We start from the raw sequence: 460,269 nt of genomic DNA on the forward strand, positions 1-460,269 counted from the left end.
TGGCGGAGATCACCGACGCGCAGGTGCGGCTGCTCGGCGTCGGCACCACGATCGGCATCGCCCTCCAGGCGCTCGCGCTGATCCCCTACGCGCGCGAGGCGGGGTTCCGCTTCCGGCCGCGCTTCGACTGGCGCGGCACCGGCCTGCGCAAGAGTGCCGACGCGGCGCGCTGGACGCTGCTGTTCGTGCTGGTCAACCTGGTGTCGATGACGGTCGTCACGCACTACGCGACGGCCGCCGATCAGGAACTGCCCAAGGCCGGCGTCGGCTTCTCCTCGTACACCTACGCCCAGAACATCTGGGGACTGCCGCAGTCCATCGTCACCGTCTCGCTGATCACCGCGCTGCTGCCCCGGATGACCCGCGCGGTCGCCGAACGGCGCCTGGACGACCTGCGGGAGGACCTCTCCCGCGCGCTGCGCGTCAGCGGCGCGGTCATCGTCCCGGCCGCCGTCTTCTTCGTGGCCTTCGGCCCGGAGATGGCGCAGCTGCTGTACGCGCACGGCGCCGCCAGCGCCGAGTCCGCCGTGCCGCTGGGGCAGATGCTCCAGGCCCTCGGGCTGGGCCTGATCCCGTTCTCGGCCCAGTCGCTGCTGCTGCGCGGCTTCTACGCCTTCGAGGACACCCGTACGCCGTTCCTGCTGGCCGTGTGCGTCTCCGGCGTCAACGTCGCGCTCGCCACCGCCTGCCACCTGCTGCTCCCGGCCCGGTGGGCGGTCGTCGGCATGGCCGCCGCGTACGCCGTGGCGTACGCCGTCGGGCTGCTGGCCAGTGCGTATGTGCTGCGCCGCCGGATGGAGGGGCGGCTCGACGGGCGTCGGCTGAGCCGTACGTACGGCAAGCTGACCGGTGCGGCGCTGGCCGCCGGGGCGGTGGGCTGGGCGGCGGCCCACGCCTGTGCCGGTGCCACCGGGGACGCCTTCTGGTCCACGGCGCTCGCCCTCGCCGCCGGTGCCGCGACCATGGCCCTGCTCTTCCTGATGCTGGCCCGCGTCCTGCGGATCACCGAGCTGCGGTCCCTGCCGGGTCTGCGCTGACCTCGGGGGCCGGGGCGTCGGCCGGGGCGAAAGCCGCGGCTCCGGACGCCGCCCCGGTCCCGGCCGCCGCCTGCGCCGCCGCCTCGGTCCGGACCATCTTCTCCATCCTGTCGATGCCGATCACCCCACTGGCCACGATGGCGAGGGCGATCGCCGCCATCAGCATCACCGTGCCCAGCCACACCATCGTGTCCACCGGCAGCGTGAACGCGCCGATCACCCGGGCCACGCACTCGCCCAGCAGGGCCGCGCCCCACACCGCCGAGTGCCGCCGCTGCACCCGCCGGAACCACGCCGACTCCGCCGTCAGCCGGTCCCACGCGGCGCTCCGGGCCGCGTCCCCCTTGGTGATCCACGGCTTGAGCACCGGCGCCATCAGCGGCCGCCCGATCAGCGCGGACACCAGCACCGCCAGGCCGAAGGTGCTGCTCACGGCGCTGTCCTTGGCCATCATCAGCCGCTCGTCACCGGCCAGCAGGCTGAGCAGCAGACCGATGACGTTCGTCGCCGTCATCAGCGTGGCCACCGCGTTGAAGCGGCGCTCCCTGGCCAGGCTCCACAGCGAGCGGGCGGCCGGCAGCGCGCTGCTCCAGGCCAGCGCGGCGAGGGTGCTGAGGCCGAAGACGCCGGTGAGGAGGTAGTACGACGCGATCGGGACGCCGGCGTCCAGCAGCAGCGCCCGCGGGCCCTCCAGCTTCGGGCCGGGGGCGGTGGCCGTACCGGTGCCGGTGGCCGCTTCCGTACCGTGCGGGGCCTGGCTGTTCATGGGTCCTCCGAGTCGCTGTCCACGCCGTCCGTCCTTGACGACGGACTCAGCTTCGCCCGGGCACCCCGCGCCGCGGCAGTACCGCCTGTACCGGCTTCGCCATGACATTTGTCAGCGCCCGGCCGACCGGCAAGGCGCTTGCCCTGGAGGGCACTCCAGCTCCTAGCGTCTGATCCACGACCCGAGTGATCCACGCCCCGAGCGAAAGGGAACCCTTCGTGCGTTACACACTGTTCGGCAGGACCGGTCTGCGGGTGAGCGAGCTGAGCCTCGGCGCCATGACCATCGGCTCCGACTGGGGCTGGGGGGCCTCGAAGGACACCAGCGCGCGGATCGTCGACGCCTACGAGGACGCGGGCGGCAACTTCCTCGACACCGCCAACAACTACACCGACGGCAGTGCGGAGACGATCCTCGGCGAGCTGCTCGAAGGCCGCCGGGACCGCTACGTACTGGCCAGCAAGTACACCTGCGCCACCCGCCAGGGCGATCCGAACGCGGCGGGCAACCACCGCAAGAACCTGGTGCAGTCGGTGGAGCAGAGCCTGGCCCGGCTGCGCACCGACCGCCTCGACGTCCTGTGGGTGCACGCGCGGGACAACTTCACCCCGGTCGAGGAGGTGATGCGCGCGCTGGACGACGTCGTACGGTCGGGCAAGGTGCTCTACGTCGGCGTGTCCGACTGGCCGGCCTGGGAGATCGCGCAGGCCAACACCCTCGCCGAGCTGCGCGGCTGGACCGCGTTCGCCGGCTCGCAGCTGCGCTACAACCTGCTGGAGCGCACGCCGGAGCGGGAGCTGCTCCCCCAGGCGCGCGCCTTCGACCTGGCCGTACTGGCCTGGGCCCCGCTGGCGGCCGGCAAGCTCACCGGCAAGTACCGGCGCGGCGAGCGGGGCCGGCTGGACGTGACCGGCGAGGACGGCCGCGCTTCGGAGCAGGAGGAGGCGACGATCACGGCGGTGCTGGAGGTCGCCGAGCAGGGCGGCTGGAGCCCGGCGCAGGTGGCGCTCGCCTGGCTGCGGCAGCGCCCCGGCAACATCGTCCCGATCATCGCCGCCACCAAGGAGAGCCAGCTCGCCGACAACCTCGCGAGCGTGGACGTGGAGCTGGACGCCGACGCGCTGCGGCGGCTCGACGAGGTGAGCGCCGTACCGCTGGGCTTCCCGCACGACTTCCTGGCGGAGCCCGCGATCACGCGGAACGTCTACGGCGACCGCTGGGAGGCCGTGCGGGACCGGCGGACGACCTACCGCCGGTCGGCGCACGGCGTGCTCTAGGGCGGGCCCTCAGCCCGTGCCGCGCCCGCCGGTCACGCCACCGCGCGGGCGCGGTCCGTCGTCGCGATCGTCGCCGAGCCCACCACCCGGGTGCCGTCGTACAGCACGATGGCCTGGCCGGGGGCGACGCCGCGGACCGGCTCGGCGAAGGTGACGCGCAGCTCGCCCTCGACGAGGTCGGCGGTGACCTCCGTCTCGCCGCCGTGGGCGCGCAGCTGGGCGGTGTAGGTGCCGGGGCCGGTGGGCGCGGCGCCGCACCAGCGCGGGCGTACGGCGGTCAGCGCGGTGACGTCCAGGGACTCGGCCGGGCCCACGGTGACGGTGTTGTCGACCGGGGAGATGTCCAGGACGTAGCGCGGCTTGCCGTCCGGGGCCGGGGTGCCGATGCGCAGGCCCTTGCGCTGGCCGATGGTGAAGCCGTAGGCGCCCTCGTGGGTGCCGACCTTGGTGCCGGACTCGTCGACGATGTCGCCCTCGGCGCGGCCGAGCCGCTTGGCGAGGAAGGCCTGGGTGTCACCGTCGGCGATGAAGCAGATGTCGTGGCTGTCCGGCTTCTTGGCGACGAACAGGCCGCGCCGGGCGGCCTCCTCGCGGATCTCCGCCTTGGTGGTGAGGGTGTCGCCGAGGGGGAACATGGCGTGCGCGAGCTGCTGGTCGTCCAGCACGCCGAGGACGTACGACTGGTCCTTGGCCATGTCGGAGGCGCGGTGCAGTTCACGGCCGCCGTCGGGGCGCTCCACGATCGTCGCGTAGTGGCCGGTGCAGACCGCGTCGAAGCCGAGGGCGAGCGCCTTGTCCAGCAGCGCGGCGAACTTGATCTTCTCGTTGCAGCGCAGGCAGGGGTTGGGCGTGCGGCCCGCCTCGTACTCCGCGAAGAAGTCCTCGACGACGTCCTCGCGGAAGCGCTCGGCGAGGTCCCAGACGTAGAACGGGATGCCGATCACGTCGGCGGCGCGGCGCGCGTCGTGCGAGTCCTCGATCGTGCAGCAGCCGCGGGCGCCGGTGCGGAAGGACTTCGGGTTCTCGGAGAGCGCGAGGTGCACACCGGTCACGTCGTGGCCCGCCTCGGCGGCGCGGGCGGCGGCGACGGCGGAGTCGACACCGCCGGACATGGCGGCGAGCACGCGGAGGCGGCGGGGAGCGTCAGTCGTCATAACCACTCCAGGGTAGACGGAACCAGTGACGGGCCCCCAAGCGTTGTGCAGCGCATGGGAGACGCGGGGGAGGCCGGCCGGACCGGCAGGGGTGACGGCCAGGGGTTCAGCAGACGCGCCCTGCTGCTCGGCGGCGCCGGTACGGCCCTGGCCGGCGGCGCCGTGTACGCGCTGCACGGCGAGGTGGCGCGCTGGTGGTGGCAGCTGCCGGGCCGCAAGAAGCCCCGGACGGACGGCGCGGTGGACCACACCTCCGCGCGCTGGGTCCCGGCCGCCCCGGCGAACTGGCGCCAGGCCGACCGTCCCGACGACTACGTGATCGACCGGGTCGTCGTGCACGTCGTCCAGGGCGGCTACACGGACGCCCTGCGCGTCTTCCAGAGCCCGACGCACGGCGCCGCCGCGCATTACGTGGTGCGCAAGGACGGCGCGGTGGCGCAGACGGTCCGGGAGCTGGACGTGGCGTACCACGCGGGCAACCGCGCGTACAACGAGCGCAGCGTCGGCATCGAGCACGAGGGCTTCGTGGACCGCCCGGCGTCCTTCACGCCTGCCATGTACGCATCATCGGCGCGGCTGACCGCCGGGATCTGCCGCCGCTACGGCTTCCCCGCCGACCGGCAGCACATCGTGGGCCATGTGGAGGTACCGGGCACCGATCACACCGATCCCGGGCCACACTGGAACTGGCGGCTGTACATGGACCTGGTGCGCGCCGAAATGCGCCGCCCGTCCCCGGCGCCGGGGACGTGACGGGAGCGCGCCCGGGCGCCGCCGCGCCCCACAGGGAACGGACCTCTCATGTGGAACGGACCTCTCATGGCGTACGGCAGGGCCCCGGCCGCCGGGCGCACGGGCGACGGCCCGGGACCCGGCCCCGGCCTCGCCGAGGACCGCGTCTTCGGCCGGGTCGCCCTGGACCTGGACGCGGCGGCGGGGCTGCTGACGGTGCACGGCGAGCGGGTGCCCACCGCCGTGCTGCGCCGGGCCCCGGACGCCGTCCCGGCCGGGTCCGTACCGATCGGCACCCGCGACGCCGCCGCTCTCCGGCTGACCGTCGACGGCCACCCCGGGCACATCACCCCCGGCAAAGGGCGGCCGGCCCGGCGCTCCCACCGGGTGGACGTGATCTACGGCGGCGTCCTCTACCGGCTGCTGCCGGACTCGCCGGGCGGCAGCCGCCTGGTCAAGGACGGCCGCCGGATCGCGGACTTCTCCTCGGACGGCGGCGGGCACGTATGGGCCGACTGGCACCCGGACGTGGCACCGCCGCTGCGCGAGGACGCCGCGGTCGGGTACGCCCTCGCCGCGGCCTTCGGCACCGGCGCCGAGCCGTCCTGGCGGCTGCTCGTCCGGGCCGTGGCCGGTCTGGTCCGGTGAGCGGGGACGCGCCTCAGCTCAGGCCCGCGCTCCGCGCCCGTTCCACCACCGGCCCGATCGCCTCCGCCACGGCCGCCACGTCCGCCTCCGTGGAGGTGTGGCCGAGCGAGAACCGCAGCGTGCCGCGGGCCAGGTCCGCGTCCATGCCCGCGGCGAGCAGGACGTGGCTGGGCTGGGCGACACCCGCCGTGCAGGCGGAGCCGGTGGAGCAGGCGATGCCCTGCGCGTCCAGGAGGAGCAGCAGGGAGTCGCCCTCGCAGCCGGGGAAGGAGAAGTGCGCGTTGGCGGGCAGCCGGCCCGCCGGGTCGGGGTCGCCGCCGAGGACGGCGTCCGGGGCGGCGGCCCGTACGGCCTTGACGAGGTCGTCGCGCAGCGCGCCGATGTCGCGGGCGAACTCCTCGCGGTGCGCGACGGCGTGCCGCGCGGCGGCGGCGAACGCGGCGATGCCGGGGGTGTCCAGCGTGCCGGAGCGCACCTGCCGCTCCTGACCGCCGCCGTGCAGGACGGGGACGGGCGCGTACTCCCGGCGCAGCAGCAGCGCGCCGACGCCGTACGGTCCGCCGATCTTGTGCGCGGAGACGGTCATCGCGGCCAGGCCGGAGGCCGCGAAGTCGACGTCCAGCTGTCCGAACGCCTGGACCGCGTCGGCGTGCAGCGGAATGCCGAACTCCGCCGCCACGTCGGCCAGTTCCCGGACCGGCATGATCGTGCCGATCTCGTTGTTGGCCCACATCACGGTGGCCAGGGCGACATCGCCGGGGTCGCGGGCGACGGCTTCGCGCAGCGCGTCGGCGTGCACCCGCCCGTACGCGTCGACGGGCAGCCATTCGACGCGCGCGCCCTCGTGCTCGGCGAGCCACTCCACCGCGTCCAGGACGGCGTGGTGTTCGACGGGGCTGGCGAGGACGCGGGTGCGGGCCGGGTCGGCGTCCCGGCGGGCCCAGTACAGGCCCTTGACCGCGAGGTTGTCGGCTTCGGTGCCGCCCGCGGTGAAGACCACCTCACTGGGGCGCGCGCCGAGCGCGGAGGCGAGGGATTCCCGCGCCTCCTCGACGGTGCGCCGGGCCCGCCGGCCCGCGGCGTGCAAGGAGGACGCGTTGCCGGTGACGGTCAGCTGGGCGGTCATCGCCTGCACCGCCTCCGGAAGCATCGGGGTGGTGGCGGCGTGGTCGAGGTAAACCATGGTGCGCACGATTCTACGAGCAGGCGCGGGGGCGCATGCCGAGCGCGTGGGGGCTCGGCCGCACGCCGGGGGCCGCGCCCGCGCGTCCGGGGCCATCGGGCGGACCGGCACGGTTCCGCGAAACCCCTCGACACCCCTGTAAGGAGTGTCTAGCCTTACGGTCATGACACAGCACTGGCGACTGGACCGTACGTACCGCAGCACCGCCGGCGCCGTGCGCTGGACCGCGTTCGGGGAGGACGGCGCGCCGCCCCTGGTCCTGCTGCACGGGACCCCGTTCTCCTCCTACGTCTGGCGGGATGTCGCGCGGGCGCTGGCCGGGAGGTTCCAGGTCTACGTCTGGGACATGCCGGGCTACGGCGACTCCGAGATGGCCACCGGGCAGGACGTCTCCCTCGCCCGGCAGGCCGAGGTCCTCACCGAACTGTTCGCGCACTGGGGCCTGGACACCCGCGAACCCGCCGTGGTCGCACACGACTTCGGCGGCTACGTGGCGCTGCGCGCCCACCTCGTCCACGGCGCGCGCTACCGGCGCCTGGCCCTGCTCGACGCGGTCGCCCTCACCGGCTGGGGCTCCCCCACGTACCGTCTGCTCGGCAGTCACCCGGACGTGTTCGGCCGGCTTCCGGCAGGGCTGCACCGGGCCCTGGTGACCGAGTACATCGGCTCCGGCAGCCACCGCGGACTGCACCCGGCCACCCTGGAACGGCTCGTCGCACCGTGGTGCACCGAGCAGGGGCAGGCCGCCTTCTACCGGCAGATCGAGCAGAACCCGCTCGACCTCACCGAGGACCTCGACGGACGGCTGGGCGAACTCGCCGTACCGACGCTGGTGTGCTGGGGAGCGGAGGACACCTGGCTGCCCGTCGCCTGGGCGCACAAGCTGGCGGCGGCCGTCCCGGGCGCCCGTCTGCGCCTGTTCGAGGGGGCCGGGCACCTCGTGCAGGAGGACGCGCCGGCCGAACTGGCGGGGGTGCTCGCCGCGTTCGCGGGGGCGGACGGGAGCGGACCGGCGTAACGCGCCTCGTAGGGGCCGCGCTACGCCCCCGCCGCGCCCGGTTCCAGCGGAGGGGTGCGCGGCCGGGCGCGCGGGACCGTCTCGTTCAGCGTCTCGTACAGTCCGGCCGCCCGTTCCCAGCACGCGTGCGCCTGCTCGGCGTCCCCGGAGGCGTCGTACGCGTGCCCCAGCAAAGTGAGTCCGTCGGCCCACCGCCGGTTGTCGCCCAGCTCCCCGAGGAGCCGCACCGCGGCCCCCGCCGCCTGGACCGCGTCCTTGGCCGGGCCGACGGCGAGCAGCGACTCGGCGGTCCTGAGCTGCGCCAGGCCCGCCCAGAGCCGCTGCCCGGCCGCCTCGAAGACGGGCAGCGCCTCTTCCAGGGCGTCCAGCGCCTTCTCGTGGCTGCCCGTGCTCGCCCGGGCGACGGCGAGGAAGTACAGGGCCGTGCCGAGGCCGTGGCCCTGCCCGGCCGACCTGAGGATCCGTACGGCCCGCTCGGCGAGTGCGACATCGTGCTCCGCCGCACGGCCGCCCCCGTACAGACGGGACCGCTCCACCAGCACCGCGGCCTCGCCGAGCCGGTCGCCCTGCACCTGACAGTGGCTCATGGCCAGGGTGAAGTGCTGCTCGGCATCGCTCCTGCCGAGCGCGAACGCCGCCGCGCCGCGCACCAGCGGGGCGCGGCCGCTGGTCACCGGGTCGCCCGCGTCGAGCCCGAGCCGGTACGCGCGGCGGGCCTCGTCGTCCGCCCGGTCGAACCGCTCGGCCGTCAGACAGGCGCGGGCGCACGCCAGCCGGGCGCGCCCTTCGGCGCGCCGGTCGTGGTCGGCGGCGGCCCGGTCGGCCACCGCGCGCGCCGCGGCCTCGTACGCCTCCGTGTGCCGCCCCGTGCCCAGCAGCGGCGCGAGCAGGAGCAGCGCATCGGCGCCGCGGGCGGCGTGCCCCTCGGACAGCAGCTCCGCGCTCTGCCGCACCACGGACAGCGCCCCGGTGCCCTCCGCCGCCCACCAGTCCGCCGCGGCCCGGCGGTCGGCGGGACGCGGGGAGGTGACGGGGGTGCCGACGGCGGCGACCTGGTGCAGCAGGGGCGCGTCGGGCGCGTCGAGGGCGTACGCCCACAGGGCCGTGACCAGGTACCAGTCCAGCAGCCGGGACAGCGCGGCGCGGCGCTCCGCCGGTGAGGTGTGGGCGGTCAGGTTCTCGTACGCGAAGGAGGCGAGCGCTTCGCGGTGCCGGTAGCGGCCCGGCGCCGGGACCTTGACCAGGCCGGTCCGCGCCAGGGTGGTCAGGTGGGCCTGGGCGTCGGCGGGGCCGGTGCCGGTCAGGGTGGCCACCGCGCTCGCGGACAGGTCGGGGCAGTCCGGCAGCGCCAGCAGCCGGAATGCGGCGAGCGCGGGCGGGGCGAGGTCGTGGGTCAGCCGCAGCGCGGTGGCGGTGATCAGGGCCTCGGCCGCGGTACGGTCCGTCCCGCCCTCCAGCATCAGTTCCGCCGCCACCGCGTCGACCGCGGCCTCCGAGCAGCCGCACGCTTCGAGCGCCGCGCGCGCCACCGCCCGGCGGGCGGCCACCCGCTCCTCCCCCACCCGCAGCGTGAGGAGTTCCAGCGCGTCGGCCGTGCTCATGGCCTCCAGATGCAGGGACAGCACCCCGGGCAGGCCGGACGGGGGCCGGTCGCGGCCGATGACCAGCGCGGCCCCCGGCGCCTCCGGGAGCAGCGGAAGCACCGGCTCCACGTCGCGCACCTCGTCCAGGACGACGATCAGGCGACGGCCACGGACCACCGTCCCGTAGAACGCGAGGCGTTCGGCGGGGTCCTCGGGGATCTCGGCGGCCCGCAGGCCCAGTTGCCGCAGCAGCGCGCCGGCCAGGTGGGCGACCGCCGCTTCCGGGTCGCCGGCCGCCGGCATGATCGCGTACAGCCGTCCGTCCGGGAAGCGTTCCTGCAACGCGTCGGTCACCTGGGCCGCCAGGCTCGTCTTCCCGACGCCCGCGCCACCGGAGACGACGCAGGCGGTCCGCGCCGTGTCGCCTTCCCGGGACAGGTGCTCCGTCAGCTGCCGCGCCTCGGCGCGTCGGCCGCCCGCCCGCTCCTGCCGGGGCCCGTACCGGCCGGCCCGCAGCATGCTGCGCAGGCCCGGGGAGACCGGCTCGTCGTGGGCCAGGGCGCGGGCGAGCAGTTCGCGGGTCCGCTTGCGGGCGGGGTCCAGATAGAGCAGCCAGGTCAGCGCCTCTTCGGCGGCGGCGTGGCGGCCGAGCCGGAGTTCCGCTTCCGTACGGTCCTCGATCAGCGTGCGCCGCCAGTCGGTCAGCCGCCGGGACTCGGCGGCCAGATACGGGCCGGACAGACCCGCCAGGGGCTCGCCGTCGCGCCACAGGGCGACGGCCGAGTCCAGCGCTTCCCAGGCGCGTTCCCAGTCGTGGGCGGCGCGCGCCGCGGCGGCCGTCGCGGCCAGTTCCTCGGCCTGACGCAGGTCCACGACTATGTCCGTACCGCCGTACGGCCGCAGTGCGTACCCCCCGCCCTCGCTCACCAGGACGCCCGAGTCCGGGCCGAGGGCCTTGCGCAGCCGGGACGCGTACGTGCGCAGGGCCGCGTGCGCCGCGCGCGGCGGCTCGTCGCCCCACACGGCCTCGGCCAGGTCGTCCACGGAGGCGGCGCGGCCACCGCGCAGCGCGAGCACGGCGAGCAGCGCCCGCTGCTGCGGGGAGCCGGTCGCCAGAGCCGTGTCCCCGCGGTGCATCCGCACCCGTCCGAGCACGGTGATGCGCAGCGGCTCGCGGTCCGGCCGGGCCGGTGCCCCGTCCCGGGCGGACGCGTCCGCCCGCTCCGTCCCGCCCCAGCCCCACGCGCGCGCCAGCAGGTCGGCCAGGCGGGCGCGGGACGGATACCGGGCGACCAGTTCGGCCAGCTCCGCCTGGGCGCGGGCGTAATGGCCCAGCCGCAGATCGGTCTCGATGCGGTCCTCGACCAGGGTGTGCCGCCACTCGGTCAGCCGGAGCCGTTCGGACTGCGCGTACGGGCCGGTGAGACCGCCCAGGGGCGTCCCCTGCCAGAGTCCGATGGCCGCGTCGAGCAGCGTACGGGCGCGGGCCCAGTCGCCCTCCTCGCCGGCGGCGCGGGCGGCGCGCTGGTACTCCTCGGCGCGCTCCAGGTCCACGTCGAGTTCGGTGCCGGCGTCGCCGCGCAGGGCGTAGCCGACGCGCTCACGGGTCAGCAGGTGTTCGTCCTCGCCGAGCGCCTTGCGCAGCCGGGCGACGCTGTGGTCCAGCATCGACCGGGCACCGCGCGGCGGGTCGCCGCCCCAGAGGGCGCCGAGCAGTTCGGCGTCGGAGGCCACGCCTTCGTGGTGCAGCAGGAGGGCGGCGAGCAGCGTGCGGTCCAGCCGGGCCGGCACCTCGATCCGCTGGTCCCCCCGCCACAGCGCCACCGGTCCCAGGAGGGTGGCGCGCAGCGGCTCGCGCGGTTCGTCGGCGGGCAGGACCGGTACGGGCGGGCGGGAGCGGGCGGCGGGCCCGGCGGCTGCTTCGCCCGGCGGCTCCGCGTCCGTGCCGGCCGGTTCCGAAGTGGCCGTGGCGTACGGCCCGGCCACCGCCACACCACCGCCCAGCCGCTCCAGCACCGGGCTGGCCAGCACCGCGAAGGCCTGTGCCGACTCCTGGAGCCGCAGCTCCCCGGTCTCGTCGGCGACCAGCGCGGGGAAGTCCGGCAGCCGGCCCATGTACGGCTCCAGGGCGCGGCCGACCGCCTCGACGACGGCCAGGGCCTGCCGGGTGCCCAGGCCGCTGAAGAGCAGTTCGCGCACGCCGGGCCGGAAGTCGTAGACCGGCTGCCCGGCACCGGTGCCCAGCGGTCCGCCGAGCGGGCCGAGGGAGGGTGCCCGGCGCGGGTCGGCGACCCGTTCCAGCAGTCCGCCGAGGAGGATCTCGGCGACCTGGGTGGGCCCGGCGTCGGTCATCGTGGCGGCCCGTACCAGCTGCATCAGGGGGACGGTGAGCGGGTTGATCGCGGAGAGGCGTACGGCCAGGCGGTAGGACTCGGGCGAGAACGCGCCGCGGAAGTGCGCGATCAGCTCCTCGGCCGACCCGGCGGGCCGCGGCGGGTCCTGCTCCGGGTCCTCGCCGAGCAGCACGGTGTCCACCAGGTGCGGGACGCCGGGGCGGGTGAGCAGCGCGGTCCACTGGCCGAGCCCGCCCGGCGTCAGCGGGACGACGGGCAGCGCCACCGTCCCCGGCTCCTCGGCCTCCGGGTCCGGCTCGCCGGTCAGCGGGTCGAGGACGGTGGTCCGGTCCGGCCCGCAGAACTCGGCGGGCGCGGTCAGCAGCCGGGGCTGGGCGTCCAGCGCGGTGCCGCGCCACAGGCGCCGCGGCAGCGGGTGGAGCACCGCCACCGGCCCGTACCGCCCCCAGCCGCGCACCGCGCGGGCCGCGTCGGGCGTCCGCCACCCCGGGCTCGTGCCGTCGGTGAGGACGAAGGTCAGGGTGGGGCCGGCGGCCCACGGCAGCCGCTCCAGGACGGCCATCTTCCGGGGATCGAGGGTGCGCACGCGCACGCTCCGGAAGATGCCGGAGCGGTCCAGCACCGCCCGCAGTTCGCCGGCCAGCTGGCTCCAGACCTGCATCGAGGGCGCGTCGTCCACCAGCAGGACGGCGGACCAGCGGTGTTCGAGGTCCGGCCGGGACACCACGTCGAACAGCGCGGTCTCCGCGGCGAGCCGTACGGTCGCCTCCACGTCGGTGACGCGCCGGTGCGGGTGCGGCCGGAACCGGCGCAGCGGGCGCAGCGCCCGGGACAGGTGCTGGGGCCGGGCGAGGGCGCGGCGGCCGGGGGCCCGGGCGGGGCGTGCGCGGCGGCTGCCCGCGCTGCCGCCCTCGCTGCCCATCGCGTACAGGGAGCGCTGCGCCGGGAGGGCGGTGGCGCGGTGGCCGCCGGGCGTCGCTTCGGCCCTTTCGGTCTCCCGCTCGTCCTGCGCCGTATCCGGGCCGTCCGTCCCCCCGGCCCGCGCGCCGGTGTCCGCCGCGTCCTCCGCCGTGGGCCCGGTGTCCCCGTCGTCGCCCCCGGACGGGCCGGCGTCCGCCCCGGGCTCCTCCTCGGCCGCGGCCTGCCGCCGCTCGCCCTCGCGCACCGCGCGGGCCAGCCACAGGACGTCCAGCAGCTCGTGCGCCTCCAGGTCGTAGCCCTGCCCGGCGAGGACCTGCCGCAGCCGGTCGATCATGGCGACATGGGTTCGTCCAGGCGGTGCATGACCGCGGAGAGCAGCTCGTCCTTGGTCAGGTCGGCACCGGTGATCCGCAGGTGGACGGCGGCCAGCAGCTGGTCGGTGGCCAGGGTCTCGGTCTTGGAGCGCTGGAGGAAGCCGTCGATCAGGTCCTCGGCCTCGGCGAGCGCGGCCGGTCCCAGGTTGTGGGCGACGATGTCGCGCAGCCGCTCGGGCGTGGGGTCGGGCAGGTCCAGGCGGACGCAGCGGCGCAGGAAGGCGGGCGGGAACTCCCGTTCACCGTTGCTGGTCATCACCACGACCGGGAAGTGCGCGCAGGAGACGACGCCGCGGTGCACCCGCACCCGCTCCCGGCTGCCGTCGGTCAGGACGTGCACGTCCTGGTGCTGCTCGGACAGCCGGGCCAGCTCCGGGATCTCGAACTCGCCCTCCTCCAGGACCACCAGCAGGTCGTTGGGCAGGTCGATGTCGGACTTGTCCAGCTCGTCGACGAGCAGCACCCGCGGCCGGTCGGTGGCGGCCAGCGCCGTGCCCAGCGGGCCCAGGCGCAGATAGTGGCCGATGTCGGTGGTGAAGGAGCCGCGGTGGTCCTTGAGGCGGCGCGGTGCCGTACGGGCGGCCTCGCGCTCGCGCCGCAGCGACGCCTCGCGCAGCCGGCCCACCGCGTCGTAGCGGTACAGCGCGTCGGCGAGAGTGGAGCGGCTGTTGACGGACCAGCGCAGTACGTCGCCGAGGCCCAGCTCGGACGCGATGGCGCGGGCCAGCGAGCTCTTGCCGGTGCCCGGGCGGCCGGTGACCAGCAGCGGGCGGTGCAGGTGCAGGGCCGCGTTGACGACGGACACCTCGTTGCGGTCCAGCAGGTACGGCGCGGGCGTCTCGGCCCTCCTGCGCGCGGCGGCGAAGTAGCGCCACGGGGGCGCCGCGGGCAGGGGTGCGGGGCCGCGGAACACCCACCAGCCCTCGGGCTCCGGCCCGGCTCCCGGGCCGTGGTCGGGTGTGCTCTGTGGGGCCACGGGTCGTTCTCCTTCGTCCTTGCTCGCTTGCTGCGTCACGGCTGGGTCAGGACCCAGGCGTCCGGGGCCAGTTGGGGTGGCCGGTGGTCGGGCGCGTCGTACATCAGGGACAGCTGGCGTCCCCGGTGGTGCGTCGAGGCGGCCTCGGCGACCGCCTTGGCCCGCTCCAGGCGTACGGTCTCGGGCAGCTGGGTGTGGTGCCCGCCCCTGACCAGTTCGAGCAGGCCGGCGGCGACCCCCTCGCCGTGCTCCTCGCGGTGCCACAGGACGGTGTGGACGCCCGCCTGGACGCACTGGCGCAGCAGCGTCCCGTGGTGGCGCGGTTCGCAGCACACGATGACCGTGCCCACCTCGGGCTGCATCTCCAGCCGGGCGCGGGCCACCTTGCGGTCGGTGCAGTCGTGGCCCAGCACCAGGCTGCGGGCGCCGTCCAGGGCGGCGGTGCGCCGCTTCCACCCGGCGTAGCTCGCGGGGGAGCGCCGGGCGGTGCGGATCACCACCCGGCGGGTGAAACCCAGTTCGAAGGGGCCGTCCTCGTCGCTGTCGAAGGACTCCCAGCGGTCCACCGGCAGGCCGAGCCAGGCGGCGGGCAGGAAGAACTCGACGAGGGCGGGCTCGGGGTCCTCGCGGATCTCGTTGACCAGGACGCGGTGGATGTCGTCCACGACCTGTTCGCTGGTCACCTCCGCGTCCTGGGCGAGGACGAGGACGTGCGGGGCGTCGCCGCCGCTCCAGGCCCAGACCTGGTACGTGTAGTGCTGTCCGTTGGCGGCGGGCAGCAGTTCGACCTGGACGCGGGGCACTTTCGACAGCCGGGTGCCGTTGTGGCGCGCGGCCGGGGCCGTGCGGTTCGGCCGGGGTGTCATGGTCACGGTGCCGTCGCCGATCCCCGCCCAGCCGCCCGGCCGCCGCTCGTGATGGCCGCAGACGGCGGCCCGGTGCTCCGCCGCGACGGCCCGCGCGCGCTCGGTGTGCTGGTCCCGCACATCGGCCGTGTACTGCCGTACGGCGGCCAGGTCCACCCCGAGCCGTGCGGCGGCGCGCTGCGCCCAGGCCGCCAGGTCCTCGGCCAGGTCCGGGCCCGTCTCGCTCTCCGCCACGCCGATGCGCACCACGCCCTGGAGCAGCGGCGGCATCAGCTGGTCGCCCGGGGCCTCGTACCCCTCCAGGACGTCGACGGCGTCGGCCAGGCCGGTCACCGCGGGCAGTTCGATGGCGTGCGGCAGGACGGTGTCCAGCAGCGCGCGGGGGTCCGTGCGGACGCACTGCGCCAGCAGGCCGGTCAGGCCGCGCCGCTGGCCGTGGGTCAGGCACTCGCCGGGGCTGACCGTGCGGGCCACCTTGCGCAGCCGCTCCCACTGCGGGCCGCTGCCGTCCGGCGCCACCTCCCGTACGGCCTGGAGCAGTTCGGGCACTCCGCGCCGGACGCCCACGGCCAGGCCGACCAGCCGGTCGAGGTCGGCGCCGAGGCCGCGGGACGGGCGCCCCAGCCGGGAGGCGAGCAGTTCCTCGCAGCGGCGGACCAGGTCCGGGGTGGTCAGGACGGTCTCCAGGACGGCCAGCAGCTGCTGGACGCCGCGCCGGGCGGTGGGCACCACGGGCGGCGGCAACTCGGTCAGTTCGGCCTCGACGGCGGGGACGCTGATCGCGTACAGCGTGGCCGCGGCCGGGGACCGGCCCGCCGGGCGCGCGCCGGACGCGGCCTGGAGGTCGGCGACGACGATGCCGACGACGGCCTGGCGTTCGCGGTCCCACAGCGGACCGCCGCTGAACCCCTCCTTGACCTCCGTGCCGCCGACCACGTCGAGCGTCACCCAGGGCGGCGCGGAGGCCCGGGGCACCGCGCGCACGGTGGGCAGCGGATGGCCGCTGGCCCACAGGGCGATGACCTCGTTGCCGTAGGCGTGCGGGAGGAAGGGGGCCGGTTCGGCGCCGGCGGGCGCGGGCCCCGGCAGCCGGAGCACGGCCAGGTCGCCGTGGTAGAGCAGTGCGCCGGGCGGCACGGGCCCGCTCCCGCCCGGCGCGCGCGGCGGGCTCCACAGGCCGGGCTCGACCTGGGCGGTCAGTTCACGGTCGGGCGCGACGTGCGGCAGCCGGACGCGGACGGTGCGGCCCGGCCCCGGCAGCGCCTGTTCGTAGCGGTCCCGGCCGAGCGCGCTGTTGACGACATGCGCGCAGGTCAGTACGAGGTCGTCGCTGACCAGCACGCCCGCGCCGACGGCCCGTCCGTCGTCGCGGACCGAGACGAAGGAGCGGTACAGCGGCTGATCCACGCCGGACACCACCACGCCGCCCTCAGGTCGTACTGCCGCTGCCGAGGTTCCAGGTGGCGGAGACCTTGAAGCTGGCCTCGCCGTTGCCGGAGAAGACCCCCAGGCTCAGGTCCGAGCCGAGGGTGACCCCGAACTCCACCGTGACCTCGTCCGGCCGGTGATCGCCGTCGGCGAGCGAGCGGTGGATGCTGCCCAGGACGGAGCCGAGCGGGCGCAGCGCGCCCTCCAGCGCCTCGCCGCCCCGGGTCAGCGCCCGGGCGACCCGGCCGTCCACGCTGACCGGCCGGGCGTGGCCGTAGCCGTCGGGCAGCTCCAGCTCCCCGTCGTCGTCCTTCCCGGCGGGCGCCCCGTCGGGCAGCACCGGGCCGCCCGCGCCGGTCGGTGTCAAGTGCAGCCAGATGACCGTGTCTTCGTCGATGCTCAGTGGCAGTGGCATGTCCCCCATGTGATCAGTCTGGCACGTCACCGGGGCCGACGCGCCCCCTTTGAAACAGGCGGTTCGCGCGGGCGCCACCGGCGCTCAGGCCGCCGCGGCGGGCCTCGGCGCGCGGGCGAGCTGGCGGGACTGGGCGACGAGGCGGTCCGCGCTGTCCCAGACCTCCGCGTCCTCCTCCAGGAAGCCGCCCGCCAGGTTGCGGGTGGTGATGGCGACGCGCAGCGGTCCCGGGGCCGGGCGGCAGCGGATGTGGGTGGTCAGCTCGACGGTGGGGACCCAGCCGGTCAGGCCGAGTTCGAAGGCGGTGGGCGGCAGCGCGTCGACCGTCAGCAGCAGCGAGAGCGGGTCGGGGTCGCGGCCGTCGGCGAGCCCGAACCAGCCGCGCATCTCGCCGTTCCCGGAGGGCGCGCCGACGGCCCAGCCGCAGGTCGCCGGGTCCAGCCGGATGGTGAGCCGGTCGGTGATGGCGGTGCTGCCGGGGATGGGCGACTGCCCCTCGGGGGCGCTGTCGGTGCCGAGGCAGTGCTCGTAGGGCGGGATGGCCGGCGGCTTGGCGGTGGTGCGTACGTCGTCGTCGAGCGCGTCGAGGTCGCCGTACGCGGCGAGCACCCGCAGCCGCTCCACCTCGGTGCCGTCCTCCTCGAACTGGACGAGGACGGCGGTGCCGGTGGACATGGTGCGGCCGGTGCGCACGGTCTCGGTGCGGATGACGGCCGGGCCGGGGACGGAGGCGGTCAGGTAGTGCGCGGTGACCGAGAAGGGGTGGGGGTGCGGCAGGGCGTCGCCCAGGGCCCGGCCCATGAGGGCGAGCAGGTAGCCGCCGTTGACCGCGTGGATGATCGTCCAGCCGGCCGAGAGCTGGGCCTCGTAGTGCCCGGGGGCCCGGCGGACGACCGCCGTGTCGCGGTCGAATTCGCTGTTACCTATGGTCACCTGTGCCATGCGCGGCACGCTACACGGATTTGTTACTGACCGGTAGACCCTTTTTCCTTCAACGTCCGGGCCCCGCGGGCGGCCCCGCCGGACCGGCCGGACCACCGCGGCCGCGCGGCCCGGCCCGACGGCCTGAGATCATGCCCCCATGCTTCACGTGCTCTACCTGGTCGGCATCGCGGCCTTCGCCGCGAGCGGGGTGCTGGCCGCGTACCGCGCCAACATGGACCCGTTCGGCGGTCTGGTGCTGGCGTTCGCCGCCGCCACCGCCGGCGGCACCCTGCGCAGCCTGATCCTCGACGACCACCCGCTCTACTGGACCCACGACTGGGTCCTGCTCACACTGATCATCTGCGTCAGCGTGGGCACCATCGTCTACCTGCGCTACTGGCAGCTCCCCCGCAAATCCCTGCTCGTCGTGGACGCGGTCGGGCTCTCCGTCGTCACCGTCATCGCCGCCCGCGCCGCCATCGCCGCGGGCGCGACCCCGCTGGCGGTGCTCATCCTCGCGGTGATGAGCGGCGTGGTCGGCGAGGTCATCCGCGACGTGCTGTGCGGGGAATTCCCGCCCCTCCTGCTGCGCGAGGACGTCTACGCCATCGCCGCCCTCGCGGGCGCCGCCTCCTACCTGGGCCTCCACCACCTCCACGTCCGCGCGGACGTGGCCGCCGTGGTCTCGGCCGGCCTGGTCTTCGCGCTGCGCATGGCGGCGGTCTACTTCGGCTTCCACCTGCCCCGGCCGCAACAGCTGAAGCCGCGGTAACCGTTCCGGCGCCTCGCTACGCCGACGGCCGCGGCGTCTCCAGCTCCTGGCTCAGCCACCCGAACGCCGCCGGGTACATCCGCGTCCACGTCCCGTAGTTGTGCCCCCCGGTCGGCAGCACCAGCGTCCTGACCCGGGTGGGGGTGCCCTCGGCGGCCTTCTTGAGGCGTTCGATGTTGGCGGGCGGGCTGATCGGGTCCTGGGCCGAGGTGGCCAGGAACAGACCGACGTCCGCCCTGGCGTGGCGGACCAGCCACTGCGGGCTGTTGCGCTGACGCAGCGCCGGGTCGGTGAGCACGTCCGGGTCGCCGGTCAGCGGGTCGGGGTCGAAGGCCACGCCCGCGCCGAACTTCTTCGGATACTGCAACGGCAGCTTGGCCGCGCAGAACCCGCCGGTCGAGAAGCCCAGCAGGCCCCAGTTCTTGGCTCCGGGCGCGGTGCGGAAGTGGTTGCTGATCAGGTCCGTGACGTCGTTCGCGAGCCAGGTGGCCGTCTTGTGGTTCGGGACGTCGGTGCAGTCCGTGTCCACGCTGCCCGGGTTGACGACGGGCATGGCGAGGATGAAGGGGTGCGCCGCGTTGCCCTCGACGAGCTGCTGGAGGTCGCCGGGCATGCCGCCCTGTTCGAGCCAGGACTGCGGGGAGCCCGGCACGCCGTGCAACAGCATCACGACCGGGAACCTGGTCTTCCGGTACGCCGGGTCGTCGTACTGCGGCGGCGTCCAGACCATCACCTGCCCGGACAGGTGGGACTTCGCGCCGCGGAAATAGGTGTCCTTGATGCCGTTCGGGCCCTCGTTGAACTTGGCGCGGGCGACCGGCGGTCCGGGCATCGCCACCGCGTCCTGCTCGGTGCCCAGCAGGTCGTCCCAGGAGGCGTACAGGCCGTAGCTGTTGTTGATGGCCACCGCGACGACGCAGATGGCGGTGAGCTGACACAGTCCGATCAACAGGACGCGGGCCAGCCAGCGCACCGGCTCCGGCCCGCGGACCCGGCCCCACAGCACCAGCGTGGCGAGGACCGCGAGGACGGTCACGATCAGCAGCACCACGAAGAACGGGGTTCCGGTCAGGCTCATTCGGCGTCCCCTTCCACCGCTCGTACCTGCATCAACGGTACGGGACAGGGCACGCCGTGGCCCGGGGGCGGGGCGGTGTGCCGCACCGTTCCCGCCCCGGGGCACCGGTGGGTCAGGGCAGGGCCGGCTTGCCGGTCGTGTCGAGCCAGGTGTGGAAGAGGCCGCCGAGCCGCTGTCCGGAGATCTTCTCCGCCAGCGCGACGAACTGCCGGGTGTCCGCGTTCCCGTAACGGTGCTGCTGCGTCCAGGCCGGCAGCAGCCGGAAGAACGCCCGGTCACCGATCCGCTCGCGGAGCACCTGGAGCGTCATCGCACCGCGCGTGTAGACCGCCTGCGCGAGCATGGTGTCCCGCTGCGGGTCGCCGATCCTGACCTTCCAGAAGTCGGACCCGGCGGGCCGGGCCGCATAGGCCGCGCGGAAGGCGTCGTGCGCGGTGCGGGTGCCCTTGTGCTCGTCCCACAGCCACTGCGCGTACGAGGCGAAGCCCTCGTTGAGCCAGATGTGCCGCCAGTCGCGCGGTGTCACCGAGTCGCCGAACCACTGGTGGGCGATCTCGTGCACGATGGTCGTCTCGTTGCGGACGGCCGAGTAGATCGGCTTGCTCTGGGTCTCCAGGGAGAAGCCCGCCCGCGGCATGTCGTCGACGATCGCGCCGGTCTCCTCGAAGGGGTACGGGCCGAAGACCTTCGACCAGTGGTCGGTCACCGCGGCGGTGATGCCGTAGACGTCGACGGTGCCGGTGGGCAGCGTGGGGTCGGTGGCGACGTAGATCGGGATGCCGCCGGGGGTGGTGCCGGTACGGACGTCGAACCTGCCGATCGTGGCGGTCGCCAGGTACGTGGCCATCGGCTTGCGCTCGCGCCAGTGGAAATACGAGCGCCCGTCCTCGTCCCACGCGTCCACCAGCCGCCCGTTGGAGACACCGGTCAGGCCCTCGGGCGCGTCGATGCGGATGTCGTACGTGGCCTTGTCGCCCGGGTGGTCGCTGGAGGGGAACCAGGTGGACGCGGCGTTGGGCTCGCAGGCGACGAAGACCCCGTCGTCGGTCTTCATCCAGCCGTAGTCGGAGCCGAAGACGATGGGGCCGCTGAGCGGCAGCGGCACGCCGCCGTAGACGACCTCGACGGTGAAGCGCTCGCCCTCTTCGAGAGGGTGCTCGGGCGTGATGACGATCTCATCGCCGGAGCGGGTGAACCGCGCGCGTCTGCCGTCCACCTCGATCGAGGTGACCTCCAGTTTCTGGAGGTCGAGGTCGAAGGAGGTGAGGTCCTGGGTGGCGCGGGCGGTCAGTTCGGTGCGGCCGTCGAGGCGGCCGGTGGCGGGCTCGTAGCTGACGCCGAGGTCGTAGTGCAGGGCGTCGAAGCCACCGTTGCCGAGGCTGGGGAAGTACGGGTCGCCGACGCCCGGGGCGCCGGGCGAGGCGGCGGGGGCGGCGGCCAGGGTGAAGGCCGCGGCCACCGCGGTGGCGAGGGGGAGCAGACGGGCGGAGCGACGTGCTGAACGGGAGAGTGCCATGAGCCGTCCCTTCGAACACACGGATGTCGTCCGATGCACAACCGCGCCGACTCTGCACTCTTCTGTCGCTTTTCACGCCGGACTTTGCCAACCCGTCATGCCCGGGTGAACAGTTGACGTTTCACTCGGACTGCTTTCCGGCCACGTAGAGGATCTTCCGGCAGGCGTCCTCGTCCGGTGCGTCGGTGAGCTTGCGGCCCTCCACACCGTGCGCCGCGACCATCCGCAGCCCGGCCGCGGCCAGCTGCCGGCGCACCGTGGCGTCGGAGTGGTGGTGGTAGCGGTGCCGGGAGGAGACCCGGCGCCAGGTGTCCTCGCCGGTGCGCGCGAAGTAGTCGTGGGTGACGTCCACGACGGTGTCCGGTTCGACCGGTACGGGCCCGCCGCGCCACACGTCGAACCGGCCGTCCCGGTCCACCACCTTCGTCACCGCGTAGTCGCGCCGGAAGCTGCCCAGCGTGGTCATGTCGAAGACGAGCACGCCGCCGTCCGCCAGCTGCCGGCCCAGCCCCGCGAAGGCGGTGGCCAGTTGCTCGCCGGCCAGGTAGGCCAGCGGCTCGCCCATGCACGTGACGACGTCGAAGGCGCCGAGGTCCGGCATGTCCCGCAGGTCGGCGACGTGGAACGGCACCCCGGCCGCCGCCGGCTTGGCGCGCGCCACCTCGATCATCTCGGGTGAGAGGTCGCAGCCGGTGACCGTGAATCCGAGGCGGTCGCGCAGGGCGAGGGTGCCGCGCCCGGTGCCGCACCCCGCGTCCAGCAGCCGGGGGCCGCCGGAACCGTACCGGTCGACGAGCTTGCCGTAGAAGGTGACCCAGCGCAGCAGGTACGGGTCCTCGACGATGGTGTCGTAGTCCGCCGCGACCGCCTCGTACGCGGTCAGCGCGGGGTCGGGGGCCGGGCCTTCGGGCTGCGCGGGCAAAGGATCCACCTCTCCTGGGGCGGCCGCAAGCGGCCGCGGGCGGCCGTGCGCCGCCGGGGCGCGCTCGAATCTATGGTCGGCAAACCCGCCGGTCAAGGCCGGTACGGGAACGCCGGAAGGCCGGCGCGGGGCGGCGGTTCCGTACCGCCCCGCACCGGCCTTCCGGCACCTGCCGCGCCGCCTCAGGCGGTCTTCGCGGGCTCGCCGTCCCGTACGCCGTCCGGCGCGTTCTCCGGGTGGTGGCAGGCCACCTCGTGGCCCGTGCGGAGCGCCACCAGCGGCGGCTCGGTGGTCGCGCACACCTCGGTCGCCTTCCAGCAGCGGGTACGGAACCGGCATCCGGAGGGCGGGTCGATCGGCGAGGGCACGTCGCCCTTGAGCAGGATGCGGTCGCGCTGGGTGCGCCGCTTGGGGTCGGGCACCGGCACGGCGGACAGCAGTGCCTTCGTGTACGGGTGCATCGGCGCCCGGTACAGCGACTTCCGGTCGGCCAGCTCCACGATCTTGCCGAGGTACATCACCGCGATCCGGTCCGAGACGTGCCGGATGACGGAAAGGTCGTGGGCGATGATGACGTAGGTCAGGCCCAGTTCGTCCTGGAGGTCGTCCATGAGGTTGACGACCTGCGCCTGGATGGAGACGTCCAGCGCGGAGACCGGCTCGTCGGCGACGACCAGCTTGGGCTTGAGGGCCAGCGCCCGCGCGATGCCGATGCGCTGCCGCTGGCCGCCGGAGAACTCGTGCGGGTAGCGGTTGTAGTGCTCCGGGCTCAGCCCCACCAGCTCCAGCAGCCGCTGCACCTCCTTCTTCACGCCGCCCTCGGGCTCGACGCCCTGGAGGCGGAAGGGGGTGCCGACGATGCCGCCGATGGTGTGCCGCGGGTTCAGCGATCCGTACGGGTCCTGGAAGATCATCTGTACGTCGCGGCGCATCGGGCGCAGCTTGCCCGGCGGCAGATGGGTGATGTCCTTCCCCTCGAACTCGATGGTGCCGCCGGTCGGCTCGTCCAGCCGGGTGATCAGCCGGCCCATCGTCGACTTGCCGCAGCCGGACTCGCCGACCACGCCCAGGGTCTCCCCCGGCCGTACGTCGAAGTCGATGCCGTCGACCGCCTGCACCGCGCCCACCTGCCGCTTGAGCAGGCCCTTGGTGATCGGGAAGTGCCGTACCAGGCCGCGCACCCGCAGCAGCGGCGCGGCGCTCTCGTCCGTCGTGCCGGCCGCGACGCCGGTCTCTTCAGTCTCGGTCACAGCTTCGGCGCAATCTCTTCGGTCCAGATCCGCGCCCGCTGTTCGGGCGCCATGTGGCACGCGGCGAAGTGGCCTCCCCCGCCGGCTTCGCCCTCATCGGCGGGGGTGCCCCCGTCGTCGACCTGGCGCAGTTCGGGGCGGACCGTGCGGGTCAGGTTGTCCTCGGGGACGTCCGCGTACGGGCAGCGGGGGTTGAAGGCGCAGCCGGACGGGACGTTGATCAGGCTGGGCGGCGATCCCTTGACCGGGATCAGGCGGTCGGTCTCCTCCCGGTCGATGCGCGGCATCGACCCCAGCAGGCCCCAGGTGTACGGGTGCTGCGGCTCGGAGAAGACCTTCTCGGCCGGACCGCGCTCGACGCACCGGCCGCCGTACATCACCAGCAGCTGGTCCGCCAGCTCGGCGACCACGCCCAGGTCGTGGGTGATGATGATCACCGCGGAGCCGAACTCCTTCTGGAGGTCGCGGATCAGGTCCAGGATCTGCGCCTGTACGGTCACGTCCAGGGCGGTGGTCGGCTCGTCCGCGATCAGCAGCTCGGGGTTGTTGACCAGCGCCATGGCGATCATCGCGCGCTGGCGCATGCCGCCGGAGAACTGGTGCGGGTGGTCGTCCACCCGCTTGTCGGGCTGCGGGATGCCGACCCGGTCCAGCATCTCGACCGCCCGCTTGCGCGCGGTCTTCTTGTCCACGTCGTGGTGGACCCGGTAGGCCTCCACGATCTGCCTGCCGACCGTGTAGTACGGGTGCAGCGCGGACAGCGGGTCCTGGAAGATCATCGCCATCTCGCGGCCGCGCAGCCGGCGCACCTCGTCCGGGTCGGCACCGACCAGTTCCTTGCCGTCCAGCCAGATCTCGCCGGACATGTCCACCTTGCTGCGCTGCTGCCGGGAGGCCCGGTGCAGGCCCATGATCGCGAGCGAGGTGACGGACTTGCCGGAACCGGACTCGCCGACGATGCCGAGGGTGCGGCCCTTCTCCAGGGTGAAGGACAGGCCGTCCACGGACTTCACGATGCCGTCGTCGGTGGGGAAGTGCACCTTCAGGTCGCGCACTTCGAGGAAGGCGGTGGGCGCCCGGGACCCCGCCGGGGCCGGTTCGCCGACCGCGGCACCGGTCCCGGTCAGGTCGGAGGGGGCGGCGGGCGGCGGCCCGTCGGCGCCGGTGTCCGGTGCGGAGGGTCCGGCGCGGTGGCCGGCGGTGGAATCCGGGAAGTCGGTCACGACAGCCTCACCCGCGGGTCGACGGCGGCGTACAGAACGTCCACCACCAGGTTGCAAATGACGATGAAGAACGCGGCGAGCAAGGTGACGCCGAGGATGTTCGGCAGGTCGTTGGCGTTGATCGCCTCGACGGCGAACGCGCCGACGCCCTTGAGGGAGAAGACCTGTTCGGTGATCAGCGCGCCGCCGAGCAGCAGGCCGACGTCCATGCCGAAGACCGTGACGATCGGGGTGAGGGCCGCGCGCAGACCGTGGCGCACCACGACCTTGCGCTCGCCCAGCCCCTTGGCGCGCGCGGTACGGATGTAGTCCTCGCTCAGCGTCTCCAGCATGCTCGCTCTCGTCAGGCGGGCATAGAGGGCGGAGTAGAGGAAGGCCAGCGTGACCCAGGGCAGCACCAGCGTCTGCGCCCACAGGAACGGGTCCTCGAAGAGCGGCACGTAGTCGCTGCGCTCGAAGATCGGCCACTGGTAGGTGAAGAGGGCCAGCGCCAGCGCGCCGGTGAAGAACATGGGCAGCGAGACGCCGGCCAGCGCGACGCCCATCGCCATCCGGTCGAAGACCGACCCGGGGCGCAGCGCGGAGAGCACGCCGGTGGCGACGCCGGAGACCAGCCACACCACGGCCGCGCCGGCGGCGAGCGAGACGGTCACCGGGAGCCGGGACTGGATCTCCGGCCAGACCTCCAGGTGGGTCTTGAAGGAGTAGCCGAAGCACGGCACGTTGCATGTGGCGGCGTCCGGACCGAACTTGTAGTCGATCCCGACGAAGATGCCCTTGAGGAAGTCCCAGTACTGTACGAAGACCGGCTTGTCCAAGCCGAGGTTCTTCTTCACCGCGGCGATGTCCGCGGCCGACGGGGCCTTTCCGATGTACTGCGCGGCCAACTGGTCGCCGGTCTGTCCGGCCAGCTTCGGCAGCACGAAGAAGATGCCGAAGGTGACCGCGCTGACGATCAGCAGCAGAATCACGGCGCTGATCAACCTGCGGATGATGTACGCGAACACGGGACTGCGGCGTCGGCACCGCGGGCCGGCCCGGCCGGCCCGCGGAAGCCCTTGCCTTCACCTGCCTTTCGGGCTTGCTACTTCTTGACGCCGATGTTGAGGTAGTCGTACTCACCGCTGTAGGCGGAGGTGGACACCAGGTTGGTGGCCTTCGGCGAGCGGTACAGCAGGATCTTGAAGTAGGTCAGCGGGACGATGACGGACTGCTCCATCGTCTTCTTGTCGACCTCCGCGTAGTCCTTCTCCCGCTGCGCCTTGTCGCTGGTGGCGATGGCATCGTCGAGCAGCTTGTTGATGGCCGGGTCGTCCAGTTCGGAGAGGTTGGAGTTGCCGGACTTCTGGATCGCCTTGCCGTTGACGATCTGGTTCAGGTAGCCGAAGCCGGTCGGGTAGTCCGAGCCCCACTGCATCATCATCAGGCCGATGTTGTTCTTCTTGGTGAACTCCGGCACGCCCGCGTAGTCCGAGAAGTACTTGCCGCTCGGGTAGGTCTGGATCTTGGCGTTGATGCCGATCTTCTTCAGCGAGTTGATGACCGCGGTGGCCGCGTCCACCTCGTCCTGACGGTCGCTGCGGGCGGTGATGGCGGTGCTCACATTGCCGGCGCCGCACGCCTGCCACTGCTTCTTGGCCTCGGTCAGGTCGAGGTTCTCACCGTTGTACTTCTGCGGGTACAGGTCGAACTTCTGGTACCCGGCGAGGTCGCTGGGCAGCACGGTGGAGGCGATCTCACCGCGGACCGGCCCGCCGAGCGCGGTCTGCACGGCCTTCTTGTCGATCGCGTACTGCACGGCCTTGCGGCACTCGATCTTGTCGAACGGCGCGACCTTGGGGTTGATCGCCACGTAGGACAGGCGCTGGCCGAGCGCGTTGTCGGTGTTGCCCTTCTCCTTCGGGTCGGTCAGGAGCTGGGCCTGAGTCTGCGCGTCCACACCGCGGCCGGCCATGTCGATGTGGGTGTTGCCCGCCTTCAGGTCCTTGTCGATCGTGGACTGGGCGACCTTCATCTTCAGCACGATCTTGTCCGGCAGCTGCTTGCGCAGCGGGTCGGTCGCCGCCGACCAGTGCGGGTTGCGGGAGAGGACGACCTGCTTGCCCTCCTCGTAGGTGTCGAACTTGTAACTGCCGGACGAGACGATGTTCTTGGTGTAGTCCGCGCCCTTGTCCTTCGCCCGCGGCACCGGAGCCGTCTGCGGCGCGCTGACCAGGTAGTCGAACTCGGCGAAGGCCTGTTTGAGGTGGAAGACGATGGTCTGGTCGTCCGGTGTCTCGATGGACTTCAGGCCCTCCTCGCTCTTGTCCTTGTACGGGCCCTTGTAGCCGCCCTCGTTGTCCTTGAGGTACGTCTGGAAGTAGTTCGGGCCGAGCGAGAGGATGTCGCGCGCGAAGTTGCTGCGTTCCACCGCGTACTTGACGTCCTTGGACGTGATCGGGGTGCCGTCGGAGTACTTGAGCCCCTTGCGGATCTTGTACGTCCAGGTCTTGTTGCCGTCGCTGGACTTGCCCAGCGACTCCGCCAGGTCGGCGGTCAGCGTGTTGCCCTTGGGGCCCGGGCCCGGCTTGAAGGTGGTGAGCGGGCGCGCGTACAGACGGCTGAAGTTCCAGACGTACGCGTAGTACGTGTTGCCCGGGTCGTAGGACTCCGGGGCGTCGCTCATCGCGTAGGTGAGCGTGCCGCCCTTCTCGTCCGAGGCGTTGACGATGCCCTTGGTGGCGGCGTTCGCCTCCGAGGAGCCGCCGCCCGAGCTCTTGCCGCTGCAGCCGGACAGCAGGAGGCCCGCGCTGGTGAGGGCCGCGATCGCCGCGACCGGGACTGACCTTCGCATAATGGTCGGTTTCCCCTTCGTTGGTCGGAAACTTGGGTGGGGCCTGCCGGGCGGACGCGCCCGGCCGGATCAGCGGCTGCGCGGGTCGAGCGCGTCCCTGAGGCCGTCACCGAGGAGGTTGAACGCCAGCACGGTGATGAAGATCGCGAGACCGGGGACGATCATGTACTGGGGGTCGACCTCGTAGTACTTGACCGCCTGGTTGAGCATGCCGCCCCAGGACGCCTGGGGCGGCTGGATGCCGACGCCCAGGAAGCTCAGCGCCGCCTCGAAGAGGATGTTGGAGGGGATCAGCAGCGTCGAGTAGACGATGATCGGGCCCACCAGGTTCGGCAGCAGCTCCCGGAAGAGGATGAACGGGCCGCGGGCGCCCATGCCGCGGGCCGCGTCCACGAACTCCCGCTCGCGCAGCGACAGCGTCTGGGCCCGCACGATCCGGCCCATGTACGGCCAGTTGAAGAAACCGATCACGAAGATCAGGACCGAGATGTGCAGCGGCAGCCCTTCGAGCCCGAAGGCGCCGCCCTGGAGCGAGGCGGAGATGGCGATGGCGAACAGCAGCAGCGGGAAGGCCAGGAAGACGTCCATCAGCCGGCTGATCAGCGCGTCCACCCGGCCCCGGTAGAAGCCGGCCACCACACCGAGCACGGTGCCGATGGCCACCGACAGCAGCGTCGCGCCGAACGCCACGATCAGCGAGACCCAGGAGCCCTCCAGCACCCGCGCGAACAGGTCGCGGCCGAACTTGGGGTCCACGCCGAACGGATGGTCCCAGCTCATGCCGCCGAAGTCGCCCTTGGGCAGGGTGGTGTTGGGGTCGATGAGGTCCCGGTTGGGGCTGTTGGGGTCCAGGCCCAGCCAGGACTGGATCGGCCGGGAGAGGGCGGCGACGAGGATCAGCAGGATGACAACGATGGCACCCGCTACCGCGACCTTGTCGCGCTTGAACCGCAGCCAGGCGATCTGCCCGAGCGAGCGGCCCTCGATCTTCTTGCTCTCGACGCCTTGCAGCACCGCTTCCGGCTGCGCCTCGGCAGCCGCCCCGGTGGTCTCGATCGGTGCGGTCACGGTGCCTTTGACCCCTCTCGGCCGGCGCCGCCGGCCCATGCGCGCCGCGGGTCCGCGGCCTGGTTCTCATCACTGGTGCAGATGGAGCATCTGGAGCAACTGGGAGAAATCTGGAACAGCTGGAGCAACTGGTGCAGGTAGTGCGGGCGTTGCAGGAACAGGTGTTGCAGGTGTTGCCGATGGTGCAGATGCCGCGGAATGTCACGCGACTGACGAGCGGATGGAACTCTCGTACGACTCGGGCCGAAGCCCTCTGCTGCGGGAGTCTTCATCCGACTCGCGATCACTCACCAGCCCTGGCCGGGAATGGATGCGCAACTGTGATGTGAACCACGGATTTCCGTTATACGGACATCCACCGCGACTGAGCGGGTCGCGCGGCCCGGTCCGGAGGTCAACTACCGGGCGCGGCAGGCCATTTCGGACCGGGAGGAACCGGCAGGAGCCGGACGGCACCGGCGGAAGACAGGGGAAACCGGCCGGACCGGGACGGGTGGGCCGGTGGGCAGCGGGGCGCACGGCGGGTGCGACGCGCCGGGGGCGGCGCTCCGGATCGGTACGGGCGCGGTACGTCCGGGGCGGTGCGGGATCAGTACGGGCGCGGGTAGCCGTATCCGTACGCCGGGGCCGGAGCCGGGGCGGGCACCGGGCCCGCCGCGTAGGCGTCCCGGTCGAAGAACGGCCGCGCGTTGGCCCGCATCCACATGCCGACCGGGTCGTACTCGTCGTTCATCGCGACCGTCGAGACGGGCAGCCCCTCCGGCACCGCGCCGATGGACTGCTGGATCATCAACCGCACCGCATCCACGGCCGGTTGGCCCGTGTCGTACAGATCGAGGCCGATGGCCAGGTACGGGGCGCCGAGGGCCGGCTGCACCCAGGCCCGGCGCAGCGAACGCACGGCGGGCGTGCGGTGCGCGTTCTGTCCCAGCAGGGCGTAGAACTGCGGGATCTCGATGGCCGGTTCGGTGATCCGCAGCGGTCCGGCAGGCAGCCGGTCCAGGCCGCCCGCGATGCGCCGCAGGTCCAGCCACGGGATGCCGACACCGCCGCCGGGGGCGTGCGGGTTCAGCCACAGGCCCCAGCGGTCCGGGAAGAGGGTGGCCGCGATGTCGCGGCCGTAGACGACCTCGTGGGCGCGGTTCCAGCCGCTGGCCGCGAGCTCGGGGGCGGAGGTCACGCACGGCGCGTAGCCGAGCCCGTCGACCTCCATGTTGCCGTACTGCGCATCGGGCGAACCCGGCTGGCCGTGCCAGAGCAGCATCCAGACCTGGCCGGCGGCGAGCGCCTGCAGCAACGCCTCGTAGGCGTCGTACCGGCCGGGCGAGACCTGCTGCAGCATCTGCTCGACCTGCCCGGCAGCCGCTCCCTGATGCGCACCCGCGCTCACGTGGTCCGTCCCTTCTGTCGGCAGGCACGTGGGGTACGCCTGCCGGTTGCACCAACAGCTTAGAGCCTGCGTCCGGACCCCGGTCGGATCAGCACACGCCGCTTGCGGCCACCGGACGCGGCCCGGCCGGACGGGCGGCGGACGGGTCCCCGCGGCACGGGCGCCGACCGCTACGCGTGCTCGCGCGAATAGAAGGGGCGGACCCGCTCCAGCATCCAGTCGGCGACCGGGTCGCCCTGCGCGAGGTCCAGCATGACCAGTTGGACGGGCCAGGTCAGCGGCGTCCCGCCGAGGGCCCGGCCGAGCGCACCGGTCACGGCGTCGCGTACGGCCGGATCGTGCGGCGCGACGGCCGCGGCGTCCACCTGGACGCCGACGAACAGCGCGGGCGCGTCCCCCTCGATGCTGGCCAGCGCGCGGCGCGCGGTGACGACGAAACCCGTCGCCGAGAACTCCAGCCCGGCCGCGGCCAGGAAGTCCACCGGCTCCTCCTGCCAGTCCGGCTCGAACAGCCGGACCCGGGCGCCGCTGGGCGCGCCGGGGTGTTCGAGGCGGTCGGTCCGGCACAGTTCGGCCACCGCATCCGGCGGCAGCGGCACGCCGACCGTACCCTCCGGGTTGACCGCTATACCCATCAGCGGAGGCAGCCCGCGCGCGAACTCGGCGGCCGGCGCGACGGTGTACGACATGTGCTGCCCGGCCACCCTCGTGAACTCCTGCTCGGAGCTGAAGACCGGTACATAGGCGGCCGAGTCGATCTCGACGGTGGGCAGGTCCAGGCCCGCCCGCCCCATCCCGGCGCTCTCCGGGCCGCCGCCCTTGGGCAGCGGCACCCATATGCGGCTGCGCCCCAGCACCTCGATGATGCGGGCGCCCGCGCCGGGCGTGCCCACCGAGGCGGCGAGCACCTCCTCCAGTTCGTTGGCGGGCCACCCCAGCTGCGGAATGCCCTGCTCCGGAAAGTCCATGTCCACCCACCCGCTTCGCCGCTCTTACTCGGTCGAAGACCCTAACGCCACCAGACGGGCGGCGGTCTGACGCGTCCGGATGACCACCGAACGCGCGCGAGCGGTTGCGGACCGTGCACACCGCTCCGAAGGTGGCTCCAGGGTGATCTTGCCCTGCCGTTCCTACAGAAAGGCATGTCTCCTGATGGCAACGCACCGGACCGTCCCCGCCCTCGTCAGCGCGGCCGCCGCCGGAGCCCTCGCGCTCGGCGCCACGGCCCCCGCGAGCGCTTCGGACGGCCCCAAGTCCCACGAGCGCAACCAGAGCATCATCGTCGACGACATCGGCCGGCTGGCGGACGCCTCGACCGAGCTGGCCGAGAAGTCCGCCGAGGCCCGCGGCCACTCCGTGCAGGTCAGGGCCGCGCGGACCCGGCTGGACTCGGTCCTGGCCGACGCCCAGCGGCTGGCGGAGATCCTGAACAAGGACTCCGACCGCGCGACGTCCGCCGACACCGTACGGCTCGGGCTGGTGTCGCAGGACCTGCGCGTGAAGATCGACGAGCTGACCGGCCGTCGGGCCCCGTCGCCGGAGGAGCCCACCGACCCCGCGACCAGGACCGGGCAGCTGACCGAGTCGGTCTCCCGGTCGGTGGTGGACATCTTCAAGATCCTGGGCGTGGACAAGCTGGTCGGCGACCTGCGGCAGCAGCCGGCCGACGGGCCCGCCGCGCAGCCCGCGAACCGGCCGATCCCCCAGCCGGCGGGCCAGGCGGCCGACGAGTACGAGACGGACGAGCAGCCCGCCGCCCAGCCGAAGGCGCCGACCAGCGACCCGCGGCCGCCCGCGGCCGAGGCACCGCGGCAGCAGCCCGCCGACGGGGAGCAGCGCCCCGGCGACGCACCGCAGCAGCCCGCAGCGGAAGCACCCCGGCAGCAGCCCGCCGCGGAAGCGCCCCAGCAGCAGCCCGCCGAGGCCCCGCAGCAGCAGGGCACCGGCTCGCTGCTCAACTCGGTGCTGTCACTGCCCACGGTGCTCATCAAGGCCCTGGGCCTCTGAATCGGCCCGGCACCTAGCATCCAGAGGAGGCGCGGATGCGGGAGATATGCCACGGTTAGGACGGGTCTGACGGGCCGTACGGAACATTCCGTACGGCCCGTCAGCCGTACGGCCCGTCAGCACTCCGGCGCAACCGAACAAAGCAGGCATACCGTCAGGAAACCGGCATGACCCTCACTCGAAGCCGATCCGGCGCAGGGCGCCCGCCGCCGGGCGGTCCAGCAGGACGGCCGAGGTGAAGCCCGCGGGGAGCCGGGCCGCGCGGGCGCGGGCGGTCAGGCGCCGCACCGCGCGCCGGTGCCGGGCGAAGGCGTAGCCGGAGACGCCGCGCCCGCGCGAGCGCTGGCCGGAGAGCGCGACCTCGGGCGGCACGTCCAGCAGCATCAGGTGCAGCCCGCGCCCGCCGCGCCGGGCCTCGCGCGCGAGCCAGCGGCGCACCCACGCGAGCGTGCCGCAGTCGTGCACCACCACGCTGCCGCCGGAACGCAGCGCCCGCCGCAGCCCGAGATAGTGGGAGGCGCGGACCAGCGGCCGGTAGAGCGCGTACGGCAGCCGGCGCAGCCTGCCGCGTTCCCAGCGCTCCCGCACGTCCTGGGAGTCGACGCGGTGCACGGCGGCGCCCTGCCCGTCGAGGGCGGGCACCACCCGGAGCATGAGCGTGCTCTTGCCGCTGCCCGGCAGGCCGGAGACCACCACGATGTCACCGGTCGCGAAGTGCAGCTCGGCCGTCCCGTACGGGTCGGGCCGGCCCCTGAGGTCGACGACGTCCGCCGCCGCGCCCCGCGTCCGGCCGGGACGCACCACCCCGAGCGGCAGCCGCCGGGGCTCCGGGACGGCTCCCGTCGGCTCCGGGACACGGCCCGGGGGCGCGCCTCCCGGACTTGTCGCGAGCGCCGCCTGCCTGTGCACCGTGATCCCCTCCCGGTCCGGTGTCGTCCCCGTACCCGCAGAGTGTCAAGAAAAGGTAATGCGCTTCAAGGGAATCCCCCGATCAGTACCGTCCCAGGACACTGTCGTGACACCCCCGCGAACACCGGTACGACCAGGGCTCCTGTATCCGGCGATCCCGTGCGATGATGTGCCCGCCGAGTGCGGGACCGCGCCTTCGCGCGCGCGTCGCCGTACGGGTGCCACGCTCAGCCAACTGCATACCGGCCGCTTGAATCCGCGCGGGAGAGTCCCCGGCCGCCACGGCGGGGCGCCGAAGGAGCAAGTCCTCCCTTGAATCTCTCAGGCCCCGATACCGCGCGGGCGAGGCAGATCTGAAAAGCGGGCCGCCGTGGTGTGGCTCCACCCAAGGTGCAAACCGGGGCCGGTGACGGCCTTCCGGTGAACCTCTCAGGTTCCGATGACAGATGGGGAGACCGTCCTGTCACCCATGCCCGGGAGCCACCACCATGACCCAAGCCCCCCGCCGGACCGCGCTGGACGCCACCCATCGTGCCCTCGGCGCGACCATGACCGACTTCGCCGGCTGGGACATGCCGCTGCGCTACGGCAGCGAGCGTGACGAGCACGTCGCCGTGCGGACCCGCGCCGGTCTCTTCGACCTCTCCCACATGGGCGAGATCACCGTCACCGGACCGCGCGCCGCCGATCTGCTGGACTTCGCGCTGGTCGGCAACATCGGCGGCGTGGCCGTCGGCCGCGCCCGCTACACGATGATCTGCGACGCCGAGGGCGGCATCCTGGACGACCTGATCGTCTACCGCCTCGCCGAGACCGCGTACATGGTCGTCGCCAACGCCGCCAACGCCCAGGTCGTGCTGGACGCCCTCACCGAGCGGGCGGACGGCTTCGACGCCGAGGTGCGCGACGACCGGGACGCGTACGCGCTGCTCGCCGTCCAGGGCCCGGAGTCCCCCGGCATCCTGAAATCGGTGACCGACGCCGACCTGGACAGCCTGAAGTACTACGCCGGGCTGCCCGGCACCGTCGCGGGCGTGGACGCACTGATCGCCCGTACGGGCTACACCGGCGAGGACGGCTTCGAGCTGTTCGTCCGCCCGGCCGACGCGCCCGCCCTCTGGGAGGCGCTCACCGCGGCGGGCAAGGACGCGGGCCTGGTGCCGTGCGGCCTGTCCTGCCGGGACACCCTGCGCCTGGAGGCGGGCATGCCGCTGTACGGGCACGAGCTGACCACGGACACCACCCCGTTCGACGCGGGCCTGGGCCGGGTCGTGAAGTTCGAGAAGACGACGAACGGCGGCGACTTCGTGGGCCGCGCCGCCCTGGAGGCGGCCCGGGACCGGGCCGCGGCCAACCCGCCGCGCAAGCTGGTCGGGCTGATCGCCGAGGGCCGCCGCATCCCGCGCGCCGGGTATCCGGTCGTGGGCCCGGACGGCGCCGTGATCGGCGAGGTCACCTCCGGTGCCCCCTCCCCCACCCTGGGCAAGCCCGTCGCGATGGCGTACGTGGACGCCGCGCACGCCGCGCCCGGCACCGCCGGTGTGGCGGTGGACATCCGTGGCACCCATGAGCCCTACGAGGTCGTGGCGCTGCCCTTCTACAAGCGCCAGAAGTGACGCGCGCGCCCCTGTCCCGGCCGCGCCTCCGTCTCATCTGTCAAGACCCTTGCACCGAGCACGCCACCGCATCCAGGAGAATCAAGACATGAACAACCCCCAGCAGCTGCGCTACAGCAAGGAGCACGAGTGGCTGTCGGCCGCCGAGGAGGGCGTCTCGACGATCGGCATCACCGAGCACGCCGCCAACGCGCTCGGCGACGTCGTCTTCGTGCAGCTCCCTGAGGTCGGTGCCACGGTCACGGCGGGCGAGACCTGCGGTGAGCTGGAGTCGACCAAGTCCGTCAGCGATCTCTACTCCCCCGTCGACGGCGAGGTCACGGAGATCAACGAGGACGTCGTCACCGACCCCTCGCTGGTGAACACCGCCCCCTTCGAGGGCGGCTGGCTGTTCAAGGTGAAGGTCAGCGGCGAGCCGGACGACCTGCTCTCGGCCGACGAGTACACCGCCTTCACCGGCTGACCCGCCCACCCGCCGCCTGGCGGGGCCGTGCGCCCCGCGAACCCCAGGAAGAGTCATGTCGCTTCTGAACAGCTCCCTCCACGAGCTCGACCCGGACGTCGCCGCCGCCGTCGACGCCGAGCTCCACCGTCAGCAGTCCACCCTCGAAATGATCGCGTCGGAGAACTTCGCCCCGGCCGCCGTCATGGAGGCCCAGGGCTCGGTCCTCACCAACAAGTACGCCGAGGGCTACCCCGGCCGCCGCTACTACGGCGGCTGCGAGCACGTCGACGTGGTCGAGCGGATCGCCATCGACCGCATCAAGGCGCTGTTCGGCGCCGAGGCCGCCAACGTGCAGCCGCACTCCGGCGCGCAGGCCAACGCCGCCGCGATGTTCGCGCTGCTCAAGCCGGGCGACACGATCATGGGTCTGAACCTCGCGCACGGCGGGCACCTGACCCACGGCATGAAGATCAACTTCTCCGGCAAGCTCTACAACGTGGTGCCCTACCACGTGGACGACGAGACCGGCCAGGTCGACATGGCCGAGGTCGAGCGGCTGGCCAAGGAGACCCGTCCGCAGCTGATCGTGGCCGGCTGGTCGGCGTACCCGCGCCGGCTGGACTTCGCGGCGTTCCGCCGGATCGCCGACGAGGTCGGCGCGTACCTGATGGTCGACATGGCGCACTTCGCGGGTCTGGTCGCGGCCGGGCTGCACCCGAACCCGGTGCCGCACGCCCACGTCGTGACCACCACCACGCACAAGACCCTCGGCGGTCCGCGCGGTGGTGTGATCCTGTCCACCCAGGAACTCGCCAAGAAGATCAACTCGGCGGTCTTCCCGGGTCAGCAGGGCGGTCCGCTGGAGCACGTGATCGCGGCGAAGGCGGTGTCCTTCAAGGTCGCGGCGAGCGAGGAGTTCAAGGAGCGCCAGCAGCGCACGCTGGAGGGCGCCCGCATCCTCGCCGAGCGCCTGACGCAGTCCGACGTGACCGAGGCGGGCGTCTCGGTGCTGTCCGGCGGCACCGACGTGCACCTGGTCCTGGTGGACCTGCGCAACAGCGAGCTGGACGGCCAGCAGGCCGAGGACCGCCTCCACGAGGTCGGCATCACGGTCAACCGCAACGCCGTCCCGAACGACCCGCGGCCCCCGATGGTCACCTCCGGCCTGCGGATCGGCACCCCGGCCCTGGCCACCCGCGGCTTCCGGGCCGAGGACTTCCGCGAGGTCGCCGACATCATCGCCGAGGCGCTGAAGCCGTCGTACGACGCCGAGGCGCTCAAGGCCCGGGTGACCACGCTGGCGGCGAAGCACCCGCTGTACCCGTCGCTGTGACGCATGTCACGCGGTCCGCGGCGGGGTGCCTCCATGGCACGTCCGCCGTGGCCGTGTGACGCGGCCGTGGTCCGTGCCTCCGTGGCACGTCCGCCGTGGCCGTGTGACGCGGCCGTGGCCCGTGGCTGCGTGACACGGCCGTGGTAGGTCGCTGCGTGACACGGCCGTGGTAGGTCGCTGCGCGATACGGCCGCGATACGCGGCGGTGTGACGCGTTTCATGAAGTGCGCCCCGTGGGGTGCCGCCGAGGCGGTGCCCGCGGGGTGAACACGCCGTGCGCCCGGGGGCGTTGACCCCGGGCGCACGGCTTTTCCGCCCGCCTTACGGTGATATCGCGCCACATAGGCTGAGACCGGCCCCTCAATGGCGCGGGGCCCTTCGCACGACAGCAGAGCCGGGCCCTTCGCACCACCGGGGCGGGCCCCTTGCACCGCAGCAGGACGGAACACGCACGGCAATGGACATGAGCGCGGGCAACCGCAAGGGGATCGGCCTCTTCGCCCTCATCATGATCGGCATCGGCTCGATCTTCGGCTCCGGGTGGCTCTTCGGGGCCGGCGCGGCCGCCCAGGTGGCCGGGCCCGCGGCGCTGGTGGCCTGGATCATCGGCGCGGTCTTCATCGGCATGATCGCGATGTGCTACGCGGAGGTCGGCTCCGCGTACCCGATCCCCGGCGGCATGGCCCGCTACGGCCACCTCTCGCACGGACCCGTGCTCGGCTTCCTCACCGGCTGGGCGGTGTGGATCGCGACCGCCTCGCTGATCCCGATCGAGTCCATCGCCGCCACCCAGTACATGTCGTCCTGGAGCTACGCGTGGGCCCGTGGCCTGGTCGACCCGGGCAGCGGCCACCTGACGGCCACGGGCATGGGCGTGGCCCTGCTGCTGACCTTCGCGCTGTGGCTGACCTGCTACTGGTCGGTCCAGCTGCTGGCCCGCGCGAACACCGTGCTGACCCTGGTGAAGTTCGCCATCCCGGTGCTCGCGGTGGCCGCGCTGATCGCCTCCGGCTTCCACACCTCGAACTTCACCGCGCACGGCGGCTTCACCCCGTACGGCTGGCCGGCCGTACTGACCGCCGTGACCACCTGCGGCGTGGTCTTCGCCTTCAACGGCTTCCAGGCCGTGATCAATCTCGGCGGGGCCGCGAAGAACCCCGGCCGGGCGATCCCCGTCGCGCTGGTCGGCGCGCTCTCGCTGGGCCTGGTGATCTACCTCGCCCTCCAGACCGCGTTCCTCGGGGCCGTACCGCCGGAGCAGCTCGCGCAGGGCGGCGGCTGGCACGGTGTGGACTTCAGCTCGCCCTTCGCCGACCTGGCCAAGGTGCTGATGCTGCACTGGGTCGTCACGCTGCTCCAGTTCGGCGCCTTCATCTCGCCGGCCGGCTCCAACATCGCGAACGTCGCGTCCGCCGCGTACATGGTCCAGAACCTCGCCGAGACCGGCTTCTTCCCCCGGAAGCTGGCCACCGTGCACCCCCGGTACGGGACGGCCCGCCCCGCGATGTGGCTCAACCTGGGCTTCTCGGTGCTGCTGCTGGTCACCGTCGGCCACAGCTGGCACGCGCTGGCCAGTGTGATCTCGGCCGCCATGGTCATCTCGTATCTGATCGGCCCGATCGCGGTGGGCGTCTTCCGCCGCACCCGGCCGGACCTGCCGCGCCCGTTCCGGCTGCCCGCCGCGGGCGTCCTCGCCCCGCTGACCTTCGCCTTCGCGGCCTGCGCCCTGTACTGGTCGAAGTGGCCGGACACCGGCAAGGTCGCGCTGCTGACCGTGGTGGCCGCGCCGGTGGCCGCGGTGGTCCTGCGGCGGCACGGCGTGACCGGGCTGCGCCGGCAGTTCGCGCCCGCGTGGTGGCTCGTCGGCTTCCTGGCCTGGATGTCCGTACTGTCCGCGCTGGGCAGCCCGGACTTCGGCGGCCACGGCGTCATCCCCGGCGGCCTGGACATCGCCCTCGTCGCGCTCTCCGCCGTCGCCTTCTACTTCTGGGCCGTACGGGCCGGGGTGCACGCCCACCGGGCGGGCCTGACCGCTTCCGGGCCGGCACTCGACGACCCGGCCGGTCCCGGGGCGGCACTCGACGGTCCGGCCGGTTCCGGACCGGTGCTCGACGGCCGGACCGCCTCCCCTGCGTCTTCCGTAGTTGCCCCGGAGGACAACCGTCCGACGGCCTCCGTCTGAGAGTCTGTGCGCCGTCCGGGTTAGGCTCGACAGTCGGCGCAGAAACGTACCTTCCGTTTCGTCCGCCCCTTTATCTCTATTTGCTCCACCGTCCACCACGAGCAGACAAGGGAGTCCGCCACCGTGGCCATCTCCGTCTTCGACCTCTTCTCCATCGGCATCGGCCCGTCCAGCTCCCACACGGTCGGTCCGATGCGCGCCGCCCGGATGTTCGTCGGGCGCCTCAAGAAGGACGGCCTGCTCGCGCAGACGACGGCGGTACGGGCCGAGCTCTTCGGCTCGCTCGGCGCCACCGGCCACGGCCACGGCACCCCCAAGGCCGTCCTGCTCGGCCTGGAGGGGCACTCCCCGCGCACCGTGGACGTGGAGACCGCCGACGACGAGGTCGAGCGGATCCGCAGGAGCGGCCGGCTGCGGCTGCTCGGCGCGGAGATAGGCAGCGACCACGAGATCGACTTCGACGAGTCGACCGAGCTGATCCTGCACCGCCGCCGCTCCCTGCCGTACCACGCCAACGGCATGACCCTCTTCGCGTACGACGCGGCCGGCGCGCCCCTGCTGGAGAAGACCTACTACTCCGTCGGCGGCGGCTTCGTGGTGGACGAGGACGCGGTCGGCGAGGACCGCATCAAGCTCGACGACACGGTCCTGAAGTACCCCTTCCGCACCGGCGACGAACTGCTGCGCCTCTCCCGCGAGACCGGCCTGTCCATCTCCGCCCTCATGCTGGAGAACGAGAAGGCCTGGCGCACGGAGGACGAGATCCGCGCCGGTCTCCTGGACATCTGGCGGGTCATGCAGTCGTGCGTGTCCCGCGGCATGTCGCGCGAGGGCATCCTGCCCGGCGGCCTGAAGGTCCGCCGCCGTGCCGCCAACGGCGCCCGCGCCCTGCGCGCCGAAGGCAGCCCCGAGGCCCACGCGATGGAGTGGACCACCCTCTACGCCATGGCCGTCAACGAGGAGAACGCGGCCGGCGGCCGGGTCGTCACCGCCCCCACCAACGGCGCCGCCGGCATCATCCCCGCCGTCCTGCACTACTACGTCAACTTCGTCCCCGGCGCCGACGAGGAAGGCGTCATCCGCTTCCTGCTGGCCGCCTCCGCCATCGGCATGCTCTTCAAGGAGAACGCCTCCATCTCCGGCGCCGAGGTCGGCTGCCAGGGCGAGGTCGGCTCGGCCTGCTCCATGGCCGCCGGCGGCCTCGCCGAGGTCCTCGGCGGCTCCCCCGAACAGGTCGAGAACGCCGCCGAGATCGGCATGGAACACAACCTCGGCCTGACCTGCGACCCGGTCGGCGGCCTCGTCCAGATCCCGTGCATCGAACGCAACGGCATGGCCGCGGTCAAGGCCGTCACCGCCGCCCGCATGGCCCTGCGCGGCGACGGCCGCCACCACGTCTCCCTCGACAAGGTCATCAAGACCATGAAGGACACGGGCGCCGACATGAGCGTGAAGTACAAGGAGACGGCCCGGGGCGGGCTGGCTGTGAACATCATCGAGTGCTGAGAGCGGTGGGCCCCGGCAGCGCCTTCGGCGCGGGCCGGGGCCGCCCCCGCTGACGCGAAGGGCGGACACCACCTCCCGCTCCATGACAAGAGTTTTGTCGCACTCGCCGTACGGCTGTCTCCCCCGCTCCCGGCGAGGGCTCCGTCCGCCCGGTCTCCGTCTCGCTCCACGAGGGCACCATCGCGGCCCTCAAGGCACGTACCGGCAAGCGCGGCATGTCCGCCTATGTCGAAGCCCTCATCCAACGCCAGCTCGAACGTGAGCGGCTCCGCGAACTCATCGACGACGCCGAGTCGGAACACGGCCCGGTGGACCAGGCAGCGGTCGAAGCCGAACGAGCCGTCCTGCGCGGCGAGCCGGCGGGTTCCGCGGACGCGGCGTGAGCGGCACTCTCGTCCTGGACTGCGCGGGCCTGTCCGCACTCGTACGGCGCACCCCCGAACTCACCGAGTGGCTGGCCGCCGCGGAGGCGGAGGACATCCGCGTCGTCAACAGTTCCGTCACCCTCGTCGAAGCCCGCGCCCCCAGGACGAGCCAGGCCCGCTTCGACTACGCCGTCTCCCGCGTGAACGTCCTTCCGCCCACAGAAGCCATCGCCCGCCACGCCGGCAGGCCCCTGGCCGCGGCCGGGTCTGCACGGCCACAAGTACGCCCTCGACGCCATCGCCGCCGCCACGGCCATGGCCTCTGCCGCCCCGGTGACCGTCCTGACCTCGGGCCCGAAGACCTCCACGTTCTGTGCGGCCCCGGCGTGCGCGTCATCAAGGTCTGCCCCCCCGAGCCGCCACGTCCGGGAACCGAAGCTTCGCCTGCCGGCCCAGGGTGCGTCCCGCCTCCTCGGCCCCGGTCGGCGCTTACGCGCAGGCCTTCTCCACCTCGTGCAGGAACGTGCGCCAGCCGGATATTCGCCGGCCGGGTATCGCGTTCCTCAGCGTGAGGCGCAGGGTTTTGTGGAGGGGTACCGGCGAGTGCATGATCGCCTCGTTGCGGCGGGCCAGGCGGGTCAGTTCGCCGGGGGTCGGCATGCGGTCGCTCTTCTCGCCGTTGCACGTCGGGTGGGCCACGGCGAGGTTCCACAGGCTGTCCAGGTCGGGACCGTGCCAGCCGTTGACACTGGCGTAGCGGCGCATCAGGGCGTGCGGGAAGACGTGGTCGACGGCGGGGCGTTCGCCGTCCAGCGACTCGTCGCAGATGTGGCAGCGCCCGTGCTGGAAGCCGGCCACGGCCTCGGCGACACCGGTGACCGGGCGGCGCCGGCGCAGGTCCGTGATGTGCAGGGTGCTCCGGTCGACGCGGACGCCCTCCTCGATCAGGCTGCGGCCGATGCCGGTCGCGAAGCTGCTCTCCACGATGCTCCAGCGGGCGTCCAGCTCCGCGCGGAGGCCTTCGAGCTCGTACGAACGGGCCACGTCGCCCAGGGCGGAGCTCAGCCGCACCGTGCGGCCGCGCCCCCGGCCGACGATGTCGTAGAAGCTGTGCGGCACCGGGCCGCCGCCGTGGTTGTGGAACTTCTCCATGACCATGCCCGGCATCGACCGCTCCGCGGCCTCCGTCAGCCGGTCGGTGGGGTGCCCGAGCCGGCGGGACTCCGCGCTCTCCTCCGCCGCCACGGTCAGGAAGTCCGTCGCGCCGAGTTCGGTCCCGCTCTGCGGTGCCTGAGGAGCCCGGCGTTCGAGTATGGCCATCGCGTACGGGGCGGCGAGGTCGCGCAGCGGGATTTCCGTGTGGCCCTGGGACGCGTGGTGGAGCAGGACGCTGCCGAGGGCGAACTTGTACGTACGCGCGTTGCGGCCCATCAGGATCGCCAGCCGCCAGGACGCGCGGGCCGACGGGGCGGCGGCGTAGAAGTCGTCGGTGGTCACGGGTGGTCCTTCTCGAAGGTGAGGGTGCTCCAGTGGACGTGGTCGCGGGCCAGGTGGTCGATGGCCTGCGCGTGCTGGAGGGGGCGGAGGCCGTGTCGGGTGGCGAGGGCGACCGTTTCGTGGGCGGGGATGTCGTACATCTGCCGGTCCTCGGGGGGCGGGCCGTGGCGCAGGGTGAGGAAGAGGCGGCCGCCGGGGGCCAGGAGGTCGTGCAGGCGGCGCATGGCCGGTGGGCGGGACGGTTCCGGCAGGTGCATCCAGACGGCCGAGAGGAGGATCGCGTCGAGGCGGCCCGTTTCGTCGCGCAGGCGGGGCAGGCCGGGGAGGGCGTCGGACAGCCAGTGGATCGAGGGGGACGGGTGCAGGCCGCGGGCCAGGGCGCGTAGTTCGGGGACGGGCTCGACGGCCAGGACGGTGTGGCCCCGGGCGGCCAGCGCGGCGGCGTCGCGGCCGGTGCCCGCGCCGATGTCGGCGATGCGGGCCGGGGGCGGGGGCAGCAGGGGGAGGAAGTCCCGGTGCACGGTTTCGAAGGCGAGGCTTTCGTACCGGTCTGCCAGGGCGGTCGCGTGCCGGGCGTAGTAGGGCTGAACGGCTGGTACGGGTGGGGCGGTCGCGGATTCCGGGCCCCCGGTCGGTGGGGTGGTCGCGGCTTCCCGTCTCCTGGCCGGTGAGGTGGTTGCGGCTCCCTCTCCCGGTCCGCTGGCCGGTGGGGTGGTTTCGGCTCCCGGTCCGCTGGCCGGTGGGCTGGTTCCGGCTTCCGGGCCCCCGTTCGGTGTGGTCATGGGCGTAGCCTACGGTCCACCACTGACAAGATCACTTACTTGCCTATCTCCCAGGCAAACGGCGGGAGTTCGCGGGCGCGCAGGTAGACGTCCATGGCGCTGACCGCCGGGGCGAACGGGTGGACCCGGGCGCCCTCCAGGCCGGCCAGCAGGCGGGCGCAGTGGTGGACGCAGCCCGCGACCTCGCGGCCGTGCCGGTAGACGATCGTCACCGCCTCGTGCGGCCCTTGGCACGGGGTCGGGTCGGCGGCCGGTGCGGCGGGGCAGCGTGACCGGGCGCGGCCGTGCTGGTCTTCCATGCTGGGTCTCCCTCCGGGGGGGGGCGGTGCACACGGCGGCAGCACCGAACACCGGTGTTCACGGGGGAGTTGCTCGTTCCCGGGCCGGTCCATGCCCGGCTTGGTGAAGACGTGGGGAGGCCGTGGGTCGTTCAGGAATCAATGGGTGGCTTGAGGGGCGCCCGAGGGCGGTGAGGCAGGCGGGAACGGCAGGGTGCCTCGCCTCACGAGGTGCAGGGCGCAGGAGAGCCAGGCGGTGGCCAGGAGCCAGCCGGCGAGGACGTCACCGGGCCAGTGCACGCCCAGGTAGACGCGCGTGGCGCCGACCGTGACAGCCCACACCGCGAGCAGCGCGCAGGCCAGGCGGCGGGCCACGGCGCCCTGGAGGCGGGTCAGTACGGCCCGGGCGAGGAGGCCGGCCACCAGAACGGACGTCGTGGAGTGGCCGGAGGGGAAGGAGTGGCCGGTGGCCCGGCTGATCCAGTCCGCCTCCGAGGGGCGCGGGCGGGCGATGAGTTCCATCAGGACGTAGCGGACCGCTTGTCCGAGGAGGAGCACGGAGAGTGCGATGAGGGCGGCGCGCAGCCGCTCGCGTGCGTTCCGGCCGGCCAGTGCGCCCGCGAGCAGGGCCAGTGCGTACAGGACAGGCCCGGAGCCGGCGGCCGTCACCACGACAGCGGCCGCGGCCACCGCGTCCGGGCGGTGGGCCACCGACCAGGCGTGGGCGGCCCGCTCCGGACCGAGCGGGACCCAGTCGTGTACGGCCAGGAGCGCGGCGGTGGCCGCCAGGAGCAGGAGACAGGCGGCGGAAAAGAGGAGCGGGCGGGAGACGCCGGGCCGTTCCGAGGCCGTCGGCAGGGGGCGCGGGCCGGTGGGGTCGTCCTCGGTGGGGCGTGCGGCGTGCTTCATCCGATGAGTCTGCCAAGGATCGGACAGGACGCGCTCTCGACCGCGGGGCACGGGCGGCCGAAACATGCCGGTGGCCGGTCTGGCCGAACCCGGGCGGTTCTCTGGCCGGTCCCTTTCCCCTGCGTGGCCGGACCGCGTAACCCCTCCCCCGTATTCGGCGTTCTTACACCTACGTATCGCTACCGTTATGACAGCCGGTCACCATTGATCGAAGTACGTCACGCCCGGCCGTAACCACACCAACAACGCGTTGATCAGCGGAAATTCGCTTCAGGCATCTGGCGCGGAATGCCGTGGACATGTTGAACTGCTGATAACACCAGGTGACGCATCGTAATCGATCGTTTTCGGTCGGGCAGGAGGCCGCTCATGCTGCACGGCGTCGACGTCAGCTCGCACAACCCCTCGTATTCGGCGACCGGTCTGGACTTCGTCATCGTCAAGGCGACGGAGGGCCGGTCGTACGTCAACCCGCATCAGAACGCGCAGGCGGACAAGGCCCGCAAGGCGGGCTGCGTGGTGGGCTTCTACCACTTCCTGTGGCCGGGCAACATCGCGGCGCAGGCCCAGTACTTCGTCGACAAGTGCGCGTCCGTGGAAGGGGACCTGCTGGCGGCGGACTGGGAGCGCACCGGCGGCGGCACATACGCGAGCAACGCGCAGAAGGACCAGTTCCTCAGGGAGGTGAAGCGGCTGCGGCCCACGCACCGGGTGATCCTCTACTGCAACCGCGACTTCTGGCTCAACCACGACTCGACGTCCTACGCCGGCGACGGCCTGTGGATCGCCGACTACGTATCGGCCGGGCGCCCGCGCATCAAGGCGGACTGGCTCTTCCACCAGTACACGAGCCGACCGCTGGACAAGGACGTCGCCGACTTCCCCGACCGGGCCGCCCTCAAGGCGTGGGCGGCTCCGTCATAGAGTCTTGGGTGTCCGCACCAGCACCGCGCGCACCGCGCCCCTCGCCCGAAGGAGCAGCCGTGACCGACCCGGCGTCCACGTCCCAGCAGCAGGAGATCGCCCGCGACCTCCAGGTGTCCGCGTCGTTCGACGTCCAGGCGGAGATCGAACGCCGGGTGGCGTTCCTCGCGGAGCGGCTGACGACCACGGGCCTGCGCGCGCTGGTGCTGGGCATCAGCGGCGGCGTGGACTCCACCACCGCCGGCCGGCTGTGCCAGCTGGCGGTCGAGCGGGCCCGTGCCGCCGGGCACGACGCGACGTTCTACGCGATGCGGCTGCCGTACGGCGTCCAGGCCGACGAGCACGACGCGCAGCTCGCGCTGGAGTTCATCAAGGCGGACCGGCTGCTGACCGTCGACATCCGCCCGGCCAGCGACGCCGCGCTGGAAGCGGCGCTGGCCGGCGGGGTCACCTTCCGCGACGAGCGTCACCAGGACTTCGTCCAGGGCAACATCAAGGCGCGGCAGCGGATGATCGCGCAGTACGCGGTCGCGGGCGCGCAGGACGGCCTGGTCGTCGGCACCGACCACGCCGCCGAGGCGGTCTCCGGCTTCTTCACCAAGTACGGCGACGGCGCGGCGGACGTGGTGCCGCTCACCGGCCTGACCAAGCGCCGGGTGCGGGCCGTGGCGGAGGCGCTGGGCGCCCCGGCCGAGCTGGTCTGGAAGGTGCCGACCGCCGACCTGGAGACGCTGGACCCGGGCAAGCCGGACGAGGACGCCCTCGGCGTCACGTACGACCAGATCGACGACTTCCTCGAAGGCAAGCCGGTCGGCGAGGAGGCGTACGAGGCGATCGTCCGCCGCTACCACGCCACGGCGCACAAGCGCGAGCTGCCGATCGCCCCCTGAGCGGCTCCGGCCGCCGGACCCCGGCCCCCGGCCGACACCTGAGACGGTGCGCGCCGCTCCTGCGAGCAGCGCGCACCGTCTTCGCGTCCGGGCCGGGCGTGATGTCCGGTTCAGACGCGACGCCCCAGTCCAGGCGTGATGTCCGGTCCGGATGTGACGTCCGGGCGCGATGTGATGTCTGTCATGCTCCGGCAAGGGGATGGTCACCAAAGGTGTGCGCAATCGTGGCCGACGGCGGGCATGGATGGGGCATGCGAAGCCGTGAAACGCGATCGGAAGATCGACTGTCAGTGGGTGCCCCTACGCTCCGGAGCATGGGTTACGCAGACCTGCGCGAACTCCAGACCGCGCTGACGACCGCATCCGACATCGCCTCCTCCCTCCAGGCGGCGCCCACCCGGCGGGACGCCGACCAGCTCGTCGACGTCCTGCGCCAGGCGCTGACCGCCGCCAGCTCGCTCAGCACGCTGACCGGCCCGACCGGCTGCGCCATACACCCGCACGGCGCCGTCGACCCGCTGTACGGCGACCCGGAGGACCCGCTGCCTCCGGGGTACGGCAAGTGCCTGCTGTGCAACGACCGCCGTCGCCGCGCGGACGCCAAGCCCCATCAGCCCTATCACTGGGACCGGCAGGAGCACGCCCTGCGGCGCAGCGCATAGCGGCCGGCGGGCAGGACTGGGGCACGCGGGGGGCGGTGCCCGGCGCCGCCCTCGTGTGCCCCGATCCTGCCCCGGTTCTGCCCCCGGCCCTGCTCCGGTCCCACCACGGCCCTGCTCCGGTCCCACCCCGGCCGTGCTCCGGTCCCACCCCGGCCCTGCTCCGGTCCCACGCCGGCCCCTCCGGCGCCGCCCTAGTCCAGGAAGCCGAGGTCGTAGAAGAACTCGTAACGGATCGGGTTGTCCGGCAGGAACCAGTGGAAGCCCTCTTCGAGGAAGACCGCGACGACGTTCACGGCGACGACCAGGGCGGCGAAGGCCAGGGCGATCCGGCCGACGGCCCGGTACGGCCCGGAGGCCGGCACGTGCCGGTCGGCCGCCGTGCTGTGCGCGAAGGCCATGACGATGCCGATGGCGACGATGGACGCCTGGAAGAGCACCCACGCCCAGACGTAGAGGTGCAGGCCGAGCAGCTCGCTGCCGTAGCCCTTGTCGCCGGGCAGGATGTGCAGCATGGTCTGCCGCCATGCCGCGAAGGACCCGGCGACGCAGCCGACCAGGGCCAGCCCCCAGCCCATGAGGCAGTCGCGGCGCGCGACCGTGCCGTTCAGGCCCTGCCGGACGATGTACGCGGGCCCCAGGAAGGCCAGCATCATGAACATCCGCTGGAGCACGCAGAGCGGGCAGGGGTATTCCCACCGTACGAACTGGTAGAAGAGGCCGCCGCAGACGACGCCGGTCCAGCCGACGACGAAAAGGCAGGCGAACCAGTACTGCCCGCGGGCCACGAAGGCGGGCGGCCCCGGATCCAGGTCGGCGTAGGTCGGTGCGTTCATGGAAACCGGCAACTCCGGGCGGTCGGGAGCGGCGAACAGCGGGAAAGGATTGAGGCCCCGGGGCAGTAGTGGAGGCCTGGGAAAGGATGGAAATCCTGGGAAGGGACCGCGGCCCCGGAATTCTCCGCGTCAGCAATCGCATCAGCAATCGCGTGAGTAATCACATCAGTGATCGCATCAGTAATCGCGTCAGTAATGCAGGGACAGCGCGAGGCTGCTCGTGATGTGGTGGGCCAGCAGGGCGAGGGTCGCGGCCAGTATCAGCCACCACCATCCGAGCACCACGGCCCGGCCCTTGTTGCCGACGACCGCCAGGAGCGCGACCAGCAGGCCGGCGAAGACGAGGGTGTCCATGGGCGGTGAAAATAGCGCCCGGAACGCGTTCGGGCGGTCCGACATCCCGTGCCGGACCGCCCGTGCGCCGGATGGCCCCGTACGCGCCGCCGGTCACCCGGCCGCGGCGGGGCCGTACGCCTCAGTCCTCCCGCTTCTTCTCCGGGCGCAGCGCGATACGGCCCAGCACCGCCGCGACGACGAGCGCGGCCAGGGCGACGAGGACGAAATCCGGTACGGAATTGCCGATCCGGGTGGCCCATTCCTCGACCCGGATCTCCGCGTCCGGGTCGAGGATTCCGGGCAGCGCGCTGGTTCCGTTGAAGGTGAGGAACAGGACGCCGATCCCGATGAAGAAGAGGCCGGACAGCAGCGACGTGGTGTGCAGCCGCAGTTTTCCGACGCTGAATTCGCGGCCGCGCAGCCAGCCCCGGCTGCCCAGCGAGAAACGGTCCCAGAGCAGCGCGAGGACGAACAGCGGAAGGGCCATGCCCAGGGCGTAAACGGCGAGCATGGAGGCGCCGTAGACCGGCGAGCCGCTGACCGCGGTGACCGTCAGCACCGCGCCCAGGATCGGCCCGGCGCAGAAGCCGGCGAGGCCGTAGACGCAGCCCAGCAGGAACGTGGACACGGCCGAGCGCGGGGTGATCCGGGCCGCCGCCTGCTGGGCGCCCTTGAAGGCGAAGCCGAGGCCGAGGATCTGGGCGACGCCCATCGCGATCACCACCCAGCCGCCGATGGCGACGAGCAGGTCCCGGTGGCCGTTGAACAGCCGGCTGGCGGCCGTGCTGGCCGCGCCGAGCGGGACCAGCGTGGTGGCCAGGCCCAGGTAGAAGATGCCGGTACGGGCCAGCAGCCGGCCGGGGCTGGTCAGGGAGTACGCGAAGAACGCGGGCAGCAGCAGGGCGCTGCACGGGCTGAGCAGGGCGAGGGCGCCGCCCAGGAAGGCGGCCAGGTAGCCGATGTCCATCACTTCGCCGGCTCCTCCGCCTTGCCGGAGTCCTGGCCCTTCCCGGAGTCCTGGTCCTTGTTGGACTCCTGATTCTTTCCGGACTTCTGGTCCTTCCCGGAGTCCTGGCCCTTGCCCGCGCCGGACTTTTTGACCTGCTCGGCCGCCTGCCTGATCGCCTGCTCGAACACGGCGGTGGGCTGGGCACCCGCGACGGGACGGCCGTTGACGAGGAAGGACGGCGTGGACTGCACACCGAGCTGGTAGCCCTCCTCCTGGTCCTTCTTCAGGGCGGCAGCGGCGGCCGGGCTGTTGAGGTCGGCGCGGAACTTGTCGAGGTCGGCCACCCCGCTCTTGCGGGCCATCTCGACGAGCTTGTCCTCGGCGAGCGCGCTGCCCTTGTTGGTCTTGGCGTACAGCTCGTCGTGCATCTGCCAGAACTTGCCCTGCCGGCCGGCCGCCCACGAGGCGCGGGCGGCCCGCTCCGAGTCGGCTCCGTAGATGGTGAAGTTGCGGAACTCGATGCGCAGGGTGCCGTCGTCCACGAACTTCTTGATCAGTTCGGGCTGGGTCTCGCGGGTGAAGCGCCCGCAGAACGAGCACTGGTAGTCGGCGTACTCGACCAGGACGACCGGGGCGTCCTTCTTGCCGACGGCGAGCGGGTCGCCGTCCGTGCGGCGGCTGGTCTGCCGCGCGAGCTGGTCGTACAGCTGCTGCTGGTCGTCGTCCTGCTGGGGGGAGACGGAGGCGGCGGCGCCGGGGGTGTCCGCGGCGCGGTCCGAGCCGCCTTCGACGGCCTTGCCGACGGCGATGCCGATGGCGACGAGCGCCACCACCAGGGCGACCACCGCGCCGATGGCGGCGATCTTGCGGGTGGGTGAGGCGGATGAGGCGGAAGTGGGCATGCGGATGCTCCAGACGTACTGGGGTGAGAAGGGAGGGTCGGGCCGGTGCGTGCGGGCAGCGGCCTACATCCGCAGTACGGGCAGGAGCGCGGTGTGATCAGTGGCGGACGCCGTTCCGGTGGGCGGGCGGGCGAGCGCGAAGCAGGCGGGGGCGTGGGCGGCGAGCGGCGCCGGGCCGGTGGCGGCGGGCGTCAGCGGCTCGCCCCGGTTGGGGACGGGCACCGGGGCCGACTCGCTCTGGCTGGGGGCGTGCTGCCCGGAGCACTTCTTGGGCGCCTGGGCCACGGCGTAGTGGGCCGCCGGCCCGGACACGGCCCGGTCGGCGGCCTGCGCCGTCCCGGCCTGAGGCACCACATCCTGCGCCGCACCGTCCTCAGGTACGACAGGCCGTGCCACACCGTCCTGTGCCGGCGCCGCTCGCAGTACCCCGCCGCCACCCTGCCCCATCGCAGCTTGCAGCACCCCGCCCTGCGCCACGGCGGCCCGCGCCGCCGGTACGGCCTGGACGCCGCCCACCCGGCACAGCAGCGGCGCGAAGGTGACGGCGAGCAGAAGGAGCAGGGTCGCGACGGCCGAGCGGCGTACGCGTTCCATGGCCCTGGTCTCCTTCCGCTTGCTCGTCCGGACGCCTTCGGCGGGCGCCCGTCCGGCGTCCCGGCGGCGTCCTCGGCGTGAGCCGCCCATCCTACGGATTCCAGGCCCGCCCGTCCGCGACCGACCGGCCGCCCCGTCCCGGAACTGGTTGCATCATCCACGATCTTGGCCGCATAACCATCGAGGGAATCGATTACCTAACCACTAAATGCAAGGCTGGTGTTGTAGCTCACCTTGGATCGCCCTGCGATTGATGTGCTTTCGATGCACTCTGCCCACAATTGCACCTTTGGCAAGGTCGCGACCGGCCTGCCATAGTCGGTGCAGCGACCCCCCATTGACCCGGGCCAAGGTCGTCCAGACCCCGCGGGTACACCCCTTTCGCCCGGCGGCGGTCGACACTGGGGCCTTCCCCGCGTACGCCGCGGGCGGGCCCCAGTCGCGTTTCGGCGCGCCGCACGCCCGCCGGAGCGGGCCGGCACGGCGGTTCAGCGGCCGGTACCGCGCGCCCCGAAGGCCAAGCGGCCGGTACCGCGCACCTCGAAGGCCAAGCGGTCGATATCACGCGCCTCGAAGGCCAAGCGGTCGATACCGCGCACCTCGACGACTCAGCGGTCGATGACGCGCATCTCGAACCAGGTCGTCTTGCCGCGCGGCAGCAGGTCCACGCCCCACCGGTCGGAGAGCTTGTCCACGAGGAAGAGGCCTCGGCCGCTGATGTCCATCTCATGGACGGGCATCAGGCAGGGCAGGCCGCGGGAGGGGTCGCGCACCTCTATACGGATCCAGCCACGGCGGCGCAGAATGCGCAGGCCGAAGGTGCGCGCGCCGGTGTGCCGCACCGCGTTGCCGACCAGTTCGGACACCAACAGGACGGCGTGCTCGGCCAGTTGGGGCGACAGGGACCACCGTCCGAGGAGCACGGACTGGGTCAGCCGGCGGGCGGTGAAGGCGGATTCGGGGCGGGAGGGCATCCGTACCTCGTCCAGTGTGGGGTCACCCACCAGTTCCAGTGCCTTGGCGGCGAAGTCGTCCTCGTCGGGCGGGCCGCCCTGCGCGCCCACACCCGGGAGACCTCCGGGAAGTCCCCAGCGTGCGGCGGCCGTGCCGCTCCGCGGCCGCGGCTGCTCCATTCCTTCGAGGCCCGCCATGCCCCCATCATGGCCGTTACCGCCGCGTCACGGAGGCGGAACCGGCGGAATGCCCTGCCCGAAATCACTGCATCCGGCACACCGATTCGGCATATGCCTACGGCAGTGGTGAGGCGGCCGAAACCCGGCTGACCTGCGGTGTTCTGATGTATCTACCCGATTGGAGGACCGGGGGACGGGGCCCCTCCCGGGGCGTGACGGCGCGGCCCGCGATTCGCCCGCACGAGGCATCGGCCGTCGGCCGAACCTCAGGGGCCCCGTCAACCACGGCGGCATCAGCGGAACTTGGCCTTGCCCGGCCCCTCCTCCACGAAGCTGCGCATGCCGGTCGCCCGGTCCTCGGTGGCGAAGAGCCCGGCGAACCAGGTGCGTTCGATCGTCAGGCCGGTGTCGATGTCGGTCTCCAGGCCCGCGTCCACGGCCTCCTTGGCGGCCCGCAGGGCGATGGCGGGACCCGCCGCGAGCCGGGCCGCCCAGGCGTGCGCCTGCTCGTAGACCTCGGCGGCCGGTACGACGCGGTCCACCAGGCCGATGGACAGCGCCTCGTCGGCACGGACCTGGCGGCCGGTGAAGATCAGGTCCTTGGCCTTGGACGGGCCGACGAGCCGGGCCAGCCGCTGGGTGCCGCCGGCGCCCGGGATCAGGCCGAGCAGGATCTCCGGCTGGCCGAGCTTGGCGTTGTCGGCGGCGATCCGGAAGTCGGCGCACAGCGCCAGCTCGCAGCCGCCGCCGAGCGCGTACCCGGTGACGGCGGCGACCACCGGCTTGGGGATGCGCGCGATGGCGGTGAAGGAGTCCTGAAGGGCCTTGGAACGCTCGACCATGGCCGTGTGGTCCATGTTCTGCATTTCCTTGATGTCCGCGCCGGCGGCGAAGACCTTCTCGCCGCCCCAGACGACGACGGCGCGCACGTCGTCGCGCCGGGTGGCCTCCTCGGCCAGCTCGCGCAGCCGGTCCTGGGTGGCGACGTCCAGTGCGTTCATCGGCGGGCGGTCCAGGCGGATGGTGCCGACGCCCTCGGCGACCTCGAAGTTCACAGTCATGGGGGCAGGTTAGCCCGCGTTAACGCGGGGCGGACCGGCGCCCTTCGGTCAAGGCCCCGGCCGCCCGCCGCGCATCCGGCCCTACCGGCCGGAGCGCCACTTCTCCCAGGACATGTTCCACACGTTCAGGCCGTTGTCCGGCGCGATGGTCTCGTCGTGGGAGTTCTTGACCGTGACCACGTCGCCGATGAGCGAGTTGGCGTAGAACCAGGCGGCCGGGGTCGAGCTGTCGCCGCCGCCGCGCTGGTCGTAGAGGCCGACACAGCCGTGGCTGGCGTTGCGGGAGCCGAACGTCGAGCGGCCGGACCAGTAGTTGCCGTGGATGAACGTGCCGGAGGTGGACAGCCGCATCGCGTGCGGCACGTCGGCGATGTCGTACTCGCCGCCGAAGCCGACGGTCTCCCCGTTCATGCGGGTGACCTCGTGCTTCTCGCTGATCACCATCTGGCCGTTGTAGGTCTCGGTGCCCGGCCCGCCCGCGGTGATCGGGATCGTCTTGATCTTCTTGCCGTCGCGGACGACGGTCATCTCCTTCGCCTTGACGTCGACCGTGCTGATCTGGCTGCGGCCGATCGTGAAGGATATGCGCTTGCTCTGCGTGCCGTAGACGCCGGGCCGGCCCTCGACGCCCTTGAGGTCCATGCTGACCGTGACCTTGGTGCCGGGCTTCCAGTACTTCTCCGGGCGGAAGTCGAGGCGGTCGTTGCCGAACCAGTGGCTCGCGATCGGCACCGCGGGCTGCGCCGTGACCTTGATCGCCTGCTCGATCCGCTTCGGGTCCGTTATGCCCCGGGTGAAGTTGACGGAGACCGGCATGCCGACGCCGACGGTCTGGCCGTCCTCGGGGGTGTACCGGCCGACGAAGGTGTTCTTGGGCACCAGGGTGGTGAACGTCGCGTGCCGGGCCGACTCGCGCAGCTGGTCGTCGACCGCGACGGCGTCGACCTTGTACGTGGTGGCGGCGCGCAGCTTGCCGGTGGGCCGCCAGACCGAGCCGCCGCTCAGCTTGCCCGCGACCGGGGCGCCCTTGTCGTCCACGACCTTGACCGAGGTCAGCCGGCCCCGTGCGGCGCTGACCTTCAGGGCGCCGTCGGTGGCCACCTCCTTGGCGCCGTCCTTGGGCGTGATCGTTACGCTGGCCCGGGAGGGCTGCTTCTCCGGATCGGTCCCGCCGCGCTTGTCCTCGTCACCGCCCCCGCAGGCGGTGACCAGTATCAGCAGCGCCGCCAGCAGCAGCGCGAGCATCCCGCCGCTCCTGCGCGGCCCTGCCCGCCGCGCCCCCGTCACCGGCCGACCCTGCTGCACGTTCACGACTGGCCCCTTTTTCCCTCGCACGGCCCGCAATCCCCCGTACGCGTCTGTCTACCCACGCACGCTCAGCCGATAGGTAACCACACCGCACCGACAGTGGCTTCACCCGGCGATGTCACCGTTCGGCCTCAAGTGGTAGGCGTGGGGCGGGATGGCACGAAAGGGAGTCCGGTTCGCCCCGAAGTCGGCCGGATCGCTCCCCGTTTTTCCGCGCCTTCACCGCAGCGCGGAGCCCGCGCGCCACATCTGCCACGGCATGTTCCAGCCACCGAGCCCGTTGTCCGGCGCCACCGTCCGGTCCCGGGAGTTCACGACCTCCACCACGTCCCCGACCAGCGAGCGTTCGTAGAACCAGCCGGCCGGGGTGTCGGGGCCGCCGCCCTGGGTGTCCCGGAGCCCGATGCAGCCGTGGCTGGTGTTGGTGCCGCCGAAGGTGCGCGGAGGCGCCCAGTAGTTGCCGTGCAGGAACGTTCCCGAGGTGGTCAGGCGCAGGGCGTGCGGCACGTCCGGGATGTCGTACTCGCCGCCGAACCCGACCGTGTCCCCGTCCATGCGGGTCACCGGGTGCCGTTCCAGGATCACCATCTTCCCGTTGTACGTGGGACTGCCGGGACCGCCGGCGGTCACCGGGAGCGTCGCCAGCCGACGGCGGCCGCGCCACACCGTCATCGTGTGCGCCGCCGCGTCAACCCGGCTGGTCTGATCCCGGCCGATCCTGAACCGGACCGTCTTGCGCTGGGTGCCGAGCACGCCGGGCGCCGCCCGTACGCCGCGCAGCCGCAGCTCCATCGTGACCTCCGTACCGGGCCGCCAGCGGGTGCGCGGCCGGAAGTCGAGGCGGCGGGCGCCGAACCAGTGCCCGGTGACCCTGGTGGCGGGCCGGGCGGTGACCGAGACGGCGCGCTCGACGGCCGCCCGGTCGGCGACCGGCCGGTTGAACTCCAGCGAGACGATCATGCCGGTGCCGACGGTGGCGCCGTGCTCGGGCGTGAAGAAGCCCACGAGGCGGTGCGGGGGCACGTACGTGGTGAAGGTGGTGTGCCGGGCGGAGCGGCGGCCGTGCCCGTCCAGCGCCACCGCGTCCACCGTGTACCGGGCGGCCGGGACCAGGCGGGCGTGCCCGGACGGGCGCCAGCTCAGGCCGTCCGGGGCGATCCGGCCCGGCACCGGCGTACTGCCGGCGTCCTCGACCCGGCTGACCGCGACCCGTTCCAGACGCCCGTCCGGCACCCGCACCACGACGCGGTCGCTGGGCCGTACGTCCTTCGCGCCGTCGTCCGGCGACACCCGGATCGCCTCCTCGGGGGAGCGCGGTTTGCCCCCGGTCACCGCGTCGGGAAGCCCGCAGCCGGCCAGCGCCGCCGCTGCCGTCAGGACGGCGAGGGCCAGGGCGGCGGCCGTCACCGGGGACGGCGCCCGGCCGCCGCGGGGCGGCCGGGTCCCTGCCGTACGCCGTACCGGAGTCGCCGGAACCGGGGCGGTCCGCCCGGAAGGCCGCCGTACGGGAATCCGCTGCCCCATGTCCCGATATGTCATGCCGCGATAGGTCACGGACAGATCAACGAGGCCCCCGGCGCGGAGGAAACGTGAGGCGGCGGCCCGTTGCGGGAAGAACCCATGGGAGGACGGGCCGGGTGCGCGGCCGGGACGCCGCGCGGGCCCGTCCGACCGAGCCCGAGCCGCGGGAGGCTGCCCTGTGTCGAGCGCACCCGAGCAGGAGTCGGTACCGGACGTACGGGGCGAGGACGGCGGGCGCGGCGGACAGCACGGCCGCGGCGGCCCCGGCAGTACGGCACGGCCCGCCGATACGAAGGGCCCGGACGCCGCCGGCGGCACGGAGCCGGGGAACGGCGCCGCGCCCGTCAACGGCCGCCGGGTCCGCGTGCCCCCCGCCCGGGAGGCCGGCCCGTCCGCCGCGCCGGACGCGGACATCCGCGCGGCGCCACCGCCCGTACCGGTCCGGCCCGGCAGCCCGCAGCCTCTCGGGGCCCGCTTCCGGACGGGCCCCGACGGCGTGGCGGGCACCAACTTCGCCCTGTGGGCGGGCGGCGCGGAGTCCGTCGAGGTGTGCCTCTTCGACGACGAGGACCGCGAGATCCGGCACACGCTCACCGAGCTGACGCACGAGATCTGGCACGGCTTCCTGCCCGGCGTCCGGCCGGGCACGCGCTACGGCTACCGGGTGCACGGCCGCTGGGACCCGTGGACCGGCGCCCGCTGGAATCCGGCCAAGCTGCTGCTCGACCCCTACGCGCGCGCGGTGGACGGCGAGTTCACGCTGCCCGCCCAGGTGTACGGGCACGTCCGCGACTGGCCGCAGCAGCACGTCGCCGACACCGTGCGCGACGACCGCGACTCGGCCCCGTACGTCCCCAAGGGCGTCGTGGTCGGCGACGAGGACCCGGAGGACGGCGGGGACGAGTGGATGGACGACCGCCGGCCCAAGACGCCGTGGTCCGACACGGTCCTGTACGAACTGCACGTGCGCGGGTTCACCCGGCGCCACCCGGACATCCCGGAGGAGCTGCGCGGCACGTACGCGGGCCTGGCGCACCCGGCCGCGATATCCCACCTCGTACGCCTCGGCGTGACCGCCGTCGAGCTGATGCCGGTGCACCAGTTCGCCCACGAGGACCACCTGCTGCGCCGCGGACTGCGCAACTACTGGGGTTACAACTCCATCGGCTATTTCGCCCCGCACGCCGCCTACGCCGCCACCGGCACCCGCGGACAGCAGGTCGGCGAGTTCAAGCGGATGGTACGGGCCCTGCACGACGCCGGTATCGAGGTCGTCCTCGACGTGGTCTACAACCACACCGCCGAGGCGAGCGAGCTGGGCCCCACGCTGTCCTTCCGGGGCATCGACAACCGGGGCTACTACCGTCTGGCGGACGGCGGGCGGCGCTACGCCGACTACTCGGGCTGCGGCAACACCCTGCACGTCGTCCAGCCCAACGTGCTGCGCCTGATCACCGATTCGCTGCGCTACTGGGTCACCGAGATGGGCGTGGACGGCTTCCGCTTCGACCTGGCGGCGGCCCTGGCCCGCTCCATGCACGACGTGGACATGCTCTCGCCGTTCCTCGCGGTGATCGCCCAGGACCCGGTGCTGCGGCGCGTCAAACTGATCGCCGAGCCCTGGGACGTCGGCTCCGGCGGCTACCAGGTCGGCGCGTTCCCGCCGCTGTGGACGGAGTGGAACGACCGCTACCGCGACACCGTGCGCGACTTCTGGCGCGGCGCGCTCCCGGACGTACGGGACCTCGGCTACCGGCTCTCCGGGTCCAGCGACCTGTACGCGTGGGGCGGCCGCCGCCCGTACGCCTCGGTCAACTTCATCACCTCGCACGACGGCTTCACCCTGCGCGACCTGGTCTCGTACGGGCACAAGCACAACGCGGCCAACGGCGAGGGCAACCGCGACGGCACGGACGGGAACCGCTCGTGGAACTGCGGCGCGGAGGGCGAGACCGACGACGCCGGGATCCGGGCGCTGCGCCGCCGCCAGCTGCGCAACATGATCACCACGCTGCTGCTGTCCACCGGCGTGCCGATGTTCGTCGCGGGCGACGAGATGGGCCGTACGCAAGGCGGCAACAACAACGCGTACTGCCAGGACAACGAGACCAGTTGGGTGGACTGGTCGCTGCCGGCGGACCCGGGCTGGCGGGCGCTGGCCACGCTCGCGTCCCGGCTGATCGCGCTGCGCCGCGACCATCCCGTACTGCGCCGCCGCGCGTTCTTCTCCGGCCGCCCGCAGCGCCCCGACGGCCTGCGCGACCTGGCCTGGTTCACCCCGCGCGGCACCGAGATGACCGAGGCGGACTGGTATGCGCCCACCCCGACGCTCGGCATGTACCTCTCCGGTACGGACATCCCGCAGCGCGGCCCCGACGGCCGCCCGGTCCTCGACGACAGCTTCCTCGCCGTGCTGCACGCCGGCCACCGCCCGGCCGGTTTCACGCTCCCCGGGCCGCCCTGGGCCGACGCGTACGAGCTGGTCGTCGACACCTCACGCGAGGACCAGGACGGGCCGCCCGGGACGACGACGCCCGCCGGCACCCGGCTCACCGTGCCCGAGCGGTCGGTGCTGCTGCTGCGCGTGGTGCCGGACTGACGTCCCGCCCGCCCCAACCGCCCCGCGCGGCGCGGCGAAAACCCGGTGAGTGATGTCAGTGGCGCGCCGTACTCTCGGTCCCGATGGCCGAGACAGCGAAGGTGACGAGCCCCCGGACCGACGACCCCGCCCGCGACCCCGCCACCGCGCGGCGTCCGGAGCCCCGGCGCTCCGCCGTGCGCTCCCTGCTGCGGCTGTGGCCGTTCGTCCGGCCGGTGCGGGCGCGGCTGTTCACGGCGGCGTTCGTGGCGATCCTCGCGTCCTGCATCGGGCTGGTCATCCCGCTCGTCCTCAAGTGGCTGGTGGACGGGCCGATCGCGGACCGGGACCCGGCCGGGGCGTGGCTGGGCGGCGGGTACCTGCTCCTGCTCGGCCTCGCGGAGGCGGGCCTGTTCGGGCTGCGGCGGTGGCTGGTGGCGCGCCCGCTGGCGGGCGTCGAGGCCGCGCTGCGCGACCGCCTGTACCGGCACGTGCAGCGTCTGCCGGTCGCCTTCCACGACCGCTGGTCCTCCGGCCAGCTGCTCTCCCGGGGCACCACTGACCTGCAACTGCTGCGCCTGTTCCTGGCCTTCCCGCTGACGTTCCTGCTCGTCAACGCCACCACGATCGTGGTGGGCTGCGTGATCCTGCTGGTCCAGCGCTGGTCGCTGGGGCTGGTGCTGCTGGCCCCGATCGTGCCGCTGATCGTGCTCTGCTCGGTCTTCGAGGCGCGGTACGCGATCGCCGCGCGCCGGGCCCAGGACCAGGTCGGCGACGTGACCACGGTCGTGGAGGAGTCGGTCCTCGGCATCCGGATCATCAAGGGCTTCGGCCGGCACCGCAGCCAGGCCCGGGCGTTCCGGGCGCTGACGGCCCGGCTGCGCACGACCGAGCTGCGCAAGGCCCGGCTGCTGGCCACCCTGTGGGCCTTCATCAACGCGCTGCCGGAGCTGGCCATCGGGGCGGCGCTGGTGCTCGGCACGGTCCAGGTGGCCGACGGCGACCTGTCGGCCGGCACCCTCGTCGCATTCCTGTCCACCGCGCTGGCCCTGATGTGGCCGGTGGAGTCGATCGGCTTCCTGCTGGCGATGAGCAACGACGCGGCGGCGGCCACCGACCGGTATTTCGAGGTGCTGGACACGCCGGTGGCGGACCGGGACGACGCACGCGCGGCGCCCCGCGGCAGACCCGCGGCCGGTGCCGCACCGGCCGCCCCCGCCCCGGAAGCGGCGGGCCTCGCCTTCCACGACGTCACCTTCCGCTACCCGGACGCGCCCGCGGGGTCCCCGCCCACCCTCCAGGGCATCGACCTGCGCATCCGCCCCGGCGAGACGCTGGCCCTGGTCGGCGCGACCGGCAGCGGCAAGACCACGCTCACCGCGCTCGTCCCCCGGCTCCACGACGTCACCGGCGGCCGTATCACCCTGGACGGCACGGACATCAGGACGCTGACCCGCGACGAGCTGCGGGCCCGGGTGGCGGTGGCCTTCGAGGAGCCGACGCTGTTCTCCGCGACCGTGGCGGAGAACGTGCTGATGGGCGGGGCCGACGCCGGTCCGGACGATCTCCTGCGGGCGCTGCGCGTCGCCCAGGCCGACGGATTCGTGGACGCGCTGCCCGACGGCCGTGACACCGAGGTCGGCGAGCAGGGGCTGAGCCTGTCCGGCGGGCAGCGGCAGCGGCTCGCGCTGGCCCGCGCGGTGGTCGGCAGACCGCGCTTCCTGGTCCTGGACGACCCGCTGTCGGCGCTGGACGTGCACACCGAAGCGCTGGTCGAGGCCGCGCTGCGGCAGGTGCTGGCGACCACCACCGCCCTGGTCGTGGCGCACCGCCCGTCCACGGTCCTGCTCGCCGACCGGGTGGCGCTGCTGTCCGGCGGACGCATCGCCGCCATCGGCACCCACCACCAACTGCTGCGGGAGAACGCCGAGTACGCGGCGCTGATGTCCGGCGCCGCGGACGACGGGAGCGCCGTCCGACGCCAAGGGGAGAGCGTGCGATGACCACGAGCACGGATGCCGGTACGGCCACGGGCGGCACGTCGGACGACGGCGGCCGTACGACCACGGGCGGCGCACCGAACAGCGACCGCCATACGACCACAGACGGCCCACCGAACAACGACCGCCATACGCCCCCAAGCAGCCCACCGAACAACGACCGCCATACGACCACGGGTGCGGCGGCGCCGGAGGACGACGCCGCACCCCCGCCGCCCACCCCTCCCCCGGCCGCCGCCGGTTCCGACCCCTTCGAGCGGGACATCCTGCCCACCGCCAAGGGCGCCTCCCGCTCCCTCCTGGGGTCGCTGCTGCGACCGCACACCGGCCGTGTCTGGGTGGCGAGCGTCCTCCTGCTGCTCCAGCAGGCCGCCGTGCAGGCCGGGCCGCTGCTGGTCGCCTTCGCCATCGACCACGCCGTACCCGCCCTGCGCGAGGACCGGCACGGCCCGCTCATCGCCGTGGCCGCGGCCTATCTGCTGTGTGCCACGGCCTCCGGCGGCCTCCAGTACGTCTTCATCCGGCTCGCCGCGCGGATCAGCCAGGACGTGCTGCTCGACCTGCGGGGCCGGATCTTCCGGCACGGCCAGGCGCTGAGCCTGGACTTCCACGAGCGCTACACCTCCGGCCGGCTGATCTCCCGCGCGACCACCGACGTGGAAGCGCTGCGCGAGCTGCTGAACGAAGGCCTCCAGGAGCTGGTCTCCATCGTCCTGGCCACGGTCTACATCACGGCGACGCTGCTCTACCTCGACTGGGGCCTGGGCGCCGCCGCGGTGGCCACCGCGGGTCCGCTCTACCTGCTCGTACGCTCCTTCCGGCGCCGGTCGAGCCGGGTCTACAGCGAGAAGTCCTCGGCGATGGCAGCCGTGATCGTGAAGTTCACCGAGACGGTCAACGGCATCCGGCCGGTGCAGGCGTTCCGGCGCGAGCGCCCCAACGACGCCGCGTTCGCCCGCCTGAACGGCCGCCACGGGCGTGTCAACGGCGACGCGATACTGGAAATGGCCCGGTATGTGGTCTCCTCGCGCCTGGTCGCCAACGTCGCGGTGGCCGCGCTCGTCCTGTGGGGCGCGTACCGCGTGGCCTCCGGCGGCCTGGCGCTGGGTGTCCTGGCGGCCGCGGCGCTGTATCTGCGCCGTCTGTACGACCCGATCGACCGGCTGGGCATGTTCCTCAACTCCTACCAGTCCGCCGCCGCTTCGCTGGAGAAGATCGCCGGGCTGCTCGCCCAGCGCCCGAGCGTCCCGGAGCCCGCCGAGCCGCAGCCGCTCCCGGAGCGGCCCGGCTCCCGGCCGGGCCGCGAGGTCGTCTTCGAGGGCGTCCGCTTCGCCTACCGCACCGGCGGCGAGGTGCTGCCGCGCTTCGACCTGACGCTCGCCGCGGGCCGGACCGTCGCCGTCGTCGGCTCCACCGGCGCCGGCAAGTCCACCCTGGCCAAACTGCTGGCCCGGTTCTACGACCCCACGGAGGGCCTCGTCCGCGTGGACGGCGTGGACCTGCGCGACCTGTCCACCGCCGACCTGCGGCGCGCGGTGGTGATGGTCACCCAGGAGGCGTTCCTCTTCTCCGGCACGGTCGCCGAGAACATCGCCATCGGCCGCCCCGACGCCACCCGCGAGGAGATCGAGCGGGCCGCGCGCGCCATCGGCGCCCATGACTTCATCGCGGCCCTGCCGGACGGCTACGACACCGACGTACGCAAGCGCGGCGGCCGAATATCCGCCGGCCAGCGCCAGCTCGTCGCCTTCGCCCGCGCCCTGCTCGCCGACCCGGCCGTACTGATCCTCGACGAGGCGACCAGCTCACTGGACATCCCCGGTGAGCGCGCGGTCCAGCGCGCCATGGACACGGTCCTGCGCGGCCGTACGGCAGTGGTCATCGCCCACCGCCTGTCCACGGTCGAGACGGCCGACCGGGTCCTGGTCATGTCCGAGGGCCGCATCGTCGAGGACGGCTCACCCTCCGAACTGATCGCCGGCCGGGGCCGGTTCGCGGAGCTGCACGAGGCGTGGCGGGAGAGCGTGGTGTGAGGGGAGGGCGTGCCGGGTGATCGGCCTCGCCGCACATGAGCGCTTCGGTTCCGTACCTAAGGAAGGCGACTGCGTCCCCGGCCTTGGTCGCTTCCGGTTCTGCGTTCGGCAAGGGCGGCAACATTGGCCCCGGCACCCGGACCGCCCGCAGGGGACGGCGAACGGGCATGGCGAACGGGCCGGGCCCAAGGCAATGGTCGGCGGTCGGCGGGAACGGAAGCGGTGAACAGTGCTTCCGTCCATGGCCGCCGACCGCCGGTGTGGGCCCCGGCTGAAGCCGGCAGATCAAACCTCACTCGTCACCGGCATTCCCGCCGTACGACGGAGGGCCTTGATCGCAACGCCCGGGACCGGTGCGGACGCGTCATGCAGAGGGGACCGGCCGCAAGCGCATCTGGTCGGGGCCGGCGCCCGGGCTGTTGACGCAGGAGCGGTTGCCCCGGCCCTGGTCGAGCTGGAGGCCCAGACAGGTGCCGAGGGCGAGCTGGCCGTAGTAGTTGGGATGCATGGACTCCTGGCGCTGTCCCTGACCGGCGCCGGTGGTCACGAAGCGGGCCCATTCGCTCGTTCGGCCCGACGGCCGTTGGCCGGGGCCGGCTTGGACGCTGCTCTTGGAGCAGACCTCCCGGCCTTCGAAGGCGCGGGACAGGTCGAGGAACTCCGCGCCTCCCGTGCGGGCGGCGGCAGCGAGGCTGGTGCTGATCTCCGGGACGAGTTCGTCATGGGCCCAGGTGAGGTCCTTGTCGAAGAAGGGGCAGCCACCCTGTGTCAGGCGGTCGTACTTCTCTCCCGGGTAGCGCACCCGCGCACCGTCGGGAAGGGGCGAGGGGTAGGACTGAAGGATCAGACGGTAGCTGCCCTTCGGGTGGCCTGCCCGGTCCATGGCGGTCGTGATGTCGGCCAGCGCCTTGACGGCCGCGGTGCGCATCGCGGGCAGCCGGTCCCTGACCTTCGGCGCCGTGGTCGGGGCGCAGGGGTCGGCTCCGATCGGCTTGACGAAGTTCTTGGCGCAGGAGGTGATGACGCCCTCGAAACCGAGGTCGTTGCCGCCGATGGAGACGACGACCGCGCGGACCGGGTGGCCGGTCACGGCGTTCTGGAGTTGCCGGGCCTGGGAGGGTTCGGTCTTGAAGGGGCTCCCGCCGTTCTCGGGCAGCAGGATCGCGGTGGACGTGGCGCCTGAGCAGGCCAGGTTGAGCCGATTGCCGTGCACGCTTGCGGAGTTGACCTCGGCGCTGTCCGAGCGGTTGCAGCCGTGGTCGTAGGACGTGCCGTACACCCGGTGCGGGTCGGTCGTGTTCGTGGCGGAGGTGAAGGCGCGATCGGTGCCCGCGTAACCGTCGGCGCTTTCGTTGCTATTGCCTGCCCAGCGACCCCCCTCTCCGGAGATGAAGCTGTCGCCCAGCGACACCACCCACGGCGTGTCCGCGGCCCTGCTGCGCGGGTGTGCGGCACTTGTCGGCGTACTGCCTGCCGTGCACAGGGCGGCTCCCGCCGCAACGGCCACGGCCACCAGGCCCCGTCGGCCCCAAGAAGGATTCATACTCTGTTGAATCCTCAGCAAAGAGAAGCAATACGCTTTCCCGACCCCAAAGCCCCTCCAACGAGCGGGCGCGGCTCAGTCGTTGACGGCAGCCACCGGGAAATCGCCGGCTGAGCGACGGCGGGCCATCCGACACGCAGCCCGCGGAAGAACGAAGAAAACCGGAGAGCAAGAGAGCCGGAGAGCCGGAGAGCCGGAGAGCAAGAAAAAAGGCAAGGAGAACGCCCTCTCCCTGCCACTCCTAACCTATAGCACACCGGGGGGCTTGCGGCAAGGCCCCGGTGGTGGCGCAGAATCGTCGGCCAAGGGCAGAACCTGCGAGAAATGCGGGTTCGCGAACTACGCACGCTTTTGTCGGCGTGTGCATGGGGGTTTCCGTGAGGGACGTGATCGTGGTCGGCGCCGGGCCGACCGGCCTGATGCTGGCCGCCGAACTGCGGCTGCAAGGTGTGGACGTACTCGTACTGGACAAGGAGCCGGCGCCGACCAAGGTGGTCCGCGCGCTCGGCCTGCACGTGCGCAGCATCGAGGTGATGGCACAGCGCGGTCTGCTGGACCGCTTCCTCGCGCTCGGCAAGCGGTACGAGGTCGGCGGCTTCTTCGCCGGCATCAGCAAGTCGTGGCCCGAGCGGATGGACACCGCGCACGGATACGTCCTCGGCATCGTGCAGACCGCCACCGAGCGCCTGCTGACCGAGCACGCGATCGAGCTGGGCGCCGAGATCCGGCGCGGCTGCGAGGTGACCGGGCTGCACCAGGACGCGGACGGGGTGACCGTCGAGACCGCCGGTGCGGGCGAGCTGCGCTCGCGCTACGTCGTCGGCTGTGACGGCGGGCGCAGTACGGTGCGCAAGCTGCTCGGCATCGGCTTCCCCGGCGAACCGAGCCGGCGCGACACGCTGTTGGGCGAGATGGCGCTGACCGCGTCGCAGGACGAGCTGACGGCCGTGATGACCGAAGTCCGCAAGACACAGCTGTGGTTCGGCGCCATGCCCCTCGAAGACGGGGTGTACCGCGTGATCGTGCCCGCCGACGGGGTGGCGGAGGACCGCTCGGTGCCGCCCACGTTCGAGGAGTTCAAGCGGCAGCTGCGGGTGACCGCCGGCACCGACTTCGGCGTGCACTCGCCGCGCTGGCTCTCCCGTTTCGGCGACGCCACCCGGCAGGCCGAGCGCTACCGGGACGGCCGGGTGCTGCTGGCCGGGGACGCGGCGCACATCCACCCGCCGACCGGCGGCCAGGGCCTGAACCTCGGCATCCAGGACGCGTTCAACCTCGGCTGGAAGCTGGCCGCCGAGATCGGCGGCTGGGCACCGGAGGGGCTGCTGGACAGCTACGAGACCGAGCGGTATCCGGTGGCCGCCGCCGTCCTGGACAACACCCGCGCGCAGGTGCTGCTGATGTCCACCGAGCCCGGCCCCCGGTCGGTGCGCCGGCTGCTGACGGAGCTGATGGAGTTCGAGGAGGTGAACCGGTACCTGATCGAGAAGATCACCGCGGTCTCGGTCCACTACGACTTCGGCGAGGGCCATGAACTCCTCGGCCGGCGGCTGCGGGACGTGGCCCTGAAGCGGGGGCGGCTCTACGAGCTGATGCACCGCGGCCGCGGGCTGCTGCTCGACCAGACCGGCCGTCTGTCGGTGGCGGGCTGGGCGGACCGGGTCGACCACGTCGTGGACGTCAGCGAGGAGCTGGACGTGCCCGCGGTGCTGCTGCGGCCGGACGGGCACGTGGCGTGGGCCGGTGAGGACCAGCGGGAGCTGGCCGCCGCGCTGCCGAAGTGGTTCGGCGCGGCCGCCGGCTGAGCGCGGGGCCGTGGTCGCGCGGGCGGTCCGCTCCGGACCGGCGTGCCCGCGCGGCCGCGGCCCGCTGCCCGTCCGCTTCCGCCCGGTTCAGGGTCCCGCGGCCGGGCCGGGTGTCAGGGCCGCAGGGCGATCGGGGAAAAGGTGTGGTCCTGCCAGATGAGGCGGGAGGTGCGCTCCGGGTCGGCGGTGACGGCCGGCCGGACGTCGAAGAGCTGGACGAGGCGCCGGCCGGTGTCGTACGCGGGCCAGCCGGGGTCGCCGTGGGTGGCGAACGCCGTCCACGCGGCGCGCATCCGGGCCGACAGCGCCGCCGCCTCCGGGGAGGGCTGGTCTCCGATCAGTACGGCGGGCTGTCCGCGGTCCAGATTGCCGAAGACGAGGGGGACGTCGAGGCCGTGGCAGGCGCCGAAGGCGCCGTCCAGGCCGGGGGCCCGCCAGGTCAGCTCGTAGACGTGGACCCGGCCGCCCGCCGCGGCGCGGGCCTCGGCGAGGTGGAGGCTCGGCATGCGGAACAGCCGGTCGGAGTGGACCCGTTCGTACAGCTCGTCCGGGCCGGCGGCCGGGCAGCCGGCCCGGTAGCGGCGTGGCCCGTCCGGGCCGGGGCCGAAGTCGCGCAGCGCGGTCGCGGCCTGCTCCGGCGTCACCTGGCCGAGCAGGCCGTCGATCACGGTGAACAGCCGCTGTTCGTCACGGGTGTGGCCGACGAGGAGCGGGATGCCGCGGGCGGCGCCGCCGGCCAGGGCCTGCCACGGCGTGGCCGGCAGCGTGTCGCCCTCGACGACCGGTGCGACCGGCAGGGACCGGTGGGCGGCGACGCCCCAGCGGCGCGCGTGCCGGTCCAGCGCGGCGCCGACCGTGTCACCGGCGGCGGACAGCCGGGCCGGGGCCACCGTGCGCAGGTCGCTCACCGTCGGCTTCAGTCCCAGTTCGGCGGCGCAGGCGGTGGCGACGTCGGCGGCCAGTTCCGGCGAGAGGAACGTACCCTGCACGCTCTGTGCGACGGCCCGGCCGAAGAGCCCGGCCGCACGCGGCATGGCCAGCAGCGCGGCGACCGACCCGCCGCCCGCCGACTGGCCGAAGACGGTGACCCGGTCCGGGGCGCCGCCGAAGGCCCGGATGTTCTCCCGGACCCATTCCAGGGCGGCGATCTGGTCGAGCAGGCCCCGGTTGGCGGGCGCCCCCGTGAACTGCCCGAAGCCCTCAAGTCCCACCCGGTAGTTGAACGTCACCACAACGACACCGGCCCGGGCCAGACGGCCTCCGTCGTACTCGGGCAGGGCCGACGTGCCGATCGTGTAGGCGCCGCCCTGGATCCACACCATCACCGGCAGCCCCGCGCCCGGGCCCGGCTCGGGCGTCCAGACGTTGAGCGTCAGCCAGTCGTCGGTGGCGCCCTGGCACAGCGCCTCCATACCGAAGTGGCCGCCCTGCGGCGGCGGTGGCCCGTACGACAGGGCCGGGCGCACTCCGTCCCACCCGGGTGCCGCCCGCGGCGCGGCGAACCGCAGCTCCCCGACCGGGGCCTCGGCGAACGGAATGCCGCGGAAGACGGCCACGCCCGCCTCCAGGCTGCCGCGCACCGCACCGGCCGCGGTGCGGACTTCGGGCGCGGCACCGACTTCGGGCGCCGTACGGGCTTCCGGCGCCGTACGGGCTTCCGGCGCGGGGCCGGACGGCTCGCGTGACTCGGACGGATCGGGCGGATCAGGCGGAACGGACACTGCACCGTTCATCAAGGCTCCCCCTCCGGGCGACGGCACACGGGCCCAGGTACGTACGGAGGCCCCGCTGTCCGGAATCGTCCCGCCGTGTACCGGGCCGGCGCCAGCCATTTACGGGTGGGGCGGTACGGCCGGGGCGGGTCGGCGGAGGTGGGGCGGTACGGCCCGGGCGGCGCGCGCCACCGCCGGGCGTTCCCCGTCCGCTCCTCAGGCCCCCACCACCCCGTCGATCCCCTCGCGCAGGAAGTCGGCGTGGCCGTTGTGACGGGCGTATTCGAGGGTGACGTGGAGCATCACGGTGCGCAGGGACACCTCGGCGTTCCAGCGGGGCTGGTGGCCGGTCACGTCCAGGGAGGGCGCGGCGCGTTCGATGCGGCGGGCGTGCCCGACCTCGGTGCGCCAGGCGTCGAACGCGTCGGCGCGGGTGGCCGTGCCGGGTTCGTACGCCGCCTGGTAGTCGCCGTCCGGCGACCATACGAGCGGGATGTCCTCCTTGTTGATCACCCGCCGGAACCAGGTGCGCTCCACCTCCGCCAGGTGCCGGACGAGGCCGAGCAGGGACAGCGTGGACGGCGGCATGGACCGGCTGCGCAGTTCCTCGTCGGAGAGGCCGTCGCACTTCATGGCGAGCGTGGCGCGGTGGAAGTCGAGGTAGCCGCGCAGGGTTTCGCGCTCGCCGGCGCGCATCGGCGGCCGGGGCCGTTCGGTGGTCATGGTGTTTCCTTTCGACCGCGCCGATCCTGCCCGCCGCGCCGTGCCGCCGCATCCGCTTTCCGTACGGGACGACCCACCCGCGTACGCGACGAACCCACCCGCTTCCCGTACGGGACGGGGCTCCGCGGGTGGCCGAAGTCGGCGCCTCGCGCCCGGGCGTGGGATCGGGCCGCGTGCGGAGCGTGTATAGGCCCCGGAACGGGGGAGCCGGACGGGTGCGCGGGGGCGGCGGCCACCTGCTGATCGGCCGGTTCCCGGGCGGGGCGGCAGCTTCCGGCGGGACCCTGGCAGTCGCCCGGGGCGGGTGGGGTTGGACGTACGGTCACGTCCTGTATACGGACCCGGCCCCCCGCTCTACGGACGGTTTCCGGCCAAAGTATTGACCGGCTCCTGACAATCAGGCCACCCGGGTGGCACTCTTCCCCGCATCCGTTGCACGGAGCCCCACAACGCACCACTCCGCGCCCACGGCCCGCTCGTCGCTCGAAGCGCCCGGCCCACCCGCACCTGGTGCCACCCCCCACACGTTCCACGTGTTCTGCCTCGCTCTGCCCGGACGGCCACCCGCCGCCCGGTCCCCCTCGGCCGCACCCCCTCCGGTCGCGGCCTCCGCAGAAGGAGTCAGTGTGAGACGCACCCCCCATCGGCGCGCCGTCGCGACCGGCGCCGTGGTCGCCATGGCCGCGATGCTGACCGTCAGCGTGCAAGCAGGCGCCGGCACGGCCGCCACACCCCGGCCCGGCCAGGTCCACGCGCAGCCCGACCCGGGCGCGCTGCCCGCGAAACTGACCCCGGCGCAGCGTGCGGAACTGCTGCGGAAGGCCACGGCCGGCGCCGCGGAGACGGCCCGGCAGCTCAAGCTCGGCCCGAAGGAGAAGCTGGTCGTCAGGGACGTCGTCAAGGACGCCGACGGCAGTCTGCACACCCGTTACGAGCGCACGTACGCGGGTCTGCCGGTGCTCGGCGGCGGCCTGGTCGTGCACCGGGCGGACGGAAAGGTGCGCGGCGTCACCAAGGCGGTGCGCTCGCAGCTCGACGTGCCGACCACCACCGCGAAGGTCGGGCCCGCCGCGGCGGAGCAGAAGGCGCTCAAGGCGTCGCAGGCGCAGGGCGCCAAGAAGTCCGACGCCCGGGAGCCCCGCAAGGTGATCTGGGTCGCCGACGGCAAGCCGTTCCTCGCGTACGAGACGGTCGTCGGCGGCGTCCAGGAGGACGGCACCACGCCCAACGAGCTGCACGTCGTCACCAACGCCACCACCGGCGAGAAGCTGGCCGAGTGGCAGGGCGTCCAGGAGGGCACCGGCAACAGCATGTACAGCGGCCAGGTCACCCTGGGCACCGCGCCCTCGTACACGCTGACCGACACCACCCGCGGCAACCACAAGACCTACAACCTCAACCGCGGCACCTCCGGCACCGGCACGCTGTTCACCGACCCGGACGACGTGTGGGGTGACGGCACCCCGCAGAACGCCCAGACGGCCGGTGTGGACGCCCACTACGGCGCGGCGCTGACCTGGGACTACTACAAGAACGTACACGGCCGCAGTGGCATCAGGGGCGACGGCGTCGGCGCGTACAGCCGGGTGCACTACGGCAACAACTACGTCAACGCGTTCTGGCAGGACAGCTGCTTCTGCATGACGTACGGCGACGGCAGCGGCAACGTCAAGCCGCTGACCTCCATCGACGTGGCGGCCCACGAGATGACCCACGGCGTCACCTCGGCCACCGCCAACCTCACCTACAGCGGCGAGCCGGGCGGCCTGAACGAGGGCACCTCGGACATCTTCGCCACCGCCGTCGAGTTCAACGCCAACAACCCCAACGACGTCGGTGACTACCTCATCGGCGAGGAAATCGACATCAACGGCAACGGCACGCCGCTGCGCTACATGGACAAGCCCAGCAAGGACGGCCGCTCCAAGGACTACTGGTACTCCGGCATCGGTGGCGTCGACGTCCACTACTCCTCCGGCGTCGCCAACCACTTCTTCTATCTGCTGTCCGAGGGCAGCGGGCCCAAGGACATCAACGGTGTCCACTACGACAGCCCGACCTACGACAACCTGCCGGTGCCCGGCATCGGCCGGGCCAACGCCGAGAAGATCTGGTTCTCGGCGCTGACCAAGTACATGAGCGCGAACACCAACTACGCCGCGGCCCGCACCGCGACACTGTCCGCCGCCGCCGAGCTGTTCGGCCAGGGCAGCGCCACGTACAACACGGTCGCCAACACCTGGGCGGCGGTCAACGTCGGCCAGCGCGTCCCGGACTCCGGGGTCAGCGTCACCAACCCGGGCAACCAGACCAGCACCGTCGGCCAGCCCGCCAGCCTCCAGATCAAGGCCACCAGCAGCAACGCGGGCGCGCTGAAGTACGCGGCCACCGGGCTGCCGGCCGGGCTGAGCATCAACCAGGACTCCGGGCTGATCTCGGGCACCCCGACCACCGCGGGCACCAGCAGCGTGACGGTCACCGTCACCGACTCCGCCAACAAGACCGGCACCACCAGCTTCACCTGGACCGTGAACCCGGCCGGCGGCGGTGACGTCTTCGAGAACACCGACGACGTGCAGATCCCGGACGCGGGCAGCGCGGTCAACTCGCCGGTCAAGGTCACCCGGGCCGGCAACGCGCCGAGCGCCCTGAAGGTGGACGTGGACATCGTGCACACCTACCGCGGCGACCTGGTGATCGACCTGGTGGCCCCGGACGGCACCGCCTACCGGCTGAAGAACTCCAACGCGGCCGACTCGGCGGAGAACGTGAAGGCCACGTACACCGTCAACGCCTCCTCCGAGAAGGCGGAGGGCACCTGGAACCTGCGGGTCCGGGACGTCTACCAGCAGGACAGCGGCTACATCAACAGCTGGAAGCTGACGTTCTGAGCCAACCGGGCGGCAGCCCGCCGACCTGAGGGCGGGCCGCTCACGGCCCAACCACCGCGCGGGATCGAGCAGTTCACCGGGCGTCGTCCCCTCCCAGGGGGCGGCGCCCGTTCCGTTGGGTACAACTCCGCTATACGAACAGTGATGTTCGCTCTACGGACGATTTCCAGCCAACTTGGCGACCACGTCCTGACATGCACGCGTTCGAATGGCAGTCTTCCCCCTCAAGTCACACCCGCATCGCTTTGCACCCCCACCCTTGGCAAAGTCGAAGGAGCACGCGTGTCCCCCCACATTTCCCGTAGAGCACGTATCACCGGCGTTTCCCTGGCGGCGGCCGGCGCCCTGATAGCCGCGGCCGTCACGGCCGGTACCGCGGGCGCCTCCCCCACGGCGCCCTCCGGAACCACCGGCACCGCCGCGGCGGCCTCGCCCGTCAAGATGACCGCCTCGCACCGCGCGGAACTGCTGCGCGACGCGAGCGCCACCAAGGCGCGGGCGGCGCAGGAACTGGGCCTGGGCGCCCAGGAGAAGCTCGTCGTCAAGGACGTCGTCAAGGACGCCGACGGCACCACCCACACCCGCTACGACCGCACCTTCGCCGGACTGCCGGTCCTCGGCGGCGACCTGATCGTGCACCGCGCCAAGGACGGTGCCGTCAAGAGCACCACCAAGGCCAGCAGCGCGAAGATCGCCGTCGCCTCCACCACCCCCAAGGTCGCCCCGAAGGCCGCCGCGCAGGCCGCGCAGGGCACCGCCAAGTCCTTCGGCGCCAAGCAGGCCGCCGCCGTGACGCCCAAGAAGGTCGTCTGGGCCGCCTCCGGCAAGCCGGTCCTCGCGTACGACACGGTGGTCGGCGGCTTCCAGAAGGACGGCACGCCCAACCAGCTGCACGTCATCACCGACGCCAACACCGGCAAGAAGATCTTCCAGTACCAGGGCATCGAGAACGGCGCGGGCACCAGCGCCTACAGCGGCTCGGTCGAGATCGGCACGAAGAAGGGCGGCGACGGCTACGAGCTGACCGACGACTCGCGCGGCGGCCACTCGACGTTCAACCTGAACGGCAGCCAGAGCGGCGAGGGCAAGCTGTTCACCAACAAGGACGACAAGTGGGGCAACGGCAAGGCCGACGACCCCGAGACCGCCGCCGTCGACGCCGCCTACGGTGCCCAGCTGACCTGGGACTACTACAAGACCGTGCACGGCCGCGCGGGCATCAAGGGCGACGGCAAGGGCGCCACCTCGCGCGTCCACTACGGCCAGAACTACTCCAACGCGTTCTGGGACGACAGCTGCTTCTGCATGACGTACGGCGACGGTGAGGGCAACAAGAAGCCGCTCACCTCGATCGACGTCGCGGCGCACGAGATGAGCCACGGTGTCACCTCGGCCACCGCCAACCTCACCTACAGCGGCGAGTCCGGCGGCCTGAACGAGGCCACCTCCGACATCTTCGGCACCTCCGTCGAGTTCTTCGCCAAGAACAAGGAGGACGCCGGCGACTACCTGATCGGCGAGAAGATCGACATCGCCGGTGACGGCAAGCCGCTGCGCTACATGGACAAGCCCTCCAAGGACGGCCAGTCCCTGGACAGCTGGACCCCGGACGCCGGCAACGTCGACGTGCACTACTCCTCCGGCATCGCCAACCACTTTTTCTACCTCCTGTCCGAGGGCAGCGGCGCCAAGGAGATCGGCGGCGTCAAGTACGACAGCCCGACCGCGGACGGCAAGAAGGTCGAGGGCATCGGCCGGGACAAGGCCGAGAAGATCTGGTTCAAGGCCCTGACCACGTACATGACCTCGAACACCGACTACAAGGGCGCCCGCGAGGCGACCGTCAAGGCGGCCACCGACCTGTTCGGCGCGGACAGCGCCGAGGTCAAGGGCGTCGAGGCGGCCTGGACGGGCGTCGCGGTGAAGTAGGGACGGCACCGGCCGTCCCCCCGACGGCCGTTCCTCCCGGGGCAGCGTGTCCCCACGACCGGGCGGTGTCCGGAGGCTCCCAACCTCCCTTCGGACACCGCCCTTCCATGTGCCCGGCGGCGGCCGGCGCCGAGCGGCTGGCTAGGGTGACCGTATGACCGATCTCGGGGGTGAACGGCCCGGCGGGCCCGTTCGGGTGCTGCTGGCGGACGACGAAGCCATGATCCGCGCCGGGGTGCGGGCCATCCTCGGGGCCGCGCCCGGCATCGAGGTGGTCGCGGAGGCGGCGGACGGGCGGGCGGCGGTGGAGCTGGCACTGCGGCACCGGCCCGACGTGTGTCTGCTGGACATCCGGATGCCGCGGCTGGACGGACTGGGTGCCGCGGCCGAGCTGCGCCAGGTGCTGCCGGAGACCGCCGTGGTGATGCTGACGACCTTCTCCGAGGACGAGTACGTGGCCGGTGCCCTCGGCACCGGCGCCAGCGGCTTCCTGCTGAAGACCGGCGACCCGCGCGAACTGATCACCGGGGTGCAGGCCGCCGCCGAGGGCGGCGCCTACCTCTCGCCGTCCGTGGCCCGGCGCGTCATCAGCCAGTTCGGCGGCGGCGCGGCGCTGGGGAAGGCGGCCGCGGCGCGGTCCCGTACCGAGCAGCTGACCGGACGGGAGCGGGAGGTGCTCGCCCTGGTCGGCGCCGGGCTGTCGAACGCGGAGATCGCCGCGCGGCTGTACCTCGTCGAGGGCACGGTCAAGGCGTACGTCAGCGCCATCCTGGCCCGGCTGGGCCTGAAGAACCGGGTGCAGGCGGCGATCCTCGCCTACGAGGCGGGGCTGGTCCAGGGCGCGTGAGCCGCGTCCGGCGGCGCTTTCCTTACTTTCGGCAGGGGCGCCGGACGGGCCCGGTCGGCGAGGCTGACGGCATGCTCACCCGACTCCGGCGCCCGGCGCCGCCCGCCGCCGATCGCCCCCGGTGGGCCGTCCTGCTGCTGGACGGCTGCCTCTGGGCGGCCCTGTCCGTACCGCTCACCGCGGCCTTCGACGGGGTGCCGAAGGACCGGATGTGGACCGCGGCGATCGGCATCCCGCTGCTGGCGGCGGCGGTGGCGGTACGCCGGAAGCGGCCGCTCGTGGCGCTGGGCGTCCCCGTCGCGCTGGCGCTCGCGACGAGCCGCAACCTGTTCACGTTCGAGTACGCCACCGCCCTCGCCGTCCTGGCGTACCTCGCCGGGGTACGGGTCGAACGGGCCCGCCCCTCCCTCTGGTTCTTCACCGGCATCGCCGCCGTCAGCCTGCCGCTGTGCGTGCTGCTCGTCCGCAACATGTGGCCGTGGTTCACCGCGGTGCTCACGCTGCTGTTCAACGTCGTCCTGCCGTGGCTGCTCGGCCGCTACCGCCGCCAGTACGCGGCCCTGGTCCGTACGGGCTGGCAGCTCGCCGAGCGGATGGAACACGAACAGCAGGCCGTCGCCGACCGCACCCGGCTGCGCGAACGGGCCCGGATCGCCGGGGACATGCACGACTCGCTCGGGCACGAGCTGGCCCTGCTCGCCCTGCGGGCCGGGGCCCTGGAGGTCGACCCGCGGCTGGCGCCGGACCAGCGGGCCGCGGTCGGTGAGCTGCGGGCGGCGGCCGGCGCGGCCACCGAACACCTGCGGGACATCATCGGCGTGCTGCGCACCGACGACCGGGCCGAGCCCTCCCGGCTGCCCGCCGACGACAGCGTCGAGGCCCTCGTCGAACGCGCCCGGGGCTCCGGCCTCGACGTCTCGCTGCGGCGCGCCGGGGAGCCGGAGACCGGCGGGACGGCCATGCCGGTGATGGGCGCGCGTGCCGTGTACCGCGTGGTCCAGGAGGGGCTGACCAACGCCGCGAAGCACGCGCCGGGCGCGCCGGTGGAGGTACGGCTGACCGGCGACGGGCGGCGGCTGGACGTGACGGTGACCAACGCCCCGCCCCCGCCCGGCACGGCGCCGTCCCTGGTCCCGGTCTCCGGCGGCAACGGGCTGGTGGGGCTGGACGAACGGGTCCGGCTCGCGGGCGGTGAACTGCGCGCCGGACCCACGCCCGAGGGCGGGTTCGAGGTCGCGGCGCGGCTGCCGACGACCGGCCGGGGGCCGGTGCGCGGCCCCGGCGACAGCTCCCGGTGGAGCGTGTCGCAGCGGGAACTGGCCTCCGCCCGGCAGCAGGTGCGGCGGCGGCTGGTGCAGACGGTGGCCGTGCCGGCCGCGCTGTTCACCGGACTGCTGCTGGTGATGGGCGTCTTCGCGCTGATCAGCCCGTCGTGGTCGGTACTGGACCGCGGGACGTACGAGCGGCTGCGCGTCGGCGACGACCGGACGGCGGTGGAGTCACGGCTGCCGTTCTTCTCCCTGGACGTACCGCCGGACGGCACGCCCGCCCCGCCGCCCGGCCACGTCTGCCGCTACTACGGCTACCGTGCCTACGTGGACGACACGGCCTACGCGCTGTGCTTCGCGGACGGGCGGCTGGTGTCGAAGGGGGTCGTCCACCGCCGGGACCGTCCGGCGTCCAAGTAGGCGGTCGGTGCCGTCAGTTCACCTCAAGGACGATCTTCCCCTGGGTACGGCCGGTCTCGCCCATCTCATGCGCCTTCGCGGCCTCCTCCAGGGGGAAGGTCGCGGCGATGTGCGCGCGCAGTGCGCCGGACTCGGCGAGGGCGGCGATCTCGCGCATGCCCGCGTGGTCGGCCTCGACGATCATCACCGCCAGGCGGATTCCGCGCTCCGCGGCCGCCGCGACGGTTGCCGGATCGACCGGGGGAAGGATCGAGACCACGGTGCCGCCCTCGCGCACCACGTCCAGGGAGCGGGTGAGGGTGTCACCGCCGATGCAGTCCAGGACGACGTCGACCGTACCGGCGGCCGCGACGAAGTCGGTCTCCCGGTAGTCGATCACCTCGTCGGCGCCGAGCGAGCGCAGGAAATCGTGCTTGGCGGCGCTCGCCGTGCCGATCACGTGGGCGCCCTTGGCCTTGGCGATCTGTACGGCGAGGTGGCCGACGCCACCCGCCGCCGCGTGGATCAGGACCCGCTGCCCGGGCCGGATGTCCGCGGTGTCCACCAGGGCCTGGTAGGCGGTGAGCGCGGCCAGCGGCAGGGCGCCCGCCTGGACGTGGTCGAGGGCGGCGGGCTTGTGCACGAAGGCGCGCGCGGGGCCGGTGACGTACTCGGCGTGGGTGCCCACTCCGTACGGGTACGGGACCATGCCGAAGACCTCGTCGCCCGGTGCGAACAGGGTGACGCCGATGCCGACCGCCGTCACGACGCCGGAGACGTCCCAGCCCAGGACGCGGGGCAGATCCTTGACGAATAGTCCGGCCGCGCGGTGCTTCCAGTCGGTGGGGTTGACCCCGGCGGCGCGGACCGCGATCTGGATCTGGCCGACGCCCGGCTCGGGGCGGGGCAGTTCGGTTTCCTTCAGGACCTCGGGTCCGCCGGTGACGTCCTGGCTGATGGCACGCATGGTGTGTTCGTTCATGCCGTCCAGCTTGATCGGCGGCGCGGACCGCGACAATGGCACGATGGCCATCTCCCGATAGGATCGTGCCATGCGTGCGCATCGTGTGGTGGTCCTGGCCCTGGAGGGCGTCTATCCGTTCGAGCTCGGCATACCGGGGCGGGTCTTCGGCGCCGCCGACGGCCGTTACGAGGTGCTGACCTGCTCGGCCGACGGGCGCCCGGTGCGCTGCGGAGCCGACTTCTCGATCACCGTCGAGCACGGGCCGGAGGCGCTGCGCACCGCCGACACCGTGGTGGTCCCGTCCATCGCCCCGGATCATGTGCACAGCGAGCTGCCCGAGGCGGTGGGCGCCGCGCTGGCGATGATCCGGCCCGGCACCCGCATCGTCTCCATCTGCACCGGCGCCTACGTACTGGCCGCCGCCGGGCTGCTGGACGGCCGCCCGGCCACCACCCACTGGCAGCTCACCGGGGACTTCCGCCGCCGCTTCCCTAAGGTCCGGCTCACCCCCGACGTGCTCTTCGTCGACGACGGCGACGTGCTGACCTCGTCCGGCGCCGCCTCCGGCATCGACGTGTGCCTGCACGTGGTGCGCGCGGACCACGGCGGGGCGCTCGCCAACCATGTGGCCCGCAAGTGCGTCGTACCGCCCTTCCGCGACGGCGGCCAGGCCCAGTACGTCGAGCAGCCGGTGCCCGCGCCGACCGCGACCGGCACCGCGGCCACCCAGCAGTGGGCCCTGGAGCACCTGGACGAGCCGCTGACCCTGACCCGGCTGGCCCGGCACGCCGGGATGAGCCTGCGCACCTTCAACCGCCGCTTCCGCGACGAGACCGGGCTCAGCCCCGGGCGGTGGCTCATCCAGCAGCGGCTGCTGCGCGCCCGCCAGCTGCTGGAGACCAGCGACCTGCCGGTGGACCTGATCGCCGGGCAGGTCGGCTTCGCGGGCGGCGCGTCGCTGCGGCAGCATCTGCACGCCGCGATCGGCGTCTCGCCGCAGGCGTACCGGCGGACGTTCCGGGCGCCTCGTCCGGCGGAGGACCAGTCGGCGGTCCGCGCGGGCTGAATCCGCCCGTCGCCCACCACGGCCCGCTGTACGGAGCCGTGCGGCCGGTCTAGCTTCGGCCCGTACGCAACCGTACGTCCGAGAGGGGACACCGCCATGGCATTCGGTTTCGTCGCCTTCCACTACCCGGCCCCCGAGCACGTCGAGGAGTTCGTCGGCCAGTGCCACCAGGTCGCCGAAGCGGCGCGGTCGCAGCCGGGCTTCCTGTCCGTCGGGGTCTGGGTCACCCCGAACGGCGAAGCCGTCGTCACCACCGGTGCCTTCGAGTCCGAGGAGACCTTCCGCGCCGCGGCCGAGGTCGCCCGCGAGATGGGCGCGACGCCGGAGGGCCTGAGCGACCTGGAGGTCAGGCCCCGCCAGGTGCACTTCCTGCTGTCCCGCTGAACGGCCCGGCCGGGGCGCCGCACGTCGTACGGCGTACGTGCGAAGCCCCGGCCGCGTACGGACGGCGGCCTACCGCATCAGCACCCCGGCCTCCTCCCCCGTCGCCTCCGACGGCACCGCCAGCAGCCCCATCTCGGCCGCCGACGCCAGCAGCCGGTGCGCGGGCAGTACGCGGACCGTGTAGCCGAAGGAGCCGGTGCGGTCCAGGGCGAGCGGGCCCTCGTAGAGCCAGCGGCCCTCCAGGTCCGGGCCGCCGGTGGGCTTGAGCGGCACGGTGGTGGCGTCGGTGATCCGGTCCGACTCGTCCACCCGGCCGGAGACGACCTGCACCTCCACGTCGTCCGGGGCCAGCTCGCCGAGCGTGACGCGGACCCGCAGCGCCAGGGTCGCGCCCAGTTCGGCGCTGCCGTTGGGCGGGCCGCCGGGCACGCCGGCCGGCTCCGCGCGGTCGACCACCAGGGCGCCGGTCTCCACGTGGTCCACCGCGACCTGCGGCCACGCGGCCCGCACCCGGGTCTTCCACGCGGCCAGCTCGGTCGCGGCCTGCGGGGTGAGCGCGCGCTGGGCGCGGGCGGCGGGGGCGTACAGCCGCTCCACGTACTCCCGCACCATCCGGCCCGCCAGCACCTTCGGTCCCAGATTGACCAGCGTCTGCCGGACCATCTCGACCCAGCGCTGCGGAATGCCGTCCGCATCGCGGTCGTAGAAGCGCGGCGCGACCCGCTGCTCCAGCAGCTCGTACAGCGCGTTGGCCTCCAGCTCGTCGCGCCGGTTCTCGTCGGTGGCGTGGCCGTCGGCGGTGGGGATGGACCAGCCGAAGTCCGGCTCGTACCACTCGTCCCACCAGCCGTCCAGCACGGACAGGTTCAGACAGCCGTTGAGCGCCGCCTTCATGCCGGAGGTGCCGCACGCCTCCAGCGGGCGCAGCGGGTTGTTGAGCCAGACGTCACAGCCCGGATAGAGCTTCTGCGCCATGGCCATGCCGTAGTCGGGGAGGAAGACCAGCCGCTGCCGTACCCGCGGGTCGTCGGCGAAGCGCACCAGCTCCTGCACGAGGCGCTTGCCGCCGTCGTCGGCCGGGTGGGCCTTGCCCGCCACGACGATCTGGATGGGCCGCTCGCGGTGCAGCAGCAGTTCCATCAAGCGGTCGCGGTCGCGCAGCATCAGGGTGAGGCGCTTGTAGGAGGGCACCCGGCGGGCGAAGCCGATGGTCAGCACCTCCGGGTCGAGCACGCCGTCGATCCAGCCCAGCTCGGCGGCGCCCGCGCCGCGCTGCCGCCACGAGACGTGCAGCCGGCGCCGCACCTCCTCCACGAGCTGTTCGCGCAGCACCCGCCGCAGGTCCCACACGTCCGCGTCCGGGATGTCGGCCACCGCCGACCAACGCCGCGAGTCGCCGACCGACAGCGCGTCCTCGGTGCGGCCGGGCCCGATCTGGCGCGCGCCCAGCCGGAAGACCTCGGGCGCCACCCAGGTCGGCGCGTGCACGCCGTTGGTCACCGAGACGATCGGCACGTCCTCCGGGTCGAAGCCCGGCCACAGCCCGGCGAACATCTCCCGGCTGACGCGGCCGTGCAGGGTGGAGACGCCGTTGGCGCGCTGGGCCAGCCGCAGGCCCATCACCGCCATGTTGAAGCAGTTCGGCTCGCCGCCGGGGTAGGTCTCCAGGCCGAGCGCGAGGATCCGTTCGACGTCGATGCCGGGCAGTTCGGCCGCCTCGCCGAAGTGGCGGGCGACCAGTTCGCGGTCGAAGCGGTCGATGCCGGCGGGGACGGGGGTGTGGGTGGTGAAGACCGTGCCGGCGCGTACGGTCTCCAGGGCGCCGTCGAAGTCCAGGCCGACCGGCCCGCCGGCCGTGCCGGGGCCGCCCTCCCGGCCGGCGTCCGCCAGCTCCCGGATGCGCTCCAGGCCCAGGAAGCCCGCGTGTCCCTCGTTCGTGTGGAACACCTCGGGCGCGGCGTGGCCGGTCAGCCGGCAGTACGTCCGTACGGCCCGCACCCCGCCGATCCCCAGCAGCATCTCCTGGAGCAGACGGTGCTCGCTGCCCCCGCCGTAGAGCCGGTCGGTCACGTCCCGCTCGCCCGGCGCGTTCTCCTCCACGTCGGAGTCCAGGAGCAGCAGCGGTACGCGCCCGACCCGGGCCACCCAGACCAGCGAGCGCAGCTGCCGCCCGCCGGGCAGCGCCAGGGCGACCTGCGCGGGCGTCCCGTCGGCCTCCCGCAGCAGGTCGAGGGGCAGCTCGTTGGGGTCCAGCACCGGGTAGTGCTCCTGCTGCCAGCCCTCGCGGGAGAGCGACTGGCGGAAGTAGCCGTGCCGGTAGAGCAGCCCGACGCCGATCAGGGGTACGCCGAGGTCGCTGGCCGCCTTGAGGTGGTCGCCGGCGAGGATGCCGAGGCCGCCGGAGTACTGGGGCAGGGCGGCGGTGATGCCGAATTCGGGCGAGAAGTAGGCGACGGCCTCGGGCAGCCGGCCGTCCCGGCCGCTCTCCTGGGCGCTCTGGTACCAGCGCTGCCCGGTCAGATAGTCCTGGAGGTCGTCGGCGGCGGCACCGAGCCGGCGCAGGAACCGGCGGTCCCCGGCCAGTTCCGCCAGCCGCTCGGCGGAGACGGTGCTCAGCAGCCGCACGGGGTCCAGCCCCGCGCGGCGCCGGCCGGCGGGGGCTATGGCGTGGAAGAGTTCGCGGGTCTCGGAGTGCCAGGACCAGCGCAGATTGCGCGCCAGGTCGCTGAGGGGTCGCAGGGGCTCCGGGAGGACGGGACGCACGGTGAACCGACGAATGGCCTTCACGCTACGACGGTAGCGGCGCGGGGCCGCCCGATTCGCCCGGTACCCCGTAATCCGCTCGGATCCGGCCGCCAACTGGCAGGAGCGGCAAGGCGCTTGGCCCGTCACCCGTTCGGCCGAGCGGGGTGCCCGGAGGGCGCTTCCCGGCCATCCGGGACCGGCCCCGTCCGGGAGAGGGCGCTTCCCTACCCCCGCCCCCACCTACCCCATGTGGCCGATATGGCCGGTTCCACACCCTCGTGCACTCTTGTTCGGGCTCGCGGCGGGCGGAAGGCTGCGGGGTGGCGCCGCCGGCACGGGTGCGACGGTACCCGACTCTCCGTACGCAACTCCGGCGGTGCCCGGCCGAGTTGAGGAGGGGAACCGGACGCATGACACCGATATGGACACGTCTGGCGGGACCGGCGGCCACCGTCGCCGCCGTGGCCGCGCTCACCGCCGCCGCCCTGCCCGCGCACGCCGCCCCGATCGGAACGAAGGCCCCGGCCGCCGCGGACGCGGCGCGCGGCGGCTATATCGTCACGCTGGCCTCCGGGCCCGGCGGGGTGCGGGCGGCGTCCGCGGCAGGCCGGGCGCTGGCGGCGCAGTACGGGGTGCGGATCAGCCACACGTACCGTACGGCGGTCAACGGTTTCGCCGTGCGCGCGACCGGGGACCAGGCGCGGCGGCTGGCCGCGGACCCGGCGGTGGCGTCCGTGACCCGCGACCGCGCGGTGCTGCCGGCCCGCACGCAGCGCAATCCGCCGTCCTGGGGCCTGGACCGGCTGGACCGCGCGGGCCTGCCGCTGGACCGGGCCTACGCGGCGCCGCCGTCGGCCGGCCGGGGCGTGACGGTGTACGTGATCGACACCGGCGTGCGCACCACGCACCGGGACTTCGGCGGCCGGGCCGGCAGCGGCTGGGACTTCGTGGACGGCGACGCCGACGCGGACGACGCCAACGGACACGGCACCCATGTCGCCGCCACGGCCGCCGGGACCCGGTACGGCGTCGCCAAGCAGGCCCGTGTGGTGGCCGTACGCGTGCTGGACCGCGCGGGACGGGGCACCACCGCGCGGGTCATCGCCGGTATCGACTGGGTGGCCCGGCACGCGCGGCGCCCGGCGGTGGCCAACCTCAGCCTGGGCAGCGCGCCCAGCCCGCAGCTCGACCAGGCGGTACGCAACGCCGTCGCGGCCGGTGTCACCTTCACCGTGGCGGCCGGGAACCACGGGCGGCGGGCCGGGGCGTTCTCGCCCGGGCGGGTGAGCGAGGCCATCACGGTGGGCGCGAGCGACGCCCGGGACCGGCGGGCCGCGTTCTCCAACTGGGGCGCGAAAGTCGACCTGTTCGCACCGGGTGTGGACATCACGTCCGCGTGGCACTCGGGAGACACTGCGAAGCGAACCCTCTCCGGCACGTCCATGGCCGCTCCGCACGCGGCGGGCGCGGCCGCGCTCTACCTGTCGTCCCACCGGCGGGCCGGACCGAAGGAGGTGCGGAACGCGCTGGCCGCCACCGCGGCCCAGCACCGGATCACCGCGGCGGGCCCCGGCTCGCCGACCGCGTTGTTGCAGGTCAGGCCCCACTAGCAAGATCCCGGGCGCGCCGGCCCCGCCCCGGCGCGCGTGGGGGCGGGGCCGGGCGTCCGCCGGCGCCGGCGCAGCCGTCGGGCGCGGGACGGGACGGGGTCATATTCCGTTCCGCGGTTACGTGCCGGTAGTGCGCGGACGGCCCGATTGCCCCACCACGCGCCACGGGAAGGCTTTGGCCGTACCGGTCTTGCGTACGCGCCCCATGGCTTCCCGCACCGCCCCATCCGCCAGCCGAGTGAAAGCGGACAGGAGAGCCCATGCCCGCAGCCCGTCCAACTGTCGCGAAAACGATAGAAAGGACAGAATCCGGTAGTACATCCCAACCGTCAGGTGTGCCCATGATCGGCCGCATTCCCGTGCTCGACCTCCACCCGCTGATCGACTGCGGCCGCCGCCCGGCGAAAGCGGTGGTCGGCGAGGCCTTCGAGATCTCGGCCACCGTCTTCCGCGAGGGCCACGACGCGGTCGCCGCCAACGTCGTGCTGCGCGATCCGCTGGGCCGGCCGGGGCCCTGGACCCCGATGCGCGAACTGGCCCCCGGCACCGACCGCTGGGGCGCCGAGGTCACCCCGGACGTGGAGGGCCGGTGGACGTACGGCGTCGAGGGCTGGTCGGACCCCATCGGCACCTGGCGCCACCACGCCGGCATCAAGGTCCCGGCCGGCATCGACACCGAACTGGTCCTCACCGAGGGCGCGATACTCCACGAGCGCGCCGCGGAGGGGGTGCCCAAAAGAGACGGCCGGGAAGCGGTGCTGGCCGCGGCGGACACGCTGCGCGACACCCACCTGCCGGCCGCCACCCGGCTCGCCGCCGCGCTCGCCCCCGAGGTCACCGACGCGCTCGACCGCCACCCGCTGCGCGAGCTGGTCACCGCCTCGCGCACCGCGCCGCTGCTGGTCGAGCGCCGGCGCGCGCTGTTCGGATCGTGGTACGAGCTGTTCCCGCGGTCGGAGGGCGCGGTGCTGCGCCCGGGCGCGCCGCCGGTCAGCGGTACGTTCCGGACCGCCGCCGAGCGGCTGCCGGCGGTCGCCGCCATGGGCTTCGACGTCGTGTACCTGCCGCCCGTGCACCCGATCGGCACCTCGTACCGCAAGGGGCCCAACAACGCGCTGTCCGCCGGGCCGCACGACGTCGGGTCGCCCTGGGCGATCGGCTCGGCCGAGGGCGGGCACGACGCGCTCCACCCGGACCTGGGCACCTTCGAGGACTTCGACCACTTCGTGCGCACCGCGCGCGACCTGCGCATGGAGGTGGCGCTGGACTTCGCCCTCCAGTGCTCGCCGGACCACCCCTGGGTCACCGAGCACCCCGAGTGGTTCCACCACCGGGCGGACGGCTCGATCGCGTACGCCGAGAACCCGCCGAAGAAGTACCAGGACATCTACCCGCTGGCGTTCGAGGCGGACCTGGGCGGGCTGGTGCGGGAGGCCGAGCGGCTGCTGCGCTTCTGGATGGAGCGCGGGGTGCGGATCTTCCGCGTGGACAACCCGCACACCAAGCCGGTGGTCTTCTGGGAGAAGGTGATCGCGGACGTCAACCGCACCGATCCGGACGTCATCTTCCTGGCCGAGGCGTTCACCCGGCCGGCCATGATGCGCACGCTGGCGCAGATCGGCTTCCAGCAGTCGTACACCTACTTCACCTGGCGCAACTCCAAGCACGAGCTCACCGAATACCTCACCGAGCTGTCGCGTGAGACGGCCTCGTACATGCGGCCCAATTTCTTCGTCAACACACCGGACATCCTGCACGCCTACCTCCAGCACGGCGGACGGCCCGCGTTCGAGGTACGTGCCGTGCTGGCCGCGACCCTCTCCCCGACGTGGGGGGTCTACGCCGGGTTCGAGCTGTGCGAGTCGACGCCGGTACGAAGTGGCAGCGAGGAGTACCTGGATTCGGAAAAGTACCAACTGAGGCCCCGGGATTGGGAGACAGCGGGACGCCAGGGCCGTACGATCGCTCCTCTCATCACCACGCTGAACCGCTTGCGACGCCGCCATCCGGCGCTCCAACAGCTGCGGAACCTCCATTTCCACACCGTCGACAACGACGCCGTTCTCGCCTATTCCAAGCGGGCCGGGAGCGGTGCCGGTGCCGACACGGTGCTCACGGTCGTCAACCTCGACCCGCACCACACCCACGAGGCGACGGTGTCGTTGGACATGCCGGAACTCGGCCTCGATTGGCACGATTCCGTCCCGGTGCGCGACGAGCTCACCGGCGAGACCTACCACTGGGGCAGGGACAACTATGTGCGCCTCGATCCGGGCCGTTCGCCGGCCCCGGCGCACCTGCTCTCCCTGCGACCGTCCTCACCGATCGGAGGGTCACCCAATTGATCGTCAACGAGCCCGTCCCGGACAAGTTCGAGGACACCCCGGCCAAGGACCGCGATCCCGACTGGTTCAAACGGGCCGTCTTCTACGAGGTCCTGGTGCGCTCCTTCCAGGACAGCAACGGTGACGGCATCGGCGACCTCAAGGGCATCACGGCCAAACTGGACTATCTCCAGTGGCTGGGCGTGGACTGCCTGTGGCTGCCGCCGTTCTTCAAGTCGCCGCTGCGCGACGGCGGTTACGACGTATCCGACTACACCGCCGTGCTGCCGGAATTCGGCGACCTGGCGGACTTCGTGGAGTTCGTGGACGCCGCGCACCAGCGCGGGATGCGGGTGATCATCGACTTCGTCATGAACCACACCAGCGACCAGCACCCGTGGTTCCAGGAGTCCCGCACCGACCCGGACGGGCCGTACGGCGATTACTACGTCTGGGCCGACGACGACAAGCAGTACCAGGACGCGCGGATCATCTTCGTCGACACCGAGGCGTCGAACTGGACCTTCGACCCGGTGCGCAAGCAGTACTTCTGGCACCGCTTCTTCTCCCACCAGCCGGACCTGAACTACGAGAACCCGGCCGTCCAGGAGGAGATGCTCTCCGCGCTGCGCTTCTGGCTGGACCTGGGGATCGACGGGTTCCGGCTGGACGCGGTCCCGTACCTGTACGCCGAGGAGGGCACCAACTGCGAGAACCTGCCCGCCTCGCACGCCTTCCTCAAGCACGTGCGCGCGGAGATCGACGCCCACTACCCGGACACGGTGCTGCTGGCCGAGGCCAACCAGTGGCCGGAGGACGTGGTCGACTATTTCGGCGACTACTCCAAGGGCGGGGACGAATGCCACATGGCGTTCCATTTCCCGGTCATGCCGCGCATCTTCATGGCGGTCCGGCGGGAATCGCGCTACCCGGTCTCGGAAATCCTGGCGAAGACCCCGGAGATTCCGGCCAACTGCCAGTGGGGCATCTTCCTGCGCAACCACGACGAGCTGACGCTGGAAATGGTCACGGACGAAGAGCGTGACTATATGTACGCGGAATATGCCAAGGACCCGCGGATGCGGGCCAATATCGGCATCCGCCGCCGGCTGGCCCCGCTGCTCGACAACGACCGCAACCAGATCGAGCTGTTCACCGCGCTGCTGCTGTCGCTGCCCGGCTCGCCGATCCTCTATTACGGCGACGAGATCGGCATGGGCGACAACATCTGGCTCGGCGACCGGGACGCGGTCCGCACGCCGATGCAGTGGACACCCGACCGGAACGCCGGCTTCTCCTCCTGCGACCCCGGCCGGCTCTTCCTGCCGACCATCATGGACCCGGTCTACGGCTACCAGGTCACCAACGTCGAGGCCTCGATGTCCTCGCCGTCGTCGCTGCTCCACTGGACCCGCCGCATGATCGAGATCCGGAAGCAGAACCCGGCCTTCGGCCTCGGCACCTACACCGAACTCCCCTCGTCCAACCCCGCGGTGCTGGCCTTCCTGCGCGAATACCAGGACGACCTGGTGCTGTGCGTGCACAATTTCTCGCGATTCGCGCAGCCCACCGAACTGGACCTGCGGACATTCAACGGCCGCCACCCGGTCGAGCTGATCGGCGGCGTCCGTTTCCCGCCCATCGGGGAATGGCCCTATCTGCTGACCCTGGCCGGGCACGGCTTCTATTGGTTCCGGCTGCGGAGGGGGGCAGTCTAGGACTCCGACCGGCGTCCGGCGGGGCGGCGGAAAACCACCGCGCACTGTTTTCCGGCCGCCCCCACGGGCAGTCTCCCTACTACCGCACGGGCCGGGTGAGCCAGCGCCGAAACCCCGGTGTCAGGGGTAATCCCCACGGACGCCGCTGCCGTACGGACGATCCTCACCCGACACGTCCCGCACCGCCGCACAGTCAAGGCCGCATTCCGGGACACTCTGCCCTATCTGTCGTGTGCCCGGGGAAAGGACGCGACGCCATGTCGGAGACCGCCTCGACCCGTGCCATCCGCAGTCCGCACGACCGCCTCTCGATCACCGCGCCCGCGCTGCTCGCCTCCCTCACCCCCCTGCTGACCGAATGGCTGCCACGGCAGCGCTGGTTCGCCGGCAAAGGGCGGCCGATCACGGGGTTCCAGCTGGTGTCGGCGACCGAGCTGCTGCCGTGCGCCGCGGGTGGCGCCACACCGGGGCTGCTGCACCTGCTCGTCCGGGCCCAGCAGTCGGCGCCCCCACCCGGGACCCCGCATCCGTCGCCGCCGGAGGGCCCCGCCGAGCCGGCCGCCGCGCCTTCCGGGGGCCCGGCGGCCACCGCGGACTGCTACCAACTCCTGCTGGGCGTGCACAGCGCGCTGCCGCCGCAGCTCGCCCCCGCCGTGATCGGCCGCCCCGCGAGCGGCCCGCTGCACGGCCGTACGGTCTACGACGCCCTGCTGGACGCCCGGCTGTGCGCGCTCCTGCTGGAGCGGCTGCGGGTGCCGGGGCGGCTCGGCGGACTGCGGTTCCGCCGGGTGCCCGACAGCGCCATCTCCTCCGGGCTGCCCGCCCGTCCGGTCACCGCCGAGCAGTCCAACTCCTCGGTGGTGTACGGCGACGCGTACATCCTCAAGGTCTTCCGGCGGACCGCGCCCGGCCTCAACCCGGACCTGGAGCTGCCGCTGGCGCTGGCGCGCGCCAAGTGCGCGCGGGTCCCGGCGCCCGCCGCGTGGTTCGAGACCGACCCGGACCCCGGCGAGGGCGAGCCGGTGACGCTGGGCGTGCTCCAGCCCTATCTGGCCGGCTCGGCCGACGGCTGGCAGCTGGCCCTCAACGCCCTCGCCGTACAGGCCGACTTCACCAGCTCGGCGCGGGCGCTCGGGCACGCCACCGCCGAGGTGCACACCGCGCTCGCCGAGACGCTGCCCACCACCGAGCTGTACCGCCCCCAACTCGACGCGATCGCCGCCCACATGAACGAGCGGCTGGTGTCCACCGCGCGGGTGGTGCCCGCACTGCGGCCGTACTGCGCCCGGCTGCGCACCGCCTTCGACGACCTGGCGGCGCTGGGGCACGACGGCCGCGCCTGGACCGCCCAGCGCATCCACGGCGACCTGCACCTGGGCCAGACGCTGCGGACCGCCGACGAGGGCCGCTGGTCGCTGATCGACTTCGAGGGCGAGCCGTCCCGCCCGCTGGCCGAGCGGCGGCGCCCGCAGCCCGCGGTGCGCGACGTGGCGGCCATGCTGCGCTCGTTCGACTACGCGGCGCGCAGCGGGCCGTCCGGCGGCGACCCCTGGTCGCTGGAGTGGGCGCGCCGCACCCGGGCCGCCTACTGCCTCGGGTACGCGGAGGCCGGCGGGCTCGATCCGCGCTCGGCGCCCGAGCTGATGCGCGCGTACGAGACCGACAAGGCCGTGTACGAAGTGCTGTACGAGGCCCGCCACCGGCCGACCTGGCTGCCCGTACCGATGGCCGCGGTGCGGCGGCTCGCCGGGGCGCAGGCGACCCGGGGGCCCGGCGGCGGCGACGATCCCGGCCCGCACCTGGACGGTGCCGATGGGCGCGCATGAAACGGCGGGAGCGGGCCACCCGCAGCTCTACGGAGCACCGGCACCGGCAGGCGCGGCACCGTCGGCCCCGCCCGCCGGCCCGGCACACCCGGCGTATCCGGTGTGCGCACCGGCGTGCGCCGGACCCCCGCACTCCGGGCACCACAGATACCCCGGACATCCCTGACACCTGACCTGGCCGAGGAGGCTCCTCTCGTGACCGCCCGTTCGTCGTCCCGCCGCCCATCGCAAGAACCCGCGCCCACCCGTGGCACGGCCGTCCGGGATACGTCCCCGGAGGCAGCCACCGGCCGGTCCGGAGTCCCGGCGACCTTCCTGCCGGGGCGTGATGAGCCTGCCGGGCCCGGCGGAGCCGCCTCCCCCACCGCCGCGCCCGCACCCGCCGCCACCGGCACCCCGCCGTCCGCCGAGCGCCCGCCGCACCAGCGGGACCACGGCGAGCCGCTGCCCGAGGGCGCCCGGCCCGACGGCTCCGCTCCCGCGCCGGAGCCCAGTGGCGGAAGCCACGGCGTGCGGACCGCCCCGCCGCTCGACCCCGGCGACCGGGACCGGCTGCTGTCCGGCGCCCACCACGACCCGCACGCGCTGCTCGGCGCCCACCCCCTGCGCGGCGGGGTGCTCTTCCGCGTCCTGCGCCCGTACGCGAAGGGCGTCACCGTCCTGGCCAAGGGCCTGCGCGCCGATCTGCACGACGAGGGCGACGGCCTGTTCGGCGGTGTCCTGCCGCTGTCCGCGATCCCCGAGTACGAGCTGCTGGTCTCGTACGACGACAACGAAGTGACCGTGCACGACCCGTACCGCTTCCTGCCCGCCGTCGGGGAACTGGACCTGCATCTGTTCGGCGAGGGCCGCCACGAGGAGCTGTGGCAGGCGATGGGCGCGATGCCGATGGTGCACCAGGAGGTGACGGGGACGCGCTTCACCGTCTGGGCGCCGAACGCCCGGGGCGTGCGCGTGGTCGGCAACTTCAACTACTGGGACGGCACCGGCTTCCCGATGCGCTCGCTCGGCTCGTCCGGGGTGTGGGAGCTGTTCCTGCCGGGCATCGGCGAGGGCGAGCTGTACAAGTTCGAGATCACCCGGCCGGACGGGACCCGGACGCTGCGCGCGGACCCGATGGCGCGCCGTACGGAGTGCCCGCCCGCCAACGCCTCGGTCGTGCACGCCTCGCACCACCGGTGGCAGGACGCGGCGTGGATGGAGCGGCGCGGCGAGCGGCCGGTGCACGCGGCGCCGTTCTCCGTCTACGAGGTGCACCTCGGCTCCTGGCGTCCGGGCCTGACGTACCGCCAGCTGGCGCAGCAGCTGCCCGCCTACGTCGCGGACCTGGGCTTCACCCATGTGGAGCTGATGCCGGTCGCCGAGCACCCCTTCGGCGGCTCCTGGGGTTACCAGGTCACCGGCTTCTACGCGCCGACCGCCCGGATGGGCACCCCCGACGACTTCAAGTACCTGGTCGACGCGCTGCACCGGGCCGGGATCGGCGTGCTGATGGACTGGGTGCCGGCGCACTTCCCGCGCGACGAGTGGGCGCTGGCGGAGTTCGACGGGCGGCCGCTGTACGAGCACGAGGACCCGGCGCGGGCCGCGCACCCCGACTGGGGGACGCTGGAGTTCGACTACGGCCGCGCCGAGGTGCGCAACTTCCTGGTCGCCAACGCGGTGTACTGGTGCGAAGAATTCCACATCGACGGCCTGCGGGTGGACGCCGTGGCCTCCATGCTCTACCTCGACTACTCCCGCGAGCCCGGCGAGTGGACGCCCAACGCGCACGGCGGCCGGGAGAACCTGGACGCGGTGGCCTTCCTCCAGGAGATGAACGCCACCGTCTACCGGCGCTGCCCCGGCGTGGTCACCGTCGCCGAGGAGTCCACCGCCTGGGACGGCGTCACCCGGGCCACCCACCATGTGGGGCCCGGCGGCTTCGGCGGGCTCGGCTTCGGGCTGAAGTGGAACATGGGCTGGATGCACGACTCGCTGGGCTATGTGAGCAAGGAGCCGGTGCACCGCAAGTACCACCACAACGAGATGACGTTCTCGATGGTGTACGCCTACTCGGAGAACTATGTGCTGCCGATCTCCCATGACGAGGTGGTGCACGGCAAGCGGTCGCTGGTCTCCAAGATGCCCGGCGACTGGTGGCAGCAGCGGGCCACCCAGCGCGCGTACCTGGGCTTCATGTGGGCGCACCCCGGCAAGCAGCTGCTGTTCATGGGGCAGGAGTTCGCCCAGGGGGCGGAGTGGGCGGAGGGACACGGGCCCGACTGGTGGCTGCTGGACCCGTCGTACTCCGCCGAGCCCGACCACCGGGGCGTACGGGACCTGGTCCGCGACCTGAACCGCCGCTACACGGACACCCCCGCGCTGTGGGAGCAGGACACCGTGCCGGAGGGCTTCTCCTGGATCGACGGCGGCGCCAGCGAGGACAACGTCTTCTCCTTCCTGCGCTACGGCACGGACGGCACCCCGCTGCTGGCGGTCTCCAACTTCTCGCCGGTGGTGCGGCACGCGTACCCGGTCGGGGTGCCGGAGGACATGGCGGCGTGGCGGGAGGTGCTGAACACCGACGACGTCCGGTACGGCGGGAGCGGGGTCGGCAATCCGGAGCCGCTGGTGCCCGACGCGACCATGCCGTGGAACGGGCGGCCGGCGTCGATCACGCCGGTGCTGCCGCCGCTGGCGACGGTGTGGCTGCGGCCGGTGTGAGCGGGCTTCGCGGGCCGGGGCGGCGCCCCGGCCCCCGCCCGGTTCAGCCGCCCATGGCCCGCTTCCAGCCGTCCAGGAAGGGCGCCTCGGCCGGGTCCGGGCGGTCGGACGCGTTCAGGACGCGGTGCCAGTACGGGTAGTAGGCGGGCAGCTGGGAGAGTTCGGTGAGGCGGGCGGTCTCGGCCGCGGCCAGCCGCAGCCCGGTGGCGGCGAGGTCGTCGCGCAGCTGCTCCTCGTCGCGGGCGCCGATCACCAGGCCGGTGACGCCGGGGCGGCCGAGCAGCCAGGCGAGCACCACCCGGGGTACGGACGTGCCGTGCGCCTCGGCGATCCCGGCCAGGCACTCGATGATGTCGTACGCCCGCTCCTTGTCCACCACGTGCGGTTCGGGCCAGTCGGTGCCCTGCCGGGTGGTGGACGGCACCGGCTGCCCGCGCCGCACCTTGCCGCTGAGCAGCCCCTCCCCCAGCGGGCTCCACACCAGGGTGCCCAGGCCCTGGTCCAGGGCGGCCGGGAGGATCTCGTACTCCGCCTCGCGGGCCTCGGGCGTGTAGTAGACCTGCTGGGCCACCGGTGCGGTCAGGCCGTGCAGCCGCGCCGTGTACAGCGTCTTCATGATCTGCCAGCCGTTGAAGTTGGAGAGGCCGACATAGCGGACCTTGCCGTCGGCGACCAGTCGGTCCAGCGCGGTCAGGGTCTCCTCGACCGGCGTCTGGCCGTCCCACTGGTGCAGGTAGAGCAGGTCCAGGTGGTCGGTCTGGAGGCGGCGCAGGCTGCGCTCGACCTCGCGCAAGACGCTGTACGCGGACGCGCCGCCCTCGTTGGGCCCTTCGCCCACCCGCATCCGGACCTTGGAGGCGAGCAGTACGTCGTCCCGGCGGCCGCGCAGCGCCTCGCCGGTGATCTCCTCGGCCTGCCCGAAGGAGTACATGTTCGCAGTGTCGATCATGTTCACCCCGGCGTCCAGCGCGATGTCGAACAGCCGCCGGGCCTCGTCCGTACCGAGCCCGCCGATCTGCGCGAACTGCTCGCGCGCGCCCACGTTGAGGGTGCCGAGCACGAGCCGGGACACCTTCAGGCCCGACCGTCCGAGCGTGCGGTACTCCACGGTTCCTCCTCGGCCGGCGGTGCGGGGCGCCCGTGCGGGGCGCTCCGCGATCAACCGTAGGCCCGGGACCGGCGGGACGCACGGCAGGCCGGGCGTGGCGCGGCCGCGTACGCGCGGGACCTCAGTCCGTACCGCCGGTCGGCTCCGTACCGCCGGTCGGTTCCGTACCGCCGGTCGGTTCCGTACCGCCGGTCGGTTCCGCATCCCCGGTCAGCTGCGCGCGCAGCCGGGCCAGCCGCGCCGGCCATTCCTGGCCGTCGTCCGTCTCCTGCCACAGCTCGGCCAGCTCGGAGTCCGGCGCCAGCACCCGGTCCAGGGCGTGCACCGCGAGCACGGCGAGCCGGCGCGGCGGCTCGGGGACCGCCAGGTCCGGGGCGTACGCGGGGTCGGCCGGGGTCGGGCCGCCGGCGCGGGCAGCGGCTATCAGGGCCGCGGCGGCCACCGCCATCTGGCCTTCCGGGGCCTCCAGATAGTCCCGTTCGGCGGCGGCCATGGAGAGCACGCCCCGTAGCGCGCCGAGCCGCCGCTCCACCGGCATGGCGCCCAGGTCGTCCAGCAGGTCCGCCGCCCCGTCGTTGTCGAACGGCCCCGTACCCCAGGTCCCCATCAGCTTCCGCCCCTCATCCGTCCCAACCCCAACACGCCCGCACCCCCACCGGGCCGATTGCATCGTGGCATCTGCCACTGACAATTGAGCCGGTCGTGGCGGCACGCCTGTGCGCGCGGGACGGCGACGGCCGTCGGCACCGCGTGGCCGGAACCGGTACGGACCCCATCCGGCCAAGGTGGTGAACCTGGTGCCGTGCGGCGCTCATCGGCGCCAGGATGAGCGGCACTCATCGAGTGCGGCTCTCCGCCCTGCCGGGCCGCGATCCGCGCTCGCGGTCATCGAGCAAAGGAGTCCGATGGCGAACGAGCTCAAGTACGGCGCGCAGATCCACCTGCAGAACGGCTACAACGGCTGGCAGGGCGGCTACCTGGACACCAACAGCCACAGCAGTGCGTCGGGGGCGAAGTACCAGGTCGCGACCGCCGGCACGCCCACGCGGGGCAAGGGGACCGGCACCTGGGAGGTGCTCTCCGCCACCGGCAAGGCCGCCGGCCAGCCCGTCGTCAGCGGCGATGTGATCTATCTGCGCAACCTCTACGGCGGCGACGGCGGTTACCTGGACACCAATGGTCACGCCAGGGACGAGCAGAAGAACGCCGGGGCCAAGTACGACGTGACCACGTCCCAGACCAGGGACCGTGCCCAGGGCACCGGACGCTGGCGGATCTTCGCGCGGACGTCCAGCCCCGCCGACCAGAACGTCCGGATCGGTGACGTGGTCCACCTCTGGAACCTCTACGGGGACAACGGAGGCTTCCTGGAGACCAACAACACGAGCACGCTCACGGACGCCAAGTACGACCTGTGCACCAACGCCTACTACAACCGCAGCTCCGACGTAGCCGACTGGAAGATCCACCAGGCCCGGGCCTGACGCGCGACGGACCCCGGCGGCCGGTGCCGCCGGGGTCCGTCGCGGGTGTTCTCCGCGCCTCAGCCGCGCGAGGACGCGCTGCCGCTGCCCGCCGTGACCGGTTCGCGGGCGGCTTCCCGGCCGGTTTCCCGGCCGGCGTCCGCCTGCTGCGTACGGCGGCGGCGCGGCAGCAGTACGGCGACCAGCACCGTCCCCACGCCGAGCACCACCGCGCCGACCAGGCTGGTGTGCGCCACCGCGTCGGAGAACGCGCCGCGCACCGCGTCCGCGACCGCCTGGGCCTGCTGGAGGCCGAGCGCCTGCGCCTTCTCCGGGCCCACCTTGGGCGCGGCGCCGCTCGCGACCTGCTTGCCGACCTCCTTGGCCACCGCGAGCCCGGCGCCCACCGAGTCCTGGGCGGTGGACAGGGCGTCGCCCGGCAGCTTCGGGCCCCCGTGTGCCGCGGCCGAGGCCGCCGCGTCGGACAGCTTGGCGGAGTAGGTGCTCGCCAGGACGGAGCCGAGGACGGCGATGCCGAGCGAGCCGCCCAGCTCGATGGAGGTGTCGTTGACCGCGCCGCCGACGCCCAGCTGGTCCTCGGGGAAGGCGCCCATGATGGCGTCCGTGCACGGGGACAGGGACAGGCCGATGGCCAGGCCCAGGACGATCAGCGGGGCGAGGAAGTCCCCGTACGGGGAACCGGCGTCCACGCGGGTGAGCAGGGCCAGGGCGACCGTGCCGCCGACCATGCCGGTGGTGACGGTGACCTTCATGCCGAGGCGCGGCGTCAGGAAGCCGGTCAGCGCGGCGCCCACGAAGACCGCGCCGGCCAGCGGCAGCATCCGTACGCCGGTGTCCAGGGGCGAGTAGCCCAGCACGAACTGGAGGTGCTGGGTGAGGTAGTAGAACGCGCCGAAGACCGCGAGGAAGAAGAGCGCCACGGCGAGGTTGGCGCCGGCGAAACCGCGGTGGGCGAAGCGGCGTACGTCCAGGACCGGGCGCGGGTGGCGCAGTTCCCAGACGACGAACAGGACCAGGCCGACGCCGGCGGCCACCGCGGCGCCGATGGCGCGGGCGTCCCAGCCGAAGTGCGGGCCCTGGATGAGCATGTAGATCAGCGAGCCGACCCAGACGACGGACAGCAGGCCGCCGACGTAGTCGAGGCGGTCGCTGTGGCCCGCCTTGGAGGCCGGGACGACCAGCAGCGCGCCGACGATGCCGAGCGCCGCGACCGGCACGTTGATCAGGAAGGACGAGGCCCAGCCGTGGTCCTCCAGGAGGGCGCCGGCGACGAGCGGGCCGACCGCGATGGCGAGCCCGGCGGTCGCGGTCCAGAGGGTGATGGCCAGCGCGCGTTCGCCGCGCGGGAAGGTGGCGGCCAGCAGCGAGAGCGTCGCGGGCATGATCATGGCCGCGCCCACGCCCATCACGGCGCGCGCCGCGATCACCCCGCCGGAGCTGTCCACCAGGGCGCCCGCGACCGAGCCGCCCGCGAAGACCAGTAGGCCGAGGAGCAGCGCTCCGCGGCGGCTGTACTTGTCGCCGACGGCGCCGAGCATCAGCATCAGCGCGGCGTACGGGACGGTGTAGGCGTCGATCACCCACTGCAGGTCGGAGCTGCTCAGGCCCAGGTCGGCGGTCATGTCGGGGGCCGCGACGGTGAGCGAGGTGTTCGCCATCACGATGATCAGCAGGCTCAGGCACAGCACGCCCAGGGCCCACCAGCGCTTCGTATAGGGCCGGTCCGCGTCCTGGACCGGCCGGGTCTCCGCAGGAGCCACCCGATTCACCCTGTCTCTCCCCATACTCTCGACGTCCCGCACAGCCCCGCACACGATCTTGCACACGGCTGTGCAATTACACAGTCGTGTGCAATTTACGTCGCTGCACAGCCATGTGCAAAATGAGGAGGGAGCGGGACCGTGACCGCACGCGTCCGCCGACCGAGGAGCCGCCGCCCATGACCGCACCGACCAGCCGGGCCCACGCCAACCGCCGCCGGATCATGGACATCGCGCTGGCCGAACTGCTGCGGCACCCGGACGCGACCATGGACCAGATCGCGCGGGCCGCCGGGGTGGTGCGGCGCACCGTCTACGGGCACTTCCCCAGCCGCGAGGCGCTGATCACCGCGCTGACGGACGCCGCCGTGGACGATGTGACGACCGCCTTCGCCGACCACACGGCCGACCCGTCCGAACCCGCCGACGTGGCGCTCGCGCGGGCCACGCTCGCCGCGTGGGAGTGCGCCGACCGCTACCGGCTGCTGGTCTCGCTCGCCCAGTGCAGCGTCACCGACGCGGGCATCCGGGCCCGTCTGGAACCCGTACGCCGCCGGGCGACGGCCATCCTGACGCGCGGCCTGGAGGCGGGCCTGTTCCGCTCACCGCTCACCCCGGGCGCCCTCGCGCACGTCCACGAACACATGCTGTTCGGCCTGATGCAGGCGGTGAACGACGGCGACCTGCGGGCCGAGGTGGCGGGGCACGCGGCGGCGGAGACCGTGCTGGCGGCTTCGGGGGTGCCGGGCGAGCGGGCGGCGGAGGCGGTGCGGGTGGCGGAGGAGACGCGGGTCCCGGACACGCCCCCGTCATCGGCCGCGAGGGGCTGACGAGCGGGCGGCCGGACGAGCCGGCGAACGGGCGGCGGACGGACAGCCGGACAGACGACCGGACAGACAGCCGACAGACAGCCGGAAACGAAAAGGGCCCCGGCGGGCGCTTGCCCGCCGAGGCCCCGATCGCGGGTCTCAGACCTTCGCCGGCTCCTTCGCCGCGTCGGCCCCCTGCTCCGCCGGGCCGTCAACCCCATGCCCGTCCGCACTCAGCGTCCGCTCGTCGAACGGCAGCCGTCCGGCGAGGACTTCACCCGCCCGGGACGTGTCGAACTCCTTGGTCCAGGTGCCGACCAGGACGGTGGCGACCGCGTTGCCCGCGAAGTTGGTCAGGGCGCGGGCCTCGCTCATGAAGCGGTCGATGCCGACGATCAGGCCGACGCCGTCGACCAGTTCGGGGCGGTGCGACTGGAGGCCGCCGGCCAGCGTCGCCAGTCCGGCGCCGGTGACGCCCGCCGCGCCCTTGGAGGCGATGATCATGAAGACGAGCAGCGAGATCTGCTGGCCGATCGAGAGCGGACTGCCCATCGCCTCCGCGATGAACAGCGAGGACATCGTCAGGTAGATGGCGGTGCCGTCGAGGTTGAAGCTGTAGCCGGTCGGCACGGTGATGCCGACGACCGGCTTGCTGACGCCCAGGTGCTCCATCTTCGCGATCAGCCGCGGCAGCGCGGACTCGGAGGAGGAGGTGGACAGGATCAGCAGGAACTCCCGGCCCAGGTACTTCAGCAGGGCGAAGATGTTCACCCCGGCGATCAGGCGCAGCAGCGTACCGAGGACGAGGACCACGAACAGCAGGCAGGTCACGTAGAAGCCGACCATGATGACGGCGAGCGACTTCAGCGCGTCCACGCCGGTCGCGCCGACCACCGCGGCCATCGCGCCGAACGCGCCCACCGGCGCCGCCCACATGATCATCGACAGCACGCGGAAGACCAGGCGCTGGAGGTGCCCTATGCCGCGCAGCACGGGCTCGCCGGAGGCGCCCATCGCCTGGAGGCCGAAGCCGACGAGCAGCGCCACCAGCAGCGTCTGGAGCACCTCGCCGTGGGTGAGCGCCGAGACCAGCGTCTCCGGGATGATGCCCAGCAGGAAGTCCGTGGTGGACTCGGCGCCGCCCTTCGTCTGGGCCTGTCCCGCGTGCCGCAGCGACTCGGTCAGGTGGAGGCCGGAGCCGGGCTCCAGGATGTTGCCCACCACCAGGCCGATGGCCAGTGCGACCGTGGACATCACCATGAAGTAGCCCAGCGCCAGGCCGCCGACCGCGCCGACCTTGGCGGCCTTGCGGACCGAGCCGACGCCCAGCACGATCGTGCAGAAGATCACCGGCGAGATCATCATCTTGATCAGGTTCACGAAGCCGGTGCCCAGCGGCTTGAGCCCGACGGCGAAGCCGGGGGCCGCGAAGCCCACGGCGATGCCGGCGAGCACGGCGACGATCACGGCGATGTAGAGGTAGTGCGTCCGGTCCCGCTTCTGTCGCGGTGCGGTCTCCTCGGTCGTCCCCCCGGACGGTGGGCTCTGTGCGGCCACGGCTGACTCCTCGGGTCTTCGGTCCTGCGCCGGTCTGCGGCTCTGCAACCCGTACGCGGCCCGTGTCGTGCCGGTACGCGGCCCGTACGCAGAACAGTCCCGGTGACTATGCACGCCGTTGTGGCGCCCGTCACCCTTGCGTGCATTTCGTTCACGCATAAATGAGCGGGCAGACTGGCGCGCATGCGAAGTTCCCGCCGTGGGGGTCCGCCGCGTACCGCGCGCGGTGCGTCCGCCCCGCCCCGCCCGCGCGTCCGGTGGCCGCGCAGCCTGGCCGGGCAGCTGTTCGCCGTGCAGGCGGTGCTGGTCGGCGTGGCGGTGGCGGGGTGCCTGGTCTTCGCGTACGTGAACGCCGGGCGGCAGGCGCGGGAGACCGCGCGGCGGCAGACGGCGGCGGTGGCCGCCGCGGTCGCCGACGCGCCGGCGGTGGCGCGGGCGGTGCGCTCGGCCGACCCGACGGCGGAGCTCCAGCCGTACACCGAGCGGCTGCGGCGGGACGCCGGGGTCGACTTCATTGTGGTCATGGACACGGCAGGAAAGCGGTGGACCCACCCCGAGCCGTCCGCCATCGGCCGCACCTACCTCGGCCGGACCGCCCAAGCGCTGGCCGGACAGACCTTCACCGAGACCCACCGCGGCCGGCTCGGCCAGTCCGTGCGGGTGATCACGCCGGTCCGGGACGCGGAGCACGGCGGGCGCATCGTCGCCCTGGTCAGCTGCGGCATCACGGTCGAGACGATCAGCGACGGGCTGCGGCGGGAGGCGATGACGCTGGCCGCCGTCGCGGCCGGGGCCCTCGCGCTGGGCGGCCTCGGCACCTACCTCGTCAACGCGCGCCTGCGGCGGCACACCCACGGCATGAACGCCGCCGAACTGAGCCGGCTGCACGACTACCACGAGGCGGCGCTGCACGCGGTGCGCGAGGGGCTGCTGATGCTGGACGGGCAGCGGCGGGTGGCGCTCGTCAACGACGCGGCGCGCGAGCTGCTCGGCCTGCGCGGGGAGCCGGTCGGCCGGCCGGTCGACGCGCTGGGCCTGCCGGACGGCCTCACCGCCACCCTGCTCTCCCCCGCCCCGCACACCGACGAACTCCACCTCACCGACGACCGGGTGCTGATCGTCAACACCTCGCCGGTCTCCGGCGGTGAGCGGCGCGGCACGGTCGTCACCCTGCGCGACCACACGGAACTCCAGGCGCTCTCCGGCGAGCTGGACTCCGTACGCGGTGTCACCCGCGCCCTGCGCTCCCAGGCGCACGAGGCCGCCAACCGGCTGCACACCGTCGTCTCCCTGGTCGAACTGGGCCGTACGGAACAGGCCGTGGAGTTCGCCACCGCCGAACTGGAACTCGCCCAGGCGCTCACCGACCAGGTCGTCGGCGCGGTCGCCGAGCCCGTGCTCGCCGCGCTCCTGCTGGGCAAGGCGGCCCAGGCCAACGAGCACGGCGTCGAGCTGGTCCTCACCCCGGACAGCCGCATCGACGACGGCGTCCTGCCCGCCGCGCTGCCGCCGCGCGACCTGGTGACGGTCCTCGGCAACCTCCTGGACAACGCCATCGAGGCGGCGCCCGAGGGCACCCGCGTGCGGGTCACGGCGCTGGCCGACGGCGGGGAACTGCTGCTGCGGGTGGCGGACGGCGGGGACGGGTTCCGGGGCGTGGAGGACGCCGAGGACGTGTTCCGGTGGGGGTGGAGCACGAAGGAGGGCGGGGGCCGGGGGCTCGGGCTGGCGCTCGTACGGCAGACCGTGCGCCGGCACGGCGGGACCGTACGGGTGGGCGCGTCCCCGGAGGGCGGCGCCGAGTTCACGGTGCGGCTCCCGCTGCGGGCGGCGGACGCCGCGGCCGGCACGACCGCCACGGCCGGACCGGGCGGTGCCGGGTGAACGACTCCCGCACCGATCCCGGACAGCCGCCCCTGCGCGTGCTGGTCGTCGAGGACGACCCCGTGGCGGCGGACGCCCACGCGCTCTACGTGGGCCGGGTGCCGGGCTTCGCCGTGTCCGGGACCGTGCGCTCGGTCGCCGGTGCCCGCCGGCACCTGGACCGGCACACCGTCGATCTGCTCCTGCTGGACCTCTACCTGCCGGACGGCCACGGCCTGGCGTTCGTACGGTCGTTGCGCGCCACCGGGCACGCCGCCGACGTCATCGCCGTCACCTCGGCGCGGGACCTGGCCGTCGTACGGGAGGGCGTCTCGCTCGGCGTCGTGCAGTACGTGCTCAAGCCGTTCACGTTCGCCACGCTGCGCGACCGGCTGCTGCGGTACGCGGCCTTCCGCGCCGCGGCCGGGGAGGCGAGCGGCCAGGACGAGGTGGACCGGGCCATCGCGGCGCTGCGCTCGCCGCAGCCCGCCGCGCTGCCCAAGGGGCTGACCGCGGCGACCCTGCGCGTGGTGACCGACGCGCTGCGCGCCGCACCCGGCGGTCTCAGTGCCGCCGCGGCGGCCGACGCGATCGGCATCTCCCGTATCACGGCCCGCCGTTATCTCGAACACCTCGTCGAGACGGGCCGCGCGGCGCGCGCCCCGCAGTACGGCCAGGTGGGCCGCCCCGAATTGCGCTACCGCTGGTCGGGGCATTGACCTCCGTTTTGCCCCTGACTTACGGTCACCGGGCAGCTCGCCGTGCCCACTTGGAGGTCATGCCGTGCGCCGCATCGCTCCGATGGCTCTGCTCACCGCCGCCGTGCTGGCCGCCGGCACGCTCACCGCCTGCGGCGACGGCTCCGGAGGCGACAGGAACACCCTCAAGGTCGCCTTCCCCAAGGACACCAACAACAAGGTGACGGTCCGGGACGACTACGTCGAACTGGTGGCCCGCGCGTTCGAGAAGGCCAACCCCGGCAAGAAGGTCAAGCTGATCCCGATCCAGGCGTCGGAGAACGACTACTACGCCAAGATCCAGCAGATGATGCGCTCCCCGAAGACCGCCCCCGACCTGGTCTACGAGGACACCTTCCTGATCAACTCGGACATCGCGGCCGGGCTGCTGCGCCCGCTGGACCCGTACCTCGCGAAGTGGGCGGACTGGAAGCAGTTCGAACCGGCCGCGAAGGCCGCCGCGCGGGGGCAGGACGGCAGGACGTACGGCGTGCCGGACGGCACGGACACCCGCGGCCTGTGGTTCAACAAGAAGATCTTCAAGAAGGCGGGACTGCCGCAGGACTGGCGGCCGAGAACCTGGGACGAGGTACTGGCCGCGGCCCGCACCATCAAGCGCAAGGTGCCCGGCGTCATCCCGCTGAACGTCTTCACCGGCAAGGGCGCGGGCGAGGCCGCCGTGATGCAGGGCTTCGAGATGCTGCTGTACGGCACGGGCCAGGACCAGCTCTACGACCCGGCGACGAAGAAGTGGGTCACCGGCACCAAGGGCTTCCGGGACAGCCTGGAATTCCTGCGCACCGTGTACGGGGAGAAGCTGGGCCCCGACGTGTCCGACGCGCTCAGCCCCAACATCCAGACCAATGTCGCCACCGAGCTGATGCCGGAGCAGAAGCTGGCCATCAACCTCGACGGTTCGTGGCTCGGCCAGCAGTGGCAGCCCAAGGGCGGCGGGAAGCCGTGGCCCGAGTGGCCGACGGTGCTGGGCCGGGCGGCGTTCCCCACCCAGCACGGCGCGGCGCCGGGCAAGGTGAGCCTGGCGGGCGGCTGGACCTGGTCGGTGCCGCGACAGTCGCAGCGCCCGGACCTCGCCTGGAAGCTGATCGAGACGTTCCAGACGAAGCACAACGCGGTGGAGTGGTGCGTGCGCGGCGCGCAGATCGCGGTGCGCAAGGACGTGGCCGCCGACCCCGCGTACCTGAAGTCCCTGCCGGGCATCGACTTCTTCACCGGCCTGGTGAAGATCAGCCGGTACCGGCCCGCGCTGCCCGTCTACCCCAAGGTCTCGGCGGCGATCGGCGAGGCGATGGAGGCGGTCACCTCCGGTGACGCGTCGCCGCAGCAGGCCGCCGACGCCTACGACGAGCAGCTGAAATCCATCGTGGACGGCCGGACGGTCGCCAAGCCATGACCCGCGCCGCCACGGCCGCGTACGGTACGGCGGGCCGCGGCGCCCGGCCCCGCCGCCGGGCCCGGGCCCTGCTGCGCTGGTCGCCGCTCGCCCCCGCGACCGTTCTGCTGCTCCTCTTCCTCGCCGGGCCGATCGGCTACTGCGTCTACATCGCGTTCACCGACATGCAGCTGACCGGCCAGGAGTCCACCTCCTTCGTGGGCCTGGCCAACTTCCGGCGCGCGTTCGGCGATCCGGCGTTCCTGAACGCCGTGGTCCTGACGCTGGTCTTCACCCTGGTCTCGTCGATCCTGGGCCAGAACACGCTGGGCCTGGCGCTCGCCGCGCTGATGCGGCGCGCCTCCCGGCCCGTACGCACCCTGACCGGCGCGGTCGTCCTCACCGCCTGGGTACTGCCGGAGATCGTCGCGGGCTTTCTGCTGTACACGTTCTTCGAGCGGCGCGGCACGCTCAACGCGGTCCTGGAATGGCTCCACCTGCCCACGCAGAACTGGCTGTTCACCCTGCCCATCCTGGCCGTGTCGTTCGCCAACGTCTGGCGCGGCACGGCCTTCTCGATGCTGATCTACTCGGCCGCGCTCGCCGAGATCCCCCAGGAGGTCACCGAGTCCGCCGCGGTGGACGGCGCGAGCGGCCGGCAGCGGCTGTGGCACATCACGCTGCCCATGATCCGCCGCTCCATCGGCACGAATCTGATGCTCAACACCCTCCAGACGCTGTCCGTCTTCGGGCTGATCTGGGCCATGACGCGCGGCGGCCCCGGCAGCCGGAGCCAGACGCTGCCGGTGTTCATGTACGACCAGGCGTTCCTGAAGTCGCTGATCGGGTACGGCACCGCCGTCGCCCTGCTGCTGCTCGTGGTGGGCGCCCTGTTCTCCGTCGTCTACCTGCGCCTGCTGCGCGAGGAGGTGTGACACGGTGCCCGCACCGGCCGCCCGGCCCCTGCTGACCCGCCGTGCCCGGCACCGCCTCGCGGCCGACGCGGCGCTGCTCGCCGTCACCGCCGCGTTCGCGGTGCCGCTCGCCTGGCTGGTGCTGTCCTCGTTCGACACCGAGGCGAACCTGCGGGTGAAGGTGCCGGGATCGCCGTCGCTGGACAACTTCTCGGCGGTCCTGACGGACGAGATCACCTTCACGCCGATGCTCAACAGTCTGCTGCTGTGCGGCGGCGCCACCGCCCTGACGGTGGCCTGCGCGGCCCTGGCGGCCTACCCGCTGTCCCGCTACCGCTCCCGGTTCAGCCGCCCGTACCTGCTCACCATCCTGTTCTCCACCTGCCTGCCGATCACCGCGATCATGGTTCCGGTGTACGCGCTGTTCGTCCGGGTCAACCTGATCGACACGCTCTACGGCACCGCGCTGTTCCTCGCGACCGCCCAGCTCCCGTTCGCCATCTGGCTGATGAAGAACTTCATGGACGGCATCCCCCGGGTGCTGGAGGAGGCCGCCTGGACCGACGGCGCGTCGTGGTTCCAGGCACTGTGGCGGGTGATCCTGCCGCTGATGGGCCCGGGGGTCACGGTCGTGACGATCTACACCTTCGCCATCATGTGGGGCAACTTCTTCGTGCCCTTCCTGCTGCTCCTGTCCCCCGAGCAACTGCCCGCCTCCGTCAGCATCTTCACCTTCTTCGGCAACTACGGCGCCATCGCCTTCGGCCAGCTCGCGGCCTTCTCGATCCTGTACTCGACGCCGGTCGTCCTGCTGTACGTGCTGATCTCGCGGCGGCTGGGCGGCGGGTTCGCGCTGGGCGGCGCGGTCAAGGGCTGACGCCACGGCCGGTCATCTCCCCGGGAGGACCCATGAGACCGAGACCCTTCGCAGTGCTCCGTTCCCTGGCCGTCCTGCTGATCGCCCTGGCCGCCGCGCCACCGGCCGCGGCCGCTCCTGGGGGCGCCCCGTCCAGTACGGCCGCCCCTACCGCGATCCGCGGCGGCAACGTCCTCCACAGCGCGGCGGGCCGCTGCACCGTCGGCTTCAACGCCACCAAGGCGGGCACGTACTACGCGCTGCTGGCGGGGCGTTGCGTGGGCGGCGCCAAGGACTGGTACGCCGACGCGGCCCGTACCGTCCACGTCGGTGTGACCGAGGCGGTGCGCTTCCCCGGCACCGACTACGCCGTGATCCGCTACACCAATCCGGCCGTCTCGTACCCCGGCGAGATCGACATCGGCGGCAGCCACCTGGACGTCACCGGTGCGGCGCAGCCCGCCGTGGGGCAGACGGTGTGCCTGCCCGGTTCCACGCCGGCCGTCCACTGCGGACCGGTCCGCGCCCTGAACGTGAGCGTCAGCCACCCCGAGGGCACGGTGACCGGGCTCGTCCAGGCCGCCGCCTGTGCCGAGCCGGGCGCGGTGGGCCGGCCCGCCGTCTCCGGCAGGACCGCGATCGGCATCCTCATCGGCGGCAGCGGCTCCTGCGCGTCCGGCGGCACCGCATACCTCCAGCCGGTCCTCCCGGCGTTGCGCGCCTTCGGCCTGACCCTGCACTGAGCGGACCGTTCCGCACCCGTCCCCGCGGGTGCGGGCGCGGTTCTCACTTGCAGTACCAGTCCGCCGGCACGCCCCGCGCCGTCTGCGCCCAGTGGCCCTTCCGGCTCAGCTCGCAGATCATCCTGGCCGCCTCTTCGACACTGACGTACCACTCGCGGATCGTGCCGTCCGCGCCGCCGCTGACCAGCGCCCGGCCGTCGGGCCAGTACGACAGTGACAGCACGCCGCCGGTGTGCCCGGTGAGCACGGCCGTCGTGCTGCGCGCGGCCACGTCCCACAGACGTACGGTGTCGTCGTCCCCGCCCGAGGCCAGGGTGCCGTCGCGGCTGAACGCCAGCGAGGTGACGCTGCTGGCGTGGCCGCGCAGCGTGCCGGCCTGCCGGCGCCCCGGCACGTCCCACAGCAGGATGTCGTGGTCCGTGCCGGACGTGGCCAGGGTCTTCCCGTCCGGGGAGAAGGCGGCGGCGAAGATGGGGAACGAGCGGCCGGTGAAGCGGGCGGTCTCTTCGAGGGTGGCCGCGTCCCGCAGCCGTACGGTACCCCGGTTCCCGGCGTTCTCGGTGATCGCCAGCGTCCGGCCGTCCGGCGCGAAGGTGACGGTGGACCCGCCGCCCGCCAGCTTGCGCTCGGCCACCCGGCGGTGTCCGGCCACGTCCCACAGGAACAGGTTGTGGTCGTCCCCGACACTGGCCAGTTTGGAGCCGTCCGGCGAGAAGGCCGCCTGCCGCACGGTGTTGGTGTGCCCGCGCAGGGTGGCGAGCAGCCGGCCGGTACGCGTCTGCCACAGCCGGATCGTGCGGTCGGCGTGCACGGAGGCGACGACGTCGCCCTTCGGCGAGAACACCAGCCCGGTGATCAGCCCGTGCGGCGCGGCGAGCGTCCGCAACGGCCGCGGCCGGTCGGCCGACCACAGCGTCAGCTCGCCGCCCGCGGCGGCGATGGTCCGGCCGTCCGGGGACACCGCGACCGAGGTGATCCCGCTCTGCCGGCCGCCGACCGTCTCCGGGCCGTCGCGGGTGGCGCGCCACAGCCGGACGGTGCCCGTGTCGTCGTCCGAGGGCGCGGCCAGGGCCGAGCCGTCCGGCGCGTACGACAGCGCGCTCGCCGATTCCACGCGGGCGGTGAACTTCTCGCGCGCGTGGCGGGAGTTCACGTCCCACAGCCGGACGATGCCGTCGTAGCTGGCCACGGCGAGGGTGGGGCGGGCCGGCGCCCAGGCCAGGGCGCTGATCCGGTCGGCCGTGCCGGTGAGTTCGCCGGCGGCGCGGCGCCCGGCGACGTCCCAGAGCCGGACCGTACGGTCCCCGCCCCCGCTGGCGAGGGTGTGGCTGTCGCTGCTGAAGGCGAGTGCGTACACCGGCTGGAGGTGGCCGGTGAGCCTGGCGAGCGGCCGGTGGGTGCGCGCGTCCCACAGCCGGACCGTGCGGTCCTCGCCGGCCGAGGCCAGCACCTTTCCGTCCGGCGAGAAGGCCACCGCCGTCACGTTGCCGGAGTGTCCGGCGAGGTCGGCGACCGGACGCCGGGTGGCCACGTCCCACAGCCGGACCGCGTTGCCGGTGCTGCCGGAGGCCAGGGTGCGGCCGTCGGGGGAGAAGGACAGTGACACCACCCGGCCCACCGGGCCGGTCAGCACGGCGAGCTGGCGGCGGTGCACGACGTCCCACAGGCGTACGGTGCTGTCGTCCCCGGCGGTCGCCAGGATCCGGCCGTCCGGGCTGAAGGCGAGCGCGTAGACCGGGCCGACGTGGCCGATGAGGGTGCCGAGCATGTGGTTGGTGGTGGTGTCCCACAGTTTGACCGTGCGGTCCACCGAACCGGTGGCCAGCGTACGGCCGTCCCGGCTGAAGGCCACCGCGTTCACGGCGCCGGTGTGCTCGGTGAACTGGTTGGCGCGGTAGGCGGCGTAGGCGCTGAGCAGGCTGCCGCGGGCCTCGGCCGTCGGCGCCTGCCGGTAGCCGTACAGCGCGGTCAGCGCCGCCGCCTGGGGCTGCTCCCGGCGCAGCTCGCCGGCCTCCGCCGCGTACTGGCGGGACACCGCGATCCGGCGCTGCGCCTCGGCGTCCGCCTGCTGCTGGAAGGCGAGGCCCGCCGCGATCAGGGCGAGCACGAGGAGGGCGCCGAGCGTCGCGGTCAGCCAGCGCGCGCGCCGGCCCCGCCGCCGGTCGGCGCGGGTCGCGCTGTGCAGGAAGTCCGCCTCCAGGGCGTTGAGGGCGGAGCCGTGCGCGCGGGCCCAGGACTGCGCGCCGGCCAGCTGCGCGCCCCGGTACAGCGCGCCGGCGTCCCGGCCCAGTTCGTGCCACGCCTCGGCGGCGGCGGTGAGCCTGCGGTGGGTCCGCAGGGCCTCCCGGTCCTCGTCGAGCCAGTGCCGCAGCCGGGGCCAGGCGCGGATGACGGCCTCGTGGGCGACCTCGACCGTGCTGTCGGACAGCACGATCAGCCGGGCGTCGGCCAGCTTGCGCAGCAGCCCGTCGATCTCGTGCGGGTCGGCCAGGCCGTCCAGTTCGCGGCGGAAGAGGCGGCGCCGGGTGTCCTCGGTGCCCTCGCCGAGCGCCGTCAGCCGCAGGAACACCGCCCGCATGACGTTGCGCTGCGCGGGCGCGGCCTCGTCGTACATCCGCTCGGCGGTCTGCGCGACGGCGCCGCGCATCCCGCCGGTGGCACGGTAGTCCGCCAGCCGCAGGGTGTCGTCGCGGCGGCGGTGCCACGCCTCCCGCATCGCGTGCCCGACCAGCGGCAGCGCGCCCGGCTGCCCGGCCGCCTCGGCGAGCACCGTCTCCAGCAGGTCCGCGTCCACCTGGACGCCGCGGCGCACGGCGGGCTCGGCGATGATGTCGCGCAGCTCGGCGCGGCTGGGCGGCCCGACGGGCAGCTGGGCAGCGGAGCGGAGCACGGCGACCAGCCCGGGGTGGGTGAAGCAGCGGGCGTAGAAGTCGGCCCGGATGCCGACGGCGACCCGGATGCGCCGGTCGCCGGAGCGGGCCAAGTCGGCCACGGCGCCGAGGAACGCGGTGCGTTCGGCCTCGTCGGCGCAGAGCGTGAAGACCTCCTCGAACTGGTCGATGACCAGCAGGGCCCGGGAGGCGTCGGACCGCCCGGCCAGCCAGGTGCGCAGGGCCAGGTCGAGGGCGGCGGGGTCCTCGTCCATGCGGCGGCGCAGGGTGGCGGCATGAGTGTCGGGGGACTCGGGGGCGGGGGCGTCGGGGGCGGGGGCGTCGGGGGCGGGCTGCCGCGGTTCGGGGCCGGGGGCGGGAACCGGCCGGGACGCAGCGGCGGGATCTGGCCGGGATGCAGCGGGGGCATCGGGCGGGGGCTCGGGAGCGCGGGCCCCGCCCTCCTCCACCGCCTCCACCGCCCCCACCGCCCTGGCCGCGTCCCCGGTCGCCGGTACCGTGTCGGCCCCCGCTCCCTCGCCGCCCCGCGGGTCCGGGCCCGTCACCAGGCGGGCCACCGCGGCCGCGAGAGCGGCGAGCGGCCGGGGGCCCGGGGTCAGCAGCGCCGGGTGCCAGTGCGCGCCGAGGTGGGGCAGCAGCCCGGCGCGCAGCAGTGAGGACTTGCCGCTGCCGGAGGCGCCGAAGACGACGGTCAGCGTGTGCTGTTCGACGCGCCCGGACAGCTCCTTGGTCAGCGTCGCGCGCCCGAAGTACTCGGCGGCGTTCGCCGCTTCGAAGGCGGCCAGGCCCGGATACGGGCAGCGCGACGTGCCCGGCCCGTCCTCGCCGGCCCCGGCGGCGGCCCGCCACCGCGCCTCCCACTCGGCCCGGTCCCCGCCGCACGCCTGGGCGTAGGCCAGGACGACGTCCAGCGTCGCCAGCCGTTCGCCCTTGGCCGCCTCCGCCAGCGTGCTGGCCGAATAGTGCGCCGTCTTGGCGAGCGTGCGGTAGCTCGGTGTCCCGGCCCGCTCCCGCAACTGCCGTAGTTCCCAGGCCAGCCGCTCCACCGGCCCGGCCTCCGGGTCCACCGGCCGTTCCGGCCGTCCCAGCCGGGGCTTGTTCTGCCCTGCCCCTGCTATGTACGCCACCTTCTTCCGCGCCCCGTGGCCGCCCCCACGGCCCGGTTCACCATTGTCCGGCTTGTTTGTCGCGGACGAGCCGTACTTTCGGACAACTCTGCGGCGTCGCAGAGTCGTGGTCTCCGGCGCCGTCGGGTGGCAAAACGGGGGTGGCGCGAGTGCGCGTGTCCTCGCGCCGTGGCTCCCGGCGCGCCGGACCGCGTCCGCGGCCGTCGTTTCGTACGACTTCGCGTCCTGTATCTCCGCACCATGGGTGCGCCGCTGTACGGGATCCGGGCGGCGGCGGGAGCGCCGAGGAGCCGGGCCATGCCGGACGAGCCTTCCTCGATGGCATCCTGGAGACGTTCTGGGCCCGGACCGGAGGGGGTGAGCCCGGTGGCCCCGAGTCCCGCCGGCCCTGAGGGCTTCGACGGCGCGCGCGGCCCCGTCAAGGACGTGGACTTCTGGTTCGATCCGGTCTGTCCGTATTCCTGGATCGCCGCGCGGTGGATACGGGAAGTGGCGCGGGTCCGCCCGGTCCGCGTCCGCCTGCGGCTGATGAGCCTTCAGGTGCTCAACGAGGGCCGGGAGGCCAACCCGGAGGACCCGGACGGCGAGTGGGACGCCTACCTGTGGGCGCCGGTGCGGGCCTGTGCCGCCGTGGAACAGCGGTACGGCCAGGCGGCCCTGGACCGCTTCTCCCTCGCCCTCGGTGTCCGGCTGCACCACCGGGGCGAGTGGGACGGGATCGAGCGCGCGCTCTCGGACGTGGGGCTGCCGCGCGAGGTGGCCGAAACGGTGTGGACGGCGGAGTACGACGCGGTGATCCGGGCCTCGCACGCGCGCGCCGTCGCCCTGGTGGGCGAGGATGTCGGTACGCCGGTCGTCGCCGTGGACGGCGTGGCCTTCTTCGGGCCGGTGGTCTCCCCCGTACCCCTGGGCGAGACGGCGGGACGGCTGTGGGACGGTGCCCTGAAGACGGCTTCCGTGCCCGGCTTCCACGAGCTGCGCCGACCGGCCGCCCCCGCACCGGACTTCGGGCCCGAGCCGGACATCGGGCCCGCACCGGACGCCGGTCCCGGGCCGGCCGTCCGAAGCCCCGACCGGCGGCGCTCCCCGGGCTCGGACCCGGGGCTTCACATCGGCCATAAGTCGGACGTCCGTCCCTCCACGGGATGACGGGCCGTTCGCGGGTGGGACTTCCGGCCGGTCCGGCTTTCGGCACTTCGGGCTGAGGTGCGCGGCACCCCGCACGATCAAGAATGGGACAGCACCGCACGTCCGGCTCCCGGGGCCTCCCCGGGAGCCGTGCGTCCGTCCGGGGCCCGGTGCCCCGTCGCATCCGCCCGTCCCCGTTCCAGGAGTTTCCCCGTGTCCCACGCGGCCGCCTTTCCCGCCCCCGCCCCGACTACGGCCGTCGCCGCCCGCGCCACCGACCTGAGCAAGGTCTACGGGCAGGGTGAGACCCGTGTGGTCGCGCTGGACCATGTGTCCGTCGAGTTCGGCCGGGCCCGCTTCACCGCGATCATGGGCCCGTCCGGGTCCGGGAAGTCCACCCTCATGCACTGCATGGCCGGACTGGACTCCATATCCTCCGGCTCCGCGCGGATCGGTGACACCGAGCTGAACGGGCTGAACGACAAGCACCTGACCCGGCTGCGCCGCGACAAGATCGGCTTCATCTTCCAGGCGTTCAACCTGCTGCCCACCCTGACCGCGCTGGAGAACATCACGCTGCCGATGGACATCGCCGGCCGCAAGCCCGACCGGCAGTGGCTGGAAAAGGTCATCCAGACCGTCGGCCTGTCCGGACGGCTCAAGCACCGCCCCGGCCAGCTCTCCGGCGGCCAGCAGCAGCGCGTCGCGGTGGCCCGCGCCCTGGCCTCCCAGCCCGAGATCATCTTCGCCGACGAGCCCACCGGCAACCTCGACTCCCGTTCCGGCGCCGAAGTCCTGGGCTTCCTGCGCGAATCGGTACGGGCGATGGACCAGACGATCGTCATGGTCACCCACGACCCGGTCGCCGCCGCCCACGCCGACCGCGTCGTCTTCCTCGCCGACGGCCGCATCGTCGAGGAGCTGTACGAGCCGACCGCGGACGCCGTCCTGGACCGGATGCGGCTGTTCGACGCCAAGAACCGCACGAGCTGACGCCCGCCGCCCCCCACCCCAGGACTGACACCACCACCATGTTCCGAACCGCCCTGCGCAACGTCCTCGCGCACAAAGCCCGTCTGATGATGACCGCGCTCGCGGTCCTCCTCGGCGTCGCCTTCGTCTCCGGCACCCTGGTCTTCAGCGACTCGGTCGGCCAGGCCGTCAAGAACGCCTCCGCCAAGAGCTTCAAGGACGTGGCCGTCTCCGTCCAGGCGGGCTCGCCGGAGAGCGGCCCCGAACCGGAGGACGCCGACGGCCGCCGCATCAGCGCCCTCGACGACAAGCTGGCCGGCCGCATCCGCGCGCTGCCCGGCGTGGCCGCCGTCCACGCCAACATCAGCGGCCGCGCCACCGTCGCCGACAAGGACAACCAGCCCATCGGCACCGACTGGCAGAACCTGGCCGCCAACTACCAGCCGGGCCCGGACGGCAAGGACAGCCGCTACCCGCTGGTCCAGGGCCGCGGCCCGGCCGCGGCCGGCGAGATCGCGCTGGACGAGGGCACCGTCAAGAAGGGCGGCCTGAAGGTCGGCGACAGCGTGCGCTTCGCCACCGACGGGCCGGCCCTCACCAAGAAGCTCGTCGGCATCGTCCACTCCGAGGACCCGAAGGTCACCGCGGGCGGCAGTCTGGCGCTGTTCGACACCGCGACCGCGCAGCAGCTGTTCACCCACCCCGGCACGTACGACGAGCTGGTGGTGTCCGCCGAGCCCGGCGCCGACGAGGCGGCACTGACCGACGCGGTCAAGAAGGTGCTGCCGAAGGACCGCGCCCAGGCGACGAGCGGCACCGCGCTGGCGGCCGAGCAGGCCCGGATGGTCGAGCGGAACAACAGCGCGCTGAGCAAGACGCTGCTGGTCTTCGCGGGCATCGCCCTGTTCGTCGGCATCTTCATCATCGCCAACACCTTCACGATGCTCATCTCCCAGCGCAGCCGCGAGATCGCGCTGATACGGGCGATCGGCGCCTCCCGCCGCCAGGTGGTGCGCTCGGTCCAGGCCGAGGCGGCCCTGCTCGGCCTGGTCTCCTCCGTCGTCGGCTTCGGCCTGGGCACCGGGATCGCGGTCGCCATGCGCGCGGTGCTCAACGCCAACGGCGCCGGCTTCCCCGACGGCCCGCTGGTCATCAGCCCGACCGCGGTGCTCTCCGCGCTCGGCGTCGGCGTGCTGGTGACGGTGCTCGCCGCCTGGCTGCCGTCCCGCAAGGCCGCGAAGATCGCTCCGGTCGAGGCGCTGAGCACGGTGGACGCGGCCCCCGCGCTGCGCGGCCTGGTCGTCCGCAACGCCATCGGCGCGGTCGTCACCGGCGTCGGCGTCGCGATCATGCTGTACGTCTCCACCCTCACCAAGAGCGACGACAGCACCCTGATGACCGCCATGGCCGGCTCGGTGCTGACCCTGACCGGCGTCATCATCCTCTCCCCGCTGCTGTCGCGGCCGCTGGTCGCGCTGGCCGGCCGGGTCACCACCCGGATCTTCGGCGTCAGCGGCAAGCTGGCCAAGGAGAACGCGCTGCGCAATCCGCGCCGTACCGCCGCCACCGCCTCGGCCCTGATGATCGGACTCACGCTGATCACCGGTATGACGGTCGCCGGCATCTCGACGCAGCGGGCGTCGGACGAGATGGCCGCCAAGGGCCTGACCGCCGACTACCAGGTCACCACGTCCAACTTCCGCGGCCTGGACCCGAAGCTGACGCGGCAGGCCGCGGCGCTGCCCGGCGTCGAGGCGGCGGTACCGCTGCGCGACACCGTCTTCGACGTGGCGGCGGACGGCGCGTTCGGCATGCTCACCGGCACCGACCTCGACCGGATCGGCAAGGTCACCGACCTGAAGTTCCGCAGCGGTTCCCTCCAGGCCGTACGGGACAGCGGCGGGATCGCGGTCTCCGCGAGCCGGGCGAAGGAGAAGGGCTGGAAGACGGGCGACATCCTCCAGGCCACCTTCCCCGCCGACGCCCGTGGTGACGTGGAGAAGCGGAAGAGCCAGAAGAAGACCCCGCTGAAGATCGTCGGCATCTACGAGGACAACCAGGCCGTCGGCGAGACGCTGGGCTCCACCCGGCTGGTCGACCCGCACCTGAAGCCCCTCAAGGACGAGAAGGTCCTGATCAAGACCGTGAACGGGCCCGAGGCCGGACTGGCGAAGGACATCCGCAAGGCCCTCGGCGACAGCCCGCTGCTGAAGGTCCAGGACCGCGACGCGCTGCGCAAGGAGAGCGCCGGCCAGATCGACACGGTGCTGAACATGGTCTACGGGCTGCTCGGCATGGCCGTGATCATCGCGGTGGTCGGTGTGGTCAACACCCTGGCGATGTCCGTCTTCGAACGCACCCGGGAGATCGGCATGCTGCGCGCCGTCGGCCTCGCCCGCAGCGGCATCAAGCAGATGGTGCGCCTCGAATCCGTGGTGATCTCCCTGTTCGGCGCGGTGCTCGGCATCGGCGTGGGCGTCTTCCTGGCCTGGGCCGGCGGCAGCATGGCGGCCGGCGCGATCCCGACGTACGAAATGATCATCCCGTGGGACCGCCTCGGCGTCTTCGTGGCCATCGCTCTGGTCGTCGGCATCCTCGCCGCCGCCTGGCCGGCCCGCCGCGCCGCCCGCCTCAACATGCTGGAGTCCATCGGCTCCGAGTGACCGCCCCGAGGCGGCCCCCCACCCGCCCGTCCCGTCCCCTCTCCCCCGGGGACGGGGCGGGCGTCTTCGCATACCGCGGGCCGGTGCCAGGGTTGGCCCGCCCCGAAAGGGCAACTCGCCCTCCATGGCTGCCGAACCGTCCGCCGAGAAGCCCACCACTGTGCTCGCCCACTCCTGGTGGGACGTGCTGCGCCGCACGGGCAAGGAGTTCGTCGACGACGAACTGCACGACCGGGCCGCGGCACTGACGTATTACGGGGTGCTCTCGCTCTTTCCGGCGCTGCTGCTGCTCGTCTCGATGCTCGGGGTGATCGGGCAGTCGGCGACCGACGCGGTCCTGAGCAATCTGGAGGAGGTGACGCCGGGGGCCGCGCGGGACATCGTGAGCGGGGCGGTGCGGCAGTTGCAGAACGGATCCGGTACGGGCAGCGTGCTGGCCGTGCTCGGGCTGCTGGGCGCCCTGTGGTCGGCCTCCGGCTACATCGCGGCCTTCATCCGTGCGGCCAACGCCGTCTACGACCTGCCGGAGGGGCGGCCGGCGTGGAAGACGCTGCCGCTGCGGCTGGGCGTGACGGTCGTGCTGATGGTGCTGCTCGCCGCCAGCGCGGTGATCGTGGTCTTCACCGGCACGCTGGCCCGGCAGGCCGGCCGGGGCCTGGGCATCGGCGACACCGGCCTCGCGGTCTGGGCGGTCGCCAAGTGGCCCGTGCTGGTCCTGCTCGTGGTACTGACGATCACCATCCTGTACCGGGCCACACCCAATGTGCGCGGCCCGGGTCTGCGGTGGCTGACCCCCGGCAGCTTCCTGGCCGTCGTGCTGTGGCTGGCCGCCTCGGCGGGCTTCGCCGTCTACGTGGCCAACTTCGGCTCGTACAACAAGACGTACGGCACCCTGGCGGGCGTCATCGTCTTCCTGGTCTGGCTGTGGCTGTCGAACCTGGCGGTCCTGCTGGGCCTGGAATTCGACGCCGAGCTGGCCCGGCAGCGGGCGATCACCGAGGGGCACCCGCCGCGCGAGGAGCCGTACGTGGAGCCGCGCGACACCCGCGCCTGGCCGCCCCGCCTGCGCAGGCGGCGCGAACGGCGCGCACCCTCCCCGGACCGCTGAGGTGCCGGACCGTGCCCACTGCACCAAGAGGGTGAGCGTCTGCACGACCGCCGCCCAGGGCGGGTACCCCTCGGAAGCCCCACCCACGGCGCGGACCCGAGCGCCTTCGAGTGCCGAAGGAAACGGAGAGCAGTGACAGACACAGCGAGCCAGGGACCGGCACCGGGCGACGACCGCCCGGTGCTCACCAACCGGCAGGGCCACCCGGTCCACGACAACCAGAACCAGCGGACGGTCGGCGCGCGCGGCCCGGCCACCCTGGAGAACTACCAGTTCCTCGAAAAGATCAGCCACTTCGACCGGGAGCGCATCCCCGAGCGGGTGGTGCACGCGCGCGGCGTGACCGCGTACGGCTTCTTCGAGAGCTACGGGAAGTGGGGCGAGGAGCCGATCGGCCGCCACACCCGGGCGAAGCTGTTCCAGGAGGCCGGCAAGCGCACCGAGGTGGCCGTGCGGTTCTCCACCGTGATCGGCGGCCGGGACTCCTCCGAGGCGGCCCGCGACCCGCGCGGCTTCGCGGTGAAGTTCTACACCGAGGACGGCAACTGGGACCTGGTCGGCAACAACCTGGGCGTCTTCTTCATCCGGGACGCGATCAAGTTCCCGGACGTCATCCACGCCCTCAAGCCCGACCCGGTGACGCACGAGCAGAAGCCGGCCCGGATCTTCGACTTCATGTCGCAGACGCCCGAGTCGATGCACATGCTGGTCAACCTGTTCAGCCCGCGCGGCATCCCCGCCGACTACCGGCACCAGCAGGGCTTCGGCGTCAACACCTACAAATGGGTGAACGACGAGGGCCGGACCGTCCTGGTCAAGTACCACTGGATGCCCAAGGCGGGCGTGCGCAGCATGACCGAGGCGGACGCGGCGGCGGTGCAGGCCCGGGAGCTGGGCCACGCGACCAAGGACCTGTACGAGGCGGTCGGCCGCGGCGAGTACCCCGAGTGGGAGCTGCTCGTCCAGATGATGGACGACCACGACCACCCGGAGCTGGACTTCGACCCGCTGGACGACACCAAGACCTGGCCGGAGCAGGACTTCCCGCCGAAGCCGGTCGGCCGGATGGTGCTCGACCGGATGCCGGACAACTACTTCGCCGAGAACGAGCAGATCTCCTTCGGCACCGGCGTCCTCGTCGACGGGCTGGACTTCTCCGACGACAAGATGCTCGTCGGCCGGACCTTCTCCTACAGCGACACCCAGCGCTACCGGGTCGGCCCGAACTACCTCCAGCTGCCGGTCAACCGGGCCAAGCACGCCACCGTCCACACCAACCAGCGCGACGGGCTGATGGCGTACGAGCAGGATCCGCACGGGGGCGACCCGGAGGTCAACTACGAGCCGTCGCTCACCGGCGGGCTGCACGAGGCGCGGGAGCCCTCCCACGACGAGCAGGGTCCGGAGATCCGCGGCCGGCTCACCCGCAAGCGCATCCCGCGCACCAACGACTACCTCCAGGCGGGCCAGCGCTTCCGGCTGCTGGCGGACTGGGAGCGGGACGACCTGGTCAAGAACCTCACCGACGCGATCTCCCAGGCCGACCGGCGGGTCCAGGAGCGGATGGTGTGGCACTTCCTCCTGGTCGACAACGAGCTGGGCCTGCGGGTCGGCGAGGGGCTGGGCATCGGGCCCGGCGACGTGTCCCACCTGGAGCCGCTGGCCGGCCAGACCCTGACGGACGAGGACCGCAAACGGCTGGCGAACCTCGGCGGCAACCCGCCGCGGGACGTCTCCGGGCTCACCATGACCCACTGCGTCCCGAACGAGCGGCACGCCGTCGCGGGCTGAGAGGAGGTCCGGCCGGGCATGGCAGCGCCGAAACGGTACGCGGTCGCCGCGTCGGGGAAGTGGGTGGACGACGAGGACGGCCGCCGCCTCCCCGCGGGCGAGGTGCACGCCTGGGAGCAGGGACTGAACCAGACGGTGTGCGGCCTCTCGCTCAGCCGCTCGCAGCTGGGGCGGTTCCCGCACATCGGGTGGCCGGACGTCCTCCCCGAGTCGGGCGGGGCCGCGGACCGGGTCCGGCGGGTGTGCCCGCGCTGCGCGTCGGTGGCCGGGCGCCGGGGCACCGACGCCCGCCCCCGCTGGCAGCGCACCGACCCCCGGCCGTGACGGCCCGGCGCCGCCGTGCGCGGTACGGCACGGCGGCGCCGGGGGCGGCGGGGTACGGGCTCAGCCCGGCCAGGTGCCGGTCGCCTTGCGGACGGCCGCCGCGCCGCTGCGGTCCACGGCCGCCTTCACCACCGCGAGCGTGGCGCCCTGGAGCGCGGCGGCCGGCAGCACCTCCCGCCAGCTGCGTTCCTCGTCGGTGGCCTTCGGCGCGTCCTCCTCGCGGCCGACCAGCTTCCACAGGCGCTTGAACAGGAAGCCGGCCAGTACCCCGCCGAGGGCGCCGAAGATCATGCCCAGGGGCTTGTAGAGCAGTTTGATCATCAGCGGTGTCCTTTGCTCCGGCAGGCCCGGCGGGCCTTGGCGCCCGCGGTGGCCAGCGGGCGGGCGGTCTTCTTCGCGCGCGGCCCGGTACGCGGTGTCGTACGGCGCGGGTGCGGGCGCACCCGGGCGCGGCCACGGCGCCGCAGCACCAGCGCGCCGGCCAGCAGCGCGCCGCCCGCGACGGCGGCCGTCCGGACGGCCGTGGAGCCCGTCAGCCGGTGCGTGGCCGCCGTGGCACCGTCCTTGATCCGGGCCGCCTTCTCCTGTGCGCGGCTCTTCACATCGGCCTTGTCGGCCAGCTCGGCCACGGTGTCGCCGAGTTCCTGCCGGGTCCGCTCGATGCGGGCACGCAGCTCGGCCGGGCTCGCGCCGGAGCCGTCGCCGCCGCGGGGGTCACTGGTCATCGCCGGGCCCTCTCTTTGATCGTCTCGATGTCCTGGCGGACGCTGTGCACGGCCTCCTCGGGCACCGGCGGGGTGGCCCGCCGGATCCGCTGCCGGCCCAGCAGTCCGAGGACCGCCGCCAGCACCAGCAGCGCGCCCACGACCACGAGGCCCGCGGCCCACAGCGGCAGCACCAGCCCGAGCGCGATGATCGCGGTGGCCACCAGCGCCTGTGCGGCCAGGAACGCCACCGTCCCGGCACCGCCGAGCAGCCCGCCGCCCACGCCGAAGCGCTTGCCCTTGCGCGCCAGCTCCGACTGCGCCAGGCGCATCTCGTCGCGTACCAGGCTGGACAGCTGCTCCGACGCCTGGGTGACCAGTTCGTTGACCGGCCTGCCGTCCGGCCGGGCCGTCCGGTGATCCACGAAGTCGCTCATCCCGGTCACGCCTCCTTCCTTGTGCGCGCCGGGTACCTCCTCACGGGCCGGCTAACCGGAACGTTGGCCCGTACGGGTGCCGGAACCCCGCGGACGGCCGGGGAACCGGCCGTCCGGCAACGCGAACGGCGCGCGCCCCGGGCAGGGACGCGCGCCGTCGAAGGTCCTCGGCAGCCGGATCAGAAGACCGACTCGGCCTCCTGCATGCGGTCCAGCGGCACCCGCTTCAGCTCGGTGACCGCGTCGGCCAGCGGGCTCATCACGATGTCCGTGCCGCGCAGGGCGGTCATCTGGCCGAAGTCGCCGCGGTGCGCGGCCTCGACGGCGTGCCAGCCGAAGCGGGTGGCGAGCACGCGGTCGTACGCGGTGGGGGTGCCGCCGCGCTGGACGTGGCCGAGGATGACCGGGCGGGCCTCCTTGCCGAGGCGGTGCTCCAGCTCGCGGGCGAGGGCGGTGCCGATGCCCTGGAAGCGCTCGTGGCCGTACTGGTCGATCTCGCCGTGGCCGTAGTCCATCGTGCCCTCGGCGGGGTGGGCGCCCTCGGCGACGCAGACGACGGCGAACTTCTTGCCCCGGTCGAAGCGCTCCTCGACCATCTTCACCAGGTCGTTCACGTCGAAGGGGCGCTCCGGCAGGCAGATGCCGTGGGCGCCGCCGGCCATGCCGGACTCCAGCGCGATCCAGCCCGCGTGCCGGCCCATGACCTCGACGACCATGACCCGCTGGTGCGACTCGGCGGTCGTCTTCAGGCGGTCGATGGCCTCGGTGGCGACGCCGACGGCGGTGTCGAAGCCGAAGGTGCGGTCGGTGGCGGAGATGTCGTTGTCGATGGTCTTGGGCACGCCGACGATCGGCAGGCCGGCGTCGGCGAGCATCTTGGACGCGGTGAGCGTGCCCTCGCCGCCGATGGGGATGAGCACGTCTATGCCGTACTCACGGGCCAGGTCCTTGCCGTTCTCGCACGCCTCGCGCAGCCGGGCGCGCTCCAGGCGGGCGGAGCCGAGGATGGTGCCGCCGCGGGCCAGGATGCCGCTGACCGCGTCCAGGTCCAGCTTGCGAAAGCGCCCGTCGAGCAGACCCTTGAAGCCGTCCTCGAAACCGATGACCTCGTCGTCGTGGCCCGTCAGCGCCCGGTGCACCACTGAACGGATCACAGCGTTGAGGCCGGGGCAGTCGCCGCCTGCGGTGAGGACTCCGATACGCATGGTGCTGTGTCTCCTGTGTGCTCGCTGCTGGTTCGTGTGAGCCGGTCCGATTCTTTCACGGGCCGGGAGGCGGTGCCCGCACGGCACCGGACGCCGCTGCCGTCACCCGCTGACACATGCGTAAAACTGGAAGAGCGGCTTAACCACAGCCGCAGGTATTGTCAAGGGGGGCAAGCTCACCATAACGGTTAATTTGACCTTGCCAAGCGACGGATGGATCGGAGAGCACGCGTGACGCGCAGCGTGTACGTGACCGGGATCGACCGCGGCGACGGCCGCCAGGTCGTCGAGCTGGGAGTGATGGAACTCCTGACCCGCCATGTCGACCGGGTGGGCGTCTTCCGCCCGCTGGTCCACGACGGACCCGACCGCCTGTTCGAACTGCTGCGGGCGCGCTACCGCCTCTCCCAGCCCGCCGGGACCGTGTACGGCATGGGTTACGAGGAGGCCGCCCGCCTCCAGGCCGAGCAGGGCACCGACGAGCTGGTCTCCCGGCTCGTCGAGCGCTTCCACCAGGTGGCCCGGGAGCACGAGTACGTCCTCGTGCTCGGCTCCGACTACGCGGCCACCAGCCTGCCGGCCGAGCTGAACCTCAACGCCCGGCTGGCGAACGAGTTCGGCGCCGCCGTGCTGCCGGTCGTCGGCGGCCAGGGCCAGGAGGCCGAGTCGGTGCGCGCCGAGGCCCGCAACGCCTACCTCGCCTACCACTCGCTGGGCTGCGACGTCGTCGCGCTGATCGTGAACCGGGTGGCGCCGGAGCAGCGCACGGCCGTCGCGGAGCAGCTGTCCGCACACCTGCCGGTGCCCTGCTACGCCCTCCCGGAGGACGGCGCGCTGTCCGCGCCCACCGTCGGCCAGATCGTGCACGCGCTCGGCGCCGAGGTGCTGCTCGGCGACGACTCGGGGCTGGCCCGCGACGCCCGGGACTTCGTCTTCGGCGGCGCCATGCTGCCCACCTTCCTCAAGGCGCTGACCCCCGGCTGCCTGGTCGTGACCCCCGGCGACCGCGCCGACCTGGTCATCGGCTCGCTCGCCGCGCACAGCGCCGGCGCCCCGCCGATCGCGGGCGTGCTGCTGACCCTGGACGAGCGGCCGGGCGCCGACATCATGGCGCTGGCCAACCGGCTCGCCCCCGGCACTCCGGTGATCTCGGTGGCCGGCGGCTCCTTCCCGACCGCGGCCGAGCTGTTCGCCATCGAGGGCAAGCTGAACGCCGCCGCGCCGCGCAAGGCGGAGACCGCGCTCGGCCTGTTCGAGCGGCATGTGGACACCGCGGAGCTGACGAACCGTATCTCCGTCGCCCGTTCCGGCCGCGTCACGCCGATGATGTTCGAGCACGAGCTGATCGAGCGCTCCCGCTCGGGCCGCCGCCGGGTCGTGCTGCCCGAGGGCACCGAGGAGCGGGTGCTGCGCGCCGCCGACGTCCTGCTGCGCCGCGACGTGTGCGACCTGACGCTGCTGGGCGAGGAGAAGGCGATCCGCAAGCGCGCCGCCGACCTCGCCATCGACCTGGCCGACGCGCAGATCACCGACCCGCAGACCTCGCCGCTGCGCGAGCGCTTCGCCGAGCTGTACGCCAAGCTGCGCGCCCACAAGGGCGTCACCTACGAGCTGGCGTACGACGTGGTCGCCGACGTGTCGTACTTCGGCACCCTGATGGTGCAGGAGGGCCTGGCCGACGGCATGGTCTCCGGCGCGGTGCACTCCACCGCGGCCACCATCCGCCCCGCCTTCGAGATCATCAAGACCAAGCCGGGCGCGCAGATCGTCTCGTCCGTGTTCTTCATGTGCCTGGCCGACCGCGTCCTGGTCTACGGCGACTGCGCCGTCAACCCGGACCCGAACGCCGAGCAGCTGGCGGACATCGCCATCCAGTCGGCGACCACCGCCGCGCAGTTCGGCGTCGAGCCGCGGATCGCGATGCTGTCGTACTCCACCGGCACCTCCGGCTCCGGCGCGGACGTCGACAAGGTGCGCAAGGCCACCGAGATCGTCCGCGAGCTGCGCCCGGACCTGCTGGTCGAGGGCCCGATCCAGTACGACGCGGCCGTGGACGCCGCGGTGGCCAGGACCAAGCTGCCGGACTCCGAGGTCGCCGGCCGGGCCACCGTCCTGGTCTTCCCCGACCTGAACACCGGCAACAACACCTACAAGGCCGTGCAGCGCTCGGCGGGCGCGGTCGCCGTCGGCCCGGTCCTCCAGGGCCTGCGCAAGCCGGTCAACGACCTCTCGCGCGGCGCGCTGGTCCAGGACATCGTCAACACCGTGGCCATCACGGCCATCCAGGCGCAGGGCGCGGCACCGGGCGGCTCGCCCGCCGCCGGCGTCTGACGCCCCCGCCCGTCCCCCCACCACCAACCGAAAGCTGCTTCATGACTGCCAACGCCACCCGCGTCCTCGTCCTCAACTCCGGCTCCTCGTCGGTGAAGTACCAGCTGCTCGACATGCGCGACGGGTCCCGTCTCGCCGTGGGCCTGGTCGAGCGGATCGGTGAGGAGACCTCGCGCCTGGCACACACGCCGCTGGCCACCGGCGGTGACAAGAGGGAGCGCGAGACCCGGATCGCCGACCACGACGAGGCCCTGAAGGCGGTCGCCGACGAGCTGGCCGCGGACGGGCTCGGCCTGGACTCGCCGGAGCTGGCGGCGATCGGGCACCGGGTGGTGCACGGCGGGCTGAAGTTCACCGAGCCGACGGTGATCGACGACGCGGTGCTCCAGGAGATCGAGCGGCTGGTGCCGGTGGCACCGCTGCACAACCCGGCGAACATCACCGGTATCAGGACGGCCCAGGCGCTGCGGCCGGACCTGCCGCAGGTCGCGGTCTTCGACACCGCCTTCCACACCACAATGCCGGAGCACGCGGCGCGCTACGCCATCGACGTGGAGACGGCCGACGCGCACCGCATCCGCCGCTACGGCTTCCACGGCACCTCGCACGCGTACGTCTCGCGCAAGACCGCCGAGCTGCTCGGCAAGGCGCCCGAGGACGTCAACGTCATCGTGCTGCACCTGGGCAACGGCGCCTCCGCCTCGGCGGTCGCGGGCGGCCGCTGCGTGGACACCTCCATGGGCCTGACCCCGCTGGAGGGCCTGGTCATGGGCACCCGCTCGGGTGACATCGACCCGGCGGTGGTCTTCCACCTCAAGCGGGTGGCGGGCATGGACGCGGACGAGATCGACGTGCTGCTCAACAAGAAGAGCGGCCTGATCGGGCTGTGCGGCGACAACGACATGCGGGAGATCCGGCGCCGGATCGACGAGGGCGACGAGCGGGCGGCGCTCGCCTTCGACATCTACATCCACCGGCTGAAGAAGTACATCGGCGCCTACAGCGCGGTGCTGGGCCGGGTGGACGCGGTGGCGTTCACCGCGGGCGTCGGCGAGAACGCCGCCCCGGTGCGCGAGGCCGCGGTCAAGGGGCTGGAGGAGCTGGGGCTGGCGGTGGACGCCGACCTGAACTCCGTACGGTCGGACGAGGCGCGGCTGATATCGCCGGAGTACGCGCGGGTCGCGGTCGCCGTCGTCCCCACCGACGAGGAGCTGGAGATCGCCAACCAGACGTACGCCCTGGTCAGCAACTGACCCGCGGCACCACCGGCCGGGCGCCGACGGCAGCCGTACGGCGCCCGGCCGGTCCCTCGCTTCCGGGCACCCCAGCCCAAATTATTCCGCTCCGAAACAAACGATAGGATCGATCCCATGCGCCGTTCCAAAATCGTCTGCACCCTGGGCCCCGCCGTCGACTCCTACGACCAGCTGAAGACGCTGATCGAGGCCGGCATGAACGTGGCCCGTTTCAACATGAGCCACGGCACCCACGCGGAGCACGAGGAGCGCTACCACCGCGTCCGCAAGGCCGCCGAGGAGACCGGCCGCGCCGTGGGCGTGCTGGCCGACCTCCAGGGTCCGAAGATCCGCCTGGAGACCTTCGCCGACGGCCCCGTCGAGCTGGTGCGCGGTGACGAGTTCGTCATCACCACCGAGGACGTGCCGGGCGACAAGACCATCTGCGGCACGACCTACAAGGGCCTGCCCGGTGACGTCTCCAAGGGCGACCCGGTCCTGATCAACGACGGCAACGTGGCGCTCCAGGTCGTCGAGGTGGACGGCCCGCGGGTGCGCTGCATCGTCATCGAGGGCGGCGTGATCTCCGACCACAAGGGCATCAACCTGCCCGGCGCGGCGGTCAACGTCCCGGCGCTGTCCGAGAAGGACATCGAGGACCTGAAGTTCGCCCTGAACATGGGCTGCGACCTGGTGGCGCTGTCCTTCGTGCGGGACGCCAAGGACGTCAACGACGTGCACCGCGTCATGGACGAGGTCGGCCGGCGCGTACCGGTGATCGCCAAGGTGGAGAAGCCGCAGGCGGTCAACAACATGGAGGAGGTCGTCGCGGCCTTCGACGGCGTCATGGTCGCCCGCGGTGACCTGGCCGTCGAGTACCCCCTCGAAAAGGTCCCGATGGTGCAGAAGCGCCTGGTGGAGATGTGCCGGCGGAACGCCAAGCCGGTGATCGTGGCGACCCAGATGATGGAGTCGATGATCACCAACTCGCGGCCCACCCGCGCCGAGGCGTCCGACGTCGCCAACGCGATCCTGGACGGCGCCGACGCGGTCATGCTCTCCGCCGAGTCCTCGGTCGGCCAGTACCCGATCGAGACCGTCAAGACGATGTCGAAGATCGTCGAGGCGGCCGAGGAGGAGCTGCTGTCCAAGGGCCTGCAGCCGCTGGTCCCGGGCAAGAAGCCCCGTACGCAGGGCGGCGCGGTGGCCCGCGCGGCCGCCGAGATGGCCGACTTCCTCAACGGCAAGGCCCTGGTCGCCTTCACCAAGTCCGGCGACACCGCCCGCCGCCTGTCGCGCTACCGCGCGGCCCAGCCGATCCTGGCCTTCACCACGGACGCCGCCACCCGCAACCAGCTCGCGCTGAGCTGGGGCGTGGAGACCTTCGTCGTGCCGCACGTGGAGCACACCGACGAGATGGTCGACCTGGTCGACGCCGAGCTGCTGAAGCTCCAGCGCTACAACGACGGCGACACCATGATCATCACCGCCGGCTCGCCCCCCGGCGTCCCCGGCACCACCAACATGGTCCGCGTCCACCACCTGGGCGGGGACCGCGGCTGACGCGACGGTGTGACGTGCTGCGCGGCGCGCACGACTGAACGCGGCGGTGGGCCGCATCCCCTCGGGGGTGCGGCCCACCGTCATGCCGGTGCGGTACGGCTCACCCCGTGATCGACTGATGCAGCCCCGGGATCGTCAGGGTGCCGCCGAACTGGCCCGCCTGGGTGATCTTGACCTTGGTGAAGTAGGCGAAGGGGACGTTGATCGGCGGCGGGTGCTCCGGGTCGAAGACGATCGGGATCAGGCCGAAGAGGTTGCCCTGGAGGCGTTCGGTGTACATCGTGACCTTGCCGCCCCGGATCGTGGAGGTCGAGCCCGCCGCCGCCTGGACGTGGTACTTCTTCCCGGCCGGGCCGTCCACGATCTGGTGGAGGTCGCCGATGTCGATGCTGTCGGCGGTGAACTTCAGGGCCTGCTTGGTACGGCCGTTGGGCATCGTGAGGTTGACGACGCCCTCGTAGTCCAGGCCGCGCAGGGTCAGCCCGCTGGACTCCAGGTACCAGGGCTGGTTCGGGACGGTGGCCGGGGGCCGCTCGTCCTGGCCTGCGACCTTCTTCTCCTCGACGCAGGGGAACGGCTTCTTGCCGTCCGCGTCGGGGGCGCCCGGGTCGGCGCTGCCGCTCGGGGACGGGGAGGCCGACGGCGAGGCGTCGTCCGCCTTGTCCTTGGCGTCCTTCGCCGCGTCCTTCGCGGCCTTCCCGGCCTTGCCGGTGGCGTCCCCGGCCGCTTCGCCCGCCTTGCCGACGGCGTCCTTCAGCGGGTCGGTGGGCTTGGCGGAGGGTTTGCCGGCGGGGTGGCCAGTGCCGGAGTCCCCCGACGGGGACGGGGTGGGCGTCGCGCCGGGGCCGGCCGGCTTCTCCTGGCCGGGGTGGAAGACGTCGTGCAGCTTCTTGCCCACGCCCAGGGGGTCGTACCAGGGGTTCTGCTCCGTGGGGGTGGAGGAGGCCGAGGGGGACGGGGTGGGGGCGGGGGTCTTCCCGGACGTGTCCGGGGAGGGGGAGGGAGTGCGGGAGGAGGCGTCGGGGGACGGGGGCGGCGTGGTGTCCGTACCGGCGCCGCCCTTCGAGCCACCGGCGGTCTGGTCCTTGCCGGGCCTTGCGGACTTGCCGTCCTCGGCGGCCTTGTCCTTGGCGGCCTTCTCCTTGGCGGCCTTGTCCTTCTCCGCCTTCTCCTTCTCCGCCTTCTCCTTCTCGGCCTTGTCCTTCCCGTCCTGCTCCGCCTTGTCGGGAGCGCTGACGCACGGGCCGTTCCTGAAGGGGCTCTCCGGCGGCTGCGGTTTGGCCATCGCCAGCTGCGGGGTCAGGCCCATGCCCATCAGGACGGCGGACGGCATCGCGGCGATGGCGATCGCCTTGCCCGCGGGCACGTGCAGCCGGGTCAGCAGCGGCTTGCGCGGGGCCGCGTGGCGCGGCCCGGTTCTCGCCCCTGGGGCGGCCGCGTTCGTCTCGTGCAGCTCATCACCCGGCACTGTGCCTCCCGTTCGTCCCGTTGACCGGGTTCGCTCCTGACAGGTCGTCCGGTGTGCTGCCCGCGGGCCGGGCCGGTGTGCCGCTCTCGGGGGCGAGCGGCTTGCCCGGCGCCCAGGAGACCCCCAGCGCGCCGCCGATCAGGCCCAGCACGAAGCCGACCATGAAGGCGCCGAAGTTGGAGACGACCAGGGAGACCAGGGACAGCAGGATCGCCGCCACGCCCGCGAAGACGCGGGAGGCGGGCTGGAACCACATGGTCAGGCCGAGCACGACCAGGAGCACGCCGATGATCAGCGAGCCGGCGCCCGCGGTCGTCGCCATCCGGACGGTCAGGGAGCCGATCGTGAGGTTCGCGTAGGGGATGTACATGATCGGGAATCCGGCCAGCAGCGTCAGCACCCCGCCCCAGAACGGGCGCTGTCCTCGCCACTCCCGGAACGAAGTGCGCTTCCGGCCGATGCTCTCGTTCAGCCGTGGTCGCGTGTCGGCGCTCATGTCGTACAGCTCCTCGGGACTGGCTCATCGGTGGTACGTGAGCTGGGGTGCGTGGTGCGGCGGCCGCCGGCGTACGGGTGCGGGGCGCGCGGACGGCGGGCCGCTCCCGCCGTGCGCACCCCCCGCTCCCGTGCGCTCAGGGCGTCAGTAGCACTCGTTCTTGCCGCGGCTGACGTTCATGTGCAGACCGCTGAGCTTGAACGTGCCGGCCGTGGTGGCCCAGGCACGCTGCTTGACGTCCTCGAAGTGGACCTTTTCGGCCTGCTGGGCGAAGGAGTTGGGGAGGTAGCTCCCCTGGCCGCCCTCGCCGGGCTTGGCCGGACCCGGGCCCTTGGTGGTGCTGTCCACCGAGACACCGATGTCCACGTTGGTGAACGTCGCGTTGGTCTGCAGGTCGTCGGCGTCGATGTAGAGCTTCTTCGCCTCGACCCGCGGACCGCCCTTGCCGCCCGCCTTGAGCTGCATCGTCACATCGCCGAAGATCGGCACCGGCACGACGACCGACTGGCACAGGTTGGTGATCTCCGCGGAGTTCATGCCCACCACGGCGACCGGGTGCTGGCCGTTCTTGCCCTTGTCGAGGGCGCCGTACTGGACGAACCCGTCACCGTCGAGTTCCGACGCGGTGACCTTGAACTGCTGACCGGAGACGCTGAACGACGCCGCCAGCGCACCCTGCGCGATGGCGACACCGATGGCCGCCGTCGCCGCGACGCTCGGGACCATGACGACCGCGAACCGCTTCCATCTGGTCCCGCCACGAGCCAGGGACTCCATGACTTTCCTCCTTCTCGGACGTACATCTCCGGTTGCGGTCCGGGTCTCGGGGAGACGGCGGCCGTACCTGGGATGGGAGAAGTGCTACGTCCTCGGGAAGGGGAGCGCCCGTATCGAAAGGCGTACAGGCGTAGCGCGTTCCGAAGCACCGGCGATCACCCCCGAGCGACAACCACTGGCCACGCTCGCGCGCGGCCCTTGTCGGACAGGCCCTGCCGGGTGGGCAGGAACCCCCCTGTCCAGGACCGGTGGCGGTGCCGCCGGCCACTCGGTGGGGACCCATCGCCCTCGCGACGCCGACCGGTTGCCGGGCGGGGGAAATGGACCGAGCCCGGCCGATCGTGGTGCATCGGGAGCCGTCGCACAAGGGGTTCGTTACTTGCGAGTAACGGAGAGATAACCGGCCCGCGACGGCGCGAAATCGGGCACGTACCCAGGGTCGTCGCCAACGGTGACGCGACACGGGGGAATCACGGACAAAAGTCGTCGAATCGCGGCACTGCTCTTACTCCAAGTAACAGCGGCCACGATTACCAAGATTTGGTAAAACGTGGCCGCCGCTGAGGAAGGGACCCCCGCGCTTCAGGAGACGCGGGAGACGGAGCGCCGAAGGCTCAGAAGAGCACCCGCGCCAGTGCCGTACGCGCCGAAATCACCCGCGGGTCGTCGGCGCCGATGACCTCGAACAGCTCCAGCAGCCGCACCCGCGCGGTCTCGCGGTCGTCGCCGGCCGTGCGCCGGACGGTGTCCACCAGCCGCCCGAAGGCGTCCTCGACATGGCCGCCGACCAGGTCCAGGTCGGCCGCCTCGATCTGCGCCCGCACGTCGCCGGGGGCGTCGGCCGCGGCCTTGCGCACCTGCTGCGCGTCCAGGCCCTGGACGCGCTGGAGGAGTTCGGCCTGCGCGAGGCCCAGCTTGGCCTCCGGGTTGGCCGGGTCGTCCGCGAGGACGTTCTTGTAGGCCTGGACGGCGCCGGCGAGGTCGCCGTTGTCCAGCGCCTGGTTCGCGGCTTCCAGGAGCGCGTCGTACGGGCCGGCCGGCGCGGGGGCCTCCTCGGCCTCGGCGGCGGCGGCCGGGTCCACCGGCGCGCCCACGATCCCGAACTGCTGCTCGGCGGCCTGGATGAGCTGGTCCAGCACCTGGCGGATCTGCGCCTCCGGGGCCGCGCCCTGGAACAGCGGGATCGGCTGGCCCGCGACGACCGCGAAGACCGCCGGGATGCCCTGCACGCCGAACTGCTGGAACAGCGCCTGGTTGCGGTCGACGTCGATCTTGGCCAGCACGAACTTTCCGGCGTACTCCCCCGCCAGCCGCTCCAGCAGCGGGCCGAGCTGCTTGCAGGGCTCGCACCACTCGGCCCAGAAATCGATGACGACCGGGACCTCGGTGGAGCGCTGGAGGATGTCCTGCTGGAACCCCGCCTCGTCGACGTCGAACACCAGACGGGCGCCGCCCGCGGGCTTGCCCGTGCGGGCGGCTTCGGCGCGCGCCTGCTCCGCCTTCTGCTTGGCTTCCCCGGCCGCCTTCACCGCGGCGAGGTCGACGACTCCACTCATGGACATGTTGCGTGGCTGCATGGGCCTATCCTCCCCCCTTCCGCGGACCGTTGCGAAAAGCGGTGCCGAAAATTCACGGTGCGCGAAATGCACGCGGCGCCGGTCGCGTCCCTGCGGCCCGCCGGTGTGCCGGCGCAGGACGGTGGTGCCGCGTTCCCGCCGGTCCCGGGGGTCCGGCGGACGGTGCCGTACGGCCCCGGGTCCCCACCCGCGGCCTGTGGTTGTCGCGTCCGGGGCACGCCGCGCCGGCGGGCCCTTTCGCTACGACCCGTAGCGTAACTGTCCGGCGCCCCGGCCCGGCAACCCCTCCCGCGAACGCCGGGAGTGATCTGCCTCACGAGGGCGGGCCCACCGTCCCGTACTGGCCGGTATGGTCGCCCGCATGCACCGCTGCCCCCTCACCGGCACCCGCTCCCCCGAGGGCCGTACGGGCCCCAGGGGCCGCACCGGCCGGCCGCGCAGCGCCGAGGCGGACCGCGCGATCCTCGGCGCGACCCGCGCCGCGCTGGTCGAGCTGGGCTGGGGCAAGCTGACGATGAGCGATGTGGCGGCCCGCGCCGGGGTGGCGAAGACGACCCTCTACCGCCGCTGGGCCAACAAGAACGAACTGGTCCTGGACGCCGTCGCGGTCCTCTTCGACGAGCTGGAACTGCCCGACCGGGGCTGTCTCCAGGCGGACATCGAGGGCGTGGTCCTGCAGTTCGCGTCGCTGCTGGCGCGCCCGGAGACCAAGACGGCGCTGATGGCAGTGGTCGCCGAGTCCACCACCGACGAAGCGCTGCGGCTGCGCATCCGCTCCGCGGTGGTGGAGCGGCAGAAGCGGCTGGTGGTCCTCGGGCGGGAGCGGGCGCAGGCGCGCGGGGAGCTGCCGCCGGACGCGGCCGGCGAGGAAGGCGCGGCGGCGGCCGGGCGGGCGGTGGGCCTGATCTTCGACGTGATCGCGGGCGCGGTCGTGCACCGGGCGCTGGTCAGCGCGGAGCCGGTGGACGAGCTGTGGGCGCAGCAGTTCAGCACGCTGCTGCTGGCCGGTCTGGGCGGACTGGGCGGGACGGACGGGACGGGCGGGACGGCGACGGAAGCGGGCCCGCCCAGGGCGTAGCGCTCCGGACGGGCCCGGCCGGCCCCACGGGTCTCAGACCTGGTACCGGTCCGCCGCGAACAGGTGGACATGCTCCGCCACCCACTCGGACGTCCGCTTCAGCCCCTCCTCCAGGGACACTTCGGGCGCCCAGCCCGCCCATTCGCGCGCCCGCGAATTGTCCGAAAGCAGTCGCTGGACCTCGCTGCCGGCGGGCCGCAGCCGGGAGCCCTCCACCACCACCTCGGCGTCCCGCCCGGACGCGGCTATCAGGGCCCGCGCCAGGTCGCCGATGGAGATCTCGCGCCCCGCACCGAGGTTGACGACCTCGCCCAGCGCCCGGTCGCAGTCGGCCATCGCCAGGAAGCCGGCCGCGGTGTCGGTGACGTAGGTGAAGTCCCGGGTCGGGGTGAGCGAGCCCAGCCGGATCTCCCGGGAGCCGGAGTGCAGCTGGGCGAGGATGGTGGGGATCACGGCGCGCGCGGACTGGCGCGGGCCGTAGGTGTTGAACGGGCGCACCACGGTGACCGGCAGCTCGAAGGCGTGCCAGTGGGACAGGGCCATCATGTCCGCGCCGATCTTCGAGGCGGAGTACGGGGACTGCGGCTGGAGCGGGTGGTCCTCGCCGATCGGCGCGGTCCGGGCGGTGCCGTACACCTCGCTGGTGGAGGTGTGGACCAGGCGCCGCACGGAGTGCCGGCGGCACGCCTCGGCGATGTTCTCGGTGCCGACGACGTTGGTCTGCACGTAGGCGCCGGGCGAGTCGTAGCTGTACGGGATGCCGATCAGGGCCGCGAGGTGGAAGACCGTGTCGCAGCCGGCCACCGCGTCGGAGACCCGGCCCGCGTCGCGCACGTCGCCCGCGACCATCTCGACCGGGCTGTCCGGCCCGAGGTAGCGCGCGAGGTGGCCCTTCTCGGCGTACGGCTTGTAGTGCACGAAGGCGCGGACCTTCGCGCCGTGGCCGACGAGCTGGTCCACGAGGGTGGAGCCGATGAAGCCCTCGGCGCCGGTGACCAGGACGGTGCGGCCCTTCCAGCGGGCTTCCATGGTGGCGTGGTCGTGAGTGGTCATGCGCTCTTCCTCAGATCTTGGGGGTAGGGGGTCGGGTGGGTCGCGGAGTGGCCGGCCAGCTCCAGGACCTTGGCGGCCAGCAGGTCGGCGGCCTGTGCGTGGGTGCCGGGGTCGGCGGCCTGGCCCATGGCGGCCAGCCGGCCGGGGTCGTCGAGCAGCGGTGTGACGAGCGCGTCCAGGCGCTCCGCGGTGGTCTCGGCGTCCGGCAGCAGCGCGGCGGCGCCCGCGTCGGACAGCACCCGCGCGTTGTGCGTCTGGTGGTCGCCGGGCGCGTGCGGGTACGGCACCAGCACCGCCGGCATGCCGATCGTGGCCAGCTCGGCGACGGTCGCCGAACCGGCCCGGCACACCACCAGGTCGGCGGCGGCGTAGGCCAGGTCCATCCGGTCCAGGTACGGGACGGCCTCGGCGACCGCCGCGCCGCCCGTCGCGGCGAGCCGCTCCCGGGTCTCGTCCAGGGCGGCGGGACCGGTCTTGATCAGCAGCCGCAGGTCCGTACGGGACCGGTGGCGGGCCGCTAGCCCGACCGCGGCCGCGGTGAGCCGGGCCGCGCCCAGGCTGCCGCCGTTGACGAGCAGCAGCCGGACGCCCTCCGGGATGCCCAGTTCGCGGCGGGCGCGGGCCCGCAGGGCCGTACGGTCCAGCGTCGCCAGCGGCCCGACCAGCGGCATGCCGACCGTCTCGGCGTGCTCGCCGCCCGCCAGGTGCTCGCGGCTGCGGTCGAAGGCGAGCGCGACGTGCGGGGTGAGCCGGGCGGCGAACTTGTTGGCCCGGCCCGGTACCGCGTTGGACTCGTGGATCAGGCTGGGCAGCCCGGCCAGCCGCGCGCCGACGATGACCGGCGCGCTCGGGTAACCGCCCATGCCGACGGCGACCTGGGCGCCCTGGGTGCGCAGGATCGAGCGGCACTGGTTGCCGGATCTCAGCAGCGCGGCGGGCAGCAGATACCGTTTGGCGCCGAGCGACGGGTCGAAGGGGATCATGTCCACGGTGTGCAGGCGGTAGCCGGCCTGGGGGATGAGCCGTGTCTCCAGCCCGCGCTCCGTGCCGACGAAGGAGATCACCGCGTCGGGCACCGCCCGGCGCAGGGCGTCAGCGAGGGCGAGGCCGGGGTAGATGTGGCCGCCGGTACCCCCCGCACCGATGACGACCGATAGTGGTGTGCGCATGGCCGCCACGCTCGCGAGGCGCCCTAAGAAGGTTCTAAGACGGACTTTTGGCAGCCTGTGTGCATGCCGTCCACGCCTGCACCGCACCCCGCCGACCGGAGCGCCGCCCCGCGGCCCGCCGGGTCCCCGCCGAAGATCCTCGTCGTCGACGACGAACCGGAGGTGCGGGCCGCCGTCGAGGACGGCCTGAGCGTGGAGGGGTACGCGGTGCGCGGCGCGTCCGACGGGCTGGCCGCGCTCTCCGAGGTCGCCTCCTGGCAGCCGGACGCGATCGTGCTGGACGTGATGATGCCGGTGCTGGGCGGCCTGGCGGTGTGCCGGCGGCTGCGCGCGCTGGACGACCGTACGCCGATCCTGGTGCTGACCGCGCTGGGCTCGGTCAGCGAGCGGGTGGACGGGCTGGACGCGGGCGCCGACGACTACCTCGTCAAGCCGTTCGCGCTGGACGAGCTGGTCGCGCGGGTGCGGGCGCTGCTGCGCCGCGCCTCGGCCGCGGCCGCCGACGACACCTCGCTGGCCTTCGCCGATCTGGTCGTGGACCCCGTCACCCGTACCGGCCACCGGGGCGGCCGGCCGCTGGAGTTCAGCCGTACGGAATGGGCGCTGCTGGAACTGCTCCTGCTGCACCCCGGGCAGGTGATGCCGCGCGAGCTGATCCTGGAGCGGGTCTGGGGCCGCGACTTCGGCCCGGACTCCAACTCCCTCGCGGTGTACGTCGGTTACCTGCGCCGCAAGCTGGAGGCGGGCGGCGAGCCGCGGCTGGTGCACACCGTGCACGGCGTCGGCTACCGCCTGGACGAGCCGGACCAGCCGGGCGGGGAGGCCAGGGCCGAACGGACCGGCAGGACCCGCAGGCAGGGCCGCGGCGGCCGAACGGGACGGGCGTGAGCGGCCGGCGCGGTCTGGGCGCGCGCTGGCGGCGCCGCCGCCCGCTGCGGACACGGCTGGCGATCGCCACGTCCGCCGCCGTGGCAGTGGTGGCGGTCGGCGTCTGCGTGGCGGCGTTCTTCATCACCGAGCACCAGATGACCCGGCAGCTCGATTTCAACCTGGCGCAGACGGCCAACCAGTACACGCAGCAGTACCTCAAGGACGGCCCGTCGGCCGGGGACACGGGCTGCCGCTACCTGGCCGTTCCCTGCGTCCAGTCGGCCCCCGCCGACCCGTCCAAGGACCCGCGCGACCCGTACGCGATGCCGGTCGACGACGACACCCGCGCAGTCGCCGCCGGGCGCCGGGCGGCGTACTACAAGAAGCTGACCGTGGCCGGCCGTCCGGTGCGGATGTACACCACGAAGCTGCCCGGCAAGGACCAGGCGCTCCAGGTGGCGCTGCGCTCGGACGTCGTGCAGCGCGGTGTCCAGAAGGCCGCGCTGGCGCTGGCCGGGGTCGGCGGAGCGGGCGTCCTGCTGGCGGCCGGGCTCGGCTACTGGGTCTCGCGTACCGGACTGGCGCCGGTCGCCCGCCTCACCGCCACCGCCGAACGCATCGCCGCCACCCGCGACGCCCGGCACCGCATCGAGCTGCCCGCGGGGCCGCCCGGCCGCCAGGACGAGATCACCCGGCTGGCCGCCAGCTTCAACACCATGCTCGGCGAGCTGGAACAGTCGGTGGCGGCGCAGCGGCGGCTGGTCGCGGACGCCTCCCACGAGCTGCGCACACCGCTGACCGCGCTGCGCACCAACGCCGAACTCCTCGCCCGTTCGGGCCGGCTGACCGACACCCAGCGCGACCGCGCGTCCGGGGCGCTGGGCCGTCAGCTGCGCGAGGTCACCACGCTGGTCAACGACCTGATCGAACTGGCCCGGGACGAGGAGCCGCAGCCGCTGGTGGAGCAGGTGCGCCCGGCGGCGCTGCTGGAGCACGCGGTGGAGGCGGCGCGCGAGCACTGGCCGGGGGTGGAGTTCACCGTACGGACCGACGAGGCGGCGGCCGGGACCACCGTCCCCGGTGTTCCGGCGCGGCTGTCCCGGCTGCTGTCCAACCTGCTCGACAACGCGGCGAAGTTCTCGCCGCCGGGCGGTCCGGTCGAGACCCGGCTGACCGTTTCGGCGGGCGAGTTGGAGCTGACCGTGCGCGACCACGGCCCCGGCATCTCGGCCGAGGACCTGCCGCACGTCTTCGACCGCTTCTACCGTGCCGAGGCGGCCCGCGCGCTGCCGGGCTCGGGCCTCGGCCTGGCCATGGCCCGCCAGATCGCCCGCGCGCACCACGCCGAACTGACGGCCGCGCAGGCGCCGGGCGGCGGGGCGGTCTTCCGCCTGCGCTTCCCGGCGGGGTAGGACGGGGCAGGACGGGGACGGCGGCCCGGCTTGGCTACGCTGGGCCGGAATCAGGGCCGGGGCCGTGGGAACGGCAACCGGCAGTCGGTGCTGGGCGGATCGGGAGGGTGGGCGGTGAGCGGACGCGTGCGCCGGGCGCTGCCGGGCTTCCTGCCCCGCGCGCTGGCCGGGCTGTGGGCCGTCCTGCTGGTCCTGGCGGGTACGTCCGGGGCGGGGCAGGCCGGTGCGTTCGGGGCGCCCGGTACGGTCCCGGCCGGCACGGCGGGTGCCGCGGGTGCCGCATCCGGCCCGCTGGGGCCCGGCTCGCTCGCCGCCTCCGGCCCGGCGGCCGCCACTTCCGGCCCCGGCGACACCGCTTACCGGCCATCCTCCGCCGCACCCCAGGCACTCAGCGCGCACTCCGCGCCCGCCCACTCCCGGGCCGACGCCCGGACCGCCCCCGACCGCCCGGTGGCCCGTCAGTCCGCCACCGCCCATGTCCACGGGGTCCTGCCGCACCCGCGCTCCCCGGGCCTGCCGGGCGCGCTGCCGTCCGCGGCCCCCACGCCGCACCGCTCCCCCTTCGGGTACGGCGAGACCGTCGGCCCCCGCCAGGAACGGGCACCGCCCGGAGCCCGGTACTCCCCACGCAGCCCGCGCGCCCCGCCCTTCGTACGGAGCAGCTGACGCCCCAGGCGCTCGGCCGCCCGCAGCACCGGCATGCCCCGCGACGCCCCGCGCGCCGCCGCTGACCGGTGCGCGCCGCCGGCCGGCGCTCCGCCTCCGTATCCCTGAAGGGGAGACCCATGCCGTCCCGCGCACCGTCGCGGCGTCACTGGCGTGCGCTGATCGCGCTCGCCGCCGTCGCCGTGTCGCTGTACCTCGCCCTGACCACGCCCGCCCGCCTCGGCCTCGACCTGCGCGGCGGCACCCAGATCGTCCTGGAGACCAAGGACTCGCCCACCGCCCGCGCCGACTCCGCCGCCACCGACCGGGCCCTGGAGGTGCTGCGGCAGCGGGTCGACGCGCTCGGGGTCGCCGAACCGTCGCTGTCCCGCTCCGGTGAGAAGCGCATCGTCGCCGAACTGCCCGGCGTACGGGACCCGAAGGAGGCCGTCGAGGTCATCGGCCGTACCGCGCAGCTCACGTTCCATCCCGTCCTCGGCACCACACAGGACCCGAAGGGCACACCGGAAGCGCGGCATCCGCAGGACCGCGGCCGCACCCTGCCCGACCCGGACGCGCCCGGCCAGGCCCTGCGGCTCGGCCCGCCCGCCCTGACCGGCGAGGGCGTCAAGGACGCGGAGGCCGTCTTCGACGCGCAGGGCGGGCGCGGCTGGACCGTCGACCTGGCCTTCCGGGGCGCCGCCGCCGACGCCTGGGCGCGGGTCACCGGCCAGGCGGCCTGCGCGGCGCCCGGCGATCCGGCGCGGCGGGTGGCCATCGTCCTGGACGACAAGATCATTTCAGCGCCCGGCATGCAGCAGAGCGTGCCCTGCAAGACCGGTATCGCGGGCGGCAACGCGCAGATCACCGGCGGGTTCGACGACGCCGCGGCCCGCGACCTGGCGGCCCTGGTCAAGGGCGGCGCCCTGCCGGTGCCCGTCGAGGTCGTCGAACAGCGCACCGTCGGCCCGACGCTCGGCGCCGACGCGATCGAGGCCAGCGCCACCGCCGCGGTCATCGGCCTGCTGTGCACCGGCGCTTTCGTGATCGTCGTCTACCGGCTGCTGGGCGCGCTGGCCACGGTGGCCCTCGCCGCGTACGGGCTGCTGTCGTACGCCGTGCTGGTCGCCCTGGGCGCCACCCTCACCCTCCCCGGGCTCGCCGGTTTCGTGCTGGCGATCGGCATGGCGGTGGACGCCAACGTGCTGGTCTTCGAACGGGCCCGGGAGGAGTACGCGCGCCGCGCGGCCCGCTCCGGCGGCGATCTGCGGCGCCCGCTGCGCGAGGGCTTCGGCAAGGCGTGGAGCGCGATCATCGACTCGAACGTGACCACGCTGCTCGCCGCCGGTCTGCTGTTCCTCTTCGCCACCGGCCCGGTCAAGGGCTTCGGTGTGACCCTGTCCATCGGTGTGCTGGCCTCGATGGTCTCCGCGCTCGTGATCACCAGGGCGCTGGCGGAGTGGGCGGTGCGCCGGCGCTCCGTGCAACGGCGGCCCGCGGTCACCGGGATGGCGTCCGAGGGACGGGTACGGCGGTGGCTGGCCCGGCGCGAGCCGCGGCTGATGCGGCACCGCCGCACCTGGCTGGGCGTCGGCGCCGGTCTGCTGTTGTTCGCCGTCGCCGGGATCGGCATCCGCGGCCTGGAGTTCGGCGTCGAGTTCACCGGCGGGCGGCTCGTCGAGTACAGCACCGGCCGTACGGTGGACGCCGAGACGGCGCGCGCCGCGGTCGCCGACGCGGGCTTCCCGCGCGCGGTCGTCCAGGAGTCGGGCGACGGCGGTATCACCGTACGGACCGAACGGCTGACCGACGCCGAGCAGGACCGCGTCCGGGCCTCCCTCCAGAAGCCCGGCGGCACGGTCGAGGTCGAGCGGGACGAGAAGATCGGGCCCAGCATGGGCAGCGAGCTGCGCGGCAAGGCGCTGATCGCGCTGGGCATCGCGGTCGCCGCGCAGCTGGTCTATCTGAGCGTCCGGTTCCGCTGGACGTTCGCGACGGCGGCGGTGCTCGCCATGGTGCAGGACGTGGTGCTGGTGGTGGGCCTGTTCGCCTGGCTGGGCAAGCCGGTGGACAGCGTCTTCCTCGCGGCGCTGCTGACCGTCGTCGGCTATTCCGTCAACGACACGGTCGTACTCTTCGACCGCGTACGGGAACTGCGGCGCGGCGCCAAGGACGACCGGGCGGCGCGCGGTGCGGAAGGGCTCGCCCGGCTCGCCGACCGGGCGATCGTGCAGACCGTGCCGCGCACGGTGAACACCGGCATGGGCGCCCTGTTCGTCCTCGCCGCCCTCGCGGTGCTGGGCGGCGACTCACTGGCCGACTTCTCCGTGGCGCTGCTCGCGGGCGTCCTGTTCGGCATCGCCTCGACCGTCTTCACCGCCACTCCGGCCGCCGTCCTCCTGGAGGGCCGCCACCCGGCCCCGGCCGCGCCCGCCTCCCGGCCGCGCGACAAGGTGCGGGCCGGGAACGGCGCGGTGGTCTGACACGGCACCGGGGGCGGGACCGCACACGGCCCCGCCCCCGGTGCGTACGGCTGCTAGAAGCCCGCGGGCTCCGTATAGACGCCCCACTCGTCGCGCAGCACGTTGCAGATCTCGCCGAGCGTCGCCTCGGCCCGCACGGCCTCCAGCATCGGCTCGATCATGTTGCCGCCGTCGCGCGCGGCGGCGAGCATCGCGTCCAGCGAGGAGCGCACCCGGGCGTCGTCGCGGGCCGCCTTGCGGTCCCCGAGCACCCGTACCTGCTCGCGCTCGACCTCGTGGCTGACCCGCAGGATCTCCAGGTCGCCGGTGACCGAGCCGTGGTGGCAGTTGACGCCGACGACCTTCTTCTCGCCCTTCTCCAGCGCCTGCTGGTACCGGAACGCGGACTCGGCGATCTCTCCGGTGAACCAGCCGTCCTCTATGCCGCGCAGGATGCCGGAGGTGATGGGACCGATCGGGTGCTGTCCGTCGGGCACCGCACGGGTGCCGCGCTCCTTGATCTGCTCGAAGATCTTCTCGGCGTCGGCCTCGATCCGGTCGGTCAGCGCCTCGACGAACCAGGAGCCGCCCAGCGGGTCCGCGACGTTGGCGACGCCGGTCTCCTCCATCAGCACCTGCTGCGTGCGCAGCGCGATCTCCGCGGCCTGCTCGCTGGGCAGGGCGAGGGTCTCGTCCAGCGCGTTGGTGTGCAGGGAGTTCGTGCCGCCGAGGACCGCGGCGAGCGCTTCCACGGCCGTACGGACGACGTTGTTGTACGGCTGCTGGGCGGTCAGCGAGACGCCGGCGGTCTGCGTGTGGAAGCGCAGCCACTGCGCCTTCTCGCTGGTGGCGCCGTACACGTCGCGCATCCAGCGGGCCCAGATGCGGCGGGCCGCCCGGAACTTCGCGATCTCCTCGAAGAAGTCCACATGGGCGTCGAAGAAGAAGGACAGTCCGGGCGCGAAGGTGTTCACGTCCAGGCCGCGGGAGAGGCCCAGCTCCACGTAGCCGAAGCCGTCGGCGAGGGTGTACGCCAGCTCCTGCGCGGCCGTCGCGCCCGCCTCGCGGATGTGGTAGCCGGAGACCGACAGCGGCTTGTACGCGGGGATGGAGCGCGCGCAGTGCTCCATCAGGTCGCCGATCAGGCGCAGATGGGGCTCGGGCGGGAAGAGCCACTCCTTCTGCGCGATGTACTCCTTGAAGATGTCGGTCTGGAGCGTGCCGTTCAGGACGCCCGGGTCGACGCCCTGGCGCTCGGCGGCGACCAGGTACATGCAGAAGACCGGGACGGCCGGGCCGGAGATCGTCATCGAGGTCGTCACATCGCCCAGCGGGATGTCCTTGAACAGGACCTCCATGTCGGCGGCGGAGTCGATGGCGACACCGCAGTGGCCGACCTCGCCGAGCGAGCGCGGGTCGTCGGAGTCGCGGCCCATCAGGGTCGGCATGTCGAACGCGACCGAGAGGCCGCCGCCGCCGGCCTTGAGGATCATCTTGTAGCGCTCGTTGGTCTGCTCGGCGTTGCCGAAGCCCGCGAACTGGCGGATGGTCCACGTACGGCCGCGGTAGCCGGTCGGGTACAGCCCGCGGGTGAACGGATACTCGCCGGGCCAGCCGATGCGCTCGAAGCCGTCGACGGTGTCGCCGGGGCGGGGGCCGTAGACCGGCGCGACGGGATCGCCGGAGAGCGTGGTGAAGTCCGCGTCCCGCTTGCGGGCGGAGTCGTACCGGGCCTGCCAGCGGCGGCGGCCCTCTTCGATGGCGTCAGCGTCCATACCGACAAATTTACTTGGACGTCCTAGTAATTGTCGATGGCAGAAGGCCGGAAGTCGCCGGGTATCGCTTTCGGGGGGATGCGGGGGCCGCCGGGCCGGGCCCGGCGGCCGTGTGCCGTCAGACCTTGGCGGGCTGCGGCGTACCGTCCGCGACCAGCGGCTCGATCTCCCGGACGACCTTGCGCTCGACGAAGAAGGCGGCGGTCGGGATGGTGCCGGAGATCAGCACCCACAGCAGCTTGCCGAACCTCCACTTCGCCTTGGAGCCCAGGTCGAAGGCGAAGACCAGGTAGATGATGTACAGCACGCCGTGGATCTGGGAGACCACGAGGGTGAGGTCCTTGCCCGTGTCGAAGCCGTACTTGGCCACCATGCAGGCGCACAGGACGAGGAGCATCACGGCAGTGACGTAGGCCATCACCCGGTAGCGGGTCAGCACGCTTCGTTTCATGGTCCGAGCGTAACCGCCCGTTCCGGGGCGATCTTCGCCGCCCCTGCCACGGCTCAGTCGTCCTTGAAGTCCCCGGCCGCCACCCGCAGCGGACGCAGCAGCGCGAAGATCTCCGCGCACTCCTCGGCGTCGTAGGCGCCCAGGCCGAAGTCCATCGCCATCAGGTCGCGGGTGGCCGCGTCGCAGACCTCGCGCCCCTTGGGGGTGATGGAGGCCAGCGTGCCGCGCCCGTCGTTGGGGTTCGGCCGCTTGTCGACCAGGCGGGCCTTGACCAGCCGGTCCACGGTGTTGGTCACCGAGGTCGGGTGGACCATCAGCCGCTCGCCGATCTTCGACATGGGCAGCTCGCCCGCCTTGGAGAAGGTGAGCAGCACCAGCGCCTCGTACCGCGCGAACGTCAGGCCGTACGGCTTGAGCACCGCGTCCACCTCGGACAGCAGGATCTGGTGAGCACGCATGACCGAGGTGATGGCGGCCATGGACGGCACGGCGCCCCATCGCCGCCGCCACAGTTCGTCGGCGCGGGCGATGGGGTCGAAGGCAAGGCTGAGCGGCTTCGGCACGCCTCCGACCCTACCGTTCGGCCATATCGTGGTCAGCCCTGTCTCAGTTTTCGGTACCCCCGCCGTTCACTCCGTGGCCCCGGCGGCCCGCGCCGCACCCGGGAGCCCGGCGGGAGCGGGCCGGTGGGCCCCGGTCCGCCGTACCTCCGCCACCACCAGCAGCACGGACACCACCCCCACCACCCCGCCCGCGGGCATCACCACCCACAGGGGTGCGTATTCCGCCGCGACGCCCGCCGCGCCCATCCCCAGACCCATGATCGTCATACGGCCCGCCTGCATCACCGTCATCGCCTGCCCCAGCAGCTCGTCGGGGACGGCGGCGACGAACCAGCGGTCCACGCCGAAGTTGTACGCGATGCTGACGCCGGTCAGGACGAGCAGCAGCACCGCCCAGCCGAACGACGGACGGAAGGCGAAGCCGAGGGACGGCAGTACGGCGAAGACTCCCAGCGGGAACGTCAGCCGGGCGCGCGCCTTCGGGCCGAGGAACGTGCCGGCCAGGGTCTCGGCGGTGATCGCACCCACCGGCATGGCGCACATCAGCAGGCCCGCGCCCGCCGGGCCGGTGCCGAGCAGGTCCGCGTAGGGGACGAGCAGCGCCTCGGGGACGACCACGAACATCGGCGGCAGCCAGGTCAGCAGGAGGAGCGCCCGGACACGGCGGTCGGCCAGCAGGCGGCGGGTGCCGGACAGCGAAGTGCCCAGCAGGGCGCCACGGGCCGTGTGGCGCGCGGGCCGGGCGTGGGTGCCCAGGCGCAGCAGCAGCGCCGAGCCGAGGAACGTACCGGCGGTGACGGCGAGCACCGTGCCGGGCGTCACCGCCGCCAGCAGCAGCCCGCCGGCCGCGAAGCCGACGAGCTGCGCGCTCTGGTTGACGATGCGGATCAGCGAGCGGCCCAGGACGAAGAGGTCGCCCTCCCCCAGCACGTCGCCGAGCGTGGCCGCGCGCGTGCCGGCGAAGACGGGAGCGATGGCGGCGGTGGCGCAGCGCAGCGCCAGCAGCACCGCGACCGGAGTGCCCGGGAGAACCATCGCGGCGGCGCAGGCCGCGCACAGCAGGTCGCAGACGACGAGGACGCGGCGGGCCGGGTAGCGGTCGGCGACCGCGGAGAGCAGCGTGCCGCCGATGACGTACGGGAGCAGGCCGAGGGCGAAGGTCAGGGCGCTCAGCAGGGGCGACCCGGTGAGCCGGTAGACCAGGACGGAGAGCGCGATCTCGCAGACGACGACGCCGAGGGCGGACAGGAGGTGGGCGGCGAAGACGTAGCGGAATTCGGGGACGGCGAAGACGAGGCGGTATCCGGTGCCGGGGGGCGGGGACGGGGCCGGGGACGGAGCTGTGGGCTTCGGGGGCACGGGCGGAGCCGTGGGCGTCGGGGCTGGGAACGAAGCCATGGGCTTCGGGGGCGGGTTCGGGCATGGTTCGTCGGGGCCCGTGGCGGCGGGCCCGGAAGGCGTCGGCATGACGGCAGCGTGCCGGGCCGGTCCGTACGCCCCCAGTCTTTCGCCGGCAGCCGAATCCAGGGGACGACCGGCCGCGTGGCGGGAAGAGTGGGGGTGTGAGGAAAGGGGGGCCACGGCCATGCCGCTGGACATGCGCTTCGGCGCGGAGGACCTGCTGCGCATCCGCTTCGCCATCTCGCCGCTGTGCGAGACGCACGAGGCCGTACGGACGCTGTTGCGCACCGACCGGCACGGTTACCACCTGCCCTGGCTGCGGCGGATGCGCGCGGCGCTGGCGGGCCTGGACCTGTCCGCGCTGTGGCTGCTGATGCCGTCCCCGCACCCCGGCTACACCCCGGACTTCCTGGGGCCGCCGCCGCAGTCGTCGCTCGCCCCCTTCGAGGAGGAGCTGGCGCGGGTGCGGGCCACGGACCCGGCCGTCGCCCACGCGGAGCTGGCCAAGTCGCTGGCCTGTACGCCGGGTGCCGCCGAGTCCCCGCGGGGCCGGGCGATGCTGGCGGACCCGGCCGCCGCCGTAGAGGAGCTGGCCGATGTCACCGAGCGGGCCTGGCGCGCGCTGCTGGAGGCGGACTGGCCCCGGCTGCGCGCGCTGCTGGAGGCGGAGGTCGCCTACCGGTCGCGGCAGCTGGCGAGCGAGGGACTGGAGAAGCTGTTCGCGGACCTCAGCCCGCGGATCACCTGGTCGGACGGCACCCTCACGGTCCGCACCCGCGCCCGGTTCCTCCAGATCCAGGACCTGGACGGCCGGGGCGTGCTGCTGATGCCGAGCGTCTTCGTGTGGCCGGACGTGGTCAGCGCCTACGAGCCGCACTGGCAGCCCACCGTGATCTACCCGGCACGCGGCATCGGCGGGCTGTGGCACGAGCCGCGCACGGGTCGGGCACTGGCCCGGCTGCTCGGCGTGAACCGGGCGGCGGTGCTCACCGCGCTGGACGAGCCCGCGTCCACCACGGCGCTGGCGCACCGGCTGGGCCTGGCGCCGTCGTCGGTGTCCGCGCAGCTGTCCGTGCTGCGCGACGCCGGACTGCTGACGTCGCGCCGGCACGGGCACCAGGTGCTGTACGAGCGCACGCCGCTGGGCATCGCGCTCAGCGCGGGCGGCCCGCCGCCGGGCTGAGCTCGGAACCGGCGGTCAGTCCCCGCGGCCCGCCGCGAGGTGCCGCTCGACGGTCTCGACCTTGGAGGTCAGGCCGTCGGTGACGCCGGGCCGGATGTCGGCCTTCAGGACCAGCGAGACCCGTCCGGCACGGGCCTCGACGGCGGCCACGGCGCGCTTGACGACGTCCATGACCTCGTCCCACTCGCCCTCGATGGACGTGAACATGGCGTCCGTGCGGTTGGGCAGCCCGGACTCGCGGACCACCCGTACGGCGTCGGCGACGTACTCCCCGACGTCCTCACCGACCCCCAGCGGGCTGACCGAGAACGCGACGATCATGCGTTGACCACGCCTTCCCGGCGGGCGCGGGCGGCGATCACGCTGGCCTCCGCCTCCCGCTTGAGCTTGCGCTCGGCGAAGAAGCCGCCGGTGGGCAGGACGGAGAGCACGAAGTAGAGGGCGGCGGTCTTGAACTGCCACTTGGTGCGGCTCCAGGCGTCCAGCCAGAACACCACGTACAGGATGAACAGGACGCCGTGCACGATGCCCATCACCATCACGCCGTCGAAGCTGGTGGTCCGCTTGAGGACCGAGCAGACGAGCAGCAGCAGGAAGGAAACCGCCTCGGGGGCGGAGACCAGGCGGAGCCGGCGCAGGGCGGATGCGGTCTTGATGTCCACGGGAACCTCGTTCGGGTGGCAGGTGGCGGCAGGATGCGCTTGTGCGGCATTTCACAAGGGCGTCACCATTGTTGCAGGCCCGCAAAGGATCACTGTTCAGGGGTCGGCGCGCCGGTTACCTTCGATCCCGTGGCTCAGTTTCGGCTCCAGGGGAGCAAAGTGCTCGCCGTCGACATGACCGGCGATGCCGTCAAGGCGAAGAACGGCTCGATGGTCGCCTACGACGGCCAGATGACGTTCAAGAAGATGACCGGCGGCGGTGACGGGCTGCGCGGCATGGTCACCCGCCGGCTGACCGGCGAACAGATGGAAGTGATGGAGGTGAAAGGGCACGGCACCTGCTACTTCGCCGACCGCGCGAGCGAGATCAACCTCGTGCAGTTGCACGGCGAGAAGCTGTACGTGGAAGCCAGCAACCTGCTGTGCACGGACGCGGCGCTGCGCACCGGCACCACCTTCACCGGGCTGCGCGGCGCCTCGCAGGGCAACGGCCTGTTCACCACCACCGTCGAGGGCAGCGGCCAGGCCGCGCTCATCTCGGACGGCCCGGCGGTGGTGCTCCGCGTCACCAAGCAGTACCCGCTCCAGGTCGACCCGGGCGCGTACGTCGCGCACACCGGCGACCTCAAGCAGCACTTCCAGTCCGGGGTGAACTTCCGCACCTTCATAGGGGAGGGCTCCGGCGAGTCCTTCCAGATCCGCTTCGAGGGCGAGGGCCTGGTGTACGTACAGCCCAGCGAGCGCAACACGGTCGGCGGTGAGCTCTGATGCCGTTCACCATGGTCAACTCCCGTATGGTGCGCGCACAGGTCTCCCCGGGGCAGCGGATGTTCAGCCAGCGCGGCGCGATGCTCGCCTATCAGGGGGACGTCGGTTTCACTCCGAACATCCAGGGCGGCCAGGGCGGCATCGGCTCCATGATCGGGCGGCGGATCGCCAACGAGGCGACGCCGCTGATGACGGTGGAGGGCAGTGGGACGGTCCTCTTCGGGCACGGCGGCCACCACGTGCACGTCGTCGACCTGACCGGCGACACCCTCTACGTCGAGGCGGACCGGCTGCTCGCCTTCGACGGGACGCTCCAGCAGGGCACGATGTTCATGGGGTCGCAGGGCGGCGTGATGGGCATGGTGCGCGGCCAGGTCACCGGCCAGGGGCTGTTCACCACGACCCTCAAGGGTCAGGGCGCGGTGGCCGTGATGGCGCACGGCGGCGTCATCGAGCTGCCCATCACCCCGCAGCGGCCCGTCCACGTCGACCCGCAGGCGTACGTGGCGCACCGCGGCGAGGTCCGCAACAAGCTCTCCACGGCGCTGGGCTGGCGCGACATGGTCGGCCGCGGCTCGGGAGAGGCCTTCCAGCTGGAGCTGTCCGGCCAGGGCACCGTCTACGTACAGGCGTCGGAGGAGAAGCTGTGACCGGTCCCGTCGTTTTCGACCCCCACACCCTTCCCTCGGACGACAACGTCAACGACTACACCTTCAGCGTGGACCTGAACGGCCAGTGGTTCCTCCAGAAGGGGAAGATGATCGCCTACTACGGGCGGATCGACTTCCAGGGCATCGGGCACGGCGCGCTGGACCGCCTGGTCGCCCACAGCTTCCATTCGCCATTGCACGCGGCGGACTGGGTGGTGGCCGAGGGCCAGGGCAAGATGCTCCTCGCCGACCGGGCGTTCGACGTGAATTCCTACGATCTGGAAGACGGCAACCTGACCATTCGCTCGGGCAACCTGCTTGCCTTTCAGCCATCCCTGTCGCTGAAGCAGTCGATCATCCCGGGCTTCCTCACCCTCATCGGCACCGGCAAGTTCGTGGCCGCCTCCAACGGCCCGGTGGTCTTCATGGAACCGCCGATCCGGGTGGACCCGCAGGCCCTGGTGGGCTGGGCCGACTGCCCCTCGCCGTGCCACCACTACGACCACCAGTACCTGCGCGGATTCCTCGGCGGCATCCGGGCGCACACCGGGCTGGGCGGAGTCTCCGGCGAGGAGCACCAGTTCGAGTTCGTCGGGGCGGGCACGGTGCTGCTGCAGTCCACCGAGCAGCTGATGCCCGAGCTGGCCACGGGTGAGGTCGCCGCCGAGGCGGGGGTGCCGGGCGGAGGCGGCGGACAGGGCGAGGCAACTCGCCAAAGTGGCTCACAACTGCCGCAGCTGCCGGGCGGGCTGGGGGGCCTCCAGCGCCGCTTCGGGCTGTGAGCGGTAGTCTGCGGACGGTGACCTCGAACGTCTGAGCAAGCGCCCGGCCGAGCGCCTGAGCCATGTCACAGCCATGACTTAATTCGACATTCAACTTCCACGGGTAGAATTCATTCATGACGACCGACAGCGACACTCCCTGGCTGACCGACCAGGAGCAGCGTGCCTGGCGCACCCACCTGGACGTCAGCAGGCTGCTGATGCACCAGCTGGAGCGGGACCTGCAGCCGTTCGGACTGACCAACAACGACTACGAGATCCTGGTCAACCTCTCCGAGGCCGAGGACCGGCGGCTGCGCATGAGCGACCTGGCCGCCGCCACCCTGCAGTCCAAGAGCCGTCTGTCCCACCAGATCACCCGTATGGAGAACGCCGGCCTGGTGCGCCGCGAGAGCTGCGAGTCCGACCGCCGCGGGCTGTACGCGGTGCTCACGGACGAGGGCTGGGACACCATGCGCCGGGTCGCGCCGCACCACGTCGCGTCCGTGCGGCGGCACTTCATCGACCTGTTCGCGCCGGAGGACCTGGAAGCGCTGCGTACGTCGCTGACGCCGGTGGCGGAGCATCTGCGGGGGCGGCGGGGGAAGGTCTGACGGCCGCGCCGTCGGGGGAACGGTACGCGGGCGGTCGCGATGCGGGCCGGCACGCCGGACGGGCGGGCCGCTACGCCCTCGGCAGGCGTAGTTCGAAGACCGACCCCGTACGGACGGCCAGCGTGCCGCCGTGCCGCTCGGCGACGTCGCGGGCGATGGCGAGGCCCAGCCCGGCCCCGCCGTCGTCGCGGCTGCGGGCGTCGTCGAGCCGGACGAACCGCTCGAAGATCCGCTCCCGCTCCTCCGGCGGCACCCCGGGCCCGTCGTCCTCGACCCGCAGCACCGCCCACTCCCCCTCACGCGCCACCGTCGCCCGTACGGACTCCCGCGCGTGCCGCTGCGCGTTGTCCAGCAGGTTGCCCAGCACCCGCCCGAGCTGACCGCGCGACCCGGCGACCTCCACGCCCGCCAGTTCGCCCACCTCCACGGCGATCCGGTCGCCCACCCGCTGCGAGACCTCCTCGCGCACCAGCGCCGCCAGGTCGATCCGCGCGTCCGCGGGCCGCTCCCCCGCGTCCAGCCGCGCCAGCAGCAGCAGGTCGGCCGCCAGGTTCTGGAGCCGTACGGCGTCCTCCACGGCGCCCGGCGCGTCCAGCAGTTCCGGGTGGGCGATGCCCACCTCCAGCTGCGTCCGCAGGCTCGCGATCGGGCTGCGCAGCTCGTGCGAGGCGTCCGCGACGAACCGCCGCTGCCGCTCCACCGACTCCTGGAGCGCGCCCAGCGTCTCGTTTGTCGTACGGGCCAGCCGGTCGATCTCGTCCCGCGAGCCCGGCTCCGGCACCCGCCGCGACAGATCCGTGCTGGCCGTGATCGCCGCCATCTCCCTGCGGATGCCCTCCACCGGGCGCAGCGCCCGACGGGTGACCAGCCAGGTCACCCCGGCCACGACCAGCAGCAGGCAGGGCAGCCCGATGAGCATCGCGGTACGCACCGAGCCCACCGCCTCCCGCTCGGCCGCCAGCGGCGCCCCGGCCCGTACGACGGCCTTGCCGCCCTGCGTGTCCTCGGCCTCGACGGTGGCGAACCGGTAGTCCGCCGTACGGTGGCCGACCGTCGCCGTACCGCCGCTGTGCCGCGCCTTGTCCTTGACCTCGCCCGGCTTGGTCCCGCGGTCGTCGTCGTCATCGTCGTCGGGGTCCCGGGGCTGCTGCCCGGCGGGCGGCGCCTGCTGTGCGGTGACGGCTTTGCCGTCCACCGCCCGTAGGTCCTCGCCTGCCGCCAGCACCCGGCCGTCCTCGGACAGCACCACCACCGGGCGGTCGTCGCCGTCGGGCAGATCCAGCTTCGCGTACGGCTTTCCCGTCGCGATCTGCGTGGCGACCTCGCGGGCGGTGTTCTCCGCCTGGAGGTCGGCCTGGCCCACGAGGTTGTTCTTGAGGACGAGGAGGAGGGCGGTGCCCGCGGCCACCAGCGCGACCGCCACTACGAGCGAAGCGCCCAGCGCCGCCCGGACCCGTACCTTTCCGATGACCCTACGCACCCGGCACCAGCCGGTAACCGGCGCCGCGCACCGTCTGGATCGCCGCGGCGCCCAGCTTGCGGCGCAGCGCGCTCACGTACACCTCGACGATGTTGTTGTCGCCCTCGTACGCGAAGTCCCACACGTGCTCCAGGATCTCCGCCTTGGACACCACGTCGCCCGCGCGCAGCGCCAGTTGCTCCAGCACGGCGAACTCCTTGGCGGTCAGTGTCACCTCCACGCCGCCGCGCTCCACGCGGTGCGCGCCCTGGTCGATGCTCAGCTCCCCCACGCGCAGCACGGGCAGTGCCGTGCGCCCGCGCCGCCGCAGCAGCGCCTTCACGCGGGCCACCAGCACGACGTAGGAGAAGGGCTTCGTCAGGTAGTCGTCCGCGCCGGTGTCCAGACCCTCGGCCTCGTCGTACTCGCCGTCCTTGGCCGTCAGCATCAGCACGGGTACGTCGTTGCCCGCAGCGCGCAGGGTGCCGCATACGCGGTAGCCGTTCATCCCCGGCAGCATGATGTCGAGGATCACCAGGTCGTACGTGCCCTCGCCCGCCCGGTGCAGGCCGTCCAGGCCGTCGTGCACCACATCGACCGCGTACCCCTCCGCCCGCAGTCCCTTGGCCAGGGACAGGGCCAGTCGCTTCTCGTCCTCCACGATCAACAGGCGCATGCGCCCACGATGCCACCCGCCACCTGAAGGCGGCTTCAGGTGGCTTCAGGTTCGCTTCAGGTCGGCCGCGCCACGGTGGATCACGTCATCGAGCACGAGCTCGTCTGACTTGAACTGACCTGGCCTCACCTCACCTCATGGATCGGGGAGATTTCGACATGAAGCGCAACATCGTCATTGCCACCGTCGCCGCGGCCGCGCTGATCGGCGGGGGGACCGCCACCGCCGTCGCCTTCGGCGACTCCGGGGCGTCGGACACGTCGTCCGCGGCGGCCGCGTCCTCCACGCCGCGGTCCAGTGTCAGCGTGCCGGACGACGACGTGAACGAGGACGCGCGGGAGGCCAAGGCCGCGACCGTCTCCGCGCCGCAGGCCGCGGCGGCCGCGCTGAAGGCCACGCCCGGCACGGTCACCGGCATCGACCTGGACCAGGACCGGCCCGGACTGGTCTGGGAGGTGGACGTGCTCGGCAAGGACGGCAAGTGGCACGAGGTGACGCTCGACGCCGGCAACGCGAAGGTTCTGGGCCAGCGCGTCGAGCACGAGGGGGACGACGATCACGGGGTCGCGCGTGCGCGTGCTGAGCTGAAGGGGGCGTCCGTGGATGCGGGGGCGGCCGCCGAGAAGGCCGCCGCTTCGTACGGGACGGTGACTTCCGTCGACCTGGACGACGATCACCGCAGCTCTGCTGTGTGGGAGGTAGAGACCGTCACGAAGGACGGCAAGGAGCACAAGCTGAACGTCGACCCGCGGTCGGGGAAGGTCTCGGTCGCGCCGCGGGACGGTGACGCCGACGGCGCCGACGACTGAGGGTTCGCGGCTTCTGTGACGTCGCGGCTTGAGCCTCACGCAGCGTGAGGCTCTACGGTCCCGCGTCATGAAGATTGTTGTGCATGACACGGCGTCCGCCATGGCCGAGCTCCTCCGGCGCCCGCTGGAGGAGCGGCCCGACGCCCTACGGGAAATCCTCGGCCCGCTGCGGGACGCGATGTCCGTCGGGGGCGTGGACCTGATGCAGATGCATGAGATGGGCTGCGGCTTCCGGATCGACCGGGAGGATTCGCGCTACCTGGCCGCCCTGGAGGAGATGCGGGGCGCGCGGGTGTGGGAACGGGTGGAGGAACAGCTCGGAGCGGCGTGGGAGCGGCTGCGGCCCGTCGTCGCGTCGGGGCTCCGGGCCGCCGACACGGTGCATGTGGTGCTGGTGCTCGGCGATCCGGACGACGACCTGCTGATACGCAATGCCGGGTACACCGGGCTGGGCGGATTTCCGGGGGCGATCCATCTGACGATGTGGCCCACCGAGGTCAGCCTGGCGAAGATCGGGCATTCCGCGGCGCACGAGCTGCACCACAACGTCCGCTACGCGAATGTGATCTGGGATCCGGCGACGGTCACGGTCGGGGAGCAGGTCGTGGCGGAGGGGCTGGCCGAGGCGTTCGTGCGGGAGCTGGCGGGTGCGGAGGCGATGGGGCCCTGGGCCACGGCGGTTTCCGGTGCGGAGCTGGACGCGGCGTACGAGAAGATCACTGGCGCGATCGATGTGGCCGGGATGCCGAATCTGCCGCCGTATGTGTACGGGGACACCACCACGCGGCGGATGGGGCTGACGCCTGTCGGGCTGCCGGACAACGCCGGGTATGCGGTGGGGCTGCGCATCGCGGATGCGCATCTGGGTGCTTCGGGGCTCAGTGCGGCGGAGAGTGTGGGGCTGTCGGCTCGGGAGGTTCTGGCGAGTGCGGGGGTGGCTTCGGCGGCGTGAGGCCCTGGGGGTGCGCGTTGGCGCCTACGGTTCGGTGGGTGGGGGCTCGGGGCCCCGCTAACGGGGTCACTCTCCCCCAGCCTCCGGCCGGGGGGACCCCCACGTTGCCTGGAGTGAACCTGGGTGGTTGGACGCAACCGGGGCCTCGGTCGCCTGCGGGGAGACCCCTACGTGTCCCCGAGCCCGCGCCGTTCGCGGCTTTCCCGCCGTTGGGGCTGGGGACTGCACGGACCCCAGCCCGGCGGCCCCAAGGCCAGGGGCGGTCTACCCCGCCGTCTCCTCCCCCGTAAGCCCGGCGATCAATTCGTCCGCCGCCGCGTACGGGTCCAGTTCGCCCGCCATGATTCGCTCCGCCAGTACGGACAGGCGGCGGTCGCCTCTCAGGTCGCCGATGCGTTCCCGTAGTTGGGTTACGGCGATCGTCTCCACTTCGCGGGCCGCCCTGGCCCGTCGTCGCTCCGCGAGGACTCCTCGCTCCTCGCTCCACGCGCGGTGTTTTTCCAGGGCCTCCACCAGTTCGTCGGTGCCCTGGGCGCGGGCCGCGACCGTTTTGACGATCGGGGGGCGCCAGTCGCCGGGGGCCCTTGCCTCGCCGAGGCCGAGCATGTGGTTGAGTTCGCGGGCCGTGGCGTCGGCGCCGTCGCGGTCGGCCTTGTTGACCGCGTAGACGTCGCCGATCTCCAGGATTCCGGCCTTGGCGGCCTGGATGCCGTCGCCCATGCCGGGGGCGAGGAGGACCACCGTGGTGTCGGCCTGGGAGGCGATGTCGACCTCGGACTGGCCCACGCCGACGGTTTCCACGAGGATCACGTCGCAGCCTGCCGCGTCCAGGACGCGGATGGCCTGGGGGGCCGCCCATGCCAGGCCGCCCAGGTGGCCCCGGGTGGCCATGGAGCGGATGTACACGCCGGGGTCGGAGGCGTGTTCCGACATGCGGACGCGGTCGCCGAGGAGGGCTCCGCCGGAGAAGGGGGAGGACGGGTCGACGGCGAGGACGCCGACCCGTTTGCCCGTTCGGCGGTAGGCGGTGACCAGGGCGGAGGTGGAGGTGGACTTGCCCACGCCGGGGGAGCCGGTCAGGCCCACCACGTAGGCGTTGCCGGCCAGGGGGGCGAGGGCCGCCATCACTTCGCGCAGTTGCGGGGACGCCCCCTCCACCAGCGAGATCAGCCGGGCCACGGCCCGCGGCCGGCCCTGTCGTGCCTGTTCCACCAGTTCGGGGACGTCCACCACTGCCCAGTTCCTCCCGGTTCGGTTGGCTTACTTGCCCGGTACGCGGATGATCAGCGCGTCGCCCTGGCCGCCGCCGCCGCACAGGGCCGCCGCTCCTACACCGCCGCCGCGCCGGCGCAGCTCCAGGGCGAGGTGGAGGACGATGCGGGCGCCGGACATGCCGATCGGGTGGCCGAGTGCGATGGCGCCGCCGTTGACGTTCACCTTTTCCGGCGATACGCCGAGGTCCTTCATTGACTGCACGGCCACCGCGGCGAACGCCTCGTTGATCTCGATCAGGTCAAGATCTTCGACCGAGAGGCCGGACTTGCCCAGTGCATGCCGGATCGCGTTGCTGGGCTGGGACTGGAGGGAATTGTCCGGGCCCGCCACGTTGCCGTGGGCGCCGATCTCGGCGATCCAGTCCAGGCCCAGTTCCTGGGCCTTGGCCTTGCTCATGACGACCACCGCGGCGGCGCCGTCGGAGATCTGGGAGGAGGAGCCGGCGGTGATGGTGCCGTCCTTGGCGAAGGCGGGGCGCAGCTTGGCCAGGGTCTCGGTGGTGGTCTCGCCGCGGATGCCCTCGTCCTTGCTGAAGACGACCGGCTCGCCCTTGCGCTGCGGGATCTCCACGGGGGTGATCTCCGCCTCGAAGAGGCCGTTCTTCTGGGCGGCGGCGGCGCGCTGGTGGGAGCGGGCGGCGATCTCGTCCTGCTCGGCGCGGCCGATGCCCAGGCGCGTGTTGTGCTTCTCGGTGGACGCGCCCATCGCGATGTTCTCGTACGCGTCGGTGAGGCCGTCGTGGGCCATCGAGTCGAGCATCTCGACGGCGCCGTACTTGAAGCCCTCGCGGGACTTGGGCAGCAGGTGGGGCGCGTTGGTCATGGACTCCTGGCCGCCGGCGACGACCACGTCGAACTCGCCGGCGCGGATCAGCTGGTCGGCGAGCGCGATGGCGTCCAGGCCGGAGAGGCAGACCTTGTTGACGGTCAGGGTCGGGACGCTCATCGGGATGCCGGCCTTGACGGCGGCCTGGCGGGCGGGGATCTGGCCCGCGCCGGCCTGGAGCACCTGACCCATGATCACGTACTGCACCTGGTCGCCGCCGATGCCCGCCCGGTCCAGGGCGGCCTTGATGGCCACGCCCCCCAGGTCGGCGCCGGAGAAGCTGCGCAGGGACCCCAGCAGGCGGCCCATGGGGGTCCGGGCGCCCGCGACGATCACGGAGGTGGTGCTGGACGTACCGTTCGCTGTCGACATCAGCGCGGCCCTTCCTGTACAGGGAGGTTAACGAGGGTTCCCGTCAATGTACTGAGCGGTAGACGCCGGGTCACCGGGCTGCGGGTGTGATCGCGCGCACGTTGCGTAACCACGCGTGCGGGCGGTGCACTGGAGGCATGCTGACGCGAATCGACCACATCGGGATCGCCTGCAAGGACCTCGACACCACCGTCGAGTTCTACCGTGCCACGTACGGCTTCGAGGTGTTCCACAGCGAGGTCAACGAGGAACAGGGCGTCCGCGAGGCCATGCTGAAGATCAACGATACGTCGGACGGCGGCGCCTCGTACCTCCAGCTCCTGGAACCGACCCGGGAGGACTCCGCGGTGGGCAAGTGGCTCGCCAAGAACGGGGAGGGAGTGCATCACATCGCCTTCGGCACCGCGGACGTGGACGGGGACGCGGAGGCCGTCCGGGAGAAGGGGGTCCGGGTGCTCTACGACGAACCGCGGGTGGGTTCCATGGGGTCGCGGATCACTTTTCTGCACCCCAAGGACTGCCACGGCGTGCTGACCGAACTGGTCACCGCGGCGCCCCACGAGGGAACTGCCGCCCCCGCTTCCACGTCTCCCTCGACGACAGAGCACTGACCTTTCCCTTCCCCGGCCGGTAGAGTGCATCTTCGGCCGGGGGCCGGGTCGGGGCTCGGTCCACACTCCGCCGATGATCTGACACCATTTCTTCGGAAGGGTCAGCTCCAGTACGCGTCCCGCACGAGGCATTTCGGGCTGCGCACGAGCAGATGGGAGCCGGCCGCCACCATGACCAGGGGACGGATGGGACCGCGCAGTGCGGGGCAACGACCGCTACGAGGCTGACGACCACCTCTCGCAGTTCGAGGCCGAGATGGAGCGGCTGAAGACGGAGCGGGACAAGGCGGTCCAGCACGCCGACGACCTCGGCTACCAGGTCGAGGTGTTGCGAGCCAAGCTCCATGAGGCGCGGCGCACCATCGCGTCCCGCCCCGCTTACGACAACGTCAGCCACCAGGCCGAGCAGCTGCTGCGCAACGCCCAGATCCAGGCCGACCAGTTGCGTACGGACGCCGAACGCGAGGTGCGCGAGGCGCGCGCCCAGACGCAGCGGCTGCTGCAGGAGCAGGCCGAGCGCCAGGCGCGCATGGAGGCCGACCTGCACGCCGAGGCGGTCGAGCGGCGCCGCCGGCTGGACGAGGAGCTGAACGAGCGCCGCCAGACCGTCGAGTCGCACGTCAACGAGAACGTGGCCTGGGCGGAGCAGCTGCGCTCCCGTACGGAGGCGCAGGCGCGCCGCCTGATGGACGAGACGCGCGCCGAGGCCGAGCAGGCGCTGGCCGCCGCCCGCGCCGAGGCGCAGCGGCTGGCCGAGCAGACCCGCGCCCGGCTGGGCAGCGAGGCCGAGCAGGCCCGCGCCGAGGCCGACGCGATCCTGCGGCGGGCCCGTACGGACGCCGAGCGCCTGCTGAACGCCGCCTCCACCCAGGCCCAGGAGGCCACGGACCAGGCCGAACAGCTGCGGACCAGCGTCGGTTCGGAGACCGAGGAGGCGCGGCGGCAGGCCGCGGAGCTGACGCGCACCGCCGAGGCCCGGATGCAGGAGGCCGACCGCGCGCTGCGCGAGGCCCGCGCCGAGGCCGAGAAGCTGGTCACCGAGGCGCAGGAGAGCGCCACCAAGCGGCTGTCGGCCGCCGAGTCGGACCAGGAGCAGCGGCTGCGGACCGCCAAGGCGGAGATCGCCCGGCTGGTCGCCGAGGCCACGAAGGAGGCCGACGCGCTCAAGGCGGAGGCCGAGCAGCTGCGCGCGGACGCCCGTGCGGAGGCCGAGCGGCTGGTCGCCGAGGCGCAGGAGGCCGCCAGGTCCAAGGCGGCGGAGGACTCCGCGGCGCAGCTGGCGAAGGCCGCGCGGACCGCCGAGGAGGTGCTGTCCAAGGCGGCCGAGGACGCCAAGGCCACCACCCGGGCCGCCGCCGAGGAGGCCGAGCGGGTCCGCCGGGAGGCCGAGGCCGAGGCGGACCGGCTGCGCGGTGAGGCGCACGACACCGCCGAGCAGCTCAAGGGCGCCGCCAAGGACGACACCAAGGAGTACCGCGCCAAGACCGTCGAGCTCCAGGAGGAGGCGCGGCGGCTGCGCGGCGAGGCCGAGCAGCTGCGGGCCGAGGCGGTCGACGAGGGCGACCGGATCCGGGCCGAGGCGCGCCGCGAGGCCGTCCAGCAGATCGAGGAGGCGGCCGGTACCGCCGAGGAGCTGCTGGCCAAGGCGAAGTCCGACGCCGAGGAGACGCGGTCGGGCGCCGGCGCGGAGAGCGAGCGGATCCGCACCGAGGCCATCGAGCGGGCCACGGCCCTGCGCAAGCAGGCCGAGGAGGTGCTGGAGCGCGCCCGCGCGGAGGCCGAGGAGCTGCGCGGCGAGAGCGAGGAGGCCGCCGCCGCGCTGAAGGCCGAGGCCGAGGAGGCCGCCCGGCAGCTGCGTACGGAGGCCGAGGAGGCCGTCGCCGAGCGCCGCACCGAGGCGCAGGAGGAGCTGGACCGGCTCCGGGCCGAGGCCGCGGAGAAGGTCAACGCCGCCGAGGAGGCGCTGCACGACGCCCGCGCCGAGGCCGAGAAGCTGCGCCGGGAGGCGCAGGAGGAGGCCGCCAAGCTCAAGGCCGAGTCGGCGGAGCGGCTGCGGACGCTCCAGCAGCAGGCCGAGGAGGAGGCCGAGCGGCTGCGTTCGGAGGCGGCGACCGACGCGTCCGCCGCGCGCGCCGAGGGCGAGTCCGTGGCCGTACGGCTGCGCAGTGACGCCGCCGCCGAGGCGGAGCGCCTGAAGACCGAGGCCCAGGAGACCGCGGACCGGGTGCGTGCCGAGGCGGCCGCCGCCGCGGAGCGCACGGGTGCCGAGGCCGCCGAGGCGCTGGCCGCCGCCCAGGAGGAGGCGGCCCGCCGCCGCCGGGAGGCCGAGGAGCTGCTCGGCGAGGCCCGCGACGAGGCCCACCAGGAGCGCACCGCCGCGCGCGAGCAGAGCGAGGAGCTGCTGGCCTCGGCCCGCAAGCGGGTCGCCGAGGCGCAGGAGGAGGCGGAGCGGCTGGTCGAGGAGGCCGAGCGGCGCGCCGCCGAGCTGGTCGCCGCGGCCGAGCAGACCGCCCAGCAGGTGCGGGACGCGGTCGCCGGGCTGCACGAGCAGGCCGAGGAGGAGATCGCCGGGCTGCGCTCGGCCGCCGAGCACGCCGCGGAGCGGACGCGGACCGAGGCGCAGGAGGAGGCCGACCGGGTACGGGCCGACGCGTACGCGGAGCGCGAGCGCGCCTCCGAGGACGCGGCCCGCACCCGCCGCGAGGCCCAGGAGGAGGCCGAGGCCGCCAAGGCGCTCGCCGACCGCACGGTCGCCGAGGCCATCGCGGAGGCCGAGCGGCTGCGCGCGGAGGCCGACAGCACCCTCGACGAGGCGCGCGAGGCGGCCGGCAAGGCCCGTACGGACGCCGCCGAGCAGGCCGACAGCCTGATCGCGGAGGCCACCGCGCAGGCCGAGAAGATGGTGGCGGACGCCTCCGCCAAGGCGCAGCAGCTGCGTACGGACGCGTCCGACGCGCTGGCCTCGGCCGAGCAGGACGCCAACCGGGCCCGCGCGGAGGCCCGCAACGACGCCAACCGGATGCGTTCGGACGCCGCCGAGCAGGTGGACCAGCTGCTCACCGAGGCCCGCGCGGAGGCCGAGCGGATCGTCACCGAGGCGACCGAGCTGACCTCGTCGGCGCAGGACGACGCGGACCGCACGGTGCGCGAGGGCCGGGAGGCCGCCGAGCGGCTGCGCGCCGAGGGCGAGCAGCGGGCCGCGGAGCTGGTCGCGGAGGCGACCGCCGAGGCCGAGCGGCTGCGGGCGGAGGCGGCCGAGGCGCTGGAGACCGCGCGCCAGGAGGCGGAGCGGATCGGCGACGAGGCGCGCGAGGCGGCGAACAAGACCCGTTCGGACGCCGCCGAGCAGGCCGACACGCTGATCTCGGAGGCGGGCAGCGAGGCCGAGCGGCTGCGCGCGGACGCCGCGGAGACCGTGGCGGGCGCCGAGCGGGACGCGGACCGCACCCGCGCCGACGCCCGCGAGCAGGCCGACCGGATGATCGCCGAGGCCACCGCGGAGGCGGACCGGCTGCGCGCGGAGGCGGCGGAGACCGTCACCTCGGCGCAGGAGCACGCCACCCGTACGCGTGCCGAGTCCGAGCGGATCAAGGAGGAGGCCGAGGCGGAGGCCGACCGGCTGCGCACCGAGGCACTGGAGGAGTCGGAGCAGACGGTCGACGCGGCCCGCAAGGACGCGGCGCAGCGCCGCGCGGACGCCGCCGAGCAGGCCGACCAGCTGATCGCCAAGGCGCAGGAGGAGGCGCTGAAGGCGGCGACCGCCGCCGAGGAGCAGGCCGACACGATGGTCGGCGCGGCCCGCAAGGAGGCCGAGCGGATCGTCGCGGAGGCCACCGCCGAGGGCAACGGGTTCGTCGAGAAGGCCCGTACGGACGCGGACACGCTGCTCAGCGAGGCCCGTGGGGACGCCACCGCGATAAGGGAGCGCGCCGAGGAGCTGCGCAGCCGTATCGAGAGCGAGGTCGAGGAGCTGCACGAGCGGGCCCGCCGGGAGTCCGCCGAGACGATGAAGAACGCCGGGGAGCGGGTCGACAAGCTGATCGCGCAGGCCACTCAGCAGCAGGCGGAGGCCGAGGAGAAGGCCAAGCGCATGGTGTCGGACGCCAGCAGCGAGGCCAGCAAGGTCCGCATCGCCGCGGTGAAGAAGGCGGAGGGGCTGCTCAAGGAGGCCGAGCAGAAGAAGGCCGAGGCCGTACGGGAGTCGGAGCGGATGCGCGCCGAGGCCCGCGCGGAGGCGGAGCGGATCGTCGAGGAGGGCAAGCGCGAGCTGGAGGTGCTCGTGCGGCGCCGCAAGGACATCAACGCGGAGATCTCCCGTGTCCAGGACGTGCTGGAGGCGTTGGAATCTTTCGAGGCGCCGTCGAACGGTGGTGGCAAGGAAGGGGCGAAGGCTGCCGCGGGAGCGGGCGCAACTCGTTCGAGTGGCAAGCAGTCTGAGGGGTAGCCACCCAAATGAGGGGCCATTCTCCACTTCAAACGCGCAATGACTCGATGACACGCCGTTGCGGCCCCTAGGATTCCCTTTATCACCTCACCGGTCTCTTTCGACAGGAACCCCATGAGCGACACTTCCTCCCCCTACGGCTTCGAGCTCGTGCGGCGTGGGTACGACCGCGGTCAGGTGGACGACCGCATCTCGAAGCTGGTCGCCGACCGCGACAGCGCCCTGGCCCGCATCACCTCCCTGGAGAAGCGGATCGAGGAGCTGCACCTCGAAACGCAGAACGCCCAGGCCCAGGTCAACGACGCCGAACCGTCCTACGCGGGCCTCGGCGCGCGCGTGGAGAAGATCCTCCGGCTCGCGGAGGAAGAGGCGAAGGACCTGCGCGAGGAGGCCCGGCGGGCCGCCGAGCAGCACCGCGAACTGGCCGAGTCGGCCGCCCAGCAGGTCCGCAACGACGCCGAGCAGTTCGCGTCGGAGCGCAAGGCGAAGGCCGAGGACGAGGGCGCCCGCATCGTCGAGAAGGCGCAGGGCGAGGCGACCGCGCTGCGTGCCGAGGCGCAGAAGGACGCGCAGTCCAAGCGGGAGGAGGCGGACGCCCTCTTCGAGGAGACCCGCGCCAAGGCCGCGCAGGCCGCCGCGGACTTCGAGACCAACCTCGCCAAGCGCCGCGAGCAGTCCGAGCGGGACCTGGCCTCGCGTCAGGCCAAGGCCGAGAAGCGGCTCGCGGAGATCGAGCACCGGGCCGAGCAGCTGCGGCTGGAGGCCGAGAAGCTGCGCACGGACGCGGAGCGCCGGGCCCGCCAGACGGTGGAGACGGCGCAGCGCCAGGCCGAGGACATCGTGGCCGACGCGAACGCCAAGGCGGACCGGATCCGCAGCGAGTCCGAGCGGGAGCTGGCGGCGCTGACCAACCGCCGGGACTCGATCAACGCCCAGCTGACGAACGTCCGCGAGATGCTCGCCACGCTGACCGGAGCGGCGGTCGCCGCGGCCGGCACCCCGGCGGACGAGGAGCCCATTTCCCGCGGCGTCCCGGCGCAGCAGTCGCGCTGAGGCGCCGTTCGCCGTTGTGACGCCGGTGCGGCCGGTGGGCCTTCGCGGCCCGCACCCGTGACGGCCGGTACTGCGCCCGACGGCGGCAGACGCGCTCCGCCCGCCCCGCCTCTCTTCGGAGGCCGGGCGGGCGGAATGCTTTTTTCAACAGTCGTACGACCTGACCCGCACCCCGCGGGCGGCGCCCGGTACGCCCGAGATGCGGGGTTCCTGGCCCCCGCTTAGCGTGCTGTACATGATCGAAGTCGAGGGGCTGACCAAGCGTTACGGCGACAAGCTCGCCGTGGACGGGCTGACCTTCACCGTACGGCCCGGGGCCGTCACCGGGTTCCTCGGCCCGAACGGCGCCGGCAAATCGACGACCATGCGGATGATGCTCGACCTGGACCATCCGACGTCGGGACGGGTCCGTATCGACGGCCGCCGCTACCGGCAGCTGTCCGACCCCCTGGCCTCCCTCGGCGCCCTGCTGGACGCCAAGGCCGTGCACGGCGGCCGCAGCGCCTACCACCACCTGCTGTGCCTGGCGCAGAGCAACGGCATCCCGCGCGCCCGCGTCCACGAGGTGCTGGACACGGTGGGGCTGACCCCGGTGGCCAAGAAGCGCTCCAAGGGCTTCTCGCTGGGCATGGGCCAGCGCCTGGGCATCGCGGCGGCGCTGCTCGGCGATCCCCGCATCCTCATGTTCGACGAGCCGGTCAACGGCCTCGACCCCGAGGGCATCCACTGGATCCGCAACCTGATGAAGGGTCTGGCCGCCCAGGGCCGGACGGTGTTCGTCTCCTCGCACCTGATGAGCGAGATGGCGCTGACCGCCGAGCACCTGATCGTCATCGGGCAGGGCCGGCTGCTGGCGGACACCTCGATGGCCCGGTTCATCCAGGAGAACTCCCGCTCGTACGTACGGATGCGGTCGCCGGAGCGCGAGCGGCTGCTCGACGTGCTCGGGGAGGCCGGGTACGCAGCGGTGCCGGCCGGCGACGCGGTGGAGATCGACGGGGCGAGCGCCGCCGACCTGGGCGAGCTGGCCGCGCGGCAGCGGCTCGTCCTGCACGAGCTGAGCCCGCAGCAGGCCTCGCTGGAGGAGGCGTTCATGCAGCTGACCGCCGGTTCGGTGGAGTACCACGCGCATACGACGGACGCGCCGCGGGCGGCGGACGGCGGCGTTCCGGCGGGCGCGGCGCCACCGCCGGGGGCTCCGGACGTACCGGGGGCACCGGGCACGCAGCCCGGCGGCTGGGGTGCCGACTGGCGGAACAAGAAGCGAGGGGTGTGACGATGGCGGCCGTCTCCCAGGTCCTGAGGTCGGAGTGGACCAAGATCCGTTCGGTGCGGTCCACGGTGTGGACGCTGGGCGTCGCGCTGGTCGTCACGGTCGCGCTGGGCGCGCTGATCTGCCTGCTCGCCTCGAACGACTTCGGCAGCACCGCGCCCCGCGACCGGGCCGGCTTCGACCCGGCCGGCACCAGCTTCGCGGGCATGGGCCTGGGGCAGCTGGCGATGATCGTCTTCGGGGTGCTGGTGGTCTCGAACGAGTACAGCACCGGGATGATCCGTACGTCGCTCGCCGCCGTACCGCAGCGCGGCGTCTTCCTCTTCTGCAAGATCGCCGTCGCCACCCTGCTCGCCCTGGTCGTCTCCTTCGTGACGGCGTTCCTCTCCTTCTTCGTCGGACAGGCGATGCTGGGCGCCCACGCGGTGTCGCTCGGCGATCCGGGCGTGCTGCGCGCCGTGGTGGGCGCCGGGCTCTACATGACGGTGATCGGGGTGTTCGCGATGGGCGTCGCGACGATGCTGCGCAGCCCGATGCTGGCGCTGGGCACCCTGATGCCGTTCTTCTTCCTGATCTCCAGCATCCTGGGGAACGTCTCGGCCACCAGGAAGATCGGCCGTTACCTCCCCGACCAGGCCGGTGCCCGCATCATGCAGGTGGTGCCGTCGGCCGGGCACGACGTCCCGTACGGGCCGTGGGGCGGGTTCGGCATCATGCTGGCGTGGACGGCCGCCGTACTGCTGGGCGGATATCTGCTGCTCAAGCGGCGCGACGCCTAGGAAGCGGCGCCGGGCACCCGTGCCGGCCCCGGCGTCCCGCGCGCCCCACCCGTACGCGTTTTGACGGGAACCGTCAACATCCCGATAGCCTCCTAACCCTTACGGGGGTACGAGAGCGCCTCTGCCCCGAACCATCTTCCGAGGGGCGGAGAATGATCGAGGCAGTCGGCCTGACGAAGCGCTACGGCGCCAAGACGGCCGTGCACAACCTGTCGTTCCAGGTGCGGCCGGGCACCGTCACGGGCTTCCTGGGGCCCAACGGCTCCGGCAAGTCGACGACGATGCGCATGATCCTGGGGCTGGACACCCCGACCTCCGGGCGCGTCACGATCGGCGGCATCCCGTTCCGCAAGGTGCCGAACGCCCCGCGGCACGTCGGCGCGCTCCTGGACGCCAAGGCGGTGCACGGCGGGCGCACCGCCCGCCAGCACCTGCTCTCGCTCGCCCAGCTCTCCGGCATCCCGGCGCGCCGCGTCGACGAGGTGCTCGGCGTGGTCGGCCTCCAGGAGGTGGCCCGCAAGCGCTCCAACGGCTTCTCGCTCGGCATGGGCCAGCGCCTGGGCATCGCGGCGGCGCTGCTCGGCGACCCGCAGGTGCTGCTCTTCGACGAGCCGGTCAACGGCCTGGACCCGGAGGGCATCCTGTGGGTCCGCAACCTGATGAAGCAGCTGGCCGCCGAGGGCCGTACGGTCTTCGTCTCCTCGCACCTGATGAGCGAGATGGCGCTGACCGCCGAGCACCTGATCGTCATCGGCCGCGGCCAGCTGCTCGCGGACATGCCGGTCAAGGACTTCATCTCGGCCAACTCCGCCGACTTCGCCCGGGTGCGCACCCCGGACACCGAGCCGGAGCTGCGCGACAAGCTCGGCTCGGTGCTCGGCGAGGCGGGTGCCCAGGTCGTGCCGGAGCCGGACGGCGCGCTGCGCGTCACGGGGCTGCCGCTGCCGCGTATCAGCGACCTCGCCCACGGCGCGGACATCCGCCTGTGGGAGCTGTCGCCGCACCAGGCGTCCCTGGAAGAGGCGTACATGCGGCTGACGCAGGGCGCCGTGGACTACCGCTCGACGGCCGACCAGCGCGCCGGTCTCCAGCAGCAGGTGGCCGCGCCCGCGCCGCAGGGCCCGGGCGTGCCGGGGCAGCAGCCCCCGCAGGGGTACGCGCCGCAGCCGGGCCCGTACGGGCAGCCCGCCCACCCCGGACAGCCCGCGCACCCGGGACAGCCCGCGCACCCCGGACAGCCCGCGCACCCGGGACAGCCGAACCCGTACGCGCAGGCGCCCGGCGGCGCTCCGGGCCAGGGCTACGGCTACCCGCAGGCGGCCGGGCCGGGTGCGCCGTACGGGCAGCCGAACCCGTACGCGCAGCCGCAGCCGGGCCCGCAGGCCGGTGCCCCGGCGCCGATGCCGCCCGCCGCCCGGCCCGCCGCCCCCGCCGACATCTCCACGCCGCACACCGAGGACGCCCGATGACCAGCCCTCAGCAGCCGCAGCCGCAGCCTGAGCCGCACGACACCGCCGCCCCCGGCGCCGCCGCCCCGATGCCCCCGGCCGGGGCCCCGGAGCCGCCCGCGCAGCACCCCGCCGAGCAGCCGGAGCCCCGGCCGCTGGCCGCGCACCCGCAGCCGCAACCGCAGCAGCCTCCGGCCCAGGTGCCGGCGCCGCAGGAGGGCGGTCCGGCGCGCGAGGCGGGCACGATGATGCTCCAGGCCCAGCAGCCGCCCGCCGCCGCGCCCGGCAAGGAGGCCGGGACGATGATGCTCCAGGCCCAGGCCGCGCCGCAGGCAGCGCCGCTGCCCCCGCAGGGCGCCCCCAAGGACGCGGGCACCATGACGCTTCAGGCGCAGCAGCCGCCCGCCGTTCCCCCACAGCAACCGCAGCAACCGCACCAGCAGCCGCATCAGCCCGCGCAGCAGGCACCGCAGTCGCCCCAGCAGCAGATCCCGGCCGCCTGGCAGGCCGCCGGCCCCGGCGGCGCTGCCCCGGCCTACGTCTCGCCGATCCCGGTCCGCCGTACGAACCTGGGCCACGCCCTCGCCTCCGAGTGGACGAAGATCCGCTCGGTGCGCTCCACGATGTGGACGCTGGGCGTGATGATCCTGCTGAACGTCGGCATCGGGCTGCTGGCCGCGACGGCGATCGCGGGCCTGGACCGTCCGACCGCCGTGGTGTTCGGCTCCGCCTGGTTCGGGCTGCTGCTCGGCACCCTGTGCGTGATCCCCCTCGGTGTGCTGGCGATCTCCTCGGAGTACGGCACCGGCATGATCCGTACGACGCTCACGGCCTGTCCCAGCCGGGGCCGAGTGCTGGCCGCCAAGGCGATCGTGCTGTTCGGGCTGACGTTCGTGATCACCACGGTCTCCACCACCCTGGTCGCGGCGGCACACGCCGGGATGATCGACGGCCCGGCGCCGACCGGCGACCAGTGGCTGCGCGCCACGGTCGGCTCCGGCCTGTACGTGGCCGTGCTGAGCCTGCTGGCCCTCGGGGCGGGCACGCTGCTGCGGCACTCGGCCGGCGCGATCAGCGCGATGATGGGCCTGGTCCTGCTGCCCATGCTGCTGGCCGTTTTCATGCTCAGTTCGGAGAGCCTGCGGCCGGTCGCCAAGGCGATGATCGAGTACTCGGTCCCGAACAGTCTCGGCGCTCTCCACGACAAGGCGTTCATGCCCGACGGCCCGTCCGGCTGGCAGCCGCTGCTGATCCTCGTGGGCGTCACCGTGGTCGTCCTCGGCGGCGCCTACGCCGCGCTGGAGAAGCGCGACGTGTAGGTCAGTACCTCGGCGCGTTACGGGACCGCTGGAGCCGCGCGCTCCGGCGGTCCCGTGCGTTCCAGCACGCCTTGTGCCAGTGTCTGCGGTCGTCCACGTCGCCCTCCCGCGGCCAGGCGACGACGTGCGGCACCCCCGGCGGGATCTCCTGGTCGCAGCCCGGGCAGCGGTAGTGCTTGGCCGCACCGCCACCCCCCAGGTGCCGTACGACCCACTCCTCGCCGCGCCACTCCTCGGTACGTTCGAGACCGTAGCGGCCTGCGCCCGAGTGGTCGGCTGGCTTCTCACCGCCGCGGGGACGGTTTCGACGCGGGGACACTGGGCACCTCGGGAAATCTACGGGGTCACGGGCCGTCACCACCCTACGCGGATCGGTCATGGGGCCCGCCCGCCACCACAATCCTGCGATCATCAGGAAACTTCGCCCCAGGCCGTGCCCTTGGCACGTGTCACCCGTTGTTGCCTGTTAGGGGGATGTCGCGTCGGCTGCGAGGAGGCAGAAGAGCGATGCGCGTTGGGGCATTCATCCTGGCCGCTCAGTTTCCCGGCCAGGGACAGGGGGAGACACTGCACCGCGCGGTGCGGTCCGCGGAGGTCGCCGAGGAGGCCGGGCTCGACGCGGTCTGGCTGGCCGAGCACCACTTCATGCCGTACGGGGTCTGCCCGTCGGCGGCGACGCTGGCCGCGCTGCTGCTGGGACGTACGGACAGAATCGGCGTCGGCACCTCCGTCAGCGTGCTGCCGACCCAGCACCCGGTCGCCCTCGGGGAGCAGGCGGCGCTGCTGCACCTGATCACCGGTGGCCGGTTCACCCTCGGGGTGGGCCGCGGCGGCCCCTGGGTGGACCTGGAGGTCTTCGGCACCGGCCTGGACGCCTATGAGAAGCACTTCCCCGAGTCGCTGGACCTGCTGCTGCGCTGGCTGCGCGAGCCCCGGGTCGGCGCCGCGGGGAACCGCCACTCCTTCCGCGAGGTCGCGGTCGTGCCGCGGCCCTCCGAGTCGCTGGAGTCGCCGGCCGGTCCGCCGGTCGTCCTGGCGTGCACCTCGCCCGGGTCGGTGCGGCTGGCCGCCGAGCGCGGGCTGCCCATGCTGCTGGGGATGCACTGCGGCGACGAGGAGAAGGCGGAGATGGTCGCGCTGTGGCGCCGTCTGTCGCTGGCCGCCGGGCGGGCCCCGGCCGAGGTCGCGGCGGCGGAGCACGTCTCGGCGGGCGTGGTGCAGGTCGGCGACACCCGCCAGGGCGCGGCCGAGGTGCTCACCAAGGCCATGCCGGGCTGGCTGCGGCGCGGCCTGGCGGCCCATGAGACGGTCGACGGCCGCTACCGCGCCATGCGCGACCCGCTGGCGTACACGGAACTGCTCTGCGATCTGCACCCGGTGGGACCGCCGCGGCTGTGTGCCGACCGGCTGGCGGCCTCGGCCGAGCGGACCGGCATCCGGCGCTTCGCGCTGCTCGTGGAGGGCTCCGGCGATCTGGCCGCCACGGAGGAGAACGTCCGGCGGCTGGGTGCCGAGGTGCTGCCGCTGCTCGGCTGAGGAGCCCGGCGGGGGTACGGCGGTCCGCGCGGCCCGTCCGGTGGACACCGGTACGGGTGGCCGCGGGCCGTCACCGCAAAGAGATGGCCGGGGAGTTGACCGGCGCTGCCGCCGGCGCGGCGGCGACGCACGGTGCCGCGTCCCGTGTGCGCGGCGGCAGCGTCACCCGGTCAGCAGTCGCGCAGTGCGGGCGACTGGTTCAGCAACTGGCCACGGATGGAGGTGAAGGCGGCCAGCCTGTCGTCCACCGCCGGGTCGAGCGGGAAGACCGCGACCCGGTGACAGTTCTGGAATGCCAGGCGCACACCGAAATGGCGCTCCAGGGACCCGCGTATCGCGTCACTCGCCAGCGCACGCAGCAGCTGACCGCGCGCCTGCTCGTCCGGCGGCGGCGTCTGGTTGTCGGCGAACTGACCGCCGTCCACCTTCAGCCGGGCCACCAGCGAGCTGATCATCTCCCATGCGTACGGCAGGGAGGTCCGGACGCAGTCGACAAATTCGGCTTCGTCGACCTCGCCTCGCTCGGCCTGTTCGAGGAGGGCCGGTGAGACGTCGAGCGACATGAGGTTCTCCTCTCGCGGCCCCGCCGGAGCGGGGCCTCAGGGATCGGACGGGAGGCTCGCGACGGAGCGTGTCCGTATCACGACCCCCCGCTTCAACCGTAGGCCGGTCGTCCGGCCCGCACCAGGAGATTGCAGAGACAACCGGCCACCGGTGAACGGGACGGCGCGGGGGCGAATCGCGTGCGCCGCCCCCGGTCGAGTAGCGTGGCGCACCATGCGTCTCGTCATCGCCCGTTGCTCCGTGGACTACGCGGGCCGGCTCACCGCCCACCTCCCGTCGGCCCCCCGCCTCATCCTCGTGAAGGCGGACGGTTCGGTCTCCATCCACGCGGACGACCGCGCCTACAAACCCCTGAACTGGATGTCCCCGCCGTGCACCCTCAAGGAGGGCGACGGGGTGTGGACGGTGGAGAACAAGGGCGGCGAGAAGCTCATCATCACGCTGGAAGAGGTGATGCACGACTCGTCGCACGAGCTGGGCGTGGACCCGGGCCTGATCAAGGACGGGGTGGAGGCGCACCTTCAGGAACTGCTCGCCGACCGGATCGAGACACTCGGCGAGGGCTACTCGCTCATCCGCCGCGAATACCCCACCGCCATCGGCCCGGTGGACATCCTGTGCCGGGACGCGGACGGCGGGACGGTCGCCGTGGAGATCAAGCGGCGCGGTGAGATCGACGGCGTCGAGCAGCTCACCCGCTATCTCGACCTGCTCAACCGGGATCCGCATCTGGCCCCGGTCAAGGGCGTGTTCGCGGCCCAGGAGATCAAGCCGCAGGCCCGGGTGCTGGCCACCGACCGCGGCATCGGCTGCGTCGTGCTGGACTACAACGCGCTGCGCGGCATCGAGGACGACAAGCTGCGCCTGTTCTGAGCGTTCCGTTCCGAGCGCCTTCACCGGGCGCCGGTACGGATGACGACGGCCCGGTACGGAAACGCCCGCCACGGTGGCGGACGGTCGCGTACCGGGCCGTCGTACTGCGTTCAGCCGCCGGTCGTGCCTCCGGTCGAGCCCCCGCCGGCCGTGGGGGCGTCCCCGCCGGTCGTGCCGCCACCGGCCGTGCCGGAGCCGGTGGTGGTGGCCGAGGCGCTGCCGGTGCCCCCGCTGCCGGTGCTGCCCGAGGTGCCCGTCGGCTCCTGGCTCGTCGGCTTGTCGGTCGGCGTCGGCTTGTCCGTCGGCTTGTCGGTGGGCTTGTCCGTGGGTTTGTCGGTCGGCTTGTCGGTGGGCTTGTCCGTGGGCTTCCCGGTCGGACGGGTGCTGCCGTCCGTCGGCCGCGTCGTCGGGTCGGTCGGGCGGGTGCTCCCGCCGGTCGGCCCGCCGGTCGTCGGGTCGGTGGCGCCGCCGGTCGGGCCGGTGCTCGGCCGCCCGCTGGTGCCCGGGGTGCCGGGCGCCGTCGAGCGGTGGCCGGTGACCGTGCCGGGGCGGCCGCCCTGTCCGGTCCGGGTGCTGTCGGCGCCCGGCTGGTCGGCGGGCAGGCCGTCGTCGCTCTGCCCCGGCTGGGCGGACTGCTCGGGGGTGACCTTGTCACCCGTACCGCCGTCGGAGCCGGAGACCGCGCCCAGCGTGACCACGGTGCCCAGGACGGCGACGAGCAGCGCTCCGGCGCCCGCGGCGACCAGGTTGCGCCGGGCGCCGAGCACCAGGGCCCGGCGGCCCTTGGCCGGGCCGCCGCCCGTGCCCTTGCCGGAGGCCACGCTGCGGTTGACGACGGTGGGCGCCGTCGCGTCGACGGCCGGGGCCGCGGCGAGCGCGGCGGGCACCCCGCCGGGCGGCGAGGCCGACTCCTCCGTCCGCGCGTCCGGGATCTCCTCACCGGCCGGGGTGGCCGTCCCGGCGGGCGGGGTGAACTTGCCGGAGCGGTCCGCGACCAGGGCCAGCGCGCGCCGGCCGGCGACCGCGCCGCGCCGGTCGGAGAGCACGCCGCGCAGCCCTATCGACGCCTCCAGCTCGGCCCGCGCCCGGTCCACGTTGCCGGTGCACAGGGCGAGGACGCCCAGCTCGTGGTGGAAGTACGCCTCCTCGGCCACCTCCCCGGCGATCCGGGCGGCCTCGGCGCCGTGCCGCAGGCTGCGCTCCCAGGCGCTCCAGTGCAGGGCGGCGGCGAAGGCCGGGGCGGCCGTACGGGCGAGGAGCACGGCGGCGCTGGGGTGGCCGCCGTCCCGGCTGCCGGTCAGCACGCCCATCGCGGCCAGGATCGCGTCGGACTCGGCGGCGGCGCGCTCCGGGGTGACCGAGGGGTGCCCGGCCCACCAGGCGTAGTGCTGGGCGGCGGTCAGCGCCCGCTCCCCCGCGTCGTCCGCGTACCCGGCGTCCGTCAGCTGGTCCTGTACGGTCGCGGCGAGCCGGTAGTGGCCTCCCGCCGGGGTGATCAGCCCGCAGCCCAGCAGATCGCCGAGGGCGGCGTCCGCGTGGGTGTCCTGGGCGAGCGCGGGCAGGTGCGCCTGGTGGGGCAGCTCGCCGCCCAGCGCGACCGCGAAGCGCAGCGTCTCGCGCGCGGCCTCGCTCAGCCCGGCGGCGATCAGCGGCGCGGGCGAGGCGGCCTCGGCGGCGGCCGGCAGCGGCCGCTCACCGCCCGCGGGCACGTCGTCGGACGGCTCGCCGTACGCGCCGGACGTCCCCGTGCGCTGCCGCAGCAGCGCGCCCGCCTGCACGAAGCGCAGCGGCAGCCCCTCGGACTCGAACCACAGGTCGGCGGCCCACGCGGCCTCTTCGTCGGTGAGCGGGCGGCCGACGACGCCCTCCAGCAGCTCCCGGCAGGCGTCGCGGCTGATGCCGCCGAGGAAGACCTCTTCGAGGTGGGAGCCGGGCGAGGGGGCGGCGACGTCCGGGGTGGCGGCGAGCAGGAAGGCGCACTCGGGCGTGGCGCCCAGCAGCTCGTCGAGCGCGGCGCCGCCGAATTCGAGGTCGTCCAGGACGACGATCGCGCCGATCTCGCCGAGCAGGCGCAGCAGCTCGCCCCGGTCGGGGCGGTGCAGCGGGGCCCGGTGGACGGCGGCGAACAGCTCGTACATCACGTCGGTGGGCGTGCGGCGGTAGCCGGACAGGCGCACCACGCCGTCCGGCGCGACGCCGTCGCAGGCGGTGGCGACGGCGTCCAGCAGCCGGGTGCGGCCCGAGCCGGAGGGACCGGTGACGCGTACGGATCTGCCGCGGGACAGCAGCCGGACCAGTCTGTCGGTCTCCTCGGCGCGCTCCAGCAGCGCGGCCGGACGGCCCGCGGCGACCGGGACGGCGGGCGGCGCGGCGGCGCGCGCCAGCTCGGCGCGCTCCTCGGGGCCGTGCTTGCCGGGGACGGCGGGCTGCTCGCCGGGCGGGCAGGGTTCGATCTCGCTGCCGTCGACCGGGTTGACGGTGACGAGATAGGGGCCCGAGACGAGCCGCACGGTGCGGACGGGACCGCCGGGGGCGGCGCCGGGGCCACCGTGCGGGGGCGCCGGCGTCGTCGCAGGGGCGTCCTGCTCGCCGTACTCCTCAGGTCCCCGGTTGGTGTTCGGGTCCATGGTGAAATGCCCCCCAGATGCGTGGCGTGCCGTCCGACCGATTGTGTCCCGGCCGTCCGCACTCCCCCAGCCTCCGGCCGGGGGACTCCCCCGGCCGCCGCTTCTGGTCCGGTGCCCGCCGCGCGGCGTACCGGACGGCGGAAAACCGAACCTTAGACCTTCGCCCAGTATCTACGAAGCGCCGGGGTCCGCTCCTGCCCGGAACGTCACAGTGTTGTGAGAATCCTTCGGTATGCGGCTTTGATCTTGGATGCCCGCGGCGGTGTGCGCCCGCGTGCGCCGGCCGGGGCCCTCAGACCCGCGGCAGGCTCTCGGCCTCGATGCCGCCCTCGATGGCGAGGATGCGGTGCAGCCGGGTGGCGACCAGGAGCCGCTGCATCTGGGGCGGTACGCCGCGCAGCACCAGCCGGCGGTTGGCCCGCCCGGCGCGGCGGTGCGCGCCCATGATGACGCCGAGGCCGGTGGCGTCCCACGAGTCCAGGCCGGTCAGATCGAGCACCAGGTCGCCCTGGCCGGAGTCGACGGCGGTGTGCAGGACGGTACGGGCGTCCGCCGCGCTGCGGACGTCGAGGCGGCCCCCGACGACCAGCTCGGCGTGGTCGCCCCTGATGTGCATATGTGCTCCCCGGGTGATGAGTGCTCGATCGTTACGTCTACAGAACTGACTGCCTCTCATGCGGCGAAGTTGCCGCCTGTAAGCGAACCGATACCGAATTCACCCTGGGGGGTGAAGGGCGCCGGACCCGTGCGGGTGACGCGCCGGACGCCGTGCCGGTGCCGCCGCGGCCGGCCGGCGGACCGGCCGGTGCGCCGCGGCGGGACCGGACCCGGCGCCTGACACGGCGTCAGCGCGGTGCCGCGGGCCCGGAACCGTCCGAGGCGGTATCAGTGCTCGTAGAAGCCTTGCCCGCTCTTGCGGCCGATATCGCCGGCGTCCACCATCCGCCGCATGATCTCCGGCGGCGCGAACTTCTCGTCCTGCGACTCGGTGTAGATGTTGTCGGTGGCGTGCAGCAGGATGTCCACGCCGGTCAGGTCGGCGGTGGCCAGCGGCCCCATGGCGTGCCCGAAGCCCAGCTTGCAGGCGGTGTCGATGTCCTCGGCGGTGGCCACCCCGGACTCGTACAGCTTCGCCGCCTCGACGACCAGCGCCGAGATCAGCCGGGTGGTCACGAAGCCGGCCACATCGCGGTTGACGACGATGCAGGTCTTGCCGACCGACTCGGCGAACGCGCGGGCGGTGGCGAGGGTTTCGTCACTGGTCTTGTAGCCGCGCACCAGCTCGCACAGCTGCATCATCGGCACCGGCGAGAAGAAGTGGGTGCCGACCACCCGCTCGGGGCGCCCGGTGGCCGCCGCGATCTTGGTGATCGGGATGGCGGAGGTGTTGGAGGCGAGCACCGCCTCGTCCTTGACCAGCTTGTCCAGGCTCTGGAAGATCTCCCGCTTGACCTCGATCCGCTCGAAGACGGCCTCGACGACGATGTCCGCGTCGGCGGCCGCGTCCAGGTCGGTCGTGGTGGTGATCCGGCCCAGCGCCCGCTCCGCGTCCTCCGCGGCCAGCTTGCCCTTGCCCACGAACTTCTCGTACGACTTCTCGATGCCGCTCCGGCCGCGGGCCAGCGCCCCGTCCGTCACATCGCGGAGGACGACCTCCCAGCCCGCCTGGGCCGAGACCTGCGCGATGCCGGACCCCATCAGTCCGGCCCCGATGACGGCGAGCTTCTTTGCCACTGGCTGTCCCCTAACACACTGTGCATCCGACGGCTCTCGGCAGTGACGTTAGCGCCCGTCGGCGATCGATAGGAGGGTTAGAGATGCGCGTCACGTCCCGGATGACGGACATCACACCACGCGTCCTCATCCGCCCGCGCGCACGGCATAGTTGAGGACCTTTCCGCCGAGCGCGTCCTGGAGGTCGTCCAGCAGGGCGAGGGCCTCCCGTGACACCTCGTCGGGTGCGCGTCCGGCCATCATCTCGCGGCCGATGTAGCCCATGAGCGTGCTGTGCACCCAGTTGAGCTGGCCGGCCACCATGAGCGGCAGCCAGTCGTCCGCCGCCGCGCCCGCCTCCTGGCGCAGGGTCTCCTCCAGCCGGGTGAGCTGTTCCTGCTGGAGGTGCCACAGGCGGGCCTTGAGGGTGGCGGAGCCTTCGATGACCCGCATGAAGCGGTCGTAGCCCTGGACCAGGCCGACGGCGGGCGAGACCGCCTCCACCTGCTCGCGCAGTTCGCGCAGGACGGCGGCGGCGGCCGACTCCCCGGCGTCCCGGCCGCGCACGAAGCGTGCGAGGCGGTCCACCAGCCCGGCGCTGCGGTCCATGAAGAGGTCTTCCTTGGCCGGGAAGTAGTTGTAGACGGTGTTGACGGAGACGTCGCAGACCTCGGCGACCTCCGCGACGGTCACCGCGTCGAAGCCGCGTTCCAGGAACAGGCCGGTGGCCATGTCCGAGATGTGCTGGCGCGTCTGCCGCTTCTTCCGCTCCCTGAGTCCCTCTGCCATGCCCGCATCGTACGCCTCCTTGGGCACCATTAAATTTTGGGGGCGTTGCAATTTTTCAGCCCCTCTGTTTTTCTGTCGGCATGGCAGTCATCAGCGCGTCCGGCCTGGCCCGGACCTTCACCACCCCGCGCGGCACCGTCGAAGCGGTGCGCGGCATCGACCTCACCGCCGAGCGCGGTGAGATCCTCGGTCTGCTCGGCCCGAACGGCGCCGGGAAGACCACCACCCTGCGGATGCTCACCACACTCCTCGCGCCCACCGGCGGCAGCGCGACGGTGGCCGGCTGCGATCTCGCCCGCGACCCGGCCGGGGTGCGGCGCGCCACCGGTTACGTGGCCCAGTCCGGCGGCGTCGATCCGAACGTCTCCGTACGGGAGGAACTGGTGACCCAGGGGCGCCTGTACCGCCTGCCGAAGGCCGAGGCGACGGCCCGCGCCGAGGAACTGGCGCACGCGCTCGGCCTCGACGGGCTGCTGGACCGCAGGTGCGCGGCGATGTCCGGCGGGCAGCGGCGGCGGCTGGACATCGCGATGGGTCTGGTGCACCGGCCGACGGTGCTCTTCCTGGACGAGCCGACCACCGGGCTCGATCCCGGCAGCCGGGCCGACCTGTGGGAGCTGGTCCGGCGGCTGCGCACGGACTTCGGCACCACGGTCGTCCTGACCACCCACTACCTCGACGAGGCGGACGCGCTCGCGGACCGCGTCGTGGTCGTGGACCAGGGCGTGGTGGCCGCCGAGGGCACCCCGCGCGCGCTCAAGACCGAGTACGCCGGTTCGCCCGACGCGTCCCTCCAGGACGCCTTCCTGGCCATCACCGGGCGCAGCCCCACTCCCGCGGACACCGCTCCCGTCGCCGTCTGACCGCCGCCCTTTCCCCAGGAACCGCGCACCAGGCCCACACCAGAATCCGCACCAGGAACCCCAGGAGTCCCCGTATGTCCTCCGTCCTGTCCGACACGGCCCTGATCTTCGGGCGCTATGCCCGGCAGACCCTGCGTTCCAGGCTCCAGATGTTCTTCGGCGTGCTGATGCCGCTGCTGTACCTGTTCTTCTTCGGCCCGCTGCTGACCGACCTGCCGCTGGCCTCCGAGGGCAGCTCCTGGCAGGTCCTGGTGCCCGGCCTGCTGCTCCAACTCGCGCTCTTCGGCGGGTCGTTCTGCGGCTTCGCCATCATCATCGAGAAGCAGTACGGCGTTCTGGAGCGCATGCGGGTGACGCCCGTCAGCCGGCTCGCGCTGCTGCTGGGGCGGGTGCTGCGGGACGCGGCGCTGTTCACCTTCCAGGCGGTGCTGCTGGTGCTGGCGGCGGTGGTGATGGGACTGCGGGCGCCGCTGGGCGGCATCCTCATCGGGTTCGCGTTCGTCGCCGTGACGACCGTCGCGCTGTCCTCGTTCTCGTACGCGCTGGCCCTGAAGGTCGGTTCGCCGCAGGAGTTCGGGCCGGTCGTCAACGCCGCCACCATGCCCACGATGCTGCTGTCCGGCCTCATGCTGCCGATGGCCCTGGCGCCCGGCTGGCTGGACGTGCTCTCGCACGTCATGCCGCTGCGCTACCTCGTGGACGGCGTCCGGGCGGCCTACGTGGGCGACTACACCGCGGCGAGCCTGCTGTACGGCGCGCTGGTCGCGGCCGGACTCGCCGTCCTGGCCGCTGCCGTGTGCGCCCGTGCCTTCCGCAGGGCCGCCGCGTAGGCTCGCCCGTATGGTCAATTTGACGCGCATCTACACCCGTACCGGCGACAAGGGCACCACCGCCCTCGGTGACATGAGCCGGACCGCCAAGACCGACACACGGATCGCGGCCTACGCGGACGCCAACGAGGCCAACGCGGCGATCGGTGTGGCCATCGCGCTCGGCTCGCTGCCGGAGGACGTCGTCAAGGTGCTCGTCCGGGTGCAGAACGACCTCTTCGACGTGGGCGCGGACCTGTCGACGCCGGTGGTGGAGAACCCGGAGTTCCCGCCGCTGCGCGTCGAGCAGTCCTACATCGACAAGCTGGAGGCGGACTGCGACCACTACCTGGAGGGCCTGGAGAAGCTGCGCAGCTTCATCCTGCCCGGCGGTACGGCGGGCGCCGCGCTGCTGCACCAGGCGTGCACGGTCGTACGCCGTGCCGAGCGCTCCACCTGGGCGGCGCTGGAGACCCACGGCGACACCATGAACCACCTCACCGCCACCTACCTCAACCGCCTCTCCGACCTGCTGTTCATCCTCGCCCGTACGGCCAACAAGGAGCAGGGCGACGTGCTGTGGGTGCCGGGCGGCGAGCGGTAGGACCGGCGCCGGGCTCACCGGCCGGACTCACGGCCGGCCCCCGTGCGGTCGCGGTCGTCCGTGCCGCCCGGGGGCGGGTCCGCCTCCGGCGCCTGCTTCGGCCAGATCGTGTAGCTCGTCGCGATCACCAGGTTGATGCCGATGACGAAGAGCATTTTGGCCTGCCAGCCGCGCAGCGAGGTGGTCTGCGCCGGATCGCCCACGTACCGGACGGCGGCCTCCAGCAGGCCCATCGCGATGAGCGCGGCGAGGATCCAGCGGGCCGCCGACTGCCATTCGAAGACGGTGCGGGCCCGGCCGTACTTCGGCGCGGGCACCGGCGGCGGGCCGCCCGCGAAGCGGTGGGCGAAGCGGACGTCCACCCACTTGACGGTGCGGTGCCCCAGCGCGACCGAGAAGCCGATGTAGGCGGCGGCCAGGCCGTGCTTCCAGTCGGGCTCCGCGCCGTTCTTCAGGTCGACGGCGGTGACGATCAGCAGGACCAGCTCCAGCAGCGGTTCCAGCAGCAGCACGGCGACGCCGGTACGCGGCATCTTCGCCAGATAGCGCAGGGCCAGTCCGCCGGCCAGCAGTACCCAGAAGCCGACCTCGCAGACGACGATCAGCACAGCGATCACGGGACGCCCCTCCTTTCCTGTCCCTCCCAGGCTCGCCCCGGAATCCCGCCGTTCCCTCGTCGCCCGTGACGATCCGCCGCTGCATCTTTCGATGCCCCGCGACCGCCCGGAACTGCATCTTTCGATGTACCGGGCGGGGCGCGCGGTTCGGCCGGGGCGTGGAGGCGGCGGGCCGCGCGGCCGTGTTTGATGGTGGGGTGACCGCACGACCCCGCCCCTTCCCGCCCCGGCCGCACCGCGACGACCTGCGCATCGCCGTCTGCGGGCTGCTCGGCGGCCTGCTGGTGTGGGCGCTGGGACTGCGCAACAACGGGCCGATCGTGGACCTGCCGGACTGGCTGATCCTGCTGGCGCTGGCCGCCATGTCCGGCGCCGAGCTGCTGCGCCGCAGCGCGCCGCGCACCGCGCTGGCCACGGCGACCGCCGCGCTCGCGCTGGACGTGTGCACCGGCGGGCTGATCATCACGATCGTGATGTTCACCGACGTCGTCTACGCCGCGGTGCTGTACGGGTCGCCGGCCACCGCCCGGCGGCTGCCGGTCCTCACCGTCCTGCTCACCGTCGCCGCCACCGTCGTCCCGGTCGCGGTGCTGCGCGACCCGCGGGCCCTGCTGCTCGGCATCGGCGTCGGGGTGATCACGGCCGCGCCCGCCTTCACCGGCGTCATCATCCGCGAGCACCGCGACGCCGCGCGGGCCGCCCGGCTGGAGGCCGAACAGACCGCGCTGCTGGCCGAGATGGACCGCACCCAGGCCGTCGTCGCCGAACGCGCCCGGATGGCCCGGGAGTTGCACGACATGGTCGCCAACCACCTGTCGGCCATCGCGATCCACGCCACGGCCGCGCAGTCCATAGACGACCCGGCCGCCACCCGGGAGGCGCTCGGCGTCATCCGGGAGAACAGTGTGCAGGGCCTGGCCGAGATGCGGCGGCTGATCGGGCTGCTGCGGGACGCGAAGGATTCCGGCGCGACGGCCGAGGCACAGGCCACACCGACCCTGGGCGGGCTGGACGCGCTGCTGCGGCAGGCGCGCGCCAACGGGGCGAGCAGCGGTCTGACCTTCACCCTCCAGGACGACCGGCGGGCCGACCGGCAGAACGACCGGCAGGACACCCGGGCGGACGGCGGCGCCGCGCGGCTGCCCGCGCCGGTGGAGCTGGCCGCGTACCGCATCGTGCAGGAGTCGCTGACCAACGCCCTCAAGCACGCCGCGCCCGGCGAGGTGACGGTCCGCATCGCATACGCTCCCGGCGGCCCGCTCACCGTCAGCGTGACCAGCCCCTTCGGCGACCGTCCCGGCCCGCGCGCGCCCGGCTCCGGCGCGGGGCTGGTCGGCATGCGGGAGCGGATCGCCCTGCTCGGGGGCGCTTTCGAGGCCGGTCCCGAGAACGCGGGAGACCGCAAGACATGGCGGGTACGGGCCACGCTCCCGGTCCGTGAGGAGGAAGAGGAACGATGACAGCTGCCACCGGCCGCCCGGTCCGGGTGCTGATCGCCGAGGACCAGTCCGCCGTACGGGCCGGGCTGGTGCTGATCCTGCGCTCGGCCCCCGACATCGAGGTGGCCGGGGAGGCCGCGGACGGCGAGGAGGCGGTACGGCTGGCCCGTGAGCTGCGTCCCGACGTGGTCCTGATGGACGTACAGATGCCCAAGCTGGACGGGGTGTCGGCCACCCGCGCGATCGTCACCGAGGAGCTGGCCGACGTCCTGGTGCTGACCACGTTCGACCTGGACGAGTACGTCTTCGGGGCGCTGCGCGCGGGCGCCGCCGGGTTCCTGCTCAAGGACACCGAGGCGGCGGCGCTGGTGGACGCGGTGCGCACGGTGGCCGCCGGGGAGGGACTGATCGCCCCGGCCGTGACCCGGCGGCTGATCGCGGAGTTCGCCAGTCCCCGTTCGGCCCGCCGCCCCGCCGGCGCCGCGGCGCCGGACCCGGCGGTCCTGGACACCCTGACCCGCCGCGAACGCGAGGTGCTGGGGTGCCTGGGCCGGGGGATGTCGAACGCCGATATCGCGGTCCGGCTGGAGGTGGCGGAGGCCACCGTCAAGACGCACGTCAGCCGGCTGCTGGGGAAGCTGGGGCTGCGCAGCCGGGTGCAAGCGGCGGTGCTGGCGCAGGAGTTGGGCGTGGGTGACGACTGACCGGGCCGGCCGCCGCCGTCCGGGCGGGCGCGGCGGAGGCCGCCAACCACTTTGGTCCAGACCTCTTGACCGTAGGTCTGGACCTTTTTACGCTCCCTTCACATCTTTGCGGTGAGCGCGCCCCACAGCGCTCACCGGGCGGCGCAGGTTCCCCCACCTTCCCACCCCCTTACCTGGGAGCATCCGTGACACCCGGAACCCTGACACGCACCACCCACGCCCGACGAAGAGCCCTCGCGGCCCTCACCGCGCTCCTGTTGCCCGTCGCCGCGCTGATCGGCCTGGCCGGTGCCACCCCGGCGCACGCCGCCGAATCGGCGACCGCCACGTACACCAAGGTCTCCGACTGGGGCACCGGCTTCCAGGGCCAGTGGACGGTGAAGAACACCGGCGACACCACCATCCAGGGCTGGACCGTCGAGTGGGACTTCCCCTCCGGCACCTCGGTCGCCTCCGCCTGGGACGCCCGGGTCAGCGGCTCGGGCACGCACTGGAAGGCCCAGAACGCCAACTGGAACGGCACCATCGCCCCCGGCGCCTCGGTCAGCTTCGGCTTCACCGGGTCCGGCAGCGGCGGCGGTGACGTGAGCGGCTGCAAGCTCAACGGCGGCTCCTGCGACGGCTCGCAGCCCGGCGACACCCCGCCGTCCGCGCCCGGCAAGCCGGTGGCCGGCGGTGTCACCGACACCTCCGTACGGCTGACGTGGACGGCCGCCACCGACGACAAGGGCGTCAAGAACTACGACATCCTGCGCGACGGCACCAAGGTCGCCACCGTCGAGAAGCTCGCCTACACCGACTCCGGCCTGACGAAGGACACCTCGTACACCTACACGGTCGTGGCGCGCGACACCGCCGACCAGACGGGCCCCGCGAGCGAACCGGTGACCGTCCGCACCACCGGCGGCGGCCAGCCCGGTGACAACCCGCCGTCCGCCCCCGGCAAGCCGGTGGCGAGCGACGTCACCGACACCTCCGTACGGCTGACGTGGACCGCGGCCACCGACGACAAGGGCGTCAAGAACTACGACATCCTGCGCGACGGCACCAAGGTCGCCACCGTCGAGAAGCTCGCCTACACCGACTCCGGCCTGGCCAAGGGCACCGACTACACCTACACGGTCGTGGCGCGCGACACCGCCGACCAGACCGGCCCCGCCAGCGAACCGACCGCCGTGCGCACCACCGGCGGCGGGCAGCAGCCCGTGGACGCGGTCAAGCTGGGCTACTTCACCGAGTGGGGTGTCTACGACCGCAACTACCACGTGAAAAACCTGGTCACCTCCGGCTCCGCGAGCAAGCTGACGCACATCAACTACGCGTTCGGCAACGTCCAGGGCGGCCGGTGCACCATCGGGGACGCCTACGCGGCCACCGACAAGGCCTACACCGCCGACCAGAGCGTGGACGGCGTCGCCGACACCTGGGACCAGCCGCTGCGCGGCAACTTCAACCAGCTCAAGAAGCTCAAGGCGAAGTACCCGAACATCAAGATCCTGTGGTCCTTCGGCGGCTGGACCTGGTCCGGCGGCTTCACCGACGCGGTCAAGAACCCGGCCGCCTTCGCCGACTCCTGCTACCAGCTGGTCAACGACGCGCGCTGGGCCGGCCTCTTCGACGGCATCGACCTGGACTGGGAGTATCCCAACGCCTGCGGCCTGACCTGTGACACCAGCGGCCCGGCGGCGTTCGCCGAGATGATGAAGGCGATGCGCGCCAAGTTCGGCAAGCAGCTGGTCACCGCGGCGATCACCGCCGACGGCTCGGACGGCGGCAAGATCGACGCGGCGGACTACGGCGGCGGCTCGCAATACGCCGACTGGTACAACGTCATGACGTACGACTTCTTCGGCGCCTGGGACAAGACCGGGCCCACCGCCCCCCACTCGCCCCTGACGTCCTACCCCGGCATCCCCAAGCAGGGCTTCAACACCGACGCGGCCCTGCAGAAGCTCAAGGCCAAGGGCGTGCCCGCGAAGAAGCTGCTGATCGGCATCGGCTTCTACGGGCGCGGCTGGATCGGCGTCACCCAGGACGCCCCCGGCGGCACCGCCACCGGCCCGGCCCCCGGCAAGTACGAGGCGGGCATCGAGGACTACAAGATCCTCAAGGCGAGCTGCCCGTCCACCGGCACGGTCGCCGGCACCGCCTACGCCCGTTGCGGCAGCAACTGGTGGAGCTATGACACCCCCGCGACGATCACCGGCAAGATGAACTACGCCAAACAGCAGGGCCTGGGCGGCGCGTTCTTCTGGGAATTCAGCGGTGACACGGCCGACGGCGAACTGATGACCGCGATCGACAGCGGCCTGAAGTAACCCGGCCTCTCCCCCGGACCGGCCGGGAAGGCGGCGTCGCCCCCGCCTTCCCGGCCTTCGGCCGGTCCAGCCGGAAAAGCACCGCGCCCCGGCCGGGTGCGGCCGCGGGCCGGTCGCCGGCGCGGCGGAAGAGTGCGGCCGGTGGCGGCGGAAGAGGGAAGAGAATGGGCCCGGCGCCGGCCGGGCATTCGGCGTTGCCGAGCAGGACCGGGAGCCGCAGCCGCCGCGCGGGCATCGGCCCCGACGCCGCGACCCGGCGGCACCGGGCGGACTGCACCATGCACACGGGGCCCCGGACTCCGTCCAGGTGGGGTGCCTCTCGACTACGCCACGTTCACCCTCTGCCCCGGAGGCGCCGCCTCCAGCCACGCCAGGAAGCCCGTCAGGGCGTCCTCGCTCATCGCCAGCTCCAGCCTCGTACCGCGGTGGCGGCAGGCGAGCACGACGGAGTCGGACAGGAGGGCCAGTTCCTCCTCGCCCTGGGGGGTGCGGCGCTGGAGGACCTCGATGGAGAAGCGTTCCAGGACGCGGCGGGGGCGGGGCGCGTACGAGAAGACGCGGAACCACTCGACCCGGTCACCGTTGTAGCGCGCGACGCCGTAGATCCAGCCTTTGCCGCTGGGCTCGGCCTCTTCCTCGGGCACGTTCCAGCGCAGGCTGCAGTCGAACGTGCCGCCGGAGCGCTGGATGAGCCGTCGTCGTAGTCCGAAGACGAAGAGTCCCAGCAGCACCAGCACGACGACCGCGCCGCTCACAAGCAGAGCGAGGACCATCCGAACCGACCTCCTCGCCTCGATGGGTCACCCCCGGCGCCGGTCGGGCGCCGGGGAGCAAATCGCACCTGCATCGCCTCAGCCGCGGACCGCTCTGGAGAATTCCAGCGCGACCCGCGGCTGAGGGACTTGCCTGTCGGTGGTGGGCCTCAGTGGACGCCCGCCACCGCACGCAGCCGGACATCGGCGCGGCGCTCGGCGGCCGCGTCGGCCTCCGACTTCGCCCGCTCCAAGGCCCGCTCCGCGCGCTGGACATCGATCTCGTCGGACAGCTCGGCGATCTCCGCGAGCAGAGACAGCTTGTTGTCGGCGAACGAGATGAAGCCGCCGTGCACGGCGGCGACGACGGTGCCGTCCCCGTCCTCGCCGGTCGTACGAATCGTCACCGGGCCGGACTCCAGCACGCCGAGCAGCGGCTGGTGCCCCGGCATGACGCCGATGTCGCCCGACGAGGTGCGCGCGACGACCAGGCTGGCCTCGCCCGACCAGACCTGACGGTCGGCGGCGACCAACTCGACGTGCAGCTCAGCCACGATGGCTCCTCGGGTCTCCACCTGCCGGGTGCGGCAGATGTTGGGTCAAATACTAGTGGTCGTTCGGACCGGGGGCGGCCAGGGCCGCCCCCGGAACGCGGCCGGGCCTCAGGAGACGCCCAGCTCCTTGGCGTTCGCCTTCAGGTCCTCAAGGCCACCGCACATGAAGAACGCCTGCTCGGGGAAGTGGTCGTACTCACCGTCGCAGATCGCGTTGAACGCGGCGATGGACTCGTCCAGCGACACGTCCGAACCGTCCACACCGGTGAACTGCTTCGCCACGTGGGTGTTCTGCGACAGGAAGCGCTCGACGCGACGGGCACGGTGGACGACGAGCTTGTCCTCCTCGCCCAGCTCGTCGATACCGAGGATCGCGATGATGTCCTGCAGGTCCTTGTACTTCTGCAGGATCGTCTTGACCCGCGAAGCACAGTCGTAGTGGTCCTGCGAGATGTAGCGCGGGTCCAGGATGCGGGACGTCGAGTCCAGCGGGTCCACCGCCGGGTAGATGCCCTTCTCCGAGATCGGACGCGACAGAACGGTGGTCGCGTCCAGGTGGGCGAAGGTGGTGGCCGGCGCCGGGTCGGTCAGGTCGTCCGCGGGGACGTAGATCGCCTGCATCGAGGTGATCGAGTGACCGCGGGTCGAGGTGATGCGCTCCTGGAGGAGGCCCATCTCGTCCGCCAGGTTCGGCTGGTAGCCCACCGCGGAGGGCATACGGCCCAGCAGGGTGGACACCTCGGAACCCGCCTGGGTGTACCGGAAGATGTTGTCGATGAAGAAGAGGACGTCCTGCTTCTGGACGTCACGGAAGTACTCCGCCATCGTCAGACCGGCCAGCGCGACCCGCAGACGGGTGCCCGGGGGCTCGTCCATCTGGCCGAAGACCAGCGCGGTCTTGTCGATGACGCCGGAGTCCGTCATCTCCTCGATCAGGTCGTTGCCCTCACGGGTGCGCTCACCGACACCGGCGAACACCGACACACCGTCGTGGTTGTTGGCCACGCGGTAGATCATTTCCTGGATGAGGACGGTCTTGCCGACGCCCGCGCCGCCGAACAGACCAATCTTGCCGCCCTTGACGTACGGGGTCAGCAGGTCGATGACCTTGACGCCGGTCTCGAACATCTCGGTCTTCGACTCAAGCTGGTCGAAGTTGGGGGCCTTGCGGTGGATCGGCCAGCGCTCGGTGACCTCGACCGTGGACGGGTCCACGTTCAGGATCTCGCCGAGGGTGTTGAACACCTTGCCCTTGGTGACGTCACCGACCGGGACGGTGATGCCCGCGCCGGTGTCGGTCACCGCGGCCTGGCGGACCAGACCGTCGGTGGGCTGCATGGAGATGGCGCGGACCATGCCGTCACCGAGGTGCTGGGCGACCTCCAGCGTCAGCGTCTTGGTCTTGCCGTCCTCGGCCGGGTCGGCCACGTCGACGGTCAGCGCGTTGTAGATGTCCGGCATCGCGTCGACGGGGAACTCCACGTCGACGACCGGGCCGATGACCCGCGCGACGCGGCCCGTCGCCGTGGCCGTCTCAACAGTGGTGGTCATAGTTGTCAGTCACTCCCCGCGGTCGCGTCGGCCAGTGCGCTCGCGCCACCGACGATCTCGCTGATTTCCTGGGTGATTTCGGCCTGGCGGGCCGCGTTGGCAAGCCGCGAGAGCGACTTGATGAGTTCTTCCGCGTTGTCGGTCGCCGACTTCATCGCGCGCCGGGTGGCGGCGTGCTTGGAGGCGGCGGCCTGCAGCAGCGCGTTGTAGATACGCGACTCGACGTACCGCGGCAGCAGCGCGTCCAGCACGTCCTCGGCCGACGGCTCGAAGTCGAACAGCGGCAGGATCTCGCCCTTGGACGAAGCCTGCGCCTCCTCGGCCGTCTTTTCGAGGCTGAGCGGCAGCAGCCGGTCGTCGACCGGCGTCTGCGTCATCATCGACACGAACTCGGTGTAGACGATGTGCAGCTCGTCCACGCCGCCCTCGGCGGTGTCCTGCTGGACAGCGGCGATCAGCGGCCCGGCGACGGCCTTGGCGTCCGCGTACGTCGGGCTGTCGGTGAAGCCGGTCCACGACTCCGTGACCTTGCGCTCACGGAAGGCGTAGTACGAGACACCCTTGCGGCCGACGATGTAGGTGTCGACCTCCTTGCCCTCGGCCCGGAGCCGCTCGGTGAGCTGCTCGGCGGCCTTGATGGCGTTGGAGGAGTAGCCGCCGGCCAGACCGCGGTCGCTCGTGATGAGCAGCACCGCGGCCCGCGTGGGGTTCTCCGCCTCGGTCGTCAGGGCGTGCTTGGTGTTCGAACCGGTGGCAACCGCCGTCACCGCGCGGGTCAGTTCACTCGCGTACGGCGTCGATGCCGCCACCTGGCGCTGCGCCTTGACGATGCGCGAGGCGGCGATCATCTCCATCGCCTTGGTGATCTTCTTGGTCGCGGTGACGGAGCGGATGCGACGCTTGTAGACCCGGAGCTTGGCTCCCATGGATCAGGTCCCTTCCGTCGTCACTTGGCGGTGCTGACCGGTGCGTCCTCACCGAGAAGCTTGCCGTCCGAGGTCTCGAACTGCTGCTTGAAGGCGGTGACGGTGTCGGCGAGCGCCTGGAGGGTGTCGTCGGACATCTTGGCGCCCTCGGCGATGCTGGTCAGCAGCTCCTTCTTCTCGCGGCCCATCCAGTCCAGGAGCTCGCGCTCGAAGCGGCGGATGTCCTCGACCGGGACGTCGTCCATGTGTCCGTTGGTGCCGGCCCAGATGGAGACGACCTGCTCCTCGACCGGGTACGGCGCGTACTGGCCCTGCTTGAGCAGCTCGGTCATGCGCTGACCGCGGGCGAGCTGGGCCTTGGACGCCGCGTCCAGGTCGGAACCGAAGGCGGCGAACGCCTCCAGCTCACGGAACTGGGCGAGGTCCACACGGAGGCGGCCGGACACCTGGCGCATGGCCTTGTGCTGGGCGGAGCCACCGACGCGGGAGACGGAGATACCGACGTTCAGCGCCGGGCGCTGGCCCGCGTTGAACAGGTCGGACTCCAGGAAGCACTGGCCGTCGGTGATGGAGATGACGTTGGTCGGGATGAACGCCGAGACGTCGTTCGCCTTGGTCTCGACGATCGGGAGACCCGTCATCGAGCCGGCGCCGAGCTCGTCGGAGAGCTTCGCGCAGCGCTCCAGCAGGCGGGAGTGCAGGTAGAAGACGTCACCCGGGTAGGCCTCACGGCCCGGCGGGCGGCGCAGCAGCAGGGACACGGCGCGGTAGGCGTCGGCCTGCTTCGAGAGGTCGTCGAAGATGATCAGGACGTGCTTGCCCTGGTACATCCAGTGCTGGCCGATGGCCGAGCCGGTGTAGGGCGCCAGGTACTTGAAGCCCGCCGGGTCGGACGCCGGGGCGGCGACGATGGTCGTGTACTCCAGGGCACCGGCCTCCTCCAGCGCGCCGCGCACGGACGCGATGGTGGAACCCTTCTGGCCGACGGCGACGTAGATGCAGCGGACCTGCTTCTTCGGGTCGCCGGAGCGCCAGTTGTCACGCTGGTTGATGATCGTGTCGACGGCCAGGGCGGTCTTGCCGGTCTGACGGTCACCGATGATCAGCTGACGCTGGCCGCGGCCGATCGGCACCATCGAGTCGACGGCCTTGTAGCCGGTCTGCATCGGCTCGTGCACCGACTTGCGGACCATGACGCCCGGAGCCTGCAGCTCCAGGGCGCGGCGGCCCTCGGACTCGATCTCACCGAGGCCGTCGACCGGGTTGCCCAGCGGGTCGACGACGCGGCCGAGGTAGCCCTCGCCCACGGGGACGGAGAGCACCTCGCCGGTGCGGCGCACCGGCTGGCCCTCCTCGATACCGCTGAACTCACCGAGGACGACCGCGCCGATCTCGCGCTCTTCCAGGTTCAGCGCGAGGCCGAGGGTGCCGTCCTCGAACTTCAGCAGCTCGTTCGCCATCGCCGAGGGAAGGCCCTCGACCTTCGCGATGCCGTCACCGGCCTCGCTGACCGTACCGACCTCCTCGCGCGAGGCCGCGTCCGGCTTGTACGCCTGGACGAAGTTCTCCAGCGCGTCCCGGATCTCCTCCGGCCGGATCGTGAGCTCCGCCATCTGGGTTCCCTGCTCTCCTTGTTGGGCCCGTCGTCGTTTACGGGGGTGATGCGTCTCCCCCGCCGCAGGCAGGGGCGGTTGCCCCCGTGATGTCACTGCGTCCACGGCCCAACTCGGGCCGCCGTACTACTTCTTGAGTTGGTGGGTGGGTCAGCCGGCCATCCGCCGGGACGCCTCTTCGAGGCGTGCCGCGATGCTGCCGTTGATGACCTCGTCGCCGATCCGGACCTGGACGCCGCCGAGGACCTCGGGGTCCACGTCGAGGTTCAGGTGGACCTGCCGTCCGTACACCGACGCCAGTGCCGCGCCGAGGCGCTGCCGCTGGGTGTCGCTGAGCGGGACCGCGGAGGTGACCACCGCGACCATCCGGTCCCGGCGCGCCGCGGCCAGCTTGGACAGGGCGTCCAGCCCCGCCTCCAGGCTACGGCCCCGCGGCTGTGCGACAAGCCGGACCACGATCCGCTCGGTGACCGGGTTGGTCCGGCCGCCCAGCAGCGAGCGCAGCAGCTCGGCCTTGGCCGGGCCCTGTGCGGTGCGGTCCGTCAGCGCCGCGCGCAGCTCGTGCGACGAGGCGACGATCCGGCCGAACCGGAACAGCTCGTCCTCGACGTCGTCGAGGGCGCCCGCCCGCTGCGCCGCGACGAGGTCGGCGCTGTACGCCAGCTCCTCGGTCGCGTCCGCCAGGTCACGCGAGCGCGACCAGCGGGAGCGGACCATGCCGGAGATCAGGTCGACGGCCTCGCCGCCGACCTGGCCGCCCAGCAGGCGCCCGGCCAGCTCGGCCTTGGCCTCGCCGGCCTGCGCCGGGTCGGTGAGGACCCGACGCAGCGACACCTCGCGGTCGAGCAGAGCGGTGACGGCAGCCAGCTCCTCGGCGAGCTTCGCCGCGTCGACGACCGTGTTGTCGGTCAGCGCGTCGAGCTGCTCGCGTGCGGAGGCGAGTGCCTCGCGGCTCGCTCCATTCATCGGCCGGCCTCTGCCTTCGTCGAGTCCGACGCCGCCTTGGCCTCAAGCTCGTCGAGGAAGCGGTCGATGGTCCGGCTCTGGCGGGCGTGGTCCTCCAGGGACTCGCCGACCAGCTTGCCCGCCAGCTCCGTGGCCAGCTTGCCCACGTCCTGGCGCAGCGACTGCGCGGCCTGCTTGCGGTCCGCCTCGATCTGGGCGTGGCCGGCCGCGATGATCTCCTCGCGCTGCCGCTGGCCCTCGGCACGCATCTCGGCGATCAGCGTCGCTCCCTGCTCCTGCGCCTCCTGGCGCAGCCGGGCGGCCTCGTGGCGCGCGTCGGCGAGCTGGGACCGGTAGTCCTCCAGGACCTGCTGGGCTTCGGCCTGTAGGGCCTCCGCCTTCTCGATACCGCCTTCGATCTTCTCGCGGCGCTCGTCCAGAACCTTGTTGATGTTCGGGAGGAGCTTCTTGGCGAGGATGCCGAAGACGACGAAGAAAGCGACCAGGCCGATGACCAGCTCTGGAATCGGCGGGACGAGGGGGTTCTCAGGAACCTCCGCCGCCATGTTCACCAGGGCGCTCACATCAATGCCTTCCGTCTAAGTGGCGTCGTCGGTGCGTTCCGTGATTAGGACGGGTACGCGTAGCCCATGACGATGCCGATGAGGGCGAGCGCCTCGCAGAAGGCGAAGCCCATGATCTGGTTGGTACGGATCAGGCCGGCCGCCTCGGGCTGACGGGCCAGGGCCTGGGTGCCGTTACCGAAGATGATGCCGACGCCGACGCCGGGGCCGATGGCGGCGAGGCCGTAGCCGATCGAGGCGACGTTGCCCTTGAGGCCGGCGGCGAGTTCGAGAGTCGCGGACATGCCGTGTCTTCCTTCTCTTTCATGGACCGGTGGGGGTTGGCCACCGGACGTCTGGTGGGGACTGCTGGGGTACCTGGGGGCTCAGTGGTGCTCGGCGAGCGCGCCCTGGACGTAGTTACAGGCCAGGAGCACGAAGATGTACGCCTGAATGGCCTGGATGAAGATCTCGAAGGCGGTCATCACGAGAGTCATCACGAACGAGACGCCCGCGTAGGCGATGCCGATGCCGTTCAGCAAGTACCAGCTGGCGACGGTGAACATCAGGATCAGCATGTGGCCCGCGAACATGTTCGCGAAGAGCCGGACCGCGTGGGTGAAGGGCCGGATGACCAGGTGCTGCAGCAGCTCCAGGACCATGATCAGCGGGAGCACCCAGCCGACCGACTTGTCGTAACCGGTGAGGTTCTTCAGGCCGCCGACGAAGCCCTGCTTCTTGAACGTCAGCACGAGCCAGAGGACGTACACCACCAGGGCCAGGCCCAGGGGGAACGCGATGACCGATGTCACCGGGAACTGGGCGACCGGGATGATCGACCACAGGTTCATGATCCACACGAAGAAGAACAGCGCGACCATGAAGGGGACGTACTTCTCGCCCTCCTTCTTGCCGAGCGCGTCGTAGACGAGCCCGCGGCGCACGAAGTCGTAACCCGCCTCACCGATCATCTGCAGCTTGCCGGGCACCACCTTGGCGCGGCCGAAGGCGGCCCAGAAGAACGCCACCACGATGACCGTGCTGAGCAGGGCCAGCAGCATCGGCTTGTTGAACTCGTAGCCACCGATGGTGAAAAGGGGCTCGAAGACGAACGAATGAAGGCCCGGGGCCTCGAAGCCACACCCCGGGATGAAGAGGTGGCACTCCGTGTCGAGGGCGAGCATCGTTTCAGCACTCACCGCGAGCTCCTTCAGCGTGGCGCATGGGTACGGCAACCTCGTTGTGTCGGCGCGGCATTGAGCCACGGTGCGGCACTGGACTGGTCTTACGGATTGGGGGGCGGCTGATCGGCGCGGGGCCGGTCCGGATCACAGGCGTGGGCCGTATGCGCAACCGGTCCCCTGACTCGGGACCTGGAAGCTCGGCCGCCTGCGCCGACTGCGCCGCAGTTGGCACCGGACGATAGCAGGCTCTCGCGTGGGCTTTTATTCCGGCCCTACGGGTCACGTCCGCGACCCCGTGGTTTCCGCCTTCTTGGACTCGGCGGATTCGGGATTCACGTAGAGAATCCTTGCCTTCATATAGCTGCGGGCCTGGAAGGCGATCCACACCAGAACCGTCGCGAGCAAGGTGAAGGCGAACGCCCTGACGTTGAAGAGCGTGGTGTCCTTGAACGCGATCATGAAGATCGCGACTGCCAGGATCTGCACGGCGTACAGCAGCAGTCCCATCATCTGGAACAGATCGGGCAGCCGCTTCGCGGTCTGCTGGAGGATCACCAGTCCGGACCCCATCAGCACCAGCACCAGCACCGTGCCGATGGCAGCACCGATCGCGCCCTGCCCGCCCGCGACCACAGCGCTGATCACGACGCCGACGGCGCCGGTGGCAAGCGAGGGCACGGAGACATTGGCAAGTAGGCGGGCGTCAGTGGACTGCATGGCGGCGCTCCGTCAGGAAAATGGGGGTGTTGTCGTCAGGGACGAGCGTAGACCCGGCCTGAGGGAGAACCTGAGGCCGAAAGACCGTCGCACTCCGGTCCTTCGGCTCTGTTGCCGGGTTTCGTGAACGGTATCACAAACTATTTGATGAGGTCTTTACCTGCTAGGTGTGCTACCCGTCACACGTGAGCGGTAATCCGCGCGTTGGAGCGAGACACGGCGCCGTTCTGTCTGCTATGGGACCCGTTTGGGGTAATTTTCGAACGTCGCTCGTAGGGGCGAAAACACGTCTCAGTGGTGACTTCCGGCCTTGCGGCGGTCCGCGAAGCGCGACCGGTCGCCGATCGCGGTGGCCCCGTTGATGCCCGCCGGCACCGGCTGCCGCTCCCGTCCCGGCGCCCCCTCGGTCGGCCGTCCCCCGTCCAGGTGCCCGGCCTCGTCGACCGCCGCGCTCTCCTCGGCCGCCGCGGCCACGGCGACCGCCTGCACACTGCGCCGGTACCGCGGCGGCACCATCCACTCCATCCAGCGCGGCGCCCGCGGCGTGAACCGCGGCAGCAGCAGAAGCACCAGCCCGATCGCGCTCAGCAGCACGATGCCCATCACGACCCACACGCTCGCGTTGTTGACCGAATACGCCACCGCGCCGAAGGCGATCAGCGCCGACCAGAAGTACATGATCAGGACGGCCCGGCTGTGCGAGTGGCCGATCTCCAGCAGGCGGTGGTGCAGGTGGCCGCGGTCCGCGGCGAACGGCGACTGGCCCTTCCACGTACGGCGCACGATCGCCAGCACCAGGTCGGCGACCGGCACCGCGATGACCGTCAGCGGCAGCAGCAGCGGGATGTAGACCGGCACCATCGCGTGGGTGGCCTCACGGACGCCGCCCGCCTTCAGGTTCAGCAGGTCCGGGTCCACCTGGCCGGTCACCGAGACCGCGCCGGCCGCCATGACCAGGCCGATCAGCATCGACCCCGAGTCGCCCATGAAGATCCGGGCCGGGTGCATGTTGTGCGGCAGGAAGCCCAGGCACATGCCCATCAGCACGACGGAGAACAGCGTCGCGGGCGCGGCGGCCTCGATGCCGTACCCGAACCACATCCGGTACGCGTACATGAAGAAGGCCGCGGCTGCGATGCACACCATGCCGGAGGCCAGCCCGTCCAGACCGTCCACGAAATTGACGGCGTTGATGGTGATGACGACCAGAGCGACCGTCAGAAGCGTGCCCTGCCACGGGCTCAGCGAGACCGTGCCGATGCCCGGCACCGGGATCCACAGGATCGTCAGGCCCTGAAGGACCATCACACCGGCGGCGATCATCTGGCCGCCCAGCTTGACGAGCGCGTCCACGCCCCACTTGTCGTCCAGCACGCCCAGCACCCAGATCAGCGCCGCGCCCGACAGCAGCGCGCGCGGCTCGTTGGAGTGCTCGAAGACGGACTTGAGGTTGGAGAGGTGGGCGGCGACCAGCAGACCCGCGCACAGCCCGCCGAACATGGCGATGCCGCCGAGGCGCGGGGTGGGTTCGCGGTGCACGTCGCGCGCGCGGATCTCCGGCATCGCACCGGCGGCGATGGCGAATTTCCGTACCGGCCCGGTCAGCAGGTAAGTGACCGCGGCCGTGACGCACAGCGTCAGCAGGTATTCACGCACGGGCTGCCCCATTGGTATCGCTGGCCATCACAGCCACACACCATATGCGTGTCCGCCCCCTCTCCGTGAACGTAGGGGAAGACACTCCCGTTCCTCGAATGGTTGCAGGACGCTAGGTCTGATCGGGATAAGGGGGAAAGCGCCGGACCAATGCCGCGGTCCGCTCGCGGGCCGTCGGGTCCTCCCGGACGGCCGCCGCGATCAGCGCGCCGACGCCCGCGGCCTCCTCCTCGCCCATGCCCTGGGTGGTCAGCGCGGCGGCCCCCAGGCGCAGGCCGGGCCGGCGGCCGGACGGGTCGTCGGGGCACGGCAGGGCACAGGTGTCCAGCACGATGCCCGCCGCCGCGCAACGCCCCCTGGCCGTACGGGCGTCCACGCCCAGCGGCGCCGGGTCGGCGGTGATCAGGTGGGTGTCCGTACCGCCGGTGGTGACCGGCAGGCCCTCCTCGGCCAGCGAGGCCGCCAGCGCCCGCGCGTTGGCCACGACCTGCCGGGTGTAGCCCGCGAAGGCGTCGGTGGCGGCCTCGCCGAAGGCGACGGCCTTGGCGGCGACCGAGTTCATCTGGGCACCGCCCTGCGTGAAGGGGAAGACGGCCCGGTCGATGCGCTCGGCCAGCTCGGCGCCGCACAGGATCATGCCGCCGCGGGGGCCGCGCAGCACCTTGTGGGTGGTCGCGCACACCACGTCCGCGTACGGGACCGGGCTCGGCGCCGAGCCCCCCGCGACCAGCCCGATGGGGTGCGCGGCGTCCGCGATGAGATACGCGCCCACCTCGTCGGCGATGTCCCGGAAGGCGGCGTAGTCCAGGTGCCGCGGATAGCAGATCGAGCCGCAGACGATGGCCTTCGGCCGGTGGCTGCGGGCCAGCGCCCGTACCTCGTCGTAGTCCAGCAGCCCGGTGTGCGGATCGACGCCGTAGCCCGCGAAGTCGAACCAGCGGCCGGAGAAGTTGGCCGGCGAGCCGTGGGTGAGGTGCCCGCCGTGCGGCAGCGCCATGGCCAGGACGGCGTCGCCGGGGCGCAGCAGGGCCGCGTAGGCGGCCAGCACGGCCGACGAGCCGGAGTGGGACTGCACATTGGCGTGCTCGGCGCCGAACAGGGCCTTGGCGCGCTCCACGGCGAGCCGCTCGGCGAGGTCCACGACCTCGCAGCCGCCGTGGTGCCGGGCGCCCGGATACCCCTCGGCGTACTTGTTCGCGAGGGGTGAGCCGAGGGCGGCCAGAACAGCGCGGGAGGCGAAGTTCTCGGCGGCGACGAGCTGCAGCCCGTCGTCCTGCCGGGCCACCTCGGCCAACAGCACGCCCGCGATCTCGGGATCCTGGTCCAGCAGCCCGGCGAAGTCGGGGGTCCAGGGCGGCGGCGGGTCGCCCCCCTCCCCCGCCCGGGCCTCGGCGGCCGTCCGCCGGGCAGCCGTGGTCTCGCTCCGGGATGACGCGGTGGTGGCGGACATGGCGTACTCCGGGCCTCGTACGGGGACGTGCATCCCAATGTAGGCGCGGGAGGACGGTTGAGCGCGGTGGAGGGGGCGGGTTGGGGGTGGAGGTGGGCTCGGGTGGGGGCGAGCCGGGCTCAGGCGGGGGCGGGCTCGGACGAAGCCGGGCTCCGGCGGGGGCTGGGCTCAGGCGGGGGCCGGACTCAGGCGAGGGCCGGACTCAGGCGGGGCAGGGCCGCGGCCGGGCTCGGACGGGGCCGGGCTCAGGCGGGGCAGGGCCGTGGCCGGGCTCGGACAAGGCCGGGCTCAGGCGGGGCAGGACCGCGGCCGGGCTCGGACGGGGCCGCCTGTACGGGGCAGGGCCGTGGCCGGGCTCAGGCGGGGCGGCCAGGCGGGGCCGGCTGCGCGCCTCCTGGAGACGAATCGAACCTGATCGTTCCCCCGGCGGGGGCTTACCCGGACGCGGCGCACGCGAAGCCCCCGCCCCCAAGCGCCCCCACCGCCCTCCACACCCCCCAGAAGCCCCTTCCCCGCCCCCAGGAGCCGCTTTCGCTCCCCCGGCGGCCCCAAGGGTCAGGCCCGGGCCGGAACCCCCGTCAGCGCCGTCACCACGGGGTCCAGCGCCTGGTTGATCTCGTCGCCGATGGAGCGGAAGAACGTGATGGGCGCGCCGTACGGGTCGTAGACCTCGTCCGCCTCCGGGTTCGGCGCCAGCAGCCAGCCGCGCAGCGCGGCGGCGGCGCCGACCAGGGCGCGGGCGCGCTCGACCAGCCCGCCGCCGGGCAGCGCCGGATCGGGCTCGGGCAGCGTCGCCGGGTCTATGGCCCGTACCAGCCGGTTGAACTCCTTCAGCGTGAAGGTGCGCAGCCCGGCCGAATGGCCCATGGAGATGACCTGCGCGCGGTGGTCGCGGGTGGCGGTCAGGACCAGGTCGGCGCGGATGACGTGCTCGTCGAGCAGCTCGCGGCCGGTGAAATCGGCCGGATCCGCTCCATAATCGGCCAGAACCGTGGCGGCGTGCGTCTCCATGGGCGCGCCCTCGTGGCCCCAGGTGCCGGCGCTCTCCACGATCAGGCCGCCGCGGTCCGCGCCCAGGCGCAGGTCGAGGGCGTGCCGGTGCAGCCGCTCGGTGATCGGCGAGCGGCAGACGTTGCCGGTGCTGACGTGGAGGATGCGGAAGGTGCGGTAGCTGTCCTCGCCGGGTCCCGCTATGCCACGCCCGAGGGGCGCAATCAATTCGCCACCTCAAGCCCCGGGGCCACCTTGCGCAGCTCCTCCGCGCTGATCGCGCCCGCGCGCAGCAGCAGCGGCGTGGGGCCGGTGACGTCGACGATCGAGGACGGTACGGCGGCGGGGGTCGGGCCGCCGTCCAGGTAGACGGAGACCGAGTCGCCGAGCATCTCCTGGGCCGCGTCGCAGTCCTGCGGGGAGGGGTGGCCGGTCAGGTTGGCGCTGGAGACGGCCATCGGGCCGAACTCGGTGAGCAGCTCGATGGCGACCGGGTGCAGCGGCATCCGGACCGCGACCGTGCCGCGGGTCTCCCCCAGGTCCCAGGTCAGCGACGGCTGGTGGGTGGCGACCAGGGTCAGCGCGCCGGGCCAGAAGGCGTCGACCAGCTCCCAGGCCTGTTCGGAGAAGTCCGTGACGAGGCCGTGCAGGGTGTTCGGGGAGCCGACGAGCACCGGCGAGGGCATGCCGCGCCCGCGGCCCTTGGCCTCCAGCAGGTCACCGACGGCCTGGGCACTGAACGCGTCCGCGCCGATGCCGTAGACGGTGTCGGTCGGCAGCACGACCAGCTCGCCGCGACGGACGGCCGATGCGGCCTCGCGCAGACCGGTCGCGCGGTCGGTCGCGTCGCTGCAGTCGTAACGCCGTGCCATTTAACGGACCTCCTCGTGCGGAACGTACAGATGACTCGTGGGGGCCGGGCTCGTCATGGCGTCGCCCTGCGCGCGGTGGCGAAGCGGGGCCGGTTGTTCAGGTCGGGGTGGTCGGCCGCGTCGGCCCAGCCCCGCTCCTCGGTGAAGATCCACGGGACCTGGCCGCCCTGGGTGTCGGCGTGTTCGATGACCACGACGCCGCCGGGCCGCAGCAGGCGGTGTGCGGTCCGCTCGATGCCGCGGATGGTGTCCAGGCCGTCCTGGCCCGAGAACAGCGCAAGCTCGGGGTCGTGGTCGCGCGCCTCGGGTGCGACGTACTCCCACTCGGTCAGCGGGATGTACGGCGGGTTCGAGATGACCAGGTCGACCTGGCCGTCCAGCTCGGGGAGCGCGGTCAGCGCATCGCCCTGCTGGAGAACGACGCGGGACCCCTCGACGTTCTTGCGCGCCCACTGCATGGCCTCGTCGGACAGCTCCACGGCGTGCACGCGCGAGCGCGGCACCTCCTGCGCCAGGGCGAGCGCGATGGCTCCGGAGCCGGTGCACAGGTCCACGATGAGCGGTTCGACGACGTCCATGGCCCGTACGGCGTCTATCGCCCAGCCGACGACCGACTCGGTCTCCGGGCGGGGTACGAAGACGCCGGGGCCGACGTGCAGCTCCAGGTAGCGGAAGAAGGCGCGCCCGGTGATGTGCTGGAGCGGCTCGCGGGCCTCGCGGCGCGCGACGGCCTCCCAGTAGCGGGCGTCGAAGTCCGCGTCGGCGACCCGGTGCAGTTCGCCGCGCTTGACGCCGTGCACATGTGCGGCGAGTTCCTCGGCGTCGAAGCGCGGTGAGGGCACGCCGGCGTCGGCCAGCCGCTGGGTGGCCTGCGCCACCTCGGCGAGCAGCACGGTGCGGGGGCTGGGCCCGCGGCGGGGCCGCTGGGGGTCGTGACCCCCGGAAGGCGACGGCACGCTGTTCCTCCGGCTCGTTCTACGGGCTTGTACGGACTTCTACGGCTTCTACGGGCTGTTACTGGGCGGCTGCCAGCTTGGCGGCCGAGTCGGCGTCCACGCACGCCTGGATGACCGGGTCGAGCTCGCCGTCCAGGACCTGGTCCAGGTTGTACGCCTTGAAGCCGACCCGGTGGTCCGAAATCCGGTTCTCCGGGAAGTTGTACGTCCGGATGCGCTCGGAGCGGTCGACGGTGCGCACCTGGCTGCGCCGGGCGTCCGACGCCTCCTTCTCGGCCTCCTCCTGGGCGGCGGCCAGCAGCCGCGAGCGCAGGATGCGCAGGGCCTGCTCCTTGTTCTGGAGCTGGCTCTTCTCGTTCTGGCAGGAGACGACGATGCCGGTGGGCAGGTGGGTGATGCGGACGGCGGAGTCGGTGGTGTTGACCGACTGGCCGCCGGGGCCCGACGAGCGGTAGACGTCGATGCGCAGGTCGTTCGGGCCGATCTCGACCTCGACCTCCTCGGCCTCGGGCGTGACGAGCACACCGGCCGCGGAGGTGTGGATGCGGCCCTGGGACTCGGTGGCGGGGACCCGCTGGACGCGGTGCACGCCGCCCTCGTACTTCAGGCGGGCCCACACGCCCTGGCCGGGCTCGGTGGCGCCGTTGCCGCCCTTGGTCTTCACGGCGACCTGGACGTCCTTGTAGCCGCCGAGGTCGGACTCGTTGGCGTCCAGGATCTCGGTCTTCCAGCCGACCCGCTCGGCGTAGCGCAGGTACATGCGCAGCAGGTCGCCGGCGAACAGCGCGGACTCCTCGCCGCCCTCGCCCGCCTTGACCTCCAGGATGACGTCCTTGTCGTCGCTGGGGTCGCGCGGGACGAGCAGCAGCCGCAGCTTCTCGGTCAGCTCCTCGCGGCGCGCTTCGAGGTCCTTGACCTCGTCGGCGAAGTCCGGGTCGTCGGCGGCCAGCTCGCGGGCCGTCTCGATGTCGTCGCCGGTCTGCTTCCAGGCGCGGTACGTCGCGATGACCGGGGTCAGTTCGAAATAGCGCTTGTTGAGCCGCTTGGCCTCGCGCTGGTCGGCGTGGACCGCGGGGTCGGCCAGTCGCTTCTCAAGGTCGGCGTGCTCGCCGATCAGTTCCTCGACCGCCTCGAACATCGTGGGGGTTCCTCACCTGGCTGTGTCTTCCCGGTTTCCCGGGGGTCCCGGTTGCCGGCACCTGTGCGGCCGGTGGCCGCGGCCACGGATCTCCGGCGGGGTCCGTGGCCCGGACGACAAAACGCCGGTCCGGCCGCCCCTCGACAGGGGCGAGACGGAACCGGCGCCTTGCGGGACGCTACTTCTTGGCGGAGCCGGCGCCCTTGCCGAAGCGGGCCTCGAAGCGGGCCACGCGGCCACCGGTGTCGAGGATCTTCTGCTTGCCCGTGTAGAACGGGTGGCACTCGGAGCAGATGTCGGCACGGATGGTGCCGCCGGCAACGGTGCTACGGGTGGTGAACGACGCGCCACAGGTGCAGCTGACCTGGGTCTCGACGTACTCCGGGTGAATGTCGCGCTTCAAGGGAATCTCCTAGGTTCGGGAGGGCTCCGGGTCGTGCCGCTGATTGCGCCACGTGAACCGGGGCCGACGGTCCAGTCTGCCAGGACCGGCCGCATCTCCCAAAACCGGGGTGGACGGCGGGATATTCCCCGGGGGTCCCCGGGGCGTGCTCAGGCCGCCGGGACGGGCTTCCCGGCGGCCGGAGGAATCGATTCGGCTACTTTACGTAACCGGCGGTTCCGCCCTTGTCACCCGCGGAATCCTTGATCGCGTCCTTGGGGATGTCCCGGTCCTCGCGCAGCGCGTCCCAGACCTGCCGGGACTGCTTCTCCAGCGGCAGCACGCGGGACGGGTCCCTCTTGTCGTACGTCACCGGCAGGGTGACCATGTCGATGCTGTCCGACCCGATGCCGCCCAGCTCCTTGGCCAGCCCCATCAGCGCGTTGACCGAGTTCAGGTCGGTGTCGGTGGTGATGGCCTTGGTGGCGGTGTCGGCGATGCCGTAGAGCTTGGTCGGGTTCGACAGCAGCCCGATGTTCTTGACCTGGTTCATCAGGGCCTTGATGAACGTCTGCTGGAGCTGGATGCGGCCGAGGTCGCTGCCGTCGCCGCCGGGCACGCCGTGCCGCGTACGGACGAGGCCGAGCGCGTTCTCGCCGTTGAGGGTGTGCTTGCCGGGCTCCAGGTCCAGGTGGCTCTTCTTGTCGTGGATGGGCTTGGTGGTGGTGATGTCCACGCCGCCCAGCGCGTCGATGAGCTTCTTGAAGCCGGTGAAGTCGACCTCGACGAAGTGGTCCATGCGGATGCCGCTCATCGACTCGACGGTCTTGACCGCACAGGCCGGGCCGCCGACCTCGAAGGCGGTGTTGAACATGGCCCGGCGCTGGCCCGGCACGTTCTTGCCGTCCTTGGTCGTGCAGTCGGGGCGCTGGACCAGGGTGTCGCGCGGGATGCTGACGACGCTGGCCTTCTTGTGGCCCTTGAAGATGTGCACGATCATCGCGGTGTCGGAGCGGGCGTTGCCCTCGTCCGTGCCGTACGAGCCGTTCGCGCCCGCCCGGGAGTCCGAACCCATGACGAGGATGTCCATCGACCCGTCGTCGTTGTTCTTCGGCCGGTCCTTGCCCAGGGCGGCGTTGATGTCGACGCCCTTCAGGTTGCCGTTGAGCTTGAAGTAGACGTACCCGAGTCCCGCGCCGCCCAGCAGCACGCAGCTGACCAGCGCGCATATGGTGATCGTCAGGATGCGGCGGCGCCGGGTCGGCCCCTTGCGCCGGCGGCCCGTGGCACGTATGCCGCGGGAGCGGCTCTTGGCCGGGTTCGCGGCCCTGCTGTCGTCCGCCATCTGCTCCTCAGTCCTCGTTCGCTCGGCTGCCCCTCGCCGCCACTGCTGGGCCACGGTTTGTTGCGCCTTGAAAGACGGGGGGCTGCCCGGAAGGGTTGCACAACGGGATTGAGGGCCATTCTTAGAAACCGTTCGGCCCCCGAGCGGCGAAAAGTCGACTTGTTGCCCGGTGACCAGGGCTTTCGTCCGCGACCGGAATACGGAACGGCGGACTCCGCCGAGGGCATACGTGTGCGCAAGGCAACAATCTGCGGGTTTCTCGGCCCAGCACGAAGCCCTCCCGGCCACCGAAGTGACCAGGAGGGCTCAGCCGTGCGGCTACCGTCGTGCCCGGCGCCTGTACGGGCGCCGACAGGCCGTTCGCAGGGGCCCGGCGTCAGTCGTTGCCGTTGCCGTTGCCCATGCCCGGGGTCGTCTTCTGGATCTGGAGCAGGAACTCCGCGTTGGACTTCGTCTGCTTCATCTTGTCCAGCAGCAGCTCGATGGCCTGCTGCTGGTCCAGGGCGTGCAGCACCCGGCGCAGCTTCCAGACGACGGCGAGCTCGTCGCTGCCCATCAGGATCTCTTCCTTGCGGGTGCTGGACGCGTCCACGTCCACCGCCGGGAAGATGCGCTTGTCCGAGAGCTTCCGGTCGAGCTTGAGCTCCATGTTGCCGGTGCCCTTGAACTCCTCGAAGATCACCTCGTCCATCCGCGAGCCGGTCTCGACCAGCGCGGTGGCCAGGATGGTCAGCGAGCCGCCGTCCTCGATGTTGCGCGCGGCGCCGAAGAACTTCTTCGGCGGGTACAGCGCGGTCGAGTCGACACCACCGGACAGGATGCGGCCCGACGCCGGGGCGGCGAGGTTGTACGCACGGCCCAGACGGGTGATGGAGTCCAGCAGGACGACCACGTCGTGGCCCAGCTCCACCAGGCGCTTGGCACGCTCGATGGCGAGCTCGGCGACGGTGGTGTGGTCCTCGGCCGGGCGGTCGAAGGTCGAGGAGATGACCTCGCCCTTGACCGACCGCTGCATGTCGGTGACCTCTTCCGGACGCTCGTCGACCAGGACGACCATCAGGTGGCACTCGGGGCTGTTGCGGGTGATCGAGTTGGCGATCGCCTGCATGATCATGGTCTTGCCGGTCTTCGGCGGGGCCACGATCAGACCGCGCTGGCCCTTGCCGATCGGCGCGACCAGGTCGATGATCCGCGGCGTCAGCGCGCCCGGCTCACCCTCCAGGCGCAGCCGCTCCTGCGGGTACAGCGGCGTCAGCTTGCCGAACTCCGGGCGGCCACGGCCCTGTTCGGGCGCGACGCTGTTGACGGTGTCCAGGCGCACCAGCGCGTTGAACTTCTCGCGCCGCTCGCCCTCGCGGGGCTGGCGGACCGCGCCGGTGACGTGGTCGCCCTTGCGCAGGCCGTTCTTGCGGACCTGGGCGAGCGAGACGTACACGTCGTTCGGGCCGGGCAGGTAGCCGGAGGTCCGGATGAACGCGTAGTTGTCGAGGATGTCGAGGATGCCCGCGACGGGGATCAGCACATCGTCCTCGGAGACCTGCGGCTCGTTGCCGAAGTCGTCCCGGCCGCGACGGCCCCGGCGGTCCCGGTAGCGGCCGCGGCGGCCGCGGCGGCCGCCCTCGAAGTCGTCGCCGTCCTCGTCGGCCCGGCGGTTGTCGCGGTTGTCGCGGTTGTCGCGCTGGCGGTTGCCGCCGCCCTGCTGGTCGCCGCCGTCGTTGTTCTTGTTGCGGCGGTCGCGCTGGCCGCGCTCGCCGCGGCCCTGGCGGTCGCCCTTCTGGCCGCGGTCCTGACGGTCCCCGCGGTCCTGGCGCTCGCCCTTGCCCTGGCGGCCCTCGGCGCTGTCGGCGGCGGCCTCGGCCTTGCCGTCCTCGCGCTGCGCCACCCGGGTGTCGGCCTTCGTCTCGGCCTTGCCCTCGGCCTTCGCCTCGCCGGCGCCCTCGGGGCTGCCCGCGGCGGCGGTGGCGCGGCGCCGGCGGCGCTCGCCGGTGGGCTCCTCGCCGGTCTGGCCCGGGATGTCGATCTGCTGCTGCCCGGCGGACTGGTCGGCGGCCTTCTCGGCCCCCTTGCCCGCGGCCTTGGCGTCGCCGTCCTCGCCCGTACGGGCCTTGGACGTCGCCCGGCGCTTGGGCTTGGTCTCGGTCTCTGCGGGCGCGTCGCCCTTGGCGGCGGAGGCGGTGCCGGCGCCCTGGGCCTGCTTCTCCTTGATGACCTCGATCAGCTGGCTCTTGCGCATCCGCGCGGTGCCCTTGATACCGAGGCTGGAGGCGACCTGCTGCAGCTCTGCCAGGACCATGCCGTCCAGGCCGGTGCCGGAACGGCGGCGCCGCGTCGGCGCGGCGGGAGCGTCCGTGGCGGGCGCGGTGGCACTGCCATCGGTGCGTACGCCCATCAGATCGGTGGTGTCGCTCACGAAGGGTCCTTCCCTGGAGCGGGCGTCGGCCTGTCTGGCTCGGCGACCGGTTGTGCTGTCCGGCTGCGGTCCCGTACTTGCGGACCTGGCCGGGGCGGTGGTCCCGCCGAAACGGCGGAGAGATCAGTGCATGGTTCCGGCGCGAAGAGATGTCTGTGACTCATGTCCGTCACGCCGATTCCGGAGCGTGCTCGCTTCTGCTCAGGCAACTGCTCCAAGCAGTCTGGGAAGCTCCCGGAAGAAAGGTGGTCCCGGAAGGGGACACGGAGTACCGCGCCGCTGAGGCGTCACGTACTCACTTGAGGTTAACACTACCGGATCCAACAAACATTCCCCCTCTCGAAGACCGGCAATCGAACGATCACCCGGCGAGCGGCAGCACCGAGGCGCCCGCCGCGTCGAGGGCCAGCCGGTTGGCCGCCCACCCCTCGCCCGCCAGGCCGGCGACCTTGTCGGCCGCGTCCTCCTGGACCAGCGCGAGCACCGTGGGGCCCGCGCCGGAGATGACTGCAGGGACGCCGTCCGCCCGCAGTCGGTTCACCAGGGCCGCGCTCTCCGGCATCGCGGGAGCACGGTACTCCTGGTGAAGTCGGTCCTCGGTCGCGGCCAGCAGCAGCTCGGGGCGCCTGGTCAGGGCCTCGACGAGCAGTGCGGCGCGGCCGGCGTTGGCCGCGGCGTCCACGTGCGGAACGGTACGCGGCAGCAGGCCCCGCGCGGTCTCCGTGAGCACCGGGCGGCCCGGTACGAAGACCACCGGAACGATGGAATCGGCGGGATCCAGCCGGATCGCCCGCGCGGTTCCGGTATCCGTCCAGGCCAGCGTGAAACCACCGAGCAGACACGCGGCGACGTTGTCCGGGTGGCCCTCGATCTCGGTCGCCAGCTCCAGCAGCGCCGCGTCGTCGAGCTTCTGCTCGGCGCCTATGGTCACGGCGCGGGCGGCCATGATGCCGGCGCAGATCGCGGCGGAGGAGGAGCCCAGGCCGCGGCCGTGCGGGATGCGGTTGGCGCACACGATCTCCAGGCCGCGCGGCTGCCCGCCGAGCAGGTCGAAGGCGGTGCGCAGGGACCGTACGAGCAGGTGGCTCTCGTCGCGCGGCAGGGTTTCGGCGCCCTCGCCCGCGATGTCGACGTGCAGGCCGGAATCGGCCACCCGTACCACGACGTCGTCGTACAGCCCGAGGGCGAGCCCCAGGGCGTCGAAGCCGGGACCGAGATTGGCGCTGGTCGCGGGGGTGCGCACCCGGACGGCGGCGGCGCGGAACGCTGGACCGGCCATCGCTCGATGACTCTCCTTGATGTGATGCTGCGGCACTGCCCCGGAGCGCCGCGGCACCAGGGTGGCGCCCGGCCGGCTCATGGGGACCGTTCTGACCTGCCCTGCACACCACTGCGGCATGCCGTGGGGAGGGGAGTTGGCTGCCAGCCTATCGAAGGAAGGTTCTGCGGCGACATAGGGCGCACAGGAGGCGCACGATGCGTGTCGCACGCCACCCTCGGCTCCGAGCCGCATTTGCAGCCTTTGCAGGGTTTGCTCGATCCGGCACGACGGGCCCTCGCGGCCCCGTGAACCGGTGGCGCGCGGCGTCGCGCGCGCCGGGTGGGCACCCGGCCGTACCCGTACGGGCGGGCCGGGTGCGCCGTGTCCCGAGGGGGCGCGTTACGCCAGACCGAGGCGCTCGGCCGCGGCGTCCGCGTCGACCGGGACGGTGACCGGCTGCGGGGCGCCCGCGACGGCCCAGTCCGGGTCCTTGAGGCCGTTGCCGGTGACCGTGCAGACGATCCGCTGGCCCGGGTCGACCTTGCCCTCGTCGGCGGCCTTGAGCAGGCCGGCCACCGAGGCGGCCGAGGCGGGCTCCACGAAGACGCCCTCCTGGGAGGCCAGCAGCCGGTAGGCGGCCAGGATCTGACGGTCGGTCACCTCGTCGATGAAGCCGCCGGACTCGTCCCGGGCGCGCTCGGCGAACTGCCAGGAGGCGGGGTTGCCGATCCGGATGGCGGTCGCGATCGTGTGCGGATCCTTGACGACTTCGCCACGTACGATCGGCGCGCTGCCGGACGCCTGGAAGCCCCACATGCGCGGGGTGCGCGAGGCGACGCCGTCGGCGGCGTACTCCTGGTACCCCTTCCAGTACGCGGTGATGTTGCCCGCGTTGCCGACCGGGAGCACATGGATGTCCGGCGCGTCGTCCAGCATGTCCACGATCTCGAAGGCGGCGGTCTTCTGGCCCTCGATCCGTACCGGGTTGACGGAGTTCACAAGTGCGACGGGGTACTTCTCGGACAGCCCCCGGGCCAGCGTCAGACAGTCGTCGAAATTGCCGTCGACCTGGAGGATCTTGGCGCCGTGCACCAGCGCCTGGCCCATCTTGCCCAGCGCGATCTTGCCCTGCGGGACCAGCACGGCGCAGACCATCCCGGCCCGTACGGCGTACGCGGCCGCCGACGCGGAGGTGTTGCCGGTCGAGGCGCAGATGACGGCCTTGGCACCCTCCTCCTTCGCCCGGGTGATGGCCATCGTCATGCCGCGGTCCTTGAAGGAGCCGGTGGGGTTGGCACCCTCCACCTTGAGATGCACCTCACAGCCCGTGCGCTCGGAGAGCACCTGGGCGGGCACCAGCGGCGTACCGCCCTCGCGCAGCGTGACGACCTCGGTCGACGCCCCGACCGGCAGCCGGTCGCGGTACTCCTCGATGATTCCGCGCCACTGACGGCTCGCGGTGGAAATGGCAGACATGGGTTCCTTTACTCCCCTTCGACCCGCATGATGCTGGCAACGCCCCGGACGGTGTCCAGGTCGCGCAGCGCGTCGACGGTCGACGACAGGGCGGCGTCCGCCGCCCGGTGCGTGACGACGACGAGGGACGCCTCTCCCCCGTTCGCGGTCTCACCGGAGCGGGCGGCACCCCCGTCCTTGCTCTGCTGGCGCACGGTGTCGATGGACACGCCGTGCTCGGCGAAAACCATGGCCACCTGGGCCAGGACACCGGGCTTGTCCGCCACGTCCAGGCTGATGTGGTAGCGGGTGACCACGTCACCCATCGGCCCGACCGGCAGCTGCGTGTACGCGGACTCGCCGGGCCCGGTGGTCCCGGCCAGCTTGTTGCGGCAGACCGCCACCAGGTCGCCGAGGACCGCGGAGGCGGTCGGCGAGCCGCCCGCGCCCGGCCCGTAGAACATCAGCTGCCCGGCGGCCTCCGCCTCGACGAAGACCGCGTTGTACGCCTCGCGCACGGAGGCCAGCGGATGCGACAGCGGAATCATCGCCGGGTGCACGCGCGCGGTGACCGAAGCGCCGTCGGCGGCCCGCTCGCAGATCGCCAGCAGCTTGACCGTGCAGCCCATGCGCTTGGCGGAGGCGATGTCGGAGGCGGTGACCTCGGTCAGCCCCTCGCGGTGCACATCGTCGATGGTCACCCGGGTGTGGAAGGCGATACCGGCCAGGATGGCGGCCTTGGCGGCCGCGTCGAAGCCCTCGACGTCGGCGGTCGGGTCGGCCTCCGCGTACCCGAGGGCGGTGGCCTCGTCCAGCGCCTCCGAATACCCCGCCCCCGTGCTGTCCATCTTGTCCAGGATGAAATTGGTCGTCCCGTTGACGATGCCCAGCACCCGGTTGACCTTGTCGCCGGCCAGCGACTCGCGCAGCGGCCGGACCAGCGGGATCGCGCCGGCCACGGCGGCCTCGTAATAGAGGTCCGCGCCGTTGGCCTCGGCCGCGGCGTGCAGCGCCGCGCCGTCCGCGGCGACCAGCGCCTTGTTGGCCGAGACGACGCTCGCGCCGTGCTCGAAAGCGGTGGTGATGAGGCTGCGGGCGGGCTCGATGCCCCCGATCACCTCGACGACCACATCGATGTCACCCCGTTTGACCAGCTCTTTGGCGTCGGTGGTGATCAGCTCGGCGGGCACTCCCGCGCGCACCCGGTCCGGACGGCGAACGGCGATTCCGGCCAGCTCGACCGGCGCCCCGATGCGCGCCGTGAGGTCGTCGGCGTGCGTCGTCATGATGCGCGCCACCTCTGAGCCGACCACTCCACAGCCCAGCAGCGCCACCTTCAGCGGACGCGTACGCATCATTCGACCTCTTTCGCTTTCCTTCTCGGTCATGCACCAGTCTCACGCACCGGACCGGGTTTTCCGGCCCCGGTCCGGATGCCGAGATGTTCGTTCCACCATTGTCGGTCACCCGGCGGGTACGGCCGACACCGCCCGTACGGACGGCGCCCCACGCCCCCCGGTGCCCGGCACCGGTCCTACCCGACGTCGAGACGCAGCAGGTCCTCCTCCGTCTCGCGCCGCACGATGACGCGCCCCGCCCCCTCACGCACCGCGACCACCGGCGGCCGCAGGGCGTGGTTGTAGTTGCTCGCCATCGACCGGCAGTACGCGCCGGTCGCGGGCACCGCGAGCAGGTCACCGGGTGCCACGTCGGCGGGCAGGAACGCGTCCCGTACGACGATGTCGCCGCTCTCGCAGTGCTTGCCGACCACGCGGGAGAGCATCGGCGGCGCGTCCGAGACCCGCGAGGCCAGCGCCACGCTGTACTCGGCGTCGTAGAGGGCCGTACGGATGTTGTCCGACATGCCGCCGTCGACGGAGACGTACGTCCGCAGCCCGTCCAGCTCCTTGACCGTGCCCACCTCGTACAGGGTGAAGGCGGTGGGTCCGACGATGGCGCGGCCCGGCTCCACGGACAGCCGCGGCACGGCCAGCCCGGCCGCCGCGCACTCCCGCGTCACGATGTCGCCCAGCGCCTTCGCGATCTCGTGCGGCTCGCGCGGGTCGTCGTCCGGGGTGTACGCGATCCCGAGCCCACCGCCCAGATCGATCTCCGGCAGCTCCACCCCGTGCTCGTCCCGCACCTCGGTCAGCAGCTGCACCACACGCCGCGCGGACACCTCGAAGCCGGCCATGTCGAAGATCTGCGACCCGATGTGCGAGTGGATGCCGGTCAGCTCCAGCCCGTCCAGCTTCAGCACCCGCCGTACGGCCTCCGCGGCCTGCCCGCCGGCCAGCGCGATGCCGAACTTCTGGTCCTCGTGCGCGGTCGCGATGAACTCGTGGGTGTGCGCCTCCACGCCCACCGTCACCCGGATCTGCACCCGCTGCCGCTTGCCCAGCCGGTCCGCGATGTGCGCCACCCGCACGATCTCCTGGAACGAATCCAGCACGATCCGCCCGACACCGGCCTCCACGGCCCGGGTGATCTCCTCGACGCTCTTGTTGTTGCCGTGCAGCGCGATCCGCTCGGCAGGCATCCCGGCCGCGAGCGCCGTGGCCAGTTCGCCACCACTGCACACGTCGAGATTCATCCCTTCCTCCGCCAGCCACCGCACCACGGCCCGCGAAAGAAACGCCTTGCCGGCGTAGAAGACGTCCGCCCCCTCCCCGAAGGCCTCCTTCCAGGCCCGGCACCGCCCCCGGAAGTCCTCCTCGTCCAGGAAGTACGCGGGCGTCCCGAACTCCTCGGCGAGCGCGGCTGCGTCGACCCCGCCGACAGTGATCACTCCGTCGGCATTGCGCTCGACCGTACGGGACCACACCCGTGGGTCGAGGCTGTTCAGGTCGGCGGGCGGAGCGGTGTAGTGCCCCTCGGGCAGGACGTCGCCGTGGCGGGGGCCTGCGGGGTGTGCGGAACGGCTCATGACGTGGGAATTCCCCTCGGAAGTGCGACGACCTGGTCCTGTGCGTCCACTGGCGGAGCGGCGGGTCGACTGCCGGACGCCCTTGTCGGGCATCGACCGCCGGTCTCCGGCTGCCGGAGTCCGAGCTTGCCTGCCAGTGGGGGGACCAGATCTAAAGACGATCGGGCGTGGAGATGCCGAGCAGGTGAAGGCCGTTGGCGAGCACCGTCCCGGCGGCTTCGGCGAGGGCCAGCCGGCCACGGTGCACGGCCGAGGGTTTCTCCTCCCCGACAGGCAGCGGCGGACACATGTCGTGACATCGCAGCCAGGCGTCGGCGGTGACCTCCAGATGCCGCGCGACCCGATCCGGCGCCCGGTGCCGCGCGGCGGCCTCGACGGCGGCGGGGTATTCGGCGACGGCGGCGTAGAGGCCGCGCAGGGCGAGATCCTGCGCGCCCGTACCCCCCAGTTCCCCGATGTCCGCGGGCTCGGCGGCGAACCCCAGGTCACGGGCGTTACGCGTCATCGCGCACGTACGGGCGTACGCGTACTGCACCCGGAAGCGCGCGTTGCTCTCCCGCTGGACGGGACGGTCGGGAAGGCGGACGGCATCACCTTGCGCCGGACGGAGCAGGACCCAGCGAGCTTCGTCGGGGCCCAGGCGGGTGGTGAGAGCGTGCCAGTCGTGGGCGATCGCCCTGGGACGGACCGTCTCCCCACCCGGCCTCGTCTCCGCGCCTCCCGCGGGAAGGATCTTTTCCAGCGCCTCGGCCATGACGACGGCGCGCGCACCTGCGCCTTCCGCCGCCCGCAGTTCCACCCGGCCCCGGCCGCCGGCGTCCCCGTACGCCCGCCCCTGCGCCAGCACACTCCGTACGACCCCGGCCCGAGCCGCCCCCGTCAACGTCACATTCAGGAACCCGGCCCCGGCAACCCCCACCCCGGCGACCCCGGGCACCCCCGCCAACCGCTGCCGCAGCACTTCAGCCACTTCCAGCGGCGGCCGCCCGGCCTCCTTGGCCACCTGCAACGCGACACCACACGCCAGATCAGCCTCATCACCGGCGCCCTTACCGCCCGGCGCGCGCACCACAACCCGCTCCGGTACGGTCACGGAGAGCTCCCCGCCCTCAACAGCGCCACGCACGGCACAGAGCACGGCGCGGGAGAACTCAGCAGGGGTCACACCCCCAGCGTATGGGAGGAACAGCCCCCGTCCGCCACCCGGTTTCACCCACCGGACAGCTGGACGCTACTGGTCAGCGGGGGTCTGGGACGGTGGCGGCCATCGGACACCCGAAGCGCGCCAGTCACCGACACCTCGACTGCCCTCGACTGCAGCGCGCATCGGGCTACTGGGCGCCTGTGCGACACGAGCCGGCCATCGGGCTGCCGGGGCCCACGCAGCCGGTCATTGGGCCACCGGGGTCCATGCCGAAGGAGCCGGTCACTGGGGCGCCGGACCACCGGGGCTGCATGCCGCACCAACTGGTCACCGAGCCACCAGGCACCTGTGCGACACCTGCCGACCGCCGGGCCGCCGGGGCCGCATGCCGCATGCCGCACCAACCGGTCACCGAGCCGCCGGGCACTATGCGACACCAGCCGACCACCGGGCCGCCGGGCCACCGAGGCCCATGCCGCACCAGCCGGTCACCGGCCGTCTGCGTCCCGCCCCCAACGCCCCCAACACACACACGCGCCCCTCACCCAGCAGGCCGCACCGCAGCCTCCGATCCCCCCTCGGCATCCACTTCCGCTTCGACGTCCCCACCCTTCCCTGCTCCCCCAACCTCCCCCTCAGGCCGTCCGGCATCACCCCCGACCGCCCCCGCACTCTCCCCTTCCCCCGCTCCCCCCGCCTGCCCCTCCGCTCCGTCGCGCCTTCCACAGCTCATGAGCCGCCGCACCGTACGCACAAGATCCATCGGCTCGAACGGCTTGGCCAGAAACGCGTCCACCCCGACCGCCTGCCCGCTCTCCACCTCCGCCTGCGTACAGGCACTGACGATGGCGAGGGGTATCCCCCGCGTCCGCGGGTCGGCCCGCAACCGGGCCGCCGTCTGCAGCCCGTCGAGCCGGGGCATCACCACATCGAGCGTCACCACATCCGGAGCGACCCGATGCACGATGTCCAGGCACTCGGCACCATCGGCCGCGGTCACGACCTCGAAGCCCTCAAGCTCCAGGTTGACCCTGATCAACTGCCGGATGACCTTGTTGTCGTCGACGACAAGGACCCGGCCGGACAAGCCAGGCACACCTTGAGACTAGGCGCGCGCCTCCGGCTGCGTCCGGGTTTTCCCCACTTCCGCCCCGTCCGAGGGACCTTCCCCCGACCCCCACCCACCCCACCCCCACATGCGCTACCCCGCCCCTCCCCCAACCCGTTCATGAACACCCCTCCGGAGCTGGTAGTGTTCTACCCGTCGCCGCGAACAACGGCCGACACGCCCCCGTAGCTCAGGGGATAGAGCAACGGCCTCCGGAGCCGTGTGCGCAGGTTCGAATCCTGCCGGGGGCACCTTGTACGAGGTGCCGGAAGACCCCGCCTTCAGCGTTCAACGTTGGGTGCGGGGTCTTTGTGTTGGGTGGCCGTGTGCTGCGTGCAGAATCGTGGGTTTGGGTTTCTGTGTCTTGAGCCGGAATCGTGGGACAGCAGCGTCGAGTCGACTCCGGGGTCGGCTTTTTACTTTCGGGCGGGAACCGGCGACCAGGCGCGTCGGGCAGGCGATGCCCCTGGTCGCTTCCCCGGCGGAAACGACCAGGGCCGCCGGCGCTCGCGGCGTGGTCGCCACCTCACGCAGTCGGCCGGGCCGTTGGGTCCCGCCGACGATGAAGTGGTTCAAGAGGTGGCCGTGCGCGCGCGGTGCCTGCGGTAGCTCGCGATGGCCGAGTCGTTGTCGACGTTGGGGACGGTGACGGTCTCCCCGGTGTCCTTGGCCACGACGACGTTCGCGCCACCGGGCGGGGCGGGCATCGGCGGGGCTGCCGGATCCACCGGTGCGGAGGGGGGGTAAGTGGGGTAGACGAGGTAGCCGATGTCGAATTCATGGACGTGCATCGATGCCGGGGAGCCATCCGCCAGTTGGGGACGGGCGTAACGGCTAAGCACGATGGCGAGGGCTTCCTCGGGGGTGGTCGGCGGCATGGGAGTGTCCTGCGCCATGAAGGTTTCTCTCCTATTCAGCGTGATTGCCGTACGGGCGGGCGCCCCGGGCGCGGAAGCCGGCCCGGGGACATGCCTGACGGCGCAAGTCAGGCCGCGCCTCAGTCGTCTTCCGTGAGGTTGCCGTCCTTGTCCCACGCCTGACTGCGCACCGGCATGCCCCGGAGGTCGAAGACGGTGTGCTCGGCGAGCTGACCGTTCGGGTGCCATTTGCGCCAGTCCCCCACGGCCAGGCCCCAACGCGTCTGACCTTCCTTCTTCTTCGTGCCGTCCGGATACCACCGGATGTGCGGTCCGGACGGGACGCCATCGACGTAAGAGATGAGAGCGATGATGCGGCCCTCGCGGTCCCGGGAGACGACCTCGCCCGTGACCAGCTCATCCCCGCAGTGCAAGCGGGAATCCTCGTCCCGGTGTGTGTCTTTGTGTTCGATACGCACGTTCATTCCATTACGGGAGGTATGTAATTGGCTTCGTCCCTGCGCCGGTAGTCGCCGATGGAGTACTGATGGCGACCAGCGTAGCTCGGGACACCCTGGAGAACACCGTTGCAGTTCGGACAGGCCGGTGCCGATTCGCCGACGGAGTGAATAATTTTGCCCTTATTCTTCCCCCTCTTCACGACGGCAGTTTCGATCCATCGTGGATCGAACCGAATTTCGTCCAACGCCATACGGCTCAGCGGCGGCGGCGTGGAATCTTCCCCGTGTTCCTTGCGCCAGTCTTCTTCATGCTTTCGCTGACGGGCCCACAACAGTTCGTTTACAGCCTTCACCTCGGCATGCCGCAAAGGATTGTCGAAGTATGCCTGACCAGTATAGACCATCTCCGAATTGGGGATTACTTTTCCATTTTCATCCCGCGCCGCCGAACCATCCGGAGCAATTTGGTTACCTATCAGGACGTGGCCCTCGGATGCCATGATCGGGTGCATCCAGGCGGCGATGCCCAGGTAATTCTCGCGCAGTAGCGGGTGCAGGTGCTTCAGCTTAATCACATCATCCGGATCACCATTGAGGCCCTCGGTGATCAGACCGGTGCGACGGTCGATCGCCAGGGCCGAACAGGGCCCGTCACCATCGACGAACATTTCCGCATGCCTGCGTGCCCGCTCCTCGGACATTTCCTGCACATACTCTCTGACGGTTTTTCCATCGATACTCGTGATCAAGCCGTTGTCGTCCAACTGCACCCGGTCGGTGTCGTTCAGGTCGAGCTGCTCGACAAACCCGCCGCGCCTCTTGTCCTCCACCTCCGAATCCAGGTCACTGGTATCAGGAGCATCACCGGGGTCGACCGGATCAGGGAACTCGGGCAGGTCGTCCACCCGCACGTCGCCGGCCGAGGGCACCTTGAACCGCACGGCCGGTTCCCGGTCCCCGTCCTGCTCGGCCTCGCTGACCTCATGCTGGGCGAGGTCGTGGTCGTCCGCAGACGGGTCCGGTTCGCCACCCGACGGTTCGGCCGGCGGCTCGTTCCCGTCCTGGTGACGCGTATCGGCCCCGGCGGGCTCGGACGGTCCTTGCGGGTGCGGGTCCTGCGAACGCGGGTCACTCGGACGCGAAGTCCGGGCCGGTGTGTCCTCGGCGGGTGTGACACCGTCCGACGTTTCCCCGACCGGCCTGCCGTATCTCAGCGGCTGAGGATCGTTGCGGAGGGCCTCGGCCAGGTGCTGAGAAATGTTTGTGCCGCGGTGCGCGGGCGGGCTTTCGCGGTTGCTCGGAAGAGGTCTGGACGTCCGATCCTCGGTGTGCGCGTCCCGAGGCTCGGCCGTACCGTGGTCGATTGACGACTCGGTCGACGACCCGGTCGGCTCACCGACAGTCTCGTCGACAGTTTTGTCGGCGGACGAGTCGTGGGAGTTGGTGTCGGTCGGCTCTGTAATGGAGTCCGGCTTGTTCTCGGACGTATCGGTGGAGGTGTCATCGGGCTTCTCCACAACGCGATCGGCGTGGAGCGGCTGACGATTCGCGTCGAGTGGGATGTAGAAGGCGTGTTCCGCTTTCGGAATGTGCAGCGGCTCCGTGCTGACCGCGCCGGACTGTGCGTCCACCCAAATGATCTGCCCGTGGTGATTGACCACGTTGAATGCGTGGCCTCCACGGCCGTTGGGCCAGTTGACCTGCACAATGGCGGCTGCGCCGTGGCCTGCTTGCTCAAGGTCGTACGCGATACGCGCCGCAGTATGCGGGTCATCGCCACGACCGGCATAAGAATGGGTGGCACCACTCCAGCGGATCTGGTTCTCGTTGGCGTTGTCCTCGGGCTTCCAGGCGAGCACGTTGCCGTGCTCGTCGGTGTCGAGCGTGCGCGGTGCGGAGACCTGGGGGTTGCCGTACCACGTCTCCAGGAAGGAGCGGGAGCAGTCGGCGCAGTTGTTGCCGCGCCCAGGCACGGTGTCACCGCCGTCGTTCTGAAGCTGGCCCCAGGAGTCGAAGGGGTTGGCGAAACGCTGCGGGGTACCGTCGGGGTTCCGCGGGTGCGCATCCTCCAGCCGTTGTTGATCAGCGGGGTCAGGTGCGCGGAGGCCGCCGTTCTCCTGATCGAGATCGGCCCGGATGGCATGCAGTGAGTTGGAGTCCGGGTCCGAGGGCTCGTGCTCGGGAGTGGGCTCGGTGTGTTCCTGGACAGGCGCCTGGTTTTGATGCGGTGCCTGTTCCTGGGTGGGTGATTGCTGCTGGGTGGGCGATTGTTCCTGGACAGGTGGGTGATCGCGGACAGGTGATTGCTCTTGGGGGGACGATTCCTGCCGCTTCGGGGGCTGCTGAGCCTCGATGCGCGGGGCTGGCTGCTGAGGCTGGGGTTGTGTTTGGTTCGGCTGCTGCTGGTAGAGCTGTGTTTGTTGCGGTAGTGGCTGGTACGGCTGCGTCTGGGGTGCCGGATGCTGGTGGGGCTGTTGTGTGAGCGGGCCCTGCTGCTGCGGCACTTGTTGGGGGCCCGGCTGATGCGGCTGATGCGCGTACGGAGCGGGGTGCTGCGGCTGCTGCTGGTAGGGGCCTGGTTGCTGGAAATTCGGGTTCTGGTGCGGCGGCTGCTGTACCGGTCCTGGCTGTACGTGAGGGCCGGGCTGCTGCTGCGGCTGCTGGTATGGCCCGGGCTGCTGGGCGTACGGCCCCGGCTGTACATAGGGGCCGGGCTGCTGCGGGTGCTGGGTGTATGGAGCGGGGTGCTGTGGCTGTTGGTGGGGGCCCGGCTGCTGGGTGTAGGGGGTGGACTGCTGCGGGTGAGGCTGCTGCTGATGGGGGGTGGGCTGGTGGGCATACGGGGGTTGTTGTGGAGTTACGGGTACTTGGGAGCGTGTGGGGTCGTACGGGTTGCGGTTGGCGTCGAGTGTGAGATGCCAGACACCTGTGGCGTTGGTGCCGAGCGGCTGGTGACTGACTTGTCCGGACTGGCTGTCCACCCAGATGACGCGGCCGTTGTGGTTGACGGCGTTGAAAACATGAGCACCACCGCCGCTGCCGTTGGGCCTCGTCGGCCAGGTGACGAGCACAGCGGCGACCGCGCCGTGACCAGCCTGGCGGAGTTCGTCGGCTATTCGGGCGTAACCCTCGTGTGCGTTGTTGCCGGAGGCACGGAAGGTGGTGCCGGCCCAGTTCTCGATGTTGCTGGTGCCGTCGCGTTCGCCGCTGTTCCGGTCGAAGTCGCCGTTGGCATCGCGGTCGTAGGTACGGGTGGCGGAGACCTGGGGATTGCCGTACCAGGACTCGATGAAGGAACGGGTGCAGTCGGCGCAGTTGTTGGAGCGGCCCAGAACTCCCATACCGCCGTCGTTCTGCAACTGGGCCCAGCGCTGGAACGGGTCGGGGAAACGTTGAAAGGTGCCGTCCGGGTTGCGCGGGAAGTGGTACAGCAACGCCTGTTGGTCGCGCGGCGCGGGCAGGTACAGGCCGTTGGGGTGGTGATTGAGGCTCGCCCTGACGTCGTTGAAGGACGGGCGTGGGGGCTGGGGAGCAGCCTGGGGCTGCTGGTGCTGCGGTGCTTGGGATTGAGGGGCCGGGTGTTGCTGGTGGTTCTGCTGAGGATGCGCCTGGTTGGCCTGGTGGTGCAGTGGCTGCTGCTGTTGCGGGTATGGCTGTTGTTGCGGGTGCGGCTGCTGGTGGGGGTGTGGCTGCTGGTGGTTGGGCGGTGTTTGCGGGTGAGGGATGTGCTGAGGGGTGGTGGGCTGGTGGCTCTGGAGGTTGGGCTGCTGGTAGGGGGATTGCTGCTGGTAGTGGGGGTGCTGCTGGTACGGGTTTTGCTGTTCCGGATGTTGCTGATGGTGGGGCTGGTTGAGCTGTTGTTGGAAAGGCTGAGGGGGCTGGTGGGGCCAGGGCTGGGCAGGGGTGACCGGGCGGGTTGTGTCCGGGTGTGACTGGGGCTGGTCAGGGCGGGGTGCGCCAAGGCGGGGCGATGGCTGGTCGTTCCGTACCGGCGGTGTGTGGCCCGTCTGAGCAGGACCGTCGAGGCGGGGGTTGTGCGGGGGTGCTTCGGGGCGTGGGTGCTGGGTCTGGTCGCTGACGATCTGCGAGCCGTCGGGGCGGCGGTTGTTGTGCGGTGGGTCGGCCGGAGCATCGGGGCGCCGTGGGCCGTCCAGACGCGGGTTGTACGGCGGGCGGTCGGGGCGCGGTTGTTGGGTGGCGTCCTGGACGGGGCGGCGGCCGTCGGGGCGACGGTTGGGCTGTGACGGGGGGTTCGCGTTTGACGGTGTGCTGCCGCGCGGTGGGGCGGCGTTCGACGGTGTGGGGCCCGCGTGGGGCGGCGGGGCGGCAGGCATGCCCATGGCCGGTCCCGCGTTTTGCGGGGTGTTCTGCGCCGGGCCGGGCGTCGGGCCCGCGTCCGGGGCGGGGGTGTGCGCGCTGGTGGGTGGCGGGGCGGTCGCGGTGGCCGCGGACTGGGTGGACAGTTCGGTGTCGTCCCCCGCGTGCGGCATGGGGTCGCCCGAGACCGGGTCCCGCTGTTGTACGGGCTGGTGGTGGGAGGGCGTGTGCTGGACGGGGGCGCCCTGGGGCGGCGTGCCGACGTGCGGCATGGCGGGACGGCCGCCACCGGTGCCGGTGGAGGCGTTGTCGCCGGGTGCGGAGCCGGAGCTGTCGTTGCTGGTGTTTGGGGGGTTGCCGGGCATGGGGCCCGGGGTGGAGGTGGAGGTGTCAGGCCGGGGATCGGGCGTGGAGCTGGGGGTCTCCTGTCGCGGGGCGGAATGGTCCGGGGCCGGGGTGGTGTCGGGCGCCGGAGCGGGCGCGGGCGCCGCGTCCGGGTGGGTGGGAGGCGGCGGGCCCGGAGCGGGCTGGGTGGAGACGTTGGCGGGGTTGTTCTCGGGGTTGGGACGAGCCGGGTCCGGGGTGTGGTCAGGCGTCGGCTGGGTGGAGACCGGCTCATGGCCGGGGCCCGGCGTGGGGTGGGTGCTGCTGGTCTCGGAAGCAGGGCGCGCGTGGTCCGGGGTGGTGTCCGAGGTTGGCCGGGTCCCGGCGGAATCGGGGTCCGTACGCCCGGGCTCCGGGGTGGTGCCCGGGTCCTGCCGGGTGGACGGCGTGTCGGAGGGGCGGTCTGCGCCGTAGGGGTTGTGGTCGTTGCCGCCCTGGAAGCCGGCGTCGAAGGGGGAGCGCTGGTCCGGGGGTGGCAGGGGCTGGGCGCGGGGGGTGTCGCGGTTGCCGTCCGGGCTCGGGGTGGAGTGGTCGGGGGCGGCGGAGGGCGTGTGGCCGGAGCCGGTGTCCGGACCGGCGTTCGCACTCGCACTCGCACTCGTGCCCGTGCCCGTGCCGGTTTCGCCTGTGCGGGGGGTGTGGGAGGAACTGCCGCTTCCGCCGGTACCTTCCCCCGTGCCCGCGTGCGAGGTGGAACCGGAACCGCTGCCGGACCCAGACCCAGCCCCGGAACCAGAGCCCGAGCCTGAGCCTGAGCCGGTTCCGCTGCCGCCGTTTCCGGAGCCGCCCGCATCGGATCCGCCGCCGGAGTGCGAGCCGCTGCCGCCATCCGTACCCGTACCGGAACCGCCCCCCGAACCCGAGCCCGCACCGGACCCGGAGCCCGACCCGTTCCCGGCCCCCGCACCGCTGCCGCCGTCGCCGCTGCCGGATCCGGAACCGCTGCCGGAGCCGCCCCCGTCACCGCCCCCGTCACCGTTCCCGCCGCCTGTCCCGCCACCACCGCCACCGTGGCCGGCGGCGGAGTCCAGGCCCTGGCGGGCACGGTGACCGGCGCGGTGGCCGGCGCCGTCGCGCAGGGATTCGCCGAGGGTCTCGCCGGTGTTCTTCAGGGCGTCCTTGCCCGCCTCGACACCCTTCTTGGTGGTGCGGCCCAGGTCATAGCCGTTCTGGGCGCCGAAGTTCTGGTTGACGGTCTGGGCGATCAGGTCGGAGGCCATGGCCTCCAGCGCGGAGATCACCGGTTCCTTGGCCGCCTCCATAATGGCGTCCAGCAGCTGCTTGGCGACCTCCTTGAGGATGCGCCGCACGATCTCACGGGTGGCCACCGTGCCCGCCGCCGCCCCGATCTCGGACAGGCCCAGGGTGAAGGGCGCCGCCGCCTGGGCCGCGATGATCTCCGCGGCCAGGATCGCCAGCTGCGTGATCACAGCGATCTTCATGCCGACGACCAGCGCCGCGGCCGCCTCCAGGGTGAAAGCGATGATCTCGGCGGCCTGGCGGGCATCGTCGAAGTAGCCGGAGCCGTCGGCGAACTTCTCCCACGTCTTGCTGAAGCCCTCGATGGCATCCCCGGCGTTGGCCGCCAGGACATTGCCCGCCGCGCTCGCGCCCCGGGCCTGATGACCGGCGACCTCACCGGCGAACTGACGCCAGACCTGGGCGCACTCGATCAGCTTGTCCTCGTCGGCATGCGGCCAGTTGAAGCCCAGCATGTCCAGGACCCACTCCAGCGGATCCGGCAGCATGAGAGACAAGACGCAACTCCCCCGTGTACATGCGTGAAATCGTTCAGTGGAAGGTGGCGGCCGGTGCGCGGCGCGGGTCGCTACCTGTCCGGGAAATCAGATGTCCGTCCGGCCCGGTGCCGGGGTGGAACCAACGGCACCCCTCGCCGCGGAGCCGGACTCATGGGTTCCGGTCACACGCCGGCCAGGATCAGGGCGTCTCCCGGCTCAGCAGCAGGCGGTAGAGCTCCACGGCGTCCTCCGGCGGGTGGTTCGGAAGGAACGTCACCTGGCCGTCGGCCTTGGCGATGACGGCGTTGCTGCCACCCGGGCAGGGCGGCGGCACGGTCGGATCGTCGTGGACCGGATAGCCGGGGTAGATGAGGTAGCCGATGTCGAATTCGTGGACGAAAAGGCCGACCGGGCCGCCGGGCGAGCCCTCAGGCGGAAACAGCGTACGGCCGATCTCCAGCGCGTGATCGGCATCGGTCGGCACCACCGCGGGAGGAGTGGCGGACGGCGGGGGCGGCGGAGCGTAGGGCGGCAGCGAGGGCGGCTGAGGGCCCGGGGCGCCCGCCGCGTTTCCGCCGGTGGTACCGGCCGCGTTCCCCTCCGTGCCGGCGTTTCCGTTGTTACGGGCGAAAGCCGCGTCATCCGGTATTCCACCCGTATTGCCGGATTCCGTCATGGAATGACCCTCTCGTTCTCATGCCTCACCTGTCTGCCGATCAACCTAACCGACGCGCCTGACGCCCTTTCGGTTTCCGTGGGCAACGCGGCTCCCGGCTTCTCGTCACTTCGGCGGCAGGTGTCGGCAGCGCGATTCACGTCCGGTGTCGGCAGCGTGATTCACGTACGGGGTTTCCCGTCCGCCCGGCCCCCCACCGCCCCCACCGGTCTCCCCCACCGATCACAGCCCCACGTCCGAGGCCCCGTCACGCGCCTCGGCCGGCCGCCCTGTCCGACGTCGGCCAGACGTACGGCAGCCCTGACGGAACGTCCGGAAAATAAGCCCGGTAATGCCCCGGATCTTTCGTCACCAACGCCGACTGATGGCTCCGATGGAATTCCGAGTCACCCAGCCAATTCGGCAGTTCTCCGGCATCCGACAGTTCGCTGTACGAACGTACGGAAGCCTGCGGGCGGTACGAGCCGAAATCCGTGGCCAGCGTCGTTGCGCACGTGTCCCGCCGCCCCGCTGCCGTCCACTCCCGGCACATTTCCAGGCCGTAGCGGACGAGTGCCTCCTCGTAGCCCTGCCACATGCGGACGGCCGGGTGGTGGCGCCAGCCGTAGCCGGGGACGGTGAGGCCGCGGAGGACCTGGAGGGTTTCCACCCGCTGTTTGCCCAGGCGGCGGGTGTCGAGGACGGCGGCGGAGGCTGCGAAGTCGGGGTAGGGGAGGAAGGTCTGCATGGGGTCAGGTGTATGTCCCTGTGACTGCCTTCCGTGGGATCGGCGGGGCCCGCTACATCATCCGGGCGAGGGCGTAGCGGGCCCCGTTCTTCCCAACGCCTACGGGAGCAGCTCGGAGATCGGCGTGTCCGGCCCCGCCACCGCCGCCCCCAGCACCCCCACCAATTCCTCCGCGATACGCACCACGGTCTCCTTCTCGAATACGTCCGTATTGAATTCCACAAACCCTTCCATTCCCTCCGGCGCCCCTTGCCCCGACCGCCGCTCCGTGAGCCCGAACGACAGGTCGAAATGGGAGACGCCGAGGTCCACCGGCTCGGTCCGGGCCGCGTGGCCGCCCAGGGTGAAGTGGCGTTCGGGGGCGTTGTCGAGGGTGAGGAGGGTTTGGAAGAGGGGGTGGCGGGCGGTGGAGCGGACGGGGTTGAGGGCCTCCACGAGTTGTTCGAAGGGGAGGTCCTGGTGGGACCAGGCGGCGAGGTCGGTGTCGCGGACGCGGCACAGCAGTTCGCGGAAGGTGGGGTCGCCGGAGGTGTCCGTGCGGAGCACGAGGGTGTTGACGAAGAAGCCGACGAGGTCGTCGAGGGCCTGGTCGGTGCGGCCGGCGATGGGGCTGCCGAGGGGGATGTCCGTGCCGGCGCCCAGGTGGGTCAGGAGGGCCGCCAGGCCCGCTTGGACGACCATGTAGAGGCTGGTGCCGGTGTCGCCGGCCAGGGCTTGGAGGCCCTGGTGGAGGTCGGCGGGGAGGTGGAGGGGGAACATGTCGCCGCGGTAGGTGGTGACCTCCGGGCGGGGATGGTCGAGAGGCAACCGGATCTCGGCGGGAAGGTCTGCCAACTCCCGCCGCCAGAACACCAGCTGGCGGCTGTACGTGCTGTCCGGGTCGGCCGGGTCGCCGAGGAATCGCTGTTGCCAGAGGGTGTAGTCGGCGTACTGGACGGGGAGCGGCGTCCACTGGGGTTCCTCGCCCGCGCTGCGGGCGTCGTAGGCCGCGGCGAGGTCGCGGGACAAGGGCGCCATGGACCAGCCGTCGCCTGCGATGTGGTGCAGGAGGAGGAGCAGGACGTGGTCGGTCGGGCCGGTGGTGAACAGGGTCGCGCGGAGCGGGTGTTCGGCGGTGATGTCGAAGGGGTGGCGAGCGGCCTTCTGCAGGGCCGGGGCGAGATCGCCGGGGGTCACCTCCACCACGGTGAGGAGGTCGCGGCCGGAGTCGGGCGGGAGGATGATCTGCTGCGCGGCGCGGGCCCGGCGCGGGAAGACGGTGCGCAGGCTCTCGTGGCGGGCCACGAGGTCACCGATGGCCGACCGTAGGGCCTCGGGGTCGAGTGCGCCGGAGAAGCGCAGGGCCAGGGGGATGTTGTAGGTGGGGCTGGGGCCTTCCAGGCGGTGCAGGAACCAGAGGCGGCGTTGGGCGTAGGAGAGGGGGATGCCGGTCTCGGGGCGTGCGGCGGGTTTCACCGGGGGGCGGGCCTCGGCCGTGGCGCTGTCGATGCGCCGGGCCAGGGCCGCGACGGTGGGGGCCTCGAAGAGGGCGCCGATGGGGAGTTCCACGTTCAGGGCCGTACGGATGCGGCTGATCAGGCGGGTCGCCATCAGGGAGTGGCCGCCGAGGACGAAGAAGCTGTCGTCGATGCCGACGCGGGGCACGCGCAGCACGTCGGCGTACAGCGCGCAGAGAATCTCTTCCTTCGGTGAGCGGGGGCCGCGTCCGCCGAGTTCGGAGCGCGGGTCGGGGGCGGGCAGCGCGGCGCGGTCCACCTTGCCGTTCGGGGTGAGCGGCAGGGCGTCGAGCGCCACCAGGGCGGACGGGACCATGTAGGCGGGCAGCCGGTCGCGCAGGTGGCGGCGCAGGGCCGTGGAGTCGAAGGCTTCCTTGGCCACGGGGACGAGGTGGGCGACCAGGCGGGTGTCGCCGGGGGCGATCTCGCGCAGGTTGACGGTGGCCTGGGCGACCGCGGGGTGGGCGTCCAGGGCGGTCTCGATCTCGCCGAGTTCGATGCGGAAGCCGCGCATCTTGACCTGGGAGTCGGCGCGGCCGATGTAGTCGAGCTGTCCGTCGGCGGTCCAGCGGACCAGGTCGCCGGTGCGGTACATGCGGGCGCCGGGTGCGCCGAAGGGGTCGGGGACGAAGCGTTCCGCGGTCAGCGCCGGGCGGTTCAGGTAGCCGCGGGCGAGGCCCGCGCCGCCCACGTACAGTTCGCCGGTCACCGACGGGGCGACGGGGCGCAGGGCGCTGTCGAGGACGTAGGCGCGCGTGTTGTCCATGGGGCGGCCGATGGGGACCGTGCCGGTGAGGCGCCGCGGTGCCTGGAGGGCGTGGTACGTCGCCGCCATGGTGACCTCGGTGGGCCCGTACACATTGAAGACGCGGGTGTCCGGGCAGGCGTTGAGGATCTTCTGTACGGCGGACGGGGAGGCCGCTTCGCCGCCCGTCCAGACCTGGCGGACGCCGGAGAGGGCGTCCGGGCACTCCTCGGCGATCAGGTTGAACAGGGCCGTGGTCAGCAGGACCGCGGTGATGGCGTGGTCGGTGAGGAGGCGGCGGTAGTCGTCGGGGGTGAGGTCGCCGGGCGGGGCCATGACCAGGTGGCCGCCGTTGAGCAGGGGGACCCACAGGTCGAAGGTGGAGGCGTCGAACGCGGTGGAGGCGTGGCCGAGCACGGCGTGCCGGGCGCCGTCCGGCGCGCCCTCGCCCCAGCAGTGGTCGGCGGCCAGGCCCACCACGTCGCCCTGGGTGACGGCGATGCCCTTGGGCGCGCCGGTCGATCCGGAGGTGTACATGACGTACGCGACGGTGTCGGCGTGGGCGGTGGGCGCGGGGAGGTCCGTGGCGGGGAGGTCCGCCACCGTCCCGGCGCAGGCGTCCACGTTCAGGGCCGGTACACCGGGGAGGTAGGCGGCGGTCGGCAGGTCGCGCTGGGTGAGGACGAGGACGGCCTCGGTCTCGGCCGCGATCAGCCGCATGCGCGCGGCCGGGTAGCGCCGGTCGAGCGGTACGTACACGCCGCCCGCCTTGAGGACGGCGAGGATCGCCACGACCAGGTCGGCGGAACGGTCCAGGAGGACGGCGACGCGGCTCTCGCCACCGACTCCGTACGCGCTGGTCAGGTGCCTGGCCAGGCGGTTGGCGCGGGCGTTCAGCTCGGCGTAGGTGAGGGTGGTGCCGTCGAAGGTCACGGCGGGGGCGTCGGGGCGGGCGGCCGCGGTGTCCTCGAACGCCTCGGCGAGGGAGGTGCGCGGGACGGGCCGGTCGGTGGCGTTGACCTCGCCGAGCAGCAGGGCGCGCTCGTCGGCGGTCAGCACGTCGAGGTGGGCGAGCGGCTGGTCGGGGTCGGCGGTCACCGCGTCGAGCAGCGCGACCAGCCGGGCGGCCAGCGCCTGGACCGTGCCGCGGTCGAAGAGGTCGGTGCTGTATTCGATCGCGCCGTCCATGCCGGGCCGTTCGCCGTGCGCGCCGCGCCGTTCGGTCAGGAAGACCGACAGGTCGAAGCGGGACGCGTCGACGTGCACGGGTTCGGTGCGGGCGGTGTGGCCGCCGAGGGTGAACTCGCCCTCCGGCGCGTTGTCGAGCGTGAGCATGGTCTGGAAGAGGGAGTTGCGGGCCGCGGAGCGGACCGGGTTCAGGGCCTCGACGAGCTGCTCGAAGGGGAGGTCCTGGTGGGCCCAGCCGGTGAGGGCGGTGTCCCGTACGCGCTGGAGGAGTTCGCGGAAGGTGGGGTCGCCGGAGGTGTCGGTGCGCAGCACCAGGGTGTTGACGAAGAAGCCGATGTGGTCGTCCAGCGCCTGGTCGGTACGGCCCGCGACGGGGCTGCCGAGCGGGATGTCCGTACCGGCGCCGAGCCGGGTGAACAGGGTGGCCAGGCCTGCCTGGAGGACCATGTAGAGGCTGGTGCCGGTCTCGCCCGCGAGGGCGTGCAGGCGTTGGTGCAGGTCCGCGGGGATCTCCCAGGTGATGGAGTCGCCGCGGAAGGAGGCGCGCTGCGGGCGCGGGCGGTCGAAGGGCAGGGCGATCTCCTCGGGGAGGTCGCGCAGCTGCTCGCGCCAGTACGCGATCTGGCGGCCGTAGACGCTGTCCGGGTCGTCGGGGTCGCCGAGGAACTGCCGCTGCCAGAGGGTGTAGTCGGCGTACTGGACGGGCAGCGGCGTCCACCGCGGTGCCCGGCCCGCGCGGCGCGCGTCGTAGGCCGTCGCGACGTCGCGCGACAGCGGGGCCATCGACCAGCCGTCACCGGCGATGTGGTGCAGGAGGAGGAGCAGGACGGTCTCCTCCCGGCCCTGCTCCCGCTGGTTCCCCGGGCCGACGCGGAACAGCTTCACGTACAGCGGCAGGTCGGTGGTCAGGTCGAAGCGGTGCCGCGCGGCCTGCTTCAGGAGGTCGCGGAAGGCCGCGGGGTCGTCGGGCACATCGTCGGTGACGTCGAGGATGTCGAAGGCGTCCGGGTCCGTGGCGGGGTCGAGGACGACCTGCTGCGGGGTGCCGCCGGTCTCGCGGAAGACCGTGCGCAGGCTCTCGTGGCGGGCGAGCAGGTCGCCGAGGGCCGCGCGCAGCGCCTGCGCGTCGACCGGGCCCGCGATGCGCAGCATGAGCGGGATGTTGTACGTGGGGCTGGGGCCTTCCAGGCGGTACTGGAACCACAGGCGGCGCTGGGCGTACGAGAGCGGCAGGACCTCGGGGCGCGGCATGGGCCGCAGGGCGCTGCGGGTCCGGGCGGTGGACAGGCCGAGGCGTTCCACCAGGGCTTCCACGGTGGGCGCCTCGAAGAGGGCGGCGATGGGCAGTTCCACGCCCAGTACGGCGCGGATGCGGCTGACCAGGCGGGTGGCGAGCAGGGAGTGGCCGCCGAGGGCGAAGAAGCTGTCGTCGATGCCGACGCGCGTGACGCCCAGGAGGTCGGCGTACAGCTCGCACAGGATCTCCTCCTGCGGCGAGCGCGGGGCCCGGCCGCCCGCTTCCCCGGCGGTACGGGACGGGTCGGGGGCGGGCAGGGCCTTGCGGTCCACCTTGCCGTTCGGGGTCAGCGGCAGCGCGTCGAGCACCGTGATCACGGACGGCACCAGGTGTTCCGGCAGCCGGCCGAGGAGGTCGCGGCGCAGGTCGGCGGCGAGGGTCTGCCGGGCGGCGTCGGCCGTGGGCACGACGTAGCCGGTCAGGCGCAGGTCGCCGGTGCGGTCGGCGCGCGCCGCCACGGCGGCCCGGCGCACCGCCGGGTGCTCGGCGAGCGCCTGCTCGACCTCGCCCGGCTCGATGCGGTGGCCGCGTACCTTGACCTGGTCGTCGGCCCGGCCGACGAACTCCGGTTCGCCGTCGGCGCGGTGGCGTACGAGGTCGCCCGTACGGTACATGCGCGCGCCCGCCGGGCCGAACGGGCAGGCCACGAAGCGTTCCGCGGTCAGCCCGGACCGCCCCAGGTAGCCGCGGGCCAGACCGGAGCCCGCGAGGTACAGCTCGCCCACGGCGCCGTCCGGCACCGGGCGCAGCAGCGCGTCGAGCACGAACAGCCGGACGTCGCCGACCGGCGCGCCGAGCGCGGGCACCACGCGTCCGCTCAGCGGCTCGCCGACGGTGGCGCACACGGTGGCCTCGGTCGGCCCGTACGCGTTGACCATGCGCCGCCCCGCCGACCACCGTTCCACCAGGTCGGCCGGGCAGGCCTCGCCCGCCACGACCAGCGACGCCAGGCCGGGCAGCGTCGCCTGCGGCGGCAGCGCGGCGAGGACCGACGGCGGCAGGGTGGCGTGGGTGACCCGCTGCTCGGCGAGCAGTTCCTCCAGTCCCGCGCCGGGCAGCAGCCGCTCCCCCGGCGCCATGACCAGGGCGGCGCCGGACAGCCATGTCACGCACATCTCGGAGACCGACGCGTCGAAGCTCGGCGAGGCGAATTGCAGGACGCGGCTCCGCCCCGTCACCGCGAACCGCTCCGCCTGCGAGGCCGCCAGCGCGGCGAGGCCCGTGTGCGTCACGACGACGCCCTTGGGCGTGCCGGTCGAGCCGGACGTGTGGATCACGTACGCCGGGTGCGCCGGGCACAGACCGGTTTCCGGTGCGGTGTCCGGGTGCGCGGACAGGTCCTGGCGTACGGCTTCCTCGTCCAGGACGAGGACGGGCGCGGCGTCGGCGAGGACGAAGGCGCGGCGCGCTTCCGGGTACTCCGGGTCCACCGGCACGTACGCGCCGCCCGCCTTGAGCACGGCCAGCAGCGCCACCGCCAAGTCGGCCGACCGGGGCAGCACCACGGCCACCCGCGCCTCCGGCCCCACCCCCTCCCCGATCAGCCAGTGCGCCAGCCGGTTCGCCCGCGCGTCCAACTCCCCGTACGACAGCGCCACGTCCTCGAAGACCAGCGCCGTCGCCTCCGGCGTACGCGCCACCTGCTCCGCAAACAGTTCGGGCAGCGTGCCGTGCCGTACGGCGGGCGCGGCGGCCGACGCGTCCCGGCGCAGCCGCTCGCGCTCCCCGGCCGTCAGGATGTCGAGGTGGGCGAGGGGCACGTCCGGGGTGGCGGCCGCCGTTTCCAGGACGCGGACCAGCTGGGCGGCGAGCGTCTCGGCCGTGCCGCGGTCGAAGAGGTCGGTGCTGTACTCCACGAAGCCGTCCAGGCCGCGGGGCTCGCCCTGCGGGCCCTGGCGCTCCCAGAGGCTGAAGAAGAGGTCGTACTTGGCGGTGCCGGTGCTGATCAGCTCGGAGCGGGTGCGCACGCCGAGCCGGCCGAAGCCGCCCTCCGGGGCGTTCTGCACCGCGGCGACCACCTGGAACAGGGGCTGCCGGCCCGCGGAGCGCACCGGGTTCAGGGCCTCGACCAGTTGCTCGAAGGGCAGGTCCTGGTGGGACCAGGCGGCCAGGTCGGTGTCGCGGACGCGGCGCAGCAGCTCACGGAAGGTGGGGTCGCCGGAGGTGTCGGTACGCAGCACGAGGGTGTTGACGAAGAAGCCGACGAGGTCGTCGAGGGCTGGGTCGGTGCGGCCCGCGACGGGGCTGCCGAGCGGGATGTCCGTACCGGCGCCGAGGCGGGTCAGCAGGGCCGCCAGCCCGGCCTGGACGATCATGAACAGGCTGGTGCCGGTGTCGCGTGCCAGTGCGTGCAGGTCCGCGTGCAGGGCGGCGGGCAGTTCCAGGGCGAGGGCGTCGCCCCGGTACGTCGCGCGCCGCGGGCGCGGGCGGTCGTACGGGAGGGCGATCTCCTCGGGCAGAGCCTTCAGCTGCTCGGTCCAGTAGGCCAGTTGCCGGCTCTGCACACTGTCCGGGTCCTGCGGGTCGCCGAGGACATCGCGCTGCCAGAGGGTGTAGTCGGCGTACTGCACCGGCAGCGGCGACCACCGAGGTGCCGCGCCCTTGCGCCGCGCGTCGTACGCCTCGGCCAGATCGCGCGAGAGCGGGGCCGCCGACCAGCCGTCCCCCGCGATGTGGTGGAGCAGGAGCAGCAGGATGTGCTCGCTTGGTTTCACGTGGAACAGCGTTGCGCGCAGCGGAAGTTCGGTGGCGATGTCGAAGGCGTGGCGGGTGGCTTCGTGGAGCAGCCGCCGTACGTCGTCGGGGCCGGTCCGTACGACGGAGAACACAGGCGGCAGATCGCCGGGTTCGCGGACGACCTGGTGCGGAGTGCCGCCCGCCGTCTCGCGGAAGACCGTGCGCAGGCTCTCGTGCCGGGCGAGCAGGTCGCCGACGGCCGCCCGCAGCGCGTCGTGGTCCAGCTCGCCGGACAGGTGCAGTGCGAGCGGGACGTTGTACGTGGCGCTCGGACCCTCCAGCCGGTGCAGGAACCACAGGCGGCGCTGGGCGTACGAGAGGGGGAGCGGGTCCGGGCGCGGGACCGGGCGCAGCGCCGGGCGGTCCCCGGCGGCCGCGGCGTCGATGTGCTCGGCGAGCCGGGCGACCGTGGGGGCCTCGAACACGGCGGTGATCGGCAGATCCACGCCCAGGGCGGTGCGGATGCGGCCGATCAGGCGGGTGGCGAGCAGGGAGTGGCCGCCCAGGGCGAAGAAGCTGTCGTCGATGCCGACCTGGGGCAGGCCGAGGACGTCGGCGTACAGCTCGCACAGCACGCCCTCGCGCGGGGTGCGCGGCGCCCGGCCGCCGGTCCCGCCGTCCGTGCGGGACGGCTCGGGCGCGGGCAGCGCGGCGCGGTCCACCTTGCCGTTCGGCGTCAGGGGGAGGGCGTCGAGCGCGACGATCGCGGAGGGTACGAGGTAGGCGGGCAGCCGGTCCCGCAGGTGGCGTTGGAGGTCGGTGACCAGGGCCGCGGTGGTCAGGGCGGCGCCGGGGTCGGTGGTGTGGTCCGCGAGGGGGCCGGTGAGGTCGCCGGACGGGCGGCAGAGGCCGACGGGGGCCGCCGAGGCCAGGTCCGCCTCCGGCGCGAAGAGGACGTCGTACTGTCCTTCCGTGCCGTCGGGCGACCAGGTGACGGCCGTCCACAGGCCGAGGCGGGCGCCCAGTTCGGTGATCAGCTCGGGTTCGGCCCCCGAGGTGGCGCCGGCCGCGCCGAGCCGGGCCCGCGCCTCGTCCACCGGCAGGCCCGCCGTGACGGCGGCCGAGGCCGCCGCCTCGCCCGCCAGCCGCGGGTTGGGCACGCCGGTCAGCCGCAGCCGCTGCCCGGCCCTCTCCCGCAGGGTAGCCTCCAGACCAACCGTGTCGCGTACGTCCTTGCCCCAGGCCAGGCACGGCACATCGGCGAACGAGACCGTACGGGCGGGCCGCTTGTGCAGGACGGCGTCGTAGCGGTGGCGGGTCAGCTCGTTGTGGTGGCGGGTGCCCTTGAGCCGGAGGTCGGCGCCCGTGAGGTCCGGCAGCTCGGCGGGCAGGGCCGCGAAGAAGTCCGGGTCGACGAGGAGTTCCTTCTCCAGCCGGACGCCCTGGTCGATCACCGCGGCGAGCGCGCCCGCATCGGTGCCGGCCCCGGCGCGGGTCAGCTCGACGGCCGTACGGAAGAGGCGCAGCAGGCGCCGGTTGCGGAGGTCGCCGACGAAGATCCGGCCGCCGGGGGCGAGCAGGTCCGCGGCGCGGCGCAGGACGCGCAGGAAGTAGGCGGCGTTGGGGAAGTACTGGGTGACCGAGTTGATCACGATGGTGTCGAAGTGGCCGGCGGGCAGGCCCGTCGTGTCGTCGGCGGGGCGGCAGCTCAGCTCGACCTTGCCGGCCAGGTCCGGTACGGCGGCGACCTGGCGGCGCAGCCGCTCGACGGCGGGCGCGGAAAAGTCCGCGCCCCAGTACGCCTCGCAGGCGGGCGCCACCTTGGAGAGCAGCAGGCCGCTGCCGACGCCCATCTCCAGGACGCGGCGCGGCTTGAGCGCGAGGATGCGCCGGACGGTCTCGTCGCGCCAGTCGCGCATCTCGTCGACGGGGATCGGGGTGCCGTCGTAGCTGCTGTTCCAGCCGCTGAAGTCCTCGCCGAACGGCGGCTCGTCGTCCTGCGGCTTGGCCTCGTCGGCGTACACGAGGTCGTGCATCCGCTGCCATTCGCCGACCTGGTGCGCGTCGGCCCCGGTGACGTCCGGTGCGGGGCCGTCGGCCGGTACGACGTAGCCGATCAGGCGTACGTCGCCGGGCCGGTCCTCGTGGGCGGCGACCACGGCCTGCCCGACCCCGGGATGGGCGGCGAGCGCCTGCTCGACCTCGCCCGGCTCGACGCGGTGGCCGCGTACCTTGACCTGGTCGTCGGCCCGGCCGACGAACTCCGGTTCGCCGTCGGCGCGGTGGCGTACGAGGTCGCCCGTACGGTACATGCGCGCGCCCGCCGGCCCGAACGGGCAGGCCACGAAGCGTTCCGCGGTCAGCCCGGACCGCCCCAGGTAGCCGCGGGCCAGACCGGAGCCGGTGACGTACAGCTCACCGGTGCCGCCCGCCGGGACCGGGCGCAGTGCCGCGTCGAGCACATGCAGGCGCACGCCGGCGATGGGCGTGCCGAGCGCGGGCACCACCCGGCCGGACAGCGGCTCGCTCACCGACGCGCACACCGTGGTCTCCGTCGGCCCGTACGCGTTGACCATGCGCCGCCCGGCCGACCAGCGCCCGGCCACGTCCGGCGGACAGGCCTCGCCCGCCACCACCAGCGAGGTGATCTCCGGCAGGGCGGTCTCCGCGGGCAGGGCCGCGAGGACGGACGGCGGCAGGGTGGCGTGGGTCACGCGCTGCTCGGCGACCAGTTCCGCCAGGCCCGCGCCGGGCAGCAGGCGCGCGGCGGGCGCCATGACCAGGGCGGCGCCCGACAGCCAGGCGACGCAGAACTCCGCGACCGACGCGTCGAAGCTCGGCGAGGCGAACTGCAGGACGCGGCTCTGCCCCGTCACCGCGAACCGCTCCGCCTGCGAGGCCGCCAGTCCGCCGAGGCCCGCGTGCGGGACGACGACGCCCTTCGGTACGCCCGTCGAGCCGGACGTGTAGATGACGTAGGCGGCGTGGGCCGGGGTGAGGCGCACCCCGGGACCGGTCGCGGGGTACGCGGAGAAGTCGCGGCGCAGGGCCGCCTCGTCGAGGACCAGCGCGGGGGCCGCGTCGGCGAGGACGAACGCGCGGCGCGCTTCCGGGTACTCCGGGTCCACCGGTACGTACGCGCCGCCCGCCTTGAGCACGGCCAGCAGCGCCACCGCCAAGTCGGCCGACCGGGGCAGCACCACGGCCACCCGCGCCTCCGGCCCCACCCCCTCCCCCACCAGCCAGTGCGCCAGCCGGTTCGCCCGCGCGTCCAACTCCCCGTACGACAGCGCCACGTCCTCGAAGACCAGCGCCGTCGCCTCCGGCGTACGCGCCACCTGCCGGGCGAAGAGTTCCGGGAAGGGCATGGCGGAAACCCCCGCGTGCGTCCTGTCGTTCACTGGTCCTCCACTCGTCGGCCGGCGCCTGGAGCGGGCCGTTCAAAAGGGTCGAAAGCGGGAATGGGGCTGCCTTGCCCGGCCGGCGGGCGCTCTGCGAAGGTGATCGCCATGGGGGCGAGCGGACAGCCGTGGGCGATGGTGGCGGGCACGGACGAGGTGCTGGAGCTGGTTCCGGCGTACGACCGGCTGCTCACCGAAGTCGAGCGGCGGCGTGCCGACGCGATGCTGAAAGCACGCGCCCGGGCCGACTTCGTCGCCGCCCACGTGCTGGTGCGGCTGTGCGCGGCCCGGCTGCTGGACCGGCCCGCCGACGTCCGGGCACTGAAGCAGCTCGTACTGGAACAGCGCTGCCCCGGCTGCGGCTCCGCCGAGCACGGCCGTCCGGCGCTGGCCGGGCTGCCGCAGGTTTCCGTGAGCCTGTCGCACACCACGGGCGTGGTGGCCGCGGCGGCGGGCCACGAACCGGTCGGTGTCGACGTGGAGCGGCGCGGGCTGCCGGACGGCATACGGGGTGCCGCGGGCCGGGTGCTGAGCACGGCCGAGCGGACGGCGATGCGTGAACACGCCGACCCGGACGCGTACTTCCTGCGCCAGTGGGTGCGCAAGGAATGCTTCATCAAGCTCGGCAGGGCGACGCTCGGCGGGCTGGCCGCCGTCGACCTCTCGGGCCTGCCGGTCGGGCCGGACGGCGCCGGTGCGGACGACGTCTCGAACGGCCTGTCCCGCCACGGCGACCTGTACGTGCTCGACCACACGGACACGCGCCGGGACGCGGTCGCCGCCGTGGTGAGCACGGGCCGTCCGCGCATCGGCGCGCCACGCCCGCTCGCCGCTCCGGAGCCACCCGCAGTCCCCCAGGGCCCGGCCACCTGACCGCCGCCCCTCACGCCAGCAGCTCGGCGAGCCGCGCGCGGTTGAGCTTGCCGTTGTCGTTGTGCGGCAGTTCGTCCAGGCGCCGGATGCGGCGCGGCACCATGTGCAGCGGGATGTGCTGCCGCAGCCAGTGGCCGAACTCGTGCGCGCGCATCTCCTTGCCCAGGTAGGCGGCGAGCAGCCGTACCTCGTCCTTGACGGTGACGGCCACCACGGCGGCCTCGGTCACCTCCGGGTGGCGCCGCATCGCGGCCTCGACCTCGCCCAGCTCCACCCGGTGCCCCATGATCTTGACCTGGCTGTCCAGCCGCCCGCGGTGCACCAGCCGGCCGTCCTCCCGGCGGACCCGGTCGCCGGTGCGGTACCAGTGGGCGCGGGTGAGCGGGCCGGTGCCGTCGTACGGGACGGCGGGCGCGCCCGGTTCGTGGCGCACGAAGCGTCCGGCGTTGTCGGCCGGGTCCAGGTAGCCGTCGAAGCGCTGGGCGCCGCGCACGCACAGTTCCCCGTCGTCGCACGGGCGCCCCTCCTCGTCCAGGAGGACCGCTTCCATGTGCGGGTACGGCTGCCCGATGGGGACCGTGCCGTTGGAGCTGCCCGCCGTGCCGGCGGCGTCGGTGAGGTCGTGGTCGGTGAGGTCGTGGTCGGTGCAGGTGATGGTCAGCTCGGTCGGGCCGTACAGGTTGTGGATACGGGTGCCGGGCGCGACCTGCTGCCACAGCGCGGTCAGCTGCGCGGTGACCGGCTCGGCGCTGAAGCAGCTGTGGCGGAGCGTGGTGACCTGCCCCAGCGGCAGGTTTCCGTAGCGCTGGGCGGTGGTGACCAGGGACGGTACGGAGAACCAGTGGGTGAGCCGGCGGCGTACCACGTAGTCCACGGGCCGGTACAGCTCGTCCTGGTCCGGCACGACGACGGTGGCGCCGGAGCCCCAGGCCACGAACAGGTCGTAGACGGACGGGTCGAAGGTCAGGCCGAAGGTCTGGGACATCCGGCAGCCGGGGCCCGCCTCGTGGCGGGCGATGTTGTACGCGATGTACGGGGAGACGTTGCGGTGGCGGATCGGCACGCCCTTCGGGCGGCCCGTCGAGCCGGAGGTGAACAGCAGGTACGCCTCCGCCTCCGGGTCGGCCGGGGCCGCGGGCAGGGCGCCCTCCGGCGGCTGCGGGAGGCCGTCGCCGTCCGCCGGTACGACGGTCACCGCGGGCCGGAAGCCGTCGGGCAGGCCGGCGAACGTGGCGCGGTGCTCCTCGCCGACGAGGATCGCGCCGACCCCGGCGCGGCGGGCGATGTCGAGGTTGCGGGGCAGCGGGTGGTCGGCGTGGAGGGGGACGGCGGAGGCGCCGAGGCGCTGGACGGCCAGGTACGCCACGTAGGCGGCCACCGTGCGGGAGGCGACCAGCGCGATTCTGGCGGGCGGGCGCGCGGGGCCCATGGCGCCCTCGGCGGGCAGCTCGTCGAGGATGCGGGCCGCCAGGGCCTCCGCCCTGCGGTGCAGTTCGCCGTAGCTCAGGACCCGGTCGCCCAGTTCGAGGGCCGGGGCGCCGGGCCACCGGCGGGCGGAGTCGGCGAACCACTGGTGGAGGGTGCGGTCTTCCAAGGCGGGCTCCTGGCGTACGGGGTCCACGGGGAACGGGGCGGGAGTCGGGGCGGGGGCGCTGACTGCGGTGGGCGGGCGGTTCACGGAGCGGCCTCCGCCGGTGCCTCCGGGGCCCCGGCACGCTGTTCCTGCGCCGCCCCCATCCGTACGACCGGCCGCGCGACCAGCACGAACAGCAGCAGTACACCGGCTCCGGCGGCCACGTACGGGATGTTGACCTCGACCAGCTTGGCGACCGCGCCGCCGGCCAGCGCGCCCAGCGGGATGGTGCCGGTGCCCACCAGGCGGTAGACGCCGTTGAGGCGGCCCAGCTGGTCGGGCGGGGTGGTGGCCTGGCGGAAGGAGACGGTCAGCGCCTGGTAGACGGCGGCGCCGAGCGTCATGAGGGCGAAGCCGGCGGCCGCGACGAGCGCGTGCCGCACCAGGCCGGTGAGCAGCATGGCGACGCCCATCAGGACCATGCCGCCGAGCGCGGCCGGGAAGAGCCCGAAGCGGCCGGCCAGCCGCGAGTTGAGCAGTCCGCCCACGATGCCGCCGAGCGCGCCGACCGCCAGGAACACGCCGAACGCCGCTTCCGGGAGGCCGAGCCAACGCACCACGTAGAGGACTTCGAGGGTGCCGGTGACACCCATGAAGAAGTTCAGCGCGCCGAGCATGCCCGCGAGGGTGGCCAGCAGCCGGTCGGTGCGGAGCAGGCGTACACCGTCCAGGATCATGGTGCGCCAGCGCGGCGCGTCGCCCGGCCCCGTGGTCCGGCCGACGGGCGCGGGAAAGCGCGGCAGGGTGACCAGCAGGACCACCCCGAGCAGGAACGACACCCCGTCGATCAGGAACGGCAGGCCCGCGCCGGCGACGAAGGCGAGGCTGCCGAGCGGCTGCCCGGCCGAGTCGCGGAAGATCAGCTGCGCCACGTGGAGGCGCCCGTTGGCGGCGGCGAGCCGGTCCGTGGTCACCACCATCGGCAGGTACGACTGGGACGCGACGACGTGCACCGTCTCGCCCAGCCCGAGCACCGCCGCCACCGCGCAGACCACCGGCAGGCTCACCACGCCCGTGACCACGGTCAGCGTGAGGACCAGGACGGCGGCGGCCCGCAGCAGGTCGATGCCGATCAGCAGGGAACGCCGGTCGGCCAGGTCCGCCCAGACCCCGGCCAGCGGCGACAGCAGCAGCGGCAGCCAGTTGGCGACCGTGACCAGGGAGATCAGCAGCGGGTCGGTGGTCAGGGAGAGGGCGAGCAGCGGCAGGGCGGTGAGCCGTACGCCGTCGCCGAGCGCGGAGACCGCGGTGGACGCCCACAGCCGCCCGAAGGGCGTGAAGCGGCCGCGGGGGACGTGCGCGCCCGGCCCCTCCGTCATTCCCACGGTTTTTCCGTGCCGTCGCCGGACCACAGGTCCGGGCCCGTCGCGGTGAGGGTGGTGGGCGCGGCCTGGCGCTGCGGCACCAGGTGCAGGCGCTGGAGGTCCGCCGGGGCGTCCGCGGCCGGCTCGCGGCCGTCCTGGCAGGCGCAGGGCTTGGAGTCGAAGCCCGCGAAGCGGTAGGCGACCTCCATGATCCGGTTGCGCTCGGTGCGCCGGAAGTCGGCCTCCAGGTGCACACCGGCCCGGGTGGCCTGGTCGGCGATCCAGCGCAGGACGTGCGTACCGATGCCGAAGTTGACCACGCGGCAGGAGGTGGCGAGCAGCTTCAGGCGCCAGCTGGCCGGCTGCCGCTCCAGCAGCGCCACGCCGACCGCGCCGTGCGAGCCGAAGCGGTCCTCGACGGTGGTGACCAGCACCTCGTGGTCCGGGTCGGTCAGCAGGGCGCGCAGGTCGGCGTCGGAGTAGTGCACGCCGGTGGCGTTCATCTGGCTGGTGCGCAGGGTCAGTTCCTCGACGCGCGCGAGGTCGTCCGCGTCGGCGCGGGCGATGCGCATCCGCATGTCCAGGGAGCGCAGGAAGTCCTCGTCCGGCCCGTTGAACTCGCTCTGGGCCGCCTCGCGCCGGAACTTCTCCTGGTACATGGCCCGGCGGCGGCGCGCGTCGCCGGTGACGGTGGGCGTGAAGTCGGCGAGGTCCGGCAGGCCGGCCGCCTCCGCCGCGTCGTAGCAGCGCACGTCCGGCAAGTGGTAGGCGACCTCGGCGCGCTCGGTGTGCTGGTCGTCGATGAACGCGATGGTGTGCTGCGCGAAGTTCAGCTGTTCGGCGACGGCGCGGACGGCGTCCGACTTGCGGCCCCAGCCGATGTGCGGCAGGACGAAGTACTCGGCGACGCCCAGCGCCTCCAGCCGTGCCCAGGCGTCGTCGTACTCGTTGCGGCTGGCGACCGACTGGAGGATGCCGCGCTCGTCGAGGGCGCGCAGCGTCTTCAGGACGCCGGGGCGCAGCCGAAGCTCGTCGTTCTCCAGCAGGGTGCCCTGCCACAGGGTGTTGTCCAGGTCCCAGACCAGGCACTTCACCGCGGGGCGCGCCGCCCCCGTCGTGGTGCCGGTCTCCGCCGTGCCGCTGCCCGCCATGCCGGTCATACCTCCCAGAGGGTCACGGCCCACGCCGCGACCGGGCTGTTGTTCAGGACGAGGACGAGGTCGCCGGGTGCCAGTTCGCCGCGGGCCAGCAGCCGGTCCAGGTTGAGGACCACATCCATGGCGCCGAGGTGGCCGTACGCCTGGAGGTGGTCGGTGCACACGGGGTGGATGGGCAGGCCGAGGAGGGTCTCGTAGAACTGGAAGGCCGGCGCGGTGACGTTCTGCATGAGGGTGGCGGCGATCCGCTCCCGTTCCACGCCCGCGTCCGCGAGGACCTGACCGACCAGGCGCTTGAGGTGCTGCTGGCTGTGCAGGGCCAGTTCGAAGCGGTAGCGGTCGGCGGAGTTGACCTCCTCGCGCCACTCGTACCAGGGGGCGTTCTTGTAGTCGACCTGGAGGAGGTCGTGGAAGCGGCCGTCGGTGTGCTGGCGGTGGGCGCGCAGTACGGGGCGGCCGCCGCGCACCAGGGTCATGGCGAAGGCGCCGTCGCCGACGACGGTGACCGGGTGGCGCACCCGGTCCAGCGCGACCGGGCGGCTGGCGTGCGCGATCATGACGGACCGCCGGGCCGGGTCGGCGACGAGGAGGTCCCGGGCCAGCGACCAGGCCGCGCTGGAGCCCGTACAGCCCAGGCCGTCCAGCACGAAGGAGAACGCCGGGGTGAGCCCGGCCTCGGACGCGATACGGCCGGATTCGGAGCCGAGCAGCACCTCGGGGGCGCGGGCGCCGACCACCACCAGCACGTCGGGGTCGGGGGCGGCCGTGTCCCGCTCGCGGAGGGCGCGGACGGCGCGGGCGGCGAGGCTCGCCGCCCCGGGTTCGCCGGTGAACCGGCCGACCGTACGGATGCCGCAGCCGAGCGCGAAGTCCGCTTCGTCGCGCGGCAGTTGACCGATCTCGTCCAGCTTCTCGACGGGTATCAGCTCGTCGGGCAGGAGGCAGTGGACGGCCCCCACCCCGACGGTCGTGTCCGGCCCTCCGCCCGCGTCCGTGCGGCCGCCCGTGTCCGTCGTCGTCATCCCCGGCCCGTCCGTACGTGGTCCGCGAGGAGCAGCTGGCTGATCTCCGTGCTGCCCTCGATGATTTCCATGAGTTTGGCGTCGCGGTAGGCCCGCGCCACCGGGTGGCCGTCGCGCGCCCCGCGCGAGGCCAGCACCTGGACGGCCGTGGCGGCGCCCTGGACGGCTTCCCGGGAGGCGACGTACTTGGCGACCACGGCCTGGGTGCCCAGCTCCGGCCGGTTCTCGTCCCAGCAGGTGCTGGCGTGCTCGCAGCAGCGCAGCGCGACCTGCTCGGCGACGGCCAGTTCGGCCAGGTGCCGGGCGACCAGCTGGTGGTCGGCGAGCGGCTTGCCGAACTGCTCGCGGGTGCGCGCGTGTGCCGCCGCGCTGTCCAGGCAGGCCCGCAGGATGCCCGCGCAGCCCCAGGCGACGGAGAGCCGCCCGTAGGTCAGCGCGGCGGTGGCGAGCAGGGCGACCGGCAGGCCGGCGCCGGAGAGCAGGTGGCCGGCGGGCACCCGTACGCCGTCGAGGTGCACGTCGGCGTGGCCCGCGGCCCGGCAGCCCATCGGGTCCGGCACCCGTTCGATGCGGACGCCCGGCGCGTCGGCCGGTACGACCACCGCGGCCGCGCCGGAGCCGTACGTCCCGAAGACCACGAGCAGGCTCGCGTAGGCGGCGCCGGTCACCCAGACCTTCGCGCCGGTGACGTGCACGGTGTCGCCCTCGCGGCGGATCTCCGTGCGCATCGCCGACAGGTCGCTGCCCGCGCCGCTCTCGGAGAACGCCACACCGGCCGTCTCGCCGCCGGTGAGCCGGGGCAGGAACGTGCCGCGCTGGGCCGCGGTGCCGAAGCGCTGCACGGTCCAGGCGGCCATGCCCTGCGAGGTCATCAGCGAGCGCAGCGAGCCGCACAGCGACCCGGCGTGCGCGGTCAGCTCGCCGTTGGCCCGGCTGTCCAGGCCCAGGCCGCCGTGTTCCGCGGCGACCTGCGCGCACAGCAGTCCGCGCCGGGACGCCTCCCGTACGGTCTCCGCGGGGATGCGGCCGGCCAGGTCCCATTCCCCGGCGCGGTCGCCGACGAGTTCGCCGAGCGCGGCGCGGGCGTCGTCCGCGGTCGCCTGTGCCGTCACGCGCCCGCCGCTCCTTCGCCGCGCAGCCGCTGGACCAGCGCGGTGATGGCGGGCACGGTGCGGAAGTTGTCCAGGGTCAGGTCGTCGCCCTCGACGGTGATCCGGAACTCCTGCTCGACGTACTGGAGCAGTTCCAGGGAGAACAGCGAGGAGAACGCCCCGGAGGCGAACAGGTCCTGGTCCACGGCCCAGTCGCCGCCGGTGCGCTCGCCCAGGAACGCCACCAGGCGCTGCTGCACCGCCGCGGCGCCGGGTCCGGTCGCCGCGTCCTGGTTGTCGACGGTGGTCATGCGCGCGTTCCTCCGTAGGAGTAGAAGCCGTTGCCGGTCTTGTGGCCGAAGTCGCCGTCGCGGACCTTCTCCAGGAGCAGGTCGCAGGCGCGGTATCCGTCGTCGCCGGTGCGGTCGTGCAGCACCTTGAGGGTGTCGACGATGTTGTCCAGGCCGATCAGGTCCGCGGTGGCCAGCGGCCCCGTACGGTGCCCGAAGCAGCCGGTGAAGACGCGGTCGACGGACTCGGCGGAGGCGCGGCCCTCGGCGACCAGCCGGGCCGCGTCGTTGATCACCCGCATCAGGATGCGGTTGGAGACGAAGCCGGGGCCGTCGCCGACCACGATCGCCTCCCGGTCCAGGGCGGTCAGCAGCCGGTCCAGTGTGGCCATCGCCGCGTCGCCGGTGCGCGGGCCGCGGATCACCTCGACCGCGCGGATCAGGTAGGGCGGGTTCATGAAGTGGGTGCCGACGACGTCCTCGGGCCGCTGGGTGTGGCCGGCCAGCTCGTCGACCGGCACGGCCGAGGTGTTGGAGGCGACGAGCGTGCCGGGGCGGACCGCCGCCGAGATGGCGGCCAGCGCCTCGGCCTTGGCCTCGGTGGTCTCGGTGACCGCCTCGATGACGGCCGCCGCGGACTCCAGGCCCGCGCTGGAGGTGTCGGTGATCAGCTCACCGTCCGGGCCCTTGGGCAGCTTGCCCAGCAGCCGCGCGTGCCGCAGCTGCCGGCGCACCGCGCCGCGGGCCCGCTCCAGCTGCTCCTTCGACACGTCGGTGAGCAGCACCGGCAGGCCACGGCCCACGGCGAGCGTGGCCAGCGCCGTACCCATGACACCGGCCCCGACGATGGCCAGCCGACCGTCGCCCCATTCCTCGTCCATCGTCGTCCTGCCGCTCGTCTCGTCGGTCGTTCCGTCGGTGGTCACTGCGCCGCACCTTCCGTCACATCGGTCAACAGGGCCGCGAAGGCCGGGCGTCCGGCGAGGTGGCGCAGGGCCCGCAGGGCGCGTGCGCCGTCCAGGCGGGGGTCCAGGCCGTGCTCGTCCAGCCAGGGCCGCCACAGCCGGCTCTCCACGTCCACGCGTGGCGTGTCCAGGTCGTGGGTCTCGTACAGCGCCATGGTCGACAGCACCGGGTCGCCGGTCTCCAGCGCCCGCCGCCCGGCCAGCCGCGCCCACTCGGCGACCGGCACGCCGCGGGTCGGCATGCCCAGCGCGGCCAGTTCGGCGAACAGCGCGGCGAAGGTGGTGGTGCCCTCGCCGACCAGGTGGTACGCGCGGCCGACGGAGCCGGGCTCGCGGCCGAGCCGCACGACGGCGCGGGCCACCAGGTCGATGGGCGCCACCGGCAGCGGCATGTCGTCCGCCGGGTGGGCGCCGATGGCCAGGCAGGCGGCGATCAGCCGCCAGAGCAGGTCCAGGTCGTTGCAGGCGCCGGTGGCGGTGTCGCCGCCGATCAGGCCGGGGCGGAAGACGCGCACGCGCATGCCGTCCCGCTCGGCCTTGTCCAGCAGGCGTTCGCTGACCCACTTGGAGATGCCGTACCCGCCGGCGTCCGGATCAAGGGGCTGTTCGCGGCGCTCCAGCAGCCGGCCTTCGGAGCCGAGGGCCTGGCCGCAGGCGGCGAGGGTGGAGATGTAGCTGATGTCCGCGATGCCGTGGCGGCGCATCCAGCCGAGGAGGTGGTACGTGGCGAGGGTGTTGGCCGGGCGCAGGACCTCGTACGGCTCGGTGAAGACGACATGGGCGCCGCAGTGCACGACGTGGCCGATGCGGCGGGCCAGTTCGCCGTCCCCGTAGGACTCGCACACCTCGGCGATGTCCCGCAGGTCGCCGGGCACGACGCGGACGCGGCCCGGGTCGGGCTCGGGCAGCCGGAAGCGCGCGGCGGCCTCGCGCAGGCGCCGCCGGCCGTGCTCCTCGTCGTCGGCGCGCACCAGGCAGTAGACGCGGCTGTCGCGGTGGCCGGGGTCCTGGAGGAGTTCGTGCAGCAGGAAGGCGCCGACGAAGCCGGTGGCGCCGGTGAGCAGTACATCCGGGCCGGGCGGTGTCTCGCGGGGCGCGAGCGGGGGGAGTTCGAGGGCCAGGTCGGCGTCGACGAGGGCGGCGTCCTGCGCGGCGCCCGCCGCTTCGGCGGGCTCGCTCTCCGTACGGCCCGACGCGCCGCGGATCGCTTCGGCGACGCGGGCGACGGTGGCCTGGCTGCCGCCGGTGCGGTGCAGGTTGAGCAGTGTGCCGTACCGCTCCTGCACCTCCAGGGTCATCCGCAGGCCGAGCAGGGAGGTGCCGCCGAGGGCGCCGAAGGTGTCGTGCGGGCCGATGCCTCGGGTGCCGAACAGCTCTTCCCAGAGGGCGATCAGTTCGCCTTCGAGTCCGGCGGGCCGGCCGGCGGGCGCGCTCGGCCGGGCGGGCTCCTGGGGAGCGGCGCCCGGCAGGTCGAAGACCGAGTCGTCCAGCGCCGAGCAGCGGCGCCGGGTGAACGGGTACGTGGGCAGCGTGACGCGGCGGCCGGTGCCGTCGTCGAGCGCGCGGGCGTCCACCGGGACGCCGTGCAGCCAGGCGTCCGCGAGGGCCGCGGCGATCCGTTCGCCGAGGCCGGCGCCGCCCTCCGCGGAGATCACGGACCGGCCGGGGCCGCTCTCCCCTTCGCCGACGATGATCAGGTGGGCGTCGGCGGGCAGCGCCTCGGGCACGGCATCGTGCTGTTCGGTACGGCGGCCGAGCGCCGCCAGCAGGGCCGTGCGTATCTCCTCGGCGCGCTCCCCGGCCGCGGTGACGGCCAGCACCGGGCGGCGGGTGCCCGCGCGGACCGTGCGGGCGGCGGGCGGGCGGGGCAGGCGCAGCGCGGCGGCCAGCCGGTCGGGGGCCGCGGTGACCACCCGGCGTTCGGTGAAGTCCTGCCGCCCGACGCGCAGGGTGTGGGCGATGTCCCCGACCGGGGCACGGTCCTGGTCGATCTCGTCGGCCAGGCGGCGGGAGAGCGCGTCCAGTTCCGTACGCGTACGGGCGGAGAGCTGGAGCCGTACGACGGGCCGGGCGGGCGCGGAGGGGCGGACCGGCTCCGGGGGCGGGGCGAGGACGACGGACGCGTTGGCGCCGCCCAGGCCCATCGAGTTGACCAGCACCTGGCGTCCGGGGTCGGTGCAGCGCTCCAGGTCGGTGGGGACGTAGAAGGGGCTGTCGGCGAGGACGCCGGGGTCGCGGGCGTGCTCGAACATCGGGTGCGGGACCAGGTGGCCGGTGCGGGCGACGTGCACCGCCTTGATCAGCCCGGCGATGCCGGCGGCCGATCCGGCGTGCCCGATGTTCGCCTTGACCGTGCCGAGCGCGATGTGACCGCGGCCGGCCGGACGGCCGCCCGCCGCGCGCAGGCCGTCGATGAAGCCGCGCAGCTCCACCTGGTCGCCGAGCGGTGTGCCGGAGCCGTGCGCCTCGGCGTAGCGCAGGTCGGCGGGGTCGGTGCCGGCCACCGTGAGCGCGGCGGCGACCACCGAGGCCAGGCCGTCGGGGCTGGGCGCGGTGAAGCCGGGCCGGTGGGCGCCGTCGTTGCCGACCGCGCTGCCGCGGATCACCGCGAGGACCGGGTCGCCGTCGGCGAGCGCGTCGGCCAGGCGGCGCAGCACGACGACGCCGATGCCGGAGCCCGCGCCGGTCCCGGTGGAGCGGATGTCGAAGGCGCGGCAGTAGCCGTCCTCGGACAGGACGCCGCCGGGCTGGTAGCGGTAGCCGACGGAGGGGTACGACAGGCCGCTGCCGCCCGCCAGCGCGATGTCGCACTCTTCGGAGAGCAGGCTGAGGACCGCGTAGTGCACGGCGGTCAGCGAGGAGGAGCAGGCGGTCTGGACGGCCATCGAAGGGCCGCGCAGGCCGAGCTTGTACGAGACGCGGGGCGCCATGAAGTCGATGCCGCCGCCGAGTTGGAGCGTCAGGTCGTCGAAGGCGGCGGGCCCCTCCGTACGGGCGCGGGCGTACTGGAGGAGTGTGTTGTACGTGCTGTTGCTGGCGCCCGCGAAAACACCGACCTGCGGGCCGTTGTCACCGTTCGGCAGGTGACCGGCCCGCTCCAGGCCCTCCCGGCACGCCTCCAGGAACAGGCGCTGCTGCGGGTCGATCAGCTCGGCCTCGACGGGCGGGTAGCCGAAGAACTCCGCGGCGAACAGCTCCGGGTCCTCGACCCATCCGGCCCGGGTCACGAAGCCGGGCGCGGCGGCGGCCTCGGCGGACACACCACAGCGGCGCAGGTCCTCGGCGGGGATGTCCCGGAGCGAGACCACGCCCTTGTCGAGGTTGCTCCAGAACTCCTCGGGAGTCGCGGCCTCCGGGAACCGGCAGCCGACGCCCACCACCGCTACGGCGGTCTCGCTGTTCATCGCGCGGCGGGCCCTTCCGCCCGCTCCGGGCCGCTGTCCGCGCGCCCGCGCCGGGCGCTGCCGAGCAGCCGTCCGCGGCCGGCCGCGGCGGCCACCGGGGCCGGGGCCTCGGGCTCGTACGACGGGTCCAGCAGCCGGGCCTGCGCGCGCACCGTGTCGTGCCGGAACAGTTCGGCGACCTCCAGCTCGCGGCCGGTCAGGTCGGACAGTTCGTCGCTGAGCATGACCAGCAGCATCGAGTTGCCGCCCGCCTCGAAGAACCCGGTCTCCAGGGGCGCTTCGTCGATGCCCAGCACGTCCTGCCACGCCTGGCGTACGAGCTGGAGCGGGTCCGCCGGGACGGACGCGCTGTCTTCGGGGTTCACCACGGGGGCCTCCGGGAGGGTGTCGGGATCAAGCACGCCGCGCCGCCGCCGTCTCGAAGAAGGCGCGGGACCGGGCCATCGCCCGGCCGACCTTGTCGTAGGCGTTCTCCGGGTCGGCGAACGGGCCGACCTCGACGCCGATCCACCCGGCGCCGACGGCGAGGAGCTGTTCGGTGAAGGCGGCCATGTCCGCGACGCCCTCGCCCGGCACCAGGTGCTCGTGGAAGGTGCCGTTGGAGTCGGAGTAGTCCACGCTGTTCACCCGGCCGGCCAGCCGGCCCACCTCGGACGCGGCCACCCCCGCGACGACCAGGTGGGAGACGTCGACGTTGGCCTGGAGCGCCGGGGAGTCCACGTCGTCCAGCAGCCGGACGAGGTCGTCGACGTCGGTGATGAGCGAGGTGTCCATGGGCTCGGGCTTGACGCTCAGCCCGATGCCGCGCGCCTCGGCGTACTCGGCGAGGCGGCGCACCGAGGCGACCAGCAGTCGCCACTGCGCCTCCTCGGGCCACATGGCACGCCAGAACCAGTCCCCCAGCAGCAGCTTCATGACCTCGCCACCCAGGTCGCGGGTGAGGTCCACATGCATTTCGGCGCGCTTGAGGTGGAATTCCCGTACGACATCGCGGAAATCACTGAGGCCGAAAGCGTGACAGGCCGTCAAACTGATCGGCAGGCCGACCGCTTCCGCGTCACTGCGGAATTGCAGCAGCCTTTCCTGGTCCAGTTCCATCGCCTCTTCGACGATGCAGATCCATTCGGCGCCCAGATCGGCGGCGGCCCGCCAGGCGTCCTTGCCCTTGTACGGGGAACCGTAGAACGCCTGGTCCACCAGCAGCCCGAGGCTTGTCTGACCGGTCATGGTTGGTTCCGCTCCTAGTCGGTGCGCATTCAGGACGTGGACGGCACAGGGATTCGGCCGCGCCGGCGCGGAAAGAGGCCGGCCGGGAATTCCGTTGTGATCGATGGCGGTCGGTGCGGAGCGGGCGCGGGGTCGCGGAGCGGCGAAATGCCCGCCGGTACGCAGGGGACCCGGTGCCGCTCACGGCAGGCACGGTCCGCTCGTGGAGATGGACGGCGGTCGGCGTTCCGGCTCCGGACGCCGGACCGGGGCCCGCTACGCGGCGGCGTCCGCCGGGCGGCGTGGTGGTGCGGTGCGGCGGCCGGCGGCCCGCCGGGCCACGCTGCCGGAGCGCGCGGCGATGCCCGTCACCGCGTCCGCTCTCTCGTCGATTGCCATCATTCGCGCCCCCGTCGGCCAACGATCCTGACGACCTGTTGCGGCCCTGTCGAACACGGGGATGCTAGCACGCGTCTCTGTGCGCACTCTATGCCGAAATGTCACCTCATGAAGCGGCGACCGATGACGAATCCGCAGCTCAAGAGGGGTGGTTGGACGAAGCCACCGAAAGCGGGAGAGGGCGTTGCGAAGGCCCCGGACGGCACCGGCCGACGGCGTGGACACCGGCTCCGGCGTACGCCCGCGGCCGGGACACACGGCTCCACGACGCTCCCGCGCCGGGCCGTGGGCGGCCGGACGCCGCGCACCTCCCGTCCGGCCGCGCCGAGTTGTTACTGTGCCGTCGCGGAGCGGCCGCACGGGCGACTCCAAGAAGCCTGAGAAGCAGGAGAATCCATGCCCAGCCGCATCATGCTGAATCCCGGTGACACCGCGACACTGGACCTGACCGATCCGCGCACCCACGCCGAGTACGACCTGTTCGAGGTGTGGCGGCACCTGCGGAAAACGCAACCGTTCCACTGGCACCCGTCCATCGGCGGCGCGCCGGGCTTCTGGGTCGTTTCCCGGCACGCGGACGTTTCCGAGATCTACCGGGACGACAAACGGTTCACGTCGGAGAAGGGAAATGTGCTCACCACGCTGCTGATGGGCGGCGATTCGGCGGCGGGCATGATGGCCGCGGTGACGGACGGGCCACGGCATTCCGACATCCGCAAGATCCTGCTCAAGGCGTTCTCGCCGCGCGCTCTCGAAGGCGTGGTGGAGAACATCCGGCAGTCCACCCGCGCGCTGGTCGCCGAGGCGGTCGCCCGCGGGGAATGCGACTTCGCCCGGGACGTGGCCGCGGACATCCCGCTCACCGCGATCTGCGACCTGATGGGCGTGCCCGGGGCGGACCGCGCGAAGGTGCTGGAGCTGACCGCGACGGCCCTCGGCAACGACGGCGCCGCCCAGTCGCCCGCCGCCGCCTGGCAGGCGCGCAACGACATCCTCGCCTACTTCGGCACGCTGGCCGAGGAGCGCCGCGCGAACCCGGGCTCCGACGCGATCAGCGTGCTGGCCACCGGCACCATCGAGGGCGAGCCGCTGACCATGGACGAGATCGTGGTCAACTGCTACAGCCTGATCATCGGCGGTGACGAGACCAGCCGGATGTCGATGACCGGCGGCGTGCTCGCGCTCGTCGAACACCCCGACCAGTGGCGGGCGTTGCAGAGCGGCGAGGCGGACATCCCCACCGCCGTCGACGAGATCCTGCGGTGGACGACGCCCGCGCTGCACTTCGGCCGGACGGCGCTGGAGGACGTACCGGTCGGCACCCAGGGCCAGGTGATCAGGGCCGGGGACATCGTCACGCTGTGGAACGACTCCGCGAACATGGACGAGGAGGTCTTCGAGGCCCCGGAGCGCTTCCGGCTCGACCGCACCCCCAACAAGCACCTGTCCTTCGGCTACGGCCCGCACTTCTGCCTCGGCGCCTACCTCGGCCGGGCGGAGATCGCCGCCATGCTGACCGCGCTGCGCGAACTGGTGGCGTCGGTGGAGCTGTGCGGGGACACCCGGCGCAACTACTCCAACCTGCTGAGCGGTGTGACCAGTCTGCCGGTCACACTGCGGGCGCGGTAGCGGGGCCGCGGGCCCGGGCCACGGCCGGCGCGGAGAGTACGCGGGCCGGTCGCGGCGCGGCGGCCCCGGTCCGGGGTGCCGTCGGAGGCGCGCCGCGGGTCACTTCACCAGGTCCGCGTAGAAGACGATGTTGTCCGAGCGGTGGCCGTTCACGATCGGGCCGCCGCAGGTGAGCAGGCGCAGTTCGGGGCGGCCGGTGTTCCCGTACACCCGGTCCGTGGGGAAGTGCTTCTTGTCGACCTGCTGGATCTCGCGCACGGCGAAGGTGGCGGTGGTGCCGTCGGCGCGGCCGACCTCGATGACGTCACCGATCTTCATCTTCCCGACGTTCTTCATCAGGGCCGGGCCCCTCGCCGTGTCGTAGTGCGCGACGAGGACGGCCGGGCCCTTCTCGCCGGGGGTGACCCCCTTGGTGAACCAGCCCGCCTTGTCCGCCTTGTCCACCGGGGGCACGTCCAGTTCGCCGTCGCCGGTGAGGCCGAGCGGGAGGACCGGGCGGCTGTCCACCCCGGCCGACGGGATCCGTACACGGGTGGGCTCGGACCGCTGCATCGGCGCGGCGGCCTGTCCGGCCGGCCGGGTGGCGGCGTTGTCCATCCGTACGTCCGGGCCGGGGCCGCCGCCACAGGCGGTCAGGACGCCGCAGGCGGCGAGCGCGAGGGCGCTCAGTGCGGCGATCGGTGCGATCCGTCCGTTGCGGCCGGGGCGAGACGTGGTGGACGTGGTCACGGTGACTCCTGGTGGGTACGGAGAGAGAAGGCCCAGGAGGGCGGTGGGCGGCCGGCAGCCGACCGGAACGGGCCGCTCCGGTGCGGGCGGAGCGGCCCGGGCCCGGACCGGTGGCGCGGCTCAGGCGTCCTCGCGGGCCTTGCGGCGGTGCAGCAGCGCGAAGCCCAGGCCCGCGGCGGCCGCGGCGGCGCCGCCCCCGGCGAGCAGCACGGCCGGGGTGTCCGGCGTCCCGCCGACGCCCTCGGCACCGGCCTTGACGCCGCCCTTCGGCGTGACCTTGGTCTGCTGACCGCCGTCCTGCCGCTGGTTCCCCTTCTCGCCCGGGTGCGCGCCCTTCCTGCCGTCCTTCCCTTCGCCCTTCTTCTCGTCCTTCTTGTCGCCCCCTTCGACCCACGAGGTCAGGGTGCCGTCGGACCGCAGGACGAAATGCGCGCCATTGTGCCGGCCGTAGGCGGGCTTTCCGCCCTTGGTCTCCAGCGTGTCCATCTTGACGAGCTTGCCGGTGCCCGGGTCCTTGGCGTACATGTCGGCCTGGAAATGGTTCGGACCCAGCTTGTAGACCTTGGCGAGGAATCCGCCGGACAGATTCTGCGTACGGACCAGCTTGCGGTCGCCCTTCCGCTGGTCGTTGTCGCCCTTCGGGCCGTTGTCGCTCTTCTGGCCGTTGTCGTTCTTCTGGTCGTCCCGCTTCTGGCCGCCCTTCTGCCGGTCGTCCTTCTGCTGCTGGTCCCCGGCGGCCCCGGGGCTCCCCGCGGTGGTCGGCTGCGGGCTGTCGGCGAAGGCGGCAGCGGCGGGCAGCAGCATCGCGGAACCGGCGACGGCCGCGACGGCGGTGGTGCGGACAAGGCTGCGGCGGCGGGTGATGGTCATCAGGATTTCCTTTTCGGTTGTCCGGACTGAAGATCGCCGTCCGGCGGTGCGCCGACGACACCGTTGAAGCTAGGCAGCCCGCATCACGGCAATTCGCCGGATTTGTAACAACCGGCCGGAGATGCGGACACGGGACGGCAACTCCCGCGCTTTCCGGGTCCCAGGTCCCGGCGGAATTCCCCGTTTCTCGTCCTTGCGGCGGAAAAGCGGCGACCGGGCACTCGGCCTTTCGGCCGGGTACCCGGTCGTTGAAATGCGAAGCTCTGTGCCGCCTCAGCCGCCGAGGTGCACCGGCAGCGACTCGATTCCGTACACGATCGACAGCTTGCGGAATTCCAGCGCGTCCGGCGCCACCGCGAGCCGCATGTTCGGGAACCGCCGCACCAGCGCGGGGTAGGCGGCGCGCAGCTCCATACGGGCCAGCTCGGCGCCGACGCAGCGGTGTATGCCGTAGCCGAAGGCGAGGTGCGAGGGAACGTTGCGGGACGGGTCGAAGCGCTCCATGTCGGGGCCGAGCTTGCCGTCCCGGTCGGCGCCGCTGAGCGAGCACAGCACCACGTCGCCCTTGGCGATCTGCACACCGGCGATCTCCAGGTCCTCGCGCGCGAAGCGCGGGAAGGCCACCTGGACGACGGTGAGGTAGCGCAGCAGCTCCTCGACGTAGCGCTCGGCCGCCTCGTCGCCGTCCTTGAGGGCGGCGAAGTGCTCGGGGTCCTGGAGGAGAACCAGGGCGCCCAGCGCCAGCATGCTCGCGGTGGTCTCGAAGCCGCCGGTCAGCACGCCGTCGGCCAGGCCCGCCAGCTCCTCGTCGCTGACCGAGTCACCGTGCTCCTTGACGATCATGCCGAGCAGGCCGTCGCCCGGATTCTGCCGCTGCTTCTTGACCACCTCACGGAAATAGGCGAGCGATTCCGATATGGCACCGAAGGACGCGTTGGCGCCGCTGAAGAGGTCGAAGCGCGCGGCGCTCAGCCGCTCGAAGTCCGCGCGGTCCTCGTACGGCACACCGAGCAGTTCACAAATGACCAGCGACGGAATCGGCAGCGCAAAGGTTTCCACGATGTCGACCGGCTCACCGGAGCTGCCGGCCTTCTCCATGGCGTCCAGCCGCTCCTCCACGATCTCGTGGATGCGGGGGGTGAGCCGGCCGAGCCGGCGCATGGTGAATTCGGGGGTCAGCAGGCGGCGCAGCCGGGTGTGCACCGGCGGGTCGGCGAATCCGAGGCCGCCGGGGTTCTGGTCGGTGCTGGCGCCGGCCTGGCCGATGAGGTTGGTGAAGTCCGAGCTGAAGGCGTTGGCCTTGCCCAGTACCGCCTTGACCTCGTCGTATCCGGTGACGAGCCACACATTGGCGGCGATCGGCACCGGCAGCTTCGCGATGGGCTCCTGCTCGCGCACCGTCGCCAGCTCGCCCACCGGGTCCAGCCCCTGACGCCGCAACGGCATCAGCACAGAGTCGGGCAAGAAAGACATCCGAGACAGGTCGAAGCCCTTCTTCCGCGTCCTTGCCATATACAGGCGGCCGGCCCAGGCGATGATCCGGGAACGGAGAGTCGTCATGACGCTAATACTGCCTTTCGTCGAGGGGGACGGTCACCCGCCCTCGGCGGCCCCCCGTATGGACTGCCGAACGCCGGGACATCCGCTCGGCGTTCGCGGATGTGACGTGCGCCATGGACCGGTCGGCCGCATCCAGCGTGACGAGCTCAGCCTTGTACATATGTGTGCGCGCGGTCTGAGGTCGAGTTTACAAACTGCCATTGCGCCCAATCACGGAACAACCCTTGTTCGCCCCCTAGGGGCGCCCCGGAGAAGGCCTCGGCAGCCGGACGGTCCGGCGAACCGGCCCCGTTACCGGGCCAGTAGGCCACCCCCGCCGGACACACCGCCGGAGTGGCGCGCGTACCGGACTCCAGAGGTGAAAGCCAACCGTATGCGGGGTGCGCCGCCCACGGTTTCCGTCACGGGCGAACGGGGCAACCCGTACGCCGCTCCTCGCGTCCGGCCGCCCCGGCCCACCCGCGGACGGGCCCACCGGGGAGCGGCCCACTCCACCCGCCCCGGAAAATCGTGCCCGCCCGGCCCGGGATTCCGCGCCCATGCGACCCGCCCGCCGGACGCGCTCCATACCCCGCTCTCCCGGAAACCGTGCCCGCACGGCCCTTCCCTCACGGACCGCCCTTCCCACGCACCCCCGCACCCGCACCCGCACCCGCACCCGGCCACCTCACCCCGCCCACACCGCCCACGCCGCACCACGCGCCCCGCCCGTCCCGACATAAAGGACATATTTCCCGGCGCTTGCTACGTTGCCCGACATGACCGCAACCACGGCGGACGCTCCCCCACCGGGCCTGAGACTGCCCAGACGCCGGGGCACCGAGCTGGTGCTCCTCGTCGGTGCCGTCCTCATCAGCGTCTACGGGTACATCGACGTCGGGCTCGCCCGGCAGAGCGCGGTGCCGGGCGACGCGGTGAGCTACGGCGCGGGCCTCGGCGCCCTGGCCCTCCTCGGCCACCTCGCCGTCAGGTTCCGGGCGCCGTACGCCGATCCCCTGCTGCTGCCCATCGCCGTGCTGCTCAACGGGCTCGGGCTGGTGCTGATCTTCCGGCTCGACCTGGAGACGCCGCGGAACCAGGCGGCGCCCACCCAGCTGGTCTGGTCGGCCCTCGGCGTCGCCCTGTTCGCCGCCGTCGTCCTGCTGCTCCGCGACCACCGGGTCCTCCAGCGGTACGCGTACGTGTCGGTGGCCGCCGGCCTCGCCCTGATGATCGTCCCGATCTTCTTCCCCGCGGTGAACGGGGCCAAGATCTGGATCCGGGTGGCGGGGTTCTCCTTCCAGCCCGGCGAGTTCGCGAAGATCCTGCTCACCGTCTTCTTCGCCGCCTACCTGGCGGCCAACCGCAACGCCCTCACCCATGTGGGCAGGCGGATGTGGCGCTACCAGTTCCCCACCGGCCGGGTGCTCGGCCCGATCCTGACCATCTGGCTGATCAGCGTCGGCGTCCTGGTCCTCGAACGCGACCTGGGGACCTCGCTGCTCTTCTTCGGCGTCTTCGTCGTCCTGCTGTACGTGGCCACCGGCCGCACCGGCTGGATCGCGATGGGCCTGCTGCTCGCCGCCGCCGGCGCCGCCGCCGTGGGCTCCCTCGAACCGCATGTGCACAGCCGGGTCTCGGACTGGCTGCACCCGTTCGCGAGCATCGACGCGGGCCGCGGCGCCGGCCAGCTCGCCCAGTCGCTGTTCGCCTTCGCCGCGGGCGGCATGCTCGGCACCGGCCTGGGCGAGGGCCACTCCGCGCTCATCGGCTTCGCCATGAAGTCGGACTTCATCCTGGCCACCTTCGGCGAGGAGCTGGGCCTGGTCGGCCTGACCGTGCTCTTCCTGCTGTACGCGCTGCTGGTCGCCCGCGGCTACCGGGCGGGCCTGGCGCTGCGCGACCCGTTCGGCCGGCTGCTGGCCGTGGGCCTCGCCTCCCTGCTGGCGATCCAGGTCTTCGTCATCGCGGGCGGGGTGATGGGGCTGATTCCGCTGACCGGCATGGCGATGCCGTTCCTCGCCCAGGGCGGCTCGTCCGTCGTCACCAACTGGATTATCGTCGCGCTGCTCATCCGGATCAGCGACAGCGCCCGCCGCCCGGCCCCGCCCGCCGCCGAGGCCGGGGTCATCGCCGCCGCGCATCCCGGCGGCCGGTCCGGTGCCTCGGCCGGGCCGTACGGGGAGGAGGACACCCCGTACTGGTCCGGGTACGGGTTCGGGCCCGGCGGCGGGAAGGAGCGGGAACGGTGAACCGCTACATCCGCCGGGCCAGCGTCTTCGGCCTGGTGCTGCTCGTCGCGCTGCTTCTGAACGCCGCCCGCGTCCAGGTCTTCGAGGCCGACGCCTACGACGCGAACCCCGCCAACCGGCGCACCGCCCTCACCCGTTACAGCCAGCCGCGCGGGAACATCCTGGTCGACGGCTGGCCGGTCACTGGGTCCCGGGACAGCGGCGGGCGGCTGCGCTACGAGCGCACCTACACCGAGGGGCCGCTGTACGCCGCCGTCACCGGCTACGCCTCCCAGGTCTACGGCACCTCGCTGCTGGAGCACGCCGAGGACGGCGTGCTGTCCGGCACCGACCCCCGGCTCGCCCCGGTCCCGCTGTGGACGGACATCACCCGCGAGCAGCAGCCGGGCGGCGACGTGCACACCACGATCGACGCCGCGGCGCAGCGGGCCGCGTTCGCGGGGCTGGGCGGCAAGAAGGGCGCGGTGGCCGCCGTCGAGCCGCGCACCGGCAAGATCCTCGCGCTGGCCGGCACGCCCTCGTACGATCCGAACGAGCTGGCCGGCACCGGGCGGGCGGTCACCGCGGCCTGGGACCGGCTCAACCGGGGCGGCGAACAGCCGATGCTCAACCGGGCGCTGAAGCAGACGTACCCGCCGGGCTCGGCCTTCAAGGTCGTCACGGCCGCGGCGGCACTGGACCACCGCAAGGTCACGGACCTGGACGCGGCCACCCGCACCCCGAGCCCCTACACCCTTCCGGGGACGTCCACGCGGCTCGGCAATGAGGCGGGCGGCTGCGCGAACGCGTCGCTGCGCCACGCCTTCGAGGTGTCCTGCAACACCGTCTTCGCCCGCCTGGGCGTGGACGTGGGCCTGGACGGCATGACGGAGACGGCGCGGAACTTCGGCTTCAACGACGCGGACCTGAAGATCCCTTCCACCGCCGCCCGCAGCATCTTCGACACCGACATGAACGACGCGCAGCTGGCGCTCTCGGCCATCGGCCAGTACGACACCACCGCCACCCCGCTCCAGATGGCGATGGTCGCCGCGGCGGTGGCCAACGACGGCGAGGTCAAAGCCCCCCACCTGGTGGACAAGGTGACCGCCGCGGACGGCCGAACCGTCTCCGCCACCCGGCAGCGGACCCTGCACCGGGCCATGAGCCGGGACACCGCACGCCGTCTCCAGGAGCTGATGACGGGGGTGGTCACCCGGGGCACCGGGGGCAGCGCGGCGATCGACGGCGCCACCGTCGGCGGCAAGACCGGCACCGCGCAGCACGGGGTGCACAACGAGGGCACGCCGTACGCCTGGTTCATCTCCTGGGCGAAGCGCGACGGCGCGCGCGATCCGGCGGTGGCCGTGGCGGTGGTCGTCGAGGACGCGGCGGCCGACCGGGCGGACATCAGCGGCGGCGGCAACGCGGCGCCCATCGCCCGCGCGGTGATGCAGGCCGCGCTACGGTGACGCAGAGGAAGACCGGGGATGGACGCGGGGCCGTACTTCGCGAGGGGGCAGGGATACGCATGGTACGTACGCACCGGAAGGAACGCGGCCGGCAGGCCGCCGGCCAGAACCGGGGCCCGGCCGCCGTGCTGCCGCTCTCCGAGGTCGAAGCGCTGGCCCGCCGCGCGCACGAAGGACAGACGGACAAGGCGGGGCGCCCGTACGCGGAGCACCTGGCGGCGGTCGCCGAGGGGGTCCGGGCGCGCGGCGGCAACGACGAACAGATCGCCGCCGCCTGGCTGCACGACGCCATCGAGGACGACGCGCTGCCGCCCGCGTGGCTGGACGGCGCCGCGCTCACACCCCGCACCAAGGCGATGGTCCGCGCGGTGACCAAACGCCGGGGCGAGCCGGTCGAGGCGTACACGGCCCGCATCCTGGCCACGCCCGGCGCGCTGCTGGTCAAGCAGGCGGACCTGGCGCACAACGCGGATCCGGCGCGGCTGGCGGTGCTGGACGCGGCGACCCGGGAGCGGCTGACCGTGAAGTACGCCCGGGTGCGGGCGCTGCTGGGGCTGGCATAGGGGTCCGCGGTCCACACCCCGGACACCGCCCTCACAAAGCTGCTCCATACAGCTAACCTGCCCGCCATGACGACCTCGGAGCCCTCGGACCCCACCGCCTCCTCGGCCCCCGGCACCCAGGTGATCGCGGCCCTCCACGACGCGAGCGTCCGCCGCTTCACCACCGGGCAGGTCATCCTCGACGGCATCGACTGGACCGTACGCTCCGGTGAGCACTGGGCCCTGCTCGGCGCCAACGGTGCGGGCAAGACCACGGTGCTGCGGCTGATCGGCGCGCTGATGTTCCCGACGACGGGCACGGTCGAGGTGCTGGGCCACCGCCTCGGCACCGTGGACGTACGCGAACTGCGTGCCGCGATCGGCCTGGTCTCCAGCGCGCAGAAGGTGCCCCAGGACGCCACGGGCCACACCGTGGTCCTGACCGGTGCGACCGGAACCGTGCAGCCGCTGTGGGGGAAGTACGACGACGCGACCCGCGAGCGCGCGCACGAACTGCTGGCCGAGCTGGAGTGCAAGGACCTGGCGGACCGGCCGTACGGCGTGTGTTCCGGGGGCCAGCGGGCCCGGCTGCTCATCGCCCGCGCGCTGATGGCCGATCCGTCACTGCTCCTCCTGGACGAGCCGTTCAACGCGCTCGACCTGCCGTCCAGGGAGGACCTGATCGACACGATGCACCGCCTGGCCAAGGGCCGCCCCGGCCTGGCGACCGTCACCGTCACCCACCACCTGGAGGAGCTCTCCCCCGCCATCGGCCACGCGCTGCTGCTGCGGGAGGGGCGAGTGCAAGCTCTGGGGCCGGTGGCGGACGTCCTCACCGGCGAGCGCATGACGGCCTGCTTCGGCCGTCCCATCGAGGTGTCCCGCCATGACGGCCGCTGGCTCGCCCGTTCGGGACGGCGCTAAGGGCGCCGGCACCGGTTCGTTGCGGTAGCAGGCCGGGGTGGCGTCAGCGGTCCGGGTGGTGTCAGCGGTCCGGGTGGTGTCAGCTGTCCAACTGCTCGGACTTGACGCCCTCGGCGATCGCCTCGGCCACCTCCGCCGTACGTTCGCGCTCTTCCTTCGCGAAGCGTTCGGCGTCGAGCTGTTCGGCCAGTTCCTCGTCCTGGGCCATCAGCTGGTCCAGGTTGGAGTCGCCCAGCTCGAAGACGCCCATGTCCACGTACGCCTGCTGGAGGCGTTCGCCCCACAGGCCGATGTCCTTCACGCACGGCACGATGCGGCTGAAGAGCAGTTTGCGGAAGAGATGGAGGAATTTGGAGTTCTCGGTGAGGTGGGCGGCCTCCTGGTGGGGGACGCCGAAGTTCTCCAGCACCTCCAGGCCGCGCAGCCGGTCGCGCATCAGGTAGCAGCCCTCGATGACGAACTCCTCGCGTTCGCGCAGTTCGGCGTCGGTGAGCTGCTTGTAGTAGTCGCGCAGCGCCAGCCGGCCGAAGGCGACGTGACGGGCCTCGTCCTGCATGACGTAGGCGAGGATCTGCCGGGGCAGCGGCATGGTGGTGGTGTCGCGGATCATGCCGAAGGCGGCCAGCGCGAGGCCCTCGATCAGCACCTGCATGCCGAGGTACGGCATGTCCCAGCGGGAGTCCCTGAGGGTGTCCCCCAGGAGCGCCTGGAGGTTGTCGTTGACCGGGTAGAGCATCCCGATCTTTTCCTTGAGGAAGCGGCCGTAGATCTCCGCGTGCCGGGCCTCGTCCATGGTCTGGGTCGCGGAGTAGAACTTCGCGTCGAGGTCGGGGACGGTCTCCACGATGCGCGCGGCGCACACCATCGCGCCCTGCTCGCCGTGCAGGAACTGGCTGAACTGCCAGGAGGCGTAGTGCTGCCGCAGTTCACCGCGCTCCTGCTCCGACATCCGGTCCCAGTAGGGCGTGCCGTACAGGGCCACCGACTCGTCCGGGGTGCCGAGCGGGTTGTACGGGTCCACCTCCTGCGCCCAGTCGATGCGCAGGTTGGCGTCCCACTGCTTGTCCTTGCCCTTCTGGTAGAGGGCGAGCAGCCGTTCCCGGCCGTCGTCGTACTCCCAGCTGAAGCGGGCCGGGCTGCCGGCCGGCACGGTCCACTCGTAGGCGCCCGGGGCCTGTGCGTACAGCTCGCGGCTCGACATCCACGCCTCCTCGCTCGGCCCGACCCGCTTGCCGGGGACGGTCGTTGGCAGGCTCACACGAACTTACCGGCGGGTCAACAATTCGCGCACAGGGGATTGACGCGCTTGCTGACACGCAGTCTCATAAGACGGTGACCGCGGGTAACCCACGAGCGAGGTAGCCACAGCCATGACAACCGTGACGACAGCGACGACCGTGACGGAGCCGGAAGTCCTCCGGGACGCCCTCGGGCTGCTCAAGGACCGCGAGCAGGTGGCGGAACGGCTGCTCGACTCCTCCGCCAAGCACTCCTTCGACCCGGACACCGAACTCGACTGGGACGCGCCCCTGGAAGAGGGCAAGTGGTTCTGGCCGCCGGAGCTGGTGTCCCTCTACGACACCCCGCTGTGGAAGAAGATGTCCGAGGAGCAGCGGATGGAGCTGTCCCGGCACGAGGCCGCCTCGCTGGCCTCGCTGGGCATCTGGTTCGAGATCATCCTGATGCAGCTGCTGGTCCGGCACATCTACGACAAGTCCGTCACCAGTGCACATGTGCGCTACGCGCTGACCGAGATAGCCGACGAGTGCCGGCACTCGAAGATGTTCGCGCGCATGATCCAGAAGGGCGAGGCGCCCTCGTACCCCGTCTCCCGCCTCAACCACAACCTGGCGCGCGTCCTCAAGACCGTCTCCACCACTCCCGGTTCGTTCGCCTGCACGCTGCTCGGCGAGGAGATCCTCGACTGGATGCAGCGGCTGACCTTCCCGGACGAGCGGGTCCAGACGATCGTGCGCGGCGTCACCCGCATCCACGTCGTCGAGGAGGCCCGGCACGTCCGCTACGCCCGCGAGGAACTGCGCCGCCAGATGGTCACGGCGCCGCGCTGGGAGCGGGAACTGACCCGGCTCAGCTGCGGGGAGGCGGCCCGCGTCTTCTCCATCGCGTTCGTCAACCCGCAGGTGTACACCAACGTCGGGCTGGACCGGCGGGAGGCGGTCGCCCAGGTGAAGGCGAGCGGGCACCGGCGTGAGGTGATGCAGTCCGGCGCGGGCCGGCTGACGGAGTTCCTGGACGACATCGGCGTCCTGCGCGGCGTCGGCCGCAAGCTCTGGAAGAGCTCGGGGCTGCTGGCGTAGGCACCGGCGCAGCGCGGGTACGTACGCGCGGGTGCGCCCCGTGCTCCCGCACCCGCCCCGGCGCCTGCCCGACGGGGCGGTTACGCTGCTGGAATGAACGGCAGCGGCACCGCCCCAGCAGTACCCCGGCCCGCCTACCGGCGGCTCAGCGTCGAGGAGCGCCGCTCCCAACTCCTCACGGCCGCCCTGGGGCTGTTCGCCCAGCGCGCCCCGGAAGACGTGTCGCTGGACGACGTGGCGAACGCCGCGGAGGTCTCCCGTCCGCTCGTCTACCGCTACTTCCCCGGCGGCAAGCAGCAGTTGTACGAGGCGGCCCTGCGCAGCGCGGCCGACATACTGGAAGGCTGCTTCGACGAGCCGGAGGAAGGCCCGCTGACGCGGCGCCTCGGCCGGGCGCTCGACCGCTACCTGGCCTTCGTGGACGAGCACGACGCCGGGTTCAGCGCCCTGCTCCAGGGCGGCAGCGTCGTCGAGACGGCCCGTACGTCCGCGATCGTCGACGAGGTGCGGCGTACGGCCGCCGAGCAGATCCTGCACCACCTCGGCGCCCCCGCCCCGTCGCCCCGGCTGCGGATGGCGGTGCGTACGTGGATCACCGCCGTCGAGGCCGCGTCGCTGATCTGGCTGGACGAGGACAAGCAGCCGGCGCTGGACGAACTGCGCGACTGGCTGGTCGACCACTTCGTGGCGCTGCTGACCGCGACCGCGGCGACCGACGAGCAGGCCGCGCAGGTGACGCGCGCGGCGCTGGCGATGGAGTCCGGCGAGGGCCCGGTCGGCGTGCTGGCCCGGCGCGTCCTGCCCGTCGTGGGGGACGCGGCCCACCTCCTGTGACCGCCACCCGTCCGGCCGCATCCCCGCCGAACCTGGCCTGACCTGCGCTTTCACCGGCCGCCAGGAGGATGTGAGACTGGTGGGGTGAGAAGTGAGAACACCCCGTTCGTCGGCGGCCCGCTCGATGGACGGGTGCTGCCGGTCCTCGTCGGCGCGACCGGCCAGCCGCCGAAGACGTACGAGATCCCGGTGCCGAACGACGACGGCAGCCCGCCGACGGTGCACCTGTACCGGCGGGCGCCGGGCCGGGTGGGGCGGCTGGGGCTGCCACGGGGGTGGAAGTACGAGTACGACCCGGAGGGGAAGCCGCGGGGCGGGCCGAAGTGGCCGTGGTCCGGGCGGCGTTGATCACGCGGGCGACCGCATGGCCGGCCGCGGCGTCGGCCGCGCGGCGGACGGCCTCCCCCGGCGCGCCGTCCGGCACGTCCACTCTGGTCCGGACCATTGACAGTACTGGTCTAGTCCTGTTTGCTGCCTGCCCAGGGGGGAGCCGCGCTTGCGCCTCCCTGGCAAGGCCCCACCCCCGCAGGGGCGGCCCCTCCCGTTTCGGCACGCGCGTACGTCCCCTCCGTACCGCCGACGACAAGGAGCACCCCCCATGCGCCGCAGACGCCGCCTGTCCAGGAGACCCCTGACCGCCGCTCTCGCCACCGTCGCCGCCGGCCTCCTCGGCGCCACGGCCCTGTTCACCTCCCCGGTCCAGGCCGCCCCGGCCTCCGCGCCCGCACCGGCCGCCCGTGCGCGAGCACTCCCCGAGCACGCCCTCGTCGGCTACCTGCACGCCAGTTTCGCCAACGGCTCCGGCTACACCCGCCTGGCCGACGTGCCGGACAGCTGGGACATCGTCAACCTGGCCTTCGGCGAGCCGACCTCGGTCACCTCCGGCGACATCCGCTTCTCGCTCTGCCCCAGGACGGAGTGCCCGGGCGTGGAGAGCGAGGCGGAGTTCAAGGCCGCGGTCAAGGCGAAGCAGGCCGCAGGCAAGAAGGTGCAGATATCGATCGGCGGGCAGAACGGGCAGGTCCAGCTGACCACCACCGCCGCCCGCGACCGGTTCGTGCAGTCGGTCGGCGCGATCATCGACCGGTACGGGCTGGACGGCCTGGACATCGACTTCGAGGGCCACTCCCTCTCGCTGGCCACCGGCGACACCGACTTCAGGAACCCGAGGACCCCGGCGATCGTCAACCTGATCTCGGCGGTGAAGACCCTCAAGGCGAGATACGGCGCCGGGTTCACGCTGACGATGGCGCCGGAGACGTTCTTCGTCCAGCTCGGATACCAGTTCTACGGTTCCGGCCCCTGGGGCGGCCAGGACCCGCGCGCCGGCGCGTACCTGCCGGTCATCCACGCGCTCCGCGACGACCTGACCCTGCTGCACGTCCAGGACTACAACTCCGGCCCGATCATGGGCCTGGACAACCAGTACCACTTCATGGGCGGCGCGGACTTCCACATCGCGATGACCGACATGCTGCTGACCGGCTTCCCGGTCGCCGGCAACCGGGACAACGTCTTCCCGCCGCTGAAGCCGTCGCAGGTCGCCATCGGCCTGCCCGCCTCCCCGTACGCGGGCAACGGGCACACCGCGCCCGCCGAGGTGACCAAGGCCCTCAACTGCCTCACCCGGGGCACCGACTGCGGCAGCTACCGGACCCACGGCCGCTGGCCCGGCATGCGGGGCCTGATGACCTGGTCGATCAACTGGGACCGGTTCGGCGGCTGGGAGTTCCAGAAGAACTTCGACGCGTACTACGGGAGCTGACTGCGCCTCAGCAGCACACCGCGACCGCCGTCGGGCGCCGGGACACGCCTCCGGCGCCCGATCGGGTGAGCGTACCGCCCCGGTGGCCGCACCCCCACGGCGAAGATACGACCACCGTGGCACGATCCGAACGAATCGGACGGCGGGCCGCGGGTCCGCCGGAGCCACAGCGGTCCGTCGGAGGTGGGTTCGTGTCGCAGCGGTGCATGTCGGGTCGGTCCGGGACGGGCCGGATCGTACGGTCGGTCTGCGCGATGGCGCTGGTGGGCGCGGTCACGCTGACGCTGCCCGCGGCCCCCGTACACGCCGCTCCCGAGCCGGATCCGGCGGCGGCCGGGGAGGCCTCCAGGGCCGGGGAAACGGCCACATCTGAGGAGACGACGGATTCCGGTGACACCACCGACTCCAGCACCGCCGCTCTTGGAAACGACGCCTCCCCCCGCCGCCTCCTGACCCGCCTCCAGGACCTCTACCGCCGCGCCGAGCAGGCCACCGAGGCGTACAACGCCACCGAGGAGGACCTGAAGGCGGAGCGCGCGAAGTCCCGGGACCTCAACGAACGGCTGGCCCGTGCCCGCACGCGGCTCGCCGACGGACAGGCCGACGCGGGGCGGCTGGCCCGCCGGCAGTACCAGGGCAGCGGCGCCGCCGGGCTGTCCACGTACCTGCGCATGCTGCTGTCCGCCGATCCGGAGGAAGTGCTGGAGGAGGGCCACCTGCTCAAGGAGGCGGCCGGCAGCCAGGCCGCCGCCGTCGCGCGGCTGACCGGCGCCGAGAAGCGGGCCAACGGGCTGGCCCGGCAGGCGCGGGCGGCCCTGGACCGGCAGCAGGTGCTCACCGAGCGGCGCAAGCGGCAGCGCGACGCGGTGACGGAACGGCTCAAGGAGGTCGAGAAACTGCTCGCCACGCTCTCCGACGACCAGCTCGGAGAGCTGGACGCGCTCGAACAGCGGAGTACGGACGACGCGCAGGACCGTCTGCTGGCGTCCGGCGAGCTGAGCGGGTCGCGGGCGCCGTCGGCGAGCGGCGACCGGGCCGTACGGTACGGCCTGCGGCAGGTCGGCAAGCCGTACGTCTGGGGCGCGCAGGGGCCCGACTCCTTCGACTGCTCCGGCCTCACCTCGCAGGCGTGGTCGCACGCCGGGCGGGCCATCCCGCGCACCAGCCAGGAGCAGTGGCGGCGGCTCCCGCACGTACCGCTGCACGCGCTGCGCCCCGGCGACCTGGTGATCTACTTCCCCGGCGCCACGCACGTCGCGATGTACCTGGGCGACGGCATGGTGGTGCAGGCCCCGCGCCCCGGCACCAGGATCAAGGTCTCCCCCATCGCGGCGAACCCGCTGCTCGGCGCGGTCCGCCCGGACCGGGACGCGGCGGCCCTGCGCACCTATGTGCCGCCGCGGTGGTACTGACACCACCCCCGGGACTCACCCCTGCTCCATCGACTCCCCCGGCCGCGCGGCGCAGCATCGTTGCCGTGCGGCACACAGCCGTACGTGCCTACAGGGGAGGAACGTATGCGAGTTTTCGGAGGGCGGCGGTGGCGGAGGGCTTCCGCCGCGGGGCTGGTGACCATGGCGGTGGCCGCGCTGCTGCCGGCGGCCACCGGGCCCGCAGCGGCCGCGGGCGGCGCGCGCGTTCCGGCGCGCTACACGGAGCAGCGGCTCAGCTGGCACGCCTGCGACGGCAAGCCGTCGCTGGAGTGCGCGACGATGACCGTGCCGCGCGACTGGCACCACCCTGCTGACGGCCCGGACCTCGGCGTTTCCGTCTCCCGGCACCGGGCGGCCGACCCGGCGGCCCGGCGCGGTGTGCTGATGATGGCGGCGGGCGGGCCGGGCGGTCAGGGCCTGCTCAGACCGGCCGACTTCGCCGAAGGCTCCCCCGCGGTGGCCGCCGCGTACGACATCGTGAGCTTCAATCAGCGCGGGCTGCCGCTCAGCACACCCCTCACCTGCCAGACCAGGACGGAGTTCGACGCCTTCTTCGGCGACGACGCGCGGGACCGCTCGCCCGCGGCGGTACGGGGTGTCGTGCGGCGCTCGCGGCAGCTGGCGCGCGCCTGCCAGGAGCGCAGCGGCGGGCTGGCGCCGTACATCACCACCGACCAGACCGTGCGCGACATGGACCTGTTCCGCACGCTGCTCGGCGCCCGCAGGATCGCGTACTACGGCCCTTCGTACGCGACCATGATCGGCGCCTACTACGCGACGGAGTTCCCGCACCGCGTCGACCGGCTCGTCCTGGACAGCCCGGTCGGCTTCGCCGGCACCTGGCAGGCCTTCGAGGAGGGCCAGCCGCTCAGCTTCCAGCGCCGGTTCGAGCAGGACTTCCTGCCGTGGCTGGCCGCGCGGGACACCTCGTACCACTACGGGCGCACCGCGGCCGAGGCGAAGGAGAAGTGGGAGGCGCGGCGGCGGGTCCTGCGCGCGCACCCGGCCGACCTGGGCAACGGCCGGCGGGTGACGCCCAACGTGCTGGACAACGGTGCCGTCAACGCGATGTACAACGCGCGCCGCTTCGCCCCGCTGGCCACCGCGCTGGCCGCCCTCGACCACTGGGACACGGCCACACCGGCCGAGCGCGGCACGGCCCGGAAGGTCTTCGGCGACTACCTCAGTCCGGCGTTCCTCGCCGAGTTCGCCGCGGTGACCTGCAACGACACTCCGTGGAGCCGGGACATGGACGGCTGGGTGCGGCGTACCGCCGACTACACCCGGACGTACCCGCTGGCCGGGGCGCGGGCCCTGGCCTTCACGGCGACCTGCGCCGCCTGGCCCGCCTCCCACGCCCCGCGCGTCCACGTCACCGGCAAGGGCCTGCCGCCGACGCTCATGCTCGCCTCGCGGCGCGACCCTGCCGCCCACTACGAAGGCGCGCTCGGGGCCCACCGGGCCCTGCGCGGCTCCCGTCTGGTCACCGTCGGCGGCGGTGACCACGGCCAGTACCGGAACGGCAATCCGTGCGTGGACTCCCTGGTCGACCGGTACCTGCTGACGGGCGCGGCCCCCGCGCGGGACACCACGTGCCCGGCGCCGGGGACCACCGGCTGAATCCCGGCCGCTAGCCGAGCGAGGCGAGGTACTTCTGGGTCTTCTCCGCCTCGAAGAAGAAGTTCTCGAAGTCGGCCGGGTCGTTGAACCCGTTCGCGAACCGGTCGGCGACCGGCTGGAGCTGTCCGGCCGCGCCGATCAGGTTCAGCACGTGCTCCGGCGGCGGCGCCAGCATCGCGTTGGTCCACTTCGTGACGTGCCGGGCGGTCTGCCAGTAGCGGTCGAAGGCCGTCTGCATCCACTCCGCGTCGAAGGGCCGGTCGCCGTGCTCGATGATCGAGGCGAGGTACGAGGCGGCGCACTTGGACGCCGAGTTGGAGCCCTGGCCGGTGACCGGGTCGTTGGCGACCACGACGTCCGCGACGCCGAGGACCAGTCCGCCGGAGGGGAGCCGGCCGATGGGCTTGCGCACGGTCGGCGCGTAGCGCCCGGCGAGGGTGCCGTTGGCGTCGGTCAGCTCGACCTTGGTGGCGCGCGCGTACTCCCAGGGGGTGAAGCGTTCCATCAGCTCCAGGGTCGTCGCCAGGTGCTCGTTGGGGTCCCGGATGCCGGCGAAGACGTCCAGCGGGCCGCCGGGGATGCCCTCCCAGAAGAGGATGTCGGCGCGGCCCGAGTTGGTCAGCGTCGGCATGATGAACAGCTCGCCGACGCCCGGTACGAGGTTGCAGCGCACCGCGTCGAAGTCCGGGTGCTCCGGGCGCGGGCCCAGGCCGTGCACGTACGCGACGGACAGCGCGCGCTGCGGGGCGTCGTACGGCGAACGGGACGCGTCCCGCGCGAACATCGACACCAGCTCGCCCTTGCCTGCGGAGACCAGCGTCAGGTCGTAGCGGCTCGCGAAGAAGTCGAGGTCGGAGACGGCTGCGCCGTGGATGACGAGCTGGCCGCCGCGCTGCGCGAAGGTCTCCATCCAGCCGGCCATCTTCACGCGCTGGTCGACGGACTGCGCGTACCCGTCCAGCTTGCCCACCCAGTCGACGGCCCGCTGCGTGCCGCCGGGCTCCGCGTGGCTGCCGGGGGCGGCGACCGAGACGCCGAGGCCCTCGATGCGCGGGGCCTGGCTCTCCCAGAAGTTCAGCGCGAGGTCGCGCTCGTGCTGGAGCGCGGTGTGGAACATGCACTGCGTGGACATGACCCGGCCGGCGCGGATCTCGTCGGCGGTGCGATTGGACATGAGGGTGACCTCATAGCCCTGGGACTGGAGCCCGAGGGCGAGCTGGAGCCCGGACTGGCCGGCTCCGACGATGAGTATCTTCCGCATGGTTGTGCTCTCTTCCCAGGTACGGGGGGGGCGGCTCGGGCTATTCGGGAGTGGTTTCGAGGGCGTGCGCGACCAGCGCGAGCAGCGACTCGACGACCGTGATCCGCTTGCGCGCGTCCATGATCACGACGGGCACGTGCGGCGGCACGGTCAGCGCCTCGCGTACGTCCTCGACGGCGTACTCGGCCGTCCCCTCGAAGTGGTTGACCGCGACCACGTACGGCAGACCGCAGCTCTCGAAGTAGTCGAGCGCGGGGAAGCAGTCGTCCAGACGGCGGGTGTCGGCCATGACGACCGCGCCGATCGCGCCGCGCACCAGGTCGTCCCACATGAACCAGAAACGTTGCTGCCCCGGCGTACCGAACAGATACAGCACCAGGTCGGAGTCGAGGGTGATCCGCCCGAAGTCCATCGCGACCGTGGTCGTGGTCTTCTGCGGGGTGGCGGACAGGTCGTCCGTGCCCTCGCTGGCCTGCGTCATCACCGCCTCGGTCCGCAGCGGGGTGATCTCGGAGACCGAGCCGACGAAGGTCGTCTTGCCCACGCCGAAGCCGCCGGCCACCACGATCTTGGTGGCGATGGGGGCGCGGGAACGATCCGTCTGCCAGCTCTGGAGCCCCGCCTCCTCGTCGAGCACCGGTTCCCCGGCGGACACCTGCGGCGCTCCGGCCACCCCGGCCGCGGCGGCCGTCATCGTGTCAGAGCCTGCGAAGTCCACCCAACACCCTTTCCAGCAGCGCGCGGTCGGGCCGGCCGGTGCCGTGCCCGGTGCCGTAGACGCGGATCTTCCCTTGGTCGGCGAGGTCGCTGAGCAGCACCCGGACCACCCCCAGCGGCATCTTGAGCAGCGCGGAGATCTCCGCGACCGAGCGCATCCGGCGGCACAGCTCGACGATCGCGCGCATCTCCGGCATCACCCGGTCGCCCCAGTTGCCGGCGGTCAGCTCCCGCCGCTCCTCGGGGCCGTCCAGCGCGGCCACGAACGTCTCGACGAGCAGGACGTGGCCGAAGCGGGTGCGCCCGCCGGTGAGCGAGTACGGGCGCACGCGGGCCGGTTTGCGGTCCCCGCCGCGCACGGGGAGCTTCGGGCTCGTGCTCACTGGGCGCTCTCCATCGACTTGCGCAGCTCGCTGCGGAGCTCGGGGGTCAGGACGTGGCCGGCCCGGCCGACGAACAGCGCCATGTGGTAGGCGATGACGCTCATGTCGCAGTCCGGGGTGGCGTGCACCCCGAGCAGCGAGCCGTCGCTGATCGACATGACGAAGAGGCTGCCCTCCTCCATCGCGACCATCGTCTGCTTGACCGTTCCGCCGTCCATCAGCTGGGCGGCCCCCGTGGTCAGGCTGCCCAGTCCGGAGACGATGGTGGCGAGGTCCGCGCTGGATCCGCGCGGGCCCGCCGGCGTGTCCGGCTGCCCGGCCTGGAAGGCTGCGGCGGCGAGTCCCGGGTCGGAGGAGAGCAGCAGCAGTCCGTCGGAGGAGACCACCGCCACCGAACGGATGCCCGGTACCTCATCGACCAGATTCGTCAGCAGCCAGTGCAGATTCCGTGCCTGGCTGCTCAGCCCGTGAGCAGTGGGCGCTTGCGCCTTCAATCGCGTGCCTCCTCGACAACGTGGCTCTCTCCCGGGGCCCCCGCTCCGTCGGTGTCCGTCTGTGGGATGGTCTGCTCCGCTGTACGTTCCGCGATCTCGGCCTCGACGTCGCGCCGGCCGTCCCGCGCCCCCTGCTGGAAGCCGCCGAGCCGGGCCCGCAGGGCTTCGGCGTTGGCCGCCGCGTTGCCCGTACGGGGTGCGGCGGGGGGCTTCCGCGCCACGATCCGGGGCGTGCGCTTGGGCAGGCCCTGGTCGGTCAGCCGACGTGGCGCACCGGCGCCGTGGCCGGTGGTCGTGTCCGCGGCGGGCGCCGCCGGGCCGGGAACCGCCGCCCCGGGCGCCGGGTGCGCCGCTTCCGCGGGCCGGGTGTGCTCGGCCGTCTCCTTGGCGTACGGGCCGGGTGACTGCGGACCGTACGGGCTCGCGGCGGGCGTCGTCTCTCCGCCCGCTGTCGCTCCCCTTGCCGTGTCCACCGCCGCGTCCACGGGCGTGACCGGCTTGGCGGTCTGCTTCCCGGTCTGCGCCGCGGCCTGTGCTGCGGCCTGCCGCTCCGCGGCCCGTGCTGCGGCTGCTTCCGGAGCCGGGGCTGACGGCATGGCCGCGGCTGAAGCCGGGGCTGCCGGAGCGGCGGCTGCCGGAGCCGCGGTCTCCTCCGTACCGTGCGCGACACCGTCGGCCGTCCCGCCCTGCTCCAGACGCGGCAGTCGCGTCTGGAGCGTGTTGGAGTTGGCCTCGGCGACCGAACCGGGAAGGTTCTGGATGGCGCCCTCGCCGGGCGGGGCGGGCGCGACGGCGCCCGGGGCCGGCCGGGCCGGCAGGATGGCCGCGGGCAGCACGACGACCGCCGTGATCCCGCCCTGCTTCTGGTCCCGCAGCTGTACGCGCACACCGTGGCGCGCGGCGAGCCGTACGACGACGTACAGGCCGAGGCCCAGCGTCTCGTCCACCGGATCCGGATGGTCGTCGCTTCCGGCGGCGGCGGCGAGGCGGTCGTTCAGCTCCGCCAGCCGCTCCTCGGTCATCCCTATGCCCTGGTCCTGCACCGAGAGCATGACCTCGCCGCTCTCCAGCAGCCAGCCGGACAGCTCCACATGGGAGTCCGGCGGCGAGAAGGCGGTGGCGTTCTCCAGCAGCTCCGCGACGAGGTGGCTGAGGTCGTCGGCGGCGAAACCGGCGACCTGGGAGTGCGGCGGCAGCGACTGGACGCGGACCCGCTCGTACTGCTCGATCTCGCTGACCGAGGCGCGCAGCACGTCCAGCAGCGGGACCGGCGCCGCGTGCGCGGTGCCGTGCTCGGCACCGGCCAGCACGAGGAGGTTCTCGCTGTTGCGCCGCATCCGGGCGGCGAAGTGGTCCAGCTTGAAGAGGGTCTCCAGCCGGTCGGGGTCCTGCTCCTTCTGCTCCAGCGACTCGATGACGGTCAGCTGGCGCTCCACCAGGCCCAGGGTGCGCAGCGCGAGGTTGACGAACCGGCCCTGCACGCCGGTGCGCAGCGCCGTCATCCGCCCGGTGAGGTCCGTGATCTCCTGGCGCAGCGCCGCGCGCTCCTCCTGGAGCGCGTCGCGCTCGGCGACCAGGCGCTTGCGGCCGCCGATCAGCCGGGCGCGCTCGGCCTCCAGTTCGGCGACCCGGCGGGAGACCTCGCCGACCTGGGCGTGCAGGGCGTTGACGGACCGTACGGCGTCGGCGAACTCGTCGTTGCGCCCCTTGAACGCGACCGGGGACTCGCCCGCCGGGTCGGCCGCCACCCGCCTGGCGCCCAGCCGCAGCGCGGCGAGCGGACGGGTCACCGAGCGCCAGGCGGAGACGCTGGCGCCGACCGCGAGGAGCAGGCAGACGCCGGCCAGGGCGATACGGATCTCCAGCGCCGTCACGTCGTCGTCGCGCAGCGCGCCCAGCCGGTCGATGTCGGCGGTGGCCATCGACGCCTCGACGCCGCGCATCAGCCCGATCCGGGCGGTGAGCGCGGTCTTCACACGCGCGCTGCTCAGCTTCTGGTCGTCGGCGTCCAGCCGCGGCTGGTCGGTGAGCTTGGCGAGGAAATCCTCGGCGGTGTTCACGTCGCCGCCGTTGACGGCGCGGTCGTAGGAGTCCCGGGCCTTGGGGCTCGCCGACTGCTTGAAGGCGGCCAGCGCGGCCTGTTCGCGTACGGAGGCCTGCTGGGCGAGGGCGGTGAGCTTGGCCTGCGGGCCGCCGGCGGCCAGCGCCGGGACGAGCAGGGCGCGGGCCGCGGCCGCCTGGTCGGTGGCGCGGCCGAGCTGCGGCAGGGCCCGGAGGTCCGGGGCGACCTCGTTCGCGCGGGCGGGCAGGTCGCGGGCGATGGCGTCGGACAGCGCGCCGAGCGCCTGCACGGCGGCCGTGTAGGCCTCGAAGGTCTCGGTCACCTGTCCGGGCCCGGACAGTGCCTTCTGGCGGGTCTGCGGCAGCGCGGCGAGGAGCTTGTCGGCCGCCCGGTACGCCGCGTCGGCGCCGGCCGCGCCGTTCGCCACCGCGCGCAGCTCGCTGATCTGCCGGTCCACGCGGGCCCGCTGGGCTTCCGTGACGCCCGCGCCGCCGTTCTTGGCGGAGCGCCCGCCCGCGACGAACTCGGTCATCGCGTCCCGCTCGTCGGCGAGGGAGTGCGCGAGCGTGACGGCGTGGGCGTTCAGGCCGGCGAGGTCGACCAGCCGCTGGGAGTCGTGGACGTCGTCCACGGCGGAGACGACGGCGGGCGCGCCGGCGCCCAGGACGGCGAGCGCGGCGACGGCCACGGCACCGACGAGACGATTGCGCACCCGCGCGGGGCGCCCCGCGGGCGCGCCCGGGACGCCCGGGGTGCCGCCCGGAGCCGTACCCGTACCCGAACCGGCCGGCGATCCCGGCTCGACCGCGCCGTCCCGAAGCCGCTTCTTCCGCACCGCTGCTCGCATTCCTGTCTCGCCTGCCCACACCGTGTGGTCCCGCGGACCCGGCTCGCTCCCCGTTCGCGGGGCGGACCTGCGCGAAGACCGCAGCAATGCACACGTCCGCGAGGGAAGCAGCCCGGCTCTGCGCGTCGCGACGAGCGTCACGGCCCCTCCCATGATCCGGGCCACGACCATTCCACCGGCATCGCGCAGTGGCCCGGCAACGCATGCCTGGCCACTCGAATGAGTGAACATCAATCGGAAGTTGGCCATCAACTTCCGGTACCGGCCGTCGCGGCGTGCAACCCCCCGCAACCCCCGGACGGGTTTGGCGAACCGTGCGGGGTCCTGGAAGGATGCGCGCCCGCATTCCGGGGGACCGCGTTTTCCAGCCCCGCTCACGCCCCTGACCTGCTGCTACACGCCCCGTACCCGGCGAAGTCCGCACACCGCGGGAAACCGGGCGCGCTCCGGCAGACTGGCCGGCATGCGTATCGAACTGGCCACCGAGCCGGGAGACCCCCAACACCCGAACGAGGACTACGCGTCCGTCGCCCTCCCCGCCTCCGGCCAGGGCGGAGTGCTGGTCCTGCTGGACGGCGTGACCCCGCCGCCGTACGAGGTCGGCTGCGCCCACCCGGTGCCGTGGTACACCGCACGCCTCGGGGGCGCAATGCTCGAACTGTCCGGTTCATTCCGGGATATGACGCTCCCTGAGTCGCTTTCGGCCGCCATCTCCAGGGCGGCCGAAGTTCACCGCTCCACCTGTGACCTTTCTCACGCCCGCACTCCGCAGGCAACCGCGGTGGCCGCGCGCTGGTCGCCGGAGACCGTCGAGTACCTGGTTCTGTCCGATTCCGTACTGCTCGTCGAGCACACCGACGGCACGGTCCGGCCGGTCCTGGACACCCGCCTGGACGAACTCCCGCCCACCGTACAGGCCCTGCGCGAGGCCGTACGGGGACTGCCGCGCGGCTCCGCCGAACGCGCCGCCGCGGGCCGCGAGTACACCGCCGCGGTCGAGGCGCTGCGCAACGCCGAGGGCGGCTTCTTCACCGCCGCGGCCGACCCGGCGGTGGCCGCCCGCGCGGTCACCGGCTCCCTGCCGCGCGGCGAAGTGCGGTCCCTGACCGCGCTCAGCGACGGCGCGTCACGGTGGGTCGAGGTCTTCCGCGAGGGCTCCTGGGCGGACTGCGTCGCGGTGGTGCGCAAGGAGGGGCCACAGGGCCTGGTCGATCGCGTACGGGCGCTGGAGGCCGCCGACCCGGACGGTACGGCCTTCCCGCGCGGCAAGTCCCGGGACGACGCGACGGTGGTACTGGTGGAGCCGTAGGGGCGGGACGGGACGCGGGGGCCCGAAGAGGCGGGGCCGAAACCGGTCCGGCACACGTCGCCACACGGCCGGAAACCGCCTTATCCGGCGGGCGCCGCCCGGCCTACCTTTGACTCCGTGACCAGATTCGAAATCTGGTCACGGAGTCAGGAGGCGGCGTGGAACCGGAAGAGCGCACGGAGCGGGGCGAGCGGATCCTGGACGCCGCCTGCGAGCTGCTGCTCTCCTGGGGGTACCGCCGGGTGACCACCGACGAGATCGCCCGCCGGGCGAACGTCGGCAAAGGCACCGTCTATCTGCACTGGAAGACCAAGGACGCCCTGCTGCTGGCGGTGGTGCTGCGGGCCAAGTCGTGCGACCACGCCCGCCAGTTGGCCCGTATGCGGGCCGATCACCGCAACATCCTGCCCAGCCGGCTGCTGCGCTGGGCCCTCCTCGACTTCATGGAGGACCCGGTACTGCGGGCGGTGTACCTGGACGACTCCGACATCCTCGGCCGCCTGAACGAAGTCGCCAAGAAGGAGATGGCGGACCTGGTGGCGGAGAGCACCCAGACACTGCGCACCCAGCTCACCGCCCTGCGCGAGCACGGCCTCGTGAGAGAGGACCTGAGCGTCGACCAGCAGATGTACGCCTGCGTGTCGATCGCCGCCGGTTTCTTCCAGACGGAGGCGCTCTATCCCGAGTACGCGCCCGACCGGGCGGAGGACCGGGCCGACGTGCTGTGCCACACCGTACGCACCGCTTTGGAGACCCACGCCGATCCCGACCCACGGCTCATCGCCGCGGCCGCTCCCGGAATCATCGCGCGCTACCAGCGCCTGGAGGAGCTGAGCCGGCAGGAAGTGCGGCGGCAACTGCGCCCGTGATCCCCGATCACACCCCTGATCAGTAGGGAGAACGCACGATGACCACATCGCCCACCCAGTCCGCCGGGACCACCCCGCCCGGCTCCACCGATTCCACCACCGCCTCCGCCACCTCCGGCCCGGGCACCCCGCCCGCCGCCCTGCCGTCCTTCGTCGGCCTGCACCCGGGCGAGCCGAACGTGATGGAGCCGGAGCTGCTCAACGACCCGTTCACCGGTTACGGCAAGCTGCGCGAGCAGGGCGCGCTGGTCCGCGGCCGGTTCCTCGACGACTCGCCCGTCTGGCTCGTGACCCGCTTCGACGTGGTACGCGAGGTGATGCGCGACCCGCGGTTCATCAACAACCCGTCCCGCCTGCCCGGCCGTACGGACCCGGACCCGCGCGCCAAGCTGATCGAGCTGTTCGGCATCCCGGACCACGTGGCCCCGTACCTGGTGGACACCATCCTCACCAGCGACCCGCCGGACCACACCCGGCTGCGGCGCCTGGTCTCCCGGGCCTTCACCGCCCGCCGCGTCCAGGATCTGCGGCCACGGGTGGAACGGATCACCGACGAGCTGCTGGACCAGCTGCCGGACCACGCGCAGGACGGCGTCGTCGACCTCGTCGAGCACTTCGCGTACCCGCTGCCCATCACCGTCATCTGCGAACTGGTCGGCATCGACGAGGAGGAACGGCACCGGTGGCGGCAGTTCGGCGCCGCCCTCGCCTCCCTGGAGCCGAAGCGGATCGGCGCCGTCGTGCCGGCCATGGTCGAGCACATCCACGAAGTGATCCGCGAGCGCCGCACGGCCCTGCGGGACGACCTGCTCAGCGCACTCATCCGGGCCCGGGACGACGACGGCGGCCGGCTGAGCGAGACCGAGATGGTCACCATGGTCCTGACCCTGGTGCTGGCCGGCCACGAAACCACCGCCCACCTCATCAGCAACGGCACCCTCGCCCTGCTCACCCACCCCGACCAGCGGCGTCTGCTCGCCGAGGACCCGGCCCTGCTGCCCCGCGCGGTCCACGAGCTGATGCGCTGGTGCGGGCCGATCCAGGCCACCCAGCTGCGGTACGCCTCCGAGGACGTCGAGGTGGCCGGTACGAAGGTCCGCAAGGGCGACGCCCTGATGTTCAGCCTCGTCGCGGCCAACCACGACCCGCGCCACTACACCGAGCCGGAAAAGCTCGACCTGACGCGGCAGCCGGCGGGCCGGGCCGAGGACCACGTCGGCTTCGGACACGGCATGCACTACTGCCTGGGCGCCTCGCTGGCCCGGCAGGAAGGCGAAGTCGCCTTCGGCAAGCTGCTGGCGCGCTATCCGGAGGTGGCGCTCGCACTGCCCCACGAACAACTGGAGGAGCAGGAGCGCATGCGCCAGCCCGGGGCATGGCGGCTGCGGCGGCTGCCGTTGCGGCTGCGTCCGGAGATCTGACCCGTACGGAGCGCCACGGCGCTCCCCACAACGCCGGCCGTCCGCGGAGGAGGCGGCCGTCGTGCTGACCGGTCGAGAACCGGTGCGCGGACCCCGCTGGGCCGCGCACCGGCTCAGCCGTTACCGCCCCGGTCACCCTTCCCGGGCGTCCCGGCCGCGCCGCACCCCTCGTCCGCGTCCTGCTCGCCGTTCAAGCGGTGCAGAAGGCGGGCCAGTTCCGCCACCTCGCGGCGGTCCCAGGAGGCGAGCTGGCGGGCGTACTGGGCGCGGCGGCTGTTGCGTACGCGGCTGAACCGGTCGTGCCCCTCGTCGGTGATGCGGACGAGGACGGCCCGCCCGTCGGCCGGGTCGGGCTCCCGGGCGATGAGCCCCAGGTCCTCCAGGGCACGCAGCTGCCGGCTCATCGTCGCCTTGCCCACGCCGAAGTACCCGGCGAGGTCGGTGGCCCGCTGCCGGCCCGCGTCCGCGAGACGTACGAGCAGGCCGTACGCCGCCGACTCCAGCTCGGGGTGGACCGCCCGCGCCAGCTCGCCGGAGGTGGCGCGGGCGCGGCGCAGAAAGACCGCCAACTCCCGTTCCAAGGACAGGAACACCTGGTCCACACCACTGGGTTCGTCCGTCCCGGCCATGCCGTCGGGTCTGGTGTTGTGCACGTCAGCGCCCTCTCCCGCTTTCCGGACCGTGAAACTTGTCTGCCGCGGCGGCCGAAGCCGCAGCTTGTCCAGTATTTCGCAGGATTAGACCAACGGAAGCCCGGCTCTCCTCTTTTGCCGCGGGCATCTACGCGCGTACGGTCGTCGCATCGCCTGGCATGACCACACCAAAACCCACCTGACACCGCTTGTCATGCCCTGACCAAAGAAGCCCTCTGTTCCTCCCCCTCAGGTCGTTTCACCGAGATCTCGGAGGCACCCATGCCTGTGCACAGATCCGGCCACCCCGCCCGCCGTCACCCGCGCACCCTCGCGGGCCTGGCCGGCCTGTCTCTCGCCATCGCCGCCCTCCTCCTCGGCCTGCCCGGCGCCGCCGGCGCCGCCGCGTACGGAAAGGCCCCCGAGCCCACCCACCCCGGCCAGGACTGGGCCGGCTCCCAGGTCGCCGAGCACGAGGGCGACGCGCCGGGCGAAGCGCCGCCCCCCACCCTCGCCTCCGTCGAAGGCGTCGACGTCAGCAGCCACAACGGCAACGTCGCATGGCAGACCTTGTGGAACGCCGGGGTCCGCTTCGCGTACGTCAAGGCCACCGAGTCCACCAGCTACGTCAACCCGTACTTCGCGCAGCAGTACAACGGCTCCTACAACGTCGGCATGATCCGCGGCGCGTACCACTTCGCCACCCCCGACACCTCCAGCGGCGCGGCCCAGGCCAACTACTTCGTGGACCACGGCGGCGGCTGGTCCAAGGACGGCCGTACGCTGCCCGGCGCCCTGGACATGGAATACAACCCGTACGGCCCGACCTGCTACGGCAAGAGCGCGTCCGGCCTGATCAGCTGGATGAAGGACTTCTTCGGCACCTACAAGGCACGCACCGGCCGGGACGCCGTCATCTACACCTCCACCAGCTGGTGGAAACAGTGCACCGGCAATTACGCGGGCTTCGGCTCCGTCAACCCGCTGTGGATCCCGCGTTACGGCTCCTCGGTCGGCGAACTCCCGGCGGGCTGGGGCTTCCACACCATCTGGCAGTACACGTCGTCGGGCACCACGGTCGGCGACCGCAACCGGTTCAACGGGGCGTACGAGCGGTTGCAGGCGTTGGCCGACGGGTGAGACACGGCCGGGCCCCGGCAGCACGGGGTGCGCCGGGGCCCGGGTCGGCGTGCGTCGTCACTCCCGGCCGAAATCCGCCGTTTCCAGCGTCAGGCCGACGGCCGTGTCGGTCAGATCCACCGGCTCCCCGAAGTCGAGGGTCAGGTACCGGTGGTACTTCCCGTCCTTGGGCAGCGTGTAGAGATGCCACGTACCGGTGTAAGGATCAACGATGAGGTAGACCGGGACCTCGGCCACCGCGTACGTCTTCAGCTTGGAGCCGTAGTCGTTGCGCGCCGTGTCTTCGGAGATGACTTCGGCGACGAACTCGACGTCCTGGTAACGCCAACGCCCCTTGTTGTCCTTCTCCGCTCCCTCCCGCAGCGCGATCAGGTCGCAGGCGAAACCGTTGAGGTGACCGGGGAAGTCCAGGCGGACAGCGGACTTCACGCGCTTCCTCGGATAGCGGGACCGCAACTGCTCGTACAGCGCGGCGATGATGTCCCAGTGGTTGTCCCGTTGCGGCGACATGAAGATGGCCCCCTCGACGATCTCTACCTGGTAGCCCTCGGGGACGGGCATCCGCTCCAGCCAGTCGAACATCATGTCCAGGCTGAGCTCGTCGCTGTCGGCCATCTCGATCCCGTTGTCGGTCGGCTCGATGGTCATCATGCGCTCCTCGCCACCGCCGCGAAGTGCGGACAGTCGCGCGGTACAACGATACGCACGGTGACCGGGACACGCGCGGCCCGGAACCCCCGTGTCAGGGGCTCCGGGCCGCTGTGGCCGGCCGCGTCCGTCACGCCGCGGCCGGGACCTCCGGGGCGGCCGGGGCCGAGGCCGGGGTGAGGGCCAGGTCGAGGACCTGGCGGACATCGGAGACGGGGTGGACGTCCAGCTTCTCCAGGATCTCGGCGGGGACGTCGTCCAGGTCCGGCTCGTTGCGCTTGGGGATGACCACGGTCGTGATCCCCGCCCGGTGCGCCGCGAGCAGCTTCTGCTTGACGCCGCCGATCGGCAGCACCCGCCCGGTCAGCGAGACCTCACCGGTCATCGCCACGTCCGGCCGCACCTGCCGGCCGGAGAGCAGCGAGGCCAGCGCCGTCGTCATCGTCACGCCCGCGCTCGGGCCGTCCTTCGGCACCGCGCCCGCGGGCACGTGCAGGTGCACGCCGCGCTCCTTCAAGTCGCCGACCGGCAGTTCCAGTTCCGCGCCGTGCGAGCGCAGGAACGACAGCGCGATGTGCGCGGACTCCTTCATCACGTCGCCCAGCTGGCCGGTGAGCTGGACGCCGGACGCTCCGGTCTCCGGGTCGGCCAGCGAGGCTTCCACGTACAGCACGTCGCCGCCCGCGCCGGTGACCGCGAGACCGGTGACCACGCCGGGCACGGACGTGCGCCGCTCGGCCGGGTCCTGCGCCGACTCCGGGGTGTGGTGCGGCCGCCCGATCAGCGGACGCAGCTCGTCCACGCCCACCGTGAACGGCAGCTCGCGCTCGCCCAGCTCGCTCTGGGCCGCGACCTTGCGCAGCAGCCGTCCGACGGCCCGCTCCAGGTTCCGTACGCCCGCCTCGCGGGTGTACTCACCGGCCAGCTTGGCCAGCGCCTCGTCCGTGAGCGTGACCTCGCCGGACTCCAGACCGGCCCGCTCCAGCTGGCGCGGTACCAGGTGGTCGCGGGCGATGACGACCTTCTCGTCCTGCGTGTAGCCGTCCAGCCGGACCAGCTCCATGCGGTCGAGCAGCGGCTCCGGAATGGCCTCCAGGACGTTGGCCGTGGCCAGGAAGACCACGTCGCTCAGGTCGAGCTCGACCTCCAGGTAGTGGTCCCGGAAGGTGTGGTTCTGCGCCGGGTCGAGGACTTCGAGGAGGGCGGCGGCCGGGTCGCCCCGGAAGTCCGAGCCGACCTTGTCGATCTCGTCCAGGAGGACGACCGGGTTCATCGAGCCGGCCTCCTTGATGGCGCGCACGATGCGGCCGGGCAGCGCGCCGACGTACGTACGCCGGTGGCCGCGGATCTCCGCCTCGTCCCGTACGCCACCGAGCGCGACCCGCACGAACTTGCGCCCCATGGCCCGGGCCACGGACTCGCCCAGCGACGTCTTGCCGACGCCGGGCGGCCCGACCAGCGCCAGCACGGCACCGCCGCGGCGCCCGCCGACCAGCCCGAGCCCACGGTCCGCGCGCCGCTTGCGCACGGCGAGGTACTCGGTGATGCGCTCCTTGACGTCCTCCAGGCCGGCGTGGTCGGCGTCCAGGATCTCCTTGGCCCCGGGGATGTCGTACGCGTCCTCCGTACGCTCGTTCCACGGCAGCTCCAGCACCGTGTCCAGCCAGGTCCTGATCCAGCTGCCCTCAGGGCTCTGGTCGCTGGCCCGCTCCAGCTTGTCGACCTCCTTGAGGGCCGCCTTGCGCACCTCCTCGGGCAGCTGGGCGGCCTCGACGCGGGCCCGGTAGTCCTCGCCCTCGTCCTCCGGGTCGCCGTTCAGCTCGGCCAGCTCCTTGCGTACGGCCTCCATCTGGCGGCGCAGCAGGAACTCGCGCTGCTGCTTGTCGACGCCCTCCTGGACGTCCTTGGCGATGGACTCCGCCACGTCCTGCTCCGCGAGGTGCTCGCGCAGCGCTTCGGTGGCCTGCTTCAGGCGGGCCACCGGGTCGGTGGTCTCCAGCAGCCGCACCTTCTGCTCGGTGCTCAGGAACGGCGAGTAACCGGAGTTGTCCGCGAGCTGCGACACGTCCTCGATCTGCTGGACGCGGTCCACGACCTGCCAGGCGCCGCGCTTCTTGAGCCAGTCGGTGGCCAGGGCCTTGTACTCCTTGACCAGCTCGGTCACGGCACCGGGCAGCGGATCGGGCACCGACTCGTCGACGGTCGTGCCCTCCACCCACAGGGCGGCACCGGGGCCGGTGGTACCGGCGCCGATCTTGACGCGGCCGAGGCCGCGGATCAGGGCGCCGGGGTCGCCGTCGGACAGCCGCCCGACCTGCTCGACGCGCCCGAGCACGCCGATCGGCGCGTAGGCGCCGTCGATTCGCGGCACAAGCAGGACCCGCGGTTTGTTGCCCGGAACGACGGCGGCCTGCGCGGCCTCCACCGCGGCCCGTACGTCCGCTTCGGAAAGGTCCAGGGGCACCACCATGCCGGGCAGGACGACCTCGTCGTCGAGAGGCAGCACGGGCAGGGTGAGCGAAGTGGACGTCGAAGCCATGATCTCCCCTTCGGCAGGCAAGTTGAGTACTGCCCACTCAATGCGATTGCTCCGCGGGGTGTTCCCTGTCTGGGGCCTTGTTCGCTGTGAGCGATCAGTCGCGTGATCGCGCGCTGTGGGGGTGGGGGTGCGGGTGCTGCGCGGGCTGTTCGGTGGGTGGGGGCGCGCGTCTCGCGCCTAGGGTTCGGTGGGTGGGGGCTCGGGGCCCCGCAGGGGTCACTCTCCCCCAGCCTCCGGCCGGGGGGACCCCCACGGCGCCGGGAGTCAACCGTGTGTTCATTCGTAACCGGGGTCTCGGTCGTCCTGCGGGGAGACCCCTACGTGTCCCCGAGCCCGCGCCGTTCGCGGCTTTCCCACCACCGTGGCTGGGGTCTTTACAGACCCCCGGCACGGCTTACGCACGACGTGGAGACGCCCGGGGCCCTGCGCCTACGCCCCGTGCGCCTCACCACACGGTGGCGCGCACCAAGGTCATCTTTCACCTCCCCCCACCGGCCCGCACTCGCCAAACCGGCGGGAGGGGGTGTGCAGGGGGACACTCCCCGCAGGACGACCGTAGCCCCGGTTACGAATGACCACCTGGTTCACTCCAGGCGCCGAGGAGATGGCCCCCTGCGCACCCCCGCCCCACAAACAAAGCAAACGCGTATCCGCGCGAAGCGCGGGCCCGGTACCCCCCACCCCGCCGCGACAGCGGCGTCAGGCACCGGCCATATGCATCAGCTCCCACACATGCCCATCCAGATCCTGGAAGCTCCCCCCATACATGGGCCCCTCCTCCATGACCGGCTTCCAGGCCGTCGCCCCAGCTTCGCGAGCCTTGGCGAGCACCGCGTCGACTTCCGACCGGCTGTCGCACGACAGGCACGTGAGGACTTCCTTCGTCTTCGCGGCGTCGCTGATGTCGCCGTTGATGAAGTCCCGGAAGCGGTCCTCCTGGAGGAGCATGACGTAGATGTTCTCCTCGACGACCATGCACAGGGTGTGCTCGTCGGAGAACTGCGGGTTGAACGTGAAGCCGAGGTGGGTGAAGAACTCGCGGGACGCCTCGATGTCCTTCACCGGCAGGTTTACGAAGATCATTCGCATGATGTGTGCCTCTTCCTGACGGAGCGGGGCCCCGGCCACCCCCGGCCGGGTGCAACCCTCGCTCCACCTCCCCGTCGTGCCATGGAGAAGCGTCGCTCAGGAAGCTAGCAACGGCCACTGACAATCGCCCCGTACCGCCTCCCACGGCGACGCCGCAGGAGGGGCCAGGTGAGGGTGCCGAGGAGCAGGGCCAGGAGGTGGCCGGCGTCGCTCACGGGGTCGGTGGAGACGAGGAGGTTGTTGACGGCGAACCACGTCACGCCCGCCAGGAGCGGCCACCGCGCCCAGGCCGGCAGCAGGCCCGCCAGCGCGCCGGTGCAGGTCATCACGCCGAAGCTGATGCCGTAGTCGAGGCGTTGCAGCGCGTCGGCGGGGAGGTGCCCGAGAGCGACCGCGGCGCCCACCGGCAGCTCGGTGGCCAGGGTGGCGATCGCGTGGCCGCCGAAGAAGACCGCGGCCGTTCCGAGGGCGCCGATGCGGCGTTCGAGCGCGGTGAGGACGAAGAGGAAGGCGATGGCGTAGGCGGAGGTCATGCCGCCCGCGATCCACAGGGCGCTGGCGACCAGTACCAGCAGGGGCGAGTGCGCCAGGTGTTCAACGTCCGTACTGGAGCTCCGGAGCAGGGCGGAGACCAGGTCGGGGTCGGCGTGCTCGGCGAAGACGGAGGTGGCGATGAGGAGGAGGGTGTAAGCGAAGGTGAAGGGCGCGCCCAGAGGAGTGGGCAGCAGCCGCCAGACGCGCGGTAGGCGTAGGGAAGCTGGTGACGCCGAGGGCGGGGACGCGTGCACGGGAGCGGATGCCGCCGAGGGCGGGGACGCGGGCCCGGTGGTGGACGCGACCGTCGGTACGACGTGGGCCGCCCCCGGCTGTCTGGGAACCCCCGGAAGCGCCGCCCCCTCCCCTGCCGGCCGCCCCTCGGGAGCAGGGGCCCTCTCCCCGGCCACGTCCGCCACACCAACCCGTTCCACTGCCTTCGGCCCCTTCCATCCCCGGCGCCAACGGTGCCGATGGCGCCACGGCACCAACGACCCCGGCCAACCCACCAAGATCTACGTACGCCGACAGCCTGCACGCTCAACCCATGAGTGAGCTGTGCCCGTGACGCGCGTCACCCGAAGCGGTGGGCCGGCCCGGCGAACCGGCTGGACCCGCCCCGCCCCGGTTGGTCAGGATGGCGTGCATGCTCGACCCCGCGTACCCCATGTCCGTACCCGGTTCGCCCGCCGCCGACAGCCCGCCGCAGGTGCTCGACCGCCGCGAGGGCCCGTACGGGGAGGCCGTCCTGCGGCGGCGGGGCGAGCACTTCGAGATCATCGCCAACGGGTGCTTTCTGATGGACACCTCGGACGGGCGGTCCGAGCGGCTGCTGGTGGACGCGGCGCTCGCGGAGCTGGCCGACGGGCGGCCGTCGCCCAGCGTGCTGATCGGCGGGCTGGGCGTGGGGTTCTCCCTGGTGCGGGCCGCCGAGGAGCGGCGATGGGGGCGGATCACCGTGGTCGAGCGGGAGCCGGCGGTGATCGACTGGCACCGCGGCGGCCCGCTGGCCGCCGTCTCGGGGGCGGCGCTCGCCGATCCGCGTACCGAGATCGTCGCGGCCGACCTGGTCGCGTACGTACGCGGCGGGGCCGGGGAGCGCGTCTTCGACGCGCTGTGCCTGGACATCGACAACGGGCCGGACTGGACCGTCACCGAGGACAACGGCGGCCTCTACTCCCCCGCCGGGCTCGCGGCCTGCCGGGAGCGGCTGACGCCCGGCGGGGTGCTCGCGGTGTGGTCCGCGCAGCCGTCGTCCGCCTTCGAACTCGCACTGCGAAATGCCGGGTTCACCGGCGTACGTACCGAAGAGATCCCCGTTGTCCGAGGCGTCCCGGACGTGGTGCACCTCGCGCGCAAGGGCGCGTAGCCGACGGTCACACCCTGCCCTTACGCTGCTGCCCAGCAGTACGCGACCAGGCAGCACGGGGACATGCAGGGGCGGGCGATGGATCAGACGCAGACCACCCAGGGCGGCACCGCCGCGGCCACGCCCGGCGCCCAGCGCCGGGTCCTCGTCGTGGAGGACGATCCGACGATCGTGGACGCCATCGCGGCCCGGCTGCGTGCCGAGGGCTTCCAGGTGCAGACGGCCACCGACGGGCCCGCCGCGGTGGACACCGCCGAGGCCTGGCAGCCGGACCTGCTGGTGCTGGACGTGATGCTGCCGGGCTTCGACGGGCTGGAGGTGTGCCGCCGGGTGCAGGCCCGGCGCCCGGTGCCGGTGATGATGCTCACCGCGCGGGACGACGAGACGGACATGCTGGTCGGTCTGGGCGTGGGCGCGGACGACTACATGACCAAGCCGTTCTCGATGCGGGAGCTGGCGGCGCGGGTGCATGTGCTGCTGCGGCGGGTGGAGCGCGCGGCGCTGGCCGCCCATACGCCGCGCAGCGGCATCCTGCGCCTCGGCGAGCTGGAGATCGACCACGCGCAGCGCCGGGTGCGGGTGCGCGGCACCGACGTGCATCTGACGCCGACCGAGTTCGACCTGCTGGTCTGTCTGGCCAACACGCCGCGCGCGGTGCTCTCGCGCGAGCAGCTGCTGGCCGAGGTCTGGGACTGGGCCGACGCCTCCGGCACCCGTACGGTCGACAGCCACATCAAGGCGCTCCGCCGCAAGATCGGCGCCGAGCGCATCCGTACGGTCCACGGTGTCGGGTACGCCCTGGAGACCCCGCCCGTATGACGGCCCCCACCCGCCGCCGGCCCGCCGACCGGAAGGAGCGGCGCGACCGGGCCCGGGAGCGGGCGTGGGACGGGCCGGCCCTCCTGCGCGAGCGGGTCTGGGCGCCGTTCTGGCGCCGGGTGTGGGAGGGGCTGCGGCCGCTGGACCCGTACCGCTCGGTCAAGGCGGCGCTCGGCGCGCTGGTCATCGTCTCGGTGATCATCACCACGCTGCTGGTGTTCGTCGCCATCCACTCCGACACCGAGCTGCGGGTCATCACGGTCTTCTCGATCATCGCCTCACTGCTGGTCACCCAGTTCGTCGCGCAGGGCCTGACGGCGCCGCTGGACGACATGACGGACGTCACCCGGGCGATGGCCAACGGTGACTACACCCGCCGGGTGCGCGGCGGGCGGCGGGACGAGTTCGGCGACCTGGCGGACGCCTTCAACCGGATGGCCGCCGACCTGGAGGCGGTGGACACCCACCGCAAGGAGCTGGTCGCCAATGTGTCGCACGAGCTGCGTACCCCGATAGCGGCCCTGCGCGCCGTCCTGGAGAACGTGGTGGACGGCGTCTGCGAGCCCGATCCGGAGACGATGCGTACGGCCCTGAAGCAGACCGAGCGGCTGGGGCGGCTGGTCGAGCACCTGCTGGACCTGTCGCGGCTGGACAACGGCGTGGTGCCGCTGCACGCCCGCCGCTTCGAGGTGTGGCCGTATCTGTCGGGGGTGCTCAAGGAGGCCAACATGAGCCGGGGCGCCTCGACCCTCTCGGGGCTGGCGGGCTCCGGCACCCACACCCGTACGGACGTGCATCTGCACCTGGACGTCTCGCCGCCGGAGCTGACCGCGCACGCGGACGCCGAGCGGCTCCACCAGGTGGTGGCCAACCTGATCGACAACGCCATCAAGCACAGTCCCCGGCACGGCCGGGTCACGGTGCGGGCGCGGGCGGGCGAGGCGCCGGAGAGCCTGGAGCTGGAGGTGCAGGACGAGGGCCCGGGCATTCCGGAGGCCGAGCGCCACCATGTCTTCGAGCGCTTCAACCGGGGCGATCCGGCGGCGTCGGGGCCGGGCAGCGACGGCGGTACGGGCCTGGGCCTGGCGATCGCGCGCTGGGCGGTGGATCTGCACGGCGGGCGGATAGGGGTGGCCGAATCCCCGCGCGGCTGCCGCATCCGTGTCACTCTTCCGGGTACCGGTGTCATACGAAGCTGACTCCGTGTGACGTAGGGTCGGTGGTGGAAGCACCCGGTTCGGGGGTGCGCCGGCGATGGCCCGTACCCGCATACAGGCGAACTTGGTGTGTTTCCCATCGCGTCATGCCCCGAAACCCTTTGCTGAATGTGACGTGCACGACGACTGACGGCCCCGGACTGCACCAAAGGTCCCGAGAGGCGTAGCCTTTATTCCCGCTGTCCACCACCTTAGGAAGCGGAAGAGGGCGGTTGCCGCCGTGTCGCCACAGTCCCCCAACAGTTCGAGCACTTCGACTGACCAAGAGGGGCAGGGTAAGAACCCTGCTGCCGCATTCGGTCCGAACGAGTGGCTCGTCGACGAGATCTACCAGCAGTACCTCCAGGACCCGAACTCGGTAGACCGAGCCTGGTGGGACTTCTTCGCCGACTACAAGCCGGGAGCGGGCGCCGCCGCGCCGGCCGCGGCGAGTGACGGCGCCCCCGCCACTCCGGCCTCCGGATCCGGCCAGGCCGCGCAGGCCGCCGCGCCGAGCGCGCCCGCGGCCCCGGCCCGGCCCGCGCAGCAGCAGCCCGCGGCCCCGGCCGACCGGCCCGCCGCCGCGCAGCCCGCCGCCCCGGCCCAGCCGGCCGCGAGCGCCCCTGCGCCCGCCAAGGCCGCTCCGGCCAAGACCGCACCCGTGAAGACCGCTCAGCCCGCAGGCAAGAAGGACGACGTGAAGGCCGACGAGGCGCCCGCAGGCCCGGAACTGGTCACGCTCCGTGGCCCCGCCGCCGCCGTTGCCAAGAACATGAACGCCTCCCTGGAGCTGCCCACGGCCACGTCCGTGCGCGCCGTCCCGGTGAAGCTGCTGTTCGACAACCGCATCGTCATCAACAACCACCTCAAGCGCGCCCGCGGCGGGAAGGTCTCCTTCACCCACCTGATCGGGTACGCGATGGTGCAGGCCCTCAAGGCCATGCCGTCGATGAACTACTCCTTCCAGGAGAAGGACGGCAAGCCGACGCTGGTCAAGCCCGAGCACATCAACCTCGGTCTGGCCATCGACCTGGTCAAGCCCAACGGTGACCGCCAGCTCGTCGTCGCGGCCATCAAGAAGGCGGAGACGCTCAGCTTCTTCGAGTTCTGGCAGGCGTACGAGGACATCGTCCGCCGTGCCCGCAACAACAAGCTGACGATGGAGGACTTCACCGGAGTCACCGCGTCGCTGACCAACCCGGGCGGCATCGGCACCGTCCACTCCGTGCCCCGCCTGATGCCCGGTCAGGGCCTCATCATCGGCGTCGGCGCGATGGACTACCCGGCGGAGTTCCAGGGCACCTCGCAGGACACCCTGAACAAGCTGGGCATCTCCAAGGTCATGACGCTGACCAGCACGTACGACCACCGCGTGATCCAGGGCGCCGCCTCCGGCGAGTTCCTGCGCATCATGAACCAACTGCTGCTCGGCGAGAACGACTTCTTCGACGACATCTTCAAGTCGCTGCGCATCCCCTACGAGCCGGTGCGCTGGCTGCGCGACATCGACGTCAGCCACGACGACGACGTCACCAAGGCGGCCCGGGTCTTCGACCTGATCCACGCCTACCGGGTGCGCGGCCACGTCATGGCCGACACCGACCCGCTGGAGTACGAGCAGCGCAAGCACCCCGACCTCGACATCATCGAGCACGGGCTGACGCTGTGGGACCTGGAGCGGGAGTTCGCCGTCGGCGGCTTCGCCGGCAAGACCATGATGAAGCTGCGCGACATCCTGGGCGTGCTGCGCGACTCGTACTGCCGCACCACCGGCATCGAGTTCATGCACATCCAGGACCCCAAGCAGCGCAAGTGGATCCAGGACCGGGTCGAGCGCGGGCACTCCAAGCCGGAGCGCGAGGAGCAGTTGCGCATCCTGCGCCGCCTGAACTCCGCCGAGGCGTTCGAGACCTTCCTCCAGACGAAGTACGTCGGCCAGAAGCGGTTCTCCCTGGAGGGCGGCGAGTCCGTCATCCCGCTGCTGGACGCGGTCATCGACTCGGCCGCCGAGTCGCGCCTGGACGAGGTCGTCATCGGCATGGCCCACCGCGGCCGGCTGAACGTCCTCGCCAACATCGTCGGCAAGTCGTACGCGCAGATCTTCCGCGAGTTCGAGGGCAACCTCGACCCGAAGTCGATGCACGGCTCCGGCGACGTGAAGTACCACCTGGGCGCCGAGGGCACCTTCACCGGCCTGGACGGCGAGCAGATCAAGGTCTCGCTCACCGCCAACCCGTCCCACCTGGAGGCCGTCGACCCGGTCGTCGAGGGTGTGGCGCGCGCCAAGCAGGACATCATCGGCAAGGGCGGCACGGACTTCACCGTCCTGCCGGTCCAGCTGCACGGCGACGCGGCGTTCGCGGGCCAGGGTGTGGTCGCCGAGACGCTGAACATGTCGCAGCTGCGCGGCTACCGCACCGGCGGCACGGTGCACATCGTCATCAACAACCAGGTCGGCTTCACCGCCGCCCCGGAGTCGGCCCGCTCCTCCATGTACGCCACGGACGTGGCCCGCATGATCGAGGCGCCGATCTTCCACGTCAACGGTGACGACCCCGAGGCCGTCGTCCGGGTCGCGCGACTGGCGTTCGAGTTCCGCCAGGCGTTCAACAAGGACGTCGTCATCGACCTGATCTGCTACCGGCGCCGCGGTCACAACGAGACCGACAACCCGGGCTTCACGCAGCCGCTGATGTACGACCTGATCGACAAGAAGCGCTCGGTGCGCAAGCTCTACACCGAGTCGCTGATCGGCCGCGGCGACATCACGCTGGAGGAGGCCGAGCAGGCGCTGCAGGACTTCCAGGGCCAGCTGGAGAAGGTCTTCACGGAGGTCCGCGAGGCCACCACCGCCCCGGCCGCCCCCGAGGTGCCGGAGCCGCAGGCCGAGTTCCCGGTCGCCGTGGACACCGCGATCTCCCAGGAGGTCGTCAAGCGGATCGCCGAGTCCCAGGTCAACATCCCCGAGCGGGTCACCGTCCACCCGCGCCTGCTGCCGCAGTTGCAGCGCCGCGCGGCCCAGGTGGAGGACGACACGATCGACTGGGGCACCGGCGAGACCCTCGCCTTCGGCTCGCTGCTGATGGAGGGCACCCCGGTCCGCCTGTCGGGCCAGGACTCCCGCCGCGGCACCTTCGGCCAGCGCCACGCGGTGCTGGTGGACCGGGAGACCGGCGAGGACTACACCCCGCTGCTCTACCTGTCCGAGGACCAGGCGCGCTTCAACGTCTACGACTCGCTGCTGAGCGAGTACGCGGCGATGGGCTTCGAGTACGGCTACTCGCTCGCCCGCCCGGAGGCGCTGGTCCTGTGGGAGGCGCAGTTCGGTGACTTCGCCAACGGCGCGCAGACCGTCATCGACGAGTTCATCTCCTCGGCGGAGCAGAAGTGGGGCCAGACCTCCGGCGTCACGCTGCTGCTGCCGCACGGCTACGAGGGCCAGGGCCCGGACCACTCCTCGGCCCGCATCGAGCGCTTCCTCCAGCTGTGCGCGCAGAACAACATGACGGTCGCGATGCCGACGCTCCCGTCGAACTACTTCCACCTGCTGCGCTGGCAGGTGCACAACCCGCACCACAAGCCGCTGGTCGTCTTCACCCCGAAGTCGATGCTGCGCCTGAAGGCGGCGACGTCGAAGACGGCGGAGTTCACCTCGGGCGGCTTCCGTCCGGTGATCCCGGACGACGCGGCGAAGGCCGAGGACGTCACCAAGGTCATCTTCTGCTCCGGCAAGGTCTACTACGACCTGGAGGCGGAGCGGGTCAAGCGCGGCGCGTTCGACACGGCGCTGGTCCGCATCGAGCGGCTGTACCCGCTGCCGGGCAAGGAGCTCCAGGCGGAGATCGCCAAGTACCCGAACGCGGGCAAGTACCTGTGGGTGCAGGAGGAGCCGGCGAACCAGGGTGCGTGGCCGTTCCTGGGTCTGAACCTGATCGACCACCTGGACCTGTCCGTCGGTGCCGACGTGCCGCACGGCGAGCGCCTGCGCCGCATCTCGCGGCCGCACTCCTCGTCGCCGGCCGTGGGTTCCGCCAAGCGCCACCAGGCCGAGCAGGCCGCGCTGATCGCGGAGGCGTTCGACGCGTAGGCCGGTCCACCGGTGCCCCGGGGCCCCGTCCTGAACGCCACGGCGTTCGGGGCGGGGCCCCGGGCCGTTCCGTACGGCCGTACGGAACCGGTCACCCGGGCAGCGGGTCGAACGTCCACACCGGCAGCCGCCCCGTGCCGACCGCCACGGTGAGCCGGTGGCCGCCGCCGAGCGTCTCCGTGAGTCCGGCCAGCGCCTGCGCCTCGACGGCGTCGGCCTCGTCGGCGGCTCCCGTCAGCCGCAGTACGGCGGCGTGCGCGGCCCGGGCCAGCAGCGCCCACGGGTGCCGGGCGCCCAGTGTGCGGGCGGCGCGTTCGGCGGTGGTACGGCTCAGGTCCGGCGCGCCGCCCGGATCGGGGCCGTACTCGTGGTCCGCGCAGAGGTTGTAGGCGGCGCCCAGGGTCCACGGGTGGTCCTCGCCCAGGAACGCGGTCAGCAGCCGCAGCGCCTCCTCGTTCAGCTCCCGGGCCCGTTCCGTCTCGCCGACGGTGCGCAGCGCCACCGCGTAGTTGGTCAGCGCGCCCGCGGTGCAGGGGTGGGGACCGTACACGGAACGGTGGCGGCGCAGGCTCTCGTCACAGCGGGACAGGCCCTCGTCGGGGTCACCGTGGGTGCGCTCCGCGCAGGCGTGGCTGGCGGCCGTCATCAGGGCGGGCGGCGCGGTGGGCCCCAGCACCCGTTCGGCGGCCTCCCGGACCTCCCGCAGCCGCACCAGTCCCTCGCCCACCGCGTCGTTGCGCAGTTCGCACAGGGCCAGGCCGTGTTCGGCGCACAGGGTCAGCGGGTGTTCCGCGCCGAGGAGTTCGCGGTGGGCCTGGGTGGTGGCGAGCTGCCGTCCCAGCGCGCTCTCGTAGTGGCCGAGCAGCCGCAGGTCCAGCGCATGGCGCCCCTCGGCGCGCAGCCGCCACAGGTCCTGCGGCTCCGGGGGGCTCTGGTAGCCGGCCGCGGTGTGCTCACTGAGGCGCAGGGCCTCGGCGTACCGGCCGAGCAGGCGCAGGCTGTCCGCGAGGGCGCCGGCCGCCTCCAGGGTGACGGGGTGCGCGGGCCCCAGTTCGGCGGCGCGGCCGTCGTACTGTTCGCGGGCGTACTCCAGGGCTTCGCGGTACCGGCCCAGCCCGCGCAGATCCGCGCCGACGTCACCGACCGCGGCCAGGACGGCCGACGCCGGGGCGTCCGCGGCGCGCAGCCGGGAGAGTTCGGCGCGGTCGGCGGCGGCCGCGCGCCGGTAGGAGCCCAGGGCGCGCAGCACCTCGGAGCGGCGCGGCACGATGGCCGCCGTCCAGGGGTGGCCGTCGCCGAGCTGGCCCCGCCAGCTGCGGGCCATCCGTTCCAGCAGGTGGGAGGCGGTACGGGAGTCGCCGCGCAGGTGGAGGTAGCGCACGCAGTTCAGGACCAGGGACGCGTTCTCCTCCCCGGCCTCGCCGGGCCCGCCGGAGGGCTCCAGGTGGGGCACGATCCGCGCGTACTGCGGCCATACGCGGACGTTGGCCGGGTCGCAGGGGTCGGCGGTGGCCAGCGCGTGGCGGACCCGGCGCAGCAGGCCGATCCGGTAGCCGCCGGGCATCTCGTCGCGTACCACCCGGCGCACCAGGGGGTGCATGCGCAGGACCGAACCGGTGGGCTCCGCGCCGCCCTCGCCGTCCTCCGGGGTCCACAGTCCGGCGAGGAAGTGCTCGACGAGGACGGCGACCAGGGCCTGCCAGCGCTGCGGGTCCAGGCACTGGCCGCGCAGCGGTTCGGGCAGGCTGATGCGGAGCAGGGCGGGCGGGGCGCCGCCGTCCGCGAACAGGGCGCACACGTGGAGGAGTTCGACGGCCTCGGGGTGGGTCTCGCGCAGACGGCGCAGTACGGAGGTGAGCGCGCGGGAGAACGTGGTCGGGTAGTCGCCGGTGGCGGTCAGCGGCGCCCGTTCCCAGGAGGTGTCGCGCAGCCGGGCGAGATAGCGGGGCACGGGCAGCACCTCGGCGTCGAGGTAGGCGACGGCCTGGGCCACGGCCAGCGGGTGGTCGCCCAGTTCGGCGGCCAGCAGCTCCGCCTCGGCCCGGCCGACGCGCGGCAGCCGCCGCCGTACGTAGCGCACGCTCTCGGACCGGGCGAAGGGCGGCACCTGGAGGACGCGGGCGTCGGGAGCGGCCCAGCCGCCGTGCTGCGAGGTGATCAGCACGTGGCCGGGGCCGCTGGGCAGCAGACCGGCCGTCCGGCGCGGGTCGTCCGCGCCGTCCAGGACGATCAGCCACCGGCCGTACGGGGCGCCGCGGCGCAGTGCGTCCAGGACGGCGCGGGCGCGGTCGGCGGGCGCCGCCGGGCCGCCCGTTCCCGTGGCGCCGGGGGCGGTGAGCGCGTCGTAGAGCGCGGCCAGGCGGGCGCGTACGGCGTGCGGGTCCCCGCCGGCCGGTATCCACCAGACCGCGTCGTACTGGGCGGCGAAGCGGTGCGCGTACTCGGCGGCCAGCTGTGTCTTGCCGACGCCGGGCATGCCCGCCAGGACGCAGACGGCCGCCCCGGAGCGGCCTTCGTCGAAGTGGTGCCCCAGGTGGCCGAGCAGTTCCTCGCGGCCGGTGAAGCCCGGGTCGCGGTCCGGGACGCCGCCCCAGATGTGCGGTGGTTCGGCGGGGAAGCGGGGCGCGCTGGCGCCCGTACGGACCCCGGCGAACGTGGTGTCCAGGCCCAGCCGCTCCAGGATGCGGCGCTCGGCCTCCTCGGCGCCCACGGCGCCCAGGAAGCCCGCGTCCGGGTCGGCTCCGGCCGCCTCGGCGGCGCGTGCGGTGACGGCGAACACGGCCAGCCGCCCGGGCTGTTCGCGCAGCGCCTCGGTCCATCCGGCGGCGGTGTGCGGACCGGCGGCGATCAGGCCGTCGCCGAGCAGCAGGACATGGGTGCCCTCGACGATCAGCAGGGCGCGCAGCGACTCCCGGAGCGACAGGCCGGCCGGCGGCTCCCAGCACTGGAGGGCGGCCTCGTGGCCGTTGATCTCCAGCCGGTGCCGGACCCACACGGCCCAGAACCGGTCCGGTCCCGCGAAGCTGATGGTGAAGCGGGTGGTCCCGGTGCCGGAGCCGCGTTCCAGGGTGCGGGCGACGAACTCCTCCGCGGCGGCCAGCTGCCGCTCCAGCTCCGCGCAGCGCCGCTCGGCGGCCGCCGCCCGGCCGCGCGCCTCCTCCAGGGCGGTGCGCAGGCGCGCGGCCTCGGTGCGCAGCCGTTCGCGGTCCGCGCGCAGCCGCTCCTGCGCGGCCCGGGTGCGTACGGCCTCGTCCTCCTGGGCGGCGTGCCGGGCCTCCAGCCGGGCGGCGGCGCCGCGGCGTTCGGTCTCCAGCTCGGCGATGCGCCGCTGTCTGGCGTGCAGGGCCTCGGTCAGCGCTTCGACGTTCGTCTCGGCGGCCCGCTGGCGCCGGTCGGCCTCGGCGAGCCGGTCGCGGAGCAGCTGGAGCTCCCAACCGAGCTTGTTGGTGGCGCGCAGGGCCTCCCGTTGGAGGGCCGTCACACGGGCTGTGACCTCGGCGGACACCGGGCGGCCCAGGGCCTGGGCGGCGTCCTCCAGGAGCCGTTCGACGAACTCGGCGGGGGCGACGGCCGTGCCGTTGAGGTAGCGGGAGACGGTGCCGGGGTCGTGGTGGCGGCGCAGCGCGTAGCGCCGCACGGACAGCCGCAGTCCGGCGAAGACGCCGCGCAGGGCCAGGGCCAGTTCCCGGCACTGCGGGGCGACGTGCCGGGGCACCGGCTTGAGGTCGCCGACGCGCTCCCCGGCGGGTGGCACGGGCGCGGGATCGCGCGCGTCGCCGTCCGGTCCGGCCGCTGTGTCCATGCTGGCCCCCTCGACGCGGGGCGTTGGGCCGGTCCGCAACGTGTGCGGACTGCCGCAACACCGGTGCGCGCCGCGACGGTGGTGCCGTGCCACCGTCCGTCCGGGCCCCAGCGAGAGGACCGCTCCCATGCGGCGCAAGCGCGTTGTCGTGAAGATTCCGTCGTACGTGACCGTCGCGGTGGCCTCCGGCGCGGTGCAGGCCGCCGTGTCCTGGCTGCTGCACCTGCTCCTCGGCTCATGACGAGCGTACGCCGCCGGGGCCCGCGCCGGTGCGGGCCCCGGGCGGGCCGGGGCGCGTCAGACCGGCTGCGGCTCGAAGTCCCAGTACGGGCGGCGCCGGCGGCGGGCGGAGAGGGTGTGCGGGTGCTCGGCGCCCAGCGTCTCGGTGAGCTGCTGCACGGCCTCCTGCTCCAGCTTGGACGCCTCCTGGCCGCGCCGCAGCGCCCGCAGGTCGTCGGCGAGGGCCGTCTTGGCGGAGAGGGTCAGCGGGTGGGTGTCGCCGAGCGTCTGCTTGGCGCGTTCCAGGGTGTCGCGGCTCAGCTGGGCGGCGCTCTCCTCGTCGTCGACGCGGTTGCGGGCGCCGGCGGCGTTCAGGGCGCAGCCCAGCGTCCAGGGGTGGTCGGGGCCCATGGCCCGGGTCATGCCTTCGAGCGCCTGTTCGGCGATGGCCAGCGCGTTGTCCCGCTCGCCGAACTCCCAGCACACCAGGCCGGTGTTGCCGAGCGCGCCGACGGTGAACGGGTGGGCCTCGCCGACCAGGGTGCGGTACCGCTCGGCGGCCTCCTCGCCCAGTTCCCTGGCCTGGCCGAGGTCGCCGTGCTCGCGCAGGAAGGTGGCGTAGTTGGCCTGCATCATGAGCGTTTCGGGGTGGCGGGGGCCGTGCACCCGGCGGGCGCGCTCCACCACGTCGCCCATCAGCGCGTCGGCCTGGGTGACGGCGCCGGAGCGGCGCAGGCACAGCGCGAGGTTGTGCTCGGCCCGCAGGGTCATCGGCGTGTGCTTGCCCATGACCTGGTGGTAGAGCCGTACGTTCAGCTCCTGGCGGGAGAGGGCGTCGGTGTAGCGGCCGAGCAGGCGCAGCATGCGGGCGTACGAGTACGCGGCGCCGAGCGTGAGGTGGTGCCGGGCGCGCAGCTGGCGCTCCCAGACCAGCAGCACCTCGCCGTAGAGGGCGAGCGCTTCCTCGTAGCGGCCGACGGCGCTGAGCGCGGAGGCGAGGTTGCTGCGCGAGGAGAGGGTGAGGGGCGCCTCGGGGCCGAGGAGTTCCGTACGGCCGCGCACGACCGACTCGAAGATCTCCAGTGCCCGCTGGTAGGAGCCCAGCGCCATGTAGGTGCCGGCCAGGCCGTCCTGGGCGCGCAGCAGGGCGCCGTCGCCCGGGTCCCGTTCGGCGGCCAGTTCCTCGACGATGGCGCTGCCGACCGCCTCGGCCTCGCGGTAACGGCCCAGGCGGCGCAGCATGTTGGCGTGCTGGTGGGTGATCACGAGCATGGTGCGCTGGGTGGGCGCGATGCGGGTGCGCCAGCGGGACAGGAACTGCTCGCACAGCCGCAGGCCGATGCGGTACTCACCGCGCACCCGCAGGTACTCGATGCAGTTCAGCAGCAGTTCCTGGACGGAGGTCTCGGGGCTGTCCAGGACGCCGGCCGGCTCCAGGTGCGGGATGAGGGCGGCGTACTGCTCCCAGGTGCGGGTGTCGGAGGGGCTCTGCGGGTCGGCGGTGGCCAGCACCCGGCAGGCGGTGGCGGACATGGTGTCCCGCTCGTCCTCGGCCATGTCGCTGCGCAGGAACCGGTGGTAGAGCCGGTGCATCTGCGCCGTCTCGACGGCGGGGTCCGAGGTCGTCTGGGCGACCTGGTAGTCCAGGCGCACGGCGGTGGACTCGGTCAGCCGGCGCAGCGCGGTGTTCCACGCGATCGGCTCGGCCGCCAGGTCGGCGAGGTATTCGGGCAGGTCGCCGCGGCGGGCGCGGGCGAGCATGGGGACCGGGATGGCGTCCGGCGCGAAGAACGCGAAGAGCTTGAGCAGTTCGACGGCGGCGGGGCTGCGCTCGCGCAGCGTGTTGAGGGTTATGGCCCAGCTGGTCTGGAAGGCCATCGGGTAGTCGGTGGAGATGCGGATGCCGACCAGGCTCGGCTCGCCGCGCCGGATCAGCTCGATGTACTCCCGGGGCGCCATCGGGTTGGCGTCCAGCCAGGCGGCGGTCTGCGCGAGCAGCAGCGGCAGGTCCTGTACGGCGTCCGCCAGCAGGTCGGCTTCCTTGTTGGTCAGCCGGGGGGCGCGGCGCCGCGCGTAGGCGACGGACTCAGTACGGGTGAAGGGCAGCACCTCGATCTCCTGGGCGCTGCCGGAGCCGGACCAGTCCCGGGTGAGGGTGGTGATCAGGACGTGGCCGCGGCCGTCCGGCACCAGGTCCTCGATCTGCTCCATGTCGTCGGCGCTGTCGAAGACCAGCAGCCAGCGGCGGTACGGGCGGCCGATGCGCAGCGCCTCGTGGACGGCGCGGATGCGGTCGCCCAGCTCCTGGCCGACCGGCAGGTTCATGCGGGTGGCCAGTTCGGCGAGCTGTTCGCGGGCGGCGCCTCGGTTGGTGGCGCTGATCCACCACACCACGTCGTAGTCGTTGCCGAAGCGGTGGGCGTACTCGGCGGCGATCTGGCTCTTGCCGACGCCGGAGATGCCGTACAGGGCGATCCGGGTCTCCAGCGGCTGGCCGGCTCCCGGCAGCGGGCCCGCCAGCTTGCCGTGCAGCTCCTCCAGCGCGGTGTCGCGGCCGGTGAAGCGGTTGTTGCGGCGGGGGATGTTCCAGATCTCGGGCGGGTCGTTGGGGAAGCGCGGGGCGTTGGCGGTGGGCTCGGCGGAGCCGCGGCCGGCGGCCGGGACGCCGAGGCGGTTCAGGACGCGCCGGTTGGCCTCGACGGCGTCCAGGTCGCGCAGGTCGGCGGGGCGCAGCACGGAGGCGGTGGCGGGCAGCCGCTGGGTGGCGACGCTGACGGCGGCGAACCGGTCGGCGTGCTCCGGTACGACTTCCTGGAGGGCGGCCGTCCACTCCTCGTGGGTCTTGGGGCCCAGCTTGAAGTACCAGTCGTCCAGCACCATGAGCAGGCGGCCCTCGGCGGCGAGCAGGCCGGCCAGTTCCTCGGTGAGGGGGCTGTCGGCGGCGGGGTCCCAGCGCAGCATGGTGGTGCCGTGCCCGAGCTGCTCCAGCTGGTGCGCGATCCATGCCGCCCAGGGCCGGTTGAACCCCGCATAGCTGATGGTGATGTGCTCTCCGGAGCCGGTAATAGCGGACTGGTCGGCCATGCGCCCGTCTCCTCGGTATGCGGCGGTTCGCGCGTGCGCGAGCTGGCTGTTCGGCACGATAGCCCAAGTATCGCCCCGTGCGGCGACGCCACGTCAGGTCTTGTGCGGCGTAGGCCAGTTGACGGACGCGGCGGCGAGTCCGGCACCGGCCCGGGGCGGCCGTCCCACGTGCACCTCGGCGTCGAGCCGGGCGGCGATGTGGCGGATCACCCGTTCCAGGTCGGCGCAGTACACGGACGGGTTACGGAAGCCGCTGCCGGCCCGGTAGCGGTGGGCGTAGTTGCCGCCGCCGCACACCGTCATCAGCGGGCAGGCACGGCACCGGTCGCACAGGCCGTCGGCGCCGAGGCGGCGGGCGGCCATCCCCGGGTGGGCCAGCGCCTCGTCGAAGCTGTTGCGGAAGACGTCCAGGCCGGTGGCGGCGGCGCCCTCGTACGCCGATTTGAGGGAGTCGACCTGCTCGATGGCGCCGTCGGTGTCGACGACGAGGGCGACCACGGGCGACAGGCCGACCGCCTCGCTGCTGCTGGGGCGGCCCAGCAGCAGGCCGATGATCTCGGTGAAGAGGCGTATCCGGGGCGCGGGCTCCGCTTCGTCCCACCAGAGGTCGAAGACGGTGCACAGCCAGTCGCCGTACGGGGTGCGGCTGACCGGGGCCGGGGGCAGCGGCGGGCGGCTGGTCCAGTTGGCGTGCGGGAGGAGGAAGTCGAGCATCGGGGGGCCGAGCGCGCGCAGCGAGCCGTAGACCAGGGCGGGGTCGGAGGTGATGTCGATGGTGCACAGGATGCCCGCGAAGGTGTCGGGGCGGCGGGCGAGCAGCCGGGCGGCGCGGGACGCGGCCGCCCAGGAGGGGCGTCCGGCGTGGTCCAGGCGCCGCCGGTTCAGGCCGGGGGTGCCGCCGTCCAGGCTGAGCCCGACCCGGAAGCCCGCGGCGGCCAGGGCATCGAGGGCCGGCGGGGTGAGGAGGGTGCCGTTGGTCTGTACGCCCAGGTGGACGCGGCAGCCGTCCGGGAGTACGGCGCGCAGCGCGGCGGCCTGGTCCAGGAGCGGTCCCGGGCCGGTGAGCAGCGGCTCGCCGCCGTGCAGGTCGACGCGGATCTCGTCGAGGCCGTGGGCCCGTACGTGTTCGGCGATGCGCAGCGCGGTCCGGCGGACGGTGCCGGGCGGGGTGTGCGGCGGGCGGGCGCGCCAGCTGTGGTCCGGGCCCGCGTAGATGTAGCAGTAGGTGCAGGCGAGGTTGCAGCGGCTGTGGGTCTTCAGGACGAACTGGCGGAAGGGGACCACGGGCGGCTGAAGGCTCTGGCACACCACGACGCCGCCCCCTGCCTGCGTCCGACGTCCGGGCAGCCCGATGACGGCCCGCTGTGGCGATATCTGGCTCGGCCACCGGAGAACATGCACACGGCAACAGCAACTGGCCGGAACCGAAGCGCGTTTGCCCAAAAACCGACGCCCGGTGTTCAGAAATGGACGCTCACCGCACGGTCGGTCCCGGACCATCGTCGTAGTACGCCACCGCCCGTTCGGCGGGGATCCAGTTGCGCAGCAGCAGGGCGGCCACCTCGCCCAGCACCGGATGGCCCGTCCGCGCGGCCACGGCGGCCACATCCACACCGCCGAAGTCCGGCAGCGGCTCGGCCGACGGGCCGGACGGCTCGGCCGGTGCGGCCGGGGCCGGACCGGTGACGGGGACTGTCGCCACGCTGTTCTCCTCTGGGCCGGGTGGCCGGGATGTTCCCGCGCGCCCGGGCACGGAAACGCCCGGCCCGGCCGGGTCGGACGGTCATTCGGACGGTTCCAGGGCGCGCATCCGCTCCCTCGTGCGCCGGGCCTCCGGGCCGTTCTCCTCGGACGCGCGCTGCCACTGCTCCCAGCTCTCCCGGTAGGCGGGCAGCGCCGCCTGCGGCCCCGCCGTGTCCTCCAGGACACCGGCCCGCCGGTGGTGGGCGCGCGCCGCCAGCAGCGGGCTGCCGGCCCGTTCGGCCGCGGCGGCGGCCCGGCGGTAGGAGGCGGCGGCGCGGTCGTGCCGCTCCCGGGAGTCGAAGCGGCGGTCCAGCACGAGCTGGACGTCGCCGACCTCCAGCCAGGCCTCCGCGCTGACCACCGGATCGGCCGAGCTGCGCGCGGCCAGCTCCAGCACCCAGTCGGCCTCGTGCAGATCGGCCAGGGAGGGCTGGCGGTCGTGGCGCAGTCGCAGGGCGCGGCCGAACAGCAGGCGGTGGGCGCCCAGTTCGGGGTCGTGCGGGGCGACCCGGCCGAGCGCTTCGCGCAGCACGTGCACCGCCTCGTTCGCCAGCCGTTTGGCCTGGTCGCCGGGGGGTTCCAGACGGGCGCGCAGCAGCAGCGCCGCACCGCGCCGGGCGAGCAGGGAGCTGTGTTCGGGCGAGTCGGGGGCGGTCAGGCGCAGTGCGGCGGCCAGCGCCTCGATGGCCGCGTCCAGCGCTTCGGGGTCGGCGGTGCGGGTGTGCAGAGCGCTGTACGCCTCGGCCGTACGGCTCAGGCTCTCCGCCTCCAGGGCCGGGTCGCGCAGTTCGCGGGCGAGCGCGCGGGCCCGTTCGAGGACCGGGAGCACGGCGTCGGGCCCGGTGCCGCCGCCGAGCAGGGAGCGGGCCTGGGCCAGCTCCAGCAGCGTCTCGCAGACCTCGCGGTCGGCGGAGCCGCCCCGGCGGCGCAGCAGGGTCGTGGCGGCGTCCAGATCGGCGGTGGCGCGCAGGGCGAGCGCCCCGGTGTACGCCTCGGTGGCCGTCTCGTGGCCGGCGGCCCGGCGCGCCTGGTCCAGCAGGACGCCGCCGCGCGCGGCGTAGATCTCGCCGGGCACCTGCTCGCCGCTGGGCCACTGTTCCAGGAGCATGGTCAGGGCCTGTTCGGCCTCGTCGAGCGGGTCGGCGGCCCGGCCGGTGACGGCCGCGGCGGCCGGGGGCAGCGCGGCCAGCCGCCGCAGCACTTCGGTACGCAGCACCATGCTCTCCAATACGCGGGGGTCCAGCAGGCTCATCAGCCCGCAGGCGGTGTCCAGGTGGCGCGCTACCTCCTCCAGCGCGCTCCGTTCACCGTCCGGGTACCCCGCGGCACCGCGTTCCTGCGCGGCGGCGTACCGCACCCGGGCGAGCACGATCAGCGCCCGGACGCGCGCCTCGCCGTCCCCGTCCGTCGCCCGCGCCGGATCGCCGCCGACGGCCTCCGCGGCCGCCCGTACCGCCCGTTCCGCCTCGTCCAGCGCGTCCGGCTGCCGCCACTTCGCCCAGCCGTGCAGCAGCGCGCGGGCGAGGTCGGTGCCCGCCGCGGGCAGGCGCTGCGCCGCGGCGCGCAGCAGCCGCACCGCTTCGATCAAGTCCCGTACGGTGCCGTCCCGTTCGTAGCGCTCCAGCAGCGCGGCGCCCTCGGCGGCGGGCCCGTCGGGCGCGTACGACAGCTGTGCGGGCGTCCGCAGGGCCGGCTCGAACCGGCGCAGCACCCGCTCGGAGACCCGCGCGAACGGCTCGGGCACGGCGCGCTGCCCGGTCGTCGGCTCCCGGCCGCTGCCGGAGAGCATGGCGACCGCCACCGCGGGGAAGTTCCGGGCGCTGCGGCCGAACGTGCGCTCGATGTAGAGGGAACAGTGCTTGAGGACGAGGGCGGCCTCGCCCGCGCTCAGCCGGCTCAGCAGCTCGTCCCGTACGCCGGGCACGAACTCGTACCAGGGGCCGCCGGCCGGGCCCTCGGCCCCCGGCGGGCCCGCGGGGTCGGGGAGCTGCTCTATCAGGCCGCTGAGCAGTACCTCCGCCAGCTCGGCGGGCCCGGTCTGGGGCAGCATCGCGCGCTGGACGAGCTGGATGACGGGCAGCGCGAGCGGTACGGCCGACAGGTGGACGGCCAGGTGGCGGGCGTCCGGCGAGGCGCTCTGCTCGAACTCGCGCACCAGCCGGGCCGGTTCGGGGCGCTCGGCGGCGCGGGCGAGGTCCGCGCCCAGGCCGTGGTCGGCGCGGACCACGGCGGCGGCGCCGCGCAGCGACAGGCCGGATTCGGCCGCGGCCAGCCGGGCCCAGCTGCCGAGGGCCGCGGGCGCGGCCGACAGGACCGGTACGGCGCGCTCGCGGGTGCCGCCCCGCGCCTGCCCGGCCGTGGACGGGGTGCGGCGGCGGCGCCGGGCCGGGCGGAAGTCCAGGGCGCGGTACGGGCCCTGCTGCCGGACGAGGGTGCCCGCGACGGCGGGCAGCAGGGTGCGCGCCCACATCCGCTGCGGCAGCGGCTGCACGACGGCGAGGGGCGCGTCGGCCACCCAGCGGTACAGCAGGCGCTGGATGCGCCCGTCGCGCCACAGCGGGCCCGCGCAGTCGCTCACGACGAGGGTGACGTGGTGGCCCGTGGGGTCGTGCAGCTGGTCGGCCCGGCGCAGCGGTGCGTCCCGGCCGGGGCCCGCGGCGACGCCGACCTCGTCGCCGTACGGGTGGAGGTAGTGCACCGTCACGTCGCGGAAGGCGCCGATCCGCTCGCAGACCTGCCGCAGGTCGTGCAGCATCTGCTCCCACACGGCCATGGAGGACGAGCCGTCCATGAGCAGGCGCAGGCTGGCGGCGCGGCGGCGGACGCCGCGCAGCACCGGGATGATCAGCTCGGCGTGTGCGGAGAGGTCGGCGGTGGCGTCCTCGTCCAGTTCCTGGCGGACCGGCGCGACCGGCGGGTGGTAGCGCTGGATCGGCCGCAGGGCGCGTTGCAGCGGCAGCAGTCCCGGGAAAGCGGAGGCGGTGGGGATGCCGACCTCGCCGAGGCGGCCGTGGTCGGGGGCGAGGGTGCGGTCGTCCTGGGCGGGCAGCAGGTCCACTTCCGTGCGCCGGGGGCGGTCCCGGGCGGTGTGTTCCGGGCCGGGCGGCGTGTCACGGGCGGCTTCCCGGCCATGGGGGTCCACGGAGAAAGTGGCCGGTTTTGGACCCTGTGCGGCCGGTGGAACCGTCCCTTCGGCCGGCGTCGCGTCGCTCTCGGCCGCCCCGGGAGTGATCCACCGGGCCAGCCACAGCGCGTCCGCCAAGGAGCGGGCGTCGGCGGGCAGGCCGGCCGCGCGCAGCCGCGCGACGATCTCACCGAGGGGGCCGAAGCCCGGTCCGCCGGCCGGCACCACGGGTCACCTGGTCCGATCCAGGGGCCGCAGCAGCTCGGCCGTCAGGCGCCGCCGCGTCTCCTCCTCGTCCTCGTCCGCCCAGCCGGCCTGCCGCGTCAGGTGGATCGCGTTGAGCAGCTGGTCCACGGCCCGTACGTCGCCGGGCTCGCGGTCCAGGAAGCGGTCGATGACGGACTCGTGCTCGGCCGCGGCGCTCTCGCCGAAGTGCGCCCGGACCATGTCCGCGAGCCGCTCCTTGTCGGGCGTGGGGATGTTCAGGTGGATGCAGCGGCGCAGCAGCGGCGCGGGGAAGTCCCGCTCGCCGTTGCTGGTCAGCACGATGAACGGGAAGGCCCGGCAGCGCACCCGGCCGTCCCGCACGGTGACCTGCACGCCGTCGTCGCTGAGCACCGGCACCTCGGGGGCCGATCCGGCCAGCCGCTCCAGCTCCGGAATCCGGAACTCCCCTTCCTCCAGCACGTTGAGCAGGTCGTTCGGCAGGTCGATGTCGCTCTTGTCCAGCTCGTCGACGAGCAGGACACGCGGCTTCGCGGCGGGCAGCAGGGCCGTGCCGAGCGGGCCGAGACGGATGTAGCGGCCGATGCCGCCGCCCGGCTCGTCCTGCGGGCCCGGCCGCCCCTCCGCCGGCCCCGGCGTCGCCCCGGGGTGGGCCGCGCGGGCGATCTGGAGGTCCTGGAGGCGTCCGATGGCGTCGTACTCGTACAGCCCGTCGCGCAGCGAACTGCGGCTGACGATGGACCAGTTCAGCACCCGGCCGAGGCCCAGTTCGTACGCGACCGAGTGCGCGAGGGTGGACTTCCCGCTGCCCGGCGCGCCCGTCACCAGCAGCGGGCGGCGCAGATAGAGCGCCGCGTTGACCAGCTCGCGCTCCGTCTCGCCCGGCCGGTGGTAGCTGGCCTCGCGGCGCTGCACACCGAGCCGGCGCTCGGAGGCGTGGTCGAGGGCCGCGGGCGGCGCGACGAGCGGACCGCCGTCGAAATCGCGCCACGGAGGGGGTGGCGGTAACTGCTCGATGCCGTCGTGCGGAGCCCCCGCGCCACGGTAGATGAGCCAGTCGCTCACGTCGGAACTCCTCGTCGCCGGCCGGCCATCGGGCAGGGGCGAAGGGCCGCGGCTGGGCTCTTGGCAAGCGTCGGCATCGCTTCCCGCCCTCCCCCGGACCCGTCCCCCTCGCAATCTCTCACGACGCTAGGACAGTAGCCAGCCGGACGGAAGGACACGGGGCGTTTTCCGGTCTCGGGGACCGTCATTGGGGCGACAATTGCGCTCCCTGGGAGAAGAGTTGGGGGATCGGATTGCCCGGATCGTCATAGAGCAGCACGAGATCCCGGGCCCAGGAGGCACCGCCCTCCGCGGCCTTCGCACGCAGCTCACGCACCAGTTCGGGCAGCTCGGCCACCGACTTCGGCGCCCCCAGCAGCTGCTGCACCTCCCGGTGGAACTCGTCACACGCCCGGTCGCAGTCGCGCTCGTCATGGCCGCCGGCCGGCCACAGCGCCACCGGGTGGCCGGTGTCCAGCGCCCAGCCGACGGCCTCCAGCCCGGTGCCGTCCGCCACCGACCGGCACAGCGCCGGGACCGCGCCCTCGTCCGCCTCCTCCAGCAGCCGCGACAGCCCCGACACGGACGCGCGGGCGCCGGCCGGCACCCGCAGCGCGGTCAGCTGCCGGGCCGCGGTCAGGCCCTGCCAGCGCCGCAGCCAGGCCGGGTCCACCTCCTCGCGGCCCTCCTGGCGGCGCCCCTGATCGCGCAGCACCACCGCGCGCGCCGGCCCCAGCGGGCGCAGCCGCGCCGTACGGCGGGTGGACGCGGGCACCTGCCAGCGGTCCGCCGCCGTGTGCCAGCGCTCCTCCGGAACCGCCACCTCCAGACGCACCCGGACCCCGCCCGCCGCGTCGTCGGCACGCAGCAGCCGTGGCCCGAGCCGCCGCAGAACCTGGTCGCGGGCCTCCTCGAAGGTCATCCCGGACCGCGACTCCTGCACCTCGACGCGCTGCCACTGCCCCTGGCCGTACCCCTCGCTCACCGACCAGTTGAACAGCTGCCGCCCGCCCGCGTCGTCGTAGAACAGCGGCTCGAACTCCACCAGGACCGAGTCGGGGCGCCGCCGCACCGGGCCGATCCGCTCCCGGTCCCTGGGCAGCAGCACGACCGCCTTGGCCGTCACGAACAGCGCCAGCCGCTCGGCCGCCGCGCGCACCTCGGCGCCCTCGTCACCGGCCGCGCCGCGTGCCTCGTCCGCGGTGCGCTGCGCGACGATGCGCAGGTAGTGCACGAACGCGCACAGCTCCGTGTACGGGTCGCTGCCCTGGTAGAGCGCGCCGTGCCCGTCCCGCCAGGTACGCAGCGTCCACGGCCCGGTCCGGCCCGTACGGCCCGAGGGGTCCGCGCGCCCCAGCGCCTCGGCGACCGCGGCCGCCACCACCAGCGGGTCGCGGGGCGCGGGCAGCGACGCCAGCAGGTCGAGCGCCTGCAGCCGCTCCTGCACGCCCCACAGGCGGCCGCGCCCCGACATGATCGCGTGCTGCGCGTCGAACCACGTCGGCTCCCCCGTCCCGCCGAGCTCCTGCCCGGCCCAGTGCCAGCGGTCGTGCAGGCACATCAGCGCGTGGTACGGGTCGTCGCCGAGCCCGGTGGCACCCGGTACGAGGTGGTGCGGCGCCAGCCGCCGCAACTCGGTCACCGGCACCGCGAGCCCGACCCGGTCCTCCCGGTGGCTGCCCTTGACGATGCCGACGACCTCCCCCCGGTCGCAGTCCAGCAGCGGCCCGCCGGAGGCGCCCGGGGTGACGCGCACGTCGCTGCCGAACTGGAGGCCGCGGGCGTCGCGGGCGCCGAAGCGGACGGCGATGAAGGGGTCGACGTCCACGGCGGTGGGGATCATGTGGCCGGGGGCAGGGGCGGCGTCCGAGCCCGTACCGGCACCCGGCTGCTCATGCCCCCGGAAGATGAACGCGTCCTCCAGGAGCGCCGCCGGCTGGTCGCTGAGCCAGGCGCACGGGTGCGCGACATCCGGATCGAGCAGCCGGAGCAGGGCCAGGTCGGTACGGGGGCCGCGGCCGGGCGGGTCCGCGGGCCCCGGGCGGCTCAGGTCGTACTCCAGGCGCGCGGCGACCACCCGTCCGTCGAACGCGACACCGACCTCCCCGTCCGGGCCGGTCGGACGGCGCCGCCCGTCCCCGCTGACCAGCACATGCGCGCAGGTCAGCACCCAGCCCGGGGCCACGAACACGCCACTGCCCCACAGCGGGGCCGGATCCACGCCGGGCGCCGGGCGGACGGCGACGGTGGCGCGGCCCGCGTGGGCGAGCAGATGCGCGTACTTCTCACGGTCGGCGCGCTCGGTGCGCGCGGACCCCTGACCGCCCTCCGAGGCCGCCATCACGCGCCCGAATCGTCCGGCCCTCGGCCGTCGCCACGGCCCTCATCCGCCACCGCCCCTTCCCGCTCCTGCCGCCGCCAGGTGAGCGTCACCGAGAGGTTCGCCTTGGCCTCACCGTCCGCGAGCAGCGCCACGGCGCGGCCCGGCTTGGCCGCCACCTCCACGCCGAAGCTGACGCTCGTCTCGTCCGGGGCCACCCGCTCGGTCGCCGCCCGCAGGCTGGTCGCGACACCGCCGACCAGCTCCCGCAGGCCCTCCACGCGTGCGCCGAGGGCGTCCCAGAGCCCTACGTCGTCGAATTCCTCGTCCGGATCGCCCGCTATGTCCAGCCGGGAGACGCGGGCCCAGACCTGGGTCCCGTCGGGCAGCTCGATGAGATGTGCGCGATCGCGCATCACGGCCTCCTGCTCCCCCTGAGCGGCAATGTCGCACTGCCCCAGGGCCGTTGACAGGTGATCAGGTTATCCCCAGGGTGCGAGTGACGCGAGGGGTCGCGGCGCCTGCCTATCCTGGCCGGGAACGTCACGGAAACCAGGTGGAGAGCACGGTGTATTTCACGGATCGCGGTATCGAGGAGCTGGAGAGCCGACGCGGCGAGGAAGAGGTCACCCTCGCCTGGCTCGCCGACCAGCTCCGCACGTTCGTGGACCTCAACCCCGACTTCGAGGTACCGGTGGAACGGCTGGCCACGTGGCTGGCGCGGCTGGATGACGAGGAGGACGAGTAGGCCTTACGTCCTTGGTGGTTCGGTGGGTGGGGGGCGCGCGTCTCGCGCCTGGGGTTCGGTGGGTGGGGGCTCGGGGCCCCGCAGGGGTCACTCCTCGTTGCCTGGAGTGAACCCTGGTGGTTGGACGCAACCGGGGCATCGGTCGCCTGCGGGGAGCCCCCTACGTGTCCCCGAGCCCGCGCCGTTCGCGACTTTCCCGCCACCGTGGCTGGGGTCTTTACAGACCCCGGCAGCGGCTTACGCACGACGCGGAGGCGCCCCCGGCCCTGCGCTTACGTACCGTGAATGTGACCACAGGGTGGGCGCGCACCAAGGTCATCTTTTCCCTCCCCCCCACCGGCCCGCACCCGCCAAACCGGCGGGAGGGGGTGTGCAGGGGGACACTCCCCGCAGGACGACCGTAGCCCCGGTTACGGATACACACTGGTTCACTCCAGGCGCCGAGGAGATGGCCCCCTGCGCACCCCCGCCCCCAAACAAACGCAACGCGTATCCGCGCGAAGCGCGGGCCCGGTACCCCCACCCCGCCGCGCGATATATCGTGAGGACGCAAACACGCGATAGCTCGCGTCGCCAGTCATCCAGGGGAGGCCAGGACATGTCAGCCCGGACCGAGTGGTCGGTCTCCGCGCCACGCACGCTGGAGATCGGGGAAGAGGTCACCGCACTGGAGGTGCGCGTGGTCGGCGGGACCGTCAACGTCGTCGGCACGTCCGACGGCGGACGCCCCCGCGTGGAGATCAGCGAACTGTCCGGACCGCCGCTGACCGTGCGGCAGGAGGCGGGGACGCTCACCGTCACGTACGACGACCTGCCCTGGAAGGGGTTCCTGAAGTTCCTCGACCGCAAGGGCTGGCACCGCAGCGCGGTGGTCTCGGTCACCGTCCCGGCCGCGACGGACGTCGCGATCGGCACCGTGGGGGCGAGTGCGGTGATCTCGGGGATCGGCGGGCGTACGGAGCTGCGCGGCGTGTCCGGCGACAGCACCCTCGTCCGCCTGACGGGCCCCGTGCGGGCCGAGACCGTGTCCGGGCGGGTGGAGGGCCAGGCCGTCACGGGCGACCTGCGCTTCAACTCCGTCTCGGGCGACCTGACCCTCATCGAGGGCTCCGGCGGCACCGTGAAGGCGGATTCGGTCAGCGGTGACATGGTCCTGGATCTCGATCCGGTGGCGACGGGCACGGACATCCGGCTGACGACGGTCTCCGGCGAGGTCGCCATCCGGCTGCCCGCGCCGGGCGACACGGAGGTGGACGCGGAGGTCGACGCGAACACCACCAGCGGTACGGTCGCCAACGCCTTCGAGGACCTGCGCGTCAGCGGCCAGTGGGGGGCCAAGCGGATCACGGGCCGGCTCGGCTCGGGCAACGGCCGGCTGAAGGTCACCACGATCTCCGGCGGCCTGGCCCTGCTGCGCCGCCCGCCGTCCCCGGACGGCCCCGCGGACCCGAAGGCCCCAGCGGGCCCCACCGACAAGAAGGTGCTCTGACCCATGCCCCCCGTCTTCGCCCATGGCCGCCTCCGCCTCTACCTGCTCAAGCTGCTGGACGAGGCGCCGCGGCACGGTTACGAGATCATCCGCCTGCTGGAGGAGCGCTTCCAGGGGCTGTACGCGCCGTCCGCCGGCACGGTGTACCCGCGGCTGGCCAAGCTGGAGGCCGAGGGCCTGGTCACCCATACCACCGAGGGCGGCCGCAAGGTCTATTCGATCACCGCGGCGGGCCGCGCGGAGCTGGCGGACCGGGGCGGCGAGCTGGCCGACCTGGAGATGGAGATCCGGGAGTCGGTCGCGGCGCTGGCGTCCGACATCCGGGAGGACGTGAGCGGCTCCGCGCGCGACGTACGCCGCGAGCTGCGGGAGGCCGCCGCGCAGGCACGCGAGGGCCGGCGTGGCGGGCGCCACGGCGGCGAGGAGCACGGCTTCCCGGACGCGTCCGACTTCTTCGACGGCCGGTACGGCGACCGGGAGGCCTGGCGGCAGGCGAAGGAGGAGTTCCGCCGCGCCAAGGAGGAGTGGAAGGAGCAGGCCCGGCGGGCCAAGGAGGAGAGCCGGCGGGCCAAGCAGGACGCGCAGCGGGCGCGCAAGCAGGCCCGGGAGGCCCGGTCGTTCGTCCGGGACGAGGTCCAGGAGGCCATCAAGCGCGTACAGGAACAGGCCCAGGAACATGTACGCACCGGGGACTGGGCCGGGGCCCTGCGCGAGGCGCTGTCGGAGGTGTCGCGCGAGATGGGCCGGTTCACGGTCGGGCCGGAGGGGGCGGCGGGCGCGGACCGGCCGGGCGGGGGCGCGGGGCCGGCCCCGGAGGACGGCGGCCCGGTGGGTCCCACCAAGGAAGACGCCGCGGCGCGGCCCGGCGGCGACGGTTCCGGCGCGGCGCGCCCGGAGGCCGCCGGATGGACGCCGGCCGAGCCCGCGTGGGCGTCCGAGCCCGGCTCCGGCGACCCCGCGCGGGACTTCGACCGGCTGCTGGACCGCTTCCGCGACGACCTGCGGGACGCCGCGCGCGATCACGGTGTGACGGCGGAGCAGTTGAAGGACGTACGCAGCCGTCTGTCCGCGACCGCCGCGCACGTCGGAGCGCTGCTGCGTGACCCGGAGGCATATGCGGCCGGACAGCGGCCGCCGCGCTGACTCCGGCACCGAACCACGCGTCGATTACGCACAGTTGCTCGCGAGGGTCTGGATTCACCCGCCGTAATCGGGGAAGTCAGACCCTCGCACGGCTTTTTGCCCGGTGCCGGGCTCCGCCGCGAGAAATCGCAGACCTACGGCCGTGTCCGCCCTTACAGTCAACTCTCCCTGTCTGAACGGATCTTGAAGGCCAAGAGGTACGCGATGTCGGAATACCCCGCGGTGGCCCGCCGGATGTGGCGCCAGCTGGAGCCCGTCCATGCCCTTCTCTACTTCGCACCCGAGGCGTTCGAGGAGGCGGCGGCCCTCGGCTTCGACACCGAGTCGCGCTGGCCCAGCTACTTCGCCTGGCGCACGGCACCGCTCGGCGCCGCCGGTCCCGAGCTGGTGGCCGCGACGTTCTACAGCTTCAGCCCGCGGATGATCGCCCGGTACGTGCCGGCGATCTGGTCGACGGCGGCGCCCGGCAAGATACTGGACGCGCGACTTCAGGCGGTGGACCGCATACTGACCGGCCTGCTGAGAGCCGGGAAGGTCTCCGCCGACCAGATCGCCGAGGCCGCCCGGCTGGCCCGCCAAGCGGCCGAGAACGCCTCCATGGCCGCCCGCCCGCTGGCCGCCGCCAACCGCGACCTGCCGTGGCCGGACGCGCCGCACCTGGCGCTCTGGCACGCCATCACGGTGCTCCGCGAGCACCGCGGCGACGGCCATCTGGCAGCCCTGCTGACCCACGACCTGGAACCGTGCGAGGCCCTGGTGTCGTTCGCCGCGATCGGCGCCGCGCCGAAGGCCGATTTCAAAGGGCGTGGCTGGTCTTCGCAGGAGTGGAGCGCCGCGCACGACCGGCTGGCCGCGCGCGGCTGGATCGCTCCGGACGGCAGCCCCACGGACCGGGCCCGGGAGGGCCGCGACGAGGTCGAGCGCATGACGGACCGGCTGGCCGCCGGCCCCTGGCGGGCCCTGGGCCGCTCCCGCGCGGAGCGTCTCGCCCAGTTGCTGAACCCTCTGCTGGGCGCGATCTCGGAGGCCGGGCTGCTGCCGCGGCACGGGACGCTGGGGATCGGGGCGGTGAAGGTCGCGTACCCGTGACGGACCGGCGTACGGCCGTGGCCCGCGACGCCTCTCGTACGGGACGGGCCCGCAGCCCTCGTACGGCACAGGGCCCACAACTCGCGTGACGGGACAGGCCCGCACCCCACGGCGGGCCCCGCACACCACGGCAGGCCCCACACCCCACGGCGGCCCCGCCCCGCTCACCCCGCCGGAGCCCGCTCCCCCAGCACCCGTACGACATCCGCGTGCGTGACCCCGTGCTCGGCCAGTACGGACGCGGCGAGGCCGGGCCTGGCCACCATGGCGAGCAGCAGGTGTTCGTCGCCGATGTGCTTGTCCCCGCGGCCGAGCGCGACGCGCAGCGACCGCTCCAGCACGGACTTGGCCTCCCGGTCGAACGGCCCGCGCAGCGAGCGCCCGCGCCGGGCGGGCGGCCCGGAGGCGGCGGCGAGCGCGCCCGCGCCGTGCGCCCGCTCCACCCGCGTGACGACCTCCGACACGTCGATGCCGAGCCCGGCCAGCGCCTCCGCGTCGGCGGCCGTCATGCCGCCCCGGCGCCGGGCCTCGTCCAGCGACCGCAGGACCGACGCCCGGCGCTCGCGCACGCCGAGGGCGGCGAGCGCCTCGGCGCCCGGGGAGCCCCGGCCGTCCAGCAGGGCGAGCAGCAGCTCGCCCTCGCCGACCGTGCCGGGGCCCGGCCGTACCGCGTAGGCGGGGGCGCCCCGCACCACGTCCCGGGCGCTCGCCGTGAACCGTTCGAACATCAACGCCTCCCGTACTTCTTGTGGACCGCCTGCCTGCTGACTCCCAGCTCGGCGGCGATCTCCTGCCACGACCAGCCCTTCACACGGGCGCTGCGCACCTGTACGGCTTCCAGCTGCTCCAGCAGCCGGCGGAGCGCGGCGACGGCGCGCAGGCCGATCCGGGGGTCCTGGTCGCCCGCCCGCTCGGCGAGCTTCGTTGCTTCGCTCATGCTGTCAATTTAGGTTGACACGGGGGCGGTGTCAATGATGGTTGACGCCACGGATCGCGCTCCTCCCGGCCACGGCAGCCGTGTTCTGGACTACGCGCAGTGGACGGACGACGACGCGTACGGGGAACGGGTACGCCACCGGCGGCCCGCCGCCGTCAGCCGTACCGACGAGTCGATTCCCGGCATTCGGCGGCCCGGAGTGACCCGGTACGCGCGCCACCGCGGCTACGCACCCGACGGGACCGCCCGTCGGCAGCCCGGCCCAGCGGTCACCCCACAGGAGCCCGATGAACATCCCGACCCTGAGCATCCGCGCCGAGTCCGGGCACGGTCACGTCAGGATCCGGTCGAGGTGATAGTCGATCGTGGCCTGGACGTCGGTCATCGTGCGGCGCCCGTGGAGCACGTCCATCCCCAGCCCGGTGACGCCCGACACCAGCAGGTCCGCCTCGCGCGCGGGGTCGACACCGGCCCGTACCGCGCCGGCACCCCGGATCAGGTCGGCGACCAGGGACTCCACGGCCTGTTCGCCGTGCAGGAACACCTCGGCCATCGCGGGGTCGGCCAGGCTGCGCACGAAGTACGCGGTGAACACGCGGAGCGCCAGGGCGCGTTGCTCGTCCAGCGGGAGGAATTCGACCAGCACGGCGCGCAGGACGGCCCGCAGGTCGCCGCGCTCGTGCAGGCCGCTCATGCGCGCGCGGGCGCGGCGGTCGTTCTCCTCGTGCAGCATGCGCAGCGCCTCGACCAGCAGGCGGTGCTTGCTGCCGAAGTAGTACTGGACCACGCGCAGCGACACCCCGGCCTCCGCGGCGACCTCGCGCATGCTCACGGCTTCCAGTCCGCGCGCGGCCGCGATCCGCCAGACGGCCTCGGCGACCTGGCGCCGACGCCGCTCCCGCGCGCCGTCCGCCGGAGGTCCGGGCGGCGGGGACTGCTCTCCGGGGGCGGCGGGCCCCTCCTCGGGACGGTCCGCCGCACGGGCCTTCCTGCGCCGCCGGTACGCCTTCGCCTGGCAGCTCCGCGAGCAGTACGCGGGCGGGCGCCCCCGGACCGCCGCGGGCAGCCCCGTACCGCAGACCCGGCACCCGGCCGCCTTTTCGTCACGCATGGGGACAGCGTATCGCGCCACGAGAAGCGTGACGAATATCAGATGGTCGCTGCTGAGTCAAGACATCGCGCACGATCCTTTGATACGGTCGTATCCATCGCGCGGGAAACGCCCTCACGAGAACGGGGACACGACCATGAATGAAGCCTGGTACCGACTGCTGTCCATCCTGGTGTTCACCGTGGGCTTCTGGGAGGGGCCCGCGGCCATCCTCTACCGGGTCATCGGCGACGACCACGGCATCCCCATGCGGCCCGTCAACTACCTGGACGCGCCCTGGAACTACGTCGCCTCGGGTGCCGTGATCGTCGCGGCCGTCGCCCTGCTCGCCGTCCTGGACAAGGGGCGCGAGAGGGCGCTGGCCCGCGACCGGAACGCCGGGGCGGCCCGTACGCACGCGGGCACGCGTACGGACACACCCGCGGGCTGAGGCGCCCGCCCGGCCCCGGCGCCGCGCCACCGTCACATCAGCTTGTAGACCTGCCCGGTCTGCCCGCCCTCGACCGAGCGGACGTACGCCGCCGCCACCCGGTCCAGGCCCACCGACTCGACACCGGGGAAGAAGGCGCCGTAGTCCGGGAGGGATTCGGTGACCACGGTCGGGCTCACCGCGTTGACGCGCTGCGGCGCGATGTCGACCGCGGCGGCCCGTACGAACGACTCCACCGCGCCGTTGGCCATCGCCGCGGCGCTGGCCGTGGGGATCGGGTCGTGGGCGAGGACGCCGGTGATCAGCGTGAAGGAGCCGCGTGCGGCGATGCGGGCGGTGCCCTGGCGCACCAGCTCGATCTGGCTGAGCACCTTGCCGCGGAAGCCCGCCGCGTAGTCCTCGGCCGTCATCTCGGCGACCGGCTTGAAGGGGACGTCACCGGCCGCGCTCACCACCGCGTCCAGCGTCCCGGCCCGCTCGGCGGCCCGGTCGTACGCCTCGGTGACCTGCGCCGGGTCGGTGATGTCCAGCCGCAGGTCGCCGCCGCGGCGGCCGACGGTGATGACCTGGTGGCCGCGTCCGGCCAGCGTCTTGTGTACGGCGGAGCCGAGTTTTCCGGTCGCGCCGATCAGAAGGATCTTCATACGGACGACGCTAGGCCGGGCCGCTCACGGGAGGGAAATGCCTTCCGCGGGGGATTTATGCTCGGAGGTTATGAGTGACGAACGGCAAGGGTGTGGACGGCCGGACCGGAGCGGGAGCGCACGGTGAACGTCGAGCTGCGGCACCTGCGGGCCCTGGCCGCCATCGGCGACGAGGGCACGATCACCGGCGCGGCGGCGGCCCTGCACATCAGCCAGCCCGCCCTGTCCCGCACGCTGGAGCAGCTGGAGAGCCGGCTGGGCACCTCGCTGGCCGAGCGGACCACCCGACGGCTGCGGCTCACCCCGGCGGGACAGCGGCTGTACGAGCACGCCCACCGCATCCTCACCCAGCTCGACGACGCGCTGGCCGAGGCGACGGCCGGGCCACGGCCGCTGCGGGCCGGGTTCGTCTGGGCCGCGCTCGGCCGGCACACGGTGCCGCTGCTGCGCGAGTGGCGGCGGGCACGCCCCGACGTGCCCGTGGAGGTGCACCGGCTCGCCGACCCCGAGGCCGAGCTGCGCCGCGGCACCGTCGATCTCGCCTTTCTGCGCACGCCCCCGGCGGACGACGGGGTGCTGCACACCGTTCCGCTGTACCAGGAACGGCGGATGGCCGCGCTGTGCGAGAGCGACCCGCTGGCCGGTGCCGACGCGGTCGGGCTGGCCGATCTGGCCGGCCACTCGATCGCGCTGTGCGCCACGGCGTGCACCACCAGCACCGCACTGTGGCCCGCCGGGCGGCGGCCGCGCCACACCTTCGAGGTCGCCAACGTGGACGAGTGGCTGACGGCGATCGCGACCGGCGAGGCGGCCGGGGTGACGGCCGAGGCCACCGGGCACAGCCATCCGCATCCGGGCGTGCGGTACCTGCCGATCACCGACGCCGGTCCGCTCACGGTCCTGCTGGCCCGGCCCCGTACGGCCACCCACCCGGCCACCGCCGCCTTCGCCGACCACGCGCGGCGCGTCCTGCGCGGCAGCGCGGGCCACCCGCTCAGTCCGCCGCAGCCGTCCGCACCGTCAGGGTGACCACGGCCGCGACGCCGTCCGTACGCAGCGAGACGCCCGCGTCGGCGGGCAGGAGCGCGGCGTCGTGGCGCTCCAGCGGGAGCGGGGGCGCGGCGGGTCCGCAGCCGTCCAGCGCCGTACGGCCGGAGAGCGCGACGATCAGCCGCGTGCGCTCCTCGCCCGGCTCCGGCGGGGCGGTGACCGGGCGCGGTTCGGCGGCGTACCGGCCCCGCGCCAGCTCCACGGTCGCCGTCGAACGCCCGCGCCGCAGCATCACGTTGAAGTTGACCACCGGCCCGTCCAGGAGACGGCAGTCGGTGGGCGCGTCGCCGGGGAAGGTGAAGGGGCGCAGGCCCGGCAGGGTGTGGCGGGTGCCGTCGACGGTCAGTTCCAGCCCGGCGCCCTCCGCCACCGTCAGGACGCGGTCGACGCCGGGCAGCTCCGAGTACGGGCCGTCCCGGCCCACCTCGGCCAGGCTCACCCGCCAGTCGAAGGCGTCCCAGCCCGCGCCGGGCGGCGCGGCTGCGATCTCCCGCGTCACGCCGCCGCCGTTGCTCCAGGCCGATGCCGTACGGCCGGCCGCGCGCAGCACCCGCACCCGCGCCCCCTCCCCGCTCCCGTGCCTCAGACCGTCAGGACGACCTTGCCGAACATCTCGCCCTCGGCCAGCTTCGCGAACCCCTCGCGGGCCCGGTCCAGCGGCAGCGTCGTGTCGATGACGGGCCGTACGCCCTTGGCCGCGCAGAAGTTCAGCAGCGAGGCCAGTTCGTCCTTGCTGCCCATGGTGGAGCCGACGACCTTCAGCTCCAGGAAGAAGATCCGGTTCAGCTCCGTGCGTTCGGGGTTGAAGCCGCTGGTGGCGCCCGAGATGACGAGGGTGCCGCCGGGCTTGAGGGACTTGACCGAGTGGGACCAGGTGGCGGCGCCGACCGTCTCGATCACGGCGTCCACCCGCTGCGGCAGCCGCTCGCCGGTGGGCAGGGCGGCCTCGGCGCCCAGTTCGACGGCGCGCTTGCGCTTGTCCTCGCTGCGGCTGGTGGCGAAGACCCGCAGGCCGGCCGCCGCGCCCAGCACGATCGCCGCGGTGGCCACGCCGCCGCCCGCGCCCTGGACGAGCACGCTGTCCCCGGGCCGCACCCCGGCGTTGGTGAACAGCATGCGGTACGCGGTCAGCCAGGCCGTCGGCAGGCACGCGGCCTCGGCGAAGGACAGTTCCCGCGGCTTGGGCAGCACGTTCCAGGCGGGGACGGTGACCTGCTCGGCGAAGGTGCCCTGGTAGCGCTCGGTGAGGATGGAGCGCGGCTCGTCGGGGCCGACGCCGTGCCCGCTCTGGCCGATGACCGAGTGGACGACGACCTCGTTGCCGTCCTGGTCGGTACCGGCCGCGTCACAGCCGAGGATCATGGGCAGCGCCTCCTCCCCGAGCCCCACGCCGCGCAGCGACCACAGGTCGTGGTGGTTGAGGGAGGCGGCCTTGACGTTGACGGTCGTCCAGCCGGGGCGTGCCTCGGGAGCCGGGCGCTCCCCCAGTTCGAGGCCGTTCAGCGGCTGGTCCCGGTCGATGCGGGCGGCGTAGGCAGCAAACATGATCCCAACGTAGGGCGCGCGGGGGCCGGGCGGTACCGCGCCGCGGTGTGACACGCGCCGCGCCCGGAAACGGCGGAAGGGCCCCGCACGGCGGCGGGACCCTTCCGGTGGCATCGGTTCCGGCTCAGCGGCGGGCGACGCCCTCCGCACGGGCGGCCGCGGCGACCGCCGAGGTCACCGCGGGGGCGACCCGCTCGTCGAACGGCGACGGGATGACGCAGTCGGCGCTCAGGTCGTCGGCGACCACGGAGGCCAGCGCCTCGGCGGCGGCCAGCTTCATGCCCTCGGTGATGCGGGAGGCGCGCACCTGGAGCGCGCCGGCGAAGATGCCGGGGAACGCCAGCACGTTGTTGATCTGGTTCGGATAGTCGCTGCGGCCGGTGGCGACCACCGCCGCGTACTTCTGCGCGACGTCCGGGTGGATCTCCGGGTTCGGGTTGGCCATGGCGAAGATCAGCGCGTCCTCGGCCATCTTGGAGACGGCCTCCTCCGGCACCGTGCCGCCGGAGACGCCGATGAAGACGTCCGCGCCGTCCAGCGCGGTCTCCAGCGAACCGGACAGCCCCGCCTTGTTGGTGAAGGAGGCCAGCTCGCGCTTGACGTCGGTCATGTGCTCGTCGCGGTCGGCGGTGACGACGCCCTTGCGGTCGCAGACCGCGACGTCACCGATGCCCGCCTCGACGAGGATCTTGGCGATGGCGAACCCGGCCGCGCCCGCGCCGGAGATGACCGCGCGCAGCTGGCCGAGTGAACGGTTCGTCAGCTGGGCGGCGTTGCGCAGCGCGGCCAGCGTGACCACGGCGGTGCCGTGCTGGTCGTCGTGGAAGACCGGGATGTCCAGGCGCTCCTGGAGCTTGCGCTCGATCTCGAAGCAGCGGGGCGCCGAGATGTCCTCCAGGTTGACGCCGCCGAAGGACGGCGCCATGCGCACGACGGTGTCCACGATCTCGTCCGCGTCGGTCGTCGAGAGCGCGATCGGCACCGCGTCCACGCCGCCGAACTGCTTGAAGAGGATGGCCTTGCCCTCCATCACCGGGAGGGACGCCTCGGGGCCGATGTCACCGAGGCCCAGCACCGCGGTGCCGTCCGTGACCACGGCGACGACCTGGGACTTCCAGGTGTAGTCGTGCACCAGCTCGGGTTCCTCGGCGATCGCGCTGCACACCTTGGCGACACCGGGCGTGTACGCGAGGGAGAGGTCCTCGCGGTCGCGCACCGGCACCGTCGCCTGGATCGCCATCTTGCCGCCGCGGTGGAGCAGGAAGGCGGGGTCCTGGCACTGCCGCTCCCCGCCGTCCGGTCCGGATCCGGGCGCGCCCTTGGCGTCCTGGTCCCGGCCGGTGCCGGCGTTCGTCTGGGTGTTGCCGCCGCTGTGGGACTGGGCGGTCTTGGCTGTCACTGGTTCAACCCCTTTATTCGTCTGTCAGTTGAGGGTGACCACTCCCTGGTCGGGGTGGGCGGGCACCGCGTCCGTGCCCTGCGCGACGGATGGCCGTCCCGCGGGGGGAGGTACGGACGCCGGGCGCGCCGCACACGCGCCCTGAGCCCCGGATGAGGGGTGTAACGCACCTTTCTACCGGACGGGCGTGGGCCCCGACGAGTCGGATTCGTTACCCCCGGCTTACAACTCCGGCAATAGCCGTGAACAGCGTAAACCCCTGGAAGTGCCCCACCGGCCGTCCGCATGGCGAGACGCGGGCGCGCACCGGCCGCCGCCGCGCGCCCCTTCGCGCACGGGTCACCCTTGGGACACCTGGCATGCGCCCCTCCGCTTACGTCCGTTATCCGATTTTGACCTGTACGGCAGTCCGGATAGCGGTGTCCGGATGGCAGGATTCCGTCACCAAACGAGGTCGCGACGCCCGAAGGTGTGTGCCCGGCCCCTGCCAGTCGGCTTCTCCCTCATCCGCAGGAGGATCAGCATGACCGCAAGCCCCACCCGTCGCCCGGCCGCCGGCAGGTCTCGTTCAGCCGTGGCCGCGGCGGCCGCGGTCGCGGCCTCGCTGCTGCTGCTCAGCGCCTGCGGTGACCAGACCGACGCGGCCATCGCCAAGCGCGAGGCGGCCAAGAACCGCAACCCGGACGCGCCGCTGTTCAAGCTGCTGCCCAAGGACGTGCAGGACAAGGGCATGATCCAGGTCGGCTCGGACATCTCGTACAAGCCGGTGGAGTTCCGTACCAACGGCGAGGTCACCGGCATCGACCCGGACCTCGCGGACGCCATGGGCAAGGTGCTGGGCGTCAAGCTGAACTTCAACAACGCCACCTTCGACACGCTCATGGGCGGCATGAAGTCCAAGCGCTACGACATCGCCATGTCGGCGATGACGGACACCAAGGACCGCCAGCAGGGCGTGGACAGCACCACCGGCAAGAAGGTCAGCGACGGCGTCGACTTCATCGACTACCTGGACGTCGGCGTCTCGATCTACACCCAGAAGGGCAAGACCCAGGGCATCGACGGCTGGGAAGCCCTGTGCGGCAAGAAGATCGCGGTGCAGCGCGGCACCGTCTCGCACGACCTGGCCAAGGAACAGACGAAGAAGTGCGAGGAGTCCGGCACGGACCCGATCTCCATCGAGGCGTTCGACAACGACACCGAGGCCCAGACCCGGCTGCGCACCGGGGGCGTGGACGCGGTCTCCAGCGACTACCCGGTCGCCGCGTGGGCGGTCAAGGCCTCCGGCGGCGGCAACGACTTCGAGCTGGTCGGCTCGCCGGTCAAGGCCGCCCCGTACGGCATCGCGGTGCCCAAGGACCGGCAGCGGCTGCGCGACGCGCTCAAGGCGGCCATGGAGGCCATCGTGAAGAACGGCAGCTACGCCCAGGTGCTCAAGAAGTGGAACGTCTCCGACGCCGCGGTCAAGGAAGTCAAGCTCAACGGCGGCAGCTGAGCGCGCCGAGCCCCGCCCGGCCGCGTGCCCGCTCCGCCCGCGCACGGCCCGTCCCTCCCGCCGAACGCTGAAAGGCAACACCCGTGTCCGTTGACGTCGACAAGCCGGCCCAGCCGCCGGCGGACGCCCCGCCGCCCGCGCCCGAGCCGATCAAGGCCATCCCCGTCCGCCATTACGGGCGCTGGGTCGCGGCGCTGGTCGTCCTCGCCCTGCTCGCCCTGCTCGTCCGGGCCTTCGCCGCCGGCAAGGTCAACTGGGGCGCGATACCCGACTACATGTTCAACGCGGACATCCTCCGGGGTCTGCGCAACACCCTGCTGATCACGGTGCTGTCGATGGTGATCGGCATCGTGCTGGGTGTGGTCCTCGCCGTGATGCGGCAGTCGAAGAACCCGGTGACCTCGACGGTCGCGTGGTTCTACATCTGGTTCTTCCGCGGCACGCCGGTCTACGTCCAGCTGTTCCTGTGGTTCAACCTGGGCCTGGTCTTCCAGTACATCGACATCATGCCGATCTACAAGGACGAGTGGTCGGACTTCATGACCCCGTTCCTGTGCGCGCTGCTGGGCCTGGGGCTCAACGAGGCCGCGTACATGGCGGAGATCTGCCGCGGCGGTCTGCTGGCCGTGGACGAGGGCCAGACCGAGGCCGCGCACGCGCTGGGCATGAGCCACGGCAAGACGCTGCGCCGGATCATCGTGCCGCAGGCGATGCGGGTGATCGTGCCGCCGACCGGCAACGAGGTCATCAACATGCTCAAGACCTCCTCGCTGGTCATCGCCGTGCAGTACTACGACCTGCTGCAGTCGGCACAGAACGTGGGCCGCGACGCCGGCCCGGTGGTGGAGATGCTCGTCCTCGCCGCCGTCTGGTACCTGATTGCCACCTCGGTGCTCAGCATCGGGCAGTACTACCTGGAGCGGTACTACGCCCGCGGCGCCAGCCGCCAGCTGCCGCCCACGCCGGTCCAGCGGCTGCGGGCCCGGTTCGGCGGCGTCAACCGTACGTCGGCCGGAGGTGCCGCATGACCAGCAAGTCCACCCCCATGGTCAAGGCCGAGGGCGTCCACAAGTCCTTCGGCGCGGCCCACATCCTCAAGGGCATCGACCTGGAGGTCGCGCCCCGCGAGGTGTTCTGCCTGATCGGCCCGTCCGGTTCCGGCAAGTCGACGTTCCTGCGCTGCATCAACCACCTGGAGAAGATCAACGCCGGCCGGCTGTCGGTCGACGGCGAGCTGGTCGGCTACCGGGAGGCCAACGGCAAGCTCTACGAGCTGCGCGACCGCGAGGTCGCCGCGCGCCGCCGCGACATCGGCATGGTCTTCCAGCGCTTCAACCTCTTCCCGCACATGACGGCGCTGGAGAACATCATGGAGGCGCCGGTCCAGGTCAAGGGCGAGGCCAAGGCGTCCGCCCGGGAGCGCGCGCTGAAGCTGCTGGACCGGGTCGGCCTGAAGGACAAGGCGGGCAACTACCCCTCGCAGCTCTCCGGCGGCCAGCAGCAGCGCGTGGCCATCGCCCGCGCGCTGGCCATGGAGCCAAAGCTGATGCTCTTCGACGAGCCGACCTCGGCACTCGACCCGGAGCTGGTCGGCGATGTGCTGGACGTGATGAAGGACCTGGCCTCGGACGGCATGACGATGATCGTCGTCACCCACGAGATGGGCTTCGCGCGCGAGGTCGGCGACTCGCTGGTCTTCATGGACGACGGCGTGGTCGTGGAGTCCGGTCACCCGCGCGACGTGCTGGGCAAGCCGCGGCACGAGCGCACCAAGTCGTTCCTGTCCAAGGTGCTCTGACACCGCCGGGGAAGGGCACGGGACATGCGTGACGGGCGGTACGTACGGGCGCGGCCTTCGCCTTCGTACGTACCGCCCGTCGCGGTCGCGGCCCGCCGGACGGACCGGGCGGGGCCTACTTCAGCCCGAGGACCAGCGCGTCCGTGGGAGAGCGCCACACCGCGCGCGCCTCGCCGAAGCCGGATTCGCGCAGCACCTCGCAGTGCCAGGCGACCGAGGGGGTGTCGCCGTCGGCGTGCTCGCCGTATATCTCGAAGCGCTCGGCGGTCGGCGCGGCGAGCACCGGGTCGGCGGCGGCCCGGTCCCACCAGGCACGCCAGTCGAGCGCGCCCGCCTCCTTGGCCCGCTCCTGGCGCGCGTGCCGGAAGGCGCGCTCGGCGGCGTCGATGCGCGGGGTGTCGCCGTCGGGCATGTGGTCGGCGTTCATGAAGACGCCGCCTTCCCGGACCAGGCCGCCGAGCTGTGCGTAGAGGCCGCGCAGCGGTCCGGTGTGCATCCAGTGCAGGGCGGTGGCGGTGAGCACGGCGTCGTAGGAGTCGTGGGGCAGGGCTGCGGTCCAGCGGGGGTCCTTGAGGTCCGCGCGGACGAACGTCACCCGGTCGTCGCCGTCGAAGTATCCCCGGGCGATGGCGAGCAGCGCCGGGTCGAGGTCCACGCCGACGCTGACGGCCTTGGGGAAGCGCTTGAGCAGCCGGTCGGAGATACTGCCCGTGCCGCAGGCCAGGTCCAGCACCCGGGGCTCGGTGCCCACCAGCGCCTCGACCATGTCGAGCATCACGCGGAACCGTTCCTCGCGGTCCGGCATGTACCACTCCTGCTGGCGGTCCCAACTGTCCTGCCACCCCTGCCAGTCAGTACCGACGACAGTCTCGGTCATACCGTTACCTCCAGGCCGTAATACCCTCGTAGCAACAACACCTATTACGAACACTAGAGCGCGTGCGTAAGGACTACAAGTGGAACTGGCCTATTACTCGGACTACGCCGTTCGCCTGGTCAACACCGAACAGCCCGAGCGCGGCGGCGACACCCTGACCTCGGTGGAAGCCGTGCGCGAGCTGTTCGGACCGGCCCAGCAGATGGCCCGCCGGGCGACCGAGAGCGATGTGACCCGCCTGCGCGCGGTACGGGCGCGGCTGCGCGCCGTCTTCGAGGCCGCGGACGAGGGCGACGAGGTGCGGGCCGTCGACCTGCTCAACGCGCTCATGATGGAGTTCCCGGTCAGCCCCCAGGTCTCCGGCCACGAGTTCCGCGACGAGGACGGGCGCCCCAAGTGGCACATGCACATCGCCGACCACGCGGCCAACGCCACCGCCGGCTACACCGCCACCGCGTCCATGGGCCTGGCCATCCAGCTCACCGACCTGGGCGTGGACCGGCTCGGCATCTGCCGGGCACGCCCGTGCCGCAACGCCTACCTCGACACCTCGACCAACCGCTCCCGGCGCTACTGCTCCGACCGCTGCGCGACCCGCGCCAACGTCGCCGCCTACCGGGCCCGCAAGCGCCAGGACGGCGAGCGCTCGGCCCGTACCGGCCGGACCGCGGAGACCGCCCAGGACAGCGCGCCCGACAGCGAGCGCTGAATCCCGCGCGGCGGCCGCACCCGCACCCACGCGCGGGCGACCACCAGCTCGTCGGGCACCACCCCGAACTCCCGGCTGTCGTTCTCCACGAACGGGTTGTCCCCCTGGACCCACCAGCCGTCCCCGCGCCGCTCCACGGCCCGCTTGACGATCAGCAGGTCCTGGCGGAACGGATGGCGCAGCACGACCACATCACCCGGCCGTACCACCGCTCCGTACTGGACCACCAGCTGGTCGCCGGGCCGCAGCGTCGGCACCATCGACGGGTTGTAGACCTCGGCCAGACCGAAGGCCCTCAGCCATCCCCTGCGCTCCCGCCCCTGCTCCTCCCCCTGCTCCTCCCCCTGCTCCGGCCCGCGTTCTTCCAGCCGCTCCGGCATCCGCCACACCTCCCGGTCCGGGCCCGGTGACCGCCACGGCCCGGTCGTCCGCTCCCGGTCCCATCCTCCATCAGTCCCAGCCTCGCACCGGCCTTTTGCCCTAAGACCCCCGGGGCACCCGAGAAAAGGCTTCCCGCAACGAGTAATCTCGCACCTGAGAAGACGATCACGAGGAAGGACTGAACATGCTTTCCCGCCTGTTCGCCCCCAAGGTGAAGGTCAGCGCCCACTGCGACCTGCCCTGCGGTGTCTACGACCCGGCCCAGGCCCGTATCGAGGCCGAGTCGGTCAAGGCCATCCAGGAGAAGTACCAGGCCAACGAGGACGCGGACTACCGCACCCGCGCCGTCGTCATCAAGGAGCAGCGCGCGGAGCTGGCCAAGCACCACGTCTCGGTGCTGTGGAGCGACTACTTCAAGCCCCCGCACTTCGAGAAGTACCCGGAGCTGCACCAGCTGGTCAACGACACCCTCAAGGCGCTGAGCGCCGCCAAGGGCTCGAACGACCCGGCGACCGGCCAGAAGGCCCTGGACTACATCGCCCAGATCGACAAGATCTTCTGGGAGACGAAGCAGGGCTGACCCGCCCGCCGGCCGGACCGCCGCGCGTCCGTCACCAGGACCGCGACCGCTCCGGCCCCCTTCGCGTCACCGCACCCGGTCCGCGCGGCGCCCTCCCGGCGCCCCGCGGGCCGGGTGCGGCCGTGTGCGGCGGCACCCGGCGGTTTCCAGGCGGCGGCGCGTCCGCGTACCCGCCGGTCGGTCCGGGTTTCGATAGGCTCGGAACGTGACGACAGACCGCTGTCCGGCGGACCACTACGAGGTCGTGGCCCTCGCTTCGTCCGCGGGCGGCATCGAGGCCCTGACCGCGGTCCTCGGCCCGCTCGGGGCGGACCTCCCCGTTCCGGTCCTGGTGGTCCAGCACCTCGACCCACGGCACCGCACGGTCATCGCCGAGCTGCTCACCCGGCGCACCGAGATGCGGGTCAAGCTGGCCGACGCGGACGAGCTCGCCCGCCCCGGCACCGTCTACATCGCACCCCCCGACCGGCACCTCCTGGTGGGGCCCGGAGGTACGCTGACGCTCTCCGGCAGCGAGCTGGTCCACTTCCTGCGCCCCTCCGCCGATCTGCTCTTCGAGTCGGTCGCCGGGGCCTACGGGGCACAGGCGATCGGCTGCGTGCTGACCGGGACCGGCAGCGATGGCGCCATGGGCGTGGACGCCATCAAGTCACGCGGCGGCACGGTGATCTCCGAGGATCCCCGTACGGCTGAATTCAAGGGAATGCCAGAGGCAGCGGTGGGTACGGGATCGGTGGACTTCGTGCTGCCCCTGGAAGAGATCGCCGCGGTCATCCGCGGTCTTGTCGAGACCAAGAGGCAGTAATGGGTGAAGCTCGGGACGTCGAGGCGGATGAGGAACTGGAGGAGTTGCTCGGTTTTCTGAGGGACGCCCGCGGCTTCGACTTCACCGGTTACAAGCGTTCGTCGCTCGGCCGGCGCATCCGCAAACGGATGTCCGATGTCGAAGCCGAGACCTATGCGGATTACCGGGACCGCCTGGAGACGAACGCCGATGAATTCAACGCCCTCTTCAACACCATTCTGATCAATGTGACCTCCTTCTTCCGGGACCCCGACGCCTGGACCTTCCTCCAGCGCGAGGTGGTGCCCGAGGTGCTCGCGGACGCCGGTGCCGACGAGGAGATCCGGGTGTGGAGCGCGGGCTGCTCCAGCGGCGAGGAGGCGTACTCCCTCGCCATCATGTTCGCCGAGGCGATGGGCGTCGACGAGGCCCTGAACCGGGTCAAGATCTACGCCACCGACGTGGACGAGGAGGCGCTCCGCGACGCCCGCTCCGGCCTCTACACGGCCAAGTCGCTGGAACCGCTCAGCCCGGACCTGCGCGACACCTACTTCGAGCAGAACGGCACCCGCTTCAGCTTCCGCACCGACCTGCGCCGCCGCGTGATCTTCGGCCGGCACGACATCACCCGCGACGCCCCGATCTCCCGGCTGGACCTGCTGGTCTGCCGCAACGCGCTGATGTACTTCAACGTCGAGGCGCAGCGGCAGATCATCGACCGGTTCCACTTCGCGCTGCGCGAGCGCGGCTTCCTCTTCCTCGGCAAGGCGGAGATGCTGCTGAACGACGCGGAGCGCTTCGAGGTGCTGAGCATGCGCCAGCGCGCGTTCCGGCGGCGCCCGGGGGACGCCGGCCCGCCGTACCACTCCGCGCCCGCGAAGATCCGGGTGGGGCTGGGCAGCGAGAAGCTGACCACCGCCGCCCGCAGCCGGCAGCTGCGCGACCTGATCCTCGACGCCAACCCGGCCCCGGCCATCGCGGTGGACGGCGAGGGCACCGCGGTGCTCATCAACGCCCAGGCCCGCACCCAGTTCGGACTGACCTCCAACGACATCGGCCGGCCCTTCCAGGACCTGGAAATCTCCTACCGGCCCGTCGAGCTGCGCTCGCTGATCGAGCAGGCCACGCACGAGCGCCGCACGCTGCGCGTCAACGGCGCCGAGCGGCGGGTCGGCGAGGAGACCCAGTACTTCGACATCCTCATCCAGCCGCTGATGGGCGCCAACGGGCTGCTGGCCGCCACGAACATCACCTTCACCGACGTCACCGTGGCCACCCAGCTCAAGTGCGAGAACAAGCGCGTGCGCGAGGACCTGGAGACGGCGTACGAGGAGCTCCAGTCCACGAACGAGGAGCTGGAGACCACCAACGAGGAACTCCAGTCGAGCATCGAGGAACTGGAGACCACCAACGAAGAACTCCAGTCGACCAACGAGGAACTGGAAACGACCAACGAGGAACTCCAGTCGGGCAACGAGGAACTGGAGACGATGAACGAGGAGATGCGCATCCGCACCGAGGAGCTGGACGAGGCCCGCGCCTTCCTCGAAGGCGTCGTCACCTCCATCGCCGCGGGCGTGGTCGTCCTCGACAAGGACATGAAGGTCAAGAGCTGGAACCGCGGCGCGGTGGACATGTGGGGGCTGCGCCCGGACGAGGTCATCGACGAGCCGTTCTTCTCGCTGGACTTCGGGCTGCCCACCGAGATGCTGCGCCCGGCCGTCGAGAAGTGCCTGGAGTCGGGCAAGCGCACGGCCCCCTCCCGGGTCTCGGCCGTCAACCGGATCGGGCGGCCCATCACCTGCAACGTGCTCTGCTCGCCGTTCGACCGGCACAACGGCGGAGTCGTGCTGCTGCTGGAGGCCGACCGCGGAGACAGCAACGACTGAGCGCCACCGGGAGCGTACGCTGTGGACATGCTTTGGGGCTCGGGGAGGGACGTCCAGGCGGAGCTGGCTCGCCGCCGTGCGGCCAGGGCCCGGCAGCGTGCCGAGCACGCCGCCGCGTGCGCCGAGCAGCAGGAAATCCTGGCGGCCTCGGTCGGCAGAGAGCTGCACCAGCATCTGGCGGACGCCTACCGCCGCTCCGCCGAGTGCCACCTGTCCTCCGCCCGGCTCCAGGAGGCGTACGCCGAGCGGATGAGCGCCTGGGGCGGCGACGAGACCAGCCGGCCGCGCTTCATGACGGGGGTGGCGGAGGCCTGCGGGACGCCCAGCGCGGCCCTCACGCTGATGAACGCCGACCACGGCCAGCTCTCCGTCGCCTCGTCCGACGCGCCCTCCCGGACCGCGCAGGACCTGGAGTTCATGCTCGGTGAGGGGCCGGCCCACGACGCGTCGGTGAGCGGCCGCCTGGTCGCCGCGAGCGGGCGGGCCATCGAGCGCCGCTGGCCCGCCTTCGGGCCCGCGCTGACCTCGCTGGGCATCCGCGAGGTGATCACCGCCCCGCTGCGTACGGAAGGCAGCTGCATCGGCGCGCTCGCGGTCTACGACCCGGGCGCCGGACCGGCCGCCGCCGACACGCTCGCGGTCATCGCCGACGCCCTCACCCGCACGGTGCTCCTCGGCCCCGACGCCGACCCCGAGCTGTACGAAGGCGCCGACCACCGCGATTGCGTCCAGCAGGCCGCCGGCATGCTCTCCGTCCAGGCCGGCTGCCGGGTGCAGGACGCGCTCGCACTGATCAAAGCACGGGCATTCGCCGACGGGCAGGCGCCGGACGCCGTCGCACGGCGGATCATCGACGGCACGCTGAAACTCGCCCAGGGCAGCTGAACCCACGAGGGGACTCCCACCCATGACCACAGCTCCGCACCACCTCGCGTCCGTGTTCGTGGAGCTGGCGGGCGGCGGCGCACCGGGACCGCCCGGCGTGCCCACCCTGCTGGCCCGGCTCACCGAGCGCAGCCGGGAACTGCTCGGGGTCCGGGCGACCGCGGTCACCTTCTCCCCCGGCGCCCGGGACGCCCCTCAAGTGGCGGCCTCCGGGCCGGGCCTGCGCCGCCTCGAACAGGACGCGGTCGCCTGGCAGGAGGGGCCGGGCCATGCCTGCCGCCACTCCGGCCGGACACTCGGGGACACGCTTCTGACCGGGACGACGGCCCGGCAGCGCTGGCCGCGCTACACGCCGCGCGCGCTCCGGCTGGGCTGCTCGCGCGTCGCCGCGCTGCCGATACGGGGTCACACCGGACCGGTCGGCGCCCTGGTCCTGCTGGGCTCCCGGCAGACCCCGCTGACCGGCGACCTGATGGCGCTGGGCCAGTCGCTGGCGGACTTCGCCGCGGTGACGCTGCTGCGCGAGCACGAGGTCGAGGCGGGCCGGGTGCTCGCGGCCCAGTTGGAGCACGCCCTGGCCAACCGGGTCGTCATCGAGCAGGCCAAGGGCGCGCTGACCGCCCGGCACGCCCTCTCCCCCGACGCCGCGTTCACCGTGCTCCGCGGCTACGCCCGCTCCCACCAGCGGCTGCTGACCGAGGTCGCCCGCGAGGTGGTCGAAGGCCGGCTCGACCCGGGGCGGCCGCAGGAGTAACGCACCCGCGGGGCCGCGGGTGCCGCCGCGCCCCCGCTCACCTCCCGATCGCCAACGGTCCCTCGTTCCGCACCAGCCACTCCCGGTATGCCGTGCTCTCCCAGGCCACCTCCATGTAGGAGGCGGTGAGGTCGGCGAAGAGGGCGTCGGCGGGGGCGGCCGGGGCGGCGCCGGGGCGGTGGGCCATGAAGAGGCGGACGGCCAGCGGGTCACCGCGCAGGGGGCGGACGGCCATGCCGTACCGGGGGCGGGACGTCGGCTGGCAAGGGGTGACCACCTCGCCCGCCGCGACCAGGTCGGCAGCGGTGAGGTAGTCCCCGTGCACCACCCGGGGATCCAGGCCCGCCGCCGCGAAGACCCGGCGCAGCCCGGTCCACTCGCCGTCCACCGACGGGTCGACCATCCACTGGTCACCGGCCAGGTCGGCGAGATCGACCACCGGGTGGCGGGCCGCCGGGTGGTTCACGGGCAGGGCGACGAACTGCGGTTCGCGGGCGAGGAGTTCCCGCTCGACCAGCCCGTCGGGGCGGCGCAGCGGCGCCCCCTCCACCTCGTGGACGAAGGCCACGTCGAGCTGGCCCATCGCCACCATCTGGAGCAGCGCGTTGGCGGACACGTCGATGCGGATGGTGGTGTCGGTGTCGGGCAGCCTGGCCCGCAGCCGCCGCAGCCAGCCCGCCACGGCCCGGCTGCTGGTGCTGCCGATGCGCAGCGCCGAGCCGCCGGACCGCAGCGAGGCGGAGGCGAGCTCGTCGACCAGCGCCCGCATGTCGGCCACGATCGGCCGGGCCCGGCTCAGCACGGAGTGCCCCAGCGGCGTCGGCCTGCTGCCGGTCCGCTCGCGGAAGAACAACTGGCCACCCAGGGCGTTCTCGATGCGGCGGAGCTGTGCCGTCAGGGAGGGCTGGGTCATGCCCAGCTGCCGGGCCGCCTTGCGTACGCTGCCGGCGTCGGCGATCGCGCACAGCGCACGAAGGTGCCTCACTTCGAGCTCCACGGCCGGAGCATAACGACGTTTGCGCACGTCACACCAGACTCTCCGGCCAGGCTGAGGTCTCTTTCCGCCAGGGGTATCGCCTGGTGCTATCGCCAGCTGTGATCTCCGTGCCCCTCGTGGATCTCGAACAGACTCTCCCGCACCACGAGTTCATCCGCAGGGCCCCGGCCGCCGCCCCACACGGCGACCGTACGGCCCCACGGACGATAAGGAGTCCCCCCACCATGAGATCTCCCAGGACGGCCCTGTCGGCAGCGCTCGGCCTCGGGCTCGCCGCCACCCTGGCCGCCGCGGCCCCCGCGACGGCGGCCTCCGTGTCCGCCGCTCCCCAGGCCCACCGGGTCACGGCCGCCGCCTACGTCGGCTCGGCCGCCGAGAAGGCCGACACGAAGGCGTTCTTCCAGGCGGTCATGAAGTCGGTCAAGGCCAAGCGGGCCGCGCACCCGGGCCTGAAGACCGTCACCGTCACCTATGACGCGAGCGCGGCGCCGACGTTCAAGAGCCAGATAGCCAAGAGCGCCCAGATCTGGAACGGCGCGGTGCAGAACGTCAAGCTCCAGGAAGGCAGCGGCGGCGACTTCCAGTACCGCGAGGGCAACGACGCCCGCGGCTCGTACGCCAGCACCGACGGCCACGGCAAGGGCTTCGTCTTCCTGGACTACCAGCAGAACCAGGAGTACGACTCGGTCCGCGTGACCACCCACGAGACCGGCCACGTGCTGGGCCTGCCGGACCACTACGAGGGTCCGTGCAGCGAGCTGATGTCCGGCGGCGGCCCCGGCCCGTCCTGCACGAACGCCCAGCCGGACCGGACCGAGCGGGCCAAGGTGGACCAGCTCTGGGCCAACGGCCTCAAGGGCGTACGGTTCTGACCGGCGTCGTCCCCCGGCAGGTCCGGTAAGGCGTGCCAGCGCCACGGACCCGGAAATCTACGGTGCGCGAGCACCACGGTCCGACAGCGCCTACGCGCGCGGCGGGTTCACCGGAGCCCTGCCGTGCGCGTAGGCGTTCCGCACACTTCGCGCCGTTGCGCCCGTGCCTCAGTGCGCCAGCTCGCGGCTCCACGCCTCCAGTACGGGGTCGCCGTCGTCGGAGCGGCGCAGCCGGCCGGCCGGCTGCCATCCCCAGGCCCGTACCGTGGAGCGCGCCGCCACGTTGGTCATGTCGACCAGGGTGACGGCCATGACGGCGGTGCTCCGGATCAGCAGGGTCTCCTGGAGCCGGGTGGCGACATGGCCGCGCCGGTGGGTGGGCAGCACCATCAGTTCGGCGACGACGAACACCCGACCGGAGGCCGTCAGTTCCTCCACGTCGCGGGGGACCTGGCCGTTGAATCCCTGCCACAGCCGGCCGTCCCGCTCGGCGGGGAAGCCGTAGGCGCAGCCGACCAGCGCCGGGTCGCTGGCGATCACCATCTCGAAGCCGGGGCGCTGGACGTGCTCGGCGAACCGCTGCAGAAAGGCCCCCCGTTCGCGGAACTCCTCGCCCGAGGGTTCGCGGTACGCCTCGACGTACAGGTCGGCGACGGCCTCGCGCTGTGCCTCGGCCTGCCACCGGGTCAGGCGCCGCAAGAAGACTTCTGCCATCCGGCCCTCCCACAAGGTCCCAGAAATCACCTTCGGTTGAGGAAGTACTCCTCCACGAGGCCGCTGTCGAGCGTGCCGTCGACGACCTGGCGGGCCAGGTCGGGCAGTCGGCGGCGGTGGGCGCGCGCGTAGGACCGGAGGTTTTCGAACGCCTCGTCCACACTCGTCCCCCAGCGTTCGGCGAGGATGCCCTTGGCCTGTTCGATGACGATGCGGGAGCTGAGCGCGTTCCGCAACTGCGTGCGCTCGATGTGGCCGCGCTCCAGACCGCGCTGCTGTATGACGGTGACGGTCAGCAGGTCGGCCAGCGACCGGGCGAACGCCCCGCCCCGCTCGCCGAGGGGCGCGGTCCCGGCGCAGAAGAGGACGACGACGCCGACGGCCCGGGAGCGCAGCCGCATCGGTACGACGTGTGCCGTCAGGTAGCCGTGCTCGCGTGCGAGGGCGGTGAACCGCGGCCACCGTGCGGCGGTGCGCGGGTCGGTCAGGGCGATGTCGGTCTCGGCCACGCCGCTGCGGTGGCAGTCCGCGTACGGGGACCGGATGTCGACCGGTCCGGCCTGCTCCAGCAGGCGGGCGGTGTCGGCGGAGGCCGCCATCACGTGCAGTCGGTCCTCGGCGTCGGCGAGGAGCACGGCGGCCGCGTCGGCGCCGACCAGGTCGGCGCAGTGGGCGGAGAGCCGGCGCAGCAGGCCGGCGGTGTCCACGTCGCCGACGGCTCCCCCCGGCTGGTCCGCCCGAGCCGTTGCCAGGCACTCTTCCCGGGCCATGCAAACCATCCCTCTCCCTCGTCGGCCGACGGTGCCCGTCCTCGTCTTCGGGTCGCGGTCGCATGGCTACTATGCCCCGGGCAAACCATTCACGGGGAGACCCGCGGCAACGCACGGTTCACGGGGAGCAGTTCGCCATCTGGTCGCAGCGCGCGTCCCGCACGGTGGCGTAGCGGGGGAACCGGCCGGTCAGCCGGGTGGCGGTGAACAGGGTGGCGATGCCGCGCTGGGCGTGTACGACGCGGAGCCAGCCGCCCTGTTCCACGGCCCAGGCCTGCGCGTCGCACAGCTCCCGCAGTGCGGCGCAGTCCATGAAGGTCACCGCGCCGAGGTCGACGATCAGCCGGGGCGCGCCGGTGGAGCGGCGGTGGCCCTGGCGCAGCAGGTCACGGAAGCGCGGCGCCGTCATGACGTCCAGCTCCCCTTCGGGCCGCACTACTTCGATCTTGCTCACGCCGGTCCGGCGGTGAAGGTCCATGCGGTGAAGGTCCATGCGGTGAAGGTCCATACGGTGGAGGTCCATAGCGATCCCGCCCCTGACGTCGAACGTGCACGTACTGACTCGTATTCGTGCGAACCGGGGTCCGGGGCACCGCGCCACCAGCGTATTCCGGCCCGGCGTCGGACGGCGGTGAAGAAAGGTTCCGTTCGAAACTCGGCCCCATTCGTTCACCCGTGCGGGTGTGGCGTCGCACGGACGAGCCCACCCGGCGCGCCCGGTCCCGCCGGTGCCCCTCAGCCCCAGAGCAGGTGGGCGAGTCCCACACCGGCGAACACCGCGCCGAGGGCGGCGGCCACGCTCGCCACCGCGTTGGCCGCGGCCGGCCACCGCGCGCCGTCGGCGGCCAGCCGGAGCGTCTCGTACGAGAAGGTCGAGTACGTCGTCAGCGCGCCGCACAGGCCGGTGCCGGCCAGCAGGAGCAGCCGCGAGGATCCGGCGCCCGCCGCCACCGCGCCGGTGACCAGGCCCAGCACCAGCGAGCCGACGACGTTGACCGCGAACGTGCCCCAGGGGAACACCGTGTCGTGCCGGGCCTGTACGAAGCGGTCGGCCAGGAACCGCAGCGGCGCGCCGGCCATCGCGCCGACCACGACGAGGAGCCAGTTCACCGCGCGCTTCCCCCGTCCGCCGGGCCGTCGCCGTCCGCGCCCGTGCCCCCGTCCTCGCCGGACCGGCCCCCGTACCGGATCACCTCGCAGGGTTCGAGGGTCACCAGGCCCCCGGTGACCAGTTCGTCCAGCTGCGGCAGGAAACCGCGTACCCGCTCTTCGGTGTCCACGACGACCACCGCCACGGGCAGGTCCTCGCTGAGCGAGAGCAGGCGCTGGGTGTGCACGACGGCGGAGGCGCCGAAGCCCTCGGTGCCGCGGAAGACACTGGCGCCCGCGAGACCCGCGGCGCGGGCGCGGTGCACGATCTCGGCGTACAGCGGCTTGTGGTGCCAGGTGTCGCACTCGCCCAGGTAGACGGTCAGGCGCAGCGCAGCGCCGGTAAGCCCGCTCATGCCGTCCGCCCCTCTCGTCCGTGCCGGGTCAGTACGTACCGCGTACCCGCCAGCGCGGCCCAGGCCGCCGCCAGCGCGCCGAGCAGGGTGGCCGCGAGGTAGGCCAGGGCGAGGGCCGGACGGCCGGTGGTCAGCAGGTGTTCGATGTCCACGGCGTACGTGGAGAAGGTGGTGAAGCCGCCGAGGACGCCGGTGCCGAGGAACGGGCGCAGCAGGTGGTGCGGAGTGCCCCGTTCGGTGATCACGGCCATCAGGACGCCCATCAGGGCGCAGCCGACGATGTTGATCAGCAGCGTGGCCGCGGGGAAGGTGCCGGGGGCGGTGGGCCACAGGAGGCCGGCGCCGTAGCGGGCGGCCGCGCCGGTGCCGCCGCCGAGCGCGACGGCGCCGATGACCGGCCACTGGCCCCGCCAGGGCGGTCCGGGGCGCGGGCGTTCCCGGGGCGGTGCGGTGGTGTGCGGTACGGCCGGGGCGGACGTGGCGTCGGCCGTCAGGGGGCGGGGGGCTCCGGTGCTCATGCGTCTCCTACTCGCGCGGTGCGTGCGTGGCTGCGTTCCGCTCTGCAAGCAGGGACCGTTGGCGGTCTCCGGCGACCGCGGTTCGGGTCCGGCGGGCCCCACCGCCGGGCGGTGATCGGTCGATCACCGGCGCCCTCAGGTTAACCCCGGCCGTTTGACACCGCCAAACATGGGATGTTCCCATCACCGGTGGAATCGAGAGGGAGGATGGCGTCCATGCCGCTGCGCAGCACCGCCCGCACCAGCCTGGTGGGCCTGGTCATCGAGCAGATGGAACGCCTGATCGCCGAGGGCGAGTGGGCGGTCGGCGAGAAGATCCCGGCCGAGCCGGTCCTGGTCGAGACGCTGGACGTGGGCCGCAACACGGTCCGCGAGGCGGTGCGCGCCCTGGTGCACACCGGGATGCTGGAGCCGCGCCAGGGCGACGGCACGTACGTACGGGCCAGCAGCGACTTCGGGGCGGCGGTGCAGCGCAGGCTGCGCCGGGCCGCGGACCTGGAGGCGTACGAGGTGCGTGCCTCGCTGGAGCGCGACGCGGCCCGCTACGCGGCCCAGCGCCGCACCGGCGAGGACCTGGCCGCCCTGCGGTCGGCGCTCGCCGAGCGGGACCGGGCCTGGTCGAACAGCGACATCGGCGCGTTCATCGACGCGGACGTGCGCTTCCACCGGACCGTCGCGGCGGCCGCGCACAACAGCGTGCTCGCGGAGCTGTACGAGCACCTCAGCGACGCGCTGCGCGGCACCCTCCAGGCCGTCATCCGCCGGCCGCTGCCCGATTCCGTACGCCACCAGTTCGACGCGCACACCGCCATCGTCGACGCGATCGAGGCCCGGGACCCGGACGCCGCCGAACGTGCGGCGCTGGAGCACCTGACGGAGGCCATGGACGCGCTGCGCGAGGCGCGGCCCGAGGACGGCGGACCGGCGGCGGACGCCCCCGGCGCGTGAAGCGGGCCGGCACGTGAACCAAGCCCAGGAAGAAGAAGACCATGCATGACGACGGACCGGCCGCCACACTGAGCGCGCCCGGCACCGGCGGCGCCGCGCGGCCGGACGTGCCCGCCGGCGAGACCGCCCCGCACGCCCCGCCGCCGGGCGCCGCCGGACGCCGCGCCCTCTACTTGGGCGCCGGCGTCATCCTCCTCGCGCTCAACCTGCGCCCCGCCCTGGTCGCCGTGTCGCCGCTGGCGAACACCATCCGCGACGAGAGCGGGATGTCCGCCGCGGCCACCAGTCTGCTGACCGCGCTGCCGCTGCTCTGCTTCGGCCTGCTGGCCCCGGTCGCGCCGCGGCTCGGCCGCCGCTTCGGCATGGAGCGCTCGCTGCTCGGCACCATGGCGCTGATCTGCGCGGGCACCGCGCTGCGGCTGGTGGACTCGGTGGCCGCGCTGTTCGCCGGGACGATCGTCATCGGCGCGGGCATAGCCGTCGCCAACGTGCTGCTGCCCGGCCTGATCAAGCGCGACTTCGCGGCCCGGTCCGGGCTGATGACCGGGCTGTACTCCATGTCGCTGTTCGGCGGCGCGGCACTGGCCGCCGGGGTCACCGTGCCGGTGCAGCGCGCGGCCGGGCTGAGCTGGCAGGCCACGCTCGCGTGCTGGGGCGCGCTGGCGGTCGTCGCGCTGGTGGTGTGGCTGCCGCAGACCCGCAGCCGTACGCGTACCGCCGCGGCCACCGCCCGCGAGGCCGCCCACCCGGTGCGCGGCCTGTGGCGCTCCCCGCTGGCCTGGCAGGTCACCGCCTACATGGGATTGCAGTCGCTCAGCTACTACGCGGCGGCGGCCTGGCTGCCGACCATGCTCACCGACGCCGGGATGAGCTCGGGCGACGCGGGCTGGATGCTGTCGTTCTCCTCGCTGCTGGGCATCGCGGGCTCGTTCCTGGCGCCGGTGATCGTCGGGCGGCGGCTGCCGGCGGGCGCGCTGGCCACGCTCGGCGCGGTGCTGTGCGCGGCCGGGTTCGCCGGGATGCTGGCCGCGCCGGCCGGCGGCGCGTACGTGTGGATGACGCTGCTGGGCCTGGGGCAGGGCGCGGCCATCAGCCTGGCCCTGCTGTTCATCGTGCAGCGCGCGCCGGACATCCGGCACACCGCGCAGCTGTCCAGCATGGCCCAGTGCTTCGGCTACATCCTCGCGGCCACCGGGCCCGCGGTGCTGGGCGCCGTGCACGACGCCTCGGGCGGCTGGACGGTGCCCGTGATCGTGCTGCTGGCCCTGCTGGTCCCGCAGGTGGCGATGGGGCTGGGCGCGGCCCGGCCCCGGCACGTCGCGGGCCGCTGAGGCCCGTACACCGCCGGATCCGTGTCCGTACGGGAGGGAGCGCGCGGGTTCGCCGCGCCTCCCGTTCGGCCGGGCGGGCGGGCCATACTGGGTGCCGTGTCGGTGATCAGCAACCTCCGTAAAGCGGTCCGGCTGCCGCAGCAACGGCGCCGCGGTGTCGACCTCAGCCACCCGGCGCGCTCGCCGCTGGGCACCGCCGTGGTGAACTGCGCGGTCTACGAGAAGGGCGTGCGCCAGCCCGGCGACCACCCGGCCGAGGACGCGGTCCGCCGGGTCCGTGAGTCGGGGAACGGCTTCGTGTGGATCGGTCTGCACGAGCCGTCGGAGGCGGAGTTCGCCGGCATCGCCGAGCTGTTCGGGCTGCACCCGCTCGCCGTCGAGGACGCGGTGCACGCCCACCAGCGGCCGAAGCTGGAGCGCTACGACAGCTCGCTGTTCACGGTGTTCAAGACGGTCCGCTACGTGGAGCACGACCGGCTGACCGAGACCAGCGAGGTGGTCGACACCGGCGAGATCATGGTCTTCACCGGCGCCGACTTCGTCGTCACGGTCCGGCACGGCGGCCACGGCTCGCTCGGCCCGCTGCGCGAGCAGCTGGAGTCCGACCCGGAGCAGCTGGCCGTCGGCCCGTCGGCGGTGCTGCACGCCATCGCCGACCTGGTGGTGGACGACTATCTGGACGTCGCCGCCGCCGTGCAGGACGACATCGACGACGTCGAGAGCGAGGTCTTCGCCGAGAGTCCGCGCCGTACGAAGAGCGGGGAACGGGGCGGCGGCACCAAGGGCGCCGGCACCGGCGCGGGCCGGATCTACCAGCTCAAGCGCGAGCTGCTGGAGCTGAAGCGGGCGGTGGCGCCGCTGGGCGGCCCGCTGCACGCGCTGGCCACCCGGCCGATGGCGCTGGTGGATCCGCACATCACCACGTACTTCCGGGACGTGTCGGACCACCTGGAGCGGGTGACCGAGCAGATCACGGCCTTCGACGAACTGCTCAACTCCATACTCCAGGCGCACCTCGCGCAGGTGACCGTGGCGCAGAACGAGGACATGCGCCGGATCAGCGCCTGGGTGGCGATCCTCGCCGTGCCGACCATGGTGTGCGGGATCTACGGCATGAACTTCGAGCACATGCCGGAGAAGCACTGGACGTTCGGCTATCCGCTGATCATGGCCGTGACGCTCACCCTCTGCTTCCTCATCCACCGGGGCTTCAAGCGCAACGGGTGGCTGTAGGGCCCCCGGGCCACCGCGCCACCGGTTCACCGCGCCCCCGGTTGCGCCCCCAGTTCACCGGGGCCCGGACCCCGGACCCCAAGCCCCGGACCCCGACCCCTGGGCCCCGTGCCCCGGCCGCTAGCCCAGGTAGCCGTCCGGGCGGATCAGGAAGGTGTCGCCCGGCGCCGCCGCGTAGGCCGTGAAGGCGTGGCCCTCGGCGTCGGTGACGTACCGCCCGTGGCCGGGCACCTCGCCGGGGCGCAGCACGGCGTACGCGTGCTCCTCGTCCGGGGCGGGCGCCCCGAAGACCAGCCGGGTGAAGTGCGGGCCGCGGAAGAGGTCGAAGAGGCGGACGCCCTTGCCGTCCGCGTCGAGCAGCGGGGCGTCCGGGGCGCGGTCGCCGGTGACGAGGGGGCCGGTGGCGTCCGGGGCGCGGTAGGTGATGTCGAGGCCGAAGCCCTCCTCGCCGCGCTTGTGCGCGTCCGCGTCGCCCGCCACGTACTTGTCCAGCAGGCCGGTGCTCACGCCGAGCACGCGCTCCGCGACCGCCCGCCGCTCGGTCTCGTAACTGTCGAGCGCGGTCTCCGCGGCCAGCTTCCAGCCGAGGTTGTACGCGTCCTGCACGCCCGTGTTCAGCCCCTGGCCGCCGGTCGGCGGGTGGACGTGCGCGGCGTCGCCGGCCAGGAAGACCCGCCCCACCCGGTACCGCTCGGCGAGCCGCACGTTCGGCCGCCACACCGTCGACCAGCCGTGCCCGGTCAGGCGCACCCCGGGCGCGAACCGGTCCAGCGCGGCCTGCATCGTCTCCAGTGAGGCGTCGTCGCCGTCCCCGAGCGGCGTGATCAGCTGGAAGCGCCCGGTGCCCGGCAGCGGGGTCAGCGCGACGCCCTTCATCGGTTCGTCCGCCGCGGCGAACCAGTGGCCGACCGTGAGGTCGAGGCCCGGTGCGGTCACATCGCCGACCAGCACCCGGAAGGACTCGTCGGTGACGCCGGGGAAGGCCACGCCGATCGCCTTGCGCACGAAGCTGGCGCCGCCGTCCGCCCCCACCAGGTAGTCGAACCGGTCCTCCGCACCGGTGGCGAACCGCGCGGTCACCCCGTCCGCGTCCTGCATGAGCCCGGTCAGCTCGGTGCCCAGCTCGACGCGTACGCCGAACTCGGCCAGCCGGTCCCGCAGGATGCCCTCGGTCTGCGACTGGCCCAGCACCCAGCCGTTCGGGTACGGGACGTCCGGGCGGGGGTCGCGCGGCTCGGCCATCCAGTGCTCGCCGGCGAACCGGCCGTCGAGGTGCAGGCGCAGCGGTGCCGGCGGCGCCCCGGCCGCGCGGACGGCGTCCAGCACGCCGAGGTCGTCGAAGACCTCCAGCGTGCGCGGCTGGAGGCCGTCGCCGCGCGAGCCGTCGAAGTACGCGGTCGCCTTGTCGGCCACCCGTACCCCGACGCCGCGCCGGGCCAGCTCGATCCCCAGCGTCAGTCCGGTCGGTCCCCCGCCCACGACGAGTACCCGCATGACGAACCCCTCTCGGTGAAATCCGATTCACTGAACTTGGATTCATCGTGCGGGCTGCTAGCGTGCGCTGTCAAGGAAGCGGGAGGACACGTGAAGCGCGCGGAGCAGGCGAGCGAGACCAGGGCGGCGCTGATCGAGGCGGCCAAGCGCCTGTTCGCGGCCCGCGGCTACCTGAACACGAAGGTCACCGACATCACGGCCGAGGCCGGGCGGGCCGCCGGCTCCTTCTACAACCACTTCGCGGGCAAGGAAGAGCTGCTCAAGGCGCTGCTGGACGAGCTGGCCACGGAGAGCGACCGCTACGCGGTCACCGCCGAGCACAAGTCCGACTTCACCGACCCGGACGCGATCCGCTACCACGTGGCCGCCTACTGGCGCGTGCACCGGGACCACGCGCCGACCATGCTCGCGCTGCGCCAGGCGGCGCTGGTCAGCGAGGACTTCGCGCGCACTCTCGAACAGTTCCGGCGCACACAGCTGGAAGACCTGGCCGGCCACTTGGCATACGTGAAGAATCTGCCGGCGTCCGTCGAGACCACGCTGACGCTGATGAGCACGATGATGGACGCCCCCGCGCAGCTGCTGCCCGAGCTGCCCGAGGAAGAGGCCGTCGAGGTGGCCACCCGGTTCATCTACCGCGCGCTGAACGGTACGGACTACCCGCCGCGGGCGTAGCGGCACCGCGGCGGGCAGCCGTTGCCGCGCTGGTCAGTGCACCAGGACCCGGTCCGCATCCGGGGCCGGGCGCTCGTCCGCGGGTACCGTCGGCCGGTCCGCTCCCCCGCCCGTACGGGCCTTCCCCGGCAGCAGGAACAGCAGCAGGAAGATGACCGCCAGCCCGGCCGCCACCCACCACAGCGAGGTGACCGTGGCATCGACGACCGCCGCCCGCGGGTCCCGGCCGGCCGCGCCGTCGAGGACGCCGAAGAAGGCCACCGAGGACAGTCCGAGGCCGAGCGCCATGCCCAGCTGGCCGGTGGTGTTGAAGATGCCGGACGCCGATCCGGAGTGCTCGGCCGGCACCTCGGAGATCGCGACGTCGGTGATCGGGGCGACGATCAGCCCCATGCCGCCGCCCATCAGCAGCATCGCGGGCACCAGCTGCCAGGACGTCAGCTGGGTGCCGTACCGCCCGGCCTCCGCGATGTAGAGCAGCACACCGGCCAGCATGATCAGCGCGCCGGCCTGCAGCACCTTGCGCCCGAAGCGCGGCACCAGCCGCTGTACGGAGACGCCGGCCGCCGCCGAGCAGGCGAGCGAGAACGGGATTCCGGTCAGCCCGGCGTGCAGCGGCCCCCAGCCCAGGCCGAGCTGCATGCACAGCGTCCAGACCAGGAAGAAGAGGCCGGACAGCGCGCCGAAGGTGAGCTGGACGCCGGTGCCCGCGGCGAACGTACGCAGCCTGAACAGGGAGAGTTCGACGAGCGGCGAGCCGTCCTTGCGGGCCTTGGCACGCTCGTACCGTACGAAGACCGCGAAGACGAGCGGGCTCGCGGCCATCGACACGAACCCCCAGAGGGGCCAGCCCAGTTCGCGGCCCTGGGTGAGCGGATAGAGGACCATCAGGAGGGCGAGCGCGGCCAGGAGCATGCCGACGAGGTCCAGGCGCAGCGCCTCGGGGGCGCGGGACTCGGCGATGAAGCGGCGGCCGAGCAGGATGCCGGCGATGCCGACCGGCAGGTTGATCAGGAAGATCGGCCGCCACTGGAGGCCGAGGAGGTCCCACTGCGTCAGCAGCGCGCCGATCAGCGGGCCGCACACCGCGCCCAGGCCGACGACGGCGCCGAACATGCCGAAGACCTTGCCGCGCTCGTGCGGGGGAAAGGTGACGTGGATGATCGCCAGCACCTGCGGCACCATCAGCGCGGCCATCGCGCCCTGGAGGACCCGGGCCGCGATCAGCAGGTGCGGGTCGGCGGCGAGCCCGCACAGCGCGGAGGCGGCGGTGAAGCCGCCCATGCCGAGCAGGAAGAGCCGGCGGCGGCCGTGGATGTCGCCGAGCCGGCCGCCGGTGATCAGGCCGACGGCGAAGGCGAGCGCGTAGCCCGCGGTGATCCACTGGATCGCGCCGAACGACGCGCCGGTGTCCCGCTGGATGCTGGGAATGGCGATGTTGACGATGGTCGCGTCCACCAGGTCCATGAAGGCGGCGGTCAGCACGACGGCCAGCGCGATCCACCGTCTGCGGCCGGCCGTGCCGGGGGCGGTCGTGGGCGGGGTGGGCATGGCGCTGTCTCCTGAGGTCCGGGGGTGTGCGAAGGGTCCGCGGCTCGGGCGGCGGACGGCAGGCGCGGCGGGCGCCGCGGCTGCTTCGTCCCCGACTCTAGAGACGGTCTAGGACAGACCCGGTCCTACTTCGTCGGCCATCATGCACAGCATGAGCGAAACCTCGGCCCGTCTGCTGAATCTGCTGTCCCTGCTCCAGACGCCCCGCGAATGGCCCGGCAGCGAACTCGCCGGCCGCCTCCGGGTCACCACCCGCACCATCCGCCGCGACATCGAGCGGCTGCGCGAGCTCGGCTATCCGGTGCACGCCACGATGGGCGCGGAGGGCGGCTACCGGCTCGCCGCGGGCACCGCGCTGCCCCCGCTACTGCTGGACGACGAGGAGGCGGTGGCCATCGCCGTCGGCCTGCGGTCGGCGGCCGGGCACACCGTCGACGGCATCGAGGAGGCGTCCGTCCGCGCCCTCGCCAAACTGGAGCAGGTGCTGCCGTCCCGGCTGCGGCGGCGGGTGGGCACGCTCGGCACCGCCACCGTGCCGATGCCCTCCGGGGACGGCCCGACCGTCGATCCGGCCCATCTGACCGCCCTGGCCGCGGCGATCACCAACCAGGAACGGGTGCGGTTCTCCTACCGGGCCGGCGACGGCGCCCGCTCCAAGCGCCTGGTCGAGCCGCACCGGCTGGTCTCGGCCGGGCGCCGCTGGTACCTGGTCGCGTACGACAACGAGCGCGAGGACTGGCGGATCTTCCGGGTCGACCGGCTGTCCGACCCGTACCCCACCGGGGTACGGACACCGCCGCGCGCCCTGCCCGCCGAGGACGCCGCCGCGTACGTGCGGGGGCAGCTGCGGAGCCTCGCGGCGGGCGGGGTCGCCGCGGTGGCCACGGTGTACGCGCCCGCCGCCGAGGTCGCCGCCCGGATGGGAAACGCGGCGGCCGAGGTGGAGCCGCTCGACGAGGGCTCCTGCCGCCTGCGCACCCGGCCCGATCCCCTGGAGTGGACGGCGTACCGGCTGGCGATGCTGGGCCACGAGTTCGCGGTGCACGAACCGGCGGAGCTGGTGGCGTATCTGCGGCAGCTGGGCGGCCGGGTGCTGCGGGCGGCCGGGGAGGAGGGCGGGAGGGTGCCGCGAGTGGCCGAGGGGGAGGGCGCGACGACGTCCGCCGATACCGGGGAGGGGTAGCGCACATACCCCCTAGGGGTATACAGTCGGGACAGTGGACGACAGCGGCACCCCGCCGTCACCCCCGCCCCCGAAGGAGCAGCCATGACCACCACCGTCGACGGACACCGCATCGAGCTGGAGATCGGCGGCATGACCTGCGCCTCCTGCGCCGCCCGCATCGAGAAGAAGCTCAACCGGATGGACGGCGTCACCGCCACCGTCAACTACGCGACGGAGAAGGCGAAGGTCACCTACGAGGAAGGCGCCGGCGTCGGCGTCGCGGACCTGATCGCCACCGTCGAGAAGACCGGCTACACGGCCGCCGTACCGGAACCCCCGGCCCCCGCCCCGCCGCCACCCGAACCCGGCGCGGCCCCGGCGCCGGAACCGGACACCGACCCCCTCGCCCCGCTGCGGCAGCGGCTGACCGTCTCCGTGGTCCTGGCCGTACCGGTGATCCTGATGGCGATGGTCCCGGCGCTCCAGTTCACCAACTGGCAGTGGCTTTCGCTGACGCTGGCGGCGCCGGTCGTGGCGTACGGCGCCTGGCCGTTCCACAAGGCCGCCTGGACCAACCTGCGGCACGGTACGGCCACCATGGACACCCTGGTCTCGCTGGGCACCCTCGCCGCGCTCGGCTGGTCGCTGTGGGCCCTGTTCTTCGGGCACGCCGGGATGCCCGGCATGACCCACCCGTTCGAGCTGACCATCGAGCGCGGCGACGGCGGCAGCAACATCTACCTGGAGGCCGCGGCCGGCGTCACCGCCTTCATCCTGGCCGGGCGCTACTTCGAGGCCCGCTCCAAGCGCCGGGCCGGGGCCGCGCTGAGGGCGCTGCTGGAGCTGGGCGCCAAGGACGTCGCGGTGCTGCGGGACGGGCGCGAGGTCCGCGTGCCGGTCGGCGAGCTGGCCGTGGGCGACCGCTTCGTGGTCCGCCCAGGAGAGAAGATCGCCACCGACGGCGCGGTCGTGGACGGCTCCTCCGCCGTGGACGCCTCGATGCTCACCGGCGAGTCGGTGCCCGTCGAGGTCGCCCCCGGCGACCAGGTCACCGGCGCCACCGTCAACGCGGGCGGCCGGATCGTCGTCGAGGCGACCCGGGTCGGCGCGGACACCCAGCTGGCCCGGATGGCGCGGCTGGTCGAGGACGCGCAGAACGGCAAGGCCGCCGCCCAGCGCCTGGCCGACCGGATCTCCGCGGTCTTCGTCCCGGTCGTCATCGCACTGGCCCTCGGGACCCTGGGCTACTGGCTCGCCACGGGCGAGGGCGCGGTCGCCGCGTTCACCGCCGCCGTCGCCGTACTGATCATCGCCTGCCCCTGCGCGCTGGGCCTGGCCACCCCGACCGCGCTCATGGTCGGCACCGGCCGCGGCGCCCAGCTGGGCATCCTGATCAAGGGGCCGGAGGTCCTGGAGACCACCCGCCGCGTGGACACCGTCGTCCTGGACAAGACCGGCACCGTCACCACCGGCGCGATGACGCTCACCGCCGTCCACCTCGCCGACGGCGTGCCCGAGGCGGACGCGCTGCGCCTGGCCGGCGCCCTGGAGCACTCCTCCGAGCACCCCATCGCCCGCGCCATCGCCGGTGCGGCGGCCGAGCGCACGGGGGAGCTGCCCACCCCGGAGGACTTCGCGAACGTACCCGGCCGTGGTGTCCAGGGCGTCGTCGAGGGCCACGCCGTCCTCGTCGGCCGCACCTCGCTCCTCACGGACTGGGCCGTCGAGCTGCCCGCCGCACTGGCCGACGCCAAGACCGCCGCCGAGGACGCCGGGCACACCGCCGTCGCCGTGGCCTGGGACGGGGAGGCGCGGGCGGTGCTCGTCGTCGCCGACGCGGTCAAGCCCACCAGCGCCGAGGCGATCCGCCGGCTGCGCGCCCTCGGGCTCACCCCGGTCCTGCTGACCGGCGACAACGCGGCCGTCGCCGGCTCGGTGGCCGCCGAGGTCGGCATCGCGGCGGAACACGTGATCGCCGAGGTGCTCCCCGAGGACAAGGTCTCGGTGATCAAGGACCTCCAGGCGCGGGGGAAGTCGGTGGCCATGGTCGGCGACGGCGTCAACGACGCGGCGGCGCTCGCCCAGGCCGACCTGGGGCTGGCGATGGGCACCGGCACGGACGCCGCCATCGAGGCCGGCGATCTGACGCTGGTACGGGGCGACCTGCGCGCCGCCGCGGACGCCATCCGCCTCGCCCGCCGCACCCTCGGCACCATCAAGGCCAACCTCTTCTGGGCCTTCGGCTACAACGTGGCCGCGCTGCCGCTGGCCGCGGCCGGCCTGCTCAACCCCATGATCGCCGGGGCCGCGATGGCCTTCTCCTCGGTCTTCGTGGTGGCCAACAGCCTCCGGCTGCGCCGCTTCAAGCCGCTCGGCTGAGCGGGGTCGTCCGGTTGCCGGCCCGGTTCCGACAGGGCATCGCTGGCGGGACCGGGCCGGTGGCGTGCGTGGCGCCGACGTCCTGTGCGGGGCGCCGGTTCCGTGCGCGGAATCACGTCACCGTACGGGGGCGCCGGAAGCGCCCGCCCCGGGCGGTACGTGGCATTCCCTCCAGAAGACGCCCCCGAAGATTGGCGTATCACGCAACGCCTCCCAGGAGCCGCACCCCCAACACTGAACGGATACCGTCCGCACACGCACAGGGGACTCCATGACGGGCGCACGCGTCCTGGCCCTCGGCCACTACCAGCCCTCCCGGGTACTCACCAACGACGATCTCGCGAAGCTGGTCGACACCGACGACGCGTGGATCAGCAGCCGCGTCGGCATCCGTACCCGGCACGTCGCGGCCCCCGACGAGACGGTGGACGCGATGGCCGCGGCCGCCGCGGCCAAGGCGCTGGCCGCGAGCGGTCTGACGGCCCAGGACATCGACCTCGTCCTGGTCGCCACCTGCACGGCCGTCGACCGCAGCCCCAACACCGCCGCCCGGGTCGCCGCCCGTCTCGGCCTGCCGTCGCCCGCCGCCATGGACATCAACGTCGTCTGCGCCGGCTTCACCCACGCGCTGGCCACCGCCGACCACGCCGTACGGGCGGGGTCGGCGGTCAACGCGCTGGTCGTCGGGGCCGAGAAGTTCACCGACGTGGTGGACTGGACGGACCGTTCCACCTGCGTGCTCGTCGGGGACGGGGCGGGCGCCGCGGTCGTCACGGCCGCGCCGGAACCGGAGATCGGCCCGGTGCTGTGGGGCTCGGTCCCGGACATGGGCGACGCCGTCCGCATCGAGGGCAGCCCGCCCCGCTTCGCCCAGCAGGGCCAGGCCGTCTACCGCTGGGCCACCACCCGCCTGCCGGCCATCGCCCGCCAGGTGTGCGAGCGCTCCGGAATCCGGCCGGAGGACCTGGCCGGGGTCGTGCTGCACCAGGCCAACCTGCGGCTGATCGAGCCGCTGGCGGAGCGTATCGGCGCGGTCAACGCGGTGATCGCGCGCGATGTCGTGGAGTCCGGCAACACCTCCGCCGCGTCCGTCCCGCTGGCCCTGTCCAAGCTGGTGGAACGGCGGGAGGTCCCGTCCGGCGCCCCGGTCCTGCTCTTCGGGTTCGGCGGCAACCTGTCGTACGCGGGACAGGTGATCCGGTGCCCTTGAGGGGGCTTCCGGAGCGTGGCCCGGCCGCCCTCCGGCCACGTCCGATTTCTTCAAGACCCGGTCCGGGAGCGCTGCCTACGCTCACCGCATGAGCAACGAAACGCACTCCACCGCCACCACCACACCGCGCTTCGCGGCGATCGGCATGGTCGTCGCCGACATGGCGGCCTCGCTCGCCTTCTACCGCCGCCTCGGCCTCGCGGTCCCGGCGGAGGCCGACACCGCCCCGCACGCCGAGGCGACGCTGCCCGGCGGGCTGCGCCTGATGTGGGACACGTACGAGACCGCGCGCTCCATCGACCCCGGGTGGACGCCGCCGGCCGGCGGCACCCCGACGGGCCTGGCGTTCGAGTGCGCGGACCCGGCGGAGGTCGACAAGGTCTACGCGGAGCTGGTCGGCGCCGGGTACACCGGGGAGAAGGAACCGTGGGACGCGGACTGGGGGCAGCGGTACGCGGTGGTGCGGGACCCGGACGGGCACGGGGTGGATCTGTTCGCGGCGCGGGCGTAGAACCCGGACGTGGGAGTACGGGGGCGGAAGCGGCCGTGACACCCAGACGCGGGAGTACGGGGGCGGAAGCGGCCGTGACACCCGGACGTGGGGGTACGGGGGGGCGGAAGCGGCCGTGGCGCCCGGACGTGGGGGTACGGGGGGGGCGGAAGCGGCCGTGGCGCCCGGACGTGGGAGTACGCGAGCGGGAGCGGCCGTGGCGCGCCGGGCCGTCCCCGTGGCCGGGCCGCCCCCGCTACGGCACTTCCCGCAGATACATCGCCCCGCATGAGTGACAGAAGGGTTCGGCCGCGGACGTGCCCCAGGCGTCCGCGGACTGCACCGCCGCGTCCGGTTGCAGTTCACGTCCGCACATGGACAGGGTGCTGTCCAGCCGCACCATGTGCCACATCCTGACCGGCGCGTCCGGCTTCCGCGGCGAGCCGCCGTCCGCGTACTCCGCGCGCATCTCGTGCTCCATGGCGCCACACCTCCTCGCCCCCACGATGCGCCGCGCGGGGGCCGCCCGCTACCCGGCGGCGGGCCCGCTCAGAACACCGACCAGCCGGTCAGCGTCGTGAAGTGGTCCAGCGCCGCCGCGCCCGCCACCGAGTTGCCCCGGCTGTCCAGCCCGGGGCTCCACACGCACAGAGTGCAGCGCCCCGGCACGACCGCCACGATGCCGCCGCCGACGCCGCTCTTGGCGGGCAGTCCGACCCGGTAGGCGAATTCGCCGGCCGCGTCGTACGTGCCGCAGGTCAGCATCACCGCGTTGATCCGCTTGGCCTCGCGCGCCTCCAGCAGGCGGCTGCCGTCCGCGCGCAGCCCGTGCCGGGCCAGGAATCCGCCGGCCGCCGCCAGGTCGCGGCAGCTCATCTCGATGGAGCACTGCCAGAAGTAGTGCTCGATGACGCTGGGGACCGGGTTCTCCAGGTTGCCGAAGCTCGCCATGAAGTGCGCGAGCGCCGCGTTGCGGTCGCCGTGGTCGGCCTCGGAGTCGGCCACCGCCTGGTCGAAGGCGAGGTCCGGGTTGCCGCTCTCCTCGCGCAGGAAGTGCAGCATCGTGGTGCTGGCGTCGCCGGTCAGCGTCTGGAGGCGGTCGGTGACGACCAGCGCGCCCGCGTTGATGAAGGGGTTGCGCGGTACGCCGTTCTCCCACTCCAGTTGCACGAGCGAATTGAACGGGGTGCCCGACGGTTCGCGGCCGACCCGCTTCCAGATGTCGTCGTTGTCGTTGGCCATGACCAGCGCCAGCGAGAACGTCTTCGAGATGGACTGCACGGAGAACGGGACCTCCCAGTCCCCCACCCCGTAGACCTCGCCGTTGATGTCGGCGACCGCTATGCCGAAGCGGTCCATCGGCACCTTTTCCAGCGCCGGTATGTAATCGGCAACCTGCCCATGTCCGACATACGGCCTCGCAAAGGCCGCTACCTCCTCAAGAACGGCCTGGTAGTCCATGACGGACACGCTAACCCGAGGCCACCAGCACCCCCAGCGGGACCCCTGCCAGCGCCTTCACCTCGCGTGCCAGGTGTGCCTGGTCCGCGTACCCGGCGCGGGCCGCCACGTCCGCGTACGGCAGGCCGCCACGGGCCAGCTCCAGCGCGCGCACCAGGCGCAGCACCCTGCCCAGCGTCTTGGGGCCGTAGCCGAACGCCGCCAGGCACCGGCGGTGCAGCTGCCGCTCGCCGACGCCGACGGACCGGGCGACCTCCGCCACCGGACGGCCGTCGGCGAGCGCGGCGGCGATCAGGCCGCGCGCCGGGTCGGGCGGGTCGTCCGCCGCCCGCAGCCGGTCCACGGCGATCTCCTCCAGCACTCTTCCGGGTGATCCGGTCCCGGCCAGTGCCCCGGCCAGCCGCGCCACCCGGTCGCGGGGCCACAGCTCCTCCAGCGGCACCCGCCGGTCGCGCAGTACGTGGGCCGGTACGCCGACGACGGCGGGCCCCTGACCGGGGGCGAAGCGCAGCCCGACGACGAGGGAGCCGGGCCGGACGGCCGGGGTGTGGGCGGTGGTGTCGGGTCCGGCCACGGTCAGGCGGCCGTCCATCCACAGCAGGTCCGTACAGCCGTCGGGCAGCACCCGCTGCGGCGCCGCCGGCACGCCGCCGGGCACCCGTTTCGCCCAGACGACCGCGCCGGGCAGCCGCGAGGCCCGCTCGCGGTACCCGCCGCGCTCCGCGTCCGCGCCCCGGCGCACGCCGTCGTCCCCCTTCGCGCTCATATCCCCAGCCTGGCACGGGAACGCGGGTAACGTCCGGTCCGTTGATCGGGTACGGCCCGTGACCAGCGGGCCGTACGCCCCTCCCCCGACCCTCACGGAGGCAGCAATGGCAGGCTTTCTCGACCGCGCCAAGGAGCAGGCCCAGAGCGCGCTGAATCAGGGCAAGCAGAAGGTCGACGAGGTCCAGCAGCAGCGGGCGGGCAACGACCTGCTGAAGAAGCTGGGCGCGGCCTATTACGCCGAGCGCCGCGGCAGCGGCTCCGCCCAGGCCACCCAGGAAGCGCTGAGCGCGCTGGAAGCCCATATCGCCACCCATGGCGACGGCTTCCTGCGCGGCTGAAAAAGGAGGGGAAAAAGTGGTGGAAAGCGGCTGAAACCGCTCGCTCACCCGCTCGCACACGCGACGAACGGCTGGCCTGGGACCTGACGTTCCAGTACAAGCGTTTTACGAGGCGGTGCGCGGTCGGCGGCCGCCGCGCACCGAACGGAGTCGGCCATGGCCCCACCCATGTCCGCGAACACCTTCCTCAAGGCCCTCAGAGACGAAGGCCTGGAGGTCGTCGAGGTCGGCGAGTGGCGCACCCACAACCGCAACGGCCACGGCGCCTGGGGACCGGTGCACGGTGTGGTGATCCACCACACCGTCACGTCCGGCACCGACGAGACGGTCCGCCTGTGCTACGACGGCACCTCCGCGCTGCCCGGCCCGCTGTGCCACGGCGTGATCACCAAGGACGGCCGGGTCCACCTGGTCGGCTGCGGCCGCAGCAACCACGCGGGCAGCGGCGACCGGGACGTCCTGAACGCCGTGATCGCCGAGAAGAAGCAGCTGCCCCCCACCAACCAGTACAACGCCGACGGCAACGTCCACTTCTACGGCTTCGAGTGCGAGAACCTGGGTGACGGCCGGGACCCCTGGCCCGAGGCCCAGCTGGAGGCCGTCGAGAAGGCCGCGGCCGCGCTGTGCCGCGTCCACGGCTGGAACGAGTACTCCGTCATCGGCCACCTGGAGTGGCGCGCCGACAAGATAGACCCCAAGGGCTTCACGATGAAGGACATGCGCGCCCGCATCGGTGCCCGGCTGAAGTAGCCCCCGCCGGCACGCGACAATGGGTCGCGTGACCACCCCCGCCCCCGGGCTCGCCGCACTGCGGCCGCGGCTGCCGTCCCCGCTCCAGCGGATCGAGGACGAGCGGTTCGCGCGCCGCGGTGTGCGGCTGCTCCTCAAGCGGGACGACCTGATACATCCCGAGCTGCCCGGCAACAAGTGGCGCAAGCTGGAGCCCAACCTGCGGGCGGCCGCCGCGGCCGGGGAGCGCACCCTGCTCACGTTCGGCGGCGCCTATTCGAACCACCTGCGGGCCACCGCCGCGGCCGGCCGTCTGCTGGGCTTCGCGACGATCGGCGTCATACGGGGCGCGGAGCTGGCCGGCAAGCCGCTCAACCCGTTCCTGGCGCGCTGCGCCGCCGACGGCATGCGGCTGCACTTCGTCGACCGTGCCACCTACCGCCGCAAGGCCGAACCGGAGGTCGCCGCGGAGCTGCGCGAACGTTTCGGCCCGCACTACGTGGTCCCGGAGGGCGGCAGCAACGCGCTCGCCGCCCAGGGCTGTACGGCCCTCGGCCGGGAACTGCGCGGCGAGACCGACGTGGCCGCCGTCGCCTGCGGGACCGGCGGCACCCTGGCGGGCCTGGCCGCGGGGCTGGCGCCGGAGCAGCGGGCCCTCGGCATCCCCGTACTCAAGGGCGGCAGCCCGCACTTCCTCGTCGCCGACACCGAACGCCTCCAGCACGCGGCCTTCGGCGGCCGGCGCGGCACCTGGGACCTGGACGCCCGCTTCCACTGCGGCGGCTACGCCCGCCGCACCCCCGAACTGGACGCCTTCGCAGCGGACTTCGAGTCCCGGCACGGCGTCCCCGTGGAGCGCCTCTACGTGGCGAAGCTCCTCCTGGGCTTGACCACCCTGGCCGAGGAGGGGGCCTTCGCCCCCGGTACGACGGTCACCGCCGTCGTCACGGGCGCGCCCTGGGAGAAGCCCCCTGACAGGCGCGCCCGGTAAGGCCATGCGGCGCTCGGACGAGCCCGCTAATCGGCCCCCTCCCGGTACGCCGCCGCCTCTTCCAGGTCCAGCCGCTTCAGCAGCGTCCGCATCATCTCGTCGTCGATCCGCCGCTCGTCCCGCATCCGGACGAACACCTTCCGCTCGGCGTCGATCATTTCCCGCGCCAGCCGCCGGTACGTGTCGTCCGCCGACTCCCCCGTCACCTCGTTGACCGTCCCCAGCCGCTCCCACACGGCGTTGCGCCGCCGTTCCAGGACCGTACGCAGCCGGTCGGCCAGCGGGCCCGGGAGCGCGTTGCGCGGGTCCTCCAGCAGCGCGTCGAGCCGCTGTTCCGCGGCCCGCGACGCCTCGTTCTGCACCTGCGCCTCGGCGAGCGTCTCGCCCCGTACGTCCCGCTGCGGCAGCCGCAGCGCGCGGATCAGCGGCGGCAGCGTGAGCCCCTGGACGACGAGCGTGCCGATGACCGTCGTGAAGGTCAGGAAGAGCACCAGGTTGCGGGCCGGGAACCCCTCGTCGGAGCCGTGCAGGGTCATCGGGATGGAGAACGCGATCGCCAGCGACACCACACCCCGCATGCCGGCCCAGCCGACGATCACGGGCGCCTTCCAGTTCGTGGCGGGCTCGCGGGTGCGGATGCGTTCCGAGAGCACCCGCGGCACGAACGTCGCGGGGAACACCCACACGAAGCGCGCGAGGACCACCACCACGAACACCATGACCGCGTACCAGGCCGCCTCCCCGCCGCCGAACTCGCCCAGCCCGCGCAGCACCACCGGCAGTTGCAGGCCGATGAGCGCGAACACCGACGACTCCAGTACGAAGGAGACCATCTTCCACACGGCCTCCTCCTGGAGCCGCGTCTCGAAGTCGACCTGCCAGGACCGGTGCCCCAGATAGAGGGCGACCACGACGACCGCCAGCACTCCGGACGCCCCGAACTCCTCGGCCACCTGATAGGCCACGAACGGGATGAGCAGCGACAGGGTGTTCTCCAGCAGCGGCGCGTCCCGCAGCCGGCAGCGCAGCCAGTGCAGCGGGATCATCAGCACCACCCCGACCCCGATGCCGCCCAGCGCGGCGACCGCGAACTCCCGGATGCCGTCGGTCCAGGTCGCGCCCACCCCGGCGGCCGCGGCCACCGCCACCTTGTACGCGGTGATCGCGGTCGCGTCGTTGACCAGCGACTCGCCCTGGAGGATCGTCGTGATCCGGTTCGGCAGGCCCAGTCTGCGGGCGATGGCGGTGGCGGCCACCGCGTCCGGCGGCGCGACCACCGCGCCCAGCACGAGCGCCGCCGCCAGCGGCAGGTCCGGGATCATCAGGTACGCGACGTACCCGACGACGACCGTCGCGAAGAGCACATAGCCGACCGACAGCAGCGCCACCGGCCGCAGGTTGGCCCGCAGGTCCAGGTAGGAGCTCTCCAGCGCGGCGGTGTGCAGCAGCGGGGGCAGCAGCAGCGGCAGCACGATGTGCGGGTCGAGGGTGTAGTCCGGTACGCCCGGGATGTACGAGGCGGCCAGCCCTGCGGCGACCAGCAGCAGCGGCACGGGCACGGGCGTGCGCCGGGCGGCCCCGGCGACCGCCGCGCTTCCCGCGACCAGCAGCAGAAGTGGCATCACGTCCATCGGCCTCGCCCGTCCCGTCCCGTCCCGTCCCGCCGGGCCGGCCCGTGCCGTCCCGGTCACCGTGGCGGCCATCCGTGCCGTACCCGCCGGTGCGATCTAACCTGGCAATCATGAGCGAGTGCCCGCACGTTCCCGAACTGCCGCGCCCCGAGCCGGCCCCGCTGACCGACACCTGCCCCGAGTGCCGGGCGGTCGGCAGCCATCCCGTACAGCTGCGGCTGTGCCTGGAGTGCGGACACGTCGGCTGCTGCGACTCCTCGCCGTTCCGGCACGCCACGGCCCACTACGCGGCGACCGGCCACGCGGTGATGCGCTCGTACGAGCCGGGCGAGTCCTGGCGGTGGTGCTTCGTCGACGAGATGCTCGTCTGACGAAGGCGCCGGAAGCCGAACAAAAGGGGCGCCCGGAAAGGGGGGCCGGAAGGGCGCCCGACCGGCCTCCGGGCCGAATCCCGGACCCCGCGGCCGATTGTCGGTGCCGCCCGCTAGCCTTCAGGCATGATCCGCACCGCGACGGTCGACGACGTTCCCGTCATCCACACGATGATCCGCGAGCTGGCCGCGTACGAACGGGAGCCGGACGCCGCGAAGGCCACCGAGGCGCAGCTGCGCGAGGCCCTCTTCGGCGAGCACCCGGCCGTCTTCGCGCTCCTGGCCGAGGACGCCGGGAGCCCCGTCGGCTTCGCTCTGTGGTTCCGCAACTTCTCGACGTGGACGGGCACGCACGGTGTCTATCTGGAGGATCTCTACGTCCGCCCCGAGGCCCGCGGCGGCGGCCACGGCAAGGCGCTGCTGGCGGCCCTCGCGGAGATATGCGTGGAGCGCGGCTACGCACGTTTCGAGTGGTCAGTCCTGGATTGGAACGAACCGTCCATCGGTTTTTACCGGTCGATCGGCGCGGAACCCATGGACGAATGGACCGTCTTCCGGCTCACTGGAGATGCACTGCGCAACCTTGCGGGCGTCTCGAACGTCAACGCAGCGTAATCAGCTTCGATTTGGCAGTGCAGACCCCTAGCCACTGTCCGTACCCGTAGGCTTACAATGAGTGACAGTCGTAGGACTGCGGGACGCTGCGGGACAAGCCGTCGCGCCGGAGGTCGGCCCTGCCTCTTCCGGGCGACATCGCCCCGCAGATCGCGATAGCGTCGCAGGCGAACCACGTGCCGCGCCGGAGCGTTCCCCTCTTGTTCGCGAGAGGGGCCGCGACCGGCGCGAATATCAGCTCAACCAGCTTGTGTCACCTTGGAGGTGAGGGTGTCCCAGATCGCAGGCGAGCCCGGGACCCAGGACTTCGTGGAAGTCCGGTTGCCCGCTGCGGGTGCCTACCTGTCGGTGCTGCGTACGGCCACGGCCGGCCTCGCAGCCCGCTTGGACTTCACCCTCGACGAGATCGAGGATCTGCGCATCGCCGTGGACGAGGCGTGCGCGATTCTTCTGCAACAGGCCGTGCCGGGCTCCGTGCTGAGCTGCGTCTTCCGCCTGATCGACGACGCGCTGCAGGTGACCGTCTCGGCCCCGACGACCGACGGCCGCGCCCCCGAGCGCGACACCTTCGCCTGGACGGTGCTCTCCGCGCTGGCCGGCAAGGTCGACTCCACCGTCGCGGAGGACCGTACGGTCACGATCAGCCTGTACAAGGAGCGCGGCGCCGGTCCCGGACCGTCATGACCGAACAGGGGGCCCCGTGAAGGATCTCGAACGCGGCACGCGGATGGCGCCCGGTGTGGCCATCCCCGAGCAGCATGCCCGGCCGCAACCGGTGGGCGCGGATGACCACGGCGGCCGGTTGGACGCGGAGCAGGCAGAGCGGGCGGACCACATGGACCACAGCGAGCACAGGCGGAACGAGCGCGATCCGCACACCCCGCACCACCCTCATGACCCTCACGACCCCCATGACCGGAGCGGCGCGCGGGCGATGTTCTACGAGCTGCGCAAGCTGCCCGACGGCTCGGCGGAGCGCGCCGAACTGCGCAACGCGCTCGTGCGCATGCACCTGCCGCTGGTCGAGCACCTGGCCCGGCGCTTCCGCAACCGCGGCGAGCCGCTGGACGATCTGACGCAGGTCGCCACCATCGGCCTGATCAAGTCCGTGGACCGCTTCGACCCGGACCGCGGCGTGGAGTTCTCCACGTACGCCACGCCCACCGTCGTCGGCGAGATCAAGCGGCACTTCCGCGACAAGGGCTGGGCGGTCCGGGTGCCCCGCCGCCTCCAGGAGCTGCGGCTGTCGCTGACCACCGCGACCGCCGAGCTCTCCCAGCGCCACGGCCGCGCCCCCACGGTCCACGAGCTCGCCGAGCACCTCGCGATCTCCGAGGAAGAGGTCCTGGAGGGCCTGGAGTCGGCGAACGCGTACAGCACCCTGTCCCTGGACGTGCCGGACACCGACGACGAGTCGCCTGCCGTCGCCGACACCCTCGGCGCCGAGGACGAGGCGCTGGAGGGTGTCGAGTACCGCGAATCCCTCAAGCCGCTGCTGGAGGACCTGCCGCCGCGCGAGAAGAAGATCCTGCTGCTGCGCTTCTTCGGCAACATGACCCAGTCGCAGATCGCCCAGGAGGTCGGCATCTCGCAGATGCACGTCTCCCGTCTGCTGGCCCGCACCCTGGCCCAGCTCCGCGACAAGCTCCTCGTGGAGGAGTGAGCCCACCCCTTCCGTCGTCGGCCACCGCCCCGGTCTCACCAGGAGCCCGGGGCGCCGTACGTCGGCCGCCCGACGGCGGCCCGGCGGCGTGCGTACCGCCCGTACGGCCACGGCCCGCCCGTACGGCCGCCGCGCGCCGCCATCGCGCCCGGTACGGATGAGGTACGGACGGGCCACCGCCCTGGGGCACGGGCGCTCAGTCGCGGGGCGCGATCCCCAGCGCCTCCGTGGCGGTCGGGTTCACCAGCAGGGCGAGCACCGCGACGGCGACCACCGCCAGGCCGATGCCGGCCGCGATCAGCGCGCCGCCGCCGTTCACCAGCGTCCAGGCCACCGGGAACGCCACGATCTGGGTGATCAGCGAGGGCCCGCGGCTCCAGCGGCGGCGCAGCCACAGCCCGCGCGCCGCGACCAGCGGCAGCGCCGCCAGCGCCAGCACGGTCAGGCCGCCCATCTCCGCCTGCCGGGGGCTGTCGGGCGAGCCGGCCAGGCCCATGACGAGCATGTAGACGCCGAGCGCGGCCAGCGCCAGGCCCTCGACGGCGGTGAGCACCGCGGCGGCGGCGATCCGGCCCGGCCGGGGTCCGCTCGGCCCGGCAGCGGCGTCGGCGGCCTTGCCGGACCCGGTCGCGGCCTTCTTCCCGCCGTCGCCCGTCCGGGCGCCCTTGGCGGACGAGGCGCCCTTCGCGCCCGCGGCCCGTGCGTCCGTTCCGTCCGGCTTGCCGCCCCGCGTCGCCTCGGCCGGCCGGGTGGGCCGGGCCGCCTTGGCCGCGGGGCGCTTCTGCTTGCTGCTCACCCCAGCAGGGTAGCCCCGGGGTGCCCTCCGCACGGCGGGCAGGGAGTGGGTCGGGTACCGGCAAGTAGGTACCCTGCATCACATGCGCGCACTTCTCGTGGTCAATCCCGCAGCTACCACCACCAGTGCGCGTACGCGTGAAGTGCTCACCCACGCGCTGGCCAGCGACCTGAAGCTGGAGGTCGCCGAGACGCAGTACCGGGGGCACGCCCGCGACCTGGCCCGGCAGGCCGCGGAGGGCGGTCAGATCGAGCTGGTCGTGGCGCTCGGCGGCGACGGCACGGTCAACGAGGTCGTCAACGGTCTGCTGACCCACGGCCCCGACCCCGAGGCGCTGCCCCGCCTCGCCGTCGTCCCCGGCGGCTCCACCAATGTCTTCGCCCGCGCCCTGGGTCTGCCGAACGACGTGGTCGAGGCGACCGGTGCCCTCCTGGACGCGCTGCGTGACGGCAGCGAGCGCACGGTCGGCCTGGGGCTGGCGGCGGGCACCCCGGGCAGCGACGACGAGGGCGTGCCGGCCCGCTGGTTCACCTTCTGCGCGGGCTTCGGCTTCGACGCCGGGGTGGTCGGCCGGGTCGAACAGCAGCGGGAGCGCGGCAAGCGATCGACGCACTCGCTCTACATGCGGCAGGTGCTGCGGCAGTACGCCGGCGAGTCGAACCGCCGGCACGGCACGATCACCCTGGAGCGGCCGGGCGAGGACCCGGTGGAACACCTGGTCATGTCGATAATCTGCAACACCGCCCCCTGGACCTACTTGGGCAACCGTCCGGTCTACCCGGCGCCCGCGGCGTCCTTCGACACGGCCCTGGACGTCTTCGCCCTGTCGAAACTCTCCGCGACCGCGGTGACGCGCTACGCGACGCAGCTCCTGACGTCAACACCGGAGCGCGGCCCCCGTGGCAAGCATGTGGTCTCGCTCCATGACTTGACGGACTTCACCTTGCATTCGCAGGCGCCACTGCCCTTCCAGATGGACGGCGACCACCTGGGACTCCGTACGAGCGTGACGTTCACAGGCGTTCGCCGTGCACTGCGTGTGATTGTGTGAGCAGTAGGGCCTAAAGTCCTTTCAGTCGAACGTTTAGGCTGACTTCCACCCCCTAGAAGTACGGCTGTGACCTAGGCGACACCAAGGAATCAAAAAAAAGTTTCCGGAAGGGGTTGTATCCGCCGCCGAGGTTTGCGACTCTCTTCATGGCGATCGGGACGGCCGTTTCTACCGGCCCCCTTGAGAGCCCGAATCCCCCTCCTCATTCTCAGGACCGCACCAGTTCTCAACTGGGGTTCGGCCCTTCCCTTGTGGAGGGATTCGTGAAAGCGTTCACATTCACAAGCAACGATCCCGTCACACGAGGAGATGGAGCAGCCATGGACTGGCGTCACCGCGCCGTTTGCCGCGAGGAAGACCCCGAGCTCTTCTTCCCCATCGGCAACACCGGTCCTGCGCTGCTGCAGATCGAGGAAGCCAAGGCCGTCTGCCGCCGCTGCCCCGTCATGGAGCAGTGCCTGCAGTGGGCGCTGGAGTCCGGCCAGGACTCCGGTGTCTGGGGTGGCCTCAGCGAGGACGAGCGCCGCGCCATGAAGCGCCGTGCAGCTCGCAACCGGGCGCGCAACGCCAGCGCCTGACCGCAGACGCCCCCCGTGGCCCCCGAGCCGCAGCGCGCAGTACCCCCACCGCTCCCCCAGCGCCCCGGGCGCCTGGGAGCCCCCCACGCAACGTGAGCTTTGAGCCCCGGACCAGATGGGTCCGGGGCTTACTGCTGTTCACACCACGGGCAGGCCGGGATTCACGGCACCGCCCCCAGGTCCGGACCGACCCGCCACCGGTCCACGCCCCGCGCCTCTCCCCGTCCGGGAATGCGCGGCACCGCCACACCGTCGTCCATTCGCCGCCGTCGCCGTCACTCTTTCGTTACGTCGATCTGCTGTACGGCGGTGGGGCGACCCGGCCGTCCGCGCGGACTTCTCTCCCGTATTCCTTCCCGAATTCCTTTCGGCTGCCGCTCACTTGATGAGCGGCGGCTTCATCAGTGCTTCTCCGCTCGTACGGGAATGTCGAGAATCACCTGAGTGCCCCGTTCGGCGCCGGGCACCATGTCGAACTTTCCCCCCAACTCACCCTCCACCAGCGTGCGTACGATTTGCAGCCCGAGGTTCCCGGCCCGGTGCGGATCGAACCCGTCCGGCAGGCCGCGGCCGTTGTCCTGGACGGTGACCAGCAGGCGGGGCTCCGTACGGCTGCCGCCGCGCACCGCGCCGACCTCGACGGACCCCTGGTCGCCCGGGACGAAGGCGTGTTCGAGGGCGTTCTGCAGGACCTCCGTGAGGACCATGGAGAGCGGGGTGGCGACCTCGGCGTCGAGTATGCCGAAGCGGCCGGTGCGGCGGGCGGTCACGGCGCCCGGCGCGATCTCCGCGACCATCGCCAGCACCCGGTCCGCGATCTCGTCGAACTCCACGCGCTCGTCGAGGTTCTGGGACAGCGTCTCGTGCACGATCGCGATCGAACCGACCCTGCGCACCGCCTCGTTGAGTGCTTCGCGCCCCTGTTCGGAGTCCATCCGGCGGGACTGGAGGCGCAGCAGCGCGGCGACGGTCTGCAGGTTGTTCTTCACCCGGTGGTGGATCTCCCGGATGGTGGCGTCCTTGGTGATCAGTTCCCGTTCGCGCCGCCGGAGTTCGGTGACGTCGCGCAGCAGGACCAGCGAACCGATGTGCGTGCCCTTGGGCTTGAGCGGGATGGCGCGCAGCTGGATCACCCCGTCGTCCCCCTCGACCTCGAACTCCCGCGGCGCCCATCCGCTGGCCAGCTTGACCAGCGCCTCGTCCACCGGGCCGCGTGCGGGGGCGAGTTCGGCGGTGGTCCGGCCCAGGTGGTGGCCGACGAGGTCGGCGGCGAGGCCCAGGCGGTGGTACGCGGACAGCGCGTTCGGGCTGGCGTACTGGACGACGCCGTCCGCGTCGAGCCGGATCAGCCCGTCGCCGGCGCGCGGCGAGGCGTCCATGTCGACCTGCTGGCCGGGGAAGGGAAAGGATCCTGCGGCGATCATCTGCGCGAGGTCCGAGGCGCTCTGGAGGTACGTGAGCTCCAGCCGGCTCGGTGTCCGCACGGTCAGCAGGTTGGTGTTCCGGGCGATCACTCCCAGTACCCGGCCCTCCCGGCGCACCGGGATCGACTCGACCCGTACAGGCACCTCCTCGCGCCACTCGGGGTCGCCCTCGCGTACGATCCGTCCCTCGTCCAGGGCGGAGTCGAGCATCGGCCGGCGGCCACGCGGAACGAGGTGGCCGACCATGTCGTCCTGGTAGGAGGTCGGCCCGGTGTTGGGCCGCATCTGGGCGACGGACACGTACCGGGTGCCGTCGAGGGTGGGGACCCACAGGACGAGGTCGGCGAAGGAGAGGTCGGAGAGCAGCTGCCACTCCGACACCAGCAGGTGCAGCCATTCCAGGTCGGAGTCGCTGAGGGCGGTGTGCTGGCGTACGAGATCGTTCATGGAGGGCACGCCCTGGAGCCTACCGGCGTACGGTGGGGGTGTTGCCCGTGCAAGGGCATGGACAGATCTAAATGGTCTAGTCCACAATGAGTTGGGTATCGCAGCCCGCGAGGGCGGCCGTCAGGCCCGCGGTATCCCGCCAAGAACCTGCGGAACCTCCGCTCTCCCCGCACAGGAGGGCGGATAGAGGTCCGAGCGCTCTCTGCCCTGACTGCGCGACGGCCTCGAATCGACCGGCCTCCGGGCGTGCGTGCGTTCCTGCCGCACGTGGGGCGCATCGCGCCGCCGGGCCGGCCGATGAAGCTCCGGGCTGCGGTGCCGGACAGGTTGAGGGTCCTGTCCCGGCGCCGCGGCCCGCGGGTGTTTCCGCCGCTACTCGCCCTCGCTCTTCCCCGGGGGCCAGGCGGCCATCGCCAGCTCGGCCACCCGCTCCAGCGTCGTACGGTCCGCGCCGTCCCTGGCCTGCTGGGACATGCCCTGGAGGACGGCCGCGCAGTAGGTCGCGAGCGCGTGCGCGTCGGTTCCGGCAGGCAGCTCACCGGCCGCGATGTCGCCGCGGATCCGCCCCTCGATCGTCTCCACGTTCTCGGCGCGCCGCTCCTGGAGGCCACGCATGACGTCCTCGGACTGCGCCGTGCAGTTGGTGGCGGCCGTGATGACCATGCAGCCGCGCGGGTAGCCCGGAAGGGTGTGGAAGGCCGCCGCCTCGCGCAGCATCCGCGCCACGGCCCGGCGCGCCGTCGGCTCCTCGGCGAGGGCCCGGCCGGAGAACGCGCCGAAGTCCCGGACGTACGCCTCGATCGCCTCCTCGAAGAGCGTCCGCTTGTCACCGAACGCCGCGTACAGGCTCGGCGCCTTGATGCCCATGGCCGCGGTCAGGTCCGCGATGGAGACCGCTTCGTAGCCGTGCTCCCAGAAGGCCCGCATCGCCTGCTCCAGAGCCGTCTCCCGGTCGAAGGACCGGGGCCGCCCACGCTGTTTCGTCGCCATCCCCCCATTCTATAGCGCCCACTACGAAATCTCTGCTAGCGTCTTTCTTTAGCAACCGATACAGAAAGGGGGGCGCGGTCATGGGCGTGCTCACGGGCAGGACGGCGCTGGTCACGGGCGGCAGCAGGGGCATCGGCCGGGCGATCGCCGAGCGGCTGGGCCGGGACGGCGCACGGGTCGCGGTGCATTACGGACGCGACGGGACCGCCGCGAAGGAAACGGTGACGGCGATCGAGGAGGCCGGCGGCCGGGCCTTCGCCCTCCAGGCCGAGCTGGGCGTCCCGGGCGACGCCGCGGCCCTGTGGTCCGCGTTCGACGCGCAGGCCGACGGCCTGGACATCCTGGTGAACAACGCGGGCGTGACCGGCCGGCGCGAACCGCTCCAGCAGGCGACGGAGGAAGACTTCGACCACGTCTTCGCGGTCAACACGAAGGCCCCGTTCTTCATCACCCAGCTGGGCCTGGACCGGCTGCGCGACGGCGGCCGCGTCATCAACATATCGACGGGCCTGACCCACGGTGTCGCCGTGCCCGAACTGATCGCCTACGCGATGACCAAGGGCGCCATGGACGCCTTCACCTCCACTCTCGCCAAGGCCCTGGCTCCCCGCGGCATCACGGTCAACGCGGTCGCCCCCGGCGTCGTCGACACCGACATGAACGCGAGCTGGCTCCGCGACGACCCCGAAGCCTGGCAGGCGTCCTCGGCCGTGTCCCCGTTCGGCCGCGTGGGCGAGCCCCGCGACATCGGCGACATCACCGCTTTTCTGGCCTCGGACGACAGCCGCTGGGTCACGGGACAGTGGATCGACGCGACCGGGGGTGCGCTGCTTTGAGGTGAGGCGGCGGCGCCGGGTGCGGTGGTGCGACGCGAGGGGGCGCCACTGCGGGGCGAGGGGGCACTGCCGCGACGCGAGGGGGGCGCTGCTGCGAGGCGGGGGGGGCACTGTCGCGACGCGAGGGGGGCGCTAGCGCGACGCGGGGTGCACTGCTGCGACGTGAGGGCGTGGCGCTGCCGCGACGCGACGGAGGCGCTGCCGCGACGCGAGGGGGGCGCTGCTGCGAGGCGGGAAAGGCGTCGCTTTGAGGTGGGTGGGGGTGGGGTGGGGCGGGGCGGGGGGCCGGGGAGGGAGGGCCCAGTAACAGCTCACCCCTCCCCCGCCCCCAGCCCCCATTTCGCCCCCTGTTCAGCCCCGGGTTGCCGGATGTCTCCAGGGGTGTCGGGCGCGCTCTGGTAGATTGGTCTATACCACACGACCACTCTCCAGATCGGCAGGCTCAGCGTGGAAGTTGTCATCGTCCCGGACGCCAAGGCAGGCGGCGAGCTGATCGCGGAGGCCATCGCCGCCCTGGTCCGCCGCAAGCCCGAGGCGCTGTTGGGTGTGGCCACCGGCTCGACTCCGCTGCCCGTCTACGAAGCACTGGCGGCCAAGGTCCGCGACGGGGGCGTGGATGTCTCGCGTACCCGCATCTGCCAGCTCGACGAGTACGTGGGGCTGCCCGCCGGGCACCCCGAGTCGTACCGGTCCGTGGTGCTCCGCGAGGTCGTGGAGCCGCTGGGGCTCGGCGAGGACGCGTTCATGGGGCCCGACGGCACCGCCGAGGACGTGCAGGCGGCCTGCGAGGCGTACGACCGCGCGCTGGGCGAGGCCGGCGGCGTGGACCTCCAGCTGCTGGGCATCGGCACCGACGGGCACATCGGCTTCAACGAGCCGTGCTCCTCGCTCGCGTCCCGCACCCGGATCAAGACGCTGACGCAGCAGACCCGGGAGGACAACGCCCGGTTCTTCGACAGCCTGGACGAGGTGCCCCACCACGTCATCACCCAGGGCATCGGCACCATCCTGGAGGCCCGCCACCTGGTGCTGCTGGCCACCGGCGAGGGCAAGGCGGACGCCGTGGCGCAGTCCGTCGAGGGCCCGGTCTCGGCGCTGGTGCCGGCGTCCGCGCTTCAGCTGCACCCGCACGCCACGGTCGTCGTCGACGAGGCCGCCGCGTCCAAGCTCAAGCTGGCCGACTACTTCCGCGCCACGTACGCCGCCAAGCCGGAGTGGCAGGGCCTGTAAGAGCCGACCACTGCCGAACGCGACGCGGCCGGGGCACCCACGTGGGTGCCCCGGCCGCGTCGTGTCCTGCGCCGGACGTCCGGTCCGCCGGGCCGCGGCTCCCCTTCCGCGGCCCGGCGGAGTTCACTCACCCACGATGACCTCCGCGGCCGCGCGTCCGCAGACACGGGCCGCGCCGTGGGTGGCGATGTGCAGGGCCCCGCGCGGGGGCGCCTGCGGCAGGCCCATTTCGACGACGACCGTGTCGGGCCGGGCGTCGAGCAGGGCGTCGAGGGCGTCCGTCATCCAGGCGTGGCGATGTGCGTCTCGGACGACGGCGACGATCCGCCGCTCCCCCGCCGCCCGCAGGATCTCCTCCGTCCGGGCGGACGTGCCAGCCGCGACGGCTCCGGCGTTCCCGGACGTGCCGGCCGCGGCGGCACCGGCATCCCCGTACGCGCCGGTCTCCGTACCGGGCAGCAGCCGCCCCAGCTCCGCAGCGACCCCCCAGGGCGTCTCGTCGCCGACGGCGATATTGGCGACGGGTGTGAAGGCCGCGACGTACGCGGGCGCGCTCAGCGGCTCGTACGGGCCGTTACGGGTGATCCGCAGCGCGCGGCGGGCCGCCACCAGGCCGGCCTCGGGTGCGGGCGCGACCCCTCGCTCCCCGGGGAGGGTCCCCTGTGCCGCGCCCGCACTCCGGGTCCACCGTGCCAGGGCGCGGACCCGCGCCGCGGCGTCGGCGAGCCGCTTCTTCGACAGCTCGCCGTCGCGTACCGCCCTCACCAGGGCGTCGCGCAGTCGCAGCACGGTGGCTTCGTCGGCCAGTCCGCCGCCGACGCAGATGGCGTCGGCGCCGGCGGCGATGGCCAGGACGCTGCCCCGTTCGATGCCGTACGTCGCGGAGATGGCCCGCATCTCCATGCCGTCGGTGACGATCAGGCCCTCGAAGCCGAGGCCGCCCTCGGCGACGGGGGCGCGCAGCAGGCCGGTGAGCACATCGCGGCTGAGGGTGGCGGGCCGGGTGCCGTCCAGGGCCGGAAGCAGGATGTGCGCGCTCATCACGGCCTTGGTGCCGGCGGTGATCGCGGCCCGGAAGGGCACCAGCTCGCGTTCCTGGAGGGTGCGCAGGTCGGCGGCGATGCGCGGCAGGTCGTGGTGGGAGTCGACGGCGGTGTCGCCGTGGCCCGGGAAGTGCTTGGCGCAGGCGGCGACGCCGGCGGACTGGAGCCCTTCGACGTACGCGGCGGTGTGCCGGGCGACCAGCTGCGGATCGGCGCCGAAGGACCGTACGCCGATGACCGGGTTGGCCGGGTTGGAGTTGACGTCGGCGGACGGCGCCCAGTTCAGGTTGACGCCGCACTCGGCCAGCCGGCGGCCCAGTTCGCGGGCCACGTCGTGGGTGAGCCGGGTGTCGTCGACCGCGCCCAGAGCGAGGTTGCCGGGAAAGGACGAGCCGCCGCGCACTTCGAGGCGGGTGACGTCGCCGCCCTCCTCGTCGATGGCGACGAGGACGTCCTCCCGTTCGGCCCGCAGCTCGGCGGTGAGCGCCGCGAGCTGGTCCGGCGAGGCGATGTTGCGGCCGAACAGGCCCACCGAGGTCAGCCCCTCGCCGAGCCGGCGCAGCAGCCAGTCGGGCGCCGAGGTGCCGGTGAAGCCCGGCTGGAGGACGGTGAGCGCGTCGCGGGTGAGGGTGTCGGACGGGCGTACGAGTGTCGTCATGGCGCGCGTCATCCCTTCACTGCGCCGGCGGTCAGTCCGCCGACCGCCTTGCGTTGCAGGAACAGGAACAGGACCAGGATGGGCAGGGCGAAGAGCGAGGCGGCGGCCATCGTGGCGCCCCAGTCGTCGCCGAACTGGCTCTGGAACTGGGAGAGCCACAGCGGCAGCGTGCCCTTGTCCGGCTCCTTGTTGAGAACCAGCACGAGCGGGAATTCGTTCCAGGCGGTGATGAAGCCGAACAGCGAGGTGGCCATCAGGCCGGGCGCCAGCAGCGGGAAGATGACCTTCACGAACGCCTGGGTACGGGTGCAGCCGTCGACCATCGCGGACTCCTCCAGCTCCTTGGGCACGGCGGCGACGTAGCCGCGCAGCGTCAGGAGGGTGAAGGGCAGCACCATCAGCATGTAGAAGAAGGTCAGCGGGACCAGGCTGTTCAGCATGTCGGCGTCGCGCACGATCATGTAGATCGAGATGACCAGGACCTCCCAGGGCGCCATCTGGGCGACCATGAAGGTCAGGATGATCCCCTTGCGGCCCTTGAAGCGCATCCGCGCGACGGCGAAGGACCCGCACAGGGCGATCAGCAGGGAGAGCCCGACGGCGAGCACCGTGACGGTGACCGAGTTGCCCACCAGGGACCAGAAGTTGGGCGCGTTGACGGCCGTCGTGAAGTGCTCGAAGGTGCCGTTCAGCGGGAACCACACCGGGTCCTCGGTGATGATGTCGCCGTTCGGCTTGAAGGCCGTGGTGAACATCCAGTACACGGGGAAGGCGAACCCGAGGGCGAGCACGAGCGCCGCCGCGTTGGGCCAGATGCGGCCGAGCAGGGAGCGCTTCACGCCTCGTCCTCCTCTTGCTTGAGGGTCAGTCGCAGGTAGTACGCGGTCATGGCGAGCAGCACGACGATCGTCAGCAGCGAGATGGCCGCGCCCATGCCGAAGTGGAGGTTGCCGACGCCCTCGGTGAAGGCGTAGATCGGCAGGGTCTCGGTGAGCCTGTCCGGGCCGCCCTCGTTGATCGCGAAGATCTGCGGGAACGCCTTGAAGACCCAGATGATCTCCAGGAACGTGGTCGCCAGGAGGAACGGCTTGAGGAACGGGAAGGTGACGCTGGTGAAGACCTTCCAGGTGCCGGCGCCGTCCATCCGGGCCGCCTCGTACAGCTCCTTGGGGATGGTGGTGGTCGCGGCGTAGAGGTTCAGCGCCACGAACGGCAGCGACTGCCACACGATCAGCACGGTGATGACGAAGAACGTGGACAGCTGGCTGCCGACCCAGTCGTAGTGGGCCATCGAGTGCCAGCCCAGCTTGTCCAGGACCCAGTTGACGACGCCGTAGCGGGCGTCGAAGAGCCACTGGAAGACGGTGGTGGCGGCGATCGCGGGCATCGCCCAGGCCAGCACCAGTGCGACGGACAGCACCAGGCGCATCTTCTTGCCGAGCCGGGCCAGCAGCAGGCCGATCAGCACACCCAGCACCATGATCAGGGTGACGTTGACGGCGGTGAAGACGATGGTGCGGACGGTGACCCGCCAGAACTGCTCGCCGCCCAGAATGTCCTGGTAGTTGCCGATCCCGCGCCACTCGGTGAGGTGCTGGATCAGCTGCTTCATGTTCAGGTTCTGGAACGAGAGGATCAGGTTCCGCACCATGGGCCAGCCCAGGAAGACCGCGGTGGCGGCCAGGGCCGGGATCAGCAGCAGGTAGGGGGCCTTCCCGGCGGCCCGGCCGGTCCCGCGGCGGCGACCGGGCGGCGGGGCGCCGCCCTTGCCGATCCGTGGCGCGGGATTCTGCACCGCGTCCTCGATCTGCACTGACATGTCCCGCTTCTCCCCATCACCCGGTCGTGCTCGTGCTGGTGGTTCCGTACGGGGGCCGGGACGGCCGGCTCCCGTACGGAACGTTGGTGGCGGTCCCCGCGGCCGGCGCCGCCGCGGGGACCGCGGTCACTGGTTCCGGGGCGCGTCGCGCGGGTCCGTACGGACCGGACCGCCGGACGCGCCGCCGGGGTCACTGCTTCTGCGCCAGCCGCTTGTTGATCTCGGCCTCGACGTCCTTGGCGGCGTCCGCGGGGGCCTTGCCGTTGAGAACCGCGGTCATGTAGTTCTTGATCGGGTTCGGGGTGTTCTCGACCTGGGCCCACTCGGGGATCAGCGGCGTGGTGCCGCTGGACTTGGCGGCGCCGGGCGCGGCGGCCTCGGCGGCCGGGTTGCCCTTGGCGGCGTCCGCGAGGTCGGGGGACTTCGGGCTCCAGCCGACCTCCTTGACCATCTGTCCGTCGTTCTTCTTGGACAGCGCGACCTTCAGGAACTCCTTGGCGAGCTCCTGGTTCTGGCCGCCGCCGGCGACGGCGAAGTTGGAGCCGCCGAGGAAGACGCCCTCGGGCTTGTCGGCGGTCTCGCCCGGAATGGGGAAGAAGCCGATGTCGTCCTTGATGGCCGGGTTGGCCTTGACTGCGGTGGGGCCCTCGTAACCCATGGCGATGATGGCGCCGGTCTTGCCCTTGGAGAAGATCTCCGCCTGCTGCGGGGTGGCCTCGTCCTTGTTCTTCGGGGCGGTGCTGAAGGCCTGGTACTGCTTGTAGATGTCCATGGCCTTGGAGACCTTGGGGTCACCGAGGTTGGAGACCCACTTGCCGCCTTCCTTCTTCACCAGGTCGGCGCCGGTGCCGATGGTCAGGCCGTCGAAGAAGTACCAGTTCTGGCCGGGCAGGTAGAGCGGCTCGGCGTCGGTCTTCTGCTTGATGGTGTCGAACGCCTTGAAGAGCTCCGAGCGGGTCTTGGGCAGTTCCTTGATGCCCGCCTGCGCCCAGATCTTCTTGTTGTACATCACCACGCGGTTGCCCGCGTACCAGGGGAGCGCGTACTGCTTGCCGTCGACGAGGGAGGCCTTGTTGAAGGAGTCGTTCCAGTCCTTGCCGATTTCCTTCTTCAGGTCGCCCAGCTCCGCGAGCGCGCCGGCCTTGGCGTACGCGGCGGTCTGGGTGTTGCCGATCTCGACGACGTCCGGCGGGTTCTCCTCCGACAGGGCGGTGGTCAGCTTCTGCTGGATGCCGTTCCACTGCTGGACGCGGAATTCGACCGTGGCGCCGGTCTTCGCCTTGAAGTCCTCGGCGACCTGCTTGGTCCACTGCGTCGGGTTGGAGCCGTCCATCACCCAGACGATGAGCTTCTTGCCCTTGAAGCCGTCGGCTCCCGCCGACCCGCTGCCGCTGGACCCACAGGCAGCGACACTCACCATCATTCCCGCGACTGCCGTCGCCGCTATGAGCCCACGCTTCATTGCGTTCTCCCCTAAAGGCTGGCTGGTGGTCTTTAATGGTTTAGACCAGTGCCCGCAGCTTGGCCTAGACCTTTTGGGGTGTCAAGGGTGTATAAGAGTCGCTGTCAGGTCCGTTACCGGACCGACATCTCGGGCCTGTCGCCGCGGTAGCGGCGTGTGCCCGCGAGGCAGACGCTACGTTGGCGTCAGGCCCCGCGAGCGGGCACGGACCAGCAAGGGAGCATCGGGACCCCACCCGTGCCACGATGTGAGCCGCTACGTACGGAGGAGCCGGTGACGGCAGCGCGACAGGAGTCGGAGAGGCGGGCCATGGAGACCGACGGGGGCAGTGCGGACAACGGCGGCGGCGCACGCACCGCCCGCGTACCGAAGTACTACCGCCTCAAGCGCCACTTGCTGGAGATCACCGAAACACTGCCGCCGGGCACCCCGGTCCCGCCCGAGCGGACCCTGGCCGCGGAGTTCGACACCTCCCGCACGACCGTACGCCAGGCCCTCCAGGAACTGGTCGTCGAAGGACGGCTGGAACGCATCCAGGGCAAGGGCACGTTCGTCGCCAAGCCCAAGGTCTCGCAGGCCCTGCAACTCACCTCCTACACCGAGGACATGCGGGCCCAGGGCCTGGAGCCCGCCTCACAGCTGCTGGACATCGGCTACGTCACCGCCGACGACCGGCTGGCCGGACTGCTGGACATCGCGGCCGGCGGCCGGGTGCTGCGCATCGAGCGGCTGCGGCTGGCCAGCGGGGAGCCGATGGCCATCGAGACGACCCACCTGTCCGCGAAGCGGTTTCCCGCGCTGCGCCGCAACCTGGTCAAGTACACCTCGCTGTACACGGCACTGTCCGAGGTCTACGACGTCCGCCCGGCGGAGGCCGAGGAGACCATCGAGACCTCGCTGGCCACCCCGCGCGAGGCCGGGCTGCTCGGTACGGACGTGGGCCTGCCGATGCTGATGCTCTCCCGGCACTCGCTCGACGCCGAGGGCGCGCCGGTGGAGTGGGTGCGCTCGGTCTACCGCGGCGACCGCTACAAGTTCGTCGCCCGGCTGCGGCGTCCGGCGGACTGAGGACCCCGACGGCGGGCCGGGTCCGTTTCCGCGCCCGGTAGCGGGGCCGCCCCTTCCCGCGCCCCGCCGCCCGGTCGCGTCGCGGTATGGCGCGATCCGCCCCGCTGCCTCTACGGTCCTTCCGTCGTCGCGTCGACGGGAGGACGTACCGGTGCGCCCAGCAGGCCAGCCCCGAACTGCCGCCAGCCCCCGCAAGATCGCCGTATGGACGGCCGTGGCGCTGGTCGGCGCCGCCGGCTGGACGCTGCTCGCGCTGTCCCGCGGGGAGGAGGTCTCGGCCGCCTGGATGGTCGCCGCCGCGCTCGGTTCGTACGCCATCGGCTACCGCTTCTACGCGCGCTTCATCGCCACCCGCGTACTGCGCGTCGACCGGACCCGGGCCACCCCCGCCGAACGCCTCAACGACGGCGTGGACTTCCACCCCACCGACCGCCGGGTGCTGCTCGGCCACCACTTCGCGGCCATCGCGGGCGCCGGGCCGCTGGTCGGGCCGGTGCTCGCCGCCCAGATGGGGTATCTGCCCGGCACCATCTGGATCATCGTCGGCGTCGTCTTCGCGGGCGCCGTGCAGGACATGGTCGTGCTGTTCTTCTCCACCCGGCGCGACGGCCGGTCGCTGGGGCAGATGGCCCGCGAGGAGATCGGCGTGTTCGGCGGGGCCGCCGCGCTGCTCGCCGCCTTCGCCATCATGATCATCCTGCTCGGCGTACTGGCGCTGATCATCGTCAACGCGCTGGCCCAGTCCCCCTGGGGCACCTTCTCCATCGGCATGACCATCCCCATCGCCCTGCTGATGGGCTTCTACCTGCGGGTACTGCGCCCGGGACGGGTCACCGAGGTCTCCCTGATCGGTGTCGCGCTGCTGGTGCTCGCGCTGGTGGCGGGCCGCTGGGTCGCCGACTCCCCGTGGGCCGGCACCTTCACGCTGGAGCCGAAGACGCTGGTCGTCTGGCTGGTGGCGTACGGGTTCATCGCGTCCGTGCTGCCGGTGTGGACGCTGCTGGCGCCGCGCGACTACCTCTCCACCTTCATGAAGATCGGCACGATCGCGCTGCTGGCGGTCGGTGTGCTGGTCACGCTGCCGAACCTGAAGATGGACGCGGTCACCCGCTTCGCCGGGCGCGGTGACGGCCCGGTCTTCGCGGGCTCGCTCTTCCCGTTCGTCTTCATCACCATCGCCTGCGGCGCGCTCTCCGGCTTCCACGCCCTGATCTCCTCCGGCACCACGCCCAAGATGGTGCAGAAGGAGACCCAGATCCGCATGATCGGCTACGGCTCGATGCTCATGGAGTCGTTCGTCGCGGTGATGGCGCTGGTCGCGGCGTCGATCATCGACCCGGGGCTGTACTTCGCGATGAACGCGCCGGCCGGCGTCATCGGCGACACCGTCCGGTCGGCCTCGCAGGCCGTCGCGCACTTCGGATACAGCATCTCCCCCGACCAGTTGGCGGCCGCGGCCAAGGCCGTCGAGGAGCAGACGCTGCTGTCCCGTACGGGCGGCGCGCCCACCCTCGCCGTGGGGGTGGCGGACATCTTCTCGCAGGTGTTCGGTGGGGCCGGGATGAAGGCGTTCTGGTACCACTTCGCGATCATGTTCGAGGCGCTGTTCATCCTCACCGCGCTGGACGCGGGCACCCGGGTGGGCCGCTTCATGCTCCAGGACATGCTGGGCAACGTCTACAAGCCGTTCCGCAGGGTGGGTTGGAAGCCGGGGCTGGTGCTGTGCAGCGCGGCCGTGGTCGCGCTGTGGGGGTACTTCCTGTGGGTCGGCGTGCACGAACCGCTGGGCGGCATCAACCAGCTCTTCCCGGTCTTCGGCATCGCCAACCAGCTGCTGGCGGCGGTGGCGCTGACCGTCTGCACGACCCTGCTGGTCAAGTCCGGGCGCCTGAAGTGGGCCTGGATCACGGGTGTTCCGCTCGTCTGGGACGCCGTCGTCACCCTCACCGCGAGCTGGCAGAAGGTCTTCTCCGGGGACCCCAAGGTCGGTTTCTTCACCCAGCGTTCGGTCTACCAGGACGCCATCGACGCCGGGAAGGTGCTGCCGCCCGCCAAGACCATGGACGACATGCACACCGTGGTCACCAACTCGACGGTGGACGGCGTGCTGTCGGCGGTCCTCGCGCTGCTGATCGTGGTGGTGATCGCGGACGCGGCCCGGGTGTGCGTGCGCCATCTGCGCGACCCGTCCGCGACCCGGCTCAGCGAGGCCCCGTACGTGGAGTCGGCGATCGTCGCGCCCGCCGGGCTGGTGGCCTCCAAGGAGGAGAAGGCGGAGCTGGCGGCGGCGGAGCGGAGCGGGCCGTGAGGGCGGCCGGGCGCGCGCTGCGCTGGATCCGGTGGTACGTACGGGAATTGACGGGCGAGAGCGCGTACGAGCACTACGTCGCTCATGTCCGGCAGCACCAGCCGGACGCGCCGGTCCCCAGCCGCCGGGAATTCGAGCGGCGGCGTGCCGCGGCGCGCGAGGGAGATCCCCGCTCGGGCTTCCGCTGCTGCTGAAAGTCCGCGCTCACAGCCGAGTAGGCCCGCGTTCACAAGTGCGACGGCGCGCACCGTTGCCGTACCGATATGCGGACAGGTAGTGACGCGTACAACTTCCGTGGCTTAAATTTCCTGCCCACCACCCGCGTGATCACCGGGGACCGCCAGGGAACGGAGCCGCGCCCATGCCAGAGCCGTCCGCATCAGCCGGAACACCAGCGGGCAGAGCCGCGCCGGTCATCACCCCCACCCGCGTGATCGCCGGGCTCTGCCTGGTCGCGCCCTTCGTGGCGATGCTGTGGGTGAGCTCGTACGCCAAGGTGGAGCCGACGCTCATCGGCATCCCGTTCTTCTACTGGTACCAGATGCTGTGGGTGCTGATCTCGACGGCGCTCACCACGGTCGCCTACAAGCTGGTCCAGCGTGAGCGGCGGCTGCGCAAGGGGGGTGCGGCGCGGTGAAGGACGGCGTGAACGGCGTCGCGCTCGCCGTCTTCATCTTCTTCTTCGTGGCCGTGACGGTCATGGGCTTCCTGGCGGCCCGCTGGCGCAAGGCCGAGCAGTCCGCCAACCTCGACGAATGGGGGCTGGGCGGGCGCAGTTTCGGCACCTGGGTGACCTGGTTCCTGCTGGGCGGCGACCTCTACACGGCGTACACCTTCGTGGCGGTGCCGGCGGCGATCTACGCGGCGGGCGCGGCCGGATTCTTCGCCGTCCCGTACACGATCCTCGTCTACCCGCTGATCTTCACCTTCCTGCCCCGCCTGTGGTCGGTCTCGCACAAGCACGGGTACGTGACCACCTCGGACTTCGTGCGCGGCCGGTTCGGCTCCAAGGGCCTGTCGCTGGCCGTGGCGCTCACCGGCATCCTCGCCACGATGCCGTACATCGCGCTGCAACTCGTCGGCATCCAGGCGGTGCTGGACGTGATGGGCGTCGGCGGCGGCGAGGACACGAACTGGTTCGTCAAGGACCTGCCGCTGCTGATCGCCTTCGGTGTGCTGGCGGCGTACACCTACAGCTCCGGGCTGCGGGCGCCCGCGCTGATCGCGTTCGTCAAGGACGGGCTGATCTACCTGGTCATCGCCGTCGCGATCGTCTACATCCCGATCAAGCTGGGCGGCTTCGACCACATCTTCGCGGTGGCGAAGGACGCCTTCGCGCAGAAGAATCCGGCGACCGGCAAACCGCGCGGGGAACTGGCCAGCGGCCCGAACGCGCAGTGGGCGTACGCGACGCTCGCGCTCGGCTCGGCGCTCGCGCTGTTCATGTACCCGCACTCGATCACCGCGACGCTCTCCTCGCGCAACCGCAATGTGATCCGCCGCAACACCACCATCCTGCCGCTGTACTCCCTGATGCTGGGGCTGCTCGCGCTGCTCGGGTTCATGGCGGTGGCGGCCGGGATCAAGGTGCAGAACGGGCAGCTGGCGATTCCGCAGCTGTTCGAGAACATGTTCCCGGACTGGTTCACGGGGGTGGCGTTCGCCGCGATCGGCATCGGCGCGCTGGTGCCCGCCGCGATCATGTCCATCGCCGCGGCGAACCTTTTCACCCGCAACATCTACAAGGACTTCCTCAAGCCGGGCGCCACGCCCGCCCAGGAACACAAGGTCGCCAAGCTGGTGTCGCTGCTGGTGAAGGTCGGCGCGCTGGTCTTCGTCCTGACGATGGACAAGACCGTCGCCATCAACTTCCAGCTGCTGGGCGGCATCTGGATCCTCCAGACCATGCCGGCCCTGGTGGGCGGCCTGTTCACCCGCTGGTTCCACCGGTGGGCACTGCTGGCCGGCTGGGCGGCGGGCATGATCTACGGGACGCTCGCGGCGTACGGGGTGGCCAGCCCCACGCAGCAGCACTTCGGCGGCTCCAGCGCGGAGATCCCCGGCATCGGCGAGATCGGCTACATCGGCCTGACCGCGTTCGTGCTGAACGTCCTGGTCACGGTCGTCCTGACGGTGGTGCTGCGCGCGGTCAAGGCCCCCGACGGCGTGGACGAGACGTCCCCCGAGGACTACACGGCGGACGCCGGTGACAAGGGCGTCCAGGTCGAGCTGCCGCCTGCCGCGGCGGGGGTGCCGGCGGGGCACTGAGGGGGCGGGGACGGTTGTCAGACCCCCGGTGCACACTGGGCCCATGGACATCACGATCAGGCCCGCGCGGCAGGAGGAGTTCGAGGAGATCGGCGAACTCCTCGTGGCCGCCTACGCGGCGGACGGACTGCTGGCCCTCGGGGCCGACGACCCGTATACGGACCAACTGCGCGCGGTCGCGGAGCGGGCCGAGAGCGCCGAGGTGCTGACGGCGGTCGACGCCGACGGCACGGTGCTGGGGGCGGTGACCTTCGCCGCCCCCGGCAGTCCGTACGCCGAGATAGCCGGGCCCGACGAGGGCGAGTTCCGGATGCTGGCCGTCGCCCCCGCCGGCCGCGGGCGCGGCATCGGCGAGGCGCTGGTGCGCGCCTGCATGGACCGCGCCCGCTCCCTGGGCCTGCCCCGCATGGTGCTCTCCGCCCTGCCGCACATAAAGAACGCCCACCGCGTGTATGAGCGCATCGGTTTCACGCGCACACCTGAGCGGGACTGGGAGCCCGTGCCGGACATCACGCTGCTGGCGTTCACCTGCGACCTCGGCGAGGCGGCATAGCGCCGGGCCGGCCCCGTGCGCCCGGCCCGGCGCCGGGTTACGGCATCGGGTTACGGCAGCATTCGCCGTACGAACACATCCGTGACCCCATTCGTGTCCCCCGGCACCAGATTCGCCGCGTCCGAGTCGAAGGCCACGGTCAAGCCGATGGCGTCGGTGGAGACGTTGGAGGACCAGCCCGGGTCGGGTGTGCTGTCGACGGGGCGGCTGACGCGTTCGATGACGCCGGTGCGCATGTCGCGGACGAAGACGTCCGTCGCGTTGTTGGTGTCGTCCCGTACGAGGTCCGGCGCCGAGGACTGGAAGTACAGGCGACCGTTGTCGGCGGACAGCACGCCCAGGCCGGAGGAGCCGGTCTGCGGCTGCTTGCCGTCGTAGGTGTAGGACATCTGCTCCGTCGTGCCCTTGACGAGGTCCCGTACGAACAGGTCGGCCCGGCCCGTCGGGTGGCCGGGCACCACCTCGCCGTACTGGCTGGAGAAGACCACGTAGCGGCCGTCGGGGCTGAGCGAGGCGTTCCAGGCGCCGACCGTCTCGCCGGTGGAGGAGAGGCTCCCCACGCCGGTGCGGCCGGTGTCCAGGTCGTGCACGTAGAACGGGTAGCTGTGCGGTCTGCGCAGATCGGCCCGGTCGCGGGCGGCCGCGGCGGGGGCCGGGCGCAGGTTGGCGGCCTTGGAGGTGAAGCCGACCGTACGGCCGTCGTAGGTGATCGCCGGGTTGGCGGAGGGCCCGTTGGCCTGCTCTCCGGTGGCGGTGACGCTCACCCGCTCGACCGCGCCCGTCTTCCGGTCGCGGACGAAGATGTCCTGGGCCTTGTTGGTGTCGCCGGGCACCAGGTCCTCACGACTGGAGGCGAACGCCACGTACCGGCCGTTGGCGCTGATCACGGGCATCTGGGAGCCCTGCTTGCCCTGCGGCGGCTTTCCGTCGAGGGTGACGCTCTCGGTGCGTCCGGTCCTGCGGTCGTGCACGAAGATGTCGGTGGCGGCGTTGGTGTCCCCCGGCACGAGGTTGGCGGCACCGGAGGCGAAGGCGACATACCGGCCGTCGGCGCTGATGGTGGGCGTGGACGACCAGGAGTCGGCCTGGGTGCCGTCGCTCGCCACGTTGACGCGTTCGACGGCGCCCGTGCGCAGGTTCTTGACGAAGATGTCCGGCTGGCCGTTGGTGTCGCCGGGCACCAGGTTCGTCGCGTCGGAGCCGAACACGGCGAACCGGCCGTCGGCGCTGATCATCGAGCCGGACGAGCCGCCGTTGCCCTGTGTGCCGTCGGCGGCGACGCTGGCCCGCTCGGTGCCGGACGGCGGCGCGGACCGGGCGGCGGCCGTCGTGGCGGGCAGCAGCGCGGCGAGCGCGCACACCCCGGTGACGGCGGCGAGTCTTCGTACGGTGGTGCGGGTGGACCTCATGGCGGATTCCCCTCCTGGTGAATGCGTGCGTCGCCGTTGACGTCAGTGCGTGAGCCGGCGGACGAAGACGTCGCCCGTCCCGTTCGTGTCACCGGGCACCAGCCCGTCGTCGCGCGAGTCGAAGACCGCCAGCCGCCCGGCGGCGTCGGGCACCGCGGTATTGGTCCAGGAGGACGACTGGCCGCCGTCCGCGGTGACGTTGATCCGTTCGACCCGCCCGGTGCGCAGGTCGCGGACGAAGGCGTCGACCTCGCGGTTGGTGTCGCCGGGCACCAGGTTGGTCGCCGCGGAGGTGAAGAAGAGGCGCCGGTTGTCCGCGCTGAGCCGCCCGTCGGAGGACCAGCCGTTGCCCTGGGCACCGTCGTGCGCGCGGGACGCCATCCGGGTGGTGCCCTTCCCCAGGTCGCGGACGAAGATGTCGTACGTGCCGTTGGTGTCGCCGGGCACCACGTCGTCGGCCACGGAGGCGAAGACCGCGTGCCGGCCGTCGGGGCTCAGCCGGGGGAACGGCGACACGCCGACCACGGCGCCCGTCGAGCCGAGGCTCGCCACGCTCGTCCGCCCGGTGTCCAGGTCGTGGACGTACAGGGGGTCCTGCGGCGGCGGGCGGCGGAAGCCGGGTCCGGCGGGGGTGAGGTTCGTCGCCTTGGAGGTGAACGCGACCCGACGGCCGTCGGCGCTGATCGACGGGAAGGCGGAGGGGCCGTCGGCCTGCGTGCCGTCGCTCGCCACACTGACCCGTTTCGTCGTTTCCTTCTGCACATCGTGGACGAAGATGTCCAGGCGCTCGTTGGTGTCGCCGGGCACCAGGTCCGCGCGGTACGAGCCGAAGGCGAGGTGGCGGCCGTCGCCGCTGAGGGTGAAGTTCTGCACCCCGTAGCCGTACGGGGACGTGCCCGCGCCCGCGGTGGGGCTCGTGGTGCGGCCGGTCAGCCGGTCGTGGACGAACACGTCGCCCTCGCCGTTGGTGTCGCCGGGCACCAGGTTCGACGCCGAGGAGTAGAAGGCCACGTACCGCCCGTCGGCGCTGATCTCGGGTGATCCGGACAGGGCGTTGCCGCGCGTGCCGTCACCGGCGACGCTGACCAGGTCGACCTTTCCCGTCCGTAAATCCTTGACGTACACGTCTTGTTGGCCGTTGGCGTCGGCGGGTCCCAGATTGGTGGCTTCCGAGGTGAATGCCACGAACCGCCCGTTCGCGCTGAGCGTCGGACCGCCCGAGAAACCGTTTCCCTGCGTTCCGTCCGCGGCGACGCTGACCCGTTCGGTCGCCGGGGCCGCCGGCCGTGCCGCGGTGGCCGTCGCGGACAGCACCCCCGCCACGGCACACGCTCCGGCCAGCAGCCCCACGGCTCTCGCCACGCCGCGCGCAGCACCGTTTCTTCGCATGTCTCCCCCCTCACATCAGGCCCCCCACCCGCCCCGCCGGGCGACGGAGCAGACAAGGAGCCAATACGCTTCAGGAGTCCCGGTCAACGCATCAGGGACATTCCGCGCCACCAATACGCCCCCTGCATCAGCCCCCGTCCAGGAGGGCCGCCGGGCCCCGGCCGGAAGGCCCGGAACGGCTTCAGGAAGCCTCCGCAGGGGCTTCTGGGCGGCCCCGCAGCGCCCGGCGAACGGCCTCGGAACGGCTGCCGAATACCACGGCTCCGGACAACCCCGCGCCAACGCGACACAAGATATGGGGGTGGGTGCACGAGGCAGCACAAGATGTATGCTCGTGCTCGCTGTCGTCGCAGGGGAATCCGGTGCGAATCCGGAACTGTCCCGCAACGGTGTACGAAGTGCGGCAATCCGCACCCGTGAGTCCGAAGACCTGCCCGCAGTACGCCCGCGCCATCCCGGCGCGGTCGTCGATACGTCCGGGCCTCGCGGGTTGGGCCGGTGGACGCTGCGCGGTGTGCCCGCGCGCCCCTCGCCGTGCCAGGGGTGCCGCACGCCCGTACGCGGCCCTCCGTGCCTCCCCCGGGCCCCCGCCGAGTGAGGGAGAGCAGCACGTGACCATCGCGCCAACGGAGCCCGCGTCAGACCGGCAGGTCGTGCAGCCCGCGAAGGACACGAAGCCCCGGCAGGACGCCGGCGGCCGGGCCGAGGACGGCCCCGGCGCCGCGCTGCTGCGCACGCTGACCGACCTCACCGCCGACCTGGACGCCACCGACCCCGGCAAGGTCGCCGCCGCCGCGCTGCGCGGCCGCCACCCCGGCTCCGACGAGGCCGAACTGCGCTCGCTGGCCATGGAGGCCGCCGCCGGCCTGATCGGCGACGAGCCGCAGTACTCCAAGCTGGCCGCCCGCCTGCTGACGCTCGCCATCGCGGAGGAGGCGGCCGCGGAGGGGGCGACCGCCTTCTCCGCCTCCGTCGCCGTCGGACACCGCGAGGGCCTGATCGCCGACGACACGGCGGAGTTCGTACGGACCCACGCGGCGCGCCTGGACGAGCTGGTGGAGCGCGCCCTCGCGGACGGCGCCGACGACCGGTTCGGCTACTTCGGCCTGCGCACCCTGCACTCCCGCTACCTGCTGCGCCACCCGATCTCCCGGCAGGTCATCGAGACCCCGCAGCACTTCCTGCTGCGGGTGGCCTGCGGCCTGGCCGAGGACCACGGCGAGCGGGCCGTGGACGACGTCGCCGAGCTGTACCGGCTGACCAGCACGCTGTCGTACCTGCCCTCCTCCCCCACCCTCTTCAACTCCGGCACCCGGCACCCGCAGATGTCCTCCTGCTACCTGCTGGACTCCCCGCTGGACGAGCTGGACTCGATCTACGACCGCTACCACCAGGTGGCGCGCCTGTCGAAGCACGCCGGCGGCATCGGCCTGTCGTACTCCCGGGTGCGCGCCCGCGGCTCGCTGATCCGCGGCACCAACGGCCACTCCAACGGCATCGTGCCGTTCCTGCGCACCCTGGACGCCTCGGTCGCGGCCGTGAACCAGGGCGGCCGGCGCAAGGGCGCGGCCTGTGTCTACCTGGAGACCTGGCACGCGGACCTGGAGGAGTTCCTGGAGCTGCGCGACAACACGGGCGAGGACGCCCGGCGCACCCACAACCTGAACATCGCGCACTGGATCCCCGACGAGTTCATGCGCCGCGTCGAGGCGGACGCCGACTGGTCGCTGTTCTCCCCCAGCGACGTGCCGGAGCTGGTGGACCTGTACGGCGACGAGTTCGACGCCGCGTACCGCGAGGCGGAGGCCGCGGGCCTGGCCGTCAAGCAGGTCCCGGCGCGCATCCTGTACGCGCGGATGATGCGCACCCTCGCGCAGACCGGCAACGGCTGGATGACCTTCAAGGACGCCGCCAACCGCACCGCCAACCAGACCGCCGAGCCCGGCAAGGTGGTGCACTCCTCGAACCTGTGCACCGAGATCCTGGAGGTCACCGACGACGGCGAGACCGCGGTCTGCAACCTCGGCTCGGTCAACCTGGCCGCCCACCTGGGCGACGACGGCGAGATGGACTGGGAGCGGCTGGACGCCACGGTCCGTACGGCCGTGACCTTCCTGGACCGCGTGGTGGACATCAACTTCTACCCGACCGAGCAGGCCGGCGCCTCCAACTCGCGCTGGCGGCCGGTGGGCCTGGGCCTGATGGGACTCCAGGACGTCTTCTTCCGGCTGCGGCTCGGCTTCGACTCGCCCGAGGCGCGGGAGCTGTCCACCCGCATCTCCGAGCGGATCATGCTCGCCGCGTACGAGGCGTCCGCCGACCTCGCCGAGCGGCACGGGCCGCACCCGGCCTGGTCCGCAACCCGTACGGCCCGGGGCGTGCTGCACCCCGACCACTACCCGAACGCCGAGCCGCGCTGGGCGGACCGGTGGGCGGCGCTGCGCACCCGTATCGCGGCGACCGGCATGCGCAACTCGCTGCTGCTGGCCATCGCGCCGACCGCGACCATCGCCTCGATCGCGGGCGTGTACGAGTGCATCGAGCCGCAGGTCTCCAACCTGTTCAAGCGCGAGACGCTGAGCGGCGAGTTCCTCCAGGTCAACGCGTACCTGATCGAGGAGCTGAAGGCGCTGGGCCTGTGGGACGAGCGCACCCGTGACGCACTGCGCGAGGGCAACGGCTCGGTGCAGGAGCTGGACTGGATCCCCGCGGAGATCCGCGAGCTGTACCGCACGGCCTGGGAGATCCCGCAGCGTGCCCTGATCGACATGGCGGCGGACCGTACGCCCTACCTCGACCAGAGCCAGTCGCTGAACCTGTTCATGGCGTCGCCGACCATCGGCAAGCTCAGCTCGATGTACGCCTACGCCTGGAAGCGCGGCATCAAGACCACGTACTACCTGCGCTCGCGGCCGGCGACCCGGATCGCCCAGTCCGCGCGCGGCACGGGCGGGGGCGCGCAGACCGCTCCCGTACCCGCTCAGGCGGCCGACCCCGAGGCCGTCGCCTGCTCCCTGGAAAACCCCGAGTCCTGCGAGGCATGCCAGTAACCATGACCACCACCCCTGAGAAGACCGAGACGTCCGCCGCCGCCTCGCACACCGCCACCACCGGCAAGAAGAACCTGCTCGACCCGGGCTTCGAGCTGACCCTGCGTCCGATGCGCTACCCGGACTTCTACGAGCGCTACCGCGACGCGATCAAGAACACCTGGACGGTGGAGGAGGTCGACCTCCACTCCGACGTCGCCGACCTCGCCAAGCTCTCGCCGGGCGAGCAGCACCTGATCGGACGACTGGTGGCGTTCTTCGCGACCGGTGACTCGATCGTGGCGAACAACCTCGTGCTGACGCTCTACAAGCACATCAACTCCCCCGAGGCGCGGCTCTACCTGAGCCGGCAGCTGTTCGAGGAGGCCGTGCACGTCCAGTTCTATCTGACGCTGCTGGACACCTATCTGCCCGACCCGGACGACCGCGCCGCCGCGTTCGCCGCGGTGGAGAACATCCCCTCCATCCGGGAGAAGGCCGAGTTCTGCTTCAAGTGGATGGATTCGGTGGAGTCCATCGACCGTCTGGAGTCGAAGGCCGACCGCCGCCGTTTCCTGCTGAACCTGATCTGCTTCGCGGCCTGCATCGAGGGCCTGTTCTTCTACGGCGCCTTCGCCTACGTGTACTGGTTCCGCTCGCGCGGCCTGCTGCACGGACTGGCCACCGGCACCAACTGGGTCTTCCGCGACGAGACCATGCACATGAACTTCGCGTTCTCGGTCGTGGACACGGTGCGCGAGGAGGAGCCGGACCTCTTCGACGACGAGCTGGAGCGCCAGGTCACCGACATGCTCAAGGAGGCCGTCGAGGCGGAGCTGCAGTTCGGCCGGGACCTGTGCGGCGACGGGCTGCCGGGCATGAACACCGAGTCGATGCGCGCATACCTCCAGTGCGTGGCGGACCAGCGCCTCCAGCGCCTGGGCTTCGCGCCGGTGTACGGCTCGGAGAACCCGTTCTCGTTCATGGAGCTGCAGAACGTGCAGGAGCTGACCAACTTCTTCGAGCGGCGCGCCTCGGCCTACCAGGTCGCCGTCGAGGGCTCGGTCTCCTTCGACGACGAGTTCTGATCCGACGCGTCCCGAGCAGTCGGACGGTGCCGGTCCCGCGCGTGCGGACCGGCACCGTCCGTTTCTTTATGTCCGACGAATCCGGACCGGATTTGATGAGTCGATGACAACGGGCGGACGACGGCAACCCTGCTCCGGCACGTCTGCTCTCCCGTTACATGAAGGGCAGCGAGCAAACGGGAAAGCGGTTCGTCGACTATCCCCGCCGGGGCCGCAGCGGCTGGCGCCGGTGGCTGCCGTCCTGGAGACAGCAGCTCGGCGTTTCGGCCGTCGGCGCGGCCGGTCTCGCCGGGCTCTTCGCCGTCGTGTACGCCCAGGTCGACATCCCGGACGAGAACGCCGCCGCGCGCCAGGAAGCCACCGTCTATTACTGGGCGGACGGCAGCCAGATGGTGACCGAGGGCGCCGTCAACCGGCAGAACGTGAGCCTCGGCCAGGTGCCCGACCCGGTGGAACACGCCGTGATCGCGGCCGAGAACGCGAGTTTCTACTCCGATTCCGGGGTCTCGCTCTCCGGTATCGCGCGGGCCGCGGTGAACATGGCCCAGGGCCAGGACGCACAGGGCGGCTCGACCATCACCCAGCAGTATGTGAAGAACACCTATCTCTCGCAGGACCAGACGCTCAAGCGCAAGGTGAAGGAATTCTTCATCGCGCTGAAGCTGGACAACCGCAAGTCCAAGACGGAGATCCTTCAGGGGTATCTCAACACCAGTTATTTCGGGCGGCATTCGTTCGGCATCCAGGCCGCCGCGAACGCGTACTACGGCATTCCGGCCAAGGACCTGGATCCCAGTCAGGGTGCGGCGCTGGCCGCGCTGCTCAAAGGTGCCGAACAGTACGACCCGGCACTGAGCGAGGCCAATCACCGGCGTGCGGTGGCGCGTTGGAAGTGGATTCTGGACCGCGAGGTGGAGACCGGGATGATGAGCCGGGAGGAGCGCGCCCGGTACACCCGGTTCCCCGAGCCGCGCACACCCGTCACCCCGACCAGTCAGAAGGGCCAGACCGGCTATCTCGTCGACGCCGCGAAGAAGTACCTCAAAAGCCGTACCGGCCTGACCGACCGCGATCTCGCGCGCGGCGGCTACCGCATCCACACCACCTTCGAGAAGGACCGGGTGGCCCGGCTGGCGAAAGCGGTGGAGGACGAGCAGCGCCGCGGTATCGATCCGAAGAAGCGGGCCGCCGACACGCACGTGGAATTCGGTGCCGCGTCGGTGCGGCCCCGGGACGGCGCGGTCGTCGCGCTCTACGGCGGCCCGGACGCGACGCGGCACTTCGCGAACAACGCGGACACCGCGGGCGTACCGGCCGGCTCGGCCTTCAAGCCGTTCGTGCTGGCCGCCGCCCTCCGCGACCCCGCGCCCGAAAGTACCGAGACGCCCGAGCGGGAAGCCGCCGCGCCCGCGGACGCACCCGCTCCGGGCGTGGCCACCGTGCGGGGCGTCGTGCCGCCGGACCTGTACGAGGGTCTGGTGACCTCCGCCCATCCGCCGTTCGTCGCCGCCGGGCGGCGCCTGGGCCTGGAGAAGGTGCGCGACCTGGCGATCGAGGCGGGCCTGCACAAGGCGAGCCTGGCGCGCCTGGAGCGTACGTTCCCGCTCGGCACCTCCACGCCCAGCGCGATCCGGCTGGCCGGCGCGTACTCGCTCTTCGGCAACGACGGCAGCCGGACCGAGCCGTACTCGGTGACCAGGGTGGAGCACGACGGCCGGCCGTTGCCGGGCCTCGCGCGGCCGGCGCCGCGCCGCGTGCTGGCGCCGGAGGCGGCGCTCGTCATCAAGCAGGCGCTCCAGGCGTACGCCGGGAAGACGCTGCCCCCGGAGACCGCGGCGAAGCTGCCGCGCGGTGTCTGGGCGGGCGGCACCGGTCCGCGGGACCGTATGCGGTCGGCGTGGTTCATCGGCAACGACGGCACCGGCGGCGGCGGGCTGACCACCGCCGTCACCGTCTTCCGCGCCGAGCCCGGGGCGCCGCGGCTGCTGCCGATGGAGGGCGTGGGCGGCGACCCGCGGTTCGGCAACGGCATACCGCCCCGGATCTGGGCGGCGTACGCCGGGAAGTGAGCGGCGGCCGGGCCGGGCCGGGGCTCAGTCGTTGGCGACGACCGGGTACCGCGGCTCGCGCTCGGCCATCTGCTTCAGCGCGTCCTTGCGGTCGCGCTTGGAGAGCCGGTCGATGTACAGGTAGCCGTACAGGTGGTCGGTCTCGTGCTGGAGGCAGCGCGCGAAGTAGCCGGTGCCCGCGACCTTGATCGGGTTGCCCTCGGCGTCCTGGCCGCGGACCACCGCGTAGTCGGGGCGGGCCAGCTCCGCGTACGCGCCGGGCACGGACAGGCAGCCCTCGTTGGAGTCGTCCAGCACCCGCCGCTCGACCGGCAGGTCCTCCAGGACCGGGTTGCAGACCGCGCCGACGTGGCGTACGCCCTCGTCGTCCAGGCAGTCGTACACGAAGACCTTCAGGTCCACGCCGATCTGGTTGGCGGCCAGGCCCACGCCCTCGGCCGTGCGCTGGCTGGCGAACATGTCGTCGATGAGCCGGGCCAGCCCGTCGTCGAACTCGGTGACGTCCTTGCACTCCTTGTGCAGCACCGGGTTGCCGACGACGGTGATCGGACGGGACGTACCGCGCTCGCGGTGCGCCTTCTCCCGCTCGTCCGCGCCGGTGACGTCGTCGACGAAGCCCTCCGCCGCCCGCTCCTCGTTGTGGTCAAAAACAGGCTGTTGCGCCATCTCCGCCGTACGCCTTCCTGGAAACCCGAAATTCTTCGCCCACCAGCCTACGGGGCGCCCCGGCGGCCCTCAGCAGACCTCTTCAAGATCACGCCACTCCCGGGTGTCCGGGCTGTCCGCGACCCAGCCGTCCAGCAGGCCGCGCACCAGACCGGCGGGCGCCGCGATGCCGCACTCGCGCTCCGGCACCCACAGCGAGCCGGAGCCCGCGGTGCGGTGGCCCAGCGGCCCCGGGTGGCCCGGTTCGCTGTGGTCGTGCGGGTCCAGGTGCTCGCCCTCGCCCTCGTCGCTGGGCATCCGGCTCTCGGAGCACGTACGGCACAGCAGGCGGACGGAGGACGACCAGTCCTCGGCGGCAAAGCCCGCGTCGGCGGCCAGGCGCTCCAGGGCGTCCCGGTCGGCCTCCGTGGCGGCCTCCAGGAGCACCACCCAGGTCGGTACCGGGGAGGGCGCCCAGAGCTCGATCTCGTCGAACACCGGGAAGGACGGTCCGGCGGCGGTGGTGCGCTCGCCGTTCGGGACGCCGTCGTGCAGCACGACCTCGCCCCAGCGCCGCCCGGAGGACGGCAGCGGGATGGAGAGCACTTCGATGCGGGCCGGGTCCAGCCGGCGGCCCCAGACCACCTCGGCCTCGCCCTCGGGCGACAGGCGCACGGCGGCGCTGCCCAGCTCCATGCCGACCGGCTCCGCGGACGGCGAGCCCTCGCCGGGGACCTTGAGGCCGTACGCCTGCCAGGCGCGCCGGGCCAGCGGCCAGTCCTGGAGGGCGGTGGCGGCGATGCCCACGTTCCACCAGTCGGGGGCCCCGGCCTCGCGGTCCAGCAGGGCGACCGCGCGCAGTCCGGCGGCGCGCGCCTGCTCCCAGTCGTGCCGGAACTTGTGCAGCAGCGCGAGGTTGAACCAGGACTCCGACAGCCACGGCTCCATGTCCGCGGCCCGGGTCAGCAGCGCGCCCGCGTCCTCGTAACGGCCGTCACCGATCAGCGTGAAAGCGCGGTCGGTCGCCTGTCGCCACGAGGCGGAGGGCCGGTGCCGTACCTTGCCGAAGATCCTCACGATTCCCGCCTGCTGGTTGCTTCCTGGATGCCGCCCCGGACGGAGGCCGGGGGCCGTTCGAGGGCCCACTCGACAACCTGCCACAGATTGCCGCCGGGCTCAGCCCGGTTGCCGCGCCGGCCGCGGCCCGCCACCGACCCCCTCATCGGCTCCTTGCCTTTCGCCGACCCCCTGAATCCCCGTTCGTGGGGGTTCCTTCGCATCCAACCATGCCCATCTCCGGGGCCGCTCATTACCCATCGGTTCCATGACCTTGCGCGGGTGTTTGTGGCGGTCTGGGTGGGGCGTGCGACACGAACGTCCGCACGAGTTGTGCCACGGGACGGCTGTCGGCGACGCGGCCGGGCCGTACATCGGAAGCGGCCCCGGGAACCGCGCGTGCTGCCCCGCTCCGGGGGGCGCGCGAGATGCGCTGTCCGGCAGGAGCCGGAACGGCGTTCGGCAATGAGGTGTTCGGGAACGCCGAAGCGCCGTGCGGGAGTTGGCGCCCGGCGGGCGGGAAAAGCGTGAAGATCGGGCGGGACGAAACGCCCCGCCCCTCACCCCTTCGGGTGATACGCCGCGTTATTCGGCCCGCGCGGTCTCGCCGCGCGCGTCGAGCGTGCCGTCCGGGCCGGGCCCGGCGGCCTGCTCGGAGGCCTTGGCCGCCGCGGCGGCGCGGGCCTCCGCCTGTTCCTGCTTCGCCTGCTCCAGCACGCTCTGCTCGGGCACCGCCTCGCCCGCGCGGATCAGGTCGATCCGGCCCATGACCTTCGACCGCAGATCGGTCGGCACGTCGTCATGGCCGCAGCAGCGCTTGACGAGCTTCTTGACGGCCTGCTCCAGCCCGTACTTCTCCAGGCAGGGCGAGCACTCGTCGAAGTGCTCCTGGAACTTCTCGCATTCACCGGCCGGCATCTCACGGTCGAGATACTCGTACAGATGGTCGAGGACCTCTGAGCAGTCCTTCTCGTGCGGCTCTCCGCAGCTCATGATCCCGAGCCTTTCCGATCGTGCGGCTGCGACGACTGCCCGGTCGCAGCGCCCGCGCCGGCGGGGACCAGCCCACGCTCACGGGCGTAATCCTCCAGCATGCCGCGCAGTTGGCGCCGGCCGCGGTGCAGACGGGACATCACCGTGCCGATGGGTGTACCCATGATGTCGGCGATCTCCTTGTACGCAAAGCCCTCGACGTCCGCGAGATAGACCGCGATGCGGAATTCCTCCGGAATGGCCTGAAGGGCGGCCTTCACGTCGGAGTCCGGCAGATGGTCCAGCGCCTGCGACTCGGCGGAGCGCAGCCCGGTCGACATGTGCGACTCGGCGCGCGCCAGCTGCCAGTCCTCGATCTCCTCGGCGGCGCTGCGCTGGGGTTCGCGCTGCTTCTTGCGGTAGGAGTTGATGAAGGTGTTCGTGAGGATGCGGTACAGCCACGCCTTGAGGTTCGTTCCCTCACGGAACTGGTGGAAGGACGCATACGCCTTTGCATACGTCTCCTGAACCAGGTCCTCCGCATCGGCCGGGTTGCGCGTCATGCGCAGCGCGGCCGAATACATCTGGTCCAGGAAGGTGAGCGCGTCCCGCTCGAAGCGCGCGTTGCGCTCGGCGTCCGTCTCCCGCGTCCCGTTGCCGGCGTGTCCCTCCGCCGTGCCGTCGGTCCCTGCGTCGGTACCGGTGACCGGACCCACCTCCTCCAACACCGTGACGGGTCCGGATGCTGACCCGCTCGAATCGGAGAATAGACGACGATCCGGTACCGCCGCCGCTCCAGCCATGGCGGTCTGGGCGCCGCGCAGCTGTGTCCACTGCAGGTCAGCGGCCTGCGGGCGGGCTGGGCAAGCGATTCCCATGCGGCGGGCTCCCATTCTTCGAAGATTCCTTCAACGTCCTGCAACCCGCACAACAGCCGCGCCCCGCACGTCATTCCCGCACCGTGCGCGCGGGACGTGAGCATGGTCACGCGGATGTCCGGGCGCCACCGGAACACCCCCGAGCCCTTGACAAAAGCGCTTGCCGGTTCGGCAATGAAGACATGGACGACAAGGCGTACGAACGGGTGCTCACGGACGTGGGGCCGCGGCTGCGGCGGCTACGGCAGGAGAGAGGGGTGACACTCGCCGCGCTCTCGGAAACGACGGGCATCTCGGTGAGCACCCTCTCGCGCCTGGAGTCGGGCGGGCGCAAGGCCACCCTGGAACTGCTGCTGCCGCTCGCCCAGGCCCATCAGGTGCCGCTGGACGAGCTGGTCGGCGCGCCCGAGGTGGGCGATCCGCGGGTACGCGCGGTGCCGCAGCGCCGCAAGCACATGACGTTCGTGCCGCTGACCCGGCAGCCCGGCGGCCTCCAGGCGTACAAGATGGTCATCGACCCGGTGCCGGGCACCCCCGAACAGCGCACCCACGAGGGCTACGAGTGGCTGTACGTGCTCTCCGGGCGACTGCGGCTGCTGCTCTCGGACCGGGACGTGGTGCTGCGCTCCGGCGAGGCCGCGGAGTTCGACACCCGGCTGCCGCACTGGTTCGGCCCGGCGGACGACAAGCCGGTGGAGATCCTCAGCCTCTTCGGGCGGCAGGGCGAGCGGATGCATGTACGCGCCAAGCCGCGCTCCAGGCAGGACGACGACTGAGCGGCGCACGTCCGACGGGCCGGCCGCGGTTCAGGCGAAGAGGCCGTCCAGCCACTCCCCCACCGCGTCCGTGAGCAGGACCATCGCCGCCGGCTCGTCGAGGTCCGCCTTCTTCGGTACGGCGAACCCGTGGTCCCCGTGCGGCACCTCGACCACGCGGGTGCCCGCCGGGAACTCCGACGGCCGCCCGAACGGGTCACGGCCGCCCTGCACCACCAGCGTCGGCAGCCCGGCCCCGGTCAGTTCGTCCGCGCGCGACTTCTCCGGCTTGCCCGGCGGGTGCAGCGGGAAGCTCAGCGCCAGTACGGCGCGCGCGCCCAGACCGCGCGCCGTACGGCAGGCCACCCGCGCCCCCGCGCTGCGCCCGCCCGCGACCACCGGCAGCCCCGGCTTCTCCAGGGCGGGCCACAGCGCGGTCCACGCGGTGTCCAGCGTCCTGGGGGCCGGCGCGAGCTTCTTGCCGGCGACCCGCCACGGCTGCTCGACCAGCGCGACGGTGTAGCCGCGCGCGGGCAGCGCGGCGGCCAGCGCGCGCAGGTCCCGGGCCTCGATGCCGCCGCCCGCGCCATGGCCGACCGCGAGGACGGCCCGCGCGTCCTCCGCCGGGTGCCAGGTGACGCGCGCCTCACCCACGGGTGTCTCCACTGTTTCGCTCACACCCTCATCCTGCCGCCCCGGCCCCGCGGACCGGCTCCGGGGCGCGCGTCGGAAAGGGCGCGCGTCAAAGGGCACGCGTCAGAAGGCGCGTCGGAAAAGGCCCGCGTCAGAAAAGGCCCGCGTCAGAAAAGGCCCGCGTCAGAAAAGGCCCGCGTCAGAACAGCGTCTCCTCCTCCGGCGCAGGCAGCTCCTTGACCAGCTCGGGCCCGTTGTTGCGGACGTTGCTCACGTCGGACGACACCGGGTAGGCGCGCATCAGCCCGGCGGGCGGCGGCGCGAGCAGCGGCAGCAGGTCGTCCACGTCCGTACGGGCCGGGTCGAGCCAGGCGTCCCACTTGTCGGGCGTCAGGACCAGCGGCATCCGCGGGTGGATGTCGGCGAGCGCCTGCGGGCCCGCGCCGCCGTCCGCGTTCGCCAGCGGGGTGGCCTCGGCCTCGGTGGTGACGACCGTGCAGGTCACCCACCACGCCTGCGGGTGGTCGTCGGGCAGCGTACGGTCGCGCCAGAACTCGTACAGCCCGGCCAGCGCCATCACCTGCCCGTCCGCCGGTGTGACGAAGTACGGCTGCTTGCGCGGGCGCTTGCGCTTGCCCTGCTCCTCCAGCTGCCGTTCGGCTGCCGCGGTGACCCACTCGTAGTAGCCGTCGCCGGGCAGCAGGCAGCGGCGGGCCGCGAACGCCCGCTTGAACGACGGCTTCTCGTGCACCGTCTCCGCCCGGGCGTTGATCATCTTCACCCCGACATCGGGCGATTTCGCCCAGGACGGGACCAGTCCCCAGGTCAGTCTCCGCAGCTGGCGAACCGGACGGCGGTCTTCCGCGTCTTTCAGGGGACGTTCGAGCACCGCGTGGACGTTCTTCGTCGGGGCGACGTTCCAGTCGGGCGCCAGGGTCTCCTCCGGTTCCCACTTCTCGACCTCGAAGAGCCCCACCAGATCCTCGGGGCTGCGACTCGCTGCATACCGTCCGCACATCTAGATCCACCCCTCTGACCTGCGGATTCCCCGAGTCAGGCCGCCGTAGTCAGCACCAAGTCAGCACGGTGCTGGGTAATCGCCACATCCATGACCGTGATGGCTCGTCCGGTCGAGTCCGGCGTGAGGTGGCCGTACGTGTCGGCCGTCTCGTTGATGGACTTGTGTCCGAGCCACCTGGACACGTCCAACAATGGCAGACCGCTGCTGAGCGCCGTCGAGGCGAACCAGTGCCGGAGGTCGTGAGGCGACCAGTCGAACCCGAGCGTCTTGATGACCTTCCGGAACGCCGTCGAGTAGTCCGTGGTGGCCACCAGCGTCCCTGTGAGCGTCTGGAACAGCTCTCCGTTCGGTCCGGTGCCGTAAGCGGCGACGTGCGCCGCTACGCCCTCCCGAAGGTGGGTCGGCAGGGGAATGTCCCGCCAATCACCTACCTGCCGGTGCTTGAGAGGGCCGATCAGGGGACCTTGCCCCTTCTTTCCTCGCGTCACCTGCCTGCGGACCCGTACGCGGTCGCTCAGGAAGTCACCTTCCCGCAGCGCGAGCATTTCGCCGGTACGCAGACCGAGAGCAGCCATGATCCACACGGACAGGGCCCAGTCACGGCGGAACTCATCCGCGATGTCCTGCACCTGCTGACCGGACGGCAACAGCGTCTCGTCCACGGCCTTACTGGGGAGCTTGGGGAGCTTGGCCCCGATGAACGGGCTCCGGGCAATGTCGCCGTTGATGACAGCCGCTTTGCAGACCGCCCGCAGGGGCGTCATGTAGGCGTCCACAGAATTGGCAGACAGACCGCCCACGGTCATAGACCGGCCCAGTTCTTCGATGTCTGCGGCCCGCAGGGACGACAGCAGGCGGTTCCCCAGAGCGGGGAAGATGTGGAGCCGAAACGCACGGTCGTAAGTGCCCTCTGTGTTGGGCGCCATGTGCTGACGCCCCATCCACTTCTCTGCGTAGGTTCGGACGGGAACGGCCCCGCGCTTGGGGTCGAGGTAGACCCCTTCCCGCTTGTCATTCTCCATCTTCACGCCGTAGTCGTTGGCCGCCTTCTGGGTCGGGAACGACTTCTCGCGCTGCCTACCGGCACGGCCACCAGGCTCGCGATACCGAACCGTCCAGGCGTGCTTACAGCGGCTCTGCGTGCAGGGGTACTCCTTGTGCTTCTTGTCGGTCTTGCACTTCTGGAAGGTCGTTGCCACGTGAGGTTAGTTGCTTTCTTGGTTCATGAGGTAATCAGTCACTTTGTCGAGATAGTCGCCTGTGACGATCTCCGCCGCCTTGGGTGTGAGCCGCCCTCCGGCCTTGCCTGGCACCGTGGTCAGCAGGTCCCGTTTCCGGGCCTCTTTCAGGTGGCCCCGGATCGTCTCGGGCCGCTTGTGGGCCAGTGCGGCAAGGTGTGCGGTGACGTTGGGGACGGCCTGAGAGACAGCCCGTACGTAGGACTCGGCCAGGAAAGCCAGATACGCGTCTGAGACCCCCTCGGAGTTCAGCAGCCAGCGCAAGCCCTCTCCTTCAGGGTCCTGCCCGATCTCACGCTCCGTGCTGGTCGGCCTCACGGAACGGAACTGCTCGCCTGCCTTCTTGAAGTCGATCTGTCGCAGCACCGTGGAAGCCACGCCGCCTTGCGTGTCGGCAGGGTCAGCGTCTGGGCGCGGGGTGATCAGCACCCGGGTGGGGCCGCTGGCCGGGTCTGCGTCAGCGGCCCAGCACAGCAGTACGCGCCACGGCCCGATGTCCTGCGTGATCTCGATGTGATCCGTCATACCCACACCTTACCACACGGGGTTGTCACACCTAGGTTTGCCAGACAGGGTTGACGCGGCGTAGTGTGAGAGATGGGGCGAGGGCCCCGCCGGTCAGCACAGAGGAGAAGCATTTGACGAAGCTGATGACCATTGACGACGTGGCCGAGGCCCTGAACGTGCCGAAGCACTGGTTGTACGACAACTGGAAGCGCGAGCAGATTCCGTTCAAGAAGATCGGGCAGAAACTCCGATGCCGCCCCAATGACCTTGATCGATGGATTGACCTACAGGCAGACGCATGAACAACTGACAGGAAACCACCACTAGGCCCCGGCCCAAGAAGCCGGGGCCTTTCTCGTGACAGGAGAAACATGCTTCATGTGTTCAATCCCGCTAAGGGGAACAAATGGCTGTACCTGGAGATGATCCGGGACCAGCGCACGGAGGGCGACCTAGACATTGGTCGGAACGGCATGGAATACGTGCTCGGCGTTCTCGCCCATTTGAACAATGCGACCGGCAAGACCTTCGTTGCCGACTCGACGATTGCCAAGCAGGCAGGCTACGCCGGAAACAACCACAAGTTCGGCGCCGTACGCGAGGTGATGCAGGACGCCGGATATCTTCACGTGTGGGGCAAGAAGGGGCGAGCGTTCGAGGTGTCGCTACTCGTGCCCGCAAGGCTCCACGAGCAGTACGAGGAACTGTCGATGAGTACCAGGAAGGTGCAGACACACCCCGGAGCTTCCCCCATGGGGGAACTAACTCACAACTCAGTACCCGGTACTCAGATCCCGGGACTCCAGACCCGGGACTCTAAATCTCAGGACTCAGTAACTCACGACCCGGAAGGTCGTGAACGTGGTGGAGATGAGACCTACTCTCATCCTGCTGAGGGCCGTGAAAACCGGCCCTCAATGTCCATAGCCTCGCCTGCCAGCTCTGCGCTGCGCTCCGAGCCGTCAGGCTCGGGCAAGACTGCTATTCCTGCCTCACCTAGGGTTCCCCGCAACCTGGTGTGTTGCGGGACAATCACCCACGGGCCTAGTTGCCCACACCGGGATACTCCCCCCTGGTGACCACCACAGTGGTAGGGACCTTGGTCCACGCCGGCCTCGGGACTAAAGTCCCGAGTTCCAGAGGCGGTGGTTCGGAATGGCGTTTGAACCCACTCTATCTATGTGGGAGAGAAATTTTTTTTCCGGCTTCGTGCCGCACAAGTGACCTTGCGGCACCTCTATATAAGTGGAGGGTGTTACGAAAGCGCTGATGTAACACCTCTATAGAAGTGAGGGTTAGTTACTCCGTCCTTCTCCCTTTGCCCGCTCGCTGCGAAGCGCCGGGCCAAGCTCAGTCAGGACGAGACCGAAACCGGTGGTGGTTGGCGGTAGAGGTCGGCGGGTTCGAATCCCGCTCTGAGCACTCGCAGGATTCCCGCTGCTGACGATCCGATCCAGACCCGGCGGGGGTCCTGCTTTTTATTTGCCCACCATCTTCGATCATCCAGAAGATGACACGAAAGGAGACCTATTCCATGGTCAACCTGTCCGCCTTCCAGAAGCGCCGCAATGAGCTGAACCTGACCTATGCGCAGACGGCTAGCCGGTGCGGCCGTGCCGAGTCCACCGTTTACCGGTGGCTCACCGGCCAGAGTCAGATGTCCGTGTACGACGTGGTGGCGCTGGCTCACGCTCTCCGCATTCCCTTTCCCGATGTGGTGGAGAACCTGAAGAACGCCGTTGAGGGCCGTGCAATGGCCGCCGAGTACCGGCGGTCCGAGGCCGAGCGCTCCAGCACGCTGAAGTCCGCCTCACAGGCTGACGCACGCCACTTCGTGGATATGCGGCGTCGCGCCGCCTAACCCACCCCCGCAGCAGGAGGTATCCCACTGCACCACCCCAATCCCTAAAGGAGAAATCCAATGACTTCCATGCGTGAAGCCATCAACAACAACGACATTGCCACTTCCAACATGGTGGCCGGTGCTTCTGTCGCCATGCTCGGGGCAGAACTGGTTCTCGGTAAGACCGTGTTCCGTGACGCCGAAGCCGACTTTCAGGGCGGCCACGGTTCCACCGTGCGTATCCGTGTGCCAAAGTCCATAGCCCCGAAGAAGTTCGAAGGCTCCATGGATGCGATTGCCCAGCGCATTACCGAGCAGACCGTCAGCCTTACGCTCGACACCTATGCGGCTAACCCGGTCGATCTCACCGCAGAGGACATGACGCTAAATGTCCAGGACTTCACCACGCAGGTGGTGATGCCGCAGACCGTCGGCCTTGCCGAATACATCGAGCAGACGGTTGCCAGCGAATTCCAGAAGAAGATCGACACCACGACCACCACTGACGGGGCACTCGTCATCGATCCGGCCACCCCGCGCAACGCAATCACTTCGGCCGGGGCCGTTCTGGACAAGGCCCGTGCGACCGGGGGTGCTCGTTGGCTTGTGGTGGACCCGGACATCAAGAAGGTGCTTCTTGATGACCCGAACCTTTCCCAGGTTGCGGACGCCGGTGATTCCGGCGACGCACTCCGAGAGGCCACCATTGGGAAGCTGTACGGCTTCAACGTCGTGATGTCCCCCTTTATCAAGGGGGCACTGGCCTACACCGGTCACGCCTATGCCGTTGCCATTAAGGCCCCATCGGTTCCTATGGGCCTGGTCGGCAAGTCCGTGAAGGACGAGCACGGACAGAGCTACGCCATGACGTGGCACATGTCCTATAACCCGGACTCCGACAAGGAGCGGTCTGTCTGCAAGACCTTCATTGGCGTCACGGAGATTGACTCCGTGCGCTCGGTCGGCTTGAAGCTGAAGGCTTCCTAAGCCAGGCACAGAAGGGGGCCGCCGAGAGCGGCCCCCTTTCTTCATTCAAGAGGAAAGAGTGAGCGATGTGGCCTGACAGGCAGGACGTTATCCGTCGCGCAGTGAAGCCGGAGAAAACCATCTTGGATGTGTACTTCGGGCCGGACGCAACCACGCCAGCGATTGAAGAGGAGTTCAACCTATACACCGCCCGAGCAGTAGGCGAATCGATCGCTATGGAATATGCGGCAAGGTTGCACCGGGCAGAGTGAGGCACACGGACTGATCGACACAGAGTGAAAGATTCAGTCGAGTTTGAATCGTTCGCTTCTTTTGATCGAGTTTCATTTCGCGTAATTCTTTTTCGGTTTCACTGAATGCTTCGTGAAAAAATTTGAAAGAAAACAAGGCGAGATGGGTGGGGGTGCCTCCCTGAACACTTTCTTCCTGACCGAGGCGTCATAGGGGTTCCGAAACGCCGCAGGTCAGAAACCCTCTTCGGGAGTGGCGTCGGAGGCTCTATAGAGCGGCAAAACCCATTTTGGCGACGTACTCCAGGAACGTACTCAGAACGCACAGAAGGGCGGCCGGCATGGCCCGCAGGACACCCGCTCAGCGCATCGAGGTTGAGCTACTCGACAAATACGAGACGGATGGAATTCGCCTATCCGGATTCGAGAAACGCTACGTGGAATCAGCGGCGCAGCATTTGGCACAGGCTGAACGCATGGATCGACTCGTCAAGGAACAGGGCCGCATGATCGAGGGCGGGAACCGTCGGGGCGTGTTTGTTCTTCATCCGGGAATTGCCGAGGCGCGGCAATCGCGCGCACTCGCTGACGCAATGCTGAAAATGGTGCAGAAGCCCACGATGGCGCCGAGGGTCAGGAACACGCCCTCGCGTCGAGACTTGGGGGCGGCATAGTGGCGGAGTGGGTCGAAGAACCCGAGGACGACCGCGACCACGTAGAAGCTGCCATGCGTCGGTACGTGCGGTACCTCGGCATGACGACAGACGAGTACCTGGCCCACGTGCGCGGACCGAGCGTCACGCCGGCCAGCACGGAGGGTGAGGGAAGCTGAGCCCCATGGTCGGGAGGGTGGACGCTCGGTCATTCTGCTCGGCAGGCCCCGGGCCTGCGGCCGTAGCGAAGCGATAGCCCCGGCCCGTGACGAGCCCTGGCCTCTTTGCTGAGGGGCCTACCGCAGCGGACACATCAGTTCCGGCTCGGCCTGGTTCGGAGAACAGCACACCAGAGCCACAGACAGGAACGAGGGGCGTTCGAGATAGAAGCCGTGCGACACGTCCCCGCCCCAGCAGAGCCGTTCGGCAGCAGAGCTGACCAGTACCGCCAGCCGCGTCGTGTCGCGGTCCGTCTCGGAGGCGAACCGGGGCGCGTACGCGGCGAGCTGGTCCCCGAGCCATTGTGCGGCCTCTTTCGGCTCGTCCCAGGTGCCCCGTACCAGCCTGCCGGGCTTGGTGAGCCAATAGGCCGTCTCCAGCGGAGGAAGGTCCACGACGGGGAACTCCGCCTTCACCAGCCGATAGCGTTCAACGAGCCGCTTGCCTGCCGTGTCGTCGTCACCGGCCGGAGCAGGGGGCGGGTCAGGGTGGGCAGGCCGCCGCAAAGCCTCCTCGTCGAACCGTGTTTTGGAGCCGGTCCACAGATAGCCGTGGTAGTGCAACTGGTGGTCCTCGTCAGGGCAGTTGAAGGCGGCCCCCGCCCTTCCCAGAGAACGGAGGCCGCCGGTCAGGGAGCGGCTGTTCAGGCCGAGAGGCCGAAGCGGGCCGGGTCGATACCGGCCGCGTCCAGTTCGGCGGTGGTGAACCTCAGCGGCTCCGCGCTGGGCCGCTTGCTGTCGCCCAGCGCCCACGCATCGGGGCCGATCTTCGCGAGGGTCGCGCAGGACTCGCCGTCCGGGTGCGTGTTACCCCCGCACGCCTTGAGGAACGTGGCTCCGTCGATGGGCAGGCTGTAGAGATCGGTTCGGGACATGGGTGCGCCTTCCTGCGGGGAGATCAGTGAAGGGGCAGGCTCAGAACGGGTACTGCTCCGGCTTCTGCACGTACACAACCCCAGGGGCAAGAGCCGTCGCGGACTCCCGAAAGAGTTCGTCCAGCATCGACCTGGGACCGTCCCGCATGGCATTGGTCAGACTCTCGGCCAATAGAGCGGCCTCCGACGGAAGCAGGACCATTTCTGTGTCTGCCATGTGCCGACCGTTCTTCGTCAACCACATCGGGACACGAATGTTCCCCTCATCATCCCGGTACGCCTTACGGCTCGGGATCGGGTCCATCCGCCAACCCCGTGGGATGCCCTGCCTGTGGTTCTTCGGTTCGGTCGGCATGGGTACATCCTCGGGCCGCAGAGGCGAAACCTCTAGTCCGTTTCCTGTTGCCTCAAGAAGTCATTCCGAATGCCTGCCACGAGGTCCCGCATGCCGTCGCCGGTAACAGCCACTCGCTCGAATTTCCGGAACTTGTTCAAATACAGTTCGATATCTGGAATTTCGGTGGTGGTGATCTCAGCGTGTGGGACTTCGATGGTGGCTAGCCGGGTATCGAAAAGAACGAATGCCGATGTAGGCAATCCTGGCTTGGCTCCCCGTTGTGGGATCACGCCGATGTTGATGTTAGGGAATCTCGACATGCTGATGATCTTGTCTAGCTGCATTGCCATCGGCCGCGCCCCGATGATCTCCCAGCGGAGCACTGATTCGGTAATCAGAAAATGGAAGCTTCGCCCCTCGTCGTGCAACACATCGTGCCGCTTGAGTCGAGCGCCGACCATCTTCTCCAGTGCTTCCTCGGTAAGATCCCAGTCTTTGAGGATTCCCCTCACATATTCGGGGGTCTGGAGTAGCCCGGGAACGCAAGACGGCTGAAATAGCCTGAGTAGCGTGGTGCTGGCCTCAATGGCCCTGATCTCTTCCTGGTGCTTGTGGAGTCCCGAGCGTCGGTAGATACGCCACGCAGTGGCTTCTGTGGCTACCTGCCGGGCAATCTCCACGAGCCGGGCCTTCATCTCCCCGGAAACGTCCAAGGCCGTCAGGATGCGTTCTGCGTCGATGACGCTAGGTGCAAGGGCCCCGTTCTCAATCTTGCTGAGTTTGCTTGGTGACATGGCAGCGCCACGGGCCACGACTTTGGCCTGCTTCCCGCTGGCCTCTCGTAGTTCCCGCAGCGCCTGCCCGATGTCAACGTTGTTCACTCGCCGTGCTGTGCCCACCAGTCGGAGAACGGCACGGAATGTCGCATCGCGACATCCCGAATTCCGTGCCATTCGGATGCGTCGGACTGTAGTTCAGCCCCGAGGAACTTCCCATTCTCAACGTAGTTCATCGAGGCGACCTGAGATTCGTCGAACATCCAGAAATCCGGTACGCCGGAAACCGGGTTCTCCTGGTCGGTGGTGTCGAGAATGAAGAACTCTTCCCCTGCCGTCTGATTTTTGACGTAACCCCATCCGAGTTCGAAGCGGAGATAATCCGTGAGCGGTCGCGAGACCACGTGGACGCGATAGATCCGCTTGCCCGCTTCAGTGTGTGCGCGCACGTCGTCAACCCACTGCTGATTGTACTCGGCAGGCTGAGGGTCACCGGCGAGGAAAGCACGGATCATTTCCGGGTTGGATGAACCGCTGTAATCGTCCAGCGTTTCCAGCCGGAACGCTTCCCGCTCGAAGGTGGTGAAGAGTTTTCCGAACTCATCCGTTGAGATATTCACGGGCGTACCTCTCGATGATGTGGGCGGGGATGCGGACTACGGATTCCCCCGCCGGAACGTCGATTCCGGCCGTCTCCGCCTCGCTGGTGTTGTACCCCTGGACGAGTAAGTCACCGGTGCCGTCAACGGCGTACAGGGTGGCGCAGGTGCCGCCCTCGCATTCGCCGACGAGTCGCCTAGCGGGCATGTCTTCCCCCTGGTGTGAGGTTGTGTGTCCGATGCTCCCGAGCGCGTGACAGGGGGTCAAGGTGTGCCAGTTGAGAGAACAGGAAACCGCGCTCCCCGGCAGAGCGTCTTGGTCAGCACGACACCATCGCAGTGCCCCCAACCACTCCGAAACGGACTCCACCAGACCCAGCACGGAGTCAGCACGGGTACGCAAAGAGCCCCGGAACGAACCGGGGCTCTAAGCCTGTGACCTGCGGGTTTGGTGTCACAGGGGAGTCGTGTTAGCTGCGCGGCTTCCATACCGTCCGCACATGCATGCCACAGTGCCACGCCAGACCAAGGGGAGAGATGGACACCGGTCATATCACCGACGTATGGGACAGGGTTTTCGGCATCCAGCCCGACCCGCCGCCCTGGCTCGTCGTCGTCACGGCGGTGGTCGCGCTGGCCGTGATCACCCCGTACCGCGCCTGGCGGCTGTCCCGCAACGCCATCACCATCGCCCACGAGGGCGGGCACGGCCTGGTCGCGCTGCTCAGCGGGCGCCGGCTGTCCGGCATCCGGCTGCACTCCGACACCTCGGGGCTGACGGTCTCGCGCGGCAAGCCGACCGGCCTCGGCATGATCCTCACCGCCGCCGCGGGCTACGTCACACCGTCGCTGCTCGGGCTCCTCGGCGCCTGGCTGCTGGCCTCCGGGCACATCACGGCGCTGCTGTGGGGCGCCACCGCGCTGCTCGCCGCGATGCTGCTGATGATCCGCAACGCGTACGGCGTGCTGACCGTCGTGCTGGCCGGCGCCGCCTTCTTCCTCGTCTCCTGGCTGACCGCTCCGGAGGTGCAGGCGGCGTTCGCGTACGCGGTCGTCTGGTTCCTGCTGCTGGGCGGCGTACGGCCGCCCTTCGAGCTCCAGGGCAAGCGGCGCCGCGGCCGGGCCGGGGACTCCGACCCCGACCAGCTGGCCCGGCTCACCCGTGTACCGGCGGCCGTCTGGCTGGGCCTCTTCCACGTGGTGACGCTGTGCTCGCTGGCGGGCGGCGGGCGCTGGCTGCTGGACGTCTGAGCCCGTACGGTCGCACGTCCGCGCCGGCACGGCCCGCGCACCGGCGTCCGCCGGGCGCGCTCCGGAGCGCACCGCCGGGAGCGCGGCTCCGCACAGTGACCCCGCCCGCACTATCAGTGCCGTGTTTCCCGCAGGTTGCGCCGCTTTTGATCAAGATCTGCACACCGGTCGAGCCATTAAAGTGAAGGGCATGACCGAGAGCCCCGTGCAATCCGCCCTCTGGCCCGCCCCCGTAGCTGCCGGGGCGGTCGACGCGACCGTCACCGTGCCCGGCTCCAAATCGGTCACCAACCGTGGCCTCGTCCTCGCCGCCCTGTCCTCCGAACCCGGCTGGCTGCGCCGTCCGCTGCGCTCCCGGGACACCCTGCTGATGGCCGAGGCGCTGCGCACGATGGGCGTCGGCATCGAGGAGACCGCCCCCTCCAGCGCCGCCTCGGCGGCCGGCGCGGACGGCGGTGGCGGCGAGGCCTGGCGGGTGATCCCCGCCGGACTGCACGGCCCGGCCACCGTCGACGTCGGCAACGCCGGCACGGTCATGCGCTTCCTCCCCCCGGTCGCGGCCCTCGCCGACGGCCCCATCCGCTTCGACGGCGACCCGCGCTCCTACGAGCGCCCGCTCGACGGCGTGATCAACGCGCTGCGCTCGCTCGGCGCCCGGATCGACGACGACGGCCGCGGCGCGCTGCCGATGACCGTGTTCGGCGGCGGCGCGCTGGAGGGCGGCGCCGTGGAGATCGACGCCTCCTCCTCGTCGCAGTTCGTCAGCGCGCTGCTGCTGTCGGCGCCGCGCTTCAACCAGGGCGTCGAGGTACGGCACGTCGGCGCGGCGCTGCCTTCGATGCCGCACATCCGGATGACCGTCGACATGCTGCGCAGCGTCGGCGCGCAGGTGGACACCCCCGAGTCGGGCGGTGAGCCGAACGTCTGGCGGGTCACCCCCGGCGCCCTGCTGGGCCGCGACCTGATCGTCGAGCCGGACCTGTCCAACGCCCAGCCGTTCCTCGCGGCGGCGCTGGTCACCGGCGGCCGGGTGACCATCCCCGACTGGCCCGAGCGCACCACCCAGCCCGGTGACGCGCTGCGCGAGATCTTCACCGACATGGGCGGTTCCTGCGAGCTGACCGAGCAGGGGCTGACCTTCACCGGCAGCGGCCGCATCCACGGCATCGACGTCGACCTGGGCGAGGTCGGCGAGCTGACCCCGGGCATCGCCGCGGTGGCCGCCCTCGCCGACTCCCCGTCCACCCTGCGCGGCGTCGCCCACCTGCGGCTCCACGAGACCGACCGGCTGGCGGCGCTCACCAAGGAGATCAACGAGCTGGGCGGCGACGTCACGGAGACCGAGGACGGCCTGCACATCCGGCCGCGCGCGCTGCACGGCGGCATCTTCCACACGTACGAGGACCACCGGCTGGCCACCGCCGCCGCGGTCATCGGGCTGGCCGTGCCGGGCGTACAGGTCGAGAACGTGGCGACCACCGCCAAGACGCTCCCCGACTTCCCCGCCCTGTGGACCGGGATGCTCGGCGAGGCGGCGGCCCCCGCCCGGAGAGGCTGAGGCCCGTACGACCATGCGCCGCTACGGCAAGAACCCCGACGAGGACGACGTCCGCGTCCGTCCCAACCGCAAGGGCAACCGCCCCCGTACGAACATCCGCCCCAAGCACGAGGACGCCAGCGAGGGCCTGGTCCTGACCGTCGACCGCGGCCGGATCACCTGCCTGATCGAGGACCGCACGGTCATCGCGATGAAGGCCCGCGAACTGGGCCGCAAGTCCGTCGTGGTCGGCGACCGGGTCGCGGTCGTCGGCGACCTGTCCGGCGCCAAGGACACCCTCGCGCGGATCGTCCGGGTCGAGCCGCGCAGTTCCACCCTGCGGCGCACGGCGGACGACGACGACCCGTTCGAGCGGGTGGTCGTCGCCAACGCCGACCAACTCGCGATCGTCACCGCGCTGGCCGACCCGGAGCCGCGGCCGCGGCTGATCGACCGCTGCCTGGTCGCCGCGTACGACGCCGGGCTCGACCCGCTGCTGGTCCTCACCAAGTCCGACCTGGCCTCCCCCGACTCGCTCCTGGAGTCGTACGGCACGATCGGCGTCCCGTACGTCGTCACCAACCGCGTCGAACTGACCGACGGCACCGCCGCCGAGCGGGTGCGCGAGCGGCTGCGCGGGCACATGACCGCCTTCGTGGGGCACTCCGGCGTCGGGAAGACCACCCTCGTCAACGCGCTGGTGCCGGACCGCAAGCGGGCCACCGGGCACGTCAACGCGGTGACCGGACGCGGCCGGCACACCACGACCTCCGCCCTCGCGCTCCCCCTGCCCGACGACTCGGGCTGGGTCATCGACACCCCGGGCGTGCGCTCCTTCGGCCTGCACCACGTGGACCCGTCCCGGGTCGTCCTCGCCTTCCCCGACCTGGTGCCCGGCACCGCCGACTGCCCGCGCGCGTGCAGCCACGACGAGCCCGACTGCGCCCTGGACCAGTGGGTCGCCGACGGCCACGCGGACCCGGCGCGCCTGTACTCGCTGCGCCGGCTGCTGGCCACCCGCGAGCGACGCGAAGGGGACTGATCGCTCAAGTTTGCTGCCCCAGCGCCGAGGTTAAATGCATAATCACACCAAGGCTGGCGAAGCGGTCACGGACCGTAACGGAGGCAATGGACATGGCGTGGCTGCTCGTCGTGGTGGCAGGGCTCCTGGAGACGGGGTTTGCGGTCTGCCTGAAGCTCTCCCACGGTTTCACCCGGCTCTGGCCCACCATCGCCTTCGCCTGCTTCGCGCTCGGCAGCTTCGGCCTGCTGACCCTCTCGCTGAAGAAGCTCGACGTCGGTCCGGCCTACGCGGTGTGGACCGGCATCGGCGCCGCCGGCACCGCCGTCTACGGCATGGTCTTCCTCGGCGACATCACCTCGGTCCTCAAGATCGTCTCGATCTCGCTGGTGATCATAGGGGTCATCGGGCTGCAGTTGTCGGGGTCGGCGCACTAGCGCTAGGCGCGACCGCGTCCGCACGGCTCACGGGCGGTGCGCGGCGTGCGCGAACGCGGTGTGGAGCTGGCGGGTCAGGTCTTCCGGTTCGGCGGGGGCCACGACGTACGACAGGGTGAGGCGGGCCGCCGTCGCGCAGGCGGTGCCCAGTTCGGGGAGGTCCTCCTTGGGCCAGTCGGCCTCCAGCGCGGCCATCGCGCGGTCGCAGAAGCGGCCCACCAGCTCCGTCGGGCCCGGTGGCGGCCCGTCCATGTGCGCCCCCGCGCCCCCGGAGCGCACCCCGCGCCGGTCCGGCACCCCACCCGCCGGCGTGGGCAGGCGCTCGCTCCAGCAGCCCGTCAGCGCGGCCCGTATCAGCGGATTGGTCCGCGCGGCCCGTACGGTCCACGCGGCCGCCGCCACGACCCGTCCTTCCACGCCGCCGCCCGCCGCCGGCCCCGGTTCCTCCAGGGCCCGGGTCACCCCGGCGAGATAGCCCTCCGTCTCCCGGCGCACCAGGGCCCGCGCCAGCCCTTCCTTGCTGCCGAACTCGTTGTAGAGGGTCTGCCGGGACACCCCGGCCTCGGCCGCGACATCGACCATCCGGACGCCTGCCCACGGCCTGGCCGCGAGCGCCGCGTAGGCGGCGTCCAGCAGGGACTCACGCGCTGTAGGCATCGTCGCCTCCCAGGCCGCCCGGCCCAGATGGCCGGTGTGCGCACAGGATTGACTCACCACCAGGGGCTGTCAAGGGTCCGTACGCGCCGGGGAACCGTGGTCATGTGGCTCGTCCCGTATACCAATCGATACTGTTCGCACATGCCCGACTATCACGATGACCTCCGCCTCGGCCACGTCCTGGCGGACGCCGCCGACGCCGCGACCATGGAGCGGTTCAAGGCACTCGACCTCAAGGTCGAGACCAAACCGGACATGACTCCGGTGAGCGAGGCCGACAAGGCGGCCGAGGAACTGATCCGTGGTCATCTGCAGCGCGCCCGCCCGCGGGACGCCGTTCTGGGCGAGGAGTTCGGCAGCGAGGGCTCCGGCCCGCGCCGCTGGATCGTCGACCCCATCGACGGTACGAAGAACTATGTGCGCGGGGTACCGGTCTGGGCCACGCTCATCGCCCTGATGGAGCGCGGCGAGGGCGGCGACCGGCCGGTGGTCGGCGTCGTCTCCGCGCCCGCGCTCAACCGCCGCTGGTGGGCGGCGGAGGGCCTGGGCGCGTACACGGGCCGCAGCCTGACCTCCGCGAGCCGCCTCCAGGTGTCGCAGGTGGGCCGCGTCCAGGACGCGTCGTTCGCGTACTCCTCGCTCACCGGCTGGGAGGAGCAGGGCCGCCTCCCGGGCTTCCTGGAGCTGTCCCGGGACTGCTGGCGCACCCGCGGCTACGGCGACTTCTGGCCGTACATGATGGTCGCCGAGGGCTCGGTGGACATGTGCGCGGAGCCGGAGCTGTCGCTGTGGGACATGGCGGCCTGCGCCGTCGTGGTGCAGGAGGCGGGCGGCCGGTTCACCGGGCTGGACGGCGTGCCGGGCCCCCACAGCGGCAACGCCGCGGCCTCGAACGGCCTGCTGCACGAGGAGCTGCTCAACTACATCGGTGACGGGCGCCGCTGAGGCACCGTCCGGGCCGTACGCGCGTACGAGCCCGCACCCGGGGGCGTGGAAACGGTGATCGTCCGTTCCGCGCCCCTTGTTGCCTTCCCGGGCGCATGTGAACATGAGAACACCGAAGCTTGTGAACTTGTGAAATCCTTCGCAAGGTGCCCTCGCAAGCCTCAAGGAGGTGGCTCCATCCCATGCCCATGTACGTGCGCAACGCCATGAGCACGGTGGTCCTCACCATCGGGCCCGCCCACACACTGCGCCAGGCGGCCCGTCTGATGTCGGCCCGCCGTGTCGGCGCGGCCGTCGTCCTCGACACCGACACCAGCGGGCTCGGCATCCTCACCGAGCGCGACATCCTCAACTCCCTGGGCGCGGGCGAGGACCCGGACCGGGAGACCGCGCAGGCCCATACGACCTCGGACGTGGTCTTCGCCGCGCCCGGGTGGACGCTCGACGAGGCCGCCTGCGCCATGGTGCACGGCGGCTTCCGCCACCTCATCGTGCTCGACGGCCCGGAGCCGGAGCCGGTGGGGATCGTGTCGGTCCGCGACATCATCCGGTGCCGCACCACGGTCCCGGAGCAGCGCGTGGGCCCGGAACGGCGCGCGGGGCGGGCCGACGCCGTACCGGCGTGAGCGCACCCGCGCCACGCGTACGCGAAGAGGCCGGAGCCCATTGGCGTCCGGCCTCTTCGGTGTTACGGCAAGGGATGGGTCAGCCGCGCAGGGCCTGGACCGCGGCCTCCAGCCGCTTGCCGTAGTCGGGGTCCGCCTTGCGGAAGTTCTCGATCGCGCGCTGGGCGATGTCGTCGCGCGAGACCTTCGAGATGAAGCCCGCCAGATTGTCGATCAGGCGCTCCTTCTCCTCTTCCGTCATCAGGCGGTACAGGTTGCCGGCCTGCACGAAGTCGTTGTCCTCGGCGTGCGAGGGCGCGGGCTCCTCGCCGGTCGTCCCGGACACCGCGATCGGCTGCCACAGCGGGCGGTCGGTCTGCACCGGGCCGCCGAAGCTGTTCGGCTCGTAGTTCTTCGCGCGGCCGTGGCGGCCGTCGTAGAGGTAGCCGTCGCGGCTGTGCGAGCGGGCCTCGGTGGCGTGCGGGCGGTTGACCGGCAGGTGGTCGGCGTTGATGCCGACGCGGTACCGGTGGGCGTCGGCGTACGCGAACAGCCGGCCCTGGAGCATCTTGTCGGGCGAGGGGCCGATGCCCGGCACGAAGTGGTGCGGGGAGAAGATCGACTGCTCGACCTCGGCGAAGATGTTCTCCGGGTTGCGGTTGAGCTCCAGCTTGCCGATCTCGATCGGCGGGTAGTCCGCGTGCGGCCAGACCTTGGTCAGGTCGAACGGGTTGAAGCGGTACGTCGCCGCCTCGGCGGCCGGCATGATCTGCACCTGGACGGTCCAGCTCGGGAACTCGCCGCGCTCGATCGCCTCGCGCAGGTCGCGCTGGTGGCTGTCCGGGTCCTCACCGGCGAGCTTGGCGGCCTCGGCCGCGGTGAGGTTCTTGATGCCCTGGTCGGTCTTGAAGTGGTACTTGACCCAGAAGACCTCGCCGGCCTCGTTGTTCCACTGGTAGGTGTGCGAGCCGAAGCCGTCCATGTGGCGGTACGAGGCCGGGATGCCGCGGTCGCCGAACAGCCAGGTCACCTGGTGGGTGGACTCGGGCGACAGGCCCCAGAAGTCCCAGACGTTGTCCGCCTCCTGGGAGCCGGTGTAGGGGTCGCGCTTCTGGGTGTGGATGAAGTCGGGGAACTTGATGGCGTCCTTGATGAAGAACACCGGGGTGTTGTTGCCGACGAGGTCGTAGTTGCCCTCTTCGGTGTAGAACTTCAGCGCGAAACCGCGCGGGTCGCGCACCGCGTCGGCGGAGCCGAGGTTGCCGGCGACCGTGGAGAACCGCAGGAAGGTCTCGGTCTGCTTGCCGGCCTCGGAGAGGAACTTGGCGCGGGTGTAGCGCGACATGTCGGCGGTGGCCGTGAAGGTGCCGTACGCGCCGGCGCCGCGGGCGTGCACCACGCGCTCCGGGATGCGCTCACGGTTGAAGTGCGCGAGCTTCTCGATCAGGAGCTGGTCCTGGATGAGTCCGGGGCCGCCGACGCCGGCCGTCTCGCTGTTCTGGTTGTCCGCGACCGGTGCCCCGGCCTCCGTGGTCAGCGGTCCGGTGCTGCTCTGTACCGACACGTGCGCCTCCTGAGTCATGAACCTGCCCTTGGCTTGCGCCGTAACGAATCCTACATTGGACATTGTCTAAGTCAAGATGATCCCGAAACTCGTACCGAATCCGGTGATGGACGGACCACTGCTACCCTTGGCCTTATCTGACTGATAGGTGATTGGCATGAGTGACCTGCTGGAACGGCTCCGGGAACGCGGCTGGCGGCTGACCGCGCAGCGACGCGTCGTCGCCGAGGTCCTCGACGGGGACCACGTCCACTACACCGCCGACGAGGTGCACGCGAAGGCGACCGAGCGCCTGCCGGAGATCTCGCGCGCGACCGTCTACAACACGCTGGGCGAGCTGGTCTCGCTCGGCGAGGTGCTGGAGGTCAGCACGGACGGCCGCGCCAAGCGGTACGACCCCAACGCCCACCACGACCACCAGCACCTGGTGTGCTCGCGGTGCGGGACGATAAGGGACGTGCACCTGGACAGCGACCCGCTCGCCGCGCTCCCGGTGCCGGAACGCTTCGGCTTCCAGGTCTCCGAGGTGTCGGTGACCTACCGCGGCATCTGCCCGAACTGCCACTCGCACAGCTGAGCCCCGGCGACGGCCGCGCCCCGCGCCGCCGCGCCGACCGCAGAAGAGCCCGCCCGGGACGGCGCGGGCTCTTCGGCGTGCGTGCCTTCCGTACCACCGGCACCGGGGATTACGTCCCGCACCTCGGGTACCCGGCCCGGAGCCGTATCCCGACCAGGAAGGGACCGTACTGATGGTGCGCAAGAAGGTCGAAGGCGACGAGGACCAGCGCCGTGCGGCGGCCCGTGAGGCCCGCGCGGCCGGCGAGGCCCCCAGCGCCCGGCAGGCGACCACCGGCGCCTCCAAGCAGCGCACGCGCGAGCCGGAGAAGGCGGCGCACGAAGAGCGGATCGCCACGCGGCACCGCGGCAAGCAGGACGAGCCGCACGAGCCGACGCTCCCGCCTCCCGAGCGCGCCGCGCCGCTGCCCTCGCACGGGGACGGCGGGCGCTACACCTCGGCCCACGAGGAGACCCTCCGGGCACTCACCGAGGCACAGGCGGAACACGGCGGCGACGGCGTGTACCTCCAGGACATCGCGCGGCGCTCCGGGAGAGAGCCCGAGGAGACCCGCCTCCTGGTGCACGACCTGGTCGACAAGTTCCGGGTGGCCAGCGAGCTGCAAGGGGTCGAGGACCCGGATCTGGGGCAGCGCTACGAGGTCAAACCGCGGGGGCAGTGACGCAGCGCGTCCCCTTGTTGGCGTTTTCGCCAGGATTGCCAGGGCACCCAGCGTCCAGGAGGTGGTCACCGTGCCCGAGCCCGGCAGCAAGGACTACGACAAGCGCCGCGCCCGGCTCCGCAAGGACGCCGAGAACAGCGGAATCAACGATCAGCAGGCCAACCAGGAGGCCAATGAGACCCTCCAGGACGACGAGGGCCTGCGCAGCAGGGGTCCGCGCACCGAGCGTGGCCGGGGCCCGAAGGGCGAACGCCGCGGCGAGTGACAACGCCCGGGCACCGCGCCGCACCATGACGAAGGCCCGGATCCTGAGGATCCGGGCCTTCGTCTTCAGTAGCGGGGACAGGATTTGAACCTGCGACCTCTGGGTTATGAGCCCAGCGAGCTACCGAGCTGCTCCACCCCGCGCCGTTGTGTGTCTACTGTACCCACACCGCACCGACCAGCGCAAATCACTGTCCGTCGCGCCAGGGCCGAAGGTGTCGGCAGGGGCGGCCGGACGGATCGCGCCGTACGGGGGCGCCCGGCGTGCGCCCCCGTACGTCCGGCCCTACGCGGTCAGCTCCTCCTGAAGCGCCTCGCGCAGCCGTGCCGCGCGCTCCGCCACCTCCGGCGGTCCCAGCTCCACCGCCCGCCGGCACCACTGGTGCCCCTCGGCGAGCGCGCCGCGCCGGGCGGCGAGCAGGGCCAGGCGCAGGGCGGCGCGCCCGTGGCCGTCCTCGGCCGCGCGGGTCCACCACAGCTTGGCCTCGGGCAGGCTGCCCTCGCGCGCGAGGAGCAGGCCGAGGTTGAAGGCGCCGTTGCGGCTGCCCGCCTCGGCCGCCGCGCGGTACCAGCGGGCGGCCTCGACCACGTCGCCCCGCGCCGCCGCGAACATGCCGACCCGGACCTGGGCGCGCCGGTGCCCCTGGTGCGCGGCGTGTTCGTACCACCGGGTGCACTCGTCGTTCCGCCGCCGCTCGACCGCGCCGCCGTCCCGGCGGTCCAGCAGGTCGGCGAGGCGGAACGCGGCCTCGGCGCTGCCGCCCTCCGCCGCGCAGCGCAGGTTCCGCTCGGCGGCCTCCGTGTCGCCTTCGCGCAGTTGGACGATGGCGACCTGGAGGGCGGCCTCGGTGTGGCCGGCCGCCGCGGCGCGCTCGTACCACTCGTGCGCCATCCGCTCCGCGCCGCGCTCCGCGTACAGGATGCCGAGGTTGAAGGCGGCGTCCACGCTGCCCGCCTCGGCGGCCTTGGAGAACCACGGCTCGGCGCCGGCCGAGTCGCCGCGCTGGAGCAGCATGATGGCGAGCGCGTTGGCGGCCTCGCGGTGCCCGGCGTAGGCGGCGCGGCGGTACCACTGCTCGCCGCGGCCGTCCCGGCCCTGCTCGGCGCAGAGCAGACCGATGTTGTACGCGCCGTTCACATCGCCGGCGTCGAGCGCGGCGCGGTACCAGCGCTCGGCGGTCTGGGTCTCGCCGCGGTCGGCGTGCAGCGCGCCCAGCGCGTTGGCGGCGTTGCCGTCGCCGTCCTGGGCGGCGCGGCGCCACCACTCGGCGGCGCTCTCCTCGTCGCCCGCGTCGCGCAGCAGGAAGCCCAGCGCGCAGGCGGCCCGCGCCTCCCCGCCCTTGGCGGCGGTCAGGTACCAGCGGCCGGCCTCCTGGGTGTCCCCGCGCTCCTCCAGGAGCGTGCCCAAGTGCAGGGCGGCGCGGCGGTGCCCGCGGGCCGCGGCCTGGCGGAACCACTGCTCGGCCTCGGCCTCTACGGCGGCGTCGCGCCCGCCCACGGCCTGCGCGCGGCCCTCCAGGAGGCGCGCCAGGCGGTACGCGGCCTCGCGGTGGCCGCGCTCGGCGGCGGCCCGGAACCAGCGCTCGGCGCCCACGTCGCCGCGGTGCTCCAGGAGGTCGGCGAGGGCGTACGCGCCCAGGCAGTGGCCCGACTCGGCGGACTGGCGCAGCCAGTACTCGGCGGCGGGCTCGTCGCCGCGCTCGCGGTAGTAGCGGCCCAGCGCGTGCGCCGCCGCGGCGGACCCGGCGACGGCCGCGATGCGCCACCAGCCCGCCGCCTCGTCCGCGTAGCCCCGCTGGTGCAGGAGTACGCCCAGGTTGTTGGCGGCGGCGCGGTCGCCCGCCGCGGTGGCGGAGCGCAGGTACGGTTCGGCGCCGTCCAGGTCGCCGCGGCGCAGCAGCAGCGCGCCCAGCACGCTCATGGCTCCGGTGTCGCCGGCGTCGGCGGCCCGGCGGTGGTTCGCTTCGATCACGGCTTCGGACGCCTCGGCCGGGGCGTCGGCCTCGATGGCGTCGAGCGGCAACTGGTCGTCACGCTGGTCCGGAAGCACGGTCTCCCGTCCGTCCGGCGTCCCGGATTCGCGCCCGTCGTCGGGCGCGTGCACAAACCGGCCTGTCTCCAACAACCTTGCCTTGTCCCCCATGAGGGCCATCGTCGCACCACCCGCAACCCGCGTACACCTGGTATACCGCACCCAGTGAGGTCACTACAGCGTTTTGTCGACTTCCCGACACAGAGACATGCCAAACTCCGTTCCCTCCAGTTCCGTTCACACCTGAAGACGGCGCGACCCTCCGGGCGTGTCGCCCGGGGTGTCACCCGGAGCGCCCGCCGGGTGCCGCCCCACACACGACGAAGGCCCGGATCCCAAGGATCCGGGCCTTCGTTTCCAGTAGCGGGGACAGGATTTGAACCTGCGACCTCTGGGTTATGAGCCCAGCGAGCTACCGAGCTGCTCCACCCCGCGCCGTTGTGCCTCCACGGTACCACGGCACGGAGGTGGTGCCCGGCCCACGAGGGGCCGGGCCGGTGCGTCAGCCGCCGTTGGCGTCGCCGTTCTTGCCGGCGCCGCCCTTCTGCGCCTTCTTCTCCGCCTCGGCCGCCCGGTCCAGGGCCGCCTTCAGCTTCTTCTGGGCCTCGCCGTAGCCGCCCCAGTCGCCGTCCCTGCGGGCCTTCTCGCCTTCCTCGTACGCCTTCACGGCGTCGTCGAGGGCCTGTTGGACCGTCTGGTCGGCCGGCGGCCGCTGACCCGTGTCACCGCCGCCCGGCGGGTTCTGGTTGCCGGAGCCCGGCGGCTTCTTGCCGAAGACGACGTCCAGCGCCTCGGCCAGGTTGTTGCCCAGCACGGGGTCGTTCTCGCCGTAGCTGACCAGCACCTTCTTCAGCAGCGGGTAGTTGGTGCCCGCGCCGCGCAGATAGACCGGTTCGACGTACAGCAGGCCGCCGTTCATCGGGACCGTGAGCAGGTTGCCGTACTCGATCTCGGAGTCGCCGAGCTTCTTCAGGATGTTCAGCTCATTGGCGATCTTCGGATCGGAGTTGAACTTCGACTGGACCTGCTGCGGTCCCGGCACCGGCGTCTGCGACGGCAGTTTCAGCACTCTGATCTTGCCGTAGTCGGCGCTGGTGGCGTTGGCGTCGACGGCCATGAACGCGCCCAGATTGTCCCGCTTGTTGGGCGTGAACGTCGTGGTCAGCGCGAAGGTCTGGGCCTTCTGGTCGGGCATCTTCAGGCTCTGGTAGTACGGCGGCACCGAGTTGCCCGACTTGTTCGTCGGGTCGTTCGGGACCTGCCAGCGCTCGCTGCCCGTGTAGAAGGTGTTCGGGTCGGTGACGTGGTACGTCGTCAGCAGCTGGCGCTGCACCTTGAAGAGGTCCTGCGGGTAGCGCATGTGCTCCATCAGGGACTTGCTGATGGCGCTCTTCTTCTCGACCGTCCCGGGGAAGGACTTCATCCAGGTCTTCAGGACCGGGTCCTTGGTGTCCCACTGGTAGAGCTTGACCGAACCGTCGTAGGCGTCGACCGTTGCCTTGACCGAGTTGCGGATGTAGTTGACCTGGTTCTGCTGGGCCACGACCGCCCGCTGACCGTCGGTGAGCGAGTCGGCGGTGGTGTCGCCGAGCGTGGTGCGCGAGGCGTACGGATAGCCGTTGCTCGTCGTGTAGGCGTCCACGATCCACTTGATCCGGCCGTCGATGACCGCCGGGTAGGCGTCGCCGTCGATGGTCAGCCAGGGGGCGACCGCCTCCACGCGCTCCTTGGGCGTACGGTTGTACAGGATCCGCGAGCCCTCGCCGATGGCGCCCGAGTAGAGGATCTGCGGCTCGCCGAACGCGACCGCGTAGGCGGCGCGGTTGACCGGGTTGGCGAGGTTCACCCCGCTCTTGCCCGTGTAGCTGTAGCTCTTCTCGCCGCTCTTGTCGGAGGAGTAGTCCAGCTCCTTCTGCGGCCCGCCCACGATCGAGTACTGGGTGGTCTTCTCGCCGTAGTAGACGCGCTGCTCGTAGGGCCCGAACTGGCCCTTCGAGGGAAGCTCGCTCTCGGTGTAGGCCGGCTCGCCGCCCTCGGCGAACGTGGTGCCCTTGGCCGCCACCGCGCCGAACCCGTGGGTGTACTTGAAGTGGTCGTTGATCCAGTTCCGCTCGGAGACGCCGTTCAGGTTCAGCTCGCGCAGACCGATGACGGTGTCCTGGTCCTTGCCGTCCTTGTCCTTGTAGCGGTCGACGTCGAGGGTGGACGGGAACTGGTAGTAGCTGCGGACCTGCTGGCGCTGCTGGAAGGACGGGGAGACCACGTTCGGGTCCAGCAGGCGCACGCTCGCCGTGGTGTCGGCGGCGTCCCGCAGCTTCTGGCGGTCCGCGTCGTCCTTCGGCTTGTAGTTGCCGTCGTAGCCCTGTACGTCGACACCGTTGATGTCATACGCGTCGCGGGTCGCCTTGATGTTCTGCTTGATGTACGGCGCTTCCTTGGCCTGCTCGTTCGGCTGGACCTGGAACTTCTGCACGATGGCCGGATACAGACCGCCGATGAGGACCGCGGAGAGCACCATCAGGCCGAAGCCGATGACCGGCAGCTGCCAGGTGCGCCGCCACAGCGTCGCGAAGAAGAGCACCGCGCAGATCGCCGCGATGAAGAACAGGATCGTCTTCGCCGGGAGGTAGGCGTTGGCGTCCACATAGCGCAGGCCGGTCCAGCCGTCGGCGGACTTCAGGCCGCTGGACTTGACCGCCAGGCCGTACCGGTCGAGCCAGTACGCGACGGCCTTCAGCGAGACGAAGATGCCGAGCACCACGGACAGGTGACCGGTGGCGGCGCCCGTCGCGCGCGAGCCGGGGCTCGTCAGGCGCAGCCCGCCGTACAGATAGTGGGTCAGCGCCGCGGCGATCAGGCATAGCACCGCGCAGGCGAAGCCGAAGCTGAGCAGGAAGCGGTACCAGGGCAGGTCGAAGGCGTAGAACGAGACGTCCTGGCCGAACTGGGGGTCCTTCTGGCCGAACGGCACGCCGTTCACCCACTGGAGCCACGTACGCCACTGGCCTGAGGCCGACGCGCCGGCGATCAGGCCCACCACGGCGGTGACCGCGACCAGCGCCCACTTCTTGTAGGGCGCGATGCCCATGCGGTAGCGGTCCAGGCTCTGCTGCTCCATGGACATCGCGCTGAGCGGCGGCCGCAGGCGGTGCGCCAGCCAGATGTTGACGCCGACCGCGGCGGCCATCAGGAAGCCGAAGGCGAAGAACAGTCCGATCTTCGTCCACAGGGTGGTGGTGAAGACCGAGGAGTAATCGACCGACCGGTACCAGAGCCAGTCGGTCCAGAACCCGGAGAACATGACGAAGAGCATGGCCAGCACGGCCAGCACGCCCAGTGTCATGAACAGGGTCCGGACCCGCCGGGACGGTCGGCCGACTCTGATCCGTGGCCCTGTCGGGCCTCCGCCGCGGTCCGGCATCTGGAAAGCCAAGGTGCGCACCTCGAAGTTCGCTGTCGTGTTGAGCAGGCCCGGCGATAGTAGGACCCACTGTTGCAACTTACTAAGGCTTTACTCGGTTCCCGATTTCCGGGGTCCGCAAGGCACGATATTGGGCATGGACAACCTTCCCGTCGACGGCACCCCCCTCGCCGCCAGCCCGCTGACCCGTGCCGTACTCGAAATCGACGAGTACGCCGCCGGGCTCGGCTGGGACCAGCCCGCCCGTCTCTTCGCCCTCGTGGACACCGCCCGGCTCCGCGACCAGGAACCCTCGCTCGCCGAACAGCTCGGCATCGACGCCACCACCACCGCCTCGCTGACCCCGGTCGAGCAGGACGAGATCCCGGCCGGTGTGCCGCTGGACGAGTTCCTGGCCACCATCGGCTGGCCGGAGGCGGTGGCCGGCTGCGCGATGACGGTGGAGCGGCTGATGCTGCCGCCGTCCGCCGAGGACTCCGTGCCGGCGGGCATGGACGAGGCCCAGCTCGCGAAGTGGGTCGCCGACCACCCGGACCGCCAGGAGGTGCGGATGACGGTGGCGGTGCTGCGCGACGGCGAGCGCGAGTCGGCACTGCGGCTGCGCGAGAAGGACTCCACGTCCGAGGTGCTGACCGGCTCGCAGTTGGTGCCCGGCCTGGCGGACGCGCTGGCCGCGACCTTCGAGAGCTGACACGGGGCCGTCCGGGGCCGGGCCCGCCGCCCGGCCCCGGCCCGCGGCCGTGCCGTGACCGGGCCGGCCGTGCGACCGGGCCGGCTACTTGTTCGCGGGGCAGCTCGGCAGGCTCGCCGTGTCGCCCTTGCGGATCTTCTCCAGGGACGACAGCGCGTCGCGGATGGTGTCCACCTTGACCAGGCGGAGGCCGTCCGGGTGGTCGTCGACCACGGCCGAGCAGTTGTCCTTGGGGGTGAGGAAGTACTCGGCGCCCTTGTTGCGCGCGCCGACGACCTTCATCGCGATGCCGCCGATCGGGCCGACCTTGCCGTCGGCGTCGATCGTGCCCGTACCCGCCACGAACTTTCCGCCCGTGAGGTCCTCGGGCGTGAGCTTGTCGATGATCCCGAGGGCGAACATCAGCCCGGCGCTGGGCCCGCTGACGTCGGCCAGCTTGATGTCCACGTTGAACGGGAACGTGTAGTCGATGCCGGCCTGGATCCCGACTATGGACCGGCCGTCCTTCGCCTTCGTGGTGGTGACGGCGATGTCCTTGGTGGGGCCCTCGGGCTTCTTGCCCTTCTTCTGGGCCGCGGCCGCCTCCTTGGCCGGAATGACCGTGAAGACGGCCCGCTCGCCCGGCTTGTGCCGGGTCACCAGCTTGGCGACGTCCGCGTTGGCCTTGATCTCCGTACCGTCCACGGCCTTGATCACGTCACCGGCGTGCAGCTTGCCGTCCGCGGGGGCGTTCTTGACGACGGACGCCACGACCGTCTGGGAACCGACCGGGATCTTCAGCTGCCTGAACGCCGCGACCTTGGCGCTCTCCAGGGACTGGGTGAACTCCTCGGCGTTCTGCTGGTCGGACTCCTCGGCCGTCTGGCCCTCCGGGTAGAGGATCTTGTGGGGCACCACGATGCTGTCGTGCTTGAGCCAGCCGTAGACCGCTTCGAGGAGGTTCATACGGAACTCGGCGCCGGTGACGCGGACCGTGACCATGTTCAGGTTGCCGGTCGTGGGATACGTCTTGTGGCCGGAGATCTGCAGCACCGGCTCGCCCTTGTCCTCACCCAGCGTGTTGGTCGTGGGCCCCGGATACATCTCCGAATACGGGACGGGGATCACCAACCCGGCGCAGATCAGCGCAATCAGCATCACGAGGGAGGCGAGCAGCGTCGCGGTGCGGCGTGGCATGGAACGACAGTACGGGACGCCTCTGACACCCGGTCCCCGGGGCCGTCCGTCCGGGGGTGGGCCGGGCCGCGCGGGGGCGGCGGACAACCGGAGCCACGGCGGCCGCTTGCGGCCGCGTACGCCCGCCAGGGCCCCGGGTCATTCCGTCATGCTCATGCCGCGTCGGAACCGGAATGCGCCTTCTCGGGCTTTTCCATCGCTTCCCGGAAGCGCGCATACCCTGCCAGTTCCGCGACATCCCCGGTCCTGCGGTTGCGTGATGCCCAACTGCTCCACACGACGGCGGCGATGGCGGCGAGAACCGGAATCAGCAACCAGAGGAGCGCTCCCATAGCGGCCTCCCGACCCCTTGTAACAACCGCAACGACGAATAAGCAGATTAACCATCTGCCAGGTCAACGCTTACGCCAGGGGGCGGGTTACGCAACTGGAGCGCACGTAAAGGCTTTACCGAAAACCGCCCGGAACGGGAGCCACCGCCAGGAACCGGCCGTCAGCAGGCACCCACCCATTCCTCCGTGCCGTCCGAAAAGCGCTGGTGCTTCCAGATCGGCACCTCGTGCTTGAGGTCGTCGATCAGCCGCCGGCAGGCCGCGAACGCCTCCGCGCGGTGCGGGCACGAGACCGCGACGACGACGGCCAGGTCGCCGACGGCCAGCTCGCCCACCCGGTGCACCGCGGCCAAGGCGCGCACCGGATGGTCGGCGGCCACCTTCTCGGCGACGCGACGCAGTTCGGCCTCGGCGCTCGGATGCGCCGAGTAACCGAGGGCGTCCACGTCCGCGCCGCCGTCGTGGTTTCGGACCGTGCCGACGAACAGGGCCGTCCCGCCGGCCGCCGGGTCGCCGACGGCCGCGAAGACCTCGTCCAGGGAGAGCGGGGTGTCACGGACGGCGAGCAGGCGGATCGGGTCCGCCGCGCTCTGCTCACCGGGGTGGTCATACGTGCCTGGCATGCCCCCATCGTGCCGTACCGGGAGGGCTCGCGGGACATGGCCGTTCCACCGGTCCTGCGGAAGAGGGTATGGAGGCTCCTACAGGCGAGCGGCCGGACGCGTTCCCCACGTCCTGGGAAGCCGCCTCGCGACCGTACGGAGGCCGCGCCCGCCGCCCCGTACGACGGCCGCCTCGCGGGCGTACGAGCGCCTTCCCGCGGCCGTACGAGGGCGTCGCCACCGCCGGCCACGAAGGCGCGCCACGGCCGTGACCGGGACCTCAGATGCGGCGGCGGGCCTTGCGGGCGCGGCGGACCAGGGCGGCGGTGCCCAGGAGAGCGACGGTCGCCCCCGCCGCACCGGCCGCCGTGGCGTCCTTGCGGCCCAGCCGGCGGCCCGCGACCGTGTGCCGGCCCGCGACCTCCTCCAGCAGCTCGGCCAGCACCTCCTCATTCGTCCACCGGGGACGCCAGCCCGCCTCGTGCAGCCGGCTGCCGCTGACGACCCACGGGTGCATCGTGTACGCCAGGTCCCCGGCGGGTGACGGCGTGAGGCCGATGCGGTGCAGCCGGGCGGCGGCGCCGAGCGCCACGGAGGAGGGCAGCTCCATGCGCCGGATCCCGGACAGCTCCTCGACCTCCTCCTGCTCCAGCCAGCCGTCGCAGCCCACCGCCAGCTCGCCCTCGACCTTCTCCAGCGCGGCGTACACCAGGGCGCTGACCAGGTCCTCTACATGGCAGAACTGCCAGGCGGGGCGGGATCCGGCGACGACCAGCAGGCGCGGTGACTCGAAGTAGCGGGTCAGCGCGGTGTCCGTACCGCCCACCAGGACGGTGGGGCGCAGGACGGTGACGTTCAGGCCGGGGTGCGCGCGGGGCGCGCGGTGCGCCAGGCGCTCGATCTCCAGGAGGTCGCCGACCCCGGTGGCGTCGGCGGTGGCCCGCAGCTCGGCGTCCTCGGCCAGCGGTACGTCGTTGTCCGGGAGCGCGCCGTAGACCATGGCGGAGGTGCACAGCACGACCCGGTGCACGCCGGCGGCCGCGGCGGCGGTGAGGACCGTCTGCGTACCGCGGACGTTGTACGCCGTACGGGCCGCGGCGTCGGTCTCCAGGTCGAGGTCGACGGCCAGGTGCACGACGACGTCCGCGCCGCGCAGCTTGTCGGCGATGGCCGGGTCCCGGACGTCCAGGACGTGCCAGTGCGCCTCGGCGGCCTCGCCGCGCCGCTCGTCGATGGCCACCACCCGCTTGACCTCGTCGGACTCGGTCAGCGCCTGGGTCAGCAGGGCGCCCACGCCGGAGGCGGCGCCGGTGACCGCGACGACGGGGCGGCGCAGCGGCCGGGCGGGCGCGTCGTCCGCCTGCCTGCCTGCGCTCTCGGTCTCGGCAGCGGCGTTTCGCGCTGCGCGAACGGTCGGATCTGGGGAACTCACCGGGCGTCTCCAGCGGTTGTCTTCAGTGCGTAGGCGTGCTGACGCGTACGTACCAGGTGGCGTCCATCCTGCCGCAGGCGCCGGGACGGCGGAGCACCGAGCCCCGAAGCGGGGCGGGTGTCTAGGCTGGAAGAGAATGTCGGGCAGCCGCCGCCGGCCCGGGCCGGCGGCCCTACGAGCCGAGGAAACCCGTGAGTGACACCCCATTTGGATTCGGCCTTCCGCCGGAGGAGCCGGAGGACGGCGACAACGGCAAGAAGAAGGGCGGCCAGGGAGGTAGCCAGGGCCCCGCGAACCCGTTCGGATTCGGCGGCGGGAGCGGCGGCGCGGACAATCCGTTCGCGGCGCTCTTCGGCGGCATGGGCGGACCTGGCGGCGAGATGAACCCTGGCGACCTCGGTGCCGCCTTCCAGAAGCTGGGCCAGATGCTCTCCTACGAGGGCGGTCCGGTGAACTGGGACATGGCCAAGGACATCGCGCGCCAGACGGTCGCGCAGGGCGCCGAGGACGGCACCAAGGACGCGAGCGTCTCCCCCGGTGAGCGGGCGGCCGTCGAGGAGGCCGTGCGCCTGGCCGACCTGTGGCTGGACGGCGTGACGTCGCTGCCCTCGGGCGCGAGCACGGTGCTGTCCTGGAGCCGCGCCGAGTGGGTCGAGGAGACCCTGCCGGTGTGGAAGGACCTGGTGGACCCGGTCGCGGAGCGCGTCGGCGCGGCCATGGGCGACGTCCTGCCCGAGGAGATGCAGGCCATGGCGGGCCCGCTGCTCGGCATGATGCGCTCCATGGGCGGCGCGATGTTCGGTACGCAGATCGGGCAGGCGCTGGGCGTCCTGGCCGGCGAGGTCGTCGGCTCGACGGACGTCGGGCTGCCGCTGGGGCCGGCCGGCAAGGCCGCGCTGCTGCCGGGCAACATCGCCAACTTCGGCTCCGGCCTCGGCGTGCCCGAGGAGGAGGTGCGGCTCTACCTGGCCCTGCGCGAGGCCGCCCACCAGCGCCTCTTCGCCCATGTGCCGTGGCTGCGCTCGCACCTGTTCGGCGCGGTCGAGGGCTATGCCCGCGGGATCAAGGTCGACACGACCAAGCTGGAGGACGTAGTCGGCCAGCTCGACCCGCAGCATCCGGAGGAGCTGCAGAACGCCCTCCAGCAGGGCATGTTCCAGCCCGAGGACACCCCGGAGCAGAAGGCGGCGCTGGCCCGCCTGGAGACCGCGCTGGCCCTCGTCGAGGGCTGGGTGGACGCGGTGGTGCACGCCGCCGCCTCCCCGCACCTGCCCTCGGCGGACGCGCTGCGCGAGACGCTGCGGCGGCGCCGGGCGACCGGCGGCCCGGCCGAGCAGACCTTCGCCACCCTGATCGGCCTGGAGCTGCGTCCGCGGCGCCTGCGGGACGCCTCGCGGCTGTGGGCCCTGCTGACGGACGCGCGCGGCCTGGACGGCCGGGACGCCCTGTGGGAGCACCCGGACATGCTCCCGACGGCCGCCGACCTGGACGACCCGGACGGCTTCGTCCACCACGAGCAGCTGGACTTCTCCGAGCTGGACAAGATGCTCGGCGAGGCGGCGGGCAGCGGCACGGCGAAGCCGGACCTGACCAAGGAGACCGACGAGGGCACCGGTCAGGACGGTTCCGGCGAGGGCGGCAGGCCCGGGGGCGACGGCGAGAAGTGAGTCTTCACGACGACGCGGCGCGGGTCCTCAAGGAGTGGCCCGCGCCGTCCCCTGAGCAGGACCGGCTGCGGCTGGCCTACCTGGACCACCTGGCCGCCCACCCGGACGGCATGGGCAAGCCGTGCAAGGCCGGGCACATCACCGCCAGCGCCCTGGTGATCGACCCGGCGCGCGGGCGGGTGCTGCTGACGCTGCACCGCAAGCTCAAGATGTGGCTCCAGATGGGCGGGCACTGCGAGCCGGAGGACGCCACGCTCGCGGACGCGGCGCTGCGCGAGGCGCGCGAGGAGTCCGGCATCACGTCCGGGCTGACGCTGCTGGGCGGGCCGGTGCGCCTGGACCGGCATCTGACGCCGTGCGCGTGGCACCTGGACGTGCAGTACGCGGCCCTGGCGCCCGAGGGGGCCGAGGCGGCGATCAGCGACGAGTCGCTGGATCTGCGCTGGTTCCCGTACGACGAGGTCGCGGAGGTGGCGGACGACTCGGTCGTACGCCTCGTGGAGCGTACGCGCGCGCTGCTGTAGAGCGCTTCGGCTGCCGCGCGCCCCGGGCGAGGGGCACGCGGCAGCCGACCTGCGGGCACCACGCGGCAGCCGGCCTACGGCCACGCGGCCGGGGTGGGCCTCAGTTGGTGAAGATGTTGCCCTGGTTCTGCCCGTGGGCGCCCTGCTGGCCCATGCCGAACTGGGCGGCCAGTCCGGACCCGATGACGGCGTTCTGCGGCGGCAGCAGCTCGCTGGGCTGGACGAGCGCGTAGCCCTGCCCCAGGAAGCTCAGCTCCCAGCCCTCGCCCGTGTTGCCGCGACGCCGCCACACGCCCGAGGAGTGCGTCTGCGCCTGCATCTGTACGCGGAGCGAGGCCGACCAGGCGACCACCGCGTCGGCGTCGGCGTTGACGTACTTGTCCGGGGTGACCTGCATCATCAGCGGCTGGCCCGAGGTCATCAGGACGACCTTGCCGCGGCCGGAGATGTTGAGCTGGTACTTGCCGGTGCCGGAGATCCCGTACTGGCTGTCCACCGAGATGACCTCCCAGTGAAGGCCGGAGTCCAGCGCCAGCACGTAGTTGCTGTCCACGGTCAGGCCGTCGTGGTCCACGTCCATGATGTGGACGTACTGGGCGAGGTTGGCCAGGTAGACCGTGCCCTGTCCGGAGACGCGCATCAGGTCCAGGCCCTCGCCCGACATCGCGCGGGCGTGCTGCTGGCCCGGCGTCTGGTGGTTCCCGTCGAATTCCAGCAACCCCTGGTAGGCGACCATGGTGCCCTTACGGGCGAGCAGGTCCTCGTGGCCCTGGAGGGAGACCCGCAGCAGCTGCGGGTTCTGGAGGGCGAAGCGGTCCTGGGTCTGCGCCTCGGTACAGGCGAAAAGCGGACTCTGCATGATGGCTTGACGTCCTCCCCCTCAGCCCCGGGCCCGGAGCCGGTCGGTGCTGTCCTCACTGGGCTGTACGACGACGAAGCCCTGGCCGGAGAAGCCGAGCTGGTACGCCTCGCCGCTGCCGCGCCCGATCATCGAGGACGCCTTGAAGCTGCGCTTGCCCTTCATCTTCAGGTTGGCCGACCAGGCGACGAGCGCGTCGGGGTCGACGTACGTCTCGTCCTCGCCACGGCCGCAGTCGACCACGATCGGGGTGCCGCGGGAGGTCAGCGCGACCCAGCCGGTGCCCGAGATGCCGACGTTGAAGAGCCCCTGGCCGGCGAACTTCGCCATGCCCTTGACGCGCTGCACGCCCCACTGGAGATGCGCGTCGAAGGCCAGGAGGTTGGTGCCGTTGACGGAGAGCGCGTCCCCGTCGAGGTTGATGCAGACCACGTCCGCCCCGTAGTCGGCGAGGTAGAGCAGGCCGTCACCGGAGCACTTCATCAGGGGCGCGCCCTCGCCGGTCAGCCACTGGGAGGCCATCTGGCGGACCGCGGGCGGGTTCGGCTCGTACTGGACGAAGCCCTCGTAGGCGACCATCGAGCCGGTGCGGGCGAAGACGTCCTGGCCGCTCTGCATGGCGATCTTGACCATCGCGCTGCCGTGGTTCTCCATACGGGCCACGGGCGCGGCCTGGGCGTGGCCCGGGACTTGCTGTTCGTACATGGCGGGCTCCCTCAGACCTCGTAGGGCTGGACGACGATGAAATTGCCGGGCGCGCCGCGGAACTGGAGGTTCACGGTCTCGCCGGAGTGGCCCGGATACGCGTGGCGGCGCAGGCTCACCTGGCTGGAGACGATCACCTGCGAGGCGGCCGACCAGGCGACGATGGCGTTGGCGTCCGCGAAGGTCGTCGGGGTGACCGGGAGGACGACCGGGGTGCCCTGGGTCTTGACCACGACCGTGCCGGTGCCCTGGAACTGCATGGTGAACAGCGCGCCGCCCGGTATGCCGTGCCCCTCGATGCGGCGGACCTCGTGCTGGAGCGACTCGTCGAAGGCGAGCACGCTCTCGGACGACACACAGATCGCGTCGCCCTGGAGCTCGATCGGGTGCACATGGGCGCTGTTGTCCGCGAAGAACACCTGGCCCTGGCCCGTGCAGCGCATCAGCTGCATCTCCTGGCCGGTGGCGTTGCCCACGATGCGGCCCCGGATGCCGGCGCCCTTGTAGCTGAAGTCGACCTTGCCCTGGTAGAGGACCATGCTGCCCTGGCGGGCGAGCACCGGCTGCCCGTCGATGCCGAGGTCGGCGCGGATCAGCTTCTCGTTCTGCGGGGTCCACCGCTGCCCGGTCGGGGCCTCGCGGTACTTGTCGAGGACGACGCGCAGGCCGGGCCCCTGGGCGGACGGCTGGCCGTACGGGGACGGCTGCCCCTGCTGAGCGCCGTACGGGGCCGGGGCCTGCTGGCCGGGGAACTGGCCGCCCGGCTGGCCGTACGGGGCCTGGGGCGGCGCTTGCGGGGCAGCCTGAGGCGGCTGGCCGTACGGGGCGGGCGGGGCCTGCTGGTACGGCTCCTGGCCGAACTGCGGCTGCCGGCCCGGGAACTGGCCCGGGTGGCCGGTCGGTGCGCCGGGCGGCGCCATGGGGGCCGCGATGGTCGGGGCGCCGTGCACCGGCGGGGCCGGGGGCTGGGGCGGCTGGGCCTGCGGCTCCGGCTGGGGCGGGGCCGGGGGCTGCGGTGCTCCGTAAGGCTGCTGTCCCTGCGGGGCGCCCTGGGGCGCGCTCGGGGGCGCGCCGAAGGCCGGGGCGGGCGGCTGCGGTGCGGCGGGTGCCGGGGCGGACTGCCCCTGCGCCGCCGGGACCGCGAAGCCCGGCGCGGGCTCGGGCGCGGCGGGCGGCGCGAAGCCCGGCACACCGCCCTGCGGCGCGGGCTCGGGCGCGGCCGCGGGCTCCTCCTCGGCGACCTCACCGCCGAAGTTCTTCAGCAGCGCCTCCAGGCCACCGTCGAAGCCCTGCCCGACCGCGGCGAAGCGCCACTCGCCCTTCAGGTAGAAGTCGCCGAGCATGACGGCGCGCTCGGTGGTGAACTCGCCGCCGTCGAACGCGTAACGGGCGACCTCCTCGCCGCCGGCGACGATGCGCAGGTAGCCGGGCCCCACCTGGGACATCTGGCCCGCGCCGTCCAGGGTGGCGGTGAAGGAGAGCTTCTGGATGTGCTGCGGGATCCGGTCGAGCGTGACCCGGAAGGACTCGGTGTCGCCCGCCTGCGGACCGAGCTGCTGGATGGCGCCCTCGGGCGACGCGGGCTGGTTGAAGAAGACGAAGTACCGGTCGTCGGAGAGCCGCTCGTCCGCGTCGAGTCCGAAGCAGCTGATGTCGAAGGTCAGGCCGGAACCCGCGATCCGCACACCCACGTACAGATCCGTCCCGGCCGTCAGATCACTGATCCTGGCCTTGTGGCCCCGCTGGAATTCCCTGGCCATACGTAACGACCGTCCCCCGCTCCCGCTCCGCGCTCTGAATCACGTCGCGCCAGGCTAACCGCTGCCGCTGACGGCGGGCGATGCCGGGGCGCTGCGCGAATGGTGCGAAACCGGCCTTATTCCGTACGGGCCGCGGGAAGATGCGGCAGCCGCTCCGCCGCCACCACTCCTTCGAGATAGCCGCGCGCCCGCTCCGTACGCGGGTATGACTCCAGGAGCTGCCAGAAGCGCTGCCCGTGACCGGGGACGAGAAGATGCGCCAGCTCGTGGAGGAGCACATAGTCGATGACGTACTCGGGCATGCCCTGGAGCCGGTGCGAGAGGCGGATGCTGCCCTCGGCGGGCGTGCAGGAGCCCCAGCGGGTGTTCTGGTTGGTCACCCAGCGCACCGTGGCGGGCCGGGCGCGGCCGTCCAGGTACTGGAGCGACAGGCGCTCCGCGCGCTCGGCCAGCTCGCCGTCGCCGAGCATCCGCCTGCTCTCCTGCGCGGCCAGCTTGTCCAGCATCACCGTCACCCAGCGCCGTTCCTCCGCCTCGGACATCCGGGCCGGGATCAGCACGATGGTGCGGTCGCCCTCGCGGTACGCGGAGACGGTACGGCGGCGCCGCGAGCTTCTGCGCACCTCGACCGCGCTCGTCGCGGAGCCACCGGCCGCGGGGCGCGCGGTGGTCCTGCGTTGCGGGTCTGCGGCTCGGCGCAAAGGGTCGGCGGGCACGCCCCGACGTTACCCGCTGCCCGCGCGGGAAGTCCCCTCCCCCGGTTCTGCCGTGCGACCGAAACACTCAGAGGTGGTCATGGCTTGTACGACTATTGCCTGTCGGCTGTGGACAACTTCCGATGCCCGCCCGGCGGCCGGGGCATGCTGACAGCGCTGGACGAGATCCGATCGACGGGGGACGGATTCATGCATCCGATGGTGAAGCCCGCGCTGCGGCGCGGCTGGCGGGACCGGGAAACGGTGCGCTTCGGGGTGGCCCCGGCGCACGCGGTGGAGCTGGGGCCGGTGGACACCGCGACAGGCAGCTTTCTGGCCTTGATCGACGGCACGCGCAGCCTCGATCAGCTGGCGCAAGCGGCCGAGTCGCTGGGGCTGCCCGCCGAGCGCGCGCGGCGGGTGGTGGACCGGCTGGGGCGGGCGGGGCTGCTGGACACGCCGTCGGCGGGCGGCCCGGCGGCCGAGGCGGTGCGGTCGGACGCCGCGGCCTTCGGGCGGCTGCGGGCGGATCTCGCATCGCTCTCGGTGCGGCATGCCGAGCCCGCGGGCGGACTGGAGTGCATGGGAGCGCGCCGCGCCATGCGGGCGCGTGTGCGCGGCGCGGGACGGGTGGGTGCCTCGGTCGCGGCCCTTCTCTCGGCGGCGGGCATCGGACGAGTGGAAGTGCAGGACGGCGGGAAGGTCGAGCCGTGGGACGTGCTGCCGGGCGGCACGCGGGCCGAACACATCGGCATACGGCGCGACACCGCCGCCCGCGGCCTGGTGCACCGCGCCTCGCCCTGGTCGCGCGGAAACCGCGCCGGGGCGGCGCCGTCGGAGGCGGGCGAGCCAGGTCTCGCGCTCGTCGTGATCACCCCGCGCGACGGCCTCGCCGCCTACGCTCCCGACCCGGTCCTGGCCGAGCCCTTCCTGTCCGCCGGCATTCCGCACCTGTTCGCCGGAGTGGTCGAAGGGACGGGCGTGGTGGGCCCACTGGTCCTGCCGGGCGGCTCCTCCTGCGCGGGCTGCCTGGAGCTGCGGCGCACGGACGCGGAACCGGCCTGGCCGCGGCTGCTCGCCCAGTGGCGCTCGGGGCGCGGTTCACCGGCCGTGCCGGCGTGCGACGCCGCGCTGGCGACGACGGTGGCGGGCCTGGTGGCCGTGCAGGCACTGACGTTCCTGGACGGACGGCTGCCACCCTGCACAGGGGCCCGGATGGAGGTCGCCCTGCCGTGCGCGGACTGGCGGACGACCCGGATCGCGCCGCATCCGGAGTGCGGCTGCGGCGCTGCGGGGCCGGCCGGCACCACGGGTGCCTCGGAACCGCGCCGGCAACACGTAACAATGGCGGAGTAACCCCGGTTGGGGACAGTGTGAGTTGGAGGGGCGAATGTCAGATCTACCCCGCAAGGCGGTCACCCGCACCGCCAAGCTGGCCGCGCTGCCACTGGGATTCGCCGGCCGTGCCACCTGGGGGCTGGGCAAGCGGATCGGCGGCAGGTCGGCGGACCTCGTCGGCCGTGAGCTCCAGCAGCGGACCGCCGAACAGCTCTTCCGGGTGCTCGGCGAGCTGAAGGGCGGCGCCATGAAGTTCGGACAGGCGCTCTCCGTCTTCGAGTCGGCGCTGCCGGAGGAGATCGCCGGCCCGTACCGCGCCGCGCTCACCAAACTCCAGGAAGCCGCGCCGCCGATGCCGACGGACACGGTGCACAAGGTGCTGGCGGAGCGGCTCGGCGAGGACTGGCGCGAGCTGTTCACGGAGTTCGACGACAAGCCGTCGGCCGCCGCCTCCATCGGGCAGGTGCACCGGGCGGTCTGGCACGACGGCCGCGAGGTGGCCGTCAAGGTCCAGTATCCGGGGGCGGGCGCGGCCCTGCTCTCCGACCTGTCCCAACTCGGCCGGTTCGCCCGGCTGCTCGGCCCGCTGATCCCCGGCATGGACATCAAGCCACTGATCTCCGAGCTGCGCGACCGGGTCTCCGAGGAGCTGGACTACGCCCTGGAGGCCGAGGCCCAGCAGGCGCACGCCGAGGAGTTCGCCGACGACCCGGACGTCCTGGTGCCCGCGGTGATCCACCAGGGCGACCAGGTGCTGGTGACCGAGTGGATGGACGGCATCCCCCTGTCGGAGGTCATCGCCGACGGCACCGAGGAGGAGCGCGACCGGGCCGGGCAGCTCCTGGCCCGCTTCCTCTTCGCGGGCACCGCGCGTACGGGCCTGCTGCACGCCGACCCCCATCCGGGCAACTTCCGTCTGCTGACCGGTGACGCCCCCGACGGCCCGGCGGAGAAGTGGCGGCTGGGCGTCCTGGACTTCGGCACGGTCGACCGCCTGCCGGACGGCCTGCCGCCCACGATCGGCACCTCACTGCGCATGACGCTCGACGGCGAGGCCGAAGCGGTCTACGGGCTGCTGTGCGAGGAGGGCTTCGTCAAGGAGTCCATCGAGCTGGACCCCGACGCGGTGCTGGACTATCTGCTCCCGATCATCGAACCGGCCCAGGTGGACGCCTTCACCTTCACCCGCTCCTGGATGCGCACCCAGGCCGCGCGCATCGCCGATCCCCGGTCGCCCGCCTACCAGCTCGGCCGCCAGCTCAACCTGCCCCCGTCCTACCTCCTCATACACCGTGTGACGCTGAGCACGATCGGCGTACTGTGCCAGCTCGGCGCCACCGTCCGCCTGCGTGACGAGCTGGAGGCCTGGCTCCCGGGCTTCACGCCGGGCGACTCCGCGCCGTCCGTACCCGAACAGAACCGGCCCGCGGCGGAGGAGACCACGGCCTGACCGGTCCGCGCCACGCCTCCGCACCGCGCGGCGCCTCGTCTCACCTCGTGATGTCGCCTGCGGGTCCCGCCTTCCGCGGTCCCGCGGGTCTCACCTCACGGCGACCGGGTCCAGATGGGACTCGATGGTGCGGAGGCAGGCGCGGGTGCAGGGGTCGCAGAGGTGGTGGCGGACGCCGTTGACGATGGTGCAGGTCCAGGTCGGCGCGGCGCCCTCGGCCACGGCACCGCACTGGGCGCACACCGCGTTGCCGGTCGCCAACTCCGCCTGTTCATACGTCTTCTGGTTCATCAGCCGACAATATCCCCGCCACCGCCGGGAAAGGGGGCACAACGCCCTCAGGGGCCGCCCAGTTGGACAGCCCCCGAGGTGTGTGGTGTTGCGTGGCCGCGTGATGCGGCGGTGACACCGCCGTGCGGCGCCGGCACGGTGCGCGTGCCGGGCCGCCGGTGGCTCACTGCATGACGGCCATGGCCAAGGCGCGCCGGGCGCGCAGCGACGCCCGCTCGGCACGACGCTGCATGCGCCGTGCCGCGGCGAGGCGCTGGGCCCTGCGTTCGGACTCGGCCTCCTGCAAGCGCGCTTGCATTTGCGCGCGAGCCAGGGCTTCTGGGATGAGTTGCATTTCGAGGGTCCTGTTCTGACGCGACTCGATCGCGCCGGAGTTCACGGGTGCGGTGGTGTCGGTGAGGATGGGGTTCATCGGGTCCTGCTTCTGGGGGTCCCGCTTGGCGGGACGGTCGATCGTTCCGGTGCCGCTGGTGTACGCGCCGCGGATGTTCATGCCGCGACCGGGTTCTTGCGCGGACGGCCACGCGGACGCTTGCGGGGCACCACGACGCCCTGGACGAAGAGTTCGCCGCCCCAGACGCCCCACGGCTCACGACGGTCCTTGGCGCCGGCGAGACACGCCTCGCGCACCGGACAGGTCTGGCACAGGGACTTGGCGTACTCCACGTCGGCCGGGGTCTCGGCGAAGAAGACCTCCGGGTCGTAGGTACGGCACGGCACTGCGGCGCCGAGTCGGTCGATCTCGTCGTCGAGCTCGGTGAGGGGCAGCAAAGGGTTCTCCTGGGAGTCGGGCGGAGGGATCAGGTCGGTGGCGACGGACGGGGTGTGCGTCTGGAGTTGCACGGTGGTGTGTTCCTCGTCTGTTCGGCCCGGCTGGTGGCCGGGCGCATGGGTAAAACAAAAGGGCCGCGGATCCCGGTGTGGGTTCCGCGGCCCTGGAAGGTGCCGACCTGATCATGCCGATCAGGCTGGATCTCTCCAGGGTTCGTGCCCGCGGTGGGCCCACGTGTCCTGCTGCGTCTGGTACTGCTTCCGGGATTCGGCACCGTTGGTCGCCGCGCCGGCAAAGGCATGCGCATTCGCTGCCGGTGCCACTGCCGCTACTGCGGGTACCTGGGTCGGTCGCTCGTCACGCTTGGCCTCGGGCAGGAACGCCGAGGAAGCGGCACGGGAGACCTCGAAACCGGACAGCCGGCCGAAGCCGGACAGACCGGTGCCCAGCAGCGAGGCGCCAAGGGTGCAGGTGGCGACGACCGGACGATCGGTCACTTTCTGGGTCTTCATGAAGCTGATCACTGGTCTCGCCTCCTCTCGGCGTCTCGGCGGACCGGAGAATCCGGCCCGAGCTTGTTCAGTACAACACGAATGCAGCGGATCCCGAAAGGCCCGTTGTCTTCGTGCCTGTGAAGGCTATGGGGATGCGCTCCGCGCGCGCAAACTATTTTTCTGACGACTTTCCGGAGCTTCTTGCACCGCCCTCCGGAAGATCGTCCGGCGAGGGCCCGTCCACTGCCGGAACCAGCTCCTCACCTGCGCACAGTGCGAGGACGTCGGCCCCGAACCTGCCGAGCTTCCGTCCCCCCACACCAGGGATGACCGCGAGCTCCCCTTCGGTTCCCGGTACGGCCTCGGCAATCGCCATCAGGGTCTTGTCGGTGAAGACGCAGTACGCGGGCTGGCCCAGCTGCCGCGCCTGCTCGGCCCGCCAGTCGCGCAGCCGCTCGTACAGCGCCTCGTCGAGCTCGCTGGGGCAGTCGTCGCAGCGCATGAGCTTCATCTCGCCCGCGTCGGTCAGCGTCTTGCCGCAGACCCGGCAGCGCGCCGGGGAACGCTCGCGGCGCCTGCTCGCGCCCCGGACGCTGCCGCCGCCCCGCTCGATGCCGCCCGTGACGGCCGCGGCGGTACGGCGCCCGGCGGTGCCCGAGCCGGGCCGCAGACCGTCCAGGAAGCGGCTGGGCCGGCGGACCGCGCGGCCACCGGGAGAGCGGGACAGGGACCACGACAGGCCCAGGTGCCGCCGGGCCCGGGTCACGCCGACGTACAGCAGGCGGCGCTCCTCCTCCACCTGCTCGTCCGTCCTGGCGTAGGTGATCGGCATCATGCCCTCGGTCAGGCCGACCAGGAAGACGGCGTCCCACTCCAGGCCCTTGGCCGCGTGGAACGAGGCGAGCGTCACACCGTCGACCGTCGGCGCGTGCTGGGCGTTGGCCCGCTCGTCCAGCTCGGCGACCAGGTCGGCGAGGGTGGCCGTCGGCCGGGCCTTGGCGAAGTCCTCCGCGAGGCGGACCAGGGCGGCCAGCGACTCCCAGCGGTCCCGTACGGCGCCGGAGCCGGCCGGGGGCGTGCTCGTCCAGCCCATGTCGCTGAGCACCGCGCGCACCTCGGACGGGAGGTCCACGGCGTCGTCGAGGAGCGCGTCGTTGGCGCCGAAGCGGGCGGCGCCGCGCAGCTTGACGCCTGCCTCGCGGACCTCGGGCCGCTCGAAGAACCGCTCGGCACCACGGAGCTGGTACGGCACGCCGAGGTCGGCGAGGGCCTGCTCGTACACCTCGGACTGGGCGTTGATGCGGAAGAGGACCGCTATCTCGCTCGCCGGGACGCCGGAGGCGATCAGGTCGCGGATGCGGCGGGCGGTGCCCTCGGCCTCGGCGGGCTCGTCGCCGTACTCGACGTAGGTCGGCTCGGGGCCCGGGTCCCGCTGCGAGATCAGCTCCAGGCGGTGCTCGGCGGCGCGGCCGCGCGCCTGCGACAGCAGGCCGTTGGCGAGGTGCACGACCTGGGGGGTGGAGCGGTAGTCGCGGACCAGCTTGACGACCGTCGCGTTCGGGTGGCGGGTGCGGAAGTTCAGCAGGTGGTCGGGGGTGGCGCCGGTGAAGCTGTAGATCGTCTGGCTGGCGTCGCCGACGACGCAGAGGTTGTCGCGGTCGCCGAGCCACAGGTCGAGCAGCCGCTGCTGGAGCGGGCTGACGTCCTGGTACTCGTCCACGACGAAGTGCTGGTACTGGGCGCGGACCTGCTCGGCGATGTCGTGCCGGTCCTGGAGGACGCCGACGGTCAGCAGCAGGACGTCCTCGAAATCGATGGTTCCCCGGTCGCGCTTGAGCTGCTCGTACGTCCCGTAGATCTGTCCGATCTCGGCCGGGTCGCGGGGGGCCTCGCGGCCCGCCTTGTGGACGGCGGCCGGGTAGTCGGCGGGCACGGTCTGGGTGACCTTGGACCACTCGATCTCGCCCGTGACGTCGCGCAGCTCGTTGCGGTCCAGGCGGATGCGGCAGCGGGCGGCGGCCTCGGCGACCAGCTGGGCCTTGCGCTCCACGAGCCGGGGCAGCTCGCCGCCGACCGCCTTGGGCCAGAAGTACTGGAGCTGGCGCAGGGCGGCGGAGTGGAACGTACGGGCCTGGACGCCGCCCGCGCCGAGCTGGCGCAGCCGCCCGCGCATCTCCCCCGCCGCGCGGGCGGTGAACGTGACGGCGAGCACCGTGCCCGGCTGCAGGATGCCCGCACGGACGCCGTACGCGATCCGGTGGGTGATCGCGCGGGTCTTGCCCGTCCCGGCACCCGCCAGGACGCACACGGGGCCGTGCAGGGCCGTGGCGACCTCGCGCTGCTCGGGGTCGAGGCCGTCGAGCACCGCGTCGGCACCCTCGGGCGTGGCCGGGAACTGGGTCGCGGCCGCTGCCTGCGGGAAGAGAGTGGAGTCCGATGCTGCTGTCACACCGCAATGCTGCCAGGTCGGCCGAGGCGGCCGGGAAAGTTGTCCACAGCTGCCGCTGCGTGGTCATACGAATACGCGCGCCTACGGATGCGAAGCCGTACGCATACCGTTGTGCAACCGTACGCATGCGGAAGCGGCCCGATACGGACGGGAATGGTCCCGGACGGGCGGACGTTCTCCTACTGCAAACACGCCGAGCTTGAAGGAGCGCGAGGACCCATGGCGGGCACTGTGACGATGTACAGCACCACGTGGTGCGGCTACTGCCGTCGGCTGAAGAGCCAGATGGACCGCGAGGGAATCGCGTACACCGAGGTCAACATCGAGCAGGACCCCGAGTCCGCCGCCTTCGTCGAAAAGGCCAACGGCGGCAACCAGACCGTCCCGACGGTCCTCTTCCCCGACGGCTCCACCCTGACGAACCCGTCGCTGGCGCAGGTCAAGCAGGCACTCGGCGTCTGAGCCCCACCAGGGCACCGGGCGAGCCCCCGGTTCACACGGGCGGATCCCGGTTCACGCGGGCGGACCCCCGGTCGTTTCGGCCGGGGGTTCCGTCGTGTCCGGGCCGCCTCCTGGTCAGTCCGGCACGCGGCTGTACCGCTCCAGCGCTTCCTTCGACGTGGACGCGTCCTTGAAGGTCAGCTCCCAGGGGCCGGTGTTCACGTCGAAGTCCTTGCCGAAGCCGACCCACTTCCCGGCCATGCGCCGGCCGGTCGGCTCGGCGAGCAGTTGGACGGCGCCGTGGTAGCGGGCGCCGGCGTAGTAGCCGTCCGTCGCGGTCTGTTCCACCCAGGTGCCCGTGACGACGTTGCCGTCCACCGTGAGGTCCACGGACAGGTGCGAGCAATGCCAAACGTGCGAAGCGCTGAAGGCCCTCGAAGCGGAGGGGCGGGTGTGCCGGGACCCGTCGATGGAGGTGGACGCTCGGGTGCGGTATCGGCGGCATGTGCGGGAGGCGCATCGGCGGGAGGTTCCGTTGCCGTCGTGAGGGGCGGGGATGTTGTTCCGCCGTGTCCGTTCGCCTGCGCGCTGTGTGTGGCCAAGGGCAGGCAGTGACGGGGGACGCCGCCTCCGAGGGGCAGGCCGGGGCCTCGCCAGGCCCCGGCCCCGGCGTCGTCACGGCTTGGGCAGCGGCTTTCCGTACCACAGCTCGATCAGGCGGGCCGCGATGGAGATGCCGTACGGGGGCAGGACCTCGCCGGATTCGAAGGCGGCCTTCAGGTCCTCGCGGGAGAACCAGCGGGCCTCCTCGATCTCCTCGCCGTCGACCTGGATCTCGGAGGACGTGGCGCGGGCCATGAAGCCGAGCATCAGGCTGGAGGGGAAGGGCCAGGGCTGGCTCGCGACGTATTCGACGTCGCCGACGACCACGCCCGCCTCCTCGTAGACCTCGCGGGCCACCGACTGCTCGATGGACTCGCCGGGCTCCACGAAGCCGGCCAGGGTGGAGAAGCGGCCTTCGGGCCAGTGGACCTGGCGGCCGAGCAGGGCGCGGTCCTCCTCGTCCGTGACGAGCATGATCACGGCCGGGTCGGTGCGCGGGTAGTGCTCGGCGCCGCAGGCGGGGCAGCGGCGGATGTGGCCGGCCGCGGCGATCACGGTGCGTTCGCCGCAGCGCGAGCAGAAGCGGTGCAGGCGCTGCCAGTTCTCCAGGGCGACGGCGTGGACGAGCAGGCCGGCGTCGCGCGGTGAGAGCAGCAGGCCCGCCTCGCGCAGGCCGGCGGGGCGCGCGGACTGGTCCATGCGGCCCGGCAGCGCGTCCTTCTGGAGCGCGAAGTAGCGCACGCCGTCCTCGTCGGTACCGAGGAAGTAGCGGTGGGTCTCGGTGAGCGGCGCCTCGAAGGAGGGCGTCATGACCAGTTCCGTACGCCCGTCCGGGGTGTCGTCGACCAGTGCCTGGCCGCCGGAGACCACGAAGACGCGCGTCGTCGGGTGGCTCCAGGCCGCCGCGAGCCAGGCCTCGTCGAGGCGGTGGTGGGCGGCGCGGTCGATGCCGCTCGGCGCGCTGAAGGTGATCGGCCGGTCGGCGCTGTGGTCGGTCCAGGTGGTCACTGCGGTTTCCAACTCCCCCTATGGCGTGGGTGATTGCCGTGGTTGCCCTGCTTGTCGCGAACGCCGTGGCCGCCGTGGCCGCCGCGTACGGGTGCGGGCGCCGGGCGGGCGGCGGTTCGAGCCGTACGGATGGCGGTACGACCGTACGGGCGGCCGGGCCGGCCGTACGGGCAGACGCGCGAGCCGTACGGGCAGACGCCGGGCCAGTCGCACGGGTGGCCAGGCGCACCGTACGGACGGCCGATCCTGCCGTACGGGCGGCGCGGTGGTACGGGTGCGGCCTCGCACGCGGCCCCCGTGCCGGTCACGCGTCGCGCCGTCCGGGGCACGGGCACGGGCGCCGTCGCGGCGCGGTCACCGGTCAAGCCACGCGCCAGTTCTCCGCCAGGTCGCCCCACAGGTGCGCGGCGGTTTCGACGCCCTTCATCAGCAGGTCCAGTTCGACCTTCTCGTTCGGGGCGTGCCAGCCGTCCGAGGGGATGGATATGCCGAGGAAGAGGACCGGGACGCCGAGGACGTCCTGGAGGTCGGCGGCCGGTCCCGAGCCGCCCTCGCGGGTGAAGCGGATCTTCTGGTTGAAGGCACGGCCCATGGCCCGTACGACGGACTGGAGGGCGGGGTGGTCGAGCGGGGTCAGGCAGGGGCGGGTGGCGCCCCAGAAGGTGATCTCGTGGCGGATGCCGTCGGGCAGGCGGGCGGCGACCCAGTCCCGTACGGACTGCTGGACGGCGGCCGCGTCCTGGCCCGCCACCAGGCGGAAAGACAGCTTCAGCTGCGCGGCGGACGGCACGATGGTCTTGCCGCCGGGGCCCTGGTAGCCGCCGCCGATGCCGTTGACCTCGGCGGTGGGGCGGGCCCAGATGCGCTCCAGGGTGCTGTGGTCGGCCTCGCCGAGCGCGGCGTGGGAGTGGGCCGTGCGCAGCCAGCCGGCCTCGTCGAAGGGCAGCTCGGCGAAGAGCTCGCGCTCGCGGTCGGTCAGCTCGACGACGCCGTCGTAGAAGCCGGGGATCGCCACCCGGCGGTCGTCGTCGTGCAGCGCGGCGGCCAGGCGGGCGGCCTCGGTGGCCGGGTTGGGCACCGCGCCGCCGAAGGAACCGGAGTGGATGTCCTGGTCGGGGCCGTACAGGTCGATCTGGCAGTCCGTGAGGCCGCGCATGCCGGTGCAGACGGTCGGGGTGTCCTTGGACCACATGCCCGTGTCGGAGACGATCACCGCGTCGCAGGCCAGGCGGTCCGCGTGCTTGGTGATCAGGGCGGGGAAGTTCGGGGAGCCGGACTCCTCCTCGCCCTCGATGAGGAGCTTGAGGTTGACGGCGGGCGCGGTGCGGCCGGTCGCGGCCAGGTGGGCGCGCACGCCGAGGGTGTGGAAGAACACCTGGCCCTTGTCGTCGGCCGCGCCGCGGGCGTACAGCTTGCCGTCGATGGTCTGCGGCTCGAACGGGTCGGTGTGCCAGCCGTCCTCGCGGGTGGCGGGCTGCACGTCGTGGTGGCCGTACACGAGAACCGTGGGGGCCGTCGGGTCCCCGGAGGACCACTCGGCGAAGACCGCGGGCGCACCGTCCGTCTCCCAGATCTCGGCGGTCGGGAAGCCGGTCGCGGTGAGCCGGCCGGCCAGCCACTCGGCGCTGCGGCGCACGTCGGCGGCGCGCTCCGGGTCCGCGGACACGGAGGGGATGCGCAGCCAGGCGGCGAGGTCGCCGAGGAACTCTTCGCGGTGGACGTTGATGTACGCGCGGACGGCGCTGTCCGAGGTGGTGCTCATGAGTCCGAGCCTATCCGGCTCGCGGGCGCGGTCCGCCGCCGGTCTCGACGATCTTGTCACCTCTGCCCTCCTCCCGCTCCGTCCTTCTCGGCGGCGGCGGTCGGGTCGTCCTCGCCCAGCAGGATGCGCTCCAGCCCGGCGCGGTCGGGCAGCCCCTGGGGGCGGACGGTCTCACCGCTGCGTACGTAAAGGAACGCGGCGTCCACGGCGGACAGGGGCAGGCCGTGCTGCTCGGCCCAGGCCACCCGGTAGAGAGCGAGTTGCAGCGGGTCGGCGGTCTGCGCGTGGTGGGTCTTCCAGTCGATGATCTCGTACCGGTCGCCCTCCGGGCCGCGGGTGCGGTAGACGGCGTCGATACGGCCGCGTACCACCCGGCCCGCGAGGGTGAGCTGGACGGGGACCTCGATGCGGTACGGGGTGCGCCGGGCGTACGGGGTGCGGGCGAACGCCTCCTTGAGGGCTTCGAGGTCGTCCTCGTCCGCGATCGGCTCCGCCTCCCCGGCGGCGTCCTGGGCGCGGGCCTCATGGCCGTACGCGCCGCCCGGCAGCTCGTCCGGGCCGAGCACGGGCAGCGTCAGCTCCTCGAAGCGGGACTCCACCCAGGCGTGGAAGCGCGTACCGCGGCGGGCGGCGGGGCGGGGCGGGTGCGGCATGGGCCGCGCCAGCTCCCGGGTGAAGCCGTCCGGGTCGGCGGCCAGCCACAGGAGCTGGGAGGCGCTGAGCGAGGACGGCAGGGGCACGTCGCGGACGGTGGCGCGGGCCCGGCGCAGTTCGTCGGCGAGCGCGTCGAGATCGCGGTCCCAGGAGGCGACGGTGCGCTGCTCCTCGGGGAGGAGGGCGGGGGGCGGGGCGGGGGTTCCGGGGTGGTGGGCCGGGGCCGCGTGGGGGCCGGGGGCCGGCTGGGGGCCGGGGGCCGGCTGGGGGCCGGGGGTCGGCTGGGAGGCGGGCCGCGGCGGTGCTTCACGGGCCGGGGTCTCCCGGGCGGGGGTCTCCGGGGCGGGGGCCTCCCGGGCGGGGGCCTGGGCCGGTACGTGAGCACGCTCACGCCCGGGGCGCTCGGAACTCCAGGCGTCCCAGTCGGCCAGGTCGTGTTCCGTGCCGGGCTCGTGGAGGTCGTGGATATCGATGGCGTCCTGGAAGGCGTTCGCGGAGGTGTCCGCGGAATCGCCCTCGAAGGCGTACGCGTCGGTGTTGGCATCGGTACCGGTGTTGGCATCGGTACCGGTGTCGGTATCTGTACCGGTGTCGGCATCGGCATCGGCATACGGATCGTCCACGGGATGCGCGGGCCACTCCGGGTCCTCGGCGGGCGACAGGCGGCCGGGCCCGGCGGCGGCCCCAGCCGTCCAACCGGGCAAGACCTGCGCGGGCGACCCCTGCGCGGGCACCCCCTGCCCCGGCACCGAGCCACCCCCCGGCCCCACCGCCGGATGCGGAGCATCGTGCGCGGCGGCCGCCTCCGCCCCATCGGGCGCGGTCGCATGCGGCGGCGCGGCGCCCGCGGCGTCGGCCGTCATGCCGTCCAGATACGCCCGTACCGTCGCGGCAGCCGCGCGCCGGCGCTCCGTCGCCACGGCGTCGAGTGGCAGCGGCCACTCCAGCTCCGCTTCGGCCTCCTTGAGCGACGGGTTCTCCGCGCCCTCCTCGGGGGGGTCGGCCCACTCCTCGATCTCGCCGTGGCCCGCCTCGCAGTGCGCCCGCAGCGCCTCCAGGAAGGCGGACGGGCCGCGTGGCTGCTTCTGGTCGGGGCCCCACCAGTGGCCGGAGCCGAGCAGCAGGGAGCGCGGGCGGGTGAAGGTCACGTAGCCGAGGCGCAGTTCCTCGACCGACTGGTGTTCCTTCATCGCCTCCTTGAAGGACTTCACACCGCGGCTGCTCCAGTCGTCCACGTCCGGCAGCGTCGCGGCGTCGCCACGCAGGGCGTGCGGGAGGACCTTGGACTGGGTGAGCCAGGAGTCGCGGGACTGCTCGCTGGGGAACTGCTTGCCGACCAGGCCGGGGACCGCGACCACGTCCCACTCCAGGCCCTTGGACTTGTGGGCGGTCAGCACCTTGACGGTGTTCTCGCCGCCCGGCAGGGAGCTGTCCAGGCCCTTCTCGTGCTGGACGGCCGTGCGCAGGAAGCCCAGGAAGGCCAGCAGCGTCGCGTCGCCGTCCAGGGCCGCGCCGCCCTGCTTGGCGGCGAAGCCGGCGGCGATGTCCAGGAATGTGCTCAGGGTCTCCCGGCGGCGGGCCGCCAGCGCGCGCGGGGACGCGGACAGCTCGACCTCCAGGCCGGTGACGGTCAGCACCCGGTGCAGTACGTCCATCAGCGGGTCGCCCAAGGAGCGCCGCAGCTCGCGCAGCTCGCGCGCCAGGTAGGCGAACCGGACGCGTGCCTCGGGGGAGAACGGCAGGCCGTCGTCGTGGCCGTCCGACTCCAGGAACGTGTCGAGCGCGTCGGCGAGCGAGATCGTCTCGGCCGGGTCCACGCCCTCCACGGCCTCGGCCAGGCGCCGTTCGGGGTCCTCGGACTGGCCGTCCCGGTGGACGAGCAGCCGTGCGCGGCGGCCCAGGAGGGCCAGGTCACGGGGGCCGATGCGCCAGCGCGGGCCGATCAGGAGCCGTACCAGGGCGGCGTTGGCCGTGGGGTCCTGGAGGACCTCGCACACCGCCACCAGGTCGGCGATCTCCGGCAGGTGCAGCAGCCCGGACAGGCCGACGACCTCCACCGGGACCTCCCGCGCGACCAGCTCGCCCTGGATGCGGGCGAAGTCGCCAGCCGTACGGCACAGGACGGCGATCTCGCCGGGCGGGGTGCCCGTGCGCACCAGGTGGGCGATGCGGTCGGCGAGCCAGGTCATCTCCTCCGCGTGGGTGGGCAGCAGCGCGCAGCGCACCACGCCGTCGCGCTCGGCGCCCGGCGCCGGGCGCAGCGCCTCGACGCCCTCGTGCATGCCGCGCAGCGGCTCGGCGAGGCCGTTGGCCAGGTCGAGGAGGCGGCCGCCGCTGCGGCGGTTCTGGCTGAGGGCGGCGCGGCGGGCCGGGGTGCCGTCCTCGAAGGGGAAGTGCGCGGGGAAGTCGTCCAGGTTGGCGACGGAGGCGCCGCGCCATCCGTAGATGGCCTGGCAGGGGTCGCCGACGGCGGTCACGGCATGGCCCGTGCCACCCCCGAACAGGCCGGACAGCATGATCCGCTGGGCTACGGAGGTGTCCTGGTACTCGTCCAGGAGGACGACCCGGAACTCCTCGCGCAGCAGCTCGCCCACCTCGGGACGGGTCGTCGCGAGCGTCGCCGACAGGGCGATCTGGTCGCCGAAGTCCAGCAGCTCGCGCCGCCGCTTCTGTTCACGGTACGACTCGACCAGCTCCAGCAGCTCCAGGCGGCCGCGGGCCGTCTCGGGCACCTTGCGCAGATCGGCGTTGGAGAGCTTGACCTGGTCGAGGGCGGCCAGCAGCTCGGTGTCGTACGCCCGCAGCCGGTCCGGCTCCACCAGGTGCTCGGCCAGCTCGCCGTCGAGCGCGAGCAGGTCCTCGACCAGGGTGGGCAGCGACTTCGTCAGCGCCGGATACGGGCCCGGCGCGGTGCGCAGCACCCGGGCGGCCAGCTGGAAGCGCGTCGCGTCCGCGAGCAGGCGGGCGCTGGGCTCCAGGCCGATGCGCAGGCCGTGGTCCTTGAGGAGCTGGCCCGCGAAGGAGTGGTACGTCGAGATGCGGGGCTCACCGGGGTCGCCCTCGGCGCCGGCCGGGGCGGCGGCCCCCTGGGCGGGAACGCCGAACGGATCGGCCGGCTCCGTCACCCCCGCCGCGGCCAGGGCCTTGCGGACCCGCTCGGCCAGCTCGCCCGCCGCCTTGTTCGTGAACGTCAGCCCGAGCACCTGCTCCGGGGCGACCTGGCCCGTGCCGACCAGCCACACCACGCGCGCGGCCATGACCGTGGTCTTGCCGGAACCGGCGCCGGCCACGATGACCTGCGGGGCGGGCGGTGCGGTGATGCAGGCCGTCTGCTCCGGGGTGAACGGGATGCCGAGGAGCTCCTTGAGCTGCTCGGGGTCGGTGATACGCGCTGACACATCCGAGACCGTATCGGCCCCCACTGACAATCGCGGCAAAACCCAGCTGAGCGGGCCGGTGGGGCGAGGGGAGTCCCGTGTCACTCCACCACGTGCTGTCCCTCCGGCAGTGCCGAGCAGGAGTTGCGGAACGTGCAGTGGGTGCAGTGCCGGCCGGTGGTGGGGGTGAAGCGCTCCTCCAGGACCCGGCCGGCGGCGGTGGCGAGCAGTTCGCCCACCCAGTCCCCGGTCAGCGGCCCCTGCGCCTGGACGGCGGGGAGCGCGTCCCCGCCCTCCTTCTGGGGCGCGCCCAGCCTCAGGTGGACGAGTTCCGCGCCGCCCGGCTCCGGCCGCCGCCCCTCGAAGACGGCGTCCACCGCGCCCTCCCGTACCGCGAGCTGGTACACCGCGAGCTGCGGGTGGCGGGCGACCTCCGGGCCGGTCGGCTTCTGTTTGCCGGTCTTGAAGTCGACGACGTACGCCCGGCCCTCCGCGTCCCGCTCGACGCGGTCCATGCTCCCCCGGATACGGACCGCGTACTCGCCCGCTTCGAGGGTGACGTCGAAGCCGTGCTCGGTCGCGACGGTCTCGCGGCCCAGCGTGCCGCGCTCCATCACGTGCCAGCGCAGGAAGCGTTCCAGGGCGGCGCGCGCGTTGTCCTTCTCCTGCCGCGACTTCCAGGGCGCGTCGAAGGCGAGCGCGTCCCAGACCGAGTCCAGGCGCTCCATCAGGACGGACAGGTCGGCGGGCGTACGGCCGGAGGCGACCTCGTCGGCGAGTACGTGGACGACGTTGCCGAAGCCCTGGGCAGCGGTCGCGGGGGTGTCCGCCTTCACCTCGCGCCCGAGGAACCACTGGAGCGCGCAGGTGTTGGCGAGCTGGTCCAGCGCGCTGCCGGAGAGCGTCACGGGGCGGTCGCGGTCGCGCAGCGGTACGGCGCTGTGCGTCGGCTCGTACAGGCCCCACCACTGGTCGGGGTGGGCGGCCGGCACCAGCGGCTGGCCGTCGTCGTCGCGCAGCGCGGCCAGCTTCGCCAGCCGCTGCGCGGCGGCCTCGCGCAGCGCCGGAGTGGCCTGCGGGTCCACGGTGGTGGCCCGCAGCTCGGCCACCAGCGCGGCGACCGACAGCGGGCGGCGGGGGCGCCCGGTGACGTCCCGCGGCTCCACGCCCAGCTCGGTCAGGAAGCGGGACGGCTGGTCGCCGTCGTCGGACGCGGCCTTGACGGCGGTGACCACCAGGCGCTCGCGGGCGCGGGTCGCCGCCACGTAGAACAGCCGGCGCTCCTCGGTGAGCAGCGCGCCCGGGGGCAGCGGCTCGGCCAGCCCGTCCCGGCCGATCCGGTCCGCCTCCAGGAGCGAGCCACGGCGGCGCAGGTCCGGCCAGAGCCCTTCCTGTACGCCCGCGACGATCACGAGCCGCCACTCCAGGCCCTTGGAGCGGTGCGCGGTCATCAGGCGCACGGCGTCGGGGCGCACGGTCCGGCGGGTCAGGGTGTCGGCGGCGATGTCCTGGGCGTCCAGCTCCTCCAGGAAGTTGAGCGCGCCCCGGCCGCCGGTACGGGCTTCCGCACGGGCGGCGGTCTCGAACAGCGCCACCACGGCGTCCAGATCACGGTCGGCGTTGCGGGCCGCCGCGCCACCGCGCCGGGCGGTCCGCTCCAGCCGCTGCGACCAGGTGGGCGTGCCGTCCCACAGCGTCCACAGGGCTTCTTCGGCGGTGCCGCCGCGGGCCAGCAGGTCGCGGGTGGTGCGCAGCAGCTCACCGAGGTGCCGGGCGCCCTGCGCGTACGCCGGATCGTGCGCGACCAGGCGCTCCGGCTCGGCGAGCGCCCGCGCGATCAGCTGGTCGGAGGGTGCCGGTACGTCGTGCCCGGCCGCCCGCTCCTCCTCGCGCAGCGCCCGGCCCAGCCGGCGCAGGTCGGCGGCGTCCATGCCGCCGAGAGGGGAGGTGAGCAGTTCGATGGCCGTCTCGGCGGAGAGCCCGTGCACCGCCTCGGTGGGCTCACCGGCGGGTGCGGGGGCGTCATCGGCGGGTACGGGCGCGTCTTCGGTGAGCGCGTCATCGGCGGGCCCGTCTTCGGCGAGCGCGTCTCCGGCAGGCCCGTCTTGGGTGGGCCCGTCTCCGGCAGGCCCGTCTTCCGTGGGCCCGTCTCCGGCAGGCCCGTCTTCCGTGAGCCCGTCTTCCGTGAGCGCCTCTTCCGCGAGCCCGTCTTCGGCGGACGCGAACGCCGTCACCGCCGAAGGCTCTCCGGTCACCGCCGAAGCCGCCACCCGCAGCGCCGTGAGCAGCGGTGCCACCGCCGGTTCCCGGCGCAGCGGCAGGTCGTCGCCGTCGATCTCCAGGGGGACGCCGGCCGAGGTCAGCGCCCGGCGCACGCCGGGGATGGAGCGGGCGCCGGCGCGTACGAGGACGGCCATGTCACGCCACGGCACGCCGTCCTCCAGGTGCGCGCGGCGCAGGATGTCGGCGATGTTGTCCAGCTCGGCGCCCGGCGTCGGATACGTATAGACCTCGACGCGGCCCCCGTCCCGTACCGCCGCGAGGTCGCGGTGCTCCCGTACCTTCCGCGCGGGCAGCCGGGTCAGCGGCATACGGGAAGTGAGGCGCCGGGTGGCCGCCAGGAGGGCCGCACTCGAACGGCGGGAGGTGCCGAGTACCTCCACCGGCGCCGGATCGCCACCCGTACGAGGGAACATCAGCGGGAAATCGAGGATGCCGTTGACGTCGGCGCCGCGGAACGCGTAGATCGACTGGTCCGGGTCGCCGAAGGCCACGAGCGTACGGCCACCGCCGGCCAGCGCGCGCAGCAGCCGTATCTGCGAGGCGTCCGTGTCCTGGTACTCGTCCACGAACACCGCGTCGTAGCGCGCCGCCAGCTCCGCGGCGACCTCGTCGCGCTCTGCGAGCAGCACCGCCCGGTGCACCAGTTCGGCGTAGTCGAGCACGCCCTGCGCGTCCAGCACGTCCAGGTACTCCGCGAGGAAGGCGGCCGCCGCCCCCCAGTCGGGCCGCCCGGTGCGCCGCGCGAAGTCGGCAAGCGCTTCCGGGCCCAGCCCCAGTTCGCGGCTGCGCGCGAGCACCGCGCGCACCTCGTCGGCGAAGCCGCGCGTCGTCAGGCAGGCCCGCAGTTCGTCCGGCCAGCGCACCCGGGCCCGCCCGGCGGCCGCCAGTCCGGCCTGTCCTTCGAGCAGCTCGCGCACGACGAGGTCCTGCTCGGGTCCGGACAGCAGGCGCAGCGGGTCGGCGAAGAGGTCGGCGTCCTGGTGGGCCCGAACGAGCGCGTAGCAGTACGAGTGGAAGGTGGTGGCCTGCGGGGCGGCGGCGCTGCCCAGGCGCGCGGCGATCCGGTCCCGCAGTTCGACGGCGGCCTTGCGGCTGAAGGTCAGCACCAGCAGCCGCTCGGGGTCGGCGCCGTCCCGTACCCGCCGGGCCACCGCCTCCACGAGGGTCGTGGTCTTGCCCGTACCGGGCCCCGCGAGGACCAGCAGCGGCCCGGCGCGGTGGTCAACCACGGCGCGCTGGCGTGCGTCCAAAGCAGGAGGGTCCGCCGGTCCCGGCCGGGTACGCACCAGTCGGTACGCGCCGGAGGCATCCCGCCGCGCCGCTCGTCGGCGCGGCTGCGCGGACGGCACGGCCGAGGCCGAGAAGGAGGAACTCACGTGGATCGCCGGTCCTGGGAGGAGGTGCTGGTCGTGGTGCGCACCGCGGTGCGGCGCGGGCCGGTGCGGCCACCGCGCCGGACGCCGGGCGGCGGGGCGGTGGTGCGGGCCGTGCCCGACGCTACGCCAGGCGGCGCACGAGCCGCAGCGCGTCCCACGACGGTACCCGGGGCCGGGGTGCGGATGCGGAGGCCCGTGCCGGACGTGCCCGGCCGGAAGGGAGCGCCGGAGGTGTCGTACGGGCAGGCCGGGACCGCCGCGCCCTGCGCAGCGGCCGGTACGCGCTCGTCCGGTACGCACTCGGCCGGTACGCGCTCGTCCGGTACGCGCTCGTCCGGTAGGCGCTCGTCCGGTACGCACTCGGCCAGTACACGCTCGGCCGTGACGGCGGGCAGGCTGCGGGCCGGACCCGCCGGAAAGCGCTGTCCGGCTCAGCCCCCCATCGCCCCGGCTCCCGCTGCCCCGATCACCGTCCCCCTCCCCGCGTCAGTCCCCTCGCACCGGATCGCTGCCGTCCCAGCGGGCCCGCCGCAGGTCGAGGCGGGGTATGTGCCCCTCGGCCGACCGGGCGGCCTCCCGCAGCGGGGTGCCCTCCCGCCTGTAGTGCTCCATCGCGCGCAGCTCGGCGCCGGGCAGCAGGCGGCCGTCGGCGCGCACGACGCGCCACCACGGCACGGCGCCTCCGTACAGGGCCATCACCCGGCCCACCTGGCGCGGCCCGCCCACGCGCCACCCGGGGTCGTCCTCGCGGCAGCCTTCGGGCGGGTCCTCCCCCGCGAGCCACTCGGCGACGTCGCCGTACGTCATCACGCGGCCGGGCGGGATCAGCTCCGCGACTGCCAGTACGCGTTCCGCGTACACGGGGATCCGCTCTCCGCCGGAATCCGACGGGCCCCCGCCGCCCTTCCGGCGCCCGTCACCGCCGTGCCCACCGGGCTCACCGTCCCCGGAAAGCCCTCCCGTTTTCCCACTCATTCGGCCCATCCTGCACCATGCCACCGACAGTCCCCCGTGGCCTGCGCGGTTGCGCGCCGACGGCGTGCGCGGGCGGGCGCGGCGGCGTATGTTCCGTTTTCCGGCCCTTCGAAATGCACCCTGATGCCCCCCGCCTCCCCACGGCCATGCCACCATCTTCCGGGCGGTGACTGGTGATACGAGATCAAGAAGAGACGGCCGAACAGCAGGGTGCGGTGCCTCCGTGGGAGGCCGGCACCCCTGAGGCGCTGTCCACCGCCACCCCCGCCCGGGGGGACGGGAAGCAACGGGGGAAGCCGTCACAGGCTTCCGAGACCGAAAAGGCGAGCACGATCGAGAAGGCCGGAAGAGCCGACGAGTCCGGGAGCCCGGAGGGGCCGGACCAGCCCCGCCGGGCCGACACGGCGACCGCTTCCAGCGGAGCGGGGGGCGCGGCAGAAGAGGAATCCACGGCCGACGGGACCGCGGGGGCCGGACCGCCCGCACCGTCGGGGACGACCGGCACATCCACGCACGGAAAGTCCGGACCGGACCGGCCGAAGATGGACGGGCCGAAGGCGGACCGGCCCGAGCCCGACAGGCACATGCCCGACACGTCCAGGCCCGACCGGCCCAAGCTCGGCCAGTCGAAGGCGGACCGGCCGAGCCCCGGCAAGTCACAGCCGAAGAAATCCAAGCCCGACCGGCCGAAGACGGAAAAGCCGAGGTCGGGCGGCGCGTCGAAGGCGGAGAAGGCCGACCGCACCGCCCCGCCCTTCGACCACGTGGGCAGCGAGTTCCACGTGGACCAGGTCTCCGGTGACGAGCCGCTGCTCCCCGCCCGGGTGCACCGGCCCTCCGACCTGATGCGCCTGCTGCTGGGCATCGTCGGCATCGCGCTGGTGCTGCTGCTGGCCACCTTTGCGCACGGCACGACCCAGGGCCTCCAGCGCGACATCGGCGAGGGCGCCGGGCTGGCGCCGCGCCTGCTGATCAACTTCGCCGGGCTGGCATCGAGCGTGGCCGTGCTGATCGTGCCGGTGGCCTTCGCCGTGGAGCGGCTGATCAAACGCGACGGGCTGCGGATCGCGGACGGCGTGCTGGCGGCGGTCCTCGCGCACGGCGTCTCGCTGGCCACCGATCTGTGGGTGGCCGAGGCGGCCCCGGAGTCCATCCGGGTCGCGCTGACCCAGCCGCTGGCCAACGGCGGGCTGACCGCGCCGGTGCACAGCTATCTCGCGCCCGTCATCGCGTACATGACAGCGGTGGGCATGTCACGGCGCCCCCGCTGGCGGGTGGCGATGTGGTGCGTCCTGCTGCTGGACGCCTTCGCCGTGCTCGTCGGCCGCTACACGACACCGTTCGCCATCGTCACCACCATCCTCATCGGCTGGACGGTGGCCTTCGGGACGCTGTACGCGGTCGGCTCGCCCAATGTGCGCCCCACCGGCCAGAACCTCCTGGCCGGCCTGCGCCGGGTCGGCTTCCACCCGGTCAGCGCGGTGCGCGCGGAGGACATCGGCAACCCCGAGCACCCGGAGCACGCCGACCGGGGCCGCCGCTACATCGTCACCCTGGAGGACGGCCCGCCCATCGACGTGACCGTCGTGGACCGCGAGCGGCAGGCCCAGGGGTTCTTCTACCGGGTCTGGCGCCGGCTGTCGCTGCGCGGCATCAACCAGCGCCGCAGCCTCCAGTCGCTGCGCCAGGCGCTGGAGCAGGAGGCGCTGCTGGCGTACGCGGCCATCGCGGCCGGCGCCAGCGCCCCCAAGCTGATCGCGACTTCCGAGCTGGGCCCGGACGCCGTGATGCTCGTGTACGAGCACATCGACGGCCGGCCGCTGGACGCGCTGCCGGACGAGGAGATCACCGACGAGCTGATGCGCAACGCCTGGCGGCAGGTGGCGGCGCTCCAGTCGCGGCGCATCGCCCACCGGCGCCTGGTGGGCGACGCCCTCCTGGTGGATCGTTCCGGCAGCATCATCCTGACCGACCTGCGCGGCGGCGAGATCGCCGCCGGCGATCTCGTCCTGCGGATGGACATCGCTCAGTTGCTGACCACGTTCGCGCTGCGGACGGGCGCCGAGCGGGCGGTGGCCGCCGCCGTCGACGTACTCGGTCCGGACGCGGTCGCCGACAGCCTGCCGCTGCTCCAGCCGATCGCGCTCAGCCGCACCACCCGGTCCACGCTGCGCCAGCTGGCCCGCGAGCGCTCCGCGCGGGAGCGCGAAGCGGTCCTGGAGGCGTCGCGCGCCGCCAAGGAACGCAAGGCTGCCGAGGCCGCCCGACGGGGCGGCGCACACACACAGGAGCAGCCGACCAACCGCAAGGCAGCGCGCGCCGAGAAGAACGCCGAGCGGCGGGCCGTCGACGAGGCGCTGGAGGAGGCCCGCGAGGAGGACCTGCTCTCGCAGATCCGCCAGCAGGTGCTGCTGATCCGGCCGACCGCGCCGGTCGAGCCGGCCCGTCTGGAGCGGATCCGGCCACGCACCCTCGTCAGCTGGATCGCCGGCGTCTTCGCCGCGTACTTCCTGCTCTCGCAGATCACCCACGCCAACCTGGGCCAGGTGGTCGGCGAGGCGCAGTGGCTGTGGGTGGTGGCGGCGCTGGTCTTCTCGGCGCTGACCTACCCGGCGGCGGCGATGAGCCTGCTCGGCTTCGTCCCGGAGAAGGTGTCCTTCCTGCGGACGGTGACCGCGCAAGTGGCGGGCAACTTCGTCAAGCTGGTCGCGCCGGCCGCGGTGGGCGGTGTGGCGCTCAACGCCCGCTTCCTCCAGCGCTCCGGCATCCGGCCCGGCCTGGCGGTGGCGAGTGTGGGCGCGTCCCAGCTGTTCGGGCTGGGCTGTCACATCGTGCTGCTGCTGACCTTCGGCTATCTGACCGGCACCGAGCGCACGCCGTCGCTCTCGCCGTCCCGCGCGGTCATCGCGGGCCTGCTGACCGCCGCCGTGCTGGTCCTGGTGGTCACCGCCGTGCCGGTGCTGCGCAAGTTCATCGTGACGCGCGTGCGGTCGCTGTTCGCGGGCGTGGTGCCGCGGATGCTCGACGTCCTCCAGCGGCCGAAGAAGCTGGCGGTCGGCATCAGCGGAGCGCTGCTGCTCACAGCGGCGAACGTGATGTGCCTGGACGCCTCGATCCGCGCGTTCGGCGGGGGCGGGGAGCTGAGCTACGCGACCATCGCGGTGGTCTTCCTCGCGGGCAACGCGGTGGGCTCCGCGGCACCCACCCCCGGCGGCGTGGCCGCCATCGAGGGCTCACTGACCGTCGGCCTGACGCTGGCCGGACTGACCGGGGACATCGCCTTCCCCGCGGTACTGCTGTTCCGTCTGGTGACCTTCTGGCTGCCGGTGCTGCCGGGCTGGATCTCGTTCACGCACCTGACACGCATGCGGCAGATCTGACGGGCGTACGGCACGGGAGCGCACCCGGCGTGTGCGGCACGGGAGCGCGCATCCGGCACGTCCGGCACGGGCGCGCACGCCCGGCGCATACGCCGAGGGCCCGCACACCACCCGGTGTGCGGGCCCTCGTACACCGTGCGGAACCCCGCGCGGAATCCCGGTCAGTACACCGGCTTCTCCGGCTCGACCGTGTTCACCCAGCCGATGACGCCGCCGCCCACGTGGACCGCGTCCGCGAAGCCCGCGGACTTCAGGACGGCGAGGACCTCGGCGGAGCGGACGCCGGTCTTGCAGTGCAGGACGATCTTCTTGTCCTGCGGGAGGTCCTGGAGGGCGCTGCCCATCAGGAACTCGTTCTTCGGGATCAGCTTGGCGCCGGGGATCGAGACGATCTCGTACTCGTTCGGCTCCCGGACGTCGATGATCTCGATCTTCTCGTCCGCGTCGATCCACTCCTTGAGCTGCTGCGGAGTGATCGTGGAACCGGCCGCCGCCTCCTGGGCCTCCTCGGACACGACGCCGCAGAAGGCCTCGTAGTCGATGAGTTCGGTGACGGTCGGGTGCTCGCCGCAGACCGCGCAGTCGGGGTCCTTGCGGACCTTGACCTGACGGTACGTCATCTCCAGTGCGTCGTAGATCATCAGGCGGCCGACCAGCGGCTCACCGATGCCGGCCAGCAGCTTGATGGCCTCGTTGACCTGGATGGAGCCGATGGACGCGCACAGCACGCCCAGCACGCCGCCCTCGGCGCAGGAGGGGACCATGCCGGGCGGCGGGGGCTCCGGGTACAGGCAGCGGTAGCAGGGGCCGTGCTCGCTCCAGAACACCGACGCCTGGCCGTCGAACCGGTAGATGGAGCCCCAGACGTACGGCTTGTTCAGCAGCACGCAGGCGTCGTTGACCAGGTAGCGGGTGGCGAAGTTGTCCGTGCCGTCGACGATCAGGTCGTACTGGGCGAACAGCTCCATGACGTTGGTGGAGTCGAGGCGCTCTTCGTGCAGGTTGACCGTGACGTACGGGTTGATGCCCAGCACCGTGTCCTTGGCGGAGGCGGCCTTGGAGCGGCCGATGTCCGCCTGGCTGTGGATGATCTGGCGCTGGAGGTTGGACTCGTCGACCTCGTCGAACTCCACGATGCCGAGGGTCCCGACACCCGCCGCGGCCAGGTACATCAGCGCGGGCGAGCCCAGGCCGCCGGCGCCGACGCACAGCACCTTGGCGTTCTTCAGCCGCTTCTGCCCGTCCATCCCGACATCCGGGATGATCAGGTGGCGGGAGTACCTGCGGACCTCGTCGACGGTGAGCTCCTCGGCGGGCTCGACCAGGGGTGGCAGCGACACGGGGACTCCGTTGGTCGGTTCTCGATGGGCGACCCCCCGCCCCGGGCGGACCCGGCGCGGGGGACGGTGGTCTTTCCGTAACACTGCCACGCCCTTCTTCATTCCGAGACACCAGGTCCGATACGCGAGACGAATTCGTCCCAGTAGCCGGGCAGCGACTCCCAGGCGCCGCCGCCGCGGTCGGGCCGGTCGGTGAAGTAGACCGTCCCGGCGCCCTGCCAGCGGGCGATGCGCAGGGCTTCCTCCAGGTGCGTACGGGGAACGCCGTGCACCAAGTGGCAGAAGCGGCCGGCCGGATACCCGGCGGTCCACTCGGCCACCTGCGACCAGCGGTAGTCGGACCAGCGCCCGGCGAAGGTGACGAGCTGGTCGGCGGCGTCCGCGTAGCCGGGATCCGGGTGCCGGCCGTGCCCGGTGACCAGGTGCGCGCCGTCCCGCAGGGCCCGCAGGGTGGTGGTCAGCCGCCGGGTCCCGGACAGCAGTGTCCGCTCTGTGGGACAGCGGTCCAGATAGAAGCCGTCGACCTTGTACCACTCCAGGAAGCGGTGCGCGTCGGAGACCAGCTCCCCGAAGGGACGGGTCCCGTGCTCCAGGTCGAGGTGGCCCAGCAGCCGGGCACCCGCGTCCCGCAACTGGGCCGCGGCGGGCAGACAGTACGGGTCGGGCCGGGCCCCAGGGCCCCGGGCGACGTTGAGCACCACCCAGTGCAACGCCGTCGCGGCGCCCCGCGGACCCGGCGCCCGGCCTGCTCCCCCGGTGCAGGCCAGGCCTCGGGAGAGCCGCAGCAGTTCGGCCCACTCCGTGGGAGCCATCAGCGGGTGGGCGAACCCGGGCACGCCGACGCCCAGCGGCGCGGCACCGGTCGTGGCGCTCCCGCCGTCCACCGGGGTCGTCAGATACGGCATGCGGCCTCCATCCAGATGTCGGCGAGAGACTCCTCCAGCCCGATCCGGGGCCGCCACCCCAGACGGTCGCGAGCGGTGCGCACGTCCGCCTGCTGCCAGCTCCCGCACCCGTCCGGATAGGGATACGCGGGGGGGATGGCGCCGTGTTCAGATGTCGGCCCCGGAATCGCGAGCCGGGCCGTGGCGGGGCCGCCGCCCGGGTAGCCGGGCGGGGTGTCCAGTTCGTGGAGCGAGCCGCCGAACCCGGCGACGCGCGCGAGCAGGGCCGCCGCCTCGCGCAGCCGTACGGCGTGCCCCGTACCGATGTTGACCACGCCCTGCGCGGCGGAGAGCGAGGCGGCGTGCACGGCCCGCGCCACGTCCCGTACGTCCACGAAGTCGCGCTGTACGCCCAGGCCGCCCAGCTTCAGTTCGGTGTCGCCGGACTGCATCGCGCGCCGCATCGCCTCCGCGAGGCGGCCCAGCGGCGAACCGGCCGGGGTGCCCGGGCCGACCGGCGAGAAGACCCGCAGCACGACGGCGTCCAGGCCGGAGCCGAGGACCAGTTCGGTGGCGGCGAGCTTGCTGACGCCGTACGGGCCGCCGGGGCGCGGGACGGCGTCCTCGGCGGTCGAGGAGCCGGGCTGCGAGGGACCGTACTCGGAGGCGCAGCCCAGGTGCACGAGCCGGGCACCGCAGCTGCTGCGCCGCAGCGACTCGCAGACGGTGGCGACCGCGACGGTGTTGTGCCGGGTCAGGTCGCGGGCGCCGCCCCGGGTGGTGCCCGCGCAGTTGATCACTACGCCGGGGTGGACGGCGTCCAGGAAGCGGGTGAGCGCTCCCGGGCTGCCGGAGGCCAGGTCGAAGCGGACGTCCGCGTCGTCGCCGCGCCCGAGGGCGGTCAGCTGGACGGCGGGGTCGGCGAGCAGCCGGTCGGCGACATAGCGCCCGAGGTACCCGTTGGCACCGATGAGCAGCACCCTCATCGCGCGACCCCCCGGTCCCGGTGTGCTTCGGTGGGCTGGACGTTCATGATCTTGTTCTCCTCGTGCAGGGAGTTGGGGGACGTGGTGCGACAGGGGCGGCCATCGCCACCTCGGGGGCCGGGAAATGGCGGTGTGCGCCGTGCGGAGGGCGGCGGACGTCCGTACGGGGACGGCCGGCGCCACGGGAGCGCGGCAGGCGTACCACCGGTGCCCGCGCGCCCGCCCGGGGTACCGGCGTGCGCGCAGACGGTGATGGCACGCGCGCCGGGGATGGTGGCGTGCGCGCCGGTGGCAGTGGCGTGCGTATCGCGGGTGGCGACGTGTGTGGGGTCATGGCCGGTCCGCCTCCGCCGGTGGGGCGGCGGGAGCCGCGACGGGGTCCGGGGCGTGCGCCGAGGCGCCGGTCAGGGCGCGCAGCGCGTACAGCAGCAGGCCGACGGCGGGCAGCGCGCAGGCCACGGCCGGTACGGCGGGCGGGCCGAGGAGGGTGACGGCGGCTTCGGCCGGCTTGCCGAGCGGCGCCAGGCCCGGCAGCCGGGCGGCCGCTGCGGAGGCCAGGGCGGCGGCCTCCAGCGCGACGGCGGCGGCCGGTCCCGCGGCGGCAGCGGCGGGGAAGCCGTGCCGGGCGAGCAGCCGCGCCAGGAAGAACAGGAGGCCGAGGGCCGTGGCGGCGGCCACCGGTCCCGCTCCCCCGTCGCCGACGGCGGCGCCCACGGCGGCCGACAGGGCGGGCAGCGTGGCGAGTTGCATCGTCACGGCCACCAGCAGCAGCGGCCGTACGCGTGAGCCGAAGACGGTCAGGCTCCGGCTGTCCGCCAGTCGGCGCCGCGCGCGGACCGCGAACCAGTGCGCGCACCAGGCGGCGGGCACGACGGCACACGTCAGGGCCAGGACGGTACCGGTGGCGAACTGCGGGCGTACGGACGAGAGGTCGGGGCCACCGGCCAGCAACTGCCGCAACAGCCAGTCGCCGCACAGCGCGTATCCGGCCAGCCAGCAGGTCCACAGCCCGGCGGTGCGCGCGGACGGATACCGCGCGCGCAGTGGCCCGTGGCGGACACACAGGCGCAGGGCCAGGATGACCAGGCACGCTCCGGCGGCAGCGACGGCCGTCCGGATGACCGAGGTTGACGGCGCGTCAACCCAATCCGTCGGTACGGGAGTGGGCGCGTCGGCGGTCGCGGCGACGGCGGCCATGGTCACCGCGCACAGGGCGCCGGGCAGCAGGTGCAGTGCGGCCCGGACGCCCCGCCCGTGCCGCACGGGCTCGGGCGCGGGCGCGTCGGGCGGCGCCTCGGCGCGCGGGACCCGGGCGTACAGCTCCTCGGCCAGCGAGAAGACGTCGCGGTGGCGGAAGCGGGCGGCCGTGCGGTCGGTGACGCCGTGTGCCTCCAGCCCGGCGGCGATCTCCATCGGGTCGACGGCGAGCTCGCACAGCGTCCGGTGCCGGTGCATCAGCGTCTTCACGGGGTCGGCGGGGCCGTGGCGGGTGGGGATGGGGGTGGAGGTGGTGGTGGAGGTGGGACTGGGGGTGGAGGTGGGAGTGGAGGCGGGGGGCTCCTGGGCTGGTCGGGTCGGCCAGGTGAGGGGCTGGGGGGAGGGATGGGGCTGGGGCCCGGCCTGGGGCTGGGTCCGGGGCTGGGGCGTCGGCCCGGTGGGTCCGGTGCCGGTTTCGGCAGTGGTCACGGCCGCGCTCCTCTCTGGCGGCCGGCACCGGTGACCGTTCCGGCGGCGGCAGGTTCGGCGGGCCGCGGGTGGGCGGCAGCCGGTTCGGCGGGCCGCGGGTGGGCGGGGCCGGTGGTGGGCGGGCGCTCGCCTTCCAAGCGCTCGCCTTCCAAGCGCTCGCCTTCCAAGCCCCCGCTTCCCAAGCGCTCGTCTCCGGCGGGCCGGCGGGCCGCGCGCGGCGCGCTGTCCCCGTCCGGGGCCGGGTCGGCCCAGCTCGGGGTGCGGCCGGTCGGCGGCGCGGGCTGTCCGGTGCCGCGCATCGCGGCCCAGCGGCCCGGCACATGAGCTTCCGCGGGACTGGCGAACAGACGGGGCGCGCCGTCCCGGCCCGGTGCGGCGCCGACGGCCGGACGGCACGGTGTTCGGGCCATCAGCTCCAGGTAGATGCCACGAAATGCCGCGAGATTCTGTTCCACCGTGAACAGTTCGTGTGCGCGGGCGCGCGCGGCGGCGCCCAGCCGGGCGCGTCTGCCGGGGTCGCGGAGCAGCGCGAGGCACGCGTCGGCGAGCGCGCGCGGGTTGCGGGGCGGTACGACCAGGCCCGTACCGCCGATGACCTCGCACACCGCGCCGACGTCGGTGGAGACCGTGGCCCGGCCGCTGAGCATCGCCTCTACCAGGGAGCGCGGGAAACCCTCCGCCACGCTGGAGAGGACCAGCACCGCGCCGGCCGCGTAGGCGTCCTGCGGGCGGGGCGCGTACGGGCCGCCGATCTCCTCGAAGGAGACCGGGTTGTCCCCCGCGCTGCACGCGTCGGCGGCCTCGTCGGGAAAGAGCTGGGCGGCCAGTGCCCGGCAGTGCGCCAGGTAGGCGGCGTCGTCCGGACCGGTGCCCGGCGCGCCGACGATGCGCAGGGTGGCGGCGGGCTCCGCCCGGTGGACGCGCGCGAAGGCGTGCAGCAGGCAGACGAGATCCTTGGCGGGCTCGACGGTGCCGGTCCACACCAGCGTCGCGCAGTGGTCGGCCACGGCGTCCGGGACGGCGGTGAAGCCGTCGGCGTCCATGCCCGGGTGGACCGTGCGCAGGCGCTCCGGGTCGGCGCCACAGCGCTCCTGCCAGCGCCGGATGTGGGCGTTGCCCGGGACGACGAGCGCGGCCCGGGCGTACGTCTCGGCGGCCAGGGCGATGTCGAAGGCGCCCAGCAGGGCCCGTACGGGGGCGCTGAGCTGCGCTCCGGCGCGCGCGAGGTAGTGCTCGCGCAGCCGCACGCCGTACTCGGTGAGCAGGAGAGGCGTACCGAAGAAGCGTTTGGCCAGCAGCCCGGGGAGGGCGGCGGGGCCGCCGGTGGCGGCGTGGCAGAGGTCGACGGTGGCGAGCGCACCGCCTGCGGGTACGTCACCGGCGCCGAAGGCGTACGCGCTGCCGGGCGCATCGCCGTACCAGTCGAGGGAGAGGGGACGCAGGGCGCGCTCCAGCTCCTCGGACACGGCGAGCAGGTCGCTCACGCGCGCGCCGTGCGCGGCGCGCGGTGCGCCGGGGGCGCGGCAGGCGGTCTCCAGGAGGCGTACGGCCTGTTCGGAACGGAGGAGTGCGGGCAGGCGGCCCTGTGTGCGGGCCAGCTCGGCCAGCCCGTAGAGCCCGGCGGCGAAACGGTCCGCCTGATCCTCGCGCGGCTCGTCACCGGCCCCCGCCGACGCACGGGGGAAGGCCGACGCACGGGTGAAGGCTCCCCCGCCCGCCTCCTCAGCGGCTCGTACGCCGGGAACCCGTACCGAAGTGAACCCCGCCACCAAGTCGGCGAAGCACACGGCGAACCGCCGTCGCGCAAGCCGCCCGCGCGCCCGCGCGCGCCGCTCCCCCGGTCGCCACACCAGCGGGGCGGGAAGCTCCCCGTACAGCGGAGCGGTCCGCACCGTCCGGCCCCGGTACGGGTCGCCGCCGGGGCCGCGGACGAGGCTGTAGACCTCTAACTCGTGGCCGGTGAGCCCCCGCACGAGCCGGTCGCACCACGGACGCGTCTCACCGGACGCATCCGGTGCGCCACTCTCGGTGAGCAGAGCGATGCGCACGGGTGCACCCCCGTTCTCCCTGATAGGTGTCGGACGACGACGGCCGCCCCCGAGGGGCCCGCCGCTACTTGCAGGAAGAAGCTACGCAGAGTTCGCGGTGACACGACGGACGGTTGTCCGTCGCGCCACCGGAAGGGGTGAAGAGACGTAACTTTCCACCCCGTTGGGCGTTCTGGCGCGCTATGTGACCGTCACGCCGCGGCCCGCAGGGCCCGGCGGTCGGCCGACACCTCCGGGTCGAGCACCGGCACCGCCGCCAGCAAGCCCTTCGTGTACGGGTGCGCGGGGCGCTCGTACACCTCGTCCGTGGGGCCCTCCTCCACGATCCGGCCGCCGCGCATCACCGCGACCCGGTCGCTGACCTCCCGCACCACCGCCAGGTCGTGCGCGATGAAGACCAGCGCCAGGCCCAGGTCCCGCCGCAGTTCGCCGAGGAGTCCGACGATCTGCGCCTGGGTGGTGACGTCCAGCGCCGAGACCGGCTCGTCGCAGACCAGCACCCGGGGACCGGGGGCGAGCGCCCGCGCGATGCCGACGCGCTGCCGCTGTCCGCCGCTGAACTCGTGCGGGTAGCGGTGGTACCACGCCGGGTCCAGGCCGACCCGCTCCAGCAGTTCGCACGCCCGGCGCACCACGCGCGCGTCGTCCCGGTCGCCGGCCGCGCGCAGCGGGTCGGCGACCGACTCGCCGATGCTGCGCCGCGGGTTGAGCGAGGACACCGGGTCCTGGAAGACCATCTGCAGCTCGCCGCGGAACGGCCGGAGCCGGCGGTCACCGAGGGCGCCGATGTCGTGGCCCCGGTAGCGCAGGGTCCCGGCGGTCGGGTCCAGCAGCCGTACGAGCATCCGCCCGAGCGTCGTCTTGCCGCTGCCCGACTCGCCGACGAGGCCGACGGCCTCTCCCTCCCGTACGGTCAGCGAGACGTCGTCCACCGCGGTCGTACGGTTGCGCCTGCCGCCGAACTCCCGCCGCAGCCCGGCGGCTTCGAGCAGGACGCCGTCCCCGCCGCCGGCGGCCGGCCCGCGGCGTACGGCCGGTCCGGCGTCCACCCTGGGCACCGCCGCCAGCAGTTCCTTCGTGTACGGCTCGCGCGGCGTGCGCAGCACCTCGCCGACGGTGCCGTGTTCCACCGCCCGGCCGCCGCGCATCACGAGCACCTCGTCCACGCTGCCCGCGACCACCCCCAGGTCGTGGGTGACCAGCAGCAGTCCCATGCCGGTCTCGGCCCGCAGGTCGTGCAGCAGGTCGAGGATCTGCGCCTGCACGGTCACGTCCAGGGCGGTGGTCGGCTCGTCGGCGATCAGCAGGCGCGGTTCGCAGGCGAGCGCCATGGCGAGCAACGCGCGCTGGCGCATGCCCCCGCTGAATTCGTGCGGCCGCGAGCGGGCGCGCCGGGGGGCGTCCGCGATGCCGACGCGCTCCAGCACCTCGACGGCGCGGGCGCGGGCCGCGCGCCGGGAGACGTCCGGCCGGTGCACCCGGTACACCTCGGCTATCTGGTCGCCGATCGCGTAGTACGGGTCGAGGGACGACAGCGGGTCCTGGAAGACCATCGCGGCCCGGCCGCCGCGCAGCCGCCGCAGTTCGCGCTCGTCCGCCGCCCGTACGTCCGTACCGGCGACCCGTACCGTACCGGCGACCCGCGCTCCGGTCCCCCGGTGCAGGTCCAGCAGGGCGGCCGCGACGGTGGACTTGCCGGAGCCGGACTCGCCGACGATGCCCAGGGCGCGGCCCGGGGCGAGCGTGAAGGAGAGGCCGTCCACGGCCTGTACGGCGGAATCGCCGTCGCCGTCGGCGGGGAAGGCGACCGACAGGTCCCGGACTTCCACCAGGAGGTCCGCCGCCGCTCCGGAAGCGTCAGCGGGACGCGTGTCCGGGGAGGTCACGCCGGGAGAGGTCATGTCAGGGCCACCCTTCGGTCGGCGAGTGCGTAGAGGATGTCCGCCGCCAGGTTGGCGACGACGACGGCCGCGCCGGTGCCCAGCACCACCCCGACGACCACGGGCAGATCGACGACCCGCACCGAGTGCACCAGGAGCTGTCCGATGCCCGGCAGCCCGAAGAGCGTCTCGGTGAGCATGGCGCCGCCGAACATCGTGCCGAGGTCGATCGCGGTGAGCGCGATGACGGGCGGCAGGGCGCCGCGCAGCGCGTGCCGGGTGACGACGGAACGTTCCCGCACGCCATACGCGCGGAAGGTGCGGATGTGGTCCTCGGCCAGTGTCTCCAGCGTCGAGGCGCGGGTCAGCCGGGCGTACTTGGCGGATTCCAGCAGCGCCAGCGCCGTCCAGGGCAGCAGCAGGTTCCAGGCCCACTGCTCGGGGTCCTCGGACAGCGGGACGTAGGAGGGGAACGGCAGCCACCGCAGGTACGCGCAGAAGAGCATCAGCAGCAGGAGCCCGGTGATGAAGACCGGGGTGGCGGTGCCGACGAGGGTCAGGCCGGTCAGGACGCGTTCCGTCGTGCCGCCGCGGCGCAGCGCGGACAGCAGCCCGGTGCCGACGCCGAGCAGCAGCCAGAGCACCATCGCGCCGAAGGCGAGCGACGCGGTGACCGGCAGCCGGTCGCCCAGCAGCTCGGTGACCGGGGTGCTGTTCTGGTAGGAGAGGCCGAGGCAGGGCGCGTCGCAGTGCAGCACGGCGGTGCCGGACGAGAAGTCGCGGCCGGCCACCAGCCCCTGGAGGAAGTGCAGGTACTGGGTCAGGACCGGGGCGTCCAGCTCCAGGCGTTCGCGCACCTGCTGGATCTGGCCGGGGTTGCAGCGCGGGCCGCAGGCCAGTTTGGCGGGGTCGCCGGGTGCCACGTAGAAGAGCGCGTAGACGGCGACCGTCAGCAGGAAGAGGACGGCGAGCGCGCCGCCCAGCCGGCGCAGGGCGTAGCCGGTCATACGGCTGCCTCCTTCTCATGGGCGGCGGCCGCGAGCCCGGTGGCGGCGGCCGCGGACCCGGTGGCGGCGGCCGGGTCGATGGACCGCCCCGTACGGGTGCCGACCCGCAGCCGGGACCGCTCGCGCGGATCGAGCGCCGTGCGGACCGCGTCGCCGAGCACGGTGAACGCCAGGACGGTGACCAGCAGGCAGCCCGCCGGGAGCAGGACGTACACCGGGTCGGCCCGGAACCAGGTCGTCGCGGTGGACAGCATCTGGCCCCAGGACGCGGTGGGCGGTCTGACGCCGATGCCCAGGAAGGACAGCGACGCCTCCGCCACGATGTTGCCGGGCACCAGGACCGCCGCGTAGGTGATCACCGGTGCGGCGAGCGCGGGCAGCAGTTCGCGGCGCGCGACGCGCAGCGGCCCCGAGCCGCCCAGCCGGGCCGCCGCCACATGGTCCAGCTTCTTCAGGGCGAGGGTGCGGGCGCGCACGATCCGGGAGGTGCCGACCCAGCCGAGCAGCCCGATGACCAGCACCAGCAGCAGCGGGCGGGGGAATCCGGCGGGCACGATCGCGGTCAGCGCGATGGCGATGACCAGCATGGGCAGCGCGGTCAGCACCTCGGTGAACCGGGAGAGCACCTGGTCGGCGAGCCGGTGGCCGAGGCCCGCGGCGAGGCCGACCAGCAGTCCGGCCAGGACCTGTACGGCCGTGGCGCCGAGCGCGATGAGCAGCGAGACCCGGGCCCCGTACAGCAGCCGCGCGAACATGTCCCGGCCGGTGCCGGGTTCGACGCCCAGCCAGTGGTCGCCGCTGATCCCGCCGTACGGGCCGAGCGGCACGCCGCCGCGCGCCGAGTCGATCAGGTCGTCGTGGTACGTGGTCGGGTCCTGGCCCTCCAGTGCCGCGAGCAGCGGGGCGGCGAGGGCGAGCAGGACGAGCGCGAGGAGGACGGCGGCGGAGGCGACGGCGGCGGGCCGCTGCCGCAGCCGCCGCCACACCGCTCCGCGTCGCCGGAGCGTCACTTCGGGGGCCGTCGTCACTTGACCGCGACCTGCGAGATGTCCAGCACGCCGTCCCAGTCGCTGATGACGACGTTCTTGATGTCCTTGCCGTACAGGCGCTTGTAGACCGGGTGGAACAGCGGTACGGACAGGGCCCGCTCGCCGATCTTCTCGTCCAGCGCGCCCCACCGCTTCGCCGCCGCCGTCAGGTCGGTCAGCTTGTTGATCTCGTCGATCTCGTGGTTGACCGCCGGGTCGTCGAGCTGCGCGTGGTTGAAGTTCGAGGCGTCGCGGACGATCTGCCGGCCGTCGAAGACGGGGGCGAGGAACGGGCCGCCGGACGGCCAGTCCGCTCCCCACCCGCCGATGAACAGGCCCGGTTCGTCGTCGACGCTGTGCACCTTCTCCGTGTAGTCGTTGTCCTCCAGCCCCTGGAGCTTGACGGTGATACCGGCCTTCTTCAGGGCTTCCTGGACGGCGGTGGCGATTTCCGGGCTGGTCGCGAAGTCCTTGGCGGTGGAATGAGTGAGGGTGATGCTCAGCCCGTTCCCGTAACCGGCCTCCTTGAGCAGTTCCCTGGCCTTCGCCGGATTTCCGGTACGGCCGGCCGGGAACGGGTCGTACGGGGTGTGGCCGAAGGACGCGCCGTTCGGGAGGAAGGTGGTGGCCGGTTCGGCGAGCGCGGAGCCGCCCGCGGCGTTCACCACGCTCTGCCGGTTGACGGCGTAGGCGACGGCCTGGCGCACCTTGGGGTTGTCGAAGGGCTTCACCTTCGGGTTGAAGGCGAGGTAATTGGTGTAGCCGAAGTGGCCGGTGCCGACCCGCTTGCCGAGTTCCTCGTCGCCGCCGATCTGCGCGAGTTCGGCCGGGCCGAGGTTGGTGTCGGTGGTCACCGCGGCGGCGTCCGGACCGGCTCCGGTGGCCAGCCGCTGGTTGATGACCGCGGAATCCAGGCCGGATCTCACGTCGATGGTGTCGGGGTAGGCGTGCCGCTCGGAGTCGGTTTTCTCGGACCAGTGCGGATTGCGCTTGAGAACGAGGTGTTCACCGTCGCCGGTGTTCTGCACGACTCTGTACGGGCCCGAGGAGACCGGGTGTTCCTCGTACTTCGTACCGATGTCCTTGGCCTTCGGCACCGGTGCGAACTGCGTTTGCGTGGCGAGCAGCGGGAATTCGCCTTCGGGCTTCTTCAGGTGGAAGACGATGGTCTTCGCGTCCGGCGTCTCGATGGACTTCAGCCCGTCCTCGCTCTTGTCCTTGTACGGCCCCTGGTAGCTTTCCCCGCCCACCAGCCAGTCCCGCAAATAGGGCGCGCCGCCGGAGAGTTCGGCGGCGAACGAGCGCTCGATGCCGTATTTGATGTCGGCGCTGGTGATCGGCGAGCCGTCCTCGAACTTCAGGCCGTCCTTGAGCGTGTACGTCCACACGGTGGCGTTCTCGCTGGGGCGGCCGGTGTCGGTGGCGAGGTCCGGTACGGCCTTGGCACCGGCCGCGCCGTTCTCCCGGTTGCGGGTGGTCAGCGTACGGAAGACCAGCGTCGGTACCTTGCCGCCGCCGGAGGTGTAGAGGCGCGCCGGGTCGAAGTTGGTCTGCGGCTGCGAGTTGAGGACGGTGAGCGTGCCGCCCTCGGCCGGCGCGGCGTCCGCGCCGTCGCCCGCGGCGGCGTCCTTGGGGCCGCAGGCGGTGGCTCCGGCGGCGAGCGCGACGGCCACCGCGATGGCGGCCGCGCGCCTGGCGCCCGCCCGGCCGGCGGGAGGGAGGTGACGGGAACGGAACGTCTCGGACATGACGGTGGGTGCCTTTCGCGGCGGGACGTACCCGAGGAAGGCGGCCGCGAGGGCGCGGTGAGGCGCGGGACCGCCCCTGCGGACACGTTCGGGTGAGATACGTGAGGACGCGGGGGGACGCCCCGGCCCGGGGTCACACGGCGCCGCGGTGGGTTACGGTCCCGAGGTGCACGGGCCGTCGCGGCGCGCTTCCGCGCGGCCGGGGACGGGCCTCAGCGACAGTGGATGTCGGCCACGGACTGCCCGGACACGCCGATCAGCGCCAGCTCGAAGGCGGCGCGCTCGTAGGCGGTGGCAGGGTGCGGCATGGGCATGAAGACATCACGAACGGGCGGGCGCTGGCAAAAGCGTCCCGGAGTGGGAGACGAACCGTCTCACCCAGCGGTCAGCGTCCGTCCGGGAACGGCCAGGCGTTGGGCCGGCAGGTGGCTCCGTCAGTGGTCAGGAACTTGGTCTGCTGCATCATCACCGGCGCCAGGGCGCCCTGCCGCGCGCAGCTCTCGTGGTTGTGCCCGAGCCGGTGGCCCACCTCGTGGTTGATGAGCATCTGCCGGTAGGCGTGCATCTTGTCCGGCCCGTAGGTCCTGGCGCCCTGCGCCCACCGGTACGCGTTGATCATGACGCGTTCGGTCGCCGCGGAGTCGCACGACACGTTGTCCTCGGTCGTGTCGAGCCCGGACTTGGCGCACCACTTGGCGGTGGTGCCCGGGCTGGCCAGTGTGATGACGAAGTCCGCGCGGCCGGAGCCCACCCGCTGGAAGGTGCGCTGCCCGCCGTGCGCCCAGCTGCGCTCGTCGTTGAGCGTCTTGTGCACCGCGTCGGCGAACAGCTGCCCGTCGAGGTCCATGCCCTCCTCGACGTCGACCCGGTAGCGCCAGACCCGGCCGTGGCCGGGCGCCTTGGCGTCCCCTCCGGCCGGCTTGAACCGCCCGGAGGCCGTCAGCTTCTCGTCCAGCGGGAAGACCTGCGCCATCTTCTGGTCGTACGTGGCGGGCACCGCCTGCTGCGTCGGCCGGGTGTGCGAGCGCGAGGCCCCGGCACCGTCGGCCGTGCGGTCCCCCTCGCCCAGCGCCTGCGGCTTGCCGTCGTCCTGCTGCTGCTCGGCGACCTGCCCGGCCACCACGACCGCGAGCACGGTCGTCACGGCCGCCGCGGCGACCCCGGTGAACGTACGGCCCTTGGCGCCCTTCTTGCCGGGGCCGGACCGGTGCCCGTCGGCGTCGAGTCCGCCGAGGTCCAGGTCCTCGTACGGTTCGCCGTGCGCCCCGTCGGCCGCGTACGCGAAGCCGTCCGGCCGCCCGGCGGGGCGCACCGGTCCGCGCTCCGGGGCACCGGCCGCGAACACATCGTCGTCCACGTCCTCGACACCGCCGGACCGGTACCCGCGCGGCATGCGGTCGAAGGCGTCGACGTACTCCTGGCGCGGCGCCGGGACGCGGCCCCGGGAGGCGAGCGGCGCTCCGAGCGGTCCCGTGCCCGCGCCCATGGTGGTGGGTCCGCTGGGGGACGTACCGCCAGGAATCGGGCCGTCGGCGGCAGTGGCCGGACCGCTGGAGGCCGTGGTCGGGCCGCCGGCGGCCGGCCCGGGGGCGGGCCGGGCTGTGGCGCCCTCGTCGACGTCGTTCCCGAAGGGGGCGAAACCGTGTGCCGGGGTGGCCGAGCCGGACGGCGCGGAGGGCGTCGAGCGCGGCCCGCCGCGCGGATGCGGCACACGCGGGGGACTCTGCCGGGTGCTCTGCGGAGTGCTCTGCGCCGTCTCCGGTACCGGGTTGCGTGCCGACGTACGCGCCGGTTCGTGCCCGGGCGCGGGATGGCCGAATCCGTACCGGAGTGCGCCCTGCGCGGGCTCGCGCTCGGGCGCGCGCTGCTGCGGCATCGGCCGGAACGCTCCGTGCGCCGCCGTGCCCCTGGGTGCGCTCCGGACGGCGCCCGCCTCGGCGGACGCACCGCCGTCGGCCTCCGTCCCGGCCTGCGCCCCCGCCGCTGTCCCGGCCTCTGTCTCCGCCGCGGCCTGCGCGCCGCGGCGCCGACGGCCCGTGCCCGGCCCGGGAGCGGGTACGGCGCCGACCGCCGCGCCGGGCCCGCTCGCGCCGTCCACCCCACCTATTCCGGAGGTGTCACCGGCGGTTGCGGCCGGGCCCCGGCGGCTGTGACGTCCCACTCGGCCTGTCAGCTCCTACCCACGTCGCCGGACACGGCCCCGGCGGCGGACCGTACCGCCCCGGCGCTCCCGTCCGGCCCGGCCGCGCCCCGCGCGGCCGCTTCGTCGTCCAACAGCTCGCGGAAGGCCCGCGCCACCGTTTCCGGGCACTCCATCATCGCCACGTGCCCCGCCTCCGGCAGCGTCAGCAGCCGCGAGCCGCGGAACGCGGCGGCCGCCCGGCGTGCCATACGGAAGGAGACCAGGCGATCGCGCCCACCGTAGACGAGAAGCGTGGGCGCGAGCACCCGCTGCGCCTGCCGCCACAGATTGTGCTGCCCGCCGAGCGTGTACGCACTGACGATCCCGCGCGCGGAGCGCGTCATCACCTCCCAGAAGTAGGGAAGTTCGAGGCGCCGTGCGTATTCCTCGGCGGCGGCGGTGAAGCCGTCCGGGGTCACCAGGGCGGGGTCGCCGTAACAGAGGGCCAGCACCTCGCGGGTGCGCCGCTCCGGCGTCCAGTCCTTGGTCAGCCTGCTGAACAGCCGGGTCACGCCCGGCACCGCCAGCAGCCCGGTCGGCACCGCCGACAGCTGCGGCCGCAGCTCGGGCAGCGCGGGCGAGATCAGCGTCAGGGTCCGCACCAGGTCCGGGCGGACCGCCGCCACGCGGGTGGCCGCCGCGCCGCCCATCGAGTTGCCGACCAGGTGGACGGGGCCGCGGCCGCTCGCGTCCAGGTAGCGGATGACCGCCCGCGCCTGCGCGGAGACCGAGTAGTCGCCGTCGTCCGGCGGCGGCGCGTCGCCGAAACCGGGGAGGTCCAGCGCCTCGCCGTCGACCCGGTCGGCCAGCAGCGGCATCAGCGCGGACCAGTTCTGGGACGAGCCGCCGAGGCCGTGGACGTACAGCGCGGGCGGCAGTCCGGCGCGTCTGCCGGGCACTCCCCGCACGCTCAGCGTCAGGCCGGGCAGGGTCACGGAACGCACCGTCTCCCCCGCGCCGACGCGCGAGGGACGGCCCGCCGGGGGCACCGGGAGCACGGCGCGGGTGTCCGGCGATCCGGTCGACTCCGTCGAAGACATGCGTCGATGTTACGAGACGATCACGCCGCCGATCGTGTGTTCGCGCTCACACACCACATCGCATTTCGGAACCCGCTCTCTTAGGCTCGGGCGTGAAGGGCACCCGTGTGATGAGCGCTCGCGTGCGGACGCTCGCCCTGGCCTCCGTAGTACGTGAGAGAGAGGGAGCCACCATGCCCGTCGACCCGACCGACCCGGACACCTTCGAGGACGAGACGGACACCACGGAATTCGACGTCGAGGCGCCCGAGGCGGACGCCGCCGAGCAGCACGCGGACGTCGGCCGCCCGCAGGACGCCCCGCTGACCGGCATCGACCCGGCCGCCGCGAACGAGGCGGACGTCGCCGAGCAGGCCCGCGTCGTGGAACTCGACGAAGACGATTACCGATGATCTGGGGCCATATGTCGGCTTCCCACAGCGTTCCGCGGCATATTTTCTCGCCCGCGACCGCGCGCTGCCGGGTTACCCAAAAGTACGATGGCGGGCGCGGCGCGTGCGTACGCCGTGGACGGAACAACACCTGGGAGGCAGCGTGAGCGCCATCGAGCAGACCGAGGCGGCTCGCCCGCGGGGCACGCGCCTGCCACGCCGGGCCCGGCGCAACCAGCTCCTGGGCGCGGCCCAGGAGGTCTTCGTGGCGCAGGGCTACCACGCGGCCGCGATGGACGATATCGCCGAGCGCGCCGGCGTCAGCAAGCCCGTGCTCTACCAGCACTTCCCGGGCAAGCTCGACCTCTACCTCGCCCTGCTGGACCAGCACTGCGAGGCGCTGCTCCAGTCGGTGCGCAGCGCGCTGGCCTCGACGACCGACAACAAGCAGCGCGTCGCCGCGACGATGGACGCCTACTTCGCGTACGTCGAGGACCCGGGCGGCGCCTTCCGCCTCGTCTTCGAGTCCGACCTGACCAACGAGCCCGCGGTGCGGGAGCGGGTGGACAAGGTCTCCCTGGAGTGCGCCGAGGCGATCAGCGAGGTCATCGCCGAGGACACCGGCCTGTCCAAGGACGAGTCGATGCTGCTGGCCGTCGGGCTGGGCGGCGTCTCCCAGGTGGTCGCGCGCTACTGGCTCTCCTCGGAGAGCACCGTGCCGCGCGAGACCGCCGTCCAGCTGCTGACCTCGCTCGCCTGGAAGGGCATCGCGGGCTTCCCGCTGCACGGCGCCGACGGGCAGTAGCACCGGCGCGGGCCGGGTGTGGGCACCGCAGCGGGCCGGTGAGCGCCACTGCGGGCCGGTGAGCCGGACGCTCCGAGGCCGCCTCCGGCGGTCGCCGCGCCGTCCGGGTGTTCGCTGCGGGCGTGCTCCGCGGCGTCCTGTCCGTCCGCGTACCGGGCTAATGTGTGCTGGGTACGGCGCGGATCACCGCGCACCTGCCCCATGGCCCGGCCAAGGGGAACCGAGACCGTCGGAGGGACAAAGCCGTGGAGGTCAAGATCGGCGTGCAGCACGCGCCCCGCGAGATCGTTCTGGAGAGCGGGCAGACCGCCGAGGACGTCGAGCGAGCGGTGGCGGACGCACTGGGCGGCAAGACGGAACTGCTGAGCCTCGTGGACGAGCACGGCCGCAAGGTCCTGGTCCCGGCGGACCGGCTGGCCTACGTGGAGATCGGCGAGCAGACCACGCGCAAGGTCGGTTTCGGCACGCTGTAGTCGGCCGCGGGCCCTGGGAGGCCCGCGCGCACGCGTCACGAGCGGCGGCCCGGAGAGAGCGTTCTCCGGGCCGCCGCTCGTCGTGCGAGAACCCCCGCCGACCGGGTGCGCCGACGAGGGTTGCCGCGCATTCCCGCTGGGTACGACGGCCTACGACCGATTTGTGTCGTCCAACCGGTCGCTACCGCGGGAGGGATAAACCATGGTCTGGGAAGCTCTCGGTTCCGTGCTCGTCGGACTCGTCATCGCGCTCGCCGCCACCCACTGGCTGCCCGGCCGCTTCCCCGCCCGCGTCCTGACCCTGGCGACCGGCCCCGCCGCGGCCCTCCTCGGCGCCTTCCTCGCCCACTCCATCCTGGGCCCGGGCCACGCCGTCCACACCCTGCTGGCCGCCGCGGCGCTCGGCGCGGCGATGCTGTCGCTGCTGGTGCGGCCGCGCGGCCGGCTGGTGCGCGGGGTGGCGGAGCGGAGCCTGTCCGGCGTGTGAGAACGGGCCGGCCGCCACGCACGCGACCGGCCCGCCCAGTTGCCCCGCGGGGGTTACGCGGCCAGCCCCAGCGCGGCCATCCGCTTGGTGTGCGCCTCAGTGATCCGCGAGAACATCCGCCCGACCTCCGCCAGGTCGAACCCGTCGGCGACGCCGCCGACCAGCATCGTGGACAGCGAGTCCCGCTCGGCGACGACCCGCTGCGCCTGGGACAGCGCCTCGCCCATCAGCCGCCGCGCCCACAGCGCGAGCCGCCCGCCGACGCGCGGGTCGGCCTCGATGGCGGCCCGTACCTTCTCGACCGCGAACGTCGCGTGCCCGGTGTCGTCGAGGACGCCGAGGACCAGGTCGCGGGTGTCGGAGTCGAGCCGGGCGGCCACCTCGCGGTAGAAGTCGCTGGCGATCGAGTCGCCGACGTACGCCTTGACCAGGCCCTCCAGCCAGTCGGACGGCGCGGTCTGCCGGTGGAACTCGTCCAGCGCCGCGGCGAACGGCTCCATGGCCTCGTTCGGCTCCGCCTCGATCTGCGCGAGCCGGTCCCGCAGCCGCTCGAAGTGATGGAATTCGGCCGACGCCATTTTGGCCAGCTCCGCCTTGTCGTCCATCGTCGGCGCCAGCTTCGCGTCCTCCGCGAGCCGCTCGAAGGCGGACAGCTCCCCGTAGGCGAGCGCCCCGAGCAGGTCGATGACGGCGGCCCGGTACTGCGGTTCCTCGGAGGCCGCGGCCCAGTCCTGGGCGGCGATCCCGGTGTGCTTCTGCGCGTCGTCGGCGGTCTGCGCTGCGTTGTCAGGCGTCTCCATGAAGCGCACAATAGCCCGCCCCGCAACCGGGGGAAGTGGCTGGTCAGCCACTCCCGTCCCACCCGACCGAACGATTGCCCGGACACACGTCTGGCCATCCGGGGTATGGTGGTAATGCGCCCGCCGAGTATCGGTGGGTTGTTCCACGCATGCGGATGCCCGGTCGGTGGCCCGATCGGCTCCAACCCGACCGCCCTCTTTCGCGGCGCGTACGCGACGTACGCACAGCGGGAGGGACACCGCTCGCGGTTCGAGTGCTTGCGCGAAGGCAGTGGTCCCGCGCCGTCCCGGCCGATCGAGGCCGGCCCGTACGAAACCGTGCGAGGCGCGGTACGACCCCCTTGGCCGCCTCGTGCCGCGTCTCACAGAAGAGGCAAGATTCTGTCTACGTTCCGAGAGCTCGGGATCCTCCCCGAGACCGCCGAGGCCCTGGAAGCCGTCGGCATCACCTCCCCCTTCCCCATCCAGGAGATGACGCTCCCCGTGGCCCTGTCGGGCTCCGACGTCATCGGCCAGGCCAAGACCGGCACCGGCAAGACCCTGGGCTTCGGCCTCCCCCTGCTGGAGCGCGTCACCGTCCCCGCGGACGTCGAGGCGGGCCGGGCCAAGCCCGAGCAGCTGACGGAGGCCCCGCAGGCCCTCGTGGTGGTTCCCACCCGCGAACTGTGCCAGCAGGTCACCAACGACCTCCTGACCGCCGGCAAGGTCCGTAACGTACGGGTGCTGTCGATCTACGGCGGCCGGGCGTACGAGCCGCAGGTCGAGGCCCTGAAGAAGGGCGTCGACGTGGTCGTCGGCACCCCGGGCCGGCTGCTGGACCTGGCGGGCCAGAAGAAGCTGAACCTCTCGCACGTCAAGGCGCTCGTCCTGGACGAGGCCGACGAGATGCTGGACCTGGGCTTCCTGCCGGACGTCGAGCGCATCATCAACATGCTGCCGGTGCGCCGCCAGACCATGCTGTTCTCCGCGACCATGCCGGGCGCGGTCATCGGCCTGGCCCGCCGCTACATGTCGCAGCCCACGCACATCCGCGCCGCCGCGCCGGACGACGAGGGCAAGACCGTCGCCAACATCAAGCAGCACGTCTTCCGCGCGCACTCGATGGACAAGCCGGAGATGGTCGCCCGCATCCTCCAGGCGGACGGCCGCGGCCTGGCGATGATCTTCTGCCGGACGAAGCGGACCGCCGCCGACATCGCCGAGCAGCTCACCCGCCGCGGCTTCGCGGCCGGCGCGGTGCACGGCGACCTCGGCCAGGGGGCGCGCGAGCAGGCGCTGCGCGCGTTCCGCAACGGCAAGGTCGACGTGCTGGTCTGCACCGACGTCGCCGCCCGCGGCATCGACGTCGAGGGTGTGACGCATGTCATCAACTACCAGTCCCCCGAGGACGAGAAGACCTATCTGCACCGGATCGGCCGGACCGGCCGCGCCGGCGCCAAGGGCATCGCGGTCACGCTGGTCGACTGGGACGACATCCCGCGCTGGAAGCTGATCAACAAGGCGCTGGACCTGCCGTTCGACGAGCCGGAGGAGACGTACTCCACCTCCCCGCACCTCTACGAGCTGCTGGAGATCCCCGAGGGCACCAAGGGCGTCCTGCCGCGCGCGGAGCGCAAGCGCGCCGGGCTGGCGGCGGAAGAGGTCGAGGACCTGGGCGAGACGGGCGGCCGCGGCCGCGGTCCGCGCCGGAGCGCCCCCGTCGAGGAGGAGCGCCCGCGCCGCACCCGTACGCCGCGCCAGCGCCGGCGCACGCGGGGCGGAGCGCCGGTGGACGAGTCCGGCGCGCCCGCCGCTTCCGGTACTCCCGCCGCTTCCGGTACGGCCGAGGGCGGCAGCGCCGCCACGGACGGGCCGCGCCAGCCGCGCCGCCGCCGTCGTACGCGCGGCGGTTCCGGCGGCGCTCCGGCCGCCGCCGTGACCCCGGCCCGCGACGGGGCGGCTCCGGCCGCCGAGAGCATCGCGTCGGAGGCCGCGCAGGCCGACGCCACCGCGGCGCCGTCCAAGCCGCGCCGCCGCCGTACGCGGGGTGGCGCGGACGCCGCCGCCAAGGCGGAGGCGGCCGGTACGACGGCCGCCGTCGCCGTGGACACGGCCGAGGGCTCCGCCGAGACCGTCAAGGTCCCGGCCCAGGCCACCGCCGAGGCCACGGTCGTCACGGAGGCGCCGGCCGTCGCCGAGCCCGCCGCGGACGAGGCCCCCGCGAAGTCCCGCCGCCGTACGCGCAGCACCAAGCCCGCGGCGGAGACCGCCGTGGAGTCGGCGGAGAGCGTGGCGGCCGCCCCGGAGGCCGTTACGGAGACCGCCGCGGACGAGGCCCCGGCCAAGCCGCGCCGCGCCCGCAAGACCGCTGCCAAGAAGACCGAGACGGCTGCCGAAGCCGTCGAGTCCGCGGCGGAGACGCTCGCGGAGGAGGCTCCGGCCAAGCCGCGCCGCACGCGCAAGACGGCCGCTGCCAAGAAGGCGGAAGCCGCGGCCGACACCGCCGAAGCCGCTGAGGCGGCCGCGGAAGAGGCTCCGGCGAAGCCGCGCCGCACGCGCAAGACCGCTGCTGCCAAGAAGGCCGAAGCCGCGGCCGACAGCGCCGAAGGCGCGCAGGTCGTCGCGGAGTCGGTCGCGGAGGAGGCTCCGGCCAAGCCGCGCCGCACCCGTAAGACGGCCGCTGCCAAGAAGGCCGAGGCCGCGGCCGACACCGCCGAGGGCGCCGAGGCCGTCGCGGAAGAGGCTCCGGCGAATCCGCGTCGCACCCGTAAGACGGCCGCTTCCAAGAAGGCGGAAGCCGCGGTCGACACCGCCGAGACGGCTGAGACCGTCGCGGAGGAGGCGCCTGCCAAGCCCCGCCGTACGCGCAAGACCGCCGCCGCGAAGAAGGCCGAAGCCGCCGTCGACGCGGCCGAAGGCCCGGACGCGGCAGCGGAGCCGGTCGCGGAGGAGGCTTCGGCCACGCCGCGCCGCACGCGCAAGACCGCGGCCAAGAAGGCCGAGGCCGCTGCCGAAGCCGCTGAGCCTTCGGCGGACGACGCGGCTGCCAAGCCCCGCCGTACCCGCAAGGCCACCGCCGCGAAGGCCGAGGCGGCCCCGGCCGCCGACACCGCCGCGGACGAGGCGCCGGCCAAGCCCCGGCGCACCCGTAAGACGGCGGCCAAGAAGGCCACCGCGGAGGCTTCGGCCGAAGGCTGATCCCGACGCACCCGTCTCGACGGCCCGGTTTCCCGCAGCAGCGGGGCCGGGCCGTCGGCGTGCGTGCCCGCGCTCGGCAGGCCCCGCGCGCCCCCCGATAGCCTCGTCCCATGAGCAAGCCGCCCACCCTCACCTTGCCCGCGTGCGCCCGCGCACGCCGACTCGTCACCGAACGCGGCGAGTTCGCCGTCCACGACGCCCGCCCCGGCGGGACACCGGCCGGGACCGCGCTGCTCGTACCGGGCTTCACCGGCAGCAAGGAGGACTTCATCGGCCTCCTGGAGCCGCTGGCCGCCGCGGGGTTCCGGGTGGTGGCCGTGGACGGCCGGGGACAGCACGAGACGCCCGGCCCGGACGACGAATCCGCTTATGCGCTGAGCGAGTTGGCGCAGGACGTACTCGCCCAGACGCGCGCCCTGGACGCCGGTCCGGTCCATCTCCTGGGCCACTCCTTCGGCGGCCTCGTCGCCCGTACCGCCGTTCTGCGCGACCCCGCCCCGTTCCGCTCCCTGACCGTCATGAGCTCCGGGCCGGGCGCCATCGTCGCGGCCCAGCAGGCCCGGGTACGGATGCTCATCGACGCCCTCGGGCGGATGGACATGCAGTCGGTGTGGCTGGCCATGCGCGACCTCGACCCGCCGGAGGCCGAGGACGCCGCCACCCCGCCCGAGATCGGCGCGTTCCTGCACCGTCGGTGGATGAACACCGCGCCGCGGCAGCTGGCCGCCACCGGACGGCAGATGATCGCGGAGCCGGACCGGGTGGCGGAGCTGGCCGCCGTGCCCCTGCCCAAGCACGTCGTGTCGGGCACGGCGGACTACGTCTGGCCGGTGTCGGAGATGGACGCGATGGCCGAGCGGCTGGGGGCCCGCCGCACGGTGGTCGAGGGCGCGGAGCACTCCCCCAACGCGCAGCAGCCGGCCGCGACGGCGGCGGCGCTCGCCGCGTTCTGGCACGACGCGGACCGCGAGAGGGAACACGAGGGGGAACGCGAAACGGACCGCGAGAGGGAGCGCGAGAGGGAGCGCGACGCGGGCCGCAAGGGGGGCCGCTAGCCGGACGGCCGGCCGACGGCCGCGCCCCCGCGCGCAGCCCTGCGCTCGCGCCTGCACCTGCACCTGACCCTGCGCCCGCACCTGCCCCTCCCCCGCGCGCACCCCTGTCTCCGCGCCTACCGCTGACCCCCGCGCGTAGCCCTACCCCTGCGCCCGTACGTGCTCCCAGAAGCCGTCCCGTAGCGCCCGGCGCAGGTCCGCGTGCCCGCGCAGCGAGTGCCGCAGCAGGGCCTCGGCCGCGGTCAGCAGCTCCTGGTCGACCGCGCCGGGCAGGTACGGGTGGCCGGGCAGCAGCTCGGTGACCCAGGGGGCGCCGCGTTCGGCCAGCCAGCGGGCGGCGACCCGCGCGCCGATGAAGCGCACCTCGTCGCGGGTGGGCGGCACACCGCCGCTGCCGTCGGCCACCGGGTCCACGCCGTCGGACGCGACGGCCCGCCGGGTCACATACGGTTTGCAGAACTCCAGGTCGAAGGTGCGCTGGCTGTCCACCTCCCACAGCAGCGGCTCGGCCTGGTTCCGTCCGTCCACCGCCTCGATGCCCCACAGGTGGACCCGGGCGCCGTAGCCCTGCGCCGCCTCCACCGCCGAGACCAGGTCCTCGTCGCCGCCGATGAGCACCGCGTCGCTGATCGCGCGGTGCCGGGCCAGCGACTCCAGATCGGAGCGGATCAGCGAGTCGACGCCCTTCTGCTGGTTGTTCGCGTTCAGGTTGCCGAGCCGGACCTTGACGTCCGGCAGCTCGGCGACGCGCTGCTGTTCCGCGGTGTGGATGCGGCGCCGGGCGCCGTCGTACCAGTAGACGCGCAGCAGCCGGCTGTCCGGGAAGATCATTCGGGCCTTGTCGATGAACGCCTCGATGAGGCCCTCGGCGTCCAGCTCGAAGGCCCGCCGGTCCTCCGTCCCGACGACCAGCCGCCCGGCGGCGGCGTACGCATAGCCCGCGTCGACGAAGACCGCATGGGTGGACGGGGTGGTGGCGACCTCCGCGAGCACCCGCGTGAGCAGCTCGTTCGTCCGCTCGATGCCCGCGAGCACGGCGGTGAGGTCGGGTGGGGGGCCGGTGGGCCGCGCGTCGTCGTTCATACGGGCCCATTGTCCGGCCGGTCACTCAGCGCGCACAACCGCTCTCGCTACCCGCCAGTATTTAGACGGCCGAAAAATTTCTTTAGCGTAGGGAATGATTGCAGGGAGCATGTCGTTGTACCCACTGGGAACGCAGGGGCAGCGACGCCCCACGCGTACCCCGTACAACAGCAAAGTTCTCCGCAGGAGGATCAGACGAAGGGAGAAGCCGTTATGCGCTTCGAGATCATGCGCCTGGACGATGTCGACGGCACCGCCGTGGACAGCACCGTCGTGGACGCCGCCTCCGTCAACCGGATCGTGCAGCAGGCCGCCGCAGTCGGCCAGCGCATCTACATCCGCCCAGCCGACACCGCCGCCCGATGACACACGCCGCGTCACACATGCACGCGTGACGTAACGCGTCATGTCCGGCGCACGGAGCGCCCCGCACGAATCACTTCGCGCGGGGCGCTTCGCGTGTCCGGGCTCCGGCGTGGGTCCGATTCCTGTGTCCGAGCCCAGTGTCCGGACCCGGTGCGCGGACCGGCGAGGCCGTCAGCCGCCGCGGACCAGCCGTCAGCCGCCGCGCACCACCTGCATGACGCCGTTGATGATCTGCTGCACCGCGAGCGCGGAGAGCATCATGCCGGCGAGCCGGGTCACCAGCACCACACCGCCGTCCTTGATCACGCGGATGATCACCAGCGAGAAGCGCATCACGACGTAGAGCACCACGTGGATGGCGACGATCGCCGCCCATACCGACAGCTCGGCGCTGAACCCGTCCGCGTGCTGCACCGCCAGGATCACCGAGACGATCGCGCCCGGCCCGGCCAGCAGCGGCATGCCCAGCGGCACCAGCGCCACGTTGACGTCCTTGGTCTGCGTCGGCTGCTCCGACTTGCCGGTCAGCAGGCTGAGCGCGACCAGCAGGAGCAGCAGCCCGCCCGCGATCATCAGCGCGGGCGGCGTGATGTGCAGCCGGCCGAGGATCTGCTCACCGAAGAGGCCGAAGACGGCGATGACGCAGAACGCGACGGTGGCGGCCTGCCAGGCCATCTTGCGCTGCACCTTGGCGGGGCGGCCGGAGCTGAGGGCGAGGAAGATCGGGATGATCCCGGGCGGGTCCATGATCACGAACAGGGTGACGAAGAGGGTGCTGAAGACAGCGAAGTCGAACACGGTGATGGCCTTGCGAGAGGTGGTACGAGAGGCGGTACAAGAGAACGAGTGGTGGACGGTCGGCGGCGGGGGCGGCGAGGAGTGACGGAACAGGAGTTGAGGGGAGGGACGGGAAGGGACGGGGAGGGAGTGCCGGGAAGGGGTTACGGAAGAGGGGTGACGCCGGGCGCGCTCAGGGGGCGCGGGAAGACCCGGGAGGGCGCACGGACGTGTACGCGCCGGTCGTACGAGCCCGCGGGCACAGCAGGCGAGCGCGCCCAGGACGTGCTGGAGCCCAACGAGGCGATCACCCGCCGCGGGTGCTGAGCGCGGTACGGACCGCCCGGCCGGAGCGCGGTACGGGTCAGCCGCCCGCGCCGGGTACGGGGAAGGCGCCGGTCGCGCGGCGCACGATCTCGCCGTAGATCTCGGGGTCGGTGGTGTACTCGCCGAGCGCGACGGTCTTGCGGCTGCCGTGGTAGTCGCTGGAGCCGGTGGTCAGCAGGCCGAGGTCGGCGGCGAGGCCGCGCAGGCGCGCCCGCGCGGCGTCGTCGTGGTCCATGTGGTCCACCTCGACGCCGTCCAGCCCGGCCGCCGCCAGCTCGGCGATGACGCTCTCGGGGACGGTCCGCCCGCGCTTGACCGCCAGCGGGTGCGCGAAGACGGTCACCCCGCCCGCGGCCTTGACCAGGCGTACCGCGTCGAACGGGTCGAGTTCGTGCTTGTCGACGTAGGCCCGGCCGTCGTTGGCGAGCCACTGCGGCGTGAAGGCGTCGGAGACGGTGTCGACCACGCCCAGCTCCACCATCGCGGCGGCGACGTGCGGACGGCCCACCGCACCGTCCCCGGCAATCCGCGCCACCTGCTCCCAGGTGACCGGGACGCCCAGTTCCCGGAGCTTGGCGACCATGCCCTGGGCGCGCGGCACCCGGTCGTCGCGGACCAGTTCCCGTTCGCGGGCGAGTTCGGGCTCGTCGGGGTCGAAGAGGTACGCCAGCATGTGCATGCTCACGCCGCCGATACGGCAGGACAGCTCGGTCCCGGTGACCAGCGTCAGCCCCGCCGGCAGCGCGGCCCTGGCCCCGGCGTACCCGCCCACGGAGTCGTGATCGGTCAGCGCGACGACGTCCAGCCCGGCCGCGGCGGCGTTGCGTACCAGCTCGGCGGGGGTGTCCGTACCGTCGGAAGCAGTGGAGTGGGTGTGCAGGTCGATGCGCACGACGCGGAACTCCAGACTGCTGCGGGGCGGGCCAGGGGGACGTCAGAAGAATACCGGCCACCCGGCAGCCCCTCGAACGCATGCCCGCGCGGGCTCCGTCACACACGGTGCCGGGGCTCTTGGCCGGTGACCGTCCATGTGGCGCGCGATCGCGTTTGCCCATGGGAGAACCGCGGAGCGGGCTGCCCGCTCAGGCGAGCAACCGCGGCGACAGCGCCCCGCACGGCAGCAGGTCCACCTCGGCACCGGCGTCGCGCAGGTCGGTGAGCACCAGCTCGTCGTACAGGAGCAGGCCCGACTCGGCGGGCCAGACGACGGCCCACAGCCACAGCCCGCGCGCCTCCCCCGCGAAGACGGCGCGGTCCTCGGGGGCCCCCGAGACATGCCACAGCGGTGTCGGACGTCCGGCCGCCAGCACCTTCACGTGCGGCGGTTTGTCCACGCACATGTGGGGGCCGGGGTCGGGGCCGTCGATGCCGGCGTAACGCGCGCCGAGGCCGACGCCCAGTTCCTCCGCGATCAGCAGCAGTTCGCCGGGGCCGCCGAGCGGGCCCGGCCCCGAGCAGGCCACGGCGGTGGCGCGGCCGCCGCTGCGGTCGTCGCCCGCGCAGGCCACGCCCGTGAACAGCCAGCCGACGGGCAGCGGCCACGGCATCCACACCGGCACGCAGGCGCGGCGCACGACCACGGCGAGCGCTTCGACGCTGGGCGGGACGACCGGTTGCAGCGGGTGCACGGTGCCGTGCACGCCGCACTGCCAGGAGTCGGC

381 protein-coding genes, 3 tRNA genes, 5 pseudogenes and 3 riboswitches (2 of these 392 running past the window's edge) are annotated in these 460,269 nt (G+C 72.5%); of the genes and pseudogenes, 170 read left to right on the plus strand and 219 right to left on the minus strand.

The features are described from left to right. Window positions 1–1,037, plus strand: the 3' portion of a protein-coding gene (murJ, locus tag CP973_RS32055; protein ID WP_150247324.1) for a murein biosynthesis integral membrane protein MurJ. It extends 703 nt beyond the left edge of the window; the window shows 1,037 of its 1,740 coding nt (coding positions 704–1,740); the start codon falls outside the window, past its left edge; it ends in the stop codon at window positions 1,035–1,037. On the opposite strand, the gene CP973_RS32060 is transcribed toward murJ, so the two are convergent. Then, the gene (locus tag CP973_RS32060) at window positions 1,003–1,803 is read right to left on the minus strand and encodes a VC0807 family protein (protein ID WP_150247325.1); all 801 of its coding nucleotides are present in this window, start codon (window positions 1,801–1,803) and stop codon (window positions 1,003–1,005) included. The genes murJ and CP973_RS32060 overlap by 35 nt on opposite strands. A 218-nt stretch (window positions 1,804–2,021) precedes the next feature. Between CP973_RS32060 and CP973_RS32065 the strand changes: the two genes are divergently transcribed. Further along, the gene (locus CP973_RS32065) at window positions 2,022–3,080 is read left to right on the plus strand and encodes an aldo/keto reductase (RefSeq protein ID WP_150247326.1); all 1,059 of its coding nucleotides are present in this window, start codon (window positions 2,022–2,024) and stop codon (window positions 3,078–3,080) included. 32 nt (window positions 3,081–3,112) lie between these two features. Here CP973_RS32065 and mnmA read toward each other — a convergent pair whose 3' ends face one another. Beyond that, the gene (mnmA, locus tag CP973_RS32070; protein WP_150247327.1) at window positions 3,113–4,234 is read right to left on the minus strand and encodes a tRNA 2-thiouridine(34) synthase MnmA; all 1,122 of its coding nucleotides are present in this window, start codon (window positions 4,232–4,234) and stop codon (window positions 3,113–3,115) included. 54 nt (window positions 4,235–4,288) lie between these two features. Between mnmA and CP973_RS32075 the strand changes: the two genes are divergently transcribed. Continuing rightward, window positions 4,289–4,987 (plus strand): N-acetylmuramoyl-L-alanine amidase, encoded by a 699-nt coding sequence (locus tag CP973_RS32075; protein WP_150247328.1) that lies wholly within the window; start codon window positions 4,289–4,291, stop codon window positions 4,985–4,987. Window positions 4,988–5,053: 66 nt separating this feature from the next. Next, window positions 5,054–5,614 (plus strand): hypothetical protein, encoded by a 561-nt coding sequence (locus CP973_RS32080; RefSeq protein ID WP_244410147.1) that lies wholly within the window; start codon window positions 5,054–5,056, stop codon window positions 5,612–5,614. Between the two features lie 13 nt (window positions 5,615–5,627). Here CP973_RS32080 and CP973_RS32085 read toward each other — a convergent pair whose 3' ends face one another. Then, window positions 5,628–6,797 (minus strand): cysteine desulfurase family protein, encoded by a 1,170-nt coding sequence (locus CP973_RS32085; RefSeq protein WP_150247329.1) that lies wholly within the window; start codon window positions 6,795–6,797, stop codon window positions 5,628–5,630. Window positions 6,798–6,960: 163 nt separating this feature from the next. Between CP973_RS32085 and CP973_RS32090 the strand changes: the two genes are divergently transcribed. Next, window positions 6,961–7,815 carry an alpha/beta fold hydrolase gene (locus CP973_RS32090; protein ID WP_150247330.1) on the plus strand — a complete coding sequence of 285 codons (855 nt, stop codon included), beginning with the start codon at window positions 6,961–6,963 and terminating at the stop codon, window positions 7,813–7,815. A gap of 20 nt (window positions 7,816–7,835) precedes the next feature. Here CP973_RS32090 and CP973_RS32095 read toward each other — a convergent pair whose 3' ends face one another. The 5 genes from CP973_RS32095 to CP973_RS32115 all read right to left on the minus strand — a co-directional run bounded on the left by CP973_RS32095 (window position 7,836) and on the right by CP973_RS32115 (window position 17,674). Next, a complete protein-coding gene (locus CP973_RS32095; RefSeq protein WP_150247331.1) occupies window positions 7,836–13,007 on the minus strand; it encodes an AfsR/SARP family transcriptional regulator in 5,172 nt (1,723 codons plus the stop codon). Then, window positions 13,004–14,023: an AAA family ATPase gene (locus tag CP973_RS32100; RefSeq protein ID WP_150247332.1), complete on the minus strand. Its 1,020-nt coding sequence runs from the start codon at window positions 14,021–14,023 to the stop codon at window positions 13,004–13,006. Before CP973_RS32100 ends, CP973_RS32095 begins: the two co-directional genes overlap by 4 nt. Before the next feature lie 35 nt (window positions 14,024–14,058). Next, entirely contained in the window at window positions 14,059–16,296 is a 2,238-nt protein-coding gene (locus CP973_RS32105; RefSeq protein ID WP_244410149.1) for a VMAP-C domain-containing protein, read from the minus strand. A 22-nt stretch (window positions 16,297–16,318) separates the two neighbouring features. Further along, window positions 16,319–16,741, minus strand: coding sequence for a CU044_2847 family protein (locus CP973_RS32110; protein WP_150247334.1), 423 nt, complete (start codon window positions 16,739–16,741; stop codon window positions 16,319–16,321). A 75-nt stretch (window positions 16,742–16,816) separates the two neighbouring features. Then, the gene (locus CP973_RS32115; protein ID WP_150247335.1) at window positions 16,817–17,674 is read right to left on the minus strand and encodes a thioesterase family protein; all 858 of its coding nucleotides are present in this window, start codon (window positions 17,672–17,674) and stop codon (window positions 16,817–16,819) included. Window positions 17,675–17,813: 139 nt separating this feature from the next. Between CP973_RS32115 and CP973_RS32120 the strand changes: the two genes are divergently transcribed. Further along, window positions 17,814–18,428, plus strand: a complete 615-nt coding sequence (locus tag CP973_RS32120; RefSeq protein WP_150247336.1) for a trimeric intracellular cation channel family protein — start codon at window positions 17,814–17,816, stop codon at window positions 18,426–18,428. Between the two features lie 16 nt (window positions 18,429–18,444). Here the strand turns inward: CP973_RS32120 and CP973_RS32125 are convergent, their stop codons facing one another. The 10 genes from CP973_RS32125 to CP973_RS32170 form a co-directional block, all read right to left on the minus strand. Further along, window positions 18,445–19,506: an alpha/beta hydrolase gene (locus CP973_RS32125; protein ID WP_150247337.1), complete on the minus strand. Its 1,062-nt coding sequence runs from the start codon at window positions 19,504–19,506 to the stop codon at window positions 18,445–18,447. A 112-nt stretch (window positions 19,507–19,618) separates the two neighbouring features. After that, on the minus strand, window positions 19,619–21,022 hold the full coding sequence (locus CP973_RS32130; protein ID WP_150247338.1) for a M1 family metallopeptidase: 1,404 nt from the start codon (window positions 21,020–21,022) through the stop codon (window positions 19,619–19,621). A 121-nt stretch (window positions 21,023–21,143) separates the two neighbouring features. Next, window positions 21,144–21,944 carry a class I SAM-dependent methyltransferase gene (locus tag CP973_RS32135; RefSeq protein WP_167538550.1) on the minus strand — a complete coding sequence of 267 codons (801 nt, stop codon included), beginning with the start codon at window positions 21,942–21,944 and terminating at the stop codon, window positions 21,144–21,146. A 182-nt stretch (window positions 21,945–22,126) separates the two neighbouring features. After that, window positions 22,127–23,194: an ABC transporter ATP-binding protein gene (locus tag CP973_RS32140; RefSeq protein ID WP_150247340.1), complete on the minus strand. Its 1,068-nt coding sequence runs from the start codon at window positions 23,192–23,194 to the stop codon at window positions 22,127–22,129. Then, complete coding sequence (locus CP973_RS32145; protein WP_150250579.1) at window positions 23,191–24,321, minus strand: ABC transporter ATP-binding protein; 1,131 nt, start codon at window positions 24,319–24,321, stop codon at window positions 23,191–23,193. Before CP973_RS32145 ends, CP973_RS32140 begins: the two co-directional genes overlap by 4 nt. Before the next feature lie 92 nt (window positions 24,322–24,413). Beyond that, window positions 24,414–25,424: an ABC transporter permease gene (locus CP973_RS32150; protein WP_150247341.1), complete on the minus strand. Its 1,011-nt coding sequence runs from the start codon at window positions 25,422–25,424 to the stop codon at window positions 24,414–24,416. A gap of 77 nt (window positions 25,425–25,501) precedes the next feature. Then, a complete protein-coding gene (locus tag CP973_RS32155; RefSeq protein WP_150247342.1) occupies window positions 25,502–27,250 on the minus strand; it encodes an ABC transporter substrate-binding protein in 1,749 nt (582 codons plus the stop codon). Between the two features lie 69 nt (window positions 27,251–27,319). After that, window positions 27,320–28,318 carry an ABC transporter permease gene (locus CP973_RS32160; protein ID WP_150247343.1) on the minus strand — a complete coding sequence of 333 codons (999 nt, stop codon included), beginning with the start codon at window positions 28,316–28,318 and terminating at the stop codon, window positions 27,320–27,322. 589 nt (window positions 28,319–28,907) lie between these two features. After that, window positions 28,908–29,708 carry an enhanced serine sensitivity protein SseB C-terminal domain-containing protein gene (locus CP973_RS32165; protein WP_150247344.1) on the minus strand — a complete coding sequence of 267 codons (801 nt, stop codon included), beginning with the start codon at window positions 29,706–29,708 and terminating at the stop codon, window positions 28,908–28,910. A gap of 170 nt (window positions 29,709–29,878) precedes the next feature. After that, on the minus strand, window positions 29,879–30,676 hold the full coding sequence (locus CP973_RS32170; protein WP_150247345.1) for an enhanced serine sensitivity protein SseB: 798 nt from the start codon (window positions 30,674–30,676) through the stop codon (window positions 29,879–29,881). Between the two features lie 184 nt (window positions 30,677–30,860). On the opposite strand from CP973_RS32170, the gene CP973_RS32175 reads away from it, so the two are divergent. Continuing rightward, window positions 30,861–31,715 (plus strand): PspC-like choline-binding domain-containing protein, encoded by an 855-nt coding sequence (locus tag CP973_RS32175; RefSeq protein WP_150247346.1) that lies wholly within the window; start codon window positions 30,861–30,863, stop codon window positions 31,713–31,715. Window positions 31,716–31,889: 174 nt separating this feature from the next. Here the strand turns inward: CP973_RS32175 and CP973_RS32180 are convergent, their stop codons facing one another. After that, a complete protein-coding gene (locus tag CP973_RS32180) occupies window positions 31,890–32,624 on the minus strand; it encodes an AAA family ATPase (protein WP_150247347.1) in 735 nt (244 codons plus the stop codon). A 251-nt stretch (window positions 32,625–32,875) separates the two neighbouring features. Beyond that, a riboswitch (glycine riboswitch) is annotated at window positions 32,876–32,971 on the plus strand. After that, window positions 32,972–33,080, plus strand: a riboswitch (glycine riboswitch). A 32-nt stretch (window positions 33,081–33,112) separates the two neighbouring features. Between CP973_RS32180 and gcvT the strand changes: the two genes are divergently transcribed. The 7 genes and pseudogenes from gcvT to CP973_RS41200 all read left to right on the plus strand — a co-directional run. Further along, window positions 33,113–34,240 (plus strand): glycine cleavage system aminomethyltransferase GcvT, encoded by a 1,128-nt coding sequence (gene gcvT, locus CP973_RS32185; protein WP_150247348.1) that lies wholly within the window; start codon window positions 33,113–33,115, stop codon window positions 34,238–34,240. 88 nt (window positions 34,241–34,328) lie between these two features. Continuing rightward, window positions 34,329–34,703: a glycine cleavage system protein GcvH gene (gene gcvH, locus CP973_RS32190; RefSeq protein WP_003982867.1), complete on the plus strand. Its 375-nt coding sequence runs from the start codon at window positions 34,329–34,331 to the stop codon at window positions 34,701–34,703. 55 nt (window positions 34,704–34,758) lie between these two features. Continuing rightward, window positions 34,759–36,018 (plus strand): serine hydroxymethyltransferase, encoded by a 1,260-nt coding sequence (glyA, locus tag CP973_RS32195; protein WP_150247349.1) that lies wholly within the window; start codon window positions 34,759–34,761, stop codon window positions 36,016–36,018. A gap of 457 nt (window positions 36,019–36,475) precedes the next feature. Beyond that, entirely contained in the window at window positions 36,476–38,200 is a 1,725-nt protein-coding gene (locus CP973_RS32200) for an APC family permease (RefSeq protein WP_150247350.1), read from the plus strand. 123 nt (window positions 38,201–38,323) lie between these two features. Next, on the plus strand, window positions 38,324–39,706 hold the full coding sequence (locus tag CP973_RS32205; protein ID WP_150247351.1) for an L-serine ammonia-lyase: 1,383 nt from the start codon (window positions 38,324–38,326) through the stop codon (window positions 39,704–39,706). A 215-nt stretch (window positions 39,707–39,921) separates the two neighbouring features. Then, window positions 39,922–40,089, plus strand: a complete 168-nt coding sequence (locus CP973_RS40245) for a hypothetical protein (protein WP_167538551.1) — start codon at window positions 39,922–39,924, stop codon at window positions 40,087–40,089. Beyond that, window positions 40,086–40,475 (plus strand): annotated as a pseudogene (locus CP973_RS41200) (type II toxin-antitoxin system VapC family toxin); the annotation flags it as partial. The gene CP973_RS40245 and the pseudogene CP973_RS41200, both read left to right, overlap by 4 nt. Before the next feature lie 85 nt (window positions 40,476–40,560). Here the strand turns inward: CP973_RS41200 and CP973_RS32215 are convergent. From CP973_RS32215 to CP973_RS32230, 4 genes are all read right to left on the minus strand, one after another. Further along, the gene (locus CP973_RS32215; RefSeq protein ID WP_150247352.1) at window positions 40,561–41,568 is read right to left on the minus strand and encodes an HNH endonuclease; all 1,008 of its coding nucleotides are present in this window, start codon (window positions 41,566–41,568) and stop codon (window positions 40,561–40,563) included. Further along, entirely contained in the window at window positions 41,565–42,350 is a 786-nt protein-coding gene (locus CP973_RS32220) for a class I SAM-dependent methyltransferase (RefSeq protein ID WP_244410151.1), read from the minus strand. The genes CP973_RS32215 and CP973_RS32220 overlap by 4 nt, the downstream gene beginning before the upstream one ends. Window positions 42,351–42,385: 35 nt before the next feature. Beyond that, entirely contained in the window at window positions 42,386–42,649 is a 264-nt protein-coding gene (locus CP973_RS32225) for a hypothetical protein (protein WP_150247353.1), read from the minus strand. Between the two features lie 138 nt (window positions 42,650–42,787). Beyond that, complete coding sequence (locus tag CP973_RS32230; RefSeq protein ID WP_150247354.1) at window positions 42,788–43,537, minus strand: phosphatase PAP2 family protein; 750 nt, start codon at window positions 43,535–43,537, stop codon at window positions 42,788–42,790. A gap of 369 nt (window positions 43,538–43,906) precedes the next feature. On the opposite strand from CP973_RS32230, the gene CP973_RS32235 reads away from it, so the two are divergent. From CP973_RS32235 to CP973_RS32245, 3 genes are all read left to right on the plus strand, one after another. Beyond that, window positions 43,907–44,461: a GH25 family lysozyme gene (locus tag CP973_RS32235; protein WP_150247355.1), complete on the plus strand. Its 555-nt coding sequence runs from the start codon at window positions 43,907–43,909 to the stop codon at window positions 44,459–44,461. Window positions 44,462–44,520: 59 nt separating this feature from the next. Continuing rightward, window positions 44,521–45,351, plus strand: coding sequence for an ammonia-dependent NAD(+) synthetase (gene nadE / locus CP973_RS32240; RefSeq protein ID WP_150247356.1), 831 nt, complete (start codon window positions 44,521–44,523; stop codon window positions 45,349–45,351). A gap of 314 nt (window positions 45,352–45,665) precedes the next feature. Continuing rightward, a complete protein-coding gene (locus tag CP973_RS32245; RefSeq protein WP_032918449.1) occupies window positions 45,666–46,013 on the plus strand; it encodes a hypothetical protein in 348 nt (115 codons plus the stop codon). A 191-nt stretch (window positions 46,014–46,204) separates the two neighbouring features. Here the strand turns inward: CP973_RS32245 and CP973_RS32250 are convergent, their stop codons facing one another. The 9 genes from CP973_RS32250 to CP973_RS32285 form a co-directional block, all read right to left on the minus strand. Continuing rightward, a complete protein-coding gene (locus tag CP973_RS32250) occupies window positions 46,205–46,846 on the minus strand; it encodes a disulfide bond formation protein B (protein WP_150247357.1) in 642 nt (213 codons plus the stop codon). Between the two features lie 189 nt (window positions 46,847–47,035). Beyond that, window positions 47,036–47,200 carry a DUF5993 family protein gene (locus tag CP973_RS40250; protein WP_167538552.1) on the minus strand — a complete coding sequence of 55 codons (165 nt, stop codon included), beginning with the start codon at window positions 47,198–47,200 and terminating at the stop codon, window positions 47,036–47,038. Window positions 47,201–47,321: 121 nt separating this feature from the next. Further along, on the minus strand, window positions 47,322–48,152 hold the full coding sequence (locus CP973_RS32255; RefSeq protein ID WP_150247358.1) for a cytochrome c biogenesis CcdA family protein: 831 nt from the start codon (window positions 48,150–48,152) through the stop codon (window positions 47,322–47,324). After that, on the minus strand, window positions 48,149–49,033 hold the full coding sequence (locus tag CP973_RS32260) for a DsbA family protein (RefSeq protein ID WP_150247359.1): 885 nt from the start codon (window positions 49,031–49,033) through the stop codon (window positions 48,149–48,151). Before CP973_RS32260 ends, CP973_RS32255 begins: the two co-directional genes overlap by 4 nt. Before the next feature lie 63 nt (window positions 49,034–49,096). Further along, window positions 49,097–49,627 carry a hypothetical protein gene (locus CP973_RS32265; protein ID WP_150247360.1) on the minus strand — a complete coding sequence of 177 codons (531 nt, stop codon included), beginning with the start codon at window positions 49,625–49,627 and terminating at the stop codon, window positions 49,097–49,099. A 608-nt stretch (window positions 49,628–50,235) separates the two neighbouring features. Next, window positions 50,236–50,778: an ATP-binding protein gene (locus CP973_RS32270; RefSeq protein WP_150247361.1), complete on the minus strand. Its 543-nt coding sequence runs from the start codon at window positions 50,776–50,778 to the stop codon at window positions 50,236–50,238. Window positions 50,779–51,053: 275 nt separating this feature from the next. Continuing rightward, a complete protein-coding gene (locus CP973_RS32275; RefSeq protein ID WP_150247362.1) occupies window positions 51,054–51,821 on the minus strand; it encodes an enoyl-CoA hydratase/isomerase family protein in 768 nt (255 codons plus the stop codon). 81 nt (window positions 51,822–51,902) lie between these two features. Continuing rightward, window positions 51,903–53,066: a L,D-transpeptidase gene (locus CP973_RS32280; protein ID WP_150250583.1), complete on the minus strand. Its 1,164-nt coding sequence runs from the start codon at window positions 53,064–53,066 to the stop codon at window positions 51,903–51,905. A gap of 282 nt (window positions 53,067–53,348) precedes the next feature. After that, complete coding sequence (locus tag CP973_RS32285) at window positions 53,349–54,536, minus strand: L,D-transpeptidase (protein ID WP_150247363.1); 1,188 nt, start codon at window positions 54,534–54,536, stop codon at window positions 53,349–53,351. Window positions 54,537–55,014: 478 nt separating this feature from the next. Between CP973_RS32285 and glgX the strand changes: the two genes are divergently transcribed. From glgX to CP973_RS32300, 3 genes are all read left to right on the plus strand, one after another. Then, entirely contained in the window at window positions 55,015–57,249 is a 2,235-nt protein-coding gene (gene glgX, locus CP973_RS32290) for a glycogen debranching protein GlgX (protein WP_150250585.1), read from the plus strand. A gap of 83 nt (window positions 57,250–57,332) precedes the next feature. Continuing rightward, complete coding sequence (locus CP973_RS32295) at window positions 57,333–59,231, plus strand: ABC transporter ATP-binding protein (RefSeq protein WP_244410153.1); 1,899 nt, start codon at window positions 57,333–57,335, stop codon at window positions 59,229–59,231. Continuing rightward, window positions 59,228–61,261, plus strand: a complete 2,034-nt coding sequence (locus CP973_RS32300) for an ABC transporter ATP-binding protein (protein WP_150247364.1) — start codon at window positions 59,228–59,230, stop codon at window positions 61,259–61,261. Before CP973_RS32295 ends, CP973_RS32300 begins: the two co-directional genes overlap by 4 nt. Window positions 61,262–61,625: 364 nt before the next feature. Here CP973_RS32300 and CP973_RS32305 read toward each other — a convergent pair whose 3' ends face one another. Continuing rightward, a complete protein-coding gene (locus CP973_RS32305) occupies window positions 61,626–62,804 on the minus strand; it encodes an SGNH/GDSL hydrolase family protein (protein ID WP_150247365.1) in 1,179 nt (392 codons plus the stop codon). Between the two features lie 377 nt (window positions 62,805–63,181). Between CP973_RS32305 and rox the strand changes: the two genes are divergently transcribed. Beyond that, complete coding sequence (gene rox / locus CP973_RS32310) at window positions 63,182–64,609, plus strand: rifampin monooxygenase (protein WP_150247366.1); 1,428 nt, start codon at window positions 63,182–63,184, stop codon at window positions 64,607–64,609. 113 nt (window positions 64,610–64,722) lie between these two features. On the opposite strand, the gene CP973_RS32315 is transcribed toward rox, so the two are convergent. Together CP973_RS32315 and CP973_RS32320 are read right to left on the minus strand one after the other, a co-directional pair. After that, window positions 64,723–66,342: a carboxylesterase/lipase family protein gene (locus CP973_RS32315; protein ID WP_150247367.1), complete on the minus strand. Its 1,620-nt coding sequence runs from the start codon at window positions 66,340–66,342 to the stop codon at window positions 64,723–64,725. 195 nt (window positions 66,343–66,537) lie between these two features. Next, window positions 66,538–67,044 (minus strand): DinB family protein, encoded by a 507-nt coding sequence (locus CP973_RS32320; RefSeq protein WP_150247368.1) that lies wholly within the window; start codon window positions 67,042–67,044, stop codon window positions 66,538–66,540. A 626-nt stretch (window positions 67,045–67,670) separates the two neighbouring features. Between CP973_RS32320 and CP973_RS32325 the strand changes: the two genes are divergently transcribed. From CP973_RS32325 to CP973_RS32340, 4 genes are all read left to right on the plus strand, one after another. Further along, entirely contained in the window at window positions 67,671–69,935 is a 2,265-nt protein-coding gene (locus tag CP973_RS32325; protein ID WP_150247369.1) for a M4 family metallopeptidase, read from the plus strand. 282 nt (window positions 69,936–70,217) lie between these two features. Beyond that, a complete protein-coding gene (locus CP973_RS32330; protein ID WP_150247370.1) occupies window positions 70,218–71,864 on the plus strand; it encodes a M4 family metallopeptidase in 1,647 nt (548 codons plus the stop codon). Window positions 71,865–72,018: 154 nt separating this feature from the next. After that, a complete protein-coding gene (locus CP973_RS32335; RefSeq protein WP_150247371.1) occupies window positions 72,019–72,711 on the plus strand; it encodes a response regulator in 693 nt (230 codons plus the stop codon). A gap of 71 nt (window positions 72,712–72,782) precedes the next feature. Then, window positions 72,783–74,399, plus strand: coding sequence for a sensor histidine kinase (locus tag CP973_RS32340; protein WP_150247372.1), 1,617 nt, complete (start codon window positions 72,783–72,785; stop codon window positions 74,397–74,399). A 13-nt stretch (window positions 74,400–74,412) separates the two neighbouring features. On the opposite strand, the gene CP973_RS32345 is transcribed toward CP973_RS32340, so the two are convergent. Continuing rightward, complete coding sequence (locus CP973_RS32345) at window positions 74,413–75,345, minus strand: NADP-dependent oxidoreductase (protein WP_150250589.1); 933 nt, start codon at window positions 75,343–75,345, stop codon at window positions 74,413–74,415. An 85-nt stretch (window positions 75,346–75,430) separates the two neighbouring features. Here CP973_RS32345 and CP973_RS32350 point away from each other — a divergent pair, with 85 nt between their 5' ends. Both CP973_RS32350 and CP973_RS32355 read left to right on the plus strand, forming a co-directional pair. Then, entirely contained in the window at window positions 75,431–76,408 is a 978-nt protein-coding gene (locus CP973_RS32350) for a GlxA family transcriptional regulator (RefSeq protein WP_150247373.1), read from the plus strand. Between the two features lie 96 nt (window positions 76,409–76,504). Beyond that, window positions 76,505–76,792, plus strand: a complete 288-nt coding sequence (locus tag CP973_RS32355) for an antibiotic biosynthesis monooxygenase family protein (RefSeq protein WP_150247374.1) — start codon at window positions 76,505–76,507, stop codon at window positions 76,790–76,792. 69 nt (window positions 76,793–76,861) lie between these two features. On the opposite strand, the gene glgP is transcribed toward CP973_RS32355, so the two are convergent. Continuing rightward, window positions 76,862–79,579, minus strand: a complete 2,718-nt coding sequence (glgP, locus tag CP973_RS32360; protein ID WP_150247375.1) for an alpha-glucan family phosphorylase — start codon at window positions 79,577–79,579, stop codon at window positions 76,862–76,864. 368 nt (window positions 79,580–79,947) lie between these two features. Here glgP and CP973_RS32365 point away from each other — a divergent pair, with 368 nt between their 5' ends. The 5 genes from CP973_RS32365 (at window position 79,948) to glgB (ending at window position 89,721) form a co-directional block, all read left to right on the plus strand. Then, a complete protein-coding gene (locus tag CP973_RS32365) occupies window positions 79,948–81,147 on the plus strand; it encodes a S8 family peptidase (RefSeq protein WP_150247376.1) in 1,200 nt (399 codons plus the stop codon). A 341-nt stretch (window positions 81,148–81,488) separates the two neighbouring features. Beyond that, window positions 81,489–83,492: an alpha-1,4-glucan--maltose-1-phosphate maltosyltransferase gene (locus tag CP973_RS32370; protein WP_150247377.1), complete on the plus strand. Its 2,004-nt coding sequence runs from the start codon at window positions 81,489–81,491 to the stop codon at window positions 83,490–83,492. Next, window positions 83,489–85,189 carry a maltose alpha-D-glucosyltransferase gene (gene treS, locus CP973_RS32375; protein ID WP_003982225.1) on the plus strand — a complete coding sequence of 567 codons (1,701 nt, stop codon included), beginning with the start codon at window positions 83,489–83,491 and terminating at the stop codon, window positions 85,187–85,189. Before CP973_RS32370 ends, treS begins: the two co-directional genes overlap by 4 nt. 257 nt (window positions 85,190–85,446) lie before the next feature. Continuing rightward, window positions 85,447–87,015, plus strand: coding sequence for a maltokinase N-terminal cap-like domain-containing protein (locus tag CP973_RS32380; protein WP_150247378.1), 1,569 nt, complete (start codon window positions 85,447–85,449; stop codon window positions 87,013–87,015). 195 nt (window positions 87,016–87,210) lie between these two features. Continuing rightward, complete coding sequence (glgB, locus tag CP973_RS32385) at window positions 87,211–89,721, plus strand: 1,4-alpha-glucan branching enzyme (protein ID WP_244410157.1); 2,511 nt, start codon at window positions 87,211–87,213, stop codon at window positions 89,719–89,721. 43 nt (window positions 89,722–89,764) lie between these two features. Here the strand turns inward: glgB and CP973_RS32390 are convergent, their stop codons facing one another. Both CP973_RS32390 and CP973_RS32395 read right to left on the minus strand, forming a co-directional pair. Further along, complete coding sequence (locus tag CP973_RS32390) at window positions 89,765–90,829, minus strand: aldo/keto reductase (protein WP_150247379.1); 1,065 nt, start codon at window positions 90,827–90,829, stop codon at window positions 89,765–89,767. Between the two features lie 121 nt (window positions 90,830–90,950). After that, on the minus strand, window positions 90,951–91,436 hold the full coding sequence (locus CP973_RS32395) for a DUF4259 domain-containing protein (protein ID WP_150247380.1): 486 nt from the start codon (window positions 91,434–91,436) through the stop codon (window positions 90,951–90,953). Window positions 91,437–91,734: 298 nt separating this feature from the next. On the opposite strand from CP973_RS32395, the gene CP973_RS32400 reads away from it, so the two are divergent. Then, entirely contained in the window at window positions 91,735–92,313 is a 579-nt protein-coding gene (locus CP973_RS32400) for a hypothetical protein (protein ID WP_150247381.1), read from the plus strand. A 59-nt stretch (window positions 92,314–92,372) separates the two neighbouring features. Here the strand turns inward: CP973_RS32400 and CP973_RS32405 are convergent, their stop codons facing one another. Then, the gene (locus tag CP973_RS32405) at window positions 92,373–94,073 is read right to left on the minus strand and encodes an MFS transporter (protein ID WP_150247382.1); all 1,701 of its coding nucleotides are present in this window, start codon (window positions 94,071–94,073) and stop codon (window positions 92,373–92,375) included. 179 nt (window positions 94,074–94,252) lie between these two features. Here CP973_RS32405 and CP973_RS32410 point away from each other — a divergent pair, with 179 nt between their 5' ends. Further along, window positions 94,253–94,903: a TetR/AcrR family transcriptional regulator gene (locus CP973_RS32410; RefSeq protein ID WP_150247383.1), complete on the plus strand. Its 651-nt coding sequence runs from the start codon at window positions 94,253–94,255 to the stop codon at window positions 94,901–94,903. A gap of 138 nt (window positions 94,904–95,041) precedes the next feature. Here CP973_RS32410 and CP973_RS32415 read toward each other — a convergent pair whose 3' ends face one another. Further along, window positions 95,042–96,439, minus strand: coding sequence for a cation:dicarboxylate symporter family transporter (locus CP973_RS32415; protein WP_150247384.1), 1,398 nt, complete (start codon window positions 96,437–96,439; stop codon window positions 95,042–95,044). A gap of 183 nt (window positions 96,440–96,622) precedes the next feature. On the opposite strand from CP973_RS32415, the gene CP973_RS32420 reads away from it, so the two are divergent. The 6 genes from CP973_RS32420 (at window position 96,623) to CP973_RS32445 (ending at window position 102,942) form a co-directional block, all read left to right on the plus strand. Further along, window positions 96,623–98,323, plus strand: coding sequence for a sensor histidine kinase (locus tag CP973_RS32420; protein WP_244410161.1), 1,701 nt, complete (start codon window positions 96,623–96,625; stop codon window positions 98,321–98,323). After that, a complete protein-coding gene (locus CP973_RS32425; RefSeq protein ID WP_208853338.1) occupies window positions 98,320–99,021 on the plus strand; it encodes a response regulator in 702 nt (233 codons plus the stop codon). The genes CP973_RS32420 and CP973_RS32425 overlap by 4 nt, the downstream gene beginning before the upstream one ends. A 64-nt stretch (window positions 99,022–99,085) precedes the next feature. Beyond that, the gene (locus CP973_RS32430) at window positions 99,086–100,450 is read left to right on the plus strand and encodes an extracellular solute-binding protein (RefSeq protein ID WP_150247385.1); all 1,365 of its coding nucleotides are present in this window, start codon (window positions 99,086–99,088) and stop codon (window positions 100,448–100,450) included. Continuing rightward, window positions 100,447–101,364, plus strand: a complete 918-nt coding sequence (locus CP973_RS32435; protein ID WP_208853339.1) for a carbohydrate ABC transporter permease — start codon at window positions 100,447–100,449, stop codon at window positions 101,362–101,364. The genes CP973_RS32430 and CP973_RS32435 overlap by 4 nt, the downstream gene beginning before the upstream one ends. A 4-nt stretch (window positions 101,365–101,368) precedes the next feature. Further along, window positions 101,369–102,220, plus strand: coding sequence for a carbohydrate ABC transporter permease (locus CP973_RS32440; protein ID WP_150247386.1), 852 nt, complete (start codon window positions 101,369–101,371; stop codon window positions 102,218–102,220). 32 nt (window positions 102,221–102,252) lie between these two features. Further along, window positions 102,253–102,942: a S1 family peptidase gene (locus CP973_RS32445; protein WP_150247387.1), complete on the plus strand. Its 690-nt coding sequence runs from the start codon at window positions 102,253–102,255 to the stop codon at window positions 102,940–102,942. A gap of 43 nt (window positions 102,943–102,985) precedes the next feature. Here the strand turns inward: CP973_RS32445 and CP973_RS32450 are convergent, their stop codons facing one another. Continuing rightward, window positions 102,986–106,960: an nSTAND1 domain-containing NTPase gene (locus CP973_RS32450; RefSeq protein WP_150247388.1), complete on the minus strand. Its 3,975-nt coding sequence runs from the start codon at window positions 106,958–106,960 to the stop codon at window positions 102,986–102,988. Between the two features lie 357 nt (window positions 106,961–107,317). On the opposite strand from CP973_RS32450, the pseudogene CP973_RS32455 reads away from it, so the two are divergent. The 6 genes and pseudogenes from CP973_RS32455 to CP973_RS32480 form a co-directional block, all read left to right on the plus strand. Further along, window positions 107,318–107,971 (plus strand): annotated as a pseudogene (locus tag CP973_RS32455) (mycothiol-dependent nitroreductase Rv2466c family protein); the annotation flags it as partial. A 330-nt stretch (window positions 107,972–108,301) separates the two neighbouring features. Continuing rightward, window positions 108,302–109,081, plus strand: coding sequence for an ABC transporter ATP-binding protein (locus CP973_RS32460; protein WP_150247389.1), 780 nt, complete (start codon window positions 108,302–108,304; stop codon window positions 109,079–109,081). A 38-nt stretch (window positions 109,082–109,119) separates the two neighbouring features. After that, entirely contained in the window at window positions 109,120–111,723 is a 2,604-nt protein-coding gene (locus CP973_RS32465) for an ABC transporter permease (protein WP_150247390.1), read from the plus strand. A 124-nt stretch (window positions 111,724–111,847) separates the two neighbouring features. After that, the gene (locus tag CP973_RS32470) at window positions 111,848–112,831 is read left to right on the plus strand and encodes a YihY/virulence factor BrkB family protein (protein WP_150247391.1); all 984 of its coding nucleotides are present in this window, start codon (window positions 111,848–111,850) and stop codon (window positions 112,829–112,831) included. Between the two features lie 132 nt (window positions 112,832–112,963). Further along, complete coding sequence (locus CP973_RS32475) at window positions 112,964–114,622, plus strand: catalase (protein WP_150247392.1); 1,659 nt, start codon at window positions 112,964–112,966, stop codon at window positions 114,620–114,622. An 18-nt stretch (window positions 114,623–114,640) separates the two neighbouring features. Further along, window positions 114,641–114,946: a hypothetical protein gene (locus tag CP973_RS32480; protein ID WP_150247393.1), complete on the plus strand. Its 306-nt coding sequence runs from the start codon at window positions 114,641–114,643 to the stop codon at window positions 114,944–114,946. A 60-nt stretch (window positions 114,947–115,006) separates the two neighbouring features. Here CP973_RS32480 and CP973_RS32485 read toward each other — a convergent pair whose 3' ends face one another. From CP973_RS32485 to CP973_RS32500, 4 genes are all read right to left on the minus strand, one after another. Then, window positions 115,007–115,267, minus strand: a complete 261-nt coding sequence (locus CP973_RS32485) for a DUF4235 domain-containing protein (RefSeq protein ID WP_150247394.1) — start codon at window positions 115,265–115,267, stop codon at window positions 115,007–115,009. Continuing rightward, a complete protein-coding gene (locus CP973_RS32490; protein ID WP_150247395.1) occupies window positions 115,267–115,671 on the minus strand; it encodes a DUF3618 domain-containing protein in 405 nt (134 codons plus the stop codon). Before CP973_RS32490 ends, CP973_RS32485 begins: the two co-directional genes overlap by 1 nt. Further along, window positions 115,668–116,087, minus strand: coding sequence for a phage holin family protein (locus CP973_RS32495; protein ID WP_003982581.1), 420 nt, complete (start codon window positions 116,085–116,087; stop codon window positions 115,668–115,670). Before CP973_RS32495 ends, CP973_RS32490 begins: the two co-directional genes overlap by 4 nt. Before the next feature lie 179 nt (window positions 116,088–116,266). Continuing rightward, on the minus strand, window positions 116,267–117,292 hold the full coding sequence (locus tag CP973_RS32500) for an ATP-dependent 6-phosphofructokinase (protein WP_150247396.1): 1,026 nt from the start codon (window positions 117,290–117,292) through the stop codon (window positions 116,267–116,269). A gap of 231 nt (window positions 117,293–117,523) precedes the next feature. Between CP973_RS32500 and pta the strand changes: the two genes are divergently transcribed. The 3 genes from pta to pyk all read left to right on the plus strand — a co-directional run bounded on the left by pta (window position 117,524) and on the right by pyk (window position 122,421). Beyond that, window positions 117,524–119,623, plus strand: coding sequence for a phosphate acetyltransferase (gene pta / locus CP973_RS32505; protein ID WP_150247397.1), 2,100 nt, complete (start codon window positions 117,524–117,526; stop codon window positions 119,621–119,623). 41 nt (window positions 119,624–119,664) lie between these two features. Next, window positions 119,665–120,876, plus strand: coding sequence for an acetate kinase (locus CP973_RS32510; protein ID WP_150247398.1), 1,212 nt, complete (start codon window positions 119,665–119,667; stop codon window positions 120,874–120,876). 117 nt (window positions 120,877–120,993) lie between these two features. Beyond that, window positions 120,994–122,421: a pyruvate kinase gene (gene pyk, locus CP973_RS32515; protein ID WP_150247399.1), complete on the plus strand. Its 1,428-nt coding sequence runs from the start codon at window positions 120,994–120,996 to the stop codon at window positions 122,419–122,421. A gap of 100 nt (window positions 122,422–122,521) precedes the next feature. Here the strand turns inward: pyk and CP973_RS32520 are convergent, their stop codons facing one another. From CP973_RS32520 to CP973_RS32540, 4 genes are all read right to left on the minus strand, one after another. Continuing rightward, on the minus strand, window positions 122,522–123,889 hold the full coding sequence (locus CP973_RS32520; RefSeq protein WP_150247400.1) for a hypothetical protein: 1,368 nt from the start codon (window positions 123,887–123,889) through the stop codon (window positions 122,522–122,524). Continuing rightward, window positions 123,879–124,385, minus strand: coding sequence for a DUF6114 domain-containing protein (locus tag CP973_RS32525; protein WP_150247401.1), 507 nt, complete (start codon window positions 124,383–124,385; stop codon window positions 123,879–123,881). The genes CP973_RS32520 and CP973_RS32525 overlap by 11 nt, the downstream gene beginning before the upstream one ends. Window positions 124,386–124,529: 144 nt before the next feature. Then, window positions 124,530–125,162, minus strand: coding sequence for a DUF6230 family protein (locus CP973_RS32530; RefSeq protein WP_150247402.1), 633 nt, complete (start codon window positions 125,160–125,162; stop codon window positions 124,530–124,532). A gap of 614 nt (window positions 125,163–125,776) precedes the next feature. Further along, window positions 125,777–126,739 (minus strand): tetratricopeptide repeat protein, encoded by a 963-nt coding sequence (locus tag CP973_RS32540; RefSeq protein ID WP_150247403.1) that lies wholly within the window; start codon window positions 126,737–126,739, stop codon window positions 125,777–125,779. A 349-nt stretch (window positions 126,740–127,088) separates the two neighbouring features. Between CP973_RS32540 and CP973_RS32545 the strand changes: the two genes are divergently transcribed. Continuing rightward, a complete protein-coding gene (locus CP973_RS32545) occupies window positions 127,089–127,817 on the plus strand; it encodes a TetR/AcrR family transcriptional regulator (RefSeq protein WP_425282044.1) in 729 nt (242 codons plus the stop codon). Between the two features lie 33 nt (window positions 127,818–127,850). Here the strand turns inward: CP973_RS32545 and CP973_RS32550 are convergent, their stop codons facing one another. Together CP973_RS32550 and CP973_RS32555 are read right to left on the minus strand one after the other, a co-directional pair. Further along, window positions 127,851–128,870 (minus strand): GDP-mannose 4,6-dehydratase, encoded by a 1,020-nt coding sequence (locus CP973_RS32550; protein ID WP_150247405.1) that lies wholly within the window; start codon window positions 128,868–128,870, stop codon window positions 127,851–127,853. Continuing rightward, window positions 128,867–130,039, minus strand: a complete 1,173-nt coding sequence (locus CP973_RS32555; RefSeq protein ID WP_150247406.1) for a UDP-N-acetylglucosamine--N-acetylmuramyl-(pentapeptide) pyrophosphoryl-undecaprenol N-acetylglucosamine transferase — start codon at window positions 130,037–130,039, stop codon at window positions 128,867–128,869. Before CP973_RS32555 ends, CP973_RS32550 begins: the two co-directional genes overlap by 4 nt. A gap of 63 nt (window positions 130,040–130,102) precedes the next feature. Here CP973_RS32555 and CP973_RS32560 point away from each other — a divergent pair, with 63 nt between their 5' ends. The 4 genes from CP973_RS32560 (at window position 130,103) to secD (ending at window position 135,449) form a co-directional block, all read left to right on the plus strand. Beyond that, a complete protein-coding gene (locus tag CP973_RS32560; RefSeq protein ID WP_150247407.1) occupies window positions 130,103–130,927 on the plus strand; it encodes a response regulator transcription factor in 825 nt (274 codons plus the stop codon). After that, a complete protein-coding gene (locus tag CP973_RS32565) occupies window positions 130,924–132,321 on the plus strand; it encodes a sensor histidine kinase (protein ID WP_150247408.1) in 1,398 nt (465 codons plus the stop codon). The genes CP973_RS32560 and CP973_RS32565 overlap by 4 nt, the downstream gene beginning before the upstream one ends. A 114-nt stretch (window positions 132,322–132,435) precedes the next feature. Continuing rightward, window positions 132,436–132,987, plus strand: coding sequence for a hypothetical protein (locus CP973_RS32570; protein ID WP_150247409.1), 552 nt, complete (start codon window positions 132,436–132,438; stop codon window positions 132,985–132,987). Window positions 132,988–133,106: 119 nt separating this feature from the next. After that, window positions 133,107–135,449 (plus strand): protein translocase subunit SecD, encoded by a 2,343-nt coding sequence (gene secD, locus CP973_RS32575; protein WP_150247410.1) that lies wholly within the window; start codon window positions 133,107–133,109, stop codon window positions 135,447–135,449. Window positions 135,450–135,502: 53 nt separating this feature from the next. On the opposite strand, the gene icmA is transcribed toward secD, so the two are convergent. The 4 genes from icmA to CP973_RS32595 form a co-directional block, all read right to left on the minus strand. Further along, the gene (icmA, locus tag CP973_RS32580) at window positions 135,503–137,203 is read right to left on the minus strand and encodes a coenzyme B12-dependent isobutyryl-CoA mutase large subunit (protein ID WP_150247411.1); all 1,701 of its coding nucleotides are present in this window, start codon (window positions 137,201–137,203) and stop codon (window positions 135,503–135,505) included. 118 nt (window positions 137,204–137,321) lie between these two features. Then, a complete protein-coding gene (locus CP973_RS32585; protein ID WP_150247412.1) occupies window positions 137,322–137,654 on the minus strand; it encodes a DUF3817 domain-containing protein in 333 nt (110 codons plus the stop codon). 53 nt (window positions 137,655–137,707) lie between these two features. Further along, the gene (locus CP973_RS32590) at window positions 137,708–138,217 is read right to left on the minus strand and encodes a MarR family winged helix-turn-helix transcriptional regulator (protein WP_150247413.1); all 510 of its coding nucleotides are present in this window, start codon (window positions 138,215–138,217) and stop codon (window positions 137,708–137,710) included. Window positions 138,218–138,283: 66 nt separating this feature from the next. Further along, window positions 138,284–139,684: an MFS transporter gene (locus CP973_RS32595; RefSeq protein ID WP_150247414.1), complete on the minus strand. Its 1,401-nt coding sequence runs from the start codon at window positions 139,682–139,684 to the stop codon at window positions 138,284–138,286. Window positions 139,685–139,802: 118 nt separating this feature from the next. Here CP973_RS32595 and CP973_RS32600 point away from each other — a divergent pair, with 118 nt between their 5' ends. Further along, window positions 139,803–140,801 (plus strand): ArsR/SmtB family transcription factor, encoded by a 999-nt coding sequence (locus CP973_RS32600; RefSeq protein ID WP_150247415.1) that lies wholly within the window; start codon window positions 139,803–139,805, stop codon window positions 140,799–140,801. A 15-nt stretch (window positions 140,802–140,816) separates the two neighbouring features. On the opposite strand, the gene CP973_RS32605 is transcribed toward CP973_RS32600, so the two are convergent. Both CP973_RS32605 and CP973_RS32610 read right to left on the minus strand, forming a co-directional pair. Beyond that, the gene (locus tag CP973_RS32605) at window positions 140,817–141,122 is read right to left on the minus strand and encodes an MTH1187 family thiamine-binding protein (protein ID WP_030595570.1); all 306 of its coding nucleotides are present in this window, start codon (window positions 141,120–141,122) and stop codon (window positions 140,817–140,819) included. Then, window positions 141,119–141,463: a DUF3817 domain-containing protein gene (locus tag CP973_RS32610; RefSeq protein ID WP_150247416.1), complete on the minus strand. Its 345-nt coding sequence runs from the start codon at window positions 141,461–141,463 to the stop codon at window positions 141,119–141,121. Before CP973_RS32610 ends, CP973_RS32605 begins: the two co-directional genes overlap by 4 nt. Window positions 141,464–141,592: 129 nt before the next feature. On the opposite strand from CP973_RS32610, the gene CP973_RS32615 reads away from it, so the two are divergent. The 4 genes from CP973_RS32615 to CP973_RS32630 all read left to right on the plus strand — a co-directional run bounded on the left by CP973_RS32615 (window position 141,593) and on the right by CP973_RS32630 (window position 144,256). Beyond that, complete coding sequence (locus CP973_RS32615) at window positions 141,593–142,231, plus strand: AIM24 family protein (protein ID WP_078952457.1); 639 nt, start codon at window positions 141,593–141,595, stop codon at window positions 142,229–142,231. After that, window positions 142,231–142,881: an AIM24 family protein gene (locus tag CP973_RS32620; RefSeq protein WP_150247417.1), complete on the plus strand. Its 651-nt coding sequence runs from the start codon at window positions 142,231–142,233 to the stop codon at window positions 142,879–142,881. Before CP973_RS32615 ends, CP973_RS32620 begins: the two co-directional genes overlap by 1 nt. Next, a complete protein-coding gene (locus CP973_RS32625) occupies window positions 142,878–143,663 on the plus strand; it encodes an AIM24 family protein (protein ID WP_150247418.1) in 786 nt (261 codons plus the stop codon). Before CP973_RS32620 ends, CP973_RS32625 begins: the two co-directional genes overlap by 4 nt. A gap of 116 nt (window positions 143,664–143,779) precedes the next feature. Then, on the plus strand, window positions 143,780–144,256 hold the full coding sequence (locus CP973_RS32630) for a MarR family winged helix-turn-helix transcriptional regulator (RefSeq protein WP_150247419.1): 477 nt from the start codon (window positions 143,780–143,782) through the stop codon (window positions 144,254–144,256). Window positions 144,257–144,326: 70 nt separating this feature from the next. Here CP973_RS32630 and CP973_RS32635 read toward each other — a convergent pair whose 3' ends face one another. Together CP973_RS32635 and CP973_RS32640 are read right to left on the minus strand one after the other, a co-directional pair. Continuing rightward, window positions 144,327–145,736 carry a sensor histidine kinase gene (locus CP973_RS32635; RefSeq protein ID WP_208853340.1) on the minus strand — a complete coding sequence of 470 codons (1,410 nt, stop codon included), beginning with the start codon at window positions 145,734–145,736 and terminating at the stop codon, window positions 144,327–144,329. Further along, window positions 145,729–146,391, minus strand: coding sequence for a response regulator transcription factor (locus CP973_RS32640; RefSeq protein ID WP_150247420.1), 663 nt, complete (start codon window positions 146,389–146,391; stop codon window positions 145,729–145,731). Before CP973_RS32640 ends, CP973_RS32635 begins: the two co-directional genes overlap by 8 nt. A gap of 158 nt (window positions 146,392–146,549) precedes the next feature. On the opposite strand from CP973_RS32640, the gene CP973_RS32645 reads away from it, so the two are divergent. Both CP973_RS32645 and CP973_RS32650 read left to right on the plus strand, forming a co-directional pair. Continuing rightward, window positions 146,550–147,200 carry a PepSY domain-containing protein gene (locus CP973_RS32645; protein WP_150247421.1) on the plus strand — a complete coding sequence of 217 codons (651 nt, stop codon included), beginning with the start codon at window positions 146,550–146,552 and terminating at the stop codon, window positions 147,198–147,200. A 67-nt stretch (window positions 147,201–147,267) separates the two neighbouring features. Beyond that, window positions 147,268–148,152, plus strand: a complete 885-nt coding sequence (locus CP973_RS32650; RefSeq protein WP_150247422.1) for a DUF2268 domain-containing putative Zn-dependent protease — start codon at window positions 147,268–147,270, stop codon at window positions 148,150–148,152. Between the two features lie 264 nt (window positions 148,153–148,416). Here the strand turns inward: CP973_RS32650 and meaB are convergent, their stop codons facing one another. Beyond that, window positions 148,417–149,385 (minus strand): methylmalonyl Co-A mutase-associated GTPase MeaB, encoded by a 969-nt coding sequence (gene meaB, locus CP973_RS32655; protein ID WP_150247423.1) that lies wholly within the window; start codon window positions 149,383–149,385, stop codon window positions 148,417–148,419. Between the two features lie 27 nt (window positions 149,386–149,412). Then, complete coding sequence (locus tag CP973_RS32660; RefSeq protein ID WP_150250603.1) at window positions 149,413–150,588, minus strand: acetyl-CoA C-acetyltransferase; 1,176 nt, start codon at window positions 150,586–150,588, stop codon at window positions 149,413–149,415. Between the two features lie 173 nt (window positions 150,589–150,761). Between CP973_RS32660 and mce the strand changes: the two genes are divergently transcribed. From mce to CP973_RS32695, 7 genes are all read left to right on the plus strand, one after another. Beyond that, window positions 150,762–151,235 carry a methylmalonyl-CoA epimerase gene (mce, locus tag CP973_RS32665; protein ID WP_150247424.1) on the plus strand — a complete coding sequence of 158 codons (474 nt, stop codon included), beginning with the start codon at window positions 150,762–150,764 and terminating at the stop codon, window positions 151,233–151,235. A gap of 199 nt (window positions 151,236–151,434) precedes the next feature. Further along, window positions 151,435–155,679 carry a polarized growth protein Scy gene (gene scy, locus CP973_RS32670; RefSeq protein WP_150247425.1) on the plus strand — a complete coding sequence of 1,415 codons (4,245 nt, stop codon included), beginning with the start codon at window positions 151,435–151,437 and terminating at the stop codon, window positions 155,677–155,679. Between the two features lie 114 nt (window positions 155,680–155,793). Further along, window positions 155,794–156,732 carry a coiled-coil domain-containing protein gene (locus tag CP973_RS32675; protein WP_150247426.1) on the plus strand — a complete coding sequence of 313 codons (939 nt, stop codon included), beginning with the start codon at window positions 155,794–155,796 and terminating at the stop codon, window positions 156,730–156,732. 235 nt (window positions 156,733–156,967) lie between these two features. Continuing rightward, on the plus strand, window positions 156,968–158,008 hold the full coding sequence (locus tag CP973_RS32680) for an ATP-binding cassette domain-containing protein (RefSeq protein ID WP_150247427.1): 1,041 nt from the start codon (window positions 156,968–156,970) through the stop codon (window positions 158,006–158,008). Window positions 158,009–158,010: 2 nt separating this feature from the next. Then, the gene (locus tag CP973_RS32685; RefSeq protein WP_150250605.1) at window positions 158,011–158,784 is read left to right on the plus strand and encodes an ABC transporter permease; all 774 of its coding nucleotides are present in this window, start codon (window positions 158,011–158,013) and stop codon (window positions 158,782–158,784) included. Window positions 158,785–158,936: 152 nt separating this feature from the next. After that, window positions 158,937–160,253, plus strand: a complete 1,317-nt coding sequence (locus tag CP973_RS32690) for an ABC transporter ATP-binding protein (protein ID WP_150247428.1) — start codon at window positions 158,937–158,939, stop codon at window positions 160,251–160,253. After that, the gene (locus tag CP973_RS32695; RefSeq protein ID WP_150247429.1) at window positions 160,250–161,551 is read left to right on the plus strand and encodes an ABC transporter permease subunit; all 1,302 of its coding nucleotides are present in this window, start codon (window positions 160,250–160,252) and stop codon (window positions 161,549–161,551) included. Before CP973_RS32690 ends, CP973_RS32695 begins: the two co-directional genes overlap by 4 nt. Window position 161,552: 1 nt before the next feature. On the opposite strand, the gene CP973_RS32700 is transcribed toward CP973_RS32695, so the two are convergent. Then, window positions 161,553–161,870: an ATP/GTP-binding protein gene (locus tag CP973_RS32700; RefSeq protein ID WP_150247430.1), complete on the minus strand. Its 318-nt coding sequence runs from the start codon at window positions 161,868–161,870 to the stop codon at window positions 161,553–161,555. A gap of 188 nt (window positions 161,871–162,058) precedes the next feature. On the opposite strand from CP973_RS32700, the gene CP973_RS32705 reads away from it, so the two are divergent. Beyond that, window positions 162,059–163,087: an LLM class flavin-dependent oxidoreductase gene (locus CP973_RS32705; RefSeq protein ID WP_150247431.1), complete on the plus strand. Its 1,029-nt coding sequence runs from the start codon at window positions 162,059–162,061 to the stop codon at window positions 163,085–163,087. 170 nt (window positions 163,088–163,257) lie between these two features. Here CP973_RS32705 and CP973_RS32710 read toward each other — a convergent pair whose 3' ends face one another. Then, window positions 163,258–163,650 carry an SCO5389 family protein gene (locus tag CP973_RS32710; RefSeq protein ID WP_150247432.1) on the minus strand — a complete coding sequence of 131 codons (393 nt, stop codon included), beginning with the start codon at window positions 163,648–163,650 and terminating at the stop codon, window positions 163,258–163,260. Window positions 163,651–163,864: 214 nt separating this feature from the next. On the opposite strand from CP973_RS32710, the gene nucS reads away from it, so the two are divergent. Beyond that, window positions 163,865–164,524 (plus strand): endonuclease NucS, encoded by a 660-nt coding sequence (gene nucS, locus CP973_RS32715; RefSeq protein ID WP_150247433.1) that lies wholly within the window; start codon window positions 163,865–163,867, stop codon window positions 164,522–164,524. Window positions 164,525–164,634: 110 nt separating this feature from the next. Here nucS and CP973_RS32720 read toward each other — a convergent pair whose 3' ends face one another. The 4 genes from CP973_RS32720 to CP973_RS32735 all read right to left on the minus strand — a co-directional run bounded on the left by CP973_RS32720 (window position 164,635) and on the right by CP973_RS32735 (window position 169,653). Then, window positions 164,635–167,151: an ATP-binding protein gene (locus tag CP973_RS32720; protein ID WP_150247434.1), complete on the minus strand. Its 2,517-nt coding sequence runs from the start codon at window positions 167,149–167,151 to the stop codon at window positions 164,635–164,637. Window positions 167,152–167,443: 292 nt separating this feature from the next. Continuing rightward, window positions 167,444–167,767, minus strand: a complete 324-nt coding sequence (locus tag CP973_RS32725; protein ID WP_003981297.1) for an STAS domain-containing protein — start codon at window positions 167,765–167,767, stop codon at window positions 167,444–167,446. Between the two features lie 269 nt (window positions 167,768–168,036). After that, a complete protein-coding gene (locus CP973_RS32730) occupies window positions 168,037–168,885 on the minus strand; it encodes a 3-hydroxyacyl-CoA dehydrogenase family protein (protein ID WP_030669078.1) in 849 nt (282 codons plus the stop codon). 126 nt (window positions 168,886–169,011) lie between these two features. Then, window positions 169,012–169,653, minus strand: coding sequence for a TetR/AcrR family transcriptional regulator (locus tag CP973_RS32735; RefSeq protein WP_150247435.1), 642 nt, complete (start codon window positions 169,651–169,653; stop codon window positions 169,012–169,014). A gap of 80 nt (window positions 169,654–169,733) precedes the next feature. Between CP973_RS32735 and CP973_RS32740 the strand changes: the two genes are divergently transcribed. From CP973_RS32740 to CP973_RS32750, 3 genes are all read left to right on the plus strand, one after another. After that, window positions 169,734–170,516, plus strand: a complete 783-nt coding sequence (locus CP973_RS32740; protein WP_150247436.1) for an ABC transporter ATP-binding protein — start codon at window positions 169,734–169,736, stop codon at window positions 170,514–170,516. Between the two features lie 74 nt (window positions 170,517–170,590). Beyond that, on the plus strand, window positions 170,591–171,346 hold the full coding sequence (locus tag CP973_RS32745; RefSeq protein WP_150247437.1) for an ABC transporter permease: 756 nt from the start codon (window positions 170,591–170,593) through the stop codon (window positions 171,344–171,346). Window positions 171,347–171,356: 10 nt separating this feature from the next. Then, on the plus strand, window positions 171,357–171,929 hold the full coding sequence (locus CP973_RS32750; RefSeq protein ID WP_150247438.1) for a cob(I)yrinic acid a,c-diamide adenosyltransferase: 573 nt from the start codon (window positions 171,357–171,359) through the stop codon (window positions 171,927–171,929). A gap of 14 nt (window positions 171,930–171,943) precedes the next feature. Here CP973_RS32750 and CP973_RS32755 read toward each other — a convergent pair whose 3' ends face one another. After that, complete coding sequence (locus CP973_RS32755; RefSeq protein WP_150247439.1) at window positions 171,944–172,546, minus strand: hypothetical protein; 603 nt, start codon at window positions 172,544–172,546, stop codon at window positions 171,944–171,946. Between the two features lie 197 nt (window positions 172,547–172,743). Between CP973_RS32755 and CP973_RS32760 the strand changes: the two genes are divergently transcribed. The 3 genes from CP973_RS32760 to CP973_RS32770 all read left to right on the plus strand — a co-directional run bounded on the left by CP973_RS32760 (window position 172,744) and on the right by CP973_RS32770 (window position 177,007). Further along, a complete protein-coding gene (locus CP973_RS32760) occupies window positions 172,744–174,006 on the plus strand; it encodes a sensor histidine kinase (protein ID WP_150247440.1) in 1,263 nt (420 codons plus the stop codon). Further along, complete coding sequence (locus CP973_RS32765) at window positions 174,003–174,689, plus strand: response regulator (protein WP_150247441.1); 687 nt, start codon at window positions 174,003–174,005, stop codon at window positions 174,687–174,689. Before CP973_RS32760 ends, CP973_RS32765 begins: the two co-directional genes overlap by 4 nt. 185 nt (window positions 174,690–174,874) lie before the next feature. Then, entirely contained in the window at window positions 174,875–177,007 is a 2,133-nt protein-coding gene (locus CP973_RS32770; RefSeq protein WP_150247442.1) for a glycoside hydrolase family 18 chitinase, read from the plus strand. A 323-nt stretch (window positions 177,008–177,330) separates the two neighbouring features. On the opposite strand, the gene CP973_RS32775 is transcribed toward CP973_RS32770, so the two are convergent. The 25 genes from CP973_RS32775 to CP973_RS32895 form a co-directional block, all read right to left on the minus strand. Then, window positions 177,331–177,780 carry a DUF2550 domain-containing protein gene (locus CP973_RS32775; protein WP_003981307.1) on the minus strand — a complete coding sequence of 150 codons (450 nt, stop codon included), beginning with the start codon at window positions 177,778–177,780 and terminating at the stop codon, window positions 177,331–177,333. 149 nt (window positions 177,781–177,929) lie between these two features. After that, window positions 177,930–178,313 carry a F0F1 ATP synthase subunit epsilon gene (locus CP973_RS32780; RefSeq protein ID WP_003981308.1) on the minus strand — a complete coding sequence of 128 codons (384 nt, stop codon included), beginning with the start codon at window positions 178,311–178,313 and terminating at the stop codon, window positions 177,930–177,932. Window positions 178,314–178,421: 108 nt separating this feature from the next. Continuing rightward, complete coding sequence (gene atpD, locus CP973_RS32785) at window positions 178,422–179,864, minus strand: F0F1 ATP synthase subunit beta (protein ID WP_150247443.1); 1,443 nt, start codon at window positions 179,862–179,864, stop codon at window positions 178,422–178,424. A 5-nt stretch (window positions 179,865–179,869) separates the two neighbouring features. Further along, window positions 179,870–180,790, minus strand: a complete 921-nt coding sequence (locus CP973_RS32790) for a F0F1 ATP synthase subunit gamma (RefSeq protein WP_150247444.1) — start codon at window positions 180,788–180,790, stop codon at window positions 179,870–179,872. A gap of 20 nt (window positions 180,791–180,810) precedes the next feature. Beyond that, window positions 180,811–182,403 carry a F0F1 ATP synthase subunit alpha gene (gene atpA / locus CP973_RS32795; protein WP_150247445.1) on the minus strand — a complete coding sequence of 531 codons (1,593 nt, stop codon included), beginning with the start codon at window positions 182,401–182,403 and terminating at the stop codon, window positions 180,811–180,813. A 150-nt stretch (window positions 182,404–182,553) separates the two neighbouring features. Next, the gene (locus CP973_RS32800) at window positions 182,554–183,369 is read right to left on the minus strand and encodes a F0F1 ATP synthase subunit delta (protein WP_150247446.1); all 816 of its coding nucleotides are present in this window, start codon (window positions 183,367–183,369) and stop codon (window positions 182,554–182,556) included. After that, window positions 183,366–183,914: a F0F1 ATP synthase subunit B gene (locus CP973_RS32805; RefSeq protein WP_425282077.1), complete on the minus strand. Its 549-nt coding sequence runs from the start codon at window positions 183,912–183,914 to the stop codon at window positions 183,366–183,368. The genes CP973_RS32800 and CP973_RS32805 overlap by 4 nt, the downstream gene beginning before the upstream one ends. Before the next feature lie 62 nt (window positions 183,915–183,976). After that, window positions 183,977–184,216 (minus strand): ATP synthase F0 subunit C, encoded by a 240-nt coding sequence (atpE, locus tag CP973_RS32810; RefSeq protein ID WP_003981314.1) that lies wholly within the window; start codon window positions 184,214–184,216, stop codon window positions 183,977–183,979. An 81-nt stretch (window positions 184,217–184,297) separates the two neighbouring features. Next, the gene (gene atpB, locus CP973_RS32815; protein WP_150250607.1) at window positions 184,298–185,095 is read right to left on the minus strand and encodes a F0F1 ATP synthase subunit A; all 798 of its coding nucleotides are present in this window, start codon (window positions 185,093–185,095) and stop codon (window positions 184,298–184,300) included. 279 nt (window positions 185,096–185,374) lie between these two features. Further along, complete coding sequence (locus CP973_RS32820) at window positions 185,375–185,812, minus strand: Cg1360 family ATP-synthase-associated protein (RefSeq protein ID WP_150247448.1); 438 nt, start codon at window positions 185,810–185,812, stop codon at window positions 185,375–185,377. A 291-nt stretch (window positions 185,813–186,103) separates the two neighbouring features. After that, entirely contained in the window at window positions 186,104–187,480 is a 1,377-nt protein-coding gene (locus CP973_RS32825) for an MraY family glycosyltransferase (RefSeq protein WP_208853341.1), read from the minus strand. 100 nt (window positions 187,481–187,580) lie between these two features. Next, window positions 187,581–188,918, minus strand: a complete 1,338-nt coding sequence (locus tag CP973_RS32830) for a serine hydroxymethyltransferase (protein ID WP_208853342.1) — start codon at window positions 188,916–188,918, stop codon at window positions 187,581–187,583. A gap of 555 nt (window positions 188,919–189,473) precedes the next feature. Continuing rightward, window positions 189,474–190,136, minus strand: coding sequence for an arsenate reductase/protein-tyrosine-phosphatase family protein (locus tag CP973_RS32835; protein ID WP_030681156.1), 663 nt, complete (start codon window positions 190,134–190,136; stop codon window positions 189,474–189,476). After that, window positions 190,133–190,780 carry an L-threonylcarbamoyladenylate synthase gene (locus CP973_RS32840; RefSeq protein WP_003981321.1) on the minus strand — a complete coding sequence of 216 codons (648 nt, stop codon included), beginning with the start codon at window positions 190,778–190,780 and terminating at the stop codon, window positions 190,133–190,135. The genes CP973_RS32835 and CP973_RS32840 overlap by 4 nt, the downstream gene beginning before the upstream one ends. A 53-nt stretch (window positions 190,781–190,833) precedes the next feature. After that, complete coding sequence (gene prmC, locus CP973_RS32845; protein WP_030681159.1) at window positions 190,834–191,673, minus strand: peptide chain release factor N(5)-glutamine methyltransferase; 840 nt, start codon at window positions 191,671–191,673, stop codon at window positions 190,834–190,836. A gap of 121 nt (window positions 191,674–191,794) precedes the next feature. Beyond that, entirely contained in the window at window positions 191,795–192,874 is a 1,080-nt protein-coding gene (gene prfA / locus CP973_RS32850) for a peptide chain release factor 1 (protein WP_150247450.1), read from the minus strand. 178 nt (window positions 192,875–193,052) lie between these two features. Then, window positions 193,053–193,277, minus strand: coding sequence for a 50S ribosomal protein L31 (rpmE, locus tag CP973_RS32855; protein WP_030376601.1), 225 nt, complete (start codon window positions 193,275–193,277; stop codon window positions 193,053–193,055). A 196-nt stretch (window positions 193,278–193,473) separates the two neighbouring features. Continuing rightward, a complete protein-coding gene (locus tag CP973_RS32860; RefSeq protein WP_150247451.1) occupies window positions 193,474–194,601 on the minus strand; it encodes an LCP family protein in 1,128 nt (375 codons plus the stop codon). Between the two features lie 376 nt (window positions 194,602–194,977). Further along, a complete protein-coding gene (gene rho / locus CP973_RS32865; RefSeq protein ID WP_150247452.1) occupies window positions 194,978–197,011 on the minus strand; it encodes a transcription termination factor Rho in 2,034 nt (677 codons plus the stop codon). A gap of 361 nt (window positions 197,012–197,372) precedes the next feature. After that, window positions 197,373–198,290, minus strand: a complete 918-nt coding sequence (thrB, locus tag CP973_RS32870; protein ID WP_150247453.1) for a homoserine kinase — start codon at window positions 198,288–198,290, stop codon at window positions 197,373–197,375. A gap of 381 nt (window positions 198,291–198,671) precedes the next feature. Further along, window positions 198,672–199,748, minus strand: coding sequence for a threonine synthase (gene thrC / locus CP973_RS32875; protein WP_150247454.1), 1,077 nt, complete (start codon window positions 199,746–199,748; stop codon window positions 198,672–198,674). A gap of 8 nt (window positions 199,749–199,756) precedes the next feature. Beyond that, window positions 199,757–201,085 (minus strand): homoserine dehydrogenase, encoded by a 1,329-nt coding sequence (locus CP973_RS32880; RefSeq protein WP_150247455.1) that lies wholly within the window; start codon window positions 201,083–201,085, stop codon window positions 199,757–199,759. 176 nt (window positions 201,086–201,261) lie between these two features. Then, the gene (gene lysA, locus CP973_RS32885) at window positions 201,262–202,653 is read right to left on the minus strand and encodes a diaminopimelate decarboxylase (RefSeq protein WP_150247456.1); all 1,392 of its coding nucleotides are present in this window, start codon (window positions 202,651–202,653) and stop codon (window positions 201,262–201,264) included. A 151-nt stretch (window positions 202,654–202,804) separates the two neighbouring features. Then, window positions 202,805–203,818 (minus strand): ArgS-related anticodon-binding protein NrtL, encoded by a 1,014-nt coding sequence (nrtL, locus tag CP973_RS32890; protein ID WP_150247457.1) that lies wholly within the window; start codon window positions 203,816–203,818, stop codon window positions 202,805–202,807. Between the two features lie 520 nt (window positions 203,819–204,338). Further along, the gene (locus CP973_RS32895) at window positions 204,339–204,893 is read right to left on the minus strand and encodes a response regulator (RefSeq protein WP_150247458.1); all 555 of its coding nucleotides are present in this window, start codon (window positions 204,891–204,893) and stop codon (window positions 204,339–204,341) included. 191 nt (window positions 204,894–205,084) lie between these two features. Here CP973_RS32895 and CP973_RS32905 point away from each other — a divergent pair. Continuing rightward, a tRNA-Arg gene (locus CP973_RS32905) sits at window positions 205,085–205,156 on the plus strand. A gap of 321 nt (window positions 205,157–205,477) precedes the next feature. Here the strand turns inward: CP973_RS32905 and CP973_RS32910 are convergent. The 6 genes from CP973_RS32910 to CP973_RS32935 form a co-directional block, all read right to left on the minus strand. Then, complete coding sequence (locus CP973_RS32910; protein ID WP_150247460.1) at window positions 205,478–205,801, minus strand: hypothetical protein; 324 nt, start codon at window positions 205,799–205,801, stop codon at window positions 205,478–205,480. A gap of 101 nt (window positions 205,802–205,902) precedes the next feature. Next, on the minus strand, window positions 205,903–206,196 hold the full coding sequence (locus CP973_RS32915) for a toxin-antitoxin system YwqK family antitoxin (RefSeq protein WP_150247461.1): 294 nt from the start codon (window positions 206,194–206,196) through the stop codon (window positions 205,903–205,905). Window positions 206,197–206,243: 47 nt separating this feature from the next. Continuing rightward, on the minus strand, window positions 206,244–212,672 hold the full coding sequence (locus tag CP973_RS32920) for a toxin glutamine deamidase domain-containing protein (RefSeq protein WP_483025204.1): 6,429 nt from the start codon (window positions 212,670–212,672) through the stop codon (window positions 206,244–206,246). 190 nt (window positions 212,673–212,862) lie between these two features. Continuing rightward, on the minus strand, window positions 212,863–213,150 hold the full coding sequence (locus tag CP973_RS32925) for a hypothetical protein (protein WP_244410163.1): 288 nt from the start codon (window positions 213,148–213,150) through the stop codon (window positions 212,863–212,865). A 436-nt stretch (window positions 213,151–213,586) separates the two neighbouring features. After that, on the minus strand, window positions 213,587–214,066 hold the full coding sequence (locus tag CP973_RS32930) for an MSMEG_6728 family protein (RefSeq protein WP_150247463.1): 480 nt from the start codon (window positions 214,064–214,066) through the stop codon (window positions 213,587–213,589). 99 nt (window positions 214,067–214,165) lie between these two features. Continuing rightward, window positions 214,166–224,869, minus strand: coding sequence for a non-ribosomal peptide synthetase (locus tag CP973_RS32935; protein ID WP_150247464.1), 10,704 nt, complete (start codon window positions 224,867–224,869; stop codon window positions 214,166–214,168). 108 nt (window positions 224,870–224,977) lie between these two features. Here CP973_RS32935 and CP973_RS32940 point away from each other — a divergent pair, with 108 nt between their 5' ends. Beyond that, the gene (locus tag CP973_RS32940) at window positions 224,978–225,742 is read left to right on the plus strand and encodes a 4'-phosphopantetheinyl transferase family protein (protein ID WP_208853343.1); all 765 of its coding nucleotides are present in this window, start codon (window positions 224,978–224,980) and stop codon (window positions 225,740–225,742) included. A gap of 10 nt (window positions 225,743–225,752) precedes the next feature. Here CP973_RS32940 and CP973_RS32945 read toward each other — a convergent pair whose 3' ends face one another. From CP973_RS32945 to CP973_RS41510, 11 genes are all read right to left on the minus strand, one after another. Next, window positions 225,753–227,336: an amino acid adenylation domain-containing protein gene (locus CP973_RS32945; RefSeq protein ID WP_244410165.1), complete on the minus strand. Its 1,584-nt coding sequence runs from the start codon at window positions 227,334–227,336 to the stop codon at window positions 225,753–225,755. An 80-nt stretch (window positions 227,337–227,416) separates the two neighbouring features. Continuing rightward, entirely contained in the window at window positions 227,417–228,694 is a 1,278-nt protein-coding gene (locus tag CP973_RS32950) for an MFS transporter (RefSeq protein ID WP_150250616.1), read from the minus strand. Next, window positions 228,691–229,830: an HAD-IIIC family phosphatase gene (locus CP973_RS32955; protein ID WP_167538643.1), complete on the minus strand. Its 1,140-nt coding sequence runs from the start codon at window positions 229,828–229,830 to the stop codon at window positions 228,691–228,693. Before CP973_RS32955 ends, CP973_RS32950 begins: the two co-directional genes overlap by 4 nt. Before the next feature lie 5 nt (window positions 229,831–229,835). Continuing rightward, window positions 229,836–230,858, minus strand: coding sequence for a 3-oxoacyl-[acyl-carrier-protein] synthase III C-terminal domain-containing protein (locus tag CP973_RS32960; protein WP_150247467.1), 1,023 nt, complete (start codon window positions 230,856–230,858; stop codon window positions 229,836–229,838). Then, window positions 230,855–231,970 carry an acyl-CoA dehydrogenase family protein gene (locus CP973_RS32965; protein WP_150247468.1) on the minus strand — a complete coding sequence of 372 codons (1,116 nt, stop codon included), beginning with the start codon at window positions 231,968–231,970 and terminating at the stop codon, window positions 230,855–230,857. Before CP973_RS32965 ends, CP973_RS32960 begins: the two co-directional genes overlap by 4 nt. After that, window positions 231,967–232,260 carry an acyl carrier protein gene (locus tag CP973_RS32970; RefSeq protein ID WP_150247469.1) on the minus strand — a complete coding sequence of 98 codons (294 nt, stop codon included), beginning with the start codon at window positions 232,258–232,260 and terminating at the stop codon, window positions 231,967–231,969. The genes CP973_RS32965 and CP973_RS32970 overlap by 4 nt, the downstream gene beginning before the upstream one ends. Further along, entirely contained in the window at window positions 232,257–233,120 is an 864-nt protein-coding gene (locus CP973_RS32975) for a 3-hydroxyacyl-CoA dehydrogenase family protein (RefSeq protein ID WP_150250618.1), read from the minus strand. Before CP973_RS32975 ends, CP973_RS32970 begins: the two co-directional genes overlap by 4 nt. Before the next feature lie 41 nt (window positions 233,121–233,161). Further along, entirely contained in the window at window positions 233,162–236,608 is a 3,447-nt protein-coding gene (locus tag CP973_RS32980; protein WP_150247470.1) for a thioester reductase domain-containing protein, read from the minus strand. Further along, window positions 236,605–236,976 carry an acyl carrier protein gene (locus tag CP973_RS32985; protein WP_208853344.1) on the minus strand — a complete coding sequence of 124 codons (372 nt, stop codon included), beginning with the start codon at window positions 236,974–236,976 and terminating at the stop codon, window positions 236,605–236,607. Before CP973_RS32985 ends, CP973_RS32980 begins: the two co-directional genes overlap by 4 nt. A 25-nt stretch (window positions 236,977–237,001) precedes the next feature. After that, a complete protein-coding gene (locus CP973_RS32990) occupies window positions 237,002–237,835 on the minus strand; it encodes a sugar phosphate isomerase/epimerase family protein (RefSeq protein ID WP_150247471.1) in 834 nt (277 codons plus the stop codon). Between the two features lie 255 nt (window positions 237,836–238,090). Continuing rightward, on the minus strand, window positions 238,091–238,213 hold the full coding sequence (locus CP973_RS41510) for a hypothetical protein (protein WP_280119043.1): 123 nt from the start codon (window positions 238,211–238,213) through the stop codon (window positions 238,091–238,093). Window positions 238,214–238,609: 396 nt separating this feature from the next. On the opposite strand from CP973_RS41510, the gene CP973_RS32995 reads away from it, so the two are divergent. After that, window positions 238,610–239,842 (plus strand): cytochrome P450, encoded by a 1,233-nt coding sequence (locus CP973_RS32995; protein ID WP_150247472.1) that lies wholly within the window; start codon window positions 238,610–238,612, stop codon window positions 239,840–239,842. Between the two features lie 99 nt (window positions 239,843–239,941). Here CP973_RS32995 and CP973_RS33000 read toward each other — a convergent pair whose 3' ends face one another. From CP973_RS33000 to CP973_RS33010, 3 genes are all read right to left on the minus strand, one after another. Continuing rightward, window positions 239,942–240,571, minus strand: a complete 630-nt coding sequence (locus tag CP973_RS33000; protein WP_244410166.1) for a class F sortase — start codon at window positions 240,569–240,571, stop codon at window positions 239,942–239,944. A 120-nt stretch (window positions 240,572–240,691) separates the two neighbouring features. Continuing rightward, the gene (locus tag CP973_RS33005; protein ID WP_150247473.1) at window positions 240,692–241,441 is read right to left on the minus strand and encodes a hypothetical protein; all 750 of its coding nucleotides are present in this window, start codon (window positions 241,439–241,441) and stop codon (window positions 240,692–240,694) included. A gap of 273 nt (window positions 241,442–241,714) precedes the next feature. Further along, on the minus strand, window positions 241,715–242,953 hold the full coding sequence (locus CP973_RS33010; RefSeq protein WP_208853420.1) for a cytochrome P450: 1,239 nt from the start codon (window positions 242,951–242,953) through the stop codon (window positions 241,715–241,717). Window positions 242,954–243,759: 806 nt separating this feature from the next. On the opposite strand from CP973_RS33010, the gene CP973_RS33015 reads away from it, so the two are divergent. From CP973_RS33015 to CP973_RS33030, 4 genes are all read left to right on the plus strand, one after another. Next, complete coding sequence (locus CP973_RS33015; RefSeq protein WP_150247475.1) at window positions 243,760–245,232, plus strand: FtsW/RodA/SpoVE family cell cycle protein; 1,473 nt, start codon at window positions 243,760–243,762, stop codon at window positions 245,230–245,232. Next, on the plus strand, window positions 245,229–246,683 hold the full coding sequence (locus CP973_RS33020) for a penicillin-binding transpeptidase domain-containing protein (RefSeq protein WP_150247476.1): 1,455 nt from the start codon (window positions 245,229–245,231) through the stop codon (window positions 246,681–246,683). Before CP973_RS33015 ends, CP973_RS33020 begins: the two co-directional genes overlap by 4 nt. A gap of 59 nt (window positions 246,684–246,742) precedes the next feature. Further along, entirely contained in the window at window positions 246,743–247,246 is a 504-nt protein-coding gene (locus tag CP973_RS33025; RefSeq protein WP_244410167.1) for an HD domain-containing protein, read from the plus strand. Between the two features lie 66 nt (window positions 247,247–247,312). Further along, entirely contained in the window at window positions 247,313–248,149 is an 837-nt protein-coding gene (locus tag CP973_RS33030) for an ABC transporter ATP-binding protein (RefSeq protein WP_150247477.1), read from the plus strand. Window positions 248,150–248,228: 79 nt separating this feature from the next. On the opposite strand, the gene CP973_RS33035 is transcribed toward CP973_RS33030, so the two are convergent. Next, on the minus strand, window positions 248,229–249,350 hold the full coding sequence (locus CP973_RS33035) for a ferritin-like domain-containing protein (RefSeq protein ID WP_150247478.1): 1,122 nt from the start codon (window positions 249,348–249,350) through the stop codon (window positions 248,229–248,231). A gap of 169 nt (window positions 249,351–249,519) precedes the next feature. Here CP973_RS33035 and CP973_RS33040 point away from each other — a divergent pair, with 169 nt between their 5' ends. The 6 genes and pseudogenes from CP973_RS33040 (at window position 249,520) to CP973_RS33065 (ending at window position 256,119) form a co-directional block, all read left to right on the plus strand. Beyond that, window positions 249,520–250,467 carry an AurF N-oxygenase family protein gene (locus tag CP973_RS33040; protein WP_150247479.1) on the plus strand — a complete coding sequence of 316 codons (948 nt, stop codon included), beginning with the start codon at window positions 249,520–249,522 and terminating at the stop codon, window positions 250,465–250,467. 93 nt (window positions 250,468–250,560) lie between these two features. Next, window positions 250,561–251,301: a TetR/AcrR family transcriptional regulator gene (locus CP973_RS33045; protein ID WP_150247480.1), complete on the plus strand. Its 741-nt coding sequence runs from the start codon at window positions 250,561–250,563 to the stop codon at window positions 251,299–251,301. Between the two features lie 84 nt (window positions 251,302–251,385). Next, window positions 251,386–251,649, plus strand: a complete 264-nt coding sequence (locus CP973_RS33050) for a hypothetical protein (protein WP_150247481.1) — start codon at window positions 251,386–251,388, stop codon at window positions 251,647–251,649. Between the two features lie 400 nt (window positions 251,650–252,049). Then, a pseudogene (locus CP973_RS33055) lies at window positions 252,050–253,066 on the plus strand (chitinase); the annotation flags it as partial. Window positions 253,067–253,272: 206 nt separating this feature from the next. After that, window positions 253,273–254,478, plus strand: coding sequence for a C40 family peptidase (locus tag CP973_RS33060; protein WP_244410168.1), 1,206 nt, complete (start codon window positions 253,273–253,275; stop codon window positions 254,476–254,478). Between the two features lie 105 nt (window positions 254,479–254,583). Continuing rightward, on the plus strand, window positions 254,584–256,119 hold the full coding sequence (locus CP973_RS33065; RefSeq protein WP_244410169.1) for an alpha/beta hydrolase: 1,536 nt from the start codon (window positions 254,584–254,586) through the stop codon (window positions 256,117–256,119). Between the two features lie 10 nt (window positions 256,120–256,129). On the opposite strand, the gene CP973_RS33070 is transcribed toward CP973_RS33065, so the two are convergent. Genes CP973_RS33070 through CP973_RS33090 form a run of 5 tightly spaced genes read right to left on the minus strand, consistent with a single transcriptional unit; the run spans window position 256,130 to window position 261,883 of the window. After that, window positions 256,130–257,380 carry a styrene monooxygenase/indole monooxygenase family protein gene (locus CP973_RS33070; protein WP_150247484.1) on the minus strand — a complete coding sequence of 417 codons (1,251 nt, stop codon included), beginning with the start codon at window positions 257,378–257,380 and terminating at the stop codon, window positions 256,130–256,132. Window positions 257,381–257,420: 40 nt separating this feature from the next. After that, entirely contained in the window at window positions 257,421–258,074 is a 654-nt protein-coding gene (locus CP973_RS33075) for a GTP-binding protein (RefSeq protein WP_244410170.1), read from the minus strand. A gap of 4 nt (window positions 258,075–258,078) precedes the next feature. After that, complete coding sequence (locus CP973_RS33080; RefSeq protein ID WP_150247485.1) at window positions 258,079–258,480, minus strand: DUF742 domain-containing protein; 402 nt, start codon at window positions 258,478–258,480, stop codon at window positions 258,079–258,081. Continuing rightward, window positions 258,477–258,974, minus strand: a complete 498-nt coding sequence (locus tag CP973_RS33085; RefSeq protein ID WP_150247486.1) for a roadblock/LC7 domain-containing protein — start codon at window positions 258,972–258,974, stop codon at window positions 258,477–258,479. Before CP973_RS33085 ends, CP973_RS33080 begins: the two co-directional genes overlap by 4 nt. Beyond that, entirely contained in the window at window positions 258,971–261,883 is a 2,913-nt protein-coding gene (locus CP973_RS33090; RefSeq protein ID WP_244410171.1) for a sensor histidine kinase, read from the minus strand. Before CP973_RS33090 ends, CP973_RS33085 begins: the two co-directional genes overlap by 4 nt. Before the next feature lie 463 nt (window positions 261,884–262,346). Here CP973_RS33090 and CP973_RS33095 point away from each other — a divergent pair, with 463 nt between their 5' ends. The 3 genes from CP973_RS33095 (at window position 262,347) to CP973_RS33105 (ending at window position 265,482) form a co-directional block, all read left to right on the plus strand. After that, the gene (locus tag CP973_RS33095) at window positions 262,347–263,192 is read left to right on the plus strand and encodes a protein phosphatase 2C domain-containing protein (protein ID WP_150247487.1); all 846 of its coding nucleotides are present in this window, start codon (window positions 262,347–262,349) and stop codon (window positions 263,190–263,192) included. A gap of 158 nt (window positions 263,193–263,350) precedes the next feature. Next, entirely contained in the window at window positions 263,351–264,061 is a 711-nt protein-coding gene (locus CP973_RS33100) for a TetR/AcrR family transcriptional regulator (RefSeq protein ID WP_150247488.1), read from the plus strand. A 38-nt stretch (window positions 264,062–264,099) separates the two neighbouring features. Next, entirely contained in the window at window positions 264,100–265,482 is a 1,383-nt protein-coding gene (locus CP973_RS33105) for a cytochrome P450 family protein (RefSeq protein WP_150247489.1), read from the plus strand. A 113-nt stretch (window positions 265,483–265,595) separates the two neighbouring features. On the opposite strand, the gene CP973_RS33110 is transcribed toward CP973_RS33105, so the two are convergent. Next, a complete protein-coding gene (locus CP973_RS33110; RefSeq protein ID WP_150250633.1) occupies window positions 265,596–266,111 on the minus strand; it encodes a MarR family winged helix-turn-helix transcriptional regulator in 516 nt (171 codons plus the stop codon). 285 nt (window positions 266,112–266,396) lie between these two features. On the opposite strand from CP973_RS33110, the gene CP973_RS33115 reads away from it, so the two are divergent. Next, window positions 266,397–267,254 carry a lysozyme gene (locus CP973_RS33115; protein ID WP_150247490.1) on the plus strand — a complete coding sequence of 286 codons (858 nt, stop codon included), beginning with the start codon at window positions 266,397–266,399 and terminating at the stop codon, window positions 267,252–267,254. Between the two features lie 57 nt (window positions 267,255–267,311). Here the strand turns inward: CP973_RS33115 and CP973_RS33120 are convergent, their stop codons facing one another. From CP973_RS33120 to CP973_RS33135, 4 genes are all read right to left on the minus strand, one after another. Next, window positions 267,312–267,905, minus strand: coding sequence for a Uma2 family endonuclease (locus CP973_RS33120; protein ID WP_425282045.1), 594 nt, complete (start codon window positions 267,903–267,905; stop codon window positions 267,312–267,314). 127 nt (window positions 267,906–268,032) lie between these two features. Then, window positions 268,033–270,441 carry an endopeptidase La gene (gene lon / locus CP973_RS33125; protein ID WP_150247492.1) on the minus strand — a complete coding sequence of 803 codons (2,409 nt, stop codon included), beginning with the start codon at window positions 270,439–270,441 and terminating at the stop codon, window positions 268,033–268,035. A 699-nt stretch (window positions 270,442–271,140) separates the two neighbouring features. Then, a complete protein-coding gene (locus tag CP973_RS33130) occupies window positions 271,141–271,524 on the minus strand; it encodes a VOC family protein (protein WP_341874869.1) in 384 nt (127 codons plus the stop codon). Window positions 271,525–271,634: 110 nt separating this feature from the next. Continuing rightward, window positions 271,635–272,318, minus strand: a complete 684-nt coding sequence (locus CP973_RS33135) for a rhomboid-like protein (protein WP_150247494.1) — start codon at window positions 272,316–272,318, stop codon at window positions 271,635–271,637. 392 nt (window positions 272,319–272,710) lie between these two features. On the opposite strand from CP973_RS33135, the gene CP973_RS33140 reads away from it, so the two are divergent. The 4 genes from CP973_RS33140 to CP973_RS33155 all read left to right on the plus strand — a co-directional run bounded on the left by CP973_RS33140 (window position 272,711) and on the right by CP973_RS33155 (window position 279,535). Beyond that, window positions 272,711–273,433: a spermidine synthase family protein gene (locus CP973_RS33140; RefSeq protein ID WP_425282046.1), complete on the plus strand. Its 723-nt coding sequence runs from the start codon at window positions 272,711–272,713 to the stop codon at window positions 273,431–273,433. 78 nt (window positions 273,434–273,511) lie between these two features. Beyond that, window positions 273,512–274,252 carry a response regulator transcription factor gene (locus tag CP973_RS33145; protein WP_003987269.1) on the plus strand — a complete coding sequence of 247 codons (741 nt, stop codon included), beginning with the start codon at window positions 273,512–273,514 and terminating at the stop codon, window positions 274,250–274,252. Beyond that, the gene (locus CP973_RS33150) at window positions 274,249–275,451 is read left to right on the plus strand and encodes a sensor histidine kinase (RefSeq protein ID WP_244410172.1); all 1,203 of its coding nucleotides are present in this window, start codon (window positions 274,249–274,251) and stop codon (window positions 275,449–275,451) included. Before CP973_RS33145 ends, CP973_RS33150 begins: the two co-directional genes overlap by 4 nt. 238 nt (window positions 275,452–275,689) lie before the next feature. Then, on the plus strand, window positions 275,690–279,535 hold the full coding sequence (locus CP973_RS33155; RefSeq protein WP_150247495.1) for a multifunctional oxoglutarate decarboxylase/oxoglutarate dehydrogenase thiamine pyrophosphate-binding subunit/dihydrolipoyllysine-residue succinyltransferase subunit: 3,846 nt from the start codon (window positions 275,690–275,692) through the stop codon (window positions 279,533–279,535). A gap of 91 nt (window positions 279,536–279,626) precedes the next feature. On the opposite strand, the gene fxsT (CP973_RS33160) is transcribed toward CP973_RS33155, so the two are convergent. From fxsT (CP973_RS33160) to CP973_RS33195, 8 genes are all read right to left on the minus strand, one after another. Next, window positions 279,627–283,337, minus strand: coding sequence for an FxSxx-COOH system tetratricopeptide repeat protein (fxsT, locus tag CP973_RS33160; RefSeq protein ID WP_150247496.1), 3,711 nt, complete (start codon window positions 283,335–283,337; stop codon window positions 279,627–279,629). A 297-nt stretch (window positions 283,338–283,634) separates the two neighbouring features. Next, window positions 283,635–286,640: an FxSxx-COOH system tetratricopeptide repeat protein gene (gene fxsT / locus CP973_RS33165; RefSeq protein WP_150247497.1), complete on the minus strand. Its 3,006-nt coding sequence runs from the start codon at window positions 286,638–286,640 to the stop codon at window positions 283,635–283,637. A gap of 93 nt (window positions 286,641–286,733) precedes the next feature. After that, window positions 286,734–287,951: an FxsB family cyclophane-forming radical SAM/SPASM peptide maturase gene (locus CP973_RS33170; protein ID WP_244410173.1), complete on the minus strand. Its 1,218-nt coding sequence runs from the start codon at window positions 287,949–287,951 to the stop codon at window positions 286,734–286,736. Between the two features lie 163 nt (window positions 287,952–288,114). Beyond that, window positions 288,115–288,342 (minus strand): YxD-tail cyclophane-containing RiPP peptide, encoded by a 228-nt coding sequence (locus tag CP973_RS33175; protein WP_150247499.1) that lies wholly within the window; start codon window positions 288,340–288,342, stop codon window positions 288,115–288,117. Between the two features lie 81 nt (window positions 288,343–288,423). After that, window positions 288,424–291,732, minus strand: a complete 3,309-nt coding sequence (locus CP973_RS41515) for an SAV_2336 N-terminal domain-related protein (RefSeq protein ID WP_150247500.1) — start codon at window positions 291,730–291,732, stop codon at window positions 288,424–288,426. A gap of 6 nt (window positions 291,733–291,738) precedes the next feature. Beyond that, the gene (locus CP973_RS33185; RefSeq protein WP_150247501.1) at window positions 291,739–292,797 is read right to left on the minus strand and encodes an AAA family ATPase; all 1,059 of its coding nucleotides are present in this window, start codon (window positions 292,795–292,797) and stop codon (window positions 291,739–291,741) included. Between the two features lie 184 nt (window positions 292,798–292,981). Beyond that, window positions 292,982–295,117, minus strand: a complete 2,136-nt coding sequence (locus CP973_RS33190) for a VMAP-C domain-containing protein (RefSeq protein ID WP_150250639.1) — start codon at window positions 295,115–295,117, stop codon at window positions 292,982–292,984. Next, the gene (locus tag CP973_RS33195; RefSeq protein WP_150247502.1) at window positions 295,117–295,512 is read right to left on the minus strand and encodes a CU044_2847 family protein; all 396 of its coding nucleotides are present in this window, start codon (window positions 295,510–295,512) and stop codon (window positions 295,117–295,119) included. The genes CP973_RS33190 and CP973_RS33195 overlap by 1 nt, the downstream gene beginning before the upstream one ends. Window positions 295,513–295,664: 152 nt before the next feature. Between CP973_RS33195 and CP973_RS33200 the strand changes: the two genes are divergently transcribed. From CP973_RS33200 to CP973_RS33215, 4 genes are all read left to right on the plus strand, one after another. Beyond that, window positions 295,665–295,844: a DUF6104 family protein gene (locus CP973_RS33200; protein ID WP_030672361.1), complete on the plus strand. Its 180-nt coding sequence runs from the start codon at window positions 295,665–295,667 to the stop codon at window positions 295,842–295,844. 598 nt (window positions 295,845–296,442) lie between these two features. Next, window positions 296,443–297,333: a DUF4097 family beta strand repeat-containing protein gene (locus CP973_RS33205; protein ID WP_150247503.1), complete on the plus strand. Its 891-nt coding sequence runs from the start codon at window positions 296,443–296,445 to the stop codon at window positions 297,331–297,333. A 3-nt stretch (window positions 297,334–297,336) separates the two neighbouring features. Further along, a complete protein-coding gene (locus CP973_RS33210; RefSeq protein ID WP_150247504.1) occupies window positions 297,337–298,476 on the plus strand; it encodes a PadR family transcriptional regulator in 1,140 nt (379 codons plus the stop codon). 204 nt (window positions 298,477–298,680) lie between these two features. Beyond that, window positions 298,681–299,565 carry an SCO6745 family protein gene (locus CP973_RS33215; RefSeq protein WP_150247505.1) on the plus strand — a complete coding sequence of 295 codons (885 nt, stop codon included), beginning with the start codon at window positions 298,681–298,683 and terminating at the stop codon, window positions 299,563–299,565. A gap of 164 nt (window positions 299,566–299,729) precedes the next feature. Here CP973_RS33215 and CP973_RS33220 read toward each other — a convergent pair whose 3' ends face one another. The 3 genes from CP973_RS33220 to CP973_RS33235 form a co-directional block, all read right to left on the minus strand. Further along, a complete protein-coding gene (locus tag CP973_RS33220) occupies window positions 299,730–300,293 on the minus strand; it encodes a Clp protease N-terminal domain-containing protein (RefSeq protein WP_150247506.1) in 564 nt (187 codons plus the stop codon). After that, window positions 300,293–300,502: a sigma factor-like helix-turn-helix DNA-binding protein gene (locus CP973_RS33225; protein WP_150247507.1), complete on the minus strand. Its 210-nt coding sequence runs from the start codon at window positions 300,500–300,502 to the stop codon at window positions 300,293–300,295. The genes CP973_RS33220 and CP973_RS33225 overlap by 1 nt, the downstream gene beginning before the upstream one ends. 331 nt (window positions 300,503–300,833) lie before the next feature. Continuing rightward, window positions 300,834–301,613, minus strand: a complete 780-nt coding sequence (locus CP973_RS33235; RefSeq protein ID WP_208853345.1) for a TetR/AcrR family transcriptional regulator — start codon at window positions 301,611–301,613, stop codon at window positions 300,834–300,836. A 136-nt stretch (window positions 301,614–301,749) separates the two neighbouring features. Here CP973_RS33235 and CP973_RS33240 point away from each other — a divergent pair, with 136 nt between their 5' ends. Beyond that, window positions 301,750–302,043: a hypothetical protein gene (locus CP973_RS33240; RefSeq protein WP_150247508.1), complete on the plus strand. Its 294-nt coding sequence runs from the start codon at window positions 301,750–301,752 to the stop codon at window positions 302,041–302,043. Window positions 302,044–302,075: 32 nt separating this feature from the next. On the opposite strand, the gene CP973_RS33245 is transcribed toward CP973_RS33240, so the two are convergent. Continuing rightward, the gene (locus CP973_RS33245; RefSeq protein WP_150247509.1) at window positions 302,076–302,687 is read right to left on the minus strand and encodes a short chain dehydrogenase; all 612 of its coding nucleotides are present in this window, start codon (window positions 302,685–302,687) and stop codon (window positions 302,076–302,078) included. 123 nt (window positions 302,688–302,810) lie between these two features. Here CP973_RS33245 and CP973_RS33250 point away from each other — a divergent pair, with 123 nt between their 5' ends. Further along, on the plus strand, window positions 302,811–303,716 hold the full coding sequence (locus CP973_RS33250) for a LysR family transcriptional regulator (RefSeq protein ID WP_150247510.1): 906 nt from the start codon (window positions 302,811–302,813) through the stop codon (window positions 303,714–303,716). On the opposite strand, the gene CP973_RS33255 is transcribed toward CP973_RS33250, so the two are convergent. The 3 genes and pseudogenes from CP973_RS33255 to CP973_RS33265 all read right to left on the minus strand — a co-directional run. Then, a complete protein-coding gene (locus tag CP973_RS33255; protein ID WP_150247511.1) occupies window positions 303,682–304,293 on the minus strand; it encodes a HutD/Ves family protein in 612 nt (203 codons plus the stop codon). The genes CP973_RS33250 and CP973_RS33255 overlap by 35 nt on opposite strands. Window positions 304,294–304,319: 26 nt before the next feature. Next, the gene (locus CP973_RS33260) at window positions 304,320–305,282 is read right to left on the minus strand and encodes a zinc-binding dehydrogenase (RefSeq protein ID WP_150247512.1); all 963 of its coding nucleotides are present in this window, start codon (window positions 305,280–305,282) and stop codon (window positions 304,320–304,322) included. 124 nt (window positions 305,283–305,406) lie between these two features. Further along, window positions 305,407–306,558 (minus strand): annotated as a pseudogene (locus CP973_RS33265) (NAD(P)-dependent malic enzyme); the annotation flags it as partial. 646 nt (window positions 306,559–307,204) lie between these two features. Here CP973_RS33265 and CP973_RS33270 point away from each other — a divergent pair. The 3 genes from CP973_RS33270 to CP973_RS33280 all read left to right on the plus strand — a co-directional run bounded on the left by CP973_RS33270 (window position 307,205) and on the right by CP973_RS33280 (window position 309,974). Beyond that, on the plus strand, window positions 307,205–308,176 hold the full coding sequence (locus tag CP973_RS33270) for an ABC transporter substrate-binding protein (RefSeq protein ID WP_150247514.1): 972 nt from the start codon (window positions 307,205–307,207) through the stop codon (window positions 308,174–308,176). Between the two features lie 83 nt (window positions 308,177–308,259). After that, a complete protein-coding gene (locus CP973_RS33275) occupies window positions 308,260–309,204 on the plus strand; it encodes an amino acid ABC transporter permease (protein WP_150247515.1) in 945 nt (314 codons plus the stop codon). A 17-nt stretch (window positions 309,205–309,221) separates the two neighbouring features. Then, complete coding sequence (locus tag CP973_RS33280) at window positions 309,222–309,974, plus strand: amino acid ABC transporter ATP-binding protein (protein WP_150250644.1); 753 nt, start codon at window positions 309,222–309,224, stop codon at window positions 309,972–309,974. A 115-nt stretch (window positions 309,975–310,089) separates the two neighbouring features. On the opposite strand, the gene CP973_RS33285 is transcribed toward CP973_RS33280, so the two are convergent. After that, window positions 310,090–310,851, minus strand: a complete 762-nt coding sequence (locus CP973_RS33285) for a class I SAM-dependent methyltransferase (RefSeq protein ID WP_150247516.1) — start codon at window positions 310,849–310,851, stop codon at window positions 310,090–310,092. A 79-nt stretch (window positions 310,852–310,930) separates the two neighbouring features. Here CP973_RS33285 and CP973_RS33290 point away from each other — a divergent pair, with 79 nt between their 5' ends. Beyond that, window positions 310,931–311,560 carry a CGNR zinc finger domain-containing protein gene (locus CP973_RS33290; protein WP_150247517.1) on the plus strand — a complete coding sequence of 210 codons (630 nt, stop codon included), beginning with the start codon at window positions 310,931–310,933 and terminating at the stop codon, window positions 311,558–311,560. Here the strand turns inward: CP973_RS33290 and sodX are convergent. Further along, window positions 311,464–311,940: a nickel-type superoxide dismutase maturation protease gene (sodX, locus tag CP973_RS33295; protein WP_150247518.1), complete on the minus strand. Its 477-nt coding sequence runs from the start codon at window positions 311,938–311,940 to the stop codon at window positions 311,464–311,466. The genes CP973_RS33290 and sodX overlap by 97 nt on opposite strands. Before the next feature lie 185 nt (window positions 311,941–312,125). Between sodX and sodN the strand changes: the two genes are divergently transcribed. The 5 genes from sodN to CP973_RS33320 all read left to right on the plus strand — a co-directional run bounded on the left by sodN (window position 312,126) and on the right by CP973_RS33320 (window position 316,833). Then, the gene (gene sodN / locus CP973_RS33300; RefSeq protein ID WP_003984579.1) at window positions 312,126–312,521 is read left to right on the plus strand and encodes a superoxide dismutase, Ni; all 396 of its coding nucleotides are present in this window, start codon (window positions 312,126–312,128) and stop codon (window positions 312,519–312,521) included. A 205-nt stretch (window positions 312,522–312,726) separates the two neighbouring features. Continuing rightward, window positions 312,727–313,326, plus strand: coding sequence for a chemotaxis protein CheB (locus CP973_RS33305; RefSeq protein WP_150247519.1), 600 nt, complete (start codon window positions 312,727–312,729; stop codon window positions 313,324–313,326). Next, window positions 313,326–315,194: a CheR family methyltransferase gene (locus CP973_RS33310; protein ID WP_150247520.1), complete on the plus strand. Its 1,869-nt coding sequence runs from the start codon at window positions 313,326–313,328 to the stop codon at window positions 315,192–315,194. Before CP973_RS33305 ends, CP973_RS33310 begins: the two co-directional genes overlap by 1 nt. Window positions 315,195–315,221: 27 nt before the next feature. Next, window positions 315,222–316,079 (plus strand): GAF domain-containing protein, encoded by an 858-nt coding sequence (locus CP973_RS33315; protein ID WP_244410174.1) that lies wholly within the window; start codon window positions 315,222–315,224, stop codon window positions 316,077–316,079. A 22-nt stretch (window positions 316,080–316,101) separates the two neighbouring features. After that, window positions 316,102–316,833: a GAF and ANTAR domain-containing protein gene (locus CP973_RS33320; RefSeq protein ID WP_150247522.1), complete on the plus strand. Its 732-nt coding sequence runs from the start codon at window positions 316,102–316,104 to the stop codon at window positions 316,831–316,833. Window positions 316,834–316,870: 37 nt separating this feature from the next. On the opposite strand, the gene CP973_RS33325 is transcribed toward CP973_RS33320, so the two are convergent. Next, a complete protein-coding gene (locus CP973_RS33325; RefSeq protein ID WP_150250646.1) occupies window positions 316,871–317,818 on the minus strand; it encodes a LysR family transcriptional regulator in 948 nt (315 codons plus the stop codon). A gap of 236 nt (window positions 317,819–318,054) precedes the next feature. On the opposite strand from CP973_RS33325, the gene snpA reads away from it, so the two are divergent. Further along, window positions 318,055–318,702 carry a snapalysin gene (gene snpA / locus CP973_RS33330; RefSeq protein ID WP_150247523.1) on the plus strand — a complete coding sequence of 216 codons (648 nt, stop codon included), beginning with the start codon at window positions 318,055–318,057 and terminating at the stop codon, window positions 318,700–318,702. 168 nt (window positions 318,703–318,870) lie between these two features. Here the strand turns inward: snpA and CP973_RS33335 are convergent, their stop codons facing one another. From CP973_RS33335 to crcB (CP973_RS33360), 6 genes are all read right to left on the minus strand, one after another. After that, window positions 318,871–319,416, minus strand: coding sequence for a GNAT family N-acetyltransferase (locus tag CP973_RS33335; protein WP_150247524.1), 546 nt, complete (start codon window positions 319,414–319,416; stop codon window positions 318,871–318,873). Window positions 319,417–319,442: 26 nt separating this feature from the next. Continuing rightward, window positions 319,443–320,186, minus strand: coding sequence for an ANTAR domain-containing protein (locus CP973_RS33340; RefSeq protein WP_167538557.1), 744 nt, complete (start codon window positions 320,184–320,186; stop codon window positions 319,443–319,445). A 118-nt stretch (window positions 320,187–320,304) separates the two neighbouring features. After that, window positions 320,305–320,664 carry an STAS domain-containing protein gene (locus CP973_RS33345; protein WP_244410176.1) on the minus strand — a complete coding sequence of 120 codons (360 nt, stop codon included), beginning with the start codon at window positions 320,662–320,664 and terminating at the stop codon, window positions 320,305–320,307. A 257-nt stretch (window positions 320,665–320,921) separates the two neighbouring features. Further along, the gene (gene crcB, locus CP973_RS33350) at window positions 320,922–321,296 is read right to left on the minus strand and encodes a fluoride efflux transporter CrcB (RefSeq protein WP_150247527.1); all 375 of its coding nucleotides are present in this window, start codon (window positions 321,294–321,296) and stop codon (window positions 320,922–320,924) included. Continuing rightward, window positions 321,293–321,691, minus strand: coding sequence for a DUF190 domain-containing protein (locus CP973_RS33355; protein ID WP_150247528.1), 399 nt, complete (start codon window positions 321,689–321,691; stop codon window positions 321,293–321,295). The genes crcB (CP973_RS33350) and CP973_RS33355 overlap by 4 nt, the downstream gene beginning before the upstream one ends. Next, on the minus strand, window positions 321,688–322,209 hold the full coding sequence (gene crcB, locus CP973_RS33360; RefSeq protein WP_150247529.1) for a fluoride efflux transporter CrcB: 522 nt from the start codon (window positions 322,207–322,209) through the stop codon (window positions 321,688–321,690). The genes CP973_RS33355 and crcB (CP973_RS33360) overlap by 4 nt, the downstream gene beginning before the upstream one ends. 216 nt (window positions 322,210–322,425) lie before the next feature. Between crcB (CP973_RS33360) and CP973_RS33365 the strand changes: the two genes are divergently transcribed. The 3 genes from CP973_RS33365 to CP973_RS33375 all read left to right on the plus strand — a co-directional run bounded on the left by CP973_RS33365 (window position 322,426) and on the right by CP973_RS33375 (window position 325,721). After that, on the plus strand, window positions 322,426–323,157 hold the full coding sequence (locus CP973_RS33365; RefSeq protein ID WP_150247530.1) for a FadR/GntR family transcriptional regulator: 732 nt from the start codon (window positions 322,426–322,428) through the stop codon (window positions 323,155–323,157). Window positions 323,158–323,198: 41 nt separating this feature from the next. Beyond that, entirely contained in the window at window positions 323,199–324,488 is a 1,290-nt protein-coding gene (locus CP973_RS33370; protein ID WP_150247531.1) for a CynX/NimT family MFS transporter, read from the plus strand. Between the two features lie 102 nt (window positions 324,489–324,590). Then, window positions 324,591–325,721 carry a magnesium and cobalt transport protein CorA gene (locus CP973_RS33375; RefSeq protein ID WP_150250648.1) on the plus strand — a complete coding sequence of 377 codons (1,131 nt, stop codon included), beginning with the start codon at window positions 324,591–324,593 and terminating at the stop codon, window positions 325,719–325,721. A gap of 120 nt (window positions 325,722–325,841) precedes the next feature. Here CP973_RS33375 and CP973_RS33380 read toward each other — a convergent pair whose 3' ends face one another. After that, a complete protein-coding gene (locus tag CP973_RS33380) occupies window positions 325,842–327,215 on the minus strand; it encodes an FAD-dependent monooxygenase (RefSeq protein ID WP_150247532.1) in 1,374 nt (457 codons plus the stop codon). A gap of 90 nt (window positions 327,216–327,305) precedes the next feature. Here CP973_RS33380 and CP973_RS33385 point away from each other — a divergent pair, with 90 nt between their 5' ends. Next, window positions 327,306–327,890 carry a TetR/AcrR family transcriptional regulator gene (locus CP973_RS33385; RefSeq protein WP_150247533.1) on the plus strand — a complete coding sequence of 195 codons (585 nt, stop codon included), beginning with the start codon at window positions 327,306–327,308 and terminating at the stop codon, window positions 327,888–327,890. Window positions 327,891–327,923: 33 nt separating this feature from the next. Here the strand turns inward: CP973_RS33385 and CP973_RS33390 are convergent, their stop codons facing one another. Then, window positions 327,924–329,441: an MFS transporter gene (locus CP973_RS33390; protein WP_150247534.1), complete on the minus strand. Its 1,518-nt coding sequence runs from the start codon at window positions 329,439–329,441 to the stop codon at window positions 327,924–327,926. Window positions 329,442–329,592: 151 nt separating this feature from the next. Between CP973_RS33390 and CP973_RS33395 the strand changes: the two genes are divergently transcribed. From CP973_RS33395 to CP973_RS33410, 4 genes are all read left to right on the plus strand, one after another. Next, the gene (locus CP973_RS33395; RefSeq protein WP_150247535.1) at window positions 329,593–330,624 is read left to right on the plus strand and encodes a helix-turn-helix transcriptional regulator; all 1,032 of its coding nucleotides are present in this window, start codon (window positions 329,593–329,595) and stop codon (window positions 330,622–330,624) included. 84 nt (window positions 330,625–330,708) lie between these two features. Beyond that, window positions 330,709–332,985: a heavy metal translocating P-type ATPase gene (locus tag CP973_RS33400; RefSeq protein WP_150247536.1), complete on the plus strand. Its 2,277-nt coding sequence runs from the start codon at window positions 330,709–330,711 to the stop codon at window positions 332,983–332,985. A gap of 271 nt (window positions 332,986–333,256) precedes the next feature. Further along, on the plus strand, window positions 333,257–334,195 hold the full coding sequence (locus CP973_RS33405) for a beta-ketoacyl-ACP synthase III (protein ID WP_150247537.1): 939 nt from the start codon (window positions 333,257–333,259) through the stop codon (window positions 334,193–334,195). 88 nt (window positions 334,196–334,283) lie between these two features. Next, a complete protein-coding gene (locus CP973_RS33410) occupies window positions 334,284–334,706 on the plus strand; it encodes a VOC family protein (RefSeq protein WP_150247538.1) in 423 nt (140 codons plus the stop codon). Window positions 334,707–334,941: 235 nt separating this feature from the next. On the opposite strand, the gene CP973_RS33415 is transcribed toward CP973_RS33410, so the two are convergent. From CP973_RS33415 to CP973_RS33425, 3 genes are all read right to left on the minus strand, one after another. After that, a complete protein-coding gene (locus CP973_RS33415; protein WP_150247539.1) occupies window positions 334,942–335,166 on the minus strand; it encodes a hypothetical protein in 225 nt (74 codons plus the stop codon). Window positions 335,167–335,234: 68 nt separating this feature from the next. Beyond that, window positions 335,235–336,146, minus strand: coding sequence for a glutaminase (locus CP973_RS33420; RefSeq protein WP_150247540.1), 912 nt, complete (start codon window positions 336,144–336,146; stop codon window positions 335,235–335,237). 10 nt (window positions 336,147–336,156) lie between these two features. After that, window positions 336,157–336,912: a helix-turn-helix domain-containing protein gene (locus CP973_RS33425; RefSeq protein ID WP_167538558.1), complete on the minus strand. Its 756-nt coding sequence runs from the start codon at window positions 336,910–336,912 to the stop codon at window positions 336,157–336,159. Between the two features lie 106 nt (window positions 336,913–337,018). Here CP973_RS33425 and CP973_RS33430 point away from each other — a divergent pair, with 106 nt between their 5' ends. From CP973_RS33430 to CP973_RS33440, 3 genes are all read left to right on the plus strand, one after another. Then, window positions 337,019–337,252, plus strand: coding sequence for a hypothetical protein (locus CP973_RS33430; protein ID WP_003985347.1), 234 nt, complete (start codon window positions 337,019–337,021; stop codon window positions 337,250–337,252). A 156-nt stretch (window positions 337,253–337,408) separates the two neighbouring features. Then, complete coding sequence (locus CP973_RS33435; RefSeq protein ID WP_150247541.1) at window positions 337,409–338,002, plus strand: N-acetylmuramoyl-L-alanine amidase; 594 nt, start codon at window positions 337,409–337,411, stop codon at window positions 338,000–338,002. 19 nt (window positions 338,003–338,021) lie between these two features. Further along, window positions 338,022–338,972 (plus strand): 1-aminocyclopropane-1-carboxylate deaminase/D-cysteine desulfhydrase, encoded by a 951-nt coding sequence (locus tag CP973_RS33440; RefSeq protein WP_150247542.1) that lies wholly within the window; start codon window positions 338,022–338,024, stop codon window positions 338,970–338,972. Window positions 338,973–338,998: 26 nt separating this feature from the next. Here the strand turns inward: CP973_RS33440 and CP973_RS33445 are convergent, their stop codons facing one another. Then, on the minus strand, window positions 338,999–340,603 hold the full coding sequence (locus CP973_RS33445; protein ID WP_150247543.1) for a Na+/H+ antiporter: 1,605 nt from the start codon (window positions 340,601–340,603) through the stop codon (window positions 338,999–339,001). Window positions 340,604–340,713: 110 nt separating this feature from the next. Between CP973_RS33445 and CP973_RS33450 the strand changes: the two genes are divergently transcribed. The 4 genes from CP973_RS33450 to CP973_RS33465 all read left to right on the plus strand — a co-directional run bounded on the left by CP973_RS33450 (window position 340,714) and on the right by CP973_RS33465 (window position 343,252). Beyond that, a complete protein-coding gene (locus tag CP973_RS33450; RefSeq protein WP_150247544.1) occupies window positions 340,714–340,974 on the plus strand; it encodes a UBP-type zinc finger domain-containing protein in 261 nt (86 codons plus the stop codon). Between the two features lie 126 nt (window positions 340,975–341,100). Then, window positions 341,101–341,589: a GNAT family N-acetyltransferase gene (locus tag CP973_RS33455; RefSeq protein ID WP_150247545.1), complete on the plus strand. Its 489-nt coding sequence runs from the start codon at window positions 341,101–341,103 to the stop codon at window positions 341,587–341,589. Between the two features lie 270 nt (window positions 341,590–341,859). Further along, the gene (locus CP973_RS33460) at window positions 341,860–342,273 is read left to right on the plus strand and encodes an ATP-binding protein (protein WP_003985353.1); all 414 of its coding nucleotides are present in this window, start codon (window positions 341,860–341,862) and stop codon (window positions 342,271–342,273) included. A 43-nt stretch (window positions 342,274–342,316) separates the two neighbouring features. Continuing rightward, window positions 342,317–343,252 (plus strand): RNA polymerase sigma factor SigF, encoded by a 936-nt coding sequence (locus CP973_RS33465; RefSeq protein ID WP_150250652.1) that lies wholly within the window; start codon window positions 342,317–342,319, stop codon window positions 343,250–343,252. 196 nt (window positions 343,253–343,448) lie between these two features. Here the strand turns inward: CP973_RS33465 and CP973_RS33470 are convergent, their stop codons facing one another. Then, on the minus strand, window positions 343,449–344,048 hold the full coding sequence (locus CP973_RS33470; RefSeq protein WP_244410177.1) for a hypothetical protein: 600 nt from the start codon (window positions 344,046–344,048) through the stop codon (window positions 343,449–343,451). Window positions 344,049–344,130: 82 nt separating this feature from the next. On the opposite strand from CP973_RS33470, the gene CP973_RS33475 reads away from it, so the two are divergent. After that, window positions 344,131–345,099 (plus strand): diacylglycerol/lipid kinase family protein, encoded by a 969-nt coding sequence (locus CP973_RS33475; protein WP_150247546.1) that lies wholly within the window; start codon window positions 344,131–344,133, stop codon window positions 345,097–345,099. A gap of 320 nt (window positions 345,100–345,419) precedes the next feature. Then, complete coding sequence (locus CP973_RS33480) at window positions 345,420–345,677, plus strand: WhiB family transcriptional regulator (RefSeq protein ID WP_003983230.1); 258 nt, start codon at window positions 345,420–345,422, stop codon at window positions 345,675–345,677. Between the two features lie 401 nt (window positions 345,678–346,078). Here the strand turns inward: CP973_RS33480 and CP973_RS33485 are convergent, their stop codons facing one another. Beyond that, window positions 346,079–347,548 carry a sensor histidine kinase gene (locus tag CP973_RS33485; protein WP_150250654.1) on the minus strand — a complete coding sequence of 490 codons (1,470 nt, stop codon included), beginning with the start codon at window positions 347,546–347,548 and terminating at the stop codon, window positions 346,079–346,081. 372 nt (window positions 347,549–347,920) lie between these two features. Then, window positions 347,921–348,538 carry a TetR/AcrR family transcriptional regulator gene (locus CP973_RS33490; protein ID WP_150247547.1) on the minus strand — a complete coding sequence of 206 codons (618 nt, stop codon included), beginning with the start codon at window positions 348,536–348,538 and terminating at the stop codon, window positions 347,921–347,923. A gap of 80 nt (window positions 348,539–348,618) precedes the next feature. On the opposite strand from CP973_RS33490, the gene CP973_RS33495 reads away from it, so the two are divergent. Both CP973_RS33495 and nagB read left to right on the plus strand, forming a co-directional pair. Further along, window positions 348,619–349,374: an SDR family oxidoreductase gene (locus CP973_RS33495; RefSeq protein ID WP_150247548.1), complete on the plus strand. Its 756-nt coding sequence runs from the start codon at window positions 348,619–348,621 to the stop codon at window positions 349,372–349,374. A 447-nt stretch (window positions 349,375–349,821) separates the two neighbouring features. Beyond that, complete coding sequence (gene nagB, locus CP973_RS33500) at window positions 349,822–350,604, plus strand: glucosamine-6-phosphate deaminase (RefSeq protein ID WP_150247549.1); 783 nt, start codon at window positions 349,822–349,824, stop codon at window positions 350,602–350,604. Between the two features lie 123 nt (window positions 350,605–350,727). On the opposite strand, the gene CP973_RS33505 is transcribed toward nagB, so the two are convergent. From CP973_RS33505 to CP973_RS33520, 4 genes are all read right to left on the minus strand, one after another. Then, a complete protein-coding gene (locus CP973_RS33505) occupies window positions 350,728–352,305 on the minus strand; it encodes a glycoside hydrolase family 3 protein (protein WP_150247550.1) in 1,578 nt (525 codons plus the stop codon). A gap of 8 nt (window positions 352,306–352,313) precedes the next feature. Then, window positions 352,314–353,144, minus strand: coding sequence for a carbohydrate ABC transporter permease (locus CP973_RS33510; protein WP_150247551.1), 831 nt, complete (start codon window positions 353,142–353,144; stop codon window positions 352,314–352,316). Next, on the minus strand, window positions 353,141–354,124 hold the full coding sequence (locus CP973_RS33515; protein WP_150247552.1) for a carbohydrate ABC transporter permease: 984 nt from the start codon (window positions 354,122–354,124) through the stop codon (window positions 353,141–353,143). The genes CP973_RS33510 and CP973_RS33515 overlap by 4 nt, the downstream gene beginning before the upstream one ends. A gap of 190 nt (window positions 354,125–354,314) precedes the next feature. After that, on the minus strand, window positions 354,315–355,586 hold the full coding sequence (locus CP973_RS33520; protein ID WP_150247553.1) for an extracellular solute-binding protein: 1,272 nt from the start codon (window positions 355,584–355,586) through the stop codon (window positions 354,315–354,317). A 309-nt stretch (window positions 355,587–355,895) separates the two neighbouring features. On the opposite strand from CP973_RS33520, the gene CP973_RS33525 reads away from it, so the two are divergent. The 6 genes from CP973_RS33525 to CP973_RS33550 all read left to right on the plus strand — a co-directional run bounded on the left by CP973_RS33525 (window position 355,896) and on the right by CP973_RS33550 (window position 361,783). Beyond that, window positions 355,896–356,654, plus strand: a complete 759-nt coding sequence (locus tag CP973_RS33525; protein ID WP_030587435.1) for a GntR family transcriptional regulator — start codon at window positions 355,896–355,898, stop codon at window positions 356,652–356,654. Window positions 356,655–356,805: 151 nt separating this feature from the next. Next, on the plus strand, window positions 356,806–358,962 hold the full coding sequence (locus CP973_RS33530; protein ID WP_150247554.1) for a carbon starvation CstA family protein: 2,157 nt from the start codon (window positions 356,806–356,808) through the stop codon (window positions 358,960–358,962). Next, window positions 358,959–359,156: a YbdD/YjiX family protein gene (locus CP973_RS33535; RefSeq protein WP_150247555.1), complete on the plus strand. Its 198-nt coding sequence runs from the start codon at window positions 358,959–358,961 to the stop codon at window positions 359,154–359,156. The genes CP973_RS33530 and CP973_RS33535 overlap by 4 nt, the downstream gene beginning before the upstream one ends. A 167-nt stretch (window positions 359,157–359,323) precedes the next feature. After that, entirely contained in the window at window positions 359,324–359,599 is a 276-nt protein-coding gene (locus CP973_RS33540; RefSeq protein ID WP_150247556.1) for a DUF3311 domain-containing protein, read from the plus strand. Then, window positions 359,596–361,230, plus strand: coding sequence for a monocarboxylate uptake permease MctP (mctP, locus tag CP973_RS33545; protein WP_208853346.1), 1,635 nt, complete (start codon window positions 359,596–359,598; stop codon window positions 361,228–361,230). The genes CP973_RS33540 and mctP overlap by 4 nt, the downstream gene beginning before the upstream one ends. Before the next feature lie 43 nt (window positions 361,231–361,273). Further along, window positions 361,274–361,783: a GNAT family N-acetyltransferase gene (locus CP973_RS33550; protein WP_150247557.1), complete on the plus strand. Its 510-nt coding sequence runs from the start codon at window positions 361,274–361,276 to the stop codon at window positions 361,781–361,783. 50 nt (window positions 361,784–361,833) lie between these two features. Here CP973_RS33550 and CP973_RS33555 read toward each other — a convergent pair whose 3' ends face one another. Together CP973_RS33555 and CP973_RS33560 are read right to left on the minus strand one after the other, a co-directional pair. Beyond that, window positions 361,834–363,192 (minus strand): TolB family protein, encoded by a 1,359-nt coding sequence (locus CP973_RS33555; protein ID WP_150247558.1) that lies wholly within the window; start codon window positions 363,190–363,192, stop codon window positions 361,834–361,836. 42 nt (window positions 363,193–363,234) lie between these two features. Next, complete coding sequence (locus CP973_RS33560; protein WP_167538559.1) at window positions 363,235–364,554, minus strand: TolB family protein; 1,320 nt, start codon at window positions 364,552–364,554, stop codon at window positions 363,235–363,237. A 315-nt stretch (window positions 364,555–364,869) separates the two neighbouring features. After that, a riboswitch (cobalamin riboswitch) is annotated at window positions 364,870–365,033 on the plus strand. 159 nt (window positions 365,034–365,192) lie between these two features. Between CP973_RS33560 and CP973_RS33565 the strand changes: the two genes are divergently transcribed. The 3 genes from CP973_RS33565 to CP973_RS33575 all read left to right on the plus strand — a co-directional run bounded on the left by CP973_RS33565 (window position 365,193) and on the right by CP973_RS33575 (window position 370,767). Further along, window positions 365,193–367,631: a ribonucleoside-diphosphate reductase subunit alpha gene (locus CP973_RS33565; RefSeq protein WP_150247560.1), complete on the plus strand. Its 2,439-nt coding sequence runs from the start codon at window positions 365,193–365,195 to the stop codon at window positions 367,629–367,631. Between the two features lie 2 nt (window positions 367,632–367,633). Beyond that, window positions 367,634–368,698 carry a ribonucleotide-diphosphate reductase subunit beta gene (locus CP973_RS33570; protein WP_150247561.1) on the plus strand — a complete coding sequence of 355 codons (1,065 nt, stop codon included), beginning with the start codon at window positions 367,634–367,636 and terminating at the stop codon, window positions 368,696–368,698. Between the two features lie 158 nt (window positions 368,699–368,856). Beyond that, window positions 368,857–370,767 (plus strand): transglycosylase domain-containing protein, encoded by a 1,911-nt coding sequence (locus tag CP973_RS33575; RefSeq protein WP_150247562.1) that lies wholly within the window; start codon window positions 368,857–368,859, stop codon window positions 370,765–370,767. 24 nt (window positions 370,768–370,791) lie between these two features. Here the strand turns inward: CP973_RS33575 and def are convergent, their stop codons facing one another. The 4 genes from def to CP973_RS33595 all read right to left on the minus strand — a co-directional run bounded on the left by def (window position 370,792) and on the right by CP973_RS33595 (window position 374,156). Further along, the gene (gene def / locus CP973_RS33580; RefSeq protein ID WP_150247563.1) at window positions 370,792–371,433 is read right to left on the minus strand and encodes a peptide deformylase; all 642 of its coding nucleotides are present in this window, start codon (window positions 371,431–371,433) and stop codon (window positions 370,792–370,794) included. A gap of 69 nt (window positions 371,434–371,502) precedes the next feature. Beyond that, entirely contained in the window at window positions 371,503–372,489 is a 987-nt protein-coding gene (locus CP973_RS33585) for a tetratricopeptide repeat protein (RefSeq protein ID WP_030370727.1), read from the minus strand. Between the two features lie 564 nt (window positions 372,490–373,053). Next, complete coding sequence (gene rsrA / locus CP973_RS33590; protein ID WP_150247564.1) at window positions 373,054–373,461, minus strand: mycothiol system anti-sigma-R factor; 408 nt, start codon at window positions 373,459–373,461, stop codon at window positions 373,054–373,056. Then, window positions 373,458–374,156, minus strand: coding sequence for a sigma-70 family RNA polymerase sigma factor (locus CP973_RS33595; protein ID WP_208853423.1), 699 nt, complete (start codon window positions 374,154–374,156; stop codon window positions 373,458–373,460). The genes rsrA and CP973_RS33595 overlap by 4 nt, the downstream gene beginning before the upstream one ends. Window positions 374,157–374,500: 344 nt before the next feature. On the opposite strand from CP973_RS33595, the gene CP973_RS33600 reads away from it, so the two are divergent. Further along, window positions 374,501–375,094: a helix-turn-helix domain-containing protein gene (locus tag CP973_RS33600; protein WP_150247565.1), complete on the plus strand. Its 594-nt coding sequence runs from the start codon at window positions 374,501–374,503 to the stop codon at window positions 375,092–375,094. Between the two features lie 30 nt (window positions 375,095–375,124). On the opposite strand, the gene CP973_RS33605 is transcribed toward CP973_RS33600, so the two are convergent. The 4 genes from CP973_RS33605 to CP973_RS33620 all read right to left on the minus strand — a co-directional run bounded on the left by CP973_RS33605 (window position 375,125) and on the right by CP973_RS33620 (window position 378,490). Further along, window positions 375,125–375,751, minus strand: a complete 627-nt coding sequence (locus tag CP973_RS33605; RefSeq protein WP_150247566.1) for an alpha/beta hydrolase family protein — start codon at window positions 375,749–375,751, stop codon at window positions 375,125–375,127. Between the two features lie 154 nt (window positions 375,752–375,905). Next, window positions 375,906–376,724 (minus strand): SOS response-associated peptidase, encoded by an 819-nt coding sequence (locus tag CP973_RS33610; RefSeq protein ID WP_150247567.1) that lies wholly within the window; start codon window positions 376,722–376,724, stop codon window positions 375,906–375,908. Between the two features lie 35 nt (window positions 376,725–376,759). Then, window positions 376,760–377,926: a tyrosine-type recombinase/integrase gene (locus tag CP973_RS33615; RefSeq protein WP_150247568.1), complete on the minus strand. Its 1,167-nt coding sequence runs from the start codon at window positions 377,924–377,926 to the stop codon at window positions 376,760–376,762. Window positions 377,927–377,932: 6 nt separating this feature from the next. After that, a complete protein-coding gene (locus CP973_RS33620) occupies window positions 377,933–378,490 on the minus strand; it encodes a hypothetical protein (RefSeq protein WP_150247570.1) in 558 nt (185 codons plus the stop codon). A 113-nt stretch (window positions 378,491–378,603) separates the two neighbouring features. On the opposite strand from CP973_RS33620, the gene CP973_RS33625 reads away from it, so the two are divergent. The 5 genes from CP973_RS33625 (at window position 378,604) to CP973_RS33645 (ending at window position 382,206) form a co-directional block, all read left to right on the plus strand. Then, a complete protein-coding gene (locus CP973_RS33625; RefSeq protein WP_244410178.1) occupies window positions 378,604–378,774 on the plus strand; it encodes a helix-turn-helix domain-containing protein in 171 nt (56 codons plus the stop codon). A gap of 69 nt (window positions 378,775–378,843) precedes the next feature. After that, on the plus strand, window positions 378,844–379,551 hold the full coding sequence (locus CP973_RS33630) for a hypothetical protein (protein WP_150247572.1): 708 nt from the start codon (window positions 378,844–378,846) through the stop codon (window positions 379,549–379,551). A gap of 455 nt (window positions 379,552–380,006) precedes the next feature. Continuing rightward, window positions 380,007–380,333 carry a helix-turn-helix domain-containing protein gene (locus CP973_RS33635; RefSeq protein ID WP_167538560.1) on the plus strand — a complete coding sequence of 109 codons (327 nt, stop codon included), beginning with the start codon at window positions 380,007–380,009 and terminating at the stop codon, window positions 380,331–380,333. Window positions 380,334–380,402: 69 nt separating this feature from the next. Beyond that, window positions 380,403–381,302, plus strand: coding sequence for a major capsid protein (locus tag CP973_RS33640; RefSeq protein ID WP_167538561.1), 900 nt, complete (start codon window positions 380,403–380,405; stop codon window positions 381,300–381,302). A gap of 571 nt (window positions 381,303–381,873) precedes the next feature. Next, window positions 381,874–382,206, plus strand: a complete 333-nt coding sequence (locus CP973_RS33645; RefSeq protein WP_150247578.1) for a hypothetical protein — start codon at window positions 381,874–381,876, stop codon at window positions 382,204–382,206. Window positions 382,207–382,481: 275 nt separating this feature from the next. On the opposite strand, the gene CP973_RS33650 is transcribed toward CP973_RS33645, so the two are convergent. The 5 genes from CP973_RS33650 to CP973_RS33675 form a co-directional block, all read right to left on the minus strand. Continuing rightward, window positions 382,482–382,967, minus strand: coding sequence for a hypothetical protein (locus CP973_RS33650; RefSeq protein WP_150247580.1), 486 nt, complete (start codon window positions 382,965–382,967; stop codon window positions 382,482–382,484). Between the two features lie 80 nt (window positions 382,968–383,047). Next, window positions 383,048–383,278, minus strand: coding sequence for a DUF397 domain-containing protein (locus tag CP973_RS33655; protein WP_150247582.1), 231 nt, complete (start codon window positions 383,276–383,278; stop codon window positions 383,048–383,050). Window positions 383,279–383,665: 387 nt separating this feature from the next. Continuing rightward, window positions 383,666–384,496, minus strand: coding sequence for a helix-turn-helix domain-containing protein (locus CP973_RS33665; RefSeq protein ID WP_150247587.1), 831 nt, complete (start codon window positions 384,494–384,496; stop codon window positions 383,666–383,668). Next, window positions 384,493–385,011, minus strand: a complete 519-nt coding sequence (locus tag CP973_RS33670) for a DUF6879 family protein (protein ID WP_150247589.1) — start codon at window positions 385,009–385,011, stop codon at window positions 384,493–384,495. Before CP973_RS33670 ends, CP973_RS33665 begins: the two co-directional genes overlap by 4 nt. Then, window positions 384,992–385,198: a hypothetical protein gene (locus tag CP973_RS33675; protein WP_073758361.1), complete on the minus strand. Its 207-nt coding sequence runs from the start codon at window positions 385,196–385,198 to the stop codon at window positions 384,992–384,994. Before CP973_RS33675 ends, CP973_RS33670 begins: the two co-directional genes overlap by 20 nt. Window positions 385,199–385,527: 329 nt before the next feature. Between CP973_RS33675 and CP973_RS33680 the strand changes: the two genes are divergently transcribed. The 4 genes from CP973_RS33680 (at window position 385,528) to CP973_RS33695 (ending at window position 389,236) form a co-directional block, all read left to right on the plus strand. Next, the gene (locus tag CP973_RS33680; protein WP_003983259.1) at window positions 385,528–386,241 is read left to right on the plus strand and encodes a M50 family metallopeptidase; all 714 of its coding nucleotides are present in this window, start codon (window positions 385,528–385,530) and stop codon (window positions 386,239–386,241) included. Window positions 386,242–386,431: 190 nt separating this feature from the next. Next, complete coding sequence (gene aroA / locus CP973_RS33685; RefSeq protein WP_150247591.1) at window positions 386,432–387,799, plus strand: 3-phosphoshikimate 1-carboxyvinyltransferase; 1,368 nt, start codon at window positions 386,432–386,434, stop codon at window positions 387,797–387,799. 13 nt (window positions 387,800–387,812) lie between these two features. Beyond that, window positions 387,813–388,820, plus strand: a complete 1,008-nt coding sequence (gene rsgA, locus CP973_RS33690) for a ribosome small subunit-dependent GTPase A (RefSeq protein ID WP_150247593.1) — start codon at window positions 387,813–387,815, stop codon at window positions 388,818–388,820. Between the two features lie 92 nt (window positions 388,821–388,912). Further along, entirely contained in the window at window positions 388,913–389,236 is a 324-nt protein-coding gene (locus tag CP973_RS33695) for a DMT family transporter (protein ID WP_150247595.1), read from the plus strand. 27 nt (window positions 389,237–389,263) lie between these two features. On the opposite strand, the gene CP973_RS33700 is transcribed toward CP973_RS33695, so the two are convergent. Further along, complete coding sequence (locus CP973_RS33700) at window positions 389,264–389,893, minus strand: TetR/AcrR family transcriptional regulator (RefSeq protein WP_150247597.1); 630 nt, start codon at window positions 389,891–389,893, stop codon at window positions 389,264–389,266. 141 nt (window positions 389,894–390,034) lie between these two features. Here CP973_RS33700 and hisN point away from each other — a divergent pair, with 141 nt between their 5' ends. Together hisN and CP973_RS33710 are read left to right on the plus strand one after the other, a co-directional pair. Beyond that, complete coding sequence (gene hisN / locus CP973_RS33705) at window positions 390,035–390,838, plus strand: histidinol-phosphatase (RefSeq protein WP_150247599.1); 804 nt, start codon at window positions 390,035–390,037, stop codon at window positions 390,836–390,838. Between the two features lie 188 nt (window positions 390,839–391,026). Then, the gene (locus CP973_RS33710; RefSeq protein WP_150250662.1) at window positions 391,027–391,464 is read left to right on the plus strand and encodes a CBS domain-containing protein; all 438 of its coding nucleotides are present in this window, start codon (window positions 391,027–391,029) and stop codon (window positions 391,462–391,464) included. A 79-nt stretch (window positions 391,465–391,543) separates the two neighbouring features. Here CP973_RS33710 and CP973_RS33715 read toward each other — a convergent pair whose 3' ends face one another. Next, window positions 391,544–393,025, minus strand: coding sequence for a catalase (locus CP973_RS33715; protein WP_030587372.1), 1,482 nt, complete (start codon window positions 393,023–393,025; stop codon window positions 391,544–391,546). Window positions 393,026–393,164: 139 nt separating this feature from the next. Here CP973_RS33715 and CP973_RS33720 point away from each other — a divergent pair, with 139 nt between their 5' ends. The 3 genes from CP973_RS33720 (at window position 393,165) to CP973_RS33730 (ending at window position 394,510) form a co-directional block, all read left to right on the plus strand. Next, a complete protein-coding gene (locus CP973_RS33720; protein ID WP_150247601.1) occupies window positions 393,165–393,584 on the plus strand; it encodes a Fur family transcriptional regulator in 420 nt (139 codons plus the stop codon). Between the two features lie 172 nt (window positions 393,585–393,756). Then, window positions 393,757–394,245, plus strand: a complete 489-nt coding sequence (locus CP973_RS33725) for a hypothetical protein (protein ID WP_150247603.1) — start codon at window positions 393,757–393,759, stop codon at window positions 394,243–394,245. A gap of 70 nt (window positions 394,246–394,315) precedes the next feature. After that, on the plus strand, window positions 394,316–394,510 hold the full coding sequence (locus CP973_RS33730) for a hypothetical protein (protein ID WP_208853348.1): 195 nt from the start codon (window positions 394,316–394,318) through the stop codon (window positions 394,508–394,510). Between the two features lie 69 nt (window positions 394,511–394,579). On the opposite strand, the gene CP973_RS33735 is transcribed toward CP973_RS33730, so the two are convergent. From CP973_RS33735 to CP973_RS33750, 4 genes are all read right to left on the minus strand, one after another. Then, window positions 394,580–394,653: transfer RNA gene (locus CP973_RS33735), tRNA-Met, on the minus strand. Between the two features lie 142 nt (window positions 394,654–394,795). After that, entirely contained in the window at window positions 394,796–396,661 is a 1,866-nt protein-coding gene (locus CP973_RS33740; protein WP_244410179.1) for a tetratricopeptide repeat protein, read from the minus strand. 241 nt (window positions 396,662–396,902) lie between these two features. Next, a tRNA-Met gene (locus CP973_RS33745) sits at window positions 396,903–396,976 on the minus strand. A gap of 67 nt (window positions 396,977–397,043) precedes the next feature. After that, window positions 397,044–399,962 (minus strand): UPF0182 family membrane protein, encoded by a 2,919-nt coding sequence (locus CP973_RS33750; protein ID WP_150250665.1) that lies wholly within the window; start codon window positions 399,960–399,962, stop codon window positions 397,044–397,046. Window positions 399,963–400,098: 136 nt separating this feature from the next. Here CP973_RS33750 and CP973_RS33755 point away from each other — a divergent pair, with 136 nt between their 5' ends. Further along, window positions 400,099–400,653: a PPA1309 family protein gene (locus tag CP973_RS33755; RefSeq protein WP_150247609.1), complete on the plus strand. Its 555-nt coding sequence runs from the start codon at window positions 400,099–400,101 to the stop codon at window positions 400,651–400,653. Between the two features lie 84 nt (window positions 400,654–400,737). Here CP973_RS33755 and CP973_RS33760 read toward each other — a convergent pair whose 3' ends face one another. The 4 genes from CP973_RS33760 to CP973_RS33775 form a co-directional block, all read right to left on the minus strand. After that, window positions 400,738–401,829, minus strand: a complete 1,092-nt coding sequence (locus CP973_RS33760; RefSeq protein ID WP_150247611.1) for a YlbL family protein — start codon at window positions 401,827–401,829, stop codon at window positions 400,738–400,740. Between the two features lie 152 nt (window positions 401,830–401,981). Further along, the gene (locus CP973_RS33765) at window positions 401,982–402,161 is read right to left on the minus strand and encodes a hypothetical protein (RefSeq protein WP_030662384.1); all 180 of its coding nucleotides are present in this window, start codon (window positions 402,159–402,161) and stop codon (window positions 401,982–401,984) included. Window positions 402,162–402,322: 161 nt separating this feature from the next. Then, window positions 402,323–402,784, minus strand: a complete 462-nt coding sequence (locus tag CP973_RS33770) for a molybdenum cofactor biosynthesis protein MoaE (RefSeq protein ID WP_150247613.1) — start codon at window positions 402,782–402,784, stop codon at window positions 402,323–402,325. A gap of 259 nt (window positions 402,785–403,043) precedes the next feature. Next, window positions 403,044–404,195, minus strand: coding sequence for an SDR family oxidoreductase (locus CP973_RS33775; protein WP_150247615.1), 1,152 nt, complete (start codon window positions 404,193–404,195; stop codon window positions 403,044–403,046). 191 nt (window positions 404,196–404,386) lie between these two features. Between CP973_RS33775 and CP973_RS33780 the strand changes: the two genes are divergently transcribed. Further along, on the plus strand, window positions 404,387–405,862 hold the full coding sequence (locus tag CP973_RS33780) for a zinc-dependent metalloprotease (protein WP_150247617.1): 1,476 nt from the start codon (window positions 404,387–404,389) through the stop codon (window positions 405,860–405,862). Next, a complete protein-coding gene (locus tag CP973_RS33785) occupies window positions 405,859–406,386 on the plus strand; it encodes an NUDIX hydrolase (protein ID WP_150247619.1) in 528 nt (175 codons plus the stop codon). The genes CP973_RS33780 and CP973_RS33785 overlap by 4 nt, the downstream gene beginning before the upstream one ends. A gap of 100 nt (window positions 406,387–406,486) precedes the next feature. Here CP973_RS33785 and CP973_RS33790 read toward each other — a convergent pair whose 3' ends face one another. The 4 genes from CP973_RS33790 to CP973_RS33805 all read right to left on the minus strand — a co-directional run bounded on the left by CP973_RS33790 (window position 406,487) and on the right by CP973_RS33805 (window position 410,426). Continuing rightward, entirely contained in the window at window positions 406,487–407,245 is a 759-nt protein-coding gene (locus CP973_RS33790; protein ID WP_150247621.1) for an AIM24 family protein, read from the minus strand. 21 nt (window positions 407,246–407,266) lie between these two features. Continuing rightward, window positions 407,267–407,950 carry an AIM24 family protein gene (locus CP973_RS33795; protein ID WP_150247623.1) on the minus strand — a complete coding sequence of 228 codons (684 nt, stop codon included), beginning with the start codon at window positions 407,948–407,950 and terminating at the stop codon, window positions 407,267–407,269. 11 nt (window positions 407,951–407,961) lie between these two features. Beyond that, window positions 407,962–409,710, minus strand: coding sequence for a TerD family protein (locus CP973_RS33800; RefSeq protein ID WP_150247625.1), 1,749 nt, complete (start codon window positions 409,708–409,710; stop codon window positions 407,962–407,964). Between the two features lie 116 nt (window positions 409,711–409,826). Further along, window positions 409,827–410,426 carry a M48 metallopeptidase family protein gene (locus tag CP973_RS33805; protein ID WP_150247627.1) on the minus strand — a complete coding sequence of 200 codons (600 nt, stop codon included), beginning with the start codon at window positions 410,424–410,426 and terminating at the stop codon, window positions 409,827–409,829. A 198-nt stretch (window positions 410,427–410,624) separates the two neighbouring features. On the opposite strand from CP973_RS33805, the gene CP973_RS33810 reads away from it, so the two are divergent. Next, on the plus strand, window positions 410,625–411,761 hold the full coding sequence (locus CP973_RS33810) for a TOMM precursor leader peptide-binding protein (protein WP_425282078.1): 1,137 nt from the start codon (window positions 410,625–410,627) through the stop codon (window positions 411,759–411,761). A 34-nt stretch (window positions 411,762–411,795) separates the two neighbouring features. Beyond that, on the plus strand, window positions 411,796–413,193 hold the full coding sequence (locus CP973_RS33815; RefSeq protein ID WP_150247632.1) for an ABC1 kinase family protein: 1,398 nt from the start codon (window positions 411,796–411,798) through the stop codon (window positions 413,191–413,193). Window positions 413,194–413,283: 90 nt separating this feature from the next. Here CP973_RS33815 and CP973_RS33820 read toward each other — a convergent pair whose 3' ends face one another. The 5 genes from CP973_RS33820 to CP973_RS33840 all read right to left on the minus strand — a co-directional run bounded on the left by CP973_RS33820 (window position 413,284) and on the right by CP973_RS33840 (window position 417,199). Next, window positions 413,284–413,484, minus strand: a complete 201-nt coding sequence (locus CP973_RS33820; RefSeq protein ID WP_150247634.1) for a hypothetical protein — start codon at window positions 413,482–413,484, stop codon at window positions 413,284–413,286. Window positions 413,485–413,647: 163 nt separating this feature from the next. After that, the gene (locus CP973_RS33825) at window positions 413,648–413,977 is read right to left on the minus strand and encodes a hypothetical protein (protein ID WP_150247636.1); all 330 of its coding nucleotides are present in this window, start codon (window positions 413,975–413,977) and stop codon (window positions 413,648–413,650) included. Continuing rightward, window positions 413,974–414,327 carry a WhiB family transcriptional regulator gene (locus CP973_RS33830; RefSeq protein ID WP_030587324.1) on the minus strand — a complete coding sequence of 118 codons (354 nt, stop codon included), beginning with the start codon at window positions 414,325–414,327 and terminating at the stop codon, window positions 413,974–413,976. Before CP973_RS33830 ends, CP973_RS33825 begins: the two co-directional genes overlap by 4 nt. A gap of 120 nt (window positions 414,328–414,447) precedes the next feature. Continuing rightward, window positions 414,448–414,780: a hypothetical protein gene (locus CP973_RS33835; RefSeq protein ID WP_150247638.1), complete on the minus strand. Its 333-nt coding sequence runs from the start codon at window positions 414,778–414,780 to the stop codon at window positions 414,448–414,450. Window positions 414,781–414,922: 142 nt separating this feature from the next. Next, the gene (locus CP973_RS33840; RefSeq protein ID WP_150247640.1) at window positions 414,923–417,199 is read right to left on the minus strand and encodes an ATP-dependent DNA helicase UvrD2; all 2,277 of its coding nucleotides are present in this window, start codon (window positions 417,197–417,199) and stop codon (window positions 414,923–414,925) included. 219 nt (window positions 417,200–417,418) lie between these two features. Here CP973_RS33840 and CP973_RS33845 point away from each other — a divergent pair, with 219 nt between their 5' ends. Continuing rightward, a complete protein-coding gene (locus tag CP973_RS33845) occupies window positions 417,419–417,661 on the plus strand; it encodes a mycoredoxin (RefSeq protein ID WP_150247642.1) in 243 nt (80 codons plus the stop codon). Between the two features lie 114 nt (window positions 417,662–417,775). On the opposite strand, the pseudogene CP973_RS33850 reads toward CP973_RS33845, so the two are convergent. The 6 genes and pseudogenes from CP973_RS33850 to CP973_RS33875 all read right to left on the minus strand — a co-directional run. Then, a pseudogene (locus CP973_RS33850) lies at window positions 417,776–418,042 on the minus strand (XRE family transcriptional regulator); the annotation flags it as partial. A 273-nt stretch (window positions 418,043–418,315) separates the two neighbouring features. Beyond that, on the minus strand, window positions 418,316–419,251 hold the full coding sequence (nudC, locus tag CP973_RS33855; RefSeq protein ID WP_150247644.1) for an NAD(+) diphosphatase: 936 nt from the start codon (window positions 419,249–419,251) through the stop codon (window positions 418,316–418,318). Window positions 419,252–419,612: 361 nt separating this feature from the next. Then, window positions 419,613–421,013: a dipeptidase gene (locus tag CP973_RS33860; RefSeq protein ID WP_150247646.1), complete on the minus strand. Its 1,401-nt coding sequence runs from the start codon at window positions 421,011–421,013 to the stop codon at window positions 419,613–419,615. Window positions 421,014–421,069: 56 nt separating this feature from the next. Beyond that, complete coding sequence (locus CP973_RS33865) at window positions 421,070–425,065, minus strand: ATP-dependent DNA helicase (protein WP_150247648.1); 3,996 nt, start codon at window positions 425,063–425,065, stop codon at window positions 421,070–421,072. An 80-nt stretch (window positions 425,066–425,145) separates the two neighbouring features. Next, window positions 425,146–428,676 (minus strand): ATP-dependent helicase, encoded by a 3,531-nt coding sequence (locus CP973_RS33870; RefSeq protein WP_150250667.1) that lies wholly within the window; start codon window positions 428,674–428,676, stop codon window positions 425,146–425,148. A gap of 513 nt (window positions 428,677–429,189) precedes the next feature. Continuing rightward, window positions 429,190–429,678, minus strand: coding sequence for an MGMT family protein (locus CP973_RS33875; RefSeq protein ID WP_425282047.1), 489 nt, complete (start codon window positions 429,676–429,678; stop codon window positions 429,190–429,192). 584 nt (window positions 429,679–430,262) lie between these two features. Here CP973_RS33875 and CP973_RS33880 point away from each other — a divergent pair. Further along, on the plus strand, window positions 430,263–433,058 hold the full coding sequence (locus CP973_RS33880) for a lysylphosphatidylglycerol synthase transmembrane domain-containing protein (protein WP_244410181.1): 2,796 nt from the start codon (window positions 430,263–430,265) through the stop codon (window positions 433,056–433,058). Window positions 433,059–433,219: 161 nt separating this feature from the next. On the opposite strand, the gene moeZ is transcribed toward CP973_RS33880, so the two are convergent. From moeZ to CP973_RS33935, 12 genes are all read right to left on the minus strand, one after another. Beyond that, window positions 433,220–434,398: an adenylyltransferase/sulfurtransferase MoeZ gene (gene moeZ / locus CP973_RS33885; protein WP_150247652.1), complete on the minus strand. Its 1,179-nt coding sequence runs from the start codon at window positions 434,396–434,398 to the stop codon at window positions 433,220–433,222. Window positions 434,399–434,496: 98 nt separating this feature from the next. Then, entirely contained in the window at window positions 434,497–435,303 is an 807-nt protein-coding gene (locus CP973_RS33890; RefSeq protein ID WP_150247654.1) for a spherulation-specific family 4 protein, read from the minus strand. After that, window positions 435,291–436,268 carry an NAD-dependent epimerase/dehydratase family protein gene (locus CP973_RS33895; protein WP_150247656.1) on the minus strand — a complete coding sequence of 326 codons (978 nt, stop codon included), beginning with the start codon at window positions 436,266–436,268 and terminating at the stop codon, window positions 435,291–435,293. Before CP973_RS33895 ends, CP973_RS33890 begins: the two co-directional genes overlap by 13 nt. 330 nt (window positions 436,269–436,598) lie before the next feature. Continuing rightward, window positions 436,599–437,954 carry a hypothetical protein gene (locus CP973_RS33900; protein WP_280119046.1) on the minus strand — a complete coding sequence of 452 codons (1,356 nt, stop codon included), beginning with the start codon at window positions 437,952–437,954 and terminating at the stop codon, window positions 436,599–436,601. Next, window positions 437,951–440,002, minus strand: a complete 2,052-nt coding sequence (locus CP973_RS33905) for a glycosyltransferase (protein WP_150247657.1) — start codon at window positions 440,000–440,002, stop codon at window positions 437,951–437,953. Before CP973_RS33905 ends, CP973_RS33900 begins: the two co-directional genes overlap by 4 nt. A 191-nt stretch (window positions 440,003–440,193) precedes the next feature. Further along, entirely contained in the window at window positions 440,194–441,903 is a 1,710-nt protein-coding gene (locus CP973_RS33910; RefSeq protein ID WP_150247659.1) for a dipeptide ABC transporter ATP-binding protein, read from the minus strand. Beyond that, on the minus strand, window positions 441,900–442,889 hold the full coding sequence (locus CP973_RS33915; protein WP_150247661.1) for an ABC transporter permease: 990 nt from the start codon (window positions 442,887–442,889) through the stop codon (window positions 441,900–441,902). Before CP973_RS33915 ends, CP973_RS33910 begins: the two co-directional genes overlap by 4 nt. Next, window positions 442,886–443,917: an ABC transporter permease gene (locus CP973_RS33920; protein WP_150247663.1), complete on the minus strand. Its 1,032-nt coding sequence runs from the start codon at window positions 443,915–443,917 to the stop codon at window positions 442,886–442,888. The genes CP973_RS33915 and CP973_RS33920 overlap by 4 nt, the downstream gene beginning before the upstream one ends. Further along, on the minus strand, window positions 443,914–445,665 hold the full coding sequence (locus CP973_RS33925; RefSeq protein WP_150247665.1) for an ABC transporter substrate-binding protein: 1,752 nt from the start codon (window positions 445,663–445,665) through the stop codon (window positions 443,914–443,916). The genes CP973_RS33920 and CP973_RS33925 overlap by 4 nt, the downstream gene beginning before the upstream one ends. Before the next feature lie 212 nt (window positions 445,666–445,877). Continuing rightward, entirely contained in the window at window positions 445,878–445,973 is a 96-nt protein-coding gene (locus tag CP973_RS41685) for an Ms4533A family Cys-rich leader peptide (protein WP_341874884.1), read from the minus strand. A 77-nt stretch (window positions 445,974–446,050) separates the two neighbouring features. After that, the gene (locus CP973_RS33930; RefSeq protein ID WP_244410182.1) at window positions 446,051–447,541 is read right to left on the minus strand and encodes a DUF3152 domain-containing protein; all 1,491 of its coding nucleotides are present in this window, start codon (window positions 447,539–447,541) and stop codon (window positions 446,051–446,053) included. 293 nt (window positions 447,542–447,834) lie between these two features. Then, window positions 447,835–448,887 (minus strand): alpha/beta fold hydrolase, encoded by a 1,053-nt coding sequence (locus tag CP973_RS33935; RefSeq protein WP_150247671.1) that lies wholly within the window; start codon window positions 448,885–448,887, stop codon window positions 447,835–447,837. 173 nt (window positions 448,888–449,060) lie between these two features. On the opposite strand from CP973_RS33935, the gene CP973_RS33940 reads away from it, so the two are divergent. The 4 genes from CP973_RS33940 to CP973_RS33955 all read left to right on the plus strand — a co-directional run bounded on the left by CP973_RS33940 (window position 449,061) and on the right by CP973_RS33955 (window position 451,023). Next, window positions 449,061–449,279 carry a hypothetical protein gene (locus CP973_RS33940; RefSeq protein WP_150247673.1) on the plus strand — a complete coding sequence of 73 codons (219 nt, stop codon included), beginning with the start codon at window positions 449,061–449,063 and terminating at the stop codon, window positions 449,277–449,279. A 142-nt stretch (window positions 449,280–449,421) separates the two neighbouring features. Further along, the gene (locus tag CP973_RS33945) at window positions 449,422–450,063 is read left to right on the plus strand and encodes a TetR/AcrR family transcriptional regulator (RefSeq protein ID WP_003987008.1); all 642 of its coding nucleotides are present in this window, start codon (window positions 449,422–449,424) and stop codon (window positions 450,061–450,063) included. 245 nt (window positions 450,064–450,308) lie between these two features. After that, a complete protein-coding gene (locus CP973_RS33950) occupies window positions 450,309–450,536 on the plus strand; it encodes a DUF3107 domain-containing protein (RefSeq protein ID WP_003987009.1) in 228 nt (75 codons plus the stop codon). A 202-nt stretch (window positions 450,537–450,738) separates the two neighbouring features. Continuing rightward, window positions 450,739–451,023: a hypothetical protein gene (locus tag CP973_RS33955; protein ID WP_150247674.1), complete on the plus strand. Its 285-nt coding sequence runs from the start codon at window positions 450,739–450,741 to the stop codon at window positions 451,021–451,023. Between the two features lie 53 nt (window positions 451,024–451,076). Here the strand turns inward: CP973_RS33955 and CP973_RS33960 are convergent, their stop codons facing one another. Beyond that, entirely contained in the window at window positions 451,077–451,832 is a 756-nt protein-coding gene (locus tag CP973_RS33960) for a ferritin-like fold-containing protein (protein WP_150247676.1), read from the minus strand. A gap of 462 nt (window positions 451,833–452,294) precedes the next feature. On the opposite strand from CP973_RS33960, the gene CP973_RS33965 reads away from it, so the two are divergent. Together CP973_RS33965 and CP973_RS33970 are read left to right on the plus strand one after the other, a co-directional pair. Then, window positions 452,295–455,000 (plus strand): DEAD/DEAH box helicase, encoded by a 2,706-nt coding sequence (locus CP973_RS33965; RefSeq protein WP_244410183.1) that lies wholly within the window; start codon window positions 452,295–452,297, stop codon window positions 454,998–455,000. Between the two features lie 110 nt (window positions 455,001–455,110). Next, entirely contained in the window at window positions 455,111–456,055 is a 945-nt protein-coding gene (locus tag CP973_RS33970; RefSeq protein WP_244410184.1) for an alpha/beta fold hydrolase, read from the plus strand. A gap of 141 nt (window positions 456,056–456,196) precedes the next feature. Here CP973_RS33970 and CP973_RS33975 read toward each other — a convergent pair whose 3' ends face one another. After that, on the minus strand, window positions 456,197–457,138 hold the full coding sequence (locus tag CP973_RS33975; RefSeq protein ID WP_150247680.1) for an NYN domain-containing protein: 942 nt from the start codon (window positions 457,136–457,138) through the stop codon (window positions 456,197–456,199). Between the two features lie 213 nt (window positions 457,139–457,351). Here CP973_RS33975 and CP973_RS40255 point away from each other — a divergent pair, with 213 nt between their 5' ends. Continuing rightward, the gene (locus tag CP973_RS40255; RefSeq protein ID WP_003985759.1) at window positions 457,352–457,504 is read left to right on the plus strand and encodes a hypothetical protein; all 153 of its coding nucleotides are present in this window, start codon (window positions 457,352–457,354) and stop codon (window positions 457,502–457,504) included. Window positions 457,505–457,696: 192 nt separating this feature from the next. Here the strand turns inward: CP973_RS40255 and CP973_RS33980 are convergent, their stop codons facing one another. The 3 genes from CP973_RS33980 to CP973_RS33990 all read right to left on the minus strand — a co-directional run. Next, window positions 457,697–458,302, minus strand: a complete 606-nt coding sequence (locus CP973_RS33980; protein ID WP_030662258.1) for a MarC family protein — start codon at window positions 458,300–458,302, stop codon at window positions 457,697–457,699. Between the two features lie 343 nt (window positions 458,303–458,645). Further along, window positions 458,646–459,500, minus strand: a complete 855-nt coding sequence (locus CP973_RS33985) for a PHP domain-containing protein (protein WP_150247682.1) — start codon at window positions 459,498–459,500, stop codon at window positions 458,646–458,648. A gap of 190 nt (window positions 459,501–459,690) precedes the next feature. After that, window positions 459,691–460,269, minus strand: the 3' portion of a protein-coding gene (locus CP973_RS33990) for a DUF6758 family protein (protein WP_150247684.1). 60 nt of this gene lie beyond the right edge of the window; 579 of the gene's 639 nt are visible here — the last part of the coding sequence; its start codon lies off the right edge, out of view; the stop codon is at window positions 459,691–459,693.

Origin of the sequence: Streptomyces albofaciens JCM 4342 (assembly GCF_008634025.1) — a bacterium.
In the GTDB taxonomy this organism is placed as follows: Bacteria; Actinomycetota; Actinomycetes; order Streptomycetales; family Streptomycetaceae; genus Streptomyces; species Streptomyces albofaciens.

Excerpts from the sequence above, each read along its gene's own strand:
- CP973_RS32060 (WP_150247325.1), bottom strand. The coding sequence starts at position 1,803 with ATGAACAGCCAGGCCCCGCACGGTACGGAAGCGGCCACCGGCACCGGT.
- mnmA (WP_150247327.1), bottom strand. The coding sequence starts at position 4,234 with ATGACGACTGACGCTCCCCGCCGCCTCCGCGTGCTCGCCGCCATGTCC.
- CP973_RS32075 (WP_150247328.1), top strand. The coding sequence starts at position 4,289 with ATGGGAGACGCGGGGGAGGCCGGCCGGACCGGCAGGGGTGACGGCCAG.
- CP973_RS32080 (WP_244410147.1), top strand. The coding sequence starts at position 5,054 with ATGGCGTACGGCAGGGCCCCGGCCGCCGGGCGCACGGGCGACGGCCCG.
- CP973_RS32085 (WP_150247329.1), bottom strand. The coding sequence starts at position 6,797 with ATGGTTTACCTCGACCACGCCGCCACCACCCCGATGCTTCCGGAGGCG.
- CP973_RS32090 (WP_150247330.1), top strand. The coding sequence starts at position 6,961 with ATGACACAGCACTGGCGACTGGACCGTACGTACCGCAGCACCGCCGGC.
- CP973_RS32095 (WP_150247331.1), bottom strand. The coding sequence starts at position 13,007 with ATGATCGACCGGCTGCGGCAGGTCCTCGCCGGGCAGGGCTACGACCTG.
- CP973_RS32110 (WP_150247334.1), bottom strand. The coding sequence starts at position 16,741 with ATGGGGGACATGCCACTGCCACTGAGCATCGACGAAGACACGGTCATC.
- CP973_RS32115 (WP_150247335.1), bottom strand. The coding sequence starts at position 17,674 with ATGGCACAGGTGACCATAGGTAACAGCGAATTCGACCGCGACACGGCG.
- CP973_RS32120 (WP_150247336.1), top strand. The coding sequence starts at position 17,814 with ATGCTTCACGTGCTCTACCTGGTCGGCATCGCGGCCTTCGCCGCGAGC.
- CP973_RS32125 (WP_150247337.1), bottom strand. The coding sequence starts at position 19,506 with ATGAGCCTGACCGGAACCCCGTTCTTCGTGGTGCTGCTGATCGTGACC.
- CP973_RS32130 (WP_150247338.1), bottom strand. The coding sequence starts at position 21,022 with ATGGCACTCTCCCGTTCAGCACGTCGCTCCGCCCGTCTGCTCCCCCTC.
- CP973_RS32155 (WP_150247342.1), bottom strand. The coding sequence starts at position 27,250 with ATGCGAAGGTCAGTCCCGGTCGCGGCGATCGCGGCCCTCACCAGCGCG.
- CP973_RS32170 (WP_150247345.1), bottom strand. The coding sequence starts at position 30,676 with ATGGACTTTCCGGAGCAGGGCATTCCGCAGCTGGGGTGGCCCGCCAAC.
- CP973_RS32175 (WP_150247346.1), top strand. The coding sequence starts at position 30,861 with ATGGCAACGCACCGGACCGTCCCCGCCCTCGTCAGCGCGGCCGCCGCC.
- gcvT (WP_150247348.1), top strand. The coding sequence starts at position 33,113 with ATGACCCAAGCCCCCCGCCGGACCGCGCTGGACGCCACCCATCGTGCC.
- gcvH (WP_003982867.1), top strand. The coding sequence starts at position 34,329 with ATGAACAACCCCCAGCAGCTGCGCTACAGCAAGGAGCACGAGTGGCTG.
- glyA (WP_150247349.1), top strand. The coding sequence starts at position 34,759 with ATGTCGCTTCTGAACAGCTCCCTCCACGAGCTCGACCCGGACGTCGCC.
- CP973_RS32200 (WP_150247350.1), top strand. The coding sequence starts at position 36,476 with ATGGACATGAGCGCGGGCAACCGCAAGGGGATCGGCCTCTTCGCCCTC.
- CP973_RS40245 (WP_167538551.1), top strand. The coding sequence starts at position 39,922 with ATGTCCGCCTATGTCGAAGCCCTCATCCAACGCCAGCTCGAACGTGAG.
- CP973_RS32220 (WP_244410151.1), bottom strand. The coding sequence starts at position 42,350 with ATGACCACACCGAACGGGGGCCCGGAAGCCGGAACCAGCCCACCGGCC.
- CP973_RS32225 (WP_150247353.1), bottom strand. The coding sequence starts at position 42,649 with ATGGAAGACCAGCACGGCCGCGCCCGGTCACGCTGCCCCGCCGCACCG.
- CP973_RS32230 (WP_150247354.1), bottom strand. The coding sequence starts at position 43,537 with ATGAAGCACGCCGCACGCCCCACCGAGGACGACCCCACCGGCCCGCGC.
- CP973_RS32235 (WP_150247355.1), top strand. The coding sequence starts at position 43,907 with ATGCTGCACGGCGTCGACGTCAGCTCGCACAACCCCTCGTATTCGGCG.
- CP973_RS32245 (WP_032918449.1), top strand. The coding sequence starts at position 45,666 with ATGGGTTACGCAGACCTGCGCGAACTCCAGACCGCGCTGACGACCGCA.
- CP973_RS32250 (WP_150247357.1), bottom strand. The coding sequence starts at position 46,846 with ATGAACGCACCGACCTACGCCGACCTGGATCCGGGGCCGCCCGCCTTC.
- CP973_RS40250 (WP_167538552.1), bottom strand. The coding sequence starts at position 47,200 with ATGGACACCCTCGTCTTCGCCGGCCTGCTGGTCGCGCTCCTGGCGGTC.
- CP973_RS32260 (WP_150247359.1), bottom strand. The coding sequence starts at position 49,033 with ATGCCCACTTCCGCCTCATCCGCCTCACCCACCCGCAAGATCGCCGCC.
- CP973_RS32265 (WP_150247360.1), bottom strand. The coding sequence starts at position 49,627 with ATGGAACGCGTACGCCGCTCGGCCGTCGCGACCCTGCTCCTTCTGCTC.
- CP973_RS32270 (WP_150247361.1), bottom strand. The coding sequence starts at position 50,778 with ATGGCGGGCCTCGAAGGAATGGAGCAGCCGCGGCCGCGGAGCGGCACG.
- CP973_RS32275 (WP_150247362.1), bottom strand. The coding sequence starts at position 51,821 with ATGACTGTGAACTTCGAGGTCGCCGAGGGCGTCGGCACCATCCGCCTG.
- CP973_RS32280 (WP_150250583.1), bottom strand. The coding sequence starts at position 53,066 with ATGCTCGCGCTGCTGCTGGCGGCGCTGCTGATACTGGTCACCGCCTGC.
- CP973_RS32295 (WP_244410153.1), top strand. The coding sequence starts at position 57,333 with ATGGCCGAGACAGCGAAGGTGACGAGCCCCCGGACCGACGACCCCGCC.
- CP973_RS32300 (WP_150247364.1), top strand. The coding sequence starts at position 59,228 with ATGACCACGAGCACGGATGCCGGTACGGCCACGGGCGGCACGTCGGAC.
- CP973_RS32305 (WP_150247365.1), bottom strand. The coding sequence starts at position 62,804 with ATGAATCCTTCTTGGGGCCGACGGGGCCTGGTGGCCGTGGCCGTTGCG.
- CP973_RS32315 (WP_150247367.1), bottom strand. The coding sequence starts at position 66,342 with ATGAACGGTGCAGTGTCCGTTCCGCCTGATCCGCCCGATCCGTCCGAG.
- CP973_RS32320 (WP_150247368.1), bottom strand. The coding sequence starts at position 67,044 with ATGACCACCGAACGGCCCCGGCCGCCGATGCGCGCCGGCGAGCGCGAA.
- CP973_RS32335 (WP_150247371.1), top strand. The coding sequence starts at position 72,019 with ATGACCGATCTCGGGGGTGAACGGCCCGGCGGGCCCGTTCGGGTGCTG.
- CP973_RS32340 (WP_150247372.1), top strand. The coding sequence starts at position 72,783 with ATGCTCACCCGACTCCGGCGCCCGGCGCCGCCCGCCGCCGATCGCCCC.
- CP973_RS32345 (WP_150250589.1), bottom strand. The coding sequence starts at position 75,345 with ATGCGTGCCATCAGCCAGGACGTCACCGGCGGACCCGAGGTCCTGAAG.
- CP973_RS32350 (WP_150247373.1), top strand. The coding sequence starts at position 75,431 with ATGCGTGCGCATCGTGTGGTGGTCCTGGCCCTGGAGGGCGTCTATCCG.
- CP973_RS32355 (WP_150247374.1), top strand. The coding sequence starts at position 76,505 with ATGGCATTCGGTTTCGTCGCCTTCCACTACCCGGCCCCCGAGCACGTC.
- CP973_RS32365 (WP_150247376.1), top strand. The coding sequence starts at position 79,948 with ATGACACCGATATGGACACGTCTGGCGGGACCGGCGGCCACCGTCGCC.
- CP973_RS32370 (WP_150247377.1), top strand. The coding sequence starts at position 81,489 with ATGATCGGCCGCATTCCCGTGCTCGACCTCCACCCGCTGATCGACTGC.
- CP973_RS32380 (WP_150247378.1), top strand. The coding sequence starts at position 85,447 with ATGTCGGAGACCGCCTCGACCCGTGCCATCCGCAGTCCGCACGACCGC.
- CP973_RS32395 (WP_150247380.1), bottom strand. The coding sequence starts at position 91,436 with ATGGGGACCTGGGGTACGGGGCCGTTCGACAACGACGGGGCGGCGGAC.
- CP973_RS32400 (WP_150247381.1), top strand. The coding sequence starts at position 91,735 with ATGGCGAACGAGCTCAAGTACGGCGCGCAGATCCACCTGCAGAACGGC.
- CP973_RS32410 (WP_150247383.1), top strand. The coding sequence starts at position 94,253 with ATGACCGCACCGACCAGCCGGGCCCACGCCAACCGCCGCCGGATCATG.
- CP973_RS32420 (WP_244410161.1), top strand. The coding sequence starts at position 96,623 with ATGCGAAGTTCCCGCCGTGGGGGTCCGCCGCGTACCGCGCGCGGTGCG.
- CP973_RS32435 (WP_208853339.1), top strand. The coding sequence starts at position 100,447 with ATGACCCGCGCCGCCACGGCCGCGTACGGTACGGCGGGCCGCGGCGCC.
- CP973_RS32445 (WP_150247387.1), top strand. The coding sequence starts at position 102,253 with ATGAGACCGAGACCCTTCGCAGTGCTCCGTTCCCTGGCCGTCCTGCTG.
- CP973_RS32465 (WP_150247390.1), top strand. The coding sequence starts at position 109,120 with ATGTTCCGAACCGCCCTGCGCAACGTCCTCGCGCACAAAGCCCGTCTG.
- CP973_RS32470 (WP_150247391.1), top strand. The coding sequence starts at position 111,848 with ATGGCTGCCGAACCGTCCGCCGAGAAGCCCACCACTGTGCTCGCCCAC.
- CP973_RS32480 (WP_150247393.1), top strand. The coding sequence starts at position 114,641 with ATGGCAGCGCCGAAACGGTACGCGGTCGCCGCGTCGGGGAAGTGGGTG.
- CP973_RS32485 (WP_150247394.1), bottom strand. The coding sequence starts at position 115,267 with ATGATCAAACTGCTCTACAAGCCCCTGGGCATGATCTTCGGCGCCCTC.
- CP973_RS32490 (WP_150247395.1), bottom strand. The coding sequence starts at position 115,671 with ATGACCAGTGACCCCCGCGGCGGCGACGGCTCCGGCGCGAGCCCGGCC.
- CP973_RS32495 (WP_003982581.1), bottom strand. The coding sequence starts at position 116,087 with ATGAGCGACTTCGTGGATCACCGGACGGCCCGGCCGGACGGCAGGCCG.
- CP973_RS32500 (WP_150247396.1), bottom strand. The coding sequence starts at position 117,292 with ATGCGTATCGGAGTCCTCACCGCAGGCGGCGACTGCCCCGGCCTCAAC.
- CP973_RS32510 (WP_150247398.1), top strand. The coding sequence starts at position 119,665 with ATGACTGCCAACGCCACCCGCGTCCTCGTCCTCAACTCCGGCTCCTCG.
- pyk (WP_150247399.1), top strand. The coding sequence starts at position 120,994 with ATGCGCCGTTCCAAAATCGTCTGCACCCTGGGCCCCGCCGTCGACTCC.
- CP973_RS32525 (WP_150247401.1), bottom strand. The coding sequence starts at position 124,385 with ATGAGCGCCGACACGCGACCACGGCTGAACGAGAGCATCGGCCGGAAG.
- CP973_RS32530 (WP_150247402.1), bottom strand. The coding sequence starts at position 125,162 with ATGGAGTCCCTGGCTCGTGGCGGGACCAGATGGAAGCGGTTCGCGGTC.
- CP973_RS32540 (WP_150247403.1), bottom strand. The coding sequence starts at position 126,739 with ATGCAGCCACGCAACATGTCCATGAGTGGAGTCGTCGACCTCGCCGCG.
- CP973_RS32545 (WP_425282044.1), top strand. The coding sequence starts at position 127,089 with ATGGTCGCCCGCATGCACCGCTGCCCCCTCACCGGCACCCGCTCCCCC.
- CP973_RS32550 (WP_150247405.1), bottom strand. The coding sequence starts at position 128,870 with ATGACCACTCACGACCACGCCACCATGGAAGCCCGCTGGAAGGGCCGC.
- CP973_RS32555 (WP_150247406.1), bottom strand. The coding sequence starts at position 130,039 with ATGCGCACACCACTATCGGTCGTCATCGGTGCGGGGGGTACCGGCGGC.
- CP973_RS32560 (WP_150247407.1), top strand. The coding sequence starts at position 130,103 with ATGCCGTCCACGCCTGCACCGCACCCCGCCGACCGGAGCGCCGCCCCG.
- secD (WP_150247410.1), top strand. The coding sequence starts at position 133,107 with ATGCCGTCCCGCGCACCGTCGCGGCGTCACTGGCGTGCGCTGATCGCG.
- icmA (WP_150247411.1), bottom strand. The coding sequence starts at position 137,203 with ATGGACGCTGACGCCATCGAAGAGGGCCGCCGCCGCTGGCAGGCCCGG.
- CP973_RS32585 (WP_150247412.1), bottom strand. The coding sequence starts at position 137,654 with ATGAAACGAAGCGTGCTGACCCGCTACCGGGTGATGGCCTACGTCACT.
- CP973_RS32595 (WP_150247414.1), bottom strand. The coding sequence starts at position 139,684 with ATGCCGACGCCTTCCGGGCCCGCCGCCACGGGCCCCGACGAACCATGC.
- CP973_RS32600 (WP_150247415.1), top strand. The coding sequence starts at position 139,803 with ATGCCGCTGGACATGCGCTTCGGCGCGGAGGACCTGCTGCGCATCCGC.
- CP973_RS32605 (WP_030595570.1), bottom strand. The coding sequence starts at position 141,122 with ATGATCGTCGCGTTCTCGGTCAGCCCGCTGGGGGTCGGTGAGGACGTC.
- CP973_RS32620 (WP_150247417.1), top strand. The coding sequence starts at position 142,231 with ATGCCGTTCACCATGGTCAACTCCCGTATGGTGCGCGCACAGGTCTCC.
- CP973_RS32630 (WP_150247419.1), top strand. The coding sequence starts at position 143,780 with ATGACGACCGACAGCGACACTCCCTGGCTGACCGACCAGGAGCAGCGT.
- CP973_RS32640 (WP_150247420.1), bottom strand. The coding sequence starts at position 146,391 with ATGCGCCTGTTGATCGTGGAGGACGAGAAGCGACTGGCCCTGTCCCTG.
- CP973_RS32645 (WP_150247421.1), top strand. The coding sequence starts at position 146,550 with ATGAAGCGCAACATCGTCATTGCCACCGTCGCCGCGGCCGCGCTGATC.
- CP973_RS32650 (WP_150247422.1), top strand. The coding sequence starts at position 147,268 with ATGAAGATTGTTGTGCATGACACGGCGTCCGCCATGGCCGAGCTCCTC.
- mce (WP_150247424.1), top strand. The coding sequence starts at position 150,762 with ATGCTGACGCGAATCGACCACATCGGGATCGCCTGCAAGGACCTCGAC.
- CP973_RS32675 (WP_150247426.1), top strand. The coding sequence starts at position 155,794 with ATGAGCGACACTTCCTCCCCCTACGGCTTCGAGCTCGTGCGGCGTGGG.
- CP973_RS32680 (WP_150247427.1), top strand. The coding sequence starts at position 156,968 with ATGATCGAAGTCGAGGGGCTGACCAAGCGTTACGGCGACAAGCTCGCC.
- CP973_RS32685 (WP_150250605.1), top strand. The coding sequence starts at position 158,011 with ATGGCGGCCGTCTCCCAGGTCCTGAGGTCGGAGTGGACCAAGATCCGT.
- CP973_RS32690 (WP_150247428.1), top strand. The coding sequence starts at position 158,937 with ATGATCGAGGCAGTCGGCCTGACGAAGCGCTACGGCGCCAAGACGGCC.
- CP973_RS32695 (WP_150247429.1), top strand. The coding sequence starts at position 160,250 with ATGACCAGCCCTCAGCAGCCGCAGCCGCAGCCTGAGCCGCACGACACC.
- CP973_RS32705 (WP_150247431.1), top strand. The coding sequence starts at position 162,059 with ATGCGCGTTGGGGCATTCATCCTGGCCGCTCAGTTTCCCGGCCAGGGA.
- CP973_RS32710 (WP_150247432.1), bottom strand. The coding sequence starts at position 163,650 with ATGTCGCTCGACGTCTCACCGGCCCTCCTCGAACAGGCCGAGCGAGGC.
- nucS (WP_150247433.1), top strand. The coding sequence starts at position 163,865 with ATGCGTCTCGTCATCGCCCGTTGCTCCGTGGACTACGCGGGCCGGCTC.
- CP973_RS32720 (WP_150247434.1), bottom strand. The coding sequence starts at position 167,151 with ATGGACCCGAACACCAACCGGGGACCTGAGGAGTACGGCGAGCAGGAC.
- CP973_RS32725 (WP_003981297.1), bottom strand. The coding sequence starts at position 167,767 with ATGCACATCAGGGGCGACCACGCCGAGCTGGTCGTCGGGGGCCGCCTC.
- CP973_RS32735 (WP_150247435.1), bottom strand. The coding sequence starts at position 169,653 with ATGGCAGAGGGACTCAGGGAGCGGAAGAAGCGGCAGACGCGCCAGCAC.
- CP973_RS32740 (WP_150247436.1), top strand. The coding sequence starts at position 169,734 with ATGGCAGTCATCAGCGCGTCCGGCCTGGCCCGGACCTTCACCACCCCG.
- CP973_RS32745 (WP_150247437.1), top strand. The coding sequence starts at position 170,591 with ATGTCCTCCGTCCTGTCCGACACGGCCCTGATCTTCGGGCGCTATGCC.
- CP973_RS32750 (WP_150247438.1), top strand. The coding sequence starts at position 171,357 with ATGGTCAATTTGACGCGCATCTACACCCGTACCGGCGACAAGGGCACC.
- CP973_RS32765 (WP_150247441.1), top strand. The coding sequence starts at position 174,003 with ATGACAGCTGCCACCGGCCGCCCGGTCCGGGTGCTGATCGCCGAGGAC.
- CP973_RS32775 (WP_003981307.1), bottom strand. The coding sequence starts at position 177,780 with ATGGTCCTCGCTCTGCTTGTGAGCGGCGCGGTCGTCGTGCTGGTGCTG.
- atpD (WP_150247443.1), bottom strand. The coding sequence starts at position 179,864 with ATGACCACCACTGTTGAGACGGCCACGGCGACGGGCCGCGTCGCGCGG.
- CP973_RS32790 (WP_150247444.1), bottom strand. The coding sequence starts at position 180,790 with ATGGGAGCCAAGCTCCGGGTCTACAAGCGTCGCATCCGCTCCGTCACC.
- atpA (WP_150247445.1), bottom strand. The coding sequence starts at position 182,403 with ATGGCGGAGCTCACGATCCGGCCGGAGGAGATCCGGGACGCGCTGGAG.
- CP973_RS32800 (WP_150247446.1), bottom strand. The coding sequence starts at position 183,369 with ATGAATGGAGCGAGCCGCGAGGCACTCGCCTCCGCACGCGAGCAGCTC.
- CP973_RS32805 (WP_425282077.1), bottom strand. The coding sequence starts at position 183,914 with ATGGCGGCGGAGGTTCCTGAGAACCCCCTCGTCCCGCCGATTCCAGAG.
- atpE (WP_003981314.1), bottom strand. The coding sequence starts at position 184,216 with ATGTCCGCGACTCTCGAACTCGCCGCCGGCCTCAAGGGCAACGTCGCC.
- atpB (WP_150250607.1), bottom strand. The coding sequence starts at position 185,095 with ATGCTCGCCCTCGACACGGAGTGCCACCTCTTCATCCCGGGGTGTGGC.
- CP973_RS32820 (WP_150247448.1), bottom strand. The coding sequence starts at position 185,812 with ATGCAGTCCACTGACGCCCGCCTACTTGCCAATGTCTCCGTGCCCTCG.
- CP973_RS32825 (WP_208853341.1), bottom strand. The coding sequence starts at position 187,480 with ATGGGGCAGCCCGTGCGTGAATACCTGCTGACGCTGTGCGTCACGGCC.
- CP973_RS32830 (WP_208853342.1), bottom strand. The coding sequence starts at position 188,918 with ATGTCCGCCACCACCGCGTCATCCCGGAGCGAGACCACGGCTGCCCGG.
- CP973_RS32840 (WP_003981321.1), bottom strand. The coding sequence starts at position 190,780 with ATGGCACGGCGTTACGACTGCAGCGACGCGACCGACCGCGCGACCGGT.
- prfA (WP_150247450.1), bottom strand. The coding sequence starts at position 192,874 with ATGTTCGAGGCGGTCGAGGAACTGATCGGCGAGCACGCCGACCTTGAG.
- CP973_RS32860 (WP_150247451.1), bottom strand. The coding sequence starts at position 194,601 with ATGGCGGACGACAGCAGGGCCGCGAACCCGGCCAAGAGCCGCTCCCGC.
- thrB (WP_150247453.1), bottom strand. The coding sequence starts at position 198,290 with ATGGCCGGTCCAGCGTTCCGCGCCGCCGCCGTCCGGGTGCGCACCCCC.
- thrC (WP_150247454.1), bottom strand. The coding sequence starts at position 199,748 with ATGTCTGCCATTTCCACCGCGAGCCGTCAGTGGCGCGGAATCATCGAG.
- CP973_RS32880 (WP_150247455.1), bottom strand. The coding sequence starts at position 201,085 with ATGATGCGTACGCGTCCGCTGAAGGTGGCGCTGCTGGGCTGTGGAGTG.
- lysA (WP_150247456.1), bottom strand. The coding sequence starts at position 202,653 with ATGAGCCGTTCCGCACACCCCGCAGGCCCCCGCCACGGCGACGTCCTG.
- CP973_RS32910 (WP_150247460.1), bottom strand. The coding sequence starts at position 205,801 with ATGGCGCAGGACACTCCCATGCCGCCGACCACCCCCGAGGAAGCCCTC.
- CP973_RS32920 (WP_483025204.1), bottom strand. The coding sequence starts at position 212,672 with ATGCTGCCGGATCCGCTGGAGTGGGTCCTGGACATGCTGGGCTTCAAC.
- CP973_RS32930 (WP_150247463.1), bottom strand. The coding sequence starts at position 214,066 with ATGCAGACCTTCCTCCCCTACCCCGACTTCGCAGCCTCCGCCGCCGTC.
- CP973_RS32940 (WP_208853343.1), top strand. The coding sequence starts at position 224,978 with ATGGGGGCGAGCGGACAGCCGTGGGCGATGGTGGCGGGCACGGACGAG.
- CP973_RS32950 (WP_150250616.1), bottom strand. The coding sequence starts at position 228,694 with ATGACGGAGGGGCCGGGCGCGCACGTCCCCCGCGGCCGCTTCACGCCC.
- CP973_RS32955 (WP_167538643.1), bottom strand. The coding sequence starts at position 229,830 with ATGGCGGGCAGCGGCACGGCGGAGACCGGCACCACGACGGGGGCGGCG.
- CP973_RS32960 (WP_150247467.1), bottom strand. The coding sequence starts at position 230,858 with ATGACGACGACGGACACGGGCGGCCGCACGGACGCGGGCGGAGGGCCG.
- CP973_RS32970 (WP_150247469.1), bottom strand. The coding sequence starts at position 232,260 with ATGACCACCGTCGACAACCAGGACGCGGCGACCGGACCCGGCGCCGCG.
- CP973_RS32975 (WP_150250618.1), bottom strand. The coding sequence starts at position 233,120 with ATGGACGAGGAATGGGGCGACGGTCGGCTGGCCATCGTCGGGGCCGGT.
- CP973_RS32980 (WP_150247470.1), bottom strand. The coding sequence starts at position 236,608 with ATGAACAGCGAGACCGCCGTAGCGGTGGTGGGCGTCGGCTGCCGGTTC.
- CP973_RS32990 (WP_150247471.1), bottom strand. The coding sequence starts at position 237,835 with ATGACCGGTCAGACAAGCCTCGGGCTGCTGGTGGACCAGGCGTTCTAC.
- CP973_RS41510 (WP_280119043.1), bottom strand. The coding sequence starts at position 238,213 with ATGGCAATCGACGAGAGAGCGGACGCGGTGACGGGCATCGCCGCGCGC.
- CP973_RS32995 (WP_150247472.1), top strand. The coding sequence starts at position 238,610 with ATGCCCAGCCGCATCATGCTGAATCCCGGTGACACCGCGACACTGGAC.
- CP973_RS33005 (WP_150247473.1), bottom strand. The coding sequence starts at position 241,441 with ATGACCATCACCCGCCGCCGCAGCCTTGTCCGCACCACCGCCGTCGCG.
- CP973_RS33010 (WP_208853420.1), bottom strand. The coding sequence starts at position 242,953 with ATGGCAAGGACGCGGAAGAAGGGCTTCGACCTGTCTCGGATGTCTTTC.
- CP973_RS33015 (WP_150247475.1), top strand. The coding sequence starts at position 243,760 with ATGACCGCAACCACGGCGGACGCTCCCCCACCGGGCCTGAGACTGCCC.
- CP973_RS33025 (WP_244410167.1), top strand. The coding sequence starts at position 246,743 with ATGGTACGTACGCACCGGAAGGAACGCGGCCGGCAGGCCGCCGGCCAG.
- CP973_RS33030 (WP_150247477.1), top strand. The coding sequence starts at position 247,313 with ATGACGACCTCGGAGCCCTCGGACCCCACCGCCTCCTCGGCCCCCGGC.
- CP973_RS33035 (WP_150247478.1), bottom strand. The coding sequence starts at position 249,350 with ATGTCGAGCCGCGAGCTGTACGCACAGGCCCCGGGCGCCTACGAGTGG.
- CP973_RS33040 (WP_150247479.1), top strand. The coding sequence starts at position 249,520 with ATGACAACCGTGACGACAGCGACGACCGTGACGGAGCCGGAAGTCCTC.
- CP973_RS33045 (WP_150247480.1), top strand. The coding sequence starts at position 250,561 with ATGAACGGCAGCGGCACCGCCCCAGCAGTACCCCGGCCCGCCTACCGG.
- CP973_RS33060 (WP_244410168.1), top strand. The coding sequence starts at position 253,273 with ATGTCGGGTCGGTCCGGGACGGGCCGGATCGTACGGTCGGTCTGCGCG.
- CP973_RS33065 (WP_244410169.1), top strand. The coding sequence starts at position 254,584 with ATGCGAGTTTTCGGAGGGCGGCGGTGGCGGAGGGCTTCCGCCGCGGGG.
- CP973_RS33070 (WP_150247484.1), bottom strand. The coding sequence starts at position 257,380 with ATGCGGAAGATACTCATCGTCGGAGCCGGCCAGTCCGGGCTCCAGCTC.
- CP973_RS33075 (WP_244410170.1), bottom strand. The coding sequence starts at position 258,074 with ATGACGGCCGCCGCGGCCGGGGTGGCCGGAGCGCCGCAGGTGTCCGCC.
- CP973_RS33090 (WP_244410171.1), bottom strand. The coding sequence starts at position 261,883 with ATGCGAGCAGCGGTGCGGAAGAAGCGGCTTCGGGACGGCGCGGTCGAG.
- CP973_RS33095 (WP_150247487.1), top strand. The coding sequence starts at position 262,347 with ATGCGTATCGAACTGGCCACCGAGCCGGGAGACCCCCAACACCCGAAC.
- CP973_RS33105 (WP_150247489.1), top strand. The coding sequence starts at position 264,100 with ATGACCACATCGCCCACCCAGTCCGCCGGGACCACCCCGCCCGGCTCC.
- CP973_RS33110 (WP_150250633.1), bottom strand. The coding sequence starts at position 266,111 with ATGGCCGGGACGGACGAACCCAGTGGTGTGGACCAGGTGTTCCTGTCC.
- CP973_RS33115 (WP_150247490.1), top strand. The coding sequence starts at position 266,397 with ATGCCTGTGCACAGATCCGGCCACCCCGCCCGCCGTCACCCGCGCACC.
- CP973_RS33120 (WP_425282045.1), bottom strand. The coding sequence starts at position 267,905 with ATGATGACCATCGAGCCGACCGACAACGGGATCGAGATGGCCGACAGC.
- lon (WP_150247492.1), bottom strand. The coding sequence starts at position 270,441 with ATGGCTTCGACGTCCACTTCGCTCACCCTGCCCGTGCTGCCTCTCGAC.
- CP973_RS33130 (WP_341874869.1), bottom strand. The coding sequence starts at position 271,524 with ATGATCTTCGTAAACCTGCCGGTGAAGGACATCGAGGCGTCCCGCGAG.
- CP973_RS33140 (WP_425282046.1), top strand. The coding sequence starts at position 272,711 with ATGCTCGACCCCGCGTACCCCATGTCCGTACCCGGTTCGCCCGCCGCC.
- CP973_RS33145 (WP_003987269.1), top strand. The coding sequence starts at position 273,512 with ATGGATCAGACGCAGACCACCCAGGGCGGCACCGCCGCGGCCACGCCC.
- CP973_RS33150 (WP_244410172.1), top strand. The coding sequence starts at position 274,249 with ATGACGGCCCCCACCCGCCGCCGGCCCGCCGACCGGAAGGAGCGGCGC.
- fxsT (WP_150247496.1), bottom strand. The coding sequence starts at position 283,337 with ATGGACACAGCGGCCGGACCGGACGGCGACGCGCGCGATCCCGCGCCC.
- fxsT (WP_150247497.1), bottom strand. The coding sequence starts at position 286,640 with ATGGCCGACCAGTCCGCTATTACCGGCTCCGGAGAGCACATCACCATC.
- CP973_RS33190 (WP_150250639.1), bottom strand. The coding sequence starts at position 295,117 with ATGGCGGCCTCGGAGGGCGGTCAGGGGTCCGCGCGCACCGAGCGCGCC.
- CP973_RS33195 (WP_150247502.1), bottom strand. The coding sequence starts at position 295,512 with ATGCGCGATCGCGCACATCTCATCGAGCTGCCCGACGGGACCCAGGTC.
- CP973_RS33205 (WP_150247503.1), top strand. The coding sequence starts at position 296,443 with ATGTCAGCCCGGACCGAGTGGTCGGTCTCCGCGCCACGCACGCTGGAG.
- CP973_RS33210 (WP_150247504.1), top strand. The coding sequence starts at position 297,337 with ATGCCCCCCGTCTTCGCCCATGGCCGCCTCCGCCTCTACCTGCTCAAG.
- CP973_RS33215 (WP_150247505.1), top strand. The coding sequence starts at position 298,681 with ATGTCGGAATACCCCGCGGTGGCCCGCCGGATGTGGCGCCAGCTGGAG.
- CP973_RS33220 (WP_150247506.1), bottom strand. The coding sequence starts at position 300,293 with ATGTTCGAACGGTTCACGGCGAGCGCCCGGGACGTGGTGCGGGGCGCC.
- CP973_RS33225 (WP_150247507.1), bottom strand. The coding sequence starts at position 300,502 with ATGAGCGAAGCAACGAAGCTCGCCGAGCGGGCGGGCGACCAGGACCCC.
- CP973_RS33235 (WP_208853345.1), bottom strand. The coding sequence starts at position 301,613 with ATGCGTGACGAAAAGGCGGCCGGGTGCCGGGTCTGCGGTACGGGGCTG.
- CP973_RS33240 (WP_150247508.1), top strand. The coding sequence starts at position 301,750 with ATGAATGAAGCCTGGTACCGACTGCTGTCCATCCTGGTGTTCACCGTG.
- CP973_RS33245 (WP_150247509.1), bottom strand. The coding sequence starts at position 302,687 with ATGAAGATCCTTCTGATCGGCGCGACCGGAAAACTCGGCTCCGCCGTA.
- CP973_RS33260 (WP_150247512.1), bottom strand. The coding sequence starts at position 305,282 with ATGTTTGCTGCCTACGCCGCCCGCATCGACCGGGACCAGCCGCTGAAC.
- CP973_RS33270 (WP_150247514.1), top strand. The coding sequence starts at position 307,205 with ATGACCGCAAGCCCCACCCGTCGCCCGGCCGCCGGCAGGTCTCGTTCA.
- CP973_RS33280 (WP_150250644.1), top strand. The coding sequence starts at position 309,222 with ATGGTCAAGGCCGAGGGCGTCCACAAGTCCTTCGGCGCGGCCCACATC.
- CP973_RS33285 (WP_150247516.1), bottom strand. The coding sequence starts at position 310,851 with ATGACCGAGACTGTCGTCGGTACTGACTGGCAGGGGTGGCAGGACAGT.
- sodX (WP_150247518.1), bottom strand. The coding sequence starts at position 311,940 with ATGCCGGAGCGGCTGGAAGAACGCGGGCCGGAGCAGGGGGAGGAGCAG.
- sodN (WP_003984579.1), top strand. The coding sequence starts at position 312,126 with ATGCTTTCCCGCCTGTTCGCCCCCAAGGTGAAGGTCAGCGCCCACTGC.
- CP973_RS33310 (WP_150247520.1), top strand. The coding sequence starts at position 313,326 with ATGGGTGAAGCTCGGGACGTCGAGGCGGATGAGGAACTGGAGGAGTTG.
- CP973_RS33315 (WP_244410174.1), top strand. The coding sequence starts at position 315,222 with ATGCTTTGGGGCTCGGGGAGGGACGTCCAGGCGGAGCTGGCTCGCCGC.
- CP973_RS33320 (WP_150247522.1), top strand. The coding sequence starts at position 316,102 with ATGACCACAGCTCCGCACCACCTCGCGTCCGTGTTCGTGGAGCTGGCG.
- snpA (WP_150247523.1), top strand. The coding sequence starts at position 318,055 with ATGAGATCTCCCAGGACGGCCCTGTCGGCAGCGCTCGGCCTCGGGCTC.
- CP973_RS33335 (WP_150247524.1), bottom strand. The coding sequence starts at position 319,416 with ATGGCAGAAGTCTTCTTGCGGCGCCTGACCCGGTGGCAGGCCGAGGCA.
- CP973_RS33340 (WP_167538557.1), bottom strand. The coding sequence starts at position 320,186 with ATGGCCCGGGAAGAGTGCCTGGCAACGGCTCGGGCGGACCAGCCGGGG.
- CP973_RS33345 (WP_244410176.1), bottom strand. The coding sequence starts at position 320,664 with ATGGACCTTCACCGCCGGACCGGCGTGAGCAAGATCGAAGTAGTGCGG.
- CP973_RS33355 (WP_150247528.1), bottom strand. The coding sequence starts at position 321,691 with ATGAGCGGGCTTACCGGCGCTGCGCTGCGCCTGACCGTCTACCTGGGC.
- crcB (WP_150247529.1), bottom strand. The coding sequence starts at position 322,209 with ATGAGCACCGGAGCCCCCCGCCCCCTGACGGCCGACGCCACGTCCGCC.
- CP973_RS33365 (WP_150247530.1), top strand. The coding sequence starts at position 322,426 with ATGCCGCTGCGCAGCACCGCCCGCACCAGCCTGGTGGGCCTGGTCATC.
- CP973_RS33370 (WP_150247531.1), top strand. The coding sequence starts at position 323,199 with ATGCATGACGACGGACCGGCCGCCACACTGAGCGCGCCCGGCACCGGC.
- CP973_RS33380 (WP_150247532.1), bottom strand. The coding sequence starts at position 327,215 with ATGCGGGTACTCGTCGTGGGCGGGGGACCGACCGGACTGACGCTGGGG.
- CP973_RS33390 (WP_150247534.1), bottom strand. The coding sequence starts at position 329,441 with ATGCCCACCCCGCCCACGACCGCCCCCGGCACGGCCGGCCGCAGACGG.
- CP973_RS33395 (WP_150247535.1), top strand. The coding sequence starts at position 329,593 with ATGAGCGAAACCTCGGCCCGTCTGCTGAATCTGCTGTCCCTGCTCCAG.
- CP973_RS33400 (WP_150247536.1), top strand. The coding sequence starts at position 330,709 with ATGACCACCACCGTCGACGGACACCGCATCGAGCTGGAGATCGGCGGC.
- CP973_RS33405 (WP_150247537.1), top strand. The coding sequence starts at position 333,257 with ATGACGGGCGCACGCGTCCTGGCCCTCGGCCACTACCAGCCCTCCCGG.
- CP973_RS33410 (WP_150247538.1), top strand. The coding sequence starts at position 334,284 with ATGAGCAACGAAACGCACTCCACCGCCACCACCACACCGCGCTTCGCG.
- CP973_RS33415 (WP_150247539.1), bottom strand. The coding sequence starts at position 335,166 with ATGGAGCACGAGATGCGCGCGGAGTACGCGGACGGCGGCTCGCCGCGG.
- CP973_RS33420 (WP_150247540.1), bottom strand. The coding sequence starts at position 336,146 with ATGGACTACCAGGCCGTTCTTGAGGAGGTAGCGGCCTTTGCGAGGCCG.
- CP973_RS33425 (WP_167538558.1), bottom strand. The coding sequence starts at position 336,912 with ATGAGCGCGAAGGGGGACGACGGCGTGCGCCGGGGCGCGGACGCGGAG.
- CP973_RS33430 (WP_003985347.1), top strand. The coding sequence starts at position 337,019 with ATGGCAGGCTTTCTCGACCGCGCCAAGGAGCAGGCCCAGAGCGCGCTG.
- CP973_RS33435 (WP_150247541.1), top strand. The coding sequence starts at position 337,409 with ATGGCCCCACCCATGTCCGCGAACACCTTCCTCAAGGCCCTCAGAGAC.
- CP973_RS33440 (WP_150247542.1), top strand. The coding sequence starts at position 338,022 with ATGGGTCGCGTGACCACCCCCGCCCCCGGGCTCGCCGCACTGCGGCCG.
- CP973_RS33445 (WP_150247543.1), bottom strand. The coding sequence starts at position 340,603 with ATGGACGTGATGCCACTTCTGCTGCTGGTCGCGGGAAGCGCGGCGGTC.
- CP973_RS33450 (WP_150247544.1), top strand. The coding sequence starts at position 340,714 with ATGAGCGAGTGCCCGCACGTTCCCGAACTGCCGCGCCCCGAGCCGGCC.
- CP973_RS33455 (WP_150247545.1), top strand. The coding sequence starts at position 341,101 with ATGATCCGCACCGCGACGGTCGACGACGTTCCCGTCATCCACACGATG.
- CP973_RS33465 (WP_150250652.1), top strand. The coding sequence starts at position 342,317 with ATGGCGCCCGGTGTGGCCATCCCCGAGCAGCATGCCCGGCCGCAACCG.
- CP973_RS33475 (WP_150247546.1), top strand. The coding sequence starts at position 344,131 with ATGCGCGCACTTCTCGTGGTCAATCCCGCAGCTACCACCACCAGTGCG.
- CP973_RS33480 (WP_003983230.1), top strand. The coding sequence starts at position 345,420 with ATGGACTGGCGTCACCGCGCCGTTTGCCGCGAGGAAGACCCCGAGCTC.
- CP973_RS33485 (WP_150250654.1), bottom strand. The coding sequence starts at position 347,548 with ATGAACGATCTCGTACGCCAGCACACCGCCCTCAGCGACTCCGACCTG.
- CP973_RS33490 (WP_150247547.1), bottom strand. The coding sequence starts at position 348,538 with ATGGCGACGAAACAGCGTGGGCGGCCCCGGTCCTTCGACCGGGAGACG.
- CP973_RS33495 (WP_150247548.1), top strand. The coding sequence starts at position 348,619 with ATGGGCGTGCTCACGGGCAGGACGGCGCTGGTCACGGGCGGCAGCAGG.
- CP973_RS33505 (WP_150247550.1), bottom strand. The coding sequence starts at position 352,305 with ATGACGACACTCGTACGCCCGTCCGACACCCTCACCCGCGACGCGCTC.
- CP973_RS33515 (WP_150247552.1), bottom strand. The coding sequence starts at position 354,124 with ATGTCAGTGCAGATCGAGGACGCGGTGCAGAATCCCGCGCCACGGATC.
- CP973_RS33520 (WP_150247553.1), bottom strand. The coding sequence starts at position 355,586 with ATGAAGCGTGGGCTCATAGCGGCGACGGCAGTCGCGGGAATGATGGTG.
- CP973_RS33525 (WP_030587435.1), top strand. The coding sequence starts at position 355,896 with ATGGAGACCGACGGGGGCAGTGCGGACAACGGCGGCGGCGCACGCACC.
- CP973_RS33540 (WP_150247556.1), top strand. The coding sequence starts at position 359,324 with ATGCCAGAGCCGTCCGCATCAGCCGGAACACCAGCGGGCAGAGCCGCG.
- CP973_RS33550 (WP_150247557.1), top strand. The coding sequence starts at position 361,274 with ATGGACATCACGATCAGGCCCGCGCGGCAGGAGGAGTTCGAGGAGATC.
- CP973_RS33555 (WP_150247558.1), bottom strand. The coding sequence starts at position 363,192 with ATGAGGTCCACCCGCACCACCGTACGAAGACTCGCCGCCGTCACCGGG.
- CP973_RS33570 (WP_150247561.1), top strand. The coding sequence starts at position 367,634 with ATGACCACCACCCCTGAGAAGACCGAGACGTCCGCCGCCGCCTCGCAC.
- CP973_RS33575 (WP_150247562.1), top strand. The coding sequence starts at position 368,857 with ATGAAGGGCAGCGAGCAAACGGGAAAGCGGTTCGTCGACTATCCCCGC.
- def (WP_150247563.1), bottom strand. The coding sequence starts at position 371,433 with ATGGCGCAACAGCCTGTTTTTGACCACAACGAGGAGCGGGCGGCGGAG.
- rsrA (WP_150247564.1), bottom strand. The coding sequence starts at position 373,461 with ATGAGCTGCGGAGAGCCGCACGAGAAGGACTGCTCAGAGGTCCTCGAC.
- CP973_RS33600 (WP_150247565.1), top strand. The coding sequence starts at position 374,501 with ATGGACGACAAGGCGTACGAACGGGTGCTCACGGACGTGGGGCCGCGG.
- CP973_RS33610 (WP_150247567.1), bottom strand. The coding sequence starts at position 376,724 with ATGTGCGGACGGTATGCAGCGAGTCGCAGCCCCGAGGATCTGGTGGGG.
- CP973_RS33620 (WP_150247570.1), bottom strand. The coding sequence starts at position 378,490 with ATGACGGATCACATCGAGATCACGCAGGACATCGGGCCGTGGCGCGTA.
- CP973_RS33630 (WP_150247572.1), top strand. The coding sequence starts at position 378,844 with ATGCTTCATGTGTTCAATCCCGCTAAGGGGAACAAATGGCTGTACCTG.
- CP973_RS33635 (WP_167538560.1), top strand. The coding sequence starts at position 380,007 with ATGGTCAACCTGTCCGCCTTCCAGAAGCGCCGCAATGAGCTGAACCTG.
- CP973_RS33640 (WP_167538561.1), top strand. The coding sequence starts at position 380,403 with ATGCGTGAAGCCATCAACAACAACGACATTGCCACTTCCAACATGGTG.
- CP973_RS33645 (WP_150247578.1), top strand. The coding sequence starts at position 381,874 with ATGGCCCGCAGGACACCCGCTCAGCGCATCGAGGTTGAGCTACTCGAC.
- CP973_RS33655 (WP_150247582.1), bottom strand. The coding sequence starts at position 383,278 with ATGTCCCGAACCGATCTCTACAGCCTGCCCATCGACGGAGCCACGTTC.
- CP973_RS33675 (WP_073758361.1), bottom strand. The coding sequence starts at position 385,198 with ATGCCCGCTAGGCGACTCGTCGGCGAATGCGAGGGCGGCACCTGCGCC.
- CP973_RS33680 (WP_003983259.1), top strand. The coding sequence starts at position 385,528 with ATGGACACCGGTCATATCACCGACGTATGGGACAGGGTTTTCGGCATC.
- aroA (WP_150247591.1), top strand. The coding sequence starts at position 386,432 with ATGACCGAGAGCCCCGTGCAATCCGCCCTCTGGCCCGCCCCCGTAGCT.
- rsgA (WP_150247593.1), top strand. The coding sequence starts at position 387,813 with ATGCGCCGCTACGGCAAGAACCCCGACGAGGACGACGTCCGCGTCCGT.
- CP973_RS33695 (WP_150247595.1), top strand. The coding sequence starts at position 388,913 with ATGGCGTGGCTGCTCGTCGTGGTGGCAGGGCTCCTGGAGACGGGGTTT.
- CP973_RS33700 (WP_150247597.1), bottom strand. The coding sequence starts at position 389,893 with ATGCCTACAGCGCGTGAGTCCCTGCTGGACGCCGCCTACGCGGCGCTC.
- hisN (WP_150247599.1), top strand. The coding sequence starts at position 390,035 with ATGCCCGACTATCACGATGACCTCCGCCTCGGCCACGTCCTGGCGGAC.
- CP973_RS33710 (WP_150250662.1), top strand. The coding sequence starts at position 391,027 with ATGTACGTGCGCAACGCCATGAGCACGGTGGTCCTCACCATCGGGCCC.
- CP973_RS33715 (WP_030587372.1), bottom strand. The coding sequence starts at position 393,025 with ATGACTCAGGAGGCGCACGTGTCGGTACAGAGCAGCACCGGACCGCTG.
- CP973_RS33720 (WP_150247601.1), top strand. The coding sequence starts at position 393,165 with ATGAGTGACCTGCTGGAACGGCTCCGGGAACGCGGCTGGCGGCTGACC.
- CP973_RS33725 (WP_150247603.1), top strand. The coding sequence starts at position 393,757 with ATGGTGCGCAAGAAGGTCGAAGGCGACGAGGACCAGCGCCGTGCGGCG.
- CP973_RS33740 (WP_244410179.1), bottom strand. The coding sequence starts at position 396,661 with ATGGCCCTCATGGGGGACAAGGCAAGGTTGTTGGAGACAGGCCGGTTT.
- CP973_RS33750 (WP_150250665.1), bottom strand. The coding sequence starts at position 399,962 with ATGCCGGACCGCGGCGGAGGCCCGACAGGGCCACGGATCAGAGTCGGC.
- CP973_RS33755 (WP_150247609.1), top strand. The coding sequence starts at position 400,099 with ATGGACAACCTTCCCGTCGACGGCACCCCCCTCGCCGCCAGCCCGCTG.
- CP973_RS33760 (WP_150247611.1), bottom strand. The coding sequence starts at position 401,829 with ATGCCACGCCGCACCGCGACGCTGCTCGCCTCCCTCGTGATGCTGATT.
- CP973_RS33765 (WP_030662384.1), bottom strand. The coding sequence starts at position 402,161 with ATGGGAGCGCTCCTCTGGTTGCTGATTCCGGTTCTCGCCGCCATCGCC.
- CP973_RS33770 (WP_150247613.1), bottom strand. The coding sequence starts at position 402,784 with ATGCCAGGCACGTATGACCACCCCGGTGAGCAGAGCGCGGCGGACCCG.
- CP973_RS33790 (WP_150247621.1), bottom strand. The coding sequence starts at position 407,245 with ATGCAGAGTCCGCTTTTCGCCTGTACCGAGGCGCAGACCCAGGACCGC.
- CP973_RS33795 (WP_150247623.1), bottom strand. The coding sequence starts at position 407,950 with ATGTACGAACAGCAAGTCCCGGGCCACGCCCAGGCCGCGCCCGTGGCC.
- CP973_RS33800 (WP_150247625.1), bottom strand. The coding sequence starts at position 409,710 with ATGGCCAGGGAATTCCAGCGGGGCCACAAGGCCAGGATCAGTGATCTG.
- CP973_RS33810 (WP_425282078.1), top strand. The coding sequence starts at position 410,625 with ATGGTGAAGCCCGCGCTGCGGCGCGGCTGGCGGGACCGGGAAACGGTG.
- CP973_RS33815 (WP_150247632.1), top strand. The coding sequence starts at position 411,796 with ATGTCAGATCTACCCCGCAAGGCGGTCACCCGCACCGCCAAGCTGGCC.
- CP973_RS33820 (WP_150247634.1), bottom strand. The coding sequence starts at position 413,484 with ATGAACCAGAAGACGTATGAACAGGCGGAGTTGGCGACCGGCAACGCG.
- CP973_RS33825 (WP_150247636.1), bottom strand. The coding sequence starts at position 413,977 with ATGAACATCCGCGGCGCGTACACCAGCGGCACCGGAACGATCGACCGT.
- CP973_RS33845 (WP_150247642.1), top strand. The coding sequence starts at position 417,419 with ATGGCGGGCACTGTGACGATGTACAGCACCACGTGGTGCGGCTACTGC.
- CP973_RS33860 (WP_150247646.1), bottom strand. The coding sequence starts at position 421,013 with ATGAGCACCACCTCGGACAGCGCCGTCCGCGCGTACATCAACGTCCAC.
- CP973_RS33875 (WP_425282047.1), bottom strand. The coding sequence starts at position 429,678 with ATGAGTGGGAAAACGGGAGGGCTTTCCGGGGACGGTGAGCCCGGTGGG.
- CP973_RS33880 (WP_244410181.1), top strand. The coding sequence starts at position 430,263 with ATGCCCGACACGTCCAGGCCCGACCGGCCCAAGCTCGGCCAGTCGAAG.
- CP973_RS33890 (WP_150247654.1), bottom strand. The coding sequence starts at position 435,303 with ATGCCGTATCTGACGACCCCGGTGGACGGCGGGAGCGCCACGACCGGT.
- CP973_RS33895 (WP_150247656.1), bottom strand. The coding sequence starts at position 436,268 with ATGAGGGTGCTGCTCATCGGTGCCAACGGGTACCTCGGGCGCTATGTC.
- CP973_RS33910 (WP_150247659.1), bottom strand. The coding sequence starts at position 441,903 with ATGACCTCTCCCGGCGTGACCTCCCCGGACACGCGTCCCGCTGACGCT.
- CP973_RS33915 (WP_150247661.1), bottom strand. The coding sequence starts at position 442,889 with ATGACCGGCTACGCCCTGCGCCGGCTGGGCGGCGCGCTCGCCGTCCTC.
- CP973_RS33925 (WP_150247665.1), bottom strand. The coding sequence starts at position 445,665 with ATGTCCGAGACGTTCCGTTCCCGTCACCTCCCTCCCGCCGGCCGGGCG.
- CP973_RS41685 (WP_341874884.1), bottom strand. The coding sequence starts at position 445,973 with ATGCCGCACCCTGCCACCGCCTACGAGCGCGCCGCCTTCGAGCTGGCG.
- CP973_RS33930 (WP_244410182.1), bottom strand. The coding sequence starts at position 447,541 with ATGCCGCAGCAGCGCGCGCCCGAGCGCGAGCCCGCGCAGGGCGCACTC.
- CP973_RS33935 (WP_150247671.1), bottom strand. The coding sequence starts at position 448,887 with ATGTCTTCGACGGAGTCGACCGGATCGCCGGACACCCGCGCCGTGCTC.
- CP973_RS33940 (WP_150247673.1), top strand. The coding sequence starts at position 449,061 with ATGCCCGTCGACCCGACCGACCCGGACACCTTCGAGGACGAGACGGAC.
- CP973_RS33955 (WP_150247674.1), top strand. The coding sequence starts at position 450,739 with ATGGTCTGGGAAGCTCTCGGTTCCGTGCTCGTCGGACTCGTCATCGCG.
- CP973_RS33965 (WP_244410183.1), top strand. The coding sequence starts at position 452,295 with ATGACGCTCCCCGTGGCCCTGTCGGGCTCCGACGTCATCGGCCAGGCC.
- CP973_RS33970 (WP_244410184.1), top strand. The coding sequence starts at position 455,111 with ATGAGCAAGCCGCCCACCCTCACCTTGCCCGCGTGCGCCCGCGCACGC.
- CP973_RS33975 (WP_150247680.1), bottom strand. The coding sequence starts at position 457,138 with ATGAACGACGACGCGCGGCCCACCGGCCCCCCACCCGACCTCACCGCC.
- CP973_RS40255 (WP_003985759.1), top strand. The coding sequence starts at position 457,352 with ATGCGCTTCGAGATCATGCGCCTGGACGATGTCGACGGCACCGCCGTG.